Source organism: Streptomyces griseomycini (assembly GCF_014203535.1).
Taxonomy (GTDB): Bacteria; Actinomycetota; Actinomycetes; order Streptomycetales; family Streptomycetaceae; genus Streptomyces; species Streptomyces griseomycini.
The window spans coordinates 115,344-481,881 of the sequence record NZ_JACHJI010000007.1 but is presented as its reverse complement, the minus strand read 5'-3'; the positions used below and the strand labels follow the sequence as shown (position 1 = coordinate 481,881).

Sequence of the window (366,538 nt, the reverse complement as noted above, 5' to 3'; positions counted from 1 at the left end):
CGGTTACATTCCGAACCCGGAAGCTAAGCCTTACAGCGCCGATGGTACTGCAGGGGGGACCCTGTGGGAGAGTAGGACGCCGCCGAACAATTCTTGAGGGAAGACCCCCGCACCGTACGGTGCGGGGGTCTTCTGCGTTTCAGGGCGGGATTCAGGACGGCTCGACCAGTCTCGTGTCGTAGGCCAGGATCACTGCCTGGATCCTGTCCCGGGAGCCCGTCTTGGCGAGGATGCGGCCCACATGGGTCTTCACCGTCGACTCCGCGAGGTGGAGGCGGGTGGCGATCTCCGTGTTGGTCCAGCCCTTGCCGATGACCGTGAGGATCTCGCGTTCGCGGTCGGTGAGGGAGGCCAGGCGGGGGTCGGGGAGAGGGGTGCCGGACCTGGCGGGGGCCGGGGTGGTCGTCGGGAGGCGGTGGGCGTAGGCGTCGAGGAGCCGGCGGGTCAGGCTCGGGGCGACGACCGCGTCTCCCGTGGCCACGGAGCGGATGCCGGAGAGGAGTTCCTCCGGCTGGGCGTCCTTGATGAGGAAGCCGGAGGCGCCCGCGCGCAGGCCGGCGTAGGCGTACTCGTCGAGGTCGAAGGTCGTGAGGATCAGGACGCGGGTGCGGTCGCCCGTGGCGACGATGCGGCGGGTGGCCTCGATGCCGTCGAGGCCGGGCATGCGGATGTCCATCAGGACCACGTCGGGGTGCAGTTCGGCCGTCATGCGGACCGCTTCGGCGCCGTTCGCCGCCTCGCCCAGGACCGTCATGTCGTCCTGGCTCTCCAGCAGCATGCGGAAGCCGAAGCGCTGGAGCGGCTGGTCGTCGGCGATGAGGACGGTGGTCACTGCGGGCTTTCCTCCGGGAGGTGCAGGTGGACGCGCCAGCCCCGTTCGGGGTGGGGGCGTGGGCCGGCCTCAAGTGTGCCGCCGTACAGGGCGGTTCGCTCGCGCATTCCCGGAAGGCCGCGGCCGTCGGCCGGGGCGGCCGCCCCGGGGTCGCCCGTGTCGGTGACGGTGACCGTGACGGCGCCCTTGTCGCCGTAGGAGAGGGCGATCTCGGCGGTGGCGTTCGGGCCGGCGTGCTTGAGGGTGTTGGTGAGGGCTTCCTGGATGACGCGGTAGACGGTGAGCTGGCGGCCCGCGGGAAGGGAGGGCCGGCCCTCGACCGTGGTGTGGACGGGGAGGCCCGCGGTGCGGACGCCGTCGAGGAGCTGGTCGAGGTCGGTGAGGGCGGGCTGAGGGGTCAGCTCGGCGGGGTGGGTCGTCCCGTCGTCCCGGAGGACGTCGAGGAGGCGGCGCAGTTCGTCGAGGGCCTGGCGGCTGGTGGTGGCGATGGCGTCCAGGGCCTGGGCGGCGCGTTCCGGGGACTTGGCGGCCGCGTACTTGCCGCCGTCGGCCAGGCCCGTGATGACGGAGAGGTTGTGGCCGATGATGTCGTGCATCTCGCGGGCGATGCGGGCGCGTTCGGCGGCGGCCGCCAGTTGGGCCTGCTGGTCGCGTTCGATCTCGAGGCGGCGGGCGCGGTCCTCCAGGGCCGCGGTGTGGTCATGCCGGGAGCGGACCGTGATGCCGATGAGCACTGCCACGACGATGGACGTCAGGTGGGAGCCGACCTGCTGGTTCCACTCGCCCTCGCCGTACCGGGCGACCGAGACGAGGACCGGGGCGGTCGTGAGGGCCGTCGCCCACCACAGGGCGCGCAGCGGGAGGCGCAGCGCGATGTGGAAGACGACGAGCAGTTGGAGCAGGGCCGCCTGGAGGAGGGCGCCGGTCCACGCGTTGGCCAGGGCGAACGGGGCCATGGCGAGGAGGACGGTGCCGGGGTGGGTGCGGCGCCAGAACAGGGGGACCGACAGGCCGAGGCTCAGGGTGAGGACGAGCCAGCCGGGGACGTCGAGGTTGGGGGCGGTGGTGCGCCAGCCTCCGCCGGCGTAGTCGACGAGGGCGGCCGTCACCCAGAAGCCGGCGCACTGCAGGTCCCACAGCAGCGGGTGGCGCCGGTCGAAGGCGCGTACCCGCCGGCTGATGCGCTGGACGTGCTCGGTGAGGGGATCCGCCCGTCGTTCTTCCGTCTCCTCCGTCACGGGCTCCATGATGCGGGGCGGGGGTGTCATGCGTCCCGGCGCCCGAGGGAGGTCGCGGCGGCGGCCGCGACCCCGCGGCCGGCCACCTCCACCAGCCCGGTGAGCCCCGGCACCTGCTCGATCCGGCTCTTCGGGACGCCGTGGGAGCGGGCGAGGACGCGCAGGTGCGGGCGGGCGGCGTGGGAGCGGCCGCCGACGGCGGTCCGTCCGCCGCAGCGCCTGGTGGGTTCCTGGGCCGTGATCATGCTTCGATGCTCGTCCGTGCGGGGGCGGCCGGCGTCGGACCGCGGGCGGTATTCGGGGTGAGGGCCGTGGTACCCCGGTACTACGGTGGCCGGCATGAGGAGCACACCCCGTGAGGACTATGCGATCAGGCCGGTGCGTGCCGAGGAGTGGCCCGCCGCCAAGGAGTTGCGGCTGACGGCGTTGCGGGATCCGGTGGCGCACCTCGCGTTCCTGGAGAGTTACGAGGACGCGGCGGGACGGCCCGACTCCTATTGGCAGGAGCGGACGGCGAGGGGCGCGGAGAGCGCGGGGGACGCGAGCGGGGTGCGGCAGTTCGTCGCCGAGGCGGCGGACGGGACCTGGGTGGGCACGGTCGCCGTGCTGATCGAGGAGGCCGGGGCGACGGACTGGGCCGGGTTCCCCGTCGAGCGGCGGCAGGGGCACCTCGTCGGGGTGTACGTGGCGCCCGGGCACCGGGGGAGCGGACTGACCGGGGCGTTGTTCGACGCCGCGCTGGAGTGGGCGTGGGGGCGCGGGGTGGAGCGGGTGCGGCTCATCGTGCATCCGCAGAACGCGCGGGCGCTGGGTTTCTACCGCAAGGCGGGGTTCGTGGAGAGCGGGGTGACCGTGCCGTTGGCGGGGAAGCCGGACGAGCACGAGCTGGAGATGGTCGTCGAGCGCCCGCGGTCAGACCGGTAGTTCGTCGTGCGGCCAGCGGGCGCGGCCCTGTTCGCGGGACCGGAGCAGGGCCAGGGTCGGCATGCCCCGGTCCGCCCCGGTGGCCAGCAGCTCCGGGAGCCGGGGAAGCGGAGCCACGGCCGCGACGTCGTCCAGGACGAGGGTGAGTGGTGGGTCGAGCCGACCGGAGGATGACCGTTCGGCCATGCGCCGGCCGTGCTCGACCACGTGCGAGGCGAGGGCCGTCAGCAGGGGCATCGCACCCGGGCTGGTGCGAGGGTCCTCGATGGATTCGCCCACTACGTAAAGCGTTCCCCCTTCTTGGATGAAGGAATCCAAGGCGAGGGCATCGGTTCGGTTGGGAGTGCAGGCCTCGCGGACGTTGACCGTGGACAGGGCGGACAGCGCGCGGGTGGTCAGCTGCTGGGCCATGTCCCGGCGCTCGGGGTGGGCGGTGAGGGCCGCTTCGAGTTCGCCCGCGGCGCCGGGTGCGGCCTTGGGGTGGGTGCGCAGGACGCGTACGGCGTCCTGGACCTGGGTGCCCTGGGCCCAGCGGTGGACGTGGCGGACGGTGCGGCCGTCGACGGCGGCGGCGTGCAGATAGCTCCGCAGGAGGAGTTCGGCGGTGTCGCCGACGGCCTGGTCGAGGCGTGAGGTGGGGCGGACGGGGGCGAGGAGCGCCGCCGCGCGTGCGGCGGCGGTGTGTCTCTCCTCGCAGCCCGTGGTGGGGGACCAGTGGAGGCGGGCCGGGGTGTCGCAGAGGTGGGTGGGGTCGTAGAGGTGGACGGGGCCCAGCTTGGCCCGGGCGTCCTTGGTGTCGTGCCAGAGCGTGGGGTTCGAGGTGAGGACGAGGGCGGGGCCCGCCGCGTCCCGTACGGCTCGGGTCGCGGTGGTGCGGCGGGCGTCCGGGGGGCCGTACTGCACCGAGCCTTCGGCGCGGTTCGTCTCCCACCCGCCCACCGGTTCCCCCGCGGACAGGAAGGCGGGTGCCGCTGTGCGCGGTGCCGTCGTCTGCCGGGACTCCGGTTCCGGTGCCGTCCTCGGCAGGGGCACCTCGTGCTGTGCCGGTGCCGAGGACGGCGCCGGTTCCGGCGGTGCGGCTGCCGCCGCTGTCCGGTCCGGTGCCGGTGCCGGTGTCCGCTCCGCGCGGCGTCGGGCGCGTACCGCCCTCCAGCGGGCCAGCGTGCCCATGACGAACACGGCCAGGACGGTCAGCAGCATCAGCTGGCTGATGAACAGGCCCCAGAACAGGCCGTAGCCCGAGAGGTCGGCCGCCGGCGTCCCGGGCCAGGCGGCGGGGAGGTCGTGCGGTTCGGCGACGAGGTGGCGCATGGCCAGGGGGGTGCGGGCGAAGGTGACGCCGGACGGCCAGGAGCCGTGGGCGAAGAGACCGGCGAGGCCCGTGGCCGTCCACACCAGCAGGGTCATGCCGAGGAGGAACGCGATGAGGCCGATCAGCAGCCCGTCCGGGATGCCGCCCTGGCCGGTCCGGTCGTGCCCGCGGTGATCGTCCGGTCTCACGCGTCCTCCCCGTACTCCCTCATCCCCGTGCCACCCCTGTGCCGTCCCTACGCCACCGTCGACTCGGAGTCCCCGACGTGCTGTTCCACGAAGGCCGCCGCGCGCTCCTCCGCCTCCCGTTCGGCGGCGCGCAGGGCGTCGTCGGACAGGTCGGCGGAGGACTCGGTCATCGCGCGGTCGGTGAAGACCAGCGGGCGTTCGGTCTCGGTGACCAGGTGTTTGACCACCTGGACGTTGCCGTTGACGTCCCAGACGGCGATGCCGGGGGTGAGGGTCGGGATGATCTCCACGGCCCAGCGGGGCAGGCCCAGGACCCGGCCGGTCGCCCTCGCCTCGTCCGCCTTCTGGGCGTAGATGGTGCGGGTCGAGGCCATCTTCAGGATGGCCGCCGCCTCCTTCGCGGCCGCTCCGTCCACCACGTCGGACAGGTGGTGGACGACCGCGACGAAGGACAGGCCGAGCCGACGGCCGAACTTCAGCAGGCGCTGGAACAGCTGGGCGACGAACGGGCTGTTGATGATGTGCCAGGCCTCCTCGACCAGGAAGATGCGCTTCTTCCGGTCGGGGCGGATCCAGGTGTGCTCCAGCCACACGCCGACGATCGCCATCAGGATCGGCATGGCGATGGAGTTGCGGTCGATGTGGGACAGGTCGAAGACGATCAGCGGCGCGTCCAGGTCGATGCCGACGGTCGTGGGGCCGTCGAACATGCCGCGCAGGTCACCGTCGACCAGGCGGTCCAGGACGAGGGCGACGTCCAGGCCCCAGGCCCGTACGTCGTCTATGGCGACGTTCATCGCCTCCGCCGACTCCGGTTCGGGGTGGCGCAGTTGCTCGACGATGTCGGAGAGGACCGGCTGGCGTTCGACGATGGTCTCGTTGACGTAGGCGTGGGCGACCTTGAGCGCGAAGCCGGAGCGCTCGTCCAGGCCGTGGCCCATCGCGACCTCGATGATGGTCCGCAGCAGGGCCAGCTGCCCGGTCGTCGTGATCGACGGGTCGAGCGGGTTGAGCCGGATGCCGTGGTCCAGGGCGGCCATCGGGTCCAGCCGGATGGGGGTGATCCCCAGTTCCTGCGCGATGAGGTTCCACTCGCCGACGCCGTCCTCGCCCTGCGCGTCCAGGACGACGACCTGGCGGTCGCGGAAGCGCAGCTGGCGCAGGACGTACGTCTTCTCCAGGGCCGACTTGCCGTTTCCCGACTCCCCGAGGACCAGCCAGTGGGGGGCGGGGAGCTGCTGGCCGTAGAGCTGGAAGGGGTCGTAGATGTAGCCCTTGCCGGAGTAGACCTCGCGGCCGATGATGACGCCGGAGTCGCCGAGGCCGGGCGCGGCGGTCGGCAGGTAGACCGCCTGTGCCTGGCCCGTGGACGTGCGCACCGGCAGCCGGGTCGTCTCGACCTTCCCGAAGAGGAAGGACGTGAAGGCGTCGGTGACGACGGACAGCGGATCCCGCATCTTGAGCTCAGCCCCTACCTTCGAATGCCGGTGGCGAACGGGAGTGTGTTCACGAAGGCCCGGTGGTGCTCGCGGTCGCACCACTCCAGTTTCAGGTACGACTTGCCGGCCGAGGCCCGTATGGTCCGCTTGTCGCGGGCCAGGGCCTCGGGGGAGCGGGAGGAGACGGTGATGTAGCCGACCAGGTTGACGCCGGCCGCGCCGCTGGCGAGGTCCTCGCCGCGCTGGTCGAGGCGGCTGTGGGCGGCGATGTCGCGCGGGTCGACGGTGCGGTTCATCTTGGCGGCGCGGGACGCCTCCGCCGCGTCGTTGGTCTTCTCGGTCAGCATGCGTTCGATGGCGATCTCGGTGGGTTCGAGGTCCATCGTGACGGCGACCGTGCGGATGACGTCCGGGGTGTGGACGAGGAGCGGGGCCAGGAAGTTGACGCCCACCGGGGTCATCGGCCACTCCTTGATCCAGGCGGTGGCGTGGCACCACGGGGCGCGGGTCGTGGACTCGCGGGTCTTGGCCTGGAGGTAGGTCGGCTCCATGGCGTCCAGCTCGGCCGGCCAGGCGTTGCGCTTGCTCATCGCCTGGATGTGGTCGATCGGGTGGTCCGGGTCGTACATGGAGTGGATCAGCGAGGACAGCCTGCTCTGGCCGAGCGGCTGCCGCACGCGGATGTCGGCCTCCTGGAGCCGGGAGCAGATGTCGGTCAGCTCGCGGGCCATGACGACGGCGAGCCCGGCGTCGCGGTCCACCTTGCCGCCGCCCTGGCCGCGCATGGCCCGCGCCATGGCGTTGGCCTCGGAGGCCAGCTCCCGCGTGTAGTGCATGCAGGCGACGAGGTACGCGCGGTGCTGCTCGCTGCTGGTCGACACCATCGACTGCAGCTGGTCGTACGACTGCTGCAGCCACGCCGGCGCCCGGTCGTCGCCGCGCACGGCGACGTCCTTGGCGTGGGCGTCGGGGTCGGCGGGCAGGGTGCGGGCGAGCATCTGGAGGCGGGTGACGAAGCCGTCGCCGTTGGCGACGTGCTTGAGCAGGGTGCCGAAGCGGTCGACGAGGGCCTCCTGGTCCTCGGAGTCGCGCAGGCCGACGCCGGGGCCCTCGATCTCGATGGCGGCGGTGACGGTCTTGCGGTCCGCGTGCAGCAGGACGGCGATCTCGTCCGGCCCGAAGGGCGCGGAGAGCCAGGTGATCCGTCCGATGCCGGGCGGCGGCCCGATCTCCACCTCGCGTCCGTCCAGCCGGGTGCCGGCCTCGGCGGCACCGGAGCGGTAGGTGGTGCCCCGGCGCACGGTGCGCTTGTAGCTGCGGTTGATCTCGAACCACTTGTAGAAGGTGCGGCCCCTGTAGGGCACGTACACCGCGGCCAGCGCCAGCATCGGCAGGCCGACGAGGAGCACGATCCGCACGGTCAGGACGGGGACGAGGAGTCCGCACATCATGCCGAGGAACGCGCCCACGACGATCAGTGCGATCTCTCCGGTCTCGCGATTGCGGCCGACGATCGCGTTCGGCCGGGCGCGGCCGATCAGATACGTACGGCGGGGCGTGACCGGATGGGACAGGTGGGACTCGGTCGTCAACGCCCTTCACCTCCCGTGCGGTTGGTACTGCTGTTGCGGGTGCTGCTGGCGTGGGGTGTGTTCACCGGGCTGCTGCTCGAGCGGGGTGCGGGTGCGGCGGAGGGGACGGATCCGCCGCCGGACGTGCGCGAGCTGTGCGCGGCGACTCCGCCGGAGGCGGGGTTGGAGGGGCGCGGGCCGGAGGACTGGACGCCTCCGCCGCCGTTGTGGTCGGTCCGGCTGCTGTGGGTCTTGATGCCCTGCGCGACCAGGGTCGCCGGGGAGCTGATGACCGCGGCGGCCTTGCCCTCGGCGCCCTGCATGATGCGGTTGTTGCGGGATCCGGCGATCTCGTCGCCGAAACCGGGGACGAAGCGGTAGATCATGGCGGAGGCGAAGATGGCGAGCAGGATGATCGCCAGTCCGGAGACGACGGCGGAGAAGGCGTCCGGTCCGTCGTCGGCGGACAGGGCCCCGGCGAGGCCGAGCACGATCACGATGACCGGCTTCACGAGGATCACCGCGATCATGATGCCCGCCCAGCGGCGGACGTGGCCCCACAGGTTCTTGTCGACGAGGCCCGCGTAGACGACGGTGCCGAGGAGGGCGCCGACGTAGAGCAGGGCGGCGCGGATGACCAGCTCCAGCCAGAGGACGCCGGCGGCGAGGATGGAGACCAGGGAGACGACGATCAGCATGATCGGGCCGCCGCCGATGTCCTCGCCCTTCTCGAGGGCGGCGGAGAAGGTGCCGAAGAAGGTGTCCGTCTGGTCGCCGGTCGCCTTCGCGAGGACGTCGGTGACGCCGTCGGTGGCCGAGACGACGGTGTAGAGGATCAGCGGGGTGAAGGCCGAGGCGAGCACGGTCAGCCAGAGGAAGCCGATGGCCTCGGAGAGGGCGGTGGTGAAGGGGACGCCCCGCACCGCCCGCTTGGCGACCGCGAGCAGCCAGAGGAGGAGGGTGAGGATCGTCGACGCGGCGAAGACGACGGCGTACTGCTTGAGGAACGTGTCGTTGGTGAAGTCGACTTCCGCGGTCTCCTGCACGGCGGCGCTGAGCTTCTCGACGGTCCAGGAGGCGGCGTCGGCGCAGCCCTTCGCCAGGGAGGCGAGGGGGTCGAGGGTGGTGGAGGGGTCGTTGAGGGTGCCGCTGGTTCCTTCACGGCTTCCGCTGCCTTCGCCTCGTTCGCAGTAGTCCTTGGCGGGGCCGTGGATCAGGTCGCAGGGGTCGTTGCTCTCCGTCGGCGTCGGCGTAGGCGTCGGCGTCGGCGTGGGCGCAGCGACGGCATGCGTAGCGGAGAGGACGGCTGTCGCCTGTACGGCCGCGACGACGCCGGTCAGTCCGAGTAGGCGGCGGTTAGCGGGCATACGTGAACCCTCCATACTCCTCGACGGCCTTTGCCATCTCGTCGGCGCTGGAAGCCCGCTGATCGCCGGGAACCGGCGCTGGGCCATCCTTCTGGGAATGGGTCACGATCTTCCAGTCGTCGTCGGTCCACTCGAGCTGCATGGTGATGGTGAACCAGCTGTTGGTGACTGGGTTGGTGGAACTTTCGCCCGCGAGGCCCAGGAGGCCACTGCACCAGACCTCGACCGTCGCGGTGTCGGCGGACGACTCGGTGACCTTGGTACCGATCGGGTTCGTGCGTGAGACGAACGTGAAGCCCTTCGGCGTGGTGCCGTCCTCGTTCAGGCCCACGTTCTTGTTGAACTCCGGCGTGTACGCCTTGTCCAGCGTCACCTCGAAGTCCGTGACACGGGCGGGGACGATGATCGCCTGCAGTATGGCGTCACGCCGGGCCTTGTCGAACATCTCGGCGGAGCCGAGCACCACCGCGTAGTTCGCCGCCGCGCTCTCCGCCCCCTGGCGGTCATGGGTGAAGCCCGAGGGGATCCCCGCCGACTTCGAGGCCACCGGCTTCTTCCCCGAAGGGGCCGTCGCCGCCGCCTTGGGGGAGTCGCCGGAGTCGTCCGAGGAGGGGGAATCGTCTCCGCCGCGGTTCGCGAAGGCGATCGCGGCGATGAGGAGGACCACCACGCCGACGACCGTGACCAGGCTGCGCGACGACGAACGGCCGCCTCTGCGCGTGTGGCCGTACGGGTCGCCGCTCCTTTCCGGCAGGCGGGTGCGGGTCTGGCCCGTGCCGCCGTACCCACCGGAGGTCTCGTGCTCGTCTCCGAGACTCATGCCGCGTACGCCCCCTCAGCGTCGTGCGGAAACACCTCGTGCTCCGTGTACTCCACGTACGACGGTAGCCGTGCTGGTTCCCGCGCGGGCGCGGTGTGGTGACTGGACATCAGGGAAACGCAACCTCAGTCGGTGGGCACGACGGGCGGGTGGGATGGAGGAGGAGCCGGGCGTGCCCGGTCGGGACCGATGGGGTGGGCGGGCCTACACGGCCATGCCGTACACGATGGTGAACAGCGTGCCGAGCGATCCGATGATGAAGACGCCCGTCAGTCCCGCGATGATGAGGCCCTTGCCCTGTTCGGCACTGAACGTGTCCCTCAACGCGGTGGCGCCGATGCGCTGTTTGGCCGCCCCCCAGATGGCGATGCCCAGGCAGATCAGGATGGCGACCGCCATGACCACCTCGATCATCACCTTGGCCTCGTTGCCCAGGCTGCCGAAGGGGCCCCAGTCCGGAGCGATCCCGCCGATAATGGTGTTGATGTCTCCCTCGTCGGCCGCAAAGAGCATGTAAGTCACCGCCCCTGTATGGGTAGTTCCGCATCCCCTGCGGGAGTGCAGAGGTCAGGCCTCATTCTCACCGACATTGTCGCTGTCGTATGTCGACTTGGCGTCATCCGTTGGCGGGTTTCGTACGAATAGCTTGCCACCGGCGCACGCCGGACTCCGGCAGGGGCGCGCTCCGGTGGGTGAAGAGTCGTATCGTCACTCTGTGTATCACGCGGAGTAACGCCGGGCAACGAGGTGGGTGTTCAGCGCGGTTTGAGTCCGTGCAGCAGGAGGTGGACCAACTCCTCCACGCCGCCGTGCTGGGACGCGTAGGCGGCCGACTTGTCGCCGGCCGTGAAGGTGGCGAGGCCGTGGAGCACGGCGCCTATGGCGATCGTCAGGTGCTCGGGGTCGCCCTCGACGATCTCGCCCCGCGCCTGTGCCTCGGCGACGACCCGGCCGATCAGGCCCACCGTGCGCTCGACGCCGTCGGCCATCAGCTCGGCGGATTCCGGGTCGTGCTTGCGGGCGTACATCAGCTCCAGCAGTTCCGCGTGGTCGGCCGCGAAGCCGAGGTAGGCGCGGGCCAGCGCGGTGAGGCGGGGCTGGAGGGGGAGGGCGGGGTCGTCGGCGGAGTCCAGGGCCCGGGCCAGGCGGTCGTAACCGCTCAGGGCGAGGGCGTCGAGCAGGGCCTGCTTGTCCTTGAAGTGGCGGCCGGGGGCGGCGTGGCTCACTCCGGCCTCGCGGGCCAGCTCGCGCAGCGACAGGGCGCCGACCCCCTTCTCCCGCAGGGTGCGCTCGGCGCCGGCGAGGAGGGCGGAGCGCAGGTCTCCGTGGTGGTAGGGGCGGCTCTCGGGCATGGGTCTCATCGTATCCCGATGTTGGCGGCGCCAGCTTTGTTGTCATTGACAGCATTGTTGGCGGCGTCTACTTTCGGTTCATGGCTGAGAAGAGCAAGCACGCATGGACCGCCACGCACCTGCCCGACCTCACCGGCCGGACCGTCGTCGTCACCGGGGCCAACAGCGGCATCGGCCGCACCACCGCGGACGCGCTCGCGCGGGCGGGGGCGCATGTCGTCCTGGCGGTACGCGACCCGGAGCGGGGGAGGGCCGCCGCCGCGGGCCTGTCCGGCAGCACCGAGGTGCGGCGTCTGGACCTGGCCGACCTCGCCTCGGTGCGGGAGTTCGCCGCCGGCTGGAGCGACCCGCTGTACGCCCTCGTCAACAACGCCGGCGTGATGATGCTGCCGAGGCGGCGCACCGAGGACGGCTTCGAGATGCAGTTCGGGACCAACCACCTGGGCCACTTCGCCCTCACCAACCTGCTGCTGCCGCACGTCACCGACCGCGTCGTGACCCTGTCCTCCAGCGCCCACCGCTGGGGCGGCGCCACCATCGAGTTCGACGACCTGGACCTGACCGCCCGCTACACCCCGCAGCGCGCCTACGCCCAGTCCAAGCTGGCGAACCTCCTGTTCACCCTGGAACTCCAGCGGCGCCTGTCGGAGGCCGGTTCCCCGGTCCGCGCGCTCGCGGCCCACCCCGGGTACGCCGCGACCAACCTCCAGAGCCACACGGCTAACCCGGTGGTGCGTGGCGTCCTGAAGGTCACCAACAGGTTCCTCGCGCAGGACGACAGGGCCGGTGCGCTGCCGACGCTCTACGCCGTGACGCAGGACCTCCCCGGGGCGAGCTACGTCGGTCCGGACGGGTTCGCGGAGGCCCGCGGGGTGCCGACCCTGGTCGGTCGCTCCCGGGCGGCGAGCGACCCGCACGCGGCGCGGCGGCTGTGGGGGGTGTCGGAGGAACTGACGGGCGTGCGGTTCCCGCTGGCCGTGGGGGCGGACTCCTGAGCGCCGCCCGGTGGAGCAGGGGCTGCCGTCCGGCTCCCGGACGGCAGCGGCCCGCACCGGGCCGACGCGACCGGCCGTCACTCCCGTCACGTGATCACACCGGACGGCGGACGCCGCCTCTACACTGACGTGCGGCGGCGGACTCCCGGACGGTGAGAGGCGGTTGACGGTGCGTAAGTTCTGGATCGCGACGGGCCTCGCCGTCAGCTCCGCGCTCGCCTTCGTCATGCTGCTCGTCGTCGGCGTCTACGTCGTCGCCGGGAACCTCGTCAACGGGGTCGGCGGCGGGGCGGCGAAGACGCTCGCCAAGGGGACCGTGCCGGCCGCGTACCAGGCGCTCGTGCAGAAGTGGGGCAACCTCTGCCCGGCCATCAACCCGGCGCTGCTCGCCGCCCAGCTCTACCAGGAGAGCGGGTTCAACCCGAGGGCGCAGAGCCACGCGGCGGCGCAGGGCATCGCGCAGTTCATCCCCGGGACCTGGGCCACGCACGGGATCGACGGGGACGGGGACGGGGACCGCGACGTGTGGGACCCGGAGGACGCGATCCCGTCGGCGGCGCAGTACGACTGCACGCTCGCGTCCTACGTGAAGGACGTCCCCGGGAATCTGACCGAAAACATGCTGGCCTCGTACAACGCCGGGGCCTACGCGGTGATCAAGTACCGGGGCGTGCCGCCGTACGAGGAGACGCGGAACTACGTCAAGCGGATCACCGCGCTGGAGAAGAGCTTCGCCGCACCGGTCGGCCGCGTCGACCCCTCCCGGCAGGCCGCCGGCGCCATCGCCTACGCGCAGAAGAAGCTCGGCACGCCCTACCTCTGGGGCGGCAACGGCACCGCTGAGCAGGGCGGACGCTTCGACTGCTCGGGTCTGACCAAGGCGGCGTACGAGAGCGTGGGGATCACGCTGCCGCGTGTCGCGAACGACCAGTACAACGCGGGGCCGCACCCGAAGCGGGAGGAACTGCTCCCGGGCGATCTGGTGTTCTTCTCGGACGACCCGACCAATTCGCGGGCCATCCGGCATGTGGGTATTTACGTCGGCGGTGGGTACATGATCGACGCGCCGCGCCCGGGTGCGGTGATCCGATTCGACCCGATCGACACGCCTGACTACTTTGGTGCCACCCGGGTCACCGAAGATGGCGCGAAAGCGCTCCCCACGACGGCGTGAGCGGAGCGTGAACCCACCCCCTGAGCTGCAGCGATGCATCTCTCTTCGATAACGTCTGCGTGATCATTCAGTGGAGTGTGGAACGTATCGACGGAGACCGTGCGTTCCTGTTGTCGTAGCCCGAGCGAACGAGCGGATCTACGAACCACGGGGGTGGAAGAGACGGCGTGCACGGCGTGCGCCGGGAGAGAGATGACGAAGGGGCCGCGCACCATGGCTGGACTCGCCGATTCCGGGTCGAACCCCGACGTCGACCTGCTCTACGACATCAACGGCCTCGCCAAGGCCGCGCCGACGTGGTTCGACCGGATCATGGAGTTCGTCGGCGAGTACGGACTGCTGTTCGCCGTGATGGGGATGATCCTGTGGTGCTGGTGGGGTGTCCGGCGGCGGGGCGGTGAGGACGCGGCGTCCTCCGTCGCGGCGCTGGTGTGGGCCCCGCTCGCGGCCGGCGTCGCCGTCCTGGTGAACGTGCCGATCCGGGGGTTCGTGGAGCGGCCCCGGCCGTTCAAGGACCACCAGGGGCTCGAGGTCCTCGTCGCGGGCAAGAACGACTACTCCTTCGTCAGCGACCACGCGACGCTCACCATGGCGCTCGCGGTGGGGCTGTTCCTGGCCAACCGGAAGTTCGGGCTCGTCGGCCTCGTGCTCGCCCTGTTCGCGGGCTTCTGCCGCGTCTACATGGGCGTGCACTACCCGACGGACGTCGTCGGCGGACTCGCGCTCGGCACGGCGGTCGCGCTGCTGCTGTCGCCGCTCGCCATGGCGCTGCTGACGCCGGTCATGCGGGCGATCGAACGGTCGCCGCGGGCCGGGTGGCTGATCTCGGCGCGGGGGCGGAACGACGCGCAACGGAACGCGGTGGTCCCGGGGACCCGGCGCGGGGCGCCCGGGGCGGAGGAGCGGGACTTGGCGGCCTGAGCGGCCCCGCGTCCACTCCTCCACCCCTTCGACCCGTCCCCTCCTTCGGGGCCCGTCACCCGGCCGCTCACAGGGCCTGCGGGCACGTGAAGACCCGGTCGGGGTCGTACCGCCTCTTCAGCCGGGCCAGGCGCGGTGCCGCGTCGCCGTAGTAGGCGCGGCGCCAGTCGGTCAGGGTCGGGTCCGGGTAGTTCTGGTAGGCCGCGCCGGACGCGTGGGGGCGCATGGCCCGGTGGGCCGACGCCAGCCACGCCTCGGCGGCGGAACCGGACGCCCCCGCGCTCCAGGACGCGAGGTACTGGACCAGCACGCGTGAGCGGCGGTGGACGAACGCCGTGGCCGTCGGCGCGACCCGGTTGACGGCCCCGCCGAGGGCGGTGAGCGCGATGCTGCCGGAACCGCCGCGGACGGTGCCGAGCTGCGCGAGCAGGGTCCGGATCCCGTCGGCGCCGAGGGAGCGGTCGAAGAGGTCCGAGCGGGCGGAGTAGGTCTCGCGCTCCAGGGCGCCTCGCGGGGAGCGGCCCGGTGTCGTCCCCGGGAGGTGGCACTGCGCGTCGTGGGCGAAGGACGAGCAGCCGGCGTACAGCTCCATCGACTCCTCGTACGAGCGGCGCACGAGCGAGACGCCGCGCGCGGAGGCGCCGACGCGGTCGGCCAGGCGGTCGACGGCGTTCTGCAGCTCGCCGTACGTGCCGAGGGAGAAGGCGGTGACGGAGACGGTGGGGGTGCCGCCGGGGGCGCTCGCCAGGTGGAGCGACGACCAGATCTCGTCCGGCTGGTCCGGTCCCCACTCCTGCCAGGCCGCGACGACGGCGGCGGCTTTCGGCCAGGGCCAGGTCAGGTGCCCGGTGACGCTCCGCGGGGCCGGGTGGGTCCGGAAGCGCAGCTCCGTGACGACGCCGAAGGTGCCGTTGCCGGCGCCGCGCAGGGCCCAGAAGAGGTCCTCGTGCTCGGTCGCGTCGGCGGTGAGCAGCCGGCCGTCGGCGGTGACGAGGGTGGCGCCGGTGAGACTGTCGCAGGTCAGGCCGTAGGCGCGGGAGACCATGCCGTGGCCGCCGCCGAGGGTGAGGCCGGAGATGCCGACGGTGGGGCAGGAGCCGCCGGGGACCGTCACGCCCTTCGCTGCGAGGGCGCGGTAGACGTCGATGAGCTTGGCGCCGGCACCGATCACGGCGGCGCCCGCGGAGGCGCGGACGGCACCGAGCTTCGAGACGTCGACGATCAGGCGGCGGTCGCCGGAGGACCAGCCGGCGTAGGAGTGGCCGCCGTTGCGGATCGCGACGGGGACGGCGTGGGCGCGGGCGTGGGCGAGGGCGGTGCGGATGTCGTCGGCGTGGGCGACGTAGGCGACGGCGGCGGGTCTGAGGCCGTCGAAGCGGGTGTTGTAGAGGCGGTGGGCCGTCGGCCAGTCGGCGTCGCCGGGGCGGACCAGGGGGCCGTCGAGGTCGCGGGCGAGGGCGGCCCAGTCGGCGGGGGCGGGGGGCGCGGCGCGCGTGGGGGTGGAAGCGGAAGGGGTGCGGGCGGCGGGGGTCCGCCGGGGCGGGCCGGTGTCCTCGCCGGTGCAGGCGGTGGCCGTGGCGGCGGTGAGGGCCGCGGTCGCCGTGCCCGCGATGAAGGTGCGTCGTTCCATGGGGGCCTCCCGGATCCGTGGAACGGGACGGGTGTGGGGCCGTGCGGGTTCCATGGTGCGGGACGCCCGGCCCGCCGCGGACCGGGGACGGCGGACGCGGCCTCGGGGCCCGCTGCCGGTCCGCTCCGTCGGTCCGCCCTGTCAGTCCCCCCTGCCAGACTCGTCCGCATGACCAGCAGCACGGGAACTCCCGTCCCGATCCCGGCCGATCACCGTGTCTCCGAGACGTACGTCGACTGGGCGCGCACCCAGGGGCCCGGCGCCGAGGCCGACGCGCGCGCCCTGCTCGCACGGGCCGGACGGGGGCGGTCGGGCGCCTGGGAGAAGCCCGGACGGTTCATGGACGACGTGGAGCGCATGGCCCGGGACCTGCCCGGCGCCCATCTGCCGTGGTTCTGGGACACCGTCGGCCACTGGATGCTGGAGACGCACCGGCGCTCCGCCGCCCGCGCCTACGCGAGGGCCCGCACCGCCGAACGCACCCACGGACTGCCCGTCGACCCCGGCTGGCGGCGGGCCAACCTCGCGCTGTTCGCCCGGTTCGGCGCGCTCCCCGCCACCGAACTCAGCGGCGCTCCGGCCTGGTTGGCCACGGTGCTCGAACCGGGCGACGCGCACCGCGAGTTCGTGGCGCTGCTGACCGCCTGGGCGGCGTCGCCCGGCGAGCTCCCGGCCGATCTGGCCCGCCGGGTCCGGGACTCCGCGCGGGCCGCGGGCCTCGGCGTCGAGGAGGAGGCCCGGGTGCTGGGCGGGATACTCGCGTCGGCGCGCGGGAAGGCCGTCCCGGACCGGCTGTTCGACGAGGCGCGCGGCCCGCTCGCCGCCCATCCGCCGGCCGACGACCGGGCCGCCGCCCTCCTCGACCTGTTCCCCGAGTCGAAGAACGACGCGGCCGCGTGGCTGCGGCTGCTCGTCTCCTGCGGCGCCGCCGACGCCGCCGCGGCCGGCCGGATCGTCCCGGAGGGCGGCCTCGGCGAGTGGCTGCGCCGCTACGCGTCCCGCCACTCGCACCGCACCGTCGCCGGCGGCGGGGTGACGCGCCAGGCGATGCCCGCCGAACTCTTCGACCTGGTCGCCCGGTTCGCCCCGCTGCTGAAGGCGGACGGCACCCCGGTCCGGCTGCACGAGGACCGCTACCGGTGGCCGCACCTGGACGCGGACCTGCTCGACGCCTGCCTCGCCGAGGGCGTCCCCGTCCACGACCCCGGTCCCGCCGTCCGCCTGGAGTTCTGGGGCGAGGACTCCCGGCGCGACCTCAGGGCGCTCGCCGCCGACCCCGTGTTCGGGCCGCGGCTGGAGGGCACCGTGCACGCCGGGCTGCGCCCCCGGGGCGGCACCGCCATCAGCCGGCTCCCGCACAATCCGGAGATCGCCGCCGAGGTGCACGGCCGGGTCGAGAAGCTGCTCGACACGCTGCGGGGCGGCGGGCTCGCCGCCGCCGACGAGGCCGTCGACGAGCTGCGCGACCTCCTGGACCGGCCCACCGCCGTCGCCCTGGACGGCATCGAGGAGGCCCTCGACGCCCTGGACCTCACCGGCCCGCTGGCCCGTGCCCTGCGCGCCGGACTGCCCGAGGAACTGGGCTGGCCCGCGCTGGAGGCGGCCCTCGCCGAGTTCCGGCCGGACGAGCCGGTGCACGTCACCTGCACCTGGCCGGTGCTCACCGTGTACGGGGACACCCGCGCGTTCGCCGTCGACCACGCGGGCCGGCGCGGCGAGCACACCCTGGAACTGCCGGACGGCGCCGGCCCGCACACGGTGCACTGGGTGGGCGGGCAGTTCCTCGTCGCCTGGGAGGGGACGGGCGGCGACGGGCACTGCACGGCGTACTGGTCCGGCAGCCCCGCCGACACGTTCCGGCCGGAACAGACCTACGGGCTGCGCCCCTACGGCGGCAGCATCCAGGGCGGCCTCGGCTACCAGTTCCAGACGCCGGACGGCGGCGGCCGGTTCGACGGGGAGGGCGTCCTGCGTCCCGGCGGCCGCGGCGGCATCGGTCACCGCGACTACCAGATGCACGACGGGCGGGACTTCTGGAGCACGGAGGTGTTCAGCGAGGACCGGGGCGGAGGGTGGGCCCGCCTGGACCCGGTCACCGGCGAGCCCACCGCCGACGGCACCCTGCCCGCCTTCCACTCCCCGGACGCGTTCCCGGACGCGTTCCCGGAGGGGACGAAGCCCTTCTCCGACCACCGCATCCTCGCCGAGCTGCCGCACGGCGCCCCGCCGTCCCCGCTCGGCCAGGACGGCCGGCTCACCGGCTGCCGGGTCCACTACCGCAGCCCGTACTCCGGTTACTCGCCGCGCGAGTTCGTGCTGGAGACCGTCGACGGGCGCACCGCCTCCTACCGCACCCGCACCTGGGGCCGCCGCCCGTGGGGCGTCCTCGCCCTGCCGGAGGGCGGGGAGGACGCCGTCGTCACCGGCAGTCCCACCGTCCGCTGTTACGCCGCCGAGGACAACTCGCTGCTCTGGCAGGTCCGGGGCTTCGCCGGAAGCCGCGACCGCGGGCCGGTCCGCGCCACCCTCGGGGAGCAGGCCGGGCCCGTCCCCCCGCCCGCCTTCTGGCACTTCCTCACCCCGCGCGACGCGTCCTCGTCCCGTGCGCTGCGCGCGGTCACCGACGCGGCGGTGCGCGCACTGCTGCGCTCCGGGGGCGACACCGGCCTGCCCGGGGTGACCGAGCCGAGGATCCGGCAGGGCGTCGCCCGTGCCGCACGGCTCGCCGCCGACGTGCTGCGCCGCCGCCGGGAGCTGTCGCACCGGGTGGCCGTCATGCGCTCCGGACCGGTCGTCGAGCTGCCCGACCCGGTGCGCGACACCCTGCTCGTCCCGGCGCTGCAGGGCCTGCTGCCCCGAAAGCACCTGCGCCACGGGCAGTCCCCGCACCCCCAGCCCGCCCTGCTCACCTCCGTCGCCGCCGACGGCCGTCATCTGCGCGGCGAGGTCGACGACGAGGTCCGGGTGCTCGCCCTGCCCGCGCCGGCGCCCGACTGGACGGCGCTCGTCGGCCGGATCGACGCCGTGGCCTGGCGGGCCGTCGTCGCGGGCACCCCGGACGACCGGCGCAGGGCCCTCACCGCGCTGCTCGACGTCTGGAGCCGCCAGCCGTTCGCGGAAGCGGGCGGCAGCTGGCGGACCGGCTACGCCCCCGAGGAGCGGATCGCCGAACTCCGGGCGTCCGGGGCCACGGTGGTCTCCCACCCGGTCCGTGACGACCTCGCCCTCTTCCTCCAGCGCGCCGCCGACACCGCGCCCGCCGGCGCGGAGGACGACGAGGTCCGCACCGTCACCGGCGACGACACCGCCCGCCTTCCCCGCCTGCTGGCCCTGCTCGACGAGCACGGCCCGCTCCCGGTGTCCGAGGAGGCGGTGGACCTGTTCCGCTGGCGCACGGGCGTGCCGCGACCGGTCGCCGCGCTGGTCGTCGACGGCTTCGCGGGCAGCGACGACCACACCGCGCACCTCAAGCTGTGCCGCGCGAAGCCGTACAAGGCGGACCGGAACGCCGTGCGCGCGTACGACGACCTGTGGCGGCACCTCGGCCCCGCCGGCCGGTGCGCGGTGCTCGCCGCCGCCGTGCCCGCCGATCCCGCCGACCTCTGGGCCCCCGGCGGCATGACCGCCGCCGTGGACCGGATGGCCGCCGCGTGGTCGGACCTGCTCGCCCCCGTCCCGTACGCCGACGACGGCAGCCACGCCGCCGCGCTGGCCGAGGACCACGGTCTGCCCGGGAGTTGGGCCACCGCCCTGCTCACCGGTCGCCTGGAGGAACCGCTCGACGCCGACGGGATCCGGGCCGCCGCCACCGCCGTCGCCTGGGCGCTCGCCGAGCGGCCGGTCGGCGATCCGGCCGCCGGGGGCGCCCGTGCCCTGATCGGCCGGCTCACCGGCGCCCCCGCCGAACTGCTCACCGCCCTGCGCGCGCTGGCGGACCGGTCCCTCGCCACCCCGGTCCCGCCGGGCCAGTACGAGGCCAACCCCCTCTTCAGCGTCCCGGACCTGGTGGACGAGGTGGCGGCGGCCCTCGGCGTCGGCCGTGACGCGGCGGCCCTCCACCTCCAACTGCACGCCCTGGACCGCCCGGCCGACCGCACGGTGCGCCGCTGGAACGGCTGGACCCTCGACCACCACCGTGCCGTCCGCAGGGAACTGACCGGCGCGAAGGCACCCCGGCCCGCCCCCGCTCCCGCCGCACCGGCGGCCCTCCCCGTGCCCGCGCACGAACGGTTCGCCCGCGCCTGGGCGGACGGCACGGCACGGCCGCGGGGAAAGGGCCGGGCCTGACGCCTCCTCCGGGTCCGACGCCTCCGCCGGGCGCGACCCGTGTGCGGGGGCGGCGCGGCCCCCGGAGGGCGTGGGTCACTCGGCCGTGTGGTTCTCGGCGTCCGTGCGGGCCTGGCTCCTGGCCCTCCTGGCCGGGCCGCGCCAGCCGCAGGTGCAGCGGGCCACGCAGAAGGGGCCCTGTTCGGTGGTGGTCGTGCTGTGCGGTCCGGGGTCCGCCTCGTCGTCCTGGTGCGCCACGCCGACCACCGTAGCGCCCCGGCGCGGCGGCGTGACGGGGTCTCCTACCGGTCGTTAACCGGAACGACAAGCGACCCGTGTCGGACGGAACGGGGGTAGGCGGGCGATGGCTCGACGACAGCAGCGGTACCGGCGGACGAGCGGCGCGGTGGTTGCGGCCGGGGTCGTGGGCTGCCTCTGTCTGGGGGCCGTGGGCTGCGCGCGGAGCAACGCCGTGACCGGGGACGCTCCGGCCGGCGATCCGGTCGAGGTGCTGCACGGGGCGGCCGACGCGCTGGTGGACGCCGGGAGTTCCAAGGCGCGCACCTCCCTGGAGATGGCCACCGGCGGGACCCGGGTGACCATCCGGGGCAAGGGCGTGTACGACTACCGCAAGCGGCTGGGGCGGCTGAAGGTGCTGCTGCCGCAGGATCCGGCGGGGGACGCGGAGCGGCGGCCCATCATCGAACTGCTCGCCCCCGGGGCGCTGTTCATGAAGAACCGGGGGGCGGGGGTGCCCGCCGACAAGTGGGTGCGCGTGGACACCGGGACGCTGTCCGACGGGAACCTCGTCACCGGCGGGGCCACCGATCCGTTCGCCGCCGCCGAGGTGCTGCGCGGGACGCGCGAGGCGACGTTCGTGGGGCGGACCGAGGTCGCGGGGGCACCGGTGCGGCACTACCGGGGGACGGCGGACCTGGCGGAGGCCGCGCGGGACGCCTCGGACGCGAACCGCGGTCCGCTGGCCGCGGCGGCGAAAGGGTTCGCCGCGACCGAGGTGCCGTTCGACGCCTACCTCGACGACCAGGGCCGGATCCGCAAGGTCCGGCACCGGTTCAGTTTCGTCAACGGGGAGCGGGGCAAGCCCGTCGCGGTCGCCTCGACCACGCTGCTGTACGACTTCGGGGCCCCGGCCGACGTGCGGCTTCCCGAGGAGGAGGACATCTACGCGGGCCGGATCGCCGAGGGGCGGGCCGGGGAGTGACCGGCCTGAACTAGCCCTTCCGTGCCATGCGCGGTGCGTAGGCCGCTCCCTACTCTAGGAAGCCGGTGACGGCAGGGACGAGGTGAGGCGCGTGGCTCCGCTCGGGGGCGGGACGGTGCAGGACCACGTGGCGCTCGCCGAGATCGAACTCTGCGGAGAGCTGATCATCGCCGCCTCCGCCGCCGAGGAACGGCTCAGCCTGGAGAGCATCGACGAGGTGCTGCGGGTGGCCGAGGCCAGGGCGCAGGCCCTCCCGGAGGAGTAGGCCGCTCAGGCCCGCGTCACGTCCGCATCATGCGGGCGATGGCCTGCGTCGCCTCCTTGACCTTCGCGTCGATCTCGTCGCCGCCCTTGACGGCCGCGTCCGCGACGCAGTGGCGCAGATGCTCCTCCAGCAGCTGCAGCGCGAAGGACTGCAGCGCCTTGGTGGAGGCGGACACCTGGGTGAGTATGTCGATGCAGTAGACGTCCTCGTCGACCATCCGCTGCAGGCCGCGGATCTGGCCCTCGATGCGGCGCAGGCGCTTGACGTGGTCCTGCTTCTGGTGGTGGTAGCCGTGGATCCCGCGGTCGTGGTCGGTGACGACGTCCGTCCCGTCCGTCACCCCGGGCACGCCGGTCGTGCCGGTCGCGTGCGTCACGCCGGTCACCCCGGCCACGCCCGTCGCGTCCTGGGAGGAGGGCGCGTTCGCGCCGGTCTCGGTGGTCGTCATCGCGTCCTCCTGGTGTCCTGATGCGCGCCATATACCCCTGGTGGGTATATGCTACCGAACTTTGCTGGGTATACGCCCCTTGGCCACTGTCGTGCGCTGCGGCCGGATACGGCCCGCTGACCGCCCTCGTGCTCGTCACTCTGCCTGATGGGCGACACTGGGGGACGGCCCGTTCGTCGTGGCCGGATGATGCGCCTAGCATCAGCCTGACCGAAACCGATGCATATCGAGGACCCCACGTGCGCTTTCGTCTGACCCCCAGGGAGACGAGCTTCTACGACATGTTCGCCGCCTCCGCGGACAACATCGTCACGGGCTCGAAACTCCTGATGGAACTGCTCGGGGCGGACACTTCCGCCCGGGCCGAGATCGCAGAGCGTATGCGGGCCGCGGAACACGCAGGTGACGACGCCACGCATGCGATCTTCCACCAGCTGAACTCCTCCTTCATCACGCCCTTCGACCGCGAGGACATCTACTCCCTCGCGTCGTCCCTCGACGACATCATGGACTTCATGGAGGAGGCCGTCGACCTGGTCGTCCTCTACAACATCGAGGAACTGCCCAGGGGCGTCGAGCAGCAGATCGAGGTGCTGGCGCGGGCCGCGGAGCTGACCGCGGAGGCCATGCCGCACCTGCGCACGATGGACAGCCTCACCGAATACTGGATCGAGGTCAACCGCCTGGAGAACCAGGCCGACCAGATCCACCGCAAGCTGCTGGCCCACCTCTTCAACGGCAAGTACGACGCGATCGAGGTGCTGAAGCTGAAGCAGATCGTGGACGTGCTGGAGGAGGCGGCCGACGCCTTCGAGCACGTGGCGAACACGGTGGAGACCATCGCGGTCAAGGAGTCCTGAGGCCCGGCCATGGACACCTTCGCTCTGGTCGTGACCATCGGGGTCGCGCTCTTCTTCACGTACACCAACGGCTTCCACGACTCGGCGAACGCGATCGCCACCTCGGTCTCGACGAGGGCGCTCACCCCGCGGGCCGCGCTCGCGATGGCGGCCGTCATGAACCTGGCCGGCGCGTTCCTGGGGTCCGGGGTCGCCAAGACGGTCAGTGAGGGGCTGATCCAGACGCCCGAGGGCTCGACGGGGATGGGGATCCTCTTCGCCGCGCTGGTGGGCGCGATCGTCTGGAACCTGATCACCTGGTACTTCGGGCTGCCGTCCTCGTCCTCGCACGCCCTGTTCGGCGGCATGGTGGGCGCCGCGCTGGCCGGCGGCACGACCGTGTACTGGGACGGGGTGCTGGAGAAGATCGTCATCCCGATGTTCGTGTCGCCGGTGGTGGGTCTGCTCGCCGGTTACCTGGTGATGACGGCGATCCTGTGGATCTTCCGGCGGACCAATCCGCACAAGGCCAAGCGGGGCTTCCGCATCGCGCAGACGGTGTCCGCGGCGGGCATGGCGCTGGGACACGGTCTGCAGGACGCGCAGAAGACGATGGGCATCGTGGTGATGGCTCTGGTCATCGCCGACGTCGAGGACTACGGCGACCCGATCCCGGTGTGGGTGAAGATCGCCTGTGCGGTGATGCTGTCGGCGGGTACGTACGCGGGCGGCTGGCGCATCATGCGGACGCTGGGCCGGAAGATCATCGAGCTGGACCCGCCGCAGGGGTTCGCGGCGGAGACGACCGGCGCGACGATCATGTTCGGGTCGGCGTTCCTGTTCCACGCGCCGATCTCGACGACGCACGTGATCACGTCCGCGATCATGGGTGTGGGGGCGACGAAGCGGGTCAACGCGGTGCGGTGGGGGGTGGCCAAGAACATCGTCCTCGGGTGGTTCATCACCATGCCGGCGGCGGCGGCGGTGGCCGCGGTGTCGTTCGGGCTGGTGAAGCTGGCGTTCCTCTAGACGCCGCCCGGGGCCCCGTCCGCCGGGCCGCAGGCCCGTGCCCACCCACCGCCCGACCCGGCCGGGCGGGCGGCGCGCAGGAGCGGTACGACGAAAGGCCCGCCCCCGGGAGCCGGGGGCGGGCCCTTTTCGTCCTCGCGGTGGCACCGCCATGCAGCACCGCGAGGGGTTCGGATCAGCCGAAGCGGCCGGAGATGTAGTCCTCCGTGGCCTGGACCGACGGGTTGGAGAAGATGCGCTCCGTGTCGTCGATCTCGATCAGCTTGCCGGGCTGGCCGACCGCCGCCAGGTTGAAGAACGCCGTGCGGTCGGAGACGCGGGCCGCCTGCTGCATGTTGTGCGTCACGATGACGATCGTGAAGCGCTCCTTCAGCTCGCCGATCAGGTCCTCGATGGCGAGGGTGGAGATCGGGTCCAGGGCGGAGCAGGGCTCGTCCATGAGGAGGACGTTCGGCTCGACGGCGATCGCCCGCGCGATGCACAGACGCTGCTGCTGACCGCCGGAGAGGCCCGAGCCGGGCTTGTTCAGGCGGTCCTTGACCTCGTTCCAGAGGTTGGCGCCCCTGAGGGACTTCTCGACGATGTCGTCCAGCTCGGACTTCTTGTACTTGCCGTTCAGGCGCAGGCCCGCCGCCACGTTGTCGTAGACCGACATGGTGGGGAACGGGTTCGGGCGCTGGAAGACCATGCCGACCTCGCGCCGCACGGACACCGGGTCGATGCCGGCGCCGTACAGGTTCTCGTCGTCGAGCATGACCTTGCCCTCGACCCGGCCGCCCGGCGTCACCTCGTGCATGCGGTTGAGCGTGCGCAGGAAGGTGGACTTGCCGCAGCCGGAGGGGCCGATGAAGGCCGTCACGGAACGGGGTTCGACGGTCATCGAGATGTCCTCGATGGCCAGGAAGGAGCCGTAGTAGGCGTTGAGGCCGCTGACATCGATGCGCTTGGCCATGGGAATCACTGCTTCTTTCGAGTCCGAGTCGCTGACTGGGTTCGCTCTGGCCGCGCGTCAGCGACCGGTCTTCGGGGCCTTCCAGCGGGCGATGCCGCGGGCCACCATGTTGAGGATCATGATGAACGCGATGAGCGTCAGGGCCGCCGCCCAGGCGCGGTCGTAGGCCGCGCCGTACCCGCCGCTGTTCTGGTACTGCAGGTAGATGTACATCGGCAGCGACGCCTGCGGGTCCTGGAACGGGTTGGCGTTGATGAAGTTCGTGACCCACACCAGCAGCAGCACGGGGGCGGTCTCGCCGGTGATGCGGGCGATCGCGAGCATCACGCCGGTGGTGATGCCGCCGATCGACGTGGGCAGGACCACCTTGAGGATGGTGCGCCACTTCGGCACGCCCAGCGCCAGCGACGCCTCGCGCAGCTCGTTCGGGACGAGCTTGAGCATCTCCTCGGTGGAGCGGACGACCACCGGGATCATCAGGATGGACAGGGCCATCGAGCCGGCGAAGCCGGAGGGACCCATGTCCAGCATCAGGACCCAGACGCTGAGGATGAACAGGCCCGCGACGATGGACGGGATGCCCGTCATGACGTCGACGAAGAAGGTGACGGCCTTGGCGAGCCTGCCGCGCCCGTACTCGACGAGGTAGATCGCGGTGAGCACGCCGACCGGCACGGAGATCACGGTGGCGAGGCCGACCTGCTCCAGCGTGCCGAGGATGGCGTGGTAGATGCCGCCGCCGGGCTCGGTGTCGGCGACCACGCCCATGGAGTGGGTGAGGAAGTAGCCGTCGAGGACCTTGACGCCGCGCTTGACGGTCTCCCACATGAGGGAGGCGAGCGGGACGACGGCCAGGAGGAAGGCGACCCACACCAGGCTGGTCGCGGTGCGGTCCTTGGCCTGGCGGCGGCCCTCGACCTTGGCGGAGACGGCGTAGGAGCCGAGGACGAACAGCACCGCGGCGATCAGCGCCCACTGGATGCTGCTCTCCAGGCCGGCCGCGGCGCTGATGCCGAGGCCCGCCGCGACCGAGCCCGCGGCGACCGCCCAGGCGAACCACTTGGGCAGGGTCGCACCGCGCAGGGAGCTGCGCCGGGGGGAGAGGGTTGCGTGGCTCATGCGTTGGCCCCCGAGTACTCCTTGCGGCGGGCGATGATCAGCCGGGCCGCGCCGTTGACCAGCAGCGTGATGACGAACAGGACGAGGCCGGAGGCGATCAGGGCGTCCCGGCCGATCACCGTGGCCTCGTTGAACTTGCTGGCGATGTTCTGGGCGAAGGTGCCGCCGCCCGTGTCGAGCAGGCTGGCGTTGATGTCGAAGCTCGAGGAGAGCACCATGGCCACGGCCATCGTCTCGCCGAGCGCGCGGCCGAGGCCGAGCATCGAGGCGGAGATGACGCCGGAGCGGCCGAAGGGCAGCACCGACATGCGGATGACCTCCCAGCGCGTGGCGCCGAGGGCCAGGGCCGCCTCCTCGTGCATCCGCGGGACCTGGCGGAAGACCTCGCGGCTCACGTTGGTGATGATCGGCAGGATCATGATCGCGAGCAGGATGCCGATGGTGAACAGCGAGCGCGGGGCGCCGCCGTTCCACTCGAAGACGCCGGTCCAGCCGAGGTAGTCGTCCAGCCAGCCGTAGAGGCCCTCCAGGTGCGGGACGAGGACGAGCGCGCCCCACAGGCCGTAGACGATGGACGGCACGGCGGCGAGCAGGTCGATGACGTACGCGATGGCGCCGCCCAGCTTGCGCGGGGCGTAGTGGGTGATGAAGAGGGCGATGCCGACCGAGATCGGGACCGCGATGACCATCGCGATGACCGAGGACACGATGGTGCCGAAGGCCAGGACCGCGATGCCGAACTTCGGCGGGATGCCGCTGGGGTTCCACTCGAGGGAGGTGAAGAAGTTCGCCTCGTTCTCGCCGAGCGCGAGGGCGGCGCGGTAGGTCAGGAAGGCCGCGATGGCGGCCATGATCACCAGGACCAGGATGCCGGATCCGCGGGAGAGCCCGAGGAAGATCCGGTCACCGGGGCGGGTGGCGCCGCGCGGGGTGGGCTTGCCGTCGGTCAGGGACGGCTGGGGTGTCTGGGGGACTTTGGTGGTCTGTGTGGTTATGTCCATCGGGTTCTCCGGTCTGCGGAGCCGCGTCGTGCGCGACGGCGGCTCGGGCGGAGCCGCCCGCGGGGCGGGGGCTCCTGGCGGCGGTGCACCGGACGGTGCGGTCCGGTCCCCTCGCCGGGGACCGGACCGCACACTCGGATCAGCTCAGGCCCGAGATGGTCTCGCGGACCTTGGTGATGATCTCCTCGGGCATCGGGGCGTAGCCCGCGTCGGCCAGCAGGGCCTGGCCGTCCTCGGAGGCCATGTAGTTCAGGAAGGACTTGGTGGCGGGCAGGCTCTCGGCCTTGTTGCCCTTGTCGCACACGATCTCGTACGTCACCAGGACGATCGGGTAGGCGCCCGCGGCGGACGGGGTGTAGTCCAGCTCCAGCGCGAGGTCCTTGCCGGTCCCGACGACCTTGGCGGCGCCGATGGCGGCGGTGGCGTTCTCGATGGTGGCCGCGACCGGCTCGGCGGCCTCGGTCTTGATGGAGACCGTGTTCATGCCGTCCTTGGCGTAGGACAGCTCCATGTAGGAGATCGCGCCGGAGGTCTGCTTCACCTGCTGGGCGACACCGGAGGAGCCCTGCGCGGACTGGCCGCCCTTGGCCTCCCACGCCTTGCTCGGCTCGTACGCCCAGTCCTTGGGCGCGGCTTCCTTCAGGTACGTGGTGAAGTTGTCGGTGGTGCCGGACTCGTCCGAGCGGTGGAAGGCCTGGATCTTCAGGTCGGGAAGCTCGGCGTCGGGGTTGAGCTTGGCGATCGCCTCGTCGTTCCAGTTGGTGATCTTGCTGTCGAAGATCTTCGCGAGGGTCGACGCGTCCAGGACGAGGTTGTCGACGCCCGGGACGTTGTAACCGACGGCGATCGGGCCGCCGACCATGGGCAGGTCGATGCCCTGGCCGTCCTTGCAGATCTTCTTGGACTGCTCGATCTCCTCGGCCTCCAGCGCGGAGTCCGAGCCGGCGAACGCGGTCTGGCCCTGGAGGAACGCGGTGATGCCGGCGCCCGAACCGGTCGGGTTGTAGTTGACCTGCACGCCCTTGCACGCCGCGGAGTACTGCTTGACCCAGGCGTCGATGGCGTTCTTCTGCGCGGAGGAGCCGGAGGCCTGGAGCTGGCCCTTGGCGTCGCCGCAGTCGATGTTGCCGGCCGGCGCGGCGGCGGAGGCGTCGCCGCCGTCGGAGTTGCCGGTGTCGTCGGAGCCGCACGCCGTGAGGGCCAGGGCGCCGGAGACGGCGAGAGCACCGAGAGCGAGGGCCCGCCGGTTCTTGCGCTGAAGCTTCACTTGAGTTCCTTCCGGGAGCCGCCGTCCTGAATTCGGCGGCGTGCGAAGTGTGGGTGCTGCGGTCCCCCCACCTTTTCGGGCGATCCGCATCGCGTAAGGCCGAAATTAGGCAGAACAGGTGACGGCGCCGATGGGCGTAAATGAACGAAGGGTGAACCCCTGTGGACGGTGCGGTGAGGTAACGGAACGCTTACGTCGAGGACACGGGTGGATACCGGGCGGGAACGGGACACTCATCCGGCCGGACGCAGCGCGGCGAGCAGGGCGTCCACCAGATCGGCGTCCCCGGGCGCGGTGAGGCGGGCGCGGGCCGCCTCCGGGGGGAGCCACAGGATGCGGTCGACCTCGTCGGTCGGGGCGAACGCGCCGGAGACGGCCTCGGCCGCCCAGTAGCGGACCCGCTTGGGGCGGCCGTTCGCCAGGTAGCGCGCCGAGGGGAGCTCGGCGGCCGGCGCGGCGGTGTGGCCCGTCTCCTCGGCGACCTCGCGCAACGCGCCGGCCAGCGGGTCCTCGCCGCGCTTGAGCTTGCCCTTGGGCCAGGACCAGTCGTCGTATTTCGGCCGGTGGACGAGGCAGAGCTGGAGCTCCCCGGTCACCGGGGAGCGGCGCCACAGGACGCAGCCGGCGGCCTGGACGGTGAGGGTGCGGTGCTTGGCGGAGCCGGAGCCGGAGCCGGAGCTGAGTCCGGGTCCGGGGCCGGTTCCGGGTTCCGGGGAACTCACCGGGGGCCTCCCTACGACGTGCCGACGACGTCCCTCTGCCAGGATCGCTGGAACGCGTACCGCGCCGCCTCCACCTCGTGGCGCTGGTCGGCGTGGAGCACGCCCAGCGCGTACGCCGTGGCCGGGGCGATCCGCGGGGTGCGCGCCGCCTGCGCCGCGGCCGCCGCGGCCTCGGAGGCGTCGCGGTGCCGGTCGAGCGCCTCGCCGGCGGCGAGCAGGTGCACGTCGACGGGCGGTTCCCCGCCGGCGCCGGCGTGCAGGACCTCGCGGGCGTAGCGGTGCAGGCGCAGCAGCAGGCGGACCTGGTGCCAGGGGGCGTCCTGCGGGTGCGGGGCGGGGTCCGGGGACAGCCCGTGGACCAGCGCCTCCGCGTTGTACGGGCTGCCCGCGGTGAGCAGGGGCAGCGCGGCGACGGCGTCGGCGAGGCGCTCGTGCGTGGCCGTCGCCATGGGGCCGAGGTCCGCACCGGCCGCGGCCGGCGCCAGCGGGACCTCGCTGGCGAGCACGGCGACCTTGTCGGCGACCGCGTGGAACCGGGAGGACCCGAGGGCCTGGAGGGCGGTGGAGTGCGCCCGGGTGCGGGCGAGCGTCAGCTGCCGGTCGAGCAGGGCACCGGCCTTGGCGGCGCCCACGGTGAGGTTGCCGCGGTCGACGGTCGTGGCCACGGCCGTCGACCCGCCGGCGGTGCGGGGTGCGCCCACCGCACCACCGCCCCGGCCCGTCGTCGCACGGGCCGCTTCCGTCACCGTCGCGGTGGCCGCGGCACGGCCGGCACCCCCCGCCGCGCCGGTGCCGGACGGCCGGCCGGCGGGGGCGGCCGTGCTCTCCGCGACCGGTGCGCCGTCGGCCGCGCCGGTCGTTCCGCCCGTCGTCCGCGTGACGCGGCCGGTGGCGCCCGGCGCCGTGACCGCCGTCGGGTCGACCACGGCGGCCGGGACGGCCGCCGGGCTCGCGGCCCGGTCGGCCCCGCCCCTCGCCGTGCCGGCCGCACCTGCTCGTCTCGTGCCGGGCGTGTCCGCCTGTGCCGTGTCGGGCGTCAGGGCCGTCGGCGTCGTGCCGCCGTCCGTTCCCCGGCCCGGGAAGGCCGTGGCGGCGCCCGACAGGCGGTGCAGGGCGAGCAGCAGCCGCTCCAGGCGGGACGCGTACGCGTGTTCCAGGGCCAGCGTGCCGGAGACCCAGGCCAGTTCGGGGCGCATCGTCTCCGCCCAGTCGGGGTCCAGCACCGGCTGGAAGGTGTGGAGGCTGGCGCTGATGCGGCGGGCCGCGCGGCGCAGCGCCCGGGCCGCTTCGACGGAGCCCTCCGAACCGGCCGCGCCCGCACCGGTCTCCCGGTGGAGGCGCAGCGCGCGGAGGAACTCGGTCGCCTGGGCCCGCAGGTAGCCGGCCAGGGCGTCCGCCGGTACCGGACCGGCCGTCGGGTCGGTCGGGTCAAGGTGTCGCTGTGCCACGCCGGCGCCTCCGGGCGTCTATGAGCATCTCCTGGACGTTGCGCAGGGGCTGGCCGTCCGCGTCCGTCGCGTGCCGGGTCCACTCGCCGTCCGGGCCGAGGTGCCAGGACGCGGTGGTGTCGGACATGCCGGTCTCCAACAGCCGGTTGAGAGCCGCCCGGTGGGCCGGGTCGGTGACCCGGACCAGCGCCTCTATCCGGCGGTCGAGGTTGCGGTGCATCATGTCCGCGCTGCCGATCCACACCTCGGGCTCGCCGCCGTTGCCGAAGGCGAAGACGCGCGAGTGCTCGAGGAAGCGGCCGAGGACGGACCGGACCCGGACGTTCTCCGACAGGCCCGCCACGCCCGGCCGGATCGCGCAGATGCCGCGCACCCAGATGTCGACCGGGACTCCCGCCTGCGACGCCCGGTAGCAGGCGTCGATGACGGCCTCGTCGACCATCGAGTTGACCTTGATCCGGACGTAGGCGGGACGCCCGGCGCGGTGGTGCTGGGCCTCCTTGTCGATCCGCGAGACCAGGCCGTCCCGCAGGGACTTGGGGGCGACCAGGAGCCGGCGGTAGGTCTCGCGGCGGGAATAGCCGGAGAGGCGGTTGAACAGGTCGGAGAGGTCCGCGCCGACCTGCTGGTCGGCGGTGAGCAGACCCAGGTCCTCGTAGAGGCGGGCCGTCTTCGGGTGGTAGTTGCCGGTGCCGACGTGGCTGTAGCGCCGCAGCGTCTCGCCCTCCTGACGGACCACCAGGGACAGCTTGCAGTGGGTCTTCAGGCCGACCAGGCCGTAGACGACGTGGCAGCCCGCCTCCTCCAGCTTGCGCGCCCACTTGATGTTGGCGTGCTCGTCGAAGCGGGCCTTGATCTCCACCAGGACGAGGACCTGCTTGCCGGACTCGGCGGCGTCGATGAGCGCGTCCACGATCGGGGAGTCGCCCGACGTCCGGTACAGCGTCTGCTTGATGGCGAGGACGTCCGGGTCGGCGGCGGCCTGCTCCAGGAACGCCTGCACCGAGGTCGAGAACGAGTCGTACGGGTGGTGCAGGAGCACGTCCCGGCTGCGCAGCGCGGCGAAGATGTCGGGGGCCGAGGCCGATTCGACCTCCGCCAGGTCGCGGTGGGTGCCGGCGATGAACGCGGGGTACTTCAGCTCGGGCCGGTCCAGGCGGTGGATGCGGAACAGGCCGGTGAGGTCGAGCGGGCCGGGCAGCGGGTACACCTCGGCCTCGCTGATCTTCAGCTCGCGCACCAGGAGGTCCAGCACCTCGCGGTCGATGGACTCCTCCACCTCCAGCCGCACCGGCGGCCCGAAGCGGCGCCGCATGAGCTCCTTCTCCAGCGCCTGGAGCAGGTTCTCGGCGTCGTCCTCCTCGACCTCGAGGTCCTCGTTGCGGGTGAGCCGGAAGGCGTGGTGCTCCAGCACCTCCATGCCCGGGAACAGCTCCTCCAGGTGGGCGGCGATGACGTCCTCGAGGGGGACGTAGCGGCCCGGGGAGCTCTCCAGGAAGCGGGACAGCAGCGGCGGCACCTTGACCCGCGCGAAGTGCTTGTGGCCGGTGACCGGGTTGCGCACGACGACGGCCAGGTTCAGCGACAGGCCCGATATGTACGGGAAGGGGTGCGCCGGGTCGACGGCGAGGGGCGTGAGGACCGGGAAGATCTGGTGCCGGAAGAGGGTGAACAGGCGGGCCTGCTCCTTCTCCGTCAGCTCGTTCCAGCGGACCAGGTGGATGCCCTCCTCCGCGAGGGCCGGGGCGACGTCCTCGTGGTAGCAGGCGGCGTGCCGGGCCATCAGCTCGCGGGAGCGGGCCCAGATCATCTCCAGCACCTCGCGCGGCTGGAGGCCGGAGGCGGAGCGGGTGGCGACGCCGGTGGCGATGCGGCGCTTCAGGCCGGCCACCCGGACCATGAAGAACTCGTCCAGGTTGCTGGCGAAGATCGCCAGGAAGTTCGCCCGCTCCAGCAGCGGGGTGTCGGGGTCCTCGGCGAGCTCGAGGACCCGCTCGTTGAACGCGAGCCAGCTGCGCTCCCGGTCGAGGAAGCGGCCCTGCGGCAGCCGGGGGCGACCGTCCTCCAGGGACTCCTCGTAACCGTCGAGGTCCGCGTCGAGGTCGGGGTCCAGGTCGGAGACCACTCCCGCCACGGCGTGCGGGCGGTGGGCGGCTAGGGAGCCCACGGAGGGCTGCGCGTGCTGTACCTGCGGTACCGGTGCCTGGGCATTCTGCTGGCTCATGGACCCATTCTTCCGCGCCTGCAGCGTCACGGGCGCGTCGGAGAACGCGGGTGGGAGCGGTGGTGGCCCTGAGGCGTTCCCGTTCTCCCCGTTCCCCCGTCGGGGTGGCGAAGGCTCTGGCGCGGCGGGATGCATTGGCCGAGCGTCGCAAGCCTGTCTGAATCGGCGGTTACGGAGACATGACGTCCCGGATAGCGGGCGGCGGCCCGCGGGAGGCGCGGCCGTACGTCCCTCCCCGGGGAGGGACGTACGAACGCTTCGTGGAAGGGGAGTACGGACGCGCCGTTCAGGCCGTGCGGCGGCGCAGCACCGCGAAGGCGGCGGCCGTGGCGAGGGCGGCGACGGCGAGGACGATGCCGGTCTCGACGAGGTGCAGGGGCCAGAAGTGGGACGCGGGGTGGTACGTCGCGCGGTGACCGGTGCCGGTGCGGCCCCACTCGAGCCGCCAGACGTCGTACGGCAGCTCGAACGGCTTCGGCGAGGTCCGGGTCTCGGCCGGCCACAGCCGGGCGCGGTGACGCTCCAGGACGGCGTTGAGCAGCCACATCGCGGCGACGGAGACGGCGAGGGCGGGCAGCGCGCGGCGCAGGAGGAGCGCGGTGAGCGCACCGACCGCGAGGGCGCACAGGGCGTACGCCACCGTCGCCGGGCCGCGGGCCACGAAGACGTCGGCGAAGGCCCAGTTGTCGCCCATGAGGTCCCGGTTCGCCGCCCAGCCCCAGCGGAACACCAGGACCAGGGCGGTGCCGCCGGCGGTGAGGACCAGCGCGGGCACGGCCAGCTTGGCCGCCAGCCAGCGGGCCGGGGTGACGCCCTGGGTCCAGGCCAGCCTCGCGGTGCCCGACTCCAGCTCGCGTCCGATCAGCGAGCCGCCGGTGAAGGCGGCGACGGCGAGGAAGCTGTAGCAGGTCAGGGCGCCGACGTATCCGGTCGGTTCGCTGTAGTCGAGGAACTCGATGACGTCGATGCAGCCCCACGAGGTGGACGAGCAGCGGGCCTGAGCCGCGCGCACCGCGTCCACGGTGACCTCGTTCAGCCACACCAGCCAGCCGGTCAGGCCCGCGACGAACGCGCCCCAGACGATCAGCGCCGTGCGGTGCAGCCGCAGCACCGTCCGGGGCAGCCGCACGGGTGCGGTGGTGCTCACGCCGGGCCGCCCTTCCCGGCCGGTCCGGCGGTGCGCAGGCGCAGCACGCGGAAGGCCGTGAGGGCCAGCAGGGCGGCGACGACGAGCAGCACGGCGGAGGCCGTCAGCTGGAGCGGCCAGTAGTGCGCGACCGGGTGGACGTCGCGGTAGAAGCCGGTGGCGCCCAGGTCGGCCAGCTCCGTGCGGCAGCCCGGGATCATGCCGCTGCTGCACGGGGCGGACAGGCGGTCGCCGCCGGAGGTGAGGACGCCCTCGCCGACGGCGATGCCGGCGCCCGAGGGGCCGTTGCGCAGGCTGCTGACCACGGTGACCGTGGGCCACAGGTGCGGGAGGGCCGTGTGGACGGTCGCCCACAGCCCGCCGAGGACGACCGCGGCGGTGGTGAGCGCGGCGAGGGAGCGGCGCAGCAGCAGCCCCTCCAGCGCGCCCAGGCAGAGCCCGGCCAGGGCGAGGGCCACGGGGACGGTTCCGTTGGCGTAGAAGGTGGCGGCGTCGTCCCAGGGCTTGGCGGTGTCGATGCGCCCTTCGCCCGCCGTCCAGGCCAGGCGGTGCAGCCAGACCAGCAGACCGGTCGAGGCGGCGACCAGCACCGCCGGGAGGGCGAGCCGCCCGGCCAGCCAGCGGGCCGGGGTGACGCCCTGGGTCCAGGCCAGCCTCGCGGTGCCGGACTCCAGCTCGCGTCCGGTCAGCGAGCCGCCCGCCCACGCGGCGACCAGGAACGGCGCGACCAGTACGGCGGACGTCGTGTAGGTGTAGACGTCCTTGTAGCGGACGATCGCGTCCTGGTCGTAGGAGCAGCGCTCGGAGAAGGCGCAGGCGTTGTAGTCCTTCCAGGCCGCCGCCGAGGCGTCGGTCAGCGGCCCGCCGAGCCACAGCAGCGCCGCGCCCGCCACCAGGACGAACGCCGTCCAGGCGAGCACGGCCGGGCGGTGCAGCCGCAGCAGCCAGCGCAGCTGGCGGGGAGCACGGGCGGGGCGGTCGGGGCGGGCGGTGGTGGTCACCGGGCCGGCCGGTGCGGTCGGGGCGGTGGTCACGCGGCGGCCTCCGTGGTGTCGTGCGCCGGGGTCGGGGCGAGGGCGGGGGCCTCGGGGTTGCGCAGGTGGGACAGGACGAGCTCCTCCAACGAGGGCGCGGCGGTGCGCCAGTCGCCGGGCAGCGGGCCGGCCGGGCGGACCAGCGCGCTGAGCTGGCGGCCGGTGGTGCGGGACTCGACGACCTCGTGCGGGGCGAGGTCCGTCTCCGCCGGGGCGGAGACGCGCGCGTGGGCGGCCAGCAGGTCGTCGATCTCGCCCGCGAGGCGGATCCGGCCGCCGCCGATCAGCAGCAGGTGGTCGCAGGAGTCCTCCAGTTCGGCGACGACGTGCGAGGACATCACGATCGTCGTGCCGTGCCCGGCGGCCTGCCCCATCAGCACGCCCATCAGCTCGTGCCGGGCCAGCGGGTCGAGGTCGGCCATCGGCTCGTCCAGGAGCAGCAGTTCCGGCCGCTTGCCCAGGGCGAGGGCGAGCGCCACCCGGGTGCGCTGGCCGCCGGAGAGCGACCGGATCCGCTTGCCCGGGTCCAGGTCGCCGCCGGCCACGACGCGCCCGGCGGTGTCCGCGTCCCAGCGGCCGGGGTTGAGGTCGGCGCCCATGCGCAGCGTCTCGGCGACGGTGAGCTGCGGGTACAGCGGCTTGTCCTGGTCGACGAAGCCGACGCGGGGACGGGCCGACGCCGGGTCGGTGCCGAGGACGGCGACCGACCCCTCGGTGGCGGCCAGCAGCCCGGCGGCCAGGGCGAGCAGCGTGGACTTGCCCGCGCCGTTGGGGCCGACGACGGCGCAGACGCGGCCGGCGGGCAGCCGGAAGGAGCAGTCGCGCAGCGCCCACGCCCCGCGTCGGCCGAAGCGCTTGCCGAGCGCGGTCGCCTCGATGGCCGGGTCGGTCATGACGGGTCTCCCTGAGGGTGTGCCTGGTGTGGCTGATGTGACTGTGGTGCCTGGAAGTGCTTCTCGAGTACGTCGGTGAAGAGCGCGGCCACGTCCTCCCGCTCCAGTCCGGACTCCCGGGCCCGGGCCGCCCAGTCCTCCAGCTCCGCGCGCAGCGGGGAGTCGGCGGGGGCGGCGCCCAGGGAACGCCGGACGAAGGTGCCGAGGCCGCGCCGGGCCTCCACCAGGCCCTCGCGCTCCAGCTCGCGGTAGGCCTTCAGCACGGTGTTCGGGTTGACGGCGGTGGCCTCGACGACCTCGCGGGCGGTGGGCAGCTTGTCGCCGGGCACCAGCACGCCCAGGCGCAGGGCCTGTTTGGTCTGCTGCACGATCTGGACGTAGGTGGCCACGCCGCTGTGCCGGTCGATGCGGTAGTCGACCACTCGACAACCACCCTTTCACTAATTGAGTAGTGAAAGGGTGGTGGAAGGGGTCCGGAAAGTCAACCGGGACCGTGCGGACCGATCGGCCGGGCTCGTCCGGCGAGGGGCGTGAGCGGAACGAGAAGCGGCGGGGAGCTGCTGCGCGCCGACGCGGGGACCGTCGACGAGGTCGTCCGGGAGACGTTCCTCGCGGTGGGGCGCGGCACCGCCCGCCACCGTGAGGACGCCGGGGCACGGCCGGCGCGGACGCCGCCGCGAGGTGCGGCGCGTGCCGGACGGGGCGGCCCCGGCGAGCTGCGCGGCAAGCGGATCCGCAGGCTGTCCGGCGGCATGCGGCAGCGGGTCGCCCTGGCCGCCGCGCTCGCCGGCGGCCCCGGTTTCCTCGTCCTCGACGAGCCCGCCGTCGGCCTGGGCGCCGAACAGCGCGGGGTTTTCCGGGAGTTGGTCGCACAGGCCGGTGAGGGCCGCACGGTGCTGCCGTCCGTGCACCGGACGGAGGACGTGGCGGTGCTCTGCCACCGGGCCGTGGTCACGGCCGGCGGCGCCGCCCGCCGAGGACACCGGAGCACGCGGTGGCGGTGCTGCTGCTCGCCCCCGCGGGGGCCCGGCCCCCGGTGGGCGGCGTCACCCGGAGGCGGCGGTGGTCCGCGTCTTGGCGCTCGCCGGCGCCACGGTGACGGTCCGTCTGACGGACGGGCCGCGTCCGGGCCCGGCCGTCGCGGCCGCCCTGCTGCCCGTGGCCGTCCTCGCGCACCGGCTCGCACCGGAGGACCGGGCCCCGTTCGTGGCGCCGGACGACGAGAGGTGGGCGGCGGCCCACGGCCGGTGGGCGGTCCCGCTGTGCGCGGGGTCGGCGGTGGGGGCGGTCCGCGTGGCGGAACCGCCGGGCGGAGCGGGTCGGGTCAGGTCTCCGTCCGGTACATCAGGTCCGTCTCGTGCGTGACGAACCCGAGCCGCTCGTAGACGGACACCGCCGCCTTGTTGTCGGCGTCGACGTAGAGCATCGCCGTCGGCAGCCCCTTGTCCGCCAGGTGCCGCAGCCCGATCGTCGTGAGGGACTTGCCGAGGCCGCCGCCCTGGGCGTCGGGGCTCACCCCGAGGACGTACACCTCGCCGAGGCCCTCCGCCTCGTGCACCTTGGTCCAGTGGAAGCCGACGATCCGGCCCTCCCGTTCGGCGAGGAAGAAGCCCTCGGGGTCGAACCACGGCTCGGCCTCGCGGGCGTCGAGGTCGCGCTGGGTGAGGGAGCCCTGCTCGGGGTGGTGGGCGAAGGCGGCGGCGTTCACCGCGAGCCAGGCCGCGTCGTCCCGCCCCGGCACGAACGTCCGCACGGTCACGCCCTCCGGCAGCACCGGGTCGGGCAGGTCGAACCCCACCAACGGCCGCCGCATCTGCCGCAGTTCCCGGAACAGCGTGAGCCCGAGCACCTGGGCGAGGTGCCGGGCGGCGGAGTGCCCGCCGTGCGCCCACACCCGCAGCCGCTTCCCGGAGGCGGCGAGCAACGCGGCGCCGAGCGCCCGCCCGTGTCCGTGCCCGCGGTGCGAGGGGTGGACGACCAGCTCGGCGGCTGGCGGCTCCACCGGGTCGGTGTCCTCCAGCTGGGCGTACCCGACGAGCACGTCGTCCTCACCGTCCTCGCCGTTGACGAAGAGCAGCAGGTGCGAGACCCCCTCCCGCTCCCCGCCGCGCAGCTGCAACCGCCCCTGCTCGGACACCGCCTGCTGTCCGTCGGTCCGGGCGGCCTGAGCGAGCAGGGCGAGGACCGCCTCGGTCTGCTCGGGGGAGAGCGCGGCGTAGGTCTGGAGCGAGCGGGGCCGTCCGGGCCGTGCGATGTCGTCGCTGGTCATGCGTACGAGGGTAAGCGGAGGGGACGGGCGGGAGCAGGAGGGCGGGCGCGGACGGGCGCCGCACGACGGCGACGACGGTGACGGCGGCGGCGGCGAGGACGGCGGCGGCGAAAGATAAACCAGGCTGTAACCCTGAGAGCCCTGTCGCGCTACGCGCGTTGACTCTAGGCTGCGCCGGTACCCACTCAGACACACAGGGGGGCGCATGCCAGCCACATCCCCGGCGCACCAGCAGCGACAGCGCCGCAGACGCCGTACGAACCGTCTCCTCGCCACCGCCGCCGGCGTCCTCACCGCCGGTGCACTGGCCGCCGCCGCCCTGCCCGGGTCGGCGAGCGCGGGCGAGAGCAAGTCGCGCGGGCACGGCCACCACCCCGGCCGCTACCAGGACGTGCAGCTGCTGTCCTTCAACGACCTGCACGGCAACCTCGAGCCCCCGTCGGGCTCTTCCGGCCGGGTCACCGAACTCCAGCCGGACGGCACGACGAAGACCGTCGACGCGGGCGGCGTGGAGTACCTCGCCACCCACCTGCGCGAGGCCCGCGAGGGCAACCGCTACTCCATCACCGCCGCCGGCGGCGACATGGTCGGCGCGTCCCCCCTCATCTCCGGCCTCTTCCACGACGAACCCACCATCGAGGCGCTGAACAAGCTCGACCTGGACGTCACCTCGGTCGGCAACCACGAGTTCGACGAGGGCGCCGAGGAGCTCCGCCGCCTGCAGAACGGCGGCTGCCACCCCACCGAGGGCTGTTACACCGACGAGGAGTTCGAGGGCGCCGACTTCCCGTACCTGGCGGCGAACGTCCTGGACGAGAAGACGAAGAAGCCCCTCCTCAAGCCGTACTGGGTGTGGAAGAAGAAGGGCGTCAAGATCGGCTTCATCGGCGTGACGCTCGAGGGCACCCCGGACATCGTCTCGGCGGAGGGCGTCAAGGGCCTGTCCTTCGAGGACGAGGTCGAGACGATCGACAAGTACGCCAAGGTGCTCCAGCGCCAGGGCGTGAAGTCCATCGTCGCGCTCATCCACGAGGGCGGCTTCCCGGCGTCCTCCTCCTACAACTACGACTGCGACTCCCCGGGCGCGGGCGACGGCATCTCCGGCCCGATCGCGGACATCGCCGAGAACGTCACCCCGCAGGTGGACGCGCTGGTCACCGGCCACACCCACGCGGCGTACGCCTGCACGATCCCCGACCCGGCGGGCAAGCCCCGCACGGTCACCTCGGCCGCGTCCTTCGGCCGCCTCTACACGGACACCACGCTGACCTACGACCGCGCCACGGGTGACATCGCCCGTACGGCCGTGGAGTCCGCGAACCACGTGGTCACCCGGGACGTCCCCAGGGCGCCCGACATGACCGCGCTGATCGACAGGTGGAACACCCTCGCCGCCCCCATCGGCAACCGCCCGATCGGCTACATCTCCGGCGACATCCCCAAGGACGGCACCGAGTCCCCGCTCGGCGACCTGATCGCCGACGCGCAGCTGGCGCACGGCAGGGCCCTGGACCCGGAGACCGACCTGGCCCTGATGAACCCCGGCGGCATCCGCGCCTCCCTGACCTACGCGGCCGGCGGCACCGAGGGCGACGGTGTGGTGACCTTCGCCGAGGGCTTCACGGTCCAGCCCTTCGCCAACACGGTCAACCTCCAGGACTTCACGGGCGCGCAGCTGGTCCAGGCCCTCAAGGAGCAGGTGAGCGGACCGAACGAGGCGGCCCCGAAGATCCTCCAGGTCTCCTCCGGCCTGACCTACACCCTGGACCTGACGAAGAAGGGCGCGGACCGCGTCGTCACGGACTCCATCAGGCTGAACGGCGAGCCGATCGACGAGTCCGCCACCTACCGCGTCGCCACGAACAGCTTCCTCGCGGGCGGCGGCGACGGCTTCCCGACGCTGGGCCAGGGCACGAACGACCTGGTCGGCCTGGACGACCTGGCGGCCCTGGAGCAGTACCTGACGGCCAACTCGACGCCCACGTCCCCGATCGCCCCGCCGAAGGCGGACCGCATCACGATCCTGGACTGACACCCCGGGCACCCGGCGGGGCCGGTACGCGGTACTTCACCACCGCGTACCGGCCCCGCCGCGTTTCACGCCCCGGGCCACACGACCGCCTGCGCGACGATCACCCGCTCCCCGTCGAACGTGACCGACGGCCCCTCGTGCAGCCGGTACCCCATCTCCAGGGCCTCGCTCACCCGGCGGCAGAACGCGGCGTCGTCGGGACCGGTCAGGACGCGGTAGACGGGCAGCCCGTCCGGTGGTGGTGTCGTCATGACGTCCAGCGTGTCACAGGGGTTCCGCGGCGCGTCCGCCGGAGGAACGGGGGCGGCCGACGTCAAGAAGAGGCAGGAGGCGTACCCCCTTCGGGCGGCGCGATCGGGTGAGTCCGTGCGGGTGTCTGCGGCGTGACTGTGGTGCCTCTATGGCAGAGCACACCACCATCCAGGTGTCCCGGCAGACCCGCGACCGCCTCGCCCAGGTCGCGAAGGAGCGGGGCATGACCCTCGGGCAGCTGGTCGAGCAGCCGGCGATGCGGCAGCTCACCGCCGGCCGGATCGCGGAACGCGTGGCCGCCACGGGCGCGGTGCTGCGTGAGCGGACGGGGCGCACACTGACCGACGAGGAGTTCGATCAGGGGCCGGACGTTCTGGCCCACATCTACGCGATGGCCGCTGAGGGGACGCACGCACAGCGAGGCCGGGCCGCGTGATCGTTCTCGGCACCAGCGCTGTCGTCGCCCTCGCACGGGGGCACCGCGCCCTGCACCACCTCGTCGACAACGTGGCACACACGCCCGGTGACTGGCTGCACGTCCCAGCGCTGTGCCTGATGTGTGCCGAGTCGAAGGAGAAGGGCATCGCGGGCGATGTGCTCGCACTGCCGGGCGTCATGGTCGACGCGCTTCACCGGACGGCGGCGGCAGCGGTCGGCAGTATGCACAGAGAGGGCTGGGGCGGCCCCGACACCTGTCACGTCCTCTGCATCGCCACCCCGCACATGGAGACCGGGGGCATGCCGATCATCCTGACCGGCCGGAAGGACGACCACCCGCCCGGTGTCCTCACGGTCGGCATCGACTCTCCCGGGATGCTCGGCTTCCACCGAGCCCTTCGTCACTCCTCGCGCGGCCTGATGCGCTGCCCCCGGCTGACCGCGACACGGAGGACGTCCTCCAGGCACTCCACGGCCCGCACGAGCGCGAACCGCACCGCCCGTTCGCCGGCCTTCCCGTCCGCGAGCACGGCCCTGGCCCCGCCCAGGACCTCCTCCCCGGACCGCAGTTGGGCCGCCTCCACGTCGTCGGCGATCCGTGACACCAGGCTGCGGTCGCTGTCGGTGCTGAGGTAGCAGGGCTTTCCCTCGGGGGTGGTCCAGGGCAGGAGACGGAGACACATGGCGGTGATGCTCCCTGTGACGAGCGGTCGTTACGGAACGTGCCACGATCATCACTCACCGCACGTACCCTGCGGAAGGGGGCCTCCGTTGACCCCGTTACCGGACAACCGAGGAGGGGCGACATGGCCGTACCGGTGGACGGACAGCGGGAGTCGGGACGTGCCGTACTCGGGCGGACCCTGAAGTTCCTCCGGGACAAGGAGGGCAGGTCACTCGGTCAACTGGCCGAGGAGACCGGGTACGACAAGAGCTACCTGAGCCGCCTGGAGTCGGGCCAACGCCTCTCCAAGGTGACGGTGATGGAGGACCTGGACAGCTACTACGGGTCCGACGGCCTGCTGGTCAGCCTGTGGAAGATCGCGCGGTACGACGCGTTCAAGGACAAGTACAAGGAGTTCATGCGGCTGGAGGCGACGGCGCGCGTCATGCGGAAGTACGCGCCGGAGGTACCGGGCCTGTTGCAGACCGAGGAGTTCGCCAGGGAGATGTTGTCCGGTCCCCTGGCAACGGGCCAGGACACGGAAGCCGTCGAGGAGCAGGTCGCGGCCCGACTGGGGCGGCAGCTCCTGCTCGGCAAGGACCCGGCGCCCAGTGTCCGCTTCATCATCGACGAGCTCGCTTTCCGCCGACCCTCGGCCCGCGCGGAAACCTGGAGGGGGCAACTGGCCCACATCGAAGCCGTCGCACAGTGGCCGAACATCGTGGTCCAGGTACTGCCGTTCTCCGCCGGGCTCCACCCCCTCATGGCGAAGGGGTCCCTGACGCTGCTCTGGCAGGCGGACGGAAGTGCGGTGGCCTACACGGAAGGTGACAGCAGCGGTCTGCTGACCGACGATCCGGAGGACGTCCTGCGCCACCGCTTGTCCTACGATCGGCTCCGGGATCTGGCGCTGTCCCCGCCGGACTCCTTGGTGTTCATCAGAGACGCACTGAAGGAGCACAGTTCATGAAGCCGGTCCCCGATCTGACCACCGCCTCCTGGCGCAAGTCCAGCTACAGCGACGGGGGAGACAACAACTGCCTCGAAGTCGCCGACGGCCACCCCGCCCTCGTCCCGGTCCGCGACAGCAAGGCCCCGGACGGCCCGGTGCTCGTCTTCGGCGCGGCCGCGTGGACGTCGTTCGTGACGGGAACCAAGAAGCGACCGCACTGATCCGCCTCCCGGCCGGGCCGGACGGGGACTGCGCGGGCGCCCACTCGGCCTCCGGCCAGTCGTACGCGTCGAAACCGTCCGGCACCTCACCACAGGGCGCGTAGGTGCTCACGGCGAAGGTCCCCGTGGGCCGGTCCCCATCCGCGTCCACCACGTCACCGGTCCGGGGATGCTCGAACCGGAAGCCCAGGTCGGAGACGTTCTCGAGGGTCAGCTCCCAGCCGTCCCGTTCCAGGCGGAGCCGGGTGGGCTCCTGGGCCAGGCGCGCGGCGGCCTCCGGCACGCCCGTCACCCGCCGTTCCGGCCCGAAGCTGCGCACGTCACGGAGGCTCCTGTCGATGTGGGCGAGGGAACTCAGTCCGCGGTAGTGGCAAGGTCCCGTCCGCACCCGGGAGTTCACGCGGGGAGCTCCGGGCAGGGCCGCCTCGTCGTACACCCGCTGTGCCTGCGTCCTCAGCCGTACGGCGACCCGGTCGGGGTCGGCCGCAGGGTACGGCGTGCCGTTCCACAGACGATGGCCGACCACGCCCACGCCCGCGCCCACGAGGAGCAGCCCACCGGCACACCACAGAACCACCCGAGCGGAGCGCCTCCGCGGAACAGAACTCATGGTCCGGAGCGCAGGAAGCCGACACCGCGCCCCGCGTGGGCGCGACTACTCAACCGGGGTGAGCACCACATCGCCGCGTCGGCCGGTGAGGGTGCGGGCGGTGATGCCGGTCGCACCCGCTCAGCCGGCCGAGGTGTTCCGTGTCGCCTCGTGTGCTTCGGCGAGGGCCCGCTGCCTGAGGCTGCCGCCGAACAACTGGATCGTGGTGGCGGCCAGGACGTCATCCCTGCCGATGGTCCGCCCGTCCCCCCTGCGGGTGGACAGGGACCGGAGGGAATCCTCGAGGAGCGGGGGCGGGGCCGGTTCGCCCGGCGTCACCAGGGTGACCGCACCGAAACGTCTGACCCCGCCCTCGCGGACGACCATGGCCGCGTCCCGGGCGAGGTCCGTCAGGAACACGCTCGCGATTCCGTCCAGGTCGCGGACCATCGCCGGGACGGCCGTCGCCCCCCGGCTCCGCAGCAGCTTCTTGACCCCGGCCTCGAACCTGTGGGCGCCGACCACCGCACTCGGTCTGCGCGACCCGCTGCGCCCGCGAGGAGGCACGACGACACCCCCGGCGTCGTACAGGACACCGGTCAGGCCTCGAAACGTCGGGCTGTGGTCGTACCACCGGGTCCCCACCTCGAGCTCGACGTTCCGGTCGATCGCCGAGAGAAGGTCCCCGGGAACCAGCTTCTTCCGGGCCTCCTCCGCCGCCGCTCTCCTCGCGCCGTCGATGATCTCCGTCAGCACGGTCCGCGTCACCGACGCGGCGGCCCACGCGGCCGACCGGGAGACGTGCATCGGGGTCACGTCCCTGAACACCGCTTTGACGAGAGAAGGCCTGAACGGCGAGGCACCCACGACCGAGGCGGTGCCGGGACCGCTGCGCTCAGGGCGTACGGGCTGTGTGGTCATCGGAGGAAACACTCCCTGCCGTCGGAGTTGTCGGAGACCCTCACTTCACCACGCAGGCCCGCTCCCTTCCCCATCCCCCGTCGAAGCGGCACCCGGTCGAGGGCCTGCCGCGGGGGCCGGCCGGTGGGCTGTGGCCGGCGGAGGGCGGGGTCAGGACGCCGTGGGCGTCCAGCCGGCCAGCCAGTCCGCGACCTCCTGGTCGGCCGCCTGGGCGTCCGTCAGGTGCGGGCGGTCGCCGCTCGCGGAACCCGCGCCGGGACCGGTGTTCCGGTACTCCGCGAAGCGGTCGCCCTTCCAGGAGAAGCCGCTCATGTCGGTCCAGGGCGTGGTGCGGATCGCGGCGCTGAGGGTGGTGTTGCGGACCGTGGTCTGCGGGTCGAGGGAGGTGTCGCCGCCGGCGTGCCAGGGGCGGCCCAGGTAGAAGGTGCGGTCGGAGACGTCGCCGTTCACCGCCGAGTTGGCGATCAGGATGCCCTTGCGGCCCGCGGCCGTGCTCGGGGCCGTGACGTAGCCGGCGGAGGCGCCGTCCCAGCGCTTCCTCAGGGTGATGACCGAGCGGTCGATCACCGCCGTCGCCCGGCCGAAGACGAAGTCGACGTTGCCGGTGACGTAGGAGTTGGTCATGTAGACCCGGCCGAGCCTGTCCTTGGCGGCCGTGTCCAGGAGCAGGGTGTCCTGGTCGCCCTCGACGATGACGCCGTCCAGGAACACCTTGTCGGCGGCCGTGCGGAGGGCGACCGCCTGGTGGCCCGGGAGGGACTGGTGGGCGCGCTCGTCGAAGTCGTTGGCGATGGTGAGGTTGCGGGCCTGGAAGTCGTCGGCCTCGACGGCGACGGTGGCGCTGCCGGAGGTGCCGTACGTGCCCGAGCCGTCCGGCTTCCGGGTGCCCGCCGCGTTGTCGAAGACGATCACCGTGTCCCTGCGGCTGCCGCCGGTTCCCTGGAGGGTGACGTGCGGCTTGTCCGACGGGACCCTGACCGTCTCGCGGTACGTGCCCGGCTTGACGGAGATGACGACGCGGGAGGGGTTGTTCGCGGGGACGGCGTCCACCGCGGCCTGGACCGTCCGGTACCGGCCGGTGCCGTCCCGGGCGACGGTCAGCGTCGTGGCCGCCTTGGTGGGGGCCGTCGTCGTGCCGATGGACTCCCGCGGTCCCGCCTGCGCCCTGAGCAGGGCCGGTACGTCCGCCGCCCGGTCGAGCGTGTAGGCGTAGTGCGCCTTCGGGTCGAAGGCCGTGCCGCCGCTCTCGTTGCGGCCCGACGTGCCGGAGAAGACGTTGCCGCGCTGGACGACGCTCGCCGTGGCGTCCTTGATGACGGGGTTCCGCATGCCCTGGAAGTAGCTGTTCTCCAGGACCATCCTCGTCCTGCCGCGCGCGTAGTTGCCGTAGGAGGAGGCGGTGTCCGTGCCCGCGACGTCCTCCAGGAAGTTGTTGTAGAGGTGCGCGTGGGCGGCGTTGTCGGTGGACGGGTTGCGCTGCTCGGTGTCGCGGAACCAGTTGTGGTGGATCGTGATGTCCGTCGTGACGTTCTCGGTCCAGCCGATGCCGAAGGTCTTGTTGTTGTCGCTCAGCCTGTTCCAGGAGACGGTCACGTACGTGCTGTCCTCGCGGACGTCGATCAGGCCGTCGGCCGTGTGCCGCAGGTCGTTGTGGTCGATCCAGACGTGGTGGGCGCCGTCCATCTGGACCGCGTCGAAGTCGTGCTCCTTGTCGTTCCGGACGCCCTGGTGGGAGTCCCGGATCGTCAGGTTGCGGAGGATCACGTTGTGGACGCCCCGACCGAGGAAGAAGCCGCCGCCGACGATGTGCCCGGACGTCCCCCGGCCGACGATCGTCTTGTCGGAGGCGACCTTGATCTCCTTGCCGACCGGGTTCATGGCGATCGTCCCCGCCACGACGATGACGTACGGCTCGGCGGCCGTGGCGTACTTCTCCAGCTCGGCCTGGGTGCGGACGGTGACGGTCTCGCCGTCCCGGCCGCCGTACGTGCCGTTCTGGCCGAGGGCGTCCACCGAGGCGAAGCCGTCGGCGGTGGCGGTCGCCCAGGCCGGGGCGGCGGTCGCGGCGGACGCCCGCTGGGCGCCGGAGCCGAGGACGCCGAGGCCGGTTCCGTACGCCAGCGTCCCGGCGGCGGCCACCGCCAGCGGGACGCCGGCCGCCAGGACCTTCCTGCCCCGGCGGTGCCGGGCCTTGCTGCGGTGCTCACTCATGCGGCGATCCGTTCCGTGTGGGGGAGGGGACGCCGATCGGTCGCCGCCCGGCGCGGAAAGGTTGCCGCCCCCGCCGCGGAACCCGCTACGGCGCCTCGGGCGGGGGCGTCGGTGCGCCCGGCAGGCGGACCGTGGCCGTCGTGCCGCCGCCCTCCGCCGGGGTCAGGGTCACCTCGCCGCCCGCCTGCTGGACCGTGCGGGCCACGATGGACAGGCCGAGGCCGGAGCCGGGGAGGGCGCGGGCGCTCGGGGAGCGCCAGAAGCGGTCGAAGACGTGGGGGAGTTCGTCGGCGGGGATGCCGGGGCCGTGGTCGCGGACGGTGAGCACGCCGTCGGTGAGGCGTACGTCGATCGTGCCGCCCGCCGGGCTGAACTTCACCGCGTTGTCCAGGACGTTGACCACGGCCCGCTCCAGCGCGGACGGCTCCGCCCGGACGTACCACGGGTGCACGTCCGCCGTGATGGTCAGCTCCGGGCCGCGCAGCCGGGCGCGGCGCAGGGCCGCCTCGACGACGTCCTGCCAGGCGACGATCCGCGTCCGGCCGGAGTGCTGGTCGGTGTCCGGGCGGGACAGTTCCTGCAGGTCGCCGATGAGGGCGGCCAGTTCGGTCATCTGCGCCTTCACCGAGGCGAGCAGGGCCCTGCGGTCCTCGGCCGGGATCGGGCGGCCGGTCTCCTCGCTGCGGGTGAGCAGCTCGATGTTGGTGCGCAGGGAGGTGAGCGGGGTGCGCAGCTCGTGGCCGGCGTCCGCGATGAGCTGCTGCTGCAGGTCGCGGGAGCTGGCCAGGGCGGAGGTCATGGAGTTGAAGGAGCGGGAGAGCCGGGCGACCTCGTCCTCGGCGTCGTCCTCGACGGGGATGCGGACGTCCAGGTCCTCCGTGCGGGCCACGTGCTCGACCGCCTCGGTGAGCCGGTCGACGGGACGCAGGCCCGCGCGGGCCACCGCGAGGCCGGCGGCGGCGGCGCCCAGGACACCGATGCCGGAGACCAGGAGCAGGATCAGGGCGAGGTCGTTGAGCGTCGAGCGGGTGCTGTCGAGGGGGACGGCGGCGACGTAGGCGTAGTCGTTGGCCACGCCCCGGCCCAGGAGCGTCTCGACGGTGACCGCGGTGGTCAGCACGCGCACCGGGGCGCCGTCGCCGTCGACGCCGTTGCGGAACCGCGCGGAGTCGGGGTCCGGGTCCTTCGCCACGGCCTTGTCGCCGCCGGTGACCTTGACCGAGGCCGAGGCGAACGGCAGCAGGCACACGGTGCCGTCCGTGCGCACCACCTGGCCGTAACTCCCGCTCTGCGGGCCGATGTCGTCCGATTCCGGGGGCGACGCGCCACACGTGTCGACGACGCGTTCGAACTGGTTCTGCTTCAGCGTGATGACCGACGCCCGGAGGTCGTCGTCGAGCTCCGCGTACAGCTTCCCCTGCACGATGAACCAGCAGGTGACGGACACCGCCGCCACCGCGAACGCCACCGCCGCCGCCACCAGCAGCGACAGCCGCGCCCGGATCGGGAGGGCGCGGAAGCGGCGCATCGGCTTCCTCACTCCGCCGTCCTCATTCCGCTGCCTTCACTCCGCCGGTCCTCGTTCCGCCGTCCTCACTCCGCGCCGCCCTGCCGCAGCACGTAGCCCACGCCCCGCACCGTGTGCACCAGGCGCGGCTCGCCGCCCGCCTCGGTCTTGCGGCGCAGGTACATCACGTACACGTCCAGGGAGTTCGACGAGGGCTCGAAGTCGAAGCCCCACACCGCCTTCAGGATCTGCTCCCGCGTGAGCACCTGGCGCGGGTGCGCCATGAACATCTCCAGCAGGGTGAACTCCGTACGGGTCAGCTCCACCGGGCGCCCGCCCCGCACGACCTCCCGCGTGGCCAGGTTCATGCTCAGGTCGCCGAAGGCGAGGACGTCGTCCGACTCGGCGGAGGCGGCCACGGCCGCCGCGTACGAGCTGCGGCGCAGCAGCGCGCGGATACGGGCGAACAGCTCGTCCAGCTCGAACGGCTTCACCAGGTAGTCGTCCGCCCCGGCGTCCAGCCCCGTCACCCGGTCGCCGACCGTGTCCCGCGCCGTCAGCATCAGGATGGGGGTCGTGTCGCCGGTGGCGCGGATGCGGCGGGCGGCGGTGAGGCCGTCCATGCGGGGCATCTGGATGTCGAGGACGACCAGGTCGGGCCGGTGGGCCGCCGCCTTCTCCAGGGCGTCCGCGCCGTCCACGGCGACCTCGGTGTCGTACCCCTCGAAGGCCAGGCTGCGCTGGAGCGCTTCGCGCACCGCCGGCTCGTCGTCGACGATCAGGATGCGCTGGGGGTCACGGTCGCCTTCTGCGGGGAGGGGGCTCATGGGCTCGGGGTTCCTCCGTCTGCGGGGGTCTGCGAGGTGCTCGGCCGGGGGCTCGGGTCTTCAGCCTCGCACGATTCCCGGTGGGCGCGGAAAGGAACGATCACCGGGGGATCAGCCGGTCGCGCCGGCCCGCAGCGTCGGCAGGTCCGCCTTGACCGTGTCGATCGGGATGGCGAAGCCCAGGCCCACGCTGCCCGCGTCGGACGTGTCCGCGCCGCTCGGCGCGTACATCGCGGAGTTGACGCCGATGACGTTGCCGTTCATGTCGATCAGCGCGCCTCCGGAGTTGCCGGGGTTCAGGGACGCGTCGGTCTGGATCGCCTTGTAGGTGGTCGTGGACCCGCCCGTGTCGCCGTTGAACTCCCGGCCGCCGAACTCGAACGGCCAGCCGCCGCCCTGCTGCCCCTGCTGCTGCCCCTGGCCCTCGTCCGTCGAGACGGTCACGTCGCGGTCGAGCGCCGAGACGATGCCGCTGGTCACCGTGCCGGTCAGGCCCTCGGGCGAGCCGATCGCCACGACCTGGTCGCCGACCCGCACCCCGTCGGAGTCCCCGAGGGTGGCCGCCTTCAGGCCGGACGCGTCCTCCAGCTTGACCAGCGCCAGGTCCTTCGAGCTGTCGGTGCCGACGACCTGTGCGGTGTACGTCTCGCCGTCGTCGGTCCGCACCTTGATCGACGAGGCGCCGGCGACGACGTGGTTGTTGGTGATGATCTCGCCGTCCTCCGTGATGATCACGCCGGAGCCGGTCGAGGACCCCGCGTTGGAGGTGGCCTCGATCTCGACGGTGCTCGGGCTGACCGCCTCGGCGACGCCGGACACCGTGCCCTTCTGACCGGCCGGCACCACGGTGGTGCCGGTGGCGCTCGAGGCGGCGACGGTGCCGTTGCCGACCAGCTCCTGCACGCCGTAGGCGGTGCCGCCGCCCACGGCCGCCGCGACGATCGCCACGGCGGCGAGCAGCGCGGCCGGCCCGCGGGTGCGCTTCCGCTTCGGGGGCTGCGCGGGAGCGTACGCCGGCGGGGGCGGCCACTCGGGGTCCACCTGCTCGGGGTTCACCTGGTGGGGGGTCTCGTACGCGTCGCCGCGGTGGAAGCTCTCGGTCATGGCTACGAGCCTCGGGCCCGACGATGAGAGCATCCTGAGTGCTCGCTGAAAAGCCCGGCAGAAGCTCGTATGCCCGATGTAAAGGGCCACCGCCGACCGGCGGAGGACCACTGCCGACGGACGGGGACCGCTGCCGGCGGTGCGGCTACGCGCAGCCGCAGGAGTGGCGCACCACCAGCCGGGACGGGAACACCTTCAGGCGTTCGCGGCGCGAGCCGGCCACCCGCAGGCCGTCGTCGAGGACGAGGTCCAGCGCCGCGCGGGCCATCGCCGAGCGGTCCGAGGCGACCGTGGTCAGGGGCGGGTCGGTGAGCGCCGCCTCCTTGATGTCGTCGAAGCCGGCGACCGCGAGCTCGCCGGGCACGTCGATGCGCAGTTCGCGCGCCGCGCGCAGCAGGCCGATCGCCTGGTCGTCGGTGGAGCAGAAGACCGCGGGCGGGCGGTCCGGCCCGGACAGGATCCCGAGGCCGACGCGGTAGGCGTCGTAGCGGTTGTACGGGGCCTCGAAGAGCCGGCCCTCGGTCGGGATGCCGGCCTCCTCCATCGCGCGCCGCCAGCCCTCGACGTGGTCGGAGACCGGGTCGCCGACGGCGGGGGTCTCCGCGGTGCCGCCGACGCAGGCGACGTACTCGTAGCCGTGCTCCAGCAGGTGGCGCACGGCGAGCTGGGCGCCGCCGAGGTCGTCGGTGACGACGGCGACGTCGTCGATCGCCTCGGGGCGCTCGTGCAGCAGGACCACCCGGGCGTCCCAGGCCTCGATCTCCGCGGCGGCCAGGTCGTTGAGCGCGTGGCTGACCAGGATCAGCCCGGAGACGCGCATCCCCAGGAACGCGCGCAGGTAGTGGACCTCGCGCTCGCCGATGTAGTCGGTGTTGCCGACGAGCACCATCTTCCCGCGCTCGGACGCGGCCTGTTCGACCGCGTGCGCCATCTCGCCGAAGAAGGGCTGGCGCGCGTCCGGGATGATCAGGCCTATGAGGTCCGTGCGCCGCGACGCCATCGCCTGGGCGACGCGGTCGGGCCGGTACCCCAGCTCCTTGATCGCGGCGAGCACGCGCTCGCGCGTGGCCGGGGCGACCGGCCGGGGTCCGTTGTTGATGACGTAGCTGACCACGGCGGTGGACGTCCCCGCCAGCCGCGCCACGTCATCCCTGGTTACCTTGGCCACGCGCGGAGTCTACGCGGATATACCCGCTCCGGGCAGGGCGTAAAGGAAGTCCTGTGCGGCACGGAAAGGGCTCGCATGTGCGATCGCAACGCTCATGCGTGCGCCTTTCACGCCTTCGCCCGCGCCTCGGCGCCACCCCGCGCGGTCGTCTCGTCCGCATCCGACGCCTTTTGCCGGTCGGCCTTGTTCTTGGCCTCCTCGGCGGCGCGCTCCACCTTCTCCGGCGTAACGAATCGATAACCGACGTTCCGGACGGTGCCGATCAGCGACTCGTGCTCGGGGCCGAGCTTCGCGCGCAGCCGCCGCACGTGGACGTCGACCGTGCGGGTGCCGCCGAAGTAGTCGTAGCCCCAGACCTCCTGCAGCAGCTGGGCGCGGGTGAAGACCCGGCCCGGGTGCTGCGCGAGGTACTTCAGCAGCTCGAACTCCTTGAAGGTGAGGTCGAGGACGCGGCCCTTGAGCTTGGCGCTGTACGTCGCCTCGTCCACCGACAGGTCGCCGTTGCGGATCTCCATCGGGGAGTCGTCGTTGACGATCTGCTGACGGCCCATGGCCAGCCGCAGCCGCGCCTCGACCTCGGCCGGTCCCGCGGTGTCCAGCAGGACGTCGTCGATGCCCCAGTCCGCGGTGACGGCGGCCAGGCCGCCCTCGGTCACCACGAGCACGAGGGGGCAGCCGGGGCCGGTGGAGCGCAGCAGCTGGCACAGGCTGCGGACCTGCGGGAGGTCGCGCCGGCCGTCGACGAGGATGACGTCCGCGCCGGGGGTGTCGACGAGGGCCGGGCCCTCCGCGGGGGCCACGCGCACGTTGTGCAGCAGCAGGCCGAGGGCGGGGAGCACCTCCGTCGACGGCTGGAGGGCGTTGGTCAGGAGCAGCAGTGAACTCATCGCGCCTCCCCCGCCCGGATGGGGGTCGCCCGGACCGGGGTCGCCCGGGTCGGGGCCGTCTTTCGTTCGTGCACGGTTCGCTCGCCCATAACGTCTGGTTCCTCCTCGGTCCCTGCGAGGACGTTTACGGCACTGCTGCGTGCGATCGACGGCCCGTACACCGGCGGTTCCCCGCGTCGTATACAACGCTTCCGAAAGCACGAAAGGACCCGGGGGCTTCGCTGCCCGAGTCCTCTCCGCAGCAGAATAGCCGACATGAGCACCGGTCCGGCAGGTCATGTGGGGCGATCCACCTTCCGTCCGTATTCCGAGACGCGTGACGCGGCGCGCGGCGTGACGAACGACGGCACTCCTTTGCGGACGTTCCTGCGCACCGCGGACGGCGTGCGGATCGATTCCGTGTACGACCCGGGAACCGCCGCGCGCGGAAGTTCCCGGGCCGCTTCCCGCGATCCGGTGTTCGTGATCGCCCACGGCTTCACGGGGGACGCGGACCGGCCGCACGTGCGGCGGGCGGCGCGGGCGTTCGCGCGGCACGGGGCCGTGGTGACGTTCTCCTTCCGCGGGCACGGCGCGTCGGGCGGACGCTCCACGGTCGGGGACCGGGAGGTGCTGGACCTGGCGGCGGCGGTGTCGTGGGCGCGGGAACTGGGGCACGCGCGCGTGGCCACCGTCGGGTTCTCGATGGGGGGCTCGGTGGTGTTGCGGCACGCGGCGCTCCACCGTGACGCGGGGGTGGACGCCGTGGTGTCCGTGAGCGCGCCCGCCCGGTGGTTCTACCGGGGGACCGCGCCCATGCGGCGGCTGCACTGGCTGGTGACCCGGCCCTCCGGGCGGCTGGTGGGGCGGTACGGGCTGCGGACGCGGATCCACCACCGGCAGTGGGACCCGGTTCCGCTGTCCCCCGTCGAGGCGGTGCCGCGGATCGCGCCGACGCCGCTGCTGATCGTGCACGGCGACAGCGACGGGTACTTCCCGCTCGACCATCCGCGCACGCTGGCGGCGGCCGCCGGTGAGCACGGGGAGCTCTGGGTCGAGCCCGGCATGGGGCACGCGGAGAACGCGGCGCCGGAGGGGCTGCTGCACCGGATCGGGGACTGGGTGGTCACCCGGGCGGGCTAGCCTGAGCGGTGTTCACCGTCAACCGATTGAGGAACCAGCAGATGGCAAAGGTCACGGTGCGGTACTGGGCCGCCGCCAAGGCCGCGGCCGGTGTGGCCGAGGAGCCGTACGAGGCGGACACGCTCGCCGGAGCGCTCGACGCGGTGCGCGGGCGTCACCCCGGCGAACTCACGCGCGTCCTGCTGCGGTGCTCGTTCCTCGTCGACGGTGATCCCGTGGGCACCCGCGCACATGAGGCGGTACGGCTGGCCGACGGCGGCACGGTCGAGGTGCTCCCGCCGTTCGCAGGAGGGTGAGCGATGACCGACCAGCCGTACCAGGGGTACGACCCGTACGACGGGAACAACGGGTACCACGGGAACGACGGGTACGACCCGTACCGGCAGCAGCAGGCTCAGCCGCAGGCGTGGCCCGGGCAGCAGGCGTACGACGATCCGTACGACGCCCAGCAGTACACGCAGCAGTGGCAGGGGCAGACCTGGGAGACGTCGGTGCAGCCGCCGGTGCCGGCGGCCCCGTCCGTGGAGGAGACGGCGTACATGCCGTCGCAGGGCGACGCGCGGTACGTGGGCCACACGGGGTACGGCGAGGCGGCGGCGTACGGGGCGCCGCCCGGACCCATGCCCGAGCCCGCGCCCGCCGCATCCGCCGGGCCTGCCGCGCCTCCGGCACCCGCCCCCGCGCCGTCCCCGGCCGGGGACGGCCCCGCGTACGGGCCGGCCACGCTGGCCGGGAACGCGCGTGTCACCGATGCCCAGCGCGCCCGCGCCGAGGGGCGGTCGCCGATCATCGAGCCCGGGATGCAGCCGGCGGTGCTCACCGCCCTGCTGGGACTGCTGCTCGCCGGCGGGGCGGCGCTGGGCACGTACGCCCTGCTCGTGCCGCTGGTGGTGCTCCAGGGGGTCACGGCGGCGGGCTGGTTCCGGCTGAACGGGATGTGGCCGGCGCGGCAGGGGATCGCACTGGGGTTCCTGGGCGCGCTGGCCGCGGACGCGGCACTGCTGGTGTCGGACCGCTCGACGGCGGCGATCCTGGGGACACTGGGCGTGTGGGTGCTGCTGTCACTGGTGCTGCAGCTGCGGTCGCACGCGGATCCCGACGAGCGGATGTACGGCCTGATGGCGACGGTCGCCGCGGCGGCGCTGGCGATCGCGGCGGGCGGGTACCTGGCGGCGGACGCGGACGCGGTGACCGTCGGTGCGGTCGCGGTGGCCGCGGCGGCGGTGGCGCGGGCGCTGCCGTTGCCGACGCCGGCGTCGGTGGTGGTCGCGCTGCTCGTGGCGGCGGGCGCGGGGTTCGCGGCGGGCGCGGCGACGGGCACGGGCGCTTCGGGCGCGCTGCTCGGAGCGGGCGCGGCGGTCTGCGCGCTGATCGGTCACCGGGTCGCGAGCTACGACTACCCGTCGCGCTTCGTCCACTTCACGGCGGGCGTCGCACTGCCCCTGTCGGCGGCCGCCCCGGCGGTGTACGTACTGGGGCGCGTGTTCGCCTGAGGCGGGCGCCGGCGGCACCCCGCCGACGCGGCCCCTGTCACAGGTGATCGACAATCCCCGGGGCCCCGCCCTCCCCGGGGTTACCCTCGCGCTGGACGGCCGCCCGGTCGTCGGGGAATGCCGTCGGACATGTCTGGGTGGGGAAACGCCGCATGCGCGCACTGCGAATACTGCTCGTCATCGCCGTGATACTGGGCGGGATCTTCGTGATCGTGGACCGCGTCGCGGTCCACTTCGCCGAGGGCGAGGCGGCGGACCGGCTGAAGGCGGCCGAGGGCCTCGCGTCCACCCCCGACGTGTCCATCGAGGGCTTCCCGTTCCTCACCCAGGTCGCCGGCGGCTCCCTCGACGAGGTGCGGGTCGGGATCGAGGGGTACGAGGCCCCCACCGGGGACGGCGCCCGGAAGATCCGGATCGACGACCTGCGCGCCGACATGAGGGGCGTCGAGTTCTCCGGCGACTACAGCTCCGCCGTCGCCGACAGCGCCACCGGCACCGCGACCGTCGCCTACGACGAGCTGCTCAGGGCCGCCAAGTCCGAGGCCACGCAGGTGGGCCCCGGTGTCACGGCCGAGGTCGTCGGCCTGTCCGACGGCGGCGACGGGAAGATCAAGGTCGAGGTGGAGACCACCGTGCTCGGCGCCGAGCTGCCCGAGCCGGTCTCCGTGCTCAGCTCGGTGACGGTCGTGGACGGCGACACGGTGCGCGTGCGGGCGGACGCGCTGCCCGCGTTCGGCGGGGTCGAGGTCGTCGAGTCCCGGGTGCGGCGGATCATCGACTTCGAGCAGGGGATCGACGGCCTGCCCGGCGGGATCCGGCTGGACAAGGTCGAGGCGGCGCGGGACGGGGTGGAGATCACGGTGAAGGGTTCCGACGTCCGTCTGGTCGGGTAGGGAAGGGTTTGACGGGCCGTGGTGTCCGCCAGGCGAGACGGAGGCGTCCGCAGGGCAGTTGCGGCGGCGGACGCACCCGGGCCCGGGGCCCGCGGGAGCCGGGCCCGCGGCTCACTCATCCCGCATGGCGGACGATCGCGTCTCAGCATGCGACACGCCGGTGACACGCCCGCCCTGCCGTCCCTACGATCGGCACCATGCAGTGTCAGACGAGCGTCCTCCGGTCGCGGGGACAGGCGGATCTCACGAAGCGGCGGGCAGTAGACCTGTGCCGTGTCGCCGCCATGCTCTGTCGACCGTTCTGAGCGGACACGTCCTCGTCCGCATTCCCGCACCGCCCAGCTGAGGGCACCCGTGCGCCGGTCCCGTGCGACCGCGCGCACCTCTCACTCGCACGCCCCGCCGCAACTGCCCCGGAGGAGAAAGAGCATGAGCCGCAGCGACGTCCTGGTCGACGCCGATTGGCTCCAGGAGCACCTGGACGACCCGACCATCGCCATCGTCGAGGTGGACGAGGACACGTCCGCCTACGAGAAGAACCACATCAAGAACGCCGTCCGGATCGACTGGACCAAGGACCTGCAGGACCCGGTCCGCCGTGACTTCGTCGACCAGGAGGGCTTCGAGAAGCTCCTGTCGGACAAGGGCATCGCCAACGACCACACGGTCGTCCTCTACGGCGGCAACAACAACTGGTTCGCGTCGTACGCCTACTGGTACTTCAAGCTGTACGGCCACGAGAACGTCAAGCTCCTCGACGGCGGCCGCAAGAAGTGGGAGCTCGACGCCCGCGAGCTGGTCCCCGGCGACGAGGTGCCGGAGCGGCCGAGGACCGAGTACAAGGCCAAGCCGCAGGACACGTCGATCCGCGCCTTCCGCGACGACGTCGTGGCCGCCATCGGCACGCAGAACCTGGTCGACGTGCGCTCGCCCGACGAGTTCTCCGGCAAGCTGCTCGCCCCGGCCCACCTGCCGCAGGAGCAGTCGCAGCGCCCGGGCCACGTCCCGACGGCCGCCAACATCCCGTGGTCGAAGAACGCCAACGACGACGGCACCTTCAAGTCGGACGAGGAGCTCAAGGAGCTCTACGCCGCCGAGAACGTCGACCTGGCCAAGGACACCATCGCCTACTGCCGCATCGGTGAGCGCTCCGCGCTGACCTGGTTCGTGCTGCACGAGCTGCTCGGCGTCGAGAACGTCAAGAACTACGACGGCTCCTGGACCGAGTACGGCTCCCTCGTCGGCGTGCCGATCGAGCTCGGCCCCGGCAAGTGACCCCTCCCGACCGACCTCTCCAGACCCCCTCAGGAGTAAGACATGTGCGGTGCGAAGGCCGGCGGCCCGGACGCCTCGACGATCAAGCCCGGTGAGACCACCATCCAGGGTCAGGTGACCCGCGACGGCGAGCCGGTGACGGGCTACGTCCGTCTGCTGGACTCGACCGGCGAGTTCACCGCGGAGGTCCCCACCTCCGCCACCGGACAGTTCCGCTTCTACGCGGCGGAGGGCACCTGGACCGTCCGCGCCCTGGTGCCCGGCGGCACCGCCGACCGCACGGTCGTCGCCCAGCAGGGCGGCCTGGCCGAGGTCGCGATCGCGGTCTGAGTCCGCTCACCCGGCTCACGCGCCGAAGGGCCGCATCCCACGGGTTGGACGCCTGGGATGCGGCCCTTCGGCGTGTCCGGTCCTAGGCCTCTCGTCTGGATCAGGCCGGATCAGGGAGCGGGCCTGACCCAAGCGAAAGGCCTAGGCTGGAGGCATGTACGCGCGGAGGCGGCACGCCTACTTCGCCATGATGGGCACGTGCGTCGTCCTGTTCGTCCTGGCCTGGGGCGTCGTGCGGCTCTGGTCGGTGCCGGTGGCCGTGGGCATGTGCGTGGTCGCCATGGTCATCCCGCCCCTCGCCGCGGTGGTCGCCAACCGGCGCGGCCCCGACGACCGCTGGTGGGACGACCCCTCCGGCGACCCCCAGTCCGACGAGTGGTGGGACGAGCTGGACGGCAAGAAGCGGCCCCGGTGAGGGCCGGCTGCCCGGCTGGTTCCGGCGGCCGGGGCGTCGTACGGGCGCCGCTCGCCCCGGCGGGGCACCCGTACCGCCTCCGGACCGGGCGTCTCAGTAGACGAGCGCCTGGGTCCCCTCCGCCAGCGCCTCCTGGACGAACACCTGCGCGCCGGCGATCCGCACGCCCTCGATGACGTCCTTCTCCGTGATGTCGCGGCGGGCCGCGCACTGCGTGCACAGGGTGATCCGGCCGGCGGCCAGGACGGAGTCCAGCAGGTCGGGCAGCGGGGCGGCGTGCGGCAGCTCGAACTCGGCGGCACGGCCGGGCAGCGCGAACCACGAGGACTCGCCGGTGAGCCACAGGGACACGTCCACACCGCTGGCCACGGCCACCGCCGCCACCGTGAACGCCTGGGAGCAGCGTTCGGGGGCGTCGGCCCCCGCGGTCACCTTGATCACGAGCTTCTTCGCCATGGCCGAATCGTAGTCAGGGCACCCGCTCCCCCGGACGCCGGCCGCTCGGCCGAGCCCCTCCGCCGACCGCCGTGAGGGCACCCCCGCGTCGTGAGGGCACACCTCACACGGAGGGCCGGGCCCCGGCCGCGTAAGCTGGGCACCGGCCCTGTGCACACACCGCACCCCCCGCTCAAGGAGCACCCCGTGGAGATCTTCTTCGAAATCCTGTTGGTCCTGGTTGCCGTCGGCGTCCTCGCCTTCGCCGGACTGACCGTGAAGAAGCTGTACCAGGGCCAGCGCTGACCCGAGACCAGGAACTTCCTCTCATGATCGAGATTCCGTCCGACCTGCACAAGGACCTCGTCCCGCTCGCCTTCCTGCTCGGCAACTGGGCGGGCGCGGGCGTGCACGACTTCCCCGGCGCCGAGAAGTGCAACTTCGGTCAGGAGGTCGCCTTCACCCACGACGGCCGGGACTTCCTGGAGTACCGCTCCCACACCTGGGTGCTGGACGGCGACGGCAACAAGGTCCGTCCGCTGGAGTCCGAGCACGGCTTCTGGCGCATCGACGCCGACCGCAAGGTCGAGGTGACGATGACCCGCGACGACGGCGTCATCGAGATCTGGTACGGCGAGCTGGCCGCCCAGAAGCCGCAGATCGACCTGGTCACGGACGCGGTGGCGCGCACCGCCGCCTCCCGCCCCTACAGCGGCGGCAAGCGGCTGTACGGCTACGTCAAGAGCGACCTGATGTGGGTCGGCGAGAAGCAGACCCCCGAGGTCGAGCTGCGCCCCTACATGTCGGCGCACCTGAAGAAGGTCGTCACCCCGGAGGAGGTCGAGCGCTGGGCCAAGGCCCTGCCCGACGACCTCCCGGACGACGGGATCGCCTTCTTCAAGTAGGCCTAGACTCGTGGTGTGGTGAGCACCGACTGGAAGAGCGACCTCAGGCAGCGCGGCTACCGGCTGACGCCGCAGCGCCAACTCGTGCTCGAAGCCGTGGACACCCTTGAGCACGCGACCCCCGACGAGATCCTCGTGGAAGTGAGGAAGACCGCGTCGGGGGTCAACATCTCCACCGTCTACCGCACCCTGGAGCTCCTGGAGGAGCTGGGCCTGGTCAGCCACGCCCACCTCGGGCACGGTGCCCCGACCTACCACCTCGCCGACCGGCACCACCACCTGCACCTGGTCTGCCGCGACTGCGACAACGTCATCGAGGCGGACGTGGAGGTGGCGGCCGAGTTCACGGCCAAGCTGCGGGACTCCTTCGGCTTCGACACGGACATGAAGCACTTCGCGATCTTCGGCAGGTGCGGCGACTGCTCCCTGAAGACTTCAACTACCGAGTCGTAGGCTGGTCGTATGAAGAGCCCCCTGCTGACCCTGCCCGGCGCCGTCCCCGCCGAGGGCGTGGACGAGGGCGTGGCCGCCCACTACGGCGACCTGTTCCGCGAGCAGCGCGCCCTCGCCGACGGCACCGGCTTCGTCGACCTGTCCCACCGCGGGGTCGTCACCGTCTCCGGCCCGGAACGGCTCGGCTGGCTGCACCTGCTGCTCACCCAGCACGTCAGCGACCTGCCCCCGCACCAGGCCACCGAGGCGCTGATCCTCTCCGCGAACGGCCACATCGAACACGCGCTCTACCTGGTCGACGACGGCGAGACGGTCTGGGCCCACGTCGAGCCGGGCACCCAGGAGGCGCTGATCGCCTACCTGGAGTCGATGAAGTTCTTCTACCGGGTCGAGGTCGCCGACCGCACCGCCGACACCGCGGTGGTGCACCTGCCCGCCGGTTCCATCACGGAGGCGCCCGAGGGCGTCGTCGTCCGCGAGACCCCGTACGGACGCGACCTGTTCCTGCCCCGCGCCGACCTCGAGTCGTACGCGGAGAAGGCCGGGCCGCCCGCCGGGATCCTCGCCCACGAGGCGCTGCGCGTCGAGCAGCACCGCCCGCGGCTCGGCTTCGAGACCGACCACCGCACCATCCCGCACGAGCTGGGCTGGATCGGCGGTGCGGTGCACCTGCAGAAGGGCTGCTACCGGGGCCAGGAGACCGTCGCCCGGGTGCAGAACCTGGGCAAGCCGCCGCGTCGGCTGGTCTTCCTGCACCTGGACGGCAGCGAGGTCCACCTGCCGCCGCCGGGGACGGAGATCCGGCTGGCGGGCGGGGAGGGCCCCGACGGGCGCAGGATCGGGTTCGTCACGACGTCCGCGCGCCACCACGAGCTGGGGCCGGTCGCGCTCGCGCTGGTCAAGCGGAACGTGCCGGTGGACGCGCGGCTGATCGCCGGGGAGACGGCCGCGGCCCAGGAGACCGTCGTCGAGCCCTGACCGGTCGGCCGCCGGCCCGGCCCGGGAACGACCCCCGGAAGCGGTCAGATCTCCAGCAGGACGGTGAACGGGCCGTCGTTGGTCAGCGACACCCGCATCTTCGCGCCGAAGCGGCCCGTCGCCACCGTCGCGCCCAGCGCGCGCAGCCGGGCCACCACCTCGTCGACCAGCGGCTCGGCGACGTCACCGGGCGCGGCGGCGTTCCAGGTGGGGCGGCGGCCCTTGCGGGCGTCGCCGTAGAGGGTGAACTGGCTGATCACCAGCAGCGGGGCGTCGACGTCGCTGCACGACTTCTCGTCGTCGAGCATCCGGATCGACCAGAGCTTGCGGGCGAGCTGGGCCGCCTTCTCCTTGGTGTCCTCGTGGGTCACGCCGACGAGGACGCACAACCCCTCGCCCTCGATCGCCCCCACCGTCTCGCCGTCCACGACGACGCTCGCGCCGTCCACCCTCTGCACCACTGCTCGCATACGACCATCATGCCGGTCGCCGAACAGCCGGCCGACGGCGGTCCGCGCGGGGCCCCGGTCGGGCTATTTTTACTCCTTAACCCCCATCTGGGGCCGATCGGGGGCAGTAGGACACATAGCGCCCGCGCGGGGTGGGACGATGCTGGCACATGCCGGTCGAGGGGACGGTTGAGGCACATGAGCACATCGAGGACCGGACAGCCGCCCGGGGCTGTCGCGTCGACCCGCCCGGAAGTCGGGGAGCGGGAGTTCCACCGGCCGCCCGTGCAGCGCACGGACAGTCCGGTGCTGCCCGAGGAGCGGCCGGAGCACGACCTGACCGTGCTCAGCCTGGCCGAGCTGCGCACCCTGCGCCGCGACGCCCAGCGCGACGAGGCCGACCTCAGCTACGTACGGCGGCTGCTCCAGGGACGGATCGACATCCTGGGGGCGGAGCTGGCCCGGCGCGCTCCGGGCAACGCGGCCTCGGTCGCCGCCGTGCCGGTGGAGGCGTCCGTGGTGGAGCGGCTGCCGGAGATCCTGCGGGACACCCCGGCCCGGCACCGGTCCTCCGCCCGCCATGTGACGCTGGGCACGCCGCGGGGCGAGGAGTACCGGCGGCTGGCGGCCGAGATGCTCGCCGAGGTGGAGCTGTCCGACCTGGGCGCCCGCACGGACGGGGAGCTGAACGCCGCGCTGGGGCGGCTGGTGCGGTACGAGCAGCAGGTGTCCCGGCGGCGGCAGCGGCTGCAGCGCACGGCCGACGACTGCAGCGCCGAAATCGCCCGCAGGTACCGTGAAGGGGAAGCTCAAGTCGACGACCTGCTCGTGTGAGGCGGGGCGGGCCCGGTGATCCCGGGCCCGCCCCCGTGCCGGGCGGGCGTCCCCCCGTCCGGAAGGCCACCGCCGATGTCCGCACCGTCCCTGCCCGCCGTGCCGCCCGCACCGCCCGTCCTGGCGGAGGTCGTCCGCTCCGGTTTCGTCGAGGGGCGGCACCGGGGAAGCCTGGTCCTGCTGGACGCCGACGGGGTCGTGGAGCTGGCGCTGGGCGAGGTGACGGCACCCGTCTTCCCGCGGTCCAGCAACAAGCCGATGCAGGCGGCGGGCGTGCTGCGGGCGGGCCTGGACCTGGCGGAGGAGCGGCTGGCGCTGGCCGCCGCGAGCCACTCGGGCGAGGGCTTCCACCGCGACCTGGTGCGGAAGATGCTGGCCGAGTACGGGCTGGGCGAGGAGCAGCTGGGCTGTCCGCCGGACCTGCCGCTGGACGCGGAGGAACGGGAGACGTACCTCGCGGCCGGCGGGGTGCGGGAGAAGGTGACCATGAACTGCTCCGGCAAGCACACCGCGATGCTGGCGGCCTGCCTGCTGCGGGACTGGCCGCTGGAGACCTACCTCGACCCGGACCACCCGCTCCAGCGGATCATCCACGCGGGTGTGGAGGACGCGGCGGGCGAGCGGGTGGCCGCCGTCGGCACGGACGGCTGCGGCGCCCCGCTGATGGCGATCAGCCTCGTCGGCCTGGCCCGCGCCTACCGCTCCTTCGTCCTCGCCGAGCCCGGCACCCCCGAGCGCCGCGTCGCGGACGCCATGCGCGCCCACCCCGAGTACGTCGCCGGCACCCGCCGCGCCGACACCTGGCTGATGCGGGAGGTCCCGGGCGCCCTGTCCAAGATGGGCGCGGAGGCCGTCCAGGCCGTCGCCCTGCCGGACGGGCGCGCCCTCGCCTTCAAGGTGGACGACGGGGCGACGCGGGCCCTGGGGCCGGTGCTCGCGCGGGCGCTGGGGATCATGGGGGTGGACGCACCGGCGGTCGAGCGGATCGGCCGGGCGCCGCTGACGGGCGGCGGGGAGGTCGTGGGGGAGATCCGGACGGTGTTCTGAGGACCGTCCCCAGGGGTGGTGCGGGACCGGTCCGCGAGGCAGGTGCCGGCCGGGCCGCCCGGCGGTCCCGGCCCCGGGGCTCCGGAGCACCGGAAGGGCCTGGGGAAACGCGTCGGGGAGGTGCGGAGCGGTGCCCGGGAAAACCATGCGACACCTCCCGGTCCGCGACCTACCGTGAGCCCATGACCTCCCGTGCCGTCATCGACGTACGCCCCATCACCGAGTCCGAGTTCGACGACTGGAACCGGGCGCTCAACACCGGTTTCCTGAACGCGCCCACCTCGCCGCAGGAGGTGGTCGACGCGCGGCGCCGGCACTTCCTGCCCGGCCGGCGGATCGGCGCCTTCGACGACGGGCGCTGCGTCGCGACGTTCCGGTCCTTCGCGCAGGAGCTCACCGCCGTCGGCGGCGCGACCGTGCCCGCCGACGCCGTCACCAACGTCTCCGTCACCGCCACCCATCGCCGCCGGGGCCTGCTCACCCGGATGATGGCCGGGGAGCTCGCCGCCGCGAAGGAGGGCGGGGACGTCGTGGCGACCCTGATAGCCGCCGAGTACCCGATCTACGGCCGCTACGGCTTCGGCCCCGCCACCTGGGCGACCGAGTGGACGATCGACGTGCCGCGCACCGGCCTCGACCCCCGCTGGGCGGGCCCGGACGACGGCGGCCGGATCGACCTCGTGGACGGGGAGGACGTGCGCAAGCTCGGCCCCGACCTGCACGAGCGGCTGCGCCGGGTCCAGCCGGGCGCCGTCGGCCGCACCGACCTGTGGTGGCAGCTCGCCACCGGCGCCGTGCGCTTCCACCCGACCTGGAAGGAGCCCTGCTTCGCCGTGTACCGCTCGGCGGACGGCGAGGTCGAGGGCATGGCCGCCTACACGGCGGACGACCACTGGGGCGACGCCAAGCAGCCGCTGAACACGGTCAGCGTGAACTGGCTGATCGGGGTGACCCCGGCCGCCGAGCGGGCGCTGTGGCACTACCTGTGCTCGATCGACTGGGTGGTGAGGGTGAAGAGCGGCTGGCGGGCCCCCGACGACCTGCTCCCGCACTTCCTCCCGGACCCGCGCGCCGCCGCCGTCACCACCCAGGCGGACTGGCTGTGGGTGCGGATCCTGGACGTCGTACGGGCCCTGGAGGCGCGGACGTACGAGGCGGCGGGTTCGCTGGTGCTGGAGGTGGTCGACGGCGGCGGACTGGCCGGCGGGCGGTACCGGCTCCAGGCGGCGGCGGACGGGGCCGGGTCCTGTGCGCCGACCACCGAGAGCGCCGATCTGACGCTCGACGTCGCCGAGCTGGCGACGCTGTGGCTGGGGGACGAGTCGGCGGTGCGGCTGGCGGCCCTGGGCCGGGTGCGGGAAGAACGAGCGGGCGCCGCCCGTCAGGCCGACGCCCTGCTGCGTACTTCCAGGCGACCGTGGTGCCCGGACATGTTCTGAGCGACGCTGCTCTCGCGCTCCTGCTGCCCGCCTCCTTCCGTCGACGACGGGTGCGCGCTCATCCGTAGCGAGCTGTTCAGTTGTGGTTGTGGTGGTGCGGGTGGTGCCGGCCGACAGGGCTCCCGGCTCCCCTCCAGGAAGGGAGCCCGGTCGGTGGTCCGTGCGGGGCGCTGTCAGCCGGACTGGGCGAACAGCATCACGAGGATGACCGCGCCGATGCCGCTGATCACGGTGTTCCGCGCCTTGATGCCCACGGTGAGGGCGACGAAGGCGATGATCCCCATCGGTCCGTACTTCCACTGGACGAGCTGCTCGAGCCCGAGGGCCAGGGCGGCGAGGACGATGGCGACGAGCGGCATGGTGGTCCCCCTTGTCGTCGGTGGTTCCCAACCGTCACTCCGGCGGCCGACCCCCGTGGGTGCCGACCATGTTGCTCAAGTTGGCGACCAACTTGTCTGTAGTTATCTCCACTTGGAAGCAGCTCATAACCACCTCCATATGAACTGCCCAAAGATGGCGGGAAGTTGTAGTGTTCGGTCGTGGAGCCGGAACACACCTCCGTCAACGGACGGAAGAGGTCGCAGCGGCCACGGGGGACACCTCGCGAGGTGGCCGACGAGCTGCGCGCCCGGATCAGGTCCGGAGTGCTGCGGCCGGGCCAGCGCATGCCCACCCAGGCCCGGCTCGCCGACGAGTTCGGCGTCGAGCGCGGCGTCGTCCGCCAGGCGCTGCGCATCCTGCAGTCCGAGCAGTTGCTCACCAACATCTCCAAGGGGGTCCCGGCGACCGTCGCGGCCGACGCCGGAAGGGCGCTGACCGGCCCCGCGGCACCCCCGCTGCCCACCACGGTGGCCCTCGCGCCCCGCATCGCCGCCGCGTTCGCGGCCGAGCACGTCGAGATCGACGCCGTCTGCCTGACCTCGGTCTCCCTCAACCTCGCCCTCGGGGAGCCGTTGCGCCAGATCCACGCCGGGCGGCTGAAACCGGCCAAGGTCGACGTCCGCGTCCTGCTGCCCAGCCGGGACATCGACCTCGCCTTCCCCGTCCCGGTCGAGGGCCGCGACGGCGACGACGACCCGGTCCACGAGCACTGGCTGGCCCAGCGCAACGCCCAGGGGCAGGTGTTCCGGCACAACCTGCTGGCCCTGCGCGCCACGCACGGCATCGACGTGCGCGTCTCCTTCCGGGCGCTGCCCTTCACCCCGCCGGTGAAGCTGTACCTGCTCAACGGCGCGGAGGCGCTGTTCGCCTACTACACGCTGGCGCGGCGCGAGGCGATGATCGACCACGAGCACCTGGAGATGTACGACGCGCAGGGCGTCCGGTCCATGCTGTTCGCCTTCGGGCGGGGCGCCGGACCGCGGGACGCCATGTTCGTGGAGCAGTCCCACCGGTGGTTCGACGCACTGTGGGGGACGATCAGTTCGGAGCTGGTGCTCACGGGCTGACGCCTCCCGCGGGTGTCGGGCCAGAGGTGTCGGACGAGGGGCGTCGGGCCGGGGCGCGGCGGTGGTTCACAGGGCGGGCCGCGACACCAGCAGCACGAGCAGGACGGCCCCGGCGGAGCTGACCCCCGGGCTCTTGGCCTTGATGCCTATGGTGAGCAGCAGCAGGCCGAGGATGCCGGCGGCACCGTACCTCCACTGGACGAGCTGCTCCAGGGTGAGGACGAGGACGGCGGAAACAAGGGTGAGGACGGGCATTGGTTCCCCCTTCGGAAGCAGAACTTCCACCAACTTGGCAAAGTTGGCAACCAACTCATATGGAGTTGTCCCCGCTTGGTCCCTACCTATAAACAACTCCCAAACAACTCCCCTCAGATGGATCAAAGTTGTAGCGTTCGGCCGTGGCCCAGGAGAACGTGTCAGTGAACGGCGGCAGAAGGCTCTCGCCCCAGGAGATCGCCGACATCCTGCGGGAGCGCATCCGCGCCGGCGAGCTCAGGGCGGGCGACCGCCTGCCCACCCAGGCCGAACTCGCCGAGGAGTTCGGCGTGGAGCGCGGCACCGTGCGCCAGGCCCTGCGCGCGCTCCAGGAGGACGGCCTCCTCACCAACGTCAGCAAGGGCAGCCCGCCGCGGATCGCCGAGCCGGCCCCCGCCCGGGAGGAGCCCCAGCCGACGATGGTGGGGCTGGCGCCCCGCCTGACGGAGGCCTTCTCGTCGGCTCACGTGCGGATCGACGCGGTCTGCCTGACGGCCGAGAGCCTCATGCTGGCGCTGAGCGAGCCGGTCCGGCACATCCACGAGGGCCGCCTGCGCCCCGAGTCGGTCGAGGTCCGCGTCCTGCTGCCGTCCCGGAAGATCAGCCTGGCCTTCCCGGTCCCGGTCGAGGGCCGCGACGGCGACGACGACCCGGTCCACGAGCGCTGGCTGGCCCAGCGCAACGCCCAGGCCCGGGTGCTCCAGCACAACCTGCTCGCCCTGCGCGCCACGCACGGCACCGACGTGCACGTCTCGTTCCGCGCCCTCCCCTTCACCCCGCCGGTGAAGCTGTACCTGCTCAACGGCGCGGAGGCGCTGATCGGCTACTACATGCTCACCCGGCGCGAGGAGGAGTGGGAGAGCCGGACCCTGGAGATGTACGACGCCCTGGGCTCCCGGTCCCTGCTGTTCTCCTTCGTCAAGCAGGCCGGGCAGCGGGACCGGGCGTTCGTGGAGGAGTCCCAGAAGTGGTTCGACGCCCTCTGGGGAACCATCACGACGGACCTGACGCTCTCCTAGTGACCGCTCCCCTCCCCGGCGGGAGGGGAGTCCCGGCCCGGGCCGCCCCCCGGAGCAGCGCTCCGGGAGGTCCCGTGCCCTCGACGCCGGCCGGGTCCGGACCGGCCCGGACGAGCGTCGCGCCCGTCTCTCCTTCCGCGCGCCCGGAGAACTCCACGGACGGACGGCGGCACGCGAGGGACCCGGGTCCCTCCCCGGACCGAAGACGGGGCGTCCCGGAGGCTCCCGATGGCTCCTGGCACGACGCAGACTGATCCGGTGACAGATGAGACCACGGAAGACCCGAACGTGCTGCGGAGCCTGATCACACGTGCCCGCGTGGTCCTGTGGGACTTCGACGGACCGATCTGCCGCCTGTTCGCGGGCCACAAGGCCGAGCAGGTGGCGAAGGAACTCGTCGAGTGGCTGGAGCGTCAGGGGCTGAGCGGGCTGCTCACCGAGAAGGAGCGGGAACACCCGGACCCACAGGTGGTACTGCGCGCCGTCGACCGTCGCCACCCCGACAGCGACCTGGTCGCGGAGCTCGAGGAGCGCCTCACCCAGGAGGAGTTGCACGCCGTGTTCTCGGCCATGCCCACCCCGTACGCGGATCCCGTCATCCGTACCTGGCTCGCGCTCGGCAGCCGGTTCGCCGTGGTGACCAACAACTCCGCTCACGCAGTGCGCAGTTACCTCGACGGCCGTCGGCTGCTCAGCGGCTTCGCCCCCCACATCTACGGACGGACGAACCGGCTCGACCTCCTGAAGCCCCACCCCCACTGCCTCGTGCACGCCTTGAACACCATGGGGGCGGCACCCCCGGACGCCCTGATGATCGGTGACAGTCCCGGAGACTGCCGGGCGGCGGCGGAGGCCGGTGTGCGTTTCCTCGGCTATGCGACCAGCGAACGCAAACACGCCGAACTCAGGGCCGTAGGGGCCGACGTCATCGAGTGCTCGTTGAAGTCGGTCCTCGACATCCTGCGGTCGGATCACCCGGGTCGGTGACCCCGCGTCGGCGGACCGCCGTCCGCGTCGGCCCGTACACACGGGCGTCGCGTCGCCTGGGCGAGTGACAGGGGTGACGGCCTCGGGACGAGCGGCTTCTGGCACGATGCGGTGTCGCGAGGGAGTGCGGTCCGCCTCCCCCTCCCATGTTCCTCGGCGCGGGCTCAGGTGAAAGAACGGGCGATGTCACCCGAAACGGCTTCCCCGACTCGACGGCGTGCCGTTGAAATGAGCGGTGACGCGGGCGCGGTCGTCGGCCCCCTCACGGGATACCACCACGAGACGTACGTGTTCCCGCTGCCCGATGCGACGGCGTCGGGCGAGCAGGTGCGGTGGAAGTGTCGCGAACCGCGTCGTGACCTGCTGTGGTTCGACCGGCGCTGCTTCGCCTCGGAGGAGCAGCTGCTGCGCGCCCTGCGGGGCCGTGTCACGGGGATCCCCGAGGTCTTCCGGGCCGGCTCGGCCGACCTGCAGCGGTTCATCGAGGGGGCGACCCTGGGAACGCTGTACGAGGCCGGTGCGGCGGTTCCGGAACCGTTGGCCGACCGCGTCACGGAACTCTTCCACCAGATGGCCCTCATCGGGACGGGCGACGTGCGCGCCAGGCGCAGGTGCAAGCCCGACGACCGGCCTTCGGACGGGGACACCTGGGGATTCGTCGAACGGCTCGTGCACTTCACCGAGCACCGGGTGTACCGGCAGAACTCCAGGCGGTTCGAGAGCCTGTTCGGAAGCCTCGGCGTGGACGGGGTCTCCTTCGAGAGGCTGCGAGGGCGCCTGCGGCACCTGACGCCACGACCTTTCTGCCTGCTCCACGCCGACCTGCACCGTGAGAACTTCATCGTCGATCCGCAGGGCGGTCTGTGGGTCATCGACTGGGAACTGGCGATGATCGGGGACCCGCTCTACGACCTGGCCACGCACCTTCACCTGATGCGGTACCCGGAGCGGCAGGAGACGGACGTGATCGAGCGGTGGCGGAGCGCCGTCGGGGCGGCCCGGCCCGGCGCCTGCGACGGTTGGGAGGCCGACCTGCCGAAACTGCTCGACTACAAGCGCGCCCAGTCGGTCTTCACCGATGTCATCCGTGAGTGCCTGTCCCTGGAGACCGCGCCGGAGGACGGTGACGACACCTACGACCAGGCGGCCCGCCGACTGCACGGTGTGTTCGCCGCCGCCGTGGAGCCCCTCGGTCTGGAGGGGGTGCCGGCCGTCCAGGACATCTTCTCGGCGCTCGTCCGCTGGCACCGGGAGCACCGGGGAACCGCCGCACCGGGGCACCGCGCCCGTGCCGTCCGGTGAAGCGCCGCCCTGCGTAGGCTCGCCGCATGAGTGAGATCGGCCTGCGCGAGCGCAAGAAGCGGCGGATGTACCGGACCGTGTCGGACATCGCCGTCCGGCTCTTCCTGGAGCGCGGCTTCGACGCGGTGTCCGTCGCCGAGGTGGCCGCCGCGGCCGAGATCTCCAAGCCGACGCTGTTCCGGTACTTCCCGGCCAAGGAGGACCTGGTCCTGTTCCGGATCGCGGACCACGAGGACGAGGCCGCGCGGGTGGCCGGGGAGGGGCCGACGCCCGTCGAGGCGTTGCGGCGGCACTTCCTGGACGGGCTTCGGCGGTGCGACCCGGTCACCGGGCTCAACGACGACCCCGAGGTGCTCGCCTTCCACACGCTGCTGTACGGGACGCCGGCGCTGGTCGCCCGGTTGTACGGGTACCTGGAGCGGTCCGAGGACGCATTGGCCGAGGCGCTCGGCGGAGGGCTCGACGCGCGGCTGGCCGCCGGGCAGATCATCGCCGTGCGGCGGATCCTCGCGCAGGAGAACTGGCGGCGGATCGCGGCGGGGGAGCGGGTCGCGGACGTGCGGGACGACGCGGTGGCGGCGGCCGAGCGGGCGTTCGGGGTGCTGGCGGCGGCGCTGCCGCGCCTCGGCGTCGGTGATACTCGGTAAGAAAAGTAACTCGGTTAAATTATTTGGTACGCTCGGTGGAATGACGCCGCCCGAGCCCGCCCTCCCGCACGCCCTCACCCGGGAACGCGCCCACCACGACCGCTGCCGCTCCGCCCTCGCCGCCATGGTCGACGGCGCCGACGAGGAGGTCCTCACCGGCGAGGACGTCTCCGCCTCCGGCGCCGACGCCGAGGTCCTCGGGTACCGCCTGCGCAGCCGGGCCGAGGAGCTGCGGGAGCTGCCCGAAGGGCCGCTGTTCTTCGGCCGGCTGGACTTCGCCCGGACGGGCACCGGCCACGCCGGGCAGCGCTACCACATCGGGCGGCTGCGGATCACCGAGCACCCCGCCGCCCCGCCCCTCGTCGTGGACTGGCGGGCCCCCGTCTCCCGCGCCTTCTACCAGGCCACCGCCCGCGATCCGCAGGGCGTCGCCGTGCGCCGGCGGTTCGGCTGGGCCCCCGGCAGCCGGGGCGAGTCCACCGACCTGACCGGGCTGGAGGACGAGCACCTGGAGCGGGGGCAGGGGGAGGCGCAGGAGGGCACGGGGGTCAGCGCTCTCGTCGCCCGGGAGATCGAGCGGCCCCGCGTCGGGCCCATGCGGGACATCGCGGCCACCATCCAGCCCGGGCAGGACGACCTCGTCCGCGGGGACCTGGGCGTCTCCGTGTGCGTGCAGGGCGCCCCCGGCACCGGCAAGACCGCCGTCGGCCTGCACCGGGCGGCGTACCTGCTCTACACCCACCCGCAGCGCGTCCGGCGCGGCGGACTGCTCGTCCTCGGGCCCAACCGCACGTTCCTGTCGTACATCGCCGAAGTCCTCCCGGCCCTCGGCGAGACCGGCGTACGGCAGTCGACCCTCGCCGAGGAGATCGCCCGGCACCCGGTCACCGGCACCGACGACGAGCGCGCCGCCGCCGTCAAGCACGACGCCCGGATGGCGGAGGTGCTGCGCCGGGCCCTGTACGCGCGCGTGCGCGCCGACCGCGCCGAGTCCCTCGCGGTGCCCGACGGGTCGTACCGCTGGCGGGTCGAGGGGGACGAGCTGGCGCGGATCGTGGCGGACGTGCGGGACGAGGAACCGCCGTACGCGGTCGGGAGGGAGCGGGTGCGGGCGCGGATCGTGCGGTGCGTGCGGGAGCGGGCCGAGCGGCGGAGCGGGCCGCGCGGCGCCGTCTGGGTGCGCCGGATCGAACGGGCGCGGCCGGTGTCCGCGTACGTCGACGCCGTCTGGCCCCGGGTGCACCCGGAGGAGGTCGTGGCCGACCTGCTCGCCGGTCCCGAGGTGTTGGCCGCCGCGGCCGAGGGGGTGCTGGACGCCGACGAGCAGGGGGCCGTGCTGTGGGCGAGTCCGCCCCGGTCGTGGCGGTCGGCGCGTTGGTCGGCCGCCGATCTGGTCCTGCTCGACGAGGTCGCCGGGCTGATCGAGCACCCGGACGGGTACGGCCACGTCGTGGTCGACGAGGCCCAGGACCTCTCCCCGATGGAGTGCCGGGCCATCGCCCGCCGGGCAGCCTTCGGCTCGCTCACCGTGCTGGGCGACCTGGCGCAGGGCACCACGCCGTGGGCGGCCCGCTCGTGGCCGACGGTCCTGCGGCACCTCGGGAAGCCGGACGCGGCCGTGGTCCCGCTGACCACCGGGTTCCGCGTGCCGAGGGCGGTCGTCGCACTCACCAACCGGCTGCTCGGGCGGCTCGACGTCGACGTCCCGGCGGCGCGGTCCCTGCGCGGCGACGGGGAGGTGCGCCTGAGGGAGGTCCCGGACCCGGACGGCGTCCCGGCCGCGGTCGTGGCCGCCGTCCGGGACGCGCTCGGGCGGGAGGGCTCCGTCGGGGTCGTCGCGGCGGACGCGGACGTGCCCCGGCTGCGACGGGCGCTGACCGGGGCGGGGGTGGAGGCGGCGGGCCCGGAGGACCTGGGCGCGCGCGTCACCGTGGTGCCGGCGAGTCTGGTCAAGGGGCTGGAGTACGACCACGTCGTCGCCGTCGAACCGGCGGCGATCGCGGAGGCGGAGGGACACGGGCAACGGGGGCTGCGCCGGCTGTACGTGGTGCTGACCCGGGCGGTGTCCCGGCTGGACGTGGTGCACGGGCGGCCCCTGCCGTTCTGAGGCCGCCCGTGCCGGTCGCCCGGGGGCCGCTCAGCGGCGGGCGAGCACCTCGGCGACCCGGGTGAACCCGTCCGCACCGTGCCCGAGCGCGATGACCCGCCGGGCCTGCCCCTCGATCACGCGCATCACGCTCGCGTCGATGCCGTGGGCCTCGGAGGCGTGGACGATGTGGGCCATCGTCGACGCGGACGAGGTGATCGGGTTCAGCTCGCCCGAGTACGTACCGGCGTCGGCGTCGGCCGCGAACTCCGCGAACAGCGGCGGCAGGATCGCGCCGATGCCCTGGGCGAAGGGGGCGAGTTCGGTGGCGGTCACGCCCTCCGCACGGGCCACGGCGAGGGCGTGCGCGTAGCCGGCCATCGCCGTCCAGAAGACGTCGAGCAGCGCGATGTCGTACGCCGCCGCCCGGCCGATCTCCTCCCCGAGGTGGGTGTGGCTGCCGCCGAGCGCCGCCAGCACGGGCCGGTGCTCCCGGTACAGCTCCTCGGGGCCGCTGAGCAGGAGGACCGCGTCGTCCGTGCCGATGGTCGGCGTCGGGGTCATGATCGCGCCGTCCAGATAGCGGATGCCGTGCCGGCCGGCCCACTCGGCCGTGTCCCGGGCGCGCCCGGGGGTGTCGGCGCTCAGGTTCACGACCGTACGGCCCTTGAGGGCGGCGGTGACGGCGTCCTGGCGCAGCACGGCGTCCGAGGCGTCGTAGTTCACCACGCAGACGACGGTGAGCGGGGCGGCGGCGACCGCCTCCTCGGCCGAGGACGCCGCGGCCGCGCCCCGGGCGACCAGCTCGCCGTCCCGGCCGGGCGTGCGGTTCCAGACGGTGGTGCGCAGTCCCGCGTCCAGGAACGCCCCGGCCAGCGCCCGGCCCATCGGGCCGAGCCCGAGGACGGTGACGGCGGACCGGTCGGTGTGCACGGACATGACTCAACTCCCGTAATGTATGTGGTAATTGCCGAAGAAAGGGGCACGGCATGGCGCACCGGCGCCACGATCCGGACGTCTGCGGGGTGACCGCCGCGATCGCCGTGATCGAGGGCAAGTGGAAGACCACGCTGCTGTGGCTGCTGGAGTCCGGCCCGCACCGGCCGGCCGAACTGCGCCGGAAGGTGCCCGGTCTCACCGAGAAGGTGCTGACCCAGGCGCTGCGTGAGATGGAGGCGGACGGAGTGGTCCACCGGGAGGTGCACGACGTCCTGCCGCCGAAGACGGTCTACTCCCTGACCGGCTTCGGCCGCGACCTCGCCGAGGCCCTCGCCCCGCTCTCCGACTGGGGACACCGCCGCCTGGAGAGGATGGCCGTGCTCACCCGGCCGGCCTCCTGACGGCCGCCGCCCGCGGTCACCTCCGTCACCTCCGTCTCCGCGTGTCCGGCGGGCCGGCCGCATTCAGGTTCGCGCAGGGCGGGAGCGCTGCCAAGTACGCACAAAAAAGTGGGTGTACGGCCCTCGCGGGGCCGGGCCGGGTACGGGGCGGGAACGGTGCCGGCCGGTGCGCCCGGCGTCACGCGCTCCGGTCTGCGCTCCGGTCCGCGTCCCGGGTGGCGTTCCGGCCGGCCTCCCGGGCCGCGCGCTCCAGCCGGCCGCGGTAGTCCTCCCACCACGCCGGGTCGTCCGACGGCACGCCGACGTTGTCCTTCCTCATCCCCACGGCGCCGTCCACGAGTTCCCGGAGGATGTCGGCGTGCCCGGCGTGCCGCTGCGTGTCGGCGATCACACGGGTCACGGCGTGGTGCAACGTCACCTCGTCCTTGCCGTCGGGCCACCACGGCACCCTGCCGACCGTGTCCAGCGGCAGCGCGTCGATCGTCGCGTCCGCGTGCGCCCACGCCCGGCGGTAGAGCCCCACGACGTCCTCGCGCGACTGGTCGGCGGTGGCCCACATGTCCGCGTTGGGCTCGGCTCCCTCCTCCAGCCAGGGCAGCGGCTCGCCGGACGGGCGGCCGAAGGCGTCGCCGAGGTAGCCCAGTTCCACGCCTGCCGCGTGCTTCACCAGCCCCAGGAGGTTGGTGCCGGTCGGCGTCAGCGGGCGGCGGACGTCGTACTCGGAGAGCCCCTCGAGCTTCCACAGCAGGGCGTCGCGGGCGGACTGCAGGTAGAAGCGGAGGTCGGCCACGGGGTTCGGATCGGTCATGGGGCCAGTCTGTCGCCCGCGCGGTCCTCGCTCCACACCCTCGCCCGACCGGCGTGCTATTCAAGGGCGATGACGACCTCGAAGCTCTCCGGCAGACCCTTCGACGCGGTGCTGTGCGACCTCGACAACGTGATCCGCTTCTACGACACGACGGAGCTGACGAGCCTGGAACGTGCCGCCGGACTGGCGGAGGGGACCACCGAGAAGGTGGCGTTCGCGCCGGAGACGGACCTCCCGCTGCTCCTCGGCGAGATCACCGAGGAGCAGTGGGTGGAGTCCATCGTGGCCGGTCTCGCGGATCAGGTGCCGGAGGCCCGGGCGCGTGAGCTGGGGACGGCGCTCGCCAAGGCGCCGTTCCGGGCCGACGACGCCGTGGTCGCCATGCTCCTCCGGGCACGGGCGCACGTGCCCCTGGTGCTGGTGACCAACGCGACCGTGGAGCTGGAGGACGACCTGGTGTCGCTCGGTCTGGCGGACCTCGCGGACCACGTCGTCAGCAGCGCCCGGGTGGGGGTGGCCAAGCCGGACCGGAGGATCTACGAGATCGCGGTCCGCCGGGCGGGGGTCGCCGCGGACCGCTGCCTCTTCGTGGACGACCGGCTCGAGAACGTCGAAGCCGCGACCGCGCTCGGGATGACCGGCCTGCACTACCGCGAGCCCGCCGGCCTCCGCGGGGCGTTGGGCTCCCTGCTGGACGGCTGAGGCAGGCCGGTGCCGCCCGTCCCGCCCGGTGCGAAGTCGTACACTGCCCAGTCGGTGAGCGCGCGGTAGCCGAGGCGCCGGTAGAGGGCGTTGCTGGTGGGGTTGGACAGGTCGGCGAACAGGACGACGTCCCGCGCGCCCGCGGCCAGCGCGGCCCGGCTCACCTCCGCCGTCACGGCGCCCGCGTAGCCGCGGCCGCGCAGGCGGGCCGGGGTGTAGACGACGTCCACCTGGATCTGGCCGCCGATCAACGGGTTCATGCCCGCGACGGAGACGGGCGTGCCGTCCGGGGTCTCCCAGAGGGTGTAGCGCTTGTCGGCGAAGCGCGTGCCGGCCCAGGAGCCGGCGTCGAGGGAGACGTCCTCCCCGACGGCCCCGGCGAACTCGCCGCACCAGAACATGACCTCCTCGAGGTCCTGCTCGCCCAGGACGCGGCCCCGGCCCGCCGGCGGCGGATCCGGTGGGGTGAGCGTGCCGAGGCGGTAGAGGCGGAGCCGCGTGTCGCGGAGTTCCGGCGTCGTCCCGGTGTGCCGCTGCCATGCCTCGGCGAACGCGGTGGCGGTGTCGTGGTCCGCGCTGACGCGGGAAGGGGAGTGCCCGAGGGCGGCCAGGCGGGCGGCGAGGGAGTCGGCCTGCCCGGGCGTGAGCGGGGAGAGGCCCAGGGCACGGGGCGGGAGGCGGTAGAAGGTGGCGCGGACCTCGCCCGCCCGCTCCAGCACGCCGAAGACGGGCGCCTCGGTGCCGAACGCGTCCGCCCCCCGCGTGCGCACCCTCTCGGCCCAGGTCAGCTGCATGACGTGCGGGCCGGGCCGCGAGCGCAGGAAGTCCCCGGCCCGGGCGAGGAAGTCGTCGACGTCTTCGGTGAGGTGCCAGTCGTCCGGTCGCATGCTTCATGGTTCCCCGCGCCGTGGACGCGTGCATCGGTTTTCCGCCGGGGCGGGGAAGCGTGCGGCCCACCCGGCTGCCGTTCTCCACCCCGGGACCGTCGCCTCCGGCCACGGCTCGGTCCACCGCAACCGCCACCCGGTGGACGTCCGGGAGGTGACGGGCTGCCGGATCCCGCCGGCGCGTGTGCTGCGTCCGCGGGACGAGACCGCTGCGGAGCGCGTCTTCGGCGGTGTCCGTCCGGTCGTGCTCGAGCAGCTTCCCGGCCACCCGGGAGTCGACGTCGCCGGCCGGGGCGCCGCCCCGGAGGGCGACGCGGTGCTCACGACGGCCCGGGGGGAACACTGCACCGCGACCCGGGTCGTGAAGGTCCGGGGGAGCGCTACGTCGGTTGCGCCCCGGGAGCGGCAGTCGAAGCCGACACGGCGACGGCGTCCAGAGCGGCTTGGCCCGACGTGTCCACCAGGTCGGGAAGCAGGGCGATGCAGTGTTCCAGGCCGTCGGCCCAGCCCACGTACGTCGCGTAGTCCGCGACGTGGACGACGCTGCGCAGGCCCGCCGCGAGGCGGAGGGGGGCGATGTCGTCGGAGGTGAGGGGGCCGTAGCCGGCGAGGAGGGCAGTGGCCAGGGTGGCGAAGAGCGGGGCGTGAGCGGGGCCGGAGAGGCGGGCCATTTCGGCCAGCTCGCCGATGAGCCAACCGGTGTCGAAGGCCGCCGGGCCGTGGGAGAGGGTCTCGCCGGTGAGGAGGACGGCGTGGGTCGGTGCGGGGCACGGGATGATCAGGCCGACCGAGGGCTCGCCGTGCAGGAGTGTGTGCGGGGGTGCCGAGGCGGGGGTGACCAGGACGTCACACCAGGCTGAGAGCTCGCGGAGGCGGGCCGGGCCGAGGACAGCGGTCAGGCGGTGGTGGGCGTGGTCGTCGGCCGAGCGCAGCCAGCGGGCCAGACGGGTCACGGGTGGGGGGACGGGGGCCGGGCCGGCGAGGACGGGGCCCTGGGCGTGGAGGGAGCGCAGGGCCCGGCCCGTGTTCGTCATGGCCGGGCTGAGGGGTGCACCGTGTGCGGCGTCAGCCGTCGGAGGCCAGAGCAGGTGGCCGAGGGACAGGCCGCCGGCGACCCGGTACTCGTATGCGCCGTCCTTCGCGAGCTCGGCCGGTGCCAGTCCGGTGTCGGTCGGCAGCGAGGGGAGGGAGCGGGCGGGAACGCCGTCCCGGAGGACCTCGCGGCGCCAGAGGTGGTGGTCGCCGGACCGGTAGACGCGGGTGTGGAGGCGGCCCGTGCGCATGTCGCGGACGGGGGCCGCGGGCTGGACACGGTTCACGCCGCCTCCGCCTGCAGCGCCGTGTGCCTGGCCTGCAGCTGTTCGACGACCGTCGGCATGGGCGGTGGTACGGCGGCGTCGTCGCGGCCCGTGGTGATGCTGCGGCCGGGGACGGCGGGGACGACCACGACGTTCTTCTGCGCGGACAGGGTGGCCAGGTGCGTGCGGACCCTCTCGCTCTGGTCGGCACCCGGGGGGAGGCAGGGAGCGACCGCGACCGGGGCCTGGAGGCACTGCAGGGCGAGGAGGACGGGGGTGTCGGCGATGCCGGTGGCGTACCGGCTGATGAAGTTCACGGTGGCGGGGTAGACGAGCACGGCGTCGGCCCACTGTGCGAGCTCGACGTGGAGGGCGCCGGTGCCCTCGTCCCGCGGCCACTCGTCGACAAGGGTTTCGGAGCCGCTGAGGGCCGTGAGGGCCTGGCGGGTGACGAAGCGCTCGGCGCTGCGGGTGATGACGGTGCGCAGGGCGAGCCGGGGGTAGGTCATCCGCAGCCAGCTGACCCAGGTGGGGAGCTGCCAGGCGTGGAGTGCACCGGTGCCCACCAGGAGCAGGCGTTCGAAGCGGAGGGCCGGGGCGGGGGTGGCGAAAGGATTCGCCGCTTTGGGGGTGCCGGGCGCGCCGGGTGTCTGGAAGTCGGTCACTGTGAGGTCCCTCCGGAGGCGAGGACGGTGGCGTCGCCGACCACGACGCAGGACGTGGGGCCGGGGCCGAGGAAGAGGCGGGCGGCATCCGTCACCTCCGCCGTGGTGACGGTCCGCAGTCGGCGGGCGTAGCCCTCCGCCCAGTCGAGGGGGATGTCCCAGCAGCACAGCGTCGAGAAGAACTGGGCGAGGGCGGCGGGGGAGGAGCGCAGCGCGGCGAGCATGCCGAGCAGGTAGCGGCGTGCGTTCTCGACCTCGGACGGCTCCGGTGGCCGGCTCGCCATCCGGGTGCACTCCGCGCGCAGTTCGGACAGCACCGTGCCGGTGGCGGCGGTTGCGCAGGTGCCTTCGAGGAGGATGCTCTGCGTGCCGAGCATCTGGTCGAAGAAGGAGACCACATGGCAGGAGAGGCCGAGGCTCTCCCGTATCCGCCCCATCAGGCGGGAGGAGAAGTACCCGGCGAAGACGGCATTGGCCAGGGCCAGTGCCGCGTACCGGTCGTCGTGCCAGGGCACGGCCGGGAAGGACATGAGGAAGTGTGACTGAAGTGCCCCCGGGCGGTTGACGACCTGGTGGTCCTTCGGGGCGGGCAGCGGCCCGGTGACGGGGGAGGGCGCTTCGGCGGGCCGGGCGCCGGTCCCGGCGAACGCGGCTTCGGCCAGGTCCAGTACGTGGTCCGGAGGCAGGTCTCCGACGATGACCAGGTGGGCGCCGGGCAGGCGCAGCATGTGCTGCCTCGCCGCTTCGACGTCGGCGGTGGTGAGGGAGGCGATGACGTCCGGCGCGGGCAGTCCGGCGAAGCAGCCGAGCGCACCGAACCGGTTCCTGTAGAGCGCGTTGCGTGCCGTCGCGGCGGGGCTGGCGGCCAGCACGGGTGCGCGCTGCGCCAGGCGGGTCCGGGCGAGCGCCACGCGGTCGGCCGAGTCGGTCCGCCCGGTGAAGGGGAGGGTGAGCTCGCGCAGGAGGTCCGCGAGGTCGGCCGCGTCGGCGTGGGTGGTGCTGATGAACCACTCCGCCGTCCGGGCGGACCGCAGTTCGTGGTCGGTGCCGCGCAGCACCGCGTCGGCCAGCAGTTCCGCGAGCGCCGACTCTCGCTGCGTGGCCGGTGTGTACGGCTGCTGCAGCTGGACCTCCACGGTCGCCGCGTGACGGTCGCGCACGGCGACGGCGCGCAGGCCGCAGTCCAGCGAACGCCACACGGCGGCAGGCAGGTTGATCCGGTCGTCGGATCCGAGCGGGGGCAGCGGCCGCGGTGCGGCAGCGGCCGCCAGGTCGGCGGGGCTGCGGTAACGGGCGGGTGCCGGTAGTGCGCGGAGGCTGCTCATGCGGCGTGGTCCTGCGGTGGAGGGCCGATGGTGAGGGCGGCGGGGTCCTGGGCCACGAGCCGGCCGGCCGCGGTGGCGACCTCGGCGGGGTCCACCTGCGCCAACAGCGCCGGGACCTCGGCGACGAGGTCGGGCCGGCCGTGCAGCAGGGCGAAGGCGCCCAGGGCGCGGGCTCGCTGGAGGGGCTCGGCATGGCGGCGGGCCCAGCCCAGGCGCAGCAGGCGGACCGCACGGACGAGTCGGTCGGGGTGTGGGCCGTCCGCTGCCAGCGAGGCCAGCTCCCGGTGGACGAAGGCGGCCAGCCACCGGGGATCCTGGCCGTCGTGGTGGACGGTCACGACCAGGGAGTCCGGGTCGAGCGCGTCGAAGGGGGCGAAGAAGCCGCACTGCACCTTGACCGAGGTCACGTCGAGCCGGTGGCCTCGGGCGGCTTCGGCGAGGCCGCCGGGCGCGTCCCCGGTGAGCAGGCCGGCGAGCACCACATGGGCGGCGTACCCGAGGGGATCGGTACGGAAGGACGGCAGCCGGAAGCCGAGGGCGGTGGCGTGCACCGCGGTCCGGCCGTCCACGACACGGCGCAGGCGTGCGGAGCCGGGCGGCGGCTCCGGCAGTTCGGGTGCGGCCGCGGTGTTCCGCGCGGGCACGGCACCGAAGTACCGCGCCACCAGACGGGAGACGTGCTCCTCGGGGAGGTCCGCGACGACCGTGAGCACGGCGTTGGACGGGGTGTAGTAGGCGTCGAAGAAGGCGGCGCAGTCCTCGACCGTCGCGCGCTCGAGGTCCTCGAAGATGCCGTATCCATTGTGCGAGTTCGAGAATTTCCGGTACATCACCCCGGGCAATTCGGTCCAGGGGAAGCCGCCGAAGGGACGGTCCAGGACATTGCGCCGGACCTCTTCCTTGACGACCGAGAGCTGGGTGCCCAGATTCTGCTCCGTGAATTTCGGTGCGGCCATGCGGTCCGATTCCAGGAACAGGATTCTTTCGAGTGCTGATTCCGGTGCGCTCTGATAATACTCGGTGTAATCCTGCCGGGTCGAGGCGTTTGCTGTTCCGCCTGATCCCTGGAGCACGGAAAAATGTTGCGACGGGGCTATGCTCGCGCTCCCCTGGAACATGAGGTGCTCGAAAAGATGCGCAAATCCGCTACGGCCTTCCGGCTCGGAGCGGAAGCCCACCCCGTAGTGCACGCTGACACACGCGAGGCCCTTCGGGCCGTGTCGGTCGTGGACCACCCGGAGGCCGTTGGGCAGCACGAACTCGGAGGGAGACAGGTCGGTCATCTACTGCCTTCCGCGTGGCGCGCTCCGGGCCGGGATCCGGAGACCCCGGCCCGGAGCGCCGGCCAGTCGCCTGAATCAGCAGCCGAAGATGGCGCTGACGGTGATCGCGCAGCCCTGGGAGGAGGTCACGGTGCTCGTGATGGCCGGCGCCTCCGAAGCGTCGGCGGCGGCGACCTCCTCGGTGCTGGCGTAGGCGGAGTAACCCTCGAAGAGCTCAACGGCGTCCATGGGAATCACCTTCCGGTCGGCATTTGTGAGCGAGATGTCGCACGAAAACGATCTCCGCGCGCAATGTGATGCTTACATATTCTCGGGGAGGGGTCAATGGGAAAAGGGGAGGCTGGGGGAATTTGCATTCCGGTGCGGTGCGGAGGGGTCAATTCCTGATTCGGTCAGCCGCGTGAGCACATGCGTGTGCACGCGCGAGAGGTCGCCGTCCGCCGCCGCATCCACGATTCCTTCGGCGATGGCGAGACTGCGGTGCTGGCCGAAGCTGCCGCCCGTCCGGCCCGGCCGGGTGTCGTCGGGCTCCCACGCCATGGCCACACCGGGCGCGAGGGTGTGCGCGAAGGCCGAGGTCTCCTCTCCGACGTCCGCCCTGGGCACGGCCTCGACGACGGCGGGGACGGCATGCCAGGCCGCGGCGCCCAGGTAGACCACCAGCCCGTCGCGTCGGGGCAGCAACTTCCGGCTGGATGTGATCTTGGACCGGTACGGGACGCCCAGTGCCTCCAGGCAGCCGAGCACCGCGCTCCAGACCCGCACGGCCGCGTCAGGGTCCGTCAAGTGGATGTACAGCCGCAGCAGCGGACCGGGACCGCAGCTGCCCCGGGAGCCGTCCACGAGGAAGAAGCCGGGGGACAGCCGAGGTCGCGCGGTCGGTATCCGCAGGACGGTGTCCCCGGCCCCGGACGGGGTGCCCACGAGCTCGGGCGGGGCCGCGTCCGGCAGCCGAACCCGTACGCCACCGACCACGGCCACTCGGCCGGGACCGGGGTGCCGGCCGACAGGGCCGTCGAGCAGGCGGGCCGCGACCGGCGTGGTCGCATGCGGCACCGCCTGGGCCAAGGGGCCCTCCAGCACCGGGTCGCGGTGCAGGATGCCGGGCTTGTCGCCGAAGGCGTGCCCGGCATGGAAGACCTCGTACAGCGCGGTGCCCAGGCGCTGGCGCAGGCGGCGCGGGCGGTCCGCCGTCACCTCCCGGTCGCCGAGGCGTACGCTCGTCCCGTCGGGTGACAGCGAGACCGAGGCCAGCACCGCCGTGAGGGCCGGATCGAGCACGACGGGCGGTTCGGGCGGCACGGGCACGGCCTGCGGTGCTTTCTCGACGACGGTCATCTCATCCCTCCAGGCCTATGGCCTTGGTGAACTTCTCCGGCCTCAGCAATGCCGTCCGGCCGATCCCCGAGGCGGCCCGGTTCATCGTGTCCAGGCTGGACTGCTGCTCGGCGGAGGCGATCATGCGGTCGATCAGGTGCCAGCCGGCGAACGCCGTCGCCCGGGTCGCGACCTCGTCCGCCTCGCTCCCGGACATGCCGCTCGTCTCCCGGTACCCGGCCCAGAAGGCGGTGTTCTTGCCCCGCAGGCGAGCCAGTTCGCTCACCCCCCGGTCGACGATGTCCTGGTGCGAGAGCTGTGCCCGCTCCGCCGAACCCGCGGGGATGCCGAGCACCGCCCGGTACAGCCACTCCCCGGCGAAGCTGCCCACGTCCCGGGCCGGGTCGGCGAGCCGGAACTCCTCCCAGTCGCACACGTACAGGCTGTCGCCGTCGTGCCGGAGCAACTGGTCGAGCCGGAGGTCGCAGTGCGCGGGGACCTGTGCCACCGAGCGCTCCCGCGCACGCAGTCCGGCCAGCGCCGTCCGCAGCTCGCCGTCGTTCTGCAGGAGGCGCCAGGCGTCGAGCATGGCCCCGCTGGACAGCACGTACGTGGTCAGGGGGATGGCCTCCAGGAACGCCAGCGGCGGCAGCATCGGCGGTGAGGTGTCCAGGGGGCGCGGCGCACGGGCCGCCGCCCGGTCACCGACCGCGTGGAGGCTGCCGATCGCCCGACCCGTCCGGTACGCCATCTCGTCCGGGAACGTCTCGTCCTCGGCCAGGGCGTTGCCGGTCTCCGAGCCGCGCAGCCAGCTGAAGGCGATCAGCAGTTCCGCCTCGTCGAAGCCCAGCAGCCGTGGCGTGCGCAGCTCCGGGACCGGATGGGCCGCGGCGAACTCCTCGAAGTCCCGCATGCGTGCGAACCGCTGCCGCGCATCCGGCTTCAGCGGGTCCACCTGCTTGACGAAGACGTCCACACCGGCGTCCGTCGTCCCCGTCACGCTCTGGTTGCTGCCCAGCGGCGTGGTGGTGTCCGGGCCGGCCAGGGCGCCCAGCCCGAGCCGGTCCAGCAGGACGCCCACGGCCGCCGACGCGCCGAGCCCGGCGGCCGGGGCCGGAGCCCCCGCCACGGTGTTCACCGTCATAACCGTGTTCCCCCATCGAAGTCATTCGGTCAAACGAACCCGCGGAGCACGGAGCCCGGCGGACTCACCGGCCGCGCACGGTCTTGCGCGCTGTCACACCGGCCCACCAGGCCATCCCCGCCCCCACGGCCAGCGGCCACAGCAGCCCCGCTGCACCCGTCTCCGCTCCGCGCACCGGACCGTCCACCACGGCCAGGCAGCCCAGCGCCACCAGCGGTCCCCGTGCCTGCCACAGCAGCGCCGCGAGTGGCCCCGTGTCACCCAGCGGCGTCATCGAACCGATCATCAGATGCACGGGGACGACGCCCCGGTACGCGCTCACCAGCGCGGCACCGACCAGCGCGGGCACCAGGGCGGGCAGGACCAGCAGCCGGTCCGACCAGAGGCCGGCCCCCGCGGCCGCGGCCGCGCCCAGCGCGAACAGGAGCAGCAGCCCCGCGGCGGGCACCAGCCCGTGTCGCAGCGCCAGCACCCGGGCGGGCCACGGCAGGTGCGCCGAGCGCCGCACGTCGTCCGTCTCCAGACGGGCCGGTTCCACCAGTTGCGCCGCAGCCAGGTATCCGGTCGGCAGCGTCATCAGCAGGACCGCGGTCGGGGCGTCGTCCAGGCACAGCAGTGCGACGGCCGCGGCCGCCCAGACCGCCGCCCACGCCGGTCGCCCCGGCGCACGCAGCAGCGCGGTCGCGTCCCGCCACGGGACGAGCAGCCACGTCCGGCGAGGGAACGGCAGACGCACGGCGGACCGCACGCCCCGTGGCCGGGTGGCCCGTACGGCCGCCCGTGCCTGGCGCAGGTCCAGGGAGTAGAGGGACGCCTGCACCCGTAGCGCGGTGCCCGCCTGCGTCCGCAGCACCCGGGCCGGGATCCGTGCGGCCGCGTCGGCACCGGCCCGGCCCACCGTGACCAGGACCAGGGCCGACAGCGCGACCCCCGCCCAGCCGGCGGCCGCCGGCACCTCGCCGGCCACTGCCGCCAGGGGCAGCGCGGCCCAGCCCCACGGCCCCGACCAGGGTGCGACCGACTCCGCGGCCCACGAGCCGCGCGCCAGCGAGACGACGGCCGGCAGCCACAGGACCGCCACCACCGCCCACGCCGCCCGCCGGATCCAGCCCCGGCGGCGCAGCCAGGTGTCGCAGTGGCGCTGGACCAGGGTGGCCAGGGACGTCCCGGCGAAGCCGGCCGTCCCGCCCGTCATCGCTCCCGCGGCGGTCGCGGCCCACCAGGAGCCCGCTCCGAGGGCGTGCAGCAGGAACCCGGCCACCGCGCCGACCGCAGTCGCGATCGCCGTGGTCGTCACCGACGCCGCGACGAAGCGGGGCAGCAGGAGGGCGCGGCGCAGCACGGGCTGCGGCAGCAGCCACGACAGAGCCGCCCGCTCCAGCAGCACCGGCCCCTGCCACATGGCTCGCCCGGCCAGCAGCAGGACCACGGTGGCCAGTACGGCCGGCAGGGTCGTCGGCAGCGCCGACAGCAGCCGCTCGGCCACCGGTCCCCGCAGCCGGCCGTCCGCGCCGGCCCGTGCCGCGGCGACCAGCAGGGGGACGCCCCAGATGCCGAACAACAGGACCGTGCAGTACAGCGTGTAGGCGAGGCTCTTGCGCCGCTTCTCGCGCCGTCCCGCCCGGAGCATACGGAGCCGGGCCAGCACCGCGTCCGTGCGGTGCGCGGCGTCGGCCTCGTTCGCGGTCCGCGCCGGAGGCGTCATCAGCTCAGCCACCGGACCCGCCCGCGACGAGCAGGCCCTCGCCGGACACGGTGTACTCGGCGTCGGCCACGGCGTCCGCCAGCTCCCGGTTGTGGGTCGCGAGGAGGACCGCCGTCCCGGCGTCCTTCGCGGACCGCAGCCGCTCGGCCAGACGGCCGCGCGCGTCCGCGTCGAGCCGCTGCTCCGGCTCGTCCAGGAGGAGCAGCTCGGCGGGCCGGACGAACGCCTGCGCCAGCGCCATCAACTGGGTCTGCCCGGAGGAGAGCTGATGCGGAAGCGCGTCGGCGCGCTCGGTGAGGTGGTGCTCGGCCAGCACCTCGTCCACCGCGTCGGCCGACCCGTCGCCCAGGCCGTGCGCCAGAGCGACGAGCATCAGGTGTTCGCGGACACTGAGATCCGGATAGCCCACCCCGCTGTCCAGGACGGCGGCGACGGTGGCCCGCACGCTCCAGTCGTCCTCGTCGACGGCCGTGCCGCGCAGCGTGACGCTCCCCGACCGGGGGACCTCCTGTCCGGCGGCGAGCCGCAGCAGGGTGGACTTCCCCGAGCCGTTCTCGCCGAGCAGGGTGACGCACTCGCCCGCACCGACCGTCAGGTTCACGCCGTTGAGGACCGCCCGGCCGTCGTATCCGTGCCGTACGTCCGTCAGCTGCAACAGGGCGCTCATTACGCCGCGTCCGCCACCTCGTAGACCGACACGTGACGCTGGCTGCCGGGACCGTAGGGCTCCTTCCCCCAGCCCGCGTACCGCTCGACGAGCCGCAGACCGGCGCACCGCGCCATGGCGTCGATCTCGGCGGGCCAGGCGTAGCGCAGTGCGGTGTGGGCGGTGCGCGTCGGGCCCTCGGCCAGCAGAGCGAAGATCAGGATGATCAGCTGCTGCGACTGGACCACATGGCTGCTCTCCAGCATCACCGTGCCCGGACCGAGGAAGCGGGTCGTGGTCTTCTCGCCCTCCTGCCGGTGGTACGGGCTGGGATCGAAGGCTTCGAGGACCACCCGCCCACCGGGGGCGAGGTGTTCCCGCATGGCGCGCAGACAGTCGATCTGCTTCTCCTGCTCGGGCAGTGAGAAGAAGGTGTTGAGCGCCATCAGGACGACATCGTGCTGCCGGCCCGTGGTGGTGGTGAGGAAGTCACCCTCGATGGCCTTCACCGTGCCGTCGGGGTCCCGCGCAGCGAGGTCGGCCAGCATGCGGGCTGAGGAGTCGATGCCGTAGACGTCCACCCCGCGGGCGGCCAGCGGCACGGCGAGCCGTCCGTTGCCCACGCCCAGTTCCAGTACGGAGCCGTCGGACGGGCAGAGCGTCGAGACGAACTCCACGGTCTCGGCTGTGCCGGAGAGCGCGTCGGGGTACATCTGGTCGTAGATGTCCGCGAGCAGATCGTCGTATGCGTTGGTCCCCATGCCGACCGACCCTAAGCGCCCCCCTCCGACGAGGATCAAGCGTGAAAGATCAATCTGACTGGAAACGACCCGCCGGCATCGAACGAAGGTTCTGGCGCTTGAGGTGGCTGTTCGGCAGGTCGAAGGGGTGCGTCCGGCCTGGAGCAAAGGCTGAATTCCGCCCTCGGTCCGCGGGTTGCGCGCGTGCGCTCCCGGGGACGTGCGCACGCGCCGGGTCGGGTGCCCGGGTCTCGGCGGGACTCCCGGGACGGCCGTCTCCCCCCGGTCCGTCCGTTCCGTCGTGGCCCGCCTGCCGCTGGAGCGCCACGGGGCTGTGCGTCCGCCGTCCCGCACCCTCGATCCCCTGCCCGACGAGACGCTGACCGGCTGCGTCCTTCGCCTCGCGTGGGACGCCCGGCCGGACGGGAGGGCCGCGACAGGTGCCCTGCGAGCACGACCCCTCTCGTGCTCGGTCTCAGGTGCCGGTCCACCCGGCGGCGCACTCCTGCAAGCGGATGCTTGCAATAGTTAGCAGGGTGGGGCAAGGTGGAGGCATGGCATCGCTCAACGTCGGCAATCTCGGTGAGTACCTGCGCGAGCAGCGGCGCAGCGCGCAGTTGTCGCTGCGGCAGCTCGCCGACGCCGCCGGGGTGTCCAACCCGTACCTCAGCCAGATCGAGCGCGGGCTGCGCAAGCCGAGCGCGGAGGTGCTGCAACAGGTCGCCAAGGCGCTGCGGATCTCCGCCGAGACGCTGTACGTCCGGGCCGGCATCCTCGACGCCGAGCGCGACCGGGACGAGGTCGAGACACGGGCCGTCCTCCTCGCCGATCCCACCCTGACCGAGCGTCAGAAGCAGGTGCTGCTCCAGATCTACGAGTCCTTCCGCAAGGAGAACGGGTTCGGGGGCGCCGAGGACGGTGAGGTGACGGCCGAGGCGACCGAGGCGGCCGAGACGACCGAGGCGGCCGAGGTCCCCGACGCCGTCGGCGGGAGCGACCGTGCGGGGGACGACGCCCCGGACGGCGGTGCCGCGATACGTCGGAGCCGCACGGCCGGCGGCGGTGCGTCCGCCGGGCGCCGCGGCTCCGTGGGCAAGGGCGGTACGTCCGCCGAACGCCGTCCCCGCGGGGACGGCGGCAGCGACACCGGTCCGCGGCGGACGGCCGACTGAGCCGGACCAGGGCACCGTCCGCCCGCCGCGGACCACACGAACCCTCAGCCGAACACGACATCCGGGAGGACCATCACCATGGCCATCACCGACGACCTGCGCAAGACCTTCACCGACCCGACCCCGCTCTACTTCGCCGCCGGCACCGCCGACCTCGCCCTGCAGCAGGCCAAGAAGGTGCCGGCCCTGGTGGAGCAGCTGCGCGCCGAGGCCCCGGCCCGCTTCGAGGCCGTCCGCGCCACCGACCCCAAGGCCGTCCAGGAGAAGGCGACCCACCGGGTCCGGGAGACGCAGGAGACCCTGCAGGCCAAGGTCGGCGAGTTCTTCGGCTCGCTCGACACCGACCTGAAGAAGCTCGGTGAGACCGCCCAGGACCTCGCGCTGCGCGGGGTCGGCGTCGCCGCCGAGTACGCGGTCAAGGCCCGGGAGACCTACGAGAAGGTCGCCGAGCACGGCGAGCAGGCCGTGCGGACCTGGCGCGGCGAGGCCGCCGAGAGCATCGAGGACATCGCCGTGGCCGTCGAGCCGGCCGCCGACGCACCGAAGCCCGTGTCCCGGCCCGAGCCGGTCGGGGCCGAGGACGACGGGCCCGCCGCGAACGGTGCCGGGTCCACCGAGGCGAGGAAGCCCGCCGGCGCCAAGAAGGCCCCGGTGCGCAAGCCCACGACGGCGAAGAGGACGACCCCGCCCGCAAAGTGAGCGACGGGACGGGACCGGTCGGCGGAACCGGCGGGCCGGGCACTCTCGCGGTGCCCGGCCCGTTGTCCGGATAGCCGGCCGGCGGTTGCGGGTACGGTGACCGCGTAGGGACGAACCGAGCCGGGTGGTGGACGTTGTGCTGATGCAGGGCTTCGCGGGTTTCATGTGGCTGCTGAGCATGGCCCTGATCCTTTTCAGCGGTTTCGCGCTGATCGACGCCGCCACGCGCCGTGAGGACGCCTACCGCGCGGCCGACAAGCAGACCAAGCCTTTCTGGCTGATCGTCCTCGCCCTCGCGTTCGTGGTGAACCTGATCTTCAACATCCTGTCGTTCCTGCCGATCATCGGGCTGATCGCGACCATCGTGTACATGGTCGACGTCCGTCCCGCCCTGCGCGGCCTCCCCGGCGGCGGGCGCGGCCGCAGGGGCTCCAGCAGCGACGGCCCGTACGGTCCGTGGAACGGCGGCCGGTAGGCCGGTAGGAAGCGGGCGGGCTCCCCGCCGGGCTACGGCGCGCGGTCCAGCAGCAGGACCGCCACGTCGTCCGTCAGCTCGCCCCCGTTGAGGTTCCGGACCTCGTGGACGGCGGCCCGCAGCAGCTCCTCCCCGTGCAGGCCCTCGGAGAGCTGTCGGCGGACCATGTCCACCATGCCGTCCTGGCCGAGCCGCTCCCCGCTGCCGCCGACCCGGCCCTCGATCAGGCCGTCGGTGTAGAGCATCAGGCTCCACTCGGCGCCCAGCTCCACCTGCATCCGCGGCCAGCGGGCGCCGGGCAGCAGGCCCAGCGCCGGGCCGTTGTTGTCGTACGGCAGCAGCCGCGCGGGCAGGCCCGGGCGGACGAGCAGGGGCGACGGGTGACCGGCCAGGCACAGGCCGGCCCGGCGGCCGTCCGGGGCGATGTCGACCGTGCACAGGGTCGCGAAGATCTCGTCGTCCGCGCGTTCGTGCTCCAGCACCTGCTGGAGCGTGCCCAGCAGCTGGTCGCCGCACAGCCCCGCCAGGGTCAGCGCGCGCCAGGCGATGCGCAGCTCCACGCCGAGGGCGGCCTCGTCCGGGCCGTGGCCGCAGACGTCGCCGATCATGGCGTGCACGGTGCCGTCCGGGGTGCGGACCACGTCGTAGAAGTCACCGCCGAGCAGGGCGCGCGAGCGGCCGGGGCGGTAGCGGGCGGCGAAGCGCAGCGAGGAGCCCTCCAGCAGGGGGGTCGGCAGCAGGCCGCGTTCCAGGCGACGGTTCTCCTGGGCGCGCAGGCGCCCCTCGGCGAGCCGGCGCTCGGCCGACTCGGAACGCTTGCGCTCCACCGCGTAGCGGATCGCCCGGCTCAGCAGCCGGCCGTCCAGTTCGTCGCGGACGAGGTAGTCCTGGGCGCCCACCCGTACCGCCTCCGCGCCGCGCTCGGTGTCGTCGGCGCCGGTGAGGGCGAGGACGGCGTGCCGGGGTGCCAGCTCCAGCACGTGCTTGAGCACGGCGAGCTCGTCGTCCCCGCCGCCCGCCCGGCCGGGCGCGGGCAGCGCGAGGTCGAGCAGGATGCAGTGGACGTCGTCGGTGAGCAGCCGCTCGGCCTCGGTGAGGTTGCGGGCGGTGCGGACGCGGATCGGCTTGCCGGCCTGGTCGAGCAGGTCCGGCACGATCGGCGAGCCGACGGGGTCGTCCTCGATCAGCAGCAGTGTGAGGTTGGTGGGGGCGGTCGCCTCGGCCCTGTCCGGCGCGGCGCCGGACGTGTCCGTGGTGCGTTCGGACGGGGCCGCCGCGCGCGGGGCCGTCGCCAGGGCCTCCGCGGAGTCCTGGGTGGAGCCGCCGTTCGGCGGCGCGGCCGGCGCCTGACCGCCTTCCGCGGCCGGGAGCGCTCTCTGCCGCGGTACGGATGCGGGCATTGTTCCGGGTTCCTTCCCTCCCCCCGAGGGCACGGTGGGGGCGAGGGATCTCGGCCCTTCCCTGGACTCGCACGCTTGTGCGAGCGGGATGCCCCTTCGAACCGGGACGATAGCGGGTGACGGCGCCGCAGCGGAATGGTGTGACGCACGCCGGTCGGTCGTCGGCCACTGTCATATGCCGCGTTTGCTACCGCAGTTGGACAGGCCGGAAACACCGGGGGGATGACGAACGTCACGCCGGTGGGGGGTCCGGCGCGAGATCCACGTGGGCCGGGTCACGTGGCCCGGGTCACCGGGCCGTCGATCGGGGCGGGGTGCCCGCCCCGCCGCTCAGTTCGCGTCCGGGCGCACCACTCCGAGGATCGGCATCGACCCGGCCCCCGCGACCGTCACCGTCCGCCCCGGGCGCGGGGCGTGCACGATGGAGCCGTCCCCGATGTACATCCCGACGTGGCTGGCGTCACGGAAGTAGATGACGAGGTCGCCGGGCCGCATGTCCTCGACGTCGACCTTCTTCAGCTGCTGCCACTGCGCCTGCGAGGTGCGCGGGATGCCCCGCCCCGCCGACGCCCAGGCCTGTGAGGTCAGCCCGGAGCAGTCGTACGCCTTCGGGCCCTCGGCGCCCCACTGGTACGGCTTGCCGATCTGCGCGGTGGCGTACGCGACGGCCTTCTCGCCCCGTGCGGTGGCCTCGCCCCGGATCTCGTCGAGGATGCCGGAGCCCAGCCAGGTGGCCTGCGCCTGCCGGGCGGCCCGCTCCTCCAGCCGGGCCAGGCGCTCCCGCTCCTCCTTCTCCAGCTCGGACTCGAGCTTCTCGGCCGCCGCGATCTGCTTCTCGATCTTCTTCTGCGCCTTGGCCTTGGCCTTGCGGCCCGCCTCCAGCTCGCGCCACTGCGCGTCGGCGTCCTGGGCGTACTGCTCCAGGTCCTCCTGGGTCCGGGTCAGTTCGCCGAGCAGCCCCTTGGTCGCGTGCGCGCCCTGACGCACCCGGTCCGCGCCGTCCAGGAACTCCTGCGGGTCCTCGCTCAGCATCAGGTGCGCCTCGGGCGGCAGTCCGCCGCCGCGGTACTGGGCGGCGGCCGCGGCGCCCGCGCGCTCCTTCAGCCCCTCCAGCTTCTCCCGGCCCTCGACGATCTTCTTGGCCAGCCGGACGATCTCGGCGGACTGCTTCTCCGCCTTCTCCTCCGCGTCGTTGTACTCGTCGGTGGCGACGGCCGCCGCGCGGTAGAGCCTGTCGAGCTCCTTGCGGACGGCTTCGAGTTCCTCGTCGGTGGCGGCCGGGGCGCCCGCGCCCGCGCTCGGGGACGGCGGGGGAGCGGGACTCGCGAACGCCGTACCCGGTGCCGCCAGCACCGTGACCGCACAGACCACGGCCACGGCCGCCGTGATCAGCCCGCGCTTGCCCGTCCGCATGACTCCGCCCCCCATCTGGTTAACCACCAGTAACATTCGGTCGCCCGGGGGATGCTGCCACGTCGGCGCGCGAAACGACAGACCCACCCCTTTCCGTCGTCCCCTCCCGGTACGGCGATCACCCCGCAGATGTGACGAACGACTCGCGGAGACCGTTCCCACCCGCCCGGTGCCGCCCGGTGCCGCCCGGTGCCGCCCGGTGCCGCCCGGTGCCGCCCGGTGCCGCCCGCACCGCCGCCGGATCAGCCCCGCGGCGCCAACGCCTCCCAGCGCACCGTGACTTCGCCCTGCCGCCACCGCACCGGCCCGTCCGTCACCGGCCAGTGGGCCGCGAGGTCCCGCACCGCCCGGATCCAGCGCTGCCGGGCGCCGTACGAGGCGTAGGGCGCGGCGGCCGCCCAGGCGCGGTCGAAGTCGCGCAGGAAGGCGTGCACCGGCTCCCCGGGGACGTTGCGGTGGATGAGCGCCTTCGGCAGGCGTTCCGCCAGGTCCGAGGGGCGCTCCAGCGAGCCCAGCCGGGTCGCGAAGGTGACCGTGCGCGGCCCTTCCGGCCCGAGGGCGACCCACACGTGCCGGCGCCCGATCTCGTCGCAGGTCCCCTCGACCAGCAGCCCGCCGCGCGAGCCCGTCGCCGGGTCGGCCGGCGCGAGCCGCGCGCACAGCCGCTGCCACACGGCGGCGACCTCCGCCTCGTCGTACTGGCGCAGCACGTTCGCCGCGCGGACCAGCAGCGGCCGTCCGGGGACCGGGACCTCGAAGCCGCCGTGCCGGAAGACCAGCCCCTCGCGCTCGTACGGCCGCGCGGCCGCGACCCGGGCCGGTTCGATCTCGACGCCCACCACGTGCGTGCGGGGCGCCACGGAGCGCAGTCGGTGCAGCAGCTCCACCGCCGTCCAGGGGGCCGCGCCGTAGCCGAGGTCGACGGTGACGGGGTGCTCCGCGCGGCGCAGCTCCGCGCCGTGCACGGCCGCGATCCAGCGGTCCATGCGGCGCAGCCGGTTGGGGTTGGTCGTCCCGCGCGTCACCGTGCCCACGACGGGGGTCCTCCCGCTCGAGGGGAGCCGGGGGAGGGCGGCGGCGCGGACGGTCATGCGTACGAGGGTAAGGGGGCACCCGGAGCGGGCCGCCCGCGGACGTCACGCGCCTCCTTCTCGAACGGTTGAGCGACGGCCGGTAATGATTCGGCAAAAACACGGTCCCGAGGGGGCGTCCGGAAATGGGAACGGACCCTTCCGGTGTTGACGTCCCACAGGGCCCGCAGGCCCTCCGACAGCCCTGCCCGCAGCGAGGAGGAACGCCACGTGAGCCAGTACATCGCGAGGCTCGGGCGGCGCTCCCCGGCAACGCCCCCACGGCTGCGACTGCACCGCAGGCAGCCCCGCCGCGTGGCGATGCTCTCCGTGCACACCTCCCCGCTCCACCAGCCGGGCACCGGCGACGCCGGGGGCATGAACGTCTACATCGTGGAGCTCGCGCAGCGCCTCGCCGCGATCAACATCGAGGTCGAGATCTTCACGCGCGCGACCACGGCCGCCCTCCCGCCCACCGTCGAGCTGGCCCCCGGCGTCCTCGTCCGGCACGTCGACGCCGGCCCCTACGAGGGACTCGCCAAGGAGGAGCTGCCCGCCCAGCTGTGCGCCTTCACCCACGGCGTGATGCAGGCCTGGGCCGGCCACCGCCCCGGCCACTACGACCTGGTCCACTCCCACTACTGGCTCTCCGGCCACGTCGGCTGGCTCGCCGCCCAGCGCTGGGGCGTCCCCCTGGTGCACGCCATGCACACCATGGCCAAGGTCAAGAACGCCAACCTGGCCGACGGCGACACCCCCGAACCGGCCGCCCGCGTCATCGGCGAGACCCAGATCGTCGCCGCCGCCGACCGGCTGATCGCCAACACCGCCGGGGAGGCGGACGAACTCGTCCGGCACTACGACGCCGACACCGGCAAGGTCGCCGTCGTGCACCCCGGCGTGAACCTGGCCCGCTTCCGCCCGGCCGACGGCCGCGCCGCCGCCCGCGCCCGCCTCGGCCTGCCGAGGGACGCCCTGATCCCGCTCTTCGCCGGCCGCATCCAGCCCCTCAAGGCACCGGACGTCCTGCTCCGCGCGGTCGCCGTCCTGCTCGACGAGCGCCCCGAGCTGCGCTCACGCGTCTGCGTCCCCGTCGTCGGCGGCCCCAGCGGCAGCGGCCTCGCCAAGCCGGAGGGCCTGCAGAAGCTCGCCGCGCGCCTCGGCATCGCGGACGTCGTACGGTTCCACCCGCCGGTCGGGCAGGAGCAGCTCGCGGACTGGTTCCGCGCGGCGTCCGTCCTCGTCATGCCGTCCTACAGCGAGTCCTTCGGCCTGGTCGCCATAGAGGCGCAGGCGGCCGGCACCCCGGTGCTCGCCGCCGCGGTCGGCGGCCTCCCGGTGGCCGTACGGGACGGGCACACCGGCTTCCTGGTCCAGGGACACGACCCCGCCGCCTACGCGCGCGTGCTGCGCGACTTCGCCGACCACCCGCACCTCGCCGACCGGATGGGCGAGGCCGCCGCCCGGCACGCCCAGTCCTTCGGCTGGGACACCGCGGCCGCCGCCACGGCCGACGTCTACACGGCCGCGCTGCAGGCGCACCGCCGTCGCGTACGCTCCCACCATGGCTGACATGGCGGCGGAGGCGACGGAAGCGGAACAGCGGCGGGCGGCACGGGTCGTCGAGGGCGTCCTGGAGGACGCCGAACTCGAGTGGGAGAGCCCCGCGTCCGGCACGTACGTCGTGAAGCTCCCGGGCACCCGGAAGCTGTCCACGACGGTCTCCCTGATCGTCGGCCGGCACACGCTCTCCCTCAACGCCTTCGTCATCCGCCACCCCGACGAGAACGAGTCAGCCGTCCACCGCTGGCTCCTGGAGCGCAACCTCAAGCTCTTCGGCGTGAGTTACGCCGTCGACCCGCTCGGCGACGTCTACGTCACCGGCCGCCTCCCGCTGCCCGCCGTCACCCCGGACGAACTCGACCGGCTCCTCGGCCAGGTCCTGGAGGCCGCCGACGGCAGCTTCAACACCCTCCTCGAGCTCGGCTTCGCCTCCGCGATCCGCAAGGAGTACGCCTGGCGGGTGTCGCGCGGCGAGTCGACCCGCAACCTGGACGCGTTCACGCACCTGCTGGAGCGGCCCTCGGGCGAGTGACGGCCGTGCAGGCCGCGGACACCGGCGTCACGGTGACGGCCCCGCCGGCCGGTGACCCGCTTCCGCGGGGTTCACCGGCCTTCCGCGCGGTAACGGCCCGGCGTGACCCCGACCAGCCTCCGGAAGTGCCGGGTCAGGTGGGCCTGGTCGTAGAACCCGCTGGCCGCCGCGACCGCGCTCGGTGACCCTCCCTCCAGGAGCAGCCGCCGGGCCCGCCCCACCCGCCTGGACGTCAGGTACTGGTGCGGCGCGATGCCGTAGGCGCCGCTGAACGCCCGTACCAGGTGCGCGGGATGGGCCGACAGCAGCCCGGCCGCCTCCCGCAGGCCGATCCCCTCCACCACCCGCTCGTCGAGCAGCTCGCGCAGCCGCCGCGCGAGGACGGGGTCCCGCCGGGGCGTTTCCGTGACGGCGCCCCGGGACCGCAGGTGGGCGCGCAACCGCTCCCCGACGAGCGTCAGCCGGCTCTCGGCCTCCAGCTCGTCACCGGGCCGCACGAGCGCGGCGTGCACCTGCCCGACCCGCCGCCGCAGCAGGGGGTCGGGCAGGTCGGGCCGGTCGACGGCGGCCCCGATGAGGGAGTCCTCGAGGTGCGTGCCGTCGAGGTACAGCACCCGCTTGCGGAAGCCGTCGGAGGTGGCGGGGGAGCCGTTGTGCGGGACGTGCGGCGGCAGCAGGGTCACGGTGTCGTGCGGGGTGCCGCGCTCGTGCCGGTCGAGGTCGTACCGCACGGCGCCGTCGTCGACGATGAGCAGCGTCCAGGCGTCGTGGACGTGCATCGGGTAGGCGTACTCGGTGAAGCGGGCGTGGAAGACCTCGACGACGCCCGGGACCCGGGGCCGCCAGGCGGACACGGCCGTCCGCCCGGGACGCTCTGCGGCCGCGGCGGTCATGCAAACAACGTACAAGACGCCCCCGCGCCCCGGTCGGCAGTCTCGGGGCATGAGCACACGCTTCGACACGAAGATCGCCGTCCTGCTGCGCGAGGACCTGGAGTCCTGGCAGCGACTCAACGTCACCGCGTTCCTGGTCAGCGGGCTGGGCACCGGGCTCCCCGAGGTGATCGGGGAGCCGTACGAGGACGCGGACCAGGTGCCCTACCTGCCGATGTTCCGCCAGCCGGTGCTGGTCTTCGAGGGCACGAAGGAGACCCTGAAGGCGGCGCACGCCCGGGCGCTCTCCCGCGCCCTGCCGCGCGCGGTCTTCACCGGCGACCTGTTCGCCACGGGCCACGACGAGGCCAACCGCGCGGCGGTCCGCGCCGTGGGCACGTCGGACCTGGACCTGGTCGGCCTGGCGATGTACGGCCCGAAGAACGCGGTGGACAAGGTCCTGAAGGGCGCGCGCATGCACCCGTGAGGCGTGGAGGCCCGAAGACCTGGAGCCCCAGGTGCCCGGAGGCCTGTGGAGCCCGCGGGCCTCGTGAGACGGTGTCCGGGTGACCGCGCCCCGCCCGATCCTCTTCCTGGACGTGGACGGCCCGCTGATCCCCTTCGGGGCCGCCGCGCGAGGGCCGCTCGTGCACGGGGGAAACCCCCTGCTGGGCCGCCTCGACCCCGCCGTGGGCCCCCGCCTGCTCGCCCTGCCCTGCGCGTTGGTGTGGGCGACGACCTGGCTGGACGAGGCGAACACCGCGATCGCCCCGCGGCTCGGCCTGCCGAGCCTGCCGGTGGTGGACCGGCCGGAGGACGACGCGCCCGCACCGCGCGGCCTCCACTGGAAGACGCGCCCCTTGTCGGAGTGGGCCGGGCACCGCCCGTTCGTCTGGCTGGACGACGAGATCGGAGCGATGGACCGCCTGTGGATCGAGTCGGCCCACCCGGCACCCGCCCTGCTGCTCCGGGTGGACCCGGCGAGGGGCCTGACGGAGGAGGACCTCACCGTGACGGAGGAGTGGCTGAGCCTGCTCTCACGCCGGTGACGGGGCGGCGTGGGCCGGACGCGGGTCGCCGTGGAACACCTGGGCGGTGTGCCAGGCGCGGTGGCGTGCCGCGACGGGGGCGGCGCCCGGCTGCGGGCCGACGAGGGGCCGCCCGGAGAGTTCGGTGACCTGGACGCGGGCCGCGGGGCTGTGCCCGACGAAGCGCTGCGACACCAGGACGCGGTCCCCCTCGCCGACGCCGAGGACGCCCTTGTCGAAGAGCTTGTGGTGCAGCGAGCACAGGCACAGCCCGTTGTCGACGTCGTCCGGGCCGTCGAACGCCCACCAGCGCACGTGGGCGGCCTCCAGTCCGACGGGCACCGCCCCGATCCGGCCGTCGTAGCCGCAGAAGGCGCACCGGTACTCGTAGGCGGTGAGCACCCGTTCCCGCATCCGGGGGTCCCGCTGCCTGCGGGCGACGGAGAGCCGTTCGGAGACGTCCGGCTCCGGCTCCGGGACCAGGCCGACGGCCTCGCACAACTCGTCGTGCAGCGAGGGCGGGAAGTTCGCGTCGAGCAGCACCTGCGCCATCCGGCCGAGCAGTGACGGTTCCCGCCGCAACGCCGCCCGCAGCTCCGGCACGAGCCGCCCGGCGGCACCGGTCGCCCGCAGTTCCCGCACCCCGGTGCCCGGGCTGCCGGCCCCGCGGTCGGTCCGCACCTCCCACACCCCGTCGCTGACCAGGTGGTGGAACGGATAGGCGGGCGACGTCCGGTGGGGCGGTCCGTACTCGGCCAGCAGCCGCTTCAGGTCCTCCTCCACGGCGCCGTACCGCAGCGCGCCGTCGTCCTCCCGCTGGAACCGGCCGAGGGCGTACAGCAACAGCAACGGCTTGTGCGGAGCCCGTACCGCCCCCTTGCTCCACTGCCTCAACTCCGCTGCGCGCTCGACCCAGTTCATGCCGGTGATCGTAGTGACGCCCGACAGCCCACCCAGAGGTCCAGAGGTCCGGTGGCCCAGTGGTAACGTCACGCTCTTCGCCAGGCCCCTGTGCGGAGTCCCCGTGGCAGGTCGCACCGTGTCCGATTCCCCCGACGCCGTCTCCCCCGCCCCCGTCGACCCGTACGCGCTGTGGCGGGACGCGCTCGCCGAGGCCGACCGGGTCTTCGCGTCGCCCCCCGCGCTCGACCGGCCGGTGGGCGGCTGCACGTACTGCACCCCCGAGTCGGACCTGCTCCTGCTCGGCGGCGATCCCGCCGCCGTGCCGGACGACGTCCTCGGGCACTTCACGCGCGAGACCGTCGACCACTGGGACGGGGACCAGTACCCCGTCCTGTGGCGCCGCCTCATGCCCCGTGCCCTGCGCTCCTGGGGCCCGGACGGCCAGGACGCCGACCCGTCCCTGGAACTCGGTCACCTCGCCGGGTACGGGGCCGGTCTGGCCGGCTGGCCCGCGCCCGAACGCGCCGCGGTCGAGGGGGCGTTCCGCGCGCTGCTGGCCCTCGCCCTGGTCGACGGGCGCCCCGCGGGGGACGTCACGGACCTGGTGGAGGGCATCGCCCACGCGACGGGCGACCTGCGGCCCTGGCTGGCCCACCTCGCCGCCCTCCCCGGTCCCGCGGCGGACGCCGGCCTGGTCCGCCTCGCCTTCTCCTGGGCGACCGACCTGCTCTGGGAGGACCTCGACTTCACGTGGTGGTACGACGGCGACCCCGGGGCCATCGCCGCCTGGCTCCCCACCCAACGCCCCCGCATCGCCGGCTTCGCCGCCCGGCACCCGCGGTGCAGGACCGCGTCGGACACGCTGACCGCGATCGACCGCCTCGCCGCCGGCGACCACAGCCCGTGGGCGTACCCGTACGGCGTGCGGGAGTGCCTGAGACAGGCAGACTCCTGAGCGCCCCGGCGGCCGTCCGCGCGACGGCCCGCCCCGGACAGTGGTCTGACGCGGGGTCAGGACATAGGTTGATCGCGGACGTGGTCCGGCTGCCCGGCCGCTCACGGGCTGGTCCGGGTTCGTCCGGGCGGCCCGGGAAGAACCCCGGAGAAAGGTGTCGTCGGATGTCGAGGACCTGCCCACCGCTCCGACTGACGGGTGACGGCGCGCCGACGGGGTGCGCGGGAGAGGGAGGACACCCGAGATGAAGTACGTCGCGATGATCTACGGCAACCAGGCCAAGTGGGACGCCTTCCCGGCCGAGGCGTGGCCCGAGGCGATCGCCCGGCAGGAGGCGTTCAACCGGAAGTACCGGGAGAGCGGCGAGCTGCTGGGCGCCTACGGCCTCGCGGACGCCGCCGCCGCCCAGCTGGTGCGTCGCCGGGACGGCGCCCCGGTGGTCACCGACGGCCCGTACCTGGAGACCAAGGAGTACATCGCCAGCTTCTGCCTGCTGGACTGCGAGAGCCTGGAGCGGGCGCAGCAGATCGCCGCGGACATGCCGTTCGCCGACGCGGAGCCGGTGGAGCTGTGGCCGGTGCTCCACGAGTCCGCGGCGGACGCGTGAGCACCGTGCCGCGCCAGGTCGAGGACCTGCTGCGTGAGCTGGCGCCGCAGGTCCTCGGCACGCTCGTGCGCCGGTACGGCGCCTTCGACGCGTGCGAGGACGCAGTACAGGAGGCACTGCTGGCGGCGGCCGTGCAGTGGCCCGAGGCCGGTGTGCCGGACAGACCGCGCGGCTGGCTGGTCACCGTCGCGTCCCGCAAGCTGGTCGACCAGGTGCGCAGCGACGCGGCGCGCCGCCGCCGCGAGGAGGCCCTCGCCCTGGCCACCCCGCAGTCCGCGCTGCTCGCTTCCGCCGCCGACGCCGTGCCCGCCGCGGACCGGGACGACTCGCTGGCCCTGCTGTTCCTGTGCTGCCATCCGGTGTTGTCCACACCGAGCCGGATCGCGCTGACCCTGCGCGCGGTCGGCGGCCTGACCACCGCGCAGATCGCCGCGGCCTTCCTGGTCCCCGAGGCGACCATGGCCCAGCGCATCAGCCGCGCCAAGGCGGCCGTCGGGAAGGCCGGCGGTGCGTTCGCGCCGCCCGAGGGCCCGGAGGCCGCCGAGCGGCTGGCCGAGGTCCGGCACGTGCTCTACCTGATCTTCAACGAGGGGTACACGGCCACCGACGGCACGGAGCTGACCGCCCCGGAACTCTCCACCGAGGCGGTCCGGCTCACCCGGCTGCTGCACCGCCTCGTGCCCGAGGACGCCGAGACCGCGGGCCTGCTCGCCCTGATGCTGCTGACCGACGCCCGCCGCCCGGCGCGTACCGGCCCGCACGGCGAGCTGGTGCCGCTGGCCGACCAGGACCGCGGACGGTGGGACCGTTCGCTCATCGCCGAAGGCGTCGAGCTGATCAGCCGTACCCTGCCGCGCGGCCAGGCCGGTCCCTACCAGGTGCAGGCGGCGGTCGCCGCCGTGCACGACGAGGCCGAGCACGCCGACGCCACCGACTGGCCCCAGGTCCTCGCCCTGTACGACCTGCTGGAGCGGTTCGGCCCGAACCCGATGGTCACCCTCAACCGTGCCGTCGCCACGGCCATGGTCCACGGGCCGGACGCCGGCCTCGGCCTGCTGGCGGAACTGGAGCGCGACAAGCGCCTGGCACGGCACCACCGGCTGCTCGCCACCCGTGCCCACCTGCTGGAGCTCCTGGGCGAACGGGAGGCCGCCGCCCACGCCTACCGCGAGGCCGCCCGCCGCACCAGCAGCGCCCCCGAGCGCCGCCACCTCACCGGGTGCGCCCACCGGCTGGACCGGTCGGAGGTCCCGGCATGACCTGGACCGAGAACACCGTGGAGCGCGACGGCGTGCGCCTGTCCTGCCGCGACTGGGGCGGTTCGGGCCCGCCCGTCGTCCTGCTGCACGGACTGGCCGGCCACGCGGGCGAGTGGGACGCCCTCGCCCGTGACCTGAGCCCTTCCCACCGGGTGGTCGCCGTCGACCAGCGCGGCCACGGCGCCAGTGAACGCCGTCCGCGTGACGTGTCCCGCGCGGCGTACGTCGCCGACGTGGCCGAGGTCTGCCGGCGACTCGGCCTGCACCGCCCCGTGCTGGTCGGCCAGTCGCTGGGCGGCCACACCGCCCTGCTCACCGCCGCCGCCCATCCCGACCTCGTCCGCGCGCTGGTCCTCGTCGAGGCCGGCCCCGGCGGCCCCGGTCCCGGCGTCCAGGCGGAGATCGGCGGTTGGCTCGACTCCTGGCCCGTGCCGTTCCCCTCGCGCGAGGCGGCCGTCGCCTTCCACGGCGGCGGGCCGGTCGGCGAGGGCTGGGCCGCGGGGCTGGAGGAACGCCCCGACGGCTGGTGGCCCCGCTTCGACCGCGACGTGATGGTCGCCTCCCTGGCGGAGAACGCCCGGCGCTCCTTCTGGGACGAGTGGGCGGGCGTCACGTGCCCGACCCTGGTCGTGCTGGCACAGTCCGGCTTCCTCCCGCCGGAGGAGATCACCGGCATGCTCGCCCGCCGACCGGAGACGACGGCCGTCTCCGTCCCCGGCACGGGCCACGACCTGCACCTGGAGCAGCCGAGGGTCCTGGGCCGGCTGGTCCGGGGGTTCCTCGACGGGGATGCCGCGTCCGGCCGGGAGCCGTTCCGCGCGGGGTGCCGGTCGTAGGGCCCCGCCGACGCCCGTGGCGGCGTCGTCACACGACCGGCTCGCCGATGCCCAGCAGGTTCCCCTCGCTGTCCCGGAACCAGGCGGCCCGCTCGCCCCGGGCGCCCTTGCTCGGGTAGTTCCCCTCGACCTCGGCGATCCCGTCCCGCGTCCGGAACCCGGGGACGTCGACCTCCTCGAACACCACGCCGCGCCGCCTCGGCTCCGACACGACCGCCTCGAGGCCGTCGACCTGCCACCCCATCTGCGTGAAGGTGCCGGGCGAGGCCCCCGCCGACCGGAACACGGCGAACTCCGTGCCGCCGCACCGGTACAGCAGCCCGCCCGGCCGTTCGTCGACGGGGTCGAGGCCGAGCTTCTCGGAGTAGAAGCGCCGCGCCCGCTCCAGGTCCCGGGCCGGCAGCCTGGCCGCCACGCGGCCGCGGGCCAGGAGGCCGCTGTCGTCCGTCTCCACGCTTCCACTGTGCCGCGGCCGGCGGCCGGTCGCGCGGGGAGGGGCGGAGGCGAACGGCAGCGGTGGGGGCTACGCCTTGAAGGCGCCCGCGTGCTCCGCGGCCCACCGGGCGAAGGTGCGGGCCGGGCGGCCGGTCACCTTCTCGACGGTGTCGACGACCGTACGGCCCACCTCGGGGGTGTCGCCGTACGCCTCGAGCAGGAAGCCGATCACGTCCTCGGGGTGGCCCGCCGCCCGCCACTGCGCGACGGCCTGCTCCTCGGTCAGCTCCACCAGGGTGATGTCCCGGCCGCGGGCGGCGGCGATCGCGTCCACCTTGTCGCCGACGGTCAGCAGCTCGGGGCCGGTGATCACGTACTCCCGGCCCCCGTGGCCCTCCTCGGTGAGCGCGACCGCGGCGACGGCGCCGATGTCGCCCTCGTGGACCATGGCGCTGAGCCGGGAGACGAACGGCTCGCGGACCTCGTCCGACGCGACGATGCCGTCTGCCCACTCCAGGGCGTTGGCCATGAACTCGACCGGCATCAGCACGGTCCAGTTCACCCCGTCGTCGGCCCGCACGGCGTCCTCCAGCGGGGACGGCCCGCCGCCGTGCAGCACGGTGACCCGGCGTACGCCGGCGGCCCGGGCCAGCTCCAGGATCCGGGGGCCGGTCTCCAGCGGGGCGAAGTAGGCCCCGCCGAAGGTGATCAGGTGCAGCCCGGTGACGCCCTCCAGGGCCGGGGCCAGGCTGTCGGGTTCGGTCAGGTCACCCTGGACGACCTCGACGCCCGCCGGGAGGCCGGCCGCGGCCGCGTCCCGGGTGAGGGCGCGGACCACGTGGCCGCGGGCGAGCAGTTCGGCGACGACCTGGCGGCCTACGGTGCCGGTGGCGCCGGTGACGAGGATCTTCTGCGACTGCGTCTGCATCTGGCTCATGACACGACCGTAGGAAGCCTTGCGGTCGCCTTCTGTCCGGAACCGCGGCAACTCTGCACCCGCTGTGCCGAACGCGGGACGTCACTGCGCGGCACCGGTGAGCGTCGATTCGCGGCGAGGCGCGGACGGGTGATGTGCGGCATGCCGCCCCGGCCACCCGGGAAACGCTGCGACGACCTGCACCGCACCGCACGAGGGAGCGTTCATGCGCCGTATCGCCACAGTGACCTTCGGGGGCCTCGCACTCCTCGGCCTCCTGACCACGCCCGCCGGTGCCGTACCGGACCCGGTGGCAGCCGTCACCTGTATCACCGGGTCCGCCACCGAGGTCACGGCCCTCGTGGACCCGGCCGCCCTCACGGCCCCCGGCGAGCTCCCGGCGATCACGTGTCTGGCGCCCTGACCGGCGCGGGGACGTGAACGGTCCGCCCGGCCGGGCGCGGTCGTGCCCCGGCCGGGCAGGCAGGTCGAGTCGCCTTGTCGGTGCGCGCGGCCAGGGTGCGCCCACCCTGAGGCGTAACGCTCTGGGGAGGGGCTTCGGGAGCCAAGACGGGACTGCTGGTGTACGCGGACGGTGACGTGCCGGGGTTGCTGCGGCGCGTGTCGGCCGACGGCTCGTCCTGCACGCCGTGCACAGCGTCGTCGACTGGCTGGCGTTCGCCGTGCGGGAGGACGGACGCCTCGTCCGCTCCCTGGGCCTGCCGCCGGGCAGCGGAATCATCGAGAACATCGGCGAACCGTTCACCTTCGAACTGCCCTACTGGGCCGGTGACCGCCCAGCGGACATCATCCCCTGGCCCGGTGAGGAAGAAGAGTCGTACGCCCCGCCCTTCCCGCCCCCGGAGCTGGGCGAGGACGCGCTGCGAGCGCTCTGCGGGTTCGTACAGGAGGGCCGTCCCGAGCCCGACGACGTCGACGCGGACGCCGTCGAACTGTACGGATTCCACGTGCGAGACCCGCACGGGCCCGGTCCCGCCGAGCAGGAAGCGGAGGTGCGCAGAGCTGTGGAGGACACGGATCCGCCGCGCTCCTCCCCACTGAGCCCTGACGGCTCACTGGTCGAGCGCGACGCCCTGCAGCCCGTGACCTCTTCGTCCTGAAGCAACTGGGGCGGGGTGCGGCCTTCGACCACCGGTCCCGCTGACCAGCGAGGCTGAAGGGATCCACGGCTCTGACCGGTTCAGACGCCGTGGGCTTCTGTCGTTGGTTGGCGTTGGCTGACCTCGGACGGCCCAGGGACGGCCGGGAACGGCTAGCTGAGGCGCCTCTGCCGCACGTACCGAAGAACCACGAAGGTGATCGCAGCGAGCTGCGCAAAGAACCAGATGCCGATCTCCACCCCTCCCATGCCGCTGCCGAGCGCCACCAGCGCCAGAGCGAAGACGGCGACGACCAGGAGGAGATTCACGATCAGACTGCGCAACGCCCTACCCCCAGACTCATGGGCTTGTGCCCTGGTGGACATGGTCGCAGTTGGTGATCGCCGCGTACAGATCTTGACCGGCCAGTCACGGTCAGTGGAGAACGGCGTCCGCGGGTCGTACGCCCGAACGATCTGCTCCGAGGCGCGGGCGGCGCTCAGCGCGGCTGTGAACGACGGTCCCCTTCCCGCACCCCATGTGCCGCTCGGCGGGTCCGGCCGCCGACGCGCTCCGGGAGCACGCGAAACGGTTCCCGCCGGTCGGGACCACCTCGCCGTGGAAGGTCGCCGACGGTCCGCCGGTGACCGGGCGGCTCGTCCTCACCGGGCCGCCCGGCGGGCACAGTTGGCGTACGTCGCTCAACGAGGAGGCGTGGAGACCGGCGCCGGCCGCGGCCGGCGTCCTCCCCGGGCCCGAGCGGGGCCGGCCGCACGCCGAGTCCCGCGAGAGATCCTCACGAAGCCTCGCTCATGACCGAACACGGCCCAACGACAGCCCAGAGGCAGCAAAAAGCCCCCTCCCGGCGGGGAAACCGCAGGCAGGGGGCTTGCTCGTGGGCGCTTACTTCTTCTTGCCCTGGTTCTTGACCGCCTCGATCGCGGCCGCCGCCGCCTCCGGGTCGAGGTACTTGCCGCCCGGCGTGACCGGCTTGAAGTCGGTGTCGAGCTCGTAGACCAGCGGGATGCCCGTCGGGATGTTCAGGCCCGCGATGTCCGCGTCCGAGATGCCGTCGAGGTGCTTGACCAGGGCGCGCAGGCTGTTGCCGTGGGCGGCGACCAGGACGACGCGGCCGGTCAGCAGGTCGGGGACGATCGAGTCGAACCAGTACGGGAGCATCCGGACGACGACGTCCTTCAGGCACTCCGTCTGCGGGCGCAGCTCCGGCGGGAGGGTCGCGTAGCGCGGGTCGGAGAACTGGGAGTACTCGGCGTCGTTGGCGAGCGGGGGCGGCGGGGTGTCGTAGGAGCGGCGCCACAGCATGAACTGCTCCTCGCCGAACTCCGCGAGGGTCTGCGCCTTGTCCTTGCCCTGCAGGGCGCCGTAGTGACGCTCGTTCAGGCGCCAGCTGCGGTTCACCGGGATCCACAGGCGGTCGGCGGCCTCCAGCGCGAGCTGGGCGGTGCGGATCGCGCGCTTCTGGAGGGACGTGTGGAGCACGTCGGGCAGCAGGCCGGCTTCCTTGAGCAGCTCGCCGCCGCGCGTCGCCTCCTTCTCGCCCTTCGGGGTGAGGTTGACGTCCACCCAGCCGGTGAACAGGTTCTTCTCGTTCCACTCGCTCTCGCCGTGGCGGAGGAGGATCAGCTTGTACGGTGCGTCGGCCATGTGCCCGAGCGTAATCGACGCCCCGCGGGGGCCGCGCGCCCCGCCCGCTTGGCGGACGGTTGACGGGATCTGTTAATCGAGTGGCCCGCCGCGACCGTTCCTTCGTAAGTTGTGCCCACCGTCTCAGCCGCTTACATCAGGGGGGTCCCATGTCATCCGTCGCCCGTGCGAGACACGCGGTCCGGGAGACCGTCTCCGGGCTGCCCCCGGCGTTCTGGTGGCTGTGGACCAGCACCCTGGTCAACCGGCTCGGCGGCTTCGTCGCCACCTTCATGGCGCTGTACCTGACCCTCGACCGCGGCTACTCCGCCACCTACGCCGGTCTCGTCGCCGCCCTGCACGGCCTCGGCGGGGTGATCTCGTCCCTGGGCGCCGGGGTGATGACCGACCGGCTCGGGCGGCGGCCCACGCTGCTGGTCGCGCAGGCGTCCACCGCCGTGTCCGTGGCGGCCCTCGGGTTCGTGCGCGACCCCGTCGCCATCGCCGGCGTCGCCTTCCTCGTCGGCATGGCCTCCAACGCCTCCCGGCCCGCCGTCCAGGCGATGATGGCCGACATCGTGCGGCCCGAGGACCGTATCCGCGCCTTCTCCCTCAACTACTGGGCCATCAACCTCGGCTTCGCCGTCTCCTCCATGGCCGCCGGGTTCATCGCCGAGCACAGCTACCTCGCCGGGTTCCTCATCGAGGCCGTGATGACGATGGTGTGCGCCGTCGTCGTCTTCGTGAAGCTGCCCGAGTCGAAGCCCGCGCGGAGCGGTGCCGAGGCGGCGCGGGAGGAGTCCGTGGGGCTGGGGACCGTGCTGCGCGACGGGCGGTTCATGGGCGTCGTCGGGCTGTCCTTCCTCGTCGCGCTGATCTTCCAGCAGGGCTATCTGGGGCTGCCGGTGGCCATGGGCGAGGCCGGGTTCACGCCCGCGGACTACGGCACGGCCATCGCGGTCAACGGCGTGCTCATCGTCGTGCTGCAGATCCCGGTCACCCGGTTCATCGAGCACCGCGATCCCGGGCGGCTGCTGGTGATCTCCTCGCTGCTCGCGGGGTACGGCTTCGGCCTCACCGCCTTCGCCGGGTCGGTCGGCGTCTTCGCCCTCACCGTCTGCGTGTGGACCCTCGCCGAGATCGTCAACGCGCCCACCCAGACCGGTCTCGTGGTCCGGCTGTCGCCGACGCACGGCCGTGGGCGGTACCAGGGGATGTACACCATGTCCTGGGCCGTCGCCGCGCTCGTCGCCCCGCTGATGTCGGGTGCCGTGATCGACCGGTTCGGGGCCGAGTGGCTGTGGGGCCTGTGCGCCGTCGTCGGCACGGTGGCCGGACTCGGCTACGCGGCGCTGATGCGGCGGCTGCCGGCCGAGACGGTGCCGGCCGAAGCGGTCCCGACCGACGAGGTGCCGGACCGGGTGGCCGACGTGGCCGGAGGGAAGCCGGAGGTCAGCGCTTCCTGAGGAGCGCCGACCCCGGCCGGGGACCGCGCGGCCCCGCTCAGCGGACCGACAGCGGGACCGCGTGGACCTCGTCGGCCTTGTGGCCGGTCCGTTCGTGGATGCGCTGGACCGCTTCGGCGGACGGGGCCTCGGAGAGGCAGTAGACCGTGCCGGACTCCGGGTCCGCCCACGCCTGCTGGAAGTGGACGCCCTCTTCCTGCTGTATCGCGAGGTCGGCCTCGTGGGCCTGCCTCAGCTGCTCTTCCGTGATGCCCCGCATGCCGTGGTGGACATCCATGAACTGGGCCATGGCCTCGCACCTCCTTCCGGGTGTGCTCGCCTGCCCGCCGTGCGCCGCGGCACGGCCGTACGCACGGCCTCCGTACCTCCATGCTGCGCCCCCGCACATCCACCGGCATGCCGAGGGCCCCGGCGGTCAGGATCGCCGGGGCCCTCCGCGTGCCGCGCCGTGTGCCGCGGCGTCAGCCGCACTGGCAGGGATTGCCCGACTGGCAGCCGCAGCCGCAGCCCGAGCCGCAGCCGCACGCGGCGATCAGCTCGAGGCTCCTGATCTCGGCGGGCTGCTCGGTCTGGCGCTCCTGCGTGGGGTCGGGCGACGTGCTGGGGGATTCGGCCATGGGTCCCTCCTCGAGGCTGGTGCCTGGGTCCATTGGACGCCCGTACCGCCGGGCGCATCAACGGCGCACTGGGGCTCGCGGGCGCCGGAGGCCTGCCGCGGCCGCCTCCCCTCGCGCACGGATCAGGCGCCCTCCGCCCCCGGCACCGTCTGGATCTCCGTCTGCAGGTCCGCCTGGAGCTCGTCCGCGTGCTCGCCGGTGACCAGGTAGACCACCCGCTTGGCGACCGAGACCGCGTGGTCGGCGAAGCGCTCGTAGTAGCGGCCCAGCAGGGTCACGTCGACGGCTGTCTCGATGCCGTGCTTCCAGCGGTCGTCCATCAGGTGCTGGAAGAGCGTGCGGTGGAGCAGGTCCATCGCGTCGTCGTCCTGCTCCAGCTGGAGCGCCAGGTCGACGTCCTTGGTGATGATCACCTCGGCCGCCTTCGCCATCAGGCGCTGGGCGAGCTGACCCATCTCCAGGATCGTGGCGTGCAGGTCGCGCGGGACCCCGCGCTCCGGGTAGCGCAGCCGGGCGAGCTTCGCCACGTGCTGCGCGAGGTCGCCGGAGCGCTCCAGGTCGGCCGACATGCGCAGCGAGGTGACGACGATGCGCAGGTCGGTGGCGACCGGCTGCTGGCGGGCCAGCAGGGCTATCGCCCGGGCCTCCAGGTCGTGCTGGAGCTCGTCGACCTTCTGGTCGGCCTCGATCACGCTCTCCGCCAGCTTCAGGTCGGCGTCGAGGATGGCCGTCGTGGCGCGCCCGATCGCCGACCCGACCAGCCGGGCCATCTCCACCAGACCGTCGCCGATCGAATCCAGTTCCTCGTGGTACGCGTCCCGCATCAGGGTTCCTCTCATGCGTCTGTTCGGGGCTCAGGGGCCGGCCTCCCCCGGGGTTCAGGGGCCTGGGCACCTACGGGGTCCGGGGCCGGGTGCCCCGCCGTGCGGCCGTCGGTCGCGCACCCCGCGCGACCGCCCTGCGAACCCCACGCTCCCACGTTCCGTCCCCTACGCGTCCGGTTCCGTCATCCCAAATGAACCATCCCTGGCTCCAAGGTGAACTCTGGGCGACGAGTGTTCGAGCTCGCCCCCCGACGGCTGTGGCCAGTGCCTGGGCCGTGCCTAACCTGGACGCATGGACGTGAACGCGGCGGTCGCCGCAGTGGCAGCGATCGCCGGAGTGCTCACCGGCGTCATCGCCATGCTGGCGTTCCGCTTCAGCGAGCGCGAACAGCGGCGTCCCACGCGTACCTCCCTGCACACGGACCCGGTGCTCCCGCCGGGCGTGGACACCGTCCTGTCCGTGCTGCGCTCCTCCGCCGTCGTCCTGGACGAGGCCGACGGCGTGGTCAAGGCGAGCTCCGCCGCGTACGCGCTCGGACTGGTCCGCGGCGGCAAGCTCGCCGTGGAGCCCATGCTGCAGATGGCCCGCGACACCCGGCGCGACGGCGAGATACGCCAGGTCGAGCTGGACCTGGCCCGCCGGGGGACCGGACGCGGCGAGGCCCTCGCGGTCTCCGCGCGGGTGGCGCCGCTCGGCTCCCGGCTCGTCCTGCTGCTCGTCGAGGACCTCACCGAGGCCCGCCGCATCGAGGCGGTGCGGCGCGACTTCGTCGCCAACGTCAGCCACGAGCTGAAGACCCCGGTGGGTGCCCTCTCCCTGCTGTCGGAGGCGGTCATGGACGCCTCCGACGACCCCGAGGCGGTGGAGCGCTTCGCCGGGCGCATGCAGATCGAGGCCACCCGGCTGACGAACCTGGTGCAGGAGCTCATCGACCTCTCCCGGGTGCAGAACGACGATCCCCTCGAGGACGCCGAACCCGTCCGCGTGGACGAACTGGTCGCCGAGGCCATCGACCGGTGCCGGCACGCGGCCGGCACCAAGGAGATCACCATGGCCGCCGGCGGCACGGCCGACCTGCGCGTGTGGGGTCACCGCGGCCAGCTCGCCGCCGCGCTCGGCAACCTCGTCGAGAACGCCGTCAACTACTCACCCGCCCGCACCCGCGTGGGCATCGCGGCCCGCAGGGTCGCGCAGCCCGGCGGGGACATGATCGAGATAGCGGTGACCGACCAGGGCATCGGTATCTCCGACAAGGACAAGGAGCGCATCTTCGAGCGCTTCTACCGGGTCGACCCGGCCCGCTCCCGTGCCACCGGCGGCACGGGCCTGGGCCTCGCGATCGTGAAGCACGTGGCCGCCTCGCACAGCGGGGAGGTCACGGTGTGGAGCGCCGAGGGCCAGGGTTCCACCTTCACCCTGCGGCTGCCGGAGGCCGGTGCGGCCCGCGACCGCACCCATCAGATGTCCGACCGGGACGGGCCCGGCCTCGACGACGAGGCCGGACGGTCCCACCCCTCATCCCCCCACTCTTCCGATCCATCCGCGTACGAAACGCTTCCCTCCCCGGAGGTCCTTCCGTGACCCGTGTGCTCGTCGTCGAGGACGAGGAGTCCTTCTCCGACGCCCTGTCGTACATGCTCCGCAAGGAGGGCTTCGAGGTCGCCGTCGCGACCACCGGGCCCGACGGACTCGACGAGTTCGAGCGCAACGGCGCCGACCTCGTCCTCCTCGACCTGATGCTGCCCGGACTGCCGGGCACCGAGGTGTGCCGGCAGCTGCGCGGCCGCTCCAACGTCCCCGTCATCATGGTGACCGCCAAGGACAGCGAGATCGACAAGGTGGTCGGCCTGGAGATAGGGGCCGACGACTACGTCACCAAGCCGTTCTCCTCGCGCGAGCTGGTCGCCCGCATCCGCGCGGTGCTGCGCCGCCGCGGTGAGCCCGAGGAGGTCGCCCCCGCGGCGCTGGAGGCGGGCCCGGTCCGGATGGACGTCGACCGGCACGTGGTGACCGTGGGCGGCACCAAGATCGACCTGCCGCTGAAGGAGTTCGACCTGCTGGAGATGCTGCTGCGCAACGCCGGCCGGGTGCTCACCCGCATGCAGCTCATCGACCGCGTCTGGGGCGCCGACTACGTGGGCGACACCAAGACCCTCGACGTCCACGTCAAGCGGCTGCGCGCCAAGATCGAGCCGGACCCGGGCGCGCCGCGCTACCTGGTGACGGTGCGGGGGCTGGGTTACAAGTTCGAGCCGTAGAGGTGGGTCCGGGGTGGGTCGGCGGACGGGGTCCGGCGCGGCGCTCCGAGGCCCGCACAGCGGTGCGAGGGGCGCGTCGGGGACGGCGTTCGAGCCGGACCCGGGCGCGCCGCGCCACCTGGTGACGGTGCGGGGGCCGGGTTGCGGGTCCGAGCCGTGGCGAGGGCGGCCGCGTCCTCGGTGCGGCGGCCCTCGCCACGGTGCCCGGCACGGTGAAGGGCGGGACCCCTCGCAGGGGTCCCGCCCTTCACCGTGCGCGTCGTAGGACCGGTCAGTGGCCGGCCTGCTCGCTCGCGGAGGCCGCGTCGGACGGGGCGCCCGTGGCGCCGTCCGCCGGAACCCCGGACTCGGTGCCGCCCGGCGTCTCGCCGGCCTCGCCGGCCGGCTCGTCGGAGGACTCCGCCGACGGTTCCGCCGGGGCGCCCGGCGCGGCCGGGACCTCGGTCGGGCCCCACTCCTCGAAGAAGTGCTCGGCCGGGAAGACGAACGCGCGCAGGCTCACGTCACCGGTCTCGCTGAAGGTGAAGGTGACCTTCTGCGCGTTGCCGTCCTGGACGGCCTCACGGCTGCTGGGCAGGACGGCGGAGGCGTTGCCCTCGCCGCCGAGGATGAGCGAACCGCCGGCCGGGATGGTCAGGCTGCCGCCCTCGGCGGGGGTGAGCTCGGCGCTCTTGCCGGTGCCGGGGAGGGTGACCGACTCCAGGGTCTGGTCGGTGCGGCCCTCGTTGAACAGCGTGGCGGTGACGACGGCCGGGCCGGTCGACTCGAGGTCGGGCTGGGTGACGACCACGGCGTTCTGGATCTTGATGTCACCGACGGTCGTCGCCGCGTTGTCCGGCTTGATCTGCAGGGTCTGGGCGTTGTTGCCGGCCGCGCACGCGGAGAGCGAGGCGATCGAGAACGCGATGGCGGCGGCGGCGAGGGCGCCGCGTCGAAGGCTGCTGCTCACGGCGGCGGCAACTCCTTGACTCGAGCGTTTGGCGACCGGGTAAAGCCGCCTTAAGTGTCTGTCAGCGGCCTTAGGTTACCGAGCCGTTCCCGCGCGGCCGCACCCGACCCTCCCTCGAGGCGCGTCCCGTTCCCCGAGAAGGCGCCCCCCAGCGTCCCGTCCCGTCCCGGGCGACTCGCCGGTCACTCCCGTCCCGCCGTCCTCGGCCATTCACATAAGTGGGCCGGGAGGGTCACGCGAGCGTCTTCGCGATAGCCGTCCCCGGGCGTCGCGCATTTCCCGTGAAGGAATGCGGGGGCGGCTCGAAATTGATCACCGGGCCGCTCATCCTCACACCGTGTGATCAATTCCGGATTCGGCCGGAACCCGGCTCCGCTCACCGAACGGAGTAGCGGAAGTCGAGCACTCGGAACCGGACATATGGGGACGTTCGGCCACTCGTGCGAGCTTCCGGATGTGTGTGACGTGCGCGTTTCGGCCGCCCCGAAGAGGCGCTCCCACCTGCGAATACCTGCTTCCGCTCGGCGTCCGCAGCACGTTCCTGTTGCTGTTGTCAAGCCCCGAGAATGGCCCTGACCTGCGAAAACGCCATTCAGAAGACGCCGTATCCGTGTTACCCTGGATAGCCACGGAAGGGGTACCTGTCACATGACGTTCAAGGTTGGCGACACCGTGGTCTATCCCCATCACGGGGCCGCGCTGATCGAGGCAATCGAAACTCGCCAGATCAAAGGCGTGGACAAGACCTACTTGGTGCTGAAGGTCGCCCAGGGTGACCTGACGGTACGTGTGCCAGCGGACAATGCGGAGTTCGTCGGCGTGCGTGATGTGGTCGGTCAGGACGGGCTGGACCGGGTCTTCGAGGTGCTGCGCGCTCCGTACGCCGAGGAGCCCACGAACTGGTCCCGTCGTTACAAGGCAAACCTGGAGAAGCTCGCCTCGGGCGACGTCATCAAGGTCGCGGAAGTCGTGCGTGACCTGTGGCGTCGTGAGCGCGAGCGTGGACTCTCCGCCGGTGAGAAGCGCATGCTCGCCAAGGCGCGCCAGATCCTGGTCAGCGAGCTCGCCCTCGCGGAGAACACCAACGAGGACAAGGCCGAGGCCCTGCTCGACGAGGTTCTCGCCTCCTGAGACCGAGGCGGAGCGTCGTTCGCTCAGCACTACTCAGCGCATCGAAATGCCGCGGTGCCCGATGACGTCCTGGATGTCGCCGGGCGCTGCGGCATGTCCGCACCGGGTTCCTGGCTCCTGAGTGACACCCGGCCTCCGCCGCACTTGCGCCGTGCCGGGGAATGTGTCATCACTCACGTCCCCGCCCCCGGTGTACCGGGCTCCGGGCGGCCGTCCCGACCAGAGTCACGGAAGGGGCTGGTCAGGGCGTCGCACCCGGCACTGCCCCCGCTCCGGGAGCAGGGGGTACGCCCAGGCCATACCCACGTAGGCCGAGCACACAAACCTGACAGGAACCGATGTCTGACGATCCGCTCCCCCCGCCCTCCCCGGCCCCCCGCACGGCGGCCGTGATCCCGGCCGCCGGCCGCGGCGTACGCCTCGGACCGGGGGCCCCCAAGGCCCTCCGGGTGCTCGGCGGCACCCCCATGCTCGTCCACGCGGTCCGCGCGATGGCCGCCTCCCGCGCCGTCTCCCTGGTCGTCGTCGTGGCCCCGCCCGACGGCGCCGCCGAGGTCAAGACGCTGCTCGACGCGCACGCCCTGCCCGACCGCACCGACTTCCTCGTCGTGCCCGGCGGCGAGACCCGCCAGGAGTCCGTGAAGCTCGGTCTGGACGCGCTGCCGCCCGGCTACGACATCGTCCTGGTGCACGACGCGGCCCGTCCGCTCGTCCCCGTGGACACCGTCGACGCCGTCATCGAGGCCGTCCGCGACGGTGCCGGCGCCGTCGTCCCCGCGCTGCCGCTCGCCGACACCGTCAAGCAGGTCGAGCCCGCCGCCGCGCCGGGCGACCCCGAGCCCGTGGTCGCCACCCCGGACCGGTCCCTGCTGCGCGCGGTGCAGACCCCGCAGGGCTTCGACCGGGCCACCCTGGTGCGCGCGCACGGGACGGTGACCGACGACGTCACCGACGACGCGAGCATGGTCGAGCAGCTCGGCGTGACCGTGGTGACCGTCCCCGGCCACGAGGAGGCCTTCAAGGTCACCCGCCCCCTCGACCTGGTCCTCGCGGAGGCGGTCCTGGCCCGCAGGAGGCTGAACGATGGCTTCTGAGCCGTACCCGCTGCCCCGGGTGGGCATCGGCACCGACATCCACGCCTTCGAGGACGGCCGGGAGCTGTGGTGCGCCGGCCTGAAGTGGGAGGGGGAGGGTCCGGGCCTCGCCGGACACTCCGACGCGGACGTCGTCGCGCACGCCGCCTGCAACGCGCTGTTCTCCGCCGCCGGTCTCGGCGACCTGGGGCAGCACTTCGGCACCGGGCGGCCCGAGTGGTCCGGGGCGTCCGGCGTGGCGCTGCTGACCGAGGCCGCGCGGATCGTACGGGAGGCCGGATTCCGGATCGGCAACGTCGCGGTGCAGGTCGTCGGCCCCCGGCCGAAGATCGGCAAGCGCCGGGAGGAGGCCCAGAAGGTCCTCTCGGAGGCCGCCGGAGCGCCGGTGTCGGTGTCGGGGGCCACGACGGACGGGCTCGGCTTCCCCGGTCGGGGGGAGGGGCTCATGGCGGTGGCGACGGCCCTGGTCGTGCGCGCGGACTGAGCGGTCCGCCCGCGCCGCGCGGTGGTGCGAAGCCCGCCGTGACCGTCCCACCGCCGACGCGTCTTCACCGCCCCGGACCTGACGGCCCGGCGCCCGGGCCCCGCGCCGGGCGGTCCGCACCCGACACCGCCGCCCGGCGCCCGCGTCCGAGCGGTGCGCGCCGGGTGTCCGTGTTCGGCGGGTCGGTGGGCGGTGCCCGGGGTCCGGTGAACCGGCGGGGCGGGCCCGGGGCCCCGTACCCGAGACCCCGGGTGTCCGATGCCCGCGTCCGGCGGCTCGGCGGCCTGTGCCCGGTGTCGACGCCCGGTGGTCCGCTGTCCGCTGGCCGCCGTCCGGCGCCCGCGTCCGAGCGGTGCGCGCCGGACGGGCCGGGTGCCCGGCGTCCGTGTCCGGTGGGCCGGCGGGGTGTGCCCGGGGGCCGCGGCCGGCGGGGGGCGTGTTCGGCGACCCGTGCCCGTCGAAGCCCCGGAAGGCACCGGGCACGCCCCGGTGCCCACTACCCTGGAGGGGTGACTATTCGCCTGTACGACACCAGCGCCCGGCAGATCCGTGACTTCTCCCCGCTCAAGCCGGGTTGTGTCTCGATCTACCTGTGTGGTGCCACCGTGCAGGCGGCGCCGCACATCGGGCACATCCGCTCGGGGCTGAACTTCGACATCATGCGCCGCTGGTTCGAGTACCGCGGCCTGGAGGTGACGTTCGTCCGCAACGTCACCGACATCGACGACAAGATCATCGCCAAGTCCGCCGAGCAGGGCCGCCCCTGGTGGTCCATCGGCTACGAGAACGAGCGCGCCTTCACGGACGGCTACCGCGCCCTCGGCTGCCTGCCCCCCACCTACGAGCCGCGCGCCACCGGCCACATCACCGAGATGGTCGAGATGATGCGCGGCCTCATCGAGCGCGGCCACGCCTACGAGGCCGACGGCAACGTCTACTTCGCCGTCACCTCGTTCCCGGAGTACCTGGAGCTGTCCAACCAGGAGCTGGAGAACCTCCTCCAGCCCTCCGGCGAGGGCGAGACCGGCAAGCGCGACCCGCGCGACTTCGCCATGTGGAAGGCGGCCAAGCCCGGCGAGCCGAGCTGGGAGACGCCGTGGGGGCGGGGACGTCCCGGCTGGCACCTCGAGTGCTCCGCCATGGCGCACAAGTACCTGGGCACCGCCTTCGACATCCACGGCGGCGGCCTCGACCTGGTCTTCCCGCACCACGAGAACGAGATCGCCCAGGCCAAGGCCTACGGCGACGAGTTCGCCCGCTACTGGGTGCACAACGCCTGGGTCACCATGAGCGGCGAGAAGATGTCGAAGTCGCTCGGCAACTCGGTGCTCGTCAGCGAGATGGTCAAGCGCTGGCGGCCCATCGTGCTGCGCTACTACCTCGGCACCCCGCACTACCGGTCGATGATCGAGTACAGCGAGGACGCCCTGCGCGAGGCCGAGTCCGCGTTCACCCGGATCGAGGGCTTCGTGCAGCGCGCCGCGGAACTCGCCGGAGGGCCGGTCGAGCCGTCCGCCGAGGTGCCGCCCGCCTTCGCCGAGGCGATGGACGACGACCTGGGCGTGCCGCAGGCGCTGGCGGTGGTGCACACCACCGTCCGGCAGGGCAACAGCGCGCTGGCCGCCGACGACAAGGAGGCCGTCGTCGCCCGCCTCGCCGAGGTCCGCGCCATGCTCGGCGTGCTCGGCCTCGACCCCCTCGACCCGCACTGGGCCGGTGAGGGCGACCGGGGCGAGGACCTGCACGACGTGGTCGACAGCCTCGTACGCCTCGTCCTCGACCAGCGCGAGGCCGCCCGGGCCCGCAAGGACTGGCCCACCGCGGACGCCATCCGCGACCGGCTCAACCAGTCCGGGCTGGTCATCGAGGACAGCCCGCAGGGACCGCGCTGGAGCCTCGGCCCGAGCTGAGGGACCGACGGGGATCCAGGGGCCCACGGGATCCAGGGGCCCACGAGGGACCCGCGGGGCTCCCCCGCGGGTCCACCGGGCTCCACGGGGAGCCCCGCGGCTCCCCGTGATCGACTGTGCCGTCCGGGGCTCCGGGCGGCACACTGCAGAGACACACTCCATAGACGTCACGCACGTACGCACCCACCACTTCACGGAGACGGATACCTCATGGCCGCGAACAACCGCCGCATGTCCGGCAAGAAGGGCGCGCAGGTCGGCAGTGGCGGCCAGCGACGCCGGGGCCTGGAAGGCAAGGGGCCGACGCCGCCCGCCGAGATGCGCAAGGGCCACGCCAAGCAGCGCGCCGCCCAGGCCAGGGCGCGCCGCGCCCAGGGCCGCCCGCAGCAGCGGCGCGGCGGGGGCCGTTCGACGTCCGAACTCGTCGTCGGCCGCAACCCCGTCGTCGAGGCGCTGCGCGAGGGCGTGCCCGCGTCCACGCTGTACGTCCAGCAGTTCATCGACAACGACGAGCGGGTGCGCGAGGCGCTCCAGCTCGCGGCCGAGCGCGGCGGGATCAACCTCATGGAGGCGCCCCGTCCGGAACTCGACCGGATGACCAACGGCCTGAACCACCAGGGTCTGGTCCTCCAGGTCCCGCCGTACGAGTACGCCCACCCCGAGGACCTCGTCGCGGGCGCCCACGAGGAGGGCGAGGACCCGCTGATCGTCGCCCTCGACGGCGTCACCGACCCGCGCAACCTCGGCGCCGTCGTCCGCTCCGTCTCCGCCTTCGGCGGCCACGGCGTCGTCGTGCCCGAGCGGCGCGCCGCCGGCATGACCGCCGGCGCGTGGAAGACGTCCGCGGGCACGGCCGCCCGTACGCCCGTCGCCCGCGCCACCAACCTCACGCGCGCCCTGGAGGCGTACAAGAAGGCCGGGATCACGGTCGTCGGCCTGGCCGCCGACGGGGACGCCGAGATCGGCGAACTGGACGCGCTCGGGGGCCCGGTGGTCATCGTCGTCGGCAGCGAGGGCAAGGGGCTGTCCCGGCTGGTCGGCGAGACGTGCGACTTCCGGGTGCGGATCCCGATGCCGGGTGGCGCGGAGTCGCTCAACGCCGGTGTGGCGGCGGGCATCGTCCTGTACGAGGCGGCCCGGCGCCGCGGCTGACGCGACCGGGGCGAGCCGCCCCGCCTGAACGGACGTTCGGCGCCGTCACCCACACGGGGCGTTCCGGGTGGTCCGGGCCAGCTTGACGCGGTCCGGACACATCCGGCGGGTCAAGGCAGTGTCCTCACACCCCGTCACTCGGTTAGATGAGTGTGGACACCAGAACACCCCGCACACCCACGGGGGACCGCTCGTCGGGACTCGACGACGCTCCCGCGCTGAGCATGGTGAAGGTGCCGAGCGATCCGGCGCAGGTCGTCGTCAATCACGCCAGCTTCCGCGTGCAGCTGGGCGCTTCGGCGTGGCGCGCCCCGTCGCCGCGGATCGCACGGCACTCGAGCGCCGCCGAGGACACCGCCCGCATCCCCGTCGTCACCACCATGGGCGCGGCGGGCCGGGCCCCCGCCCGTCGCCGTCCCGTCGTCTGGAGCGGCCGCTCCGCCCCCGACGACACCGGCGCCCACCGGCTCCTCCAGGCCGTGCGGCGCGGAGGCGTCCGCCACGCCGACGAGCCGTTCACCGGCGCCGGTGGCACCGGCACCCGGGTCGTCCCCCGGCCCGGCACCGGACCCGACGGCCACCCCGGCACCGGACCCGACGGCCACGACGACGGCCCGGCCACCCAGCCCCTCGAGACCCCGTTCGTCGGCGCCCAGCGCAGGCCCGGCGACGGGCCCCTGCTGCCCCCGATGCGCCCCGTCGGCAGCACCTACGACGAACCCGGCTACGGCGGTCCCGGATACGGTGAACCCGCCTACGGAGAAGACGACTTCGAGGACACCGGCCGGCGCGGCAGGCGGCACGGCGACGACCCGGCCCGGCACGCCTACTACCCCGGCCGCCGGATGAACCTCGGCGTCGTCCTGCTCCCGCTGCGGGTCCTCCTCGGCTCCATCTCCGTCTACGCCGGGATGAGCAAGCTCTGCGACCCCCTCTACTTCGAGGGCGGCAAGCGCGGCTCCATGGTCAAGTGGCTGCACACCCTGCACCCCTGGGACGTCGCCGAGCCGCTGCGCCAGTTCGCCCTGGAGCACCCCGTCGGCTCGGGACTGGCCATCGCCTTCCTCCAGGTCGTCGTCGGCGTCCTGACCGTCCTCGGCTGCTGGCAGCGCGTGGCGGCCGTGGTCGGCGCGCTGCTCTCGGCGGCGCTGCTGGTCACCGTCAGCTGGAAGAGCGCCCCCGCCTACGAGACGCCCGACATCATCTACCTCGCGGCCTGGTCCCCGCTGATCATCGCGGGCGCCCCCGTCTACTCCGTCGACGGCCGCCTCGCGGGCGGAGCCTGGCGCCGGCTCGGTCCCCGCGCCGACATCTGGGACCTGCGCCGTCATGTCCTGCGCCGCGGCGCCCTCGTCACCGGCGTCGTCTGCGGGCTCACCCTGCTCGTCGGCTCGTTGCTCGGCGGTGCCGTCCGCGACGCCGACCGCGTGGTCGTCCCGGGGCCCGGCGAGGCCCCGCGCAACGAACTCCCCGGCTCCCCGCTCCCGCAGGAACCCGGAGAGTCGCCGGAGAAGCGCACCCCGTCGGCCTCCACCCCGCCCAGCCGGAGCGCCACGTCCGGCTCGACCGCCCCGTCCGCCGGGACCACCACCCCCGGTGCGACCCAGGGCGCCGGCGCCGTCACCCCCAGCCAGACCCGGGGCAGCACCGGGCAGGCCCCGCCCCAGCAGTCCTCCCCGGTCGACCAGGCCCCGAGCACCAGCTCCGGCCCGACCTCGGGCGGCAGCGCCACCGGCGGCAGCAGCGGCACCCCGAGCGGGGGCAGCAGCAGCGGCGGCGGCAGCGGCTCCACGGGGGAGCGGGGTCTCGTGGGCGGCCTCCTGGGGTAGGAGCGTCCGCCCGCGTACGGCGAAGGGGTCCCGCACGGACGTGGTGCGGGACCCCTTCGCCGTACGCCGTCACGGGTGGAGGCGGGTCAACGACCCTGCGCCGCCAGCTCCTTCGCCGCCTCCGTCAGGTCCTTCGCGGTGTCGATCGCCCGCCAGTAGGAGCCCTGGGGGATCGGGAACCCGGCCAGCCGGCGTTCCCGCGCCAGGTGCGGGAACGTGGTGCGCTCGTGGTCGCCGCGCTCCGGGAGCAGGCCGGCGAACTCGGGGGAGAAGACGTACACGCCCGCGTTGATCTCGAAGGTCGACGGCGGGGCCTCGATGAAGTCCGTGATGTGGCCGAAGCCGTCCGTCCGCACCGCGCCCCACGGGATGCGCGGGCGGGCCAGGGCGAGGGTCGCGACGGCGTCCCGCTCGGTGTGGAAGTCCGCCATGTCGCGCAGCGAGAAGCGGGTCCAGATGTCGCCGTTGGTGGCGTACCAGGGCCGGTCCGGGTACGGGAGGTGCGCGGCGGCGTACTTCAGGCCGCCGCCGCGGCCGAGGGGTTCCGTCTCGACGACGGTGGTGACGGAGACGGACAGGTCGGCGGTCTCCAGCCACTTCTGCAGGACCTCGGCGAGGTGGCCGCAGGAGACCACCACGCCCGTCACGCCCTCCTCGGCGAGCCAGGAGAGCTGATGGCCGATGATCGGGGTCCCCGTACCGGGGATCTCGACCATCGGCTTGGGCCGGTCGTCGGTGTACGGACGAAGCCGGGAGCCTTGGCCGCCGGCCAGGACGACGGCTTGAACGGGGCGGAACGCGGCGCTCGGATCGGTCATGAGCGAACTGTACGTGGCGTCCCGCGGGCGACCGGGTCCGGTGGCCACTCGAACGCGCCGGGCGGTGTGCCCGGCGCCGGGCCGTGCGCTCAGCGCTGGGCCGTGCGCTCAGCGCTGGGCCGTGCGCTCAGCGCTGGGCCGTACGCTCAGCGCTGGGCGGTGACGACCCCCGACGCGAAGGAGGTGTCGCAGACCGGGCGGGCGTAGGACTGGGCCCTGGCGGGGCCGTACACCCGGACCGCGGCCTTGCCGAGGGCGCGGGCGATGGACGTGCAGTGCTTCGCCAGCGACGGGCGGTCGTTCACGGCCTGCTGGAGCCGGGTGAGCGCCACGCCCGGGTCCTGCTCCTGCAGTTCGACCAGCAGCGCGTCGCGCAGCACGTCCTGCGGCGCGCGGGCGGCGGCACGCGAGGAGGCGCCGGAGACGGAGGTGTCCGCGGCGGTGAGCACCGGACTCGAGGAGTTCCCCGACCAGTTGACTCGCGCGACCGCGAGGGTCCCGGAGAGCACCAGGACGACGGGCAGGACGAAGGCGAGGGTGCGGCCGATCCGGAGGGCGGGGCCCCCGCCGCGTCGCGTCTGAGGGTTCGTGGAGTGCTTCACGCGTGTGAGGGTAGCGGCAGGTAGCGGCAGGAAAACTCGGAGTCACCGGTTCGAGGGATGAGGGGGCGGGGGTTCGAGGGCGCGTGTTGACGCACGCTGCTCGAAATGCCCGTTGTGCCGGGGTATTTGTCGACACGGGGAAGGGCCCCGCAGCAGCCTGCGGGGCCCTTCCTCATCGTCTCGGGTGAATCCCCCCGAGTCGTGCGCTCCGGCCGGTCCCTCAGTCGGACAGGCGCGCGCCGGTCGAGGTCGAGAACACGTGGGTCTCGCCCGCCCGCGGCACGACGTGCAGCGTGCTGCCCTTCTCCGGGACCTCGCGGCCGCCGACGCGGACGACGAGGTCCTTGGTCTCGCCGCCGACCTGCGCGGTGCCGTAGACGAACGCGTCGGAGCCCAGCTCCTCGACGACGTTGACGGTGACCTCGACGCCCAGGTCGGAGTCGGGGCCGGCCACGTCGAAGTGCTCGGGGCGGACGCCGACCGTGACGGTCTTGTCGGAGGTGGCGGCCAGCGCCTCACGCTCGACCGGCACCACCGAGTTGCCGAACTTCACACCGCCGTCGGTGACCGGGACCTCGACCAGGTTCATGGCCGGGGAGCCGATGAAGCCGGCGACGAAGAGGTTCGCGGGCTTGTCGTACATGTTGCGCGGGGTGTCGACCTGCTGGAGCAGACCGTCCTTGAGGACCGCGACCCGGTCGCCCATGGTCAGGGCCTCGACCTGGTCGTGGGTGACGTAGACGGTGGTGATGCCCAGACGGCGCTGGAGCGAGGCGATCTGCGTACGGGTGGACACGCGGAGCTTGGCGTCCAGGTTGGACAGCGGCTCGTCCATGAGGAACACCTGCGGCTCACGCACGATGGCGCGGCCCATGGCCACGCGCTGGCGCTGACCGCCGGAGAGCGCCTTCGGCTTGCGGTCCAGGTACTGGGTCAGGTCGAGGATCTTCGCGGCCTCCTCGACCTTCTGCCGGATCTCCGCCTTGTTGACGCCGGCGATCTTGAGCGCGAAGCCCATGTTGTCGGCGACCGTCATGTGCGGGTAGAGCGCGTAGTTCTGGAACACCATGGCGATGTCCCGGTCCTTGGGCGGCAGGTGGGTGACGTCGCGGTCACCGATGCGGATGGCGCCGCCGTTGACGTCCTCGAGCCCCGCGAGCATCCGGAGCGAGGTGGACTTGCCGCAGCCGGACGGGCCGACCAGGACGAGGAACTCGCCGTCCGCGATCTCGATGTCGAGGGCGTCGACGGCGGGCTTGGTGGAACCCGGGTAGATCCGGGTCGCCTTGTCGAACGTGACAGTGGCCATGGTGAACGGTCCCCTTCTACCGGCAGGAACGTGCCGGACGATCCGAGTAGGAAGGTGTGCCACCACGGGTGTTCCGTGGTGGTGTAGTCCACGAGGGTGAACTGGACCAGGACGGTACCCGGCGTTCACCTGGTCTGTCAGTACTTCGAGGACGGTGAATTCCGCGAAAACTTTCGATCACCGGGAGGGTGATCCGGTCGCGTACCGGTCCGCGAGCACCGCCACGGCCGCCGCGACCGCCCGCCGCAGCCCCGCCGGGCCGAGCACCTCCGCCTCGACGCCCAACCGGAGCAGGTCGCCGGTCGCGACCGCCTCCGACTCGACGGGCAGCTCCACCTCGACCCACCCCTCGCCGTCCGGCGGTCCCGCGTCCGCGAGCGCCCGCACGCCCGCCGCCCCGAACTGCATCGGCAGCAGCTTCTGCCCGCGCGGCGAGAGCCGCAGCCGGGCCGTGCCCTGGCGCAGTGCCGCCTCCATCCGCCGGGAGGACTCCGTCCAGTACGCGGCCAGGTCGAAACCGGCCGGACGGGTGAACTCCGCGCCGGTCTCCTCCACCGCCAGGAACCGCGACACCCGGTAGGTGCGCACGGTGTCCTCCGCCAGCGCCACCAGGTACCAGATGCCGCCCTTCAGCACGAGCCCCAGCGGGCACACCTCCCGGTGCACCTCGCCGCGCCAGCGCCGGTAGCGGGTGCGCAGCACCCGCCGCTCCCACACCGCGCGTGCGATCGGCTCCAGGTACGGCACGGGGTCGGCGTCCCGGAACCAGGCCGGCGCGTCCAGGTGGAAGCACGCGCGCACCCGCCGCGCCTGCCCGGCCAGTTCCCCCGGCAGGGCGGCCTCGATCTTCAGCTGGGCGCTCGCCAGCACGGCGCCCAGGCCCAGGTCCCGGGCCGGCCCCGGCAGCCCCGCCAGGACCAGTGAACCGGCCTCCGCGTCCGTCAGCCCGGTCAGCCGCGTCCGGTAGCCCTCCATCAGGCGGTAGCCGCCCTCCGGCCCGCGCTCGGCCCGCACCGGCACCCCGGACGCGCCGAGCGCCTCGATGTCCCGGTAGACGGTGCGCACCGACACCTCCAGTTCCGCCGCCAGCTCGGGGGCGGTCATCCGGCCGCGGTTCTGCAGCAGCAGGAGCAGGGAGAGAAGCCGGTCGGCACGCATGGGGGCCATTCTCCGCCCGTACCTGACAGGAGGTGTCAGGTACGGGCGGAAGGGTGGGTCCACAGGCCAGAGCAGGCACCAGAAGGGAACACCCATGCCCGTCACCCGGACCACCACCGGCCACTTCACCTTCGCCGGCTGGAAGGAGGAACCCGTCACCCCGGAAGGCGCCCACCCCCGGCTCGCGCACGCCACGGTCACCAACGCGTTCTCGGGCGGCATCGAGGCCGGGGCCACGACCTGCGACTACGCGATCGCCTACCTGACCGGGACGACCGGCACCTTCGCGGGCATGGAACTCGTCGGCGGCCGGGTCGACGGGCGCGAGGGGACCTTCGTCCTCGAGGAGCGCGGGCGGTTCGAGGCCGACGGCACCGTGCACTGCTCCTTCGAGGTCGTCGAGGGATCGGGCACCGAGGGACTGACGGGGCTGCGCGGCACGGGCGGGTTCACCTACCGGCACGGGGAGACGGAGGTGGCGTACACCTTCGCGTACGAGCTGGAGTGAGCGGGCGGGGGCCGACTCCCCCAAGTGCGTGGCCCGGCGAAACCGGCTCTGTGTACAGTGGACCAGCCTTCGCGCGCGCCGCGCGGTGCCTCCTTAGCTCAGATGGTCAGAGCAGCTGTCTTGTAAACAGCAGGTCGTCGGTTCGAATCCGACAGGGGGCTCCAGCCGAGTCCCGGGCCGGACCCGCTCCGGCCCGGGACCTCTTTCGGCCCGGCATCCCCCTACGCCGTACGGCCGCGCAGGCGGCGGGCGATCTCCAGGTCGTTCTCGTCCAGGGGACGGCCGTCCTCGATCTCCCACAGGCAGTTCTGCAGCAGCCGTCCGTACGTCCACGCGCGCGCCCGCGCGCGGTCGAGGCCGAGGACGTCGGTCATGGCGTCGAAGCGCCAGTGGACGTCGCCGGCGTCGAAGTTGTTGGCCAGGGCGGGCCAGAGGTCGAAGCCGGGGTCGCCGGCCAGTGGCTTGGGGTCGATGGCGAGCCAGGGCGCGCGGTCGGCGGCGAGGACGTTCTCGTCGTGCAGATCCCAGTGCAGCAGGCGGTCGCCGGGTTCGCCGGCGACCTCCCGTACGGCGGCCGCGCAGTCGGCGACGAGGCGGCGGGCCGCCGGGTCCGGGATCCGGTCCAGCGCCGCGGGCGTCCGCTCCAGCATGGACGCGGCCATGTCGCCGAGGTGGCGCATGCCCTCGGGCGCCGGGGTGGCGTGGAGGTGGGCGAGGAGGCGGGCGATCACCAGGACGCCCTCGTGCACGTCGGGCTGGTGGGCGAGCATCCGGGAGGCGTCGAGGCGTTCCAGGAGCATGGTGCCGGTGGGTTCGTCGTGGTCGAGCAGGCGGACCGCTCCGTCGCCGTTCCACAGGCGCAGGGCGACCGGTTCGCCCTCGCTCTCGTGGTCGCGGATCTGGAGCTTCAGCACGGCCGGGGTGCCGTCCGCGCGGTCGACCGGCAGGACCAGGGCGCTCACGCCGTGCATGGGCGCCCCGGTGACGCGCAGGTCCCAGCGGTCCAGGAAGGCGGCGGCGAGGTCCGGCAGGGCGGCGATGAAGGCCCGGCCGGCCTCCTTGTTGAACTTCTCCTGGGCGGCGGCGAGTTCCTCGGGAACGTCGATCATTTCTCGCACGGTAGTGGGGTACGGAAGCCGGGGCACGTGGATTGACGGGCTGCCGCGCGGCTCGCCCGGACCCGTGGGCGGGTCCTACGGCTCCAGGACGACCTTTCCGGTCGTGCGCCTGTTCTCCAGGGCCCGGTGGGCGGCCGCGGCCTCGGCGAGGGGGAAGCGGTGGACGGCGGGGGTGAGCCGGCCTCCGGCGGCCTCGGCGAGGGCGCGCAGTTCGAGGGTGCGCACGGGGTCGGGGCCGCCGGCCTTCCGCATCATCGCGGGCCCGAGGACGTTCGTGGAGACGCCCTCGACGAGGTGGGGGCTGTCGCTGTCGACGCCCTCGGCCGACCAGCCGAACACGACGTGCCGGCCGCCGGGCGCGAGGAGACCGACCAGCGCGCGGGCGACGTCGCCGCCCACGCCGTCGTACACGACGGTGACCTCGCCCCGGTGGCCGTCGAGCCGTTCGATCCACTCCGGGGCCGTGTAGTCGACGGCGAGGTCGGCGCCGCCCGCCGCCACCCGGGCCGTCTTCGCGGGGCCGCCGGCCAGGCCGATGACGGTGGCGCCGGCGTTCTTGGCGTACTGCACGAGGAGGGTGCCGATGCCGCCCGCCGCGGCGGGGACGACGACCACGTCGCCCGGGCCGGGTTCGGCGAACTGCACGACGCCCATCGCCGTACGGCCCGTGCCGATCATGGCGACGGCCGCGGCGAAGTCGAGCCGTTCCGGGACCTCGTGCAGGCGGTCGGCGTCGGTGACGGCCAGCTCCGCGTAGCCTCCGGGGGCGAAGCCGAGGTGGGCGACGACCCGCTTGCCGAGCCAGTCGGCGGGCGTGCCCTCGCCGACGGCGTCCACGACTCCGGCGACCTCGCGGCCGGGGACGGTCGGCAGGGTGGCCAGGGCCGGGGCGGGGCCCCGCACGCCCTGCCGCAGGGCCGTGTCCAGGAGGTGGACTCCGGCCGCCCGTACGGCGACGCGGACCTGTCCCGGGCCCGGCAGCGGGTCCTCGACCTCCTCGTGGAGGAGGTTCTCGGCCGGGCCGAAGGCGTGCAGGCGGATGGCGTGCATGTGGGGTCCCCCCGTGGGTGCGGTGGATCGTCTCCGTCACGACGACCCCACCCTTCGACCTCGAGCACACTTGAGGTCAAGCGCGTGAGGTCAAGCGCGCTCGAGGTCGAGCTCGCGCCGGCCGAGGGCGAGGGAGACGGCCGTCAGGGCGCTGTTGAAGGAGACCTCCGCGAGCACGCCGGGCGCGGCGACCTGGTCGCCGACGAGGTAGACGCCGTCGCCGCGGTCGACGGCGGGCCGGTCGCGCCAGCTGGTGCCGGGCAGGTCGACGGCGCCGGTCCGCCCGTTCGCCAGCGCCTCCCGCCGCCAGGTGACCCGCTCGCGCCAGCCCTCGAACCCCAGGTCCAGCAGTTCCTCGGCGCGCGTGACGCCGTCGGCCTTGGACTCGTGCGGGGCGACGGGGATCTGTCCCTGGATCAGCTGCTCGCCGGCCGGGGCGAGGGTGCGGTCCTGGGCGGTGAACCGCTCCAGCCAGCCCGGCGCGTCCAGGTCGGACACGACGAACGCGTCCCCGCGCCGGGAGCGCACGGCGAGGTCGACCAGGACGGTACGGCCGCTCGGCCAGGTCAGCGAGGAGTCGCCGAGGAGGCGGCGGGCGGAGTCGAGGGAGGTGGCGACGACGACCGGGGTGTCGGTGGGCAGGGTGTCGACGCGGGACAGGGTCTCCATCCGCACGCCCAGGTTCCAGGCGCGGGCGGCCATCCGGTCGATGAGCGCGCCCCAGCCGCCGCGCGGGTAGTGCGCCTCCGGGGGCAGCTTGGTGGCACGGCGGAGGCGTTCCTGCACGAACGCGGCGGACAGGGAGCCCGGGTCGTGGTGGAACAGCGCGACCGCGGAGTAGTGCGCGGCGGCCCGCGCGGCCTCCTCGCCGGCGACGCCGGTGGCCCAGGTGAGGAAATCGGTGTCCACGGGCGCCTGCGCGCCGCCGCGGCGCAGCAGCTTCAGCATCGCGAAGGGCGGGGTGCGGCGCAGCGCGCCCCGGTGGCGCAGCCGCAGCCGGGCCACCTCCAGGGGCGGGATCGGGGCGAGCGGTCCGATGAGGCCGCGCCGGCGGAGCCAGGACCAGTGCGGGCCGCCGTTGTAGAGGGCGTGCGGCCCCTCGTTCGTCCGGTACGGGCCCTCGGCGGTGCGGGCCCGGCCGCCGAGGGTGTGGTGGGCCTCGTGGACGGTGACCTTGGCGCCCGCCTCGGCGGCGGTGATGGCCGCGGTGAGTCCGGCGAAGCCGCCTCCGACGACGGTGATGCGGTGCATGACGGGGGTCTCCCTTGCTCGGGGTCGCCTTCGGGTTGTCCGCTGCTACGACTCGTCGAGGGCCCCGAGATGTGACATGCGCGGGGTTTCCGCAGGTCAGCGGGATTGTCGGTGGTGGGGTGCAGCATGGTGGGCATGGCGAGGGAGCGGAGCGCGACGGGTGGTACGGGGACGAAGGGGGCGCGGCGCCCGGAGCTGAGGCTGCCCGCGCCGGAGCGGTTCGAGGGGGACGGACTGGAGCCGGACGGGGACTACGACGGGCTGGAGTTCCGCGAGGCGGACCTCTCCGGGCAGGTCGGCGCGGGGGCGCGCTTCCTGGACTGCGTGCTGACGGGGTGCGCGCTGGACGGGACGCGGCTGTCCCGGGCGCGGGTGCTGGACTCGGCCCTCACCGGCGTCCGGGGCGTGGGCACGGACCTGGCCGAGGCGACCCTGCGGGACGTCGAGGTGACCGACGCGCGTCTCGGGGGGACGCAGCTGCACGGGGCGGTGCTGGAGCGGGTGCTGGTCCGGGGCGGCAAGATCGACTTCCTGAACCTGCGCTCGGCCCGGCTCAAGGACGTCGTGTTCGAGGGCTGCGTCCTGGTCGAACCGGACTTCGGCGGGGCCCGGCTGGAGCGCGTGGAGTTCGTGGACTGCGCGCTGAAGGGCGCGGACCTCTCGGGGGCCGCGCTGAAGGACGTCGACCTGCGGGGCGCCGCCTCGCTGGAGATCGCGAGGGGGGTGGACCGGCTGTCGGGGGCGGTGATCAGCACGGCCCAGCTGCTGGACCTGGCACCGGTGCTGGCGGGGGAGATGGGGATCAGGGTGGAGGGCTGAGCGGGGCCCAGGCGGGCGGGGGACCGGGCCCCGGTCCTCGTACCGGCCCCGTGCGCCCGGCCCGAGGCGTTCCGCCGGACGGCGCGCCGGGGCGGACGGCCCGCCGGCACCACTGGTTCCTCCCTCCGGTCCGGTGCCGCTCCCGGGAGGGGCGCCGCACCGTGTGAGCGGGAGCGGTCAGGGGATCCTCGGGAAGCGGGCCTGGAGGGTCCAGACGGCCGGGTTCTCGCCGAGGTCCTCGTGCAGGTCGATCAGGTCGGCGAGCAGGTCGTGCAGGAAGTCGCGGGCCTCGCGGCGGAGTTCGGCGTGGGAGAAGGTCAGCGGGGGCTCGCCGGCCGGCAGCCACTCCGCCTCGATGTCCACCCACCCGAAGCGGCGCTCGAAGAGCAGGCGGTCGGTGGACTCGGTGAAGTCCAGCTCGGCCCGCTGGGGGCGGGAGGCCCGGGAGCCCGCCGGGTCCCGGTCGATGTGCTCCACGATGTCGCACAGCGCCCAGGCGAAGTCGAGCACCGGCACCCATCCCCAGGCCGTGGACACCTCGCGGTCCGTCTCGGTGTCGGCGAGGTAGACGTCACCGCAGAACAGGTCGTGGCGCAGGGCGTGGACGTCCGCGCGGCGGTAGTCGGTCTGCGGCGGATCGGGGAAGCGGTTGGAGAGGGCGTAGCCGATGTCGAGCACGGGGTGATGGTGTCACGACACGGCACGCCCGCCCGCACGGGCACCTGGCGGGCGTCGCCGCCGCGCCTCCGTAGGATCACGGAGTGCGCCCCCGCCGCTCCCGTCGTACCCCCCGTTCCCGTGCGTCCACCGCCGTCGGCCTCGTCCTGCTCGCCGTGGTGGCGACCGCGTGCGGCGGCGGCGGTGGTGGCGTCACTCCCGGTGCGAACGGGGTCCGCGACCCGTACTTCCCGAAGGCGGGCAACGGCGGTTACGACGTCGTCCACTACGCCCTCGACCTCGCCTACGACCCCGGCGCCCACCGCCTGACCGGCACCGCGACGCTCACCGCCCGCGCGACCCGGGACCTCTCCGCGTTCAACCTCGACCTCGAGGGCCTGGACGTCGGGGAGGTCACCGTCGACGGCGCGGCCGCGCGCCGGCACCGCGCCGGCCAGGAGCTGACGGTCCGCCCGCGCGACGGGCTCGACCGCGGCGCGCGCTTCCGCGTCACCGTCCGCTACTCCGGCGCCCCCGTGACCGTCACCGACCCGGACGGCTCCGAGGAGGGCTGGCTGCGCACCGCCGACGGCGCGCTGGCCCTGGGGCAGCCGACGGGGTCGATGACCTGGTTCCCCGGCAACCACCACCCCTCCGACAAGGCGACGTACGCCCTGGCGGTGACCGTGCCGGAGGGGCTGCGGGCGGTGTCCAACGGGGAGCCGGACGGCGAGGAGACGCAGGGGAACCGCACGACCTACCGCTGGCGCACCACCGAGCCGATGGCGAGCTACCTCGCCACGCTCGCCATCGGCCGGTACGACGTCGACCGCACCACGACCGCCGGCGGTCTGCCCGTGTACACGGCGGTCGACCCGGACCAGGCCGCGGCGAGCCGCGCGGTCCTGGCGCGGCTCCCCGAGGTCATGGCGTGGGCGGAGCGGACCTTCGGCCCGTACCCCTTCTCCTCCACGGGCGCGATCGTGGAGCGCCCCGGGGACGCCGGGTACGCCCTGGAGACCCAGAACCGCCCGGTCTTCCCCGGCGCCCCCGGCATCGGGCTGGTGGTCCACGAGATCGCCCACCAGTGGTACGGCGACTCCGTCACCCCGGAGACCTGGCGGGACATGTGGCTCAGCGAGGGCTTCGCGACCTACGCGGAGTGGCTGTGGGAGGAGGACCACGGCGGCGGCACCGCGCAGCAGGCCTTCGACGCGCTGTACGCGGGTGACCGTCTCCGCGGCGCGGAGGCGGACGAGGCGCTGTGGTCGTTCCCGCCGGCGCGACCGCCCGACGCGGCGCACATCTCCGGCGTCCCCGTCTACCAGCGCGGCGCGATGGTCCTGCACAAGATCCGGCAGACGGTCGGCGACGGCCCCTTCCGCGCCCTCCTGCGCGGCTGGGCGGAGGAGCACCGCCACGGCAACGCGGACACCGGCGACTTCACCGCGTACGTGGAGAGGTCGGCCCCGGACGAGGACTTCGCCGGGATCTGGGCGGACTGGCTGTACGGGGAGGGAAGACCGGAGCACCCCTAGACGTGCTGTCCCCCTGCCCGGTGCCGCTTCGTGTACGACCAGGTCACCGCGGTCATCAGGACCGGGACGGCGAACAGCGGGGCGAAGGCGGCGGCCCAGACGGTGTGGGCCGTACCGCTCGACAGGTACGTCCGGCTCTCGACGGAGAGGGCGACCGCGAGCTGCCACAGGGCCACCAGGACCAGGACGCCGGAGGCGGTCCGGGCCAGCGCGGCGAGGGTTCGGGGGCGCAGGGGACGCCACCGGTCGGTGACGAGCAGCAGCGGGAACAGGGCGGCCAGCTCGGTGACCACGGAGAGGCCGACGACGTAGGCGACGCCCCAGCCGGGGATGGCGAAGACGTCGCGCAGCACCTGGTCGCTGTAGCCCACGGGGACACCGGAGGCCATGGCGATGCGCCACAGGCCGGAGGGGAGGGCGCACAGCGCGATGGCGTGAGCGGCGCGGCGGGCCCAGACGGGTGCGGGAGGAGCGGCGGGGAGGGCTGCGGTCGCTGTCGTCATGACGGACACGCTGCCGGCGGGCGGTACCGCGGGGCTTCGTCCGCCGGGACGGACCGTCTCCGTCGTACGGGGGAGGGCCCCGCCCTTCCGGGAGAGGAGGGGAGGGGCCTCACCGCGTGCCGGAGCCCCCGGGCCCGTCCTCACCGTGGCCGGGGGCTCCTGCGGAAGCGGCTGCTTCGGGAGGGGCGTCCGTCAGACGTTCACGCCGAAGTCCTGGGCGATGCCGGCCAGGCCCGAGGCGTAGCCCTGGCCGACCGCGCGGAACTTCCACTCCGCGCCGTTGCGGTACAGCTCGCCGAAGACCATGGCGGTCTCGGTGGCGGCGTCCTCCGACAGGTCGTAGCGGGCGATCTCGGCGCCGCCGGCCTGGTTGATGATGCGGATGTAGGCGTTGCGCACCTGGCCGAAGTTCTGGCTGCGGTTCTCGGCGTCGTAGATCGAGACCGGGAAGACGATCTTGTCGATGTCGGCCGGGAGCGCGGCGAGGTTGACGTTGATCGCCTCGTCGTCGCCGGCGCCCTCACCGGTGCGGTTGTCACCGGTGTGGACGATGCTGTTGTCCGGGGTCTGCTTGTTGTTGAAGAAGACGAAGTGGGCGTCGGAGTAGACCTTGCCCTGCGGGTTGACCGCGATCGCCGACGCGTCGAGGTCGAAGTCCGTGCCGGTGGTGGTGCGGACGTCCCAGCCGAGGCCCACGGTGACGGCGGTCAGGCCCGGAGCCTCCTTGGTGAGCGAGACGTTGCCACCCTTGGACAGGCTTACAGCCATTGTTGGGAGTCCCTTCCCTCGTTTGCGTACGGCTAGAAGCTACAGCTACCCCCTTGAACGCGGAGAGGGGTACGCGAGGTTCCGGGTCTCTTTACTTTCTTTACGCGACTTATTCGGGTGACGTGGACCGGTCAGTGGCGGGACCATGGACCACATGTCCGGTCCTTATCCCGTCCGCGGCTCCGTCTGTCTGCCCGAGACCGAGCTCATGTGGCGCTTCTCGCGGTCGTCGGGGCCCGGCGGGCAGCACGTGAACACCAGCGACTCGCAGGTCGAGCTCCGCTTCGACCTGGCCCGCACCGAGGCGCTGCCCGAGGTGTGGAAGCAGCGGGCGCTCGAGCGGCTGGCCGGGCGGCTGGTCGGAGGCGTCGTCACCGTCCGCGCCTCCGAGCACCGCTCCCAGTGGCGCAACCGCGAGGCCGCCGCCGTGCGGCTCGCGGCGCTGCTCGCCGAGGCCACCGCGCCCCCGCCCAAGCCCCGCAGGCCGACCCGCGTCCCGCGCGGCATCAACGAGCGCCGGCTGCGGGAGAAGAAGCAGCGCTCGGAGACGAAGCGGGGGCGCTCCGCGCGGCACTGGGGGTGAACGGCGGCCCGGGAAGGTCGTCCCGGGCCCGGGCGGTGGGCCGGGGGCGGTTGTCGGGCTCGGGGGCCGGGGCCGTCGGCGGGCCTGGAGCGACCGAGGGGCCCGAGTGGCGGGGCCGGGAGGGCCGGGGAGCGGGGCGGTCGGCAGGCCGGGACCGTCGGCGGGCCCGGGGCGGCCGGTGGGCCCGGGGCGGCCGGTGGGTCCGGGCGGTGGGCTGGGGGCGGTTGTCGGGCTCGGGGGCCGGGGCCGTCGGCGGGTCCGGGTGGTGGGCCCGGGGCGGCCGGGGGAGCGGCAGGCCGGGGCGGGGAGCGGCATGGGTCAGTCCAGCGTCAGCACGCCCACCGTCTCGCCCTCGGCGACCTCGCCGTTCTTGCGGAAGCCCAGGCTCAGGTAGAAGCCCTCGGGGCCGTTGTCGCCGGGCTCCCAGGTGACGTAGAACTCGGTCGCGCCCCGGCGGCGGAGCTCCGCGGCCACCGACTCCACGGCGAACCGCCCGTACCCCTTGCCCTGCTCCTCCGCCGCGATGTTCAGCCGCCACAGGCCGGAGCGGATGACGCTGCCGCCGTCCTCGTGCCAGTCGATGTCGAGGAAGGCCATCAGGAAGCCGACCGCGCGGTCGCCGTCCATGATCAGGCGGGGCCAGGCGGCGTCGGGGTGGACGTAGGCCTCGGCGAGGGAGTTCACCACCGGGGCGACCGCGAATTCCTGGTCGGGGCGGACCCGTATACCGAGGGCGGCCTTGAGGTTCTTCGGGGTGATCTCTTCGAGGCGGAGTGCGGTCGTCGTCATCCGTGCACCCTAGGCACGGGAATCCCGCCCGGTAAAAGGAATTTCGCGACCGGAAAGACGGTGCCGCTCGTCGACGTTCAGCCCAACTGACGGTAACGGCCGCGGAAATACATCAGCGGACCCCCGTCCGCGCTCGGCAGCCGGGCCGTCAGGACGCGGCCGATCACCAGGGTGTGGTCCCCGGCGGTCACCCGCTGCTCGGTGCGGCACTCCAGGGTCGCCAGCGCACCGCCCACCAGCGGGGCCCCGGTGTACTCGCCCCGGACGTACGGGATGTCCTCGAAGAGGAGCCGGTCGCTGAGGCGTCCCTTCATCGCGAAGCGGCCCGCGATGTGCCGCTGGCTCTCGGACAGCACGGACACCCCCCACAGGGGCTGCTCGTCGAGCAGGTCGTCCATGCGGGAGCCCTCGCGCAGGCTGACCAGCACCAGCGGCGGGTCCAGGGAGACCGACATGAACGCGGTCGCCGTCATGCCGGCGTCCTCGCCGGCCGGCGCCCGCGGGTCGTCCGGGTCCAGCGGCGGCTCCTGCGCGGTCACCAGGACCACACCGGCGGCCAGACGGGACATGGCGGCGCGGAACTCGTCGTTGCTCACCCCCTCAGCATGCCGGGCGGCGGGCGGCGGGGTGATCGCGGAGAGGGCGGCTGGAGTGTTCGGCACGGCCCAAACGCTAATCTCCGCTCCGCACGCACCGCATCGGACCCCGGTCCGAGCGGGGGCCTAGGACCAGCGGCCGATCCGGTAGGGCCCGATCCGGCACGGGACGGACACGGGTCGTGCACAACCGCCACAAAGACTGTGTTCGGTAAACGCACGGGGAAACCGCGGAAAGGCAACGCAATTGTTCACGTTTGCCTGTGACTTGAGTCACAAGAGGTAGGAATTGTTGACCCTGTGTACCGAGTGGGCAGCGCGCTGTGATTCAGTGGCGGGGAAGCTGCCAGGGCACCATCCGGAAAGGCGCCGAAGAGAACCCTTGATTCACTCCGAGGTCTCGGGGGGAGGGCGAGCATGGAGACCGAGTCGGAACCCTACGTCCGTCTTGCGTCCCTGCGACAACTGCACCAGGTCATGGCCGCGTTGAACACGGCCCGCAGCCTGGCCGACACGTTGCAGACCGTCGCCGACGGCGTCGTGAACGCCCTCGGGTACGAGCTGGCCTGCGTCAACCTCGTGCGCCCCGACGGCGACCTGGTCGTCGCCGCCTTCGCCGGCAACCCCGCCGCCGAGGCCCTCATCACCGGCCGGGTCGGCTCGCGCGAGTCCTGGGACCGCCGTCTGGGCATGGGCGAGCGCTGGGGCGACCTGATCTTCATCCCGCACACCGAGGGCTGGGTCCTCGACGACGACGACGTCCCGCAGTGGTACACGGACGGTCCCGCGCCCCGCTTCGAGGACGAGTGGCACCCCTCCGACCGCCTCTTCGCCCCGATGTACGCGCCCGGCCCGCAGGGCGGCGGCACCTCCGGCGAACTGCTCGGGGTGCTGTCCGTGGACCGCCCGCGCAACGGCCGCCTGCCCGGCGCCTGGGGCCGCGAGGCGCTCCAGATGTACGCCTTCCAGGCCGCCATCGCGATCAGCAACGCGCGTCTGCGTGCCAACATGCAGCGCGCCCTGGTCCGCCTGGAGCGCGAGCAGCAGGCGCTGCGCGCCAGCGAGGAGAGCTTCCGGCAGGCCTTCGAGTACGCCCCCTCCGGCATGGCCATCGCCGAGATGGGCGGCGACCAGCACGGCCGGATCCTGCGCACCAACGACGCCCTGTGCCGACTGCTCGGCCGCCCCGCCTCCGCGATGCGCCGCTACGCCTTCTCCGACCTCGTCCACCCCGAGGACATAGGCACCCTGCTCCGCACCTCCGCCGAGGGCGGGCGCGCCGAGCTGCGCCTGGGTCGCCGGGACGGGACCTACGTCTGGGTGTCGCTGCGCAACTCCGTCGTCGCCGACGCCGCCGACGGGCCCCGTTTCCTGCTCACCCACGTCGAGGACATCGAGGAGCGCAAGCGCCGCGAGCTCCAGCTCGCCCACCGCGCCTCCCACGACTCCCTGACCGGCCTGCCGAACTCCGCCGAACTGCGCGCCCGGCTCTCCGCCCGGCTGTGCCGGCAGCAGCCGCAGAGCACGCTGCCCGCCGCCGTCGGCTCCCTGGCCCCCTACGAGTCCTTCGACTCCTACGAGTCCTTCGACTCCCAGGACGCCGCCCACGGCACGCCCGCCTTCGACCGCGGCCACGACTTCGACTTCCCGCCCGGCGCCGACGCGTACGACGGCTACGACCACCACGTGCACACCGTCGCCCCCGCCGGGGAGGCCGACGACGGAGCCAAGGGGCTCGCGGTGCTCTTCTGCGACCTCGACGGCTTCAAGTCGATCAACGACCGGTTCGGGCACAACGCGGGGGACGCGGTGCTCATCGAGGTCGCCCGCCGGCTCAGCAACGGCGTCCGCGACGGCGACACCGTCGCCCGGCTCGGCGGCGACGAGTTCGTGATCCTCGCCGACGGGCTCGGCCGGGCCGACGCCCAGGACCTCGCCGTACGGCTGCGCAACGAGATCATCCAGCCCATCCGGGCCGAGGGCCGGGCCGTGCGGGTCGGGGCCAGCTTCGGCATCGGGTGGGCCCACTGCGGAATGACGGCGGACGAAGTGTTGAAGTCCGCCGACGAACGGATGTACGTCGAGAAACGATCTCGTCCCAAACAGCACAGACGCGCGGGATGAACCGCAGGTCAGGGAGTTGATGCGGTCTGCGTCACCCGTTCGGGTCACCGGGTGGGGGTAGGCTCGCTTCTCTCAGCCACTCGTACCGCACCCGATCCGCAGCTAGGAGCACCAAGGGATGACGCCCGGCAACAACGGCGCGAGCACGCCCGAGGACGACGACCCGTTCGGTTACCTCTACGCCGACGGCCAGGCCAACGGGGCCCAGCCGCCGTCCGGGGGCTACGGCTACCCGAACTCGGTCAACCGGGTGCGGCCGGTCGGGGCCCGCCAGTACGGCCAGCAGGGTCCCGCTCCCCAGGCACCGCCGCAGCAGGGCGTCTACGGCCAGCCGAACGCCCACTACGCCGCCCCGGAGACGCTGCCCGGCGGCGCCGCCACCACCCAGTCGCCGCAGCCGGCCCGCGGCGGCGGGGGCGGCCGGGGCCGCGGCCCGAACACCAAGGGCCTGCTCATCGGCGCGATCGCGGTGGTCGCCGCGGTCGTGGTCGGCATCGGCGTGGCGATGATCGGCGGCGACGAGGACAAGGGCGGCGAGAACCGGGCGGACGCGACGCCGACCCAGTCCCAGAGCGGCGAGCCGAGCCCGACGACCAGCAGGAGCGCGGCGGCGGAGGAGGCCGAGCTGCCGACGACCGACGCGCAGGCGCTGAGCCTGGGCGGCAGCGCGGCCCTCGCCTCGGACGTCGAGGGCGCGCAGTCCGAGGGCGGCAGCTACGTGGCCAACCTCAACCAGCCGGGTTCCTCCGTCACCTGGACCGTCAACGGCATCCCGGAGGACGGCGCCTACACCGTCTTCGTCCGCTACAGCACCACCGACGAGCCCCAGTCGATGACGCTCACCGTCAACGGCAAGCCGTTCGGTTCCAAGCTGAACATGGACAACTTCGCCCGCGCCGAGGGCGGCGACTTCTCCAAGGGCTGGACCCAGACCTACGCGTGGCCCACCCTCAACAAGGGCACCAACACGATCTCGCTCTCCTGCGCCGACGGCGACAAGTGCAACGTGCTGGTGGACCAGATGTGGCTGAAGGAAGGCCAGGTCAAGAAGTAGCGCGGCCGGTCCGGGGGCAGCACGGCCGGTCCGGGGGCAGCACGGCCGGCGGGTCGGCCTCAGGCCGCGTTCGCCTCCGCCGTCACCGCGACGCGGCCCAGCAGCTCCTCGTACGCCGGCCGGTCGAACTCGCCGGCCACCGGGGACAGCACCGTCGCCGCCGACAGGGCGACCGCGCGGGTCAGCCGGTCCGGCCACGGCAGGCGTTCCACCAGGCCCGCCAGCAGGCCCGCGACCAGCGAGTCGCCGGCGCCCGTGGGATTGCCGTGCAGGTGGGCCGGCGGGACGGCGCGCCAGCGGCCCTCGGGGGTCACCGCGAGGACGCCCTGGGGGCCCAGGGAGGCGACCACCGTGCCCGCGCCGCGGCGGCGGGCGTCCTGGGTGGCGCGCAGCGGCTCGTGGGAGCCGGTGAGCTCGGCCAGTTCCTCGGCGTTCGGCTTGAGGACGTCGGGGCGCCCGGCGACCCCGCGGCGCAGCGCCGCCCCGCTGGTGTCCAGCAGGACCGGGACCCCGGCCGCCCGGGCGGTGCGGGCCAGTGAGGCGTAGGCGCCGACCGGGACGCCCGGGGGCAGGCTGCCGCACAGGGCCACCGCCGAGGCCGACGCCAGCAGGTCCTCGTACGCCTCCTGGAAGGCGGACCACTCGGCGTGGCCGATCACCGGGCCGGGCTCGTTGAGCTGGGTGGTCCCCCCGGAGCGCTCGTCGACCACGGCGACGGTGCGCCGGGTCGTGCCGGACACCGGGACCAGCGCGTCCAGCACGCCCGGGACCTCGGCGAGCCGGTCCCGCAGGACCCGGCCCGTCGTGCCGCCCGCGAAGCCGGTGACCGTCACCTCGTGGCCGAGGGCCGCGAGCACCCGGGCCACGTTGACGCCCTTGCCGCCGGGGCGCTCCGTCACCTCGGAGACCCGGTGGGAGGTGTGCGGCCGCAGCGCCGGCACGCGATAGGTGATGTCGAGAGCGGTGTTCAGCGTGACCGTGAGGATCACCGGGCCGACCTCCCCTTTTGCCTGCGCCTGCCGTGTGCTCCGGAGGCACGATCATGCCAAAAGGACGGCGGTCGGCCCACCCCCGGGACCGGCCACGGTCCGCCGACTACGGGACGGATCGGCCCAGTTGGGGATCGACCACCCATTCGCCCCGGCGCATCACGCCCCTGAGGGCGAAGTCCGCGTCCAGGACCACCAGGTCGGCGTCCTTCCCGGGCTCCAGGGAGCCGATCCGGTCGTCCAGGCCCAGCAGCCGCGCCGGGTTCGCGGAGAGGGCCGCCACCACGTCCTCGACCGGCAGCCCGTCGACGGTGACCGCCCGCTGGAAGGCGCGGTCCAGGGTGAGCGTCGAGCCCGCGATGGAGCCGCCCTCCACCAGCCGGGCCACACCGTCGGCGACCTCCACCTCCAGCGGGCCGAGCATGTAGCGGCCGTCGCCGAAGCCCGCCGCGTCCATCGCGTCCGTGATGAACGCGACCCGTGCCGCGCCCGCGTGGTGGAACGCCAGCCGCAGCGCGGCCGGGTGCAGGTGCGTGCCGTCGTTGATCAGCTCGACCGTGACCCGCTCGTCCTCCAGGAGGGCGGTGATGGGGCCGGGGGCGCGGTGGCCGAGCGGCGGCATCGCGTTGAAGAGGTGGGTGGCGACCGTGGCGCCGGCCTCGACGGCCCGCACCGTCTGCTCGTACGTCGCGTCCGTGTGGCCGACGGCCGCGATCACGCCGTGCTCGGCCAGCAGGCGCACGGAGTCGAGGCCGCCCGGCAGTTCGGTGGCGAGCGTGACCATCTTCGCGTGCCCGCGTGCCGCGTCGACCAGCTTGCGGACCTCCGCCGGGTCCGGGTCGCGCAGCAGCTCCTCGGAGTGCGCGCCCTTGCGGCACGGCGAGATGAACGGCCCCTCGAAGTGGATGCCCGCGATCTCGCCCTGTTCGGCCAGTTCGCTCAGCAGGCCGGCGCGCCGGGCGAGGAAGTCCAGGTCGCCGGTGACGGTGGAGGCGACCAGGGTGGTGGTGCCGTGCAGCCGGTGGGTGCGGATGCCCGTGAGGACGTCGTCGGCCGTCCCGGAGGTGAAGGACGCCCCGCCGCCGCCGTGGTTGTGGAGGTCGACGAAGCCGGGGACCAGCCAGTGGCCGGACGCGTCGAGCGTCTCGGCCTCCTCGGGAGCGGTGGCGGCGATCCGCGTGCCGTCGACGATCACGCGGCCGCCGTCCACGGTCCCGGTGGGCAGTACCACCCGGGCACCGGTGAGAACCTTGGTGGGGGCCATCAGGTGGTTACCTCCGAAGGGGTCGAGGGGGCCGGGGATCCGGCGGTTTCGAGGAGATCCCAGGCGAGGAGCCCCGCACCCAGGCATCCGGCGGTGTCCCCGAGCGCCGCGGGAACCAGGGACGGCAGCTTCTGGAAGGTGACCCGCCGCCGGACGGCCTCCCGCAGCGGTGAGAACAAGGTTTCCCCCGCCTCGGCCAGCCCGCCACCGATGATCAGCGTGCGCGGGTCCAGCAGGGTGAGCGCGGTGACCAGCCCGTCGGCGAGCGCGTCGATCGCCTCCTGCCACACCGCGCGGGCCCGTGCGTCCCCCGAGTCGACGGCCTTGGCGCAGTCGGCCGCGTCCGCGTCGGGGTCGCCGCAGGCCGCCGCCCACGCCTCGCTCACCGCCGACGCGGACGCGAACCGCTCCAGGCAGCCGCGCTGACCGCACGGGCAGGGGGCGCCCTGGGGGCGTACGACGATGTGACCGATCTCGCCCGCGAAGCCGTGCGCGCCCGCCTCCACCCGGCCGTCGATGCCGATGGCGCCCGCGATGCCGGTGCCCAGCGGCACGAACAGGAACCGGTCGGCGCCCCGGCCCGCTCCGATCCGGCCCTCGGCGAGCCCGCCGGCGCGCACGTCGTGGCCGAGGGCGACGGGGATGCCGCCGAGCCGCTCGGCGAGCAGCGCGCGCAGCGGGACGTCGCGCCAGCCGAGGTTGGCCGCGTAGACGGCGACGCCCTCCGCCTCGTCGATGATCCCGGGGACGGCGACGCCGGCGGCGCGGGCGGGCTCGCCGTGGTGCTCGGTGCCGTGGGCGCGCAGCTCGGCGGCGAAGTCGAGGATGTCCGCGACGACGGCGTCCGGGCCGCGTTCGCGACCGGTGGCCCGGCGGGCCTGGTGCAGCAGCGCGCCGTCCGCCCCGACCAGGGCGGCCTTCATCCCGGTGCCGCCCACGTCGAGGGCGATGACATGTTTCACGGGAAACAGTGTGGCCCGGGGACCCGGGAGAGGTCTAGTCCACTCGCGTGGTGTAGACCTTGTTCCGATTATCGAAAACCTTTCGGACGGCGCGGAGCGCCAGAGTTGGGGCAAGAGCAGTGCAGCGGCGGGTCAGGACAAGGGCGATCGCGGCGGTGTCCGCACTGGGACTGATGGGAGTCCTCGGCGGGTGCGGTGGCGGAGGCTCCTCCGACGTCACCCTGAAACTGGTCGCCGCCGACTACGGCGACAGTGCGGCCAACAGCTCCGAGAAGTACTGGGCCGACCTGGTCGAGCGGTACGAGGCCGACCACCCCGGCGTGACGGTCGACGTCAGCGTCCACTCCTGGACCGACGTCGACCGCGAGGTCAAGGAGATGGTCGACGCGGGCGACCCGCCGGACCTGGCACAGATCGGCGCGTACGCCGACTACGCGGCCGACGGCCTGCTCTACCAGGCCGACGACCTGCTCTCCATCCCCGTCCAGGCGGACTTCCTCTCCCAGCTGGCCTCGGCGGGCCAGGTCGACGGGATCCAGTACGGCATGCCCTTCGCCTCCTCCACGCGCGTGCTGTTCTACAACAAGGAGCTGTTCGCCGAGGCCGGCCTCACCCCGCCGAAGACCTGGGACGACCTCGCCGCGAACGCCGAGGCGCTCAAGGCCGAGGGCGTGAAGTACCCCTACGCGCTGCCGCTCGGCCCGGAGGAGGCGCAGGCCGAGACCATGCAGTGGCTGCTCAGCGGCGAGGGCGGCTACACCGACCTGATGGGCGCGTACACCATCGACTCCGTGGAGAACGTCGAGACGTTCAACTGGCTGAAGAACGAGCTGGTCGGCAAGGGCCTGACCGGTCCGGTCGCACCGGGGGAGCTCGACCGGGCCGAGGCGTTCGCCGCGTTCGCCGCCGGTGACGTCGGCATGCTCAACGGCCACCCCTCGCTGATGGAGATGGCCGAGAAGAAGGGCGTGGAGTACGGCATGGTGCCGACGCCGGGCGCCGACGAGGAGAGCCGGTCCACGCTCGGTGTCGCCGACTGGATGATGGCCTTCAAGAAGAACGGCCACCGCGACGAGGTCGGCGAGTTCCTCGACTTCGTCTACAGCGAGGAGAACGTGCTCGACTTCTCCCGCGAGTACGACCTGCTGCCGGTCACCAACTCCGCCTCCCGGGCGATGAGCGCGTCCGGGCAGGACAAGGACCTCGAGCCCTTCCTCGACCAGCTGCCGACCTCGGAGCTCTACCCGGTCGGCACCACCTCCTGGGCCGCGGTCAGCGCGGAGATCAAGAAGAGGATCGGCAAGGCGGTCGCCCCGGGCGGCAGCCCGGCGGGCGTCCTGGGCGCGATCCAGGCGGCGGCCACGCGGGCGGAGAGCGCGGAGTAGGCCCCGCTCCCGGCCCGCCCTGACCCTGGTGCCCCTCCCGGCTGTCAGCGGCAGGGGCTACGGTGCGGACCATGGACGAGGAACGGCTGGACCGACGCGAACAGGACATCCTCGCGCTGGAACGCCGCGGCTTCCCCGGCCCCGGCGCGAAGGAACGGGCGATACGCGAGGAGCTGGGCCTGGTCCCGGTGCGCTACTACCAGCTCCTCAACGCCCTGCTCGACGACCCGCGCGCGCTGGCCCACGACCCGGTGACGGTGAACCGCCTGCGCCGCGTCCGGGAGTCCCGCCGCGCCCAGCGCTGACGGCGCCGTCAGCCGATCCGGGCCGCCAGGGACCGGAGCAGCGCCACCACCCCCGCCGGGCCGTCGACCACCACGTCCGCGCGCTCCCTCAGCTCCGTGACCTCGTCGCTGCCGCTGCACACCAGCAGGCCGGGGGTGCCGTCGGCGCGGAGCTTGTCGACGGCGGCGTAGGCGGGGAGGTCGCCCAGGTCGTCCCCGGCGTACAGCACCGACTCGGCGCCGATCTCACGGGCGTACTCCGCCAGGGCGACGCCCTTGTCCATGCCGGGCGGGCGCAGCTCCAGGACCATGCGGCCGGGCTCGACGATCAGGCCGTGCCGGGCGGCGAGGTCGGTCAGCGGCTCGCGCAGCGCCTCGAAGGCGGCCTGGGGGTCGGCGGCCCTGCGGGTGTGGACGGCCACCGCCCGCCCCTTCTCCTCGATCCAGGTGCCCCGCCACGCGCCGACCCGGTCGAGCAGCCCCGGCAGCTCCGCGCGGGCGGCGGCGACACCGGGGTGCGGGGCGGGTGCGGTGACCGTGCCGGTCACCGCGTCCCAGCGCTCGGCCCCGTAGTGGCCGAGCACGACGAGGTGCTCCAGACCGGGCACGCCCGCGAAGCCGCCGTGCCGCACGGCCACCCCGGCGGGCCGCCCGGTGACGACCGCGACCGCCGCCACCTTCGGGGCGAGCGCGGCGAGCGCGGGCACCGCGTCGGGGTGCGCGCGGGCCTGCTCCGGGTCGGGCACGATCGGGGCGAGCGTCCCGTCGAAGTCGAGGGCGACCAGCGCCCGTCCCGGCCGGGCCAGAAGCGCCTCCAGCGCCTCCCGCCCGGTCCGCGTGGCGGGCGCCGGCAGGCCGTCGGCGGCACCGGGGGCCCCGGCGTCCGGGGCCGTCGCGTTCGGGTCCGTGGAATCCGTTGGGTTGCCCATACCGCCAACCTATCCACGCCCCGGCACCCGTACGCCTGCGTGAGGACCGGTGCCGTCGCGTTCCGGTCAGCCGTCAGCCGGTCGGCCGGTCGCGGTGCCGTCCCCCGGCCCGTCCCGCAGCGCGTTCAGCTGGTCCAGGAACCACCGCGCCGGCGGCAGCGCGGTCGCCGCCGCGGCCAGGCGCTTGCTGCGCTCGGTCCGCTCCGCCGGGCCCATGGTCAGGGCCTCGTGCAGGGCGCGCGCCGTGTCGACCACGTCGTACGGGTTGACGGTGATCGCGTCCTCGCCCAGCTCCTCGTGGGCGCCCGCCTCCCGGGACAGCACCAGCGCGCAGCCCGTGTCGGAGACGACCGGCATCTCCTTGGCGACCAGGTTCATGCCGTCGCGGACGGGGTTGACCAGGGCCACGTCCGCCATCCGGTACGCGGCCAGCGAGCGCGCGAAGTCGTCCTCGAGGTGCAGCACGACCGGCCGCCAGCCCGAAGTGCCGTACCGCTCGTTGATCCCGTCCGCGACCCGCCGCACCTCGGCCATGTAGTCGCGGTACACCGCGAGGTCCTGCCGGGAGGGGTAGGCGAAGGCGACGTGCACGACCCGCTCGCGGCACTCGGGATGGTCCTCCAGCAGCTGCCGGTACGCCAGCAGACCGCGCACGATGTTCTTCGACAGCTCGGTCCGGTCGACCCGGACGATCGTCTTGCGCGCACCGCCGTCGGGAGCCGCGCCGATCTCCTCCCGCAGCGCGGCCATCCGCTCCTTCACGTCCGCCTCCTGGGACCGGGCGCGCAGGAAGTCCGCGTCGGCCCCCAGCCCGTGCACGCCGATCCGGGTGTCCCCGAGGCCGCCCGCGAACCGCTCGCAGCACGCGGTGAACGCGTCCGCCCAGCGGCGGGTGAGGAAGCCCAGCCGGTCGGCGCCCAGCATCCCGCGCAGCACCTGGCCGGCGATGTCGTCGGGCAGCATCCGGAAGTACTCCGGCGGCGCCCACGGCGTGTGCGAGAAGTGACCGATCCGCAGGTCCGGGCGGAGTTCGCGGAGCATCCCGGGGACCAGCGTCAGGTGGTAGTCCTGCACCAGCACCGCCGCCCCGGGCGCCGCCTCCTCGGCCAGCGCCTCGGCGAAGGCGCGGTTGTACGCCTCGTAGGACGCCCACTGCCGCCGGAACTCCGCGTCGAAGACCGGCTCCAGCGGGGTCTGGTAGAGCATGTGGTGCACGAACCACAGCACCGAGTTGGCGATTCCGTTGTACGCGTCGGCGTGCACGTCCGCCGGGACGTCCAGCATCCGCACGCCGTCCTCGCCGACCCCGCGCCGCACGGCCTCGCGGTCGCCGTCGGACAGCGCCGAGCACACCCACAGCGCCCCCGCCTCCGGACCGATCGCCGACAGCCCGGACACCAGTCCGCCGCCGCCCCGTTTGGTCCGCAGCGAACCGTCCTCGCCCACCGTGTACGAGACGGGTCCGCGATTCGACGCGACCAGTACCTGAGCACCCTGAACAGCCTGCGTGGAAGCCATACGCCTCAACTTAGCCCGACCCATAAACGCTCAAACGCGCGGAACGGCCGTATACGGCCGGATGCCCCCTGGCCGACCGTCCAGGGCCGTCCGCGTCAGGCCACCCTCCGCGCCTGGTACTCCGCGATCTCCGCCATCGGAGGCCGCTCCTCCGTGTCCACCGAGTACGTGCGGGGTTCGAAGCCGTCGCCGGTCCGCTCGAACTGGGTGAGCGCGGGGCGCACCAGGTGGCCGCGGGCCAGCCGGAGCTGGGCGGTGCGGTAGATCGCGGCGGCCATGCGGCCGAGGGCCCGGCCGTCCTGGTGGCGATGGATGCGGACGCCGACGTCCACCTGGGCGAGGGAGTCCAGGCCGACCAGGTGCAGGGCGTCGACCAGCATGCCGAGCTCCACGCCGTAGCCGACGGGGAAGGGGAGCTGTTCCAGCAGGGAGCGGCGGGCCGCGTACTCGCCGCCGAGGGGCTGGACGAAGCCGGCCAGCTGCGGCCAGTGCATGTTGAGCAGCGGGCGGGCCACCAGCTCCGTGACCCGGCCGCCCTGCCCGGCCGCGGTACCGAGGGGGCGGTCGTACATGGCCTTGACCAGCTGCACGTCCGGGTCGGTGAGCAGCGGGCCGACGATGCCGGAGACGAAGTCGGAGGAGAACTCCCTCAGGTCGGCGTCGACGAAGCAGACGATGTCGCCGTCGGTGACCAGCAGCGAGCGCCAGAGCACCTCGCCCTTGCCGGGGACGGCGGGCAGCCGGGGGAGGATCGTGTCGCGGTGCACCACGCGTGCGCCCGCCGCGGCGGCGACCTCGGACGTGCGGTCGGTCGAACCGGAGTCGACGACCACGATCTCGTCGACGAGCGGGGCCCGCCGCACCAGATCGCGGCGGATCGCCGCGACGATGTCGCCGACCGTCTCCTCCTCGTTGAGCGCGGGGAGAACGACGCTGACCGACTGGCCGGTGGCGCTCTTGGCCGCCAGCAGCCGGTGCAGCGGGCGGTCGGTCACGGACCAGGAGCGTTCGCTCAGCCAGCGCTCGACTTCTTCCAGCACGGTCTGCGGCTCCTCACCTCTGTGATCCATCTCGCGGTTCGGACGACTATCTCAACCGTCCTGGCCGTCGGTTACAGTCTTGAGCAACGCGGACGCCCCACGCACACCGGGTCTCCGTCGTCCACAACCGCATACCGCTCATCCAGAGGGGCAGAGGGACACGGCCCGATGAAGCCCCGGCAACCCTCCAGCCGGTTCTCGTAGATCACCGTTGATCGTCACCGCGAGGCTCCCGGCTAGGGAAGGTGCCAAATCCGTCTCACGGCGAGATGCGTCGTGAGGAAGATGAGGAGAAAGGGCCTCGCCTCACATGGCTGTGCAGACTGTTGCAAGCACCACCGACTCCGCCGCTTCCCCCGTCGATCTGGGCCCCGCCGCCGCGCTCTCCTGCCGCGAATGCGGTCACCGCGTACCGCTCGGCCCGGTCTTCGCCTGTGAGGAGTGTTTCGGCCCGCTGGAGATCGCCTACGACTTCTCGGCCCACGACGCCGAGGAGCTCCGCAAGCGGATCGAGGCGGGTCCCGCGAACATCTGGCGCTACGCGCCGCTGCTGCCCGTCCCGGCGGACGTGGCGACCAAGCCGAACCTGAACCCGGGCTGGACCAAGCTCGTCCGGGCCGACAACCTCGCCCGCGAACTCGGCGTCACCGGCGGCCTGTACGTCAAGGACGACTCCGGCAACCCGACGCACTCCTTCAAGGACCGCGTCGTCGCCCAGGCCCTGGAGGCCGCCCGCGCCTTCGGCTTCACCACCCTGTCCTGCTCCTCCACCGGCAACCTGGCCGGCGCCGTCGGCGCCGCCGCCGCGCGGGCCGGCTTCCGCTCCTGCGTGTTCATCCCGCACGACCTGGAGCAGGGCAAGGTCGTCATGGCCGCCGTCTACGGCGGCGAGCTCGTCGGCATCGAGGGCAACTACGACGACGTTAACCGTTTCTGCTCCGAGCTGATCGGCGACCCGGCCGGCGAGGGCTGGGGCTTCGTCAACGTCAACCTGCGGCCGTACTACGCGGAGGGGTCGAAGACCCTCGCGTACGAGATCTGCGAGCAGCTCGGCTGGCGGCTGCCGGACCAGATCGTCGTCCCCATCGCCTCAGGGTCCCAGCTCACGAAGATCGACAAGGGCCTGCAGGAGCTGATCGGGCTCGGGCTGGTCGAGGACCGGCCGTACAAGATCTTCGGTGCGCAGGCGGAGGGCTGCTCGCCGGTGTCGACCGCGTACAAGGCGGGCCACGACGTCGTCCGGCCGCAGAAGCCGAACACCATCGCCAAGTCGCTCGCCATCGGCAACCCCGCCGACGGCCCGTACGTCCTGGACATCGCGCGCCGCACCGGCGGTGCCGTGGAGGACGTGACGGACGAGCAGGTCGTGGACGCCATCAAGCTGCTGGCCCGCACCGAGGGCATCTTCGCGGAGACCGCCGGCGGTGTGACGGTCGGCGTCACGAAGAAGCTGATCGAGAACGGCGTGCTGGACCCGTCGCTCACGACGGTCGTGCTCAACACCGGCGACGGCCTGAAGACGCTGGACGCGGTGGCCGGCACGGGGCTGACCGCGACGATCCGTCCCACCCTGGACTCGTTCCGCGAGGCCGGGCTCGTCTAGGGGCCGTCCCCGTCCGTTTCCCGTGTGCGGGCCGCCCGTGGCCGGTCGTGCCCGCCGCGCGGCGGCAGCCGCACACCCGACACGGCCCCGCGCCCCCCGGGGCCGTCACCCGACCGGAGGTTTCACCGTGAGCGTCACCGTTCGCATCCCCACCATCCTGCGCACCTACACCGGCGGCCGGGCCGAGGTGAGCGCCGAGGGCGCGACCCTCGCCGAGGTCATCGAGGACCTGGAGAAGAACCACACCGGGATCGCCGCCCGGGTCCTGGACGACCAGGGCAAGCTGCGCCGCTTCGTCAACGTCTACGTCAACGACGACGACGTGCGCTTCGAGCAGGGGCTGCAGACGGCCACCCCGGACGGCGCGGGCGTCTCCATCATCCCGGCGGTCGCCGGCGGCTGATCGTTGCCGTCGGTGACGTCCGTTACCGAGCGTTCGTCGCGCGGCCCCCTCCGTGAGAGATGCGGAGGGGGCAATTCCATGGGATTGAGCGCGGTAGAGTTGGGGAACGCGCCCCCGATCCACTGATCGAGAATCCTGAATTCCTGCCGTACGCCCGACTGAATACAGCCAAAATACGGGCCTTTCTTGCGGCATTTGTTCCCTTTGTGCGGCCCGACTTGCCCCGAATTCGGATGAATCGTCGCCATGTTCCGGGCCGACGGCGTCCAGATTTCTCGTCCGATTGACCTGTTGCAGACGGCAGTTGGGCAGATACATTCAGCCGCGGTCGACGCGTTCCGGCGCACGCCCCCAACCGTTGGGGGGTGAGGTCTGACCCGGATCCGCGAAGTGTGGATCTGTGCAAGGGCCAGTAATAGGGGAGTTAGGCATGGCTCAGGGCACCGTCAAGTGGTTCAACGCGGAGAAGGGGTACGGCTTCATCGCGGTCGACGGTGGTGCGGATGTTTTCGTCCACTACAGCGCGATCCAGATGGACGGCTACCGCACCCTGGAAGAGGGCCAGCGGGTCGAGTTCGAGATCTCGCAGGGCCAGAAAGGCCCGCAGGCCGACATGGTTCGCGTCACCGCCTGAACGCGCTACCAGCCGCAAGAATCTTCTGCTGGCGAAGGGCTCGTGCCTCCCGGGGCACGGGCCCTTCGTCGTGCCCGGGGCCGAGGGCGGGCGCGGCCCGCGCGCCTGTCCGCGCGCGGCCGGGCCCCCTCGGTCCCGGAGGCGCCTGCGCCCACCCGCCGCCCGGCCGCCACCCCTCATCGGGCCCGCTTCGCGGGCGCGCCTTGCACTCGGAGGGGTCGAGTGCTAATCATTGCGTTAGCACTCTGAAGGTGAGAGTGACAACGAAGGACCGGGTCGGTGAGGCCCGCAGGCCGGGTGGGGCAAGGAACCACAGGCCGGCGAGCCGTCCGTCGCGGGCGCGGGCGCGGTCCGAAGGAATCACCCCCAGTCCTGGAGGGACCACTTCACATGGCCAAGATCATCGCGTTCGACGAGGAGGCGCGGCGCGGCCTCGAGCGCGGCATGAACCAGCTCGCGGACGCCGTCAAGGTGACCCTCGGCCCCAAGGGCCGGAACGTCGTCCTCGAGAAGAAGTGGGGCGCCCCCACGATCACCAACGACGGTGTCTCCATCGCCAAGGAGATCGAGCTCGAGGACCCGTACGAGAAGATCGGCGCCGAGCTGGTCAAGGAGGTCGCCAAGAAGACGGACGACGTCGCCGGTGACGGTACGACCACCGCGACCGTCCTCGCCCAGGCGCTGGTCCGCGAGGGCCTGCGCAACGTCGCCGCCGGCGCCAACCCGATGGCCCTGAAGCGCGGTATCGAGAAGGCCGTCGAGGCCGTCTCCGCCGCCCTGCTGGAGCAGGCGAAGGACGTCGAGACCAAGGAGCAGATCGCCTCCACGGCCTCCATCTCCGCCGCCGACGTCCAGATCGGCGAGCTCATCGCCGAGGCCATGGACAAGGTCGGCAAGGAAGGCGTCATCACCGTCGAGGAGTCCCAGACCTTCGGTCTGGAGCTGGAGCTCACCGAGGGCATGCGCTTCGACAAGGGCTACATCTCGGCGTACTTCGCCACCGACATGGAGCGCATGGAGGCCGTCCTCGACGACCCGTACATCCTGATCGCGAACTCCAAGATCTCCAACGTCAAGGACCTGCTCCCGCTCCTGGAGAAGGTCATGCAGTCGGGCAAGCCGCTGCTGATCATCGCCGAGGACGTCGAGGGCGAGGCCCTGTCGACCCTGGTCGTCAACAAGATCCGCGGCACCTTCAAGTCCGTCGCCGTCAAGGCCCCGGGCTTCGGCGACCGCCGCAAGGCCATGCTCGGCGACATCGCCATCCTCACGGGCGGCGAGGTCATCTCCGAGGAGGTCGGCCTCAAGCTGGAGAACGCGACGCTCGACCTGCTGGGCAAGGCGCGCAAGGTCGTCATCACCAAGGACGAGACCACCATCGTCGACGGTGCCGGCTCCGCCGACCAGGTCCAGGGCCGCGTGAACCAGATCCGCGCCGAGATCGAGAACAGCGACTCCGACTACGACCGCGAGAAGCTGCAGGAGCGCCTGGCGAAGCTCGCCGGCGGCGTCGCCGTCATCAAGGCCGGTGCCGCCACCGAGGTGGAGCTGAAGGAGCGCAAGCACCGCATCGAGGACGCCGTGCGCAACGCCAAGGCGGCCGTCGAGGAGGGCATCGTCGCCGGTGGTGGCGTGGCCCTGCTGCAGGCCTCCCAGGTCTTCGAGAAGCTGGAGCTCGAGGGCGACGAGGCCACCGGTGCCGCCGCCGTGAAGCTGGCGCTCGAGGCCCCGCTGAAGCAGATCGCCGTCAACGCCGGCCTCGAGGGCGGCGTCGTGGTGGAGAAGGTGCGCAACCTGACCCCGGGCCACGGCCTGAACGCCGCGACCGGCGAGTACGTCGACCTGGTCAAGGAAGGCATCATCGACCCGGCGAAGGTGACCCGTTCCGCGCTGCAGAACGCCGCCTCCATCGCCGCGCTGTTCCTCACCACCGAGGCCGTCATCGCCGACAAGCCGGAGAAGGCCGCGGCCCCGGCCGGCGGCGGCATGCCGGGCGGTGACATGGACTTCTGATCCTCCCGAGGATCGGACCCGTCCGTCACGTACCGAGGGCGGCACCCCCTGCTACCGGCAGGGGGTGCCGCCCTCGGGCGTCTCAGGCGGCGCACCACGGCACGCGGCAGACGTGCGGCGCCGTGCCCCGCGGGCACAGGTCCCGCAGCACCGCCTTGCGGACCGCCCGCCAGGTGCGCAGCGAGCACACCAGGCGCACCCGCAGCTCGACCGGTTCCCGTGCGCCGGCGCTCCGGCCCGGGTTCTCCCGGGCCCACTGCTCCGCCAGGTGGTCGTAGAGGTCGGCGGTCGTCGCTCCGCTCCCGGGCAGGGTGCGCAGGACGGTCCGTCCGACGAGCCGGGCGCCGCGTGCCGCCACGGCCCCGTCGACGAGCGCGCCGGCCCACGCCAGCCCTTCCTCGTCCGCGTACAGGCCGAAGCGCAGGAGACGTGTCCTCATCGGGCGACCGTATCCCGGTGCACGGGAGGGCGTTCCGTGACCGGAGTCACACCTGGGTGCCGAGGGGAATGCCTCCCGCCGTCGGCCGGTTGGGTTGACCGTGCATCTGATGCACGTACACATACTGGCAGGTACGCGAAGCAGAGGAGCCCCCACGTGACCGTCACCTCCCCGGACACCGCCGCCCGAGCCGCCGGGCTGCTCTCCCGGCCCGTCGCGATCAACGGCCTGACCGTCCCCAACCGCATCGCCATGGCGCCGATGACCCGGATGTTCTCGCCGGGCGGCGTCCCCGGCGAGGACGTCGTGTCGTACTACTCCCGTCGTGCCGCCGCCGGTGTCGGGCTGATCGTCACCGAGGGGACGTACGTGGGGCACGATTCCGCCGGGCTGAGCGACCGGGTGCCGCGGTTCCACGGGGAGGAGCAGCTCGCGGGCTGGGCGAAGGTCGCCGAGGCGGTGCACGCGGCGGGCGGCACGATCGTGCCGCAGCTCTGGCACATCGGCATGGTCCGCGAGCAGGGCCAGGCGCCGTACCCCCAGGCTCCGGCGGTCGGCCCGTCCGGGGTGCGCACGGACGGCACCGAGGGCAGGGGCGAGGCGATGACGCAGGCCGACATCGACGACGTCGTCGCCGCGTTCGCCCGGGCGGCCGCCGACGCCGAGCGCATCGGCTTCGACGGCGTGGAGCTGCACGGTGCCCACGGCTACCTCATCGACCAGTTCCTGTGGTCCCGCACCAACCGCCGCACCGACGCCTACGGCGGCGACCCGGTGGCCCGGACGAAGTTCGCCGCGGAGGTCGTGGCCGCGGTGCGCGCGGCCGTGTCGCCGCAGTTCCCCGTCATCTTCCGCTACTCGCAGTGGAAGCAGGACGCCTACGACGCCCGCCTCGCCGAGACCCCGCAGGAGCTGGAGGCGATCCTCGCCCCGCTCGCCGCGGCCGGTGTCGACGCCTTCCACGCCTCCACGCGCCGCTACTGGATCCCGGAGTTCGAGGACTCCGACCTCAACCTGGCCGGCTGGACGAAGAAGCTGACCGGCAGGCCGGCCATCACCGTCGGCTCCGTCGGTCTGAACGGCGAGTTCCTGGAGGCCTTCCAGGGGCGGGGCGCCGAGCTCGGCGGCCTCGACGACCTGCTCGACCGGATGGAGCGCGACGAGTTCGACCTCGTCGCCGTCGGCCGCGCGCTGCTCCAGGACCCGAACTGGGCGGCCAAGGTCCTCGACGGCCGCTTCGACGAACTCGTGCCCTACGACGCGGCGTCGCTCACCTCCCTGAGCTGAGCCACCGCTTCGCCGCCCCTCGTCCGTCGCCCCGGCCGCGCCCCGTGCGCGGCCGGGGCGACGGACGTTGCGGCGTCATGGGCGCCGGGCGCACCGCCGGGCCGGACTACAGGTTGCCCATGGGCTCGATGTCGACCCGGACCGGCGTCCCCCACACGCGCAGCACCTCGTAGTCGGTGAACTCGTGCACGATCCGGTACGCCATGGCCGGGCGGGGCCCGCGCCGCTGGGCCGCGACGTACAGCTCGGCCTCGCGCCGGTCCCGGCGCGGGGTGCCGCACAACTGCCAGGCCTGGCCGTTCCACAGCTCCGGCAGCCAGCGCTGCTGCGGCTGGGGACGGTCGCCGCGGACCCCGTACCGGGAGGGGACGGGCTCGGTGGGCCCGGGCGGCAGCGGCGGGCCGTTGAACTCGGCGCGGCGGGCGGCACGGCGCCGGGTCTCGCAGAGCAGGCACAGGTCGGGGGCGCTCTCGTCGACCGGGCCGGTGGGGTGTTCGGGGCAGCGCGTGCTGGGCGCGGCCGTGGTGACGCCCTCCTCCAGCAGGTCCAGCGCCCGCCGCAGGTCGGCCTTCACCTCGTGCAGCCGGGCGTCCGGGGTGTCGGCGGACAGCGCCTCGCCGTGCTCGCCGAGGACCCGCAGGGCGCGGCCCAGGGCGGCGAGCTGCGCGTGGTTCATGGTTCGTCTCCGGGTGGGGGAAGGATCCAGTATCCCAGTGTGCGGGCGGGCCCTCCCAGTCTGGCGGGGCGGAGCGGATTCCGGCGAGCGCCTGCCTGCCGGGCAGCCGGGTGCGGTACGACGGCGGCGCGGAGCCGGTGGACGACGCGCTCGTCGCGCGCCGGCGGGCCGAGGGGCGCACGGGCGCGTTCTGCCCGGAGACGGCGGGCGGCCTGCCCGTGCCGCGCCGGCCGGCGCCCGGGGCGCGCTGCTGAAGGAGTCCGGCCCCTCCTGCGGGAGCCCGCGGAGGTACGACGGAGGGTCCACGGGCACCCGCGTCCCCGGCCACGGGGGTCGCCGCCGTGCTGCTGCGACGGGCGGGCGTGCGGGTGTCCGGCGAGGACCGGATCCGTGGGGCGGCGGCCTGCCCGGGCGTCCCCGACGACCGGGTCCGGTGCCCCCCCGGGGCCGTCAGCCCTCAGCGCCCGCCCTCGCCAGCGCCGCGCGCAGACGGCCGTCGGACTCCTCCAGGAGGCGGGCCGCCGTCGGGCCGTCCACGTCGGCCAGGAGGACCAGGATCGCGTGCTTCACCTCGCCGTCCGCGGCGGTCAGCGCACGGGCGACGGCGGCGTCCTCCGCTCCCGTCGCGAGGGCGACGATGCGGTGGGAGCGGGCGCGGAGCTTGTCGTTGGAGGCGCGGACGTCGACCATCAGGTTCCCGTACGTCTTGCCCAGCCGGATCATGGTGATCGTCGACAGCATGTTGAGGACGAGCTTCTGGGCCGTGCCGGCCTTGAGCCGGGTGGATCCGGTGATCAGCTCCGGACCGACGACCACCTCGATGCCGTGCTCGGCCGCCGCCGCCAGCGCGCTGCCCGGGTTGCAGGCCAGGCCCACGGTCAGGGCGCCGCGCGCGCGGGCGTACGCGACGGCGGCGACGGCGTACGGGGTGCGGCCGGAGGCGGAGACGCCGACCACCGTGTCGTCGGCGGTCAGCGCCAGCGCGGCCAGGTCGGACTCGGCCAGCTCCCGGGAGTCCTCGGCGCCCTCGACCGAGGTGACCATGGCGTCGGGGCCGCCCGCGATCAGGCCGACGACCTGCGCCGGGTCGGTGTTGAAGGTGGGCGGGCACTCCGAGGCGTCCAGGACGCCCAGCCGGCCGGCGGTGCCCGCGCCCGCGTAGACCAGCCGGCCGCCCCGGGCCATCCGGGCGGCGACGGCGTCGATCGCGGCGGCGATCTCGGGCAGCCGCTCGGCCACGGCGCCGGCCACGGTGGCGTCCTCGCCGTTCATCAGCCGGGCGATGTCGAGGGTGGGCAGCCGGTCGATGTCCGCCAGCTCCGGGCGGAACGCCTCGGTGGGGAGCGTCTCCAACTGGGCGCGCAGGCCGTGGTCGTGGGGGGTGGAGGTCATGGCGGTGTCTTTCCGGTCCGGGGTCGGGCGGCCGATCTGGGGCGCGGGGCCGTGACGGTGCGCGGCTGCGCCGCGCGGGCGCGACCGGCCACGGGCCACTCGCGGAGCACCTCGGCGGCGTGGCTTCATGGTCCCTTGCGGTGCGCCCGGTGCCGGTGCGCCAGCGCCTCGTACGAGGCGGACAGCGCGGGTGCCGCCGACTCGTACGTGCGCTGGGCGACGCCCACGAACAGGCAGTCCACCACCAGCAGTTGGCCGGTCCGGGACGACATCGCGGCCGGGCGCAGCTCGCTCTCGCGCGCCGTGGAGGTGGTCAGCACGTGGTCGGCGTACTGCGTGACGGGGCTGTCCGGGCGGCCGGTGACCGCCACCGTCGTCGCCCCGTGCTCGAAGGCCACCCGGAGCGGTTCGATGACGTCCCCGGTGGACCCGGAGTGCGTGACGGCGATCGCCACGTCCCCCGCGCGCAGTTGCACCGCGTTGGTGACGGCGAGGTGGGGGTCGCTGTGGGCGTGCGCCATCAGGCCTATGCGCAGGAGTTTCTGCGTGAGGTCCTGGGCGACCAGCCCCGACGCGCCGACGCCGTACACGTCGGTGCGGCGGGCGGCGGCCAGGGCGGCCACGGCCGCGCCGAGCTGGGCGGTGTCCAGGCCGGCCGCGGTGTCGGCGAGGGTCTGCTGCTCGTCGTAGGCGAGTTTGGCGACGACGTCGGCGATGGGGTCGTCCACCGCGATGTCGGTGGTGATGGCGGGGGCGCGGCCCGACTGCTGCTGGGCGGCGAGGCCGGCCAGGGCCAGGCGCAGGTCCCGGTAGCCGGGGTAGCCGAGCAGCCGGGCGGTGCGGACGACGGTGGCCTCGCTGGTGCCGGTGAGCTCGGCGAGTCCGGTGACCGTGAGGGCGGCGCAGCCGGCCGGGTCGCCGGCGACGGCCTCGGCGACCCGCTGCATGGAACGGGTCATGGACGGAGCCAGCGTGCGCACCTTGGCCGCGAGGGCGGCGGGCGCGGGCGGTGCGGTGGCGGCACCGCCGGTGCTGCCGCCGGTGCCGCGCTCGCTCGCGAAAATTTCCTTCACATGCCGGGTCACGGAATGAAAGATATTTTCGGCTCGGCGACGTGGTCAAGAGTGCGCACAATAGGACCATGGCCCCCCACGGAGACCCCCAGGTCAACCCCGTCAGTCCCCTGGAGCAGGCGCTGCACGCGGCCCGCGCCCTCGTGCTCGCGGATCTGGTCGCGCGCGAGGTCGCGGAGGCGGACGTGGTCTCCCTGGTCGAGGAGGCCGTCACCCAGCGCCGCTGGTGGGTCCAGCAGTGGCCGGACGGCGCCGGGTTCCTCGCCGGACTGGTCGCCCAGGACGTCCAGGACGCCCTGCTGGACCGGTACGGCCGCTGGCCGCTGTGCCCGGTGTGCGGCTCCGGCGATCCGCACGCGCTGGACGTCGAACCCGAACTCGGGCCCGACCCTCACTGGGTGTGCCACAAGGCGGGCGTGAAGGTCGCGGCGGTGGGCGCGCTGGGCGGGGCCACCGGCGGGGCGGCCTCGTCGTGACGGTGTACGTCGACCCGCCCACCTGGCCGGGCCACGGCCGGATGTGGTCCCACCTCGTCAGCGACGTCTCCTACGCCGAACTGCACGCCTTCGCCGACCGCCTGGGCGTCCCCCGCCGCGCCTTCGAACGCGACCACTACGACATCCCCGAGCACCGCTACGCCGACGTCGTGCGCGCCGGGGCGGTCGAGGTCAGCAGCCGCGAGGTGGTGCGGCTGCTGCACGGGGCGGGGCTGCGGCGCCGGAAGAGGGCGGTTCAGTCCCGCAGTTCGTAGACGAACTGGGTGCCGTCCTCGGACACGCGGGTGAACCCGGCGCGGGCGACGACGTTCTGCGAGGGCACGTTCTCCCGCTCGACGGTGGCGACCACGGTCCGCACGCCGTCCTGGTCCAGCGCCCAGGCCGACAGCGCGCGCAGCGCCTCGGTGGCGTAGCCGTGGCCGCGGGCGCCCTCGGAGAGGTCGTAGCCGATCTCCACGCGGCCGTCCCCGTCCGGCGCGCCGTGGAAGCCCATCGCGCCCACCGCGCGGTCGTCCTCGCGCCGGACCAGCACGTACATGCCCCACTCCGGACGGAACAGCCCTTCCTCGTACTGCTTCACGCCGATCCCGGCGCCCTCGCGGGTGCCCTCGAACGGCCCCGGGTCGACCCACGCGAACCCGCCGTCCCCGCCCACGGCCAGGTCGGCGGCGACCGCCGGGGTGGCGCCCTCCAGGGTGAGCCGTTCGGTCCGCAGCACCGGGTTGTTGCACCAGCGCCAGGTGGTGACGGGCTCCCGGCCCGGCAGGTCACCGCGGCCGGTGGCCCACAGCAGGGTGCGCCACGGGGTGGGGCCGGGACGGACCTGCGGGAAGATCCGGGTGAGGACGAAGGAGGCGAGCTCGGCGGGCGGTTCGTACGGCGCGCCGCCGAGGCCCTCGACGATGTCGTGGGTGTGCAGCAGGACCTCGGCCACGCCCATCGCGGCGAAGCCCTCGCGGTTCGCGTGCCGGAAGGGGTACGGGTGGAAGGCGCGGACCGCGCGCGGGGTGGTGCGGACGGCGGCGGCGAGCAGGGCGCCGGTCGCCTCGATCGTCCTCAGGACGCCGGTGTTGTCGGCGGGGTCCAGGCCGTCCTCGACGCCGTCGAGCGTGATCCCGAAGGGCACGTACGCGTCCTGCGCACGCCCGGCGAGCTGTCCCGCGTACGCGATGAGGTCGCTCGCGATGTGCGCCGCCGTCTTCCGGCAGCTCCACTCCAGCCGTCCGGCCCCGGTCCCCTCCCAGTCCCGGTCGGCGACCGCCCCCAGGGCCGCCACGCAGTCCGCGACGGCCTCTTCCACCTGTTCCGCTCCCAAGGCATGCATACGCGGCAGGCTAGGCGGGCGGCATCGCCGGGGTCGACAGCATTTCCAGCTCGCCGCGGAGGTTGTAGCGGGCGGTGGCCTCCCAGTGCTCCTGCCCGTGGGGGGTGCGGAACAGGTGGGGCAGGCCGAGGAGTCGGCGCAGCACATCGGCGCGTCCCTCGCGGAAGACGTCGTTCGGCACGAAGTGGTACTCCTCGCGGACGGCGGCGGTGTAGGCGGCGTACGCCGACGGCGGCGAGGCCAGGACCGCCAGGTCGGCGTCGCACAGCACCTGCCCGTTCCGGTCGTCGTCGGCCGGGTCGTGCGTGACGGTGAGCCGGACCAGCCGGGCGACCTCGGAGGTCCTCTCCGCCGGCACCCCGGCCTCGGACAGCGCGCGCTCGGCGAGCCGCGCCGACCGCTCCTCGTTCTCGGACCGGTCCGGCAGGTACACGGCGTCGTGGAACCAGGCGGCGAGGCGCACGACGTCCGGGTCGTCCGCGTGCTCCTCCAGCGTGTCGACGCGGTCCAGGACGGCGGTGAGGTGGGCGAGCGTGTGGTAGTGCCGCTGCGGCTCCCGCCAGCGCCCGAGCAGGTTGTCGGCGTAGGGCGCGGGATCGGGACCGCCCCCGGGGCCGCGGGCCCCTTCCAGGGCGCGGGCGAAACGGGCACGCAGGACGTCGGTGTCGGCCATGGGCCCATTGTTCCCGGTGCGTTCCCGGTGCGCGTCCGATGCGTCGGAGGCCCGGCCCGGCCCACACAAGCGGAAGGGGTCGTTACGGGTAGTGCCGGTGATCTTCCGCTGGGTAGGGTGAGTCGCCGGAGCGCGAACAACCGTCCGCACGCCGTCCTCGCGATCTCCCCGCTCGACCGCGACGCGCGTGCCGCCGACGCCGTGGAGGCCACAAGTGAGTAGCCAGGTGCAGCCGACGTTCGTACTGGTCCACGGAGCCTTCGCGAACTCCTTCTCCTTCGCGCCGCTCCAGGCCGAGCTCGGTCTCCTCGGACACCGCTCGGTCGCCGTCGACCTGCCCGGTCACGGGTTCGGGGCCACCTACCCCCGCGCCTACCAGGCGCCGCAGGACCTCGAAGGGCTCGCCACCGCGCCCGGCGCGATCAAGGGCGTCACGCTCGCCGACAACGCCGCGCACCTGATCGGGGTCCTGGAGCGGGCCAAGCGGAACGGTCCCGTGATCCTCGTCTCCCACAGCCGCGGCGGCGTCACGGCCACCGCCGCGGCCAACGCGCGGCCGGACCTGATCGACCGCATCGTCTACGTCGCGGCCTGGTGCCCGGTCGAGCTCGACGTCAACGACTACTACGCCGAGCCGGAGATGGCCACGGTCGACGCCGCCTCCCTGGGCCTGGCGGCGGTCGGGAACCCGGCCGAACTCGGCCTGCTCCGCGTCAACTTCCGCACCGCGGACCCGGACGCCCTCGCGGCGTTCAGGGCGGCCTTCCTCGCCGACGGCACCGACGAGGAGCTCCTGGCCTTCCTCAACACCTTCCAGCCCGACGAGAACCTGGACGCCGGCACCTCCGCCGACCGGGCGCAGGCCGCGACCTGGGGCCGCGTCCCGAAGACCTACGTCCGCCTGGCCGACGACGCGAGCATGCCGCTGGCCCTGCAGGACCGGCTGATCCGCGAGGGCGACGCGCTGACGCCGGACAACCCGTACGACGTCCGCACGCTCCCGAGCAGCCACCTGAAGTGGCTGGTCGACCCGGCGCCGGCGGCCCGGGTCCTGGGGGAGCTCGCCGGGGAGCTCGCCGGGCGGCCCTGACGGCGACCGATGAGTTCTCCCGGCGGGGGGAGTCTCCCCACCGTTGTCGACGGCACAGGAGAGACACGTGACCCAGCTGCTGAGAGTCCAGAACTTCAACGTCTCGAGCGACGGCGTCGGAGCCGGTGAGAACCAGAGCCTCGATCGCCCGTTCGGGGACGCCGACCGCCCCGAGAGGCTGTTCTCCTGGGCGGGGGCCACGGCGAGCTGGCCCATGCGCACCGACCCCGGGGGCAGCCGGGGCCTGGACGACTACTTCACGCGGGACTTCGCGCGCAACATCGGCGCCGAGATCATGGGCCGCAACAAGTTCGGGCCCCAGCGCGGGCCCTGGCAGGACCACGAGTGGCGCGGCTGGTGGGGGGACGAGCCCCCGTTCCGCACCCCGGTGTTCGTCATGACCCACCACGAGCGTCCGTCGTTCACGCTCGGCGACACCACGTTCCACTTCGTCGGCGGCGACCCGGCGACGGTGCTGGAACTGGCGCGGGAGGCCGCGGACGGCAAGGACGTCCGGCTCGGCGGCGGGGTCACCACCGTCCGGCAGTTCCTCGACGCCGACCTCGTCGACACCCTGCACGTGGCGGTCTCGCCGGTGGAGCTCGGGTCCGGCCTGCGGCTCTGGGAGTCGCCCGACGAACTGCTCGACCGGTTCCACCTGGAGGTCGTGCCCAGCCCGAGCGGCGTGACGCACCACCTGTTCTGGCGGAGGTGACCGGCTCCCGGGACCGGCCCCGGGAGGCGGGACGACCTGCCCCCCGGGGCCCGGCGTCCAGGTGAGCCGCGATGCGGGCACCCGTCCGGGCGCTGTCCTCGAACGGGTGCCCCCGCGTGCCCGCCGCCCGGGCGGCCTCGACGTCGGCCGCGACGTCGTCGACGAAGGGGCGGTCCTCGTCGTCGGCGGCCCGGCGGGGCCGGGAACGACGGCTCGGCCGAACCCGCCGCGCGTCGATCGGTGCCGCGTCCGGGGCGGGGGAGCGGCGGGCTAGTCGCCCGGGAAGGCGATGCGCAGGTCCCCGTCCGTGCGGCACCGCAGGCCCCAGGCCGACAAGGCCGTCACGACCTCGCGCTCGGCGCTCCCCGGCCGGGCGAGGTCCGCGCCCTCCGGCTCCCGCACCGTCCTGTCCACCGCCTCGCCGCGCAGCACGGTGTCCCCGTAGGGGGCGACGGCGGTCAGGGTGGGCAGCCGGTGCCGGCCCGGTTTGTCGAGGGCCGTCCCGAACGCGTCGTCGACGACCATCCGCTCCAGCGTCCCCGCCGCGGGGCGCGGCCCGGGGGCGCGTCCCGTCCGGGACGCCGGGGCCCCGCGCCGGAGTTCGACGACGAGCGTCATCCGGTCCCCCCGTCCGGTCGTGCCGGGCCGTGTCCGGCCCGTCCGGGGACCGATCCTCCACGGTTCGCGGGGAGCGGACCGGGCGGGGAGCGGACCGGGAGTTAATTGCGTATCCGTAGGTGCCCCCCTCCGGATGGTTGCTCCCCGGGGACGCCCGTAGGTTCCTGCCACCGATGCGACGGGCGCTCGTCACGGGGAGTTCAGCGGGACCGCGCCCGGTGCTCCGGTCGTGCCGTCCGCGCCCCCCACCAGGCCGCCACCTCCCCTGCACCACACCCCGTGCGGCCTGACGCGGACGGCCCGCATTGTCATGAGCAGAACCAATCGTCGGCACCGCACGTCCGGTGCCGGCTCGCGAAAGGCAGCCCCACCTTGAACGGTTCCAGGCGCCTGCGCATATCCCTGCTGGCGGTGACGACGGCCGCGCTCCTCGGCACGGGCATGACGCCGGTCATCGCGGCTCAGGGCGACCGGCCCGCCCCGGCCATCACCCCGAGCCGCGTCGAGTCGCTCATCAAGAGCAACGCCCGCGCCCTGGCCGGCACCTGCTCCGGCGGCTGCGGCCACGGTCTGGCGGACGCGGGTCGCACCCTGAGCGCGATGGGCGGCGGCACCACCCCGGACCCGGAGCCCGGAGGGCAGGTCTTCACCGACTCCGACAACTGGAGCATCCCGGACGGTGACGGCCGCTACGTCTACTCGAACGTCACCGTGAGCGGCGTCAGCGGCTCCGCCCCCGCCGGCCTCAGGGTCTCCGTGGACATCAAGCACACCTACCGCGGTGACCTGAAGGTCCAGCTCGTCGCCCCCGACGGCGACGTGTGGACGCTGAAGAACACCAGCGCCTACGACAGCGCCGACGACGTCATCGGGACGTACACGGTCAACGCCTCCTCCGCCCCCGCGTCCGGCACCTGGCAGCTGCGGGTGACCGACGTCTACTTGGGCGACACCGGCTACGTCGACTCCTGGAGCCTGACCTTCTGACGGGTACTGCCACGGCGCTCCAGGTGAGGAGGGGGCCCGCCGACGCCGAGAGGCCGTCGGCGGGCCCTTCGCCGCACTAGCGTGGAGCTCATGACGACTCCTGCGGATGTGCAGAACGTACGAGACCCCGAGCTGCCCGGGCGGCTGCTGACCGTCGAGCGGGACGCGCTGATCCCGTTGCTGCGGGCGCGGGGCGACGCCGACTTCGCGCTGCCGGTCGCCGCCTGTCCGGGGTGGACGGTGCGGGACGTGCTGGCGCACTGCTCGGCCGCGTTCACGCGGGTGCTGGAGAGGAGGTTCGAGAAGGGGGTGTTCTCCCCCGAGTCCAACGACCGGGACATCGCCGAGCGGGCCGACTGGACGAACGCCCGGGTCCTCGACGAGCTGGAGCGCGGGATGACCGAGGTCGGGCCGGTGATCGCGAAGGCGGGCGGGGCGCTGGACGTCCTCGCGCTGGGCGAGTGGGTGCACGCCGGGGACGTGCGCGAGGCGTTCGGGGAGCCGGGCGCGTACGCGGGCGCCGGTCTGCCGTACGCGCTCGGCCTGCTGGCCCAGGTCACCTCCCTGAAGGGCCATCTGCCGCTGCACGCCGACCTCGACGACGCCGACGAGCCGCTGCGGCTGGGCGACGCCTCGGGGGAGCGGCCCCCGGCGCGCTACATCGGGGACGGGCCGACGCTGGTGCGGCTGTACGCGGGGCGGCCGGTGGACGGTGCCGGGTACGAGCTGGCCGGGGTGGAGGCGGCGGAGCTGAACATCTTCGGCGGCTGATCCGAGAGACGGGGGGCTCGGGCGGGTGAGCGGGGCGTAGTCTTGGATTGGACTAGACCTGTAGAGACGACGAGCCCGACGAATGGGGTCCCATGAGCAAGCGTGCAGTCCTGGAGGTGATCGCCCTCGACGTCGAGGACGCGGTCGCCGCCCAGGCCGGAGGTGCGGACCGCCTCGAACTGGTCACCGACATGGCGGCCGACGGGCTCACCCCGTCGGCCGGGACCGTCGCCGGGATCCGCGGGTCCGTCGACCTCCCGCTGCGGGTGATGCTGCGGCTGGCGGACGGGTTCGCGGCGGGCGACGTCGACCGGCTGGTGGGCGCCGCGTGCGCGATGCGCGAGGCCGGGGCGGAGGAGTTCGTGCTCGGGTTCCTCGACGCGGACGGCGGGGTGGACCTCGACGCGGTCGAGCGGATCGTCGGCGAGCTGGACGGATGCCGGTGGACCTTCCACCGCGCGATCGACCGCGCCGCCGACCGGGACGCCCTGCGCAAGCAGCTCGACGGCCTGCCCGGTCTCGACACCTACCTCACGGCGGGCTCCCCGGCCGGCGTCGACGACGGCCTCCCCACGCTGTGCGCCGAGGCGGGCCGGCGCGGGGAGCCCGGGTACGAGCAGCAGGTGCTGGTGGGCGGCGGCCTGCGCCTGGAGCACGTGCCCGCGCTGCTGGGGGCCGGCATCGACGGCTTCCACATCGGCGGGGCGGCCCGGCCGGACGGCTGGGACGGACCGGTCTCGGCACGGGCCGTCGCCCGGTGGCGCCGGGCGGTGGACGGGGACTGACGGGACCCCTCCGGCGGCGGGACGGGGCCGGGTCAGCCCAGCTGCTCCGGCAGCGGGGCCGTGTGCGTCACGATCAGGCCGGAGACCGCTCGGGTCAGGGCCACGTACAGGCGGCGCAGGCCGGTGCGTTCGTCGGGTTCGCCGTCGACCACGGCCCGGGGCTCGTCCAGGACCACGTAGTCGTACTCCAGGCCCTTCGCCAGGGACGCCGGGACCAGGGTCAGCCGGGTGTCGTGCGTCGTCTCCTCGCCGGGGGCGACCGAGGAGACCCCGGCGGCCGTCAGCTCCCCGGCCAGCTCCGGGATCCGGGCGTCCGCGGCGATCAGGCCGACCGAGCCCTCGTGGCGCAGCAGCTCGCGGCAGGCGGCCACCACGTCGCCGGCCCCCTCGACCCGGCGGACCTCGAAGAGGCCCGGGTTCTCGCGGATCGACGCCACCGGGGTCAGCCCGGGCGCGATGTGCGGGAGCAGCCGGGAGGCGTACGCGATGACGTCCGTCGGGACGCGGAAACCGGCCGTCAGCTCCTCGACCACCGCGTCCGGCTTGCCCAGGTGGGCCAGTGCCTCCTCCCAGCTGCGGGTCGCCCACGGGGTGGTGCCCTGGGCCAGGTCGCCCAGGACGGTCGCCGATCCGGTCGTGCAGCGGCGGCCCACCGCCCGGTACTGCATGGGGGACAGGTCCTGCGCCTCGTCGAGCACCACGTGCCCGAGGGAGTGCGTGCGCCGGACGAGATCGGCCGCCTCGTCGATCAGCACCGCGTCCGCCGCCGACCACTTCGCCGACTTCACCGAGCGCGCGGGCTTCGTCCAGAGGATCGCCTTCTGCTCCTGCTCGTCGAGCAGCCCCTCCGCGTGTTCGGCGAGGAACTCCGCGTCGCCCAGCAGCCGCAGCACCAGCTTCGCCGGGTCGACGGCCGGCCAGACCGCCTTCACCGCCGCCTTCACCGCTCCGTTGCGCGCCACCGCGTCCTGCACCCGGTCGTCCGGCGCCTCCCCGGCCCGCTCCATCTGCACCAGCACCGCGTGCGCGATGCGCTGCGGCAGCGCCTCGCGGGCGGCGCCGTAGCGGATGTCGCGCTCCAGCAACTGGCGGACGATGTCCTCCAGTTCGTACGCCGGAACCCGCCAGCGGCGCGAGCCGCGCACGACCACGACCGGCTCGGTGGGCATCGTCACGTGCGCGTAGAGGGCCCGCCGCAGCACCTCGGCCATCCGGGCGTCGCCCTTGACGAGCGCCGCCGCGGCGTCGTCCGTCCCGCGCACCTCGACGTGCGCCACCAGGTCGCCCACGGTGGCCTGCGCGACCGTCAACTCGCCCAGCGCCGGGAGCACCTGCTCGATGTAGTGCAGGAAGGACCGGTTCGGCCCGACGACCAGCGTGCCGGTGCGGGCCAGCCGCTCGCGGTGGGCGTACAGCAGATAGGCCACCCGGTGCAGGCCGACGGCGGTCTTCCCGGTCCCGGGGCCTCCCTGCACGCACACGCTGCCCGCCAGCCCGGACCGCACGATCTCGTCCTGCTCGGGCTGGATCGTGGCGACGATGTCCCGCATCGGGCCGACGCGCGGACGCTCGATCTCCTGCTGGAGCAGCTTGCTGGTGGTCGCCGCCTCGGTGGGGTCGGACAGGTGCTCGTCCTCGTACGCGGTGAGGGCGCCGCCGGTGTAGCCGAAGCGGCGGCGCAGCGCGACGTCCATCGGGTCCTTCCCGGACGCCCGGTAGAACGGCTGCGAGACCGGCGCCCGCCAGTCGATCACCATCGGGTCGCCGTCCGCGTCGTGCACGTGGCGGCGCCCGATGTAGAACTGCTCGCCCTCGGCCCCCTCCGTCCGCTCCGATCCCGGCGCGTGCAGGTAGTCGAGCCGGCCGAAGAACAGCGGGGTGTCACTGAGGTCGGCCAGCGCCTTGACGCGCTCCTCGATCTGGCGCTCCAGCACGGCCGCGTTGACCCAGTTCGCGGTGACGTCGCTGATGTCGAGGGACTCGACGTCCTCGCGCATCGCGCGCAGCGCGGCACGGGACGCGGCGAGGTGGGCGCGCTCGCGGGAGAGGGGGTCGTGGCCGGCTGCGGGCTCGACGGGGTCGTCTGCGGACATGGGCGCGGACACAGGGGTGCCTCCGGGAACCTGCTGGGATGGCTGCGGGATGCCGGCCGGTTTCCGTCCGGACGGCGGCGCTCCGTGAGGGGAGGCGGGCAAGAGCGGAGATTCTAGGACGTCCGGCCGACGGGGTCCAAACGGTTTTCGCCCCGGACGGGGTGGGCGCGGCGGGCGCGCGGCCGCGCCCGCCGGTCAGCGCGTACCGGGCGAGCCGTGCGCCGTCCGGGCGCCGGGAGCGTCGGCCGGCCGCCGCGCGGATCCCGTGGTCAGCGAGGCGAGCAGGGCCAGCCGTTCGGCGTCCCCGGTGCCCGGCGCGGCGTGGTAGGCGGCGAGCATCAGGCCGTCGGGGCCGTCGACGTCCAGCTTGGACAGGGTCAGGCTCAGCTCGCCGACCTGGGGGTGGTTCATCCGGATCGGCTTGTCGACGACCGGCCGCACGTCGTGGCGCGCCCACACCTTCCGGAACTCGGCGCTCGCCAGCGAGAGTTCGCCGACGAGCCGGACGACCCGCGGGTCGTCGACGTCGGACCCGAGCCGCCGGCGGAAGACGGCGACGCACTGGGCCGCCGTGCGGGACCAGTCCGCGTGCAGGGCCCGCTCGGCGGGATCGAGGAAGAACGAGCGGAGCCGGTTCTCCCCCACCCGCACGCTCGGGACCAGCGCGGAGGCGAGCGGGTTGACCGCGATCACGTCGAGGGTCCGGTCCGTCACGAACGCCGGCAGCCCGATCGACTCCAGGAGCTGTGCCGTGGCCGGCGGGACGGACGGGCGCCGGGACGGCCGGCGGCGGGCCCGGGGCCGGGGCGCGGCGAGCTGGTGGAGGTAGGCCGTGGCGGTGTCGTCGAGCCGGAGCACCCGGGCGAGCGCGTCGAGGACCTGCGCCGACGGATTGCGGTCGCGGCCCTGCTCCAGCCTCAGGTAGTAGTCGGAGCTGATGCCGGCGAGCATGGCGACCTCCTCGCGGCGCAGCCCCGGCACCCGGCGTATTCCGTGCGCCGGCAGCCCCATGTCCGCGGGCGTCACCAGCTCCCGGCGCGCCCGGAGGTAGTCACCGAGCCGGTTCTCCTCAGACATGCGTTCCATCGTAGGCGCGCGGGGCGGCTCGTCCCTGTCCCTGTCACTCCCAGGATCGGCGGGGACCTGGGCGGGCCGGCCGCCGGCGTGGACGGTGGGGGCATGAACACTCGGACGACACCTCTTCCCGGCGGCACCTGGACGATGGGCGACCTGACCGTCACCCGGTTCGGATACGGGGCCATGCAACTGGCGGGCCCGGGCGTGATGGGACCGCCGGCCGACCACGACGGCGCGCTCGCGGTGCTGCGCGAGGCCGTGCGCCTCGGCATCACCCACATCGACACCGCCGACGCCTACGGGCCGCACGTCACCAACCGGCTGATCCGCGAGGCGCTGCACCCCTACCCCGATTCACTGCACGTCGTCACCAAGGTCGGCGCGCACCGCGACGCCGGGGGCGGCTGGCCCCCGGCCCGGGAGCCGGACGACCTGCGCCGGTCCGTCCACGACAACCTGGAGAACCTCGGCGTCGAGACGCTGGACCTGGTGAACCTGCGGCTCGGCGACGCCTCGGGGCCCCGGCCGGGCTCGCTCGCGAAGGCGTACGAGACCCTCGTCGAGCTCCAGCAGCAGGGCCTGATCCGCCACCTCGGCCTGAGCAACGCGACCGCCGACCAGATCGCCGAGGCGCAGGCCATCGCCCCGTTCGTCTGCGTGCAGAACCACTACAACCTCGCCCACCGCCAGGACGACGACCTCGTCGACCGGCTCGCCGAACAGGGCGTCGCCTACGTGCCGTTCTTCCCCCTCGGCGGTTTCACGCCCCTGCAGTCCGCCACGCTCTCGGACGTGGCCGCCCGGCACGGCGTCCGCCCGCTGTCGGTCGCCCTCGCCTGGCTGCTGCACCGGTCGCCGAACATCCTGCTGATCCCCGGGACCTCGTCGGTGGCGCACCTGCGGGAGAACGTCGCCGGCGCGGGCCTCACCCTGTCCGGGGAGGACCTCGCCGCACTCGACACGATCGGCCGCTGAGCGCCCGGCGCGGGCCGGGGCACCGGCCCACCGGCCGGGGCCCCGGTCCCTCGGGCGGGCCCCGCGGCGCCCCTAGGGGACATCCCGTCCTGCCCGAGGGGGACGGCTCGTCCCGGAGGCGTACGCGCGGGCCGTGCGGACCGGGTCTTCGGACCGATGTCCGCCGCCCGCCCGAAGAGTCACCCTGGAGGTATGAGCGCAGCGACTATCCACCCGGCCCCGCAGCCGGTCCGGCCGACCGGCGCCACACCGATCCGGGGCAGCAGCCGGCACCGCCTCGGCGACGCCCTGCACGCCGTGAGAGTGTTCCTCGGCGCCGCCTTCGACGTGGTCGTCCTCGGCGAGTACGGCGAGGAGGCGGGCGTCCGCCACAGGTGACGCCCGCACCCGACACCCGCGCCGACGCCCACGGCCCCGCCCGTGCGGGTTGAGTACGCGGACGCGTGCCGGGCTGAGTACCCGCGCCGGTGCGCCGGCCGCCGCCGGGCGGCTTCACTGGCCGCATGAGCCCTCACGGCCGTACGAGCCCCCACCGCCTCGCCGCCCCCGCGCCGTCCCTCCGGCCGCACCCGGCCGGCCGGGACCGCCGCGCCTGGGTGGCGCCCGCCGTCGCGACCGCGCTCCTGACGGTCCTGGGACCGTTCGCGGTGCTGCTCGGCGGGCTGTCCGCCATGGCGACGGACAATTGCGGCCCCGACGACTGCTCGCAGGCGCTGACGACCTCCCTGACCCTGATCTACGGCACCCTCTTCTACGGCGGCGTCTTCACCTTCTGCGCCTGGCTCACCGCCTGGCTGCTCCCCTGGAAGCCCCGCTGGTCGGTGCCGCGCGCCTGGGCGGCCGCCGCCTCGGTGCTGCCGCCGCTGTTCGTCCTGGCGCTGGTCCTCAACCTCCCCGAGGGGTGACGGACCTCCCCCCGGGGAGGCGGGGGGCCCGCTCGGCCCCGCCCGCTCAGCCCTCGGCGAGGACCTCGTCCGCGTCCACGATCCGGTACGCGTACCCCTGCTCCGCCAGGAACCGCTGGCGGTGCGCCGCGAAGTCCTGGTCGACGGTGTCCCGGGCGACCACGGAGTAGAAGTGGGCCTGGTGCCCGTCGGCCTTGGGCCGCAGCACCCGGCCGAGTCGCTGCGCCTCCTCCTGCCGCGACCCGAAGGTGCCCGACACCTGGATGGCCACCGTCGCCTCCGGCAGGTCGATCGAGAAGTTCGCGACCTTGGACACGACCAGGACGTTGATCTCCCCCTCCCGGAACGCGTCGAACAGCTTCTCCCGCTGGGCGTTCGACGTCTCGCCCTTGATCACCGGTGCGTCCAGGTGCTCGCCCAGCTCGTCGAGCTGGTCGATGTACTGCCCGATGACGAGGATCTGCTGGCCGGCGAAGCGCCGGACGAGCGCCTCCGTCACCTTCCGCTTGGTGGCGGTCGTCGCGCAGAACCGGTACTTCTCCTCCGTCTCCGCGGTGGCGTACGCCAGCCGCTCGGAGTCGGTGAGGTTGACCCGGACCTCCACGCAGTCGGCCGGGGCGATGTAGCCCTGTGCCTCGATCTCCTTCCACGGCGCGTCGAACCGCTTCGGACCGATCAGCGAGAACACGTCCGACTCGCGGCCGTCCTCGCGCACCAGCGTCGCCGTCAGACCGAGCCGCCGCCGCGCCTGCAGGTCCGCCGTGAACTTGAAGACGGGGGCGGGCAGCAGGTGCACCTCGTCGTAGAGGATCAGGCCCCAGTCCCGGGAGTCGAACAGCTCCAGGTGGGGGTAGACGCCCTTCCGCCGGGTCGTCAGCACCTGGTAGGTGGCGATGGTGACGGGGCGGATCTCCTTCTTCGTCCCGCTGTACTCGCCGATCTCGTCCTCGGTCAGCGAGGTCCGCTTCACCAGCTCGTGCTTCCACTGCCGGGCCGAGACGGTGTTGGTGACCAGGATCAGCGTGGTGGACTTCGCCTGCGCCATCGAACCGGCGCCGACCAGCGTCTTGCCCGCGCCGCAGGGGAGGACGACCACGCCGGAGCCGCCGTGCCAGAAGTTCTCCACGGCCTGCTTCTGGTACGGCCGCAGCGCCCAGCCCTCCTCGCGCAGCTCGATCGGGTGCGCCTCGCCGTCCACGTACCCGGCGAGGTCCTCGGCGGGCCAGCCCAGCTTCAGCAGCGCCTGCTTGATCTGTCCGCGCTCCGAGGGGTGCACGACGACGGTGTCCGGGTCGATGCGGGCGCCGACGAGGGGGGTGATCCGCTTCGAGCGCAGCACCTCCTCGAGCACCGGCCGGTCGGTCGTGGTCAGGACGAGGCCGTGCGCCGGGTGCTTGAGCAGGCTGAGCCGGCCGTAGCGGTCCATCGTGTCGGCGATGTCCACGAGCAGCGCGTGCGGCACCGGGTAGCGGCTGTACTGCACCAGCGCGTCGACGACCTGCTCGGCGTCGTGGCCGGCCGCCCGCGCGTTCCACAGGCCGAGCGGGGTCACCCGGTAGGTGTGGATGTGCTCGGGCGCCCGCTCCAGCTCGGCGAACGGCGCGATGGCACGACGGCAGTCGTCGGCCTGCTCGTGGTCGACCTCGAGGAGCAGGGTCTTGTCGGACTGGACGATGAGCGGACCGTTCACGCGCGGCTGCCTTTCTGCTGACGGGCCCGGTACGGGCACAGCACGGCCAAACGTCCAGTCTGCCCGACGGCCCGCGTCCGGTGCCCCGGGCGGACCGGACCACTTCGGCGCGGGCGGCGTGAGGTTGTTCACCAGCGGCCCCCCTTCCCCGGCGGGCGGGGCGGGGCGGGGCGGGGCGGGAACGGGGACGGGCCGGTCCCGGGGACGGGGACCGGCCCGCGACGAACGCGAGAACGGAGAGTGTCAGACCGTGGGACGTGTCAGAAGGTCACGCCTCCACCGAGGTCGATGCCGACCGCGGCGGCCTCGGCGGCGAGCACTCCGAGCAGCGCGACGGTGGACGTCAGAACGGCGGCGGCACGACGAACGGCACGCATGAGGACTTCCTTTCTGTTGCGCGCGAACGGGCTCCGGCGGTCTCCGGCCCCGTTCAGGACACCCGGTGGCTGCCCAGCGGCCCGCGGCGCGATGCGGACGCGCCGCGAACCTCGCTCGTCAGGTGGAACGGCCCGGCGTGGCGCGCATGAAGTCCGCCGTACACCCGAAAGGGTCAGCCCTCGTCGTCCGCGAGTTCGGCGACCCCGGTGATCCGGTGCAGCGGGTACGTCCGCACCCCGTCGGCGGTGTGGTCGTACGCCGTGACGAAGCCGCCCTCCACCCGGACCGGGGCGATCACGCGCTGGCTCGCCGCGCCCTCGGCGTTGACGTAGCCGATCCACAGCGCCTCGCCGGTGAGGACGGCGGCCTGCAGGGTGGCGAGGGTCTCGGCGGCCCCGGTGCGCGGCAGTCCGTCGTTCCCGGCCCGGTCCCCGGCCGTGGGCCTGCGCGGGGCGGTGGCGGCGAGGTCGCCGGCGCGGACGGCCCGGACCGCGGCCGCGAGCAGGGTGTCGTCGGGGACCGGCGGCCCGTCCGGGACCGGCTCGGGCGCCGAGCGCGGCGGGGTGCGGCGGGCGTCGGCGCGCGTGATCAGGACGTCGCCCTCGGCGGACTCGGCGGCCGGCGCGAACCCCATCGCGCGCAGCCCCTCCAGCAGCCCGGCCGGGTCGGCCTGCGCGGCCAGCACGGTCGGCGCCAGCCGGCGCAGCCCCAGCCCGGCGGCCCGCTTGTCGGCGAGGATCTCGCCGAGCACCGCGTCGTCGTCGCAGCGCACGTACGCCGAGGCGGCGCCCACCCGCAGGTGCCCGTGCCGGCGGGCCACGTCGTCGATGAGGTACGCCAGCGGCTGCGGCACCGGCGTGCGGGAGTGCGCGGCGAGGAAGGCGTGCAGGTCGGCGGCGGTCCGCCCGGCGTCCAGGGCGCGGCGCACCGAGCCGGGCGTGAACCGGTAGACGGTCGCGCCGCCCTTCGACTCCACGTCCGCCAGCACGCCCAGCACGTCGGCGAGCGGCCGCTGCAGGGGACCCGGCGCCACCGCCGTCAGGTCGGCCTGGAGGAGCACGTGGTCCAGCGGCTCGGGCAGCAGCGGCGCGAGCAGGCGGGCGGCGGCAGCGGCGGCGGTGGCCTGCTCGGCGGGGGAGAGCGGGACCGGCGGCGGGGCGGGCCGGTGGTGGACGGGCAGCTTGTCGCCCGGCCCCTCGGGTTCCGCCTCCGGACGCCGGGGCGCGGGCGCCCCGAGCAGGGCCCGCCCGTGCGCGGACAAGGCGCCGCGCCCGGTGATCCCCAGCATCTCGGCCTCGTCGAGGGTCCACCGGGCGAGCCGCGACCGCAGATCGTCCCCGTCGCCGTCCCCCGCGGGGCCGCCGGCCGGGGAGCCGCCCGCGCCTTCCGCCGCCGGTGAGTGCCCTGCGCCGGGCCCCCTCTCGGCCGGTGAGCCTCCCGGACCACGCCCGCCCTCGCCCGCGGCGACACCCGCGACGCCGCCCCGGGCGCCGCGCAGGGGGCGTTCCCACCGCAGCCGGGCCAGCACCGACCCGGGAACCGGAGCGGCCCCCTCCGACAGCCCGGCCAGCAGCGCCAGCACCCGGTGCCGCACCTCGGGCGCCACCGACCGGTCCAGCCCCGGCCCCAGCGCCGACAGCGGACGGTCCTTCGCGTCCCGCCCGCCGACCAGCCCGGACGTCCGGGTCGCCGCCAGCCACGCCGTCGCCAGCCGCGTCCAGCGCTCGGCGGCCGGCCGCTCGCGCCACTCGTCGTACGCCGGGGTCGCCGCGTACCGTTCGTCCGCCTCCCCGTCGGAGGCCAGCAGCCCGGCGGCGTAGGCGAGTTCCACCCAGAAGGCGGCCACCGGCTCCGGCACGTCCAGGGCGACGGCGGTCCGCTTCAGGTCCCGCACGCTCAGGCCCCCGGCCCGCAGCACCGCCGGACCGCCCTCGTCCCAGTCCTTCAGCAGATCCTCGACGGTCGTCAGCGCCGCGTACGCCTGCCCGGCCGCCGTCGCGTCCACGACCTGGGGACGGTGGGTCGTGGCGGCCTCGACGGGCGGCGGCACCGGCTCCGGCACGCGGTGCGCGCGCCCGCCCCGCAGGTGCAGGGCGACCTCGCGCGGCAGGACGACCGTCCCGGGCGCCGTCGGCAGCAGCAGCCCCCGGTCCAGCAGCCAGCGCAGCCGGGCCGCGGGATCGGCGGTGACCTGCCCGTACGGCGGGCCCCAGACCAGCCGGTCCAGCACCTCCACGGACTCGTGCGGCGCCTGGTCGAGCAGCGCGGCCATCCGCGTCCGGTCGGTGAACAGGGCGCCGAGGGAGGCGACGGCGGAGACGGAGTCGTGCGTGGACGGCAGCCCCGCCGTCGCCACGATCTCCTGGATCCGCCCCGGCGACATCCCGGCGGTGGCCTCCCGCACCGAGGGGCCGAGCCCGGTGGGCGACGGGTGCTGCGGCGACGGCGACAGCAGCTCGCGGGCGGTGCGGACCAGCCGCAGCCGGTCGTCGCCGCCCCACACCAGGGCCTGTTCGCGCAGGGTGCCGAGCGCGTGCGGCAGCGCGGCGGCGACCGCCGGATCGCCGTCGTCGCCCGCCAGCAGCCCGAGCAGCTCCTCGTACGTCGCCGGGTCCGCCGCCACGGCCAGCGCCTGGGCCGTCTGCAGCGCGAACCGGTCCAGCCGTTCCAGCGCCCGGACGACCGAGGCCCGGGTGCCGGCCCGGGTGGCGAGCTGGGTGAGGTCGGTGGGCACGGGCGTGACGAGGTCCGGACGGCTGCGCAGGAGCGCGGCCAGGGAGGCGTCGTCCCGCCCCCGAAGGGCCTCCGCGAGGGAACGGGGGGCCGTCGCGGGCTTCTCCTCGGTGCTCATCCGCCTCACGGTAGCGGGTGGGTGCGCCGGTGCGGGGCGTGGAGTTGGGACGGCCGGCCGGACTCGCGGTACGGTCGTCGGTGCCGTCGTGCGACGGGCGCCCCCAACGCATCCGTCCCGGAGGGGACTTCGTGGGTATCGAGAGTGACCAGGTCGTCTACGAGTACCTGAGCCGCGTCGGCGACGTGGCGCAGCGGCGGCAGCTGCCGTCGGCGGCCCGCATGCGCCTGGTCGCCGGACTGCGCGACGAGATCGACCGGCGCCGCGCGAAGGCGGTGGTGGACTCCCCCGCCGCCGTCCGCCGCATCATCTCCCGCCTCGGCACCCCGGACGAGGTCGTCGCGGCGGCCACGGACACCGCCGCCGGTTCCGGCGCGAGCGCGCCCGCGGCCCCGCCCGCCGCCGTCCCGGTCCAGCGGGACCGCGAACCGGCCGGCGGGTCCGGCGACCGCCGCAAGGGCGTCCTGCGCCGTGTCGTCCCCGGCCCCCGCCCGGCCGAGGGGCGGCCGGGTCCGGCCCCCTCCGGGGCCGGGGTGCCCTCCCCGCCGCACCGGGCCGGCACGGACGAACTCGGGGACGGCGCCGACCGGCCCGACTGGTGGCGGACGGACGACAGTCCCTTCGGCGTCGGCGACGAGGTGCCCGGCTTCGTGGGCGGCGTAGAGATCCCGGAACTGCTCAGGCCCCCGCGCCCGGGGGAGGCGCCGCAGGACACGGAGGGGACCGGGGGGCCCGGGGGCTCCGGGGGGACGTACCCCGACGCGGCCGAGGCGCCCGCGGCCGACCCCGAGGCCCCCGCCCGCCGCCGCCTCCTGCGCCTCCCCTCCGGCGGCTGGAACAACCCCCTGCTCCTGACCGCCGCGGGCCTGCTGGTCGTGGGCGCCGCGCTCGGCAACTGGTTCGCCCTGATCCTCGGCTGGCTCATCGCCTACGCCTCCCGCCGCCTGACCCGGGCGGAGGTGAAGTGGGCGGTCGTCGTCCTCCCCGGCCTCGCGGTCGCGGGCGGCGTCCTCTGGCTCTGGGGCAGGACCGAGGGCCGCTGGGGCACGCCCATCCCCGACGGCCGCATGAACGACGCCGTCTCCGAGGCCTGGCCCTGGGTGGTCCGGGGCGCGGCCCTCGCCTCGGCCCTGTTCCTGGTCTGGCGCTCCCAGCGCCGACGGTAGCCCGCCCCGCCCCGTCCCCCGCCCCGGGACCTCGCCCCGGGGCCGGTGCCACCGCAGGGCGGGAACGGCCCGGCGGCCTCCCGGCCGGGCGGTCAGGGGGGCACGGCGGCTTCGGCCCGGTGGTCTCCGGCCGGGTGCGCCTCGGCGGGCCCGTCCCGGCGCGGCCGCTCTTCGGGCGTCCGGCTCCCCGGCCCGGTGGACGGACCGGCGGGGGGCCGGTCCGTTCGTCGTACCGGGTGGGCACAATGGCCCATATGGCCTTCACGACCCCGCCCCCGTCGCCCCTGCCCGTGTCCGCGCCCACCGTCGGGTTCGACCTCGACATGACGCTCATCGACTCCCGGCCCGGGATCCGCGCCTGCTACCGGGCGCTGGCCGAGCGGACCGGGACGTACATCGACGCCGACCTGGCGGTCACCCGGCTGGGGCCGCCGCTCGTGGACGAGCTGATCAACTGGTTCCCGGCGGAGCGGGTCGAGGAGATGGCGGACCTGTACCGGGAGATGTACCCGACGACCGCGATCACCGCCACGCCCGCCCTGCCCGGCGCCCGCGAGGCGATCGCGGCGGTGCGGGAGGCGGGCGGACGGGCGATCGTCGTCACCGCCAAGTACGAGGCCAACGCCAAGCTGCACCTGGCCCACCTCGGCATCGAGCCCGACGCCGTGATCGGCGACCTGTGGGCCGAGCAGAAGGCGCTCGCGCTGCGCGAGCACGACGCGACCGTCTACGTCGGCGACCACGTGGGCGACGTGCGCGGCGCGCGGGCCGCCGGCGCGCTGTCGGTCGCGGTCGCCACCGGCCCGTGCGGCCCCGGGGAACTGCGCGAGGCCGGCGCGGACGTCGTCCTCGCCGGTCTGGCGGAATTCCCGCGGTGGTTCTCGGACTACCGCTCGGGCGACAGCGCGGCCCGCGCCTGACGGCGTCCCGCCGCGACCGAGCGCAGCACGCCCGCGCCGGCCATCAGGAATCCGACGGCCATGAACATGCTCAATCCGAACATGTACGTCGGGAAAGGCGTCGTTCCGAGGAACAGCGGGGCCACCGTGACCAGAGTGGCCACGGCGCCGATGAAGAAGACGATGGCACCGGTACGGACCAGGCCGTCACCGGGCGCGGCGGAATTCGCTTGGGTTTTGTCACGCACCGGACCAGGGTAGTTCCCAGCGCGAAGGAACAGCCGGGTGACGTCTTGTCTCCGGCCTGAAGACCATTAGCCTGGGAACCGGCGGGTCACCACGGCCCGCTTGAGTGCTATCAAGAGCCGTTTCATCAAGCAGTTTTCCCGACGAGTACGAGGACGAGGACAGACGTGCCCACCGGCAAGGTCAAGTGGTTCAACAGCGAGAAGGGCTTCGGCTTTCTCTCCCGCGACGACGGCGGTGACGTCTTCGTCCATTCCTCGGTCCTCCCCGCCGGAGTCGAGACGCTCAAGCCGGGGCAGCGCGTGGAGTTCGGCGTGGTCGCCGGCCAGCGCGGCGACCAGGCCCTCTCCCTGACCCTGCTCGACCCGACCCCGTCGGTCGCGGCGGCCCAGCGCAAGAAGCCGGACGAGCTGGCCTCCATCGTCCAGGACCTGACGACGCTCCTGGAGAACATCACCCCGCAGCTGGAGCGGGGCCGCTACCCCGACCGCGCCGCCGGCAAGAAGATCGCCGGCCTGCTCCGCGCGGTCGCCGACCAGCTGGACGTCTGAGCCGTTCCCTAGGGGAACCGCAGCGCGTCCGGGCCGAGGGGCGGCACCAGCCCCTCGGCCGCCGCACGGGTCAGCAGCCCCCGCACCGCCGCGTAGCCGTCCTCGCCGAGGTCGGCGGTGAACTCGTTGACGTACAGCCCGATGTGCTGGTCGGCGACGGCCGGGTCCATCTCCTGGGCGTGCTCCATGACGTACGGACGCGACGCCCCGGGGTCGTCCCAGGCCGCCCGCACGGACGTGCGGATCGCGTCGGCGAGCCGCGTCAGCGTCCCGGCGCCCAGCGACCGCCGGGCGATGATCGCGCCCAGCGGGATCGGCAGCCCGGTGGTGCGCTCCCAGTGCTCGCCCATGTCGGCGAGCCTGTGCAGTCCGTAGTTCCGGTAGGTGAAGCGCGCCTCGTGGATGACGAGCCCCGCGTCGACCTTCCCGTCCCGCACGGCGGGCATGATCTCGTGGAACGGCATCACCACGATCTCCCCGACCCCTCCGGGGACGACGTCCGCCGCCCACAGCCGGAACAGCAGGTACGCCGTCGACCGCTCGCTCGGCACGGCGACCGTGCGCCCCGTCAGGTCCGCTCCGGCCTCCCGGGTCAGCACCAGCGGCCCGCAGCCCCGCCCCAGCGCGCCCCCGCAGGGCAGCAGGGCGTAGTCGTCGAGGACGTACGGCAGCACCGCGTACGACACCTTCAGCACGTCGCGCTCGCCGCGCTCGGCCATGCCGTTGGTGACGTCGATGTCGGCGAAGGTCACGTCGAGGGCGGGCGCGCCGGGGACGCGGCCGTGGGCGAGGGCCTCGAAGACGAAGGTGTCGTTCGGGCAGGGGGAGTAGGCGATCTGCAGCCGCTGCTGCTCACGGGTGGTCATGGCGGTTCCAACTCTCCAGGACGGGGGCGAGCTTCCCGAAGCCCTCGGTGAGGGCGGCCAGGGCGTCGCCGATGCGCCAGGCGGCGCGGTCGCGCGGGCCGACGGGGTTCGACACCGCCCGCACCTCCAGCACGGGCACCCCGTGCGCGGCGGCGGCCTCGGCGACCCCGAAGCCCTCCATGGCCTCGGCGAGGGCGCGGGGATGGCGGGCGCGGAGCCCGGCGGCGCGGGCGGCGGTGCCGGTCACCGTCGACACGGTGAGCACGGTGCCGGTGAGCGCGCCGGCCGCCGCGGCGGCGTCCCGGACCAGGCCGGCCGGCGGACGGTGGGTGACGGTGCCGAAGCCGAGCTCGGTGACCGGCAGGAACCCGTCGGCGGTCTCCGCGCCCAGATCGGCCGCGGTGATCTCGTCGGCGACGACGAGCGAGCCCGGGGGCGCGTCGGGCGGGAAGCCGCCGGCGATCCCGGCGCTGACGACGAGGTCGTAGGGACGGCCGTCGAGGGCGGCCGCGGTGAGCGCGGTCGCGGTGGCGGCGGCGGCGAGGGCGGGGCCGACACCGGCGGCGAGGACGTCGGGGCCGACGGGGGCGCGCAGCAGGGTCGCGCCGGGCAGCGGCACCTCGAGCGGAGGTCCGGCGAACGCCTGCGCCACCGCGTCCCGTTCGACGGGGACCGCGGTGGCGACCAGGACGCGCGGCGCGGAGCGGGTCAGGAGTCCTCGTCCTTCTTCAGCCGGAAGGACCACAGGCCCGTGGCCTCGGTCTCGCCCGACTTGATCGACACCAGGGTGGAGTCGCCCTGCGCGCCGTACTGGGCGTTGAAGAACACGCTGCCCGGGACCGACTGGTACGTCTTGTGGATGGAGTCGGTCAGCGGCTGGCCGTTCATCAGGATCGTCCAGCCCTCGTCGGCGATCTCCGGGTCGACGCCGAACCGGACGGTCTCGCCCTCGGGATCGACGGAGATCTGCTCGATGTCCTTGTCCTTCAGGCACTTGTTCAGGTCGGCGGCCTTCACGGTCTCGTCCTCACCGCCGCAGGTGGCCTCGGAGCTCACCGACGAGCTGCCCACGGTGATCGTGGCCATCGGGGTCGGCTTGTCGCAGGCGGACAGGACGAGCAGTCCGGCGGATACGGCGCCGACGGCGGCGACGGCACGGCGGCGTCGCACGGCGCGGTGACTCATGGCGGCGGCGCCGCGGGGCAACGTGGTCATGGGCGAAGGCTATCGGGCACGCCCGGCCGTACCCCCACGTGGGGGTACGGCGTGGCCGGAGCGTTACGCCACACGCGGCCGTCCCGCGCTCCCGCGCCGGGCCGAGACGACCAGTCCGCGGACGGTGGCCAGCCAGCCCGCGGCGACGACGGCCGCCCCCACCGCGAGCCCCAGCGGGCCGATCAGCGGCATCGCGATGCCGATCGCCCCGCCCAGCACCCACGACATCTGCAGCAGCGTCTCGGACCGCGCGAACGCCGACGTCCGGACCAGTTCGGGCACGTCCCGCTGGATCAGCGCGTCCAGCGACAGCTTGGCCAGGGCGTGCGCGAACCCGGCGACCGCGGCCAGGCACGCCACCGGCACCGCGCCGAAGAACGCCGCGGCCGCAACCGCCGCGCCCGCCACACAGGCCACCACCGTCACGATGATGATCTCCGGGGCGCGGGACCTGAGCCAGGCCCCGACCGCCGTGCCGAGCGCGTTGCCCGTGCCCGCCGCCACGCCCACGACGCCGAGGAACACCGCGGCGCTCTGCCCGGTCATCGGGTGCTCGCGCAGCAGGAACGCGAGGAAGAAGATCAGGAAGCCGGACAGGCAGCGGAGGGAGGCGTTGGCGCCGAGGGCGTGGGTGACGGCCGGGCCGACCGTGCGCAGCCCGGGACGCCTGACCGCCTTGCGGTGCGGCCCGTGCAGGTGCTGTTCGTCGGCGGCGAGCAGCGCGGTGTCCTCGCCCTTGGCGGAGTCCACCACCGGCGGCAGCCGGAAGGACAGGAACACCCCCGTGACGAAGATCGCGAAGGCGCCGTACAGCGGCCAGCGGGGCCCGATCTGCTGCAGCCCCGCGCCGATCGGCGCGGCGATCCCGGTCGCCAGCAGCCCGCCGAGCGTGACCCGCGAGTTCGCCTTCACGAGGGAGAAGGCGGGCGGCAGCAGCCGCGGCACGACCGCGCTCCTGACCACCCCGTACGCCTTGGACGCGACGAGCACGCCGAGCGCGGCCGGGTACAGCCCGATGCCGCCGGTGACGACCGCGCCGGACAGCACCAGGGCGAGCAGCGCCCGCGCGAGCATCGCGCCGGCCATCGCGGCGCGGCGGCCGTGCGGGACGCGGTCGAGGAGCGGGCCGATCACCGGGGCGAGGAGGGTGAACGGCGCCATGGTGATCGCCAGGTACAGCGCGACGCGCCCGCGGGCCTCGTCCGTCGGCACGGAGAAGAAGACGGTGGACGCGAGCGCGACCGTGATCATGACGTCGCCGGCGCCGTTCACCCCGTGCAGCTCGATCAGCTTGCCGAGCCCGGACTCCCCGGCGCCGTGCGCGTGGGTCGCCCGGCGGATCCCGCGTGCGGCTCCGGTCACCGGGAAGTGCAGGGCCCGGCCGAACGCGCGGAGGCGGCCGCCCGCCCGGCCCGTCCCGACGCGTCGGCCGCTCGCCCTGACCCTTCTCGAGCCACCGGTCCCGGTGGCGTCCTGGGGTGTCCTCGCGGTAGCCACCACGTCATAGTGCCCCGAGACACGGCGGTGTAGTGCCGTGACGCCGTGGACGGCGCCCCGGGTGCGGCTGTCCGGCCGAACGGCCGCGGCCCGGGAAACCGGCGCGCGGGGCCCCGGAACAACCGTCGGTGTAGGCCCAGCGCACACGAACAGGTAGCGTGCGTATCTCAGCCATCCCGCAGAATGGATGGAGGAGGCGCGCCCGAGCACGATGCGGCGCGGACGTCGACGCGGTCCACCGGTCCGCTCCGTCCGGCCCCCCGCGCTGGGAGCGGCGCACTCATGAGACGGCGTAGGAGAGAAGCGATACCTGTGAGCGCAGCGACAACGCGAAGCCGCACCCCCGACCGCCTGTGCGCCGAGGCCGTCGACCTCGCCCGCGCCGCAGCCGAGGAGGTCGCCGCGCCCGGGGTGGTCGGGGAGCACGAGGGCATGGTCTCCGAGGGCGACCGCGTCGTCACGCACTTCTTCGCCTGCCGCGAGCTCGGCTACCGCGGCTGGCGCTGGGCCGTCACCGTCGCCCGCGCCTCCCGCGCCAGGATCGTCACCGTCGACGAGGCGGCCCTGCTGCCCGGTCCCGACGCGGTCCTCGCACCGGAGTGGGTGCCGTGGAGCGAGCGGCTGCGCCCCGGCGACATGGGCCCCGGCGACCTCCTCCCCACCGACGCCGAGGACCTGCGCCTGGAGCCCGGCTGGTCCGGCGAGGAGGAGCCGCCGCCGAACTCCGCGGTCTCCGGGGAGATGGCCGAACTGGTGGAGGCCGAGGACGCGGAGGTCACCGGGGGCACCCCGGCCCACCTGCCCACCGCCCCCTCGCGCGGCTCCATCACGGCCGTCGCCGAGGAGATCGGCATGCGCCGCGCCCGGGTCCTGTCCCGGTACGGCCTGCACACCGCCGCCGACCGCTGGGAGGAGGCGTTCGGCGCCAAGACCCCGATGGCCCAGGCGGCCCCCGCCTCGTGCGTGTCGTGCGGCTTCCTCGTCCCCATCGGCGGCTCGCTCGGCCAGGCCTTCGGCGTGTGCGCCAACGAGTTCTCCCCGGCCGACGGCCGCGTGGTCTCCCTGGCGTACGGCTGCGGCGGCCACTCCGAGGCCGCGGTCATGCCGAAGCCGCCGCAGCCGGCCCCGCCGGTGATCGACGAGACCCGCGTCGACCCGTTCCCGCTGCGCCCGGCCGCCGACTCCGGCTCGGTCCCGGCGACGGAGGACGCGTCGTCGGCGGAGCTGGGGCACTCCTAGGACACCCCCCGGCACGGCTCAGCCGCGTACCGCCTTCACGGCCTTCACGGCCTCGTCCAGGACGGCACTCAGTTCCCGTGGGGCCTCCCGGGCGGTCGCCGCGTCCTCGTGTTCCAGGTTGCTCTTGGCGCGGGCGTGGCGGGCGGCCAGGTCGGGGCGGCGGGCGATCCCGACGCCCCGGGCCCAGGTCAGGACCCGGCTCCGCACCGGGCTGAGCGACTGCCACCGCACGGCCCGGGCGAACGCCTCGTCCTCCGTCCGCTGCATCTCCGGCAGGCGCTTCGGGTCGACGACGGCGAGGGCGGCCCGCAACGCGTCAGGGGTCTGTTCGGGGCGGGGAACCGGCTCGTGCACGTGGTCGGCCTGCGTGCTCGTGGAGTCCTCCCGGGAGGGCACTGGCCAGGGTAGTCGTCCGGGACGGTTGGAGGGCCGGGGTGCAAGCATCGATGTGGGTTTCTCCTGGTCAGCGGATATGCGAAGAAATGTGCTCGGCCGGGGTGCGGACGCGTTCGCGGCTCAGGTAGCCGCGGGCCTCCAACTCGCGCAGGGCGGCGCTGATACGGGTCGTGCCCTCCTTCACTGTCCGGTGGCTGTCCGGTGCTGTCGGGGCTGTGCCGACGGGCCGTACGGGCAGACCGCCGGGTGCACCGCGGACGGTTCCGACGGAGAGGCGCGGCATGACGACGGTCGATGCGGAGGCGGGGCGGCTCAAGGGCGAGGCGGACGAGCCGGGTCGGGAGGTGGACCCGGACGACGAGTGGGGCGTCGCGGTCGTCACGACCGTCGGACGGCAGCTGAAGCTGCGCCGCGAGGCGGTGGGGATGCGGGCCGCCGAGTCCGGGAGGGTGGTCGGCTACGGCGAGGACACGGTGTACAAGATCGAGGGCGGCAAGCGGATCCCCCGCCGGGAGTACCTGGACAAGGCCGACGAGGTCCTGGGCGCGGGCGGACTCATCGCGGCGGCCTGGGAGGACGTGGAGAAGGTCCGGTACCCGAGGAGCGTACGGGCGTTGGCCGGGCTGGAGGCCAGGGCGGTCGAACTCGGGGTGTACGTGGGGCTCGGCATTCACGGCTTGTTGCAGACGCCGGAGCATGCACGTGCCCTGTTCGAGACAACTGCGGATCCTCGAACTGCGGTATGGGACGATCCGAGCGCAGGCCCTCACCCCGCGGGAGTCGCCGGCCTTCGTCGAGCGAGTGCTGGGAGAAACATGATCCGCAGCAGTCACAGTGACGGCCCCGACGGCAACTCCTGCGTCGAGCTCGCCCTCACCCCCGGCACCGTCCACGTCCGCGACTCCAAGGACACCGCGGGGCCCCGCCCCGCCTTCGCCCCGGACGCGTGGGCGCGCTTCGTCCCGTACGCGTCCGGGGGCTGAGCACGGGAGAAGCCCCCGGTGGCGGGTGCCGCCGGGGGCTTCGGGTGCCGGACCCCGCGGGTTCTCAGCGGTGGGAGTTCAGGAACTGCATCGGGTTGACCGCGGAGCCGTAGTTCGGGGTGGTGCGGATCTCGAAGTGCAGGTGCGGGCCGCTGGAGTTGCCGGTGTTGCCGGACAGGGCGATCTTCTGGCCGGTCTTGACGACCTGGCCGACCTGGACGTTGACCTGCGACAGGTGGGCGTACTGGGAGTACACGCCGTTGCCGTGCTTGATCACGACGGCGTTGCCGTACGCGGGGCCGTCGCCGGCGCCGTTGGGGCCGGCCTTGACGACGGTGCCGCCGTGCGTGGCCACGACCGGGGTGCCGGTCGGGACGGCGTAGTCCTGGCCGGAGTGCTTGGAGGCCCACATGCCGCCGTTCTGGGCGAAGCTCGCGGAGAGACGGTAGTTCTTCACCGGGTCGACCCAGGACGCCTGCTTCGCGGCGGCGGCCTGCGCGGCCTTCTGGACCCCGGCGGCCTGGGCCTTCGCGGCCTTGGCCTGGGTGGCGGCCTGCGCCTGGACGGCGGTGGTGGCACCGGACGCGGCCGTGGTGTCGGCGGCGACCGCGACCCCGGCTCCCAGTGCGACCGAGGCGCCGAGGCCGGCGGCCAGCACGGTCGCACGGGTACGGAGGGCGGTCGGACGGGAGAAACGGGACGTGGCGCGCTGGAACATCGAGAACCTCGTGGGGGAGGGGACGGGGGGAGCCGCCGGCGGAACGGGTCCGTGCCGCGGCGGCTGTTCCTTGGTAGCCCGCCCGGAGCGAATGCCGCAAAGGTGTGATCTGCTACCGGACTTCGTAGCTGTGGAGTGAGATGCACGTCTCTTGACAGAGCGCACTAAGCGGACGAAACCCCCATTTCAGGCCGATCGATCAGACCTTTGGGGTAAATGTCCGTTTTAAGTTCAATGGTTTCTTTACTATTCCGGGTAGTACCGGACATTCCGCCTGTGCGGCTTGTCACCGGAAGTCCGATCCGGGCGTTTCGCGAATGTGGCGTGGGTCTCCGGACGCCACCGTCCACGGCGCCTCGGCGCCGTGGAGCGGAGGGGTCGGGGCGGGCGCACTCCCCTCGTCGGGGACTCCCGGAGCGGTACCTTCGGTCTCACGCCGATCAGGGCCGATGAGGAGAGTCAACGTGAGCAAGTTCGTGCGGCCCGCCGCCGAGGGTGCCGACCCGTTCGGGACGGCGCGTCTGCGGCGCGGTGTCCTGGACGCCTGGGCCACCAGCCCCGCCCGCTTCCGCGAGGACGCCAACGCGGAGGAGGACCTCGTCCTCGGCGGCTACCGGGACCGCCTGGTCGTCGAGCTCGCCCAGAACGCCGCCGACGCGGCCGCCCGCGCGGGGGTGCCGGGGCGGCTGAGGCTCACCCTGCGCGACGGCGTCCTCGTCGCCGCGAACACCGGCGCGCCGCTGGACGCGGCCGGCGTCGAGTCGCTGTCCACGCTGCGCGCCTCCGCCAAGCGGGGGGACGCCGCGGACCGGTCCGTGGGACGGTTCGGCGTCGGGTTCGCGGCCGTCCTGGCCGTCACCGACGAGCCCGCCGTCGTCGGCCGGCACGGCGGCGTGCGCTGGTCGCTGGCCGAGGCGCGGGAGCTGGCGGGGGACACCGCCCGGCACAGCCCCGGCCTCGGGGACGAGGTCCGCCGCCGGGACGGGCACGTCCCGTTGCTCCGCCTCCCCTTCGCCGCCGAGGGCACCGCCCCCGACCCCTACGACACGGCCGTCATCCTGCCCCTGCGCGACACGGCCGCCGCCGACCTCGCCGAGCGGCTGCTGAACGCCGTCGACGACGCCCTGCTGCTCGCCCTCCCCGGCCTCGAGGACGTGGTCGTGGAGATCGGGGACGCCGAGCCCCGCACGCTGAGCCGCCGCACCGACGGCACCCTCACCGTCGTCGAGGACTCCCGGACCGGCACCACCCGCTGGCGCACCGCCGCCGTGCACGGTCCGCTCACCCCCGACCTGCTCGCCGACCGACCGGTCGAGGAGCGGCTGCGGCCGCACTGGTCGGTCACCTGGGCCGTCCCGGTGGACTCCGACGGCACCCCCGCCCGGCCCCGCACCAGCCCGGTCGTCCACGCCCCCACCCCGAGCGACGAGCCCCTCGGCGTGCCCGCCCTGCTCATCGCCTCCTTCCCGCTGGACTCCACCCGCCGGCACACCGCGCCGGGCCCGCTCACCGACTTCCTGGTGCAGCGCGCGGCCGACGCCTACGCCGACCTGCTCGCCGACTGGCGCCCGGTGACCGCCGGGATCATCGACCTCGTGCCCGGCCCGCTCGGCCAGGGCGAGCTGGACGGGGCGCTGCGCCGGGCGGTCCTCGACCGGCTGCCCCGCACCTCCTTCCTGCCGCCGGCCGTCGAGCCGCGCGAGCGGGACGAGGACTCCGACCTGCCCGAGTCCCTGCGGCCCCGGGACGCGGAGGTCGTCGAGGGCGCGGGCGCCGACACCGTGCGGGTGCTGGCCGAGGTGCTGCCGACCCTCCTGCCCGCCGGTCTCGAGCGGCGCGCGGAGCTGCGCACCCTGGGTGTGGCCCGCCTCCCGCTCGCCGACGCGATCGACCGGCTGGCCGGGCTGGAGAAGTCCCCCGACTGGTGGCGGCGGCTGTACGAGAGCCTGGCCGGCGTCGACCCGGACCGGCTGTCCGGGCTGCCCGTGCCGCTGGCCGACGGACGGACCACCATCGGCCCCCGCCAGGTGCTGCTGCCCGGTGCAGAGGCCGCCCGGATCGACCCCGAGGTGCTGGCCCGGCTCGGGCTCAAGGTCGCCCACCCGGACGCCGCCCACCCCCTCCTGGAGAAGCTCGGCGCCCTCCCGGCGACCCCGCGCGCGGTGCTCACCACCCCGCAGGTGCGGGCCGCCGTCGCCGCCTCCCTCGACGACGAGGGCGGGGTGAACTGGGAGGAGGACGCCCCCGACGCGGAGGAGCTCGCCGACACCGTGCTCGGCCTGGTGCGCGACGCCGGGCTCGAACCCGGCGACGAGCCCTGGCTGGGCGCCCTCGCCCTCCCCGACGAGGACGGCGAGCTGTCCCCGGCCTGCGAACTCGTCTTCCCCGGCGGCCCGTTCGCCCGGGTGATGCGCGAGGGGGAGCTCGCCGCCGTGGACGCCGAGCTGGCCGGGAAGTGGGGCGAGCAGCCGCTGGCCGCCTGCGGGGTGCTGGTGGACTTCGCGCTGGTCCGCGCCACCGACGTCGTCCTCGACCCCGACGAACTGGAGCCGCGGGAAGGGGACTTCGCCGAGCCCGACGACGCGGGGCTGCTGGACGCCGTGGACGTGTGGTGCGAGGACCTCCTCGACCGCTTCCCGGACAGTCCCGTACCACCGGTCGCCACCGAGGTCGTCGCCGTGCGCGACCTGGACCTCGTGGACGACGACCGGTGGCCCCAGGCCCTCGCGATGCTCGCCCGCCCGCCCTTCAGGGACGCGCTCACCCAGCCGGTGCGGATCCTGCTGCACGACGGCACCCACGAGGTCGTCCGCCCCTACACCGCCTGGTGGCTGCGCGGCCACCCCGTGCTCGGCGGCCGCCGCCCCGCCGGACTGCGCGCGGCCGGCGGCGACCCGCTGCTGCGCGGCCTGTACGACGAGGCCGACGCGACCGGGTTCGACGACGAGCAGGTGCTGCGGGCGCTCGGCGTGCGGACGTCGGTGGCCGCCCTGCTCGACGAACCGGGGGGCGCCGCCGAGCTGCTGGACCGCCTCGCCGACCCCGACCGCGAGGTCACGGCGGCCCAGCTGCACGGGCTGTACGGGGCGCTGGCCGAGCTGGACCCGGAACAGGTGACCCTGCCGGACGAGCTGCGCGCGGTCGTCGACGGCCGGGTGGAGGTGGTGGACGCCGCCGACGCGGTGGTCGTCGACTCGCCCGATCTGCTGCCGTTCACCGGGGGCATGGCGCTGCTGCCCGTCCGGCCGGCGCGCGCCGCCGAGCTGGCCGAGCTGTTCCAGGTGCGGCGGCTGAGCGAGTCGGTCACCGGGGAGGTCGACTCCGAGGGCACGGAGCACGACGTGCCGGAGCCGGTGCGGGTGCTGCTCGGCCCGCGCACCCCGGCCTCGTACGTCGAGCACGGGGAACTCGTCGTCGACGGCGTGGAGATCGACTGGCGGCTGACGGACGACGGCGTGCTGCACGCCGCCACCCTGGAGGGGGTCGCCGCGGGTCTCGCCTGGGCGGCCGGCCAGTGGCCGCGCCGGTTCGAGGTCGCGGCGCTGCTGGAGGACCCGTCCAGGACCGAGGAGTTGGCCCGGGACCGGTGGTTCGACTGAGCCGAGGGGTTTCTGCACACATTCTTCACCTCCCGTACAACCATTCACCCGGGTGGCGGATCTGATCCTGCGAGTCAACAGACTCCACGATCACTTGGGCCCCGCGCCGACGACGAGCCGTGGGGAACGACCAGAGCCGGGGCCCCTTTCTCCACCTGGGGAACGCATGCGTATCCGAGCCACCGTGGCCGCCGTCTCCGGCGCCCTGGCCCTGTCCGCCCTCGCCGTCCCGTCCGCGCACGCGGACGGCGGGTACGGCGACACCACGATCACCAAAGTCGTCGTCGACGGGGACAACAAGGTGTCCGTGGGCACCTCCCACCCGAAGACCATCAAGGTCAGCGTGACGGCCAAGGACAACTCGGGCATCAAGGGCGCCGAGGAGTTCACGCTGAAGGGTCCCGACCACGGCTACTTCGTGACCGGCAAGCCGAGCTGCACGAAGGTCGGCTCCACCACCTCCACCTGCACCGCCTCGGTGCTTGTGGACCCGAAGGTCGACTACCTCTACAACACCAACGCCGGTACCTGGTACGTCGACGCGTGGATCGACGCCAACGACGACGACTTCGTGTGGGAGTCGAAGGCCGGCTCCTTCAAGTTCCAGCGTGCCTCGAAGCTCACCGCCAACGCCTCGCCGGAGCCCGTGAAGAAGGGCAGGACCATCACCGTCACCGGCAAGCTGTCCCGGGCCAACTGGGAGACCGGCAAGTACGCGGGCTACACCAACCAGCCCGTGAAGCTGCAGTTCCGCAAGAAGGGCTCCAGCACGTACACCACGGTGAGGACCCTCAAGACCAACTCGACGGGCAGCCTGTCGACCACGGTCAAGGCCTCCACCGACGGCTACTTCCGCTACTCCTTCGCGGGCACCTCGACCACCCCGGCCGTCAACGCCGCCGGTGACTTCGTCGACGTGAAGTAAGGGCGCCGGGCGCTAGGCGGGAAAGCGGCGGTCCACCCACTTCCACAGGAACTCCAGGGCGGCCGCCGCCGCCACCGCGACGCCGACCGCGATCCACGGCACCGTCATGCCGACCAGCCTCAGCGCGAAGAACTCCTGGAGCCACGGCACGACCAGCACCACCAGGAACACCGCCCCCATCGCCGCCACCAGCGCGACCCGCCACCAGGTGTAGGGGCGGGCGACGATCGCCAGCACCCACATCGAGATCAGGAACAGCGTCAGCGTCGCCGCGCTCGTCTCCGCGTCCAGCGCGCCCGCGCCGCTGTAGTGCTCCCGGGCGACCAGATACGTCGCGAAGGTCGCCAGCGCGGCCAGCACCCCGCCCGGGACCGCGTACCGCATGACCCGCCGCACGAAGTGCGGCCGCGCCCGCTCCCTGTTCGGGGCGAGGGCCAGGAAGAACGCCGGGACGCCGATGGTGAGCGTGGACAGCAGGGTGAGGTGGCGCGGCAGGAACGGGTACTCCACCTGCGAGCACACCACCAGCACCGCCAGCAGCACCGAGTACACCGTCTTCACCAGGAACAGCGTCGCGACCCGGGTGATGTTGCCGATCACCCGCCGCCCCTCCGCCACCACCGACGGCAGCGTGGCGAAGCTGTTGTCCAGCAGCACGATCTGCGCCACCGCCCGCGTGGCCTCCGAGCCGGAGCCCATCGCCACCCCGATGTCGGCGTCCTTCAGCGCCAGCACGTCGTTCACGCCGTCGCCGGTCATCGCGACCGTGTGGCCGCGCGACCGGAGCGCGCCCACCATGTCCCGCTTCCGCTGCGGGGTGACCCGCCCGAACACCGTGCCCCCGTCCAGCGCCTCGGCCATGCCGTCCCGGTCGGCGGGCAGCCGGCGCGCGTCGACCGTCGTCCCGCTCAGCCCCAGCTTGGACGCGACGGCCCCGACCGAGACCGCGTTGTCGCCGGAGACGACCTTGGCGCGGACGTCCTGCTCGGCGAAGTAGCGCAGGGTGTCGGCCGCGTCCGGCCGCAGCCGCTGCTCCAGCACCACCAGCGCGGCCGGCCGGACGCCCTCGGCGACCCCGGGGTCGTCCAGCTCGCCCCCGGCACGGGCCAGCAGCAGCACCCGCAGCCCCTGCTCGTTCAGCCGGCCGGTCTCCTCCAGCGCCGGGTCGTCGTCGGCCAGGAGCACGTCGGGCGCCCCGAGCAGCCAGGTGCCGCTCTCCCCGTCGCCCTCGGTGAAGGTGGCGCCGCTGTACCTGCGGGCCGAGGAGAAGGGCAGGCACTCGGTGCAGCGCCAGTCCTCGGGGTCCGGGAAGGAGTCGATGATCGCCCGCAGGGAGGCGTTGGGGCGCGGGTCGGCGGTGCCGAGCGCGCCCAGCACCTTGCGCACGTGGGCCTCGTCGCCGTCGCCGAGGACCCGCAGGCCGGTGACGTCCATGCCGCCCTCGGTGAGGGTGCCGGTCTTGTCCAGGCAGACCGTGTCGACGCGGGCCAGTCCCTCGATCGCCGGGAGCTCCTGCACCAGGCACTGCCTGCGCCCCAGCCGGATGACGCCGATCGCGAAGGCGACCGAGGTGAGCAGCACCAGCCCCTCGGGGACCATCGGCACGATGCCGCCGACCGTGCGGGCGACCGAGTCCTTCAGCTCGGTGTCCTTGACCACCAGCTGGCTGATGATCAGTCCGATCGCGGTCGGGACCATCATCCACGTCACGTACTTGAGGATCGTGGAGATGCCGGAGCGCAGTTCGGAGTGGACCAGCGTGAACCGGGACGCCTCCTCGGCGAGCCGGGCCGCGTACGCCTCGCGCCCCACCCTGGTCGCCTGGAAGGAGCCGCCGCCCGCGACCACGAAGCTGCCGGACATGACCCGGTCCCCCGGCCGCTTCACCACGGGATCGGCCTCGCCGGTCAGCAGCGACTCGTCGACCTCCAGCCCGTCCGCCTCGGCGCACACCCCGTCGACGACGACCTTGTCGCCCGGTCCGACCTCGATCAGGTCGTCCAGCACGATCTCGGAGGTGCCGACCTCGGCGGCCACCCCGTCCCGCCGCACCGTGGGCCGCACCTCGCCGATCAGCGCGAGGGAGTCGAGGGTCTTCTTCGCCCGCCACTCCTGGATGATGCCGATGCCGGTGTTGGCGAGGATCACGAAGCCGAACAGGCCGTCCTGGACGGGCGCGACGGCCAGCATGATCACCCAGAGCACGCCGATGATCGCGTTGAACCGGGTGAGGACGTTCGCGCGGACGATCTCGACCAGGGACCGGCTGCTGCGCACCGGCACGTCGTTGACCTGCCCGCGCGCCACCCGTTCGGCCACCTCCGCCGAGGTCAGCCCGGTCACCGGGGAGGTGATCGCGGCGGGGTGCACCGCATCGACCTGGGCGCCCGCGTCGAGATGCGTCATGCATTCGACGGTACGTGCGGTTCCGCCGCTTCACCCGTGCGTGCGCGGAGGTTCCGGCCCGGGGAGGACGGCCGTGGCACCCCGGCCGTACGGAGGCCGCGGGCCGGTGCCCGGGCGGGTCAGTCGGCGGTCGGTGCGGGGGAGTGGCCGGTCGGCTGCGCGGTCCGCCCGGCCTCGGCCCGCGCGCGCTCGATCGCGGCGTCCCGCTTGCGGACGTACCAGATGCCGATGAACCCGAGCCCGCCGCCGGCCAGGCACGTCCACAGCCACCAGGTGTGGCCGTGCTCGTCGAACCAGCCGTAGAACGGCAGCTGCACCAGGAAGAGGACGAACCAGACGATCGTGCCGCCGGTGATGGTGGCGACCACGGGGCCCTCCAAGGGCTCCGGCGCCTCGTGCTTGGGGGTCCACTTCGCCATGGGAACAGCTTACGAGGGGTGGCGCGCGTGAGGTGCGCCGCACCGGGCGCGCGGATCTACGCGCGGAGATGGAATCGGAGCCGTTATATGTTCATACTGAATCCGTTTGTCTCTGACCGCTTTCCTTCGTAGAAAACACCAAAGGGCTTTGGGGGAAGCCCGCCGGTGATGAGGTCCCGCATGTCCACGTCGGCCCCCGCCAAGGCCCCCCTGCCCGATCAGCCGGGGTCCGGGCCCGCGCCCGGCGCCCTCGACCGCTACTTCAAGATCTCCGAGCGGGGCAGCACCCTGTCCCGCGAGGTCCGCGGCGGTTTCGCCACCTTCTTCGCGATGGCCTACATCATCGTGCTGAACCCGATCATCCTGGGCAGCGCGAAGGACATGTACGGCAACCAGCTCGACAACGGTCAGCTGGTCACCGCGACCGCCCTGACGGCGGCGTTCACCACGCTCCTCATGGGCGTCATCGGCAACGTCCCGATCGCGCTGGCCGCGGGCCTGGGCGTGAACTCGGTCGTCGCGCTGCAGCTCGCGCCGCGCATGGCGTGGCCGGACGCCATGGGCATGGTGGTGCTGGCCGGCTTCGTCGTCATGCTCCTGGTCGCCACGGGTCTGCGCGAGCGCGTGATGAACGCCGTCCCCTACGGCCTGCGCAAGGCCATCGCCATCGGCATCGGCCTGTTCATCATGCTGATCGGCCTGGTCGACGCCGGGTTCGTCTCCCGCATCCCGGACGCCGCCCACACCACCGTCCCGCTCCAGCTCGGCGGCACCGGTCACCTCACCGGCTGGCCGGTCCTCGTCTTCGTCCTCGGCGTGCTGCTCACGCTGGCGCTGATCGTGCGCAGGGTGCCCGGCGCGATCCTCATCTCGATCGTCGCGATGACGGTCGTCGCCGTGCTCATCGAGGCCATGGCCGACATCCCCTCCTGGGGCCTGACGACCCCCAAGTGGCCCGGCAACCCGGTCGCCACCCCCGACTTCGGCCTGATCGGCGAGGTCAGCCTGTTCGGCGGCTTCGAGAAGGTCGGCGTGCTGACCGGCATCCTGTTCGTCTTCACCGTGCTGCTGTCGTGCTTCTTCGACGCGATGGGCACGATCATGGGCGTCTCGGACGAGGCCAAGCTGACCGACGCCCAGGGCCAGATGCCCGGCGTCAACAAGGTCCTGTTCATCGACGGCGTCGCGGTCGCCGCGGGCGGCGCCAGCTCCGCCTCGGCCACCACCGCGTTCGTGGAGTCCACGGCCGGTGTCGGCGAGGGCGCGCGCACCGGCTTCGCCAACGTCGTCACCGGCGGGCTGTTCGCGCTGGCGCTGTTCCTCACGCCGGTCGCCACGATGGTCCCGTCCCAGGCGGCCACCCCGGCGCTGATCGCGGTGGGCTTCCTGATCCTGGCGGGCTCGGTCAAGGAGATCGACTGGGCGGACCACACGATCGCCGTCCCGGCCTTCGTGACGATGGTGATGATGCCGTTCACCTACTCGATCACCAACGGCATCGGCATGGGCTTCATCACCTTCGTGGTGATGCGCCTGGCGGCCGGGCGCGGCCGGGAGGTCCCGGCGGCGATGTACGCGGTGTCGGCGGTCTTCGCCTTCTACTACCTGATGCCGGCCCTGGGCCTGACCTGATGCCGACACTGGGCATGACCTGATCCGGCCTGCCCCGGTCCGGCCCGGCCGGACCGGGGCAGACCGCGTCCGCCGGGGCGGTGCCCGCGTGTCCGCGAGATCATCGACCCCGGCGCCCCGGTGTGCCACGATCCGGTGGAGCACGGAACCCCGACCGACCGGAGGAGCACGATGCCCGCCTACGCCATAGCCCACCTGCGGGATGCCGCCGCGCACCCGGAGATCGCCGAGTACATCGAGCGCATCACCGCCACCTTCGAGCCGTACGGCGGCCGCTTCCTCGTCCACGGCGCGCAGCACGAGGTGAAGGAGGGCGACTGGCCCGGGCACGTCGTGCTGATCGGCTTCCCCGGGATCGCCGAGGCGCGGGCCTGGTGGGACTCCCCGGCCTACCGGGAGATCGCACCGCTGCGCTCGCGGCACATCGAGGGCGACGTCATCCTGGTCGAGGGCGTGCCCGAGGACTACGACCCGGCCCGCACCGCGCAGGCGGTACGGGATCAGGTGACGCCGTAGAACTTCTCCGTCTCCTCGACGGCGGTCTGGAACCGCTGGTCGAAGTCATCGCGCATGAGCGTCCGGACGACGTAGTCCTGGACGCTCATGCCGCGTCTGGCGGCATGGTGCCGGAGCCGCTCCAGCAGCTCGCGGTCCATGCGCAGGCTGAGCACCTCGGTCCCCATGGCACGAGCGTTGCCGCATTCTTCGGTGCGGTGTACCGCGTTCCGTGGATTGATCACCCGTATGAGTGGTCTCGGACACCCGTGACCGGAGTCACGGGCGCCGGCGCCCGCCCCGAGTGGTCCTTAGCGAGAGTAATGAGTTACGCTAACGAACATGCCGGACCTCAGCCATGGCGACGACGCAGCCGCCGTGAACGCCCTCCGCTCCGCCGTGATGCGGCTGTCCCGTCGGCTCAAGCACCAGCGGGTCGACGAGTCGCTCAGCCCCACCGAGATGTCGGTGCTCGGCACCCTGGCCCGCTGCGGCCGGGCCACCCCGGGTGAACTCGCCCGCAAGGAACACGTCCAGCCGCCCTCGATGACCCGCATCGTGGCCCTGCTGGAGGCCAAGGGCCTGGTCCGGCTGGAGCCGCACCCCGACGACCGGCGCCAGAAGGTCGTGACGCAGACCGAACAGGCCGAGGCGATGCTCGAGGAGAGCCGCCGCAAGCGGAACGCGTTCCTGGCGTCGCTGGTCGAGGGGCTCGACGAGGACGAGTGGGCGAGGCTCCGCGCCGCCGCCCCCGTGCTGGAGAAACTCGCGCACCTGTAGGAAAGCCGCAGCTAGGAGGCGAACCCCTTTGAGTACGGGACCCGGAGCAGCTTCCGTCCCCGCACCTGACCCCCACGACAAGCCGACCGCCCCCGACACCGCCACCCGCCGCACGTCCTCGATGTTCTCCTCGCTGAGGATCAGGAACTACCGCCTGTTCTTCCTCGGCCAGGTGGTCTCCAACATCGGCACCTGGATGCAGCGCATCGCCCAGGACTGGCTGGTGCTCAGCCTCACCGGCTCCGCCGCCGCCGTCGGCATCACCACGGCCCTGCAGTTCCTGCCGATGCTGCTGTTCGGCCTGTACGGCGGCGTCCTCGTCGACCGCCTGCGCAAGCGTCCCACGCTGATCGTCACGCAGGTCGCGATGGCCCTCACCTCGGTCGTGCTCGCCGTCCTCGTCCTGACCGACCGCGTCGAGGTCTGGCACATCTACGTCGCCGCCTTCGCCCTCGGCCTCGCGACCGTCGTCGACAACCCGGCCCGCCAGGCCTTCGTCTCCGAGCTGGTCGGCCCCGGCCAGCTGCAGAACGCGGTCAGCCTGAACTCCGCGAACTTCCAGTCCGCCCGCCTGGTCGGCCCCGCCGTCGCGGGCCTGCTGATCACCGGCGTCGGCACGGGCTGGGCGTTCCTCCTCAACGGCCTGTCCTTCGTCGCCCCGCTCGCCGGCCTGCTGCTGATGCGCGCCCGCGAGCTGCACGCCGTCGAGCGCGCCCCGCGCGGCAAGGGGCAGCTGCGGGAGGGCCTGCGCTACGTCGCCGGACGCCCCGACCTGCTCTGGCCGATCGTCCTGACCGGCTTCGTCGGCACCTTCGCCTTCAACTTCCCCGTCTACCTGTCGGCCTTCGCCGACGACGTCTTCCACGGGGGCGCGGGCGCCTACAGCATGTTCAACACCCTGATGGCGGTCGGCTCCCTGGCCGGCGCGCTGCTCGCCGCCCGGCGCGGCACGGCCCGGCTGCGGCTGCTCGTCCTGGCCGCGCTGGCCTTCGGCGCGCTGGAGATCCTGGCCGCCGGGGCTCCGGAGCTGTGGATGTTCGCCCTGCTGATGATCCCCGTCGGCCTGTTCGCGATGACGGTCAACGTCACCACGAACACCAGCATCCAGATGTCCACCGACCCGGCCGTGCGGGGCCGCGTCATGGCCCTGTACATGATGGTCTTCCTCGGCGGCTCGCCGGTCGGCGCCCCCGTCGTCGGGTGGGTCACCGACACCTACGGCGCCCGGGTCGGCCTCGCGGCGGGCGGCGCGGTCGCGATGGCCGCGGCGGCCGTGATCGGCCTGGTCCTGGCCAGGGTCGGCGGGCTGCGCCTGTCGGTCGGCTGGCACCGGGGGCACCCGCGGGTGCGGTTCGTGCCCAGGGAGCGGCAGGAGGCGCTGGCGCCGGTGGCGTAGGGGGCGGCCGCCCGGTCAGTCGCGGGGGAACTCGTCGGTCCCGAGGACCAGGCCGACGGCCGTCCCGGTCAGGTCGACCTCGATGCCGAAGTCGTAGCGCGCGGTGCCGCGGTACGCGCCGTCCTTCGGCAGGGTGTGCAGGTGCCACTCGCCGGTGTACGGGTCGACGATCAGGTACACCGGCACGCCGGCGGCGGCGTACGTGTCCTTCTTCGGCCCGTAGTCGTTGCCGGCGGTGCTCCTGGAGATCACCTCGGCGACGAACGCGACGTCCTCGCAGCGCCACAGCCCCTTGGCGTTCTTCTCCGCGCCCTCGGCCATCAGGGTCACGTCGGAGGCGAAGCCGTTGAGGTGCCCCGGGTAGTCGATGCGGACGTCGGACTTGACGCGCCCGCGCGGGTACTTCGCGCGCAGTTGCTCGACGATGTCCAGGACGATCTCCCAGTGGGTGTCCCGCTGCGGCGTCATGAAGATGTGGCCCCCGACGATCTCGGTCCTGTACCCCTCGGGGACGGGCATCTTCTCCAGCCACTCGAACATCCTGTCGAGCGTGAGTGCGTCGCCGCTCTCGGCCATCTGGATCCTGTCTTCGGGGACGGTCACCGTGGCGCTCCTCCCCGGCCGCGCTCCGGACGAGTGCGGCCGCGCGGTACAACGATACGCACGGTGACGGGGTCACGACCGGCAGACTGGACGCATGAGACTCTTCGCCGCCGTGCTGCCCCCCGAGGACGTCACCCGGGAGCTCGCCGCCGAGGTGGCCCTGCTGAGGAAGCTTCCCGGCGCCGACGGCCTGCGCTGGACCGGCCGGCCCGGCTGGCACTTCACGCTCGCCTTCTACGGCGAGGTCGACGACGGGCTCGTCCCCGGGCTGACCGCCCGCCTGGAGCGGGCCGCGTCCCGTACGGAGCCGTTCGAGCTGGCGCTCAGCGGCGGCGGCCAGTTCGGGCACGGCAGGGCCCTGTGGACCGGTGCGGACGGCGACCTGCGCACGATGCGCCTGCTGGCCGACCGGGCCGAGGCGGCGGCGCGCAAGGCGGGCGTGCCGATGGGGGAGCACCGCCGCTACAAGGCCCACCTGACGGTCGCCCGCAGCCGGGACGGCGTCGACACCCGGCCGCACCTGGAGGCGCTGCACGGCTTCCGGAGCCGCACCTGGACCGTGGGCGAGCTGGCGCTGGTGCGCAGCAACCTGCCGAAGTCGGGAGTGCCGGGCGAGCAGCCCCGCTACGAGGCGGTCGCCCGCTGGCCGCTCGGGACGTCCGGTTAGGCTCGTGGGCGTGGACCCGAAGACCCGTAACCGGATCATGGCCGGTGCGCTCGTGCTGATGTTCGTGGTGGTGGCGCTGGCGGCGGCGCTCGGAAAGTAGCGCCGCCGCCCGTCACCGCGGCGTGCCCGCCGCTACCAGGCGAAGGCCTCCGGGGACGGCCCGGGGCCCGGGAAGATCTCGTCGAGCGAGGCCAGCAGCTCCTCGCCCAGCTCCAGCTCGACCGCCCGCAGGGCGCTCTCCAGCTGCTCCGCGGTGCGCGGGCCGACGATCGGGCCGGTCACGCCGGGCCGGGTGAGCAGCCAGGCCAGGGCGGCCTCGCCGGGCTCGACGCCGTGCTTGTCGAGCAGGTCCTCGTACGCCTGGATCCGCGCGCGGCCGGCGGGGTCGGCGAGCGTCTCGGCGGCCCGTCCTGAGGCGCGGCGCACGCCCTCGGCCTCCTTCTTGAGCACCCCGCCCAGCAGACCGCCGTGCAGCGGCGACCAGGGGATGACGCCGAGCCCGTAGTCCCGCGCGGCCGGGACGACCTCCATCTCGGCGCGGCGCTCGGCGAGGTTGTACAGGCACTGCTCGCTGACCAGCCCGATGGTGCCGCCGCGCCGGGCCGCGATCTCGTTGGCCTGGGCGATCTTGTAGCCGGGGAAGTTGGAGGAGCCGGCGTAGAGGATCTTGCCCTGCTGGACCAGGACGTCGACGGCCTGCCAGATCTCCTCGAACGGGGTGGCGCGGTCGATGTGGTGGAACTGGTAGAGGTCGATGTACTCGGTCCGCAGCCGCTTGAGGGAGGCGTCCACGGCCCGGCGGATGTTGACCGCGGAGAGCTTGTCGTGGTTGGGCCACGCCTCGCCGTCGGCGCCCATGTTCCCGTACACCTTGGTGGCGAGGACGACCTTGTCGCGCCGGTCGCCGCCCTTCGCGAACCAGTTGCCGATGATCGACTCGGTGCGGCCCTTGTTCTCGCCCCACCCGTAGACGTTGGCGGTGTCGAAGAAGTTGATGCCCGCGTCCAGCGCCGCGTCCATGATGGCGTGGCTGTCCGCCTCGTCGGTCTGCGGACCGAAGTTCATCGTCCCGAGGACGAGGCGGCTGACCTTGAGTCCGGTGCGTCCGAGCTGTGTGTACTTCATGAACGCCTAGCCAACGGCCTGGAGTGCGCTCTAGGCAAGGGGGGTCACTCGTGGGGGAAGTCGCCGGTCCTGAGGACGAGGCCCACAGAGGCCCACATGGGTGGCCGTCATGTCGACCTCCCCGCCGTGGTCGACGGACGTGTCGCTCACGTAGGTGCCGTTCCTGGGGTGGGTGAACAGGCGGCACTTGCGGGCACAGGGATCGGCGGCCAGGTAGACCGGCACCTCTGCGAGGGCGTACGCGGTCCTCTCGGGGCCGTAGTCGTTCCGCGCCGTGTCCTTCGGGACGACTCCGGCGACGAACTCCACGTCCTCGTAGCGCCACCTGACGCTGTCGTCCTTCTGCGCTCCGTCCCCGGTCTTCGCCCCGTCCGGGCAGAAACCGTTCCGGGGGCCGGGGAAGTCGATGCGGACGTCCGAGAACAGCGTGGCCTGCCGCCCGAAACGGCCCTCCGGGGCCCAGAGGATCACGCGAATGGTTTCCCGGCGGATGTCCCGCTGCGGCGCCGTGGAGACGGCCCCCCGACGATTTCGACCTCGTGTCCCTCGGGGACGGGCATCCTCTCGAGTCGCTCGGACATTTCGTCGAGTCGGCGCGTGTCGTCGCTCTCGGCCATCGCGGTCCTGTCTTCGGGGACGGTCGTCGTGGCGCTCCTCCCCGGCCACTCCACGGACGAGTGCGACCGCGCGGTACGACGATACGCACGGTGATCAGGGCACGGGGCGGGGCGCACACGCCGGGGGTCCCCGGCGGCTACGCCGCCCCGTACGGTCCGCCCAGGTCCCATCCCCGCCACATCGCGTCCGCGAAGGCCGCCGCCATCTTGTGCTCGCCGGCCTCGTTGGGATGGGTGCCGTCGTAGGTGTCGGTGCGGAAGTCGTACGTGGGGGCCGGGTCGGCGAGGAGGAGGGGGGAGGAGTCGGTGCCGAGGTCTATGACCGTCTTGGCGAGGAGGTCGTTGAAGCGGGCGACCTGGGCCGCGAAGGGGGCGTCCTGGTCGGCGCGGACGTTGTGGAGCACCGGCATGATCACCATGCGCACCGACGGCCGGGCCGCGCGGGCGTCGGCGACGAAGGCGCGGACGTTGTCCGCGGTCTGCTCGGCGTTCGTGTAGAAGCCGAGGTCGATCAGGCCGAGGGAGACCAGCAGGACGTCGGCGCGGGCGGTGCGGACGGAGTCCCCGATCAGCGGGGTCAGGTGGTGCCAGCCCTCGCCCCAGCCGGCCAGGTGGGCGCGGGGGAAGTCCGGATCGGCGTACGCGTACGAGACCGGGGCCTCGGCGGACTTGTCGTAGAGCGTCTCGCGCGGGCCCACGAAGGTGAACGGTCCGCCGTACGCCCCGCACAGGTGCCGCCACAGCCGGTAGCGCCAGGTGTGCTCGCCCGCGCTTCCGATCGTCATGGAGTCACCGACGGGCATGAACCTGAGCATCCGCTCATCATCGTGGATCACCGTCGTCCACGGGGTGTGAGACCGGCCACGCGACAGGGTGATCCCGGACGTCCCCTGAACTGCGGCGTCGGATGGCAGGCTTGGGGCATGCGCCGACCCCTCGCCCTGCTCGCCGCGACCCTCCTCGTGGGCGCGCTCACCGCGCCCGCCGCCTCCGCGGCCGACGGCGGGAACGACTCGTTCACGATCAAGGACCCGCGCATCACCGAGTCCAGCGGGCTCGCCGCCTCCCGCCTCCACCCCGGCGTCTACTGGACCCACAACGACAGCGACGACGGCCCCTACCTCTACGCCGTCGACAGCGCGACCGGCGAGACCGCGGCCCGCATCACCCTCACCGGCGTCGGCACGCCCCGGGACGTCGAGGCCGTCGCCGTCGGACCCGGCGGCAGGATCTTCGTGGGGGACATCGGGGACAACCTCGGGGGCACGTGGCCGTACGTGTGGATCTACGAGCTGCCCGAGCCGAAGGAGCTCCGGGACCAGAGCGTGCGGGCCACGCAGTACGTCGTGAAGTACTCCGACGGGGCACGGGACGCCGAGTCCCTGCTCGTCCACCCGAAGACCGGGCGGGTCTACATCATCGACAAGAAGGAGGAGGGCGGGCACCTGTACGAGGGGCCCGCCGAGCTGTCGGCGTCCGGGAGCAACGTCTTCCGGCCGGTCGCCCCCGTCGAGCTGTGGGCCACCGACGCCGCGTTCTCCCCGGACGGGGAACGGCTCGCCGTGCGCGGGTACTTCGGCGGGATCCACTACGCCTGGAACGGCGGCAGGCCGCGGCGCGAGGGGCGGCTGAGCGTGCCGCTCCAGGGGCAGGGGGAGTCCGTCAGCTACTCCGCCGACGGCTCCCGGCTGATGTACGGGAGCGAGGGCGGGCAGAGCGCGGTCGAGTCCCGGGAGGCGCCCGGCGGGGGCGGGGGGAAGGGGTCCTCGTCCGGTGGGGGACCGGAGGGCCGGGAGAGCGCCGACGGCGCCGGGGACGGGGCCGGGAACACCGTCAAGGTCGGTGGCGCCGTCGTGGCGGTCGTGGTCTGCGCCGTCCTGCTCGGGCTGGGGCGGTCGCGCCGCCGGGGGTGAACCCCGGCCGACGGCCCGTCACCCCGCGGTCCGCCGGGCGACGAACGCCTCCAGCCCGTCCAGGATCCGCTGCAGCCCGAACTCGAAGTGGTCGAAGCCGGGGTCGAAGGTGTCCTCGGAGAGGGCGGCCAGGACGGGGTAGCGCCCGCTGTTCATGGCCTTCTCCAGGGCCGGCCGCTGGGCCTCCCAGAACTGCGCGTCCGTCAGCCCCGAGCTGCGCTCGGCCTGCTCCTGGTACAGCTGGGTGCGGGCGGCCCCGACCACGTATCCGTCGATCATGATGATCGCCGACAGCAGCTCGGGGTCGGACAGGCCCATCGGCTTGATCCGGGCGAGCACCTTCTCCATGCCGTCGAGCGCGGCCGGGCCGAGGATCGGGCGGGACTGGTTGACCTCCAGCAGCCAGGGGTGCCGGCGGTACAGGGCGAGGATGGCGCGGCCCAGGGCCTCCAGGGCCGCGCGCCAGGTGCCGTCGCCGAGGTCGGCGGGGTCGTCCGAGGTGCGCTGCACGCGGTCCAGCATCAGGTCGAGCAGTTCGGCCTTGCCGGGGACGTAGCGGTACAGGGACATCGTGCCGGTGCCGAGTTCCGTGGCGATCCGGCGCATCGAGAGCGCGCCGATCCCGTCCCGGTCCGCGACCTCGACGGCGGCCTCGACGATGCGGTCCAGCGTCAGACCCGGCTTCGGACCCCGGCTGGGCCGCCGGCCCGTGTCCCACAGCAGGTCCAGGGTGCGGGCGATGTCGCCGCTGCCGCTGGTCTCCGTACCGCCCGTACCGCTGCTCATGGGGGCAGTCTAATTCCGCGCGGGAAAACCGGGTACGGCGTACGCGCAATCGGGTACGGTGTACCCAGTTATTGGAAGGGGGACCCATGAACGACGGTTACGCGGTCCGGGCCGAGGCCCTGGAGAAGCGCTACGGCGAGAAGCGCGCCCTCGACGGCTTCGACCTCGCCGTCCGGGAGGGCACCGTGCACGGCCTGCTCGGGCCGAACGGCGCCGGCAAGACCACCGCGGTGCGCATCCTGTCGACGCTCGTCCGCCTGGACGGCGGGCGGGCCACGGTGGCCGGGCTCGACGTCGCCCGGCAGGCGCGCGAGGTGCGGGCGCGGATCGGGCTCACCGGGCAGTACGCGGCCGTGGACGAGGTGCTCACCGGGCGGCAGAACCTGGAGATGTTCGGGCGGCTGTTCCACCTCGGCGGCAGACGGGCCAGGGCGCGCGCCACCGAACTGCTGGAGCGGTTCGACCTGACCGACGCCGCGGACAAGGGCGTCGGCGGCTACAGCGGCGGCATGCGGCGCCGCCTCGACCTCGCCGCCTCCATGATCCTCGCCCCGGCCGTGCTCTTCCTGGACGAGCCGACCACCGGACTGGACCCCCGCAGCCGGGGCGAGGTCTGGGAGGCCGTACGGGCGTTGGTGGCGGACGGCACGACCGTGCTGCTGACCACGCAGTACCTGGAGGAGGCCGACAAGCTGGCCTCCCGGATCACCGTCATCGACCAGGGACGGGCCATCGCCGACGACACCCCGGACGGGCTGAAGAACCTGGTCGGCGGCGACCGCATCGAGGTCGTGGTCGCCGAGCGCTCCGACGTCCCGCGCGCGGTGAAGGTGGTCGCACGGGTCGCCGACGGCGAACCCGAGTCCGACGACACCGAGCTGCGGGTGCACGCCCCCGTGAGCGACCGGGTGGCCGCGCTGACCGAGGTGGCGCGCACCCTGCAGGACGAGGGCGTGCGGGTCGAGGACATCGGGCTGCGCAGGCCCAGCCTCGACGACGTGTTCCTGCGCCTGACCGGACACCGCACGGACGTCGCGCGGACGAAGGAGGCGGCGGCGTGAGCGCCCTCGACCTGACCGGACCGGCCGCGCACGGCCGCACGTACTGGGTGCTCGCGGACTGCTGGAACATCGTCCGCCGCGGCCTCACCCACTACCGGCGCCAGCCCGTCAACATCGCCTGGCAGCTGGGCTTCCCGATCCTGTCCGTGCTGCTCTACGGCTACGTCTTCGGCAGCGCGATGAAGGTGCCCGGCGGCGGGGACTACCAGGACTTCCTGATGCCGGGCATGTTCGTGATGACGATGGCGTTCGGCTTCATCAACACGGCGACCGTGGTGGTCTACGACTCCACCAAGGGCGTGATCGACCGGTTCCGCTCGATGCCGATGGCCTCGTCCGCGGTGGTGGCCGGGCGCGGCGTGACCGATCTGGTCGTCGCCTGCGCGGAGTTGGCGATCATGATGCTGACCGCGCTGGCCATGGGCTGGCGGCCGGACGGCGGCTGGGGCTTCCTGGCGGCCTTCGGACTGCTGCTGTGGCTGCGGTTCGCGCTGATCTGGATCGGGGTCTGGCTGGGGCTGCTGGTGCCCAACCCGGAGGCGGCGGGCGGGCTGTTCGCGGTCGCCTTCCCGCTGACGATGATCTCCAGCATCTTCGTCGCCCCGCAGCTGATGCCGGACTGGCTGGGCTGGGTGGCGGCCTGGAACCCGATCTCCTCCACGGCGGCGGCCGCCCGCGACCTGTTCGGCACGCCGGTCGGCGGCGGGGACTCCTGGGTCGAGCAGCACGCCCTGCTGATGGCGGGCGTGTGGCCGCTCGTCCTGACGGCGGTCTTCCTGCCCCTCGCGGTGCGCAGGTTCCAGCGGCTCAGCCGGTGAGCCGGTACGCGTGAGGGGCGCCCGGCGGTCCGCCGCCGGGCGCCCCTCACGCACGCACGACCGTTCAGAGCTTCTCGATCACGTAGTCGACGCACTTCGTCAGCGCCTCGACGTCCGCCGGGTCGACCGCCGGGAACATCGCGACGCGGAGCTGGTTGCGGCCGAGCTTGCGGTAGGGCTCGGTGTCGACGACGCCGTTGGCGCGCAGCACCTTGGCGACGGCGGCCGCGTCCACCTCGTCCGTGAAGTCGATCGTGCCGATGACCGCCGAGCGCTTGGCCGGGTCGGCGACGAAGGGGTTGGCGAACTTCACGTCCTCCGCCCAGCCGTACAGGGTGCGGGCGGAGGTGGCCGTGCGGCGGACCGCCCAGTCGAGGCCGCCCTGGCCGTTGATCCACTCCAGCTGCTCGTTCAGCAGGAACAGCGTGGCGAGGGCCGGGGTGTTGTACGTCTGGTTCTTGCGGGAGTTGTCGATCGCCGTGGGCAGCGAGAAGAACTCCGGCACGTGGCGGCCGCTCGCGTGGATCCGCTCGGCGCGCTCGATCGCGGCCGGGGAGAACACGCCGATCCACAGGCCGCCGTCGGCGGCGAAGGACTTCTGCGGGGCGAAGTAGTAGACGTCGGTCTCGGCGATGTCGACCGGGAGGCCGCCCGCGCCGGAGGTGGCGTCCACGAGGACGAGGGCGCCCTCGTCGGCACCGGCGACGCGCCGGATCGGCATGGCGACGCCGGTGGAGGTCTCGTTGTGGGTGAACGCGTAGACGTCCACGCCCGCCTCCGCCTCGGCCTCGGGGTGCGTGCCCGGGTCGGAGGAGACGACGGTGGGCTCGGCGAGCCACGGGGCGAGCTTCGCGGCCTTGGCGAACTTGGAGCTGAACTCGCCGAAGCTGAGGTGCTGCGACTTGTTCTCGATCAGGCCGTGGGTCGCGATGTCCCAGAACGCGGTGGAGCCGCCGTTGCCGAGGACCACCTCGTAGCCGTCGGGGAGCCGGAACAGCTCGGAGATGCCCTCGCGCACCTTGCCGACCAGGTTCTTCACCGGGGCCTGGCGGTGGGAGGTGCCCATCAGGGACGTGCCGGTCGCGGCCAGCGCGTCCAGCGCTTCCGTCCGCACCTTGGAGGGGCCCGCGCCGAATCGACCGTCGGCGGGCTTGATGTCAGCGGGAATCTGGATCTCAGCCACGACCGGAGCCTAGCGGCTCAGCGAAACCGGGGCGAAACGTCGTCCGTCGGCTGAGACGGGTGTCGGCCGGCCCGGGGCGGGGCCGGCCGACGGACCCGGTGCTCAGGCCCCGAGCCGCACCGGCAGCTCGTAGAGGTCGTTCTGGGTGACCACCGGCTTGTTGCGCAGTTCCGCGGCGGGCACCGCCAGGTCCAGCTCCGGGAAGCGCGCGTACAGGGCGGGCAGCGCCACGCCCGCCTCCAGGCGGGACAGGGCCGCACCCGGGCACACGTGCGGGCCGTGGCCGAAGGAGATGTGGCGGTTGGCGCTCTCGCGGGTGATGTCGAAGGCGCCGGCCGTCGGACCGTGGGCCTGCTCGTCGCGCCCGATCGCCGCGTACGACACGATCAGCGCGTCACCGGCGGGCAGCACCTTGTCGCCGACCGGTACGTCCTCGGTCGCGAACCGGATCAGCACGTGGGACGTGGGCGTGGACCAGCGCAGGGTCTCCTCGACCACCGCCGACCAGTCCGCCTCGCCGGACAGCACCAGCTCGCGCTGCTCGGGGTGGGTGGAGAGGTTGACCACCGCGTTGACGATCAGGGAGATCGTCGTCTCGTGGCCGGCCGCGACCATCAGCTGGAGCGTGGCGACGATCTCCTCGTCGGTGAGGTGGTCGCCGTCCTCCGACGCCTGGATCAGCGCGGAGGTCAGGTCGTCGCCGGGGTTCTCGCGCTTCTCCGCGACCGTCCGGCCCATGATCTCGGCCAGCTCGGTCAGCGTCGCGACGACCTCCTCCGGCGGGGTCTGCGTCGAGAAGAACTTCTCGAACAGCACCTTCAGCCGCGGCAGCCGCTCCTCGGCCAGCCCCATCAGGTCGGCGATCACGTACATCGGCAGCGGGTAGGCGAACACCGCCTTCAGGTCGACCGTGTCGCCGCCCTGCGCGGCCAGGTCGTCCAGCAGGCCCTCGGTCAGCTCCGTGATCCGCTCGCGCATCCGCTCCACCCGGCGGGGGGTGAGCGCCTGGGCGACCAGGGTGCGCAGCCGGCGGTGGTCCGCGCCGTCCACGGTGAGCATGGAGCGGGGCGGGTTGGCCAGGCCGATCAGCGGCCAGTCGGGGGCGATCTCGCCGCGCTGCCAGGCGCCCCAGACGTTGATGTCCTTCACCACCCGGGGGTCGGTGAGCAGCTTCTTCGCCTCGGCGTGGTGGGTGACCGCCCACACCGGGACGTCGCCCGGCAGCATCACGGCGGCCAGGGGCCCGGCGGCCCGCAGCGCCTCGCTCTCCCCGTCCAGGTCGGTGACGAACGGGTCGAGGCGGATGGGGGCCTGTCCGGTGCCGGGCGTGATCGTCGACGAGTCGGTGCCAACCGTCATGCGAGCGTGCCTCCAAGGGCGGGGGTGGGTGTGAAGGTGACCGGGAGTTCGGACAGCCCGCGCAGCCACGGTGACGGGCGGCGGGTCAGGGACGCGGCCGGCACCGCGAGGTCGATGTCGGGCAGCCGGTCCAGGACGACCTCGATGCCGGTCCGCGCGATCACCTCGGCGATCTCCTGCGCCGGGAACGGGCAGCGGTGCTCCCCGTGGCCGAAGGAGAAGTGCGCGCTGTTGCCGCCGGTCAGGGCCGAGCCGTCGGTGCGCACCTGGGGGTCGGAGTTGGCGCCCTGCAGGCCGAGCAGCACCAGGTCCCCCGCGCGGATGCGGCGGCCGCCGAGCTGGGTGTCGCGGGAGGCCCAGCGGCCGGCCACGTTCTGGGTGGGGGTGTCCTCCCACAGCACCTCGTTCATGGCCTCGGCGATGCTGTTGCGGCCGCCGAAGAGGGAGGCGGCGAACCGGTTGTCGGTGAGCATCAGGTGCAGCGAGTTGCCGATCCAGTCGGCGGTCGGCTGGTGCCCGGCCGCCATCATCACCATCAGGTCCTGGCCGATCTCCTCCTCGGTGAAGCCCGAGGTGTCGGCGAGCATCCGGGACACGACGTCCTCGGCGGGCCTCTCCTTGCGGTCGGCCACCAGCTTCATCATCGACGTGGCCAGGTGGGCCTGGCCCGCCAGCGCCCGCTCCCGCCCGTCGATCATGTCGTTGAGGGCGGTGACCAGGGCCGGGCCCTCCTCGTCGGTGAAGCCGTAGAGCCGGGCGAGGACCCGCACGGGCAGCAGCATCGCGAACTCGGCGACGATGTCGGCGCCGCCCTTGGGGCAGATGCCGTCGATCAGCTCGTCCGCGAACCTCTCGGCGTGGGAGCGCAGCTCGAACGGGTCCACCGCCTCCAGCGCGTTCACCAGCATCCCGGCCCGCTCGCGGTGCCGCTCGCCGACCGTGTACAGGATCGACGGCTGCCTGCGTCCGATCATCGGCAGCAGCGGCCAGTCGTCGGGGATGTTCTCCCACTGGTTCCACAGGTCGGAGTCGCGGCTGAACAGCACCGGGTCGCCGGTGATCTGGTGCAGCTCGCGGTAGCCGAGCACCAGCCAGGCCGGCACGTCGCCGTCCAGCAGCACCGGGACCACGCTGCCGTGCGCGCGCCGCATCTCCCGGTACACCCGGGCCGGGTCGTCCTGGAGCAGGGGCCCGCTGAAGCGGACGGCGTCGGGGACGGAAGCGGGGCTCACACCAGCTCCTGACGGGGGGCTCGGGCGGGGTCGGCGTACAGGGCCTGGATGTGTTCCACCAGCGTGATCAGCACCAGCTTGCTGGACTCCCGGGACCGTGCGTCGCAGCCGACCAGCGGGACGTGCGGGTCGAGGTCGAGGGCCTCGCGGACCTGCTCCGGGGGGAAGGCGGGGCCGCCGAAGTCGTTGCAGGCCACGATGAACGGCGTGCCGTGCTTCTCCAGCCGGTCGATGGCGTACCAGGAGTCGTCGATGCGCCGGGTGTCCACCAGCACCACCGCGCCCAGCGTCCCGGAGAACAGCCGGTCCCACAGGAACCAGAAGCGCTCCTGCCCGGGCGCGCCGAACAGGTACAGCACGTTGTGCGCGTCGAGCGTGATGCGGCCGAAGTCGAAGGCGACGGTGGTCGCCGTCTTGCCGCGCACGCCGCGGGTGTCGTCGACGTCCTCGCCGGCCTGGGTCATCGTCTCCTCGGTGTTGAGGGGACGGATCTCGCTGACCGAGCGGACCATCGTCGTCTTGCCGGCGCCGAAGCCGCCGACGACCACGATCTTCAGGCCGTTGTCGGCCGACGCGCCCAGCGGCGTGCGCGTCTCGGACGCCGTGTGCGTCTCAGAGGTTGCGGAGTCCAACGAGCACCTGCTCCAGGATGTCGGGGTCGGGAACGGCGGCTCTGCGGGGGTGACGGGCGCTGACCCGTCCCGCCGCGAGGAGGTCGGAGAGCAGGATCCGGGTGATGCTCACGGGGAGCTTCAGCTCGGCCGCGATCTCCACGACCGCCGTGGGGCGTTCGGTCAGCCGCAGGATCGCCGCGTGCTCGGACTGCATGCCGGGCACCGGGTCGCACTCGGCGACGACCAGGGTCACCAGGTCGAAGGGGTTGTCGGGCCCCGAACTGCTGCGCCCCTGGGTGAGGGTGTAGAGCCGGTCCGGGGCGTCGTCCCTGCCGGGCCTGCTCATGAGGTCCGGGGCCGGGCGGTCAGGTGCTCGCCGAGCTGTTCCACGAGCTCGCTCATGTTGTGCCCGACGAGCCCGGCGTCCGCGTCCTCGGTGGTGACGACGGCCAGGTGCGCTCCCTCGCCGGCCTCCACGATGAACAGCACCCCGCCGTAGAACTCGGTCATCGCCGAGCGCACACCGCCGCTGCCGTCGCCGAACTCGACCGAGGCGCCGTGCGACAGCGACTGGATGCCGGCGGCGATCGCGGCGAGCTGGTCGGCCTGGTCGGCGGAGAGCTCCGGGGTGCGGCACAGTTTCAGGCCGTCACGGGACAGCACGAGCGCGTGCCTCGCGCCCGGCGTGCGCTCCAGCAGGCCCTCTATCAGCCAGGTGAGCTTCTCGTCGGCGGTCGTCGTGCCGGTCATGAGGTGGTGTCGCCTTCCGGGGTCGCGGGGGTGGGTCGTGCTTCGGGGGTCGGGTCGGGGGCGGTGCCGTCGTCCGGGACGGTGCCGGGGGCGGCCGGGGCGGCCGGGGTGGTCGGGCCGGCGGACGCGTCGTCCGGGGCGGTGGCGCGTACGGCCCGGCGGAAGCTGCTGAAGCGGGCCGTACGGGCCTTCGTCTCCTCGGCGGTCGGGGCCGGCCGCGGGGCGGCGGGGCCGCCGGAACGCGTGCGCTCGGCCTCGGCGAGGGTGCGGCCCCGGCGGCGGCGGGGCAGCACCAGCGGGTACGGGCCGGTGTCCTCGTTCGAGGGCTCGCCCGCGGGTCCGTGCGTGGGCACCGGGTCGGGGTCGAGGTCGGCTCCGGCGCGGGAGGCCGCGTAGGAGGCGGCGGGGGCGGAGGAGGCGGGGCGGGAGGTCTCGCGGGACGCCCTCGCCCCTTCCGCCGGAGGGGTGTCGTGCGCGGCGCCGTGGCTCGTCTCCGGCTCCGCCCCGTCGGCGGCGTCCGTCCGCGCGGCCTCCGTGCGGCCGCCCCGGCGGCGGGGGAGGCCCTCGGCCGCCGGCGCTCCGGCCGCCGGGGCCTGCGCGGCGGACGCGGTGGAGTCGCTGGAGCCGGTGGGCCCGGGCGTCCCGGCGGCGGCGAGCGCGGCGGAGGCGGTCGACGGGGCGCCGCCGGTGACCGGGGCGGTGGTGCCGCCGGCCGGCGCGGCGTCGGCGGCCGGGGACGCGTCCGGCGGTACGAGGATGTCCTGCGGGATGAGCACCAGCACGCCCGTGCCGCCGCGGGCCGAGGGACGGTAGGAGACCCGGAGCCCGTACCGCCGGGCCAGCCGGCCGACCACGGCGAGGCCGAGCCGGGTGCCGGTGAGGCCCCCGAGGTCGGAGGACTCGCCCGAGACGGCGCGCTCGGCGCGGCGCAGCTGGGCCTCGCCCATGACGAGCCCGCTGTCCTCGACGGACACGATGACCCCGGCCGGGACCTCCTCGACGTAGACGTGGACCTCGGCGGTCGGCGGCGAGAAGTTGGCGGCGTTGTCCAGGAGTTCGGCGAGCGCGTGCATCACGCCCTCGGCGGCGTGCCCGGCGACGGCGGTGTCGCTGGTGGAGTGGACGCGGACCCGCTGGTAGCCGCTGATCCGGCCCATGGCGCCGCGCAGGATCGACTCCATGGCGATGGGCCTGGCCCAGCGGCGCCCGGAGCGGGCGCCGGTGAGGACGGCGACGGAGTCGGCGAGCCTGCCCGCCTGCGCGGTGCGGTGGTCGAGGTGCAGCAGGTCGGCGAGGACCTCCTCGTCGTGGTGCTTGTCCTCCATCGCGCGCAGGTCCGCGAGCATGCCGGTGGCCAGCGCCTGCATCCGGCCGGCCGCGTTGGCGGTCGCGGACAGCGCGGCGGCGCGGGCGCCGGTGGCCTCGCGCAGCCGGGCGGCCAGCCGCGCGTTCCCGTCGGTGAGCCGGTCCCGGTCCGCCGCGAGCCGGTCCCGCTCCTCGGTCAGCCGGTCGCGCTCCTCCGCGTGGTCGCGGGCCAACCGGTCGGTGTGGGCCTGGTGTTCCTCGGTGATGAGGCGCAGCTTCTCGGCGTGCTCCTCGGTGAGCCGCTTCAGCTCGGCGGCGTGGTCGTCCGTGAGCCGGGCCCGCTCCTCGGCGTGCTCCTGCGCCAGGCGGGCGACGTCGGCCGCGTGCTGCTCGGCGAGGCGGTCGCGCTCGGCCGCCAGGGTCTCGGCGAGGCGGCCGCGCTCCTGGTCCAGGTCGGCCGACAACCGGGCGCGCTCCCGGGTGAGTTCGCCGGTCAGCCGCTCGTGCTGGCGGCGCGACTCCTCGGTCAGCCGCGCCCGCTCCTGGAGCAGCCGCCCGACGTCCTGGGTGACGGCCTCCAGCCGCCCGCGGGCCGCCCGCGCCGACAGCACGGCGTGCGCGGCCACCGTGGCGGCCGCGCACAGCAGCAGGACGGCGACCGTCCCGGTCACCGCGACGGCGCCCCGCGCGGAGTCCGGCCCGAGAAGGGCGGCGGCGGTGACCGCGAGTCCGGCGAGCACCGCGGTGAGCAGCGGGACGGGCAGGAGGCTGCGGGGGGTGGGGCGGTCGCCGGGGAGCAGGGGGGAGGTCATCAATCAGGGTCCTCGGTCGAATCCTCGGTCGGGTCCGCGGGCGTGCACCGTCGTCTGCGCGGCCCTCGGTCGGTTCCATGGGTCGCCGGACCGGTTCCGGGGTCGCTTCGGGAGGCGCTTCCGGATGAGTACCGACAACTGCGCGCAACTCGCGGTCACTATATGAGAGTTCGTGATCGTCTTGGGAAGAATCCGCTTCCGTTCTTGTTATTTGACCCAACGCACAGGGTGTCCGCGCCCCCGGCGAGCCGCCGCCGGGGGCGCGCTTCCGCCGCGGGCCGCCCGGCGGATGCGGTCCGGCGGTGGCGGTCCGGCGGAGGCATCCTGAGGGCATGACGGATCTGCGGGAACTGCGGGCCGGGCTGGCGGCGGCCGTGCGCGGCGAGGTGGACTTCGGGACGACCGCGCGGGCGCTGACGACCATGGACGCCTCCAACTACCGCCGCGTGCCGCTCGGCGTGGTGGCCCCCCGGGACGCCGACGACGTGGCGGCGGCCCTGTCGGTGTGCCGGACGCACGGCGTCCCGGTGGTCGCGCGGGGCGGCGGCACGTCGATCGCGGGCCAGGCGACCGGCACCGGGGTGGTGCTCGACTTCACCCGGCACATGAACCGCCTGCTCTCCCTCGACCCGCGGGCGCGCACGGCCGTCGTCCAGCCCGGCCTCGTCCTCGACCGGCTGCAGGAGGCCGCCGCCCCGCACGGGCTGCGCTTCGGACCGGACCCCTCCACGCACAGCCGCTGCACCCTCGGCGGCATGATCGGCAACAACTCCTGCGGCTCCCACTCCGTCGCCTGGGGCACCACGGCGGACAGCGTGCGGGAACTGTCGGTCGTCACCGCGGGCGGGGAGCGGCTGCGACCGGGACGGGGGTGGGCCGGGGCCCCGGCGGGACTGCGGGAGCTGGTGGACGGCGAGCTGGCCCGCCTGCGCACGGGTCTCCCCGGCCTCCCCCGCCGCATCTCCGGATACGCCGTGGACGCCCTGCTGCCCGAGAAGGGCGCCGACGTCGCCCGCTCCTTCTGCGGCTCGGAGGGCACGCTGGGCGTGCTCACGGAGGCGGTCGTGGACCTCGTACGGGCGCCCCGCGCGCGGGCGCTCGCCGTGCTGGCGTACGCGGAGGAGGGCGGTGCGGCGGAGGCGGCGGCGGGGCTGCTGCCGTACCGGCCGCTGACCGTGGAGGGCATGGCGGCCGACCTGGTGCCGTCCGCCGCGGACCTCCCGCGCGGCGGGGCCTGGCTGTTCGTGGAGACCGGCGGGGAGACGGCGGCGGAGGCACGCGCGCGTGCGGAGGCGATCGTCCGCGGGGCGGACGTCGTGGACGCCCTGGTGGTCACCGACCCGGCCCGGCAGCGCGCGCTGTGGCGGATCCGGGAGGACGCGAGCGGCACGGCGACCCGGATGCAGGACGGCACGGAGGCCTGGCCCGGCTGGGAGGACTGCGCGGTGCCGCCCGCCCGGCTCGGCGCGTACCTGCGCGACTTCCGCGCCCTGCTCGCCTCCCACGGGCTGCACGGCGCCCCGTACGGGCACTTCGGGGACGGCTGCGTCCACGTCCGGATCGACTTCGACCTGCTGACCGGGCCGGGCGTCGCCCGCTTCCGGCGGTTCTCGGAGGAGCTGGCCGACCTGGTCGTGGCGCACGGCGGCTCCCTCTCCGGGGAGCACGGGGACGGACAGGCGCGGGCCGAGCTGCTGCCGCGCATGTACGGCGCGGAGACGGTCGCCCTCTTCGAGCGGGTGAAGGGCGTCTGGGACCCGGACGGCCTGCTCAACCCGGGCATGCTGGTCCGCCCGGCGCCCCTGGACGCGAACCTCCGCTTCTCCGTCCTGCCGCGCGAGCCGGTGGACGTGGCCTTCGGCTACCCGGCCGACGGCGGCGACTTCTCGGCGGCGGTGCGCCGCTGCGTGGGCGTCGCCAAGTGCCGTACGACGTCGGTGGCGGGTCCGGCGGTGATGTGCCCGTCGTTCCGGGCGACGGGCGAGGAGGAGCACTCCACGCGCGGGCGCGCCCGGCTGCTGCACGAGATGCTCGCCGGTGAGCTGGTGACCGACGGCTGGCGGTCCACGGAGGTGCGGGACGCGCTGGACCTGTGCCTGTCCTGCAAGGGCTGCCGCTCGGACTGCCCGGTCGGGGTCGACATGGCCACGTACAAGGCGGAGTTCCTCCACCACCACTACGCGGGCCGCCGCCGCCCGGCCGCGCACTACGCGATGGGGTGGCTGCCGGTGTGGCTGGGCTGGGTCGCGCGGACGAGGACTGCGGGGGCGGTGAACGCCCTGGCCTCGGTGGGCCCGCTCGCGAGCGTGGTGAAACGGCTGGGCGGGATCGCGGGGGAGCGGGAGATCCCCCGGGTGGCCGGGGAGACGTTCACGCGGTGGTGGCGGGGACGGCGCGCGCCCTCGGGTGAGGGCGCGCCGGTGGTCCTGTGGCCGGACACCTTCACCGAGCACCTGTCGCCGTCGGTGGGCCGCGCGGCCGTACGCGTCCTGGAATCGGCGGGGCTGCGGGTGGTGCTGCCGCCGACGCTGCGGCTGCGCGGGCGCCCGCCGGTCGGTGACGCCCGCTCACGATCGGCGGCGCGGTTGCTGGCGGCCCGCACGGGACGGGTCTGCTGCGGCCTGACGTACGTCTCCACGGGCCAGCTCGACCGCGCCCGCACGGTGCTGCGCCGCACCCTGGACCTCCTGGAACCGGTGCTGGCCACGGACGCCCCGCTGGTCGTCCTGGAACCGAGCTGCGCGGCGGCCCTGCGCACGGACGCCCCGGAACTCCTCCACGACGACCCGCGCGCGGCACACCTGGCCGAGCGGGTCCTCACCTTCGCGGAGACCCTGGAGCGGTACGCGCCGGACTGGACCCCGCCGCGCCTGGACCGCCCCGTCACCGGCCAGACCCACTGCCACCAGCACGCGGTCCTGGGCGACACGGCCGACCGCGCGCTGCGCGCCGCCGCCGGTCTCACCGGTGAACTGAGCGGCGGCTGCTGCGGCCTGGCAGGAGACTTCGGCTTCGAGAAGGGCCACTACGACGTCTCCGTGGCCTGCGCGGAGGACCGGCTCCTGCCGTCGGTGCGGGAGGCCCCGGAGGACGCGGTGGTCCTGGCCGACGGCTTCTCCTGCCGGACGCAGCTGGAACAACTGACGGGCGTCCGGGGACGGCACCTGGCGGAGGTGCTGGCGGCCGCCCTGGACGGAGAGGGGTGAGCAGCCGCCGCTCTCGTGCCCACACCGCGCTCGAACGAACCGGCGCTCCTCCCGCACGTCTTGATCGCCGCCGAGCCTGCTGATGGGGTGGCCGGCATGACCGGCCTCGGACCCGTCGCCTGGCCGCCCGCCCCGATCAGGACCGAGCGGCTCGTGCTGCGCGGGCCCGAGGCCCGGGACCGTGCGGCGTTCGTCGAGCTGCTGGCGTCGCCGGAGGTGCACGCCTACCTCGGCGGGCCCCGCCCGCGTGACGAGCTCGAGCGCGGGTTGCCCGAGGTGCCCGGGCGGTGGCCCGGGAGCTTCGTCGTCGATCTCGACGGGGCGATGATCGGCCAGGTCCTGCTCGGAAGGGCGCCGGAGCACCGTCGCCCGGCCGCCGCGGGGAAGGTCGGTCTCGGCTACCTGTTCCTGCCGCGGGCGTGGGGATCCGGGTACGCGGCCGAGGCGTGCGCGGCGGCCCTCGACTGGTTCGCCGGCGTCCTTCCCGGCGAGCCGGTGGTGCTCGCCACCCAGACCGCCAACGTCCGCTCGATGCGCCTCGCGGCGAAGCTGGGGTTCACCGAGGTGGAGCGGTTCCGGGCCTGGGACGCCGAGCAGTGGCTCGGCCTGCGGTCCCCGGTCACGCCCCCCGGTTGAGCCCGCGCCCGGCCTTCCGCGGCGGCGGGCAGCCGCGGGACGGGGCGGCGGCCGTCACGGCGCGGTCTCGCCCCGTACCAGCGGGTGGCACACCGGCTGGACGCCCTCGGGGAGGTCGTCCGGGCGGCACCAGCGGGCCTCCAGGATCTCGAAGGGGTCGAGGCGCAGCTCGCCGCCGAGCAGACGGGCCTCGTAGGCCACCTCCACGCGGGTGCGGAAGCCGCTGTTCAGCATCACCAGACGGCCCACCTCCACGTCGAGGTTCGTCTCCTCCTTGACCTCGCGCACCACCGTCGCCCGGAAGTCCTCGCCCTTGCGCGCGAAGCCGCTCGGCAGGCCCCACTGGCGGCCCGGCGGCCACATCCGGTGCCGGAGCATCAGCACGCGCCCCTCGTCGTCGCGCACGACGCCGGTCACGCCGACCACGAACTTGGCGTGCAGCAGCCACATGACGCGGCTCTGGAGGGGGCGCAGCAGGCGCCAGAGGCGGGTGATGAGTCGGCGCACGGGACCTCGGTGGGTGTGGTGGGGCGGGCACGGGGCGTCAGGGGGACCGTACCCGCAAAAGGGGCCGAGCCCCGCGCGGGGCCCGTGCGGGCGCTGTCACCGGCCACCGCCAGGACGGTGCACGCCCCAACTGCCACAGAAAGCAGGGGGTTTCATGGAGTCGTCGGCCGGGGTGCCGCAGTACCCGTGCGGAATCAGCCACTCGGCCAGTCCCCATGGACGTCCTGCGTCGCGTCGCCGTCTCCGGGCGCACCTCCCCGCGCCGACGGCCGCGCACTCCGGCCGTGGGGGGCGCCGGGCCCCGGTCCGGAGGAATGGGGTCCGCATGACGGAACCGAGTTGACCCGGGCGGGGTGCGGGGCTCATCGTCAGGTACGTAGGTGCTTTACGGTCCTGTCCAGAGGGCCGGGAGGATATTACTCTGGACTGGACAGTGCACTGTGATGCACGATGCCGACAGACGTCCCGCTCTCCGTACCGAGCCCTCAGGAAGCCCAGTGACCACCCCCAGCGCCGCCGCCACCCCGTCCACCGCAGCCGGGACGGGGCCCGGCCACGCGCCCGCGGCGGGGGGCTCCCCGCGCGGGCGCGGCTCCCTGGGGCCGGTCGGGCTGGTCCTCGCCGGCGGGATCTCCGTGCAGTTCGGCGGGGCGCTGGCGGTGACGCTGATGCCGCGGGCCGGCGCGCTCGGGGTCGTGACGCTGCGGCTGCTGGTGGCCGCGCTCGTGCTGATGGTGCTGTGCCGGCCGAAGCTGCGCGGGCACTCGCGCACCGACTGGGGCACGGTGATCGTCTTCGGCATCGCCATGGCGGCGATGAACGGCCTCTTCTACCAGTCCGTCGCCCGCATCCCGCTCGGCCCGGCGGTCACGCTGGAGGTCCTCGGTCCGCTCGCGCTGTCCGTGCTGGCCTCCCGGCGGGCGGTCAACATCGTGTGGGCCGCGCTGGCCCTCGCCGGCGTCTTCCTCCTCGGCGGCGGGAACTTCGGCAGCCTCGACCCGCTGGGTGTCGCCTTCGCCCTGGGTGCCGGCGCCATGTGGGCGGCGTACATCGTCTTCAGCGCGCGTACGGGGCGCCGCTTCCCTCAGGCGGACGGACTCGCCCTCGCCATGGCCGTGGCGGCGGTGCTGTTCCTGCCCCTGGGCGTCATCGAGTCCGGCACGAAGCTCCTCGACCCGACGGTCCTCGCCCTGGGCGCGGGGGTCGCGGTGCTGTCCTCCGTGCTCCCGTACACCCTCGAACTCCTCGCCCTGCGCCGCCTGCCCGCCTCCACCTTCGCCGTCCTGATGAGCCTGGAGCCGGCCCTCGCGGCCGCCGCGGGCTTCCTCGTCCTCGGCCAGGCCCTGGCCCCCACCGAGGCCGCGGCCATCGCCCTGGTCATCGCGGCGAGCATGGGCGCGGTGCGGACACAGGTGGGGCGGGGGAAGGCGAAGGGAGCGGGGGGCGCCTCCTGACGACGGCCGGTTCGCTCTACCGCGAGGCCGCCGAGGCGGTGCGCGCGGAGTGACCCGGCGCCGAGGGTGCGAGCCCGGCCGGGAGACGGTGGCGGGCGGCGCCCCGGCCGACCTCCCCGCCGAGGGGAGAAGACGGCCGGCGAACCGGTGAGGGCGGCCGAACTGCTCCGTCCTCACGGGCCCTCGCGTTCCGGACGCTCCTCGTCCGGGTTCCGGCATCGAAGAAGTTCATGCAAGCATGCTTGCTTGTTTCCGGTCCCCCTGCCATGCTCCCCGCAACCGCGCCGCACACCGCCGTGTCCGTGTCCCGAGGGGAGCGCCTCGTGTCCGATCCGACGCCCGTGATCGACGACCTGCGTGAGGAGAGCGAGGAGCTCGACCGGCTGGTGGCCGGGCTGGGCCCGGAGCAGTGGGCGCGGGAGACGCCCGCCGCGGGGTGGACCGTCGCCCACCAGATCGCCCACCTCGCCTGGACCGACCGCTCCGCGCTGCTCGCCGTCACCGACGCGGACGGGTTCCGGGCGCTGGTCGAGAAGGCCCTCGCCGCCCCGCACACCTTCGTCGACGAGGGCGCCGGGGAGTACGCCCGGTCCGCGCCCGCCGACCTGCTCGCGCGGTGGCGCGAGGGGCGCGCGGCACTGGAGAAGGCGCTGCGGGAGGCGCCGGCCGGGGCGCGGTTCCCCTGGTACGGGCCACCCATGTCCGCCGCGTCCATGGCCACCGCCCGCCTCATGGAGACCTGGGCCCACGGCCTGGACGTGGCGGACGCGATCGGTGTGACGCGGCCGCCCACCGACCGGCTCCGGCACGTGGCGCGGCTCGGGGTGCGCACCCGGGACTTCGCCCACGGAGCGCACGGACTCACCCCGCCGGCCGACCCCTTCCGGGTCGAGCTCGTCGCGCCCGGCGGCGGACTGTGGACCTACGGCCCCGAGGACGCCCCCCAACGCGTCACCGGGCCCGCGCTCGACTTCTGCCTCCTCGTCACCCAGCGCGCCCACCGCGCCGACCTCGCCCTCACCGCCGACGGCCCCGACGCCGACCGCTGGCTGGACATCGCCCAGGCCTTCGCCGGGCCGCCGGGAGCCGGCCGCCCGCCGGAGGGAACCGCTCGGTGAGCGCGCTCCGCATCGGCAACGCCTCCGGCTTCTACGGCGACCGCTTCTCCGCCATGCGCGAGATGCTCACCGGCGGCCCCCTGGACGTCCTCACCGGCGACTACCTCGCCGAGCTGACCATGCTCATCCTCGGCCGCGACCGGCTCAGGAATCCGGACGCCGGGTACGCCCGCACCTTCCTGCGGCAGTTGGAGGAGTGCCTCGGCCTCGCCCACGAGCGGGGCGTGAGGATCGTCGCCAACGCGGGCGGACTCAACCCCGCCGGACTCGCCGACGCCGTACGCGCGCTGGCCGGCCGGCTCGGCATCCCCGTACGGGTCGCGCACGTCGAGGGCGACGACCTGACCGCCGCCCACCCGGGAGCGCTGGCCGCGCACGCCTACCTCGGCGGCTTCGGCATCGCCGAGTGCCTGCGCGCGGGCGCCGACGTGGTCGTCACCGGGCGGGTCACCGACGCGGCCCTGGTCACCGGGCCCGCCGCCGCGCACTTCGGCTGGAAGCCGACGGAGTACGACCGGCTGGCGGGTGCGGTCGTCGCCGGGCACGTGCTGGAGTGCGGGGCGCAGGCGACCGGCGGCAACTACGCGTTCTTCGGCGAGGGCGGCGCCGTACGGCCCGGCTTCCCCCTCGCCGAGCTGCACGAGGACGGCAGCGGCGTCATCACCAAGCACCCGGGCACCGGCGGTCTCGTCGACGTCGGCACGGTGAGCGCCCAGCTCCTGTACGAGACGGCCGGGGCACGGTACGCGGGACCGGACACCACCGCCCGCCTGGACACCGTACGGCTCACCCAGGACGGCCCCGACCGGGTGCGGATCGACGGTGTCCGGGGCGAGGCCCCGCCTCCGGACCTCAAGGTCGGCGTCAACCGCCTCGGCGGCTTCCGCAACGAGGTCGTCTTCGTCCTCACCGGCCTGGAGATCCCGTCCAAGGCGGCGCTGGTGCGCCAGCAGATGCGGGCCTTCCTCGACGGGTCCGGGGCCCGCCCCGCCGAGGTGAGCTGGGACCTGGCCCGCACGGACCGGCCCGACGCGCCCACCGAGGAGACGGCGAGCGCCCTGCTGCGGCTCGTCGTGCGGGACCCCGACCCGGAGAAGGTCGGCCGGGCCCTGAGCGGAGCCGCCGTCGAACTGGCCCTGTCCAGCTACCCCGGCTTCCACGTCCTGGCCCCTCCGGGCAAGGGCGCCCCCTACGGCGTCTTCGAGGCCGCCCGCGTCCCGCAGGACGCCGTGGAGCACGTGGCCGTCCTGCACGACGGGCGCCGGGTCCCGGTGCCGCCCGCCCAGGACACCGCCGCGCTCCGCGCCGTGCCGGAGCCGCCCCTGCCGGAGCCCCTCCCGCCCGGCCCCGTCCGCCGCGCCCCCCTCGGTCTCGTCGCCGGCGCCCGCAGCGGCGACAAGGGCGGGGACGCCAACGTCGGCGTGTGGGCGCGGACGGACGACGCCTGGCGGTGGCTCGCGTACGAGCTGACCGTCGAGCGGTTCCGCGAGCTGGTCCCCGAGGCCCGCGAACTGCCCGTCACCCGGCACACCCTCCCCAACCTGCGCGCCCTGAACTTCGTGGTCGAGGGCATCCTCGGCGCGGGCGTCGCCGCCCGGGCCCGCTTCGACCCGCAGGCCAAGGCGCTCGGCGAGTGGCTGCGCTCCCGGCACCTCGACATCCCGGAGGCCCTGCTGTGACGGTCCTCGAATCCGCCCTGAACACGGCCGACCCGGAGTACCGGGCCCGCCGCGAGGCCATGCTCGCCAAGCTCGCCGCGCTCGACGCCGAACACGCCAAGGCCCTCGCGGGCGGCGGCGGGAAGTACGTCGAGCGGCACCGGAAGCGCGGCAAGCTGCTCGCCCGCGAGCGCGTCGAGCTGCTCCTCGACCCCGACACGCCCTTCCTGGAGCTGTCCCCGCTGGCCGCGTGGGGGAGCGACCACACCGTCGGCGCCTCGCTCGTCACCGGCATCGGCGTCGTCGAGGGCGTGGAGTGCCTGATCACCGCCAACGACCCGACCGTGCGCGGCGGCGCCAGCAACCCCTGGAGCCTGAGGAAGGCCCTGCGCGCCCACGACATCGCGCTCGCCAACCGGCTGCCCGTGATCAGCCTCGTGGAGTCCGGCGGCGCCGACCTGCCCTCGCAGAAGGAGATCTTCATCCCCGGCGGCGCGATCTTCCGGGACCTGACCCGGCTGTCGGCGGCCGGCATCCCCACCGTCGCCGCCGTCTTCGGCAACTCCACCGCCGGGGGCGCGTACGTCCCCGGCATGTCCGACCACGTGATCATGGTCAAGGAGCGGGCGAAGGTGTTCCTCGGCGGCCCGCCGCTGGTGAAGATGGCCACCGGGGAGGAGAGCGACGACGAGTCCCTGGGCGGCGCCGAGATGCACGCGCGCGTGTCGGGCCTCGCCGACCACTTCGCCGTCGACGAACCGGACGCGCTGCGCCAGGCCCGCCGGGTCGTCGCCCGCCTCAACCACCGCAAGGCGTACGGCGATCCGGGACCGGCCGCCCCGCCCGAGTACGACGAGGAAGAACTGCTGGGCATCGTCCCCGGCGACCTCAAGGTCCCCTTCGACCCGCGCGAGGTCATCGCCCGCATCGTCGACTCCTCCGACTTCGACGAGTTCAAACCGCTCTACGGCACCAGCCTCGCCACCGGCTGGGCCACCCTCCACGGCTATCCCGTCGGCATCCTCGCCAACGCCCGGGGGGTCCTCTTCAGCGAGGAGTCCCAGAAGGCCGCCCAGTTCGTCCAGCTCGCCAACCAGCGCGACATCCCGCTGCTCTTCCTGCACAACACCACCGGCTACATGGTCGGCAAGGAGTACGAGCAGGGCGGCATCATCAAGCACGGCGCGATGATGATCAACGCGGTCAGCAACTCCCGCGTCCCCCACCTGTCCGTCCTCATGGGCGCCTCCTACGGCGCCGGGCACTACGGCATGTGCGGTCGCGCCTACGACCCGCGCTTCCTGTTCACCTGGCCCAGCGCCAAGTCCGCCGTCATGGGGCCCCAGCAGCTCGCCGGCGTGCTGTCCATCGTCGCGCGGCAGTCGGCGGCGGCGAAGGGACGGCCGTACGACGACGACGCGGACGCGGCGCTGCGCGCCATGGTGGAGCAGCAGATCGAGTCCGAGTCCCTGCCGATGTTCCTGTCCGGGCGGCTGTACGACGACGGCGTCATCGACCCGCGCGACACCCGCACCGTCCTCGGCCTGTGCCTGTCGGCCGTCCACACCGCCCCCTACGAGGGTGCGCGCGGCGGCTTCGGCGTCTTCCGGATGTGAGGCCCGTGATCACCACCGTTCTCGTCGCGAACCGGGGCGAAATCGCCTGCCGTGTCGTGCGCACCTGCCGTGAGGGGGGAATCCGGACCGTCGCCGTGCACTCGGACGCCGACGGGAACGCCCTCCACGTGCGCGTGGCCGACACGGCGGTACGGCTGCCGGGGTCGGCGCCCGCCGACACCTATCTGCGCGGCGACCTGATCGTGAAGGCGGCCCTCGCGGCCGGCGCGGACGCCGTGCACCCCGGCTACGGCTTCCTCTCCGAGAACGCCGACTTCGCGCGGGCCGTGCGGGACGCGGGCCTGGTGTGGATCGGGCCGCCCCCGGAGGCGATCGAGGCGATGGCGTCCAAGACGCGCGCCAAGGAGCTGATGGGCGTCGAGCCCCTGCGGAACGTCACCGAGGCCGACCTGCCGGTGCTGGTGAAGGCGGCGGCGGGCGGCGGCGGACGCGGCATGCGCGTCGTACGGCGCCTCGCGGACCTGGACGGCGAACGGGACGCCGCCGGCGCGGAGGCCGCGAGCGCCTTCGGCGACGGCGAGGTGTTCGTCGAGCCGTACGTGGAGGGCGGACGCCACGTCGAGGTGCAGGTGCTCGCCGACGCGCACGGCACGGTGTGGACGCTCGGCACCCGGGACTGCTCCCTCCAGCGCCGCCACCAGAAGGTGATCGAGGAGGCCCCGGCACCCGGACTGACCCCGCGGCTCACCGACGAGCTCCACGCCCTCGCCGTACGCGCCGCCCGCGCGGTCGGCTACGTCGGCGCCGGGACCGTCGAGTTCCTCGTCGCCGGCGACCGGGCGCACTTCCTGGAGATGAACACCCGCCTCCAGGTGGAACACCCGGTGACCGAGGCCGTGTTCGGGGTCGACCTCGTCGCCGAGCAGATCCGCGTCGCCGAGGGCCACGCCCTCGCCGAGGAGCCGCCACGCGCGCGCGGCCACGCCGTCGAGGCCCGCCTGTACGCCGAGGACCCCGCCCACGCCTGGGCCCCGCAGACCGGCCGCCTGCACCGGTTCTCCGTCCCCGGCGCCGTACGCCTGGACACCGGCTACGCGGACGGCGACGACATCGGCGTCCACTACGACCCCCTGCTCGCCAAGGTCGTCGCCCACGCCCCCACCCGCGCGGAGGCCGTCCGCAAGCTCGCGTCCGCACTGGAACGGGCGGTGATCCACGGCCCCGTCACCAACCGGGACCTCCTCGTCCGTTCCCTGCGGCACGAGGAGTTCGCGCAGGGCCGCATGGACACCGGCTTCTACGACCGCCACCTGACCGCGCTCACCGAACCGGCCACCGACCCGCACGCCCCGCTCGCCGCCGCCCTCGCCGACGCCCACGGCCGCTCCCGCTTCGGCGGCTGGCGCAACCTGCCCTCGCAGCCGCAGGTCAAGCGGTACGCCGTGGCGGGCGAGGAGCACGAGGTCCGCTACCGGCACACGCGGGACGGCCTCGCGGCCGACGGGGTGCAGGTCGTCCACGCCGCCGCGGAGCTGGTGGTCCTGGACGTGGCCGGCGTACGGCGCAGGTTCCGGGTCAGCCGCTACGGCGACCGCGTGTACGTGAACACCACCGCCCTCACCGCCCTGCCCCGCTTCCCCGACCCCACCGCCCGGCACGCCCCCGGCTCCCTCCTCGCCCCCATGCCGGGCACGGTCGTCCGCATCGCCGAGGGCCTGACCGAGGGAGCGCCGGTGGAGGCCGGACAGCCCCTGCTCTGGCTGGAGGCGATGAAGATGCAGCACGAGATCACCGCCCCGGTCACGGGAACGCTGAGCACCCTGCGCGCCGTAACGGGCCGGCAGGTGGAGCCCGGCACCCTCCTGGCGGTCGTGGAAGCGACTTCCCCCGGGGACGCGGGGAACCGCGCGAGTGACCACGACGGACCCGCACCCTCCTGACGCCCCGAAGCCCCTCCCCCTTAGGAGCGCTCATGCCGTTGACCGAGACAAACGAGCACAAGGCCCTCCGCGAAGCCGTCGCCGCGTTCGCGAACAACCACCCCCGCGCCGCCCGCGGCACCGGCGACCGCTCCTTCTGGCAGGAAGCCGCCGAGCTCGGCTACATCGGCGTCAACCTGCCGGAGGCGTACGGCGGCGGAGGCGGCGGCATCACCGAACTCTCCCTCGTCCTCGAAGAGATGGGCGCCGCCGGCAACCCCCTGCTGATGATGATCGTCTCCCCGGCGATCTGCGGCACCGTCATCTCCCGCTTCGGCACCGAGGCCCAGAAGCGCGAATGGCTGCCCGCCCTGGCCGACGGCAGCCGCCTGATGGCCTTCGGCATCACCGAACCCGACGCCGGCTCCAACTCCCACCGCATCACCACCACCGCCCGCAAGGACGGCACCGACTGGCTCCTCACCGGCCGCAAGGTGTTCGTCTCCGGCGTCGACATCGCCGACGCCACCCTCATCGTCGGCCGCACCGAGGACGCCCGCACCGGACGCCTCAAGCCCTGCCTGTTCATCGTCCCGCGCGACACCCCCGGCTTCCAGCGCCGGAAGATCGACATGGAACTCGACGCCGTCGAGAAGCAGTTCGAGCTGACCCTCGACGACGTCCGGCTGCCCGCCGACGCGCTCGTCGGCGGGGGCCCCTCCCACGCTTCCGGCAGCGGGGGGGAGGACGCGGGCCTGCTCCAGCTCTTCGCCGGCCTCAACCCCGAGCGCATCATGACCGCCGCGTTCGCGATCGGCATGGGCCGCCACGCGCTGTCCCGCGCCGTCGCGTACGCCCGCGAACGCACCGTCTGGAGCGCCCCCATCGGCGCCCACCAGGCCATCGCCCACCCCCTCGCCCAGGCGCACATCGACCTCGAACTCGCCCGCCTGATGACGCAGAAGGCCGCCCACCTCTACGACGCCGGCGACGACGCGGGCGCGGGAGAGGCCGCCAACATGGCCAAGTACGCGGCCGCCGAGGCCTGCGTGAAGGCCGTCGACCAGGCCGTGCACACCCTCGGCGGGAACGGCCTCACGCGCGAGTTCGGGCTCGCCTCGCTGATCACCGCCGCGCGCGTGTCCCGCATCGCCCCGGTGAGCCGGGAGATGATCCTCAACTACGTCTCCCACCAGACCCTGGGCCTGCCCAAGTCGTACTAGGCACCCCGGCCCCCGGCCGTCCTGGAGGAACCGTGTTCCGCAGCGAGTACGCAGACGTCCCCCCCGTCGAACTCCCCATCCACGAAGCCGTACTGGGACGGGCCGCCGAGTTCGGCGGCACCCCGGCGCTGATCGACGGAACCGACGGCACCACCCTCACCTACGAGCAGGTCGACCGCTTCCACCGGCGGGTCGCCGCAGGGCTCGCCGAGGCCGGCGTGCGCAAGGGCGACGTGCTCGCCCTGCACAGCCCCAACACGATCGCCTTCCCCACCGCCTTCTACGCGGCCACCCGCGCGGGCGCCTCCGTCACCACCGTGCACCCCCTGGCCACCGCCGAGGAGTTCGGCAGGCAGCTCGAGGACTCCGCCGCCCGCTGGATCGTCACCGTCTCACCGCTGCTGGAGACCGCGCGGCGGGCCGCCGAACTCGCGGGCGGGATCGAGGAGATCCTCGTCTGCGACAGCGCGCCCGGACACCGCTCCCTGATCGACATGCTGGCCTCCACGGCCCCCGAGCCCGTCGTCGACATCGACCCGGCCGAGGACGTCGCCGCGCTGCCGTACTCCTCCGGCACCACCGGCGTCCCCAAGGGCGTGATGCTCACCCACCGCCAGATCGCCACCAACCTCGCGCAGCTCCAGCCCCTGATCACGGCGGGCCCCGGCGACCGCGTCCTCGCCGTCCTCCCGTTCTTCCACATCTACGGCCTGACCGCCCTGATGAACGCGCCCCTGCGACAGGGCGCCACCGTCGTCGTCCTGCCGCGCTTCGACCTGGAGACGTTCCTCGCGGCCGTCCAGGACCACCGCATCACCGGCCTCTACGTGGCCCCGCCCATCGTGCTGGCCCTCGCCAAGCACCCCCTGGTCGACCGGTACGACCTGTCCTCCCTGAAACACATCATCAGCGCCGCCGCGCCCCTGGACGCGAGCCTGGCCGCCGCCTGCTCGCAGCGGCTCGGCCTGCCGCCCGTCGGCCAGGCCTACGGCATGACGGAGCTCTCGCCCGGCACCCACGTCGTCCCCCTGGACGCGATGGCCGACGCCCCTCCCGGCACCGTCGGCAAGCTCATCGCCGGCACCGAGATGCGCATCGTCTCCCTCGACGACCCCGGCAAGGACCTCGGGCCCGGCGAGTCCGGCGAGATCCTCATCCGGGGCCCCCAGGTCATGAAGGGCTACCTCGGCCGCCCCGACGCCACCACCGCCATGATCGACGAGGACGGCTGGCTGCACACCGGCGACGTCGGCCACGTGGACGAGGAAGGCTGGCTGTTCGTCGTCGACCGGGTCAAGGAACTCATCAAGTACAAGGGCTTCCAGGTCGCCCCCGCCGAACTCGAGGCGCTGCTCCTCACCCACCCCGGCATCGCCGACGCCGCCGTCATCGGCGTCCGCGACGAAGACGGCAACGAGGTCCCGCACGCCCACGTCGTCCGCCAGCCGTCCGCCCCGGAGCTCTCCGAAGGCGAGGTCATGACGTACGTCGCCGAGCGCGTCGCCCCGTACAAACGGGTCCGGCACGTCACCTTCGTCGACGGCGTCCCGCGCGCCGCCTCCGGAAAGATCCTGCGCCGCGAACTCCGCGCGGCGCACGAGGAGCCCTCGTGACCCTGATCGGCCGCACCCGCACGCGGGGCGTCGAAACGCTCACCCTCGACGCCCCCGAACGCCGCAACGCCCTGTCCGCCGCCCTCGTCGGCGAACTGGCCGGCGCGCTCACCGACGCCGGCGGGGACACCGGCGTCCGCGCGGTGGTCCTCACCCACAGCGGCAACACCTTCAGCGCCGGCGCCGACCTGCGCGACCCGCCCGCGCCCGACGCGCTGGCCGGCCTGCTCCGGCAGATCGTCGAGCTGCCCAAACCGGTCGTCGCACGGGTCACCGGACACGTCCGCGCGGGCGGACTCGGCCTGCTCGCCGCCTGCGACATCTCCGTCGCCTCCCACGCGGCCACCTTCGCCTTCACCGAGGTCCGCATCGGAGTCGCCCCGGCCGTCATCTCCCTGCCGCTGCTGCCCCGCACCGACCCGCGCGCGCTCGCCCGCTACTACCTCACCGGCGAGCGCCTCGACACCGCCGAAGCCGTCCGCACCGGCCTGCTCACGGCGGCCGGCGAGGACGTGGACGACGCCCTCGCGCCGATCCTCGACGGCCTGCGCGGATCCGCCCCCGAAGCCCTGGCCGAGACGAAACGGCTGCTCACGGCTAGGGTGCTGGAGACATTCGACCGGGACGCGGCCGACCTGACCGCGCTCTCGGCCCGCCTCTTCGCCTCCGCCCCCGCGCGCGAGGGAATGACGGCCTTCCTCGAACGACGGGATCCGGAATGGGTGGTGTGAGCACGGCCGACCGTGCCGAACGAGTCCCCAAGCAGGACCGCAGCCGGGCCACCCGGCAGCGGCTCCTGGAGGCCGCCGTGGCCTGCCTCGCCGAACACGGCTGGGCGGGCTCCACGGTCTCCGTCGTCGCCGAACGCGCCGGCGTCTCCCGGGGCGCCGCCCAGCACCACTTCCCGACCCGCGAGGACCTCTTCACCGCCGCCGTCGAGTACGTCGCCGAGGAACGCTCCACCGCCCTGCGCGCCCTCTTCCCCGAGGGCGCGGCGGCCGGCGACCGCCGCGCGGTGGTCGCGGCGCTGGTCGACCTCTACACCGGCCCGCTGTTCCGCGCCGCCCTCCACCTGTGGGTCGCCGCCTCCGACGAGGAGCAGCTGCGCCCGCGCGTGACCGAGCTGGAGTCCCGCGTCGGCCGCGAGACCCACCGCATCGCCGTGGAACTCCTCGGCGCCGACGAGACCCGCCCCGGCGTCCGCGAGACCGTCCAGGGCCTCCTCGACATGGCCCGCGGCCTGGGCCTGGCCAACCTCCTCACCGACGACACGGCCCGCCGCGAGCGGGTGGTGGCGCAGTGGGCGGCCCTGCTGGACGGAGCGCTGGACTGATCATGGGTGACCGTCTGCAGGCGATCGTCGACCTCGACGCGACCGGAGCGCAGGCGCGGCGGCTCGCGGACCGCGTGGTCGAGTGGCTCGCGGCCGAGGGCATCGTGCTCGCCGAGCGCACGCCGTGCGTGCCGGGACGGCCCCTGGGACACCCGCCGGGCCCGCACTGGCACCGGGCGGTGACCGACGACTGGGACTGGCCCCCGTCCGACGGCCTCGCCGTCCACACCGTCCGCACCGGCTTCACCAGCGGCGCGGACATGCCCGGCGCGGCCCTCTGCCCCCGCTGCGGAGCGGCCACCGCGCTGGACGACGCGGCCTGGCGGCGATTCGGTGACGCCATGCGGACCTGGCACGACGAGGGCACCGCGTCCGCCGGCTGCCCCGCCTGCGGCACGGCCGTCCCCCTCCCGGACTGGACCTGGGACGAGGCGCCCCTCGCCTTCGGCAGCCTGGGCCTCGAGTTCTGGAACTGGCCCGAGCTCACCCCGGAGTTCCGCGCCCGGACGGCCGAGGTCCTGGACGGGCACCGCACCGCGTACGTGTGGGGCAAGCTGTAGGACGCCCGCTCACGGGGCGAGCCGCTCCACCCGCCAGCCCCCGTCCGGCCGCGCGGCGTACCGCAGGCGGTCGTGCAGCCGGTTCTCCCGGCCCTGCCAGAACTCCACCTCCCGCGGGACCACCCGGAAGCCGCCCCAGTGCGGGGGCACCGGCACCCGCTCGTTCTCCGGGTACCGGGCCGCCAGCTCGGCGTACGCCGCGTCGAGCTCCGCGCGGCCGGCGATCACCGACGACTGGCCGCTGGCCCACGCGCCCAGCTGGGAGCCGTGCGGGCGGGTGCGGAAGTAGGCGGCCGTCTCGTCCCGGCCGGTGCGCCGCGCCGTGCCGGTGACGATGACCTGCCGGGCCATCGGGTGCCAGGGGAACAGCAGCGAGACGTGGGGGTTCTCGTCCAGCTCCCGTCCCTTGCGGGAGTCGTAGTTGGTGTAGAACACGAACCCCTGCTCGTCGAAGTGCTTCAGCAGCACCGTGCGGGAACTGGGCCGGCCCTCCGCGTCCGCCGTGGAGACGATCATGGCGTTCGGCTCGAACAGCCCGCCCTCCGTCGCGGCCTGTTTGAACCAGCGCGCGAACTGCTCGACGGGGGTGGCGGCCAGGTCGGTCTCGGAGAGCCCCTCGGTCCGGTAGTGCTTGCGCATCGAGGCGAGATCGAAGGGGACGGCGTCTCGGTCGGTCACGCCCGTCATCCTGCCGCATGCGCGGGCCCCCCGGGGGAACGGTGTCCTTCGTCACTGAGTGGCACTGAGTGCCGCGAACCCTCCCCAAGGATGGCACCCGGGGATATCGTGCTGGCACTGATCCGGTTGGGTGACCGCCAGCCGGGCATCACAGGGGTGACGTCCCGGACCGCGAGTCCCCGAAGACCCGACCGCGGATCCACCGGACGCACCCGCTTCCACCGACCGGCACGGGACCGACCCGCACCGGGCCGCCCCACAACACCATCTGACGCCCACCTGACGAGGAGCCGCCTGATGTCCGACTTCGTACCCGGGCTCGAAGGAGTCGTCGCGTTCGAAACGGAGATCGCCGAACCGGACAAGGAGGGGGGCGCCCTGCGGTACCGGGGCGTCGACATCGAGGACCTGGTCGGCCACGTCTCCTTCGGCAACGTGTGGGGACTGCTCGTCGACGGGGCCTTCAACCCCGGCCTGCCGCCCGCCGAGCCGTTCCCCATCCCCGTGCACTCCGGCGACATCCGCGTCGACGTCCAGTCCGCGCTCGCCATGCTGGCACCCGTCTGGGGCCTGAAACCGCTGCTCGACATCGATGCCGAGCAGGCCCGCGAGGACCTCGCCCGCGCCGCCGTCATGGCCCTCTCCTACGTCGCCCAGTCCGCACGCGGCCAGGGCCTGCCCATGGTCCCGCAGCGCGAGATAGACAAGGCGCAGTCCGTCGTCGAACGCTTCATGATCCGCTGGCGCGGCGAACCCGACCCCAAGCACGTCGCCGCCGTCGACGCGTACTGGACGTCGGCCGCCGAGCACGGCATGAACGCCTCCACCTTCACCGCCCGCGTCATCGCCTCGACCGGCGCGGACGTCGCGGCGGCCCTCTCGGGCGCCGTCGGCGCCATGTCGGGCCCGCTGCACGGCGGGGCGCCCTCCCGCGTGCTGCACATGATCGAGGAGATCGAGCGCACCGGGGACGCCGAGGCGTACGTCAAGCAGACCCTCGACAAGGGCGAACGCCTCATGGGCTTCGGCCACCGCGTCTACCGCGCGGAGGACCCCCGCGCCCGCGTCCTGCGCCGCACCGCCCGCGAGCTCGGCGCCCCGCGCTTCGAGGTCGCCGAGGCCCTGGAGAAGGCCGCCCTGGCCGAGCTGCACGCCCGCCGCCCCGACCGGGTCCTGGCCACCAACGTCGAGTTCTGGGCCGCCATCGTCCTGGACTTCGCCGAGGTCCCGGCCCACATGTTCACCTCGATGTTCACCTGCGCCCGCACGGCGGGCTGGTCGGCCCACATCCTCGAGCAGAAGCGCACCGGCCGCCTGGTCCGTCCCTCGGCCCGCTACGTCGGCCCGGGCACCCGCGACCCGCGCGAGATCGAGGGCTACGCGGACATCGCCCGCTGACCTCGCACGCCCCGGGAAGCCCGGAGGGCCCCGGAAACGCAGACGACCCGCGAGTCTGGTTCCTCCCTGGGGAGGAGCCGGCCGGACGTACCGGCGACTCGCGGGTCGGGTGACTGCTTGGGATTGGGCCGGCTGCGCGTTTCTCTCACGCGCTGGTCCGGCACCGCACGGAATGTGGTGACGGACCGCTAGCCCGCAGCCACCTCACGCGTCCGGTATTCATACATCTGCCGAACCACCTCCCTTCTCGTGTACCTGGAACTCTAAAAAGTGCCCGGCCCGCGAATCAACCGCTTTTTTCGAGATCCGGCTGATTCTTTCGACGTCGGTCACCTAGCGTGCGGCTCATGGGTGAGATGCAGCGGCAGGCGGTTCTCAGTGGATCGGAGTTCGAGGAGCGGATCGGGTACGCGCGGGCCGTGGTCGACGGTGACCGGGTGTACGTGTCGGGGACGACCGGGTTCGACTACGCGACGATGACGATCTCCGACGACGTGGTGGAGCAGGCCGAGCAGTGCCTGCGGAACATCGGGGCCGCGCTGGAGGCGGCGGGCTGCACCTTCGCCGACGTCGTGCGGGTGCGGTACCTGCTGCCCGCGCGGGAGGACTTCGAGCCGTGCTGGCCGGTCCTGAAGCGCTGCTTCGGTGAGGTGCGCCCGGCCGCGACGATGCTGGAGTGCGGGCTGGCGGACCCCCGGATGAAGATCGAGATCGAGGTGGACGCGCGGCGGGGCAGCGGGGCCGGGGGGTTCGACCGGAGGGCGGTGGGCCGGCCGGTGGCCGCGCTCCGGATCGAGGCCGTGGACGGCGAGGCCATGCTGGAGCAGTGGCGGCACGTGCACAACGTGATCGTGCCGCCCGCCGCGATGACGCTCGACGAGGTGCGCGAGCGCAGTGGGCGGTACCGGTTGGAGAACGCCTACCTCGGTGAGGAGGTCGTCGGCTGTTCCACCGTGCGCCCGCCGGAGGGGGAGGAGCGGGTGGCGACGGTGATCGCCCGGGTGCTGCCCGCGTTCCGCGGGCGGGGGATCGGCACGGCGCTCTACGAGAGGGGCCTGGCGCACGCGCGCGGGCTCGGGGCCGGGGCGGTCGAGACGGTGGTGCTGGCGGCCAACGCGGAGGGGCTGCGGTTCGCCGGGGCGCGCGGGTTCGCCGAGCGGGAGCGGTACGTCCTGGACGGCGAGGGCGACGAGTGGGTCGACCTGCGGCTGGCGTCCTTCCCCGGGTGACCGGTTCTCCCGGCCGGGGGTCCGGGGCAGGCGTGCAACGATTCCCTCAATCTTGCGGGAACCGGATGTGCGCTGCGTCACGTTCAAGTTGAATGATTGCATGTGAGCGAACCGAACGTGCCGTACGTGCGGACGCAGCCTGCAGGGGGTCCAGGTGAGTGCTTCCCGGCGTAGTGGGACCACCGACGAGCTGGGGCCGGACGAGCCCGGGCCCGGACGGGAGGGTTCGGGCGGGTCCGATCTGCTCGCCGCGCTGCTGGACGGCATGGACGCCGCCCTGTGCGCCTTCGACGCGGACGGGACGGTGACGCACTGGAACCGCGAGGCGGAGCGGATCCTCGGGTGGACCGCGGCCGAGGCGGTGGGCCGGGCCGGGTTCGCCGGGTGGGCCGTGCGCAGCGCGGACGCCGAGGAGGTCGAGGCGCGGCTGATGTCGGCCATGGACGCGCCGGGCCGGCAGGTGCACGAGTTCGCGCTGGTGACGAAGGACGGCGGCCGGGTGCTGGTGCGGACGCAGTCCGCGGCGGTGCGCGGGCCGGACGGGAAGCCGGCGGGGGTGTACTGCGCGTTCAGCGAGGTGCACGCGCAGATCGACCTGGAGCGGTCCATCGCGCTGAGCGAGGCGCTGCTGGAGGACGCGAGCTGGGGCGTCGTGCTGGTCGACGCGGACCTGCGGCCCGCGGTGGTGAACGCGCACGCGGCGCGGGCGCTGGGGGCGGGGCGGACGTCCGTGCTGGGGCGGCCGCTCGGCGAGCTGCTGTCGCAGGGCGTGGAGGAGCTGGAGAGCGCGCTCACCCATGTGCTGGCCCAGGGCGCGCCGCCCGCGCCCGCCGAGGTGTGGGTGAGCGTGCGGACGCCGGAGGGCGAGCGGCGGCGGTGCTGGCGGAGCGGGTTCGTGCGGCTGGCGTCACCGCTCGCGGAGGAGCCGGTGCCGCTCGGTGTCGGCTGGATGTTCGAGGACGTGACCGAGTCCCGGCAGGGGGAGCAGGAAGCGTCGCTGCTGCGGTTCCGCGCGCAGCAGCTGCACCGGGCGGCGCGGGCCGCCGCGGAGTGCGAGGACCCGGCGGAGGCGGTGACGGTCCACCTGGACTTCGCGCTCGCCGGGTTCGCCGATCACGCGCTGATCGACCGGGTCGCGGACGGCACGGCGGGCGACGCGGAGGCCGTCGGGCCGGTGCGGCTGGTGCGGATCGCGGCCACCCCGTCCGGGGCCCCGGGCCCGAGCAGGCTCGTCGGCCGGGCGGGCCTGCCGGTGCGGTACGGCGAGGGGCACCCGGCGGTGCAGTGCGTGGTGCGGGCCGGTTCGGTGCGGGCCAGTGCGGGGTCCGCGGCGGCCGAGGAGGCACGGGCGTGGGCCCTTTCCCGGCAGTGGCCGGCGGACGCGGTGCACGCCCTGTGCGCGGTGCTGCGCAGCCGGGGCCGCACCCTCGGTGCCGTGACGTTTCTGCGCGGGGCGGGCCGGAGCGCGTTCGAACGCTCCGACGCCGTGTACGCGGAGGACGTGGCGGCACACATCGCCGCGGCACTGGACCTGGCGGGGCTGACCGGCCGCGACGGCTGACGGCCCCCGCGGGGCTCAGTACCGGTAGAAGATCCGGTCCGCGTACTGCTCCAGGATGCGGCCGTTCCACTCGTGGCCGCCGTCCACGTTGCCGGAGCGCAGGAGCGGGGGCTCGATGCCCCGGTCGGCCAGGGCGGCGGCGGCGGTGGCCATGACGGCCTGCAGGAGGGCCGTGGTGACGACCGTGGACGCGGGGGCGAAGGGGGCCGGGACGTTGTCGAGGGTGAGCTCCGCGTCACCGACCGCGATCTTGGAGTCCAGGACGAGGTCGCAGTGGTCCTTCAGGTACGTCCCGGAGGCGTGCCGGGACGCGGTCTGGCCGGCGTACGCCACCGAGGTCACGCCGATGACCTTCACGCCCAGGGCGCGGGCGTTCATGGCCATCTCCACGGGCAGGGCGTTGCGGCCGGACAGGGAGACGATCACCAGGGCGTCGCCCCGGCGGACGGGGGAGGAGTCGAGCACGGCGCCCGCGAGCCCGTCGACCCGTTCCAGGGCGGAGCCCAGCGTGGCCGGCATGACGTCGACGCCGACGACGCCCGGCACGGCGAGCAGGTTCATCAGGGCGAGGCCGCCCGCGCGGTAGACGAGGTCCTGCGCGGCGAGGGAGGAGTGGCCGGCGCCGAAGGCGAAGAGACGGCCGCCGTCCGCGACCGTGTCGGCGAGCAGCGTGCCGGCGGCCGCGACCGTGTCGGCCTCCTCGTCGCGGACGCGTTGCAGCAGGTCGATCGCGGCGTCGAGGAACTGGCCGGCCGGCGTGCGGTCGCTCATGCGGCATCCCTTCGGGTGGCTCTGCTGCGGATCACCGTGCGGTCTGGACCAGTGCCGTGTCAATACGGCGTCCGGGGCCGCGGCACCCCGCGAAAGCCCTTGTTCCCACGGCGCGGCACGGTTGTCAGCCGTATGCGTCAGAATTGAGTCCTGGGCCAGCGCACGCGCCGGTGAGCCGTCCAGCCTCCGGCAGAGCTAATCGCAGATCTCATCGAGGGGCACGTATGTCCGGACTGATCGACACCACGGAGATGTATCTCCGCACCATCCTCGAGCTGGAGGAGGAAGGTGTGGTCCCCATGCGTGCCCGGATCGCCGAGCGGCTCGACCAGAGCGGACCGACGGTCAGTCAGACGGTGGCGCGGATGGAGCGCGACGGCCTGGTGTCCGTCGCCAGCGACCGCCACCTGGAGCTGACGGACGAGGGCCGTCGGCTGGCCACGCGGGTGATGCGCAAGCACCGCCTCGCCGAGTGCCTGCTCGTCGACGTGATCGGTCTGGAGTGGGAGCAGGTGCACGCCGAGGCCTGCCGCTGGGAGCACGTGATGAGCGAGGCCGTGGAGCGCCGCGTGCTGGAGCTGCTGCGGCACCCGACCGAGTCGCCGTACGGCAACCCGATCCCGGGACTGGAGGAGCTCGGCGAGAAGGACGGCGCCGACCCGTTCCTGCACGAGGGCATGGTCTCGCTGGCCGACCTCGACCCGGGTCCGGAGGGCAAGACGGTCGTGGTGCGCCGGATCGGCGAGCCGATCCAGACGGACGCACAGCTGATGTACACGCTGCGGCGGGCGGGCGTGCAGCCCGGTTCGGTGGTGAGCGTGACGGAGTCGGCGGGCGGGGTGCTGGTCGGCAGCAGCGGCGAGGCGGCCGAGCTGGAGTCGGACGTCGCCTCCCACGTGTTCGTCGCCAAGCCCTGACCGGAACCGGGCGCTTCGTCCGCGACCGCGCCGACGTGATCGCGTCGAATCCGCGGTCCGGTCCGCCGAATCGCAGCGCTCGCCGGGTTCGCGTGCGAGGCTGTCGGTGAGGCATATGACCTGAGGGGTTCTTGGCCGGGCCCGACAGCGATGTCACCCGACCGGGGAAGGGCGGGACGATGTGCCGCGACCACGTGAGGAGCCCCGGCGCCGTACGGCGCCGGGGCCTGTCCTCCCCTGTGCTGACCCGGAGCCCCGAGCTCTCAGGGTCATTCCCCTCGGACCGGTTTCCCCGAGCGGTCCGCCTCCCGTTGAAGATCTCCCCCCGGCTGCGGCGATCAATCCCCGCGGGGTGTCACTCGAACGAGCGGTGTTGTCGGCCGGGACGGCATCTTCGAATGGACATTCGATAGCCTGCGACGACAGCGGCAACGGGCAGGACACGCACGGCAGACAGCGGGCAGTCAGGGAGCTTGGGGGTGCCACGATCATGGCGCGACGCATCGACGTGACCGGGGCGGACGGCGTACGACTCGCCGCCTGGGAGTTCGGCGACCCGCCCAAGACGGGACCCGACCCGGCGGAGAGCGCCGCGCGGGACGCCCCCGGCGTGCTGTTACTGCACGGTCTGATGGGCCGCGCCTCGCACTGGGCGTCCACCGCCCGCTGGCTCTCCGAGCGCCACCGCGCCGTCGCCCTCGACCAGCGCGGCCACGGCCGCAGCGACAAGCCCGCCGAGGCCGCCTTCACCCGCGACGCCTACGTCGCCGACGCCGAGGCCGCCCTGGAACAGCTCGGGCTCGGCCCGTCCGTCCTCATCGGCCACGCCATGGGCGCGCTGACCGCGTGGCAGCTGGCCGCCAAGCGCCCCGACCTGGTCCGCGGGCTGATCGTCTGCGACATGCGGGCCTCCGCCCTCGGCGGTGCCTCGCAGCGCGAGTGGGCCGAGTGGTTCAAGACCTGGCCGGTCCCGTTCGCCACGCTCGCCGACGTGCGCAAGTGGTTCGGCGAGGACGACCCCTGGGTGGAGCGGCCCAACCCGGCCCGCGGCGAGTTCTACGCCGAGGTGATGGCCGAGTCCCCGGACGGCTGGCGTCCGGTGTTCGATCCGGAGCAGATGCTCCGCTCCCGCGAGACCTGGGTGCTCGACGCCCACTGGGAGGAACTGGCCCAGGTCCGCTGCCCCACCCTGGTGGTCCGCGGCCTCGACGGCGAGCTGGGCCGCGCGGAGGCGCAGGAGATGGTGCGCGTCCTGCCCCACGGCCGGTACGCGGAGGTGGCCGACGCGGGCCACCTGGTCCACTACGACCAGCCGGAGGCCTGGCGGGCGGCGATCGAGCCGTTCCTGGACGAGCTCAGCCGCCCCTGACACGCACGCGCCGACCGGCGAACGGTCCCTCCCGCCGGGTCCTCCGCCCGTTCCCAGCGGGTTCCCCGGCCGCTCCCGGGCAGGGGCCCTGACTTGCCCCCGGCCAGGCTCCTCGGCCGCTCCCGGCCAGGTCCCCCGGCTGCTCCCGGCAGGGGCCTCGTCTGTTCCCGGCGGGGTCCTCGGTCGCTTCCGGCAGGGGCCCCGGTTGCCCTCCCCGGCCAGGTTCCCCGGCTGCCCCCGGCGGGTTCCCCGGCTGTTCCCGGCGGTCTCTTCGGCTGCTTCAGACGGGCTTCTCGGTCGCTCCCGGGCAGGGGCTCTGGCTTGCCCCCGGTCAGGTCCTTCGGTCGCTCCCGGCGGGTTCCCCGGCTGCCCCCGGCAGGGACCCGGTGCCCGTCTCACCCCTTGCTGACCGCCGTGAGGATCTCCGGCAGGCGGCGGGCCGTCCGCGGGGCGGCGAGGCGCAGGCCCAGCAGGGTCAGGGCCGCTCCGTACAGCGTGCCCACCGGCAGCAGCAGCCACAGCAGGTCGTCGCCGCCCGCGCCGGCGTTCAGCCAGATCGCGAGGGCGATGACCGGTGCGCACAGCACGGCCGCCGCGACCATGCCGCCGAAGATGGAGATCCAGGCGAGCCCGGTCTGCCCGGGGGCGACGTTCTTGTACCCCTCCTGCGGGATGGAGTAGGGGAAGCGCGCCGAGGTCCACGCGCCCGTCGCGAGCATCGCGCCGAGCAGGGCGAAGGACAGGCCCAGCGCCTCCGGCAACCGCGGCCAGTCACCGAGCATCGCGGTCGTCAGGACGGTGACGAGCGTGGCGTAGGGCAGGGTGACCAGCAGCAGGGCCAGCGCGCGGGCGCGCAGCTCGACGTAGGCGTCCCGGGTGGAGGAGATGGTCATCGCCACCATCCAGAACGCGGAGGTGTCCTGCCCGAACTGGTTGTACATCTGGATGCCGAGCATCCCGGCGGCGAAGCAGGCGAAGTACACCGAGCCGGTGCCCTGCCAGGCGTTGAACACCGGCACGATCAGGCCGATCGCCAGCGAGGTCACCCACGCGGCCTTGGTCTTGGGGTCGCGCCAGACGTACCGCAGGCTGCGTTCCACGGCCGTACCGGTGCGGCCCGGGGGCAGCAGCCGGGCGAGCCCGGTCGACGCGCGGTCGCGGACGGCCGCCCCGCCGGTCTGCAGCGTGGAACCGTCGGGCGCGGTCATCAGCCGGGTCAGGGCCCGTGCCCAGAGCGCCAGCAACCCCGCCGACGCCGCCGCCGTCAGCAGCAGTTGGGCGGCGGCCGTGCCGTACGCCCCCTCGCCCACCGAGTGCACCGCGCCGATCGCCGACGCCGGCGGGAACCACCGCAGCACGTCCGCCACCGGGTCGAGCTGCTCGAGACCGGAGGAACCCAGCCGCTGCGCGCCGAAGTTGACCACCTGCGCCCCGACCGCGACCACCAGCCCGCTGAGCACCGCGAGGTCCCGGCCCTTGCGGCTGGTCAGCAGCCGTACGTTGGCGGCGGCGACGGCCCGCGCGAGCGCCACGCACACCAGCAGCGCCAGCGGTACGGCGAGGACACCGACGGCGAAGGCGGCACCGCCGTGCGCGACGGCGATCACCGAACCGGTGAGCAGGCACAGCGTGAACAGCGGCCCGATGCCCACCAGCGAGGCCACGAGCAGGGCCCGCACCAGCGGCCGCGGCCGCAGCGGCAGCATCACCAGCCGGGTCGGGTCCAGGGTCTCGTCGCCGCCGGGGAAGAACAGCGGCATCACCGCCCAGCCCAGCCCCAGCACCGCCACGAGCAGCACGACCAGCGACTCGACGTGGTCGAAGCCGCGCAGCGCGATCAGCCCGACGAGCTGGAGCGCGGCGAACAGCAGGGCGACGACGGCGGAGGCGATGTACGCGGCCCGGCGTCCGCCCGACTGCCGCAGGCCGTTGCGCAGCAGGGACAGCTTCAGCCGGACGACGACGGGGGTGATCGCGGGGGCGCTCACCGGGAGCCCCCGCCCAGCCAGTCGAGGTCGGAGCCGGCGTCGCGGCCGTGCGCGCCGACGAGTTCCAGGAACGCCCGCTGCAGCGAGGGCGCCTCACCGCGCACCTCGGCGAGCGGGCCGTGGGCACGGATCCGGCCCGCGGCCATCACCGCCACCCAGTCGCACAGCGACTCCACCAGCTCCATGACGTGGGAGGAGAACACGACCGTGGCGCCGGACGCCGTGTACCGCTCCAGGACGCCGCGGATGGTCTGCGCGGAGACCGGGTCGACGCCCTCGAACGGCTCGTCCAGGAAGAGCACTTCGGGATTGTGCAGCAGGGCGGCGGCGAGGCCGATCTTCTTGCGCATGCCGGTCGAGTAGTCGACGACGAGCTTGTGCTGGGCGCCGGCCAGGTCGAGGACGTCGAGGAGCTGGGTGGCGCGCTTGTCGACCTCGGCGCCGGGCAGTCCCCGCAACCGGCCCAGGTAGGCGAGCAGTTCGCGCCCCGACAGCCGCTCGAACAGCCGCAGCCCCTCCGGCAGCACCCCGATCCGGGCCTTGACCTCGGCCGGGTCGCGCCACACGTCTCGCCCGACGACCTCGACGGTGCCCTGGTCGGGCCGCAGCAGTCCGGTCACCATGGACAACGTGGTGGTCTTCCCGGCCCCGTTCGGCCCGACGAGCCCGATGAACCGGCCCGCGGGCAGCTCCAGGTCGATCCCGGCCACCGCGACCTGCTGCCCGAACCGCTTCCAGAGCCCCCGCACCCGTACGGCGGCCGTGCCCGTCGCGCCGGCCCCCACCACGTCTCCGTCGGCATCCACCACGTCTCCCTCCGTCACAGAAGAACCCTACGGGGGACGCGGCGTCCCGGAGCGGCGCGGGAATCCCCGGCGGGCGTCCTACCGGTCCCGCCCGCACGCGTAGGCCAGCGGCGGGACCAGCTCCTCCGCGTCCGGCAGCCACCGGTTCGCCGGTGTCGGCCGGCAGGCCCACTGCACGGCTCCCCGGGAACCGAACCGCGTGGGCGGCGCGGCGACGTACGCCCCCTCGCCCAGCACCACCAGATCGAGCGAGGACGGGGCCCAGCCCAGCCCCCGCACCAGATGCGGCACCTTCGCCGCCGCGCCCGGCAGCACGAAGAACTCCATGCGCCGGGCCGGCGTCAGGGTCACCGGACCGAGCGGCAGCCCCATCCGCTGCATCCGGGCCAGCGCCAGGAACCCGGCCGTCTCGGGGACCGAGACCGCGTCGAACGTACGGCCCGTGGGCAGCAGGACCGAGGCGGCCGGCCGCTCCTGCCACATGCGGCGGGCGACGGTGGCGCTGCCGGTCGCCCGGCTCGCCCAGTCGGGCCCGGCCGGGTGTGCGCCGGGCGTGGGGCACGCGGCGTCACCGCACGAGCAGCGGTGCACCCCGTCGACGGCCTCCAGCCAGGTGCCCGGGAACACGTCCCAGTGCCGCTCCTCGGCGTAGCGGACTGCGGTGTCCAGCAGCGACGCCCCGCGCTGCGTCGGGATCTGTGCGGTTTCGGTGCCCGTGATCGTCTCTTCCACGATGAACACAACTACGGCCGTCACCGGGGGTTACGCCCCGCGCGTGCGCGGGGGAGGAGCACCGGTCCCGGGGTCGGGGCGCACGGGTGCACGGGCGGGGGCGCTCGCGGGGACCGGCGTCCCCGGGTGGGTAACCAGGAGGGGGGCCGGCACCAGCCGTCACCCCGGCAATCCTCACATGCTTCGCATCACCGGCACATCGGCGGGGCATCGATCTTCACGGCCGGACCTTTTCGCCGGGACGTGAGAAGCACGGCCGCGGAAGACACGTCAACCCGGTGCGTGGGCAGGCACCGCAGCCTCAGGGGGTACGCCATGGCCGCAAGGCCTCTCGTCGCGCGGCAGCCGAACGAACGGCTGCAGGCGCTCATCCAGGAAGCCGGATGCTCCAACGCCGGACTGGCCCGCAGGGTCAACATGTGCGGCGCCGAACACGGCCTCGACCTGCGCTACGACAAGACGTCGGTGGCCCGCTGGCTGCGCGGACAGCAGCCGCGGGGCCGGGCACCGGCGATCATCGCGGAGGCGCTGGGCCGCAAACTGGGCCGTACGGTCACGATCGACGAGATCGGCATGGCCAACGGCAAGAACCTCGCGGCGGGCGTCGGCCTCCAGTTCTCGCCGACGGTACTGGGGGCCATCGAGCAGGTCTGCGAGCTGTGGCGCAGCGACGTGGGCCGGCGGGACTTCCTGTCCGGCTCCTCCGTCGCCGCCTCCGCGCTGGTGGAGCCGAGCCGCGACTGGCTGATCTCCACGCCCGACGCACAGGTGGCGCGCTCGGCCGGGCCGCGCGTGGGCCGGTCCGACGTGGCGGCCGTGCGGTCCATGACGCAGGCGCTGGTGGACCTGGACCACCAGTACGGCAGCGGGCACGTGCGCCCGGTCGTCGTGCACTACCTCAACAGCGTGGTCTCGGGACTGCTGGCGGGGTCGTACCGCGAGGCCGTCGGGCGCGAACTGTTCGCCGCCGTGGCGCGGTTGACCGAGCTCGCCGGGTACATGGCCGTCGACACCGGGCAGCCGGGCCTGGCCCAGCGCTACTACATCCAGGCGCTGCGCCTCGCGCAGGCGGCCGGGGACCGCGGGTACGGCGGGTACGTGCTCGCCGCCTCCATGAGCCACCTGGCCGCGCAGCTCGGGAACCCGCGCGAGATCGCCCAGTTGGCGCGCGCGGCGCAGGAGGGCGCGCGGGGGCGCGTGACCCCCCGCGCGGAGGCGATGTTCCACGCGGCGGAGGCGCGCGGGCACGCGCTGATGGGCGACGTGCACGCCGCGCACGCGGCGGCCGGGCGCGCGGTGAGCGCCATGGAGGCGGCCGACCCGGCCTCCGGGGACGACCCGGCGTGGATCGCGCACTTCGACGCGGCCTACCTGGCCGACGAGTTGGCGCACTGCCACCGCGACCTCGGGCAGGCCGAGGCCGCCGCGCGGTACGCACGGGAGTCCCTGGCCGGCCATCCCGAGTCGCGGGCCCGGCGGCGGGCGATCGGCTACGTGCTGCTGGCCACCGCACAGGTGCAGCAGCGGGAGGTCGAACAGGCCTGCAGCACGGGCCTGAAGGCGGTGGAACTGCTCGACGGCCTGAGGTCCAACCGGGGCGCCACCTACCTGGAGGACCTCCAGCAGCGCCTGGAGCCGTACCGGGAGGAGTCGGTGGTGCGGGAGTTCGGGGCCCGCATGGAGCTGCAGACGGCTGCGTGAACGCCGGTGCGCCGAGGGGCGAACGCGGGGGGAAGCGCCGGGCCGGGACGGAGGAGGTGACGTGATCAGCGTGCGGTGAGGCGGTTTTGTCACCGCCCTCACAGGGCAGGAGACCGGGTTCGGTGCTGCGTGGCACCGGGCTCCGGGGACCCGGTAGCGTGAGCCGACGATTCACAAGGTCCCCCATGGGTAGGAGTCCCGGTGACGCAGAGTGGACAGGGCGAGGAGCCCTCGGCGCGCCCCGCGCGCGAAGGCGTCGTGCTGCCCTCCGACGGCGGCGAACCCCTGCTGCCGGGCGTGACGGCCGGACCGGCCGGCCCCGGCGGCGCGGGCGGGTACCCGGCCGGCCCCCCGTCCGCCTCGGCCCCGGCCGGCGGCCGGACCTGGGGCGGGCCGTGGGGCCCCGAGCAGCAGTCGCCCGCACCGCCGCCCGGCCAGGGCTGGCAGTCCCCGCCCGACCCGCGGTGGGGCGCCCAGGGGCAGCAGGCCGCCTGGGGCGCGCAGAACCCCTCCGGACCGCCCGCGGGCGGCCCGGGACCCGGCCCGCTGCCGCCCGAGGGCGCCCCGCCCCCGGCGCACGGCGGCTCCGCCCCGTACGGCGGGCACGGCGGCGCGCCGATGCCGCAGCCGGGCGCCGGATACGGCGGCCAGGCCGGCCCGGGGGCCCCGCTGCCGCCGGAGAACGCCTACGGCGCTCCCGCCGCGAACGCGTACGGCGCCCCGCCCGCCGGCGGGCCGCTGCCGCCCGTGTCCCCCGAGGGCGCGACCCAGTACCTGCCGCCGGTCCCGGGCGCGCCCGCGGCGCCCGACGGGGCGGAGGGGGCCACCCAGTTCCTGCCGCCGGTGCCCGCCGCCGGCGTCGACGAGGGGGCGACGCAGTACATACCCCCGGTGGACCCGGGCGCACTGCCGCCCGAGACGCCCGCCGGCCACGACCCCGAGACGACCCGCTTCCTGGGCCGGCCCCGGCAGGGCGCGCCCGGTGCGGGTGCCGGACCGCTGCCGTCCGCCGGCCACCCCGACGCCGAGGCCACCCAGTACATCGCCCCCGTGACCGACCCGGCGGCCGGCCCGGCCCACGGCGCCCCGCCCGGCGACGGCGAGCGGCAGCCGCCCGCCGAGTTCGACAACCTCTTCCGCGACGGGGGCGGCGACCCGGCCGGGTCCACCCAGCAGCTCCCGCGCGTCGGGTACGAACAGCCCGGACACGCCGCCCCGCCGCCTCCGTCCGGCCCGGGCGGCGGCCGGCGGGCCTCCTACGGGGGCGACGGCGGGCGGGGCGGCGGCCGCGGCCGTACCGGATCGCGGGTGCCGATGATCGCGGCGGCCGGTGTCGGCATCGTGGTCCTCGGCATCGGCGCGGGCGCGCTGCTCGCCGGCGGCGGGGGCGACGACGGCGGCGGGAACCAGCCGGTCTCCGCCACCGCCCCCGCGAGCGGTCAGCCCTCCGCCCCGCCCTCGCCGGCCGTCGACCCGGCCCGTCAGCAGGCCGTCGAGCTGGACAAGCTGCTGGCCCACAGCGGCGACAGCCGGACCACCGTGATCAACGCGGTGGCCGACGTGAAGGCCTGCCGGAACCTCGGCCAGGCGGCCAAGGACCTGCGGGAAGCGGCCCAGCAGCGCAACCAGCTGGTCACCGACCTCTCCGGCCTCTCCGTGGACAGGCTGCCCGACCACGCGGCGCTGACCACCGCGCTCACCGAGGCGTGGAAGGCGTCGGCGGCCGCCGACGACCACTACGCGGCCTGGGCCGACCAGGTCGCCGGTGCGAAGGGCAAGATGTGCAAGAAGGGCCAGGCCCGCGCGACCGGCCGGACCCAGGCCGGCAACCGGGCCAGCGGCACGGCGACCGCGGAGAAGACCAAGGCGTCCGGGCTGTGGAACGGCATCGCCCGGCAGTACGGCCTGACCCAGCGCCAGCCGACCCAGCTGTGACGGGCCCCTGACGCACGGCGGTGGGGGCCGGGGAACTCCCCGGCCCCCACCGCCGCGTCGTGCCGCGGGCGTTACGCCAGGTCCGCCTCGAGCAGCGTGCGGGTGACGTCGGTGAAGCCGTCGCCGGCCGACACCAGCCGGCCGTCCCGGACCATCTGCAGCGTGACGTGGGCGTTGACCAGGCGGGGGAAGCCGACGGCGGCGAGCTCGTCCTGGAACTCCCACCGCAGGGCGGGGGTGAGCCCGCCCGTGTCGATCTCCAGCCCGCCGTCCAGGGCGTCGCTCACGGTGTCGGCGGTCACCTCGCCGTCGCCGAGCGACTCGACGGCCTGCCGGAACACGGTGTAGGCGATCCAGGTGGTCTGCACTCCGGCGTCCGCGGGGTCGATCCGGTTGTCGCCGAACGCCTCCTCCTCGATCACCGCCTTCATCGGCTTCCAGCGCGCGTCGCCCACCGCCGGGTACCAGCCGGTGACGTACGCCCCCTCGTACGGTCCGGACCCCCCGCCGGACGCGTCGATCGTGCTCTGGTCGACGCTGCCCAGCACGGTCGCGGTGCGCACGTCGGGGTAGTCGCTCCGGGCCCGCCGGAAGGAGTCCATGAAGATGCCCGTGCGGTCGCCGAGGGCGGGCACGACGCAGCCGGGCTCCGCCGGGTCGGTGGTGGTGCGCTGCAGCGCCTGCCGCGCCTCGCCGCCGTACGCGGTGGCGTCCTCCGCCGCCCGCAGGTCCCCGGCCGGCCGGTGTCCGCCCGCCTCGAGGCCCGAGTCGAGCAGCGGGGGCAGCTGGTCGCCCGCGATGGTGTCGGGCCGGATCAGGGCGACCGGCCCGCAGGCGTCGGCGAGGGTGCGGCCGAGGCCGGCCAGCAGCACCGGCTGACCGCCGTTGACGGGGTAGGACAGGGGGCTGGTGAACTCGTCGTTGGTGATGCCGTAGCCGCCGATGTACGGGATGCCGGCGCCCTCGAGGGCGGGCAGGAAGGAGTCGGCGTGCACGCTGTAGGAGCCGACGACCGCGACGGCGTTCTCCTCGACCGCGCGCCGGGCGCACCGCGCGGCGCCCACGCTGTCGTTCCGGTCGTTGCAGGTCAGGACGTTGAGCCGACGGCCGTTGATGCCGCCCTCGGCGTTGACCCAGCGGGCGTAGGCCTGGGCGAACGCGGGCATTCCGGGCTTGTTGGTGGTGTCGGTGTCCTCGGGTGCCCAGGTCATCACGGTGATCGGGCCGTCCCCGGAGCCCCCCGTGGCACCGGGGATGATCCCACAGCCGGCGGCGAGCGACGCGCACGCCACCAGCGCGCCCGCGGTCAGGGCGCCGGCTCTGACGCGCCGGGCGAGGAGGCGGGGGAGGAACGTGCTGCGGATGCGTCGCCTGCCGGTCATGGGCACGCACGATTCCGCCACACGACCAACCCTGGAGTGACCCTTGGTCAACGGATGGTGACATGGGGGTGAATTGCGGGGTCCGGTGCGTCCCGTGTGACGCGGAAACGTACGATCGACGACCGTGCAAGGTTCGGAGAACTCTTCCCGCCGTGGCCGTCGCTCCTCCACCATGGGCGGCATGCCACTCAACGACATGCCGTGGTGGCGCTGGCGCAGCAATGTGCGCTCCGCGCTGCACATGCTCTCCGACCCCGTGTTCCAGCGGGACGTCTGGCTGGCCGGGGTGGACGGCTACGGTGACGTCACCGACGCGGTCTACCGGCTGGTCGAGGACACCTGGCTGGACAACTGGTCCGCCGAGAAGTACGTCGGCACGATCTTCCGCGACTCCCAGGAGGCGGCGCTCGTCGACACCGCGGTGCTGCGGGTGCTGCGGATCATGCACCAGGTCGGCCCGGACGCGCCGGTCACCGCCTACCTCGAGCACCACGGGTGGCCGGAGGCGGTACGGGCCGCGCGGGACGCGCACGTGCGGATGGCGACGAGCGACGGCGAGGACCCCGACGCCCCGCCGCGCACCCTCGAGGTGCTGCGGATCCTGACGCGGTCCGCGTAGCGGAACGGCCGGTCGGCCGCGCCCCCGGTGTGGGACCCTTTCCTGCATGAGCGAACAGTCCAACCGGGCCGCGGCACCGGCCGACCAGTACGTCCTCACCCTGTCCTGCCCCGACAAGCAGGGCATCGTGCACGCCGTGTCCAGCTACCTGTTCATGACCGGCTGCAACATCGAGGACAGCCAGCAGTTCGGCGATCACGACACGGGACTGTTCTTCATGCGCGTCCACTTCTCGGCGGACGCCCCGGTGACCGTGGAGAAGCTGCGGGCCAGCTTCGCGGCGATCGGCGACTCCTTCCAGATGGACTGGCGGATCGACCGGGCCGACCAGAAGATGCGCATCCTGCTGATGGTCAGCAGGTTCGGTCACTGCCTGAACGACCTGCTGTTCCGCGCGCGGATCGGCGCGCTGCCCGTGGAGATCGCCGGAGTGGTGTCCAATCACACCGACTTCGCCGAGCTGGTGGCTTCGTACAACATTCCCTTCCACCACATCCCCGTGACGAAGGACACCAAGCCGGAGGCCGAGGCGCGGCTGCTGGAGATCGTGCGCGAGGAGAAGGTCGAACTCGTCGTCCTCGCCCGTTACATGCAGGTCCTCTCGGACGACCTGTGCAAGCAGCTCTCCGGGCGGATCATCAACATCCACCACTCCTTCCTGCCGAGCTTCAAGGGCGCGAAGCCGTACCACCAGGCGCACGCGCGGGGCGTGAAGCTCATCGGCGCCACCGCCCACTACGTCACCGCCGACCTCGACGAGGGCCCGATCATCGAGCAGGAGGTCGAGCGGGTGGGCCACGACGTCACCCCCGACCAGCTCGTCGCCGTCGGCCGGGACGTGGAGTGCCAGGCGCTCGCCCGCGCGGTGAAGTGGCACGCGGAGCACCGCATCCTGCTGAACGGCCGCCGCACGGTGGTGTTCGCCTGAGAGGCCGGGGGAGTGTCCCGCCGGCGGCTGCGCGAACCGCCCCTGTTCACCCGCAGCCGCCGACGAGGCCGCGACCGGTCCCTACATCCGGCTCAGGCTCGCCGCCGCGAACAGCACGTCCCTGATCGCCTCCCGGTCACCGACCTGTCCGGCGGCCGCCTCCTGCGGGGGCACGTGGCCCGCGGCCAGGCGGCAGAACTCCGCGCCGTCCAGTGCCACATGGGCCACCTCGTGCTCGGCGGAGCCCTTCGCGGCGGGGGAGTCCAGCGGGATCAGCCACTCACCGCCGCCGGACCCCTCGATCTCCAGCCGCAGGCTGCGCCCCGGTTCACCGGCGGCGACCAGGCGCCGCTCGACGGGGGAGGCCAGCCCGGACCGGCGGCGCGCCTCCAGCACGGCCGGGAGCAGCCGCGCGGCCAGGTCGACCATGTGGTGCAGATGCCGCCCGGAGGGCGGGTCGTAGGGGTAGTCCACCGCCTCGGCGATGTCCTCCGCGTGCACCCAGCACTCGAAGGCCCGGTCCAGCATCGCGTCGCGCAGCGGCAGTTCGAAGTCGCCGTACGGCACCGTCATCCGCCCGCCGCCGCCGGTGAAGGACGCGGTCCGCACGAGGTGGTGGCTCTGCTCCCGCCAGGGCGTCCGCACGGAGCGGGTGGGCGGGAAGCGGGCGGCACGCCAGTAGGCCTCGGTGCGGGCCGACGGGGTGGGACGCTCGGCCCGCACCTCCCCGAGCGGGTCGTCCAGGCCGAGGGCGACCGCGACCAGCCCGTCGACCGTCAGCAGGTGCGCGATGACCCCGGCGACGGTGGTGCGGCGGCTGCTCGCCTCGTCGGCGTCGTACCAGCGCAGCCGCACCGGCGCGTGCCACTCGGCGTCGCCGAAGTCCTGGAGCAGCGCGTCCAGGCGCGCGGTCTCGGCGTCGTAGGCGGCGGCCCACTCCGGCACGGGGATCCGCGGTGGGCGCCGCTCCAGGCAGGAGTCCAGGACGCGGGTGCGCAGTCCCGGGTCCGGGTCGAGGCTCTCGGGGCGCTGGAGCAGGCCGACCGCCTCGCGCAGCCGCAGCGCCTCGTCCGCGCAGGGCCCGCACGCGCCGAGGTGCTCCTCCACGGCCTCCGCCTCCGCCGGCGGGCAGGCGGCCAGCGCCCAGGCGCCGAGCAGCGACTTCAGCACGCGGTGCTCCAGCACGATCGGCCCGCCCGTGTCCGCGTCCTCGGGACGCTTCCCCTCCTCCTCGTGACCGTCGTACGGCTCGAGACGGTGCCCGCTCACGCGGCGCCCCCGATCTCCGGCGGGGTGCCCGGGGTCCCGGCGTCGTGGGCGGTGGCCAGCAGCTGCAGGCCCAGGCGGAGCCGGCGGCGGGCCTCGTCGTCGGTGACGCCCAGGTCGACGGCGGTCTGGTGGTAGTCCCGGCGCTGGAAGTACGCCAGCTCCAGCGCGGCCCGCAGCGGCGCCGGCAGGAGTGGACGATGTAGTCGGCGCGGGCGGTCACCGAGGCGTGCCGCACCTTGCGCTCCAGGTCCTCCGTGGTGCCGGGGCCGCCGCGGGCGAGCGCCGCGGTCTCGGTGGTGCGCAGCCGCTGCACGGCCAGCCGGCTGGTCAGCGCGGCGAGCCAGGTGCGCAGCGGGCCCCGCTTGGGGTCGTAGGAGTCCGGGTGCTGCCAGACGTGGGCGAAGACGTCGCGGGTGATCGCGTCGGCGGCGCGTTCGTCGCCGAGGACGCGGTGGGCCAGGCCGTGCACGAGGGAGGCGAACCGGTCGTAGAGCTCACCGAGGGCGGCCGCCTCCCCGCGTGCGAGCCGCTGCTGCATCCTGCGGTCCCAGCGGGGCGGTACGTCCCTTGCGGTCATGTGGGCCCTCACCCCCTGTTCTCCCCCTGGTTCCCGGGCCGGTCGGTGCCCGGGTCCAGCGTGTGCCCACCGTCTCCACGAATGTAGTCGGCACGCGCGATCATGCACGCCCCTTTGTGGCAATGTGCGCCCCCGGCCGAGCCTCGGGTGGTAAGGGGGCGACCGCGCACGCCGAACGCCGTTCGGAACGCGCGTACCCGGAGCCGCACCGATCGGAACGGATCGAATCGGATCGAAGCCGACTGGAACAAGCCCTTTATGATCGGTAACCGTTTCCCGGGCCGTGTTTCAGGGAACGGCCGGTGGGCAGCCGCGCTGCAAGGAAGCGTAGGGACTGCTTCCGTTCGGAGAGCGAAGGGCGTGGTGGTGACCTTCAAAGTGACCGGCGGAGAGCAGGGCGGGTGGGCCGTGCTCCGGGTGTCGGGCGAACTGGACCTGATGACGTCCCCGGTGCTGCGCCAGCGGGTGCACGACGTGGTGGCCGAGGGCGGGCACAGCCTCGTCCTGGACCTCTCCGACGTGTGGTTCTGCGACTCCAGCGGGGTCGGCGTGCTCATCGCGGCCCGGCGGCTGCTGCGCTCGTGCCAGGGCAGTCTGCGGCTGATCCTGCCCGACCGGGGGGCCGCCGACGGCAGCCACGTCAACAAGGTGCTCGGCGCGCTCGGCGTCCGCCGCCTCTTCGACATCCACCCGGACGTCCGGTCCGCGGTCGACGAGGACCCGAGTCCCCTGTCGGCGTGAGCCGCGCCCGCGCGCCCTCTCGCGGGGCCCCGCGCATCCGCCCGCCCGTGCCACACGGTTGTCCCGGAATTCCCCCGGTCTTGGCACAGGCGTCGCTTTCGGGCTCCCGGGCGGTCCCGCACGCCGTACGCTCCCAGCGAGACGACCCACTGACCTAAGGCGGCCTGAAAGAGACATGGTCACCAGCGAGTACGAGCGCAGGATCGCGGCCCGGTTCGCCACCTTCGACCAGGACGGCAACGGCTACATCGACCGCGAGGACTTCAGCGGAGCGGCCAAGGCGCTGCTCGCCGAGTTCGGCGTCGCGGCCCGTTCCGACAGGGGCCAGGCCCTGTACGTCGGTGCCGAGGCGTTCTGGCAGGGCATGGCGGGGATCGCGGACCGGGACGGCGATCAGCGCATCACCCGCGAGGAGTTCGTGAACGGCGCGGTCAAGCGGCTGCGGGACAACCCCGACCGGTTCGCGGAGATCGCCCGTCCCTTCCTGCACGCGGCCCTCGCCGTCGCCGGCACCGACGGCGACGGCACGGCCACCGTCGAGGGCGTCGCACGCGTCCTCGGGGTGCTCGGCGTTCCCGGGGACCCGGCCCGCGCGGCGGCCGCCGCGCTGGACACGGACGGTGACGGCGGGATCGACGAGGAGGAGATCGTGCGGGCCTTCGCGCGCTACTTCACCGTCCCCGAGTAGCTCCACCGCCCCCGCGCGGCTCCACCGTTCCGAGCGGCGCCCGTCCGCGGGCGCCGCAACACGCCCGGGCCCGCGAACAGTTCGGGCGCCCGGCCGGGCTCCTCCCGGCAGCGGCCCGCCCGCGCACGGGGACACCGGTCCGGGGAGGCGGCCGCGCGGTGGTCCGCGCGGCCGCCTCCCCGGCGTCCGGGGGGACGCCGCCGCACCGCGAGCCGGGGCCCGTCCGCCCCTCGACCGCCCCTGACCGGGGACCCAACGTGCAGGCGGGCGAACGGAGAGTGACCGGAGCGCGCCGTCGGGTCGAGCCCCGGAACGGCCCGGCGGGGCTCCTGTCCTGCGGTGTCGCGGTCCGTCCCGCGCCGCTGTCGCGGAATGTGGCACACCGGCGGTCACGGAGCGTCGGCACCGGGTCGTGTCCCGTGCGTGACCCGTCACGGTCCGGAGCCGGACGTCCGCTCCGGTACCTTGTGTGGGATGCGAGTGGTTGGGAGCGCGCGCCGCGCCGGATTCGCCCCCGAGGTGACTCCGGACCCGCCGGTGCCTGCCGCCGTTCGCCGGGCCGCCCGGCCGAACGACGCCGCCTGTTCGACTCCTCGGGGCGGGCGTCGCACAGTATGCCGCACGGGTACTCCTTCGCGCGGGAATATGCCCGAAGCGCTTGTTGGCGTGACTGTACGTCAACCATGCTGTCCCACAAGGGATTCACGTTCCGTGATCTCTGACTCGGCTGTTGTTCTGGCCATGCAGAAAATGGCTACGATCGTGGCCCTCGTGGGGCGCGAGTCCAAGTGTCCGCCGGTTCGGATGGTGTGAGCGGTGCAGGTGCTTCAAGTGCAGCTGGAGATCCGGCCCGACCCCGCTGAGGTGGGACGGGCCCGGCGGTGGGCCCGCTCGCGTCTGGCCGGGTCCGGCATAGGGGACGACGAGCCGCTGGCCGAGACGCTGATCCTGCTCGTCTCGGAGCTCGTCACCAACGCGGTGGTGCACACCGGCTGTCCGGCCGTGCTGCGGCTGTCCCTGCCGGGCGCGGAGGCCGGGGAGGCCACCGTCCGCCTGGAGGTGGCCGACCGCAGCGACCGGGCGCCGGTGCCGCGTTGCGTGGACGGGGAGGCCACCGGCGGGCGCGGGCTCGCCCTGGTGGACGGCCTGGCCGACCGCTGGGGCTGGAGCACGGAGGGCGCCGGCAAGCGCATCTGGTGCGAACTGGACCGCTGCGCGCAGGCGCACGAGGCCGCGGCGCCCCGCGGTGACGGCATCGGTGCACAGGTGCACGGCTGGCCGGCCGCGCGCGTCGGGGCGTGAGCCGGTGCGCCGGGTGTGCTCCCGTGCGCGGTGCCCTTAAACCGGGCATATGCCGGAATCAACTCATAGTCGCCCGAAGCGCCGTTGACGCGTGGTGACCGATTGATCACTCTGGTCGTCAGCGATTCGCCGTGAGGGGACGGCGAGGGCTTCGACGACGGGAGCCCTCGGCGAGTGTGGGTCGTGATTCGGCGTCGGTTCCCTCAGGCCCCGCGGGGCCGGGGAACCCGGGGGCGGGAGCGCCGGAGCCGGAAGGCGGTGCGGCGCTGCCGTGCTCGGGGCGGACAGCGCCGCACCGCCGTCGACGACCGCGACGTCGCGCGGTGTTCACCTCCCGGCGGACGCGGACGGGACGGGCGCGCCCCCGCCGGCCCGGAACGTCCGCCGGTACGCCGTCGGCGTCACCCCCAGCGCCGCCTGGAGGTGCTGACGCATCGACTGGGCCGAACCGAACCCCGCGTCGCGGGCCACCCGGTCCACCGACAGGTCGGTGGACTCCAGCAGGTGCCGGGCCCGCTCCACCCGCTGCTGGGTGAGCCACTGCCCCGGACTGACGCCGACCTCCTCGCGGAAGCGGCGCGTGAAGGTGCGGACCGACATCGACTCCCGCGCGGCCATGTCGCGCAGCTGGATCGGCTCGTGCAGGTGGCCCAGCGCCCACGCGCGGGCACCGGTCGTGGACGCCTGCTGCGGATCGGGCACCGGGCGCCGGATGTACTGCGCCTGCCCGCCGTCGCGGTGCGGCGGCACGACCGTGCGGCGGGCCACCTCGTTGGCGACGGCGGTGCCGTGGTCGCGCCGCACCATGTGCAGGCACAGGTCGATGCCGGCCGCGACACCGGCCGACGTCAGGATGTCGCCGTCGTCGACGAACAGCACGTCCGGGTCGACCCCGATCCGGGGGAAGAGCCGCTGGAACCGCCCGGCGTCCGCCCAGTGGGTGGTGGCGGGACGGCCGTCGAGGAGACCGGCCGCGGCGAGGACGTAGACGCCGGTGCAGATGGAGGCGAGCCGGGTGCCGGGCCGGACGAGCGCGAGGGCGGCGGCCAGTTCGTCGGTCAGCTCGCCCCGCTCGTACACCGGGCCCAGTTCGTAGGAGGCGGGGACGATGACCGTGTCGGCGGTGGCGAGCGCCTCCGGGCCGTGACCGACGTGGATCGCGAAGTCGGCGTCCGTCTCGACCGGCCCGGGCGGCCGGACCGAGCAGGTGACGACCTCGTACAACCGCCGACCGTGCCGGTCCCTGGGGCGGCCGAAGATGCGGTGCGGAATGCCCAGCTCGAAGGGGAGCAGCCCGTCGAGGGCGAGGACGGCGACGCGGTGGGGCCGGAACGCGTCGGCGCGGGGGGCGCGGGAGGAGGGGGCGGGCGTGCGGTCGTCGGGTGCGGGGGCGTCGGACGCGCGGTCGGCCGGATCCATGGCCCGATCCTAGCGAACGCTGTCCGTCGGGCCACTCGATCGGGAGGACCGGCCCCCGCACGATCGGTGACGTGACCCAGACAAGCGAGACAGCCGCCGTCGTGGAGCCGCCAGCGGGCGGCCGCAAGCCGACCCGCAGCCGCGTGCACCGCGCGTGGTTCGTCGCCGCCGTCACCTTCGTGACGATCATCGGCGCGGCCGCCTTCCGCTCCGTACCGGGCCTGTTCATCGATCCGCTGAACGAGGAGTTCGGCTGGTCGCGCGGCACCATCGGCGCCGCGGTCTCCGTGAACCTCGCCCTGTACGGCCTCACCGCCCCCTTCGCGGCGGCGCTGATGGACCGCTACGGCATCCGGCGGGTCGTCGCGGTCGCCCTGACCGTGATCGCGCTCGGCTCGGGCCTGACGGTGTGGATGACGGCGGCCTGGCAGCTCCTGCTGTGCTGGGGCCTGCTGGTGGGCCTCGGCTCCGGCTCCATGGCGCTCGCCTTCGCCGCCACCGTCACCAACCGCTGGTTCACCGAGCGCCGCGGGCTGGTGAGCGGCATCCTCACCGCCGCGTCCGCGTCCGGGCAGCTGATCTTCCTGCCCGTGCTGTCCTGGATCGTCGCGACGCACGACTGGCGTCCGGCGGCCGTCACCGTGGCGCTCGCCGCCCTCGCGGTCGTCCCGTTCGTCTGGCTGCTGCTGCACGACCACCCGGCCGACGTGGGGCAGAAGCCGTACGGCGCGAAGGAGTTCGTGCCGAAGCCCGCGCCCGTGCCCGGCGCCGCCCGGCGCGCCCTCAAGGTGCTCGCCTCGTCCGTGCGCACCGGCCCGTTCTGGCTGCTCGCCGGCACCTTCGCGATCTGCGGCGCCTCGACCAACGGCCTGATCCAGACCCACTTCGTGCCCGCGGCCCACGACCACGGCATGCCGATCACGGCCGCCGCCTCGCTGCTCGCCGTCATCGGCGTGTTCGACGTCGTCGGCACGGTGGCCTCCGGCTGGTTCACCGACCGCTTCGACGCGCGCCGCCTGCTCGCCGTCTACTACGCCCTGCGGGGCGTCTCCCTGCTCTTCCTCCCCCTGCTCCTCGCCCCCGCCGTCCACCCCCCGATGGTCCTGTTCATCGTCTTCTACGGCCTCGACTGGGTCGCCACCGTCCCGCCCACCCTCGCCCTGTGCCGCGAGCACTACGGCGACGACAGCCCGATCGTCTTCGGCTGGGTGCTCGCCTCCCACCAGGTCGGCGCCGCCCTCGTCGCCTTCCTCGGCGGCGTCGCGCGGGACGTGTTCGGCTCCTACGACGTCGTCTGGCTCGCCTCGGGAGCCCTGTGCGCGGCGGCGGCGCTGATGGCGCTGGTGATCCGCAGGCGGCCGGGCACGCCCCCGGAGGGACTCGCGACCGCCCACTGAGCCACGCCGGGACCGCCGGGGTCCGCCGTCGGAACTTTCGTCCAAGACAGGGTCGGCGAAGTCGGCGATCGTGGAGGCATGCGCAGCGACGACGCGGGGATCGACCCCATGGACCACGAGGCCGGGGACGGCTGGGAGGTCGCCCGCCCGCTCGGCGGCACGCCCCTCGGCGGTGTCCGGATGGCGGGGTTCCGCGACCGTGCCAGCGCCGGGCTGGACCTGCAGGTGCTTCCTCAGCCCGCCGTGACCGTGGTGATCGGGCTCGGGGACGCCCCGTTCACGGTCGAGGGCACCGCCGGGCACCGGCCCCTGAGAAGCTTTGTCGCAGCCCTGTCGCCGGGCCCGGCCCGCATCCGCGGCGAGCGGGTCGAGTGCGTCGAGATGAGGCTCTCGCCCCGGGCCGCCCACGCGCTGCTGGGCGTCCCCCCGGGGGAGCTGACCGGGGCCGTCACCGGACTCGAGGACCTGTGGGGGCGGCACGAGCGCCGCCTCCGCGAGCAGTTGACCGACGCCCCGACGTGGCGGGAGCGCCTCACGCTGGTGAACGGGTTCCTCGCGGAGCGGGCCGAGCGGGCACCGTCGATGACGCCCGAGGTCGCCGCCGTCTGGGACGACATCGTGGCCCGGCGAGGCCGGGTGCGGGTCGCCGACCTCGCCGCATCCTGCGGATGGAGCCGCAAGCGGCTGTGGGCCGGGTTCGGCGCGCAGATCGGCCTCACCCCCAAGCGCGCCGCCATGCTGGTCCGCTTCGACCACGCCGCCCGAGCGCTCCGCGCGGGCGGGCACGCCGCCGATGTCGCCCTGGCGTGCGGGTACGTCGACCAGTCCCATCTCCACCGCGACGTCCTGGCCTTCGCCGGGTGCACCCCGACCGCCCTGGCCTCCCGTACGACCTCCGCCGGCTGACCCGCGGGAACACCGAGAAGGCCGGACACCGAGAAGGCCGGACACCGAGAAGACCGGACACGCGCCCGGCCGCTCGCGCCCGTTCGCGTACACGGCAGACCGAGAGAGGAAGACGCCCATGGTGAACACCGACGCCCCGGCGACGGACCTGACGGACCGGACCCTGGTCGCCCGGCTGATCTTCGGGAACATGGCCGCGCAGACGCTGCGCGCGGCGGTCCGGCTGAGGGTGGCCGAGCTGATCGGCGACGGACGGCGCCGGGCCGCCGACGTGGCCGCCGGCGCCGGAGCCGCGCAGCAGCCCATGACCCGGCTGCTGCGCGCCCTGGCCGGCCTCGGCCTGCTGAGGGAACACGGGCCCGGCACCTTCTCGGTGACCCCCGCGGGCGCGCTGCTCGACCCCGGTCACCCGGACTCGGTCGCCTCCTTCGTGCGGGTGTTCACCGAGCCGGTGATCACCCGCGCCTGGGAGCACCTGGACGACAGCGTCCGCACCGGCGACGTCGCGTTCGACGCCGTCTTCGGCACCGACTTCTTCAGCCACCTCGCCCGGCACCCCGAACTGTCCGCGGAGTTCAACGCGGCGATGGGCCAGGCCACCGGGGAGGCCGCCGCCGCGCTGCCGTACGCCTTCGACTTCGGCCGGTTCAGGTCGGTCACGGACGTCGGGGGCGGAGACGGAACCCTCCTGGCCGCCGTGCTCGCCGCCCACCCCGGGCTCACCGGCGTCGTCCACGACACGGCGGAGGGCCTGGGACGGGCGCCGGAGACGCTGCGGCGGCACGGGGTCGAGGAACGCTGCTCCCTGGTCGCCGGGGACTTCTTCCGCTCGGTCCCGGAGGGCTCGGACCTCTACCTGCTGAAGAGCGTCCTGCACGACTGGCCGGACGACCGGGCGGCCGCGATCCTGGCCCACTGCCGCGAGGTGCTGCCGCCCGGCGGCCGGGTCCTGATCGTGGAGCCGGTGCTTCCCGACGTCGTCGAGACGGAGACCGGAGCGCACGCCGCCGACGAGGGGGTCACCTACCTGAGCGACCTCAACATGCTGGTGAACCTGGGCGGCAGGGAGCGCACCCGCGGGGACTTCGAGGACGTGTGCCACCGCGCCGGCCTGTCCCTCACCTCGGTCACCCCGCTCCCGGAGGCCGCGCCGTACTCCCTGCTCGAGGCCGTGGCCGTCTGACCGCGGCCGTGCGCGCGGGCGGGCCGACCGCCCGACGGCGGACGCCCTCAGCCGGGGAGGCGGGAGACGCCCGGTGCCCCGTCGCGGGCCACCGCCCCGGCGATCCGCCGGGCGTCGAGGGCCAGTTCGCGGAGGTTGCCGCTGATGGGGTTGGTGAAGCCGGTGAAGTACAGGCCGGGGGCGCCGTGCGGGGTGCGGGCGCCGCGGACGACCGGTCTGCCGCGCTCGTCGAGCACGCCGAGGTGACCGACGAGGCCCTCCAGGCCGCGGAGGTAGCCCGTGGCCGCGACGACCGCATCCGGGCCGACGCGGTCGCCGTCGGCGAGCACGACCTCGCCGCCCTCGAACCCCTCCACGGCGGCCACGACCTCCACCTTCCCCTTCCGGACGGCGTCGACCAGACCGACGTCCAGGACGGGCACGGCCCCCTCGGCGGCCCTGCTGGCGAGCCCGGCCGCCGGGAGGGGCAGACCGTGGGCCGACAGGTCCGGCATGGTCACCCTGACCAGCGGCCGGGCCAGCCGGTCCACCAGCCCGGCGGGAAGCCGCCGGGACAGCACGGCCGAGTACTGCGAGGCCCAGCCGGCGGTCGAGCGGCGCAGGACGTACGGCGGGGTGCGCACCGCCAGCCGCACCCGGGAGGCCCCGCCCTCCACCAGGTCGACGGCGATCTCGGCACCCGTGTTGCCGGCCCCGACGACGAGCACGTCCCGGCCGGCGAACGGCTTCGCGTCGCGGTACGCGGAGGCGTGCAGGAAGGTGCCGGTGTACGTGTCCCTGCCGGGCCAGTCGGGGACGCGGGGCGTGTGGTTGAAGCCGGTGGCCACGACGACCGCGGCGCCGGTCAGTTCACGGCCGCCGGTGGCGTGCAGCAGCCAGCCGGTGCCGTCGGCGGTGCGCTCGACGCGTGACACCTCGACACCGGTGACGATCTCCAGGCGGTGGTGCTCGGCGTACTTCTCCAGGTAACGGACCACGTCGTCCCGGGCCACCCACCGCCCGAACCGGCGGGGCATCGGCAGACCGGGCAGCGCGGACAGCCGCCGGGTGGTGTGCAGCCGCAGCCGGTCGTAGTGGCGCCGCCAGGACGCGCCCACCCGGTCGGACCGCTCCAGGACGACGGCCCGTATCCCCCGGGCGCGCAACGCGTACGCGACGGAGAGCCCGCCCGGGCCGCCGCCGATGACGTAGACGGGGCGGTCCGCCCGTGGGGGCGCGGTGGGCTGCGCGGACGCGGAGGAGTCGGCCATGAACGCGAGCGTAATCACGCACCTGCTTGATGGGTCTCGGTCAAGACCGGAATTGGTTGCGGATCGATCACGTCTGCGGGGAGCGTGGGTCTGAATGTCCCCATGGCCCCCATACCCGAGCACGCCCGGCCCCGGCCCCGCCCCGAACTCCACGGCCACGGCCTGCGACCGAGCCCCTGGGACCCGGACTCCCGGGCCGACGCGGACGGCGCGGGGGCGTCCTTCCGGATCGCCGCCGCCGGCAGCGGTACGGCGCTGGGGCACATCGGCGTCAACGAGATCCACCCGGTGCTGCGGCGCGGCCTGATCGGCCACTGAGGGCTCCCGGAGGCGCGCGGCCGGGGGTGGCCACCCGGGCGCTGCTGCTCGCCGCGCACTGGGCCCTGACCGAACTCGGCCTGCGCCGCCTGGAGCTGGACCACGCCCTGGGGCACGAGGCGTCCTGCCGGGTCGCCGAGCGGTGCGGCTTCGGGTACGAGGGGACCACGCGCGGGGCGATCTTCGAGGCCGGCCGCCACGACGCCTTCCGCGACGCCCACCTGCACGCCCGTCTCGCGACGGACCCGGAGCCCGACCTCCCCGGCATCACGGGCCCAGTGGCTCCCTGACCCTCACGGCCACAGCAACTCCCTGACCCACTCCTCCCGTTGCCCCCGCCGGTAGCGCAGCCGTACGTGCCGGCGCCGCGCGTCGCCCTGGAAGAACTCCACCTCGTCCGGCCGGAGGCGGTACAGGGTCCAGGACGGCGCCGGGGTGTCCGGCTCCCGCCGCGCCCGCTCCCAGGCCCCTTCCGAGGCCCGGGCCAGCTCCTCCACCGAGCCGAGGACGGCGCTCTGCCGACCGGTCAGCGCGGCGGCCAGCGCCCCGGTGGAGCGGGCGTGCAGGTCGGCCTGCGCCTCCTCGGCCGGGGCGGTGCCGACGGGACCGCGCAGGCGCACCTGGCGGCCCAGCACCGGCCAGTAGAAGGCCAGCGCGGCGTGCGGGCGGGCGGCGAGGTGGCCGCCCTTGCGGCTGTGCGCGTGGGTCGCGAAGGACCAGCCGTCGGCGTCCGCGCCGTGCAGCATCACGATCCGCACGTCCGGCAGGCCGTCCGCGTCCGCCGTCGCCAGGGACATGGTGTGCGGCTCGCGCTGTCCGGCCGCCGCCGCCTCGGCCAGCCACCGCGTGAACAGCGGCAGCGGTTCGGCGGGCGCGGCGGCCGGGTCCAGTTCCGGCAGCTCGGTGACCTCCGGGTCCCAGACCCGCAGTGACCTCAGCAGTTCGTGGAGATCGGTGTCCATGCCCCGATTCTCGTGCGCGGGGCGGCCGTGCTCACACCGACCCGAGGTCGGACGACACCCAGCGCTCGGGCCGCATGCGGACGACGACCTGCTCGCCGTGGTTCTTCAGGGCGAACTCGACGTAGCCCTCGACCTTGTCGGCCGGGAGGTAGCGGGCGGAGATCTCCCGCAGGTGCTCGAGCGTGGCGGGGACGGTCTCCAGGACCGGCCCCTCGACGGACACGTACCGGATCGTGGGCTCGGTCCGGTCGATCATGAGCGAGAACCGCCCGGCCGCGCTGATCAGCCGGTTCTTGCGGGAGTCCAGGCCGGTCATGATCCACACGTCGCCGCCGGGCGCGTACTGGTACCAGATCGGCACGGTGAGCGGGGCGCGGCCCGGCCCCGCGTCGACCGCGAGCGCGGCGATGTGGGGCTCGGCCAGGAACTGTTCGCGCTCTTCGCGGCTCAGGGCCATGGGCGGTTTCCTCCTGCGACTGCGGTCGCGACACGGGTCTCGGGGCGTTCCGGGGCGGCCGCCCGGTGTGAGCGTCCGGTCGCCCACCGTGCACAACGACCGTCGCGCCCCCCGTGTTCCCCCTACAGCGTCGCCAACCGCTGCACCAGCAGGAACGCGCCGATCCCCAGCATCGCCGCCCCCGACGTCCGCACGACCGCGCGGGCCGCCGACGGGCGGGCGCCGAGGACGGCGCGGGCGGCGAGGCCGACGGACAGGTAGACGACGGCGCAGCACGCCATGTGCAGCAGGCCCAGGGCCACGGTCTGCGCCGGCACCGGCAGGCGCGCGCCGTCGCCCGTGACCAGGAACTGGGGCAGGACGGAGAGGTAGAGCAGCAGGCCCTTGGGGTTCAGACCGCTGATGGCGGCCCCGCGCCGGAAGGCCCGGGCGCCGCTCTCCCCGGCGGCGCCCCCGTCCGCGCCCGGGGTGCCGGGGCGGCGCAGCACGCCCCAGCCCAGCCGCACCAGGTACCCGGCCCCCACCACGGTCAGCACGGTGAGCAGCGCCGGGGAGCCCGCGACCAGGACCGCCAGCCCCGCCGCGGCGAGCGCCGTGTGCAGCGCGTACCCGGTCACCAGGCCCCCGACCGCCGCGCCCACCGACCGTCCCCGCAGCCCGGCCGAGATCGTGTACGCCCAGTCGGCACCCGGTACGCACACCAGCAGCAGGTCGAGGGCGAGGAAGGAGAGGAGGGTGGCGGTGTCCATGATGGCGAGATTAGGCGGGAACGAGCCGAATGTGTTCCCGGAGTTTCCCCGGTACCGCGCGTTTCGGGGCAGGATCTACCCCATGGACGACGTGGACCGGAAGATTCTTGCCGAGCTGCAGCAGGACGGGCGGCTGACCGTGACGGAGCTGGCCGCGCGGGTGCGGCTCAGCGTCTCGCCCTGTCACCGCAGGCTGCGGGAGCTGGAGCGGTCGGGTGCGATCAGCGGCTACCGGGCGGTGGTGGACCCGGCCGCCGTGGGGCTGGCCTTCGAGGCGCTGGTGTTCGTCTCCATGCGTCAGGAGGACCGGGAGACGGTCGTGGAGTTCGAGCGGGCGGTCAGCGAGGTGGAGGAGGTGCTGGAGGCGCAGCGGCTGTTCGGGGAGCCGGACTACCTGCTGCGGGTGGTCGCCGCCGACCTCGCCGCCTACCAGCGGCTCTACGACGAGCGCCTGGCCACGCTGCCGGGGGTGCAGCGGCTGACGTCCACGCTGGTGATGAAGCACGTGGTGAAGGACCGCCCGCTGCCCGCGTAGGTGGCGGATCCGCGGCGGATCACGGCGGACCCGCGGGCGTGACGGCCGCCGGCGCGGCAGGCGGTCCCGCGGCGTGCGGCGTCCGCCGCGCGGTCCCGGGACATACGACGGGCGGCGGCCCACCGGAGTGGACCGCCGCCCGTCGGACAGGACTGGGAAAGTCGAGGAGTGCGCCCCGGGCGCCTACTTCGCCGGCTTCTTGCCGGTGACGCCCAGGTGCACCAACAGCGCCAGGCTGGGCTTGAGTTCGGCCTGCTTGACGCCCCAGGAGGAGAAGCCCTTCTGGTGCGAGGCCGCGGCCGCGAGCATCGTGACCAGGGAACCGGCGATCGCCGCCGGGTTCACGTCTTTGTCGATCCGCCCCTTGGCCTGCAGCGCGGCGACGGAGTCCGCCAGGGAGTTGTTCACGGAGTTCAGGACCTTCATGCGGATCTTGTAGAAGCGCTTGTCGCCCTCGGCCGCCCCGAGGTCCACGACGCGCAGGATCGCGTCGTTCTTCCGCCAGAACTCCAGGAAACCGTCGACGAGTTCCTGCGCCGTCTGCCAGGCGGACTTGCCGGCCCAGGAGCGGCCCTCCAGGAGCTCGGCCAACCCGCCGCTCTCGGCGGCCGTTTGCTCGGCGAGCTCCAGGACGGCGCCCTCGACGTCCGGGAAGTACTGGTAGAAGGTCGCCGGGGAAGTCCCCGCCTTGCGCGCGACGTCGATGACCTTGACATCCCGGTAGGGGGACGAGCTGAGCATCTCGCTGAGGCAGTCGAGCAGCTTCTGCCGGGTCTCCTGCCCACGCCGGCCGGCCACGCGGCCGTCGACGGTACGCACTTGTCCTGTCATGTCGTCAGCTTACCGAGGGGCGGAGGGAGCGCGATTCGGCCGACTGCAAATGGGGTGCGCGGGTTCGAGGAGGCTGGTGTGCCTGGTCTGCGGGGTGCGGGCGACGCGGCTACTTTGGCGGCATGGCCGAAAACAGTGCACCGGAGTACACGGAGGGCACCCCGTGCTGGGCGGACGCGCAGCTGCCCGACGTGGAGGCGGGCAAGCGGTTCTACGGCGACCTCTTCGGGTGGACCTTCGAGGAGCGGCCCGGTCGGCACCGGGGGTCCCGGGGGGCCGTCCGGGCGCTGAAGGACGGTGAGCCCGTCGCCTCCCTCGCGCAGAAGACGGACGGGCGGCTGCCCACCGTGTGGACGGTGTCCTTCGCCACCCCGGACGCCGAGGCGCTGTGCGAGCGGATCCGCGCGGCCGGCGGTCAGGTCGTCTCCGCGCCGCTGCCGCTCGACGACCTGGGCGTCACCGCGCTCGTCACCGATCCCGAGGGCGCCGTCTTCGCCCTCTGGCAGTCCGCCGGCCACCCCGGCTTCGGCCGCCGTCACGAGCCGGGCAGCTTCGCCTGGGTCCAGCTCTACGCCCGGGACACCGAGGCGGCCAACGCCTTCTACGGGGGCCTCTTCCACGACGCCCTGTTCGGTCCGGGCGCCGACCCGCACTTCGGCCGCGCGCCGGTCTCCGACGTCTTCCCCGCCGAGATGCCGCCCCACTTCCTCGTCCACTTCGCCGTCGAGGACCCCGCGGCCACGATGGAGGAGGTGACCCGGCTCGGCGGCCGGGTCCAGGTCCCGCCCTTCGAGACGTCGTACGGCACGGCGGCCGTGGTCACCGACAATCAGGGGGCGTCCTTCGCGCTGCTGGGCCGCTGAACCGGCGCACCGGGCCGTCCGAGGGCCGCCGGTCCGCCGATTGTGTCGTATGTAAACCTGGACACCCTATTTGTCGGCCGGTTCGCAACCGGGGGCCCGGACAGGAAGAATCGGGGTGCGTGCCGCCACGGCGGTGCGGTGGTGAGACGCTGCACTTCGGTCGCGTGCACAGGTGGTGGCGCGACTCGTACGGGGAGGTGGCAGGCAAGTGGTGGATCAGCTGACGCAGCACGATCCGCGGCGTATCGGGCCGTTCGAGGTGCTGGGACGGCTGGGAGCCGGCGGCATGGGGCTGGTCTATCTCGCGCGCTCGGCGTCCGGGCGGCGCGTGGCGATCAAGACGGTCCGGACCGAACTGGCCGAGGACCAGCTGTTCCGCGTCCGCTTCACGCGCGAGGTGGAGGCGGCCCGCGCGGTCTCCGGTTTCTACACGGCGGCCGTCGTGGACGCCGACCCGCGTGCCGCCGTGCCGTGGCTGGCCACCGCGTACGTCCCCGCGCCCTCCCTCGAGGAGATAGTGAACGAGTGCGGCCCGCTGCCGGCCCAGGCGGTGCGCTGGCTCGCGGCCGGTGTCGCGGAGGCGCTCCAGTCGATCCACGGCGCCGGTCTCGTCCACCGCGACCTGAAACCCTCCAACGTCCTCGTCGTGGAGGACGGCCCCCGGGTGATCGACTTCGGCATCGCCTCCGGGGTGTCGAACACCCGTCTGACGATGACGAACGTCGCCGTCGGCACCCCCGCCTACATGTCCCCGGAGCAGGCCAAGGACTCCCGCAGCGTCACCGGCGCCAGCGACGTCTTCTCCCTCGGCTCCACCCTCGTCTTCGCCGCCACCGGCCACGCCCCCTTCCACGGCGCCAACCCGGTCGAGACGGTCTTCATGCTGCTGCGCGAGGGCCCGGACCTGGACGGCCTCCCGGACGAGCTGCGCCCGCTGATCGAGGCCTGCATGCAGATGGACGCCTCGGCCCGGCCCACCCCCGCCGACCTCCAGGCCCAGCTCGCCCCGCACCTGTTCGGCTCCGGCTCCGACGACAGCGGCACGGCCTCCGCCTGGCTGCCCGAGCGCGCGGTGGCGCTGATCGAGACCCGCCGGGGCGGCCGCCCGGCGCCCAAGCCGACCCACGGAGGGGGCCGCAGCGGCGGGGGCGCCGTCCGTCCCCACGTCCCGCCCCCGCCCCCGCACGACCCCGTCGTCCCGCCGCCGCCCCCGTCCGTGCCCGCGCCGGTGGGCGTGTCCGGGGGCGCCCCCGACACCGGCCCCGTGCGGCTGGCCGGCGTCCCGGTGCCCATCGGGCCCGGTCCGCGCGTCGCCGACGTCCGCGCCGCCGCCCTCAGGGCGACCCCGCCCGAGGCCGCCCTCACCGCCTCCTGGTCCAAGCCCCGCCCCGGCGTCAACGGCGCCGACCCCGCCGTACCGGCGCCCACGGCGCCCACCGTCCCGCCGGAGCACCCGACCGGCTGGCGGCCCTGGCGCTTCCGCATGTCCAACGACGTCTGGGGCACCCCGGCGGTGGACGGCGACCTCGTCTACGTCACCTCCTTCGAGGTGCACGCCCTCGACGTCGCCACCGGGCGCCGCCGCTTCAAGACCCGGGACGTCGCCTGGTCGATGGCGGTCGCCGACGGCCGTATCCACGCCTCCGACGGACCCACCCTCTACGCCCTGGAGGCCCGCGAGGGCGGTGACCTGTGGCGGCTGTCCACGGACGCCTGGGTGTACTCCCTCAAGGCCGACCGCGGCACCGTCGTCACCGGCACGCGCGGCGGCGGCGTCCAGGCCTGGGAGGCGTCCACCGGCCAGAGGCTGTGGGAGATCACCGGCTGCCAGACCGACTTCGAGTCCCCCGAGGCGGGCCCCGCCGTCCACGACGGCACCGTCTACGTCTGGCAGGACGCCCGCCTGCGCGCCCTCGACGCCCGCACCGGCGACGAGCGCTGGTCGTACCCCATCGGCGACGCGGCCTCCTGCGGCGGCGTCCCGGTCCGCCTCACCCAGGCCCCCGACGGCTACGTGTACGTCTCCGCCGGCACCCGGGTCCTCGCGCTCGACGTCGCCGGCGGCCACGTCCGCTGGCACTTCGAGGCCCCGGCGGTCTTCCTCTCCCCGCCCGCCTTCGTCCCCGGCCCGGCCGTCACCGGCGGCGGCGTCTACCTCGCCGACTACCTCGGCACCGTCTACGCCCTCGACGCCACCGACGGCCGCGACCGCTGGCGCATCGCCACCGAGTCCCGGGCCTCCGTCGAGCCGGTCCTGGTCGCCGCCGGCCACGTCCACGTCGGCAGCGGCAAGGGCCTCTACACCCTGGACGCGGTCACCGGCACCCCCAAGTGGCGCTTCCAGGCGGGCGGCGACATCGTGGGCGCCCCCGCGGTCGCCGAGGGCCGCATCCACTTCGGCTCCACGGACCACCTGCTCTACACGCTGAAGGCCGACGACGGCCGCCTGCGCTGGAAGCTGGCCACCGGCGGCGAGATCACCGGCTCCCCGGTCGTGCGGGACGGCATCGTCTACGCCTGCAGCAAGGACCGCTGCGTGTACGCCCTGGACGCGGAGAAGGGGACGGGGACGGCGCGGACGGCGTAGACCGGGGCCCGCCGCTCACCGGTCGGTGGTGCGGGACGGCCGTCGTGCCGGTACAACGGAAGGGGCCGGACGGCGGCCGTCGCTGCGGGGAGCGGTCCGTTCACCGCTCTCACCGCAGACGCTACGCCGCGTACGCGACGGTCGCCAGGCGGTGACATGCCCGTGACACGGAACTCGTTAGTCTGCCGGACATGGGATCTCGGGGGAACACACTCAAACTCACGGCGGTGGCGGCCCTGGTCGTCCTCACCCTCACCGGCTTCTCGACCGGCCGCGGCGGCGGTGGCAGCGGCGACGGCGACGGCGGAGGGGGCGGCTGCAGCAGCTCCAGCCAGAACCACGACTCGTCGTCGGGCTCGGGCAGCGGCTCCCACCAGGACGATGACGACGACTACGACTACGACGCCCCCGGCGTCGACGGCGGCGGTTCCGGCTCCGGTTCCGGCGGCGGGAACCGGTCCTCCCTGGAGGCCGCGACGGTGGAGCTGGTGAGCTGCGCCACCGAGGAGGCCCCCTACGCGACCGTCGAGGTCACCAACCCCAACGCGGTCGGGGGCACCTTCACCGTCACCGTCGACTTCCTGGGCACGGACGGCGACCGGGTCACCTCCGGGGACGAGCAGGTCGCCGTACCCGCGAACGACTCGGCGACCCTCCAGGTGCCCGTCGGCCGGAGCGACCACGCCGCACGGGTCGCCGACTGCGACCCCGACCCCCTCGCCCCGGGCGTCCGCTGAACCTCGCCGGTGCACCGGGGGGGCGACATGCCCGACCGGGACTCGCCGGTGACGGTGGGGGCCGCCCGCTTCCCGGCCGGTGCCGTGCTTCCGGCGCGGTGCGGGCCGGACGGCACGCAGGTCACGGCCGTACGACGACGGGGCCGAGGTTTCCCTCGGCCCCGTCGGTGTTCGGGCGAGGCGTCGGGGCACGGGGTTCCCGAGCGTCGTCACGACACCGTCCCGCGGACACACGTCGGCCGCGGCGGCTCCCCCTCCGCGCCGCCGCGGCCGATTCCCCGTGCGGGAAAAGGTCTACTTGCCGTCCAGGTCCAGCGCCGGCGGGGCAGGCATGGCGTTGTCCATCGTGGTGATGCCGCCTTCCTTGGCGGGCCCGCTGGGCATGGCGTTGTCGAGCGTGGTCACGGCCTCGTCCGTTGCCGGAGGCGCGGGCATGGCGTTGTCCTGCGTGGTCGCCTCTGCGTCCTTGTTCTTGTCGCTCACGTTTCGTTCCTTCGCTGCGGTGACGGGCGGTGGGGAACGCCCGTCCGGGTGCTCCCCCGCGGGCCACCGGACGGGCGTTCGGAGCCGCACGATACTGGCTGGGCCCCTGGTCACTCCGTCTGCCCCCCGACGCGACGGTGTGACAGGAAGAGCGTGCCTGGCTGAGATAAACGAACGCTGAACGCCTTGCACGGCGGGTCGGGAGGGGCAACGTCACGCGGCGTGTGTTGCCGACAGGAGGGACCGCACGTCGTGAGCTTCAGGCGCGCTGCACTGTTCGTAGAGGGCGAGTGCGTCCGACCAACATGCCCTGGCCCGGTCGACTTGACCCAGCGCGGAAAGCGCCCGCCCCAAGAGGGCCAAGACGTTGCCGCGCATGCGGTCGCCACCGATGCATCCCAGAGCCAGGGCCTGTTCCGCGTACTGGGCGGCGTTGGCGTGCCGACGGGCTGCCAAGTGCACCTCGGCGATCCGGAAGTTGGTTGTCCCCTGCCAGAGACGCTGACGGTGTTCTTCGAAGATGTGCAGGGCATCGGCGAACTGGCTGAGTGCTTCGTTGTACCGGTCGGCCTGGGTCAAGGCGATGCCCAACGTGAAGTGGCCGTTGGCGAGACGCATCGTCCGGCCGATGTCCAGGTGCGCGGCAAGTCCGTAGTGGGCGATCGCCACCGCCTTCTCGACGTTGCCCATGCCCAAGTGCGCGCGGGAGAGGTTGGACAGGCTGAGCGCTTCCCCCGCGCGGTTACCTGCGGCTCGGTAGCCCTCTATGGCCTGCTCCAGGAAGGTCCTTCCATCCGCGTACCGGCCCTGGTGCAAGGAGATGAGGCCCCGGTCGTTGGCGACCCAGCTGGCTGCGGTCGCGTCGTGTGATGCCTCTGCGAGGGACATGGCCAGATCCGCCTGCTCAGCGGCCTGCTGGATTCGTCCGGAGACCAAAAGCGCGTTGGTGAGGGTGGTTCGCGCCCTGCCCTCTGCGCGTGTGTCCCCGCCGTCCCGCGTGGCTACGCACATGGCCCTGGCCGTCGTTTCGTACTGGTGGCAGTTGGCGCCGGATTCGGCCAGGTCCTTCGCCGCCCACAACAAGTCCACTCCCCGGCGCAGTCGGTCCGTCCCGGCGGCCTGTCGGACAGCGGCCAGCAGCGGGGAGGCCTCGGTGTACAGCCAGTCCAGGGCTGCCGAGCCATCGGTGAAGGCCAGCCCGGGATGCGCCGTCGGCTCCAGGCCGTCCACCAACCGGTCCCCCGGCCGCTCGATCGCGTACACCCCCGCCGCCGTGGCCAGGTAGAAGTCCAGCAACCGCGAGAGCGCCGCCTCCCGTTCGCCCGGTGGCTGTTCGTCCCGTTCCGCGCACGCACGCGCGTAGAGCCGCACCAGGTCGTGGAAGCGGTAGCGGCCCGGGGCCGCCGACTCGAGGAGGGAGGTGTCGACCAGGGACTCCAGCAGGTCCTCGGTGTCCTCCAGCGGCAGGTCCAGGACCGCCGCCGCGGCCGCGAGGGAGATGTCCGGGCCGTCCGCCAGGCCGAGGAGGCGGAAGGCGCGGGCCTGGGCCGGTTCCAGCTGGCCGTAGCCCAGTTCGAAGGTGGCCTTGACCGCGAGGTCGCCGGCCTGGAGTTCGTCCAGGCGGCGGCGCTCGTCGGCCAGCTTGGCCGCCAGGACCGAGACCGTCCAGGTGCGGCGCGCCGCCAGGCGGGACGCCGCGATGCGGATCGCCAGCGGGAGGAAGCCGCAGGCCCCCACCACGTCCAGGGCCGCCTCGCGTTCCGAGGCGACGCGCTCCTCGCCGACGATCTTCGTGAACAGCGCCAGCGCCTCGTCCGGCGACATCACGTCCAGGTCGATCAGGTGGGCGCCGGCCAGGCCGACCATCCGGACCCGGGAGGTCACCAGCGCCGCGCAGCCCGGCGTGCCGGGGAGCAGCGGGCGCACCTGCGCCGCGTCGCGGGCGTTGTCCAGCAGCACCAGGACCCGTCGGCCGTCCAGGACCGAGCGGTACAGGGCCGCCCGTTCCGCCAGGGAGTCCGGGATCGCCGAGTCGGCCGTGCCGAGGGCGCGCAGGAAGGAGCCGAGGACCGTCTCCGGTTCCGCCGCCCGCGCGCCCGCGCCCTGGAGGTCGACGTACAACTGGCCGTCGGGGAAGGCGGGCCGCGCCTCGTGGGCCACGTGCACCGCCAGGGTCGTCTTGCCGACGCCGCCGATGCCGGCCAGCGCGGACACCGCCATCACCCGGCCCTCGGCACCGGACGCCGACGCCAGCACCTCGCCCAGTTCCCGTACGAAGGACGAGCGGCCGGTGAAGTCCGGCACCGTCGCCGGGAGCTGGGCCGGGCGCACCGGCACCACGACCGACTCCGCCACCGGTGCCGACGGCTCCGCCAGGCCCGGGTCGGCCCGGAGGATGCGCTGCTGGAGCTCCTGCAGGTCCGGGCGCGGGTCGACGCCGAGTTCGTCGGCGAGGAGGCGGCGGGTGTCCGCGTACACCGCCAGGGCCTCCGCCTGGCGGCCGCTGCGGTAGAGGGCGAGCATCAGCAGCTCGCGCAGCCGCTCGCGCAACGGATGCGCCGCGGTCAGTGCCGTCAGCTCCGAGACCGCCTCCGCGTGGCAGCCCTGTTCCAGGTCCATGTCCAGGCGGGACTCGAGGAGTTGGAGCCGCCATTCCTCCAGGCGGACCCGTTGGGCCTCCGCGTACGGGCCCGGCACGCCGGCCAGCGTCTCGCCGTCCCACAGGGACAGGGCCCGGTCCAGCACCCCACGGGCGTGGCACAGGTCCCCGGTGTTCCGGGCCTTCTCCGCCTCCGCGGCCAGTTCCTGCGCCGCCGCCAGGTCCAGCGCGCCCTCGCCGAGCCCGCGCACCGCGTACCCGCCGGACTCGCTGACCAGGACCCCGGCGTCCAGCACCTTCCGCAGCCGGGAGGCGTACGTGCGGACCGCCGCCAGCGCCTGCTGGGGCGGCTCCTCGCCCCACAGGGCGTCGATCAGCTCGGCCGCCGTGGCCGTACGGCCCTCGCGCAGCAACAGGGCGGCGAGCAGGGCGCGTTGCTGAGGGCTGCCGGTGCTGACCGGCTCGTCGTCGCGCCAGGCGCGCACCGGACCGAGCACGCTGAAGCGCAACGCCGCGGACTCCGCCGGGGAGCCGGGGCGCCGCTGCTCCGGTACTCGCGGTACACCGTCCATGCAGTAGTCCCCCTATGCATCCTGAGCAACTACGCCAGTTTGCCTTGTTCACGCCGGATGCGTCAGCCGTGCGAGGCGGCGGTCACACGGGTGCGCAGGGACTTCACGGGACCCGCACGGCTTCTGCGCCGGGTCGGTCGTCCAGATCCACCCGCACCGTCAGCAGCCCCGCCCCGAAGGCCCGCACGGCGGCGCTGTTGAGGCGGGGCAGGGTGCGCAGCCGGGCGACGGGGTCGTCGTCGGGCAGGAGGTGGGCGGTGCCGGTGTGCCAGCGGCCCCGGACGCGCACCCGCACCCGGGGGTCCGCCTGGATGTTGCGGACGTACTGGGACCGCTCGCCGAACTCCGAGACCAGCCAGAAGGAGTCCCCGACCCGCCGCCCGCCCACCGGGGTCCGGCGGGGCAGGCCGGAGACCCGGCCCGTGGTCTCCAGGAGGGTCTGGAGGGGCAGCCGGCGCAGGACGGGGTTGATCCGGCGCTGGAAGGCGGTGGCGGTCCGGTACTTGCGTTCGGCGCGAGAGGCCCGCGGGGTCCCAGAAGTCATGGTGCGGTGAGCCTACCGGCGGCCGAGGAAGACGGGGTTGGTGAATCCGGCCATGGCCCCGGGCAGCGGCCCCGCGGCCGTCTCGTGCCGCACCTCGGCGCGTACGTAGGCGGCGTACGACGGGGTGGTCCGCCACTCCACCACCCCCGACCCGGACACCGGCAGCGGGGCGCCGGTGTGCAGCACGCCCTGGTCGGTGACGAGGCGGACCGTGCAGCGCGGGGCGCCGGCGACCTCCAGGCGGACGGTGACCGGGGTGTCCCGGTCCACCCGGAGCCGTTCGCCGATCCCGGCGTGTTCGCCGCGCCCGCCGGACGCGGTGAAGGAGAGGGAGACCCTGCCGGACTCGACGACGTAGGAGCGCCCCGCGCGGATGCCGTCCAGCACGGCCTGCCGGGTCAGGCCGTCGGCGAGGACGACCGTCTGCGGGAGCCCGACGACGTCCGGGGCGCGGTGGGCGTCGCTGCCGCCCATGGCCGGGATCCAGCCGCGTCCGTCCCGGTCCTCCCGCTCGTCCCGCACCGACGCGACCAGCGTGCCGTCCCAGTCGGCGAGCGCCACCTCGTCGTCGGGCGTCCAGGGTCCGTTCCACACCTCCACGGCGTCCGCCTCGCCGAAGCCGAACTTCCAGGCGCAGCCGATGCAGGTGGCGTGCGGGTGGGCGGGGACGACCAGGCCGCCGGCGCGGCGGATCCGCCGGGCGGACCGGCCGAAGCGGTCGTCGCGGGCGCGGTAGCGCCAGTCGACGAAGGTGCCGGGGTCGGTGCCGATCGCCACGACGTGCCCGTTGCGCGTGGTGACCTCCTCGCCCAGCAGCACCAGCAGGTCGTCCCCGGCCGCCTCCGCCCAATGGGCGTGCGCCGCGTGCGTGTTGTGCTCGGAGCTGTTGATGAAGTCCAGCCCGGCCGCGCGGGCGAGCGCGGCGATCTCGGCGGGGGTGCGGCGGCCGTCGGAGTGCCAGGAGTGCAGGTGGCAGTCGCCCCGGTACCAGGCCCGTCCGCGCCCCTCGGCCCGCTCGGGCGGGTACACGGGCCGCACCGGCTCGCCGGGCTCGCCGTACGTCAGCGTGACGGTGATCTCGTACGACAGGCCCTGCGGGGCCACGGTGTACGGGCCCAGCGCGATGTGCCAGGTGCCCGCGCGCACCGGGCCGGGGAGGTAGCCCGGGGTGGCGTCGTCCGCGCGGAGGAAGAACTCGCTGCGGGCCCCGCCCGACCAGCCGCGGAAGCCCCGGCCGCCCAACTCGGTGCCGCGCTCGTCGAAGACGCCGATGTCGAGGGCGTTGCCGGGGGTGCCGGCCGGCACGGGGGGTCTGTCGTAGGTGTAGGAGACCCTGATCTCCCGCACGCCGTCCGGCACGTCGACGGGGACGTACACGAAGTCGGGGGAGCCCGGCGGGAGGGTGCCGCGCACCGTCCTCGTCTCCCGGCCGTCCTCCCGGCCGTCACCGTCCGCCGCGGAAGCGAAGCTCACGCCTCCCACCGTAAGCGCGGCGGCGGCGCCCGTCAGGAAGACGGCGCGCCGTCCGATCCGGGTCCCGTGTTCCTCGCACATGCTGCTGCTCCCAGGGTGTCGTGTGGTGACAGGGCTCGGGCGGTGCTGTGTGCAGGGGTGGTGCGGGTGCCACCTTTGTATGCGGCGGTGAACTCCCTTGTAAGGGAAGGGGATCAGCAGATTTCGAGGGGCTCCTCCAGTCAATGCCGACCGGTCGGTATGGACAGATGGGGTGGGCGGCGGTATTGATGGGTCCGTCGTCCGCGTACGAAAGGCCGCCCATGCGCATCGCCGTCACGATCTTCCTCACCGACGAGACGATCACCCCGACCCGGCTCGCACGTGAGCTGGAGCAGCGGGGGTTCGCCGGGCTCTACCTGCCCGAGCACACGCACATCCCCGTCGAGCGGACCAGCCCGTACCCGGCGGGCGGGGAGCTGCCCCGGGAGTACGGCCGCACCCTGGACCCCTTCGTCGCGCTCGGGCAGGCCGCGGCCGTCACCGAGCGGCTCGGGATCGGCACCGGCATCACGCTCGCCGCGCAGCACGACCCGATCGACCTGGCCAAGCAGGTCGCCACCCTGGACCACCTCTCCGGCGGCCGGTTCACGCTCGGGCTCGGCTTCGGCTGGAACGTCGAGGAGGCCGCCGACCACGGGGTGCAGTGGCGTACCCGGCGCGAGCTGGTCCGGGACCGGATGGGCCTGATGCGGGCGCTGTGGACGGAGGAACCGACCGCGTACGAGGGCGAGTTCGGCAGCGTCCGGGCCAGCTTCGCGTACCCCAAGCCGGTGCAGAAACCGCGCGGCCCGGTGGTCGGCCCGCGCACGCTGGTCGGCGGGGCGGCCGGGCCGAAGCTGTTCGCGCACATCTGCGAGTACGCCGACGGCTGGCTGCCCATCGGCGGGCGCGGCCTGTCCGAGTCGCTGCCCGTGCTGCGCACCGCCTGGGCCGACGCGGGCCGCGACCCGGCCGCGCTCCAGGTCGTGCCGTACGCCGTCCACCCCTCCCCGGGCAAGCTCGCCCACTACGCCGGGCTCGGCGTCGAGGAGGTCGTGGTGCAGTTGCCGCCGGCGGGGGAGGCGGAGGTGCTGCGGGCGCTGGACGCGTACCAGCCGTTCGTCGACGGCGGGACGACCGGCGGCGGTGCGGCCGGCGGCGGTGCGGCCGACGGCGGCTGAGCGACGGCCGCTGGGCCCCGGGCCCGAGGCGGGCCCCGGGTCCCCCTTTGTCCCGATCACCCCGAACGTATGCTCACAGGATGACGACTTCCGCGACCTCCGGAACCGGACCCACCGAGAACTCGCTGCGTCGCGCCCTCAAACGCGCCCGGGACGGCGTCTCCCTGGACGTCTCCGAGGCGGCGGTCCTGCTCCAGGCGCGCGGCGAGCACCTGACGGACCTGTCCGCCTCGGCCGCCCGGGTCCGGGACGCGGGACTCGAGGCGGCGGGCCGCCCCGGTGTCATCACGTACTCGAAGAGCGTCTTCGTCCCGCTGACCCGGCTGTGCCGGGACAGGTGCCACTACTGCACGTTCGTCACCGTGCCCGGCAAGCTGCGCCGCGCCGGGCACGGGATGTTCATGTCGCCGGACGAGGTGCTGGACATCGCCCGCAAGGGCGCCGCCCTCGGCTGCAAGGAAGCCCTCATCACCCTCGGCGACAAGCCCGAGGACCGCTGGCCCGAGGCGCGCGAGTGGCTCGACGCGCACGGCTACGACGACACCATCGCCTACGTCCGCGCGATCTCGATCCGCATCCTGGAGGAGACGGGACTCCTCCCGCACCTCAACCCGGGCGTCATGTCCTGGACCGACTTCCAGCGCCTCAAGCCCGTCGCGCCGTCCATGGGCATGATGCTGGAGACCACCGCGACCCGGCTGTGGTCCGAGCCGGGCGGCCCCCACCACGGCTCCCCGGACAAGGAACCGGCCGTACGGCTGCGCGTGCTGGAGGACGCCGGCCGCTCCTCGGTCCCCTTCACCTCCGGCATCCTCATCGGCATCGGCGAGACGTACGAGGAGCGCGCCGAGTCCCTCTTCGCGCTGCGGAAGATCTCCCGCGCCCACCACGGCATCCAGGAACTGATCATCCAGAACTTCCGCGCCAAGCCGGACACCGCGATGCGCGGCATGCCGGACGCGGAGCTCGACGAGCTGGTCGCCACGGTCGCCGTCGCCCGGCACGTCCTCGGCCCGTCCGCCTGTCTCCAGGCCCCGCCGAACCTGGTCGACTCGGAGTACGGGCGGCTGATCGCGGCCGGCATCGACGACTGGGGCGGGGTCTCCCCGCTCACCATCGACCACGTCAACCCCGAGCGCCCCTGGCCGCGGATCGAGGAACTCGCGGCGACGTCCCGGGCGGCCGGCTTCGAGCTGCGGGAGCGCCTCTGCGTGTACCCGGAGTTCGTCAAGCGCGGCGAGCCCTGGCTGGACCCGCGGCTGCGCCCGCACGTGGCCGCGCTCGCCGACCCGGCCACGGGCCTGGCCCGCCCCGACGCCCTCCCGAAGGGGCTGCCCTGGCAGGAGCCCGACGAGGCGTTCACCGCGACCGGCCGCACCGACCTGCACCGCACCATCGACACCGAGGGCCGCACCGCCGACCGCCGCGACGACTTCGACGAGGTCTACGGCGACTGGGACGCCCTGCGCGAGGCCGCCGCCCCCGGCATGGTCCCCGAGCGCATCGACACCGACGTGCGCGGGGCCCTGCGCACGGCCGCCGACGACCCGACGCGGCTGACCGACGCCGAGGCCCTGGCCCTGCTCCACGCGGACGGCCCGGCCCTGGACGCCCTGTGCCGGGTGGCGGACGACGTGCGCAGGTCGGCCGTCGGCGACGACGTGACCTACATCGTCACCCGCAACATCAACTTCACCAACGTCTGCTACACCGGCTGCCGCTTCTGCGCCTTCGCCCAGCGCCGCACCGACGCCGACGCGTACACGCTCTCGCTGGACCAGGTGGCCGACCGGGCCCGGCAGGCCTGGGACGTGGGCGCGGTGGAGGTGTGCATGCAGGGCGGCATCCACCCCGACCTGCCCGGCACCGCGTACTTCGACATCGCGCGGGCGGTCAAGGAACGCGTCCCCGGCATGCACGTGCACGCCTTCTCCCCGATGGAGGTGGTGAACGGCGCGTCCCGCACCGGCCTGTCGATCCGCGAGTGGCTGACGGCGGCGAAGGAGGCGGGCCTGGACACCATCCCCGGCACGGCGGCGGAGATCCTCGACGACGAGGTCCGCTGGATCCTGACCAAGGGCAAGCTGCCGGCGGCGACCTGGATCGAGGTCGTCGAGACGGCCCACGAACTGGGCATCCGGTCGAGCTCCACGATGATGTACGGCCACGTCGACCAGCCCCGCCACTGGCTCGGCCACCTGCGCACGCTCGCCGGCATCCAGCAGCGGACCGGGGGCTTCACCGAGTTCGTGACCCTCCCCTTCGTGCACACCAACGCCCCGGTCTACCTGGCCGGCATCGCCCGCCCCGGCCCGACGGTCCGCGACAACCGCGCGGTCACGGCGATGGCCCGCCTCCTGCTCCACCCGCACATCCCCAACATCCAGACGAGCTGGGTCAAGCTGGGCGCGGAGGGTGCGGCCCAGATGCTCCGCTCCGGCGCGAACGACCTCGGCGGCACGCTGATGGAGGAGACGATCTCCCGCATGGCGGGCTCGTCCTACGGCTCCTACAAGTCGGTCAAGGACCTGATCGCGGTCGCGGAGGCGGCCGGCCGCCCGGCGAAACCGCGCACGACCCTGTACGGCGAGGTCCCCGAGGAGCGGCAGCGGGCCGCGGAGGCCTCGGACGGGCACCTGCCGGAGCTGCTGCCGGTGCTGGAGTGAGGCCGGCGGGGGCGGAGACGCCGGGGACGGGCCACGGCAGGGGCTGGCAGTAGGATGATCCGACCCCCGGTTTCGGGGGTCGGGAAGACTCCGCAGACCGAGGGGATGCGTACCGGTGCCAGCCCGTCTTCCTTCGTGGGCCTGGGTGACCGGGCTGACCACGGGGGCGATAGCCGTGGTGGCCGTCCTGGCCGTACAGGCCGACCAGGGGACGAAGCCCACCGCCGCCACGAGCCGGCCGAGCGCGTCGGCGACGGCGGACGCCAAGCCGTCCGCCGGGCCGGAGGAGGAGAAGGGGCCGGCGGCGGTGCCGGCCGGCTCGGGCACGGGCCGCCGGATCGTCTACTCCCTCGACCAGGAGCGGGTGTGGCTGGTCGACGCCAGCGACGCCCCCCGCCGCTCCTTCACGGTGTGGCCGGGCACGGTCTCCCCGGACCCCGGCTCCTACACGATCGGCCGGCGCACCGAGGCCACGACCGGCAGCGACGGCGTCCCGGTCGAGCACATCATGTACTTCGCCGCGAAGTCCGGCGTCTCCGTGGCCTTCTCCAACGCGGTCGACGGCTCCTCGCCCCCGCCCGCGGCCCCGGACGCGAGGACCGGGGGGATCCGCGTGGGCAAGGAGGACGGCAAGGCCCTGTGGGCCTTCGGCACACCGGGCACGACGGTCCGGGTGGTCGAGTAGCCCCGCCGGCTGCGCGGGGGCCGGTCACGCGGGGTCGGTCCGGCCGTCCTGCGCTCCCGGCAGGTGGTCGACCAGCAGCACCACCCCGCTGAGGACGAACACCCGGAGCGCCGCGTCCAGGCCGTTCCAGTCCTCCGACTGCCACATCGCGAACCACTCGCCGCCGATCGCCATGAAGCCGGCGCCGAAGAGGAGCATGACCATCAGCAGGCCGTAGGTGGAGACGCGGCGGGCGCGCGGGTGGTCGCGGCGGGCCCACAGCCAGGTGCCGTACACCAGGACCAGTGCCGCGACCGTCTCCCAGACGATGATCGCGACGTAGGCCGCGTCCTGCAGCCCTTCGTCCGTTATCGCCCGCCACATCAGGTCGTCGTCCTTGAACGTGGTGTCCATGGCCAGGACGTGCCGGACGAACTCCCGGTTCGTCCCGAAGTCCGTGATGTTCCCGAAGGCGACCAGTGTCATGTAGAGGGCGACGGAGGCGGTCAGGAGCGTGGCGGCGAGGGGGAGCGCGCCGCGTGGAGTGGTGGTGGACATGCCATCCTCCTTCCCCGTGCCGGCCGTCGTCTCCCCTGCGCGGTGCGTCAGAATGGGGCGCGTCGGGTTCCGGGGGCGAGGGGACGTTCGCGTGGCACAGGCACGACCGTCGATGCAGCGGCTGATCCAGCAGCGCAGGCGCGCGGGACTCGTCGCCCGCAGCGCCGAACGCGAGCTGTTCCGGGCGAACTTCGACACCCCGCCCGAGGACGGGCGCCACCGCTTCCTGTTCCACGTGCACGGCAACGCGGGCGTCGGGAAGAGCAGGCTCCTCAAGGAGTTCGAGCACATCGCCCGCGAGTGCGGCGCGGTGACGTCGTACGTCGACGAGAGCGCGGGCAACATACCGGAGGCGCTCGCCGTGATGTGCCGTCAGTTCGCGGCGCAGGGGCACCGGTTCAAGGAGCTGGAGCGCCTGCTGGCCACCCACCGCGAGCGGCGCCACGAGGCCGGGACGGCCGCCCTCGCCGCACTGGATCCCGAGCCGGACAGCGGCCCGTCGGCGGGCGGCGGTCCCTCGGCGGGCAGCATGGCGGTCGCCCGCGCCGGACTCGCCGGACTGGGGCTCATACCCGGCGTCGGAGCCTTCGCCGGGGTCCTCGACCCCACCCGACTCGCCCAGGGCGCCGACCGGTTGCGCACCGGCCTCGGCGCCCGCTTCCGCAGCCCCGAGGACGTCCAGCTCGTCCTCTCTCCGGAGAGCGTCCTCACGCCGGTCCTGGCGGACGAACTCCACGGCGTCGCCGCCGACGCGCCCTGGATCGTCCTGTTCTTCGACACGTACGAGCGGACCGGCACCTTCCTCGACGCCTGGCTGCACGACGTCATGACCACCGACCGGTACGGCACCCTCCCCGCCACGGTCGTCGTCGTCACCGCCGGCCAGCGTCCCTTCGACACCGCCCGCTGGGGCGGCTTCGCGGACTTCACGACCACCCTGGCGCTGGGCCCGTTCACCGAGGCGGAGGCGCGCGGCCTGCTCGCGGACCGGGGCATCACGGCGGAACCGGTCGTCGCCGAGGTGCTGCGGCTCACCGGCGGCCTCCCCGTCCTCGTCTCCACGCTCGCGGGCACCCGCCCCGCTCACCCCGACGACGTGCACGACCCGAGCGCCACGGCCGTGGAACGGTTCCTGAAGTGGGAGCCGGACCCCGTGCGCAGGGCCGCCGCCCTCGCGGGCGCGCTGCCGCGCTGGCTGGACGCCGACGTGTTCCGGGCGGCGGCCGACTGCGACGGGGACCGGCTCGACGAGCTGTACGGATGGGTGAGCACCCTGCCGTTCGCCGACGAGCGCGCGGGGCGGCTCCGCTACCACGACGTCGTGCGGGCGCCGATGCTGCGGCTGCAGCGCCTGCGCTCCCCGCGCGGCTGGGCGGACCGCCAGCGGCGGCTGGCCGACGTGTTCCGGCAGTGGCGCGGGGAGACGGAGGCCGGGCGGGACGCCGGGCGGCTGTGGGCGGACGAGGAGTGGCGCGAACTGCGGCTGGCGGAGTCGTACCACCTGCTGTGCGCACGGGAGCGGGAGGCGCTGTCCGGGGTGCTGCGGGACCTCGTGGAGGCGTGCGAGCAGGGGGAGGCCGTCGCGGGACGGTGGGTGCGGGTCCTGGAGGACGCGGGACGGGACGCCGAGCTGCGCGTCGTGTCCTCGTGGGGGCGGCGGCTGTCGCGGGCACTCGTCGGCGGGGGCACGGAGGCCGTCCTGGAGGAGCTGCTCGCCGGTACCGGGAACGCACCGGCCCTCCCCCCGGGGGAAGTGTCGTTCGGGGCGTCCCGCCTCCGCAGGTTCCGGGAGCCGCCGGTCGGCCCGTCGAGGACTTCGGGCGCCGTGGCCGCGGGGACGGGGGCGTCCCCGGGCGAGCCCGGGGGCCGGCCCGCGAGGGAACCCGACTGGGACGTGACGCTGCCGCCCGAGACGGTGGCGCGGGCGCACCGCGGCCGTGCCGTGTCCCGTGCGGTGCGGGGCGACCACGACACCGCCGTCGCCGACCTGGACCGGACCCTGGCCCTGACCCCGGACGACGCCCGGACCCTCGCCCTGCGCGGGGAGTACGCGCGCATCCTGCGGCGCCACGACGAGGCGGTACGGGACCTGGAACGGGCCGTGGCGCTCGACCCCGCCCACGACTACGCCTGGGCCTCCCTCGGCGCCACCCGGCTCGCCCTCGGCGACCCGGCCGCCGCGCTCGCCGACCTCGACCGGGCGCTCGCACTCAGGCCCGACTACCCCTGGGCGCTGATCCGCCGGGCCCGCGTGGCGCGCGAACTCGGCGACCCGGAACGCCGGCTGGCCGACCTGGACCGTGCCGTCGCCCTGCAGCCCGACTCCCCCTGGGCCCACTGCGAGCGCGGCGACGCGCTGCGTGCCGCCGGCCGCGACGAGGAGGCCCTGGCCGCGTACGACCACGCCCTCGCCCTGGACGCCGGGTACGCGTCGGCGTACGCGAGCAGGGGGGTGGCCCGCTTCCGCCTCGGCCGGCCCGAGGAGGCCCTGGCCGATCTGGACCGCGCCCTGGAACTCGATCCGTTCCACACGTGGGCCCGGACCCAGCGGGACGCGGTCAGGCGCGCGGTGTCACCCGGTGCGGCCGGCACCTGACCACCTCCGTTCACCCGGGTCACCCACCGCATGCCCCTCCGCCCCTGAACCGGCCGCTCCCGTTCGATTACAGTGCTGCCCGTCGTACGTACGGACGGTGCCTGGGAGGTCTGGGTGGGTGCGACTGCCGGGCCCGTGTGGGGGCGCCGTGAGCAGCAGGACTTCCGCAGCCGGGTGCGCGGGACACTGCTCGGGGTGGCCGTCGGGGACGCGCTGGGCGCGCCGGTGGACGGGGCGACGGCCGACGGGACGCGGGAGGCGCGCGGCGCCGGGGGCGTCGCCGGTCTCGCGCCCGCCTACGGCCGGCGCGGCGCCGTCACCCACCACACCCAGCTCACCCTCTTCTCCGTGGACGGGCTGATCCGCGCCCAGGTGCGGCGCGACACCGGGGCCTGGCACCCGCCGACCGACCTGCACCGGGCGTACCTGCGCTGGGCCACCACCCAGCGGGACTGGGGACCGGACGAGCGGCGCAAGGACGACGGGTGGCTGGCGCGGGAGGAGTGGCTGTACGCCCGCCGGGGCCCGGCCCGTGCGCTGCTGGTGGGGCTCGGGGACGAGATCATGGGGACGCCGGCGGCGCCCAAGAACCCCGGTGAGGCCGGACCGGAGGCCGCCGCGCGCTCCGCGCCCTTCGGGCTGCTCGTCGGCTGGGAGCCGCAGCTCGTCGCCCAGCTCGCCGTGGAGTGCGCGGCCCAGACCCACGGGCACCCGGTCGCCTGTCTCGCGGCGGGCGCGTACGCCGTGGTCGTGCACGCGCTGGCCCGGGGCGAGAGCCTGGACGCGGCGGTGCAGCAGGCGCTCGCGCTGCTGGCCGTGTGGCCGGGGCACCAGCCGGTGTCGGACGCCCTGCAGCACGCGCTGGGGGCCGTGCGGCAGGGGATGCCCACCCCGGAGCGGGTGACGGAGCTGATCGGGGCCGGGTCCGCCGAAGGGGTCGTCGCCGCGGCCGTGTACTGCGCGCTGGTGGGGGAGGACGTGCGGCACGGGCTGTGCCTCGCCGTCGACCACGACGGGCCCAGCGCCGCCGCCGGCGCGCTGACCGGCGGACTGCTCGGCGCCCTGCACGGCGAGACGGCCCTCCCCCCGGCCTGGCTGGCCGAGCTGGAGGGCCGTCCCACGATCCTGGAGCTCGCCGACGACTTCGCCATGGAGATGACCCAGGGACCCGCCCTGCACGGACCCGCCGGGTCGTCCCCCGCCTGGCTGGCGCGGTATCCGCGAGGGGGATGATGCTCCCGGGGGCGGCCCGGTCCCTCACGGCGTGCGCGTCGTGCCCGGTACCTCCTCCGCCGGGACCGGCACCGCCGCCGCCGCCGAGTCGTCGTCGCCGTCGGTGTTGACCCGCTCGATGATCGCCATCCGCTCCGGGGTGTCCTCCGGCTTCGCGTAGCCGATGAGGACGTACAGGACCAGCGAGACCGCCAGCGGGATCGAGACCTGGTACTCCAGCGGCACGCCGCCGTCGACGGCCCAGTGGATCGGGTAGTTCACCAGCCAGAAGGCCAGCAGGCCCATGCCCCAGCTGGTGATGGCCGCCGTGGGGCCGGAGCGGCGGAACGGCCGCAGCAGGCCCAGCATCATCGGGATGGCGATCGGGCCCATCAGTCCGGCCACCCACTTGATGACGACCGTGATGATGTCCTTGAAGGTCGGCGAGTTGACCTGCGTCGCGACCGCCATGGACAGGCCGAGGAAGACCACCGTCGTGATCCGGGCCGCGAGCAGGCCGGACCGCTCGCCCCACGCCCGCGCCCTCGCCGACAGCACCGGCGCCACGTCACGGGTGAAGACGGCCGCGATGGCGTTGGCGTCCGAGGAGCACATGGCCATCGTGTGGGAGAAGAAGCCGACGATGACCAGGCCCAGCAGGCCGTGCGGCAGCAGTTGTTCGGTCATCAGGGCGTAGGAGTCGGAGCCGTCCCCCTTCTGGGACTCCACCAGCAGCGGCGACATCCACATCGGGAAGAACAGCACCAGCGGCCAGACCAGCCACAGCACCGCCGAGAGCCGCGCCGAGCGCTCCGCCTCCTTGGGGGTGGGGGTGGCCATGTAGCGCTGGGCCTGGTTGAGCATGCCGCCGTTGTACTCGAACAGCTTGATGAAGAGGAACGCCAGCAGGAAGACCGTGCCGTACGGGCCGACCAGGGGCTTCTCGTGGCCCTGGAGCTCGGGCTGGTCCCAGACGCCGAGGAAGCCGCCGTGGTCGCCGAGCTCGACCAGCACCGCCACGAACATCGCGATGCCGGCGAGCAGCTGGATGACGAACTGGCCGAGTTCGGTCAGGGCGTCCGCCCACAGGCCGCCGATGGTGCAGTAGATCGCCGTGACCACGCCGGTGATGAGGATGCCCTGGTTGAGCGAGACGCCGGTGAAGACGGACAGCAGGGTGGCGATCGCCGCCCACTTCGCGCCCACGTCCACGATCTTCAGCAGCATGCCGGACCAGGCCAGCGCCTGCTGGGTCTTCAGGTCGTAGCGGTTCTTCAGGTACTCCAGCGGGGACGCCACGTGGAGCCGGGAGCGCAGCCGGTTGATCCGCGGGGCGAACAGCTTCGACCCGATGGCGATGCCGAGGGCGATGGGGAAGGACCAGGTGACGAAGGACGTCACGCCGTAGGTGTAGGCGATGCCCGCGTACCCGGTGAACATCACCGCGCTGTAGCCCGACATGTGGTGGGAGATCCCGGAGAGCCACCACGGCATCTTGCCGCCGGCCGTGAAGAAGTCGCTGACGTTGTCCACCCGCTTGTGGGACCAGACGCCGATGGCGACCATCACGGCGAAGTAGCTGATGAGCACCGCCCAGTCGAGACTGTTCATGTCCCCCCTTCCAGGGTCCGCCTTGTGAACTCCACTCAGCTGGTTGGCACTTCGCCTGAGTGGGGTAGGGGCGAGGAAGGCCGCGAAGTGCCCGCTCATCGTGGGTGGGGTGGCGTGGGCGCGACAAGGAAGCGTCAGGTCAAGAGGAGGCAAAAATGTTCGACTAGGTGACCTTCGTTCATGTACATGAACATGATGAGCGTCGTGAACACCCCGGCCCCCGCGCCGAGGAGCGAGGGGGAGGGTGCTTCGGGACCGGCCGTGCGGGCCGTCTCAGCGCAGTTCGTCCGGGCAGGGCGTGCCCCGCGGCACGTCGTACGGCGCCGCCAGCCGGTACGTGCCCGGCTCCGGCGCGAGCAGCATCGTCCACCGGTCGCCGTTCGCGTCCTCCTCCGTCTCCATCAGGCAGCCGTTGACGTTCTCGTACGTCTTCGGCTCGCCCTCGGGACGGTTCTTCGACGCCTCCGTCTCCTGCGGCGGCTCCAGCTTGTCGCCCTCGGCGTCGATGATGCTCAGCCACGGCGAGTACGGGACGCGGACCAGGATCCGGCCCGCCTTCTCCACGCGCAGCGTCATCTCGCCCTGCTCGGCCCGCTCCACCACCGTGTGCGGCTCGGCCAGCGGGGTCGGGTCGGTCACCGCGAACAGCTGCCAGTTGGCGTCGCCCCAGATCTGCTTCAGGTACGGCAGCCCGCGCTGCACCAGCTCCCGCTCCCGCTGCCCGCCGTCGCCGTCCGGCTCGTCCTTCGGCAGCACCACGAAGTGCACGCCCCAGCGCTTCAGCCACTCGTGGTAGTTCGCCGAGTTGAGCGTGTCGTCGTAGAAGAGCGGGTTGCGCTCCATGTCGGCCTGCCGGTTCCAGCCGCGGGCCAGGTTGACGTACGGGGCGAGGGCGGAGGCCTCGCGGTGCGAGCGGGCCGGGACGACCTCCACGCGGCCCCGCTCGGCGCCGACCTCCTGCAGCTCGTTCACCAGCGGCGCCAGCTCGCGCGCCCAGGACGCCCGCGGCGTGGTGTGCACGACGTCGTCGACCGACTTGAAGCCGATCCAGCCGGTGAAACCGGCGAAGGCGACGACGATCGCGTACCACTTGAGGGACTTCGGCACCGCGAACGGCAGCGCGGCCACCAGCACCACGCCCGCGAACAGCATCGCCAGCCGCGTCATGTTGGAGCCGATCTGCGAGCTGATCAGCCAGACCAGCACGATCCCGAGCCCGTACACCGCGGACGTGATCCGTACGGTCTTCCACCCCGGGGGGACCAGGACGTACACGAGGACCGAGTACAGCAGCGGCAGGATCACCGAGCCGATGCCCATCGGCTGCGTCCCGGAGAACGGGAACAGCCAGGCGGACACCGCCACCACCGCACTCGGCGCCAGCCCGAGCGCCCACGCCCCCGGCCGGCGCTTCTGCAGGAACAGCGCCACCGCCACCAGGCCCACGAACAGCCCCGCGACCGGCGAGGCCATCGTGGCCAGCGCCGCCAGCGGAGCCGCGCACAGGGCCTTCGCCCAGCGCTTGTAGCGCCACCGGTACGGCCAGCAGAAGACGACGGCGACCGCCCCGAGCGCGAACATCGTGCCCAGCCCGAACGTCACCCGCCCCGAGGCCGCGTTGCACAGCAGCGCGAACACGCCCGCGAGCGCCGCCCACAGCGGGTTGCGCACCACCCGGCCGCGCATGAGGACCAGCGTCAGCAGCCCCGCCGACACCGTCCCCGCGATCATCATCGTCGTCCGCACCCCGAGGACGGACATCAGGTACGGCGACACCACGCTGTACGACACCGGGTGCATGCCGCCGTACCAGGCCAGGTTGTACGCCGAGTCCGGGTGCCGGCCGACGAACTCGGCCCACGCGTCCTGTGCCGCGAGATCGCCACCGCTGTTGGCGAACGTGAAGAACCAGACGACGTGCAGGACCCCGGCGAGACCGGTGACGGACAGCACGGGGTGCCGCAGCATACGGCCGCGCACGGCGAGGACGGCGGCCCCGAGGCGCGGCGCGCGGGGCGTGTCGGGTGTACGGGGCGCGCGGTCAGGGGCGGGGGCCACGGGGTCCGCGGCCGTCGCGGGGGCCGCCGGGTCCTCCCGGTGCTGCGCGTCGGGCACGCGTATTCGCGGACCGGTCCCCGTTCCCGTCCCCGGGCCCGGATCGGCGTCGTCGGCGCGTGTCGGCTCCGCAGTGGCCACCTGAAGGCACTCCCCGTGTCCCGTCTCCTGTTCGCGGCCGCGTCCCGTCCGCCGTGTGTCCCACCGCGCCCCGGTGACCGGCGGCCTGCCCGTTTCGTGACGCTAGCACGCGCCCCGTCGGCCGTCGCCCGGGTGGGCGCCGGCCGACGGGGACACGGGCGGGCGCGCCGCGCGTTCCCGCCGCGGGGTCAGGAAAGGCGCGTCAGCTTGTCCGTGAGGCCGGGCTCCACCAGGTCCTCCCGGAGGGCGACCGGCACCTTGACGGCGCTGCTCGTGCCGTCGCCGACGGTGAGCGCGCCCACCTCGGTGCCGGCCTCCGCCCGGTGCGGCAGCTCGTTCGCGGCGAACGTCAGCTTCACCGACAGCCCCGCCCAGCCGACGGCCTTGACGTCCTCGGCGACGGCGACCGGGGTGCGGCCGCCGAGGCCGTCGTCCACGTACCCGACGACTTCGCCCTTCTTCAGGATCTCCTCCGAGGCCAGCGCCTCCTGGGCGGCGCGCAGCGCGGGCTTGCTGACCTCGTTGACCGTGTCCAGGATCGACGGGCCCTTGTGCTGGCCGAGGATCGCGCCGACGACGGTGACCTCCTGGCCGCCCACCTTCTTGCGGGCGGCGAAGAGCAGGTTGCCGCCGGCCTTGGTGGTGGAGCCGGTCTTGATGCCGATCGCGCCCATCGTGTAGGGCAGCTCGTTGTAGTTGCTCCAGTACTGTCCGCTCGGGTCCGTCCAGCTGGCCGCGCTGGTGATGGCCACCATGGCCGGAATCTTCATGGCCGCGATGCCGAGCTTCGTCTGGTCCTCGGCGGTGGACACGGTGGTCTCCTTCAGCCCCGAGGGGTCGGTGTACGTCGTGTTGGTCATCCCGAGCTCCTTGGCGGTGTCGTTCATCTTCTTGACGAACGCCTCCTCGGAGCCCGCGTCCCAACGCGCCAGCAGACGCGCGATGTTGTTCGCGGAGGGGACCATGACGGCCGACAGCGCCTGCTTCTCGGTGAGGAAGTCGCCGGCCTTGACGGTGTTGAGCGTGGACTCGCCGTCCTTGTCGTAGCCGCCCTCCTTCTCCGCCTTCGCGTCGATCTCGATCTTCGGGCCTTCCTCACCGGGCTTCAGCGGGTGCTCGCGCAGGATGATGTACGCCGTCATGGTCTTGGCGACCGAGCCGATGGCGACCGGCTTCTGCTCACCGAAGTGGTCCATCGTGCCGATGCCGTCGCCGCTCATCCAACCCTGGCCCTCGTCCGGCCAGGGCAGCTTCACCCGGCCGCCGTCGAAGGTGTGGGTGTCCTCCGCGGTGAGCACCAGGGTGGGGGTCGGCAGCGGGCGCACGGCCTGCACGACCGCAAAGACGATCACCAGCAGCAGGACCAGCGGGGTCCAGATCTTGACCCGCCGCACGGCCGTCCGCAGCGGGGTCTCCGGCGGCGGCGGGGTGTTGGTCAGCTCGGCCAGCAGGTCCAGCGGCGGCTTGGGCGGCAACGGCTGCTGCGTCGTCCGCTCGGGCCCGATCTGCGGGACGGAGGCGGTGGCCTCGGCGGGAGAGGGGGCGGGGGGCTTCGCGGCCGGCGTCACGGTGCGCAACGCGGTCGTGGCGTCCCCGCCGCGCGGCGGCTTGCGGGTGTCGGGGTCGTCGAGCGCCTTCAGCGCGACGAACTTGCTGGTCCGCTCGGACTCGGACTCGGACTTGGAGTCGGATGCGGAGTCGGTGCCCGCGTCGGCGGACGCGCCGTCCGGCTCGGCCCCGGGAGCCGCGCCGCCCAGCTTGAGCATGGTGGTGGGCTGGTCGACGGAGGGCGCGGAGGGACGCCCGGTCCTGAAGACGGCGGTGGGCTGATCGACGGGGCCCTCGGACCCGGCTCCAGCGGGGGCGTCGGTCACGTCGTCGTCCGTGGCCGCGGGGGCGTCGCCGCTCCGGGGTCCGTCCGCGTCCGCGTCCTCGGAGCCGTCGTCGGCCGCCGGGGCGCTGTCCCGGGGGGTGGCCCCGGTACCGGTCTCGCCGGAGCCGGGGGACGGGGTCACGTCGTCGTCCGTGGCCGCGGGGGCGTCGCCGCTCCGGGGTCCGTCCGCGTCCGCGTCCTCGGAGCCGGGGGACGGGGCCACGTCGTCGTCCGTGGCCGCGGGGGTGGTGGCGTCCCGGGGCTCGTCGTCCTGGTCGGTCGTGGAGGCGGCGGCCTCCGGCGCACCGGCGGGCGCCTCGTCCACGGCGTCCTCGTCCCCGTCCTCGGCGTCCTCGGCGTCGGTGCCGCCCCGGGACGGCTCGCCCGCCTCCGGCCCGGACGCGTCGGCGTCGGACCCGCCCTCGGGCGCGTCCTCGGCCTCGTCCGCGTCCCCGGTCTTCGGCCCCCCGGCGGCGACAGCCGCCCGCTCGTCGCCGGAGTCGTCCCGCGGGGCGGCGTCGGCCTCGTCGGGGGCCGCCGAGCGCACCCACGCGGCCACCGCCTCGTGCAGCCGCCCGTCGCCCTCCGGGGCAGAACCGTCACGCTTCCCGGAGGACGCGTCGCCGGCCTCCGCGGCCTCCTCCGTCGCCTCGCGCACCGAGAGCACCCGAGTGGCCGTATCGACACTCCCGCGGCCCCCCGAGGGCGCGGCCTCGCGGGCCACCGCCAGACGGGGGTCCTGCGTCTCGGTGGAGTTCCTCGCCTCGGGAACCGGACCCGCGCTCCCCGACGTCGGTTCTGCCGACGACTCGCGCTGCTTCGACCTGTCGGGGGACTCGCCCGCCACCGATGCCTCCTCCATGCGCCGCACGCCCCGCGTGCGCCAACCGAACCGTGAACCGCCGCCCGCGACACCGCTTCACAGCGCTGTCCGAACCCTGTACCAGTGTCCTGTGTGCGGGCCGTCCCCACGTGGTAGACGAGAACGACATACCTGCCGGTTCCCTTACGAACCGGTCACGCACCCTCGACAGACCAATGTGAGAGGGGTCACCCTGTCATTCATCCACGCGGGGAGGCATGGATGGGCAGGAGCCGCAGAACACTTCCGGAGGAGCTTCTGCTGCTGGCACTGGACCCGGCCACGGGTACCACTGCACAGCCGCAGTCGCTCGACCTCGGTCTGGCCGGAGCACAGCTAGTGGAGCTGGCGCTGGCCGGACGGATAGCCCCAGACGGGGATCGTATCGCCGTGGTGGTACCACGGCCGACTGGAGATCCGACACTGGACTGCGCGTTGGAGCTGCTGCGAAGGCGCGGCGCTCCGGTACGGGCCGTCCACTGGATCGGCGGGCCGCGTCTCGGGCTCCGCCAGACCTACCTCTCGCATCTGGAGCGGTGCGGCATGGTGCACGCCGTGGCCGGACAGATGTGCGGGGTCTTGCCGACGACTCGCTACCAGGCGACGGACACCGAGATCAGCCGGGAGATCAGGGCCCGGCTGGACTCCGCGATCCGCACCGGCGTCCCGCCGGACCCGCGGACCGCGGCGCTCGCCGCACTGGCGCACGCGGTCGGCCTCGGCAAGCACCTGTACCCGGGGAACGAGGGACGCTCCTCGCGTTCCCGGCTGCGGGACCTGATCCGGCACGACCCGATGGGCGGCCTCGTGGCGCACGCCGTGATGGACGTCCAGAACGGCGCGGCGGCCCAGCCGCGCCGCAGCCCCGCCCAGGCGGGCCGTCAGGCCGCCGGCGGCAGGGGCGCACCGGAACCCGCCCGAGGCGTTCCGGCGCAACCGCGCCGCGGATCCATGGCGCGCGCCGCGGCCCACTGAGCGGCACGTCCCCCGGCAGTCCCCGAGGGGGGCCCAGGGCCGACGGCGCGAGACGGCACGGCACGGATCCACGGCACCGCAGACCCGGTCACGGGAGCCGCTGTCCGAGCGGGGCGGAGGGAGTGCACGGACTCCCTCCGCCCCGCTCGGCGTGTCCGGAACCGGCGCCCTGCCACCGCCGTTCCGTGGACGGGCGTGCACCCGTCGCATATCCACCGTTTCCCAGCGGTAGGAAGCACCTTGGTGGCAGTCTGCTCGGCAGCAGATACGCAAAGTGGCAAGTATGAGGTACGCAGCCGGAGGTGCACGTCCCGTGGCATCCAATGTCAACCCCACTGTCAGGCGGCGCCGGCTGGGCCAGGAGCTGCGCAGACTCCGCGAGCTCAAGGGCATGACGGCCGAGGAAGTGGCGGAACGGCTGCTGGTGTCGCAGTCGAAGATCAGCCGGCTGGAGAACGGCCGGCGCAGCATCAGCCAGCGCGACGTCCGCGACCTGTGCGGGGTCTACGAGGTGGAGGACCAGCGCATCGTCGAGTCGCTGATGCAGATAGCCAAGGACTCGCGCCAGCAAGGCTGGTGGCACGCCTTCGGCGACATCCCGTACAGCGTCTACATCGGTCTGGAGACGGACGCGGAGTCGCTCCGCGTCTACGAACCCCAGATCATCACCGGCCTGTTGCAGACCCGCGCCTACGCCGAGGCCATCATCCGGGGCGGCTCGCCGGAGTCGTCGGAGCAGGAGAACGACAAGCGGGTCGAGGTCCGGCTGCGCAGGCAGAGCCGGATCACCGCGGAGAAGGATCCGCTGCGGCTGTGGGTGGTGCTGGACGAGGCGTCGCTGCACCGGATCGTCGGGAGCCGGCAGGTGATGCGGGAACAGCTCGAGCACGTGATGGAGCTGTCCCAGCTGCCGCACGTCACCGTGCAGGTGCTGCCGTTCGAGGTGGGCGCGCACGCCGGCATCAACGGCCAGTACTCGATCCTGGAGTTCGCCGACGCGGCCGACTCGAGCGTCGTGTACATCGAGGGCGTGACCAGCGACCTGTACCTGGAGAAGCCGCACGACGTGCAGAAGTACACCGTGATGTACGAGCACCTGCGGGCCCAGTCCCTGAACGTGGACCAGTCCCGGCAGCTCGTCGAGCGCATCGCGAAGGAGTACGCACGCTGATCTTCCGTCAGGCGGGGCGGATGGTACACCCCTGACAAGAGGGGCGGGAAGACTCGTCTGGAATATGCCATCCGGTCGAGTGAACGGACGCTCCGGAAGAGGATGTTGGCGAGTAGCGTCGATCACGCCAACCACCAGTGGGGGTTGGCGCAATCCGTTCTGCGGGTCCATGCCGGAATGCGCAGGCCGGTGACAGCAACTCAGCATCTGGCTACGGAGCGAACATGGCAATTCGTCTGGGTGCCACGGAAACGTGGACGACATCCTCCTACACCAACAACAACGGTGCGTGCGTGATGGTCAGGTCGACCACCGGGGAAGCACTGGAACTCGGGGACACCAAGATTCCCGAGGGGCCGAAGCTGGCCTTCCCCGCGGACGCGTGGAGCGCCTTCGTGGCCTCGGTGAAGGGCTGACCGGACCGGCGACCACCAGCCGCGCCACCGGCAGGGCCCTCTCGACCAGTCCGCCGTCCTAGCCGAGAGGGCTCCGGTGCGCGGCCCCGGCCTCCTCGTCCTCAGGCCACCGGGAAGGCCACGTCGCACACCGGGTCCTCGGCACCCGCGGCGTCCCAGTCCGCGAAGTACAGTTCCCGGCACGGACCGGCCTGCGTCAGCCCCCGGGCCGCCATCCACTCCTCCACCGCCTCGAAGGCGGCCAGGATCTGCGGATGCGCCACCTGCGCCTTGGTGATCCGGACGTAGGCCAGCCGCCGGGCCGGTTCCACCCGCACCGCCGTCTCCCGGGCCCGGCCCCGCCGCGAGGCCCACTCCCGCGCCGCCGCCCCGTCGGCGACCGGGACACAGGACTCCGCGGGGCCGTCGCTCTCCGTCGACACCTCGGCGTGGTACGCCACGAACGGCACCCCGGCCACGCCCCCGCACTCCCGGGCCGCCTCCTCCAGCCTCCCCAGCGAGGCGCCGATCCACGCCGGCAGCTCGTCCACCAGCGTGTGCCGCGTCTCGGTGACCAGGACCTGCTCGGGCACGTCCACCGTCTCGACCACGAACTTCACGTGCATCTCGGAACTCCTCCCCGCCAGCCGTGCACGGAGGTACGCGGCGAGTGTCCGCTGCCCGGCGATCCGCGCCTCGACGTCCGCCCAGTAGGCGGCGAGCCGGTCGGCCGCCGCCGCGCCGTCGTCCGCGTCGACGACCTCGGCGACCACCGCCAGCGGCATGTCCAGCTGCCGCAACAGCGCCACCGTCCGGGCCCGCTCGACCTGGTCGGCCCGGTAGAACCGGTAGCCGGTGACCTCGTCGACCCGCGCCGGGGCGAGCAGCCCCATCCGGTCGTACAGCCGCAGGGCCTTGGCCGACAGCCGCGTCCGCGCCGCGAACGCCCCGATGCCGAGCAGTTCCTCGCCCACTCCGTCGTCCTCCGTCGCCGGACGGCCCTTCCGCCCGGCGACACCGAGGCTCGACCCTGCCCCGGGGGCAAGGTCAACGGGGCTCCGGCGGCCGTGTCCTAGCCGATCGCCTTCTCCACCGCCGCCACGACCTCCGCGGCCTCCGGATCGGTCTGCGGCGAGAAGCGTGCGACGACCTCGCCGTCCCGTCCGATCAGGAACTTCTCGAAGTTCCAGCGGATGTCCCCGCTGTGCCCCTCGGCGTCGGCGAAACCGACCAGCCGCCGGTACAGGGCGTGCCGCCCCTCCCCGTTCACCTCGACCTTCTCGGTCATCGGGAAGGTCACCCCGTACGTCGCCGAGCAGAACTCGGCGATCTCCTCCGCGCTGCCCGGCTCCTGCCCGAGGAACTGGTTGCAGGGCACGCCGAGCACGGTGAAGCCGCGCTCGGCGTACCGCTCGTGCAGCCGCTCCAGCCCGGCGTACTGCGGGGTCAGCCCGCACTTGGAGGCCACGTTCACGACGAGCACGGCCCGGCCCGCGTACTGCGCGAGCCCGGCGGGACCGCCGTTCAGGGCACCGATCTCGACGTCGAGGGGAGAGGTTCCGTTGTTCTCTGCAGTCGTCATGAGCGGAGCCTAGCCCCGGGACGTGACGTTCTCGTGCCTCCGCCCGGGCAGCCGGCCCGCCCGCACACGGCTCGTGCACTCAGGTGGATCCGAGCGGACGCGCTCTGCCCGGTGGCGGCGGGACGCCCGGGCCACGCGCGGACGACCGGCGGACCCCTTCGCCCGGCTGCTGCCGTTCCTCGTGCCGGCTGTGGTGGCGCCGGCGGCGTGGGCCGCCCGGCTCGGCCGGGACCAGCACCGTGACGTGCACCCCGACGGTTCGGCGACCGGCCCGTACGAGGCGTGCCAGGTGATCGGGCTGGTGCTGACCCTGCCGGCCCCGGTGCGCGGGGCGGCGTCCCGGCACCACACCGCGGGCGCTGTGCCCGGCACCACGGCGGGCCTGACCGCCGCCTCCCACGACCGGTCGGACGACGCCGGCGGCCTCTCCGCGGTCGGCGCGGGGACGGTCACGGCGGGCAGCCTCGCCGTGACCGCCGCCGTCTCCGCCGTGATCACCCCCGCGGCACGGCCCGGGCGGCCGACCGGAGCCCGACGGCCCACCGCGCCTCCCTCCTCCGCGCCGCGCGGTGCCCGGTGACGTCGGCCGTGCCCCGGCCCGGGCCCGGTCCGCGGGAGTCGGCCGGGGCGTGGGGTGACCGCCGTCGAGGAGGCCCCGCGGTCTCACGGCACGTTCGTGGAGGACCTCTTCGGGACGCTGCCGGGCCGCACGGGTCTCCCGGGGCAGCGGACCCCGAGGCACGGGACTGAGGGACCCGGCGGGATGCGGAACCGCCCCGCGGCCGGGCGCCGGTCCCGGTGCGCCGGCTAGTCGGGCTCGGGCTGGGTCCGGGTGGGCTGGACGGACCAGCTCCCGGTGCCCATCGAGGACCTCCGGATCCTCCGCAGCTCGTCGACGACGTCCTGGCCGGGAACCTGCGTGTGGTCCTTCACCAGGTGGGCGAGAGTCGACAGCAGGTGATCCGGTTCCAGGAACCTGGCGCGCGAGCCCTGGGTCCCCAGCACGCCGTGCACGCCCGGCCGGCGGTCCCGGACGACGATCAGCGTGTCCTCCGGGGACACCTCCAGGGCCATGTCACTGGTGAGCACCGACACCGGTACGCGCAGGGTGATCGACCCGGCTCCCTCGGCGCTCCACTCGGAGAGCACGTAGGAACCCTCCTGACGGACCGGGGTGGTCTCCATCCCCAGGCACTCGGCGAGCCAGCACAGTTCCTTGAGGTAGGAGACGTGCCCGTCGGCGTTCTCCAGTTTCGTGGAGACGTCGTCGAAGAACGCGCCGTCGCCGCCGGGGATCAGCACGCTGGCCCACTCCCGGGCGAGGCGCTCGCGGTGTTCGCGCTCCTGCGCCACCCGGTCGTCGATGATGCGCCGCGCGTCCTTGCGCTCGCTGTCGGTGAGCACGTCGCGCAGCTGATCGGTGTCCACCAGCCTGGAGAGCGGGGACGGCTGCTCCTCCTCCGGCAGGGCCGCCAGTTTCGCGAGGCGCTCCCGGTGCAGTCCCGCGATGCGCATCTTCGACACCTGGGCGAGCCACGTCGGCAGCCCCGACTCCACCTGCTGCGAGATCGCCTGCATGCGACCCGAGTGGTCGACGCCGTCGTCGGTGACGCTGATCTCCGCCGCGGCGCGGAGGTACCCCGCCATCTGCTCGCACAACTGCTCGACGTCCGAGTAGAACAGGGACAGCGAGGGCGGCTTCATGTGCCCCTTGTCCGGTTCCTCCTCCGACCTGATGGAGCCGGAGAACCGCTGCTGCATCTCGGCGAACGGGATCCCCTTCATCCACTCGTACGCGACCAGCGCGCGGAGCAGGGCGTTGATCTCGTCGAGCGACGCGGTCTCCTCGTCGCTCTCCATCAGGTTCCGCAACTCCTCCGACGCCACCGCGTTCTGCGGGTCCAGCAGCCGGTCGGGCATCACGACGGACTCGGAGGCCACCCACTGTCTGCAACTCGCCCGCTGTTGCTCCGACTCCGAGCAGTGCGCCATGGCCATGGTCTGGACGGCCCCCTTCAGGGAGGGCAGGTGCCGGCTGGTGCTCTGGCCGGGCAGGGAGACCCAGGCCGTCACCTGCCGGATGGGCCGGGTCCGGCAGGCGTGCCAGAGCAGGTCGATGGTCCCGGCGCCGCTGCGCGCCCGCTCGGCCAGTTGCTGCAGCTCGGGGGCGTCGTCCAGCTCCAGGCCGGAGCGCCCGACCGCCTGGCCGACGGGGGTCAGCGTCAGGCTCTTGCCCGCTCCGGGCCGCCTGCTGAGGCTCTCCTCGTGGATCAGGCCGCGGTTCTGCAGCTCCTCGAGGACCCGCTCCGGCGTCGGAATCTGGGGCTGAGGCTCGGGCTCGTAGCTGATCAGCAGATTGTCCAGGATCGTCCTGACCCGTTCCAGCCACTTCCTGCGGGTCAGCATGCGGTTGTCCTGGCACAGCACCTGCAGCACGAGACCGCAGATCGCCACCGGGTCGCGGTACTGCGACCGGACCTTCAGCGAGCGGGACTTGCTCTTCACGAACCGCTTGAAGACCCCCTCCACGCTGGAGAGCTCGTCGATCTCGGCGGCCGTCAGCCCGTCGACCATCTGGAGCTCCCGGTCGGTGGGCACGAGGATGTAGAACTCCCCCTGGCCCGCTGCCGTCTTGCCGCGGCGTCCCGCGCGGCCGCCCTTGTTGTCGAGGTCGGCGGGCCGCAGGATCTGCCGGACCCGGCCCGTCCCGGCGCCGCTGAGACCGGAGATGCTCGTGGCGATGACCGTGTCGGCGGGCAGGTTGAGGCCGACGGCGAGGGTGTCCGTGGCCACGAGGACCCGCAGCAGCCCGTCATCGGCGCGGAACTCGTCCTCCAGCATGCGGCGCATCGGCGGGGCGAGCGCGGCCGAGTGCGCGGCCACGCCGCTGCGCAGCCCGCGGATGACCAGTTCGTGGCCCGGGATGTCGGAGTTGCGCAGCCGCGAGTAGAGGGAGTTGGCCCGGTCGCGGGCCGCGGAGGACTCGTTGTTGTACCGGCCGTGCGCCCAGGGGGAGCCGCCCGACGGCTGGCCCATCGCCTGGTCCAGGACCTTGCGGATGCCCTCGGCCAGCTGGTCCGAGGCGGTCCGGGTGGGGACGAAGACGATGATCCGGCGCTTGTCGTTCTGCTTGAGGATGCTGAGCACCAGGGTCGCGGCGAGTTCCGCCGTGGACAGTCCCTGGAGCCCGTTGAGCCCCTTGGAGAGCGCCTGCGCGTACTTCGTGCGCAGTTCGGGGAGGGAGTGGTCCTGCTGGTACTCGGAGTCCGGTACCGCCCGGCCGGGCATGCTGAGGAGGTGGGAGTTGGGCTGGACCAGCCAACTCCGTCGGCCGACGACGTAGGTGTCGAGGGGGACGGGGCGTTCGTTGCTGCTGGGCGTGAACGTGGTGCGGCCTGTGCCCAGCCACCGCTCCAGGGTCTCGCCCGCCTCCGGGGTGAGCGCGGCCGACAGGCCCAGCAGGGCGGGCTGCTCCCCGCCGATCCGGAGCTTGATCAGGGTCAGGAGCGCTTCCAGCTTGGCCGCCCGGTCGCTGGTCTCGGCCAGCATCTGCAGTTCGTCGACGACCACCACCCCGGTCTTGTCCAGCGGGCTCAACCCGTTGACCAGGTACACGCCGAGCTTCTCGTAGATGGCGACGGCGACGCTGTACCGGCCGCCGCCGACGGGGCGGTCGCTCTCGGGGTAGTCCCGGGAGACGCCGTACACGTTGAGCTTGTCCAGCGGCTTACGGCTGTCGCGCCAGCTCTGCCACTCGGCCTCCTCCTGGGCCACCAGGGCCTTGGTCGGCAGCAGCATCATCGCCGAGTTGCCGCTGTTCAGGGCCATCGTCATGCCCACGCGCGCCACGGTGGTCTTGCCGCTGTTGGTCACGGCGTACACCAGCGCGATGCCCCGGTCGTCGATGATCTTGCGGCAGACCCTGATGAGCTCCCGCTGGAAGCCGTCGAGCTTCTCCCAGGGGCCGAGTTTCTCCTCCCACAGCTCCAGGAACGCCTTCCGCTGGTCCGGCTGGGCGGACCTGGGCAGGAGGTCCGGGTACCCGGACACGTCGGGAAGGAGCGCGGAGTGGTCCGGCGGGGCCTGCGCCGGAATGACGACGGCCGGTGCGACGGCCCGCGAGGCCTGCGGCGGTGAGGAGGACGGATCAGGGGAGGACGAGGAGGAGGGCGGTGAGCCGGGGATGACGATCACTTCCGGCCTGGCGGGCGGGACGAGCGGCTCCGTGGGCGCGTCGACCTGGAGGCCGTGTCTGACGGCCAGGGTCTTGCACTCCACGTTGTGCGGGTAACGGCCCTCGGTGAGGACGGCGCGGACGATCTCCCGCCAGCCCCAGTCGACCACGCCGGCCTGGGCCTCGGTCCTGACCTCGTCCCAGAAATCTCGGTGGTTCTTCCCGTCGAACGGCAGTCCGTCGGCGGGGAACCCCAGATCGGTCAGGAACTTGCGGCGCCGCTCACTGTCCTTGCACACCTTGGTCAGTCCCCGGACGAGCAGCGTCCAGTCCTCGTCCGGGATGTCCCAGGCGTCGGGTTCCCCGCTCCCGGTTCCGAGCGGCTGCGGCGATTCGGGTGCGTCGGCAAGCGTCATTGCTTGCTCCTTCTGTCTCAGGCCGTTCGGGGCAGAACGATCAGATCGGTGCGGAGGGAACGGCAGAAACCGGCCCGGTTGACCACGTCCTGGGCCGCGATGTGTGCGGTGGCACGCAGGTGTTCGGGAGTCAACGGAACTGTGCGGGAGGCCAGTTCCCGGTAGAAGGCGGCGGCGAACTGCGTCGAGCAGTCCGAGTCGAGGGTGCCGCGGTGGGCGATCACCACGTCCGCCACGCCGGTGAAGAGACGGGCGATCTCCTCTCCGCCGCAGGAGCGCAACAGCAGCGCCCGCAGCCGGTGCCGATAGTGCTCGGCCGAGAGCCGCAGCGTCTCCACCAGGTCCGCCGCGGGCAGTGAGAGCGGTTCGCCCTCGTGGTCCTCCAGCAGCAGTGCCCCCTGGCTTCCGTGGCAGGCCAGGTGGAGGATGTCGGGCCGTTGCCGGCGAATCTGCTCCAGGTCGGCCGGGGTCGCCGCCGGGCAGGACAGGACGTCCAGCGCGTCGGCGGCCGCCGACTGGATCTCGCGCAGCTCGGCGGCGGCCCGCACCGCACCGCGCCGCGCCGGTTCGGCGCCGAGCACCATGACCTTGAGCCGTCCGGTGCCGGACCGGGGGGCACCGGACGGCGTGCGCGACTCGGGGACGGACGCGGCTCCGCGGAAGACGGGGTGGTGGGGGTAGCGTTCCCTGGCCTTGGCCAGGATCGACCGGCGGCCGTCGGCCATGACCCCGGTGGCCAGACCCAGGGAGACCTGCTCCCAGTACTCCCACAACGTGCCCGGCGCGTAGGGGAGGGCGTCGGCCGGGTAGCCCGCGCTGCGCAACAGCACTTCGGCCCGGGAGGGCGTGTTGTAGACCGTCGCCAGCGCTCGGATCTCCTCCGGGAGGAGCGGCGCCTCGGCGTTCCCCTCGCCGGTGCTCACAGCGTGGCCTCCAGCCGCAGCGGGTCGGGCAGTCGCCGGGTGAAGCGCCGCAGCAGGGGAATCCTGACCCCGGCGCTGACCGTGAGGGTCACCTCGGTGACGGCATCGGCCGCCGTGCGGACGACGAGGCTGAGGGGATGGCAGCCGGACAGCTCGTGGGCGCGGGTCCGGCGGAACTCCCACGCGGGGGCGCCGCTCTGGAGACCCAGGGCCTCGACGAGGGGCTGGTGGGATATGTACTGGACGCTCCGGCCGATCTCCCCGAGGGAGGCGTCCGCGCCGAGCAGGGACAGCTGTGGTCCGAGCCTGCGGGTCCTGCTGATCTCCACCGGGTCCGAGAGCCGCATCGGTTCCATGGAGTGGGCGACGGGCGCCGGTTCGTCGGGCTTGGACGTGATGTTCAGGGCGACGTGGGCGAACTCCAGCCGAGGCCGCTGAGGGGTGGGGGAGAAGGTCACGGCCAACCGGACGAGGTGGTAGGCGTGGCGGCCGGCCTCCGCCGCGGCGTAGCGCGCGAGTTCGGGATCGGCGGAGAGCTCGTCGGGGGTCAGCCGCAAGGCGGTCGGCCCGCCCAGCGTGATGCGTCCGGCGAGCGGCGGCGTCGCGGAGGTGTCGGATTCACCCCGTGACGCGTCGTCGGGCGGTAGCACGAGCTCGTGTGCGGGTAATTGGGGGTCGGGGAATTCGATCAACATAACCTCGCGTACCGGACGACCTGCCACAGGAGCGACCCGACTGAAGTGGTACGTCTCCTGCGAGAGCTGTGGATTCGAAGGCTAGCGACTGACAAGTCGTCGAAACCAGTCAAAGGGAAAAAATTATGTGGATTCTTCCCTTCGCTCGTGGACGTCCTGGATACTGTCTGCCAGCAGGCATCCTTACCGGTCAACCCCTCGGCCCGTCCCCACCGTTGGAGTCCCTTCCTCGGGAGGGCGGCGGGGCGGAGCAGCCGCCTCGGATCGATTCCGGTCGTTCCGCTGTCACTGCGCGCGGTCACGTCGAGACCATCGACGAAGAGGTGCGTGCGCACGCCGGCGGCCCGGGACGCGCGACCGGCCCTGCCCGGCCTGACGGGACGCCGACCCCGACCGCTCCGGGTCGGCGGCCGGTGTTATCCGTCGCTCCCCGTCCGCCCCCGCCGGATCGGGCACGGGCGGCCCCCTCCGGGCTTCCCGGGGAGGGAAGGCCGGGAGAGGGGGCCGCGTCGGGTCCGGTCGGCGGTCACGCGGTCAGCTGCGGCCGTCGGGTCGACACGGAGCTCACCGCGGAGCCGCAGACCAGGACTGCTGACAGCGCGATCAGGTTGGTCAGGACGTCCTGGATCTGTGCGACGGGGCCGCAGACGATCACGATGACGACGAGGACGGCGGCCCAGCCTCGCAGCCGGGGGGTGGAGAGCGGGTTCGTCGAGGTCACACTCATGGCAGTACCTCCTGGGTGCCCGCCCGCCGACCGCTGCCCCTGCCGGGAGGCCCGTGCGGCGGTCGGTGGGCTGTTGCGTGGGGTCACTGTGATGTGGGTGTGCCCTCGGCGTGCGGGGGAGTAACGCTGCGTAAGGGTGATCTCGCTCCCGGTCGAGAGGCGCAGGTACGCCCGGCAAGGCCGACGGAGTCTCGAAGACCGAGCCGAGTTCCCCCGAGCGCGTTCAGCGGCCGGAGCGGTGACCAGCGGCCGCGTGGGCCTCGGGCCTTGCGGCCCTCCCGGCGCCGACCTGCGGTCGAACCGTCGGCGCCGGTCCGCGTCGAGCCCTCCTTCACGGCCCGCGGACGGTCCGGAGCGCCGCGGTGGTGCGGCGGGTCCCGTGCGGGGGGACCCGCGAGATCCGGGGGCGTGACGGGGCGGCCGTTGCCGCACGGGGCCGTCGGTGGCACGTACTAACGTGCCCGCAGCACCCGCCGACGTCTGCCGCCCCGAGGAGCCGCGATGCCCGGAGACACACCCGAACCGCCCGCGGAGGACCTGCGCACCCTGATACCGGAGTACGCGGCCCTCGCCCGGGAAACCACCCTCCTCAACCCGGAGCCCGGCGACCCCGGTGTGCGGGAGAGTTCGCTGGGAGGCGAGCTGCTGTGGCCCGCGGACGAGCCGTGGCCGTACTGCGCGCAGGAGGACCACTGGACGTTCGGCTCCGACCCGTCCAACAGGACCGAGATCGTCCCGGGCGCGGTGCCGATGGTGCCGATCCTCCAGCTGTTCGCCCGGGACGTGCCGGGGCTGGAGTTCCCGGAGGGGAAGGACCTGCTGCAGCTGGTGTGGTGCGCGCTGGTGCACGAGCAGGATCCCGGCCCGGTGGTGCCGCGGCTGTACTGGCGCAACGAGGCGGAGGTCGTGGCCGGAGGGCTGCTGTCCGGGATCCCCGAGGCGAGCGAGGGGGAGTACGACGAGGAGCACGTGCCGGAACCGTCCACGCTGTCCCCGGCGACCGCGGAGGACTTTCCGAGTTGGCGTGACCTGCCCGAGGACGTGTGGGAGACCTGGGAACCCCGTTTCCGGTCGCCGACGGGCGGCTCGGTGTGGCCGCCGGACTCCAACGTCATCGGGACGAAGGTCGGCGGCTGGCCCGCCTGGACGCAGCCCGCCCACTGGCCGGACTGCGAGGGCGGGCACCGCATGGAGCACCTCCTGACCATCACCGGCGACATCCAGCTGGGCGACTGCGGCGGCGTCTACTTCTTCCACTGCCGCCGGTGCCCCGGCCTCCCGTGGGACTGGCGCTTCGACTGCCACTGACGGCCGGGGCGGGCGGGGTCCCGGTGACGGGACCGAACCGTCGACGATCGGGGACCGCTCCTGCCTCCGGTTCCCCGTGGCCGGCGGCGCTTCCCGCGGTCTCCCGCTGCTCCCCGCTCGACCCGGTGCGTCGGCGGCGGCGTACTGCTCAACAGGGCGCGCCCGTGGGTGTCCCCGAACCGCGCCCGCACCGTCGCGCGCCCACCGTGGTGTCCAGCGGGCGCGGTCGGGAGGTCAGGACCCCGCGGGCTCGCCGGGCCGCGGGTCGGCCGCGGAACCTCCCGGGGCGGCGACGGCCGGCCTGACCGCGCGGTTCGTCACCGCGTCGTAGTCGTCACCCGTCTCCAGGGCCGTGGTGGCGGCGTTGACGAATTCCCGCGGCAGCCGGGCGGTCCTGCAGCGGGGCGCCGTCACCGAGGGCCCGCGGTGCGCCGCGTCCGCCCCTTCGTGCAGGGCCGCGGCGTCCTGCGCGTCGGCGGCGCGGGCGATGGGCGCGTCCACGCACGTCGTGCAGGACACGCGGCGGGAGGCCATGAGCCACGCGGAGCGGCTGCTCAGGAGGCGCCCCGGCCGTAAGCGACCCTCCCGCTGGTGTCGGAAGGCCCGGCCGCGATCGGTCCGGGTCCTTCGGCCCGGTGCCCCCGGCAGGATTCGAACCCGTGACACCGCTTCAGGGGTTCGCTCCGTCACGGGCCCGGCACCGGGCGGATCTCCAAGGCGTCGTCCGGCCGACCGGCCCGTTCCACCAGACGTGCCGACCGGCACACCTCCTCAGGGACCGACAGGCCCGTCGGCCGTCGTCCTTCCGCACGGGGAGCACGGGGAGCACGGGGAGCACGGGGGCACCGGTCTTCACCGGCTGACCGCACTCGGGGCAGGGCCGGGCGTCGCCGGTCGTGCAGCGCACCTCAGCCGAGGGCGATCACGGGTCCGCACCGGATTGCGGACACGCCTTCACGGCTTCCTGACGCACCGTGATCAAGGGCGGTGAGGCGCCGAGGAGCGGAACTCTGACAGGTGCGTTCTGGGGCACGCTCCTGACCTGCACAAATAGATGCCCGATGAACGGATATCGCCGTCCGGATAACGGTCGCGTCACGGGTGCTGGGCTTTTGGGAGGTCACTCAAGGTGTTGTGACGTGCATCACTCTATCGGGTGGGTGGCGTGTGTTAGGAATGCGCAACTCCGCAGGTGGCACCACCCCTCGCCACTTCTGCGGAGTGCCGGGCCCGCTCCGGCAGCACGACCGAGGTGATCACGCTCCGAGTCCGCGGACGTCGACCCCCGGATCGCCGATCGGACAACGGCGTTCGCTCAAAGACCGCACCCCTACTGGCGCAGCACCGTGTGCGCCGGTCCTGCGCTACTGAGGTCCCCACCGTGTCACTCGATTCCCTCACCCAGTCCATCGACAAGGCAGTCAGCGGATTCTTTGAACCCATAGCCGGCTGGCTCGGCGAAGTCGTCTTCTACTCCGTCCCCGTGGCCGGTACGGAGCTCCCGCTCATCGTCGCCTGGCTGGTGGTCGCCGGTCTGGTGTTCACCGGCTGGTTCGGCCTCGTGCAGGTCCGCAAGTTCAAGCTCGCCGTCGACGTGGTGCGCGGGAAGTACGACGAGAAGGGATCGGCCGGCGAGGTCAACCACTTCCAGGCGCTGACCGCCGCCGTCTCCGGCACCGTCGGCCTCGGGAACATCGCCGGCGTGGCCGTCGCCGTCTCCATCGGCGGCCCGGGCGCCACGTTCTGGATGATCCTGTGCGGCCTGCTCGGCATGGCCACCAAGTTCGTCGAGGTCACCCTCGGCGTGAAGTACCGCGAGGTGCACGCCGACGGCACCGTCTCCGGCGGCCCGATGCACTACCTGCCCAAGGGCCTGGCCGACCGCTTCGGCGCGGGCGGCAAGAAGCTCGGCAAGGTCCTCGCGATCCTGGCCTCCGCCATGGTGCTGTTCTTCGGCCTCTTCGGCGGCAACCTCTTCCAGGTCAACCAGTCCTACGCGCAGCTGGTGTCCGTCACCGGCGGCGAGGACGGCCTGATGGGCTCCTCCGCCGGCGCACTCTTCTTCGGCCTGCTGGTCGCGGCCCTCGTCGGCATCGTGCTGCTCGGCGGCATCCGCTCCATCGCCAACGTCACCAGCAGGCTCGTGCCCGCCATGGCCGGCATCTACATCGTCGGCTGCCTGATCGTCATCCTGGTCAACGTCACGGCCGTCCCGGCCGCGATCGGCACGATCATCGAGGGCGCCTTCGATCCCGAGGGCGTCGCGGGCGGTGTGCTCGGCGCGCTGATCATCGGTTTCAAGCGGGCCGCGTTCTCCAACGAGGCCGGCCTCGGCTCCGCGCCGATCGCCCACTCCGCGGTCAAGACCAAGCACCCCGCGAGCGAGGGCCTGGTCGCCCTGCTGGAGCCGTTCATCGACACGGTCGTCATCTGCACGATGACCGCGCTGACCATCGTGATCGCCAACCCGGCCAGTTGGGCCGAGGCCCGGGCCGGTGAGTCCATCGGCGGCGTCACCATCACCTCCGACGCCTTCGGCACGGTCCTGCCCTGGTTCCCGTACGTCCTCACCGTCGCGGTGATGCTGTTCGCCATCTCCACGGTGCTGACCTGGGGCTACTACGGCCTCAAGGCGTGGACGTACCTCTTCGGCCGCAGCAAGGGAAGCGAGCTGACGTACAAGGTCGTCTACACGGTCTTCGCCGTCGCGGGCTCCCTGCTGACCCTCCAGACACTGATCGACATGGCCGACGCGGTGCTGTTCATGCTCGCCGTCATCAACATCATCGGCCTCTACCTCCTCGCCCCGGTCGTCAAGCGTGAGCTGAACTCCTTCCTGGAGTTCGTCCGCGCCCGCAGGGCCGGCGAGATCACGGACGACGAGTCCGGCGAGGACCAGGAGCCGGTGAGGACCACCGTCTGACCGCCCCCGGCGGCCCGGCTCCTCGAGAGGGTCTGCTCCCCACCTCGCGCCTTGGTGGGGGACGGGCCCTCTCGCCCGTTCCCAGCCTGTCCCGGCGGGCGAGAGCCGTTCCGATGGCATCTCCGACAACCCGGCGGGGCGCAAAGGGCGCATCGATGCGGTGCCGGTGCGCCGGGAAGTCCGGTCGGCGTCCGAGAGGCCTGTGCGCCCGCCGCCGACACGCCCCGGAGGATCCCTTCCCCTGACCCGGGCACGCCCGCGCAAGACCGTCTTCGACCGGCCGCCCCGGAGGCCCTGCGCACGGAGACGGCCGACGGGCTGGTTCCACCAGTGGTGCAGGGGCCTCAGCGCCCCTTCCCGAAGCGGGGCTGTCGGCTGGACCTCAGGGCAGACCAGAGGATGACGCCGGTGGCGCGGAGGGCGATCAGGTCAGTCGAAGAGGTGCCTCGGGCTGTAGGAACCGTCCGCAACGCAGGCGAGCAGGTCACGGAAGGTGTGGAAGAACATGTCGTCTCCCGCGCTGCTCCACCAGAAGCGTTCCAGGGCCTCATCGCCGTGATGAAGCATCAGGACGCCTGCGGACCCCTCGGCGCTGACGTAGATCGGGAAGACACGCGTCCCTTCCGGCAGCCCGACCTCGGTCAGCGGACCGGTCTCCAGGGTGATGTCGCGGAACACGGAGGCCGGCCTGCTCCGCTCCGGATCCTCCCAGTCGCGACATCCCAGGAGCGGCATCGTGTACCGGAATCCGTCCAGCCCGTCCGTCAGGGACAGGAAGTGCCGGTACTCCGGGTCCAGCGGCTGGCCGGCCAGGGCCTCCAGCTCCCCGATCTGCGCGGGATCGCCGGGGATCTGAGCCCGGGCATCTCGTCCGGGCACAGGGGAGAGGCGGCGAGGTATGCGCGCGTCCTGGCGCGCATCAGTTCGCCGATGAGCATCCACATCTCCATGACCTTCTCCGCCCTCCGTGACGACGACTGAATCACCCAGGTCCCGCGCTGCCCGGGTGACGGCGATCCTGATCCGGACGAAGGGCCGCCTGGGAGGGGCCCCTCCCGAGCCGGTCCTTCTGTCGGTGCCCCTGGCGGGATTCGGACCTGCGACACCCGCTTCAGGGAGGGGCCGGGTCCTTTCCGGGGGCTGCCCGAAGCTGTTGCGTGGTGTTATTCGGCCTGGTCGGCGGCGAAGCGACTGCGTGTGTGATCCTCCACGTGACGCCCTGCGCCGGGCAGTCCGCTCACGCATCGCGCACGCGCGGAGCCCACGTCCTGAGGCGAGGGTGCGGCACTCCTCCCGGCCGGCCCGCTCAGGCGGGCGGTGACGCGGCCCCGCGGTCCGGTGCCCGACCCGGCACGCCTTCCGCACGTCCGTCCGGGCGGGCGGGGCGTTCCGAGGTTCGGCGGGGTGGGCTGTCGGACAGGCCGCGGACGGTGCCGGACGCGCGTGAACGCAACCAGAACTGCACAACCGGCACCCGTCGGCACGGACGGGCCGACCGCGTGCGTCCTCACCCACGTGCGTCGCGGAGTCGTACGTGCCCGAGCCGACCCGCCACCACCCACGTGATCAGCTCGAACCGGGACGGGAACCGTCTGACGCTCCGTTCGCGGCACGGCGGTACTCGGCGTTGATGCGCTGGGCCTCCTCAAGCTGGTCCTCGAGGATGATGATGCGGCATGCCGCCTCGATCGGCGTGCCCCTGTCGACGAGCTCGCGGGCGCGAGCAGCGATCCGCAGCTGGTAGCGGGAGTACCGGCGATGTCCGCCCTCCGAACGCAGCGGAGTGATCAGACGAGCCTCACCGATGGCCCGGAGGAAGGCGGGGGTGGTGCCCAGCATTTCGGCGGCCCGGCCCATGGTGTACGCGGGGTAGTCGTCGTCGTCCAGACGATCGCTGAGTGGAGTATCTGCTGCCATGTCACCTCGTTGTGCAACGCGTCGAGGGGCCCTGGTGCCGTACGGCACCAGGGCCCCGAAGGAAATGAAACACCATCTGTCGGCCCTCATGCTCTGCCGACCTTCTGTTTCCGCTACCCGGCCCGGCAAGGGGAGGGGTGCGGGGATCGCGGCTGCGTGACCGGGGACCACCATCCAATCCGGGGTCTTGCGGTACCCGGACCGAGAGCTTCCCGGGCCGGGCGATCCCGATGGCGTCTGCTCCTCCGTCCTTTCTCTGAACCGACCACTCGATGAACGGGTACTGCGGTACTGCTCGGTGATGCTGTTCTGCAGCCCCTCGGCCTGCGGGCTGCGCGGTGCGGCTCTCAGCCCCGTCGCCCTTCCGCAAACACCTTGGCTTCGGGGCTGCAGAGCCGCACTGACCTGCGGAACTTACGTACTTCTACCCGCCAGTTCGTGTCTGCCGGGTCTCACTTGACCGTATCGACGAGAGAAACACTAACCGTGCCAGGAGGGAATGTCTACTCTGGCAAGAGCAGATTTTTTGCGCTCGGAAGCCACAGGCGTCCTGTGCTGCGGTAACGGGTGGAACGAGTCGTCCCGGGCGGCGAGAACGTGGCGGGGCCGCACTCAGGGCTCGGGGACAGCCGCCTCCTGTCGCCCCGGCAGCCGCCCGCCTCACGCCAGGGGCAGGGCCGAAGGGACCGGTGTGCGTGCGGGCGTGCGCCGCCTCGCCCCTCCGCCCGGCCAGGAGTCTTCGCGCGGGCGACGAGACGCCGGGGCGGCGATACGACGGTGAGGGCCCTGCCGACGCGCGTCGGCAGGGCCCTCACCGGGTCTTCGATGGCGGTTCTCCGCCCGTCAGGCGGTTCTCCGCCTTCCTCGCACCTCCGCGGAGGCGGCGCCCCCGAGCAGTGCCGAAGCGGTCCGGAGCGGAGTGGGGACGTCCACCGGCGCTCTCTCGGGGTGCCCGTGGCGGGTGAAGCCGAGGCGGGTCACGGCCCGGACGACTTCGCCGCCGGTGCAGTCGCGGCGGTCCTGCCGGGTGATGATCCGGCCCGCTTGCCCGGCCGGTCGGAGCGGATCAGTCGGCGAGGGCGAGGGCGCCGGGGGTCCGGCCATGCTCCCCGACGTCACCGGGACGAGCACCGGGCGAGGTGAGCGATCCGGCGAGGACGTCCCGCAGACGGATCCGGTCCGTGTAGCCGGGGCTGTCGCGGCTGACGGCGAGCCGGGCCAGAGTGATCAGGCCCGTGCTCTGGTCGTCCGCGTCGCACAGGACGAGGTGATCGACACGGGCACCGGCCATGAGGGACAGAGCCACCTCGACCGTCATGTCGTCAGGGACCCGGGGCCCGGACGCGTCCGTGCCGTCGGCCACGGCCTCGGGGGAGCGATCCGTTACCTGGTGCTGCGGTCGATCCGTCGTCATGCGTGCCTCCTGCGGAAAGGGACGGGCTGGTGATCCGGCTGGGGCCTCTCGTTCGGATCATGCCGGGCTCGCGGGATCCGGCCCGATCCAGACGAAAGACCCTAGGCGGCCGAGCCGAAGCCGGTCCGCCGCTGTGTCCTGCGGCGCGCCGCTTCGCTGACGGGCCCGCCCTGTCCGGCGCGGCCCCGGCGACTCCGACGGCCCCGGGACGAAGAGGACGTGCCGCGGGGACGTTCCGTGTCCGGCGCCGTGACGACGACCGGGACACCGGAAGGGGCCTGGGCCCCTGTGATGCGGCTCAGCTCCGCCTCGCCCGAACGCACCTGGGCGACCCGGGGAGTGATGCCCGCGGCAGCCATCAGCCGGGTCATGCCGCGACGCTGGTCAGGGGTCACCAGGGTGACGACGCTGCCGGACTCGCCGGCACGGGCCGTACGACCGCCGCGGTGCAGGTAGTCCTTGTGGTCGCTGGGCGGATCCACATTGACGACCAGGTCGAGGTTGTCGACGTGGATCCCGCGCGCCGCGACGTTGGTCGCCACCAGGACCGTCACACAACCGCTCTTGAACTGGGCCAGGGTCCGCGTGCGCTGCGGCTGCGACTTGCCGCCGTGCAGGGCCGCGGCGCGGACACCGCTGCTCAGCAGGTGCTTGGTCAGCCGGTCCACCGCGTGCTTGGTGTCAAGGAACATGATCACTCGACCGTCTCGCGCCGCGATCTCGGTGGTCGTCCGGTGCTTGTCCGCGTCGTGCACGTGGAGTACGTAGTGCTCCATCGTGGTGACCGCGCCCGCCGACGGGTCGACGGAGTGGACTACCGGGTCCGTCAGGTAGCGGCGGACCAGCCGGTCGACGTTGCGGTCCAGGGTGGCTGAGAAGAGCATCCGCTGCCCGTCGGGACGCACCTGGTCGAGCAGGGCGGTGACCTGGGGCATGAAGCCCATGTCGGCCATCTGGTCGGCCTCGTCGAGGACCGTGATGCCGACATCGTCCAGCCGGCAGTCGCCCCGGTCGATGAGGTCCTTGAGTCGCCCGGGCGTCGCGACGACCACTTCGGCCCCGGCGCGCAGCGCACCGGCCTGCCTGCCGATGGACGTCCCGCCGACGACGGTGGCCAGTCGCAGGCTCACGGAGCCGGCGTACGGAGTGAGCGCGTCGGTGACCTGCTGGGCGAGCTCACGGGTGGGGACGAGGACGAGGGCGAGCGGCTGCCGCGGCTCGGCACGCCGCCCCGCCGTGCGGGCCAGCACGGCGAGGCCGAAAGCGAGGGTCTTGCCGGAGCCGGTGCGGCCACGGCCGAGTACGTCACGACCGGCCAGGGAGTTCGGCAGGGTCGCCGCCTGGATCGGGAACGGTACGGTCACGCCCTCGCGGCCGAGCGTGGCGAACAGCCGCTCAGGCATGGCGAGGTCGGCGAACGACCCGGCGGCGGGCAGCGCCGGCGTGGTCGTCTTCGGCGGCGCGAACTCGCCCTGTACGGCCCGTCCGGCCTGGCGGTTCCCGTAGCCCTTCGAACGGCGCTGACCGCCGGAGCGGTCGGCGCCGGCGCTTCCTCCGAAGCGGTCATGTGTGCGGGATGTACGGGCACGCTTCATGCGGAACCTTCCTTGATGGAGCACGTATCAAGGAATTCCCGCAGCAGGTGAGCGGCGCAGGGAATCTCGAGACGGGCCGAAGTCGATATGGGGCGAGTCGGGTCGACGGGGAACGTCACACCGGCCGGTGATGCCGTGGGGAGTCTTCCCGTCGCGCGCTCTGAAAAGCAGCGAGCTGGGGCCCGCACCCCAGAGGTGCGGGCCCCAGCTGCGAAGTAATGCGTCAGCGCCGGTGTCAGGCGGGAACGATGTTCTCGGCCGTCGGGCCCTTCTGGCCCTGCGCGATGTCGAACGACACCTTCTGGCCTTCCAGCAGCTCACGGAAGCCCTGGGTGGCGATGTTCGAGTAGTGGGCGAAGACGTCGGGGCCGCCGCCGTCCTGCTCGATGAAGCCGAAGCCCTTTTCCGCGTTGAACCACTTCACGGTGCCAGTAGCCATATTATTTCTCCTTCTGGGGCGGTGTCGGGAACTCGCTTGTGCGAATTCCGTGTCGCCGTGATGATCACCCCGTCGGAAATGAACCTTCTGGCAACCACACCTGCAACTAAGATCGACAGTAGCACGGCGCGATCGGCCCTGCATGGTCGATGATTCCGCTCCGGCCGACGGTCGAGGAATACTCGCCGTGTCCCGCACGTATTTCTCATGTCACGGACACAGATATTGCTCGCCGCGGGCGCGGCGTTTCCTGCCGTGCGCTTCCGCCCACGGGCCTGTGACCTCCGTCGACGGGAGAGATGCCGCTGCCGCCGTCGTCAGGGGACGGCACAACGGTGAACGCGCTGAGTCTCCACTACCGCGATGAAGGTCACATCTCCCGCGAGGAGCGCGACGGCCGGCCCCCGGCAGGCGGTCGGGCGGAACCGCCGCACCCGCGCAGCACGCCGTCCACCCTCACGGCGGCAGCGCGCGACCTCGTCCGCAACCCCTGCGAGCGGTCCGTCGAGACACCCGCCTCCTCCACGAGGAGGAGGGCCTCATGGGTCGGTGAGGCGGTGGCGGGAGCCTTGCGCGATGTCCAGTCGATGCTGGTCAGGCCCGCGTCGGCCAGGCGGGCGCAGGCCGCGGAGAGGCCCGCGCCGGGAAGAACCACGCTCCGTCGGACGCCGGTGTTGGTGTCGAAAGGGGTCGTCTTGAGCTGGACGATCAGGGTCACCGATGCGTACGCGGAGCGGTTCAGGCTTCTGATCAAGGAGGACTTGAGTTCGGCCTCCCAGGCCGCGCAGGCCGTGGCCGCCCTGCGTGAGGCGGGGCCGACCTCGGGGCGCCCCTTGTGGACCGGTTGAAGGATTCGGAGCTGCATCGTCTGAAGGAGCTGAGGCCGGGATCGGGCGCTCCGAGTTCCGGATCATCTTCGCCTCCGGCCCGACCCGCCCGGCCCTGCTGCTCCTGGGCGGTGACAAGGCCGGAAAGCCGGGATCGCTGGTACCGCGACCACATCCCGCCGGCCGAGCAGCTCCACCACGACCACGTCGGCGACGAGGACTGAGGGAGCAGCCATGCCCAAGAAGGCTGCGCAGGACCGGGAAGTCCTGGAGCAGGAGCTGTACGCGGCCGGTGCGGAGCCCGCCGAGGTGGAGGCGCTCGGCGGGAGGCTGGACCTGGTCGCGGACTTCGGCGACCGCACCCTGCGCATGCCGGTCAGTGGCGATCAGGGCGGTGCGGTGCCGTGGCCGTCTCCGGGTGTGGCTCTGGTGAGACCGTGAGCGCCCGGAGCCGGGACGGTCGGGGGTTCCCCCTGGCCGCCCCTGCTCTGGCCCGTACCGGGCTGGGTGAGGGCTCCGGCAGGCCTTCTCGACTCCGACGAAGGACGCTCGTGTCCGGCGCCGTTCGTCCTTGTTGATGTCAGTCGTGGATGTCAGCTGGGTCGCAGTCCCGGCTCGTTGTCTGTGCCATGTGCTTCACTCTCCGGCCATGGACGAACGGGAACTGCTCGAAGCCGTTGACTCCTTGGTTCGGCCGGGCGGGCGAGAACGGGTGTGCGGCCGGTCCGGGCACCCGGCGGGGCATGTGTGCCTGGCTGTTTCCGACGCAGTCAACCTGTCCGCTCTCCTCAGGGAGTTCAGCCGTCGGTACGGGCAGCTGCGCAACCTCGCCATGGGCGGTTACGCCGATCCGACGGTGACCGAGCGGACCGGGCTGCCGCTCCTTGCTCCCTTCGCCGGGGAGCTGGTCGAGATGCGCGGATGGGCGTCCGGCAGCCGGTGGATCGGCTGCGGTGTGGTCCGTGCCGGGGACGGCGAACAGCTGGTGGTACTCGTGGCGGAGCGGGCCGCGCCCTCGCCGGACGCACCGCCGGAGGGGACTTCCTGGGTGGACCCTCCTCCCCGTGTCACAGGTGGGGACGCACGGGGCGCCGCACAGCCCCGGGCGGAGATCGAAGCGGAAGCGGGGACTGAACTGCCCGAAGCGTGCTGTACGTGGGTTCAGCGAGTGATCGAATTGACCGAGTGGAAGCCGCTCGGGATCTCCGCCGACTGGGCGGCGATCGAAGGGGAGCTGGGGGTCCCGCTGCCGGCGGACTACAAGGAGCTCTACGAGGCGTTCGGCGGCGGCGTCTTCAGTGATTCCGTCTACTTCCTGGGGTGCGACGAGGGCGTCTCGTTCGACTTCCTGGCACAGTGGCGGGTCGCCCTGTCGGTCGACCAGGACAGCGGGCTCGGAAGCGTCTCCGCCGTCGATCCCCATGCGGTCTACGCGCCGGGCGGCAAGGGGGTGGTCGCGTGGGGCTCCACCGAATGGGCCGACGAGTACTGCTGGCTGATCGATGCCGGGCGGCCGGGCGACTACCCCGTCCTCGCGCGGTCCCACGACGGCGGCCCATGGCACCGGTACGCCATGTCCACCTCCGAGTTCCTCTACCGCGTCCTCGCCGACGCCGGTTTTCGGCCTTTCGGGATCGCGCAGTACGACCTCGGCGCGACGTTCAAGCCCGGCTCCGTCGGCCCCTTCGACGGCCGGCCGCTCTGACGAGAGACCGGCCGTCCCCTGTTCGTGGACACGACAATGCCGTCGTTCCTCGTCGAGGTCCGTGGGTCAGGTGATCACCAGCTGCCTCCGGAACCGGTCGCCGAACGCCGTTCCCAGAGATCAACGAAGCCGGCACACGTCGACGCGGGTCGCCCGCGGTCGCCCTCGGACGGCCCGGACACGGCCCCGGCGTCAGGAGCGGGAGCGCGCTGGGCCTGCGTCCGTGTCGATGCGCAGCAGGAACTCCGTGACGGGTCCGCCCTCGCCGTTCGGCACGAGTTCCGGGCCCGGCCCGTGAATGGCCTCAGCCACCTTCGAGACCGCTTCCGCGTCCCCCTCTCCCAAGCCCTCCGCGACTCCTCAATCAGCGGCCCGGTCGCCCCTGCCGGCCACGGCGTCTCCCTGGGGTCCCCGGCTCGGAAAGCCGCGATCACCTGCCGTCCGATCGGGCGCCGGTCCGGGGGAGGGACGGCCTTCGACCCGGATGTCATCGCCGACCACTGCTGGCGGCTGCACACCCCACCACGACACCGCTGGCAGCGGGAAATCCTCCACAGCGGGCACAACGCCACCGACGGGGTGCTGGACGCCGCCCGTACCGAGCGCTGACCGACACCAGCAAGGCCCCCGGACCGGACCCCCCGTCCGGGGGCCTTCACCCTGGTGCCCCGGCAGGATCCGAACCTGCGACACCCGTTTCAGGAGGGGGACCGGATCCTTGCCGGGTGGTGCCCGGCGCTGCCGCGCGGTGCTGTTCCCCCTGGTCGCGATGGCACCGCGAACCACTTGATCCGGCTCATGCCGCCCTGTGCCGGGCCGTCCGCTCACGCATCGCTCGCGCGCTGCCGGTTGCCGGGCGGAGCCCGTCGCTCGCGCAGACGGCCCCGGACGAGGAGTCCGAGGTCGGGCGGGAGCCCTCCCCGTGGCCGTAGCCGGGTGGCCGTTCGTGCGCGATGCCCGGATCGCGCCGTCCCACGAAACCGCCGTCAGCCGGAGTCGCCCGCACCGGCGGAGCGAGCGGGCTGCCGGCGCCGGTGACGGGACCGTACATCCGTGCTCCGCCCGGGAACCCGTCCGCCTCGGGTGCCTCCGCCGGCCGGCGGCGGTGGCCGGTGCGGCCCGTCGACACGGGAGGCCGGCGCACTGCCCCATCGTGCCGGGAGGCGCGGCACGCGGTCCACCCACGCCATGTCGGCCGTCGCGATGAGTGACTGGCCGGCCACGGTTGCGGGGGTCACACCGGTGAACGCCACGATGTCCCGGTGCAGATGCGACTGGTCGGCGTAGCCGCAGTCGGCCGCGACCCTGGCCGCCGCCTGCCCCCCGGCCAGGCGGGTGGCGGCCCAGTCGAAGCGGACGAGTCTCACGGCGCGCTTGGGCGGCAGGCCGAGCTGCGCGTGGAAGCGGGACCACAGGCGCTTGCGGCTCCAGCCCAGCTCGTCGGCCAGCTCCTCGACCCGCACCCGGCCGTGCTCGGCGACGATACGGTCCCAGGCCCAGGCCAGCTCCGGATCGATGGCGGGCTCCGCGGCGGTCAGCCGGGCGAGGAACGCTTCGACGAGTGCGAAACGTTCCTCCCACGAGGCGGCCTGGGCCAACTGCTCGCGCAGCCGGGCTGCCCGCCGCTCTCCCCACAGGTCGTCCAGGGCCACCACGGAGCTCTCCAGCTCAGCAGGGCCCACGCTCAGCACGGCGCGCGCGATGGCGGGGGACAGACGCACCTGCATCCACTCGACGTTCGCGGCCCGCACCCGCGCCGCACCGCCGACGCCGAACCCGAGCCCGGTGACGATGCTGCCGCGGTGCTGCCGCCCCGTCGGCTCGTCGATGCCGGGCGCAGCCTCGCCGCAGGCCAGCGCCAGCGTCAGCACGGGGTGCGGGTCGAGCCGGTGGTCGACCGGAGCCGGGCCGCGGTCGCGCAGCCCCGCCAGGACGACGCCGGGTACGCGGCCGGGCCGGGCCGGGCGCGTGACCTGCCACACGGGGGCAACGACGCGCTGGCGCACGGCAGTTGACATGCGTCCATGCTACGGGCCCGCCCGGACGGAACATTTCTCCAAGCCGGCAGGCCGCAGACGCGGCAAAGGTGAGCGCATGACTTCCACCGGAACCACCGCGCCGCCACCACCGGGCGTGGCCCGTCTGCTGCGCCCGTACGCGGGCGGCTTCGCCGTCGTCGTCGTCCTGCAGGTCATCGGCGCCGTCGCCGGCCTGGCGCCGCTCCTCGCGGTCGTCGAACTCGGCCGTACGCTGCTGGCGCCGGGGCCGGCCGACGACGGGCACGTGCGCAACGTCGTGCTCGCGGGCGCGGCGGGGCTGCTCGTACGGCTGCTGTTCACGGCCGCCTCGTCCGGCGTCGGACACCTCCTCGACACCCGGGTGCAACTGTCGCTGCGCCGGCAACTCGCCGCGCGGCTCGGGCGGATGCCGATCGGCCGGCTGGCGCGGCGGCGCAACGGGGAGCTGGCGAAGCTGGTGGGTGAGGACGTCAGCGCCGTGCACCCGCTCATCGCGCACACGCCGGGCGAGCTGGTCTCCGCCTTCGTGGTGCCGCTGGTCTCGCTCGGCTACCTCCTCACCGTGGACTGGCGGCTGACGCTGATCACGCTGATCCCCGTGCTGCTGGCGGTCGCGCTGGTGCCGCTGATGATGACCCCCACGCGGCTGCGCGAGCAGAAGGAGTTCGACGCCGCGATGGGGCGGATCTCGGCGTCGGCGGTCGAGTTCGTGCAGGGCATCGCGGTGGTGAAGGCGTTCGGCGGGTCGGAGCGGGCGCACGGCAGGTTCCGTGACGCGGTGGGCGACTTCACCCGGAGCTTCTACCGGATGGTGCGCGGTCTTTCCGGGGTCGCCGCCGGGATGCAGGTGGCGCTGTCGCCGCCGTTCGTGCTGCTGGCGGTGCTGGCCGGCGGCGCGTACCGGATCACCGGGGGCGGGCTCGCCCCGGCGGACCTGCTGCCCTTCCTGCTGCTCGGCCTCGGGCTGACCGCGCCCGTGGCGGCGCTCGGGCACGGCTTCGACGACCTGCAGGCCGCGCGGCGTGCCGTCGGCCGCATCCGGGACGTACTCGCCGAGCCGGCGCTGCCCGAGCCCGTACGGCCGGTGGCGCCCGAGGGACACCGGGTGGAGCTGCGGGGCGTCCGCTTCGGGTACGGGGGTGCCGCGGCCGGGCGCGAGGTGCTGCGCGGCATCGACCTGGTGCTGGAGCCGGGGACGACCACGGCCGTGGTCGGGCCGTCCGGCAGCGGCAAGTCCACGCTGGTGCAGCTGCTGACGCGGTTCTACGACCCGACGCACGGCTCCGTGCTCCTCGGCGGCGTCGACCTGCGTGAGGTGGGCAGCCAGGAGCTGTACCGGCGGGTGTCCTTCGTCTTCCAGGACGTCCGGCTGCTGCGCGCCTCGGTCGCGGACAACATCGCCCTCGCCGTCCCGCACGCCGACCGCGACGCCGTGGTCCGCGCCGCCCGCCGGGCGAGCATCCACGACCGCATCCTCGAACTGCCCCGCGGCTACGACTCGGTGATCGGCGAGGACGCCCGCCTCTCCGGCGGCGAGGCGCAGCGCGTCGCGATCGCCCGCGCCCTGCTCGCGGACACCCCCGTCCTGGTCCTCGACGAGGCCACCGCCTTCGCCGACCCGCAGACCGAGCAGGCGGTGCGCGAGGCGCTGGCGCGGACCCGTCAGAAGCGGACGACGCTGGTCATCGCCCACCGCCTGGAGACGATCGCCGACGCCGACACCGTCGTGATGCTGCGCGACGGCGAGATCGTGGAGCGGGGCACCACCGCGGAACTCCTCGCGCGAGGCGGCGCGTTCGCCGAGTTCTGGAAGATCCACACCGGTGCCGCGGATGCCGGTGCCGTGGAAGGGGAAGAGGCCCGATGATCAGCACACTGCTGCGTGTGCTCGGCCACGAGTACGCCGGGCCGGTGCGCCGCACCGTCGCCCTGATGACGGCGACCGCCCTCGCCGAGGGACTGTCGTACGCCCTGCTGGTGCCCGTGCTGCGCGCGCTCCTCGGCAGCACACCCGAGGACGCCCGGCCCTGGCTGGCCGCCTTCGGCGCTGCGGTCGCGGTCTACGCGGTGCTGCGGTACATCAGCGACCGCTCCGGTTTCCGCGTGGGCACGACGATGCTGCACGGCATGTACGAGCGCCTCGGCGAACACCTCGCCCGGTTGCCCGTCGGCTGGTATCAACCCGGCCGCACCGGCGAGGTGTCCGTCCTCGCCAGCCAGGGAGTGTTGCAGGCGATGAGCGTGATCGCGCACCTGCTGGCGCCGTTCATCTCCGCCTGCGTGACGCCGCTGACGATCGTCGCCGTGATGCTCGCCTTCAACTGGCAGCTGGGGCTCGCCGGTCTGGCCGCCGTACCGTTGGTGGCCGCGGTCCAGCTGCGCACGGCCCGCGCGACGACGGCGACCGACGCGGAGCGCGTGGAACGCGAGCGCGCGGCCACCGGCCGCGTCATCGAGTACCTCCAGGCCCAGCCGGTGCTGCGCGCCGGCGGCCGCACCGGCGAGCGATTCGGTCTGCTGGACGACTCCCTGGAGGAACTGTCCCGCGCCTCGCGTCGCTCCACCCTCTCGGCGCTGCCGGGTGTGCTGGGTCTCGCGGTCACCGTGCAGGCGGTGTTCACCGCGCTGCTCGCACTCGGTGCGTACCTCGCCCTCGGCGGGGACATCGGCGCGGCCGAGGTGCTCGCGGTCCTGGTGCTCGCCGCCCGCTGCGCCGACCCGCTGCTGTCCCTCGCCGAGATGAGTGGTGGCATCCGCGGCGCCCGCGCCGAACTCGCCCGCCTCGACCACGTCCTCGGCACCGAGCCGCTGCCGGAGCCCCGCGCGCCGCGCGAACCGGCCGGTCACGACGTCGTGTTCGACGCGGTCACCTTCCGGCACGGAGACCGCGTGGTCGCCGACGGGGTGACGCTGTCCGTACCCGAGGGCCAGCGGCTCGCCGTCGTCGGGCCGTCGGGCGCGGGCAAGACGACGCTGCTGCAGCTGCTCGCCCGCTTCCACGACGTCGACGCGGGCGCGGTGCGGATCGGCGGCGTGGACGTACGGGAGATGGACACCGCGGCGCTGATGGCGCGGATCGCCATCGTCTTCCAGGACGTCTACCTCTTCGACGGCACGATCGAGGAGAACGTGCGCCTCGGCCGCCCGGACGCCACCGACGCCGAGGTACGGGCCGCTGCCGCCGCGGCCCGTCTCGACGAGGTGATCGAGCGGCTGCCCGGCGGCTGGTCGGCGGACGTGGGCGAGGGCGGGGCGCTGCTGTCGGGCGGCGAGCGGCAGCGCGTCTCCATCGCCCGCGCGCTGCTGAAGGACGCGCCGATCGTGCTGCTCGACGAGGTCACTTCGGCCCTGGACCCGGTGAACGAGGCGGCCGTGCACGCCGGCATCGAGGAGCTGATGGCGGGCCGGACCGTGGTGCTGGTGGCGCACCGCATGGGGACCGTGCGCCGGGCCGACCGCGTCGCCTTCCTGGACGCCGGGCGGGTGGTCGAACAGGGCAGCCACGAGGAGTTGCTGCGACGCGCCGGCCGGTACGCCGCGTACTGGGACCTGTCCCGGGCCGGGGCGGCGCGGGGCTGAGACGGCCGTGCAGGTTGCCGCCCCGGCTGCGCGGGGCCTCGGGTCTCCTGCTCGCCGCGGGTGGGCCGCTCGGCGGCGGCGAGGGGGAGGTGATCGGGGACGTAACGGACGGCGACCCGGCGGCAGCCGTCCGGGTCGCCGTCGGGTGCGGTGCCGGTGGCGGCGACGATGCCGCGGGCGATGCCGGCCCACTCGCCGTCGCTGAGGATGCGGTCCTCGTGGGAGGGGGCTGCGCGGACGGAGCAGATGCTGATCCACTGGGAGAAATCCTGGAGACCAACTCTCCGTCCGCTCACGCAAGACGGCGCCGGACGAGGAGCCCGAGGCCGGACGAAGCGCCTCCCTGGGGGAGAGACCCCAGGTCAGCGGCGTAACACGTGGTGCCCCGGCAGGATTCGAACCTGCGACACCCGCTTTGCCGAAGGTGGACTCGTGAAGTCGGCGGTGGTGCTTCTGCGAGCGTCGCCGACATCACGTGGAGGCTGCCGGGCCGGTGTCAGTGGGCCGGTTCGGGACGGTCGGTGCCCGGGTGCCCGGTGCCCAGGTGGGCGGCGAGGAAGCGGGCGGCACGGTCGAGCGCGGCGTCCGCCTCGTCGAGGCGGCCGTAGTGGTGCTGGAAGACGTGGGGGAGGCCGGGCCCGACTTCGAGCGTGACCTCGACGTCGTCGGCACCCGCGCGGCCGGCCAGCCGGACCGCGTCGTCGAGCAGCACCTCGTTCGCCCCGACCTGCACGAGCAGCGGGGGCAGTCCGGTGAGGTCGGCGAACACCGGGCTGGCCAGGGGGTGCGCCCGGTCGCCCGCGCCGACGTAGAGATCGGCGTAGGCGCGCACGTCGGCTTCGGTGAAGATGGGGTCGGCGCCCTCCTTGGAACGGATGCTTCCTCCGGCGAGGGTGAGGTCGACCCAGGGGGAGAAGACGACCACGGCGGCTGGTTGCGGCAGCCCGGCCTCCCGGGCCGCGAGCAGCGTGGCGATGCTCAAGCCGCCACCGGCGGAGTCACCGGCCACGACGAGGTCCCGTGGGTCGGTGCCCGTCGCCAGCAGCTCGCGGTAGGCCGCGAGCCCGTCGTCGACGGCTGCGGGGAAAGGGTGCTCGGGCGCCAGCCGGTAATCCACCGACAGCGCTCGCAGCCCGGCGCGGCGGGCCAGCTCACCGACCAGCCCCGCATGGGTGTCCGGTGAGCCGATGACGTAGCCGCCGCCGTGCAGGTAGAGCAGCCGGCCCTGGCCGGAGACTTCGGCCGGCTCCAGCTCGAGGGCCGTCCGCCCGCCCAGGACGGTCCTGCGGGTGACCACGCCCTCCGGCACGGGGCGGGTGACGGCTGCGGCGAAACCGCTGCGCTGCTCCTCGGGAGTGGGCGGCGTCTCGCTGCGAGGGGCGGACCGGAGCATGGCGTCCAGGGCGTCGCGCTGCTGTCGGGACATGCGGGCCTCCATGGGTCGGGGTGCGAGGATGGATTCCTGGGAATCCATCTGCCTGAGCCCAACCGGATTCCGGGGAAGATGATTCCTGGGAATCCACTGGAGGTTGCTGTGAGCCACGTCACCCCGATCTTCACCGACCTCGTTCGCGTCGAGACCCGGCTCTACAACGCGGTGAACGCCCGGTTGCGTGCCGAACAGGGTCTGGGACTGGGGCAGTTCGAGTTCCTGGAAATCATCGACCGTGTGCCGGGGTGCCGCGTGCTCGACATCGTCAACGAACTGGCGATCACCGTGGGAGCCGTCAGCAAGGCGATCGACCGGCTGGTGACCGCGGGCTGGTGCCTGCGGGTCGCACATCCCCAGGACCGCCGTTCGTCCGTCCTCCGCCTCACGTCCGAGGGCGAGAAGCGGTTGGCCGCTTCCCGCCCCGTTGTCGAAAGCGAACTCCTGTCGCTGACCGCGGCGGTTCCCGCTGACGACCTGACCCGCACCGCCTCGACCCTGGCCGCCCTTCGCGCGACCCTCGAAGCGGGCGCCCACAGCCGGCCGGGCCGAGGAGACGCAGGGCCGGCCTGAGAGGGAACCCCTCCTGAGCCGGCCCTCTCCTCTGTGCCCCGGCAGGATTCGAACCCGCGGCACCCGCTTGAGGAGCTCGATTCGAGCCCTTGTCAGGAACTGTCCGAGTGGCTCTCTGGACCGGTCGTCATCACAGGCACGGGGACTGGGCGGGAGCCGTTGGCCAGTGACTCCGCGCCGGCCACGCCGACCAGTGACGCGGCCACGGCGGGCCGCACCGGTACCAGCGGTGGCTCCCCGTGCTCCATCGTGGCCCGGAAGGCGCGCAGTACCCGTACGGTGCCCTCGGCTCCGCGTGCCACGGGTTCCCCGGCGAGGGTGAGCGGCACAGGGGTGCGTTCCTCCTCGCGGGCGCGGCCCTCCGGGACCGCCCAGCCCTCCGTTCTGACACGGACCGACCAGGACCGTTCGCCGGCGGTCCGGACGGACTCGGCCAGCGCCTTGGCACCGCGTACGGAGATCCAGCTCCAGTGGCTGTCGGGTTCGCCCTGGAGGAACCCGTGCCGGGTGAGCGCCAGCGCCCCGCTGGACAGCCGTACCGCCATGACGACCGCGGCACGTGGGTCCGCCTCGTCCACCGGGAACGCCGACACCTCCACCGGCCAGGCGTCCGTGAGGGCCAGTACCGGGGAAAGGGTGCGCGTGCAGTACGCCGTGGGAGCGATGCGCCCGCGCCAGTGCGCCGGATCACCGATCAGGCCCGCGACGTCGGCCGGGGACGTGCCGTGCAGGTAGTCCGCTTCGATCAGACTGATCCGGCCCAGCTCCCCGGCCTCGATCGCCTGCCGGATGAGCCGGACGTGCGGATGGGCCACGTAGTTCTCGGCGAAGGAGTAGGTCGCGGACGACCTGTCCGCCGCCGCGATGAGCCGCTCGCCTTCCGCGGCGTCGACGCACGCCGCCGACTCGGACAGTACATGCACCCCACGGTCCAGGAACGCGATGGCCAACGGCGCGTGCTCATCGAAGTCGTTGGCCAGGACGACCCCGTCAAGACGGTGATCCAACAGCTCCTGCCACCGTTCCACCAGCACCGCACCGGGCAGCTGCGCCTGTGCCACGGCGCGGCGTTCGGGGTCCCGGTCACATGCCGCCACGACCTCCAAGCCCACCTTGCGGCACCAGCCCGCCAGGTGAAGCCCCCTCCTGAGTCCGACCACTCCTATCCGCATACGGACATCCTCTGCCGGACCCCCTTCCTCCACAGCTGGTTTCCCACCACGGAAACGCAGCAGACAGAGGGACTGGCCGGGGCGTACATCCCGAACATCAACGGAGGAGCAGCAAGCGGGCCTGACCACCGCCTTGGGAGTTCGATCATCTTGTCGCACGGCGTGCCGAAACGGGGCTCAGCGGTCGCTCGTGGGTCCGATCGTGGCCGCTTCGGTGCGCCATCGTTCGTTGTCGTTGATGTCAGCCGGTGATGTCAGGCGGGTCGAGGCACGATGTTCACGGCCCGGTAGCTGTACCCGTCCTGTTTGAAGCCAGGGGCTTCCCAGTGGAGGTCTACTTGCTGTCCCGGCGACAGCGTTCGGAAGCCCTTCACCTGGATGTGGGAGAAGTGGCCCCAACATCCGCCGGGAGTCTCGGGGGAGTCGAGTACGCCCCACCCTTCCTCGTCGTGCCACTCGCGGACAGTCGCAGTCACCATGGGTGGAACCTTACGGCTCCGTCTGCGCCGACATACCGAGGACCTCAGCTTGGGAAGCTTGGGTTCTCGGTGGGAGGCTGCTTGGCCGACCTGCGGCGGAGCGGACGCGGAGCCTGGCTGATCGACGGCCTGGTCCCCGCCATTTCTCGTGGTTCCCCGCCCGTTCTGGCACGGGTGTGGCACGCGCGACCTTGCGCTGGTGTGTCTCTCACCTGCTGCCATGGTCCGTAGGTGTGCCGTGCGCGTATCGGTCAGAAGGGAGGCTCGAGATCGCCGCGGCCATCGCTGTGCGGCCTCCGGTCCTCGGCCTCCTCCGAGAGAGGCTCCGGGCCGGGCGGATTGTGGCCCCATGCTTCGAGGGCCCTCCACGCGACGCGACGGTTGGGGTCGTCGCTGCTGGTGTTCAGGATGCGGCGGGCGTGCACGGCGAGGTGAGCACGGTGCCCAGCGAGCGCCGGGTGTTCGACGAGGAGGAGCGCAGCGATGACGGCGGCTTCCCGTACATCCTCCTGGCTGTCCTGCAGGAAGGGCGCGACGGCCCGATAGAGCATCGGCCGCAGCTCCCGGAAGGCCGCCACGGTGGTGCCCGAGGCGAGGAAGCCGGGGCAGTACTCCTCGTTGCGGGCGACGATCTCGTCGGAGGCGTCGTGAAGCGTGGAGGCCAGCCAGCCCAACAGCGTCGCGCGGATGGGGACGTCGCGATAGGGCCGTCGTGTCATGGCCGCCGGGTGGGTGAGGATGCCTGCGACGTACATGACGGCGGGGGCGGTGGCTTCGTAAACGGTGTTCTGGTGGCCGACCAGCTCACCCAGCTCCCACAACGTGGTGACCTGGACCTTGGGATCGGGCTCCAAAAGTTGCGTCAGAACCCTGGGAAGGTCCTCACCGGACCCGAAAGCCGTCTGGAGCGACCCCCAGTCGGTCTCCGTCAGGACAACCTGGTAGGGCGGCAAGTCAGGCTCGCGGGGCGCCCCGGCATGGGAACAACTGTGGGTCACGGGCCAAACTTAGACCAGACTTCTGACACCCCCCCTTCCAGGCCAGTTACTTGGACTGCGGTCCTGCCACAGGTGGCTGCTGTATCGCTCAGTCGTTTGCTCCTGCCGTGCGACGGCCCAACTAAGCAGCTGAAGGACCAGAGACGGCTCCAGCACAGCGACAAGCCCCGTACCGACGGAAAACCCGCAGGCAGGGGGCTCGATCAGTGCCTGCTACTTCTTCTTGCCCTGGGTCTTGCCGGGGATCTTGGTGACCTGCGTTTTCGCTGCTCAGAGACGGTGGGCCAGTGCGCCTGGTGGTCGTCGTTGGTCGTCATTGGCCACTGTCGAGTGTCCTCGGACGGCCCGGAGACGGCCCGGCGCTGACGTCCACTGGCTTCTCATGAGCATGCCGTTGTCAGTGACTACGGTTAGGGTCACGGCCGCGCGGCCGGCATCCGAGGTGCCCAGCTCTGTAGTGCAGCTGCATCCCCGGTTCTGTCTGGGGGCGGCCCGGTATGGCTTCGTTCGCTTCCACCAGCAGCGTTTGTTCGCCGGTTCGGGAGGCAGTGAGCGATCCAAACGTTCGTAGATGTTCACGGGAAATGACGGCGCTGTGGGTTGCCGGGCCTGATCGGGAGGGCGGCTGCTCACAGACGGTGTGCTATGAACAGGCAATGATTTTGAAGATCGAACGGACTGACTCACGCACTTGGCAGGATGCACACCTCAAGGAGCTCTTCAGCGACGGCTTCCCGGAGTTCATCACTGCTGACCGGCTGGTGAAGGAGTACATAGGCAAGGTCGGAGAGTGGTTCGCCGATTTGAACCTTATGTTGATAGATGACCATGATGTGCCAGTAGCCTCAGGCTGGGGTGTACCGATTCGCTGGGACGGGCTGCCTGAGTCTCTCCCCACGGGGTATACCCAGGCTCTTGTTCAAGCCGTCGAGGGCCGTGAACAAGAAATCGAACCCAATACTCTCGTGATCTGCGGCGCGATCGTCACCCCGTCGCTGCAGGGACGAGGACTGGCGGGGGAGACCCTTAAAGCACTCCGTCAGACAGCAGGACAAGCCGGATGGGACCGGGTCATAGCCCCGGTCCGCCCGACGATGAAGGCCCAGTATCCGTTGACGCCGATCGAGAACTTCATGCGGTGGAGCCGTGAGGACGGCATGGCTCTTGACCCTTGGATTCGAACCCACCAGCGCCTTGGCGCCAAGATACTCTCGGCCGCTCCGGCTTCGCAGACCATGACTGGCACGGTTGCCGAGTGGGAACGCTGGACCGGAATGACCTTCCCCGAGTCAGGTGACTACGTGATCCCTGATGGACTCAGCCTCCTGCGGATCAACCGCTCGGCCGATGAGGGCATGTATCAGGAGCCCAACGTCTGGATGCAACACAGCTGAACTGGACCACCACACTTCTCTCGACATGGCGGGCGGGGCCGACGCCTCTGTCAACCAGCCTTGGCCGGGGTTTCGACCCGTGCTCGGGGGTCGCCAGAGTGGCACCACCGGTGCCCAGCGCTCCCACGGCCGCGCCGAGCAGCGCAGCAAGTCCCGCATCCATGACCCGGCAGCTTAGGGCCTGCTGCGACGACGGCGCGGCGCGATCGTCCTCCCCGCAGAACCAGGGCCACACCGGACAGGACAAACAGAACGAACGAAATCAAGAGGCGGACCCGATGTGTCGGCCGTGGACTCCACGTAGTGGCACGCGTGTGGCACGACCCCGGACGCGACGAAGGGCCAGCCCGGGAGGAAACCCCTCCTGAGCTGGCCCTTCTGGCTGTGCCCCCGGCAGGATTCGAACCTGCGACACCCGCTTTAGGAGAGCGGTGCTCTATCCCCTGAGCTACGAAGGCGAGCCGGGCCGCGTGCGCAGCCCCTGTGGTCCGTGAGGACCACACGCGTCAGGGTACCGGATAGGCGGTCGTGAGGGTGGAGGTCATCAGGCCGAGGGGACGCGGGTGAAGCGGGAGGCGGTGTGGAGGTCCGCTTCGATGCGGGTGGCGGTCTCCCGGAGGGCGGGCAGGATGAGCTCGGTGCACTCCTCCACCGAGCGGCGGGCCACGTGGGTCGCCGCGTCCACCGCGGCCACCACCCGGCCCGCGCGGTCGCGCACCGGGACCGCGATCGCGCGCAGGCCCTCCTCCCACTCCTGGTCGACCAGGGCGTAGCCCTCGGCGCGGACCCTGTCCAGGGCGCGGGTCAGGGTCGCCGGGTCCGTGAGCGTGTGCGGGGTGAGGGGGCGGAGGTCGGCCGCCGCGCGGTCCTGTTCCGGCAGGTCCGCCAGGAGGACCCGGCCCAGGGAGGTCGCGTACGCCGGGAGGCGCGTGCCCACGGTGATGTCGATGCTCATCACGCGGGGCGTGGTCGCCCTGGCCGTGTACTGGACCTTCGTGCCCCCGTCCACCAGGGCCGCCAGCGACGCCGACTCGTGGACGCGATGGGCCAGCGCGGCCAGGTGGGGCTCGGCGATCCGGGGGAGGGTGATGCGGGACAGGGGCGGGAAGCCCAGGGAGAGGACGCGGGGGGTCGGGGTGAACCTGCCCTCCCGTGACGTCACCAGGCCCTCGTGTTCGTAGGTGATCAGTGCCCGGCGGGCGGTGGCCCGGGCCAGGCCCGTCGCCTTCGCCACCTCGGTGAGGGTCAGCTCCGCCCTGCCCTCGCCGAAGGCGGTGAGGACCGTCAGGCCGCGCGCCAGTGACTCCACGAAGTCCCGGCCCAGCTCCTGCTTCGACGCGCCCGTCCAGAGCGCCAGGCCCGAGGGGGCGGCCGGGTCGGGGGCGGGGAGCGGGGCGGTGCGCAGGGCGTGTTCCATGTCCGTCACCGCCGCGCGCAGGCGGGGGAGCAGGGCGTCGCGCAGGTCCTGTGCCGTGCGGCGGCTGGTGTGGCTCACCACGCTGGCCGCGCAGACCGTCCGGCCGGTGCGGGGGTCGCGCACCGGGACCGAGACCGCGACCAGGCCTGGCTCGATCAACTGGTCGTCCAGGGACCAGCCGGTCCGCGCGGCCGCTTCCGCGCGGTGCTCGAAGTCCGGGTCGGGGGCTGGGTGTTCGCGGGGAGGCAGGGCCGGGAAGCTCCGGTCCCGCGGGTCCGCCGCACGCCGTGCCCGCCAGGCCCGCCACTCCTGCGGTGCCCACTCGGCGGCGAACAGCGGGCCGGGCGCGGTGCGTTCGGCCGGGAGCAGGTCGCCGATGCGGAAGCTGAGGGACAGCGCGCGGCGGCGGGTCGCCTGGTGGATGAAGCGGATGCCGTCGCGGTCGGCGACCGCCAGCGACACGGATTCGTCCAACTCGTCGGCCAGGGCCTCCGCGCGGGCGGACAGCAGCGCCGGCAGGCGCAGCGCGGCCAGGTAGGCGTTGCCCAGTTCCATCAGGCGGGGGGCGAGGGTGACGTCCCGGCCGTCGACACGGACGTATCCCATGTGGGCGAGGGTGGACGTGATCCGGTCGACGGTGGAGCGGGGGAGGTCGGTGGCCCGTTGCAGGGCGCTCAGGCTCAGTGTGCCGTCCGTGGCGTGTGCGCCGTGCGTGTCGTCCGGGGCGTCGGTGCCGCTCGCCGCCTCGGTCAGGCGGCGCAGTACGGCGATTCCGCGCAGCAGCGGGGTGACCGCCTCAGCCGGGGGTTCGGCCTGCTGCCGGGCGTCGTGCGGGGTGTGGGCGGGCATCGGTTCTCCGGTACGGCGGTCGCGGCAGGCCTACGGTAGTCGGCGGGCGGCGTCGTTCCTTCCGTCGGCGTCGTTCCCTCCGTGCCGCCCGCTCCGGTTCCGGATCAGCCCTGTGAGGTCGGCTGTTCCCGCGTCACCCGCACCCGGTACTCCTGCTCGCCCTTTCCGTCCGTGTCCGCCGCCACCACCGCCACCCGGATCCCCTCCCGCCGGTCCACGAAGCTCTCGCCCGGTGTGAACGTCGCGTCCGACAGTTCCGCGTGGACGTTCGGGCTGCGGGTGCAGCCGCCGCTGTCGCGGCGGGAGTCGTAGACGGTGATCGGGCCCATGCCCGTGTCCACGTCCGCGTCGACCTTGTAGATCAGCACCCCCGGACGGCACACCACCTCGTCGTTGCCCGCGCGGGTGCGCAGTTCGACGGCGTAGCCGGACCGTTCGTCCAGCGGGACGAAGACGAGCTTGGGGCCGCCGGGCTTCGCCAGCGGCGTCAGGGTGTACTCCCTCGTCCCCGCGTCCGCCGCGCAGCCGACCTGGGCCGTGTCCAGCCAGCCCAGCTTCCACTTGTGCCAGGCGAGGAGGTCGTTGTTGGCGCCCCAGTCCTCGCTCATGATGTCCCAGTGGCCGACCGCGCCGCCGCCCTCGGCCGTGTACAGGTCGGGCAGGCCGAAGACGTGGCCGTTCTCGTGCGGCAGGACGCGGTAGCCGGTGCGGTCGTAGGAGCCGGAGCCGTCGTCCTGGCGGGAGTAGACGAAGGAGGCGTTGGAGACCGGGACGCCGTCCGCGCTCGGGGCCTCGGTGTTGCCGGCGAAGGTGACGGACAGGACCGTGTCCAGGGCGGGCGGGCCGGCGTTGGGGGTGACCAGCACGTTCAGCAGGTCGTACGCCCGGAAGTCCACCTCGGGGTCGGCCGCCTCCACGATGTCGCGGACCAGTTCGCGGTAGCCGGGGTCGAAGGGGGCGCCCCGTTCTATGCCGTAGGCGCGGAAGGACCGGGGCATGCGCAGCCAGTCGGGGATGGGGATCTCGGGGCGGTAGTCGAGGCGGCCGTAGGAGCTGGTGCGGAACCACTCCCGGGTCTGCGGGAAGAACTCCCCGTAGCGGTCCAGGGCGTCGCCCTCGCCGCGGGCGTCGGGGAAGTCGATCATCAGGGTGAGGGCGCGGACGATGCCGGTGGAGCGGGTGTAACCGGGAGGCGTGGGAATGCCCTCGGACATCTGGATCTCGCGGTCGCCGCTGATCATGCAGGGGCCGTGCGCGGAGGAGCGGGACAGGGGGCTCGGTCCGGCGCCGACGGCCGAGGTCCCGGAGGAGAGGCGGCCGTTGCCGGCCGAGGTGGCGACGGCGAGGGTCAGTACGGTCACGGAGGTCAGGGCGGCCAGGCGGCGCGGGGATATCCGGCGTCGGCTCGGCTGCGACTGCATGCGGGGACCTCCGCTCCACACGGCAGTCGTCGGTCTCCGACTGCACCCTTTCGATCACCCTGCGTCACCGGGTGCGCGGGCGCTCGCTGGAGGGGCCGATCGTGGGGCGGTCCCGGGACGGGGGGCGCGTGCGGGGAGCCGCGGGCGGGCGCGTGTGAGGGGCGTCACAGGAAAACTCTTCGGGGCGGGAAATAACCGGGGATCGTTTCCCCGTTTAGACCTGTGTCCGCGCGATCCGGGGATTCCCTCCCCGGATCGCCGCGGAGGTGACAACCGACAAGCCACAGCAACCGAGGAGTGCACCGTGCAGACCGCCACCCCCGTGCCGCGCAAGGCGCCCCGGCCCCGCGCCGACGCCCTGCGCAACCGGGAGCGGATCGTCACCGCCGCCCGGGAGATGTTCGTCGAGTTCGGCCCCGACGTGCCGCTCGACGAGGTCGCCCGCCGGGCCGGCGTCGGCAACGCCACGGTGTACCGCAACTTCCCCGATCGCGACGCACTGGTGCGCGAGGTCGTCTGCTCCGTGATGGACCGTACGGTGCGGGCGGCCGAGCTGGCGCTCGCCGAGACCGGGGACGCCTTCGAAGCGCTGGAGCGCTTCGCGCACACCGCCGCCGACGAGCGGATCAGCGCACTGTGCCCGATGGTCTCCAGCACCTTCGACCAGCACCACCCCGACCTGGAGGACGCGCGCCGGCGTGCCGAGGGCCTCGTCGCACAGCTCATGGACCGCGCCAAGGCGGCCGGTCAGCTCCGTGCCGACGTGGAGTACGGCGACCTCATGGTGGGTGTCGCCCAGCTGAGCCGGCCCCCGGCCGGCACCGGCTGCATGAACGCCGACCGCTTCGTCCACCGCCATCTTCAGCTGTTCCTGGACGGGATGCGGGCTCCGGCCCGGACCGTCCTGCCGGGTGCGGCCGTGACCGTGGAGGATCTGCGCAGCTGAGCGACAGCGAGCCCTGACGCACACACACGCACACACGTCCGCCCGTCCGGATGACGGGCACCGACTCCAGCGGCCGTCCCCGGGGACGGGCCGCTCCCTGACTACACCTTTTTTTCCGTCACACCGTCCCGATTTCCGTCACGAAGTCCCGAAGTGGGTACCCCCATGTCTGAAACAGCCTCATCGGCACCCGGAAAGGCCCTCGGCGCTCCCGGTTCGCCCGACGCCAACCGCTGGAGAGCGCTCGTGTTCATCGCGATCGCCCAGCTGATGGTCGTCCTGGACGCCACCATCGTGAACATCGCCCTGCCCTCCGCCCAGCAGGACCTGGGCATCTCGGACGGCAACCGCCAGTGGGTCGTCACCGCCTACGCCCTCGCCTTCGGCGGACTGCTGCTGTTCGGCGGGCGGATAGCCGACCTGTGGGGCCGCAAGCGGGCCTTCGTGCTCGGTCTGGGCGGCTTCGCCGCGGCCTCCGCGCTCGGCGGCGCGGCCACCAACGAGGCCATGATGTTCGGTGCCCGCGCCCTGCAGGGCGTGTTCGGCGCGCTGCTCGCGCCCGCCGCGCTGTCCCTGCTCGCGGTGATGTTCACCGACGGCAAGGAGCGCGCCAAGGCGTTCGGCATCTACGGTGCGATCGCCGGTGGCGGCGGCGCCGTCGGCCTGATCCTCGGCGGTTTCCTCACCGAGTACCTGGACTGGCGCTGGACGTTCTTCGTGAACATCCCGTTCGCCGTCGTCGCCGCGGCCGGCGCGTACTTCGTCGTCCGCGAGCCGGAGGGCGGCCGCAACCGCTCGCCGCTCGACGTCCCCGGCGTGGTGCTGTCCACCCTGGGGCTGGTCGCGCTGGTCTACGGCTTCACCCGCGCCGAGTCCGACGGCTGGAGCGACTCCGTGACCGTCGGCATGTTCGTCGCCTCCGCCGTGCTGCTCGTCGCCTTCGTGCTGACCGAGGCCAAGGTCAAGGCGCCGCTGCTGCCGCTGCGCGTGGTCACCGAGCGCAACCGCGGTGGGATCTACCTCTCGCTCGGCCTCGCGATCATCGCGATGTTCGGCCTGTTCCTCTTCCTGACCTACTACCTGCAGATCGTGAAGGGGTACTCGCCGGTCAGGACCGGGTTCGCCTTCCTGCCGATGATCGCGGGCATGATCACGGGATCCACCCAGATCGGCACCCGTCTGATGACCCGGGTCGCGCCCCGGCTGCTGATGGGCCCCGGCTTCCTGGTCGCCGCCCTGGGCATGCTGCTGCTGACCCGGATGGAGATCGACTCCTCGTACACGGCCCTGCTGCTGCCTGCGATGCTGCTGCTCGGCCTCGGCATGGGCACGGCGTTCATGCCGGCCATGTCCCTGGCCACGCAGGGCGTCGAGCCCCGCGACTCCGGGGTCGCCTCCGCGATGGTCAACACCTCGCAGCAGGTGGGCGGCGCGATCGGCACGGCCCTGCTGAACACGATCGCGGCCTCGGCCACCACGTCCTACGTCGCCGACCACATCGGCGGCGCCACGAGCCGCTCCCAGCAGCAGCTGGTCCAGCTCCAGGCGCAGGTGGAGGGTTACACCAGCGCGATCTGGTTCGCCGTCGGGATCCTGGTGGTGGCCGCGGCCATCGCCCTGACCCTCGTCAACGCCGGCCGGCCGGGCGGCACCGCGGTCGCCTCGTCCTCGGACGAGACCGCCGGGGAGGAAGTGGCGGTGCCGGTGGTCGTCCACTGACGGTTCCGGTTCCGGTTGTCGTCCGCTGACGGTTCCGGTCCGTACCTACGACGGCTCCGGTCCGTGCGTACCCCTTCGGACCAACCGTACGGACGAGGAGGGGACGCCCCGTCCGTACGGTCTCCCCGGACCTGCCCCGGCTCCCGCCTCGTCAGCGGAGCCAGGGCAGGTCCGCACCCGCTTCGCTCGGCTCGAGTCCCTCGGCGATGATCCGCATGATCTCGCCGAGGGACTTCTGCTGCTGCGGGGTGAGCCGGTCGAAGACCGCCTGGCGCACGGCCTCCACGTGGCCGGGGGCGTGCCGGCGCAGCACCTCGTGGCCCTCGTCCGTCAGCACCGCGAACTGGCCCCGCTTGTCGGAGGGGCAGTCCTCCCGGCGCACCCAGCCGTTCTTCTCCAGGCGGGCGACGGCGTGCGAGAGGCGGGAGCGGGTGATCTTCGCCGACTTCGCCAGTTCCGTCATCCGCAGCCGCCGGCGCGGGGACTCGACGAGCTTGACCAGCAGGCCGTAGTAGACGTGCGGCATTCCCGCGTCACGCTGGAGCTGGCGGTCGAGGTGGTCTTCCAGGAGGGTGGCGGCCTCGATGTACGAGCGCCAGACGCGCTGCTCCTCGTCGGTGAGCCAGCGGGGTTCCTCGGCGTGTGCCGATCCGGATGCCGTCTTCATGCATTCCACTTTACGTCCAGCCTCATTGAAAGTTAAACAAATGAGGCGTAGGGTCGATGGTGGAACTTGAGGTTTCAAGCAAATCGATCGGCCTCGCACCGTCGGAAGGAGTCGCCGTCATGACCGCCGCAACTCAGGAGCGCATGCCCGCGCTCTACCTCAGCCACGGCGCCCCGCCCCTGGCCGACGACCCGGTCTGGCCCGGCGAACTGGCCGCCTGGTCCGCGGGGCTGCCCCGTCCGAAGGCGATCCTCGTCGTCTCCGCCCACTGGGAGGAGGCCCCGCTCGCCCTCGGCGCCACCGGGACGGTCCCCCTCGTCTACGACTTCTGGGGCTTCCCCGAGCACTACTACCGGGTGACCTACGGTGCCCCGGGCGCCCCCGCGCTCGCCGACTCGGTGCGGAGGCTGCTGCGCGCCCCCGGCATGCCCGTCCAGGACGTCCCCGACCGGGGCCTGGACCACGGTGCCTACGTCCCGCTGGTCGAGATGTTCCCCGAGGCCGACATCCCGGTCCTCCAGGTGTCCATGCCGACCCTGGACCCGGTGCGTCTGATGGAGATCGGGCGCAGGCTCGCACCGCTGCGCGACGAGGGCGTGCTGATCATCGGCTCCGGGTTCTTCACCCACAACCTGGCCGCGCTGCGGCAGGGCGGCGTCCCGGCCTGGTCGGCGGAGTTCGACGACTGGGGGCGGCGGGCGCTGGAGTCCGGCGACGTGGACGCGCTGCTCGACTTCACCCGCAAGTCCCCGGCCGGCCTGCTCGCCCACCCGCGCACCGAGCACTTCGCCCCGCTCTTCGTCACCATGGGGGCCGCGGACGCCGCCGGTGAGCTCGGGGAGCAGAAGTCCGTGATCGACGGGTTCTGGATGGGGCTGGCGAAGCGGTCGGTGCAGTTCGGCTGAGCGGTCGCGCGGCCGGGGTCAGAGCTCCTTCTCGTACCAGGCCACGTCCCACCAGCGGCCGAACTTGCGGCCCACCTCCCGGTACGTGCCGACGTGCCGGAACCCGAAGCGCTCGTGCAGCCGCGTCGAGGCCTCGTTCGGCTGGGCGACGCCCGCGTAGGCGCGGTGCAGGCCCTCGCCGGCCAGGGCCTCGAAGAGGCCCCGGTAGAGCAGCGTGCCGACGCCGCGCCGGCCGGCGTCCGGGGCGACGTAGACCGTCGTCTCCACCGAGGTCGCGTAGGCGGGCTTGGCCCGGAACGGGCTCGACGTGGCGTACCCCAGGATCCGCCGGGGGTCGGCGCCCGTGGCAACCAACAGGCGGTACGGGCCGTCTACAGGGTGGGAGAGCAGCCAGGGGCGGCGCTCTTCCGGGGTGAAGAGCGCGGTGTCGAATGTGATCGCCGTCTCGTTCACGTAGTGGTTGTAGAGATCGGTGAGGGCCTCGAGGTCCCCCTCCACCCCCGGCCTGACCTGGACCTCTGCACGCTCCGGCACGATCCTGCCTCCCTGTGTGGGCGGACAGGGTACTGCATGATCAGAAAAATCGGAGGGCGGGTTGGGAATTCTGTCCTGATTCCAGTCGTTGTTTCCCACGGATGCAGGGCACCCGACCAGAGTCCGGAGGGACCTGACGAACGTGCCGAGCGTCCGCAGGACCACCCGCTGACCTCACCATCGCAAGGGAGCACGCATGGCAACCCGTGCCGTCGCCCGTCGTCAGTCCGCCGCCGGCGAGACGGTCGACTCGGCAAGCAGTGTTCGCGCCCACAGCGGCGAGATCGCCGATCGCGACCTGGTCGGCATGTACCTCGACGAGATCGCGCGCACGCCGCTGCTCGACGCCGCCAAGGAGGTCGAGCTGTCCCAGATCATCGAAGCGGGTGTGTTCGCGCGGCAGATCCTCGACGGGTACGAGGAGAACAAGGCCGGAGCCACCCCCGAGGAGCTCCAGGCCCTGGTCGACGAGGCCGAGCGGGCCAAGGACGTCTTCATCCGCTCCAACCTCCGCCTGGTCGTCGCCGTGGCCCGCCGCTACCCCCGCAGCGGGCTGCCGCTCCTCGACCTGATCCAGGAGGGCAACGCCGGTCTGGTGCGCGCGGTCGAGAAGTTCGACTACCGCAAGGGCTTCAAGTTCTCGACGTACGCCACCTGGTGGATCCGTCAGGCCATCACGCGGTCCATAGCCGACCAGTCGCGCACCATCCGCCTGCCCGTCCACCTCGTGGAGGAGCTCGGCCGGATCCGGCGCGTGCAGCGCGAGTTCAACCGCGAGCACGGCCGTGACCCGGAGCCCACCGAGGTGGCCGCCGAGCTCGGCTCCACGCCGGAGCGCGTCGTCGACGTGCTCGACTGGGCCCGTGACCCGGTCTCGCTGAACATGTCGGTGGACGACGAGGGCGAGACCCAGTTCGGCGACCTCCTGGAGGACACGTCGGCGGTGTCGCCGGAGCAGTCGGTGCTGACGCTGCTGCGCAGCGAGGAGCTGGACGACCTGATCGGCCGCCTCGACCAGCGCACGGCCTCCATCATCAAGATGCGCTACGGCATCGAGGACGGCCGGGAGCGCACGCTGACCGAGGTCGGCAAGGAGCACGGCCTGACCCGCGAGCGCATCCGCCAGATCGAGAAGCACGCGCTGCTGGAGCTGAAGAAGCTGGCCCGCGACACCGGGTTCGACGCGGCGGCGTGATGACCGCCGCGCGGGCCGGGGCGGGTTCCGCGCCGTCATCGCGGACCGTGACGGCGGGTGACGTCGTCGCACGGGCCGTAGGCGCGGGGCAAGCGCGCGGGCCGTGGGAGCGGGGCAATGCCGTCATGCGGGCCGTGGGGCGCGTACCATCGCCGCATGCCGGTGTGGGAGCGGTGGGCCGCATTCCCGCCCCGGCCGCGTACGCCGGGTGGCGAAAGACCGCGCAAAACATGGCGGTTCCGCGCCGCTTCAACCCGCTGGGCCCCGGGAAAAAGAACTCCGAGCCCAGGAAACCGGGCGTCGGAACCCCGACTTCCGGACCGCTTGAGCCCATGCCACCCCTGAGCCACGTCCCGTCGCACACCCCCCCCGGCGCCGGGACCTTCCAGAGCCGGGTTCGGCGCCCTTCCCCCCGGGCGCCGGGCCCGGCTCCCTCGTGTCCGGGCACCTGCCGACGGGGCCGGGCACGTGCCGGCGCGACTGGAGAGCGGGCCACCCCGAACCTGAACCCCGGGGTGGCCCGCCAGATGGCAGATTCTGCCACATGGGCATAGCCTGCCGAGCGTGAGCAGCACCACCCCGACGACGACCCCTTCCCCGTCCTCTTCGTCCTCTTCCCTGTCTTCCGCGCCCTCCCTCTCCCCGTCTCCCGCGCCCTCGCTGACCGAGCGGCGCAAGGCCGAGACCCGTATGGAGATCGCCCGCGCGGCGGCCGCCCTCTTCGTCCGGCAGGGTCTGCGGGCCACCCGTGCCGAGGACATCGCCCAGGCGGCCGGTGTCGCGCCGCGCACCTTCTACCGGTACTTCACCTGCAAGGAGGAGGCCGTCGGCCCGCTCTACGCGGCCGGCGCCCAGCGCTGGGTGGAGGCGGTGCGCACCGCTCCCGCGGAGGTCCCCCTGCCGCAGGCCCTGGAGGACGCCGTACGCCACACGCTGACGCCCGGCCGCGGGGTGTCGGCGGCCTCCTGGGGGTGGGTGCGCACCCTGATCCGGCTGGCCGAGGAGGACCCGTCCCTGCGCAGGGTGTGGGCCGAGGTGTGCCAGGCGTCGGAGCGGAGCCTGACGGAGGTGCTGGCGGACCGGGTGACGCGTGGTCGACTGCGGTACGACTCCGACAACGTTGCCGCCGCCGCCCGGCTGCGCTTCGCCGCCGCCGTCGCCGGTTCCGCCGTGCGCTCCGCCATGGAGGTCTGGGCGGTGGGCGACGGTCCCCCCGAGGGCCCGCGGGGGCCGGCGGAACTGGCGCTGGCCAACCTCGCGGCGCTCCGGGACCTCCCCTGGGGGGACTGGACGGCGGGCACGTGACGCGACCGGCGGCCGGAGCACCTCACCGCCCGGCCCCTCCCGCCCGCCCTGCCGTCCCTGCCCGGTCCACCCGATCCGCCTGTCCCGCCGCCCTGGTCAGCCGTTCCCCCAGCTTCCTCACCTCCTCCACGAGTTCGGGGGGCTCCTGCACGGTGAAGTCGTGGCCGAGCATCGCCAGCCGCACCGCCGTCCAGTCCTTGGCGTCGCTGACCGTGGCGCGCAGCCGGCAGCTCCGCTCGTCCAGCGGCTCGGGCGTGCCCAGCCACCCCGGCAGCCGGGCCGCGACGACCCCGGCCGGTGCGGCGAAGGTGACGACGAGCTCGTACGACTCCTGCGTCCGGTTCATGGACCGCCGCAGGTACTCCGCCGCGCTCCCGGTCGGCAGCTCCCTCGGAGCGAACCGCGCCCCCGTCGCGAACGGCTCGCTCACCCGGTCCACGCGGAACGTGCGCCAGTCGGCGCGGTCGAGGTCGTAGGCCACGAGGTACCAGCGCCGCCCGGTCGACACCAGCCGGTACGGCTCCGTCACGCGCCGGGACTCGGTGCCGTCGGCCGCGCGGTAGGCGAACCGCAGCCGTTCGCGCCCGGCCACCGTGGAGGCCATCACGGTCAGCGTCTCGGGGGCGATGCTCGGCCCGTCGCCGCTGGTCAGCGGAGTGGTCGCGGCCTGGAGGGTGCTGACGCGGTGGCGCAGCCGGCCCGGCAGCACCTGTTCCAGCTTGGCCAGCGCCCGCACGGACGCCTCGTCCACGCCCTCCAGCGCGTGTCCGGCGCCGGCGCGCAGCCCGACCGCGATGGCCACCGCCTCCTCGTCGTCGAGCACCAGCGGCGGCAGCGCCTTGCCGGCCACCAGCCGGTAGCCGCCGTCCGCGCCGAAGGTCGCCTGCACGGGATAGCCGAGCTCCCGCAGGCGGTCGATGTCCCGCCGGATGGTGCGCCGGGAGACCCCGAGCCGTTCGGCCAGCTCGCCGCCGGGCCACTCGCGGGGCGTCTGGAGGAGGGAGAGGAGCGTCAGGAGCCGGGCGGGGGTGTCCGTCGTCATGGATCCGAGGATGCCCCGGAACTAGGACACGAACTGTCCTACACGGCCCATAGCGTCGGGACATGACCTCCACCGAGACCCCGCACGCACCGCAGCCCGTCGCGGGCGACCGCCGCCGCTGGTTCGCCCTGGCGATCGTGATGACCGCGGCCTTCATGGACCTCGTCGACGTCACGATCGTCAACATCGCGATCCCGTCGATCCAGCGCGACGAGGGCGCCACCTTCAGCCAGATCCAGTGGATCACCGCGGGATACGCGCTGGCCTTCGCCGCCGGACTCGTCACCGGCGGCCGGCTCGGCGACATCCACGGCCGCAAGCGGGTCTTCCTCGTCGGCGTCGGCGGCTTCACCCTCGCCTCCGCGCTGTGCGGACTCGCCGTGAACCCGGAGATGCTGGTCGCCTCCCGCATCCTGCAGGGCGCCACGGCGGCGCTGATGGTGCCGCAGGTGCTGTCGATCGTGCACGCGACCTTCCCGGCGCACGAACGCGGCAAGGTGTTCGGGCTGTTCGGCGCGATCGTCGGCCTGGGCGCGGTCTCCGGGCCACTGCTCGGCGCACTGCTGACGGAGTGGAACCTGTTCGGGCTCGGGTGGCGGCCGATCTTCCTGATCAACCTGCCGGTCGGCGTCGCGGCCCTCGTCCTCGGCGGCCGCTTCATCACCGAGTCGAAGGCCCCGCGCGCCCTGAAGCTGGACCTCGTCGGCGTCGCGCTGGTGACGCTGGGCCTGCTGATGCTGCTCTACCCGCTCACCCGCGGCCGTGAACTGGGCTGGCCGCTGTGGGGGTACGTGTCGATGGCCGGCGCGCTCGTGGTCTTCGCGGCGCTGGTGGCGTACGAGCGGGCCAAGGGCGGGCGGGACGGCTCCCCGCTGATCGAGCTGTCGCTGTTCAGGGTGAAGAGCTTCGCGGCGGGCATCGCGGTGCAGACGGTGTTCGGCATCGGGCTCGGGATCTTCTTCCTGGTCTGGACGCTGTACCTGCAGATCGGCCTGGGCTGGAGCGAACTGCGGGCCGGGCTGACCGGTGTGCCCTTCTCCGTCGCCGTCTCCGCGGCGGCCGGGGTGTCGGTGCAGACGCTGGTCCCGCGCTACGGCCGCAAGGTGCTCCAGGCGGGCGCCCTGGTGATGGCGGCCGGCGTGCTCCTCTACCTCTGGGAGGCCGAGCGGTACGGCCTGTCCGTCACCTCCTGGCAGATGGCCCTCCCGCTCGTGGTCATGGGCGTCGGCATGGGCCTGATCGTCGCCCCGCTGACCGACGCGGTGCTGTCCGAGGTGCCGCGTGAGCACGCCGGGTCGGCGTCGGGCCTGATCAACACCGTGCAGCAGATGGGCAACGCGCTGGGCCTCGGCCTGGTGTCGGTGGTGTTCTTCGGCGTGATCGACGAGCGGCTCGCCCCGGCGGAGGTCGGCCCGGCGTTCGTGGACGGCTTCCAGCACGCGCTGGGCTGGGTGGCCGCGGTGATGGGCCTGATCTTCCTGCTGATGTTCGCCCTGCCGAAGCGTCCGGCGCAGCACGTGGAGGGGGACGGGACCGGGGACGGGGCCGTCCCGGCGGTGGGACAGGAGCGCGAGCGCGAGCTCGTGTCCTGAGCCCGCGTCCTCACCGGCGGAAGGGTCCGGCACCCCTGCGGAGTCACGGGGTGCCGGGCCCTTCCGGCGTGAGCGGGCCCTTCCGGCGTGAGCGGGCCCTTCCGGCGTGAGCGGGCCCTTCCGGCGTGAGTGACAGGAAGAGCAGACACAATCGGACGCCCGTTCATGTCCGGACGGGCCGTTCTCTGTTTACTTCCCGGGCATTCGGGCGTACTCTCCGAGTAAAGCAACACGTTCGGGCATGGTCGGAGGCAAGCGGACATGTACGCGCCGGAGCGCCAGCAGGAGATTCTGCGGCTCGCCCGCGACGGCGGCCGGGTGGACGTGGTCTCGCTGGCCGACCACTTCCAGGTGACGGCCGAGACGATCCGCCGGGACCTGAAGGCCCTCGACCGCGCGGGCCTGGTCCGCCGGGTGCACGGCGGGGCCATCCCCGCCGGGCGCCTCGACTTCGAACCGGACCTCGCCGAGCGCGAGACGACCGCGGCCGACGAGAAGGACCGCATCGCCAGGACCGCCCTCGCCGAACTCCCCGGCGAGGGCACGGTGATCGTCGACGCCGGATCCACGGTGGCGCGGCTGGCCGCCTCCTTCCCGGTGGAGCTCTCCCTCACCGTCGTCACCCACAGCCTGCCCGTCGCGGCCCGCCTCGCCGACCACCCCGGCATCCAGCTCCACCTCGTCGGGGGCCGCGTACGGCACCGCACCCGCGCCGCCGTCGACGCCTGGGCGCTGCGCGCGTACGGCGAGATCCGCGCGGACGTGCTGTTCGTGGCCGCCAACGGTTTCTCCCCCGGGTACGGCCTGACCACCCCCGACCTCGCCGAGGCCGCGGTGAAGCGCGCGGCGATGGCCGCCGCCCGCCGCGTGGTGCTGCTCGCCGACTCCTCCAAGCACGGTCAGGAGCACTTCGCCCGCTTCGGCGACCTGAGCGACGTCGACCTGCTGATCACCGACAGCGGGCTGAGCCCGGAAGACGCCGCCGCGATCGAGCGCGGCGGCACGGAAGTGGTACGCGCATGATCCTCACCGTCACCCCCAACCCCTCCCTGGACCGCACCTACGAGGTGCCCTCGCTGGACCGCGGCGAGGTCGTCCGGGCCAGCGGCGAACGCGTGGACCCGGGCGGCAAGGGGGTCAACGTCTCGCGCGCCGTCGCGGCGGCGGGCCGGCGCACGGTGGCCGTCCTGCCCCTGGGCGGCGCACCGGGCGCCCTGGTCGCCGATCTCCTCGACGCCCAGGGCATCGAGGTGGCGCCGGTCCCGGTCGCCGGGGCCACCCGTTCCAACATCGCGCTCGCCGAGGCGGACGGCGTCCTGACGAAGATCAACGCGCCCGGCCCGGAACTGACCGCGGCCGAGCAGGAACTGCTCCTGGAGACGGTGCGGCGGCAGTCGCGGGGCGCGGCCTGGATCGCCTGCTGCGGCAGCCTGCCGCGGGGCCTCGCGCCCTCCTGGTACGCCGACCTCGTCGCGCGGGCCCACGCCGCCGGCGTGCGCATCGCCCTGGACACCTCCGGACCGGCGCTGCTCGCGGCCCTGCGGGAGCGGCCCGACGTGGTGAAGCCGAACGCCGAGGAACTCGCCGGGGCCGTGGGGCGCCCGCTGACCACCGTGGGCGACGCGCTGAAGGCCGCCGAGGAACTGCGCGCGACGGGCGCGGCGGCCGTCCTCGCCAGTCTGGGGGCCGACGGGCAGCTGCTCGTGGCCGAGGACGGCGCCTGGTTCGGCACCGCGCGGGTGGACACCGTCCGCAGCAACGTGGGCGCGGGCGACTCCTCGCTGGCCGGCTTCCTCGTCGCCGGCGGACGCGGACCGGACGCGCTCGCCTCCGCGGTCGCGCACGGAGCGGCGGCCGTCCGACTGCCCGGCAGCGTGATGCCGACACCGGACGACCTGGACCCGGCCGCGGTGACCGTCACGGCGGACGTGCCGGTGGACCGCGTACTGAAGGAGCCGGTGTCGTGAACGCCCGTGAGATCCCCTCCCCCGCCTTCTTCCCCTTCTCCCTTCCCGTCACCCCCCACCGCACCCCCGTCCCCTCTTCCGCCCACCCCGCTGCACGGGCGATACGCGTGCGAAGGAGCCCGCGATGAGCGACATGATCACCGCGGACCTGGTCGACCTCGACCTGTCCGCCGACACCAAGGAAGCGGCGGCGCGCGCCCTCGCCGCACGCATGGTGGCCCTGGGCCGGGTGACCGACCTGGAGGGCTTCCTCGCCGACGTCGCCGCCCGCGAGGCCCAGATGCCGACCGGCCTCGACGGAGGCATCGGCATCCCGCACTGCCGCAGCGAGCACGTCACCGAGCCGACGCTCGCCTTCGGGCGCAGCGCCGCCGGGATCGACTTCGGCGCGGCGGACGGCCCCGCCGACCTGATCTTCCTCATCGCCGCACCGGCCGGTGCCGACGACGCCCATCTGACGATCCTGTCGTCGCTGGCCCGGCAGCTGATGAACACCGAGTTCACCGACGCGCTCAGGGCGGTGGACGACGCGTCGGCCGCGGCGGCGCTCATCCGCGGGGACGAGCCGCCCGCGGCCGGCGGAAGCACCGCCGCGGACGCGGCGGCGACGCCGGCGACAGCGGCCGGGAACGACTCCGGCTCGGGCCCGGGCTCCGACACGGGCCCGGGCTCCGACACGGGCCCGGGCTCCGACACGGGCTCGGACTCGGACCCGGGCTCCGGATCCGCAGACTCCGTGGCGGCACCGGCGGCGGCCTCCGCCGGTGCCGTCACGGGCACCGGCGACGCCGGGACCGGTGCGGACCGCCCGTTCCGGATCGTCGCCGTCACCTCCTGCCCCACCGGCATCGCCCACACCTACATGGCGGCCGAGTCACTGGAGAACGCCGGACGGGAGGCGGGCGTCGAGGTCGTCGTCGAGACGCAGGGCTCGGCCGGGTTCACCCGGCTCGACCCGGCCGTGATCGCGGCGGCGGACGGCGTGATCCTCGCCCACGACGTCCCCGTACGGGAGAAGGACCGCTTCGCGGGCAAGCCGACCGTCGACACCGGGGTCAAGGCGGCCATCAACCGCCCCGCCGAACTGATCACCGAGGTCCGCGGCAGGGCCGAACGCGGCGAGAGCACCGCGGCCGCCGCGACCGACGCGTCCGGCGGTACGCCCGTGGAGCGCACCGGCGGATCCGGCGAGGGCTACGGCACCAAGCTGCGCACCTGGCTCATGTCCGGCGTCAGCTACATGGTCCCGTTCGTCGCGGCGGGCGGCCTCCTCATCGCCCTCGGCTTCGCGATCGGCGGCTACGAGATCAACAAGGCGCCGTCGGTCATGGACCACTTCGTGTGGACCCAGGCCGACAGCTGGGGCGCCCTGCTCTTCCAGATCGGCGGCGTCGCCTTCGGCTTCCTCGTCCCGGTCCTGGCCGGCTACATCGCCTACGGCATGGCCGACCGGCCCGGCCTCGTCCCCGGCTTCGTCGGCGGCGCGATCTCGCTCACCGTCAACGCCGGCTTCCTCGGCGGCCTCGCGGCCGGCCTGCTCGCCGGTGGCGTGGTGCTCGCGATCCAGAAGGCGCGCATCCCGACGGCGCTGCGCGGCATCATGCCGGTGGTGGTGATCCCGCTGATCTCCTCGGCGGTCGTCGGCTTCCTGATGTTCGTGGTCATCGGCAAGCCCATCGCCGAGGCGCAGAAGGCCATGACCGACTGGCTGAACGGCCTCAGCGGCGCCAACGCCGTCCTGCTCGGCGCCCTGCTCGGCCTGATGATGTGCTTCGACCTCGGCGGCCCCCTCAACAAGGTCGCGTACACCTTCGCCACGGCCGGTATCGCCGTCGCGAGCCCCAGCGACTCCGCGATGAAGATCATGGCCGCGGTGATGGCGGCCGGCATGGTCCCGCCGCTGGCGATGGCCCTGGCCACCACGGTCCGCGGCAAGCTCTTCGACCGGACCGAGCGGGAGAACGGCAAGGCCGCCTGGGTGCTGGGCGCCTCCTTCATCTCCGAGGGCGCGATCCCGTTCGCCGCCGCCGACCCGCTGCGCGTGATCCCCGCCTCGATGGCGGGCGGCGCGGTCACCGGCGCCCTGTCCATGGCCTTCGGCGCCACGCTGCGCGCCCCGCACGGCGGCGTCTTCGTGGTCCCGCTGATCGGCAACCCGCTCCTCTACCTGGTCGCCATCGCCGCGGGCGTCTGCGTCACGGCGGCCCTGGTGCTCGTCCTGAAGGGCCTGCGCAAGCCGGCCGCGGGAGCGGGCACGGCCGGTCCCGGCGAGGGCGCACCGGCCTCACCGGCGCAGGCGGAGCAGCCGGTGGCCGCGTAGGGCGTCCCGACGGAGCGACGGCGGATTGCTCCTTTGGGGGCATGTGGGCGATTCATGCCGACTGCGAGATAGATCACTCTCCTCACGGTCCGGGGTCACGACCCCGGACCGTGGTGTGTACTGGGGCGCATGTCTGAGCACGACACGATCCTGAGGACGACGGGCACCGCCGCCCTCACCCTGGTGGCCGTGGCCTGCGTGGCGGGCCTGGCGGAGGCGCTGCGGCGCGGACGCGGACGTGCGCGCGCCGAGGCCGCCCGACGGCACGGACACCACGGACACGGACGCCACGGAAGCGCACCGGTCCCCGCGACTCCGGCGCCCCCGGCGGTTCCGGTGATACCGAGACAGCGGCAGACGGGTCCGCGCGCGGAGACGGTGCGGCTCACCCCGGCGGAACGCGACGCGTTCGCGGGGCTGGTGCGGCGCTTCGGCGAGAGCGGCTGAGCGTCTCCGCCCGCACCGTCAGGGAACCTGCGCCGCCCGCCGCTCCATCGCGTCCCGGGCCGCGTCCTCGTCGACGTACACCTCGCACATGTGCCGTCCGTCCGGCGTGGCCGTGTGCTCGACCTCCCACAGGGAGACCTCCCTGCCGTCACGCAGCAGGAACGCGTGCTCGTAGAGCGAGAAGCACAGCGCCGAGCGCCTTGCTTGGGACGGACGGCCGAAGGCCTGCGTGATCTGGTACGCGAACGCCGTGGCCAGCAGCTCGGCCGTCTCCGGACCCGGCCGGTCGAGGTTCTCCGCGCGCCGCAGTAAGCGGCGCGCGTGATCCGCCGAGCCGTCGGGTACGTACACGTGCCGGGGCGCGGGCACCGGGGGGAGCTGCACCGTCACCGGCAGCTCGAAGTCCGGGGCGTCCGGCGGCAGCGGCAGCCGGGAGGTGGCGGTGCGCAGCTCCTCCTCGTCGACGTACAGCTCGTGCTGCGGCTCGCTGCCCGGCGCGGTGTTGTGGACGAGCTCCCAGAGCGTGAGCGCGGAGCCGTCGGCGAGCAGCCAGGTGTGCCGGTACGTCTCCCGGTGCAGTCCCGCGCTGTGGTGCGCGGAGTGCAGCGAACCGTCGTGCGCGAGCGCGCAGTCCAGCCGCCGCATCGTCTCGTCCGGCAGCTCGAAGGAGTTCAGGGCGCGGCCGAGGAGTCGCGCGAGGTGCTCCTCCGGAGACTCGGGCGAGTCGGGTGCTTCGTACGCTGCCGTCTCGTACGGAACGCTCAAGGTTTCTCCCGGCGTCGCTGCATGTCACCTTGTGGGTGCATACCGTAGCCCTTCGGCCGGACATCATGTCCGGGAACCGAGAAAACGTACGGAGACAAAACGAGCGGGCCGCGTGAAAGATTCCCACGCGGCCCGAACCGGCCCCCCGAAGAGCCCGCTCAGCCGGTACGCCGTCACCGGCCGCTCAGACGGCGCTGCCCGCCACCCACTGGCTCCACTCCATGTTCCAGCCGTTGAGGCCGTTGTCCGGCGCCACCGTGCTGTCGGGGGAGTTCTTCACGATCACGACGTCCCCGAGCAGGGAGTTGTCGTAGAACCACTTGCCGGGGGTGTCGCCCCGGGCGCCCTGCACGTCCTGCAGACCGACGCAGCCGTGGCTGGTGCCCTGTCGGCCGAAGGGCGGATTGCCCTTGTTGTACCAGTAGTTGCCGTGGATGAAGGTGCCGGACCTGGTCAGCCGCATCGCGTGCGGCACGTCCGGGATGTCGTACTCGGAGCCCAGCCCGACCGTCTGGCTGTTCATCCGGGTCTCGGTGAACTTCTGGGAGATCACCATCTGCCCGTTGTACGTGGTGTGCTGCGCGTCGCCCGCCGAGATCGGGACGGACCTGATCGTCCTCCCGTCCCGCACGACCGTCATGGTCTGGGTGGCGGCGTCGACCGTGGAGACCTGTGAACGCCCGACGGTGAAGGTCACCGTCTTCTTCTGCACCCCGTGGACGCCGTTCGCGCCCTCGACGCCGTCCAGGTCGATCCTCATCGTGACCTTGGAGCCGGCCTTCCAGTACTCCTGGGGCCGGAAGTCCAGCCGCTGTGCGTCGAACCAGTGCCCGACCACCTTCTGCCCGCTGCTGGAGGTGACGGTGATGCGCGACTGCACGGCCTTCTTGTCGGTGATGGCCTTGTCGAAGGTGAACGACACCGGCATCCCCACCCCGACCGTGGTGCCGTCGTCCGGCGTGTACGTGCCGATGAAGCTGTTCGCCGGGGTGACGGTGGTGAAGGTGGAATCGGCCGCCGAGGTACGGCCGTCGCCGTTCTCCGCCGCCGCCGATATCCGGTACTTCGTCCCGCGCTCCAGCTGCTCCTTCGGCTTCCAGGCGCGCCCGTCGGCGGAGAGCGAACCCGGTACCGCCTCTCCCGTCTCCGCCACCGTCATCCTCACCTCCGTCAGTCGGCCGCCGCTGACCTTCACCCCGGTGGTGTTGATGGACGCACCGGTCGAACCGTCCTTCGCCGAGATGGCTATCTCCGCGACGGACGTCTTCGCGGAGCCCTTGCCGCTCTTGCCGTCGTCCTCCCCACCGGCGTTCGCGCTGCCGCTGCACGCGGTGAGGGTGAAGGTGCCGACCACCAGGGCGGCACAGGCCACCAGTGCGCGCCGCGCTGCAATGTCCGGCGTTGTCACGGGCTGCTCCAGGTTCGAGTGATGTGGGTGATCCGCTCCGATTACGTGAGGGAAGAGGGGAGTGACCCCCACCTGGGTTCCACCGACCGCCGTGAACGGCTGCACGGTGACAGAACCGGGACAATCGCCTGCTCGGAACCCGGAGCCGGGAGGAGACCCGCCGGGGGCGGGGCCCGCCCCCGCCCCCTCCCCGCCCCTCCCGGCCCCACCCGTCAACCCGTGCCGTACAGCTCCCCGTACGACGGCCACGATCCGCCCGGGCCGTCCACCGACCCGGCGGCGCGCACCGCCCGTACGATCGCGCGGGTCACCAGGTCCGCGCCCGTCGCGAGGACGTCGTTCAGGGCGAGGGGGTCCGCCGCGTCGAGCGGGCGCGCCCCCGTGGCGAGGGCGAACACCGTGTCGCCGTCGTTGAGCAGGTGCACCGGGCGTACGGCGCGCGCGATGCCGTCGTGCGCGGTGCCGGCCAGCTTCTGTGCCTGTGCCTTGGACAGGTCCGCGTCGGTCGCGACCACCGCGAGCGTGGTGTTGAGCGGGGGCCGCACGTTCCGCCCGGACAGCTCCGCGAGCCGCCGCAGCGCGGCCTCGTGCACCCGCGCCTCCGGGTAGCGCACCCGTCCCTGGAACAACTCCCCGTACAGCACCCCCGTTTCCGGATCCACCGCCGACCCCGCCGCGTTGGCCACCACCAGCGCGGCCACGGTGATCCCGGACTCCAGCACCGTGCTCGCGGTGCCGATCCCGCCCTTCACCGGCCCGACCGTGGCCCCCGTGCCGGCACCCACGCACCCCTGCGGTACCCGTGCCCCCGGTCCGCTCGCCGCGGCCGCCTCGACCGCGGCCCGACCGGTGGCCGCGTCGGGCCGGGCCCGGAAGTCGCCGCCCCGGCCCAGATCGAAGACACAGGCGGCCGGTACGACCGGCACCACGTGCGCGGGATCCGGCCCGACGCGCACTCCGCGCCCCCGCTCCTCCAGCCAGGCCATCACCCCGGACGCCGCGTCGAGCCCGTAGGCGCTGCCCCCGGTCAGCACGATCGCCTCGACCTTCCGCACGACGTTGCGCGGATCGAGCGCGTCGGTCTCCTTCGTGCCGGGGCCACCGCCGCGCACGTCCACCGCGGCCACCGCCCCGCCCTCCGGCGCGAGTACGACCGTGGTGCCGGTGAGCCACCCGCCGCCGGTGCGCGTCGCGTGCCCCACGCGCACGCCGGCCACATCTGTCAGAGCGTCATGTGCCATGGCGCCAGTGTCGTCCAGTCACCGCGTCGACCCGGCGTCCCCGGCCGGCAGGAGAACGGACGGGGACCGATGAGTTCTTCCGCCGCCCGGGGTCTGTCATGGCGGACGATGTCCAGCAGCCGTGGAACCGGCCGGCACGAGCATCGGCCGGACCGGCTGGGAACCAGCCACGAGACACCGGGAGACCTCAGTATGCGCACCCTGATCAGCACCGCCTTCGTCTCGCTCGACGGCGTCGTGGAAGCCCCTGGTGGCGAGCCCGGTTACCGGAACTCGGGGTGGACGTTCAAGGACGTGGAGTTCCTCCCGGAGGCGTACGAGATCAAGGACCGGGAGCAGAAGGAAGCCACCGCGATGTTGCTGGGCCGCGTCAGCTACGAGGCGTTCAGCCCGGTCTGGCCGGGCATGGAGGAGTTCGCCGACTACAAGGTGATGCCGAAGTACGTCGTGTCGACCACCCTCACCGAGGACGCCCTGGCCCCCGACTGGGGTGAGACCACGATCCTGCGCTCGCTCGACGAGGTCGCCGCGCTGAAGGAGACCGAGGGCGGCCCGATCATCGTCCACGGCAGCGCCACCCTCAACCGGAACCTGTCGGACGCCGGCCTGATCGACCGTTACCACCTGCTCGTCTTCCCGCTCCTGCTCGGCGCGGGCAAGCGTCTGTTCAGCGGCACGGACAAGGACGCCCAGAAGCTGAAGCTCGTCGAGCACGAGGCGTACGCCAACGGCATCCAGAAGAACGTCTTCGACGTCGTCCGCTGACGACGCTCCGGCGCCTCCCGGCCTGCCGCGGCGCGGTGTGACCGCGCCGCGGGGCCGCCCGGGCCGCCGCCTGCCGATCCGGGCCGGCCGCCCGACGGGGAGCCGTACCCTGGAGCCATGAGCACCGCCCCCGAGCCCCGGCCGCGCGAGCCGAAGCCCGCGCTGGTCTTCGACGACCCGCTGGACCAGCAGTCCCCGGACGACACGGACCGCGGGTGGGGCGAGCGCCCGTCCGGTGACAGCGTCTCCGACCTGAAGCGCTTCCTCGACGAGAAGCCGCCCCACCACCTCTGACCCGCCCTCCGACGGAGCGCCCTACCGCTCGCCGTGGCCCGGGCCGCGCTGCGACACGAGGGCGTCGCGGATCTCCTTGAGCACTTCCAGCTCGGACACCTCGACGACCTCCTCCGCGCCCTCCTTCGCCTTCCTGCGGGCCTCCAGACGGGCCAGGTACTTCGCCATGGGCAGGACCATCAGGAAGTAGACGACCGCCGCGGTGATCAGGAACTGCAGCGTCGCGCCGAGGACGGAACCCCACAGGATCCGCACGCCCGTCGCGGCGTCCCCGGTGCCCTCGCACGGACCCTTCAGGCACGAGCTGTAGCTGTCCAGGTCCTTGGTGCCGAACGCACCCACCAGCGGATTGATGACGCCCTTCACGACCGCGTTGACGATGTTGGTGAAGGCGGCGCCGATGACCACCGCCACGGCCAGGTCGACGACGTTCCCGCGCATCAGGAAGGCCTTGAAGCCCTGCCAGACGCTCGTCCTCTCCTTGTCGCTCACTTCGGGGTCCCATTTCTCGTGCGTAAGGTGCGGAAGAAAACGCTCCGCAACCTACGTCACGGCGGTGCCGGCCTGTCCAGCCGCGCCGCGTCAGCACAGGGCCACCGCCAGCCGCGCCGTGGCGCTCGCGCCGACCAGTTCGGCCGCGGTGGAGCGCGGTACCGACAGCACCACCAGGGCCCCGCCGTCGCCCGCGTCCCCCGGCGGTTCCGGCACCTCGGCCACCCGCGCCCCGCGCGCGATCACGCGGGCCGTACCGCCGGACACCGTCTCCTCGGCGGCGATCACGTCCACCCGGTCGCCCGGCCGCAGCAGCCGTACCGCGGCCGCGTCGGCGATCCGCACCGGTGCCGTGACCGTCTCCCCCGCCCGCCGGGTCCGTACCGGACGGTCCCCGGTGGCCGCCGAGGTCGCGCGGGCGGACGCGGAGCCGCCGGGATGCCCGCGGGACCGGTCGGTGTCCCGGGGGCCCGCCGCCACGAGTGCCGCCGCCGTGACCGCGAGGCCGACCGCCACGGCCCGCCTCCGGTGCCGGGCGAGCCGGCCCGGGTGCAGCAGACCGCCGCGCACCCGCACGGGGGCGAAGTGCGGCACCTCGCAGCGGGGAGGGACGTCGGCGCCGGGAGGGCGCGGCACCACGGGAGAGGGAGCGGGGGAGGGGGAGTGGGAGGAGGGGAGCGTGGACGGACGGAAGGACACGGGACCACCGCCTGAGACGAGGGATCGGCTTGTGACCCCCACGATGAGGCCCCGCGCCGTGCCCCGCCGGGCCCTGTGGACGCACGGCCGGCCTGTGGACATCTTCCTCACCCGAAGGAGAGGCCCCGCCCGCCGGCCACGCGGCCACGCCGCCCCACGCACTACGGCAGCGCGAACCCCGGGTCCATCCCGCCCAGCGCCGACGCGCACAGGCAGTCCCGCCCGTCCGCCGCCGGCAGTGCGGCCACCGCGTCGAAGAGCACGCCCCGCAGCCGGCCCACGTTGGCGGCGAACACCCGCAGCACCTCGTCGTGGGAGACGCCCTCCCCGGTCTCGGCGCCGGCGTCGAGGTCGGTGACCAGGGTCAGGGAGGTGTAGCAGAGCTCCAGCTCGCGGGCGAGCGCCGCCTCCGGATGGCCGGTCATGCCCACCACCGACCAGCCCTGCGCCCGGTGCCACGACGACTCGGCACGGGTGGAGAAGCGCGGCCCCTCCACCACGACCAGCGTGCCGCCGTCCACCGGCTCCCAGTCCCGGCCGCGCGCCGCCTTCAGCGCGGCCGTGCGCCCGGTGGGGCAGTAGGGGTCGGCCAGGGACACGTGGACCACGTTCGGCACCGTGCCGTCGGGCAGCGGCAGCCCGTCGAAGTACGTGTTCGCCCGGGACTTCGTACGGTCCACGAGCTGGTCCGGCACCAGCAGCGTGCCCGGCCCGTACTCGGGGCGCAGACCGCCCACCGCGCACGGCCCGAGCACCTGGCGCACCCCGACCGACCGGAGCGCCCACAGGTTGGCCCGGTAGTTGATCCGGTGCGGCGGCAGATGGTGGCCGCGCCCGTGCCGGGGGAGGAAGGCGACCCGCCGGCCGGCCACCTCGCCGAGGAAGAGGGAGTCACTGGGGGCACCGTACGGGGTGTCCACCCGGACCTCGGTCACGTCGTCGAGGAAGGAGTAGAAACCGGAGCCGCCGATCACACCGATCTCGGCCGTCGCCATGTTCGCCATGCTCCGCACCCTAACCGCACCCGGGGACGCCGAGGACCCCGTCGCCGGACGGCGACGGGGTCCCGCGACGGGGTCTTGTGGGAATGCGGCCCTACGCGGCGGTGGTGGCGCCGGTCGACGAGCTCGAGCTGGAGCTCGAGCCGGAGTCCGAGGACGACGAGGAAGACGTCGACGACGAGGAGGAGCCCGACGGCTTCGACGACGCCGGGGAGCTGCTCGACGAGGAGCCGCGGCTGTCGTTGCGGTAGAAGCCGGAGCCCTTGAAGACGATGCCGACCGCCGAGAACACCTTCTTCAGGCGACCCTTGCAGCTGGGGCACTCGGTCAGAGCGTCATCGGTGAACTTCTGCACCGCCTCGAGGCCCTCGCCGCACTCGGTGCACTGGTACTGGTAGGTGGGCACTGTCTTCCTCCTGGCACTCTCACTCGATGAGTGCTAACGACGGTCAATACTGACCTATTCCCTGCGTTCAGTCCACTGCGACGGGGGAGCGGTGACCCATGCCACGTGCGACCGTGCGCCCGCGCGGGGCCGGCACCAGCCGTGACCGGAGCGCCAGCAGGGTCGCGAGGGCGAGCACCGTGCCGCCCATCGGCACCAGGAAACCGGCGCCGTCCCAGAGGCGGTCCTCCAGCTGTCCGGCGACCGTGACGGCGGCGGCCTGGCCGAGCGCGACCGCACCGGTCAGCCAGGTGAAGGCCTCGGTGCGGGCGCCGGCCGGGACCAGGCTCTCCACCAGGGTGTAGCCGGTGATCAGGGCCGGCGCGATGCACATGCCGACCAGGAGGCCGAGCCCGCCCAGCAGCAGCGCCGACTGGGCGGTCCACAGGACCGAGGCGGTCAGCGCGAGCGCCGCGTACCCGACGACCAGGCGCCGCTGCGGCGCGGCCTTCCAGGCGATGGCCCCGCAGGCGATGCCGGAGAGCATGTTGCCCGCGGCGAAGACGCCGTACAGGACGCCGTTCAGACCGGGCTCGCCGATCGACTCGGTGAACGCGGCCAGCGAGACCTGCATGCCGCCGAAGACGGAACCGATGCCCAGGAAGGTCACGATCAGCACGCGCACGCCGGGGACGCGCAGGGCGGAGACGTGCTCCACGCGCGCGTGCCCGTCGCCGTCGGCGGCGACCTTCGGCTGCGTGCCCCGCTGGGCGGCGAACAGCAGACCGCCGATCAGGGTCAGCGCGGCCTCGGTGACGAGGCCCGCGGCCGGGTCGACGGCCGTGCACAGGGCGGTGGCCAGCAGCGGCCCGACGACGAAGGTGAACTCGTCGGTGACGGACTCGAAGGCCGCCGCCGTGGTCATCAGCGGGGAGCCCTTGAGCTTCACGCCCCAGCGGGCGCGCACCATGGGTCCGACCTGCGGCACCGAGGCGCCCGTGGGCACGGCGGCGGCGAACAGCGCCCACAGGGGGGCGTCGTTCAGGGCCAGCGCGGTCAGGGCCAGCCCGGACAGGGTGTGCACCAGGACGCCGGGCACGAGGACCGCGCGCTGCCCGTGGCGGTCGGCCAGGCGGCCGCTGTAGGGGGCGAACAGCGCCATGGAGACGCCGGTGACGGCCGCGACGGCGCCGGCCGCGCCGTAGGAGCCGGTGGTGTGCTGCACCAGCAGCACGATGGAGAGGGTCAGCATCGCGAACGGCTGGCGTGCCGCGAAGCCGGGGAGCAGGAAGGTCCAGGCGCCGCGTGTGCGCAGCAGCTGTCCGTATCCCGGGCGGGAGGTGGCCGCCGAGTCCTTCGACGGGGTGACCGTGGATGCCACGGCCCGTGCCTTTCTGCCGCCTGGTAGCGCGGCCCGCACGGGTCGGGCGGGTGCGCCGAGAGCTGTCCTCTTGCGCTGACTGCGGTAGATACCGGTGCCACAGCTCGGGGCGTTCCGGCCGCCATACGGTCGCGCCAGCTCTGCGTCAGGCAGAGTTGGTTCGATCAGGTCATCTGGGTGTCGCGTGCATCATACAGGGATCAATGGCCCGCGCACCTGTGAAAGCGAGCACCACGGGGTGCGTACGCCTGCGATCGAGGGGGATCCGGCGCAACGCACCCCTTTCGCGTCAGCGCTCCGGCTGTGCGTCGTCGGTGCCCAGCCAGCCGGCCAGCTTGCCGCCGCGGCCCACCGCGCGCAGGCGCCGTTCGGCGGCGTCCCGCACCGGGTCGGTGGCGACGACGAGCAGCTCGTCCCCGCGCCGCAGCACCGTCGTGGGCAGCGGGACGAACGACTCCCCTCCGCGCACGACGAGGGTGACGGCGGCCCCGGCGGGCAGCCGCAGCTCGGCGACCTCCACCCCGTGCATCCTCGAGCCGGCCGGGATGACGACCGACAGCAGGTGCCCGCGCAACCGCTCCAGGGGCGCCGACTCGATGCCGAGGTCGGCGGCCTCGGTGCTCCGGCCCAGGTGCAGCGTCCGGGCCAGCCAGGGCAGCGTCGGGCCCTGCACGAGGGTGTAGACGACGACCAGCACGAAGACGATGTTGAAGATCCTCTCGCTGCCCGCGACGCCCTCCACCATCGGGATCGTCGCCAGGATGATGGGCACGGCGCCGCGCAGTCCCGCCCACGACATCAGCGCCTGCTCCTGCCAGGGCACCCGGAACGGCACCAGGCACAGCACGACGCTCAGCGGGCGGGCCACCATGGTGAGCGCCAGCCCGATGACCAGCGCCGGCACGATGTCGTCGCCCAGCTCGTGCGGGGTGACCAGCAGGCCGAGCAGGACGAACATGCCGATCTGGGCGAGCCAGCCGAGCCCTTCGGCGAAGCCGCGCGTGGCGGGCCAGTGCGGCAGCTTGGCGTTGCCCAGCACCATCGAGGCGAGGTAGACGGCGAGGAAGCCGCTGCCGTGGGCGATGGCGCCCGCCGCGTAGGCGGCGACGGCGATGGCCATGACGGCGATCGGGTAGAGACCGGAGGCGGGCAGCGCCACGTGCCGCAGTCCCCAGGCGCCCAGCCAGCCCACCGCGAGCCCGATGGCGGCACCGATGGCCAGCTCCAGCGCTATCTCGCCGATCAGCACGTACCAGTGCTCGACCGGACCGGCCGTGGAGAAGGCGACGACCAGGATGACGACGGGGGCGTCGTTGAAGCCGGACTCGGCCTCCAGGGTTCCCGTCACGCGCGTGGGGAGGGGGATCCTCCGCAGCACCGAGAACACGGCCGCCGCGTCGGTCGAGGACACCACCGCGCCGATGATGAGCGCCTGCCGCCATTCCAGCCCGGTCAGGAAGTGCGCGGCCGCCGCCGTGACCCCGACGCTCACCGCGACACCGGCCAGTGCGAGCGCGGAGGCGGCGGGCAGGGCCGGTCTGATCTCGGTCCACTTGGTGCCCAGACCACCCTCGGCCAGGATCACGACCAGGGCCGCGTATCCGATGACCTGCGTCAGCTCGGCGTTGTCGAAGTGGATGTCGCCGATGCCGTCCTGGCCCATGGCGATGCCGATGCCCAGGTAGACGAGCAGGCTGGGGAGCCCGCTGCGCGAGGAGATCCGGACCGCTGCGACGGCGACGAGCAGGACGATCGAGCAGACGAGCAGGAGCTGGTTGAGGTGGTGGACAGTCAGCGGCCGTTCCCTTCCCTGGCCCATGCGCACCCGCGCGTGAGCTCACGAACATCGCTTGTGATCCGCCGCTCCCGCGGCAAACTACTTCGTTACCTTACCTAACTCTTGACGCGTTCTTGACGCTCGCCGGGGCAAGATCGAACGTCCGTCCGGGCCGGTTCGCGACTCCGCGTCAAGGACTGCGGGGCCCTGCGCCTATCGTTGCTCCAGCGCTCAGTTAAAAGCACAGCCCGACCTGCCGCTCGCGTTAGGACAGCAAGGACAGCGATGCCCACCGACACCACCGCCTCCACGGGTCAGCAGGCCACCGCCTCCACGGGTCGGCAGGCCGGCGAGTCCGGCAAGAAGAACAAGAAGAGAGGGCGTAAAGCCCGCCTGGTCGCGTTCGTCCTGGTGCTGGCCCTGATCGGCGGTGTCGCCTACGGGGCGTACTGGTCCGTCAGCACCGTGCGCGCCTCCTTCCCGCAGACCACGGGCTCGATCAAGCTCCAGGGCCTGTCGGGGCCCGTCGACGTCAAACGCGACGGCCACGGCATCCCGCAGATCTACGCCTCCTCCGACGAGGACCTGTTCATGGCGCAGGGCTACGTCCAGGCGCAGGACCGGTTCTACGAGATGGACGTGCGCCGGCACATGACCTCCGGGCGCCTGTCGGAGATGTTCGGCGGGAGCCAGGTCGACACCGACGAGTTCCTGCGCACCCTGGGCTGGGACCGGGTCGCGAAGGAGGAGTACGAGAAGAAGCTCTCCCCCGCCACGAAGAAGTACCTCCAGGCGTACGCCGAGGGCGTCAACGCCTACCTGGAGGGCAAGGAGGGCAAGGAGATCTCCCTGGAGTACGCGGCGCTGGGCTTCGTCAACGACTACAAGCCCGAGCCGTGGACCCCGGTCGACTCGGTGGCCTGGCTGAAGGCGATGGCCTGGGACCTGCGCGGCAACATGCAGGACGAGATCGACCGCGCCCTGATGACCAGCCGCCTCGGCCCGCAGCAGATCGCCGACCTGTACCCGGCGTACCCGTACGGCCGGAACAAGCCGGTGGTCCAGGAGGGCCAGTACAACGAGTTCACCGGGACCTACGAGCAGGGCGAGGACACCGGAGGCACGGGCACGGGCATAGGGACCGGCACAGGGACCGGCACCGGCACGGGCACAGGGACCGGCACCGGCACCGGCACCGGCACGGGCACAGGGACCGGCACGGGCACCGGCACCGGCGGCGCCGCCCTGGAGAGCCAGCTGGCCGGTCTCCAGCAGGTCCTGGAGGACCTCCCCACCGCCGTCGGCGTCAACGGAGACGGCATCGGCTCCAACTCCTGGGTGGTCTCCGGCGACCACACCATCACCGGCAAGCCGCTGCTCGCCAACGACCCGCACCTGTCGGCCTCGCTGCCGTCCGTCTGGTACCAGATGGGCCTGCACTGCCGCGAGGTCTCCGCCGAGTGCCAGTACGACGTCGCCGGCTACACCTTCGCCGGCCTGCCCGGGGTGATAATCGGCCACAACCAGGACATCGCCTGGGGCCTGACCAACTCCGGCGTCGACGTCACCGACCTCTACCTGGAGAAGATCACCGGCGACGGCTACCAGTACGGCGACAAGGTGGTCCCGTTCAAGACCCGCGAGGAGACCATCCGGGTCGCCGGCGGCAAGGCGCAGAAGATCGTCGTCCGCGAGACCGGCAACGGTCCCCTGCTCTCCGACCGCTCCGACGAACTCGTCAGGACCGGCAAGAAGGCCACCGTCGACAGCGCCGCCCCCGACCGGGGCGACGGCTACGGCGTCGCGCTGCGCTGGACCGCGCTGGACCCGGGCCGCACCATGGACTCCGTCTTCGCCATCAACCGCGCGAAGGACTGGGACGACTTCCGTGAGGCGGCCACCCTCTTCGAGGTGCCCTCGCAGAACCTCGTCTACGCGGACACCGAGGGCCACATCGGCTACACGCTGCCCGGGAAGATCCCCGTCCGCGCGGAGGGCCACGACGGTTCCGTCCCGGCGCCCGGCTGGGACCCCGACTACAAGTGGGCCGACTGGGTCGACCAGGACGCGCTGCCCTACGAGTACGACCCGGAGCGCGGTTACATCGTCACCGCCAACCAGGCCGTCGTCGGCAAGGACTACCCCTACACGCTGACCACCGACTGGGGCTACGGCGCCCGCAGCCAGCGGATCAACGACCTGATCCAGTCGAAGATCAAGGACGGCGGCAAGATCTCCACCGACGACATGCGGCAGATGCAGCTCGACAACTCCAGCTCCATCGCCAAGCTGCTGGTGCCCGAGCTCCTCAAGATCGACGTCGACGACAAGGACGTCCGCGAGGCGCAGAAGCTGCTGGAGGGCTGGGACTACACCCAGACCGCCGACTCGGCGGCCGCCGCCTACTTCAACTCCGTGTGGCGCAACATCCTCAAGCTCGCCTTCGGCAACAAGCTGCCCAAGGAGCTGCGGCCCAAGGGCCAGTGCCTGTGGGTCGAGCCGGTCAACACCACCGGGCCCGCGGACGAGGCCGACAAGCAGCGCGAGTGCGGGCAGCGCGACGCCGACCAGGCGCAGCCCGACGGCGGCGACCGCTGGTTCGAGGTGGTCCGCAAGCTGATGGACGACGAGGACAGCGACTGGTGGAAGACCTCCAAGGCGGGCACCCGCCCCGGCGCGGACAACCGTGACGAGCTGTTCAAGCGCGCCATGATCGACGCCCGCTGGGAGCTGACCGCCAAGCTCGGCAAGGACATCGACACCTGGAGCTGGGGCCGGCTGCACCGCCTGTTCCTGAAGAACCAGACGCTCGGCACCGAGGGTCCCGGCTTCCTGCAGTACGCCCTCAACCGCGGCCCGTGGAAGCTCGGCGGCGGCGAGGCGACGGTCAACGCGACCGGCTGGAACGCGGCCGGCGGCTACGACGTCGTGTGGGTGCCGTCCATGCGGATGGTGGTCAACCTCGGCGACCTCGACAAGTCCCGGTGGATCAACCTCACCGGCGCCTCCGGGCACGCCTACAGCGCCCACTACGTCGACCAGACGGACAAGTGGGCCGAGGGCGAACTGCTGGAGTGGTCGTTCTCGGAGAAGGCGGTCGAGGAGAGCACCGGCGACACCCTGCTGCTCGAACCCTGACCCGGCACGCCCGGCACACGGAAAGCGGCCTCCACACGTACGTGGAGGCCGCTTTCCGTGTGCCGGGTCTTCAGTCCGGGTGCCCGGGCTCAGACGCCCACCGGAAACGCCGTGCCCCCGACGGTGTCACCACCGCGTGCACCGGCCGGTCGTGCGGCTCGGCGGGGACGCGCTCGACGACCTCGGAGTCGTACAGCAGCACCACCAGCGCCGGGTGCGCGCCCGCGCGCTCCAGCCGGGCGAGGACCCGGTCGTAGGAGCCTCCGCCGCGCCCCAGGCGCATCCCGCGCGCGTCGACGGCCAGGCCCGGCAGCAGGACGGCGTCCGCCTCGGTCACGGCGTCCGGTCCGAGGCGCTCCCCGGCCGGCTCGAGGAGCGTCATCCGTCCGCCGTGCCGGACCCGCGCGAGGGAGCCCTCGCCGGTGTACCCGCCCCAGTCCAGGTCGTTGTCGGGCAGCAGGGCGGGCAGCAGTACGCGTACGCCCCGGGCGCGCAGCGCGTCCAGCAGCGCGAGCGTGCCGGGTTCGCTCCCCACGGAGACGTACGCCGCCACCGTGCGCGCGTGCGCCAGTTCGGGCAGCCCGAGCGCCTGCCGGGCCAGCGCGGTCGCGGACCCCCGCACGTCATCCGCCGTCAACTTGTTCCTCACCGCGAGGATTTCCCGCCGTAGTACTCGCTTGTCAGGATCGTTCGCGCGTTCGTTGTGTTCCAAGATTGTCCCTGCACTGTTTCAATACGCTCATATGAGCCGTAAATAACCGGAGCCACAGATTCCCCACAATGGCACCGGATAGGGTGGCGGGCATGATTCAGTCGCACCCTCGGATCAGCAAGGCTGTCATCCCCGCAGCGGGCCTGGGCACCCGGTTCCTGCCGGCCACCAAGGCCACTCCCAAGGAAATGCTGCCGGTCGTCGACAAGCCGGCGATCCAGTACGTGGTCGAAGAGGCGGTCGCCGCCGGCCTCGACGACGTCCTCATGGTCACGGGCCGCAACAAGCGCCCCCTGGAGGACCACTTCGACCGCAATTACGAGCTGGAGTCCGCCCTCGAGAAGAAGGGCGACGCCGACCGGCTCGCCAAGGTGCAGGAATCCAGTGACCTGGCCACCATGCACTACGTCCGTCAGGGTGACCCCAAGGGCCTCGGCCACGCCGTCCTGTGCGCCGCGCCGCACGTCGGCGACGAGCCCTTCGCCGTCCTCCTCGGCGACGACCTGATCGACCCGCGCGACCCCCTGCTCAAGCGGATGATCGAGGTCCAGGAGCAGCACGGCGGCAGCGTCGTCGCGCTCATGGAGGTGGCCCCCGAGCAGATCCACCTCTACGGGTCCGCCGCCGTCGAGACCACCGAGGACTCCGACGTCGTCCGGGTGTCCGGCCTGGTCGAGAAGCCCGACCCGGCCGACGCCCCCTCCAACTACGCCATCATCGGCCGCTACGTCCTCGACCCGGCCGTCTTCGGCATACTGCGGCAGACCGAGCCGGGCCGCGGCGGCGAGATCCAGCTCACCGACGCCCTCCAGCAGCTCGCCGCGGACGAGAAGGTCGGCGGCCCGGTGCACGGCGTCGTCTTCAAGGGCCGCCGGTATGACACCGGCGACCGCGGCGACTACCTGCGTGCCATTGTCCGGCTCGCGTGCGAACGTGAGGACCTGGGCCCGGACTTCCGGGCCTGGCTCCGCCGTTACGTCACCGAGGAGATGCAGGAACGTTGAGCACCGCCGCGCCCCGCACCGCAGGCCCGGACCACCTCTGGTCGGTGGACGAGCACCTGGACGACATCCTCGCCACCGTCCGCCCCCTCGAGCCCATCGAGCTGAACCTCCTCGACGCCCAGGGCTGCGTCCTGGTCGAGGACGTCACGGTGCCGGTGTCCCTGCCCCCGTTCGACAACAGTTCCATGGACGGGTACGCGGTGCGGGTCGCGGACGTCGCGGGCGCGAGCGAGCAGTACCCGGCGGCCCTCGACGTCGTCGGGGACGCCGCCGCCGGCCAGGCCGGCCTCCTCCACGTCGGTCCCGGCCAGGCGGTCCGCATCATGACCGGCGCCCCGCTCCCGCCGGGCGCCGAGACCGTCGTCCCCGTGGAGTGGACCGACGGCGGACTCGGTGAGGGGCCGGTCGCCGGGATGCGCGCCCGCAGCCTCGCCCCCGAGGGCGCCACCGGGCAGGTGTACGTCTACCGCCCGGCACCGGCACGCGCGCACGTGCGCGCCGAGGGCAGCGACGTCAAGGCCGGTGACCGCGCCCTGGCGGCCGGCACCGTCCTCGGCCCGCCGCAGATCTCCCTGCTGGCCGCGATCGGCCGCGGCACGGTCCGGGTGCGCCCGCGCCCGCGCGTGGTCGTGCTCTCCACCGGCAGCGAACTCGTCCAGCCCGGCGAGGAACTGCGCCCCGGTCAGATCTACGACTCCAACAGCTTCGCCCTCACCGCCGCCGCCCGGGACGCCGGCGCCATCGCCTACCGGGTGGGCGCCGTCGCCGACGACGCCGCGACCCTGCGGGACACCATCGAGGACCAGCTGGTGCGCGCCGACCTGATGGTCACCACGGGCGGCGTGAGCGTGGGGGCGTACGACGTCGTCAAGGAGGCGCTGTCGTACGCGGGCGACGAGGACGAGCCGGGCAGCGGCGTCGAGTTCCGCAAGCTGGCCATGCAGCCGGGCAAACCCCAGGGCTTCGGCTCCATCGGCCCCGACCACACCCCGCTGCTGGCCCTGCCCGGCAACCCGGTCTCCTCCTACGTCTCCTTCGAACTGTTCGTCCGCCCCGCCATCCGCACCCTGATGGGCCTGGAGGACGTCCACCGGCCGAGAACCCGCGCGACGCTCACCGCGGACGGGGCGCTGACCTCGCCGAAGGGCCGCCGCCAGTTCCTGCGCGGCCGGTACGCGGACGGCACGGTGACCCCGGTGGGCGGCGCCGGATCCCACCTCGTGGCGGCCCTCGCGCAGGCGGACGCGCTGATCGTCGTCCCCGAGGACGCCGAGTCCGTCGCGCCGGGCACCGAGGTCGAGGTGGTCCTGCTCGGCTGAGCGGTCCCGGTTGGCGGTACCGTGTCGCGCACAGCAGGCCCGTGCGCCGCACCGCGACGGGCCAGGACCGGGAGCGCCGAACGAGCATGACTGAGCCTTCCCGGGGGGAGACCCCCGGACCCTCCACGCAGGACCGCCTGACCCACCTCGACGAGGCGGGTGCGGCCCGTATGGTCGACGTGTCCGGCAAGGACGTGACCGCGCGCACCGCCCGCGCCACCGGCCGCGTCCTCGTCTCGCCCCGCGTGATCGAACTGCTGCGCGGCGAGGGCGTCCCCAAGGGCGACGCCCTGGCCACCGCGCGGATCGCGGGCATCATGGGCGCCAAACGCACCCCCGACCTCGTCCCGCTGTGCCACCCCCTGGCGCTGTCCGGTGTGAAACTGGACTTGTCGGTCGCGGACGACGCCGTGGAGATCGCGGCGACCGTGAGGACGACGGACCGCACGGGCGTCGAGATGGAGGCGCTCACCGCGGTCTCCGTCGCCGCGCTCACCGTGATCGACATGGTCAAGGCGGTCGACAAGGAGGCGGTCATCACGGACGTGCGGGTGGAGGAGAAGACGGGCGGCAAGTCGGGCGACTGGAGCCGGGCATGACACTCGACGCGTCGGTCGGCGGTGCGCTGCCCGCGCCGTACAGCGCCCTCGTGGTCACCGCCTCCAACCGGGCCGCCGCAGGCGTCTACGAGGACAAGGGCGGCCCGCTGGTCGCCGAGGGCCTGAAGCGCCTCGGCTTCGCCGTCGACGGCCCGCAGGTCGTCCCCGACGGCGATCCCGTGGAGGCCGCCCTGCGCGCGGGCGTCGACGCCGGGTACGACGTCGTCGTCACCACCGGCGGCACCGGCATCTCGCCCACCGACCGCACCCCCGAGGCGACCCGGCGGGTGATCGACCACGAGGTGCCCGGCATCGCGGAGGCCATCCGGGCGTACGGCCGGGAGAAGGTGCCGACGGCCGCCCTCTCCCGGGGCCTCGCGGGAGTCGCGGGCGGCACGCTGATCGTCAACCTGCCCGGGTCCGGCGGCGGGGTGAAGGACGGTCTGGCCGTCCTGGAGCCGCTGCTGAAGCACGCCGTCGACCAGCTGCGCGGCGGTGACCACCCCCGGCCGGACGCCAGTGACGGAGGTGTCAGCTGAACGGCTCCTCCTGGCCCGTCGAGCTGGTGGACGGCGACATCGTCCTCCGGCCGATAAAGCTGCGCGACCAGAAGGCCTGGCGCGAGGTCAACCGGCGCAACCGCGACTGGCTGCGGCCGTGGGAGGCGACCGTCCCGCCGCCCACGGCCACCGGTCCGATCACCCACCGGCCCACCTACCGCCAGATGGTCCGCCACCTCAGGTCCGAGGCGAACGCGGGCCGGATGCTGCCGTTCGTCATCGAGTACCAGGGACGCCTCGTCGGCCAGCTGACCGTCGCCGGGATCACCTGGGGCTCGATGTGCTCGGGGCACGTCGGCTACTGGGTGGACGAGGAGGTGGCCGGCCGCGGGGTGGTGCCGACGGCCGTCGCGATGGTCGTGGACCACTGTTTCCGCACCGTCGGACTGCACCGCATCGAGGTGTGTATTCGCCCGGAGAACGGGCCCAGCCGCAGGGTCGTGGAGAAACTCGGATTCCGCGAGGAGGGACTGCGGCCCCGCTATCTCCACATCGACGGGGCCTGGCGCGACCACCTCGTCTTCGCGCTCACGGCGGAAGAAGTGCCCGACGGTTTGCTCGGCCGCTGGCACCGGGCACGCTCCCTGCGTGAGCGGTCCGGGAACGAACTGCCCGGGGACGGGCGTTCCGGGAACGGGCTGCCCGGGAACGGGCGCCGCAACCCGGGAATACCGCACGCCCCCGGAAATTGAATATTTGTTCGAAATTGAGCGGGGGCGACCGCCTTCCGGCGTGGAATTCCCGGGTCTGGTGGCCCGCTGATCGCATCGGTCGCAAAAAAAGTTCGAAATATCAGCCAGATCGTGCGACACACCGGCTCAATTGGCGGATGGCCCCCCGCAAACCCCTCTACCGTGTGAGGCGTGAGCAGCAGCGGCCTCATCTACGCAGTCATCGTCGGGGCCTGGGCCGCCTACTTGGTGCCGATGTGGCTCCGTAGGCAGGACGAGCTGAACGAGGCCCGTCCAACGGAACGCTTCAGCACCGCCATCCGATTGCTGTCCGGACGGGCGGGCATGGAGCGCCGGTACGCCAAGGACCTGCGGGCGCGCTCCGCCGACGAGGGGGAGCAGAGCGTCCACGACCCGGACGCGGTCACCGACTCGGTGGACGTCCGGGCCTTCGCCGTGTCCCAGACCCGTCCGCAGACGCAGGTGTCCGTCCCGTCGCTCCCGGAGGAGCGGCCGGAGCCGGCCCCCGAGCAGCAGGCCGACCGGCCGCCGCGTGAGCGCGCGGACCGGCCGGGAACCGAGCCCGGCGAGGCACGCCCACGCGTGCCGGCCGCCCGGCGCGGCCCCGAGGAACGGTGGGCCCAGGACGCTCAGGGCGCGGGTGCACAGGGAGCACAGGGGGCTCGTGCGGCGCAGGCCGCGGCGGCGCGCGCCCGGCGCTCGAAGGTGCTCGCCCGTCGTCGGCGCACCACCACGCTTCTCTTCCTCGCCTTCACGCTCGGCTCGGTCGTCGCGGCGGTCGGCGGGCTCGCCTTCCTGTGGGCGCCCGGTGTGCCCGCGGTGCTGCTCAGCGCGTACATCGCGTATCTGCGCTCCCAGGAGCGCCGCCGTTTCGCGTACCACATGGACCGCCGCCAGGCCGAGATCGCCGCCCAGCGCCTGCGGGAGCGCCAGCCGCGCCGCCGTCCGGCCGTCGAGGACGCCGACGCCGACGAACCGGAGGGCCCGGAAGCCGGCGTCGCCCCCGACGCCGGCCTCGGCCTCTCCGCGCTCGCCGCGGACCGGCGCGCGCTCGTCGAGCAGACCGACCACGCGGAGTGGGTCGACCAGCAGCGCGAGCGGCAGCGCCGGCCCGGCCAGGGCGGCGACAGCTGGGACCCGGTCCCGGTGCCGCTGCCCACGTACGTGACCGCCCCGGTCGCACCGCGCGCCGCCGGGGACGTGGACCTCGGCGCACCGGACACCTGGAGCTCGGCCCGCTCCAGCGCCGTCCCGCCCGAGGAGGCGCCGGCTCCCGCCGAGGAGGCGGACCCGGACCCGGCCGGAGCGGGGGAGCGGGCGGACGAGAACGGGCGCACCGACGCACTCCCCCACGCTCGAAAGCGCTCGCGCGGGGGGACCCCCACGGCGGCGTCGGCCCGGCGGTCCCGGGAGCGCGGACGCACCCCGCTGTTCGACCAGTACGACGAGGACGGGGACCGGCCCCGGGCCGTCAACGAGTAGCCCCGAAGCCGCAGACGGCGGGCGGCCGGCAACGGATTTCCGAGCAGCCGGATCGGGATGCTAAAGTTTCACTCGTTGCAAGGGCCTGTGGCGCAGTCCGGTAGCGCACCTCGTTCGCATCGAGGGGGCCAGGGGTTCAAATCCCCTCAGGTCCACGCAGCTCAGAGCCCCGGTCGGTATCACCGACCGGGGCTCTGACACGTTGTGCGGCCACTGCTCCGGATCCCGTCGACGCACCCGTGGACGGGCGACGCCCGACCGGACGCGCACGCCCCCCGGCTCGGGATCGAGCACGGGGGGCGTCGTCTCGGCGGGCAGGAAGTCAGCCGACCGTCCACTTCTGGTCGGCGGCGCCGGTGCACGTCCGGATCTGCAGGGGGGTGCCGTCGCCGGCGGAGCCGCCCCTGGTGCTCAGGCACTTGTCCGCACCGATGTTGGTCAGGTCGCGGGCGGAGGTGTGGGTCCACTGCTGGGCCTTGGTGCCGTTGCAGGTGTAGAGCTGCACGGGCGTCCCGTCCGCGGTGGAGGCGCCGCGTACGTCGAGGCACTTGCCGAGGGCGCGTACGGTGCCGTCGGCGCCCAGGGTCCACTTCTGCGCGTCGACGCCGGTGCAGTCGTGCAGCTGGATCGGGGTCCCGTCCGCGGACGAGGCGCCGGCGACGTCGACGCACATGCCGCCGACGCCCCTGATGGCACCGGCCCGGGTGGCACCGCCGCCCCCGGAGGAGCCGCCGGAGGCGGAGACGCGCACGTAGTCGACGGTCATCGTCTGCGGGAACGCGGTGCCGGCGTTCGGGCTGCCGGGCCAGTCGCCGCCGACGGCGAGGTTGAGGATGAGGAAGAACGGGTGGTCGTAGACCCACCTGTTGCCGCCCAGGTCGGCCGGGGTGCGGGTCTGGTAGGTCTGCCCGTCGACGGACCAGGTGATCTTCTCGGGGCTCCAGTCGACCGCGAAGACGTGGAAGCCGTCGGCGAAGGCGGCGCCGTTCGGGAGCCTGTACGAGGCGCCGATGCCGCCGCCGCCCGAGTAGCCGGGGCCGTGGACGGTGCCGTGGACGGTGCCGGGCTCGTGACCGACGTTCTCCATGACGTCGATCTCACCGCTGTGGGGCCATCCGACCGTGCCCAGGTCGTCGCCGAGCATCCAGAACGCGGGCCACATGCCCTGACCGCGGGGCACCTTGATGCGCGCCTCGAAGTGGCCGTAGGCCTGGGTGAAGGTCCTGGCGGTGTTGAGGCGGGCGGAGGTGTACTGGCAGGTGCCGTACCAGCACTTCAGGTTGGGGTCGTTGTTCTTGCGGGCGGTGATGACGAGGTTGCCGTTGCCGTCGAGGGCGGCGTTGTCCCGGCTGCCGGTGTAGTACTGCAGCTCGTGGTTGCCGTTGCCGCTGCCGCCGGTCTCCAGCGTCCACTTGCCGGGGTCCGGGGCGCTGCCGGCAGGGCCGTCGAACTCGTCGGACCAGGTCAGTGCGGCGGGGGCGGGGGCGGCGTCGGCCCGGTCGGCGGACGGTCCCGCGGTGAGGAAGGTGAAGGCGGCGGTGACCGCGGTGGAGAGCAGCAGGACGGACCCGCCGAGCGACCACCGGCGTGCGCGATGCGTGGCCATGGCTGAACACACCTTGTCTGTGGGGAAGTTGCATGGGGGGTGGAGTGGGGGGATCCCGGATCCGGCGGTGGGGGAGAGAGTGGGGGAGGCCGGAACCCGAGGGGAGCCCCGATGCTACGGACGGTTGACAGCGCAACAAACTGCCCGGTTTGTGTGCCAACTGGCCCTGACCTGCGGTTACTTGACGCAGTAAGGTCCTCGGCTGATCGCTTAATGCATGCTTAAGGTCGACTTAAGCGAGCGGAGGCGGAACGGTCCGGGGCCGGGTCCGGGGACGCTGGGAGGCGGCGGGCGCGGAGCCCGGGACCGCTCCTGCTCCGCGACCCGTCAGGCCGGCGTCCCGTTCGCCTCGTCCGGCCGAGGCGCGGGGTGGCCCGGACGCTGCGGGCCGAAGGCCGCCGCGAGCAGGCCGAGCACGTGCGGAGGACGGTCGACGCCGTGCGCGCCGAACCCGTCACGGCGAGGGGGCCCCGCCCTCGGGGCGTCGACACCGGTACGGACCTTCCCTGCGGCGTGAGAGCCCGGCCGGTCCGGTCCGGCGTTCCGAAGGGCCCCCGCGTCCTCTCCCTCGGTCACGGGCACGGCCGGCCGCGCCGCACCCTCATGCGGCGCGCCGAGGCCCCGGGTCTTCGTGGAAGAAGGTCTTCCGGCAATGACCGGCGGTGAGCTGAGGGTGTTCGCTCCGGGGCTGCGGGCGGCCTCCTACAGCGCCTTGGCGTAGCAGCGGCTCTCCTCGTGGAAGCGGTAGTAGCCGAACTTCTCGCACGGCTCGTAGCCGCTGGAGGTGTACAGGGCGATGGCCTCCGGCTGCTTGGTGCCGGTCTCCAGGACCATGCGGACGCGGCCGGCGGCGCGGGCGTCCTCCTCCAGGGCGGCCAGCATGCGGCGGGCGAGGCCCCGGCCGCGCATCTGCTCGATCACGTACATGCGCTTCAGCTCGGCGTCCCCGTCGCGGTTGCCCTCGCCGTTGGCGTCCTGGACGCGCCAGCCGCCGGAGGCCACGGGGACGTCGTTCTCGTCGTACGCGATCAGGTAGACGCCGTTCGGGGGCGTGAAGTCCGCCGGGTCCATGGGGGTGGCGTCGCCGCCGTCGCCGTAGCGGACGTGGTACTCGGCCTGGACCTCGGCGTCCAGCTTGACGGCGTCGGGGTGGTCGTAGGGGACTCGACGGATGTTCATGCTGAGCACGGTAAATCAAATCCGGGGGTGATCGGGAGCGTGATATCGGTCCGGAATTGGACCTTGTCCAGTGTGCCGGTATCGTGCCCTGGTGCTCACTGTGACCTCCGTCAACGTCAATGGACTGCGTGCCGCCGCGAAGAAGGGCTTCGTGGAGTGGCTGGCGCAGACCTCCGCCGATGTGCTGTGCCTGCAGGAGGTGCGGGCGGAGCCGCAGCAGCTGCCCGAGCCGGTGCGGGAGCCCGAGGGGTGGCACGTGGTCCACGCGCCCGCCGCCGCGAAGGGGCGCGCGGGGGTGTCGCTCTACACCCGGCGCGAACCCGACCGGGTCCGGATCGGCTTCGGCTCGGCCGAGTTCGACGGCAGCGGACGGTACGTGGAGGCGGACCTGCCCGGCGTCACCGTCGCGTCCCTGTACCTGCCCTCCGGCGAGGTCGGCACGGAGCGGCAGGACGAGAAGGTGCGCTTCATGGGCGAGTTCCTGGCGTACCTCAAGGAGCTGCGGGAGCGGGCCGCCGCGGAGGGGCGGGAGGTCGTGGTGTGCGGTGACTGGAACATCGCCCACGAGAAGGCCGACCTGAAGAACTGGCGCGGCAACACCAAGAGTTCGGGCTTCCTGCCGGAGGAGCGGGAGTGGCTGTCCCGTGTCCTCGACCCGGCCGACGGCGGGTACGTCGACGTGGTGCGGAAGCTGCACCCGGACGTCGACGGGCCGTACAGCTGGTGGTCGTACCGGGGGCGGGCCTTCGACAACGACACCGGCTGGCGGATCGACTACCAGATGGCCACCCCGGGGCTCGCGGACCGCGCGGTGAAGGCGTACGTGGAGCGGGCGGCCGCGCACGCCGAGCGCTGGTCGGACCACGCGCCGGTGACGGTGGTCTTCGGGCAGGCGCCCCACGGCGGACGAACCGCTGCGGGCGCCGGCCGGATTGACCCGTGATCCGGGCGCCGGAATGAACTCCGTCGGGGGTCTCCCGCGACCGTAGCGTCGTGAGCATGACGAACGAGAGCACCGACAGCACCGTCACCGACAGCGCCCGCATCGACTTCGCCCAGGCGGTGCCGAAGGCGTTCAGGGCACTCATCTCCTTCGACGCGGCGGCCCGCGAGGGCTTGGACCCGGCGCTCGTCGAACTGGTCCAGATCCGGTCCTCGCAGCTCAACGGCTGTGCGTACTGCCTGCACCTGCACACCTCGGACGCCCGCAGGGCGGGGGAGAGCGAGGAGCGGCTGCACATGGTCTCCGTGTGGCGGGGAGCGGAGAACTTCTTCACGGAGCCCGAGCGGGCCGCACTCGAACTCGCCGAAGCGGTCACCCTCGTCTCCGACGCCGGGGTGCCCGACGCGGTCTACCGCCGTGCGGCCGCACACTTCACCGAGGACGAACTGGCCCACCTGCTCGCGCTGATCCTCACGACCAACATCTGGAACCGCATCGCCCTGAGCACGTCCAGGGTGCCGGGCACCGGACGGCGGGGAGGCCGCCGATGAGCATCGGTGGGCCACCGAGTGGTCCCGGCGCCTCGTCCGGCCGTCCCGGGGTGCCGGGGCGGCCGTAGCCGTCAGCTCCCGTCGGGCGGGGGAGGCAGAATGCGGCAGAGGGCGTCGAGCGCCGCTCCGAAACCGTGGTCGGGGGGTGCGGCGTAGCCGACGACCAGGCCGTCGCGGGCGGGCATGGTGGCGTCCGGGTGCCGGAAACCGGCGAGCCCGTCCACGGCGATGCGCTGCCAGGCCGCGGCCTTGACCACCGACCGTTCGGTGCCGGGCGGCAGGTCCAGCACCGCGTGCAGCCCGGCGGCGATGCCCGTGGGCGCGATGTGCGGTGCCCGGCGGGCGAGGAGCTCGACCAGACGGTCCCTCCGGTCCCGGTAACGCTGCCGGGTCCGGCGGATGTGGCGGTCGTAGTGGCCCGACTCGATGAGATCGGCGAGGGTCAGCTGGTCCGTGACCCCGGCCCACGCCTCGCGCTCGCCCTTGACGCGCAGCACGGGCTCCACCAGGTGGTCCGGCAGCACCATCCAGCCCAGCCTCAGCGCGGGGGAGAGGCTCTTGCTGAGCGAGCCCAGGTACACGACGTGCTGCGGGTCGAGTCCCTGGACGGCGCCCACCGGCTCCCGGTCGTAACGGAACTCCCCGTCGTAGTCGTCCTCCAGCAGCACGCCCCCGCCCGCGCGCGCCCAGTCCACCGCGGCGGCCCGTCGCTCGGGGTGGAGCGGTCCTCCCGTGGGGAACTGGTGGGCGGGGGTGAGCAGGGCCGCCCGCACTCCCTTCAGCGTGGGCAGCTCAGCGGTGCGCGCGCCGTGTCCGTCCAGCGTCAGGGGCACGGTCCGTACCCGTGCCGCCTCCAGGACCGACCGGTGGAACGGCAGTCCGTAGGACTCCACGGCCAGGGGGCCGCGCAGCACCTTCCCGCCGAAGAGCAGGCGCAGGGCGTGCGCGAAGCCGGAGCACACGACGATCGTCTCGGGGCTGGCGCGTACGCCCCGCACGCGGGACAGGTATCCGGCGAGGGCGCGCCGCAGTTCGGGCCGCCCGCGGGGATCACCGGGCCCGAACGCCTCGTGGGGCGCCGCGTTCAGCGCCCGCCGTGCGGCGGCCAGCCAGGCCGTACGGGGGAAGGAGGAGACGTCCGGCAGGCCCTGCCGCAGGTCGTGGGCGGGCGGCTCCGGACGGGTCGGCACGGGTTTGGGCACGCGTGGGGACGCGGCCGGCCTCGCTCTGGGCGCCACCCGGGTCCCCGACCCCTGACGGGCGACCAGCCAGCCCTCGGCGACGAGTTCGGCGTAGGTCTCGGCGACGGTGTTGCGGGCCAGTCCGAGGTCGGCGGCGAGCGACCGGTAGGGAGGGAGCCGGGTGCCCGGTGCCAGCCGTCCCTCCCTGATCGCCTCGCGCAGCGCACGGCCGAGCACGGCGCGGCGGCTGCCGCCTCCGGCCGGGTCCAGGTTCAGGTCCAGATGGAGGTCGCTGCCGGTGCGCCCGGCCGGATTGACCCATGAATCCGTCATGGAAATGCACCCTACGCGCGGTCTTTGCGAGGCCTAGCGTGGTGGTCATGAGGAACGGGACCCCGGCGCGGCGCCGGGGGCCGGTGGCGGCCCGGAAGGGCCCGTGCGGGTCCGTTCCTCGCCGTCGCACCGCCCCGACCACGCCCGAGGAGAACCCGTGTCCGAGAACCCCGTGAACGCGTCCGCCCGTCCCGTCCTCGTCCGTGCCGACTCCGCCGAGACGCTGCAGGACGGGGCCGCCAGCCTCATCACCCTGCTCGCCGACTCCGACCGGACCCAGGGGGCGCTGACGGCCAACCGGGCCACCCTGCGCAAGGGTTCCCCGGGCGCCCCCGCCCACTTCCACACCAGGGCGACCGAGATGTTCTTCGTGCTCGGCGGCAGCCTGCGCGTGCTGCTGGGCGACCGGATCGTCACCCTGGGGGCGGGCGACTTCGTGACGGTGCCGCCGCGGTTGCCGCACGCCTTCGCCCCGGCCCCCGGCGAGGAGGCCGACGTGCTGGTCGCCTTCACCCCCGGTATGGACCGCTTCGACTACTACCGTCTGCTGGAGCGCGTGTACCGGGGGGAGGCCACCGTCGAGGACATCAAGGCCAGTTCCGAGCGGTACGACAACCACTACTTCGCCAGCCCCCTGTGGCAGGCGGAGCTCGCCGACGCCTGACCGGCGGCGGGGTCCGTCCGTGCCCTTGACGCCGGTCACTCCTTCTTGTGCAGCCGCCGGTCCAGGGCCAGGGACAGCTCCGCGTCGACCACGCTGCGGGCCAGGGGGCGCAGGCGGTGGAGGGCTTCCTCGGGGGCGTGGCGGAGGATCAGGCCGGCGAAGAGGTCGGCCAGGGCGTCGGCGTGGGCGCGGGCCTCCCGGCCGGCGCGGAGCACCTCCGCGAGCGGGATGCCCTCGCGGACCAGGGCGGACGACACGTCCAGCAGGCGGCGGCTGATGTGGACGATCTCCTCGCCGTCGACGCCGAGGTAGCCGAGGTCCAGGGCGGCGGCGAGGTTCTCGGGCGTGACCTCCCCGGCGAAGTGGTCGGCGAGTTCCTCGGGGGTCAGGCGGACGGGGGTCTCCTCGGTGGGGACCTCCATGCCGAGGAGGTCGCCGACGTCGCGGCCGTGGTCGAAGGCCTCGGCGAGTTCCGCTATGCCGCTGAGGGTGTGGCCGCGCTCCAGCAGCGCCGTGATCGTGCGCAGGCGGGCCAGGTGGTGGTCGTCGTACCAGGCGATGCGGCCCTCGCGGCGGGGCGGCGGGATCAGCTTGCGCTCGCGGTAGAAGCGCAGGGTGCGCACCGTGATGCCGGCCAGTCGGGCCAGCTCCTCCATGCGGTACTCGCGCCGCTCACCGGGTCCTTCGTTGTCCGCTGCCACAGCAGCAGCCTAGGGCGTACCGGCGGTAACTTTCCTCGCACGCCCCCTACCCATCAGTACGGGCCTGCTCTACCCTCCCCATTGCGCCAGTGTTCACTGGCGGAGTTCTGAGCGATGCGTGGAGGCTTCGGGATGGCCGAGCACGGGCACGGGCACGAGAACGAACACGAGCATGTACGGGTGGCGGTGGTCGGGTCCGGGTTCGGCGGGCTCGGGGCCGCCGTGCGGCTGCGGCGCGAGGGGATCACCGACTTCGTCGTCCTGGAGCGGGCGGGCAGCGTCGGCGGCACCTGGCGGGACAACAGCTACCCCGGCTGCGCGTGCGACGTGCCGTCCCACCTGTACTCGTTCTCCTTCGCGCCCAATCCCGACTGGCCGCGCTCCTTCTCCGGGCAGGAGCACATTCGCGCCTACCTGGAGCACGTCACCGACGTCTTCGGGCTGCGGCCGCACATCCGCTTCGACTCGGAGGTGAAGCGGATGGCGTGGGACGCCGAGCGGCTGCGCTGGGACATCGAGACCAGCAGCGGCAGCCTCAGCGCGGACGTGGTCGTGTCCGCCACCGGGCCGCTGTCCGACCCGAAGATCCCCGACGTCCCGGGACTCGACACCTTCCCCGGCAAGGTCTTCCACTCCGCCCGCTGGGACCACGACTACGACCTGCGCGGCAAGCGGGTCGCCATGGTCGGCACGGGCGCCTCGGCGATCCAGATCGTGCCGTCGATCCAGCCGCTCGTCTCCCGGCTCACCCTGCTCCAGCGCACCCCCGCCTGGGTCCTGCCCCGCGTCGACCGCGCCATCGGCGGCGCCGAGCGCGCCGTGCACCGGGCGCTGCCCTTCACCACCCGGATGCGCCGCGGACTGCTCTGGGGCGTACGGGAGCTGCAGGTCCAGGCGTTCACCAAGCACCCGAACGAACTCGGCCTGGTCGAGCGGCTGGCCAAGCGCAACATGGCCCGTGCCGTCAAGGACCCGGCCCTGCGCGCCAAACTCACCCCGGACTACCGCATCGGCTGCAAGCGGATCCTGCTGTCGAGCACCTACTACCCGGCGCTCGCGCAGCCCAACGTCGACGTCGTCGCGAGCGGGCTGAGCGAGGTGCGCGGGTCGACCGTCGTCGCCGCCGACGGCACCGAGGCCGAGGTCGACGCGATCGTGTTCGGCACCGGGTTCCACGTCACCGACATGCCCATCGCCGAGCGGGTCGTCGGCGCGGAGGGCAGGACCCTCGCCGAGACCTGGGCCGGCGGGATGCAGGCGCTGCGCGGCGCCTCGGCCGCCGGGTTCCCCAACTGGATGACGATCATCGGGCCCAACACCGGCCTCGGGAACTCCTCCATGATCCTCATGATCGAGTCCCAGCTGAACTACATGGCCGACTACCTCCGTCAGCTCGACGTCCTGGGCGGCCGGGTCGCCCTCGACGCCCGGCCCAGCGCGGTGCGCGCCTGGAACCACCGGGTGCAGCAGCGGATGAAGCGCACGGTGTGGAACACCGGCGGCTGCACCAGCTGGTACCTGGACGCGAACGGGCGCAACACCACCATCTGGCCGGGCACGACGACCGAGTTCCGGCGGGCCACCCGGCACGTGGACCTGGCCGAGTACACCGTTCTGCGGGCACCCGCGCAGAAGACCGCCGTCACCCGGGACGACGCCGGGGTGACCGCGTGAGCCGGCTGACGCACGTGGCCTCGGGGCCGTACGCCCCGCCCGCCGCCCCCCGCGAGCTGACCGCCGTCTCCGCCGACGGCTCCCGGCTGCACGTCGAGGTGCACGGACCCGAGCGGGCGCCCGCGGTCGTCCTCGCCCACGGCTGGACCTGCTCGACCGCCTTCTGGGCGGCGCAGATCCGGGACCTGGCCGCCGACCACCGGGTCATCGCCTACGACCAGCGCGGCCACGGACGCACCCCCGCGGGCCCCGCCTGCGGCACGGACGAGCTCGCCGACGACCTGGAGGCCGTGCTGGGCGCCACCCTCGCACCGGGCGAACGGGCGGTGATCGCCGGGCACTCCATGGGCGGGATGACGGTGATGGCCGCCTCCTCCCGGCCCGCGTTCCGCGCGCACGCGGCGGCCGTCCTGCTGTGCAGCACGGGCAGTTCGCGGCTGGTCGCCGAGTCGACGGTGGTGCCGATCCGCGAGGGCCGGGCGCGGACCTGGCTCACCCGGCGCATCCTCGGCTCCCGGGCCCCGCTCGGACCGGTCACGCCGCTCGCCCGCCGGATCCTCAAGTACGGGACGATGGGCCCCGCTTCGAGCCCGGAGATGGTCGAGGCGTGCGCCCGCATCGTGCACGCCTGCCCGCGCACGGTGCGGCACGCCTGGTCGCACGTCCTCGACCTGCTGGACCTCGACCACGGGGTGAGGGAGTTGAGGGTGCCGGCCGAGATCGTCGTCGGCGCCGCGGACCGGCTCACCCCGCCGGTGCACGCGCGGTCGCTGGCCGCCGCACTGCCCCACTGCCTCGGCGTCACGGAGCTCCCCGGCATCGGGCACATGACCCCCGTCGAGGCGCCCGACCTGGTCACCGGGAAGATCCGGGCGCTCGTCGCCGCCCACGTGACCATCCCCCACCACCACGTCGTGCCCGCCGAGGAGAGCGCATGAGCAGGGTCAGTCTCGAAGGACAGGTCGCCGTCGTCACCGGAGCGGCGCGCGGGGTGGGGGAGTTGCTGGCCCGCAAGCTCTCCGCGCGCGGGGCGAGGGTGGCGCTGGTCGGGCTGGAGCCGGACGCGCTGAAGGAGGTCTCCGCGCGGCTGCACGGCGACAGCGACCACTGGCACGCCGACGTCACCGACCACGAGGCGATGGCCGGGGTCGCGCGGGAGGTGAAGGAGCGGTTCGGCCGGGTCGACATCGTGGTCGCCAACGCCGGTGTGGCGACGGGCGGTCCGTTCGTCGACTCCGACCCGGAGTCCTGGCGGCGGGTGATCGAGGTCAACCTGATCGGATCGGCGGTCACCGCGCGGGCGTTCCTGCCGCTGCTCGCCGAGAGCCGCGGCTACCTGCTCCAGATCGCCTCGCTCGCCGCCATCACCCCGGCGCCGATGATGACCGCGTACTGCGCGTCCAAGTCCGGTGTGGAGGCGTACGCGCACAGCCTGCGGGCCGAGGTCGGGTACCGGGGCGTGCGGGTCGGCGTCGGGTACCTGTCGTGGACCGACACCGACATGGTGCGCGGGGCCGATCAGGACGACGTGATGCGGGAGTTGAGGCAGCGGCTGCCGTGGCCGGCCAACAAGACCTACCCGCTGGGGCCCGCCGTGGACCGGATCGTGGACGGGATCGAGCGGCGGGCGAGCCATGTGTACGGGCAGTGGTGGCTGCGCGGGATGCAGGGCGTGCGCGGGTATCTGCCGGGCCTGATCGGGACGGTGGGGCAGCGGGAGGTGCGGCGGTTCGCGGACCGGCTCTCCGGCATCCGCACGGGACTGGTCGGAGCCGGCGGCAACGCCGATGAGCAGCACCGCACTACGCTGCGTGAGTGATCGACATGCGCAGGGTGACGGGCCGTGTGAATCTGGTCGGGCAAGTTCCCCCACCCCACACGGGAGTGAACCCACATGGGTATGAAGGACCAGTTCCAGGAGAAGTCCGAGCGGCTCCAGCAGCAGGCCAAGCAGCGTGCTCAGCAGGGCAGGGAGCACATGCAGAACCGCGGCCGCCGTCAGGACGAGGACATGGACAACCCGCAGCGCCAGCGGGAGTCCGAGGACCGCTTCGACCAGGACTACGACGCCTGACGTCCTGCGCTGAAGCGGCGTGACGCGGAAGGGGCGCCTCCGGCGAAGGGCGCCCCTTCCTGCGTTCCCCGTTCCTCAACCGCGCGGCGGCAGCTTCGGGCGGGAGCGGTCGGGGACGTCGCGGTACGTCGGGGGAGTGGCCGGGGGGTTGGTCTCCAGCAGCTCGACGGCCAGCCGGACCGCGTCGTCGAGCTGGGCGTAGCGGCCCTCGGCCCAGTCCAGCGGGGTGCGCAGCGCCTCCAGGTCGGGTTCGACGCCCTTGTTCTCCACCGACCAGCCGTACGCGTCGAACCAGGCCGCGTTCATCGGCACCGTGATCACCGTGCCGTCGCCCAGTCGGTGCCGGCCGGTCATGCCGACCACACCGCCCCAGGTGCGCTGGCCGACCACCGGGCCGAGTCCGAGCAGTTTGAACGCGGCGGTGATCATGTCGCCGTCGGAGCTGGTCGCCTCGTCCGCGAGCGCCACCACCGGTCCGCGCGGGGCGTTGGAGGCGTACGACACCGGCTGGGCGTCGCGCGTGAGGTCCCAGCCCAGGATGGTGCGGGTCAGCTTCTCGACGACCAGCTCGCTGATGTGGCCGCCGGCGTTGCCGCGCACGTCCACGATCAGCGCCGGGCGGGACACCTCCATGCGGACATCGCGGTTGAACTGGGCCCAGCCCGAGCCTCCCATGTCGGGGATGTGCAGGTAGCCGCACCGGCCGTCGCTCAACTCCCGCACCACCGACCGCCGTTTGGCCACCCAGTCCTGGTAGCGCAGCGGCGTCTCGTCGACCAGCGGGACGACGGCGACCCGGCGGGGCGGGCCCTCACCCTCGGAACCGGAGGGGCCCGGAGGGCCTTCCGCGGAAGGGCGGTGGCGGGCGGCGGGCGGGCGGAAGGTCAGCTCCGTCGTCGTGCCGCCCGCGCCCGCGAGCAGCGGGTAGGGGCCGGCGACCGGGTCCACCGGGCGGCCGTCGACGTGGGTGAGGACCGCGCCCTCGCGGATGCCGGTGCCGGCCAGCGGGGAACGGGCCCGGGAGTCGGAGGAGTCGCCGGTCAGGATGCGCTTGACCGTCCAACCCTCCTCGCGGGGCACGAGGTTGGCGCCGAGCAGGCCCTGGCGGCGCTGGTAGTGCGGCGGGCCCTCGTTGCGGCGGGCGGCGGTGACGTAGGCGTGGGAGGTGCCGAGCTCGCCGAGCACCTCGCGCAGCAGGTCCGCGAACTCGTCGGGGGAGGCGACCCGTTCGACCAGCGGGCGGTACTGCTCCAGCACCGCGTCCCAGTCGATGCCGCAC

345 protein-coding genes, 3 tRNA genes, 1 rRNA gene, 5 pseudogenes and 1 riboswitch (1 of these 355 running past the window's edge) are annotated in these 366,538 nt (G+C 73.4%); of the genes and pseudogenes, 175 read left to right on the top strand and 179 right to left on the bottom strand.

The annotated features are described in order from the left end of the window. Positions 1-88 (top strand): 5S ribosomal RNA (gene rrf / locus FHS37_RS22490); the annotation flags it as partial. Positions 89-151: 63 nt separating this feature from the next. Here the strand turns inward: rrf and FHS37_RS22485 are convergent. Genes FHS37_RS22485 through FHS37_RS22475 form a run of 3 tightly spaced genes read right to left on the bottom strand, consistent with a single transcriptional unit; the run spans position 152 to position 2,315 of the window. Then, positions 152-832: a response regulator gene (locus FHS37_RS22485; protein ID WP_184824066.1), complete on the bottom strand. Its 681-nt coding sequence runs from the start codon at positions 830-832 to the stop codon at positions 152-154. Further along, entirely contained in the window at positions 829-2,079 is a 1,251-nt protein-coding gene (locus tag FHS37_RS22480) for a sensor histidine kinase (protein WP_184824130.1), read from the bottom strand. Before FHS37_RS22480 ends, FHS37_RS22485 begins: the two co-directional genes overlap by 4 nt. Positions 2,080-2,096: 17 nt before the next feature. Beyond that, on the bottom strand, positions 2,097-2,315 hold the full coding sequence (locus FHS37_RS22475) for a hypothetical protein (protein ID WP_184824064.1): 219 nt from the start codon (positions 2,313-2,315) through the stop codon (positions 2,097-2,099). 94 nt (positions 2,316-2,409) lie between these two features. Between FHS37_RS22475 and FHS37_RS22470 the strand changes: the two genes are divergently transcribed. Continuing rightward, positions 2,410-2,994 (top strand): GNAT family N-acetyltransferase, encoded by a 585-nt coding sequence (locus FHS37_RS22470; RefSeq protein ID WP_184824063.1) that lies wholly within the window; start codon positions 2,410-2,412, stop codon positions 2,992-2,994. Here FHS37_RS22470 and FHS37_RS22465 read toward each other — a convergent pair. From FHS37_RS22465 to FHS37_RS22435, 7 genes are all read right to left on the bottom strand, one after another. Then, a complete protein-coding gene (locus tag FHS37_RS22465; protein WP_184824061.1) occupies positions 2,983-4,494 on the bottom strand; it encodes a TraM recognition domain-containing protein in 1,512 nt (503 codons plus the stop codon). The two genes, FHS37_RS22470 and FHS37_RS22465, sit on opposite strands and share 12 nt — an antisense overlap. A 47-nt stretch (positions 4,495-4,541) precedes the next feature. After that, entirely contained in the window at positions 4,542-5,951 is a 1,410-nt protein-coding gene (locus FHS37_RS22460) for an ATP-binding protein (RefSeq protein ID WP_184824059.1), read from the bottom strand. Between the two features lie 14 nt (positions 5,952-5,965). Beyond that, a complete protein-coding gene (locus FHS37_RS22455; RefSeq protein ID WP_184824057.1) occupies positions 5,966-7,525 on the bottom strand; it encodes an SCO6880 family protein in 1,560 nt (519 codons plus the stop codon). Continuing rightward, positions 7,522-8,871 carry a hypothetical protein gene (locus FHS37_RS22450; protein ID WP_184824055.1) on the bottom strand — a complete coding sequence of 450 codons (1,350 nt, stop codon included), beginning with the start codon at positions 8,869-8,871 and terminating at the stop codon, positions 7,522-7,524. Before FHS37_RS22450 ends, FHS37_RS22455 begins: the two co-directional genes overlap by 4 nt. Next, positions 8,861-9,691, bottom strand: coding sequence for a DUF8175 domain-containg protein (locus tag FHS37_RS22445; protein WP_184824053.1), 831 nt, complete (start codon positions 9,689-9,691; stop codon positions 8,861-8,863). The genes FHS37_RS22450 and FHS37_RS22445 overlap by 11 nt, the downstream gene beginning before the upstream one ends. A gap of 204 nt (positions 9,692-9,895) precedes the next feature. Beyond that, entirely contained in the window at positions 9,896-10,204 is a 309-nt protein-coding gene (locus FHS37_RS22440; protein WP_006136301.1) for a DUF8827 family protein, read from the bottom strand. A 242-nt stretch (positions 10,205-10,446) separates the two neighbouring features. Beyond that, positions 10,447-11,052 (bottom strand): TetR/AcrR family transcriptional regulator, encoded by a 606-nt coding sequence (locus FHS37_RS22435; RefSeq protein WP_184824051.1) that lies wholly within the window; start codon positions 11,050-11,052, stop codon positions 10,447-10,449. A gap of 71 nt (positions 11,053-11,123) precedes the next feature. On the opposite strand from FHS37_RS22435, the gene FHS37_RS22430 reads away from it, so the two are divergent. The 3 genes from FHS37_RS22430 to FHS37_RS22420 all read left to right on the top strand — a co-directional run bounded on the left by FHS37_RS22430 (position 11,124) and on the right by FHS37_RS22420 (position 14,133). Next, on the top strand, positions 11,124-12,038 hold the full coding sequence (locus FHS37_RS22430) for an oxidoreductase (protein ID WP_184824049.1): 915 nt from the start codon (positions 11,124-11,126) through the stop codon (positions 12,036-12,038). A 226-nt stretch (positions 12,039-12,264) separates the two neighbouring features. Further along, on the top strand, positions 12,265-13,212 hold the full coding sequence (locus tag FHS37_RS22425; RefSeq protein WP_229890058.1) for a C40 family peptidase: 948 nt from the start codon (positions 12,265-12,267) through the stop codon (positions 13,210-13,212). 213 nt (positions 13,213-13,425) lie between these two features. After that, positions 13,426-14,133, top strand: coding sequence for a phosphatase PAP2 family protein (locus tag FHS37_RS22420; protein WP_184824045.1), 708 nt, complete (start codon positions 13,426-13,428; stop codon positions 14,131-14,133). Positions 14,134-14,200: 67 nt separating this feature from the next. On the opposite strand, the gene FHS37_RS22415 is transcribed toward FHS37_RS22420, so the two are convergent. Continuing rightward, positions 14,201-15,763, bottom strand: a complete 1,563-nt coding sequence (locus tag FHS37_RS22415; RefSeq protein WP_184824043.1) for an FAD-binding oxidoreductase — start codon at positions 15,761-15,763, stop codon at positions 14,201-14,203. Positions 15,764-15,931: 168 nt separating this feature from the next. On the opposite strand from FHS37_RS22415, the gene FHS37_RS22410 reads away from it, so the two are divergent. Further along, complete coding sequence (locus FHS37_RS22410) at positions 15,932-20,050, top strand: hypothetical protein (protein WP_184824041.1); 4,119 nt, start codon at positions 15,932-15,934, stop codon at positions 20,048-20,050. Between the two features lie 75 nt (positions 20,051-20,125). Here FHS37_RS22410 and FHS37_RS22405 read toward each other — a convergent pair whose 3' ends face one another. Next, positions 20,126-20,287 carry a hypothetical protein gene (locus tag FHS37_RS22405; protein ID WP_184824132.1) on the bottom strand — a complete coding sequence of 54 codons (162 nt, stop codon included), beginning with the start codon at positions 20,285-20,287 and terminating at the stop codon, positions 20,126-20,128. A gap of 106 nt (positions 20,288-20,393) precedes the next feature. Between FHS37_RS22405 and FHS37_RS22400 the strand changes: the two genes are divergently transcribed. Beyond that, on the top strand, positions 20,394-21,251 hold the full coding sequence (locus FHS37_RS22400) for an SCO4651 family lipoprotein (protein WP_184824039.1): 858 nt from the start codon (positions 20,394-20,396) through the stop codon (positions 21,249-21,251). 82 nt (positions 21,252-21,333) lie between these two features. Then, entirely contained in the window at positions 21,334-21,516 is a 183-nt protein-coding gene (locus FHS37_RS22395) for a hypothetical protein (RefSeq protein WP_184824037.1), read from the top strand. A 16-nt stretch (positions 21,517-21,532) separates the two neighbouring features. Here FHS37_RS22395 and FHS37_RS22390 read toward each other — a convergent pair whose 3' ends face one another. Next, positions 21,533-21,964 (bottom strand): metal-sensitive transcriptional regulator, encoded by a 432-nt coding sequence (locus tag FHS37_RS22390; protein ID WP_184824035.1) that lies wholly within the window; start codon positions 21,962-21,964, stop codon positions 21,533-21,535. A gap of 239 nt (positions 21,965-22,203) precedes the next feature. Between FHS37_RS22390 and FHS37_RS22385 the strand changes: the two genes are divergently transcribed. Next, on the top strand, positions 22,204-22,824 hold the full coding sequence (locus tag FHS37_RS22385) for a DUF47 domain-containing protein (protein ID WP_184824033.1): 621 nt from the start codon (positions 22,204-22,206) through the stop codon (positions 22,822-22,824). Positions 22,825-22,833: 9 nt separating this feature from the next. After that, on the top strand, positions 22,834-23,832 hold the full coding sequence (locus FHS37_RS22380; RefSeq protein WP_184824030.1) for an inorganic phosphate transporter: 999 nt from the start codon (positions 22,834-22,836) through the stop codon (positions 23,830-23,832). Positions 23,833-24,007: 175 nt separating this feature from the next. Here the strand turns inward: FHS37_RS22380 and pstB are convergent, their stop codons facing one another. From pstB to FHS37_RS22325, 11 genes are all read right to left on the bottom strand, one after another. Then, the gene (gene pstB / locus FHS37_RS22375) at positions 24,008-24,784 is read right to left on the bottom strand and encodes a phosphate ABC transporter ATP-binding protein PstB (protein ID WP_184824028.1); all 777 of its coding nucleotides are present in this window, start codon (positions 24,782-24,784) and stop codon (positions 24,008-24,010) included. Between the two features lie 57 nt (positions 24,785-24,841). Beyond that, positions 24,842-25,903: a phosphate ABC transporter permease PstA gene (gene pstA / locus FHS37_RS22370; RefSeq protein ID WP_184824025.1), complete on the bottom strand. Its 1,062-nt coding sequence runs from the start codon at positions 25,901-25,903 to the stop codon at positions 24,842-24,844. Next, positions 25,900-26,904 carry a phosphate ABC transporter permease subunit PstC gene (pstC, locus tag FHS37_RS22365; protein ID WP_184824023.1) on the bottom strand — a complete coding sequence of 335 codons (1,005 nt, stop codon included), beginning with the start codon at positions 26,902-26,904 and terminating at the stop codon, positions 25,900-25,902. The genes pstA and pstC overlap by 4 nt, the downstream gene beginning before the upstream one ends. A gap of 139 nt (positions 26,905-27,043) precedes the next feature. Continuing rightward, positions 27,044-28,171 (bottom strand): phosphate ABC transporter substrate-binding protein PstS, encoded by a 1,128-nt coding sequence (gene pstS / locus FHS37_RS22360; RefSeq protein WP_184824021.1) that lies wholly within the window; start codon positions 28,169-28,171, stop codon positions 27,044-27,046. A gap of 233 nt (positions 28,172-28,404) precedes the next feature. Beyond that, a complete protein-coding gene (locus FHS37_RS22355; protein WP_184824019.1) occupies positions 28,405-28,893 on the bottom strand; it encodes an NUDIX hydrolase in 489 nt (162 codons plus the stop codon). An 11-nt stretch (positions 28,894-28,904) separates the two neighbouring features. Beyond that, positions 28,905-30,341, bottom strand: coding sequence for a CHAD domain-containing protein (locus FHS37_RS22350; RefSeq protein ID WP_184824018.1), 1,437 nt, complete (start codon positions 30,339-30,341; stop codon positions 28,905-28,907). After that, positions 30,322-32,700, bottom strand: coding sequence for an RNA degradosome polyphosphate kinase (locus tag FHS37_RS22345; RefSeq protein ID WP_184824015.1), 2,379 nt, complete (start codon positions 32,698-32,700; stop codon positions 30,322-30,324). Before FHS37_RS22345 ends, FHS37_RS22350 begins: the two co-directional genes overlap by 20 nt. Positions 32,701-32,851: 151 nt before the next feature. After that, on the bottom strand, positions 32,852-33,712 hold the full coding sequence (locus FHS37_RS22340; RefSeq protein WP_184824013.1) for an ABC-2 membrane transporter-related protein: 861 nt from the start codon (positions 33,710-33,712) through the stop codon (positions 32,852-32,854). Continuing rightward, a complete protein-coding gene (locus FHS37_RS22335; protein ID WP_373304285.1) occupies positions 33,709-34,746 on the bottom strand; it encodes an ABC-2 membrane transporter-related protein in 1,038 nt (345 codons plus the stop codon). The genes FHS37_RS22340 and FHS37_RS22335 overlap by 4 nt, the downstream gene beginning before the upstream one ends. Then, the gene (locus FHS37_RS22330; protein WP_184824011.1) at positions 34,743-35,639 is read right to left on the bottom strand and encodes an ABC transporter ATP-binding protein; all 897 of its coding nucleotides are present in this window, start codon (positions 35,637-35,639) and stop codon (positions 34,743-34,745) included. Before FHS37_RS22330 ends, FHS37_RS22335 begins: the two co-directional genes overlap by 4 nt. Further along, entirely contained in the window at positions 35,636-36,061 is a 426-nt protein-coding gene (locus FHS37_RS22325) for a GntR family transcriptional regulator (protein WP_184824009.1), read from the bottom strand. Before FHS37_RS22325 ends, FHS37_RS22330 begins: the two co-directional genes overlap by 4 nt. Before the next feature lie 330 nt (positions 36,062-36,391). Here FHS37_RS22325 and FHS37_RS41135 point away from each other — a divergent pair, with 330 nt between their 5' ends. Continuing rightward, positions 36,392-37,024 (top strand): P-loop NTPase family protein, encoded by a 633-nt coding sequence (locus tag FHS37_RS41135; RefSeq protein WP_375372317.1) that lies wholly within the window; start codon positions 36,392-36,394, stop codon positions 37,022-37,024. Here FHS37_RS41135 and mshD read toward each other — a convergent pair. After that, positions 36,964-37,908, bottom strand: coding sequence for a mycothiol synthase (gene mshD / locus FHS37_RS22315; protein WP_184824008.1), 945 nt, complete (start codon positions 37,906-37,908; stop codon positions 36,964-36,966). The two genes, FHS37_RS41135 and mshD, sit on opposite strands and share 61 nt — an antisense overlap. A gap of 205 nt (positions 37,909-38,113) precedes the next feature. Here mshD and FHS37_RS22310 point away from each other — a divergent pair, with 205 nt between their 5' ends. Continuing rightward, complete coding sequence (locus FHS37_RS22310) at positions 38,114-39,940, top strand: bifunctional metallophosphatase/5'-nucleotidase (RefSeq protein ID WP_184824006.1); 1,827 nt, start codon at positions 38,114-38,116, stop codon at positions 39,938-39,940. Positions 39,941-40,005: 65 nt separating this feature from the next. On the opposite strand, the gene FHS37_RS22305 is transcribed toward FHS37_RS22310, so the two are convergent. Further along, positions 40,006-40,191: a DUF1737 domain-containing protein gene (locus FHS37_RS22305; RefSeq protein WP_184824004.1), complete on the bottom strand. Its 186-nt coding sequence runs from the start codon at positions 40,189-40,191 to the stop codon at positions 40,006-40,008. A 149-nt stretch (positions 40,192-40,340) separates the two neighbouring features. On the opposite strand from FHS37_RS22305, the gene FHS37_RS22300 reads away from it, so the two are divergent. Next, positions 40,341-40,628, top strand: coding sequence for a hypothetical protein (locus FHS37_RS22300; protein WP_184824003.1), 288 nt, complete (start codon positions 40,341-40,343; stop codon positions 40,626-40,628). 403 nt (positions 40,629-41,031) lie between these two features. Here FHS37_RS22300 and FHS37_RS39760 read toward each other — a convergent pair whose 3' ends face one another. Next, positions 41,032-41,313, bottom strand: a complete 282-nt coding sequence (locus FHS37_RS39760) for a hypothetical protein (protein ID WP_229890045.1) — start codon at positions 41,311-41,313, stop codon at positions 41,032-41,034. A 123-nt stretch (positions 41,314-41,436) separates the two neighbouring features. On the opposite strand from FHS37_RS39760, the gene FHS37_RS22290 reads away from it, so the two are divergent. Continuing rightward, positions 41,437-42,264, top strand: coding sequence for a helix-turn-helix domain-containing protein (locus tag FHS37_RS22290; protein WP_184824001.1), 828 nt, complete (start codon positions 41,437-41,439; stop codon positions 42,262-42,264). Then, complete coding sequence (locus FHS37_RS22285) at positions 42,261-42,467, top strand: DUF397 domain-containing protein (RefSeq protein WP_184823999.1); 207 nt, start codon at positions 42,261-42,263, stop codon at positions 42,465-42,467. The genes FHS37_RS22290 and FHS37_RS22285 overlap by 4 nt, the downstream gene beginning before the upstream one ends. 730 nt (positions 42,468-43,197) lie before the next feature. Here FHS37_RS22285 and FHS37_RS22280 read toward each other — a convergent pair. The 7 genes from FHS37_RS22280 to FHS37_RS22250 form a co-directional block, all read right to left on the bottom strand. Then, positions 43,198-43,977, bottom strand: a complete 780-nt coding sequence (locus FHS37_RS22280) for a hypothetical protein (RefSeq protein WP_184823997.1) — start codon at positions 43,975-43,977, stop codon at positions 43,198-43,200. Between the two features lie 150 nt (positions 43,978-44,127). Next, entirely contained in the window at positions 44,128-46,188 is a 2,061-nt protein-coding gene (locus FHS37_RS22275; protein WP_184823995.1) for a pectinesterase family protein, read from the bottom strand. 85 nt (positions 46,189-46,273) lie between these two features. Continuing rightward, entirely contained in the window at positions 46,274-47,728 is a 1,455-nt protein-coding gene (locus FHS37_RS22270; RefSeq protein ID WP_184823993.1) for a sensor histidine kinase, read from the bottom strand. Positions 47,729-47,781: 53 nt separating this feature from the next. Further along, positions 47,782-48,522 carry a response regulator transcription factor gene (locus tag FHS37_RS22265; RefSeq protein ID WP_184823991.1) on the bottom strand — a complete coding sequence of 247 codons (741 nt, stop codon included), beginning with the start codon at positions 48,520-48,522 and terminating at the stop codon, positions 47,782-47,784. 111 nt (positions 48,523-48,633) lie between these two features. Further along, on the bottom strand, positions 48,634-49,626 hold the full coding sequence (locus tag FHS37_RS22260) for a S1C family serine protease (RefSeq protein WP_184823989.1): 993 nt from the start codon (positions 49,624-49,626) through the stop codon (positions 48,634-48,636). A gap of 145 nt (positions 49,627-49,771) precedes the next feature. After that, positions 49,772-50,794, bottom strand: a complete 1,023-nt coding sequence (locus tag FHS37_RS22255) for a LacI family DNA-binding transcriptional regulator (RefSeq protein WP_184823987.1) — start codon at positions 50,792-50,794, stop codon at positions 49,772-49,774. 107 nt (positions 50,795-50,901) lie between these two features. Further along, a complete protein-coding gene (locus FHS37_RS22250; RefSeq protein WP_184823985.1) occupies positions 50,902-51,681 on the bottom strand; it encodes a winged helix-turn-helix transcriptional regulator in 780 nt (259 codons plus the stop codon). A gap of 255 nt (positions 51,682-51,936) precedes the next feature. On the opposite strand from FHS37_RS22250, the gene FHS37_RS22245 reads away from it, so the two are divergent. The 8 genes from FHS37_RS22245 (at position 51,937) to FHS37_RS22215 (ending at position 57,209) form a co-directional block, all read left to right on the top strand. Continuing rightward, positions 51,937-52,803: an alpha/beta hydrolase gene (locus FHS37_RS22245; RefSeq protein WP_184823984.1), complete on the top strand. Its 867-nt coding sequence runs from the start codon at positions 51,937-51,939 to the stop codon at positions 52,801-52,803. A 41-nt stretch (positions 52,804-52,844) separates the two neighbouring features. Then, the gene (locus tag FHS37_RS22240) at positions 52,845-53,099 is read left to right on the top strand and encodes a MoaD/ThiS family protein (RefSeq protein ID WP_184823982.1); all 255 of its coding nucleotides are present in this window, start codon (positions 52,845-52,847) and stop codon (positions 53,097-53,099) included. A gap of 3 nt (positions 53,100-53,102) precedes the next feature. Then, positions 53,103-54,296, top strand: a complete 1,194-nt coding sequence (locus FHS37_RS22235; RefSeq protein WP_184823980.1) for a hypothetical protein — start codon at positions 53,103-53,105, stop codon at positions 54,294-54,296. Positions 54,297-54,448: 152 nt separating this feature from the next. Beyond that, on the top strand, positions 54,449-55,189 hold the full coding sequence (locus tag FHS37_RS22230) for an LmeA family phospholipid-binding protein (protein ID WP_184823978.1): 741 nt from the start codon (positions 54,449-54,451) through the stop codon (positions 55,187-55,189). A 197-nt stretch (positions 55,190-55,386) separates the two neighbouring features. Next, positions 55,387-55,494, top strand: coding sequence for an Ms5788A family Cys-rich leader peptide (locus FHS37_RS41130; RefSeq protein WP_351714517.1), 108 nt, complete (start codon positions 55,387-55,389; stop codon positions 55,492-55,494). A 124-nt stretch (positions 55,495-55,618) separates the two neighbouring features. Next, positions 55,619-56,464 carry a sulfurtransferase gene (locus tag FHS37_RS22225; RefSeq protein WP_184823975.1) on the top strand — a complete coding sequence of 282 codons (846 nt, stop codon included), beginning with the start codon at positions 55,619-55,621 and terminating at the stop codon, positions 56,462-56,464. A gap of 42 nt (positions 56,465-56,506) precedes the next feature. After that, positions 56,507-56,794 carry a DUF1416 domain-containing protein gene (locus FHS37_RS22220; protein ID WP_004986406.1) on the top strand — a complete coding sequence of 96 codons (288 nt, stop codon included), beginning with the start codon at positions 56,507-56,509 and terminating at the stop codon, positions 56,792-56,794. A gap of 154 nt (positions 56,795-56,948) precedes the next feature. Beyond that, positions 56,949-57,209 carry a DUF3099 domain-containing protein gene (locus FHS37_RS22215; protein ID WP_184823973.1) on the top strand — a complete coding sequence of 87 codons (261 nt, stop codon included), beginning with the start codon at positions 56,949-56,951 and terminating at the stop codon, positions 57,207-57,209. Between the two features lie 93 nt (positions 57,210-57,302). On the opposite strand, the gene FHS37_RS22210 is transcribed toward FHS37_RS22215, so the two are convergent. Beyond that, positions 57,303-57,665 (bottom strand): DsrE family protein, encoded by a 363-nt coding sequence (locus tag FHS37_RS22210; protein ID WP_184823972.1) that lies wholly within the window; start codon positions 57,663-57,665, stop codon positions 57,303-57,305. 308 nt (positions 57,666-57,973) lie between these two features. Between FHS37_RS22210 and FHS37_RS22205 the strand changes: the two genes are divergently transcribed. The 3 genes from FHS37_RS22205 to ygfZ are packed head-to-tail and all read left to right on the top strand — an operon-like array spanning position 57,974 to position 59,980. Then, positions 57,974-58,549 carry a heme-binding beta-barrel domain-containing protein gene (locus FHS37_RS22205; protein ID WP_184823970.1) on the top strand — a complete coding sequence of 192 codons (576 nt, stop codon included), beginning with the start codon at positions 57,974-57,976 and terminating at the stop codon, positions 58,547-58,549. A gap of 15 nt (positions 58,550-58,564) precedes the next feature. Further along, positions 58,565-59,002 carry a Fur family transcriptional regulator gene (locus tag FHS37_RS22200; RefSeq protein ID WP_184823968.1) on the top strand — a complete coding sequence of 146 codons (438 nt, stop codon included), beginning with the start codon at positions 58,565-58,567 and terminating at the stop codon, positions 59,000-59,002. Between the two features lie 9 nt (positions 59,003-59,011). Continuing rightward, on the top strand, positions 59,012-59,980 hold the full coding sequence (gene ygfZ, locus FHS37_RS22195) for a CAF17-like 4Fe-4S cluster assembly/insertion protein YgfZ (RefSeq protein ID WP_184823966.1): 969 nt from the start codon (positions 59,012-59,014) through the stop codon (positions 59,978-59,980). A gap of 44 nt (positions 59,981-60,024) precedes the next feature. Here ygfZ and dtd read toward each other — a convergent pair whose 3' ends face one another. Beyond that, positions 60,025-60,450, bottom strand: coding sequence for a D-aminoacyl-tRNA deacylase (gene dtd, locus FHS37_RS22190; RefSeq protein ID WP_184823964.1), 426 nt, complete (start codon positions 60,448-60,450; stop codon positions 60,025-60,027). A gap of 177 nt (positions 60,451-60,627) precedes the next feature. Between dtd and FHS37_RS22185 the strand changes: the two genes are divergently transcribed. The 3 genes from FHS37_RS22185 (at position 60,628) to FHS37_RS22175 (ending at position 63,749) form a co-directional block, all read left to right on the top strand. Further along, the gene (locus FHS37_RS22185; RefSeq protein WP_184823962.1) at positions 60,628-61,263 is read left to right on the top strand and encodes an RsiG family protein; all 636 of its coding nucleotides are present in this window, start codon (positions 60,628-60,630) and stop codon (positions 61,261-61,263) included. Between the two features lie 75 nt (positions 61,264-61,338). Beyond that, positions 61,339-62,310 (top strand): asparaginase, encoded by a 972-nt coding sequence (locus FHS37_RS22180; protein ID WP_184823960.1) that lies wholly within the window; start codon positions 61,339-61,341, stop codon positions 62,308-62,310. Positions 62,311-62,492: 182 nt separating this feature from the next. Then, positions 62,493-63,749: a GNAT family N-acetyltransferase gene (locus tag FHS37_RS22175; protein ID WP_184823958.1), complete on the top strand. Its 1,257-nt coding sequence runs from the start codon at positions 62,493-62,495 to the stop codon at positions 63,747-63,749. A gap of 173 nt (positions 63,750-63,922) precedes the next feature. On the opposite strand, the gene FHS37_RS22170 is transcribed toward FHS37_RS22175, so the two are convergent. Further along, complete coding sequence (locus FHS37_RS22170; RefSeq protein ID WP_184823956.1) at positions 63,923-64,108, bottom strand: hypothetical protein; 186 nt, start codon at positions 64,106-64,108, stop codon at positions 63,923-63,925. 180 nt (positions 64,109-64,288) lie between these two features. Here FHS37_RS22170 and FHS37_RS22165 point away from each other — a divergent pair, with 180 nt between their 5' ends. After that, the gene (locus tag FHS37_RS22165) at positions 64,289-65,197 is read left to right on the top strand and encodes a winged helix-turn-helix domain-containing protein (RefSeq protein ID WP_184823954.1); all 909 of its coding nucleotides are present in this window, start codon (positions 64,289-64,291) and stop codon (positions 65,195-65,197) included. A gap of 66 nt (positions 65,198-65,263) precedes the next feature. On the opposite strand, the gene FHS37_RS22160 is transcribed toward FHS37_RS22165, so the two are convergent. After that, a complete protein-coding gene (locus FHS37_RS22160; protein ID WP_184823952.1) occupies positions 65,264-65,452 on the bottom strand; it encodes a hypothetical protein in 189 nt (62 codons plus the stop codon). Positions 65,453-65,595: 143 nt separating this feature from the next. On the opposite strand from FHS37_RS22160, the gene FHS37_RS22155 reads away from it, so the two are divergent. The 5 genes from FHS37_RS22155 (at position 65,596) to FHS37_RS22135 (ending at position 71,514) form a co-directional block, all read left to right on the top strand. After that, positions 65,596-66,471, top strand: a complete 876-nt coding sequence (locus FHS37_RS22155; RefSeq protein WP_229890046.1) for a GntR family transcriptional regulator — start codon at positions 65,596-65,598, stop codon at positions 66,469-66,471. A gap of 258 nt (positions 66,472-66,729) precedes the next feature. Then, complete coding sequence (locus FHS37_RS22150) at positions 66,730-67,458, top strand: HAD family hydrolase (RefSeq protein WP_229890047.1); 729 nt, start codon at positions 66,730-66,732, stop codon at positions 67,456-67,458. Positions 67,459-67,686: 228 nt separating this feature from the next. Next, on the top strand, positions 67,687-68,760 hold the full coding sequence (locus FHS37_RS22145) for a phosphotransferase (RefSeq protein WP_229890048.1): 1,074 nt from the start codon (positions 67,687-67,689) through the stop codon (positions 68,758-68,760). 26 nt (positions 68,761-68,786) lie between these two features. Then, positions 68,787-69,407, top strand: a complete 621-nt coding sequence (locus FHS37_RS22140) for a TetR family transcriptional regulator (protein ID WP_184823946.1) — start codon at positions 68,787-68,789, stop codon at positions 69,405-69,407. Between the two features lie 40 nt (positions 69,408-69,447). Next, complete coding sequence (locus FHS37_RS22135; RefSeq protein ID WP_184823944.1) at positions 69,448-71,514, top strand: HelD family protein; 2,067 nt, start codon at positions 69,448-69,450, stop codon at positions 71,512-71,514. Positions 71,515-71,544: 30 nt separating this feature from the next. Here FHS37_RS22135 and FHS37_RS22130 read toward each other — a convergent pair whose 3' ends face one another. Continuing rightward, positions 71,545-72,432: an NAD(P)-dependent oxidoreductase gene (locus FHS37_RS22130; protein ID WP_184823942.1), complete on the bottom strand. Its 888-nt coding sequence runs from the start codon at positions 72,430-72,432 to the stop codon at positions 71,545-71,547. Between the two features lie 50 nt (positions 72,433-72,482). On the opposite strand from FHS37_RS22130, the gene FHS37_RS22125 reads away from it, so the two are divergent. After that, a complete protein-coding gene (locus tag FHS37_RS22125) occupies positions 72,483-72,833 on the top strand; it encodes a winged helix-turn-helix transcriptional regulator (RefSeq protein ID WP_184823940.1) in 351 nt (116 codons plus the stop codon). Between the two features lie 178 nt (positions 72,834-73,011). On the opposite strand, the gene FHS37_RS22120 is transcribed toward FHS37_RS22125, so the two are convergent. Beyond that, on the bottom strand, positions 73,012-73,641 hold the full coding sequence (locus tag FHS37_RS22120; RefSeq protein WP_184823938.1) for a DinB family protein: 630 nt from the start codon (positions 73,639-73,641) through the stop codon (positions 73,012-73,014). Between the two features lie 69 nt (positions 73,642-73,710). Here FHS37_RS22120 and FHS37_RS22115 point away from each other — a divergent pair, with 69 nt between their 5' ends. Next, positions 73,711-74,343, top strand: a complete 633-nt coding sequence (locus FHS37_RS22115) for an HAD-IA family hydrolase (protein WP_184823936.1) — start codon at positions 73,711-73,713, stop codon at positions 74,341-74,343. On the opposite strand, the gene FHS37_RS22110 is transcribed toward FHS37_RS22115, so the two are convergent. From FHS37_RS22110 to FHS37_RS22060, 11 genes are all read right to left on the bottom strand, one after another. After that, on the bottom strand, positions 74,289-75,230 hold the full coding sequence (locus FHS37_RS22110) for a GNAT family N-acetyltransferase (protein WP_184823934.1): 942 nt from the start codon (positions 75,228-75,230) through the stop codon (positions 74,289-74,291). The genes FHS37_RS22115 and FHS37_RS22110 overlap by 55 nt on opposite strands. 380 nt (positions 75,231-75,610) lie before the next feature. Continuing rightward, complete coding sequence (locus FHS37_RS22105) at positions 75,611-76,549, bottom strand: hypothetical protein (protein ID WP_184823932.1); 939 nt, start codon at positions 76,547-76,549, stop codon at positions 75,611-75,613. Further along, positions 76,546-77,193 carry a flavoprotein gene (locus FHS37_RS22100; RefSeq protein WP_184823930.1) on the bottom strand — a complete coding sequence of 216 codons (648 nt, stop codon included), beginning with the start codon at positions 77,191-77,193 and terminating at the stop codon, positions 76,546-76,548. Before FHS37_RS22100 ends, FHS37_RS22105 begins: the two co-directional genes overlap by 4 nt. Next, entirely contained in the window at positions 77,190-78,518 is a 1,329-nt protein-coding gene (locus FHS37_RS22095) for a M16 family metallopeptidase (RefSeq protein ID WP_184823928.1), read from the bottom strand. Before FHS37_RS22095 ends, FHS37_RS22100 begins: the two co-directional genes overlap by 4 nt. Then, entirely contained in the window at positions 78,515-79,801 is a 1,287-nt protein-coding gene (locus FHS37_RS22090) for a M16 family metallopeptidase (RefSeq protein ID WP_184823926.1), read from the bottom strand. The genes FHS37_RS22095 and FHS37_RS22090 overlap by 4 nt, the downstream gene beginning before the upstream one ends. A 75-nt stretch (positions 79,802-79,876) precedes the next feature. After that, positions 79,877-80,029 carry an LxmA leader domain family RiPP gene (locus tag FHS37_RS22085; protein ID WP_184823924.1) on the bottom strand — a complete coding sequence of 51 codons (153 nt, stop codon included), beginning with the start codon at positions 80,027-80,029 and terminating at the stop codon, positions 79,877-79,879. A gap of 93 nt (positions 80,030-80,122) precedes the next feature. After that, positions 80,123-81,139, bottom strand: a complete 1,017-nt coding sequence (locus FHS37_RS22080; RefSeq protein WP_184823922.1) for a T3SS effector HopA1 family protein — start codon at positions 81,137-81,139, stop codon at positions 80,123-80,125. A 1-nt stretch (position 81,140) separates the two neighbouring features. Further along, positions 81,141-82,262, bottom strand: coding sequence for a class V lanthionine synthetase subunit LxmK (gene lxmK / locus FHS37_RS22075; RefSeq protein ID WP_184823920.1), 1,122 nt, complete (start codon positions 82,260-82,262; stop codon positions 81,141-81,143). Positions 82,263-82,326: 64 nt separating this feature from the next. Further along, complete coding sequence (locus tag FHS37_RS22070; RefSeq protein WP_184823918.1) at positions 82,327-83,979, bottom strand: DUF6297 family protein; 1,653 nt, start codon at positions 83,977-83,979, stop codon at positions 82,327-82,329. Next, the gene (locus FHS37_RS22065; protein ID WP_184823916.1) at positions 83,972-84,634 is read right to left on the bottom strand and encodes an ABC transporter ATP-binding protein; all 663 of its coding nucleotides are present in this window, start codon (positions 84,632-84,634) and stop codon (positions 83,972-83,974) included. Before FHS37_RS22065 ends, FHS37_RS22070 begins: the two co-directional genes overlap by 8 nt. Beyond that, the gene (locus tag FHS37_RS22060; RefSeq protein WP_184823914.1) at positions 84,634-85,374 is read right to left on the bottom strand and encodes a class I SAM-dependent methyltransferase; all 741 of its coding nucleotides are present in this window, start codon (positions 85,372-85,374) and stop codon (positions 84,634-84,636) included. Before FHS37_RS22060 ends, FHS37_RS22065 begins: the two co-directional genes overlap by 1 nt. A gap of 533 nt (positions 85,375-85,907) precedes the next feature. Here FHS37_RS22060 and FHS37_RS22055 point away from each other — a divergent pair. The 3 genes from FHS37_RS22055 (at position 85,908) to FHS37_RS22045 (ending at position 87,699) form a co-directional block, all read left to right on the top strand. Next, the gene (locus tag FHS37_RS22055; RefSeq protein ID WP_184823912.1) at positions 85,908-86,525 is read left to right on the top strand and encodes a helix-turn-helix domain-containing protein; all 618 of its coding nucleotides are present in this window, start codon (positions 85,908-85,910) and stop codon (positions 86,523-86,525) included. 78 nt (positions 86,526-86,603) lie between these two features. Beyond that, positions 86,604-87,224 (top strand): hypothetical protein, encoded by a 621-nt coding sequence (locus FHS37_RS22050; protein ID WP_184823909.1) that lies wholly within the window; start codon positions 86,604-86,606, stop codon positions 87,222-87,224. A 142-nt stretch (positions 87,225-87,366) separates the two neighbouring features. Beyond that, entirely contained in the window at positions 87,367-87,699 is a 333-nt protein-coding gene (locus tag FHS37_RS22045) for a DUF2516 family protein (protein ID WP_184824124.1), read from the top strand. A 32-nt stretch (positions 87,700-87,731) separates the two neighbouring features. Here FHS37_RS22045 and FHS37_RS22040 read toward each other — a convergent pair whose 3' ends face one another. The 3 genes from FHS37_RS22040 to FHS37_RS22030 all read right to left on the bottom strand — a co-directional run bounded on the left by FHS37_RS22040 (position 87,732) and on the right by FHS37_RS22030 (position 91,603). Beyond that, a complete protein-coding gene (locus FHS37_RS22040) occupies positions 87,732-89,099 on the bottom strand; it encodes a PP2C family protein-serine/threonine phosphatase (protein ID WP_184823908.1) in 1,368 nt (455 codons plus the stop codon). Between the two features lie 330 nt (positions 89,100-89,429). Then, entirely contained in the window at positions 89,430-90,512 is a 1,083-nt protein-coding gene (locus tag FHS37_RS22035) for a C40 family peptidase (protein ID WP_184823906.1), read from the bottom strand. Between the two features lie 242 nt (positions 90,513-90,754). Next, the gene (locus FHS37_RS22030) at positions 90,755-91,603 is read right to left on the bottom strand and encodes a class I SAM-dependent methyltransferase (protein WP_221500090.1); all 849 of its coding nucleotides are present in this window, start codon (positions 91,601-91,603) and stop codon (positions 90,755-90,757) included. Positions 91,604-91,813: 210 nt separating this feature from the next. Here FHS37_RS22030 and mshA point away from each other — a divergent pair, with 210 nt between their 5' ends. Continuing rightward, the gene (mshA, locus tag FHS37_RS22025) at positions 91,814-93,154 is read left to right on the top strand and encodes a D-inositol-3-phosphate glycosyltransferase (RefSeq protein WP_184823904.1); all 1,341 of its coding nucleotides are present in this window, start codon (positions 91,814-91,816) and stop codon (positions 93,152-93,154) included. Further along, a complete protein-coding gene (locus FHS37_RS22020) occupies positions 93,147-93,677 on the top strand; it encodes a type III secretion system chaperone family protein (protein ID WP_184823900.1) in 531 nt (176 codons plus the stop codon). Before mshA ends, FHS37_RS22020 begins: the two co-directional genes overlap by 8 nt. A gap of 71 nt (positions 93,678-93,748) precedes the next feature. Here the strand turns inward: FHS37_RS22020 and FHS37_RS22015 are convergent, their stop codons facing one another. Continuing rightward, positions 93,749-94,570, bottom strand: coding sequence for a helix-turn-helix transcriptional regulator (locus tag FHS37_RS22015; RefSeq protein ID WP_184823898.1), 822 nt, complete (start codon positions 94,568-94,570; stop codon positions 93,749-93,751). On the opposite strand from FHS37_RS22015, the gene FHS37_RS22010 reads away from it, so the two are divergent. Continuing rightward, on the top strand, positions 94,569-95,036 hold the full coding sequence (locus tag FHS37_RS22010; protein ID WP_184823896.1) for a DUF2000 domain-containing protein: 468 nt from the start codon (positions 94,569-94,571) through the stop codon (positions 95,034-95,036). The genes FHS37_RS22015 and FHS37_RS22010 overlap by 2 nt on opposite strands. Before the next feature lie 79 nt (positions 95,037-95,115). Beyond that, positions 95,116-95,598, top strand: a complete 483-nt coding sequence (locus FHS37_RS22005; RefSeq protein WP_184823894.1) for an HAD domain-containing protein — start codon at positions 95,116-95,118, stop codon at positions 95,596-95,598. Here FHS37_RS22005 and FHS37_RS22000 read toward each other — a convergent pair. Beyond that, the gene (locus FHS37_RS22000; protein WP_184823892.1) at positions 95,587-96,498 is read right to left on the bottom strand and encodes a phosphorothioated DNA-binding restriction endonuclease; all 912 of its coding nucleotides are present in this window, start codon (positions 96,496-96,498) and stop codon (positions 95,587-95,589) included. The genes FHS37_RS22005 and FHS37_RS22000 overlap by 12 nt on opposite strands. A gap of 118 nt (positions 96,499-96,616) precedes the next feature. Between FHS37_RS22000 and FHS37_RS21995 the strand changes: the two genes are divergently transcribed. From FHS37_RS21995 to FHS37_RS21980, 4 genes are all read left to right on the top strand, one after another. Next, entirely contained in the window at positions 96,617-97,435 is an 819-nt protein-coding gene (locus FHS37_RS21995) for a hypothetical protein (protein WP_229890049.1), read from the top strand. A 244-nt stretch (positions 97,436-97,679) separates the two neighbouring features. Continuing rightward, positions 97,680-98,042 carry a YciI family protein gene (locus tag FHS37_RS21990; RefSeq protein ID WP_184823890.1) on the top strand — a complete coding sequence of 121 codons (363 nt, stop codon included), beginning with the start codon at positions 97,680-97,682 and terminating at the stop codon, positions 98,040-98,042. Between the two features lie 5 nt (positions 98,043-98,047). Next, on the top strand, positions 98,048-99,301 hold the full coding sequence (locus tag FHS37_RS21985; RefSeq protein ID WP_184824118.1) for an RNA polymerase sigma factor: 1,254 nt from the start codon (positions 98,048-98,050) through the stop codon (positions 99,299-99,301). Beyond that, the gene (locus tag FHS37_RS21980) at positions 99,298-100,137 is read left to right on the top strand and encodes an alpha/beta fold hydrolase (RefSeq protein WP_184823888.1); all 840 of its coding nucleotides are present in this window, start codon (positions 99,298-99,300) and stop codon (positions 100,135-100,137) included. Before FHS37_RS21985 ends, FHS37_RS21980 begins: the two co-directional genes overlap by 4 nt. A 28-nt stretch (positions 100,138-100,165) precedes the next feature. Here the strand turns inward: FHS37_RS21980 and FHS37_RS21975 are convergent, their stop codons facing one another. After that, positions 100,166-100,591, bottom strand: coding sequence for a VOC family protein (locus FHS37_RS21975; RefSeq protein ID WP_184823886.1), 426 nt, complete (start codon positions 100,589-100,591; stop codon positions 100,166-100,168). A gap of 69 nt (positions 100,592-100,660) precedes the next feature. Then, positions 100,661-101,509, bottom strand: coding sequence for an NmrA family NAD(P)-binding protein (locus tag FHS37_RS21970; RefSeq protein ID WP_229890050.1), 849 nt, complete (start codon positions 101,507-101,509; stop codon positions 100,661-100,663). A 205-nt stretch (positions 101,510-101,714) separates the two neighbouring features. On the opposite strand from FHS37_RS21970, the gene FHS37_RS21965 reads away from it, so the two are divergent. Both FHS37_RS21965 and FHS37_RS21960 read left to right on the top strand, forming a co-directional pair. Next, positions 101,715-101,912: a hypothetical protein gene (locus FHS37_RS21965; RefSeq protein ID WP_184823884.1), complete on the top strand. Its 198-nt coding sequence runs from the start codon at positions 101,715-101,717 to the stop codon at positions 101,910-101,912. Between the two features lie 196 nt (positions 101,913-102,108). Beyond that, positions 102,109-102,609: pseudogene (locus FHS37_RS21960) on the top strand (DUF6928 family protein); the annotation flags it as partial. Positions 102,610-102,761: 152 nt separating this feature from the next. Here FHS37_RS21960 and FHS37_RS21955 read toward each other — a convergent pair. Then, positions 102,762-102,932: a hypothetical protein gene (locus tag FHS37_RS21955; RefSeq protein ID WP_193474859.1), complete on the bottom strand. Its 171-nt coding sequence runs from the start codon at positions 102,930-102,932 to the stop codon at positions 102,762-102,764. Positions 102,933-103,491: 559 nt separating this feature from the next. Next, positions 103,492-104,253 carry a phosphoglyceromutase gene (locus FHS37_RS21950; RefSeq protein ID WP_159534164.1) on the bottom strand — a complete coding sequence of 254 codons (762 nt, stop codon included), beginning with the start codon at positions 104,251-104,253 and terminating at the stop codon, positions 103,492-103,494. A 149-nt stretch (positions 104,254-104,402) separates the two neighbouring features. Between FHS37_RS21950 and FHS37_RS21945 the strand changes: the two genes are divergently transcribed. Continuing rightward, complete coding sequence (locus FHS37_RS21945; protein ID WP_184823879.1) at positions 104,403-105,698, top strand: MDR family MFS transporter; 1,296 nt, start codon at positions 104,403-104,405, stop codon at positions 105,696-105,698. 37 nt (positions 105,699-105,735) lie between these two features. Here the strand turns inward: FHS37_RS21945 and FHS37_RS21940 are convergent, their stop codons facing one another. From FHS37_RS21940 to phoU, 3 genes are all read right to left on the bottom strand, one after another. Beyond that, positions 105,736-105,987, bottom strand: coding sequence for an SCO4226 family nickel-binding protein (locus FHS37_RS21940; RefSeq protein ID WP_184823877.1), 252 nt, complete (start codon positions 105,985-105,987; stop codon positions 105,736-105,738). A gap of 172 nt (positions 105,988-106,159) precedes the next feature. Next, positions 106,160-106,315, bottom strand: a complete 156-nt coding sequence (locus FHS37_RS21935; protein WP_184823875.1) for a hypothetical protein — start codon at positions 106,313-106,315, stop codon at positions 106,160-106,162. A 122-nt stretch (positions 106,316-106,437) separates the two neighbouring features. Beyond that, entirely contained in the window at positions 106,438-107,139 is a 702-nt protein-coding gene (gene phoU / locus FHS37_RS21930; RefSeq protein ID WP_184823873.1) for a phosphate signaling complex protein PhoU, read from the bottom strand. A 292-nt stretch (positions 107,140-107,431) separates the two neighbouring features. Here phoU and phoR point away from each other — a divergent pair, with 292 nt between their 5' ends. Next, the gene (gene phoR, locus FHS37_RS21925) at positions 107,432-108,721 is read left to right on the top strand and encodes a two-component system sensor histidine kinase PhoR (protein ID WP_184823871.1); all 1,290 of its coding nucleotides are present in this window, start codon (positions 107,432-107,434) and stop codon (positions 108,719-108,721) included. Next, positions 108,718-109,398 carry a two-component system response regulator PhoP gene (phoP, locus tag FHS37_RS21920; protein ID WP_019326704.1) on the top strand — a complete coding sequence of 227 codons (681 nt, stop codon included), beginning with the start codon at positions 108,718-108,720 and terminating at the stop codon, positions 109,396-109,398. Before phoR ends, phoP begins: the two co-directional genes overlap by 4 nt. Before the next feature lie 271 nt (positions 109,399-109,669). Here phoP and FHS37_RS21915 read toward each other — a convergent pair whose 3' ends face one another. Further along, positions 109,670-110,347, bottom strand: a complete 678-nt coding sequence (locus FHS37_RS21915) for a copper chaperone PCu(A)C domain-containing protein (RefSeq protein WP_184823869.1) — start codon at positions 110,345-110,347, stop codon at positions 109,670-109,672. 648 nt (positions 110,348-110,995) lie between these two features. Between FHS37_RS21915 and FHS37_RS21910 the strand changes: the two genes are divergently transcribed. The 6 genes from FHS37_RS21910 (at position 110,996) to FHS37_RS21885 (ending at position 117,947) form a co-directional block, all read left to right on the top strand. Further along, positions 110,996-111,478, top strand: a complete 483-nt coding sequence (locus tag FHS37_RS21910) for a CarD family transcriptional regulator (RefSeq protein WP_003953493.1) — start codon at positions 110,996-110,998, stop codon at positions 111,476-111,478. 338 nt (positions 111,479-111,816) lie between these two features. Next, complete coding sequence (ispD, locus tag FHS37_RS21905; RefSeq protein ID WP_184823867.1) at positions 111,817-112,572, top strand: 2-C-methyl-D-erythritol 4-phosphate cytidylyltransferase; 756 nt, start codon at positions 111,817-111,819, stop codon at positions 112,570-112,572. Next, positions 112,562-113,056, top strand: a complete 495-nt coding sequence (gene ispF, locus FHS37_RS21900; RefSeq protein ID WP_184823865.1) for a 2-C-methyl-D-erythritol 2,4-cyclodiphosphate synthase — start codon at positions 112,562-112,564, stop codon at positions 113,054-113,056. The genes ispD and ispF overlap by 11 nt, the downstream gene beginning before the upstream one ends. Positions 113,057-113,565: 509 nt before the next feature. After that, positions 113,566-114,966, top strand: a complete 1,401-nt coding sequence (gene cysS, locus FHS37_RS21895; protein ID WP_184823863.1) for a cysteine--tRNA ligase — start codon at positions 113,566-113,568, stop codon at positions 114,964-114,966. 210 nt (positions 114,967-115,176) lie between these two features. Then, a complete protein-coding gene (rlmB, locus tag FHS37_RS21890) occupies positions 115,177-116,118 on the top strand; it encodes a 23S rRNA (guanosine(2251)-2'-O)-methyltransferase RlmB (RefSeq protein ID WP_184823861.1) in 942 nt (313 codons plus the stop codon). Positions 116,119-116,264: 146 nt separating this feature from the next. Beyond that, positions 116,265-117,947: a DoxX family membrane protein gene (locus tag FHS37_RS21885; protein ID WP_184823859.1), complete on the top strand. Its 1,683-nt coding sequence runs from the start codon at positions 116,265-116,267 to the stop codon at positions 117,945-117,947. Between the two features lie 86 nt (positions 117,948-118,033). On the opposite strand, the gene FHS37_RS21880 is transcribed toward FHS37_RS21885, so the two are convergent. From FHS37_RS21880 to FHS37_RS21865, 4 genes are all read right to left on the bottom strand, one after another. Continuing rightward, positions 118,034-118,765, bottom strand: a complete 732-nt coding sequence (locus FHS37_RS21880; RefSeq protein WP_184823857.1) for a nucleotidyltransferase family protein — start codon at positions 118,763-118,765, stop codon at positions 118,034-118,036. Positions 118,766-118,911: 146 nt separating this feature from the next. Beyond that, on the bottom strand, positions 118,912-119,367 hold the full coding sequence (locus FHS37_RS21875; protein WP_184823855.1) for a hypothetical protein: 456 nt from the start codon (positions 119,365-119,367) through the stop codon (positions 118,912-118,914). A 220-nt stretch (positions 119,368-119,587) separates the two neighbouring features. Next, complete coding sequence (locus tag FHS37_RS21870) at positions 119,588-120,676, bottom strand: ABC transporter ATP-binding protein (protein ID WP_184823853.1); 1,089 nt, start codon at positions 120,674-120,676, stop codon at positions 119,588-119,590. 177 nt (positions 120,677-120,853) lie between these two features. Continuing rightward, a complete protein-coding gene (locus FHS37_RS21865; RefSeq protein ID WP_184823851.1) occupies positions 120,854-121,834 on the bottom strand; it encodes a helix-turn-helix transcriptional regulator in 981 nt (326 codons plus the stop codon). 94 nt (positions 121,835-121,928) lie between these two features. On the opposite strand from FHS37_RS21865, the gene FHS37_RS21860 reads away from it, so the two are divergent. Next, complete coding sequence (locus FHS37_RS21860) at positions 121,929-122,342, top strand: DUF3224 domain-containing protein (protein WP_184823849.1); 414 nt, start codon at positions 121,929-121,931, stop codon at positions 122,340-122,342. 87 nt (positions 122,343-122,429) lie between these two features. Next, a tRNA-Thr gene (locus FHS37_RS21855) sits at positions 122,430-122,506 on the top strand. A 57-nt stretch (positions 122,507-122,563) separates the two neighbouring features. Here the strand turns inward: FHS37_RS21855 and FHS37_RS21850 are convergent. The 3 genes from FHS37_RS21850 to FHS37_RS21840 all read right to left on the bottom strand — a co-directional run bounded on the left by FHS37_RS21850 (position 122,564) and on the right by FHS37_RS21840 (position 125,761). Continuing rightward, the gene (locus FHS37_RS21850; RefSeq protein WP_184823847.1) at positions 122,564-123,451 is read right to left on the bottom strand and encodes an aminoglycoside phosphotransferase family protein; all 888 of its coding nucleotides are present in this window, start codon (positions 123,449-123,451) and stop codon (positions 122,564-122,566) included. Between the two features lie 84 nt (positions 123,452-123,535). Beyond that, positions 123,536-124,510, bottom strand: a complete 975-nt coding sequence (locus FHS37_RS21845; RefSeq protein WP_184823845.1) for a zinc-binding dehydrogenase — start codon at positions 124,508-124,510, stop codon at positions 123,536-123,538. 90 nt (positions 124,511-124,600) lie between these two features. After that, positions 124,601-125,761 (bottom strand): FAD-dependent oxidoreductase, encoded by a 1,161-nt coding sequence (locus FHS37_RS21840; RefSeq protein WP_184823844.1) that lies wholly within the window; start codon positions 125,759-125,761, stop codon positions 124,601-124,603. A 135-nt stretch (positions 125,762-125,896) separates the two neighbouring features. Here FHS37_RS21840 and FHS37_RS21835 point away from each other — a divergent pair, with 135 nt between their 5' ends. Continuing rightward, on the top strand, positions 125,897-126,580 hold the full coding sequence (locus tag FHS37_RS21835; RefSeq protein ID WP_229890052.1) for a pentapeptide repeat-containing protein: 684 nt from the start codon (positions 125,897-125,899) through the stop codon (positions 126,578-126,580). Positions 126,581-126,757: 177 nt separating this feature from the next. Here the strand turns inward: FHS37_RS21835 and FHS37_RS21830 are convergent, their stop codons facing one another. After that, the gene (locus FHS37_RS21830; protein WP_184823840.1) at positions 126,758-127,258 is read right to left on the bottom strand and encodes a hypothetical protein; all 501 of its coding nucleotides are present in this window, start codon (positions 127,256-127,258) and stop codon (positions 126,758-126,760) included. Between the two features lie 83 nt (positions 127,259-127,341). Here FHS37_RS21830 and FHS37_RS21825 point away from each other — a divergent pair, with 83 nt between their 5' ends. Beyond that, positions 127,342-128,775, top strand: coding sequence for a M1 family metallopeptidase (locus FHS37_RS21825; RefSeq protein ID WP_184823839.1), 1,434 nt, complete (start codon positions 127,342-127,344; stop codon positions 128,773-128,775). Here FHS37_RS21825 and FHS37_RS21820 read toward each other — a convergent pair. Further along, on the bottom strand, positions 128,772-129,287 hold the full coding sequence (locus tag FHS37_RS21820) for a hypothetical protein (RefSeq protein WP_184823837.1): 516 nt from the start codon (positions 129,285-129,287) through the stop codon (positions 128,772-128,774). The genes FHS37_RS21825 and FHS37_RS21820 overlap by 4 nt on opposite strands. A 183-nt stretch (positions 129,288-129,470) precedes the next feature. After that, entirely contained in the window at positions 129,471-130,046 is a 576-nt protein-coding gene (locus FHS37_RS21815; RefSeq protein WP_184823835.1) for a TerD family protein, read from the bottom strand. Between the two features lie 145 nt (positions 130,047-130,191). Between FHS37_RS21815 and arfB the strand changes: the two genes are divergently transcribed. Next, a complete protein-coding gene (gene arfB, locus FHS37_RS21810) occupies positions 130,192-130,629 on the top strand; it encodes an alternative ribosome rescue aminoacyl-tRNA hydrolase ArfB (RefSeq protein WP_184823833.1) in 438 nt (145 codons plus the stop codon). A gap of 318 nt (positions 130,630-130,947) precedes the next feature. Here arfB and FHS37_RS21805 read toward each other — a convergent pair whose 3' ends face one another. Then, positions 130,948-131,418, bottom strand: a complete 471-nt coding sequence (locus tag FHS37_RS21805) for a GNAT family N-acetyltransferase (protein WP_184823830.1) — start codon at positions 131,416-131,418, stop codon at positions 130,948-130,950. A 77-nt stretch (positions 131,419-131,495) separates the two neighbouring features. After that, positions 131,496-132,080: a flavin reductase family protein gene (locus FHS37_RS21800; RefSeq protein WP_184823828.1), complete on the bottom strand. Its 585-nt coding sequence runs from the start codon at positions 132,078-132,080 to the stop codon at positions 131,496-131,498. Between the two features lie 351 nt (positions 132,081-132,431). On the opposite strand from FHS37_RS21800, the gene cdgB reads away from it, so the two are divergent. After that, positions 132,432-134,138, top strand: a complete 1,707-nt coding sequence (gene cdgB / locus FHS37_RS21795) for a diguanylate cyclase CdgB (RefSeq protein WP_184823826.1) — start codon at positions 132,432-132,434, stop codon at positions 134,136-134,138. A gap of 118 nt (positions 134,139-134,256) precedes the next feature. Continuing rightward, entirely contained in the window at positions 134,257-135,192 is a 936-nt protein-coding gene (locus FHS37_RS21790; protein WP_184823819.1) for a carbohydrate-binding protein, read from the top strand. A gap of 59 nt (positions 135,193-135,251) precedes the next feature. On the opposite strand, the gene FHS37_RS21785 is transcribed toward FHS37_RS21790, so the two are convergent. The 3 genes from FHS37_RS21785 to FHS37_RS21775 all read right to left on the bottom strand — a co-directional run bounded on the left by FHS37_RS21785 (position 135,252) and on the right by FHS37_RS21775 (position 138,407). Further along, positions 135,252-136,181 (bottom strand): 1-phosphofructokinase family hexose kinase, encoded by a 930-nt coding sequence (locus FHS37_RS21785; protein ID WP_184823817.1) that lies wholly within the window; start codon positions 136,179-136,181, stop codon positions 135,252-135,254. 106 nt (positions 136,182-136,287) lie between these two features. Further along, positions 136,288-137,445, bottom strand: a complete 1,158-nt coding sequence (gene nagA / locus FHS37_RS21780; protein ID WP_184823816.1) for an N-acetylglucosamine-6-phosphate deacetylase — start codon at positions 137,443-137,445, stop codon at positions 136,288-136,290. Beyond that, a complete protein-coding gene (locus tag FHS37_RS21775) occupies positions 137,445-138,407 on the bottom strand; it encodes an ROK family protein (protein ID WP_184823813.1) in 963 nt (320 codons plus the stop codon). Before FHS37_RS21775 ends, nagA begins: the two co-directional genes overlap by 1 nt. Before the next feature lie 119 nt (positions 138,408-138,526). On the opposite strand from FHS37_RS21775, the gene FHS37_RS21770 reads away from it, so the two are divergent. Together FHS37_RS21770 and FHS37_RS21765 are read left to right on the top strand one after the other, a co-directional pair. Then, positions 138,527-139,792, top strand: coding sequence for an extracellular solute-binding protein (locus FHS37_RS21770; protein WP_229890053.1), 1,266 nt, complete (start codon positions 138,527-138,529; stop codon positions 139,790-139,792). A gap of 71 nt (positions 139,793-139,863) precedes the next feature. Then, the gene (locus FHS37_RS21765; RefSeq protein ID WP_184823811.1) at positions 139,864-140,097 is read left to right on the top strand and encodes a DUF3263 domain-containing protein; all 234 of its coding nucleotides are present in this window, start codon (positions 139,864-139,866) and stop codon (positions 140,095-140,097) included. An 8-nt stretch (positions 140,098-140,105) separates the two neighbouring features. Here FHS37_RS21765 and otsB read toward each other — a convergent pair whose 3' ends face one another. The 3 genes from otsB to FHS37_RS21750 form a co-directional block, all read right to left on the bottom strand. After that, positions 140,106-141,005, bottom strand: a complete 900-nt coding sequence (otsB, locus tag FHS37_RS21760; protein ID WP_184823809.1) for a trehalose-phosphatase — start codon at positions 141,003-141,005, stop codon at positions 140,106-140,108. 66 nt (positions 141,006-141,071) lie between these two features. Next, positions 141,072-142,523 carry an alpha,alpha-trehalose-phosphate synthase (UDP-forming) gene (locus tag FHS37_RS21755; RefSeq protein WP_184823808.1) on the bottom strand — a complete coding sequence of 484 codons (1,452 nt, stop codon included), beginning with the start codon at positions 142,521-142,523 and terminating at the stop codon, positions 141,072-141,074. Positions 142,524-142,618: 95 nt separating this feature from the next. Next, on the bottom strand, positions 142,619-143,563 hold the full coding sequence (locus FHS37_RS21750) for a glucosyl-3-phosphoglycerate synthase (protein WP_184823805.1): 945 nt from the start codon (positions 143,561-143,563) through the stop codon (positions 142,619-142,621). A 135-nt stretch (positions 143,564-143,698) separates the two neighbouring features. Then, positions 143,699-143,855: riboswitch (SAM riboswitch) on the top strand. 18 nt (positions 143,856-143,873) lie between these two features. Between FHS37_RS21750 and thrC the strand changes: the two genes are divergently transcribed. The 4 genes from thrC (at position 143,874) to groL (ending at position 148,216) form a co-directional block, all read left to right on the top strand. After that, complete coding sequence (gene thrC, locus FHS37_RS21745; RefSeq protein WP_184823803.1) at positions 143,874-145,166, top strand: threonine synthase; 1,293 nt, start codon at positions 143,874-143,876, stop codon at positions 145,164-145,166. 127 nt (positions 145,167-145,293) lie between these two features. Next, positions 145,294-145,569 carry a MoaD/ThiS family protein gene (locus tag FHS37_RS21740; protein ID WP_184823801.1) on the top strand — a complete coding sequence of 92 codons (276 nt, stop codon included), beginning with the start codon at positions 145,294-145,296 and terminating at the stop codon, positions 145,567-145,569. Positions 145,570-145,999: 430 nt separating this feature from the next. Beyond that, positions 146,000-146,203, top strand: a complete 204-nt coding sequence (locus tag FHS37_RS21735) for a cold-shock protein (RefSeq protein WP_004986573.1) — start codon at positions 146,000-146,002, stop codon at positions 146,201-146,203. Positions 146,204-146,593: 390 nt separating this feature from the next. Further along, the gene (groL, locus tag FHS37_RS21730) at positions 146,594-148,216 is read left to right on the top strand and encodes a chaperonin GroEL (protein ID WP_184823799.1); all 1,623 of its coding nucleotides are present in this window, start codon (positions 146,594-146,596) and stop codon (positions 148,214-148,216) included. A gap of 82 nt (positions 148,217-148,298) precedes the next feature. Here groL and FHS37_RS21725 read toward each other — a convergent pair whose 3' ends face one another. After that, positions 148,299-148,655 carry a hypothetical protein gene (locus FHS37_RS21725; RefSeq protein ID WP_184823797.1) on the bottom strand — a complete coding sequence of 119 codons (357 nt, stop codon included), beginning with the start codon at positions 148,653-148,655 and terminating at the stop codon, positions 148,299-148,301. A 156-nt stretch (positions 148,656-148,811) separates the two neighbouring features. On the opposite strand from FHS37_RS21725, the gene FHS37_RS21720 reads away from it, so the two are divergent. Then, a complete protein-coding gene (locus FHS37_RS21720) occupies positions 148,812-149,942 on the top strand; it encodes an NADH:flavin oxidoreductase (protein WP_184823795.1) in 1,131 nt (376 codons plus the stop codon). A 106-nt stretch (positions 149,943-150,048) separates the two neighbouring features. Here FHS37_RS21720 and FHS37_RS21715 read toward each other — a convergent pair whose 3' ends face one another. After that, positions 150,049-150,618: a hypothetical protein gene (locus FHS37_RS21715; protein ID WP_184823793.1), complete on the bottom strand. Its 570-nt coding sequence runs from the start codon at positions 150,616-150,618 to the stop codon at positions 150,049-150,051. Positions 150,619-150,695: 77 nt separating this feature from the next. Between FHS37_RS21715 and FHS37_RS38885 the strand changes: the two genes are divergently transcribed. Beyond that, a complete protein-coding gene (locus FHS37_RS38885; RefSeq protein WP_373304286.1) occupies positions 150,696-150,872 on the top strand; it encodes a 2-thiouracil desulfurase family protein in 177 nt (58 codons plus the stop codon). Positions 150,873-151,068: 196 nt separating this feature from the next. Here FHS37_RS38885 and murQ read toward each other — a convergent pair whose 3' ends face one another. Both murQ and FHS37_RS21700 read right to left on the bottom strand, forming a co-directional pair. Continuing rightward, positions 151,069-152,010: an N-acetylmuramic acid 6-phosphate etherase gene (gene murQ / locus FHS37_RS21705; protein WP_184823791.1), complete on the bottom strand. Its 942-nt coding sequence runs from the start codon at positions 152,008-152,010 to the stop codon at positions 151,069-151,071. A 125-nt stretch (positions 152,011-152,135) separates the two neighbouring features. Further along, positions 152,136-153,095 (bottom strand): MurR/RpiR family transcriptional regulator, encoded by a 960-nt coding sequence (locus tag FHS37_RS21700; RefSeq protein WP_373304284.1) that lies wholly within the window; start codon positions 153,093-153,095, stop codon positions 152,136-152,138. Between the two features lie 56 nt (positions 153,096-153,151). Between FHS37_RS21700 and FHS37_RS21695 the strand changes: the two genes are divergently transcribed. Together FHS37_RS21695 and FHS37_RS21690 are read left to right on the top strand one after the other, a co-directional pair. After that, positions 153,152-153,559 carry a DUF8819 family protein gene (locus tag FHS37_RS21695; protein WP_184823789.1) on the top strand — a complete coding sequence of 136 codons (408 nt, stop codon included), beginning with the start codon at positions 153,152-153,154 and terminating at the stop codon, positions 153,557-153,559. Continuing rightward, the gene (locus FHS37_RS21690) at positions 153,556-153,834 is read left to right on the top strand and encodes a DUF4031 domain-containing protein (protein ID WP_184823787.1); all 279 of its coding nucleotides are present in this window, start codon (positions 153,556-153,558) and stop codon (positions 153,832-153,834) included. Before FHS37_RS21695 ends, FHS37_RS21690 begins: the two co-directional genes overlap by 4 nt. On the opposite strand, the gene FHS37_RS21685 is transcribed toward FHS37_RS21690, so the two are convergent. Together FHS37_RS21685 and FHS37_RS21680 are read right to left on the bottom strand one after the other, a co-directional pair. Continuing rightward, the gene (locus FHS37_RS21685; protein WP_184824110.1) at positions 153,816-154,880 is read right to left on the bottom strand and encodes a GNAT family N-acetyltransferase; all 1,065 of its coding nucleotides are present in this window, start codon (positions 154,878-154,880) and stop codon (positions 153,816-153,818) included. The two genes, FHS37_RS21690 and FHS37_RS21685, sit on opposite strands and share 19 nt — an antisense overlap. A gap of 34 nt (positions 154,881-154,914) precedes the next feature. Beyond that, entirely contained in the window at positions 154,915-155,577 is a 663-nt protein-coding gene (locus tag FHS37_RS21680) for an HD domain-containing protein (protein WP_184823786.1), read from the bottom strand. Positions 155,578-155,791: 214 nt separating this feature from the next. Between FHS37_RS21680 and FHS37_RS21675 the strand changes: the two genes are divergently transcribed. Both FHS37_RS21675 and FHS37_RS21670 read left to right on the top strand, forming a co-directional pair. Further along, a complete protein-coding gene (locus FHS37_RS21675; protein WP_184823784.1) occupies positions 155,792-156,667 on the top strand; it encodes an alpha/beta hydrolase in 876 nt (291 codons plus the stop codon). 67 nt (positions 156,668-156,734) lie between these two features. After that, the gene (locus tag FHS37_RS21670) at positions 156,735-157,382 is read left to right on the top strand and encodes a dihydrofolate reductase family protein (protein WP_184823782.1); all 648 of its coding nucleotides are present in this window, start codon (positions 156,735-156,737) and stop codon (positions 157,380-157,382) included. 270 nt (positions 157,383-157,652) lie between these two features. On the opposite strand, the gene FHS37_RS21665 is transcribed toward FHS37_RS21670, so the two are convergent. Next, positions 157,653-158,000, bottom strand: a complete 348-nt coding sequence (locus FHS37_RS21665) for a hypothetical protein (RefSeq protein WP_184823780.1) — start codon at positions 157,998-158,000, stop codon at positions 157,653-157,655. A 372-nt stretch (positions 158,001-158,372) separates the two neighbouring features. On the opposite strand from FHS37_RS21665, the gene FHS37_RS21660 reads away from it, so the two are divergent. The 3 genes from FHS37_RS21660 (at position 158,373) to FHS37_RS21650 (ending at position 160,543) form a co-directional block, all read left to right on the top strand. Further along, complete coding sequence (locus FHS37_RS21660) at positions 158,373-158,987, top strand: proprotein convertase P-domain-containing protein (RefSeq protein ID WP_375372314.1); 615 nt, start codon at positions 158,373-158,375, stop codon at positions 158,985-158,987. Between the two features lie 90 nt (positions 158,988-159,077). Then, positions 159,078-159,758 carry a maleylpyruvate isomerase family mycothiol-dependent enzyme gene (locus FHS37_RS21655; RefSeq protein WP_184823779.1) on the top strand — a complete coding sequence of 227 codons (681 nt, stop codon included), beginning with the start codon at positions 159,078-159,080 and terminating at the stop codon, positions 159,756-159,758. Between the two features lie 92 nt (positions 159,759-159,850). After that, positions 159,851-160,543, top strand: coding sequence for a copper homeostasis protein CutC (locus FHS37_RS21650; RefSeq protein WP_184823777.1), 693 nt, complete (start codon positions 159,851-159,853; stop codon positions 160,541-160,543). 32 nt (positions 160,544-160,575) lie between these two features. Here the strand turns inward: FHS37_RS21650 and FHS37_RS21645 are convergent, their stop codons facing one another. Continuing rightward, positions 160,576-162,636, bottom strand: a complete 2,061-nt coding sequence (locus FHS37_RS21645; RefSeq protein ID WP_184823776.1) for a HelD family protein — start codon at positions 162,634-162,636, stop codon at positions 160,576-160,578. 195 nt (positions 162,637-162,831) lie between these two features. Then, positions 162,832-163,722 carry a helix-turn-helix domain-containing protein gene (locus FHS37_RS21640; protein ID WP_184823774.1) on the bottom strand — a complete coding sequence of 297 codons (891 nt, stop codon included), beginning with the start codon at positions 163,720-163,722 and terminating at the stop codon, positions 162,832-162,834. 93 nt (positions 163,723-163,815) lie between these two features. Here FHS37_RS21640 and FHS37_RS21635 point away from each other — a divergent pair, with 93 nt between their 5' ends. The 3 genes from FHS37_RS21635 to FHS37_RS21625 all read left to right on the top strand — a co-directional run bounded on the left by FHS37_RS21635 (position 163,816) and on the right by FHS37_RS21625 (position 165,593). After that, the gene (locus tag FHS37_RS21635; RefSeq protein WP_184823772.1) at positions 163,816-164,688 is read left to right on the top strand and encodes an aldo/keto reductase family oxidoreductase; all 873 of its coding nucleotides are present in this window, start codon (positions 163,816-163,818) and stop codon (positions 164,686-164,688) included. Between the two features lie 192 nt (positions 164,689-164,880). Then, a complete protein-coding gene (locus FHS37_RS21630; RefSeq protein WP_184823770.1) occupies positions 164,881-165,066 on the top strand; it encodes a hypothetical protein in 186 nt (61 codons plus the stop codon). Positions 165,067-165,191: 125 nt separating this feature from the next. Then, entirely contained in the window at positions 165,192-165,593 is a 402-nt protein-coding gene (locus tag FHS37_RS21625) for a hypothetical protein (protein WP_184823768.1), read from the top strand. A gap of 46 nt (positions 165,594-165,639) precedes the next feature. Here the strand turns inward: FHS37_RS21625 and FHS37_RS21620 are convergent, their stop codons facing one another. Both FHS37_RS21620 and FHS37_RS21615 read right to left on the bottom strand, forming a co-directional pair. Next, positions 165,640-167,283: a DNA repair helicase XPB gene (locus tag FHS37_RS21620; RefSeq protein ID WP_184823766.1), complete on the bottom strand. Its 1,644-nt coding sequence runs from the start codon at positions 167,281-167,283 to the stop codon at positions 165,640-165,642. Positions 167,284-167,833: 550 nt separating this feature from the next. Continuing rightward, complete coding sequence (locus tag FHS37_RS21615) at positions 167,834-170,512, bottom strand: helicase C-terminal domain-containing protein (protein WP_184823764.1); 2,679 nt, start codon at positions 170,510-170,512, stop codon at positions 167,834-167,836. A gap of 131 nt (positions 170,513-170,643) precedes the next feature. Between FHS37_RS21615 and FHS37_RS21610 the strand changes: the two genes are divergently transcribed. Both FHS37_RS21610 and FHS37_RS21605 read left to right on the top strand, forming a co-directional pair. Further along, a complete protein-coding gene (locus tag FHS37_RS21610) occupies positions 170,644-171,678 on the top strand; it encodes a hypothetical protein (protein WP_184823762.1) in 1,035 nt (344 codons plus the stop codon). A 254-nt stretch (positions 171,679-171,932) separates the two neighbouring features. Next, positions 171,933-172,598 carry an HAD family hydrolase gene (locus tag FHS37_RS21605; RefSeq protein WP_373304283.1) on the top strand — a complete coding sequence of 222 codons (666 nt, stop codon included), beginning with the start codon at positions 171,933-171,935 and terminating at the stop codon, positions 172,596-172,598. On the opposite strand, the gene FHS37_RS21600 is transcribed toward FHS37_RS21605, so the two are convergent. Further along, positions 172,565-172,825 carry a hypothetical protein gene (locus tag FHS37_RS21600; protein WP_184823757.1) on the bottom strand — a complete coding sequence of 87 codons (261 nt, stop codon included), beginning with the start codon at positions 172,823-172,825 and terminating at the stop codon, positions 172,565-172,567. The two genes, FHS37_RS21605 and FHS37_RS21600, sit on opposite strands and share 34 nt — an antisense overlap. 165 nt (positions 172,826-172,990) lie before the next feature. On the opposite strand from FHS37_RS21600, the gene FHS37_RS40575 reads away from it, so the two are divergent. Continuing rightward, on the top strand, positions 172,991-173,374 hold the full coding sequence (locus FHS37_RS40575) for a cold-shock protein (protein ID WP_184823755.1): 384 nt from the start codon (positions 172,991-172,993) through the stop codon (positions 173,372-173,374). Between the two features lie 8 nt (positions 173,375-173,382). Here FHS37_RS40575 and FHS37_RS21590 read toward each other — a convergent pair whose 3' ends face one another. From FHS37_RS21590 to FHS37_RS21575, 4 genes are all read right to left on the bottom strand, one after another. Further along, the gene (locus FHS37_RS21590; protein WP_184823753.1) at positions 173,383-174,240 is read right to left on the bottom strand and encodes a 1,4-dihydroxy-6-naphtoate synthase; all 858 of its coding nucleotides are present in this window, start codon (positions 174,238-174,240) and stop codon (positions 173,383-173,385) included. Beyond that, a complete protein-coding gene (locus FHS37_RS21585) occupies positions 174,227-174,985 on the bottom strand; it encodes a futalosine hydrolase (RefSeq protein WP_184823751.1) in 759 nt (252 codons plus the stop codon). The genes FHS37_RS21590 and FHS37_RS21585 overlap by 14 nt, the downstream gene beginning before the upstream one ends. Beyond that, positions 174,949-175,455, bottom strand: a complete 507-nt coding sequence (locus tag FHS37_RS21580; protein ID WP_221500085.1) for a DUF2771 domain-containing protein — start codon at positions 175,453-175,455, stop codon at positions 174,949-174,951. The genes FHS37_RS21585 and FHS37_RS21580 overlap by 37 nt, the downstream gene beginning before the upstream one ends. A 63-nt stretch (positions 175,456-175,518) precedes the next feature. Then, entirely contained in the window at positions 175,519-176,952 is a 1,434-nt protein-coding gene (locus tag FHS37_RS21575) for an MFS transporter (RefSeq protein ID WP_184823749.1), read from the bottom strand. 312 nt (positions 176,953-177,264) lie between these two features. Between FHS37_RS21575 and FHS37_RS21570 the strand changes: the two genes are divergently transcribed. Further along, positions 177,265-178,191 (top strand): DUF3027 domain-containing protein, encoded by a 927-nt coding sequence (locus FHS37_RS21570; protein WP_184823747.1) that lies wholly within the window; start codon positions 177,265-177,267, stop codon positions 178,189-178,191. 18 nt (positions 178,192-178,209) lie between these two features. On the opposite strand, the gene FHS37_RS21565 is transcribed toward FHS37_RS21570, so the two are convergent. Further along, on the bottom strand, positions 178,210-178,587 hold the full coding sequence (locus FHS37_RS21565; RefSeq protein WP_184823745.1) for a hypothetical protein: 378 nt from the start codon (positions 178,585-178,587) through the stop codon (positions 178,210-178,212). A gap of 281 nt (positions 178,588-178,868) precedes the next feature. On the opposite strand from FHS37_RS21565, the gene FHS37_RS21560 reads away from it, so the two are divergent. Continuing rightward, entirely contained in the window at positions 178,869-179,570 is a 702-nt protein-coding gene (locus FHS37_RS21560) for a Scr1 family TA system antitoxin-like transcriptional regulator (protein WP_375372313.1), read from the top strand. A 64-nt stretch (positions 179,571-179,634) separates the two neighbouring features. Here FHS37_RS21560 and FHS37_RS21550 read toward each other — a convergent pair whose 3' ends face one another. Then, complete coding sequence (locus FHS37_RS21550) at positions 179,635-180,288, bottom strand: M23 family metallopeptidase (protein WP_184823741.1); 654 nt, start codon at positions 180,286-180,288, stop codon at positions 179,635-179,637. Between the two features lie 464 nt (positions 180,289-180,752). Between FHS37_RS21550 and FHS37_RS21545 the strand changes: the two genes are divergently transcribed. Then, positions 180,753-183,887 (top strand): sacsin N-terminal ATP-binding-like domain-containing protein, encoded by a 3,135-nt coding sequence (locus tag FHS37_RS21545; RefSeq protein ID WP_184823739.1) that lies wholly within the window; start codon positions 180,753-180,755, stop codon positions 183,885-183,887. A gap of 166 nt (positions 183,888-184,053) precedes the next feature. Further along, entirely contained in the window at positions 184,054-184,812 is a 759-nt protein-coding gene (locus FHS37_RS21540) for a calcium-binding protein (RefSeq protein ID WP_184823737.1), read from the top strand. 12 nt (positions 184,813-184,824) lie between these two features. Here FHS37_RS21540 and FHS37_RS21535 read toward each other — a convergent pair whose 3' ends face one another. Together FHS37_RS21535 and FHS37_RS21530 are read right to left on the bottom strand one after the other, a co-directional pair. Beyond that, positions 184,825-187,218: an HAD-IC family P-type ATPase gene (locus FHS37_RS21535; protein ID WP_184823735.1), complete on the bottom strand. Its 2,394-nt coding sequence runs from the start codon at positions 187,216-187,218 to the stop codon at positions 184,825-184,827. Between the two features lie 119 nt (positions 187,219-187,337). Further along, on the bottom strand, positions 187,338-187,637 hold the full coding sequence (locus FHS37_RS21530; RefSeq protein ID WP_184823733.1) for a DUF2530 domain-containing protein: 300 nt from the start codon (positions 187,635-187,637) through the stop codon (positions 187,338-187,340). Positions 187,638-187,817: 180 nt separating this feature from the next. On the opposite strand from FHS37_RS21530, the gene FHS37_RS21525 reads away from it, so the two are divergent. Together FHS37_RS21525 and FHS37_RS21520 are read left to right on the top strand one after the other, a co-directional pair. Continuing rightward, a complete protein-coding gene (locus tag FHS37_RS21525) occupies positions 187,818-189,269 on the top strand; it encodes an NCS2 family permease (RefSeq protein WP_184823731.1) in 1,452 nt (483 codons plus the stop codon). Positions 189,270-189,440: 171 nt separating this feature from the next. Then, the gene (locus FHS37_RS21520; RefSeq protein WP_184823729.1) at positions 189,441-189,785 is read left to right on the top strand and encodes a DUF1330 domain-containing protein; all 345 of its coding nucleotides are present in this window, start codon (positions 189,441-189,443) and stop codon (positions 189,783-189,785) included. On the opposite strand, the gene FHS37_RS21515 is transcribed toward FHS37_RS21520, so the two are convergent. Continuing rightward, the gene (locus tag FHS37_RS21515; protein ID WP_184823728.1) at positions 189,770-189,952 is read right to left on the bottom strand and encodes a ribbon-helix-helix protein, CopG family; all 183 of its coding nucleotides are present in this window, start codon (positions 189,950-189,952) and stop codon (positions 189,770-189,772) included. The genes FHS37_RS21520 and FHS37_RS21515 overlap by 16 nt on opposite strands. 154 nt (positions 189,953-190,106) lie before the next feature. On the opposite strand from FHS37_RS21515, the gene FHS37_RS21510 reads away from it, so the two are divergent. Both FHS37_RS21510 and FHS37_RS21505 read left to right on the top strand, forming a co-directional pair. Next, positions 190,107-190,544 (top strand): MarR family winged helix-turn-helix transcriptional regulator, encoded by a 438-nt coding sequence (locus tag FHS37_RS21510; protein ID WP_184823726.1) that lies wholly within the window; start codon positions 190,107-190,109, stop codon positions 190,542-190,544. 28 nt (positions 190,545-190,572) lie between these two features. Next, positions 190,573-191,940 (top strand): MFS transporter, encoded by a 1,368-nt coding sequence (locus FHS37_RS21505; RefSeq protein WP_184823724.1) that lies wholly within the window; start codon positions 190,573-190,575, stop codon positions 191,938-191,940. Positions 191,941-191,955: 15 nt separating this feature from the next. Here FHS37_RS21505 and FHS37_RS21500 read toward each other — a convergent pair whose 3' ends face one another. Continuing rightward, entirely contained in the window at positions 191,956-192,543 is a 588-nt protein-coding gene (locus FHS37_RS21500; RefSeq protein WP_184823722.1) for a Uma2 family endonuclease, read from the bottom strand. Positions 192,544-192,637: 94 nt separating this feature from the next. Between FHS37_RS21500 and thpR the strand changes: the two genes are divergently transcribed. After that, positions 192,638-193,210 (top strand): RNA 2',3'-cyclic phosphodiesterase, encoded by a 573-nt coding sequence (thpR, locus tag FHS37_RS21495; RefSeq protein ID WP_184823720.1) that lies wholly within the window; start codon positions 192,638-192,640, stop codon positions 193,208-193,210. Positions 193,211-193,342: 132 nt separating this feature from the next. On the opposite strand, the gene FHS37_RS21490 is transcribed toward thpR, so the two are convergent. The 3 genes from FHS37_RS21490 to FHS37_RS21480 all read right to left on the bottom strand — a co-directional run bounded on the left by FHS37_RS21490 (position 193,343) and on the right by FHS37_RS21480 (position 195,767). Further along, on the bottom strand, positions 193,343-194,335 hold the full coding sequence (locus tag FHS37_RS21490) for an aldo/keto reductase (protein ID WP_184823718.1): 993 nt from the start codon (positions 194,333-194,335) through the stop codon (positions 193,343-193,345). A 30-nt stretch (positions 194,336-194,365) separates the two neighbouring features. Further along, positions 194,366-194,806, bottom strand: coding sequence for a Uma2 family endonuclease (locus tag FHS37_RS21485; protein WP_308439468.1), 441 nt, complete (start codon positions 194,804-194,806; stop codon positions 194,366-194,368). A gap of 283 nt (positions 194,807-195,089) precedes the next feature. Continuing rightward, positions 195,090-195,767, bottom strand: a complete 678-nt coding sequence (locus tag FHS37_RS21480) for an SGNH/GDSL hydrolase family protein (protein ID WP_184823716.1) — start codon at positions 195,765-195,767, stop codon at positions 195,090-195,092. A gap of 108 nt (positions 195,768-195,875) precedes the next feature. Between FHS37_RS21480 and FHS37_RS21475 the strand changes: the two genes are divergently transcribed. Further along, on the top strand, positions 195,876-196,865 hold the full coding sequence (locus FHS37_RS21475) for a WD40 repeat domain-containing protein (RefSeq protein ID WP_184823714.1): 990 nt from the start codon (positions 195,876-195,878) through the stop codon (positions 196,863-196,865). A gap of 18 nt (positions 196,866-196,883) precedes the next feature. Here the strand turns inward: FHS37_RS21475 and FHS37_RS21470 are convergent, their stop codons facing one another. After that, positions 196,884-197,651, bottom strand: a complete 768-nt coding sequence (locus FHS37_RS21470; RefSeq protein ID WP_184823712.1) for a TetR/AcrR family transcriptional regulator — start codon at positions 197,649-197,651, stop codon at positions 196,884-196,886. A gap of 86 nt (positions 197,652-197,737) precedes the next feature. Between FHS37_RS21470 and FHS37_RS21465 the strand changes: the two genes are divergently transcribed. Continuing rightward, on the top strand, positions 197,738-198,712 hold the full coding sequence (locus FHS37_RS21465) for an ATP-binding cassette domain-containing protein (RefSeq protein WP_184823710.1): 975 nt from the start codon (positions 197,738-197,740) through the stop codon (positions 198,710-198,712). Next, complete coding sequence (locus tag FHS37_RS21460; protein ID WP_184823709.1) at positions 198,709-199,530, top strand: ABC transporter permease; 822 nt, start codon at positions 198,709-198,711, stop codon at positions 199,528-199,530. Before FHS37_RS21465 ends, FHS37_RS21460 begins: the two co-directional genes overlap by 4 nt. Before the next feature lie 64 nt (positions 199,531-199,594). On the opposite strand, the gene serC is transcribed toward FHS37_RS21460, so the two are convergent. From serC to FHS37_RS21425, 7 genes are all read right to left on the bottom strand, one after another. After that, entirely contained in the window at positions 199,595-200,713 is a 1,119-nt protein-coding gene (gene serC, locus FHS37_RS21455; protein ID WP_184823707.1) for a phosphoserine transaminase, read from the bottom strand. Positions 200,714-200,815: 102 nt separating this feature from the next. Continuing rightward, positions 200,816-202,072: a cytochrome P450 family protein gene (locus FHS37_RS21450; RefSeq protein WP_184823705.1), complete on the bottom strand. Its 1,257-nt coding sequence runs from the start codon at positions 202,070-202,072 to the stop codon at positions 200,816-200,818. Then, positions 202,069-203,304, bottom strand: coding sequence for a cytochrome P450 (locus tag FHS37_RS21445; protein ID WP_184823704.1), 1,236 nt, complete (start codon positions 203,302-203,304; stop codon positions 202,069-202,071). The genes FHS37_RS21450 and FHS37_RS21445 overlap by 4 nt, the downstream gene beginning before the upstream one ends. Further along, a complete protein-coding gene (locus FHS37_RS21440) occupies positions 203,301-203,936 on the bottom strand; it encodes a GTP-binding protein (RefSeq protein ID WP_229889911.1) in 636 nt (211 codons plus the stop codon). Before FHS37_RS21440 ends, FHS37_RS21445 begins: the two co-directional genes overlap by 4 nt. Next, positions 203,917-204,264, bottom strand: coding sequence for a DUF742 domain-containing protein (locus tag FHS37_RS21435; protein ID WP_184823702.1), 348 nt, complete (start codon positions 204,262-204,264; stop codon positions 203,917-203,919). The genes FHS37_RS21440 and FHS37_RS21435 overlap by 20 nt, the downstream gene beginning before the upstream one ends. Continuing rightward, positions 204,261-204,668: a roadblock/LC7 domain-containing protein gene (locus tag FHS37_RS21430; RefSeq protein WP_004986664.1), complete on the bottom strand. Its 408-nt coding sequence runs from the start codon at positions 204,666-204,668 to the stop codon at positions 204,261-204,263. Before FHS37_RS21430 ends, FHS37_RS21435 begins: the two co-directional genes overlap by 4 nt. Continuing rightward, positions 204,665-206,785: an ATP-binding protein gene (locus FHS37_RS21425; protein ID WP_184823700.1), complete on the bottom strand. Its 2,121-nt coding sequence runs from the start codon at positions 206,783-206,785 to the stop codon at positions 204,665-204,667. Before FHS37_RS21425 ends, FHS37_RS21430 begins: the two co-directional genes overlap by 4 nt. A gap of 332 nt (positions 206,786-207,117) precedes the next feature. Here FHS37_RS21425 and FHS37_RS21420 point away from each other — a divergent pair, with 332 nt between their 5' ends. After that, complete coding sequence (locus FHS37_RS21420) at positions 207,118-209,991, top strand: FAD-binding and (Fe-S)-binding domain-containing protein (protein ID WP_184823698.1); 2,874 nt, start codon at positions 207,118-207,120, stop codon at positions 209,989-209,991. A 96-nt stretch (positions 209,992-210,087) separates the two neighbouring features. After that, positions 210,088-210,627 carry a GNAT family N-acetyltransferase gene (locus tag FHS37_RS21415; protein ID WP_184823696.1) on the top strand — a complete coding sequence of 180 codons (540 nt, stop codon included), beginning with the start codon at positions 210,088-210,090 and terminating at the stop codon, positions 210,625-210,627. Between the two features lie 54 nt (positions 210,628-210,681). Here FHS37_RS21415 and FHS37_RS21410 read toward each other — a convergent pair whose 3' ends face one another. Beyond that, a complete protein-coding gene (locus FHS37_RS21410; protein ID WP_184823694.1) occupies positions 210,682-211,134 on the bottom strand; it encodes an NUDIX hydrolase in 453 nt (150 codons plus the stop codon). A 497-nt stretch (positions 211,135-211,631) separates the two neighbouring features. Here FHS37_RS21410 and FHS37_RS21405 point away from each other — a divergent pair, with 497 nt between their 5' ends. From FHS37_RS21405 to FHS37_RS21360, 10 genes are all read left to right on the top strand, one after another. Next, a complete protein-coding gene (locus FHS37_RS21405) occupies positions 211,632-212,588 on the top strand; it encodes an EamA family transporter (protein ID WP_184823692.1) in 957 nt (318 codons plus the stop codon). 323 nt (positions 212,589-212,911) lie between these two features. Next, the gene (locus FHS37_RS21400; RefSeq protein ID WP_184823690.1) at positions 212,912-213,706 is read left to right on the top strand and encodes a TIGR03084 family metal-binding protein; all 795 of its coding nucleotides are present in this window, start codon (positions 212,912-212,914) and stop codon (positions 213,704-213,706) included. After that, positions 213,703-215,385, top strand: a complete 1,683-nt coding sequence (locus FHS37_RS21395) for an acyclic terpene utilization AtuA family protein (protein ID WP_184823688.1) — start codon at positions 213,703-213,705, stop codon at positions 215,383-215,385. Before FHS37_RS21400 ends, FHS37_RS21395 begins: the two co-directional genes overlap by 4 nt. After that, on the top strand, positions 215,382-216,980 hold the full coding sequence (locus tag FHS37_RS21390; RefSeq protein ID WP_184823686.1) for an acyl-CoA carboxylase subunit beta: 1,599 nt from the start codon (positions 215,382-215,384) through the stop codon (positions 216,978-216,980). Before FHS37_RS21395 ends, FHS37_RS21390 begins: the two co-directional genes overlap by 4 nt. 5 nt (positions 216,981-216,985) lie before the next feature. After that, positions 216,986-218,881 carry an acetyl/propionyl/methylcrotonyl-CoA carboxylase subunit alpha gene (locus FHS37_RS40570; protein WP_184823684.1) on the top strand — a complete coding sequence of 632 codons (1,896 nt, stop codon included), beginning with the start codon at positions 216,986-216,988 and terminating at the stop codon, positions 218,879-218,881. Positions 218,882-218,913: 32 nt separating this feature from the next. Beyond that, positions 218,914-220,083, top strand: a complete 1,170-nt coding sequence (locus FHS37_RS21380; RefSeq protein ID WP_184823682.1) for an acyl-CoA dehydrogenase family protein — start codon at positions 218,914-218,916, stop codon at positions 220,081-220,083. 32 nt (positions 220,084-220,115) lie between these two features. Beyond that, positions 220,116-221,696: a 4-coumarate--CoA ligase family protein gene (locus tag FHS37_RS21375; protein ID WP_184823680.1), complete on the top strand. Its 1,581-nt coding sequence runs from the start codon at positions 220,116-220,118 to the stop codon at positions 221,694-221,696. Continuing rightward, positions 221,693-222,427 (top strand): enoyl-CoA hydratase family protein, encoded by a 735-nt coding sequence (locus FHS37_RS21370; RefSeq protein WP_184823678.1) that lies wholly within the window; start codon positions 221,693-221,695, stop codon positions 222,425-222,427. Before FHS37_RS21375 ends, FHS37_RS21370 begins: the two co-directional genes overlap by 4 nt. Continuing rightward, positions 222,415-223,029, top strand: a complete 615-nt coding sequence (locus tag FHS37_RS21365; RefSeq protein WP_184823675.1) for a TetR/AcrR family transcriptional regulator — start codon at positions 222,415-222,417, stop codon at positions 223,027-223,029. Before FHS37_RS21370 ends, FHS37_RS21365 begins: the two co-directional genes overlap by 13 nt. A 2-nt stretch (positions 223,030-223,031) precedes the next feature. Then, a complete protein-coding gene (locus FHS37_RS21360) occupies positions 223,032-223,589 on the top strand; it encodes a hypothetical protein (RefSeq protein ID WP_184823673.1) in 558 nt (185 codons plus the stop codon). Between the two features lie 9 nt (positions 223,590-223,598). Here FHS37_RS21360 and pdxH read toward each other — a convergent pair whose 3' ends face one another. Then, on the bottom strand, positions 223,599-224,276 hold the full coding sequence (gene pdxH, locus FHS37_RS21355) for a pyridoxamine 5'-phosphate oxidase (RefSeq protein ID WP_221500079.1): 678 nt from the start codon (positions 224,274-224,276) through the stop codon (positions 223,599-223,601). 288 nt (positions 224,277-224,564) lie between these two features. Between pdxH and FHS37_RS21350 the strand changes: the two genes are divergently transcribed. The 3 genes from FHS37_RS21350 to FHS37_RS21340 all read left to right on the top strand — a co-directional run bounded on the left by FHS37_RS21350 (position 224,565) and on the right by FHS37_RS21340 (position 228,455). Beyond that, the gene (locus FHS37_RS21350; RefSeq protein WP_184823669.1) at positions 224,565-225,665 is read left to right on the top strand and encodes a citrate synthase 2; all 1,101 of its coding nucleotides are present in this window, start codon (positions 224,565-224,567) and stop codon (positions 225,663-225,665) included. Positions 225,666-226,012: 347 nt separating this feature from the next. Beyond that, positions 226,013-226,894, top strand: coding sequence for a GNAT family N-acetyltransferase (locus tag FHS37_RS21345; RefSeq protein WP_184823667.1), 882 nt, complete (start codon positions 226,013-226,015; stop codon positions 226,892-226,894). Between the two features lie 154 nt (positions 226,895-227,048). After that, the gene (locus FHS37_RS21340; RefSeq protein WP_184823665.1) at positions 227,049-228,455 is read left to right on the top strand and encodes a PAS domain-containing protein; all 1,407 of its coding nucleotides are present in this window, start codon (positions 227,049-227,051) and stop codon (positions 228,453-228,455) included. Between the two features lie 15 nt (positions 228,456-228,470). On the opposite strand, the gene FHS37_RS21335 is transcribed toward FHS37_RS21340, so the two are convergent. Then, positions 228,471-229,226, bottom strand: coding sequence for an SIS domain-containing protein (locus FHS37_RS21335; RefSeq protein ID WP_184823663.1), 756 nt, complete (start codon positions 229,224-229,226; stop codon positions 228,471-228,473). 224 nt (positions 229,227-229,450) lie between these two features. Between FHS37_RS21335 and FHS37_RS21330 the strand changes: the two genes are divergently transcribed. Further along, on the top strand, positions 229,451-230,143 hold the full coding sequence (locus FHS37_RS21330) for an iron-dependent transcriptional repressor DtxR (protein WP_159533936.1): 693 nt from the start codon (positions 229,451-229,453) through the stop codon (positions 230,141-230,143). Positions 230,144-230,633: 490 nt separating this feature from the next. After that, positions 230,634-231,512 carry an alpha/beta fold hydrolase gene (locus FHS37_RS21325; protein ID WP_184823661.1) on the top strand — a complete coding sequence of 293 codons (879 nt, stop codon included), beginning with the start codon at positions 230,634-230,636 and terminating at the stop codon, positions 231,510-231,512. A 395-nt stretch (positions 231,513-231,907) separates the two neighbouring features. Here the strand turns inward: FHS37_RS21325 and FHS37_RS21320 are convergent, their stop codons facing one another. Genes FHS37_RS21320 through FHS37_RS21310 form a run of 3 tightly spaced genes read right to left on the bottom strand, consistent with a single transcriptional unit; the run spans position 231,908 to position 235,038 of the window. Further along, the gene (locus tag FHS37_RS21320; RefSeq protein ID WP_184823659.1) at positions 231,908-233,500 is read right to left on the bottom strand and encodes a transporter; all 1,593 of its coding nucleotides are present in this window, start codon (positions 233,498-233,500) and stop codon (positions 231,908-231,910) included. Beyond that, on the bottom strand, positions 233,497-234,324 hold the full coding sequence (locus tag FHS37_RS21315; protein ID WP_373304265.1) for an ABC transporter ATP-binding protein: 828 nt from the start codon (positions 234,322-234,324) through the stop codon (positions 233,497-233,499). Before FHS37_RS21315 ends, FHS37_RS21320 begins: the two co-directional genes overlap by 4 nt. A 60-nt stretch (positions 234,325-234,384) precedes the next feature. Beyond that, the gene (locus FHS37_RS21310) at positions 234,385-235,038 is read right to left on the bottom strand and encodes a bifunctional DNA primase/polymerase (RefSeq protein ID WP_184823657.1); all 654 of its coding nucleotides are present in this window, start codon (positions 235,036-235,038) and stop codon (positions 234,385-234,387) included. A 315-nt stretch (positions 235,039-235,353) separates the two neighbouring features. Between FHS37_RS21310 and FHS37_RS21305 the strand changes: the two genes are divergently transcribed. Then, positions 235,354-236,739 (top strand): NsdA family TPR-like regulatory protein, encoded by a 1,386-nt coding sequence (locus FHS37_RS21305; protein WP_184823655.1) that lies wholly within the window; start codon positions 235,354-235,356, stop codon positions 236,737-236,739. 201 nt (positions 236,740-236,940) lie between these two features. After that, complete coding sequence (locus FHS37_RS21300; RefSeq protein ID WP_184823653.1) at positions 236,941-238,674, top strand: hypothetical protein; 1,734 nt, start codon at positions 236,941-236,943, stop codon at positions 238,672-238,674. 71 nt (positions 238,675-238,745) lie between these two features. On the opposite strand, the gene FHS37_RS21295 is transcribed toward FHS37_RS21300, so the two are convergent. Next, the gene (locus FHS37_RS21295) at positions 238,746-240,056 is read right to left on the bottom strand and encodes an ABC transporter substrate-binding protein (RefSeq protein WP_184823651.1); all 1,311 of its coding nucleotides are present in this window, start codon (positions 240,054-240,056) and stop codon (positions 238,746-238,748) included. A 172-nt stretch (positions 240,057-240,228) separates the two neighbouring features. Here FHS37_RS21295 and FHS37_RS21290 point away from each other — a divergent pair, with 172 nt between their 5' ends. Continuing rightward, positions 240,229-240,675 (top strand): SCO4402 family protein, encoded by a 447-nt coding sequence (locus FHS37_RS21290; protein ID WP_184823649.1) that lies wholly within the window; start codon positions 240,229-240,231, stop codon positions 240,673-240,675. Between the two features lie 46 nt (positions 240,676-240,721). After that, positions 240,722-241,603 carry a formyltetrahydrofolate deformylase gene (gene purU, locus FHS37_RS21285; protein ID WP_184823647.1) on the top strand — a complete coding sequence of 294 codons (882 nt, stop codon included), beginning with the start codon at positions 240,722-240,724 and terminating at the stop codon, positions 241,601-241,603. An 81-nt stretch (positions 241,604-241,684) separates the two neighbouring features. On the opposite strand, the gene FHS37_RS21280 is transcribed toward purU, so the two are convergent. Both FHS37_RS21280 and FHS37_RS21275 read right to left on the bottom strand, forming a co-directional pair. Further along, on the bottom strand, positions 241,685-242,872 hold the full coding sequence (locus tag FHS37_RS21280; RefSeq protein WP_229889912.1) for a maleylpyruvate isomerase N-terminal domain-containing protein: 1,188 nt from the start codon (positions 242,870-242,872) through the stop codon (positions 241,685-241,687). Further along, a pseudogene (locus FHS37_RS21275) lies at positions 242,869-243,449 on the bottom strand (sigma factor). Before FHS37_RS21275 ends, FHS37_RS21280 begins: the two are co-directional and overlap by 4 nt. 360 nt (positions 243,450-243,809) lie before the next feature. Here FHS37_RS21275 and FHS37_RS21270 point away from each other — a divergent pair. From FHS37_RS21270 to FHS37_RS21260, 3 genes are all read left to right on the top strand, one after another. Continuing rightward, positions 243,810-244,190, top strand: a complete 381-nt coding sequence (locus tag FHS37_RS21270; RefSeq protein WP_184823645.1) for an STAS domain-containing protein — start codon at positions 243,810-243,812, stop codon at positions 244,188-244,190. Between the two features lie 175 nt (positions 244,191-244,365). Then, complete coding sequence (locus tag FHS37_RS21265) at positions 244,366-244,878, top strand: EF-hand domain-containing protein (RefSeq protein WP_184823643.1); 513 nt, start codon at positions 244,366-244,368, stop codon at positions 244,876-244,878. A gap of 831 nt (positions 244,879-245,709) precedes the next feature. Then, positions 245,710-246,180, top strand: a complete 471-nt coding sequence (locus tag FHS37_RS21260) for an ATP-binding protein (protein WP_184824100.1) — start codon at positions 245,710-245,712, stop codon at positions 246,178-246,180. A 327-nt stretch (positions 246,181-246,507) separates the two neighbouring features. Here the strand turns inward: FHS37_RS21260 and FHS37_RS21255 are convergent, their stop codons facing one another. Further along, on the bottom strand, positions 246,508-247,599 hold the full coding sequence (locus FHS37_RS21255; RefSeq protein WP_184823641.1) for a GlxA family transcriptional regulator: 1,092 nt from the start codon (positions 247,597-247,599) through the stop codon (positions 246,508-246,510). A gap of 71 nt (positions 247,600-247,670) precedes the next feature. Between FHS37_RS21255 and FHS37_RS21250 the strand changes: the two genes are divergently transcribed. From FHS37_RS21250 to FHS37_RS21240, 3 genes are all read left to right on the top strand, one after another. Continuing rightward, a complete protein-coding gene (locus tag FHS37_RS21250) occupies positions 247,671-248,996 on the top strand; it encodes an MFS transporter (protein ID WP_184823639.1) in 1,326 nt (441 codons plus the stop codon). A gap of 78 nt (positions 248,997-249,074) precedes the next feature. Next, entirely contained in the window at positions 249,075-249,902 is an 828-nt protein-coding gene (locus tag FHS37_RS21245) for a helix-turn-helix domain-containing protein (RefSeq protein ID WP_184823637.1), read from the top strand. A gap of 118 nt (positions 249,903-250,020) precedes the next feature. Next, complete coding sequence (locus FHS37_RS21240) at positions 250,021-251,085, top strand: methyltransferase (RefSeq protein WP_184823635.1); 1,065 nt, start codon at positions 250,021-250,023, stop codon at positions 251,083-251,085. Between the two features lie 47 nt (positions 251,086-251,132). On the opposite strand, the gene FHS37_RS21235 is transcribed toward FHS37_RS21240, so the two are convergent. After that, positions 251,133-252,335, bottom strand: a complete 1,203-nt coding sequence (locus FHS37_RS21235; protein WP_184823634.1) for a flavin-containing monooxygenase — start codon at positions 252,333-252,335, stop codon at positions 251,133-251,135. Positions 252,336-252,437: 102 nt separating this feature from the next. Here FHS37_RS21235 and FHS37_RS21230 point away from each other — a divergent pair. Then, positions 252,438-252,943, top strand: a pseudogene (locus tag FHS37_RS21230) (GNAT family N-acetyltransferase). Between the two features lie 3 nt (positions 252,944-252,946). Here FHS37_RS21230 and FHS37_RS21225 read toward each other — a convergent pair. From FHS37_RS21225 to FHS37_RS21215, 3 genes are all read right to left on the bottom strand, one after another. Continuing rightward, on the bottom strand, positions 252,947-253,615 hold the full coding sequence (locus FHS37_RS21225; RefSeq protein WP_184823632.1) for a pyridoxal 5'-phosphate synthase: 669 nt from the start codon (positions 253,613-253,615) through the stop codon (positions 252,947-252,949). Positions 253,616-253,646: 31 nt separating this feature from the next. After that, entirely contained in the window at positions 253,647-254,072 is a 426-nt protein-coding gene (locus FHS37_RS21220) for a pyridoxamine 5'-phosphate oxidase family protein (RefSeq protein ID WP_184823630.1), read from the bottom strand. 122 nt (positions 254,073-254,194) lie between these two features. Beyond that, entirely contained in the window at positions 254,195-254,821 is a 627-nt protein-coding gene (locus tag FHS37_RS21215; protein WP_184823628.1) for a LysE family translocator, read from the bottom strand. Positions 254,822-254,903: 82 nt separating this feature from the next. Between FHS37_RS21215 and FHS37_RS21210 the strand changes: the two genes are divergently transcribed. Then, the gene (locus tag FHS37_RS21210) at positions 254,904-255,356 is read left to right on the top strand and encodes an Lrp/AsnC family transcriptional regulator (protein ID WP_184823626.1); all 453 of its coding nucleotides are present in this window, start codon (positions 254,904-254,906) and stop codon (positions 255,354-255,356) included. Positions 255,357-255,539: 183 nt separating this feature from the next. Here FHS37_RS21210 and FHS37_RS21205 read toward each other — a convergent pair whose 3' ends face one another. Beyond that, on the bottom strand, positions 255,540-256,175 hold the full coding sequence (locus FHS37_RS21205; RefSeq protein ID WP_184824098.1) for a TetR family transcriptional regulator: 636 nt from the start codon (positions 256,173-256,175) through the stop codon (positions 255,540-255,542). A 134-nt stretch (positions 256,176-256,309) separates the two neighbouring features. On the opposite strand from FHS37_RS21205, the gene kbpA reads away from it, so the two are divergent. The 3 genes from kbpA (at position 256,310) to FHS37_RS21190 (ending at position 260,374) form a co-directional block, all read left to right on the top strand. Further along, positions 256,310-257,050, top strand: a complete 741-nt coding sequence (gene kbpA, locus FHS37_RS21200; protein WP_184823624.1) for an AfsK-binding protein KbpA — start codon at positions 256,310-256,312, stop codon at positions 257,048-257,050. A 208-nt stretch (positions 257,051-257,258) separates the two neighbouring features. After that, positions 257,259-259,637 carry a protein serine/threonine kinase AfsK gene (gene afsK, locus FHS37_RS21195; RefSeq protein ID WP_184823622.1) on the top strand — a complete coding sequence of 793 codons (2,379 nt, stop codon included), beginning with the start codon at positions 257,259-257,261 and terminating at the stop codon, positions 259,635-259,637. 191 nt (positions 259,638-259,828) lie between these two features. Further along, complete coding sequence (locus tag FHS37_RS21190; protein WP_184823620.1) at positions 259,829-260,374, top strand: hypothetical protein; 546 nt, start codon at positions 259,829-259,831, stop codon at positions 260,372-260,374. A 294-nt stretch (positions 260,375-260,668) separates the two neighbouring features. On the opposite strand, the gene afsS is transcribed toward FHS37_RS21190, so the two are convergent. The 4 genes from afsS to FHS37_RS21170 all read right to left on the bottom strand — a co-directional run bounded on the left by afsS (position 260,669) and on the right by FHS37_RS21170 (position 266,126). Next, positions 260,669-260,857 (bottom strand): regulatory protein AfsS, encoded by a 189-nt coding sequence (gene afsS, locus FHS37_RS21185; protein ID WP_184823618.1) that lies wholly within the window; start codon positions 260,855-260,857, stop codon positions 260,669-260,671. A gap of 213 nt (positions 260,858-261,070) precedes the next feature. Then, positions 261,071-264,028, bottom strand: a complete 2,958-nt coding sequence (gene afsR / locus FHS37_RS21180; RefSeq protein ID WP_184823616.1) for an SARP-family global regulator AfsR — start codon at positions 264,026-264,028, stop codon at positions 261,071-261,073. A gap of 103 nt (positions 264,029-264,131) precedes the next feature. Then, positions 264,132-264,572 carry a nitroreductase/quinone reductase family protein gene (locus FHS37_RS21175; protein ID WP_184823614.1) on the bottom strand — a complete coding sequence of 147 codons (441 nt, stop codon included), beginning with the start codon at positions 264,570-264,572 and terminating at the stop codon, positions 264,132-264,134. 12 nt (positions 264,573-264,584) lie between these two features. Further along, complete coding sequence (locus tag FHS37_RS21170) at positions 264,585-266,126, bottom strand: CehA/McbA family metallohydrolase (protein ID WP_184823612.1); 1,542 nt, start codon at positions 266,124-266,126, stop codon at positions 264,585-264,587. 221 nt (positions 266,127-266,347) lie between these two features. Between FHS37_RS21170 and FHS37_RS21165 the strand changes: the two genes are divergently transcribed. The 3 genes from FHS37_RS21165 (at position 266,348) to FHS37_RS21155 (ending at position 270,598) form a co-directional block, all read left to right on the top strand. Further along, positions 266,348-267,247 (top strand): LLM class F420-dependent oxidoreductase, encoded by a 900-nt coding sequence (locus tag FHS37_RS21165; RefSeq protein ID WP_184823610.1) that lies wholly within the window; start codon positions 266,348-266,350, stop codon positions 267,245-267,247. A gap of 80 nt (positions 267,248-267,327) precedes the next feature. Next, on the top strand, positions 267,328-269,913 hold the full coding sequence (locus FHS37_RS21160; RefSeq protein WP_184823608.1) for a bifunctional FO biosynthesis protein CofGH: 2,586 nt from the start codon (positions 267,328-267,330) through the stop codon (positions 269,911-269,913). A 115-nt stretch (positions 269,914-270,028) separates the two neighbouring features. Continuing rightward, positions 270,029-270,598, top strand: coding sequence for a hypothetical protein (locus FHS37_RS21155; RefSeq protein WP_184823606.1), 570 nt, complete (start codon positions 270,029-270,031; stop codon positions 270,596-270,598). Between the two features lie 24 nt (positions 270,599-270,622). Here FHS37_RS21155 and FHS37_RS21150 read toward each other — a convergent pair whose 3' ends face one another. After that, positions 270,623-271,135: a DUF2165 domain-containing protein gene (locus tag FHS37_RS21150; RefSeq protein WP_184823604.1), complete on the bottom strand. Its 513-nt coding sequence runs from the start codon at positions 271,133-271,135 to the stop codon at positions 270,623-270,625. Positions 271,136-271,247: 112 nt separating this feature from the next. Here FHS37_RS21150 and FHS37_RS21145 point away from each other — a divergent pair, with 112 nt between their 5' ends. Both FHS37_RS21145 and FHS37_RS21140 read left to right on the top strand, forming a co-directional pair. Beyond that, a complete protein-coding gene (locus FHS37_RS21145) occupies positions 271,248-273,731 on the top strand; it encodes a tetratricopeptide repeat protein (RefSeq protein WP_184824096.1) in 2,484 nt (827 codons plus the stop codon). 114 nt (positions 273,732-273,845) lie between these two features. Next, positions 273,846-274,964 carry an ADP-ribosylglycohydrolase family protein gene (locus tag FHS37_RS21140; RefSeq protein WP_184823602.1) on the top strand — a complete coding sequence of 373 codons (1,119 nt, stop codon included), beginning with the start codon at positions 273,846-273,848 and terminating at the stop codon, positions 274,962-274,964. Positions 274,965-274,988: 24 nt separating this feature from the next. Here the strand turns inward: FHS37_RS21140 and FHS37_RS21135 are convergent, their stop codons facing one another. The 3 genes from FHS37_RS21135 to FHS37_RS21125 all read right to left on the bottom strand — a co-directional run bounded on the left by FHS37_RS21135 (position 274,989) and on the right by FHS37_RS21125 (position 281,485). Then, on the bottom strand, positions 274,989-276,554 hold the full coding sequence (locus FHS37_RS21135; RefSeq protein ID WP_184823600.1) for a sodium:solute symporter family protein: 1,566 nt from the start codon (positions 276,552-276,554) through the stop codon (positions 274,989-274,991). Between the two features lie 273 nt (positions 276,555-276,827). Beyond that, positions 276,828-278,750, bottom strand: coding sequence for a DUF8823 domain-containing protein (locus FHS37_RS21130; protein WP_184823598.1), 1,923 nt, complete (start codon positions 278,748-278,750; stop codon positions 276,828-276,830). A gap of 188 nt (positions 278,751-278,938) precedes the next feature. Further along, on the bottom strand, positions 278,939-281,485 hold the full coding sequence (locus tag FHS37_RS21125; protein WP_184823596.1) for a D-alanyl-D-alanine carboxypeptidase: 2,547 nt from the start codon (positions 281,483-281,485) through the stop codon (positions 278,939-278,941). A gap of 222 nt (positions 281,486-281,707) precedes the next feature. On the opposite strand from FHS37_RS21125, the gene FHS37_RS21120 reads away from it, so the two are divergent. The 3 genes from FHS37_RS21120 to FHS37_RS21110 all read left to right on the top strand — a co-directional run bounded on the left by FHS37_RS21120 (position 281,708) and on the right by FHS37_RS21110 (position 284,047). Continuing rightward, a complete protein-coding gene (locus FHS37_RS21120; protein ID WP_184823594.1) occupies positions 281,708-282,460 on the top strand; it encodes a GOLPH3/VPS74 family protein in 753 nt (250 codons plus the stop codon). 313 nt (positions 282,461-282,773) lie between these two features. Beyond that, positions 282,774-283,631 (top strand): helix-turn-helix domain-containing protein, encoded by an 858-nt coding sequence (locus FHS37_RS21115; RefSeq protein ID WP_184823592.1) that lies wholly within the window; start codon positions 282,774-282,776, stop codon positions 283,629-283,631. Between the two features lie 224 nt (positions 283,632-283,855). Beyond that, a complete protein-coding gene (locus tag FHS37_RS21110; RefSeq protein WP_184823590.1) occupies positions 283,856-284,047 on the top strand; it encodes a DUF397 domain-containing protein in 192 nt (63 codons plus the stop codon). 101 nt (positions 284,048-284,148) lie between these two features. Here the strand turns inward: FHS37_RS21110 and FHS37_RS21105 are convergent, their stop codons facing one another. Together FHS37_RS21105 and FHS37_RS21100 are read right to left on the bottom strand one after the other, a co-directional pair. After that, entirely contained in the window at positions 284,149-285,000 is an 852-nt protein-coding gene (locus FHS37_RS21105) for a MerR family transcriptional regulator (protein ID WP_184823588.1), read from the bottom strand. A 98-nt stretch (positions 285,001-285,098) separates the two neighbouring features. Then, positions 285,099-285,608 (bottom strand): glutathione peroxidase, encoded by a 510-nt coding sequence (locus FHS37_RS21100; protein WP_229889915.1) that lies wholly within the window; start codon positions 285,606-285,608, stop codon positions 285,099-285,101. A 190-nt stretch (positions 285,609-285,798) separates the two neighbouring features. On the opposite strand from FHS37_RS21100, the gene FHS37_RS21095 reads away from it, so the two are divergent. Next, positions 285,799-286,188, top strand: a complete 390-nt coding sequence (locus tag FHS37_RS21095; protein ID WP_375372312.1) for a hypothetical protein — start codon at positions 285,799-285,801, stop codon at positions 286,186-286,188. Positions 286,189-286,415: 227 nt separating this feature from the next. Here FHS37_RS21095 and FHS37_RS21090 read toward each other — a convergent pair whose 3' ends face one another. The 4 genes from FHS37_RS21090 to FHS37_RS21075 form a co-directional block, all read right to left on the bottom strand. Then, positions 286,416-290,198 carry a DEAD/DEAH box helicase gene (locus tag FHS37_RS21090; RefSeq protein WP_184823586.1) on the bottom strand — a complete coding sequence of 1,261 codons (3,783 nt, stop codon included), beginning with the start codon at positions 290,196-290,198 and terminating at the stop codon, positions 286,416-286,418. A 17-nt stretch (positions 290,199-290,215) separates the two neighbouring features. Next, the gene (locus FHS37_RS40825) at positions 290,216-291,121 is read right to left on the bottom strand and encodes an effector-associated domain EAD1-containing protein (protein WP_184823584.1); all 906 of its coding nucleotides are present in this window, start codon (positions 291,119-291,121) and stop codon (positions 290,216-290,218) included. Beyond that, on the bottom strand, positions 291,118-291,816 hold the full coding sequence (locus FHS37_RS21080; RefSeq protein ID WP_184823582.1) for a hypothetical protein: 699 nt from the start codon (positions 291,814-291,816) through the stop codon (positions 291,118-291,120). Before FHS37_RS21080 ends, FHS37_RS40825 begins: the two co-directional genes overlap by 4 nt. 526 nt (positions 291,817-292,342) lie before the next feature. Continuing rightward, entirely contained in the window at positions 292,343-292,543 is a 201-nt protein-coding gene (locus FHS37_RS21075; RefSeq protein ID WP_184823579.1) for a hypothetical protein, read from the bottom strand. 501 nt (positions 292,544-293,044) lie between these two features. Between FHS37_RS21075 and FHS37_RS21070 the strand changes: the two genes are divergently transcribed. Beyond that, positions 293,045-293,851, top strand: coding sequence for a DUF1963 domain-containing protein (locus FHS37_RS21070; protein WP_184823577.1), 807 nt, complete (start codon positions 293,045-293,047; stop codon positions 293,849-293,851). A gap of 234 nt (positions 293,852-294,085) precedes the next feature. On the opposite strand, the gene FHS37_RS21065 is transcribed toward FHS37_RS21070, so the two are convergent. Then, entirely contained in the window at positions 294,086-294,370 is a 285-nt protein-coding gene (locus FHS37_RS21065) for a hypothetical protein (RefSeq protein WP_184823575.1), read from the bottom strand. 862 nt (positions 294,371-295,232) lie between these two features. Here FHS37_RS21065 and FHS37_RS21060 point away from each other — a divergent pair. After that, positions 295,233-296,774, top strand: a complete 1,542-nt coding sequence (locus tag FHS37_RS21060; protein WP_184823573.1) for an alanine/glycine:cation symporter family protein — start codon at positions 295,233-295,235, stop codon at positions 296,772-296,774. 429 nt (positions 296,775-297,203) lie between these two features. On the opposite strand, the gene FHS37_RS21055 is transcribed toward FHS37_RS21060, so the two are convergent. From FHS37_RS21055 to FHS37_RS21030, 7 genes and pseudogenes are all read right to left on the bottom strand, one after another. Then, positions 297,204-297,653, bottom strand: coding sequence for an SMI1/KNR4 family protein (locus FHS37_RS21055; protein ID WP_229889916.1), 450 nt, complete (start codon positions 297,651-297,653; stop codon positions 297,204-297,206). Between the two features lie 687 nt (positions 297,654-298,340). After that, positions 298,341-298,691, bottom strand: coding sequence for a helix-turn-helix domain-containing protein (locus tag FHS37_RS21050; protein WP_184823571.1), 351 nt, complete (start codon positions 298,689-298,691; stop codon positions 298,341-298,343). Positions 298,692-299,534: 843 nt separating this feature from the next. After that, positions 299,535-299,747, bottom strand: a pseudogene (locus FHS37_RS38880) (SCO5918 family protein); the annotation flags it as partial. Positions 299,748-299,757: 10 nt separating this feature from the next. Then, positions 299,758-300,105: a CBS domain-containing protein gene (locus FHS37_RS21045; protein ID WP_184823570.1), complete on the bottom strand. Its 348-nt coding sequence runs from the start codon at positions 300,103-300,105 to the stop codon at positions 299,758-299,760. Positions 300,106-300,206: 101 nt separating this feature from the next. Then, positions 300,207-301,700: a DEAD/DEAH box helicase gene (locus FHS37_RS21040; RefSeq protein ID WP_184823568.1), complete on the bottom strand. Its 1,494-nt coding sequence runs from the start codon at positions 301,698-301,700 to the stop codon at positions 300,207-300,209. Between the two features lie 235 nt (positions 301,701-301,935). Continuing rightward, on the bottom strand, positions 301,936-302,139 hold the full coding sequence (locus tag FHS37_RS21035) for a cold-shock protein (RefSeq protein WP_030648194.1): 204 nt from the start codon (positions 302,137-302,139) through the stop codon (positions 301,936-301,938). 370 nt (positions 302,140-302,509) lie between these two features. Then, a complete protein-coding gene (locus tag FHS37_RS21030) occupies positions 302,510-303,004 on the bottom strand; it encodes a hypothetical protein (protein ID WP_184823566.1) in 495 nt (164 codons plus the stop codon). A 196-nt stretch (positions 303,005-303,200) separates the two neighbouring features. On the opposite strand from FHS37_RS21030, the gene FHS37_RS21025 reads away from it, so the two are divergent. Further along, positions 303,201-303,407, top strand: coding sequence for a hypothetical protein (locus FHS37_RS21025; protein WP_184823564.1), 207 nt, complete (start codon positions 303,201-303,203; stop codon positions 303,405-303,407). Between the two features lie 208 nt (positions 303,408-303,615). Beyond that, a complete protein-coding gene (locus FHS37_RS21020) occupies positions 303,616-304,671 on the top strand; it encodes an SMI1/KNR4 family protein (RefSeq protein WP_184823562.1) in 1,056 nt (351 codons plus the stop codon). 986 nt (positions 304,672-305,657) lie between these two features. Here FHS37_RS21020 and FHS37_RS21015 read toward each other — a convergent pair. Next, on the bottom strand, positions 305,658-306,689 hold the full coding sequence (locus tag FHS37_RS21015; RefSeq protein WP_308439469.1) for a helix-turn-helix domain-containing protein: 1,032 nt from the start codon (positions 306,687-306,689) through the stop codon (positions 305,658-305,660). 76 nt (positions 306,690-306,765) lie between these two features. On the opposite strand from FHS37_RS21015, the gene FHS37_RS21010 reads away from it, so the two are divergent. Beyond that, positions 306,766-308,556: an ABC transporter ATP-binding protein gene (locus FHS37_RS21010; protein ID WP_184823560.1), complete on the top strand. Its 1,791-nt coding sequence runs from the start codon at positions 306,766-306,768 to the stop codon at positions 308,554-308,556. Beyond that, the gene (locus tag FHS37_RS21005; RefSeq protein WP_184823559.1) at positions 308,553-310,268 is read left to right on the top strand and encodes an ABC transporter ATP-binding protein; all 1,716 of its coding nucleotides are present in this window, start codon (positions 308,553-308,555) and stop codon (positions 310,266-310,268) included. Before FHS37_RS21010 ends, FHS37_RS21005 begins: the two co-directional genes overlap by 4 nt. Positions 310,269-310,336: 68 nt before the next feature. Here the strand turns inward: FHS37_RS21005 and FHS37_RS41320 are convergent. Together FHS37_RS41320 and FHS37_RS21000 are read right to left on the bottom strand one after the other, a co-directional pair. Next, positions 310,337-310,513, bottom strand: a pseudogene (locus FHS37_RS41320) (mobilization protein); the annotation flags it as partial. Positions 310,514-310,764: 251 nt separating this feature from the next. After that, complete coding sequence (locus FHS37_RS21000) at positions 310,765-311,694, bottom strand: alpha/beta hydrolase (RefSeq protein WP_184823557.1); 930 nt, start codon at positions 311,692-311,694, stop codon at positions 310,765-310,767. 108 nt (positions 311,695-311,802) lie between these two features. On the opposite strand from FHS37_RS21000, the gene FHS37_RS20995 reads away from it, so the two are divergent. Beyond that, positions 311,803-312,270: a MarR family winged helix-turn-helix transcriptional regulator gene (locus tag FHS37_RS20995; protein ID WP_184823554.1), complete on the top strand. Its 468-nt coding sequence runs from the start codon at positions 311,803-311,805 to the stop codon at positions 312,268-312,270. A 92-nt stretch (positions 312,271-312,362) separates the two neighbouring features. Here FHS37_RS20995 and FHS37_RS20990 read toward each other — a convergent pair whose 3' ends face one another. The 3 genes from FHS37_RS20990 to FHS37_RS20985 form a co-directional block, all read right to left on the bottom strand. Next, on the bottom strand, positions 312,363-313,442 hold the full coding sequence (locus FHS37_RS20990; RefSeq protein WP_184823552.1) for a Gfo/Idh/MocA family protein: 1,080 nt from the start codon (positions 313,440-313,442) through the stop codon (positions 312,363-312,365). 254 nt (positions 313,443-313,696) lie between these two features. After that, positions 313,697-313,921, bottom strand: coding sequence for a S1 domain-containing protein (locus FHS37_RS39725; protein WP_193474378.1), 225 nt, complete (start codon positions 313,919-313,921; stop codon positions 313,697-313,699). 251 nt (positions 313,922-314,172) lie between these two features. Beyond that, entirely contained in the window at positions 314,173-314,919 is a 747-nt protein-coding gene (locus FHS37_RS20985) for a hypothetical protein (protein WP_184823550.1), read from the bottom strand. Between the two features lie 584 nt (positions 314,920-315,503). Here FHS37_RS20985 and FHS37_RS20980 point away from each other — a divergent pair. Further along, positions 315,504-316,313 (top strand): hypothetical protein, encoded by an 810-nt coding sequence (locus FHS37_RS20980; protein ID WP_229889917.1) that lies wholly within the window; start codon positions 315,504-315,506, stop codon positions 316,311-316,313. Positions 316,314-316,698: 385 nt separating this feature from the next. On the opposite strand, the gene FHS37_RS20975 is transcribed toward FHS37_RS20980, so the two are convergent. From FHS37_RS20975 to FHS37_RS20965, 3 genes are all read right to left on the bottom strand, one after another. Continuing rightward, positions 316,699-316,771 (bottom strand) — tRNA-Arg (locus tag FHS37_RS20975). Between the two features lie 86 nt (positions 316,772-316,857). Next, on the bottom strand, positions 316,858-318,579 hold the full coding sequence (locus FHS37_RS20970) for an IclR family transcriptional regulator domain-containing protein (protein WP_184823548.1): 1,722 nt from the start codon (positions 318,577-318,579) through the stop codon (positions 316,858-316,860). 104 nt (positions 318,580-318,683) lie between these two features. After that, complete coding sequence (locus FHS37_RS20965; RefSeq protein ID WP_184823546.1) at positions 318,684-320,000, bottom strand: M6 family metalloprotease domain-containing protein; 1,317 nt, start codon at positions 319,998-320,000, stop codon at positions 318,684-318,686. Between the two features lie 304 nt (positions 320,001-320,304). Here FHS37_RS20965 and FHS37_RS20960 point away from each other — a divergent pair, with 304 nt between their 5' ends. Further along, on the top strand, positions 320,305-320,946 hold the full coding sequence (locus tag FHS37_RS20960; protein ID WP_184823544.1) for a TetR/AcrR family transcriptional regulator: 642 nt from the start codon (positions 320,305-320,307) through the stop codon (positions 320,944-320,946). A gap of 165 nt (positions 320,947-321,111) precedes the next feature. After that, on the top strand, positions 321,112-322,665 hold the full coding sequence (locus tag FHS37_RS20955; RefSeq protein WP_184823542.1) for an MFS transporter: 1,554 nt from the start codon (positions 321,112-321,114) through the stop codon (positions 322,663-322,665). 151 nt (positions 322,666-322,816) lie between these two features. Here the strand turns inward: FHS37_RS20955 and FHS37_RS20950 are convergent, their stop codons facing one another. Further along, positions 322,817-323,332: a MarR family winged helix-turn-helix transcriptional regulator gene (locus tag FHS37_RS20950; RefSeq protein ID WP_184823540.1), complete on the bottom strand. Its 516-nt coding sequence runs from the start codon at positions 323,330-323,332 to the stop codon at positions 322,817-322,819. A 143-nt stretch (positions 323,333-323,475) separates the two neighbouring features. On the opposite strand from FHS37_RS20950, the gene FHS37_RS20945 reads away from it, so the two are divergent. Further along, the gene (locus FHS37_RS20945) at positions 323,476-324,237 is read left to right on the top strand and encodes a dioxygenase family protein (RefSeq protein WP_184824088.1); all 762 of its coding nucleotides are present in this window, start codon (positions 323,476-323,478) and stop codon (positions 324,235-324,237) included. Between the two features lie 18 nt (positions 324,238-324,255). Here FHS37_RS20945 and FHS37_RS20940 read toward each other — a convergent pair whose 3' ends face one another. After that, positions 324,256-324,774: a GNAT family N-acetyltransferase gene (locus FHS37_RS20940; protein ID WP_184824086.1), complete on the bottom strand. Its 519-nt coding sequence runs from the start codon at positions 324,772-324,774 to the stop codon at positions 324,256-324,258. Positions 324,775-324,967: 193 nt separating this feature from the next. Here FHS37_RS20940 and FHS37_RS20935 point away from each other — a divergent pair, with 193 nt between their 5' ends. Both FHS37_RS20935 and FHS37_RS20930 read left to right on the top strand, forming a co-directional pair. Next, entirely contained in the window at positions 324,968-325,966 is a 999-nt protein-coding gene (locus FHS37_RS20935) for a sigma-70 family RNA polymerase sigma factor (protein ID WP_184823538.1), read from the top strand. 564 nt (positions 325,967-326,530) lie between these two features. Continuing rightward, positions 326,531-327,271, top strand: a complete 741-nt coding sequence (locus FHS37_RS20930; RefSeq protein WP_375372311.1) for a TetR/AcrR family transcriptional regulator — start codon at positions 326,531-326,533, stop codon at positions 327,269-327,271. 22 nt (positions 327,272-327,293) lie between these two features. Here the strand turns inward: FHS37_RS20930 and FHS37_RS20925 are convergent, their stop codons facing one another. After that, positions 327,294-328,313, bottom strand: a complete 1,020-nt coding sequence (locus FHS37_RS20925) for a helix-turn-helix transcriptional regulator (RefSeq protein ID WP_184823536.1) — start codon at positions 328,311-328,313, stop codon at positions 327,294-327,296. 62 nt (positions 328,314-328,375) lie between these two features. Here FHS37_RS20925 and FHS37_RS20920 point away from each other — a divergent pair, with 62 nt between their 5' ends. The 5 genes from FHS37_RS20920 to FHS37_RS20900 all read left to right on the top strand — a co-directional run bounded on the left by FHS37_RS20920 (position 328,376) and on the right by FHS37_RS20900 (position 334,639). Further along, the gene (locus FHS37_RS20920) at positions 328,376-329,905 is read left to right on the top strand and encodes an MFS transporter (RefSeq protein ID WP_184823534.1); all 1,530 of its coding nucleotides are present in this window, start codon (positions 328,376-328,378) and stop codon (positions 329,903-329,905) included. Between the two features lie 261 nt (positions 329,906-330,166). Continuing rightward, complete coding sequence (locus FHS37_RS20915; protein ID WP_184823532.1) at positions 330,167-330,928, top strand: DeoR/GlpR family DNA-binding transcription regulator; 762 nt, start codon at positions 330,167-330,169, stop codon at positions 330,926-330,928. Beyond that, positions 330,925-331,872 carry a 1-phosphofructokinase gene (pfkB, locus tag FHS37_RS20910; RefSeq protein WP_184823530.1) on the top strand — a complete coding sequence of 316 codons (948 nt, stop codon included), beginning with the start codon at positions 330,925-330,927 and terminating at the stop codon, positions 331,870-331,872. Before FHS37_RS20915 ends, pfkB begins: the two co-directional genes overlap by 4 nt. A 124-nt stretch (positions 331,873-331,996) precedes the next feature. After that, the gene (locus tag FHS37_RS20905) at positions 331,997-334,192 is read left to right on the top strand and encodes a PTS fructose transporter subunit IIABC (RefSeq protein WP_184823528.1); all 2,196 of its coding nucleotides are present in this window, start codon (positions 331,997-331,999) and stop codon (positions 334,190-334,192) included. Positions 334,193-334,321: 129 nt separating this feature from the next. Beyond that, the gene (locus FHS37_RS20900; RefSeq protein ID WP_184823527.1) at positions 334,322-334,639 is read left to right on the top strand and encodes a hypothetical protein; all 318 of its coding nucleotides are present in this window, start codon (positions 334,322-334,324) and stop codon (positions 334,637-334,639) included. 18 nt (positions 334,640-334,657) lie between these two features. On the opposite strand, the gene FHS37_RS20895 is transcribed toward FHS37_RS20900, so the two are convergent. From FHS37_RS20895 to FHS37_RS20885, 3 genes are all read right to left on the bottom strand, one after another. Continuing rightward, a complete protein-coding gene (locus FHS37_RS20895) occupies positions 334,658-335,404 on the bottom strand; it encodes a DUF6227 family protein (protein ID WP_184823525.1) in 747 nt (248 codons plus the stop codon). 184 nt (positions 335,405-335,588) lie between these two features. Further along, on the bottom strand, positions 335,589-336,812 hold the full coding sequence (locus tag FHS37_RS20890) for a L,D-transpeptidase (RefSeq protein ID WP_184823523.1): 1,224 nt from the start codon (positions 336,810-336,812) through the stop codon (positions 335,589-335,591). Positions 336,813-337,024: 212 nt separating this feature from the next. Next, on the bottom strand, positions 337,025-338,053 hold the full coding sequence (locus FHS37_RS20885) for a P1 family peptidase (RefSeq protein WP_184823521.1): 1,029 nt from the start codon (positions 338,051-338,053) through the stop codon (positions 337,025-337,027). Between the two features lie 192 nt (positions 338,054-338,245). Between FHS37_RS20885 and FHS37_RS20880 the strand changes: the two genes are divergently transcribed. Continuing rightward, positions 338,246-338,818 carry a dihydrofolate reductase family protein gene (locus tag FHS37_RS20880; protein WP_184823519.1) on the top strand — a complete coding sequence of 191 codons (573 nt, stop codon included), beginning with the start codon at positions 338,246-338,248 and terminating at the stop codon, positions 338,816-338,818. Between the two features lie 117 nt (positions 338,819-338,935). Beyond that, positions 338,936-339,112: a hypothetical protein gene (locus FHS37_RS20875; protein ID WP_184823517.1), complete on the top strand. Its 177-nt coding sequence runs from the start codon at positions 338,936-338,938 to the stop codon at positions 339,110-339,112. 21 nt (positions 339,113-339,133) lie between these two features. On the opposite strand, the gene FHS37_RS20870 is transcribed toward FHS37_RS20875, so the two are convergent. From FHS37_RS20870 to FHS37_RS20845, 6 genes are all read right to left on the bottom strand, one after another. Beyond that, positions 339,134-339,553, bottom strand: coding sequence for a large conductance mechanosensitive channel protein MscL (locus FHS37_RS20870; protein WP_221500117.1), 420 nt, complete (start codon positions 339,551-339,553; stop codon positions 339,134-339,136). A gap of 141 nt (positions 339,554-339,694) precedes the next feature. Beyond that, positions 339,695-340,240, bottom strand: a complete 546-nt coding sequence (locus FHS37_RS20865; RefSeq protein WP_184824082.1) for a hypothetical protein — start codon at positions 340,238-340,240, stop codon at positions 339,695-339,697. 224 nt (positions 340,241-340,464) lie between these two features. Then, positions 340,465-341,307 carry an S-methyl-5'-thioadenosine phosphorylase gene (locus tag FHS37_RS20860; RefSeq protein WP_184823513.1) on the bottom strand — a complete coding sequence of 281 codons (843 nt, stop codon included), beginning with the start codon at positions 341,305-341,307 and terminating at the stop codon, positions 340,465-340,467. Between the two features lie 91 nt (positions 341,308-341,398). Next, entirely contained in the window at positions 341,399-341,710 is a 312-nt protein-coding gene (locus tag FHS37_RS40820) for an FmdB family zinc ribbon protein (RefSeq protein WP_184823511.1), read from the bottom strand. 67 nt (positions 341,711-341,777) lie between these two features. Continuing rightward, positions 341,778-343,070 (bottom strand): MFS transporter, encoded by a 1,293-nt coding sequence (locus tag FHS37_RS20850; protein ID WP_184823509.1) that lies wholly within the window; start codon positions 343,068-343,070, stop codon positions 341,778-341,780. A 289-nt stretch (positions 343,071-343,359) separates the two neighbouring features. Then, the gene (locus tag FHS37_RS20845) at positions 343,360-344,889 is read right to left on the bottom strand and encodes a potassium/proton antiporter (protein WP_221500074.1); all 1,530 of its coding nucleotides are present in this window, start codon (positions 344,887-344,889) and stop codon (positions 343,360-343,362) included. Positions 344,890-345,132: 243 nt separating this feature from the next. On the opposite strand from FHS37_RS20845, the gene FHS37_RS20840 reads away from it, so the two are divergent. Beyond that, a complete protein-coding gene (locus tag FHS37_RS20840; RefSeq protein WP_184823505.1) occupies positions 345,133-347,985 on the top strand; it encodes a penicillin acylase family protein in 2,853 nt (950 codons plus the stop codon). A 70-nt stretch (positions 347,986-348,055) separates the two neighbouring features. On the opposite strand, the gene FHS37_RS20835 is transcribed toward FHS37_RS20840, so the two are convergent. Beyond that, positions 348,056-348,697, bottom strand: coding sequence for a 5-formyltetrahydrofolate cyclo-ligase (locus tag FHS37_RS20835; RefSeq protein ID WP_184823503.1), 642 nt, complete (start codon positions 348,695-348,697; stop codon positions 348,056-348,058). A gap of 92 nt (positions 348,698-348,789) precedes the next feature. Here FHS37_RS20835 and galU point away from each other — a divergent pair, with 92 nt between their 5' ends. The 7 genes from galU (at position 348,790) to FHS37_RS20800 (ending at position 354,508) form a co-directional block, all read left to right on the top strand. Beyond that, entirely contained in the window at positions 348,790-349,701 is a 912-nt protein-coding gene (galU, locus tag FHS37_RS20830; RefSeq protein WP_184823501.1) for a UTP--glucose-1-phosphate uridylyltransferase GalU, read from the top strand. Further along, on the top strand, positions 349,698-351,020 hold the full coding sequence (glp, locus tag FHS37_RS20825; RefSeq protein WP_184823499.1) for a molybdotransferase-like divisome protein Glp: 1,323 nt from the start codon (positions 349,698-349,700) through the stop codon (positions 351,018-351,020). Before galU ends, glp begins: the two co-directional genes overlap by 4 nt. Before the next feature lie 86 nt (positions 351,021-351,106). Further along, positions 351,107-351,619, top strand: coding sequence for a cyclic pyranopterin monophosphate synthase MoaC (moaC, locus tag FHS37_RS20820; protein WP_184823497.1), 513 nt, complete (start codon positions 351,107-351,109; stop codon positions 351,617-351,619). Next, positions 351,616-352,158 carry a MogA/MoaB family molybdenum cofactor biosynthesis protein gene (locus FHS37_RS20815; protein ID WP_184823495.1) on the top strand — a complete coding sequence of 181 codons (543 nt, stop codon included), beginning with the start codon at positions 351,616-351,618 and terminating at the stop codon, positions 352,156-352,158. The genes moaC and FHS37_RS20815 overlap by 4 nt, the downstream gene beginning before the upstream one ends. Positions 352,159-352,184: 26 nt before the next feature. After that, on the top strand, positions 352,185-352,871 hold the full coding sequence (locus tag FHS37_RS20810; protein ID WP_229889920.1) for a GNAT family N-acetyltransferase: 687 nt from the start codon (positions 352,185-352,187) through the stop codon (positions 352,869-352,871). Positions 352,872-353,042: 171 nt separating this feature from the next. Further along, positions 353,043-354,353: a divisome protein SepX/GlpR gene (gene sepX, locus FHS37_RS20805; protein ID WP_184823493.1), complete on the top strand. Its 1,311-nt coding sequence runs from the start codon at positions 353,043-353,045 to the stop codon at positions 354,351-354,353. A gap of 81 nt (positions 354,354-354,434) precedes the next feature. After that, a tRNA-Ala gene (locus FHS37_RS20800) sits at positions 354,435-354,508 on the top strand. Between the two features lie 167 nt (positions 354,509-354,675). On the opposite strand, the gene FHS37_RS20795 is transcribed toward FHS37_RS20800, so the two are convergent. Together FHS37_RS20795 and FHS37_RS20790 are read right to left on the bottom strand one after the other, a co-directional pair. After that, on the bottom strand, positions 354,676-355,959 hold the full coding sequence (locus FHS37_RS20795; protein ID WP_184823491.1) for a glycoside hydrolase family 16 protein: 1,284 nt from the start codon (positions 355,957-355,959) through the stop codon (positions 354,676-354,678). Positions 355,960-356,661: 702 nt separating this feature from the next. Further along, positions 356,662-357,138 (bottom strand): GNAT family N-acetyltransferase, encoded by a 477-nt coding sequence (locus tag FHS37_RS20790; RefSeq protein WP_184823489.1) that lies wholly within the window; start codon positions 357,136-357,138, stop codon positions 356,662-356,664. A gap of 70 nt (positions 357,139-357,208) precedes the next feature. Between FHS37_RS20790 and FHS37_RS20785 the strand changes: the two genes are divergently transcribed. Continuing rightward, positions 357,209-358,081 (top strand): exodeoxyribonuclease III, encoded by an 873-nt coding sequence (locus FHS37_RS20785; protein WP_184823487.1) that lies wholly within the window; start codon positions 357,209-357,211, stop codon positions 358,079-358,081. A 56-nt stretch (positions 358,082-358,137) separates the two neighbouring features. Then, entirely contained in the window at positions 358,138-358,632 is a 495-nt protein-coding gene (locus tag FHS37_RS20780) for a carboxymuconolactone decarboxylase family protein (RefSeq protein WP_184823485.1), read from the top strand. A gap of 71 nt (positions 358,633-358,703) precedes the next feature. Here the strand turns inward: FHS37_RS20780 and pdxR are convergent, their stop codons facing one another. Further along, entirely contained in the window at positions 358,704-360,146 is a 1,443-nt protein-coding gene (gene pdxR, locus FHS37_RS20775) for a MocR-like pyridoxine biosynthesis transcription factor PdxR (RefSeq protein WP_184823483.1), read from the bottom strand. A 157-nt stretch (positions 360,147-360,303) separates the two neighbouring features. On the opposite strand from pdxR, the gene FHS37_RS20770 reads away from it, so the two are divergent. Further along, complete coding sequence (locus FHS37_RS20770; protein WP_229889921.1) at positions 360,304-360,810, top strand: cupin domain-containing protein; 507 nt, start codon at positions 360,304-360,306, stop codon at positions 360,808-360,810. A 35-nt stretch (positions 360,811-360,845) separates the two neighbouring features. Here the strand turns inward: FHS37_RS20770 and FHS37_RS20765 are convergent, their stop codons facing one another. Next, positions 360,846-361,466, bottom strand: a complete 621-nt coding sequence (locus tag FHS37_RS20765; protein WP_184824076.1) for a MerR family transcriptional regulator — start codon at positions 361,464-361,466, stop codon at positions 360,846-360,848. A gap of 177 nt (positions 361,467-361,643) precedes the next feature. Between FHS37_RS20765 and FHS37_RS20760 the strand changes: the two genes are divergently transcribed. The 4 genes from FHS37_RS20760 to FHS37_RS20745 all read left to right on the top strand — a co-directional run bounded on the left by FHS37_RS20760 (position 361,644) and on the right by FHS37_RS20745 (position 365,259). Next, complete coding sequence (locus FHS37_RS20760) at positions 361,644-363,185, top strand: flavin-containing monooxygenase (protein ID WP_184823480.1); 1,542 nt, start codon at positions 361,644-361,646, stop codon at positions 363,183-363,185. Continuing rightward, positions 363,182-364,123, top strand: a complete 942-nt coding sequence (locus tag FHS37_RS20755) for an alpha/beta fold hydrolase (RefSeq protein ID WP_184823477.1) — start codon at positions 363,182-363,184, stop codon at positions 364,121-364,123. The genes FHS37_RS20760 and FHS37_RS20755 overlap by 4 nt, the downstream gene beginning before the upstream one ends. Beyond that, positions 364,120-365,004 carry an SDR family oxidoreductase gene (locus FHS37_RS20750; RefSeq protein WP_184823475.1) on the top strand — a complete coding sequence of 295 codons (885 nt, stop codon included), beginning with the start codon at positions 364,120-364,122 and terminating at the stop codon, positions 365,002-365,004. Before FHS37_RS20755 ends, FHS37_RS20750 begins: the two co-directional genes overlap by 4 nt. A gap of 75 nt (positions 365,005-365,079) precedes the next feature. Continuing rightward, positions 365,080-365,259, top strand: a complete 180-nt coding sequence (locus tag FHS37_RS20745) for a hypothetical protein (RefSeq protein ID WP_184823473.1) — start codon at positions 365,080-365,082, stop codon at positions 365,257-365,259. A gap of 75 nt (positions 365,260-365,334) precedes the next feature. Here FHS37_RS20745 and FHS37_RS20740 read toward each other — a convergent pair whose 3' ends face one another. After that, positions 365,335-366,538 carry the end of a S41 family peptidase gene (locus FHS37_RS20740; protein ID WP_184823471.1) on the bottom strand. Its footprint extends 2,117 nt past the window's final position, so only the last 1,204 of its 3,321 coding nucleotides appear in the window; its start codon lies off the right edge, out of view; its stop codon occupies positions 365,335-365,337.

Bases quoted from the DNA above. Each gene is read 5' to 3' on its own strand.
- FHS37_RS22480 (WP_184824130.1), bottom strand. From the start codon at position 2,079: ATGGAGCCCGTGACGGAGGAGACGGAAGAACGACGGGCGGATCCCCTC.
- FHS37_RS22475 (WP_184824064.1), bottom strand. From the start codon at position 2,315: ATGATCACGGCCCAGGAACCCACCAGGCGCTGCGGCGGACGGACCGCC.
- FHS37_RS22470 (WP_184824063.1), top strand. From the start codon at position 2,410: ATGAGGAGCACACCCCGTGAGGACTATGCGATCAGGCCGGTGCGTGCC.
- FHS37_RS22460 (WP_184824059.1), bottom strand. From the start codon at position 5,951: ATGCGGGATCCGCTGTCCGTCGTCACCGACGCCTTCACGTCCTTCCTC.
- FHS37_RS22450 (WP_184824055.1), bottom strand. From the start codon at position 8,871: ATGCCCGCTAACCGCCGCCTACTCGGACTGACCGGCGTCGTCGCGGCC.
- FHS37_RS22445 (WP_184824053.1), bottom strand. From the start codon at position 9,691: ATGAGTCTCGGAGACGAGCACGAGACCTCCGGTGGGTACGGCGGCACG.
- FHS37_RS22440 (WP_006136301.1), bottom strand. From the start codon at position 10,204: ATGCTCTTTGCGGCCGACGAGGGAGACATCAACACCATTATCGGCGGG.
- FHS37_RS22435 (WP_184824051.1), bottom strand. From the start codon at position 11,052: ATGAGACCCATGCCCGAGAGCCGCCCCTACCACCACGGAGACCTGCGC.
- FHS37_RS22430 (WP_184824049.1), top strand. From the start codon at position 11,124: ATGGCTGAGAAGAGCAAGCACGCATGGACCGCCACGCACCTGCCCGAC.
- FHS37_RS22425 (WP_229890058.1), top strand. From the start codon at position 12,265: ATGCTGCTCGTCGTCGGCGTCTACGTCGTCGCCGGGAACCTCGTCAAC.
- FHS37_RS22420 (WP_184824045.1), top strand. From the start codon at position 13,426: ATGGCTGGACTCGCCGATTCCGGGTCGAACCCCGACGTCGACCTGCTC.
- FHS37_RS22415 (WP_184824043.1), bottom strand. From the start codon at position 15,763: ATGGAACGACGCACCTTCATCGCGGGCACGGCGACCGCGGCCCTCACC.
- FHS37_RS22410 (WP_184824041.1), top strand. From the start codon at position 15,932: ATGACCAGCAGCACGGGAACTCCCGTCCCGATCCCGGCCGATCACCGT.
- FHS37_RS22400 (WP_184824039.1), top strand. From the start codon at position 20,394: ATGGCTCGACGACAGCAGCGGTACCGGCGGACGAGCGGCGCGGTGGTT.
- FHS37_RS22390 (WP_184824035.1), bottom strand. From the start codon at position 21,964: ATGACGACCACCGAGACCGGCGCGAACGCGCCCTCCTCCCAGGACGCG.
- FHS37_RS22380 (WP_184824030.1), top strand. From the start codon at position 22,834: ATGGACACCTTCGCTCTGGTCGTGACCATCGGGGTCGCGCTCTTCTTC.
- pstB (WP_184824028.1), bottom strand. From the start codon at position 24,784: ATGGCCAAGCGCATCGATGTCAGCGGCCTCAACGCCTACTACGGCTCC.
- pstA (WP_184824025.1), bottom strand. From the start codon at position 25,903: ATGAGCCACGCAACCCTCTCCCCCCGGCGCAGCTCCCTGCGCGGTGCG.
- pstC (WP_184824023.1), bottom strand. From the start codon at position 26,904: ATGGACATAACCACACAGACCACCAAAGTCCCCCAGACACCCCAGCCG.
- FHS37_RS22345 (WP_184824015.1), bottom strand. From the start codon at position 32,700: ATGCATCCCGCCGCGCCAGAGCCTTCGCCACCCCGACGGGGGAACGGG.
- FHS37_RS22330 (WP_184824011.1), bottom strand. From the start codon at position 35,639: ATGACCGACCCGGCCATCGAGGCGACCGCGCTCGGCAAGCGCTTCGGC.
- FHS37_RS41135 (WP_375372317.1), top strand. From the start codon at position 36,392: ATGCGGCAGCGGGTCGCCCTGGCCGCCGCGCTCGCCGGCGGCCCCGGT.
- mshD (WP_184824008.1), bottom strand. From the start codon at position 37,908: ATGACCAGCGACGACATCGCACGGCCCGGACGGCCCCGCTCGCTCCAG.
- FHS37_RS22310 (WP_184824006.1), top strand. From the start codon at position 38,114: ATGCCAGCCACATCCCCGGCGCACCAGCAGCGACAGCGCCGCAGACGC.
- FHS37_RS22305 (WP_184824004.1), bottom strand. From the start codon at position 40,191: ATGACGACACCACCACCGGACGGGCTGCCCGTCTACCGCGTCCTGACC.
- FHS37_RS22300 (WP_184824003.1), top strand. From the start codon at position 40,341: ATGGCAGAGCACACCACCATCCAGGTGTCCCGGCAGACCCGCGACCGC.
- FHS37_RS39760 (WP_229890045.1), bottom strand. From the start codon at position 41,313: ATGTGTCTCCGTCTCCTGCCCTGGACCACCCCCGAGGGAAAGCCCTGC.
- FHS37_RS22290 (WP_184824001.1), top strand. From the start codon at position 41,437: ATGGCCGTACCGGTGGACGGACAGCGGGAGTCGGGACGTGCCGTACTC.
- FHS37_RS22285 (WP_184823999.1), top strand. From the start codon at position 42,261: ATGAAGCCGGTCCCCGATCTGACCACCGCCTCCTGGCGCAAGTCCAGC.
- FHS37_RS22280 (WP_184823997.1), bottom strand. From the start codon at position 43,977: ATGACCACACAGCCCGTACGCCCTGAGCGCAGCGGTCCCGGCACCGCC.
- FHS37_RS22275 (WP_184823995.1), bottom strand. From the start codon at position 46,188: ATGAGTGAGCACCGCAGCAAGGCCCGGCACCGCCGGGGCAGGAAGGTC.
- FHS37_RS22265 (WP_184823991.1), bottom strand. From the start codon at position 48,522: ATGAGCCCCCTCCCCGCAGAAGGCGACCGTGACCCCCAGCGCATCCTG.
- FHS37_RS22260 (WP_184823989.1), bottom strand. From the start codon at position 49,626: ATGACCGAGAGCTTCCACCGCGGCGACGCGTACGAGACCCCCCACCAG.
- FHS37_RS22250 (WP_184823985.1), bottom strand. From the start codon at position 51,681: ATGAGTTCACTGCTGCTCCTGACCAACGCCCTCCAGCCGTCGACGGAG.
- FHS37_RS22245 (WP_184823984.1), top strand. From the start codon at position 51,937: ATGAGCACCGGTCCGGCAGGTCATGTGGGGCGATCCACCTTCCGTCCG.
- FHS37_RS22240 (WP_184823982.1), top strand. From the start codon at position 52,845: ATGGCAAAGGTCACGGTGCGGTACTGGGCCGCCGCCAAGGCCGCGGCC.
- FHS37_RS22235 (WP_184823980.1), top strand. From the start codon at position 53,103: ATGACCGACCAGCCGTACCAGGGGTACGACCCGTACGACGGGAACAAC.
- FHS37_RS22230 (WP_184823978.1), top strand. From the start codon at position 54,449: ATGCGCGCACTGCGAATACTGCTCGTCATCGCCGTGATACTGGGCGGG.
- FHS37_RS41130 (WP_351714517.1), top strand. From the start codon at position 55,387: ATGCAGTGTCAGACGAGCGTCCTCCGGTCGCGGGGACAGGCGGATCTC.
- FHS37_RS22225 (WP_184823975.1), top strand. From the start codon at position 55,619: ATGAGCCGCAGCGACGTCCTGGTCGACGCCGATTGGCTCCAGGAGCAC.
- FHS37_RS22220 (WP_004986406.1), top strand. From the start codon at position 56,507: ATGTGCGGTGCGAAGGCCGGCGGCCCGGACGCCTCGACGATCAAGCCC.
- FHS37_RS22215 (WP_184823973.1), top strand. From the start codon at position 56,949: ATGTACGCGCGGAGGCGGCACGCCTACTTCGCCATGATGGGCACGTGC.
- FHS37_RS22210 (WP_184823972.1), bottom strand. From the start codon at position 57,665: ATGGCGAAGAAGCTCGTGATCAAGGTGACCGCGGGGGCCGACGCCCCC.
- FHS37_RS22205 (WP_184823970.1), top strand. From the start codon at position 57,974: ATGATCGAGATTCCGTCCGACCTGCACAAGGACCTCGTCCCGCTCGCC.
- ygfZ (WP_184823966.1), top strand. From the start codon at position 59,012: ATGAAGAGCCCCCTGCTGACCCTGCCCGGCGCCGTCCCCGCCGAGGGC.
- dtd (WP_184823964.1), bottom strand. From the start codon at position 60,450: ATGCGAGCAGTGGTGCAGAGGGTGGACGGCGCGAGCGTCGTCGTGGAC.
- FHS37_RS22185 (WP_184823962.1), top strand. From the start codon at position 60,628: ATGAGCACATCGAGGACCGGACAGCCGCCCGGGGCTGTCGCGTCGACC.
- FHS37_RS22180 (WP_184823960.1), top strand. From the start codon at position 61,339: ATGTCCGCACCGTCCCTGCCCGCCGTGCCGCCCGCACCGCCCGTCCTG.
- FHS37_RS22175 (WP_184823958.1), top strand. From the start codon at position 62,493: ATGACCTCCCGTGCCGTCATCGACGTACGCCCCATCACCGAGTCCGAG.
- FHS37_RS22170 (WP_184823956.1), bottom strand. From the start codon at position 64,108: ATGCCGCTCGTCGCCATCGTCCTCGCCGCCCTGGCCCTCGGGCTCGAG.
- FHS37_RS22160 (WP_184823952.1), bottom strand. From the start codon at position 65,452: ATGCCCGTCCTCACCCTTGTTTCCGCCGTCCTCGTCCTCACCCTGGAG.
- FHS37_RS22145 (WP_229890048.1), top strand. From the start codon at position 67,687: ATGAGCGGTGACGCGGGCGCGGTCGTCGGCCCCCTCACGGGATACCAC.
- FHS37_RS22140 (WP_184823946.1), top strand. From the start codon at position 68,787: ATGAGTGAGATCGGCCTGCGCGAGCGCAAGAAGCGGCGGATGTACCGG.
- FHS37_RS22135 (WP_184823944.1), top strand. From the start codon at position 69,448: ATGACGCCGCCCGAGCCCGCCCTCCCGCACGCCCTCACCCGGGAACGC.
- FHS37_RS22130 (WP_184823942.1), bottom strand. From the start codon at position 72,432: ATGTCCGTGCACACCGACCGGTCCGCCGTCACCGTCCTCGGGCTCGGC.
- FHS37_RS22125 (WP_184823940.1), top strand. From the start codon at position 72,483: ATGGCGCACCGGCGCCACGATCCGGACGTCTGCGGGGTGACCGCCGCG.
- FHS37_RS22120 (WP_184823938.1), bottom strand. From the start codon at position 73,641: ATGACCGATCCGAACCCCGTGGCCGACCTCCGCTTCTACCTGCAGTCC.
- FHS37_RS22115 (WP_184823936.1), top strand. From the start codon at position 73,711: ATGACGACCTCGAAGCTCTCCGGCAGACCCTTCGACGCGGTGCTGTGC.
- FHS37_RS22110 (WP_184823934.1), bottom strand. From the start codon at position 75,230: ATGCGACCGGACGACTGGCACCTCACCGAAGACGTCGACGACTTCCTC.
- FHS37_RS22095 (WP_184823928.1), bottom strand. From the start codon at position 78,518: ATGAGCAGCCTCCGCGCACTACCGGCACCCGCCCGTTACCGCAGCCCC.
- FHS37_RS22090 (WP_184823926.1), bottom strand. From the start codon at position 79,801: ATGACCGACCTGTCTCCCTCCGAGTTCGTGCTGCCCAACGGCCTCCGG.
- FHS37_RS22085 (WP_184823924.1), bottom strand. From the start codon at position 80,029: ATGGACGCCGTTGAGCTCTTCGAGGGTTACTCCGCCTACGCCAGCACC.
- FHS37_RS22080 (WP_184823922.1), bottom strand. From the start codon at position 81,139: ATGACCGTCGTCGAGAAAGCACCGCAGGCCGTGCCCGTGCCGCCCGAA.
- lxmK (WP_184823920.1), bottom strand. From the start codon at position 82,262: ATGACGGTGAACACCGTGGCGGGGGCTCCGGCCCCGGCCGCCGGGCTC.
- FHS37_RS22065 (WP_184823916.1), bottom strand. From the start codon at position 84,634: ATGAGCGCCCTGTTGCAGCTGACGGACGTACGGCACGGATACGACGGC.
- FHS37_RS22060 (WP_184823914.1), bottom strand. From the start codon at position 85,374: ATGGGGACCAACGCATACGACGATCTGCTCGCGGACATCTACGACCAG.
- FHS37_RS22055 (WP_184823912.1), top strand. From the start codon at position 85,908: ATGGCATCGCTCAACGTCGGCAATCTCGGTGAGTACCTGCGCGAGCAG.
- FHS37_RS22050 (WP_184823909.1), top strand. From the start codon at position 86,604: ATGGCCATCACCGACGACCTGCGCAAGACCTTCACCGACCCGACCCCG.
- FHS37_RS22045 (WP_184824124.1), top strand. From the start codon at position 87,367: ATGCAGGGCTTCGCGGGTTTCATGTGGCTGCTGAGCATGGCCCTGATC.
- FHS37_RS22040 (WP_184823908.1), bottom strand. From the start codon at position 89,099: ATGCCCGCATCCGTACCGCGGCAGAGAGCGCTCCCGGCCGCGGAAGGC.
- FHS37_RS22035 (WP_184823906.1), bottom strand. From the start codon at position 90,512: ATGCGGACGGGCAAGCGCGGGCTGATCACGGCGGCCGTGGCCGTGGTC.
- FHS37_RS22030 (WP_221500090.1), bottom strand. From the start codon at position 91,603: ATGACCGTCCGCGCCGCCGCCCTCCCCCGGCTCCCCTCGAGCGGGAGG.
- FHS37_RS22020 (WP_184823900.1), top strand. From the start codon at position 93,147: ATGGCTGACATGGCGGCGGAGGCGACGGAAGCGGAACAGCGGCGGGCG.
- FHS37_RS22010 (WP_184823896.1), top strand. From the start codon at position 94,569: ATGCAAACAACGTACAAGACGCCCCCGCGCCCCGGTCGGCAGTCTCGG.
- FHS37_RS22015 (WP_184823898.1), bottom strand. From the start codon at position 94,570: ATGACCGCCGCGGCCGCAGAGCGTCCCGGGCGGACGGCCGTGTCCGCC.
- FHS37_RS22000 (WP_184823892.1), bottom strand. From the start codon at position 96,498: ATGAACTGGGTCGAGCGCGCAGCGGAGTTGAGGCAGTGGAGCAAGGGG.
- FHS37_RS21990 (WP_184823890.1), top strand. From the start codon at position 97,680: ATGAAGTACGTCGCGATGATCTACGGCAACCAGGCCAAGTGGGACGCC.
- FHS37_RS21980 (WP_184823888.1), top strand. From the start codon at position 99,298: ATGACCTGGACCGAGAACACCGTGGAGCGCGACGGCGTGCGCCTGTCC.
- FHS37_RS21970 (WP_229890050.1), bottom strand. From the start codon at position 101,509: ATGAGCCAGATGCAGACGCAGTCGCAGAAGATCCTCGTCACCGGCGCC.
- FHS37_RS21965 (WP_184823884.1), top strand. From the start codon at position 101,715: ATGCGCCGTATCGCCACAGTGACCTTCGGGGGCCTCGCACTCCTCGGC.
- FHS37_RS21950 (WP_159534164.1), bottom strand. From the start codon at position 104,253: ATGGCCGACGCACCGTACAAGCTGATCCTCCTCCGCCACGGCGAGAGC.
- FHS37_RS21945 (WP_184823879.1), top strand. From the start codon at position 104,403: ATGTCATCCGTCGCCCGTGCGAGACACGCGGTCCGGGAGACCGTCTCC.
- FHS37_RS21940 (WP_184823877.1), bottom strand. From the start codon at position 105,987: ATGGCCCAGTTCATGGATGTCCACCACGGCATGCGGGGCATCACGGAA.
- FHS37_RS21935 (WP_184823875.1), bottom strand. From the start codon at position 106,315: ATGGCCGAATCCCCCAGCACGTCGCCCGACCCCACGCAGGAGCGCCAG.
- phoU (WP_184823873.1), bottom strand. From the start codon at position 107,139: ATGCGGGACGCGTACCACGAGGAACTGGATTCGATCGGCGACGGTCTG.
- phoR (WP_184823871.1), top strand. From the start codon at position 107,432: ATGGACGTGAACGCGGCGGTCGCCGCAGTGGCAGCGATCGCCGGAGTG.
- FHS37_RS21910 (WP_003953493.1), top strand. From the start codon at position 110,996: ATGACGTTCAAGGTTGGCGACACCGTGGTCTATCCCCATCACGGGGCC.
- ispD (WP_184823867.1), top strand. From the start codon at position 111,817: ATGTCTGACGATCCGCTCCCCCCGCCCTCCCCGGCCCCCCGCACGGCG.
- ispF (WP_184823865.1), top strand. From the start codon at position 112,562: ATGGCTTCTGAGCCGTACCCGCTGCCCCGGGTGGGCATCGGCACCGAC.
- rlmB (WP_184823861.1), top strand. From the start codon at position 115,177: ATGGCCGCGAACAACCGCCGCATGTCCGGCAAGAAGGGCGCGCAGGTC.
- FHS37_RS21885 (WP_184823859.1), top strand. From the start codon at position 116,265: ATGAGTGTGGACACCAGAACACCCCGCACACCCACGGGGGACCGCTCG.
- FHS37_RS21880 (WP_184823857.1), bottom strand. From the start codon at position 118,765: ATGACCGATCCGAGCGCCGCGTTCCGCCCCGTTCAAGCCGTCGTCCTG.
- FHS37_RS21870 (WP_184823853.1), bottom strand. From the start codon at position 120,676: ATGGCCACTGTCACGTTCGACAAGGCGACCCGGATCTACCCGGGTTCC.
- FHS37_RS21865 (WP_184823851.1), bottom strand. From the start codon at position 121,834: ATGCGTGCCGACCGGCTTCTCTCCCTGCTCCTGCTGCTGCAGAACCGC.
- FHS37_RS21860 (WP_184823849.1), top strand. From the start codon at position 121,929: ATGCCCGTCACCCGGACCACCACCGGCCACTTCACCTTCGCCGGCTGG.
- FHS37_RS21850 (WP_184823847.1), bottom strand. From the start codon at position 123,451: ATGATCGACGTTCCCGAGGAACTCGCCGCCGCCCAGGAGAAGTTCAAC.
- FHS37_RS21845 (WP_184823845.1), bottom strand. From the start codon at position 124,510: ATGCACGCCATCCGCCTGCACGCCTTCGGCCCGGCCGAGAACCTCCTC.
- FHS37_RS21840 (WP_184823844.1), bottom strand. From the start codon at position 125,761: ATGCACCGCATCACCGTCGTCGGAGGCGGCTTCGCCGGACTCACCGCG.
- FHS37_RS21835 (WP_229890052.1), top strand. From the start codon at position 125,897: ATGGCGAGGGAGCGGAGCGCGACGGGTGGTACGGGGACGAAGGGGGCG.
- FHS37_RS21815 (WP_184823835.1), bottom strand. From the start codon at position 130,046: ATGGCTGTAAGCCTGTCCAAGGGTGGCAACGTCTCGCTCACCAAGGAG.
- arfB (WP_184823833.1), top strand. From the start codon at position 130,192: ATGGACCACATGTCCGGTCCTTATCCCGTCCGCGGCTCCGTCTGTCTG.
- FHS37_RS21805 (WP_184823830.1), bottom strand. From the start codon at position 131,418: ATGACGACGACCGCACTCCGCCTCGAAGAGATCACCCCGAAGAACCTC.
- cdgB (WP_184823826.1), top strand. From the start codon at position 132,432: ATGGAGACCGAGTCGGAACCCTACGTCCGTCTTGCGTCCCTGCGACAA.
- FHS37_RS21790 (WP_184823819.1), top strand. From the start codon at position 134,257: ATGACGCCCGGCAACAACGGCGCGAGCACGCCCGAGGACGACGACCCG.
- nagA (WP_184823816.1), bottom strand. From the start codon at position 137,445: ATGGCCCCCACCAAGGTTCTCACCGGTGCCCGGGTGGTACTGCCCACC.
- FHS37_RS21765 (WP_184823811.1), top strand. From the start codon at position 139,864: ATGGACGAGGAACGGCTGGACCGACGCGAACAGGACATCCTCGCGCTG.
- otsB (WP_184823809.1), bottom strand. From the start codon at position 141,005: ATGGGCAACCCAACGGATTCCACGGACCCGAACGCGACGGCCCCGGAC.
- FHS37_RS21755 (WP_184823808.1), bottom strand. From the start codon at position 142,523: ATGGCTTCCACGCAGGCTGTTCAGGGTGCTCAGGTACTGGTCGCGTCG.
- thrC (WP_184823803.1), top strand. From the start codon at position 143,874: ATGGCTGTGCAGACTGTTGCAAGCACCACCGACTCCGCCGCTTCCCCC.
- FHS37_RS21735 (WP_004986573.1), top strand. From the start codon at position 146,000: ATGGCTCAGGGCACCGTCAAGTGGTTCAACGCGGAGAAGGGGTACGGC.
- groL (WP_184823799.1), top strand. From the start codon at position 146,594: ATGGCCAAGATCATCGCGTTCGACGAGGAGGCGCGGCGCGGCCTCGAG.
- FHS37_RS21725 (WP_184823797.1), bottom strand. From the start codon at position 148,655: ATGAGGACACGTCTCCTGCGCTTCGGCCTGTACGCGGACGAGGAAGGG.
- FHS37_RS21715 (WP_184823793.1), bottom strand. From the start codon at position 150,618: ATGAACCACGCGCAGCTCGCCGCCCTGGGCCGCGCCCTGCGGGTCCTC.
- murQ (WP_184823791.1), bottom strand. From the start codon at position 152,010: ATGACCTCCACCCCCCACGACCACGGCCTGCGCGCCCAGTTGGAGACG.
- FHS37_RS21695 (WP_184823789.1), top strand. From the start codon at position 153,152: ATGGCCCCCCACGGAGACCCCCAGGTCAACCCCGTCAGTCCCCTGGAG.
- FHS37_RS21680 (WP_184823786.1), bottom strand. From the start codon at position 155,577: ATGGCCGACACCGACGTCCTGCGTGCCCGTTTCGCCCGCGCCCTGGAA.
- FHS37_RS21665 (WP_184823780.1), bottom strand. From the start codon at position 158,000: ATGACGCTCGTCGTCGAACTCCGGCGCGGGGCCCCGGCGTCCCGGACG.
- FHS37_RS21655 (WP_184823779.1), top strand. From the start codon at position 159,078: ATGACGACTCCTGCGGATGTGCAGAACGTACGAGACCCCGAGCTGCCC.
- FHS37_RS21650 (WP_184823777.1), top strand. From the start codon at position 159,851: ATGAGCAAGCGTGCAGTCCTGGAGGTGATCGCCCTCGACGTCGAGGAC.
- FHS37_RS21645 (WP_184823776.1), bottom strand. From the start codon at position 162,636: ATGTCCGCAGACGACCCCGTCGAGCCCGCAGCCGGCCACGACCCCCTC.
- FHS37_RS21640 (WP_184823774.1), bottom strand. From the start codon at position 163,722: ATGGAACGCATGTCTGAGGAGAACCGGCTCGGTGACTACCTCCGGGCG.
- FHS37_RS21635 (WP_184823772.1), top strand. From the start codon at position 163,816: ATGAACACTCGGACGACACCTCTTCCCGGCGGCACCTGGACGATGGGC.
- FHS37_RS21630 (WP_184823770.1), top strand. From the start codon at position 164,881: ATGAGCGCAGCGACTATCCACCCGGCCCCGCAGCCGGTCCGGCCGACC.
- FHS37_RS21625 (WP_184823768.1), top strand. From the start codon at position 165,192: ATGAGCCCTCACGGCCGTACGAGCCCCCACCGCCTCGCCGCCCCCGCG.
- FHS37_RS21615 (WP_184823764.1), bottom strand. From the start codon at position 170,512: ATGAGCACCGAGGAGAAGCCCGCGACGGCCCCCCGTTCCCTCGCGGAG.
- FHS37_RS21605 (WP_373304283.1), top strand. From the start codon at position 171,933: ATGGCCTTCACGACCCCGCCCCCGTCGCCCCTGCCCGTGTCCGCGCCC.
- FHS37_RS21590 (WP_184823753.1), bottom strand. From the start codon at position 174,240: ATGACCACCCGTGAGCAGCAGCGGCTGCAGATCGCCTACTCCCCCTGC.
- FHS37_RS21580 (WP_221500085.1), bottom strand. From the start codon at position 175,455: ATGACCACGTTGCCCCGCGGCGCCGCCGCCATGAGTCACCGCGCCGTG.
- FHS37_RS21560 (WP_375372313.1), top strand. From the start codon at position 178,869: ATGACGACGGTCGATGCGGAGGCGGGGCGGCTCAAGGGCGAGGCGGAC.
- FHS37_RS21550 (WP_184823741.1), bottom strand. From the start codon at position 180,288: ATGTTCCAGCGCGCCACGTCCCGTTTCTCCCGTCCGACCGCCCTCCGT.
- FHS37_RS21540 (WP_184823737.1), top strand. From the start codon at position 184,054: ATGCGTATCCGAGCCACCGTGGCCGCCGTCTCCGGCGCCCTGGCCCTG.
- FHS37_RS21535 (WP_184823735.1), bottom strand. From the start codon at position 187,218: ATGACGCATCTCGACGCGGGCGCCCAGGTCGATGCGGTGCACCCCGCC.
- FHS37_RS21530 (WP_184823733.1), bottom strand. From the start codon at position 187,637: ATGGCGAAGTGGACCCCCAAGCACGAGGCGCCGGAGCCCTTGGAGGGC.
- FHS37_RS21525 (WP_184823731.1), top strand. From the start codon at position 187,818: ATGTCCACGTCGGCCCCCGCCAAGGCCCCCCTGCCCGATCAGCCGGGG.
- FHS37_RS21520 (WP_184823729.1), top strand. From the start codon at position 189,441: ATGCCCGCCTACGCCATAGCCCACCTGCGGGATGCCGCCGCGCACCCG.
- FHS37_RS21515 (WP_184823728.1), bottom strand. From the start codon at position 189,952: ATGGGGACCGAGGTGCTCAGCCTGCGCATGGACCGCGAGCTGCTGGAG.
- FHS37_RS21510 (WP_184823726.1), top strand. From the start codon at position 190,107: ATGCCGGACCTCAGCCATGGCGACGACGCAGCCGCCGTGAACGCCCTC.
- thpR (WP_184823720.1), top strand. From the start codon at position 192,638: ATGAGACTCTTCGCCGCCGTGCTGCCCCCCGAGGACGTCACCCGGGAG.
- FHS37_RS21490 (WP_184823718.1), bottom strand. From the start codon at position 194,335: ATGAAGTACACACAGCTCGGACGCACCGGACTCAAGGTCAGCCGCCTC.
- FHS37_RS21480 (WP_184823716.1), bottom strand. From the start codon at position 195,767: ATGCTCAGGTTCATGCCCGTCGGTGACTCCATGACGATCGGAAGCGCG.
- FHS37_RS21475 (WP_184823714.1), top strand. From the start codon at position 195,876: ATGCGCCGACCCCTCGCCCTGCTCGCCGCGACCCTCCTCGTGGGCGCG.
- FHS37_RS21470 (WP_184823712.1), bottom strand. From the start codon at position 197,651: ATGAGCAGCGGTACGGGCGGTACGGAGACCAGCGGCAGCGGCGACATC.
- FHS37_RS21465 (WP_184823710.1), top strand. From the start codon at position 197,738: ATGAACGACGGTTACGCGGTCCGGGCCGAGGCCCTGGAGAAGCGCTAC.
- FHS37_RS21450 (WP_184823705.1), bottom strand. From the start codon at position 202,072: ATGACGGTTGGCACCGACTCGTCGACGATCACGCCCGGCACCGGACAG.
- FHS37_RS21435 (WP_184823702.1), bottom strand. From the start codon at position 204,264: ATGAGCAGGCCCGGCAGGGACGACGCCCCGGACCGGCTCTACACCCTC.
- FHS37_RS21430 (WP_004986664.1), bottom strand. From the start codon at position 204,668: ATGACCGGCACGACGACCGCCGACGAGAAGCTCACCTGGCTGATAGAG.
- FHS37_RS21425 (WP_184823700.1), bottom strand. From the start codon at position 206,785: ATGACCTCCCCCCTGCTCCCCGGCGACCGCCCCACCCCCCGCAGCCTC.
- FHS37_RS21420 (WP_184823698.1), top strand. From the start codon at position 207,118: ATGACGGATCTGCGGGAACTGCGGGCCGGGCTGGCGGCGGCCGTGCGC.
- FHS37_RS21415 (WP_184823696.1), top strand. From the start codon at position 210,088: ATGACCGGCCTCGGACCCGTCGCCTGGCCGCCCGCCCCGATCAGGACC.
- FHS37_RS21380 (WP_184823682.1), top strand. From the start codon at position 218,914: ATGCCGTTGACCGAGACAAACGAGCACAAGGCCCTCCGCGAAGCCGTC.
- FHS37_RS21365 (WP_184823675.1), top strand. From the start codon at position 222,415: ATGGGTGGTGTGAGCACGGCCGACCGTGCCGAACGAGTCCCCAAGCAG.
- FHS37_RS21360 (WP_184823673.1), top strand. From the start codon at position 223,032: ATGGGTGACCGTCTGCAGGCGATCGTCGACCTCGACGCGACCGGAGCG.
- pdxH (WP_221500079.1), bottom strand. From the start codon at position 224,276: ATGACGGGCGTGACCGACCGAGACGCCGTCCCCTTCGATCTCGCCTCG.
- FHS37_RS21350 (WP_184823669.1), top strand. From the start codon at position 224,565: ATGTCCGACTTCGTACCCGGGCTCGAAGGAGTCGTCGCGTTCGAAACG.
- FHS37_RS21345 (WP_184823667.1), top strand. From the start codon at position 226,013: ATGGGTGAGATGCAGCGGCAGGCGGTTCTCAGTGGATCGGAGTTCGAG.
- FHS37_RS21335 (WP_184823663.1), bottom strand. From the start codon at position 229,226: ATGAGCGACCGCACGCCGGCCGGCCAGTTCCTCGACGCCGCGATCGAC.
- FHS37_RS21330 (WP_159533936.1), top strand. From the start codon at position 229,451: ATGTCCGGACTGATCGACACCACGGAGATGTATCTCCGCACCATCCTC.
- FHS37_RS21325 (WP_184823661.1), top strand. From the start codon at position 230,634: ATGGCGCGACGCATCGACGTGACCGGGGCGGACGGCGTACGACTCGCC.
- FHS37_RS21305 (WP_184823655.1), top strand. From the start codon at position 235,354: ATGGCCGCAAGGCCTCTCGTCGCGCGGCAGCCGAACGAACGGCTGCAG.
- FHS37_RS21295 (WP_184823651.1), bottom strand. From the start codon at position 240,056: ATGACCGGCAGGCGACGCATCCGCAGCACGTTCCTCCCCCGCCTCCTC.
- FHS37_RS21290 (WP_184823649.1), top strand. From the start codon at position 240,229: ATGGGCGGCATGCCACTCAACGACATGCCGTGGTGGCGCTGGCGCAGC.
- purU (WP_184823647.1), top strand. From the start codon at position 240,722: ATGAGCGAACAGTCCAACCGGGCCGCGGCACCGGCCGACCAGTACGTC.
- FHS37_RS21265 (WP_184823643.1), top strand. From the start codon at position 244,366: ATGGTCACCAGCGAGTACGAGCGCAGGATCGCGGCCCGGTTCGCCACC.
- FHS37_RS21255 (WP_184823641.1), bottom strand. From the start codon at position 247,599: ATGGATCCGGCCGACCGCGCGTCCGACGCCCCCGCACCCGACGACCGC.
- FHS37_RS21245 (WP_184823637.1), top strand. From the start codon at position 249,075: ATGCGCAGCGACGACGCGGGGATCGACCCCATGGACCACGAGGCCGGG.
- FHS37_RS21240 (WP_184823635.1), top strand. From the start codon at position 250,021: ATGGTGAACACCGACGCCCCGGCGACGGACCTGACGGACCGGACCCTG.
- FHS37_RS21235 (WP_184823634.1), bottom strand. From the start codon at position 252,335: ATGGCCGACTCCTCCGCGTCCGCGCAGCCCACCGCGCCCCCACGGGCG.
- FHS37_RS21225 (WP_184823632.1), bottom strand. From the start codon at position 253,615: ATGGACACCGATCTCCACGAACTGCTGAGGTCACTGCGGGTCTGGGAC.
- FHS37_RS21220 (WP_184823630.1), bottom strand. From the start codon at position 254,072: ATGGCCCTGAGCCGCGAAGAGCGCGAACAGTTCCTGGCCGAGCCCCAC.
- FHS37_RS21215 (WP_184823628.1), bottom strand. From the start codon at position 254,821: ATGGACACCGCCACCCTCCTCTCCTTCCTCGCCCTCGACCTGCTGCTG.
- FHS37_RS21210 (WP_184823626.1), top strand. From the start codon at position 254,904: ATGGACGACGTGGACCGGAAGATTCTTGCCGAGCTGCAGCAGGACGGG.
- kbpA (WP_184823624.1), top strand. From the start codon at position 256,310: ATGGCCGAAAACAGTGCACCGGAGTACACGGAGGGCACCCCGTGCTGG.
- FHS37_RS21190 (WP_184823620.1), top strand. From the start codon at position 259,829: ATGGGATCTCGGGGGAACACACTCAAACTCACGGCGGTGGCGGCCCTG.
- afsR (WP_184823616.1), bottom strand. From the start codon at position 264,028: ATGGACGGTGTACCGCGAGTACCGGAGCAGCGGCGCCCCGGCTCCCCG.
- FHS37_RS21175 (WP_184823614.1), bottom strand. From the start codon at position 264,572: ATGACTTCTGGGACCCCGCGGGCCTCTCGCGCCGAACGCAAGTACCGG.
- FHS37_RS21170 (WP_184823612.1), bottom strand. From the start codon at position 266,126: ATGTGCGAGGAACACGGGACCCGGATCGGACGGCGCGCCGTCTTCCTG.
- FHS37_RS21165 (WP_184823610.1), top strand. From the start codon at position 266,348: ATGCGCATCGCCGTCACGATCTTCCTCACCGACGAGACGATCACCCCG.
- FHS37_RS21160 (WP_184823608.1), top strand. From the start codon at position 267,328: ATGACGACTTCCGCGACCTCCGGAACCGGACCCACCGAGAACTCGCTG.
- FHS37_RS21150 (WP_184823604.1), bottom strand. From the start codon at position 271,135: ATGTCCACCACCACTCCACGCGGCGCGCTCCCCCTCGCCGCCACGCTC.
- FHS37_RS21145 (WP_184824096.1), top strand. From the start codon at position 271,248: ATGCAGCGGCTGATCCAGCAGCGCAGGCGCGCGGGACTCGTCGCCCGC.
- FHS37_RS21135 (WP_184823600.1), bottom strand. From the start codon at position 276,554: ATGAACAGTCTCGACTGGGCGGTGCTCATCAGCTACTTCGCCGTGATG.
- FHS37_RS21125 (WP_184823596.1), bottom strand. From the start codon at position 281,485: ATGGAGGAGGCATCGGTGGCGGGCGAGTCCCCCGACAGGTCGAAGCAG.
- FHS37_RS21120 (WP_184823594.1), top strand. From the start codon at position 281,708: ATGGGCAGGAGCCGCAGAACACTTCCGGAGGAGCTTCTGCTGCTGGCA.
- FHS37_RS21110 (WP_184823590.1), top strand. From the start codon at position 283,856: ATGGCAATTCGTCTGGGTGCCACGGAAACGTGGACGACATCCTCCTAC.
- FHS37_RS21100 (WP_229889915.1), bottom strand. From the start codon at position 285,608: ATGACGACTGCAGAGAACAACGGAACCTCTCCCCTCGACGTCGAGATC.
- FHS37_RS21090 (WP_184823586.1), bottom strand. From the start codon at position 290,198: ATGACGCTTGCCGACGCACCCGAATCGCCGCAGCCGCTCGGAACCGGG.
- FHS37_RS21080 (WP_184823582.1), bottom strand. From the start codon at position 291,816: ATGTTGATCGAATTCCCCGACCCCCAATTACCCGCACACGAGCTCGTG.
- FHS37_RS21075 (WP_184823579.1), bottom strand. From the start codon at position 292,543: ATGAGTGTGACCTCGACGAACCCGCTCTCCACCCCCCGGCTGCGAGGC.
- FHS37_RS21070 (WP_184823577.1), top strand. From the start codon at position 293,045: ATGCCCGGAGACACACCCGAACCGCCCGCGGAGGACCTGCGCACCCTG.
- FHS37_RS21050 (WP_184823571.1), bottom strand. From the start codon at position 298,691: ATGGCAGCAGATACTCCACTCAGCGATCGTCTGGACGACGACGACTAC.
- FHS37_RS21045 (WP_184823570.1), bottom strand. From the start codon at position 300,105: ATGACGACGGATCGACCGCAGCACCAGGTAACGGATCGCTCCCCCGAG.
- FHS37_RS21040 (WP_184823568.1), bottom strand. From the start codon at position 301,700: ATGAAGCGTGCCCGTACATCCCGCACACATGACCGCTTCGGAGGAAGC.
- FHS37_RS21035 (WP_030648194.1), bottom strand. From the start codon at position 302,139: ATGGCTACTGGCACCGTGAAGTGGTTCAACGCGGAAAAGGGCTTCGGC.
- FHS37_RS21030 (WP_184823566.1), bottom strand. From the start codon at position 303,004: ATGCAGCTCCGAATCCTTCAACCGGTCCACAAGGGGCGCCCCGAGGTC.
- FHS37_RS21025 (WP_184823564.1), top strand. From the start codon at position 303,201: ATGCCCAAGAAGGCTGCGCAGGACCGGGAAGTCCTGGAGCAGGAGCTG.
- FHS37_RS21020 (WP_184823562.1), top strand. From the start codon at position 303,616: ATGGACGAACGGGAACTGCTCGAAGCCGTTGACTCCTTGGTTCGGCCG.
- FHS37_RS21015 (WP_308439469.1), bottom strand. From the start codon at position 306,689: ATGTCAACTGCCGTGCGCCAGCGCGTCGTTGCCCCCGTGTGGCAGGTC.
- FHS37_RS21010 (WP_184823560.1), top strand. From the start codon at position 306,766: ATGACTTCCACCGGAACCACCGCGCCGCCACCACCGGGCGTGGCCCGT.
- FHS37_RS21005 (WP_184823559.1), top strand. From the start codon at position 308,553: ATGATCAGCACACTGCTGCGTGTGCTCGGCCACGAGTACGCCGGGCCG.
- FHS37_RS21000 (WP_184823557.1), bottom strand. From the start codon at position 311,694: ATGTCCCGACAGCAGCGCGACGCCCTGGACGCCATGCTCCGGTCCGCC.
- FHS37_RS20990 (WP_184823552.1), bottom strand. From the start codon at position 313,442: ATGCGGATAGGAGTGGTCGGACTCAGGAGGGGGCTTCACCTGGCGGGC.
- FHS37_RS39725 (WP_193474378.1), bottom strand. From the start codon at position 313,921: ATGGTGACTGCGACTGTCCGCGAGTGGCACGACGAGGAAGGGTGGGGC.
- FHS37_RS20980 (WP_229889917.1), top strand. From the start codon at position 315,504: ATGACGGCGCTGTGGGTTGCCGGGCCTGATCGGGAGGGCGGCTGCTCA.
- FHS37_RS20970 (WP_184823548.1), bottom strand. From the start codon at position 318,579: ATGCCCGCCCACACCCCGCACGACGCCCGGCAGCAGGCCGAACCCCCG.
- FHS37_RS20965 (WP_184823546.1), bottom strand. From the start codon at position 320,000: ATGCAGTCGCAGCCGAGCCGACGCCGGATATCCCCGCGCCGCCTGGCC.
- FHS37_RS20955 (WP_184823542.1), top strand. From the start codon at position 321,112: ATGTCTGAAACAGCCTCATCGGCACCCGGAAAGGCCCTCGGCGCTCCC.
- FHS37_RS20950 (WP_184823540.1), bottom strand. From the start codon at position 323,332: ATGAAGACGGCATCCGGATCGGCACACGCCGAGGAACCCCGCTGGCTC.
- FHS37_RS20945 (WP_184824088.1), top strand. From the start codon at position 323,476: ATGCCCGCGCTCTACCTCAGCCACGGCGCCCCGCCCCTGGCCGACGAC.
- FHS37_RS20935 (WP_184823538.1), top strand. From the start codon at position 324,968: ATGGCAACCCGTGCCGTCGCCCGTCGTCAGTCCGCCGCCGGCGAGACG.
- FHS37_RS20925 (WP_184823536.1), bottom strand. From the start codon at position 328,313: ATGACGACGGACACCCCCGCCCGGCTCCTGACGCTCCTCTCCCTCCTC.
- FHS37_RS20920 (WP_184823534.1), top strand. From the start codon at position 328,376: ATGACCTCCACCGAGACCCCGCACGCACCGCAGCCCGTCGCGGGCGAC.
- FHS37_RS20915 (WP_184823532.1), top strand. From the start codon at position 330,167: ATGTACGCGCCGGAGCGCCAGCAGGAGATTCTGCGGCTCGCCCGCGAC.
- pfkB (WP_184823530.1), top strand. From the start codon at position 330,925: ATGATCCTCACCGTCACCCCCAACCCCTCCCTGGACCGCACCTACGAG.
- FHS37_RS20905 (WP_184823528.1), top strand. From the start codon at position 331,997: ATGAGCGACATGATCACCGCGGACCTGGTCGACCTCGACCTGTCCGCC.
- FHS37_RS20900 (WP_184823527.1), top strand. From the start codon at position 334,322: ATGTCTGAGCACGACACGATCCTGAGGACGACGGGCACCGCCGCCCTC.
- FHS37_RS20885 (WP_184823521.1), bottom strand. From the start codon at position 338,053: ATGGCACATGACGCTCTGACAGATGTGGCCGGCGTGCGCGTGGGGCAC.
- FHS37_RS20880 (WP_184823519.1), top strand. From the start codon at position 338,246: ATGCGCACCCTGATCAGCACCGCCTTCGTCTCGCTCGACGGCGTCGTG.
- FHS37_RS20875 (WP_184823517.1), top strand. From the start codon at position 338,936: ATGAGCACCGCCCCCGAGCCCCGGCCGCGCGAGCCGAAGCCCGCGCTG.
- FHS37_RS20870 (WP_221500117.1), bottom strand. From the start codon at position 339,553: ATGCGCGGGAACGTCGTCGACCTGGCCGTGGCGGTGGTCATCGGCGCC.
- FHS37_RS20860 (WP_184823513.1), bottom strand. From the start codon at position 341,307: ATGGCGAACATGGCGACGGCCGAGATCGGTGTGATCGGCGGCTCCGGT.
- FHS37_RS20845 (WP_221500074.1), bottom strand. From the start codon at position 344,889: ATGGGCCAGGGAAGGGAACGGCCGCTGACTGTCCACCACCTCAACCAG.
- FHS37_RS20840 (WP_184823505.1), top strand. From the start codon at position 345,133: ATGCCCACCGACACCACCGCCTCCACGGGTCAGCAGGCCACCGCCTCC.
- galU (WP_184823501.1), top strand. From the start codon at position 348,790: ATGATTCAGTCGCACCCTCGGATCAGCAAGGCTGTCATCCCCGCAGCG.
- moaC (WP_184823497.1), top strand. From the start codon at position 351,107: ATGACTGAGCCTTCCCGGGGGGAGACCCCCGGACCCTCCACGCAGGAC.
- FHS37_RS20815 (WP_184823495.1), top strand. From the start codon at position 351,616: ATGACACTCGACGCGTCGGTCGGCGGTGCGCTGCCCGCGCCGTACAGC.
- FHS37_RS20795 (WP_184823491.1), bottom strand. From the start codon at position 355,959: ATGGCCACGCATCGCGCACGCCGGTGGTCGCTCGGCGGGTCCGTCCTG.
- FHS37_RS20790 (WP_184823489.1), bottom strand. From the start codon at position 357,138: ATGAACATCCGTCGAGTCCCCTACGACCACCCCGACGCCGTCAAGCTG.
- FHS37_RS20780 (WP_184823485.1), top strand. From the start codon at position 358,138: ATGACGAACGAGAGCACCGACAGCACCGTCACCGACAGCGCCCGCATC.
- pdxR (WP_184823483.1), bottom strand. From the start codon at position 360,146: ATGACGGATTCATGGGTCAATCCGGCCGGGCGCACCGGCAGCGACCTC.
- FHS37_RS20765 (WP_184824076.1), bottom strand. From the start codon at position 361,466: ATGGAGGAGCTGGCCCGACTGGCCGGCATCACGGTGCGCACCCTGCGC.
- FHS37_RS20760 (WP_184823480.1), top strand. From the start codon at position 361,644: ATGGCCGAGCACGGGCACGGGCACGAGAACGAACACGAGCATGTACGG.
- FHS37_RS20750 (WP_184823475.1), top strand. From the start codon at position 364,120: ATGAGCAGGGTCAGTCTCGAAGGACAGGTCGCCGTCGTCACCGGAGCG.
- FHS37_RS20745 (WP_184823473.1), top strand. From the start codon at position 365,080: ATGGGTATGAAGGACCAGTTCCAGGAGAAGTCCGAGCGGCTCCAGCAG.